Source organism: Nocardioidaceae bacterium SCSIO 66511, from assembly GCA_023100825.1.
In the GTDB taxonomy this organism is placed as follows: Bacteria; Actinomycetota; Actinomycetes; order Propionibacteriales; family Nocardioidaceae; genus Solicola.
In genome coordinates, this window is the sequence record CP095846.1 from 1032746 (window position 1) to 1494118 (window position 461373).

Consider the following 461373-nt stretch of genomic DNA (forward strand, 5'->3'; position numbering starts at 1 on the left):
CGGCGGCGCGATCCTGGCGATGAACCACGTGAGCTACGTCGACTTCATCTTCGGAGGTCTCGCGGCGCATCCGAGCAAGCGGCTGGTGCGGTTCATGGCCAAGCGCGAGGTGTTCGACCATCGCATCGCCGGTCCTGTCATGCGATCGATGCATCACATCTCGGTCGACCGCGCCGACGGGCTGGCTTCGTACCGCGAAGGCGTCGAGTACGCGCGTGCCGGTGAGATCGTCGGTGTCTTCCCGGAGGCGACGATCAGTCGGTCGATGGAGCTCAAGGAGTTCAAGACGGGTGCGGTGCGGATGGCGGCCGAGGCCGGCGTACCCGTCATCCCGATGGTGCTCTGGGGCACTCAGCTGATCATGACCAAGGACCACCCGCGCGATCTGTCCCGCGGCAAGACGATCGCGCTCCACGTGGGCGAGCCGATGCTGGTCGACGGTTCGGATCCGGTAGGCGACACTGCACGCGTACGAGATCGCATGAGCGGTCTGCTGGAGCATGCGATTCGCGCGTACCCGGTTGCACCCGACGGTCAGTGGTGGGCGCCCGCATCGTACGGCGGTTCGGCGCCGACGCCCGAGGAGGCACAGCGCCTCGACGATGAGGAGAAGCGCCGTCGCGCAGAGCGTCGGGCGCGTACAACGCCGTGACGACTCGGCGGAGTTGCTGCGTGACCGATAGTGACAACTGGCGACTGTCCCATTAGGGTCCTCTCGACCGGCTCAATGCCTTCGAGGAGGACCCCATGTCAGAGTCCAACCCGACAGGTCGCGCGGCGACATATCGCACCTTCGACGAGGTGCAGGAGACGCTGAGCCCGGCGGAGCAACGCTTCGAGCGGGGACGCCGCACGATCGGACTCTTCGCCGGACCGATCGTCGGAATCCTTGTCTACCTGCTGTGTGCGCCGCTCGACGCACCCCAGCAGCGGCTGGCGGGGATCCTCTCGTTCGTCATCATCTACTGGATCTCCGAGGCGATCCCGATCCCGGTGACGTCGATGCTGGCGATGTGCCTGATCGTCGTCACCCAGGTCGCGCCCGCCGACGAAGTGTTCGCGTTGTTCGGCAACTCGACGATCTTCGTGTTCATCGGCGGGTTCATCATCGCCGAGTCGATGCGCAAGCACGGACTCGATCGGCGGTTCGCGTTCGCCATGCTGAGGCTGCCGTGGGTCGGCGACTCGACCGTACGAATCATCATTGCCTTCGGCGTCATCACGGCTCTGTTGAGCGGGTTCGTGTCCAACACGGCAACCGCCGCGATGATGATGCCGATCGCAGCGGGCATCGTCGGGTTCCTCGCCAACAGGCTCGTTGCGCAGTCCGATGAGGACGCCGACCCGAACCGGCTCCGTTTCGCCACCGCGCTGATGCTGATGACCGCGTACGGCGCGAGCGTCGGCGGGCTCCTCACTCCGGTCGGCAGCCCGCCGAACCTCATCGGCCGCGAGTTCATCGAGCAGAACACCGATGAGTCGATCCCGTTCTTCACCTGGATGCTGCTCGCGTTCCCGCTCGTACTGCTCATGTTCCTTGCGTTGTGCCTGATTCTCGTACGCCTCAACAAACCGGAGGCGAAGCGCATCGAGGGCGTCGAGCAGTACGTACGTGAGGAGCACGCGAAGCTCGGGCCGATGGGCAAGGGCGGCCGCAACACGCTGATCGCCTTCGGCGTCGCCGTTGTGCTGTGGGTGTTCCCCGGCGTGGTCGCACTCTTCACCGAGGGCGAGGGCGACTTCTACGACGGCGTTGCAGAGCGGCTCGACGAGGGCGCGGTCGCGATCATCGCCGCCAGCCTGCTGTTCCTGTTGCCGATGGACTGGTCGCGACGCAAGTTCACGATCACCTGGAACGACGCCACACGCATCGACTGGGGCACGATCCTGTTGTTCGGCTCGGGAATCGCGCTCGGCGGGCTGCTCGGCTCGACCGGCCTCGCCAAGACGATGGGCGACGAGATCAGCGACCTGCTCGGCGTCTCATCCCTGCTGGGCTTGACGATTCTCGCCACCGTCATCGCGGTGATCATCAGCGAGACCACGAGCAACACCGCGAGCGTCGGCGTCGTCGTGCCGATCATCATTCCGCTCGCCGACGCTGCCGGCGTCAACCCGGTGATCCCTGCGCTGGCTGCGATCTTCGGCGCGTCGTTCGGCTTCATGCTCCCGGTCTCGACACCGCCGAACGCGATCGTCTACGGCACCGGCATGGTGCCGATCACCAAGATGGTGCGCTCGGGCATCGTCTTCGACGTGATCGGCGTCGTGATCATCGTCGCGGGTGTGATGGGCATGGCGACCCTGCTGAATCTCGGCTAGCTGGCGCGGCCGCCCCGTGAAATACCACGGGCCGATAGCAAACCCCGCCGCTCACCAGCAAACTTGCTACGTAGCGGCGTGGAATCCCATGGGTCCGTGGTATTCCACGCCCCCGCGTACGCGCCCGCTAGCGTGGTGGGCATGCCCACGCGATCACTGCCCGAGCCGTCGGACCGGCTGAGCGATCCGGCCGAGCTACTCCCTGCGTACCTCGACTTCTACCGGTCGACGTTGCTTGCCAAGCTCGACGGGTTGTCCGACGATGATCTCCGCCGCAGCATCGTGCCGTCGGGGTGGTCACCGCTGGAGTTGCTCAAGCATCTGCGTTACGTCGAGCGGCGTTGGCTGGTCTGGGGGTTCGAAGCGGCACAGGTCGAGAGTCCGTGGGGCGACAGCGACCCGACGTCCGGTTGGCACATCGCACCCGATGAGTCGTACGAAAGCCTGCGGGCAGAGTTCCTCGCGCAGTGCGCGACCTCTCGCGAGATCCTCGCGCGCTCAGACCTCACCGACCGCGCGAAGGTCGGCGGACGGTTCACAACACTGGACGAGGCGCCGTACCTGAGCTGGATCCTGTTCCACCTCGTGCAGGAGTACGCCCGCCACGTCGGTCACCTCGATGTTGTACGCGAACTGCTGGACGGATCGACCGGGGAGTGATCGTCCGCATCGTCACCCGACCCGGCGCGCCGCATCTCCAGTCGCACAGAAACAGCCAGCGCGAGGCCGATCGCGACGATGAACGGCACGGCCCAGTCGGCAGGTGCGTTCGCGGGCTTGACCGCTAGTACGAACACATCCCAAGCGGGGCGGAGAGAATCAGTCACCGTCGCGGGCGGGTGGAGGGTCCCGCCGAGATAGCCGGCGGCGCTGAGCGCCGGTGAGACGATCCACGCAAGTACGATCGCCGCCACCCATGCGAGCAGCCGTACGTACGGGCGAACACCGATCACGACCAGTCCCACGACCAACAGCCCCGCTCCGACGTAGCAGGACGCCGTGTACAGCAGCTCGGATCGACTGTCGAGTCCGAGGTTGTAAGTGATGTAGAGCAGCCACGTCGGCAGTGCGCCCGAGAGGCCACACAATGCGATACCGAGCGGCACTCGGCCGAAGTAGGCTCCCGCACCGAACAGCCAGCCGAGCAGCGTTGCGCCGGCAGCGGTTGCCATCAGTGCGGCGAGAACCGCGGCGTTGCCGTCATCGCCGGTCTCGACGTTGCCCAGCACAGAGGTCGACCAGATGCCGGTCACCAGCACTGCACAGGCCAGGCCGGCGAACGATGCTGTGAGTGTCGTCGCCGGCGGCCCGTCGGAGAACAAGGTGAGGAGTCCTGCAAAGGCGCCGCCGACGACTCCGCACAGGACGAGGAGCGCGAGGTAGTCAGTCAGTAACGGCAGTGCGACCATGCGGTCCGCGACGGAGTATGCATCGAGGAGGCCGACGTCGTCCGCGGCACCGCCGATCAACCACGGCAGATAGCCGACAAGCCACCAGGCCAGTGCCGATGCGGGTGCGATGACCGTTACCGGGACAACGGGTTTGCGCATGGGTCTCCCTCTCGAAGGCGACGTTTCGCAGTCAGTCTCCGCCGCAGAGGACAGCCGCGTCATGAGCGTCCGTACTCAGATTCACGGAGCATATGTCGTGTACGAGAAGCCCGTCGCGGGATCGTTGATCGCATCCAGCGCGGCGAGGTCGTCTGCAGTCGGCTCCCACGAGCCGGCGCGTACGTTCGACTCGATCTGCTCGGGCCGAGTCGCGCCGGCGATCACACTCGCGACGCTCGGCTGCGCGGCGAGGCCGCCGATCGCTACGTCGAGGATCCCGATACCTCGCTCCTTCGCGTACGCCTCCAGCGGCTCGATGCGGTCGAAGTCGGCGCTGTCGAGTCGTGCACTCTGCTCCTCCAGCCGGGAGCCGCTCGGCGCGGAGCTGCCGCGGGAGTACTTGCCCGTCAGCAGGCCGTACGCGAGCGGGAAGTACGGCAGGACGCTGACGCCGATCTGCTCTGCCGCGGGTACGAGCTCGAGCTCGGCGGTGCGGTTGTAGAGGGAGTACTCGTTCTGTGCGGACACGAAGCGCTGCGTGCCGGCAGTACGCGCCGTCCAGTCGGCCTCGATCAGCTGCCACGCGGTGAAGTTCGAGCAGCCGAGGTAGCGCACCTTGCCCTCGGTGACGAAGTCGCTCATCGCCTCGAGAGTCTCCTCGATCGGCGTCACGAGGTCCGGCGTGTGCAGCTGGTACAGGTCGATGTGATCGGTGCCGAGCCGACGCAGGCTTGCCTCGACGGCACGGCGGGCGTACCGGCGTGACGCCCGAGCGCCCCAGTCCGGGCCGTTGCTCCCGCGCATGTCCATACCGAACTTCGTCGCCACCACGACGTCATCGCGCCGCGAGCCGAGCGCCTTGCCGAGCATCGTCTCGCTCTCACCGGTCGCGTAGGTGTCGGCCGTGTCGAACAGCGTGATCCCCGCGTCGATCGCGCTCGAGACGACGTTCGTCGTCTGCGCTTGGTCGATACGCGCGCCGAACGCATTGCAGCCGACGCCGACCACGGACACCATCAGGCCGCTGTCACCCAGCGGGCGGTAACGCATGTCAGTCATGCGGTCAGGCTATGCGGCGCCGCGACGGTCTACGTCGTCGCCATCCGGCGGCGCAGCATTCGGCGCACCAGCAGGGCGATGGCAGCGAGCGGAATGCCGAAGGCGACCAGGAAGGGGAGAATTGCGCCCGCGACGGTCGCCACTGCGGTCCAGGCCGTCTGCAGGCCGGACCAGCCCGCGCCGAGACCGGCGAGGAAGCCTGCTTCGTCTGTGTCCTCGGCGACCGGCTCGTCCTTGACCATCGGCCGGATGGACACGTCGATGGTCGCCGTGGTCGTACGCTGGGTGAGCGACTTCTGCTGCGCCTGCAGCGATTCCAGGTCGGCCTGTCGCTTGCCGAGGACGGACTCGAGGCGGATCACGTCGCCGAGCTTCTCGGCGCGTCCGAGCAGCAGCCGGATTCGACGCAGGCTCGACTTCGCGTTGTCGATGCGGCTGTCGACGTCGACCAGCTCCTCGGTCACATCCTTCGCCGTCTGCTCACGGGAGATGACGGTTCCTGCGCCGCCTGCCGACGTCATCGCTTCGTCGAACCGATCCGTGGGTACGACGAGCTCGAGCTGGACGCGGTCGAAGCCGCCGTCCTTGCGGGTCGTGGATCGTTCATCGGCGATGTACCCGCCGAGCCCCTTGATCTTGCCGATGACGTCCTCGCGGGCGTCGGCGACGTTCTTGCTCGAGATCCGAAGGCGGCCGTTCCGTTCGATCGCACGGTCCTGCAGCGCGACCGTCGACAGGTGGTCCTGCTGGTCCTGGGTACGACCGGCCGCCGCATTGTCGGCCGACTCGGCGGCGGCGCCACCGTCGTCGCTCTGGGCGGACGTCGATGCGACCCCCGATTCGTCGTCCCCGTCGCTCGCGCATCCCATCAGGGCGACGAGGGCGATACACATTCCGATGGCCACTCGCACGCTCGTATACCGGCCACCGCGGCTAAGACGTCCCCACATGTCGGCTCCCTGTCGGCTCGAAGGTCGGAGATCGGACGTACGAGCGCGGTGAGCGGTTCCGTCATGTCGGGCTTCTCTGAGTCATGAACCACATCCGGGCACGGAACAACGAACGGTGGCCGGTCGTTTTCGCAGCGTTGGAGACGCAAGTGAGGGAGTGGGATGACAGACCGGCAGAAGCGCAACGACGTCGTGCTTGCCGTCGTACGTGTGGTGCTGGGCGTCGTGTTCGTGATGCACGGCTGGCAGAAGTACGACACGATCACGATCGACGGCGTCGAGTCGATGTTCGACGGGATGGGTGTTCCGTTCCCGTACGCAGCCGCCGTCGGGGTGACGATGTTGGAGCTCGCCGGCGGTGTCGCGCTCGTACTCGGCGTGCTCACCCGGCCGCTGGCTGTGCTCTTCGCGCTGAACATGGCCGGAGCCGTGTACTTCGCCCACTGGGAATCCGGCTTCTACGTCAACGAGGGCGGCTATGAGCTGGTGCTCGTACTCGGTGTCGTGAGCGCGATGTTCGCGGCGATCGGCGGCGGCCGCTACAGCGTCGACCGCTGGCTGGAGAACGGGCGTACGCGCGTCTCGTCGATGACCGGCTGATTTCGGTCAGGACGGTTCAGACGCCGCGCGAGCCGTCGGCCAGCTCGCGCAGGATGTCGAGGTGCCCGTTGTGGCGTGCGGTCTCCTCGACCAGGTGGTTGAGGATCCAGCGCAGGTTGGGGTGCAGGTCACGTGACGGGCGTACGGCCGCCTGGTCGAGGTCGACGTCGGCGACCAACTCGTCACAGCGCTGGATCTGCGCGCGGTACGCCGCGATCACCTCGTCGGCGGTCATCGAGAGTCCCTGCGTCATCTCGCCGTCGGGGTCCTCCTTCGTCCACGGTCCGAGGTCCTCGCCGCCGAGGAACCTGGTCTCGATCCAGTCGAACTCCACCCATCGCAGGTGGTTGAGCAGCGATGCGGGGTTGGTGAGCGGCGAGGTCGCGATCGGTGCGGCCACGACCTGCTCGTCATCGAGGCCCTCGACTTTGGCGATGGCGGTCTCGCGTACGAAGGTCAGCATGGTCTGGAGGACGGAGCGCTCGTCCAGCGCCGGGGGAGTGTCGGTACGAGTCATGCGCACACCCTCTCGTGTACGCCGCTCGGCGTCGAGTCAGTATCGCGGTGCACAATGAAATCGTGAGCGAACCACTGGTGTTGGGCATCGAGTCGTCGTGCGACGAGACGGGTGTCGGCATCGTGCGCGGCACCGAGCTGCTGGCGAACGCCGTCGCGAGCAGCGTCGACGAGCACGTGCGTTTCGGTGGCGTCGTACCCGAGGTCGCGAGCCGAGCGCACCTCCAGGCGATGGTGCCGATGCTGGAGAAGGCGCAGGCCGACGCGGGAGTGGGCATCGACGAGGTCGACGCGATCGCGGTGACGAGCGGCCCCGGCCTGACCGGCGCGCTGCTGGTCGGTGTCGCAGCCGCGAAGGCCATCGCGCTTGCGTACGACAAGCCGCTCTACGGCGTCAATCACCTCGTCGGCCATGTTGCGGTCGACCAGCTCGAACACGGACGCCTTCCGACGCCGTGCGTCGCCTTGCTCGTGAGTGGCGGGCACACCTCGCTGCTGTTGGTCAACGACATCGCTACCGACGTACGCCTGCTCGGCGAGACGATGGACGATGCGGCGGGCGAGGCGTACGACAAGGTCGCTCGACTGATCGGGCTGCCATACCCCGGCGGGCCGCACATCGACAAGGCGGCGGCCGCAGGCGATCCGAAGGCGATCGCGTTCCCGCGCGGGCTGACGGCGCCGAAGGACCGCGAGCGATATCGGTTCGACTTCTCCTTCTCCGGGCTCAAGAGTGCGGTCGCGCGGTGGGTCGAGGCACGTGAGGGGTCCGCAGACGACCTGCCGGTAGCCGATATCTGTGCGTCGTTCCAGGAGTCAGTGTGCGATGTGCTCACCGCCAAGGCCGTCGACGCGTGCGTCGCCAACGGTGCGAAGCAGCTGGTCATCGGCGGCGGCGTCGCCGCCAACGGTCGTCTGCGTGCTCTTGCCGAGGAGCGCGCCGCGGCCGCCGGCGTCGAGGTCCGCGTACCTCGACCCGCGCTGTGCACCGACAACGGTGCGATGATCGCCGCGGTCGGTGCGGAGGTCGTACGAAGCGGGCTGCCACCGTCGTCGCTGTCCATTGCGGCCGACTCTTCGATGCCCGTGACAACGGTCGTCGCCTAACCCGTTGGTGCGCCGGGGAGGCGAGCATCACCTGCGATGAACGTCTATGACTTCCCGCCGATCGAAGCACTCATCCTGGCCGCCTACTGGATGGTCACCAACCTGGCCGAGCTCCTGCAACCGTTGGCGGGCGCATCGAGTGCGGCCGTCGCGATCGTGCTCCTCACCGTCGGGGTACGCGTACTCCTGATCCCGGTCGGCAGATCGCAGGTCAAGGCCGGCATCACCAGGCGGAGACTCGCTCCCCAGATCGCCGAACTGCGTCGCAAGCACGGTAAGAGCCCCGAGCGGCTGCAGCGCGAGGTCATGGACCTGTACGCGAGGGAGAAGGCCTCACCGCTCGCAGGCTGTCTGCCGATGCTTGCGCAGATGCCGGTCCTGATGGCTGTGTACGGCCTGTTCATCCAATCCACGATCGGCGACCATCCCAACGAGCTGCTCGGGCACACGCTGCTGGGAATCCCGCTGGATGTCGGCTTCGTCGGCCAGCTGAGCTCAGGTGCCCTGACCTGGCAGTCCGGAGCGGTCTTCCTGGCCATCGTGCTCGTTGTCGCCGTGGTTGCCCAGGTATCGCGACGGGTACTGATGTCGCCGGGTCCCGACGAGACAGCCGCGCAACCGAGCGGCCCCGCACTCGGTGGGCTGACGCAAGCGCTGAGCTTCATGCCGTTCATGACTGCGGTGATCGCCGCATTCGTACCGCTCGCCGCCGGTCTCTACCTCATGACCACCACTGCGTGGACCTTCGCGGAGAGGGTCGTACTGACCCACTTCCTCGGAGCGTCTTGACCGGTCGACGAGCGGCGCGGTGGCGGGTGGCCGTGCTGATCTGCGCGTACGGCATGCTGGATGGTCTATGATGTCACTGCGCATGCGTACCGCCGCATTGGTCGCGACGCTGGCACTCGCGGCCACGGCCTGTTCCGACGACGGGGGTGCCGACGAGCCCGATGCGGAGCCGACCGGCGGATCCAGTCAGTCGTCACCGACCGAGAGCGATCAGCCCGACGACGATACGAAGCCGACGGGCTGGGGCCCGACCACCGCCGACGTCGACCGGGCGCGTGCGTACGTCGACGACCTCAGCACCGAGGAGCTCGCCGGGCAGCTCGTGATCGCGACGTACGAGGGAACGCAGGCGCCTACCGACCTCGTCCGCGATCTGCATCTCGGCGGCGTGATCGCGATGGAGCCGAACATCGAGTCGGTCGACCAGATCTCCGATGTCAACGAGACCTTGCAGTCCAGGGCCGATCGTGACTATCCACTCTGGCTGAGCGTCGATCAGGAGGGCGGCATCGTCAACCGGCTGAACGACACGATGACGCCGTTCCCGACGTACATGACCTACGGCGCCGCCGGCCGTCCGAAGATCGCTACCCGTGCCGCGCAGGCATCTGGCGAGGAGCTGCGCGCCGCCGGCTTCACGGCTGTCTACTCGCCCGACGCCGACGTCACAGCGGGAGCGCAGGATCCTACGATCGGGAGCCGGTCAGCGGGCGGCAGACCTGCGCTCGTATCGAGAACGGTGCAGGCGTCGCTCGAGGGGTACGAAGAAGCCGGCATTGTGTCCGTGGTCAAGCATTTTCCCGGCCACGGTGCGCTCACCACCGACTCACACGAGGCACTACCGACGCAGCAGGAGCCGTTGAGCCGCGTACGAAAGCGCGACTATCGACCGTTCGTCGACGCGATCGACGCGGGGGCACCCGCCGTGATGATCGGCCACATCGACATCCCGGCGCTCGACGACGGTGTCCCGGCATCGCTCTCGCGCAAGGTGATCACTGGTGAGCTGCGCAACCGGCTCGGTTTCGACGGGGTAGTCATGACCGATGCGATGAACATGGGTGCCATCGTCGACGAGTACGGAGCGGCCGAAGCAGCGGTCATGACCGTCAAAGCGGGTAGCGATCTCGTCCTGATGCCGGCCGACACCCAGGCCGCCGTCGAGGCGATCGCCGACGCGATCGAGTCGGGCGAGATCCCGGAGAAGCAGGCGCGTGCGTCGGCGACCCGTGCCGTCGCCCTGCTGTTGCACGAGGACGCACAGCCCGCGCCGAAGTCGGGCCCCGGTGAGCACAAGCGTGACTCGCTCGCGGCGTCGAAGGCGGCGATAACGGTCGTCGACGGCCCGTGCGAGGGTCCCATCGTCGAGGGAGCCGTTCAGCCGGTCGGCGACGACGAAGCGGTCGACGCGTTCACCGCGGCGGCTGAGCGAGCCGGCCTGGAGGTCGGCGGCGGCTCCACGGTGACGTTCGTCGGTTGGGGCGATACGTCGGGCAGCGGCGATGTCGTGGTGACGACCGACACCCCGTACGCGCTGGGTGACAGCTCGGCGAGTAAGGCGAAGGTCGCGTTGTACGGCGACACTCCGCAGGCGATGCGGGCACTCGTCGCGGTCCTGCAAGGCAAGGCGAAGGCGCCGGGGCGGCTGCCCGTGCGCGTGGACGGTGTGACGCGCGACGGTTGTTGACCACGTACGGCCGCGGGGCTGGTGGTACGCGGGTCGTCAGCGGGGCTGCGACAGCAGGGCGAACATATCGCCCACCTCGCCGAGATGGCGGAGCTTGTCCGGGTTGATCTGATTGCGTAGACCGACGACCGCGTCGGCGCCGACGTCGATGATGAGAACGCCGAGCACGCGACCGTCACCGGTACGCAGGAGCATCGCCGGCTGGCCGTTCGCGTGCGTACGCTCCAGGCGTACGTCGAGCCGATCCCCTTGCCGTAGCAGCCCGAACACGAACCTCGCGACCGCGACCCGACCGTTCACCGGTACCCGGACAGCAGGGGCCTTGCCGCCACCGTCTCCGTAGAAGGTGATGTCGTCGGACAGCAAGCGTTCCAGCGACTCGAGGTCGCCGCCGTCGAGAGCGGCGAAGAACGCGTCGGCGAGCTCGTCCTGTCGCTCGGCAGGCGCGAGCGGGGTGCGCTCGGCCTCGAGATGGCGTTTCGCACGCACGAGCAACTGGCGGCAGTTGGCCTCCGACTTCTCCACGATGGTTGCGATCTCGGCGTACTCGTAGGAGAACACCTCGCGCAGCAGGAACACCGCACGCTCCACCGGTGACAGCTTTTCCATCACGACAAGGAACGCGGCGGAGACCGTCTCGTCGAGCTCGATCCGGTGCACCGGATCGTCGTCGAGGACGGGCTCGGGAAGCCACGGCCCCACGTACGTCTCGCGGCGAGCTCGCGCCGAGCGCGATGCATCGATCGCAAGGCGGGTCGTCACCGTGGTCGCGTACGCGGCCGGGTTCTCCAGGACGGTGCCGTCGCCGAGGGCGCGGTGGAGGCGCAGGAACGCGTCCTGTACGACGTCTTCGGCCTCGCTGACGCTGCCGAGCATCCGGTACGCGATGGAGAACATCAGCGGCCGCAGCTCGTCGTGCTCGGTCGCGAGGTCGGTCATACCTCCAGCAAATCACAGCCGACCTGTCACAGGATCCGAATGCACTCCGTCGGACGGGGAAACGACACACACCTTGGAGGATGAGATGCGAGTTCTGGTAGCAGGGGCGACCGGGGCCGTCGGCCGCCCGCTCGTACGGATGCTGGTATCGGCCGGTCACGATGTCGTCGGTACGACGAGCCGACCGGAAGCCACCGGAGCGGTCAATGAGCTCGGCGCGACGCCGGTCGTCATGGATGGTCTCGACCCGGTGAGCGTACGTAGAGCGGTGCTCGAGACCGGCCCGGACGTGGTGATCCACGAGCTCACCGCGCTGAAGACGATGACGGGCAACATGCGTAAGCTCGACGCCGACTTCGCGGTCACCAGCAGGCTGCGCACCGAGGCGACGGACAGCCTGCTCGCGGCGGCACGGGAGAGCGGCGCGAAGAGGTTCATCGCTCAGAGCTTCACCGGTTGGACGAACCAGAAGACCGGTGACGGTCTCGCGACGGAGGACGAGCCGCTCGATCCGCACCCGACGAAGCACTCACAGAAGACGCTCGCGGCCATCGCCCATCTGGAGAAGGTCGTTCCCGCAGCCACCGGCATGACCGGCATCGTGCTGCGGTACGGATTCCTCTACGGTCCCGGCACGGGGTTGGAGCCCGGCGGCGATATGGCGGAGCTGATTCGCAAGGGCAGGTTCCCGGTCGCCGGGGGAGGAGGCGGCGTCTGGCCGTTCGTACACGTCGAGGATGCGGCGAGCGCCACCGTACGCGCCGTCGAGCAGGGGGACGCAGGGATCTACAACGTCGTCGACGACGACCCGGCGCCGGTACGCGACTGGTTGCCGGCGATGGCCGAGGCAATCGGTGCGAAGCGACCGATGCGAGTCCCTCGGTGGCTCGGCCGGATCGTCGCCGGCGACCATGCAGTTTCGCTGATGACGAGTGTGCGCGGGTCGTCGAACGCCAAGGCGAAGCGCGAGCTCGGCTGGGAGCCCAGCTACCCGTCGTGGCGCGAAGGATTCCGTACCGGCTTCGGGTGACCCCGCTGCAGGGCATAGTCAACGCAACGGAAATCGTGTTGGCTGTCCTGTGACGTACGACACGATCGACTGTTGTCGAGAGGGAGCCCAGATGAATATCCGCGTAGTTCTTGGTGTGCCGGTCGCTGCAGGGCTGATCGCATCGGCCTTGAGCGCTTTGCCGGCGAACGCAGCGCCGGCCGACGAACATGCACCGCGCGGTGTCTCGTACCAGCGGTTCGATGACAGTGACGGCTTCCTCGACGGGAAGTTCAAGGACGTTCACCTACGTGGCGACCGCCTTGCGCTCGGCCGGCACACCAAGCGAACGACGATCTACCGCGACCCGTTCGGCTCGAAGCAGGTCCGTCGCTACGACGTCGGCAACTGGACGTCGCCGGTCGTACGCCTCGGCTTCAAGGCGACGGAGGCGATTCCGTCCTGGAACGCGACGACGCCGACGGGAAGCTGGGTCGAGACGCGGTTCCGCGGCAGGCACGCGGACGGCAGCTGGACGAAGTGGTACGTGATGGGCCGCTGGACCAGCGGCATGGACTTCAAGCGCGGCGACATCCACCGGACCTCCGTCGACGGGCAAGGCGACGGTGACGGCACGGTCTGGACCGACACCTTCTCCGCCGAGGACGGCAAGGAGGTCAAGGCGTACCAGCTGCGCGTACGCCTGCTGCGTCCGCACGACGCCAAGAAGAAGCAGGTGCCGACCGTCAGCGCCGTCGGCGCGATGGCATCCGAGGACGGCGGCGAGCCCGGCGCGACGAGCGAGCCGACCCTCGACCACGCGGTAGAGCTCGACGTGCCGCAGTTCTCACAGAACATCCACCGCGGGGAGTACCCGGAGTTCGGTGGCGGCGGGCAGGTCTGGTGCTCGCCGACCTCGACCACGATGGTGCAGTACTCGTGGGGCAAGAAGTACCACGTCAAGAAGCGCGACCTGCGCGACATCGACGCGCCCAACGGCGACCCGCAGGTCGACTACGCGGCCATGAACGCATGGGACTACACCTACGAGGGCGCGGGCAACTGGCCGTTCAACGCGGCGTACGCATCGACCTTCGGGCTCGAGACTTTCGTGACCAGACTCCGTTCGCTCGCCGAGGCGGAGCGGTTCATCGACGCGGGCATCCCCGTGATCATCTCGCTGGCATTCACCGAGGAGGAGATGCCCGAGGCCGGCTACGGCACCGACGGGCATCTGATGGTGCTCCGCGGCTTCACCGAGGACGGCGACCCGATCCTGAACGACCCGGCGTCGGACTCCAACGAGGGCGTACGAAACGTCTACACCCGCGAGAACTTCGAGAAGGTGTGGCAGCAGTCGTCCGAGGGCGTCGTCTACATCTACCACCCGAAGAACGTCGCCCTGCCGGACAACGTCGAGGGGGCTCCCGCCAACTGGTAGTCAGCGCAGGTCGGATCGGGCCACGCGGCGAACGAGGTATGCGCGGCCCGCACCGTCGACTCTGGTCATCACGATCGTCGCCGGAGTTGAGCCGCGTAGCTTGAGCCGCGCGACGAGTTGGTCCGGCACGATGTCGACGCCGCGCTTCTTGACGGTCAGGGAGCCGACGTCTCGGGACCGCAGCGCCGCTCGTAGCTGCTTCTCGCGGTACGGCAGCTCGTCGACCACCTCGTACGCAGTGGCGAACGGCGTGTCGACGAGGCGGTCGCTGCCGACGTAGGCGATGTGCGGATCGAGTAACCAGCCGTCGGTGTGCGCCACGACGGCGGTGACGAGGTGAGCACGGATGACCGCGTCGTCGGGTTCGTACAGATAGTTGCCGGGCGCGCGAACCGCCGCGTCGCCTGGGGCGTCGTCCTCGGTCAGCGTCGCGCCGCTGGGCAGCACTGTTGCGCGACGGTGTGAGCTCGCGAGCGGCATGCCCCACAGACAGGCCTCCACCAGATCGCCTCGGTCGCTGACCCACTCCGCCTCGACGCCTGCCGGCACCAGGTCGTGGTCGATGCCGGGGGCGACCTTGGCCGCCGCCGACCTCGTCAGCAGCCCGGTGACGAAGTCCCAGTCGGGCGTGCACTGTCGCGGGTCGAACCTGCGCCCGCGCCCGTCGCGTCGAGCCGGGTCGACGAATGCGATCCCGTACTCGGTCGCGTCGACCGTGGTCGCGTCGGCGACCCGGACCGAGCCCCGAAGGGCCAGGGCGTCGAGGTTCGCGGCGGCGATGCGCGTACGTAGCGGGTCGATGTCGACGCCTTCGGCGGTGACGCCTGCCCGCCCCAGCGCGAGGAGGTCGCCGCCGATCCCGCAGCCCAGATCGATCGCCGAGTCGATTTCGTGCCTGCGTACGCGCTGTGCGCGATGCGCCGCGACCGGGCTGCGCGTCGCCTGCTCCAGGCCGTCGGAGGTGAAGTACATGGCCGCGGCGTCGCTGCCGAACTTCGCGACCGCCTTGCGTCGCAGACCCGCCTGCTGGATTGCCGCCGCGACGAGGTCGGAGTCGTACGCGCGGCGAAGCCTGGTGCCGAGCGCGAGCTCGGACTCGGTGTCTGCGGCGGCCTCGACCTCACCGAGGAGCGCTTGGCCGTCGGGCGCCAGCAATCGTTCGAACGCCTCGACTCGCATGCCGCAATCCTCGCATCGGGTGCCTACGCTGGCACTCCCTCGGACCGAGTGCTAGATTCGGCGTTAGCACTCTCCAAGTCAGTGTGCTAACGGTCTTTCGGGCGTACGACCCCCGCGACGGCGTATGCCCTGACCAGCAGTTTCAGTCTGTACACGTGCGAAAAGGAAGGTCGACACAGTGTCGGTCAGCATCAAGCCGCTCGAAGACCGGATCGTCGTCAAGGCGCTCGAGGCCGAGCAGACCACCGCGTCCGGGCTGGTCATCCCGGACACCGCCAAGGAGAAGCCCCAGGAGGGCGAGGTCCTCTCGATCGGTCCGGGTCGCGTTGACGACAACGGCAACCGCGTACCGCTCGACGTCGCCGTCGGCGACAAGGTCATCTTCAGCAAGTACGGAGGCACCGAGGTCAAGTACGGAGGCGAGGAGTACCTGATCCTCTCCGCCCGTGACGTCCTCGCCGTCGTCGAGAAGTAAGCCCGACCGCCCAGCTGCCGTACCCGCGAGGTGACGGTGTGCTGGGCGGCGCTCTTTAGGAGAGGTAATGCCAAAGATTCTTGAGTTCGACGAGGATGCTCGTCGGGCACTCGAGCGGGGGGTCGACTCCCTCGCAGACACCGTCAAGGTGACGCTCGGTCCGAAGGGCCGCTACGTCGTCCTCGACAAGAAGTGGGGTGCACCCACGATCACCAACGACGGCGTGACCGTTGCGCGCGAGGTCGATCTGGACGACCCGTTCGAGAACCTCGGCGCACAGCTCGCGAAGGAAGTCGCGACCAAGACGAACGACATCGCGGGTGACGGTACGACCACTGCCACCGTCCTCGCGCAGGCGATGGTGCACGAGGGTCTTCGGGCGGTCGCCGCGGGCGCCAACCCGGTGGCTCTCAAGCGCGGTATCGACAAGGCCGTCGAGGCCGTCACCGCCAAGCTCGCCGACGCCGCTCGCGACGTCGACGACAAGCAGGACATGACCCATGTCGCCACCATCTCGGCGCGCGACGCGCGCATCGGCGAGCTGATCGCCGAGGCGTTCGACAAGGTCGGCAAGGACGGCGTCATCACCGTCGAGGAGTCCAACACCCTCGGCACCGACCTCGAGTTCACCGAGGGCATGCAGTTCGACAAGGGCTACATCTCGCCGTACATGGTGACCGACCAGGAGCGTATGGAGGCCGTCCTCGACGACCCGTACATCCTCCTGCACCAGGGCAAGATCTCCTCGGTGCAAGACCTGCTTCCGCTGCTGGAGAAGGTCATCCAGGCCGGTAAGCCGCTTTTCATCATCGCCGAGGACATCGAGGGCGAAGCGCTCTCGACCCTGGTCGTGAACAAGATCCGCGGCACGTTCGTATCGACCGCGGTCAAGGCACCGGCGTTCGGCGATCGCCGTAAGGCGATGCTGCAGGACATCGCGGTTCTGACCGGTGGCCAGGTCATCGCCCCCGAGGTCGGGCTCAAGCTCGATCAGGTCGGCCTCGAGGTTCTCGGCCACGCGCGACGCGTCGTCGTGACCAAGGACGCCACCACGATCGTCGACGGCGGCGGTGAGCAGACCGAGGTCGACGGCCGGGTCAACCAGATCAAGGCCGAGATCGAGGCCAGCGACTCCGACTGGGACCGCGAGAAGCTCCAGGAGCGCCTCGCGAAGCTGGCCGGCGGCGTTTGCGTCATCCAGGTCGGCGCTGCCACCGAGGTGGAGCTGAAGGAGAAGAAGCACCGCATCGAGGACGCCGTGTCCGCAACGCGTGCTGCCATCGAGGAGGGCATCGTCGCCGGTGGAGGGTCCGCCCTCGTACACGCGACGACCGGGCTCGATATCGATGTCGCGGGCGACGAGCGTGTCGGCGCCGAGATCGTCCGCCGCGCGGCCGACCAGCCGCTGCGCTGGATCGCCGAGAACGGCGGCGAGTCCGGTGAGGTCATCGTCTCGAAGGTCCGTGAGGCTGGTGTCGGCAACGGTTACAACGCCGCGACCGGCGAGTACGGCGATCTGGTCGCGCAGGGCGTGCTCGACCCCGTGAAGGTGACGCGCAGCGCGCTCGCCAACGCGGCGTCGATCGCGGCCATGCTGTTGACGACGGAGACGCTGGTCGTCGACAAGCCGGAGGACGACGACGAGGCCTGATCTCGTGTCGTGACGGCGGGGCCGGCTCTTCTCGAGACCGGCTCGAAGTCAAAGGCCCGGCGGACATCGGGCGTGCCGATGTCCGCCGGGCCTCGTCGTCGCTACCGCGATTGCGTCTCTGCCCGCGGGCGACTTCGTGCGTCTCAACTCCCCAGCGAGACAAGGTTAGGCTAACCTATGCTTCGTCGGTGTGCAAGGACCGAAGTTGCCCAGGCGCTGGCAACAGACCCGGTTTCGTGCCAATCTTGACCCCGCACCGCGCTATCTGCGCGGGAGGGAGTTGTCGACACCGGGGGCAATGGCTGCTGATGGTAACCAGCGACGATGTCGATCTGTCGCGCATCGTGATCCGTGCGCAACGCGACGAATCGACGTTGAACCTGCTGATGCGCGAGGTTCGCACGGTCGCGATCCGCTACTGCCGGGCGCGGCTCGGTACGTACCCAGGCGGGCGTCAGCTGGCCGAAGACGTTGCGCAGGAGATCTGTGTCGCGGTTCTGCAGGCCCTGCCGACCTATGACGAGCGCGGTGTCCCGTTCGAGGCTTTCGTCTATGCGATCGGCTCGCGAAAGGTTGCCGACGCCCAGCGGTCGCTGAGCCGGTCGAAGCTCGTACTCGTCGATGAGATGCCCGATGAGGTCGATGAGGAGCCGGGCCCGGAGCAGCGCGCAGTTCGCTCCGGTGAGTTCGATGAGGCGATGGGCCTGATGGCCGAACTCCCCGACAACCTGCGCGAGGTCCTGCTGCTGCGGGTGGCGCTTGGGCTCAGCGCCGAGCGTACGGGCGATACGCTCGGGATGAGCCCCGGAGCCGTACGCGTCGCGCAACACCGCGCGCTGAAGAAGCTCCGGTCGATGTGTGCACGGGCGACGGCGACAGGAGGTGTGCGGGCATGAGCAACGATGTGCTCGACCTCGACGGTATCGCCGCCGATGACGCTCTGATCGAATCGCTGCGGGCGGGCGCCGGTCGCGCCGACCTGCCCGACGACGATCCGGCCGTCGATCTACTTCTCGCGGTCCGCGATGGCGCTCAGGCGCCCGCCGAGGACGCCCCGGTGCAGGCGGGTACGCCGCGCCGGCTCGTATCGGGTGCGGTGGCGCACCGTCGCGCGATCGCCGTTGCCGTGGTCGCGGGCATCGCGGCGACGACTGGTTTCGGCGCCGCCGTCGCCGGTGATCCGGCGGCCGCGTTCAAGTACATCTTCGATCGCGGGGTCGACATCGGCAGCCGGGTCGGATCTCCGGGCGGGAGCTCCACTGGGGCCGCCGGCGGCATCGTCGAGCCGCCGCATGCGGTCGGTATGCAGACGACGCCGCTGCGGCAAGGCTCGGCTGCGGCGCCGCTCAGCGACACCCGCGAGGACACCTCGGTCGGTTTCGTACGCGATTCCGACTACTGGATCGTGCCGACTCCCCGTGGCCTCGAGGAGGATTCGGCCAACGAGGGCGACTCCTCCGAGAACGACGGCGTCACGGCGGCCGACGAGTCGACGATCGGCGTCGACGACGGGCCGGACGACTCGCCGACGACACGAGACCAAGACCCGACGGTCGACACCGACTCCACCGACGAGGTGGACGGCCCGAATAAGGACCCACAGACCGACGACTCGGATCCGTCCGACGGCCCGACCACGACGATCGTCGAGTCGCCGACGCTCGACGATCCGACGGAGACGCTGCCGACGGAGCCGACGCCGACGGAGACGGATCCGACGGAGTCAGACCCGACCGAGTCGTACCCGACGGAGACGGATCCGACCGAGTCGGATCCGACCCCGACGACTCCCACCGAGCCGACCACCGAGACACCGACCGAATCACCGAGCGAGTCGACCTCGCCGTCGTCTCCCGCGCCGACCACGAGCTCGCCGACGACGCCGTAGGCGGAGGCCTCGTACGGCCGTTCGACTACCCGCCTGCCGGATTCCTCGTACCTGTCGGCATTCCGTCCTGCATGGGTTCAGAAAAGACGCGGCGACGCGCGGAGCCGCCATTTCGGTTCTGTCGCTTGGCGGCTTCCCCGAACCTTAATATGGGATCGGGGTAACGTTCGGATTCGGTGTCACATCCGTACCGGTAGTCGCTGGCGTACCAGCGGGCACGGCAAGCTGTCACTTTGCACGGTGTAGCTGCCGTGCAAAGTGGAGTTTCACCATGTTTACTTGGTAAAGCACCACCCACCGACCCCGCAAAAGCCGACCGAATCGGGAAAGCCGGCAAGCAACCCGGCCCGTAGTTGCGGCTCCCGCGTCGCCGCGTCTTTTGCCCAACCGGAGTAGCAGGGAAAGCCGACAGCGACGATATGCGAAGCGGCGAGTAGTCGAACCGAAGGAAGCGGGAAAGCCGACAGCGACGAGGAGTCGAGCAGACGGGTAGTCGCCCCCAAGAAGCAGGAAAGCCGACAGCGGCGAGGAACCGGGCAAGCGGGTAGTCGTACCAACGAAAACGCAAAGGCCGGCAACTCCCCGCATCCGTCGCCGCGGGGCCTGAGTACGATTGGGTTCTGGCTCGACAACCGGAAGGTCGCATGGACGTCAACGCCGCTGGAGTACCCGAGAAGTTCGCGCCGCTGGGCCTCACGTTCGATGATGTGTTGCTCTTGCCCGGCGAGACCGACGTCGTGCCGGCAGAGGTCGACACGACTTCCCGGCTGACCCGTGAGATCTCGCTGCGTGTCCCGCTTGTATCGAGTGCGATGGACACGGTCACGGAGTCGCGGATGGCGATTGCGATGGCACGCCAGGGCGGCATCGGCGTACTCCACCGCAATCTGTCGGTCGCCGATCAGGCCTACCAGGTCGACCTGGTCAAGCGGACCCAGACCGGTATGGTTCCCAACCCCGTCACCATCGGTCCCGATGCGACGCTGGAGGAGCTCGACCGACGCTGCGGCGAGTATCGCGTGTCCGGTCTGCCAGTCATCGATGCCGACAACCGGTTGATCGGCATCATCACCAACCGCGACCTCCGGTTCACACCGGTCGCCGAATGGGCGACGACAAAGGTCAACGAGGTCATGACACCGATGCCGCTGATCACCGCGCCGGTCGGGATCAGCCGGGCGGACGCCACGGCTCTGCTGCGGCAGCACAAACGCGAGCGGCTGCCGATCGTCGACGAGCAGGGCCGGCTGGCCGGACTCATCACGGTCAAAGACTTCGTGAAGTCCGAGCAGTTCCCCAACGCGTCCAAGGACTCCTCCGGCCGACTCCTCGTCGGCGCGGCGATCGGCTACTTCGGCGACTCCTGGGAGCGCGCGACGACGCTCGTCGAGGCCGGGGTCGACGTACTCGTCGCCGACACTGCCCACGGTCACGTACGCCTGCTGCTCGACATGATGAGGCGGCTGAAGTCCGATCCCGCGACGAACCATGTACAGCTCATCGGCGGCAACGTCGCCACCCGAGCCGGTGCGCAGGCATTCGTCGACGCAGGCGCCGACGCGGTGAAGGTCGGTGTCGGGCCGGGCTCGATCTGTACGACCCGAGTCGTCACGGGCGTTGGCGTACCCCAGGTCACCGCCGTGTACGAAGCATCGCTCGCCTGTCGTCCGGCAGGCGTACCCGTGATCGCCGACGGCGGCCTGCAGTACTCCGGAGACATCGCCAAGGCGATCGTCGCGGGTGCCGACTCGGTGATGGTCGGTTCGATGCTCGCCGGCTGCGAGGAGAGCCCCGGCGACTTGATCTTCGTCAACGGCAAGCAGTTCAAGGCCTACCGGGGCATGGGTTCACTCGGTGCGATGTCGTCGCGCGGTCAGCAGTCGTACTCCAAGGATCGCTACTTCCAGGCCGAGGTCGACAGCGACGACAAGCTCGTACCGGAGGGGATCGAGGGTCGCGTCGCCTACCGCGGGCCGCTCGAAGCGGTCGCCCACCAGCTCGTCGGCGGTGTGCGGCAGTCGATGTTCTACGTCGGTGCTCGTACGATCGCCGAGATGCAAGAACGCGGGCGGTTCGTGCGCATCACCTCGGCCAGCCTGAAGGAGAGCCACCCGCACGACATCCAGATGACCGTCGAGGCACCGAACTACAGCCGCTGAGCAGGCAATGGGTTGATGGTGTCGCAGACGGTACTGATCACCGGGGCGAGCGGCGCCGTGGGGCGGCTGATGCGTCATCGCCTCGCCAGGCCCGCAAGGACGCTGCGGCTGCTCGACGTCGTTGCGCCACAGCCGCCCGACGGCGGTGAGGATGTCGAGATCGTCGAAGCGTCGGTCACCGACGACACGGCCATGCGCGCGGCGTGTGCCGGGGTCGACGCCGTCATCCATCTCGGCGGGATCAGTAGCGAGGCGCGCTGGCAGGACATCCTCGACGTGAACATCGACGGTACGCGGGCCGTACTCGACGCAGCGCGTGCTGCCGGTGTCGCGCGAGTCGTGCTCGCGTCGAGCAACCACGCTGCAGGCTTCCACGAGCGGTCCACGGCGCCGGCCGCCGGCTTGCCGGCCGATGCCGTCGGACGACCGGATACGTACTACGGCGTCAGCAAGCTGGCGATGGAGGGACTCGGCAGCCTGTTCCACTCCAGATTCGGCATCGACGTCACCTGCTTGCGCATCGGTACGCTCGTCGAACGTCCCGCAGACCCGCGCTCGTTGTCGACATGGCTCTCACCCGACGACGGTGCCCGCCTGCTCGAAGCCTGTTTGGCAACCACCGTGCCCGGGTTCCGGATCGTCTGGGGAATCTCACGAAACACCCGGCGCTGGTGGTCGCTCGAGGCCGGTGAGGCCATCGGCTACCACCCGAGAGACGATGCCGAGCTCTACGCCGAGGAGCTGCTCGCCGCCACCGGCGGCGTCGTCCCCGACGAGCCCGAGCAGCGGTTCGTCGGCGGCAGGTTCTGCTTCACCGAGCTCGGAAAGCGCCAGCCGTGAGGTCGTACGGCCGCGGCGCATCCACCGGGTCAGCCGGGCTACGAGGGCGTGTCCGACAAATGCCACGCCGGCTCGCAGACCCGCTCACCTATCGACACGGCATCAACCGACACGGCCTAGGCTGATCCGCATGGATATCGAGATCGGGCGCGCCAAGCGCGGACGCCGCGCGTACTCCTTCGACGACGTTGCGATTGTGCCGAGCCGGCGCACACGCGACCCCGAGGAGGTGTCGGTCGCTTGGCAGATCGACGCGTACCGCTTCGAGTTACCGATCGTGGCAGCGCCGATGGACTCCGTGATGTCGCCGGAGACGGTGATCGCACTCGGGCGCCACGGCGGCCTCGGTGTGCTCGACCTCGAAGGTCTGTGGACCCGGTACGACGATCCGGACACGCTCCTCGACGAGGTCGCGCACCTCGACCACGAACGCGCGACCGCGCGCCTGCAGGAGATCTACCGCGAGCCGATCAAACCGGAGCTGATCACCGCCCGGCTGAAGCAGATCCGAGACGCCGGGGTGACCGTCGCCGGTGCGCTTTCGCCACAGCGTACGAAGCAGTTCGCACAAAGCGTCGTCGACGCCGGCGTCGACCTGTTCGTGATTCGCGGTACGACCGTCTCGGCAGAGCATGTCTCCGGTCAGACCGAGCCGCTGAACCTCAAGGAGTTCATCTACGAGCTCGACGTACCCGTCATCGTCGGTGGGTGTGCGACGCATCAGGCCGCACTGCACCTCATGCGTACGGGAGCGGCGGGCGTACTCGTCGGCTTCGGCGGCGGTGCCGCGCACACCACCAGCAAGGTGCTCGGAGTTGCCGTGCCGATGGCAACGGCCGTCTCCGACGTCGCGGCCGCCCGGCGTGACTACCTCGACGAGTCCGGAGGGCGCTACGTCCACGTCATCGCCGACGGGTCGATCGGCCGCAGCGGCGATGTGGCGAAAGCGGTCGCGTGTGGCGCCGACGCCGTGATGGTCGGTTCACCGTTCGCGCGCGCTGCCGAGGCGCCGGGTCGCGGCTTCCACTGGGGCGCAGAGGCATGGCATCCCGACCTGCCGCGCGGCGAGCGGGTCAACATCGGCTCGGTCGGACCGCTCGAGTCGGTGCTGTTCGGTCCGTCGACCGTCTCCGACGGCACGATGAACCTGATCGGCGCGCTACGGCGGGCGATGTCGACCACCGGCTACACCGATCTGAAGGAGTTCCAGCGCGTCGAGGTGGTCGTGGAGTGAGCGCGCTCGGCCCGCTGATCGTCGCTGCCGCGCAAGCCGAGTCCGTTGCGGGCGACCTCTCGGCCAACGTGCGTACCGCCGCCGCGTACGTGCGCGAGGCGGCCGACCGGGGAGCGCGCGTACTCGTGCTACCCGAGCTCTTCCTCAGCGGGTACGACATGCGCACGATCGGCGAGCGACCGGACGACTGCGATCTGCTCGCGGATGCGATCGACGACGTGCGCCTGGAGCCGCTGCGCGCCGTCGCCGTCGAGACCGGCGTACTCACGCTGGTGGGGGCATCGGTACGCCGCGGCGACGAGCGGACGATCTCGTTGCTCGCGGTCGACGAGCGAATCCGGGTCGTGTACGACAAGCAGCATGTCTGCGGTGACGAGGCCGAGCACTTCGTACCGGGCGACGCGCGTTCGATGCTGACCGTCGACGGCTGGCCGCTCGGCCTCGCCGTCTGCTACGACGGCTGCTTCCCCGAGCATGCCCGGGCCGCGGCCGACGACGGTGCGTTGGCGTACGTCGCCTCGGTTGCGTACACCAAGGGGAGTGAACATCGACGCGACCTCTACTACCGGGCGCGCGCCGTCGAGAACGGCATGTATGTCGTCGTGAGCGGCTTGACCGGCCGGTGCGGCGACGGCGAGTTCGGAGGCGGCACTGCGGTCATCGATCCCGAGGGGCGGGCCATCGACCGGGTGCCGGATATGGCGACGGGCATGGTCGTGACTGCGCTCGACGCGGCCGCGATCGAGCAGACCAGAGCAGAGCATTCGATGTACGCCGACCACCGTGAGTCGCTCGGCCCGCTGGTGCATCACTGATCGCATTCGCTGATCTCGGAGTCCGACTCGCGCGGAAGAATGAGGGTAGGCTAACCTCGGTTCGTTCGACCACCGTCCGACGAGGGATCCGATGACTCATCCGCATGTACGCGCCGCCTTCGGTGCGGCCGCCTGCCTTCCGCTACTTCTCGGCGCCGTCGCGTGTGCCACCGACGCCGAGGTCGAGGGCTCCGGCGGTAAGGGCGCCATTGCCGTGACGGCGAGCGATGACGCCTGCGACCTGAGTCGCGCGGATCTCGACGCCGGACCCAACACCTTCAAGGTGACCAACGACGGCACCAAGGTGACCGAGTTCTACGTGTACGCCGAGGGCGACCGCATCATGGGCGAGGTCGAGAACATCGGGCCGGGACTCTCCCGAGAGCTCGTCGTCGATCTGCCCGCCGACTCGTACGAAGGTGCCTGCAAGCCCGGCATGGTCGGCGACGGCATCCGCGAGGACATCGACGTGAGCGGTGAGCCGGCCAAGGATCTGTCCGACTCCGCCGAACTCAAGCAGGCCGCCGACAGCTATGAGCGGTACGTGCAGTCGCAGACCGGCGCCCTGGTCGAGAAGACCGACGAGTTCGTCAAGGCGGTCAAGGCCGGTGACGTTGAGCAGGCGAAGTCGCTCTACCCGGTCGCGCGTACGTACTGGGAGCGCATCGAACCGGTCGCGGAGAAGTTCGGAGACCTCGATCCGGCCGTCGATGCGCGAGAGCCGGACATCGCAGCCGGCGACGAGTTCACCGGGTTCCACCGCATCGAGAAGCAGCTGTGGGTCGAGGGCAACACGAAGGGTATGGAGCCGATCGCGAACAAGCTCCAGACCGACATCGACGAGATCGTCCGGCTCGGCGCGGAGTCGCCGCTGACCGCGCTGGAGCTCGCGCAGGGTTCGAAGAACCTCCTCGACGAGGTGGCCACCGGCAAGATCACCGGTGAGGAGGACGAGTTCTCGCACACCGACCTGTGGGACTTCAAGGCGAACATCGAGGGCTCGAAGGCCGCGATCGCCGCCGTACGCCCGGTGCTCGAGGAGCAGGACCCCGATCTGGTCGCACTGCTCGACAAGCGGTTCGCCGCTCTCGAGAAGGAGCTGAACCAGCACCAGAGTGCAGATGGTTCGTGGACGTCGTACGACCAGCTCAGCAAGGCACAGGTCAAGCGGCTGTCCGACGCCGTAGCGGCCGTGAGCGAGCCGATCAGCCAGGTTGCGGGAGTCGTCAGCGAGAGCGTGTGAGCCGATGACCGATGAACGCCAGCCGGCGACGACCGGCATCCGCCGGCGAACGCTGTTCGGCGCGGCTGGTGCCGGTGCATTGGCGGTCGGTGCGGGTGCGGGCTACCTCGCCCACGGCTCGGCGGGGGCGGCGGACCAGTCGACCGCCGATCCGACCGCCGTACCCGTCGAGTTCGCCGGCGAGCATCAGGCGGGCATCACGACACCCGCGCAGGACCGACTGCACTTCGCTGCGTTCGACGTCATCACCGACCGCCGCGACGACCTCATCTCGCTACTGCAGGACTGGACGGCCGCGGCGCGCGATATGACGGCCGGCAACGAGGTGGGCAAGTTCGGTGCGGTTGCCGGCCCGCAGGTCGTACCTCCCGAGGACACCGGTGAAGCCCTCGGGTTGCCGGCATCTCAACTGACATTGACGATCGGGTTCGGCCCTACGCTGTTCGAGAAGGACGGCAAGGACCGCTTCGGTCTCCGCGAGAAGCGGCCGGAGCGGCTGATCGACCTGCCGCACTTCTCCGGCGACCGGCTGGAGGACGCCATCAGCGGTGGCGACCTGGTGATCCAGGCCTGCGCAAACGACCCGCAGGTCGCGGTGCACGCGATCCGCAACCTCGCGCGGATCGCGTTCGGCCGCGCGTCTGTGCGCTACTCCCAGCTCGGTTTCGGGCGTACGTCGTCGACCTCGCAGGCGCAGATGACGCCGCGCAATCTGTTCGGCTTCAAGGACGGCACCGCCAACATCAAGCTCGAGGACACTGAGACCGTCGAACGCTGGGTGTGGGCGCAGACGGGTGACGGGCCGGCGTGGATGGACGGCGGCAGCTATCTGGTCACCCGCAAGATCGCGATGCGCATCGAGACCTGGGACCGTGAGTCGCTGGAGGGCCAGGAGAACATCATCGGCCGGGCGAAAGGCTCCGGCGGCCCGATGTCCGGAGGCGACGAGTTCGACGAGATCGACTTCTCGGCGAAGGGCAAGGGCGGCGCCCGCTTGATCGACGCCAAGTCGCACGTACGCCGAGCGCATCCGGAGTTCAACGGTGGCGCACAGTTGCTGCGTCGCGGCTACAACTACGTCGACGGCAGCGATTCGCTCGGTCGGCTCTCGGCCGGGTTGTTCTTCATCTGCTACCAGCGCGATCCGCGCGAGCAGTTCGTACGTATCCAGGAGAACCTCGCGGGCCTCAACGCCGACTTGATGAACGAGTACATCGTGCACATCGGCTCCGGCATCTTCGCCTGCCCGCCCGGAGTGGGTACGAACGGCTACTGGGGCGAGACGCTCTTCACCTGACCGATGGTCGATCCTGGGTACGGGTGTCCGTCGCGCTGCCCTGTTTCGTCTCGACGAGCCAGCACATGCGGGCATCGTCGAAGCGGGCAGCCCTTCCGGACCGGCCAGTTACGTGCGGTCAGGCGAACAGCCACTTCTCCATCGATGCGCGGTCGTGCACTCGTGGTGGCGAGCCACGCTGCGCCGTACGGAGTGTTTGGACGTAACCCCACAAGGTGTCAGAGTCGACCCACCCCTGCTTGTGCGCAACCCGCAGTAGGTCCCAGGTGCTCACCGCGCGGATACCGTTCTTCGCGGTGAGCCGCCGCGCCTCGCGGTCGTCGGTGACGAAGAAGCCATTGATCCGACGGCGGAGCATGATCGCGAGGGTCTCCGCCTCGCCCAGATGTTTGTGCTTGGGGTCGCCGGGCTCGGCGAGTTCGGCACGCAGTACGAGCATGTCTCGATGCTCGGCCTCGTCCGGGAACAGCGGGCCACCGAAGATGCCCGCCATCTCGGCCAACGCGGCAAGTCGCGGCTGCCTTGACGAGCGTGCGCATTCTGACGCTACCGAGGCACACCACCGACCGTTGCCGTTGGCGAGTCGCTCCAGAAGGTCAACCCGACTGATGATCACGAAGTTGATCAGCACCGTGTTGTCGGGGAAGAGCACAACGGACACGGCGGCGTCAGAGTCCCAGCGCTTCGGACAAGTCGTCGACGCCGACCTCGGGGAGGTCCGGAGCCTCGACGTCCAAGTTGCCCGCGTCGATGCCGAGTATCCAGGCAAGAGTCGCCTTGCCGATCTCGCCCGCGGCGATGCGTTCGAGGTGGGCCTCTTGCAGGGCGAGTGGGAACCGGCGCTGCGATGCGTCATCCATCCGCTTCGTGATCTCGTCGGTCCCGGGGCCCTGCTCGAGGTTTCTGCGAAGGAGCTTTTGGGTCGAGGCCTCTGCCCACCAGGCGACCAGGTCCGGGGCCGACCCGAGAAGGGCGTTCAGTCTGCGCGAGAGCGCCTCGGTGGAGACTCCCAACGACCACACCAGCTCGGCAAGAGCGACATCACTTTGGTTGTCCCAGTCGATCTGTCGCAGCTTCTCCTCCGGCAGCAGAAGCGCGGCGGCGAACGCGTTTGCGGCGGCCTCATGCTCCTCGGACACGGTCGCGTCCAGACCCTCGTCGTGGTGCTGCAGCGCCAGATGACCAAGCTCATGGGCAATGTCCCAGTTCTCGCGGAACCAGTTCCCGGTGGCGGGTATGGAGATCACCCGGTGCCCGCCGACCGTGAACGAGTAGGCAGTGGAGAGCTCTGCGACACGTACGACATCGATGCGCAGCATCTGCTCGAGGCGATCTGCGAACGGACGGACGAAACCTTGCTCAAGCTGTTCCGCGATCTCAGCTGGCTTCCGCGGCAAATCGCCCAGGGGCACGGGCTCCGGGAACGCCTGCCGGTACGCGAGTGCAATGTCATCGAGGGTCTGGCTGTCACGCTCTCTGCCCGGGACTCCGCGGTCACCGGTCTCATGGTCATAGTTGTGGCGGGCAGCAACGCTCAGTCGGTTGGGGTCGGCGGTACCTGTGATGAGCCAATGGAGGTCTGCGCCAAGCAAGTCGGCGAGCCGGGCGAGTTCTATCGAGGCGAATTGGCGCTTGCCGCTCAGAGCACGCGAGAAGGCATCGGGGGTCATGCCGATGCTCGCTGCGATATCTCGATGCTTGGGTGCAGGACGAACCATCTTGATCGTGTCCGACACCCGATTGCCGACTCCATTCATAGTGCGAGACTAACAGCGAGTTGGGAAAATCCCAACAACCCCGGCGAGCGTGGTCCGGACGGGTTACCAGGTGGGCGGGTGGGTATATGACATCGGGCGTGTCACATTTTGTTACTGAGAGGTAGCGCGAAGACGGACTGCTGCCTAGGCTGGACTCATGTCTGCCGACTCCCCGCATCTCGACACCGTCGCCGACCCCGAGCACGACGTACGCGCGTCGTACGCTGTCGACCCCGCCCGCGCCCGCGCGCTCATCGGGCTGATCCGGGCGAGCGGATCGGAGTCGCGGCGTACGTACTCCCCGCTCACCGGGCAGCCGATCGCCGAGGTGCCGGTTTCGGAGACCACCGATGTCGATGTCGCGTTCGAGCGCGCGGCGAAAGCACAGCAGGCGTGGGCAGATACCGACCTGTCGCTGCGCTCGCGACTGCTCCTCGACCTGCACGATCTGGTACTCGATCGGCAGCGCGAGATCCTCGACCTGATCCAGTACGAGTCGGGCAAGGCCCGTAAGCACGCGTTCGACGAGGTGCTCCACGTCGCGCTCACCGCGCGCTACTACGGGCGTACGCTCAAGCGCCACCTGCGTACGCGCCGGCACTCCGGCGTCTACCCGTTGCTCACCCGAGCCGAGGTCAACCGTGTTCCGAAGGGCATCGTCGGGCTGATTTCGCCGTGGAACTACCCGTACACGCTGGCGCTCTCCGACGGCCTACCCGCACTCGCCGCAGGCAACGCCGTCGTGCACAAGCCGGACAGCCAGACGCCGTTGACGGCACTCGCCGGTATCGAGCTCGTCCGGGAGGCGGGCTTCCCGGCCGACCTCTGGCAACCCGTCTACGGCGCTGGCAGCGTCATCGGATCCGCGATCATCGACCGGGCCGACTACGTGTGCTTCACCGGGTCGACGGCCACCGGGCGCACGGTCGCGGCACGCGCCGCCGAGCGGGTGATCGGCTACTCGCTCGAGCTCGGCGGCAAGAACCCGATGCTCGTCCTCGCCGACGCCGACATCGACCGCGCGGCCGAAGGTGCAGTACGCGCGGCCTTCTCGTCGTCGGGGCAGCTGTGCGTTTCTACTGAGCGGATGTTCGTCGCCGACGCGGTGTACGACCGCTTCGTCGAGCGCTTCGTCGCTCGGGTACGCGCCATGCGCCTTTCGGCCGACCTGACGTTCGACGCCGACATGGGTGCGCTGATCAGCGAGGCGCAGTTGCGTACCGTCGACGAACACGTGCAGGACGCCGTCGCCAAGGGCGCGACCGTGCTCGCGGGCGGCCGCACGAGACCCGATATCGGGCCGCTTTTCTACGAGCCGACGGTGCTCGAGGGCGTGACGCCGCAGATGCGCTGCTTCGCCGACGAGACGTTCGGTCCGGTGGTGTCGCTGTACCGGTTCGGCAGCGAGGCCGACGCCGTGGCCCGAGCAAACGACGGTACGTACGGCCTCAACGCCAGCATCTTCACCCGCGACGTCAAGCGGGCGCGTACGCTCGCCCGCCAGCTGAGCTGCGGCACGGTGAACATCAACGAGGGGTTCGCTGCGACGTTCGCAAGCCCCGATACACCGATGGGCGGCATGCGCGAGTCCGGTCTGGGTCGCCGCCAAGGCGCCGAAGGCATCCATCGCTACACCGAGCCGCAGTCGGTCGCCGATCAGCGGTTGATGCCGCTTGCGAGTCCACGATTCGTCTCCGACGAGCTGTATGCGAAGACGATGACGACCACCCTGCGTCTCCTGAAGCGGACACGTCGCGCATGACTGGCGACAAGACAAGCAGTGGCTTCGACTACGACGTACTCGTCATCGGCTCGGGATTCGGCGGCAGCGTGTCCGCGCTTCGCCTTACCGAGAAGGGATATCGCGTCGGCGTGCTGGAGGCCGGTGCGCGCTTCTTCGACTCGGACTTCGCGGAGACGTCGTTCGACAAGAAGCGCTTCCTGTTCGCGCCGGCACTCGGTTGGTTCGGCATCCAACGCATCGACCTGCTGCGCGACGTACTCGTGCTGTCCGGCGCAGGGGTCGGCGGCGGGTCCCTGGTCTATGCGAACACCCTTTACGAACCGCTCGACGCGTTCTATGGCGATCGGCAGTGGGCGGGCATCACCGACTGGCGCAGTGAACTCGCTCCGTTCTACGACCAGGCCAAGCGGATGCTCGGCGTCAACACGTACCCGCATATGACACCGAGCGACGAGGTGATCCGCGACGTCGCCGAGGAGATGGGTGTCGGCGACAGCTTCCACCCGACACCGGTCGGTGTGTTCATGGGTACGCCGGGAGAGGACGCGGCCGATCCGTACTTCGGCGGTGTCGGTCCGACTCGGCGAGGTTGCCTCAACTGCGGCGAATGCATGACCGGCTGTCGGCACAACGCCAAGAACACCCTGGTCAAGAACTACCTCTACCTCGCCGAGCAGGCCGGTGCGCAGATCCATCCGCTGACCACCGTACGCACGGTCCGCCCGCTCGCGAACGGTTACGCGGTCGACACTCGACCCACCGACAAACGGTTCGGCGGCGGGCGTACGTTCACCGCCGAACAGGTGGTCTTCGCCGCCAGCGCCCTTGGTACGCAGCGGTTGCTGCACCGGATGCGAGACGAGGGATGGCTGCCGCGCATCTCCGAACAACTCGGCACGCTCACGCGGACGAACTCCGAGTCGATCCTCGGCGCGATCGGCGAGAAGGGTGCAGCTGCCGACTACACCGAGGGGGTCGCGATCACGTCGTCGTTCCACCCCGACGACACGACCCACATCGAGCCCGTGCGCTACGGCAAGGGATCGAACATCATGTCGCTGCTGCAGACCGTCCTGACCGACGGCGACGGCGACCGTCCCCGCTGGCAGTCCTGGCTGAGAGAGCTGTGGGGGCAGCGCCGAGAGGTCCGCAACCTGTACGACCTCAAGCATTGGTCCGAGCGCGTGATCATCGCACTGGTGATGCAGTCACTCGACAACTCGATCACCACGTACACGAAGCGATCCCGGCTCACCGGCCGGCGCAAGCTCACCTCGAAGCAGGGCCACGGTGCGCCCAACCCGAGCTGGATTCCGCTCGGCAACGAGGCCGTCCGGCGCATCGCCCGGCGACTCGGCGGTACGCCCGGCGGCACGATCGGTGAGCCGTTCAACATCCCGCTGACGGCGCATTTCATCGGTGGCTGCGCGATCGGCGAGTCGGCCGAAGACGGGGTCGTCGATGCCTACCACCGCCTCTACGGCCACGCCGGGCTACACGTCGTCGACGGGTCTGCGATCAGCGCCAACCTCGGCGTCAACCCGTCGCTGACCATCACGGCGCAGGCCGAGCGCGCGATGGCGTTCTGGCCGAACCGCGGCGAGACCGACACTCGGCCACGACTCGGCGAAGCGTACCGGCGCGTCGATGCCGTCGAACCGAAGTCGCCCGTCGTACCCGACCATGCCCCGGCGGCACTACGGCTGCCGATCGTCGGGATCTCTTAGCAACATCAGAGAGGGGCGTTCTTCCGGGCCTTCGCGGGCCGGGACGCCCTCGGGCGCAAGGCCCAATCACGAGGGAGCGACAACTGGGCCTTGCGCGGTGTACCGAGAGCGGCCCACCGGACCCGATCAGGAGGGAGCCGTGATCGGGTCTACACGTCTCAACGAGGCGACTCGGACCGGGTTACGGATCTCATCACGATTTTTCGGAATCGAATTTCGGGCCGTTCGTACGCTCACCGGCCGCGCCCGCGGACGTACCTGCCGATAGACTCAGGAGCCGTGCGCGACCTCCCACACCATGACCTTGTCCTCGTCGTCGACTTCGGCGCGCAGTACGCCCAACTCATCGCGCGACGTGTGCGCGAAGCGCGGGTCTACTCCGAGGTCGTACCGCATACGACACCGGTCGACGAGCTGCTGGCGCGCAAGCCCGCAGCGATCATCCTGTCCGGCGGCCCGGAGTCGGTGTACGACGAGCACGCGCCTCGTCTCGATCCGGCGCTGTTCGACGGTGACGTGCCGGTGTTCGGCATCTGCTACGGCTTCCAGGCGATGGCGGCGGCCCTCGGCGGCGAGGTCGCCAACACCGGTAAGCGCGAGTACGGGCGTACGGAGGTCTCGGTCACCAGCGCCGGCACGCTGCTCGACGGACTGCCGGCCAGGCTGCGTTCCTGGATGTCGCACGGCGACGAGGTGACTGCTCCACCGGCCGGTTTCACCGTCAACGCGACCTCTCCGCGCGCGACGGTCGCAGCCTTCGAGGATGTCGAGCGCCAACGCGCCGGTGTGCAGTGGCATCCCGAGGTGATGCACTCCGAGCACGGTCAGCAGATCCTCGAACGTTTCCTCGTCGACATCGCCGGTTGCCGGCAGACCTGGACGATGGTCAACATCGTCGACGAGCAGGTCGCTCGCATCCGCGAGCAGGTCGGCGACAAGCGGGCGATCTGTGCGCTGTCCGGCGGGGTCGACTCCTCGGTGGCGGCGGCGCTCGTGCAGCGGGCCATCGGAGACCAGCTGACGTGCGTGTTCGTCGACCACGGGCTGTTGCGCAAGGGCGAGGCCGAGCAGGTCGAGCGCGACTACGTCGCGGCGACCGACGTCAACCTCAAGGTGGTCGATGCGAGCAAGCAGTTCCTCGGGGAGCTCGCCGGGGTCACCGAACCCGAGGAGAAGCGCAAGATCATCGGGCGGGAGTTCATTCGTACCTTCGAGGCCGCCGAACGCGAGGTGATCGCCGAAACCGTGGGAGCGCCGGTGGAGTTCCTCGTCCAAGGCACGCTCTACCCCGACGTCGTCGAGTCCGGCGGGGGAGAGGGCGCAGCCAACATCAAGAGCCACCACAACGTCGGTGGACTCCCCGAAGACCTGCAGTTCACTCTCGTCGAGCCGTTGCGCACGCTGTTCAAGGACGAAGTACGCATGGTGGGCGAGCAGCTCGGTCTGCCACCCGAGATGGTGTGGCGGCATCCGTTCCCCGGCCCCGGTCTCGCGATCCGCATCATCGGAGCGGTCGACGCGGAGCGGCTGGAGATTCTGCGCGAGGCCGACGCGATCGTACGTGCGGAGATCACCGCGGCCGGGCTCGACCGCGACATCTGGCAGTTCCCGGTCGTACTCCTCGCCGACGTGCGCTCCGTCGGCGTACAGGGCGACGGTCGTACGTACGGCCACCCGATCGTGCTGCGCCCGGTGACGAGCGAGGACGCGATGACCGCCGACTGGAGCCGGCTGCCGTACGACGTGCTCGAGCGGATCTCGACCCGGATCACCAACGAGGTCACCGAGGTCAACCGGGTGACGCTCGACATCACCAGCAAGCCTCCGGGCACCATCGAGTGGGAGTAGGTCGGCCGTTCGCGTCGGATCCGCCGAAGTCGCCGCGGGTGACGCGCAGACGTCATATCCTGCGGGCACGCGCGTAGATACACGAGGGCTTGCATGTCGTACAACGTTCCGCCGCCGGCCAACAAGCCGGTGTGGCCGATCGTCCTTGCCTGTCTGGTGCTGGTCGCAGGGATCGCCGTCGCGGCGGTGTTCGTCGGGATGAACCTGGCCGGTGACGACGATGACACCGCATCCGACTCCCGGCAGGTCCCTGTCAGCTCGGCCGACCCGAGTGACGAACCGGCGAAGTCGCCGCAGAAGACCAAGCAGACCGAGCCGGCCGCAGATGACGAGTCGTCGAAGCCCAGCGACTCGCCCGAGCCGAGCGAGTCGCCGGAGCCGAGCGAGTCGCCAGAGACCGAAACCGAGGAACCGGTCGAGCCCGATCCCGACCTGCCCGCCGAAGTCGACTGTGGCGGCGACGACCTGATCCTGACGACCCGTACGCCCAGCTTCGCCGCGTCCATCTGCCAGACCGGCGCCGATGCGTACGTCTATCGCGGCAAATCCGACGACGTTGCCGATGGGATCGTCCTGCAGGCGCAGCAGAACGCCGCCGGCGACTGGTTCGCGACCAACGAGGGGTACGCGTACCTGATCGACGGCGACACGGGGAAGCTGACGATCCGCGACGGTGAGAGCAACGTGGTCGCGACCGAGAACGCCATCGAGTTCAGCGCCTCCTGACGGCCGGAGTCGGGTCTCAGTCAGCGGAATCGTGCCCGATTCGGGAACACACCGGCGTCGTTGGCGGTTGCAACCATGATGTGACCACCACCAAGAGCGCCGTCGGCCTGCGATCCGAGCGCGGGCCGATCCTGCTCGCCGTGATGCTGTCGATGGGGCTCATCGCAATCGACTCGACGATCATCGCAACGGCGGTCCCGGCGATCGTGCGCGACGTCGGTGGTTTCTCTCAGTTCCCGTGGTTGTTCAGTATCTTCCTGCTGGCCCAAGCCGTCTCGGTGCCGATCTACGGCAAGCTCTCGGACATGGTCGGCCGCAAGCCGGTGATGCTGATCGGCATCGCGGTCTTCCTGCTCGGCTCGCTGCTCTGCGGAGCGGCGTGGAGTATGCCGGTGCTGATCGCCTCACGCGCCATCCAGGGCCTCGGTGCCGGTGCCGTGGCGCCGATGGCCATGACCATGGTCGGCGACCTGTACTCCGTCGAGGAACGCGCCCGCGTACAGGGCTATCTCGGCAGCGTGTGGGGCATCGCGTCGATCGTCGGGCCGACTCTCGGTGGTGTGTTCTCCGACTATGCGTCGTGGCGGTGGATCTTCTACGTGAACCTGCCGATCGGCGCTCTCGCGGCATTCGTGCTGTGGCGGCGCTTCGAGGAGCGGGTCGGGCGTCGGCAGCACCGGATCGACTTCGCCGGCGCGGGCCTGCTGGCCGCCGGCTTCTCGCTGCTGATCCTCGCCCTGCTCGAAGGCGGTGCTCGGTGGGGCTGGACGTCGCCGACCACCGTCACGCTGATCCTGGTCGGTCTCGCGCTGCTCGTCGCGTGTGTCTTCGTCGAGCGTCGGGCGAGCGAGCCCGTACTCCCGCCGTGGGTCTTCACCCGCCGGGTCCTGGTGGGCGGCAACCTCGCCTCGCTGCTCGTCGGCGCGTTGCTGATCGGCTTGACGTCGTACGTGCCCACGTACGCGCAGGGCGTGCTGAGTACGAGCGCCCTGGTCGCCGGCCTCGCCGTCGGTGCGATGTCGATCGGCTGGCCGCTGTCATCGGCGTTCGCCGGTCGGGTCTACATGCGTGTCGGTTTCCGCGACACCGCGTTCATCGGCTGCACCTCGGTGCTACTGGGCACGTCGCTGATGCTGTTGCTCAGCGGCGACAGCTCGATCTGGATGGTCGCGGTGTTCTGCTTCATCATCGGTGCCGGGCTCGGCTTCGTCGCGAGCCCCACCCTGGTGGCCGTGCAATCGGTCGTCGGCTGGGACCAGCGCGGGGTGGTGACCGGTGCCAATGTGTTCGCCCGATCGGTGGGCAGTGCCGTCGGCGTCGCGGCGTTCGGAGCGATCGCGAACGCAACGATCGGGCGTCAACTCGACGATGCGCCGACCTCGACCGACGGCGACCTGCCGAAAACCGCCGACGACGTGCTGAACTCACTCGACTCCGACGCCGGCGAGGCGGTGAAGGTCTTCGTACGAGATGCCCTCGAGCTCGCCTCGCACCATGTCTTCATCGGCGTGCTCAGCGTCGCCGCCCTGCTCGCCGTCAGCATCGCGCTCATCCCGCGCCACGTCGAGACGACCCGCTGACCCGGCGTGGGCCGCCGCCTCGCTCAGCCGTGCCACGACCGCCAGAGTGCGGCGTACGACCCGTCGCGTTGCACGAGTTCGTCGTGGCTGCCGATCTCGCTGATCAGGCCGTCTTCGACGACGGCAACCCGATCGGCGTCGTGCGCGGTGTAGAGCCGGTGCGCGATTGCGATGACCGTACGCCCGTGCAGCACCGCGGCGAGGGAGCGTTCGAGATGCCGCGCCGAGCGCGGGTCGATCAACGACGTCGCCTCGTCGAGCACGAGCGTATGCGGATCGGCCAGCACCAGCCGGGCGAGGGCGAGCTGCTGTGCCTGCGCATCGGTGAGCAGCTGGCCGCCCGATCCGACCTGCGTGTCGAGACCGTCCGGCAGGGCATCGGCCCACTCCAGCGCGTCGACGGCATCGAGTGCGGCACGTAGGTTGCCGTCGCCGCCCGTACCTGCGTCGTCGAGGACCAGCGCGAGGTTCTCCCGCACCGTACCCGCGAACACGTGATGCTCCTGGGTGACGAGCGCGACCTGCCCGCGCAGATCTTCGAGCGGCAGATCGGTCAAGCCGACGTCGCCGACGCTGACCCGACCCGACGACGGCGGATGGATTCCGGCGAGTAGCCGGCCGAGAGTCGACTTGCCAGCTCCCGACGGGCCGACCATCGCGAGGCGTTCGCCCTGGCTCAACGACAGATCGACACCGTGCAGCACCTCGCGTCCCTCGATGTAGGAGAAGCGCACGTCGTCGACGTCGAGGCGGTCGTTGGCCGGAGTCTCGCCCGAGGGCGAGCGGTCATCGGGTACGAGCGTCACGCCGAGCAGCCGGGCAAGTGACGCGGCGCCGACCTGGAGCTCGTCCATCCAGCCCAACAGCCGGTCGACGGGGTCGATCAGGAACTGTACGTACAACGTCGCCGCAGTGACGTCGCCGAGTGAGGCATGCCCCTGCGTGTGCAGCCAACCGCCGATGAGCAGCGTGGCGACCGTCGGAATCAGGTATCCCATCTCGGCGCTCGGGAAGAACACCGTGCGCAGCCACAACGTGTAGCGCTCGGCCGCGTACGACTCTGCGATGTCGGCGTCGATCTGCTCCCGCCTACGGGACTGCGTGCCGAGCGCCTCGATCGTACGGGCGCCCTCGACGGTCTCGGCGAGTGTCGCGTTGATGGCGGCGTACGAGGCGTTCTCGCGTAGGTAGCCGTCCTTTGCCCGCCGCAGGTACCAGCGCGCCCCGATCCACAGGATCGGCACGCCGAGCAGGCACGGGATCGCTACCCAGGGCCCGGCGAGAAGCGCGGCGCCGACCGCGAAGATGACGGTGACGAAAGCAATGATCGTCTCGGGCACCGCGAAGCGCACCGACCAGCTCAGGCCCTCCACGTCACGCGATGTACGCGTGAGCAGATCGCCCGTACCGGCCCGCTCCACGACGCCGAGCGGAAGACCGAGGGAGTTCTTCACGAAGTCTTCGCGCAGTCGGGCGAGGAGGTTCTCGCCGAACTTCGTGGACGCGAACCGCGCGTACCGCGTCAGGATCGTCTGTACGCCGAGCGCAACCGCGATGATCAGGGCGATTTCGTCGATGTGTCCGCGCGTCGTGCCGTTCTCGACATCTTCGACGAGGTCGCCGATCAGCCGGGGTACGACGAGACCGGCGATCGCCGCGAAGGCGTGCAGACCGATCACGGCCGACAGCTCCCGCGGATGGTCGAGCGCCACCTTGCGCGCGTACTGGCGCACGGTGTGACGGTCTGCGACCGGGAGCGTTCGCTGATCAGTCATCCTCCCCCCTCGTGACGACGCGTCGGTAGGCCGGCACGGCTTCCAGCAGCTCGCGGTGCGTGCCGGTGGCGACCACGCGCCCGTCGGCGAGGTACGCGACGCGCTCGACCTCGTCGAGGACCAGCGGGCTCGCCGTGGCCACGATCGTCGTACGCCCGGCGCGGTATTTGCGCAGCCGTTTCGCGATGCGCGCCTCGGTGTGCGCGTCGACCGCCGACGTCGGCTCGACCAGGATGAGTACGCCCGGGTCGACCAGGAGGGCACGCGTCAGCACCATGCGCTGCCGCTGACCGCCCGAGAACGAACGACCGCGCTCATCGATCACGGCATCGAGGCCCTCGGGTAGCGCCTCGAGCACATCCTCGGCCGATGCAGTGTGGATCGCACGCATGATCGCGTCGGTGTCGCGACGTCCGGAGACGTCGAGCTCATCGCGCAGTCGCCCGCTGAACAACGCCGCCGAGACGTTGTTGACCATGATCCGTTGGCGCACCTTCGTACGGCCGAGCTTCTCGAGCGCGACCCCGTCGAGCGAGACGTCGCTCTCCTCGTAGTAGCCGAGCCGGTCGGCGAGCGCCGCGCTCGACGCCGGGTCGTCGGAAACGATCGCGACGAGTTCGCCCTCGTCGGCGGAGAAACCCGACTGCGGATGGTTGACGGCGTTACCCGGCGGTTCGTCCGCCGGTCGCGGCGGATCGGCCAGCTCGGGGGTGAGCGACAGGATGCGTACGACGCGCCCGGCGGCGACGTTGGCGCGGATCATCTTGTTGGCGAACTCGGTTGCTGTACGCAGCGGGATCATCAGGAACGTCGCGTACCCGTAGAACGCGACGAGCTCCCCGGGCGAGATGGTGCCCTCGAGGGCGAACCTCGCGCCGAGCCATACGACGAACACGACGAAGATCCCCGGTAGCAGGACCTGCAGGGCGTCCAGGACGGACTGCAGCCGGCCGACGTGGATGCCGGCGTCGCGCACCCGCTGTGACTCGGTGACGTAGCGGCGATGGAACACTTCCTCGCCGCCGATGCCGCGTAGTACGCGGAGGCCCCCGACGATGTCGGCGCCTCGGTTGTTCAACTCGCCCTGGAGTTCGCGGGCGTACATGTTGCGACGCTGCAACGGCGTGAGCAGCGGCCCGAGTGCGACCAGCAGCAGCGGTACGCCGATCAACACGATCAGGCCGAGGGTCACCGAACTGGTCAGCAGTAGGGCGGCGACCACGAAGAACGCGACGACCGAACCGGCCGCGCGGCCGAGCACATCGCAGGAGTTGCCGATGTTGGCGATGTCGTTGGCGCCGACGCTGACGATCTCGCCGGTGGTGACCCGCTTGCGTAGCGTCGCGCCGAGCTCGCTGGTCTTGTCGCTGGTCAGCTGGACCGTCCGGTACGCGGCGTCGAGCCACATCTGGACCGAGTTGCGGTGCCGGACGATCCCTGCGACGGAGAGCACCGCGCCGACGAGGAGGATCACTCCGCCCCACAAGGTGAGCTCGCGCATGTCCTGGCCGGCGACACCGGAGTCGATGGCGCGGCCGATGAGCGCCGGCATGAGTGCCTGGGCGACCATCCACAAGATGCCGGCGGTGATCGCGAACGCCAGCGTGCGCCCTTGGCTGCGGATGACCCACAGGAGATAGCGACCAGAAGACCTGAGGTCTGGTGTTCCGGGATCGGTGAGCGGCAGCGTCTTCATGGCTGGTCCAGCGTAGGTTTGGCGGCACCTCGTGCGCGACAGGTTTTCCGGCGACCACGCGCGCTGCGGACGCGCCGACGACTGGTTGACTGGTCGTCATGACACCCGTCGTGATCGCGCACCGCGGAGCCAGCGGGTACCGCCCCGAGAACACCCTCGCCGCCATCGAGTTCGCCGTCGAGCTCGGCGCCGAGTGGATCGAGCTGGACCTCGTCAGCACGTCCGATCACGTGCTCGTGATTCGGCACGAGAACGAGATCTCGTCGACGACCGATATTGCGGCACATCCGGAGTTCGCGGATCGGCGTACGACCCGCCACATCGACGGTGAGCCGCTGACGGGGTGGTTCACCGAGGACTTCACCGTCGCCGAGCTCAAGTCGCTACGCGCGGTCGAACGCCGCCCAGACCTGCGTCCGGCGAGCGCTCGGTACGACGGCAGGTACGAGGTGCCTACCCTCGCCGATGTGCTCACCTGCCTCGCCGAGGTCAACGCCGCGCGGTCGGTGCCGGTCGGCGCGTACCTCGAACTGAAGCACCCGACGTACTTCGCCGGCCGCGGACTCGGTCTGGTCGAGCCGCTGCTGGCCGATCTCGCTCGCCACGACCTGCTCGGCGCCGACGCCCCGTTGTGGCTGGAGTCGATGGAGGTGTCGGTGTTACGGGAGCTGGCGTCGCGGGTCGCGTGTCCGCTCACCCAGTTGATGATGGCCGGTGCACCGTACGATCTGGTTGCCTCCGGCGACCCGCGTACGTATCGCGACCTGTGCACGCCCGCCGGCTTGGCAGAGATCGCCGGGTACGCGAGCCGCATCGGACCGAGCAAACATCAGGTGCTGCCCCGTGACGGGAAGCACCGGATCAATGCGCCGAGCCGCCTCGTCGGCGACGCGCATGCCGCTGGGCTCGGCGTGCACGTGTGGACGCTACGCGACGAGAACACCTACCTGCCCGCCAACTTGCGGATCGGTCGATCCGAGGCGGCGAAGGGCGACGCGGAAGCCGAGTACTTCGCCTTCTTCGACGCCGGTGTCGACGGTGTCTTCACCGACTTCGTCGACACCGCCCATGCCGCGCGGTCGGTCTGGCTCGGAGGGCGATCTCTCACTCGGTCGGAATCAGGATCCACGCAATGATGTACACGAGGATCATCGAGCCGAGTCCGAGGACCGTGGCGATGACGGTGATCAGTCGGACGACGTTCGCGTCGACGTTGACGTAGTTCGCGACCGCGCCGCACACGCCTCCGATCCAGCGGTCGTCGGTGCGTACGAGTCGTTTGCGGGGCTTGTCGAGGTCACTCATTGCGGGCCTTCCTGCGGTGCGATGCGATTGCGGACAAGACGATCCCGGCGATGCCACCGATGATCAGGATGAGCGGCACGGCGATCAGGATGTCGTTGCGGTCGGTATTGCCTTGGTCCCAGGAGAGCCAGAGCGCGGCGCCGATCAGCGTCGCGATTCCGAGCACGAGGGACAACGGGTCGAGCGGATGGCGTTTCATCGGCGGGTCACCCTCACCTCTCCAATGGTCTGTTCGACGTCGAGGTGGAGCACCGGCCGGGTGCTGGACGGGTCGATGTAGTGCAGCGAGACAGGTGCCCCGTCGGTCGAGCGGTCGAGGATCTTGAGGCTGCCGGCGTCGGTATCGGCCTCGACGTCGACGCCGAGCCCGTCGGGTACGACCACCTCCAGGCTTCCGACGCCCTGCTCCAGCTCGACCGTACGGCCGTCGAGTGCGTCGGGATCGGTGATCTCGGTCAGGTCGAGGACGAAGTTGCCGATGCCCTGCTCGTACGTGTCGGCGACATCGGCGGCGAGCGCTGGCTCGTGCCGTTCGTCGCCGATCGTGTACGTCGGTAGGACTGTTGTCAGCAACAGGACTGCCGCCAGCGGGAAACCGAGGAGGGCGAGCGGACGACCGTTGCCGTAGAACGAGCCGATGAGCATGCCGATGCCGACGACGACCATCGCCGCGAGCGGGAAGTACGGCCAGTCGATGGTTTCGGTGGTGTTGGAGTAGACGGCCATGCCGGCCATGAGGACGGCGATGACAGTGGCGGTGACGCCGAGCAGGATGCCGTAGTCGCGGCGCGGGTTGCGTACGCGTTGTTGCGATGGGGTCGGGCCGGCGCCGGGCGTCGTGCCCAGCGGGCGAGTCTCGCTGTCGGGGTCGTACGACGACTCGACGTCGGCGGTCGGCGTGACTGCGGGTCGGTCCGCGGCGGACTTCGCGTGGCGTTTGTTGTACGGGACGACGATGAACACGTAGAACAGCGCGAGCGCAGCGAGCGCGATCGGGATGCTGGCGCCGACGAAGGTGAAGCCCGCGCCCAGCATCGACGCCGCGGCTATCGCGGCGGCGACGAACAGGCCGATCCTTCGTACCTGCTCGCGGTCGACCGTCTCCGGGAGGTGCTGGTCGACGAGGCTGTCGTCGTCGCCCTCTTCGGGTACGAGCAGCCAGGCTGCGACGTACAAGACGACCCCGGCGAAGCCGACGAACGCCAGGCAGGCGACGACCACCCGTACGACGATCGGGTCGATGTTCAGATAGCGGGCGACACCGGCGCAGACGCCGGCGACCATTCGGTCATCGGTGTCGCGGCGCATTGACGTGAGCGTGCGAAAGCGGCTCGGGTCGAACTCGGGGCCGGCCTCGGCCCCTGGTTCGCCGCGCGTCTCATCGCGCTCATCGGTGCGCTCGTTCGTCGCACCCTCCTCTGTGGTCATGTCGTCCATCGTGGCCTGCGTGGCGGCCCTGCACCATCGGGGTCGACCCTGAATCATCCGCGGGCAGTTCGACGTACCGTCAGGGTCTGGTCTGGGCGACTCCCGATGGCGCGCGAGTGCGCGCGCGTGTGACGATCGGTGGAATGACAGCGACCTCGGCCTCCGGAAGCGCGCACGGATACCGGCGCGCATACCGGCCTGCCGACAAGCGGATGATCGGCGGTGTCGCGGAAGGGCTCGCCGCGCATTTCGGCGTGGATGCCTTCTGGGTACGCGTCGTGTTCGTGGTCGCGACCTGGTTCAACGGTGTCGGCATCCTCATGTACGGCCTGATGTGGTGGCTGCTGCCGATCGAGCCGGATAGGGACCCGGACGCACCCGCCGGAATCGGCGCGGCGACGCGGCGAGGGCTACGTACTCCCGGATCGCGGGGACCGCAGGCGCTCAGCGACCCGGTGCAGACGTTCGCGTTGCTCGCCGTCGGCCTCGGCGTCCTGCTGCTCACCCAGGCGATCGGCTGGGGACTCGGCACCAGCGCACTCATCCCGGTATTGATCGCCGTCCTCGGCGTTGCAATGGTGTGGCGCCAGGCCGACCAGTCGACCTGGAACCGCTGGGTCACGCAGCCGACCGGCTGGGCGTCGGTCGCCCGGCTGGCGGCGGGGGTCGCACTCGTCTCGGCGGCGGTCATCTTCGCGGTCGCCCAGCAGAGCGGTATGGACGCCTTGCTCGACGTTTCCGCGATGCTGCTGATCGCGATCGTCGGCATAGCGCTGCTCGTCGGGCCGTGGATCTACCGGCTCACTCGCGAGCTCGGTGCCGAGCGCGCGGAGCGTGCACGTACGCAGGAACGCGCCGACGTCGCCGCCCATCTGCATGACTCGGTCTTGCAGACGCTCGCGATCCTGCAGAAGAACTCCGACGACCCGAAGATGGTCGCGACGTTGGCGCGTCGGCAGGAGCGTGAGTTGCGAGAGTGGCTTTACGGCTCTCGCCGCCCGCCGGAGACGACCCTGCGCGGTGCGCTGGATGCCGCTGCCGCCCAGGTCGAGGACGACCACGGCGTGCCGGTCGAGGTGGTCGGCGTCGGCGACATCGCGCTCAACGCACACGGAGATGCGCTCGTACGCGCCTCAGGCGAGGCGATCGTCAACGCTGCAAAGCATTCCGGCGCTTCGTCGATCGACGTATATGCGGAGGTCGGTGCTGACGACGTCGCGGTGTTCGTACGTGACCGCGGTGAGGGTTTCGACCCGGGCGGCGTCACCAGCGCCGCAACCGGGACGAGAATGGGTATTCGCGAGTCGATCGTCGCGCGGATGGAGCGCCACGGCGGCGCCGCCGAGATCCGCAGCGCGCCCGGCGAAGGGACCGAAGTGAGACTGTCGATGCCACGGCACCGACTCGACGAAGGAGACGAATCGTGACGACGCCCGGACTGAGGGTCGTGCTGGTCGACGACCATGCGCTGTTCCGCACGGGAGTACGTGCGGAGATCGACGGCGCAGTCGAGATCGTCGGCGAGGCCGAGGACGTCGACACCGCGGTTGCGGTGATCGTCGAGCAGCGTCCTGACGTGGTGCTGCTCGACGTACACCTGCCCGGCGGCGGCGGTACGCAGGTGATAGCCCAGGTGCACCGTAAGGTCCCGGAGATGCGCTTCCTTGCGCTGTCGGTCAGCGACGCCGCGGAGGACGTGATCGGGGTGATCCGCGCCGGCGCTCGCGGCTACGTGACGAAGAGCATCGCCGGTAAGGACCTGATCGAGGCGATCGGGCGAGTCTCCGACGGTGACGCGGTGTTCTCACCGCGGCTCGCGGGCTTCGTGCTCGACGCGTTCGCGGGCACCATCGAGGTCGCGCAGGTCGACGAGGATCTCGACCGGCTTACCGAACGCGAACGCGAGGTCATGCGCCTGATCGCACGCGGGTACGCGTATAAAGAGGTCGCGAAGGAGCTGTTCATCTCGATCAAGACCGTCGAGACGCATGTGTCGAGCGTGCTGCGCAAGCTGCAGCTGTCGTCGCGTCATGAGCTGACCCGCTGGGCAAGCGACCGCCGGTTGATCTGAGCGCCGCCGTACCCCGTAACCCCTGGGTACCTCCCCCGCTGGGCCGCACGTTTCGGCCCCGATCTCGCGAAATTCGGGGCTGAAACGTGCGGCCCAGCGGGGGGAGGCGTAAGGATGGGGACCATGGGTACGAATGACTCAGCCATGGGACCAGAGCACCCGTACGTCGTGGTGCTGTTCGGAGCGACCGGCGACCTCGCGCAGCGCAAGCTGCTACCCGGTCTGCTCAAGCTCGACCGGTCGGGGCTGATCCCCGGGCTCGAGGTCGTCGCGAGCTCACTGGACAAACACGACGACGAGTCCTTTCGTACGTTTGCCCGCAAGGCGTGCGATGAGTTCGGCAGCGTCGAGGTCACCGATGACGAGTGGGCAGACTTCGCGGGCCGGATCCGCTACGTGCCGACCGACGCGGGCTCGCACTACCTCGCGCTGGCGGTCTCGGCCGCCGAGGCGGAGCTCGGCGGTGAGCCCCGGCGGCTGCACTACCTGAGCGTGCCGCCGAAGGCGGCGCTCGACGTGGTGTCGACCCTGTCGGAGGCGGGTCTGGTGCCGCGGTCACGGGTCGTGATGGAGAAGCCGTTCGGTGTCGACCTACGTACGGCGATTGCGCTCAATGCCACGCTGCACAAGACGTTCGACGAGCAACAGATCTTCCGGATCGACCACTTCCTCGGCAAGGAGCCGGCGCAGAACATTCTGGCGTTCCGGTTCGCCAACGGACTCTTCGAGCCGATCTGGAACCGGAACTTCATCGACCATGTGCAGATCGACGTGCCCGAGACGCTTGGTATCGGCAACCGGATCGCGTTCTACGAGTCGACCGGGGCGTACCGCGACATGGTCGTCACGCATCTGTTCCAGATCCTTGCGTTCATGGCGATGGAGCCGCCGACGGCGCTCGAGCCGGACTCGATCAGCGATGAGAAGTACAAGGTCTTCCGGTCGATGACACCGATCGACCCGGCGAACGTCGTACGCGGCCAGTACGTCGGCTACCGGCAGGAGGACGGCGTCGCCGAGGACTCCGACACCGAGACGTTCATCGCTCTCAAGGCCGAGATCGACAACTGGCGCTGGGCGGGCGTGCCGTTCTTCCTGCGTACCGGTAAGCAGCTCGCGGAAGGCAAGCGGATCATCTCGATCGCATTCAAGGAGCCGCCGAAGAGCATGTTCCCCACCGGCTCAGGCGTTGGCGCCCAGGGCCCCGACCATCTGACCTTCGACCTCGCCGACTCGTCGAAGATGTCGCTGTCGTTCTACGGCAAACGGCCCGGGCCGGGGATGAAGCTCGACAAGCTGAGCCTGCAGTTCGCGATGCAGGACACCGGCCATGCCGGCGATCTGCTCGAGGCGTACGAACGGCTGATCCTGGACGCGATGCGCGGCGACCGTACGCTGTTCACGGCCGCCGAAGGCATCGAGCGGCTGTGGGAGATTTCCCAGCCCCTGTTGGACAACCCGCCTCCGGTGCGGTCGTACCCGACGGGCTCGTGGGGCCCGAACGCCATCCACCAGCTGATCGCGCCGCATGCGTGGCGGCTACCGTTCGAGCGGGTCTGGCGCGAAGCCGGATCGTGACGTCGGTCTGCTACGGGATCGGGGTCGTGGTGCCGGATTCCCAATCAGTACGCAGGATTGCGTACCCGACGGCGTCGTGGATCGTGTCGTCGCTTGAAGGCCAGCCCTGACGGTAGTACGCCTCGCGGACGAATCCGCAACGCTCGAATGTCTTGCGCATGGCGAGATTGTCGGCCCGGGTCGTGCCCTCGAACCGGCGTACGTGCGGCCACCCGTCGAACACCCAGGCCGTAGCCGTGCGTAGGGATTCGACACCGAGCCCGCGGCCGCGCATCGCGGGTACGATCCGCAAGTCGAGCATCGGCGTGTCGTCGCTCAGATCGGAGACGGCGCAGACGCCGATCCGGTCGCCGTCTTGTACCAGCCAGCAGGTGCGGTTGGTCTGACTCGTGTACGCTCCGTCGTCCCACGCCTTCTCGATCTGCCCCGTGGTCGGACGCGGGCGACCGTGGAAAGGCCAAGGACCCTTGCTGACAAGGAAGTCGACGAGTGCGTTGCGGTCGCTCGAGACGAGTTCGGTGAGCGTGATCGACATGGCGGGATCGTACCTTGGTCAGCGGTCGGACCAGCGCGCCTCGAGGAGACGGGTGGCCTCGGGTAGCGAGAGCCCGAGGCGGCGGGCGAGTGCGGCGTACTCGGCGGCGGCGTCCTGTGCGTCGGGGCGACTTCCGGTGGCCTGGTCGAGCAGCGTGCTCGAGACGAAGGTGCCTTTGCGGCCGTGCGTGGCGATCACGCCGCCCGCCTCGAGCTCGCGGTACGCCCGGGCGACCGTGTTGTTGGACAGGCCGAGGTCGGCGGCGAGCTGACGTACGGTCGGCAGCTTCTGGCCGGACTTCAGCTCACCCGATGCGACATGTGCGGCGATCTGCCGCCGCACCTGCTCGTACGGCGGTTCGCTGGTCGAGGTGTCGACGACGATGAGGTTCATGAGGTGGGTTCCAGCGTACGGGCGAAGTACCACTCCGGTGCGGGGGTGTTCGCGTCCTCGCGGTTGGTGCGGATGATGTACGCGACAAGGCCGATCGCGCCCGCAACGTACAGCGGTGCGAGGTTCAGCTCCGACGGGAAGCCGTCGATCGTGACGTAGGCGTACGTGGTTCCGACGCAGCCCAGGACGGCGACCCACAGGAGCTGGATGCGAACGAGGCTCCGCACTGCGACCGACACCATCAGTTCGCGGGCGACGTGCAGGTCTTCATCGACGGCGGGCAGCGTGCGCAGCGTCCAGCGCTTGAGCAGCCCGATGATCGTCAACAGCAGAAGCCAGGCGACTGTAAGGCTTGCATAGAAGGGTCCTTGCGTGCCGTCGATCGGTCCGGCGAACCAAAGTATGGTGACCACCGCAACGGAAGCCGCGGCAGTGAGAAGGTGTGCGGCTTGCAGTCGGTACTCCCACGGGCGTAGGTACGTGCGGGAGGTCCGCGCGGTGAGCGGCGCAGACCGACGTGGTCCAGCACTGGCTCGTGCGGACGTGATGGTGGCGAGCGTCCAACCGGCCAGGGATGCAGCACCCATAGCGAAGATGAACGCCTGGCCGCCGATTTCATGGACGAGTGGCACGTCGCGAAAGGCGAGCGATGCCCAGCCCACGATGGGAGTCAGCACGCCTGTCGCAGCCACGCACGACCGAGTTCGCTCGATGAGCCGGTCGACGAGCCATTCCATGCCGGTGTCACTCAGCGCGAGCCCCTCCGGCGGGGTGAGCTTTGCGATCTCCTTGCGCGCGTCTCGTTCTGCCCTTCGCCACCCGATGATGAGGAACGGCAGCGTGATCACTTCCAAGCCGCCGAGGGCGATCAGGTAATGCATCGCGTCGCTCATGCCGCGCTCGTCTCCGTACGCGCGAAGTGCCAGACCGGATCGGGCACCTGGCGCCAGTGTCGGTAGCCGAGTACCGCGGCGAAGGCGAGCGCGATCGGTGCGTACCCCGCCAGTAGCTCGGCGCCGGTCGGCATCGGGCCGAGGGCGGCGCTGACTGCGGTGATGTACGCCAGCCCGCCCGAAATCCAGATCGCCTTGTGCAGTTGCTGCATTGCGTACGCAGTGACGTACTCGCGCACGATGAGCGACCGGTCGCCGTCAAGGGGTGGGGGCTGCGCGAGGACCCAGCGCTGCGCGGTGACAGCGGCAACGGCCGCGATCAGCCAGATCCAGCAGACGACCATCGCGTACATCGCCCAGGTCGGCTCGTCGCCGGCGATCGCCTCGACGGTGAGCGCTACGGCACCGACGGCGAGCAGCGCAAGGAGCGCGCACTGAGCGAAGCGTTCGAGCGGGGAGAGGTACGTGGCGGCACTGCGCGGCGACAACGTCGCCACCCGGTGGGTTGTGCGCGGCTCGCGTGCGGCTCTCGTCGCGGCGTACACCTCGCCCAGTGCGTAGCCGGAGAACAGCGCGACACCCCATGCCACCGAGTGAGCGCTGTCGGACAGTCGATCCGGCAGATACATCGGATGGGTCGCGATGATCAGCACGACGTACACGACGATCGATGCGTGAAAGCCGGTGCGCCTTCGCTCGTACAGCTCCTCGAAGATCGCATGCCGAGACGCCGCATCGAGCCGGACGCCCTCGGGCGGGGTCAGCTTGCGCACCTGCTCGCCGACGCCGGCAGACGTTCGGGTCCAGAACGCCCACAGGACCGCGATGCCGACCGCAGACATGGCGACGGTGTACGTGAGCCATTTCAGGACTTCGACCATCGCGCACCTCCGCAGGTGTTTGTACCGCTTTTTGTATCATCTGTGGCAGTACAAACGCAACCGTCATCCGGAGTTTGCGGACTTTTCGATGCTGCAGCGCCCGCGCACGACCGAAAAGTCCGCAAACTCGACGCAGCGGCAACAGGTACGACGCCGCGGCGACGCTGTCAGTCGCGGAACGTAGGCTGAGAGGCGATATGACTCTTCCGTTTCCGGTCCCATCCGATGCCGCCGCGCCAGCAGAGTCGACCGGCAGTGCGAGTGACTCCGTCGGTCCCGAGGCAGAGGAGCCGCGCAAGCGCCGCGGTCCGAGCGCCGAGGAGCTGCTCGAAGGTCTGAACGACTCGCAGCGCAAGGCCGTCACGCACGAGGGCGGTCCGCTGCTTGTCGTCGCCGGCGCCGGTTCGGGCAAGACCCGGGTGCTCACGCGGCGCATCGCCTGGCTGATCGGTCAGCGCAATGCCCATCCGGGTTCGATCCTCGCGATCACGTTCACCAACAAGGCAGCGGCCGAGATGCGCGAGCGGGTGGCGTCGCTGGTGGGTGGTCGGGCGAAGATCATGTGGGTCTCGACCTTCCACTCGTCCTGCGTACGCATCCTGCGCAAGGACGCCAACAAGTTCGGGTTCACGTCCTCGTTCTCGATCTACGACTCCGCCGACTCGCGCCGCCTGATGACGCTCGTCTGCCGCGATCTGGAGCTCGATCCGAAGAGATTCACCCCACGGGCGATCCTGAACTGGATGTCCAACGCCAAGAACGAGCTCGTCGACCACGAGGCCGCCGCCGCTCGTGCGGGCAACGACACCGAGCGGGTCTACGCCGAGGCGTACGCGACGTACCAGCGCCGGCTCACCGACGCCAACGCGATGGACTTCGACGACCTGATCATGAACACCGTCAACCTGTTCCGCGCGTTCCCCGACGTACGCGAGCAGTATCGGCGCCGCTTCACCCATGTGCTCGTCGACGAGTACCAAGACACCAACCACGCGCAGTACGCCCTCGTACGCGAGCTCTGTGACGACCCGGAGTCCGATCTGCTCGTCGTCGGCGACTCCGACCAGTCGATCTACGCGTTCCGCGGCGCGAACATCCGCAACATCCTCGAGTTCGAGGCAGACTTCCCGACAGCCACGACGATCCTGCTCGAGCAGAACTACCGCTCGACCCAGACCATCCTCGACGCGGCCAACGCCGTCATCTCCCGCAACGAGTCCCGTAAGCCGAAGAACCTCTGGTCCGAGGAGGGACGCGGGGAGCGCATCGTCGGCTACGTCGCCGACGATGAGCACTCCGAGGCACAGTTCGTCGCCGACGAGGTCGACCGGCTCACCGATGAGGGTCTCGCACGCCCCGGAGATGTCGCCGTCTTCTACCGCACAAACGCACAAAGCCGTGTGTTCGAAGAAGTGTTCATCCGTACGGGCATGCCGTACAAAGTCGTCGGCGGCGTCCGCTTCTACGAACGCAAGGAGATCAAGGACGCCCTCGCGTACCTCCGGGTGCTCGTCAACCCCGCAGACGCAGTGTCGTTGCGGCGCATCCTCAACACGCCCAAGCGTGGAATCGGCGACCGCGCAGAGGCCTGTGTCGGCGCGTACGCCGACCGCGAGCGCATCACCTTCTGGGAGGCGCTGCAGCGCGCGGAGGAGGCGCCCGGCCTCGCCACCCGGTCGCTGAACTCCATCGCCAAGTTCACCGAGGTGATCCGCGAGGTCCAGGGCCTCGTCGACGCCGATGAGCCGGCCGATGTCGTACTCGAGGCCGTTCTGTCGCGCAGCGGCTACCTCGCCGAGATCGAGAACTCCACCGACCCGCAGGACGAAACTCGTCTCGAGAACCTCGCCGAGCTGGTCGCGGTCGCTCGCGAGTTCGTTGCCGACGCGGCGCTGGTCGACGAGGAGGCAGACAGCGATGACCAGACCTTCGCGCCGGGGTCGCTCGATGCGTTCCTCGAGCGGGTAGCGCTGGTCGCCGACGCCGACTCCGTACCGGACTCGCCAGACGGTGAGGACGCCGGTGTCGTCACTCTGATGACCCTGCACACGGCCAAGGGCCTGGAGTTCCCGGTGGTGTTCCTCACCGGTCTCGAAGACGCCGTCTTCCCCCATCAGCGCTCGATCGGCGAGCCCAAGGAGCTCGAGGAGGAACGGCGCCTCGCGTACGTCGGCCTGACCCGCGCCGAGCGTCGGCTGTACGTCAGCCGGGCGGTCGTACGCTCCGCCTGGGGAGCTCCGGCGCACAACCCGCCGTCGCGGTTCATCGCGGAGCTACCGACCGATCTCGTCGACTGGCGCCGCACCGAGGCCGATACGACCCGCTGGGAGGGCGGCGCCGTCACCACCCGCCGGGCGACGCCGATGCGCAGCACGTCGATCGCGTCGGCCGGGCGTCAGCGGGCAGTCCCGAGCCTGTCACCGGGTGACCGGGTCACTCACGACACGTTCGGCCTGGGCACGGTCGTCGCGATGGACGGCGAGGGCGATAAGCAGGTGGCCTCGATCGACTTCGGGTCCGAGGGCGTCAAGCGACTTCTGATGCGCTACGCCCCGGTGGAGAAGCTCTGACCCGACGAGAGTTCGTACGCTTTCGTACCAGCGCGGGAGCGCAGGGTGGTACGAAGGCGTACGAACTCTCGGGTGGGCCGGTAGAGGCTACGGGTCGACGCCGTGCTCCTGCAGCGCGGCGTCCGGGTCGACCGGCTCACCGCCGCCCGGGCGTACCTCGAGGTGCAGGTGTGGGCCGGTGACGTTGCCGGTCGCGCCGACGGTGCCGATCTGGTCGCCGGGTGAGACCGTCTGACCGGAGCTGACGCTGATCGAGGTCTGGTGGCAGTACCAGATCTCGGTGCCGTCGTCGAGGGTCAGCACCGTCTTGTTCCCGTACGCGCCGTCGTAGCCCGTCGAGGTGATGGTGCCCGAGCTGACGGCGACCAGCGGCGTGCCCGATGCGGCAGCGAAGTCGAGTCCGGTGTGCACGGTCGACCAGTACGAGCTCGTCTCGCCGAACGTCGCCGTCAGGGTGTAACCGGCGACGGGGAGCACCCACTGACCCTCGGCCGGAGCCTCGCCCGACAGTGCCAGACCGTCGCTGTCCTCCTCGGCAGCCTCCTCGCGCTGCTCGGCGAGCCGCTCCTTGCGCTTCTGTTCCTTCAGCAGCTTGTCGGCCTGGTCCTCCGACTTGCTCGCCAACTGCTTCAGTGCGGCCTTGCGCTGACGCGCCTGCGTCTCGGCCTGCCGCTCCAACGTCGCGCGGCTGATGCTGCGGCTCACATCAGGGGAGTTGGCCCGGTTGAGCGACGGTTGTGGCGCCGCCAGCGGGGTCGAGAGCGTTGCGGGCTCGGCGGCGAAAACCTCGCCGACCGGATCGGACGCCGTCTGTACGGCGCCGACGCCGGCCGTCGCGAGGACCGCGACACCGACCATGGCAGAGACCGGCACTCGGCGCAGGGGGTTCCGGCGGCGCTGTTTCGGCGCGCGATGGGAACCCGCTCCGTTCGGTGACTCCTGCTGCTGCGTTTCGGATGAGTCGTCGCCGCTACCCCCAGATGACGACGGAAAGTCTGGCGACACAGATGGAACCTTTTGGTAGCGGACGGAGCCCCCGACGCTACCAGCCGGTCATGGAGAAACAAGTTCGTACGCGAACGCTGTGGGCAGGGTCACGGACTGACGCCGTGGTCCTCCAGGACGGCGTACGGGTCGATCCCCTCATCGCTTCCGTCGGGGTGAACCTCGAGGTGCAGATGCGGCCCGGTGACGTTGCCGGTCGACCCGACGGTGCCCATCGAATCGCCCGGGCCGACGGTCTGGCCGACCTCGACCTCGATGGTGGTCTGGTGGCAGTACCAGAGTTCGGTGCCGTCTTCGAGCGTCAAGATCGTCCGGTTGCCGTACGCGGAGTCGTAGCCGGTCGAGGTGATCGTGCCGGATGCTACCGCGACCAGCGGGGTGCCGGATGCGGCCGCGAAGTCGAGGCCGGTGTGATAGCCCGACGACCAGTACGGACCGGCCTGCCCGAACGTCGCGGTGATGCGGTAGCCCGCCAGCGGAAGCACCCACTGGGTCGACTCGAGCTTCTTGGCCTGCTTCTGCGTCTTCGCGGCGAGCTGCTTGAGGGCCTGGCGGCGCTGCTCGGCCTGTTGCTCGGCCTGCTTCTCGAGCAGCTCCCGGTCGGCGTCACGGCTCGGGTCGAAAGCGTTGACGTTGGGGTCGCGTGATGCCAGCGAGCCGGCGGCAGCGACGTCACCGCTCAGCGCGGGGTACTCCTGGCCGGTCTGGGATCCGTCGCCGGTCGCGGGCCCGAGTGTGACGGCTCCGACTCCCGCGATGACCAGGGCGGTGGCACCCGCGGCGATCGGCATCGAGAACGACGGGAGCGTTCGCTTCGGGGTGCGTACGGTCCGAGAGTCTTGGCGGTACGCCCGCTTGCCGCCCTTCTGCTTCGGGGCGCGATGGGAGGTACGTGAGGCGCGTGATGGCTCGGCCCTGCGCTTCGGTGCGCGGCGCGACGGCACGAAACGAACCTCCGGATTGCGGGCAAAGACTCGCCAGAGAATAACGGAAACGTCACTGCGACGGAAGCCCGGGCGGCTCAGGGTGTCGCAGAGCGTGTACTACCGGTCATCGTACGTACCCGTTCGGCGATGAGATCGGGGTGTGTACGCGCCACCCAGTGTCCCGCATCCACCTCGTACATCGTCAGGTTTTCTACGAATCGCGGCAGGCGATGGTAGAGCGCCGGGATCAGGAAGTCGTCGCGCGTCGGCACGATCACCTGGACGGGTACCGACGTCGTCGCCGGCCGAGGGTTCCGCATCCGGCCGGTGGCGTTCGCACGGTAGAGGTTCACGCCGTTGGCGCCGTCCTCGGCGAACGTCGACGGCCAGTGCGGCGCGTCGGCGAGCCCCTGCGAGCGGGTGAGGGACGCGCGCAGTCGCCCGCCTTGTCTGCGGAACACCCATTCGGGAACACCCGGTACGTGGAACGCCGCGATGTACCAGGAGTGCGCGACCTGCCGGAGCGCGTCACGAGTGTGGCCGGTCTTTCGGGCGGTACGAAGGAAGTCCCCGAAGTGGTCAAGGGACGGACCGCTGATGGAGGTGAACGATGCGATGCGACCGGTCAGTCTGTCGTCGGTCGCCTCACTGGTGACGACGTCCCACAGCTGGACCGAACCCCAGTCGTGGCCGAGGAGGTGCACGGGCCGATCCGGTGCGACCGCGTCGACCACTGCGATCAGGTCGTCGACCAGCCGAGCCGTCCGGTAGCCGGCTCGGTCACGGGGTGCCGTCGACGCGCCGGCGCCGCGTACGTCGTAAGTGACGACGAAGTGGTCAGCACAGAGGCGTTCGGCGAGGGGCTCCCACATCTGTTGCGTGTCGGGGAATCCGTGCACCATCACCAGAGTCGGTCCGTCGGGGATGCCGCCGGTACGCACTGCGAGCTCGACCTCGCCCGACTCGACTCGTTGTTCCGCCATCGCCTCTCCCAGATGTCGTGCCGACGTACCCGATTGAGAGCGGGCAAGTCGACGGGACTAAAGTCCACAACGCCTACGGAGCATATTTCCCCAGGTCGTGTGGCCACGATCAACTCTCCCGAGCATCCGGTCAGTCGCCAGCATTAAGGACGGACAGCACAGTGGATTTGATGGAGTACCAGGCGAAGGAGCTCTTCGCCAAGCATGGAGTGCCGGTGACGCTCGGCGTCGTGGCAGAAACCCCCGAAGATGCGAAAGCCGCGGCCGAGCAGCTCGGCGGCGCCGTCGTCGTGAAGGCCCAGGTCAAGGCCGGCGGACGCGGCAAGGCCGGTGGAGTCAAGCTGGCGAAGACTCCCGACGAGGCGCAGGCCCGTGCCGGCGACATCCTCGGCATGCAGATCAAGGGACTCACCGTCAACCGCGTGCTGATCGCCCCTGCCGCACAGATCGCCGAGGAGTACTACTTCTCCTTCCTCCTCGACCGGGCCAACCGCTCGTACCTGTGCATCGCGAGCGTCGAGGGCGGTGTCGAGATCGAGGAGGTCGCGAAGACCAACCCCGACGCCGTGAAGCAGATCTCGATCGACCCGGGCAAGGGTGTCGACGAGGCGAAGGCCCGCGAGATCGTCGGGGAGGCCGCGTTCCCGGCCGAGCTGAGCGAGCAGGCCGTGACCATGGTCCAGCGGCTCTGGGACGTCTTCACCAAGGAAGACGCCACTCTGGTCGAGGTCAACCCGCTGGCCCGCCTCGAGGGCGACACGCTCGAGGCGCTCGACGGCAAGGTCTCGCTCGACGAGAACGCCGAGTTCCGTCACGAGGGTCACGCGGCCTTCGAAGACAAGGCCGCCGCAGACCCGCTGGAGGCGAAGGCCAAGGCCAAGGGGCTGAACTACGTCAAGCTCGACGGCGAAGTCGGCATCATCGGTAACGGCGCCGGGCTCGTCATGTCGACGCTCGACGTGGTCGCGTACGCCGGTGAGAAGCATTCAAACGTCAAGCCGGCCAACTTCCTCGACATCGGCGGCGGCGCATCGGCCGAGGTGATGGCGAACGGTCTCGACGTGATCCTGAACGACCCGCAGGTGAAGTCGGTGTTCGTCAACGTCTTCGGCGGCATCACCTCCTGTGACGCGGTCGCGAACGGCATCGTCGGCGCACTCGATCTGCTCGGCGACGAGGCGACGAAGCCGCTCGTCGTACGCCTGGACGGCAACAACGTCGACGAGGGGCGGAGCATTCTCGCCGAGCGCAACCATCCGCTGGTGACGATGGTCGACACGATGGACGGTGCCGCGGACCGCGCGGCCGAGCTGGCGAGCCGCTGAGGAGGCACGGATGTCAATCTTTCTGAACAAGGACTCCAAGGTCATCGTCCAGGGCATCACCGGGAGCGAAGGCTCGAAGCACACCGCGCGCATGCTTGCCGCCGGTACGCAGGTCGTCGGCGGCGTCAACGCCCGCAAGGCCGGCACCACGGTGCAGCACGGCGACGTCGAGCTGCCGGTGTTCGGCACGGTCCAGGAGGCGATGGACAAGACCGGCGCGAACGTGTCGGTCGTCTTCGTGCCCCCGGCATTCACCAAGGATGCCGTCATCGAGGCCATCGACGCCGAGATGCCACTGCTGGTCGTCATCACCGAGGGCGTGCCGGTGCAGGACTCCGCCGAGTTCTGGGCGTACGCGAGCGAGCCGGGGCGCAAGACCCGGATCATCGGCCCGAACTGCCCCGGCATCATCACACCGGGTGAAGCCCTCGCCGGCATCACGCCGGCGAACATCACGGGTTCCGGTCCCGTCGGACTCGTGTCGAAATCGGGCACGCTGACGTACCAGATGATGTTCGAGCTGAGCGACTTCGGCTTCTCAACGGCGATCGGCATCGGTGGTGACCCGGTCATCGGTACGACGCACATCGACGCTCTCGAGGCGTTCGAGGCCGATCCGGACACCAAGGCGATCGTGATGATCGGTGAGATCGGCGGCGACGCAGAAGAGCGGGCGGCCGAGTTCATCAAGGCGAACGTCACCAAGCCGGTCGTCGGCTACGTCGCCGGGTTCACGGCACCCGAGGGCAAGACGATGGGCCACGCCGGTGCGATCGTGTCCGGCTCGTCCGGTACGGCCGAGGCGAAGAAGGAGGCCCTCGAGGCCGCCGGTGTCAAGGTCGGCAAGACGCCCTCGGAGACGGCAGACCTGATGCGCGAGATCCTGAAGGGCCTCGGCTAGGCACTAGAGCCAAGGACCACTCTCGGACGGCGCATCGCGCTCCGGCCACCAGACGCCGGAGGACGATGCGCCGTTCGTGTATCTACAGATGCCGGCGGAGGGAGCCGCTAATGGTCGGACGGCAGCTGTGAGCGACGCGGGTGAGAAGCGAGCCCGCGACGACGACCGCGACCGTGTGGTCGCCGCGCTCGACGACGCGTACGTCGATGGGCAGATCGATGCCGACGAACGCGAGTCCCGGGTAGCCGCGACTCTCGGGGCGCGTACGCTCGGCGAACTCGCCGAGGTGGTCGCGGACCTTCAGGTCGAGGAGGTCCTGCCGGAGCCAGAGCCGGAGCCGGGGCCGAGTCGGGGCAGGTTTGTCATCGCGACCGTTGCCGCCGTCGCTGTGCTCGGTTTCGTCGGCTGGAAGATCGGCGGCGACGGCTCCGATGCGCCGGATGCGTCGACCGGGTTGATGAGCGAGGCGGAGTCGGCGGTCAGCGACGAGCACGTCGTGAGGTGGAGCGACGTCGAGGACGAGCTCGGCACGGCGGCTCCGTCGAGAAAGGGCATCCGGGTGCCGCAGGTCGGTGCGTGGACGGCAACCGAGGCGGACATCCGAGCACTCATCGAAACGTATCGGGACAAGCGCGGAGACTTCTTCATAGACGCGTCGTTCTATCCGGAGTACGCCACGCTGAATCAACCTCTCGCCGGCGCGGATCCCGCCTACCAGACGTGGTCGTTCTATCCGCACGACCCGGTGCTGCGTGCGTCGGAGGCCGCTTCCTCCGGCCTACGCGATCAGGCCGTGATCGACTTTCGCGACGTGGACCTCGACCGGCTGTTCGAGAACCTCGAGTCCGCGCTGACCGAGCTGAATGTCGAGGATGCCCGGCTCCTCTACATCAGGATGGGTGGGGGAAACGGGTCGTCGCAGGTCCAGATCTACGTACGGAACGGGTACCAAGAGACCGGCTACCTGAACACGACGCTGGCCGGCGAGACCACGCAGAGGTATGCGTTCTCGGGGGGATGAGCCCGCGTCCAACACGTACGAGGGTGGCGCACACGCCACCTCGGGGTATAGCCAGCCACACCCCAGAACGGGCGTTCGGCGGATGTTGACGCGCGCTCCGCGTCAATAGCGTCAGGTGTGTTCGCGAGGCCCGCTCCGAACGGGGGGCGGAGCGGGACGCTGCGGACATCCATCTGCCCACCTCCGCCTTAAGGAGAACCATGTTCGCGTGGATCGGACGTCGTGTCGTCCACCATCCGTGGCTGACGATTCTGGTCTGGATCGTCGGCGCCGTCACGGTGGCGTCGCTCGCACCACCGTTGGAGACCACTCAGGACCAGGCCGACTTCCTGCCGTCGAAGTACGAGTCCGTCAAGGCCGCGGACATCGCGGAGAAGTCGTTCCCGAGCGACACCGATGCCGCGGCGATCATGGTGTTCAAACGCGACGACGGCGGCAAGCTGACTGCTGCCGACCAGAGGTCCGTCGAGTCGATCGTCGAAGAGCTGGATGCCAACGAGTACGGCGATGTGAAGCAGATCGTCACCGGTCCGGAGCAGGTCGCACCCGACGGGTCCATCATGTTGGCCAACGTCGTGCCGACGAGCGACTCCGACGCGGTCATCTTCGGCGAGACCATGGCCGACTCCGTACGCGACCTACGCGATGACTCCGCCGACCTGCTCGCGGACTCCGACCTGCAGTTGGGTGTGACCGGAGATGCCGCGTTGAGCCTCGATGAGCTGGAGGCGACGGGTGATGTCGACCAGATGATCATGCTCGCGACGCTCGGTCTGATTGTGGTGCTATTGCTGCTGATCTTCCGGAGCCCGATCATCGCACTGCTGCCGATCGTCTCGATCGTCGTCGCGATGGTCGCATCGACCGGCCTGATCGGCTGGGCGAGTGACCGCTTCGATCTGCAGGTAGACTCGAGTATCCAGCAGCTGTTGATCATCGTGCTGTTCGGTGTCGGCGCCGACTACTTCCTGTTCCTGATGTTCCGGTTCCGCGAGCGGTTGCGTGCGGGCTCCGAACCCAAGGAGGCGATGATCGAGGCCGTCGCCAAGGTCGGCGAGGCGATCACGTCCGCTGCGGCGGTCGTCATCATCGCGTTCCTTGCGCTCGCGCTGTCCACGCTCGGCCAGCTGCAGGCGTGGGGACCGGCGCTCGCAATTGCCGTCGGAGTCACTCTGGCCTCCGGGCTGACTCTGGTCCCGGCCGTCGTATCGCTGCTCGGTACGAAGGTCTTCTGGCCGTCGAAGTCGTGGCGCCGCGCTCCGAAGGAGCGGGTCGCGGGAGGTCTCGGATCCCTGGTGGCTCGCTGGCCGAAGACGGTTGCTGCGGTCGCCGGTCTGCTGATGGCCGCGCTCGCGGTCCTGTCGACGGGCTTCAACGCCCAGGTCGACCAGTCCGACTCCGGTCCGCAGGACACCGAGTCGGCGAAGGCGCTCGACGATCTGGAGGCCGGCTTCGCCGCTGGTCGTACCCGGCCGACGGACGTACTCGTCAAGGCCGACGACGGCCGTACGCTCGATGCGTCTGCAGTCGACGACCTCGGGCGGCAGCTCGCCGAGGTCGACGGGGTCGGCGAAGTGTCGCCGGCTCAGATCAGCCCGGACGGCTCTGCCGCGCACCTGTCGGTCGTACTCGACGACGCGCCGGAGTCCGACGCCGCGATGGACCTCGTACGCGGCGATCTGCGCAACATCGCCCATGAGTCTGCACCGGAAGGCTCTCAGGCGTACGTCGGCGGACTCACGTCGGTACTCGTCGACATCGACGACGCGATCAACGTCGACTACCGGCTGGTCTTTCCCGTCGCCGGTGTCTGCATCCTGGTGGTGCTCGCGCTCATGCTGCGAAGTGTGGTCGCGCCGTGGTACCTGATGGTGTCCGTCGCTCTCGGGTTCCTCGCGTCTCTCGGCGCGACGGTGCTCGTCTTCCAGGAGCTGCAGGGCCAAGACGGACTGATGCTGACGCTGCCGTTGATGATGTACGTGTTCGTCGTCGCCATCGGCACCGACTACAACATCTTGATGGTCGCCCGATTGCGGGAGGAAGCGCGGCAAGGTTACGAGCCCAGGGCCGCGGCCAGCTTGGCGGTCCGACACACGGCGCCGACCATCGCTGCCGCCGGACTGATCCTCGCGGGTACGTTCGGGGTGCTCGTCCTGGCCGAGGACGTCACGCTGCAGCAGATGGGCTTCGGTATCTCGATCGGCATCCTGATCGTGGCGTTCGTGATGGCGATGGTCCTGACTCCCGCACTGACCGCGCTCATCGGTCACAAGGCGTGGTGGCCGGGTCACCAGGACCGCCCGGCGCGTCGCGAGCACGTGCAGGATCGGGAGTACGTCGGCGCCCGGTAGCGTCTGACTCGCCATGAGCACATTGACCGAGCAGGGCAGGGCGCGTGCCGCACGAGCGGTGCGCGTCCTGCCGTTCCTCGTCGTGGAGACCGGGGCATCCGTCGTCTCGTTCGTCTGGTTCTTCGTACTGCTCATCCTGGCGTTGGCGACCGTGCCCGGATGGCTCGCGCTGCCTTGGGGGGTCGGGGTTCTCCGTCGGCACGCCGACGCCGCCCGCCGTCGGGTCGGACGGTTCTCCGGGCAACCGATCGACTCGGCGTACGTACCGCTCTCAGGCAACTGGTTTGCCCGTGCGCAGGCGGCCTTCCAGGACCGCGCGACGTACCGAGACCTGCTGTGGCTCGTCGTGCACGGCCTGCCCGGATTCGTGGTCGGGCTGGTCGCGATAGCGATGCCGCTCTCGGCGATCAGCGACATGCTGGTTCCCGCGTACTGGTGGATGCTGCCGGAGAGCGACCCCGCGGCGCCGGTGTTCGAGGTGACGAGCTGGCCGCTCGCGTTCGCGACCTTGGGCTTCGGCGTGCTGCTGATGGTCGTTGCGATCGTTTTGATGCCCGCGGTTGCCGCTGTGCGCGTGTGGTGGACGAGGCGGATGCTGCAGCCCAACCAGCAGGAGGTCCTCGCCAGACGTCTCACGGAGGTGACCGAGAGTCGGGCGTCGGCGCTCGAGGCGCACGGCGTCGAGCTCCGTCGGATCGAACGCGATCTGCACGACGGTACGCAGAACAAGCTGGTGGGCGTCGTGATGCATCTCGGCATCCTCGAGCGATCGCTCGAACGTGGCCCGGATCAGGTACGCCCGGTGCTCGAGAAGGCGCAGGAGGCGGCCGAGACGGCGCTGTCGGAGCTGCGTGAGGTCGTCCGAAACATCTATCCGCCGGTTCTCGACGAACGAGGGCTCGACGGTGCGCTCGCGGCCGCGGTCGCACGGTGTCCCGTCGACGCGACGCTGTCGACCGATCGGCTGCGACGGGCGCCGGTTGCGGTCGAGTCGGCGGCGTACTTCATCGTCTCGGAGGCGCTGACCAACATTGCGAAGCACAGCCGGGCGATGCGGGCGGAGGTCACGGTCGCGACCGTGAGCGACAGGGCCGCGGAGCGCATGGTGATCGATGTCTACGACGATGGGGTCGGCGGAGCGACGAGCGCGACGACCCGAGCCGGCGAGAACTCCGGCGGGGGCAGCGGGCTGCCCGGCATCCGACGCAGGGTAGAAGCATTCGAAGGGGTATTCGAGATGACCAGCCCAGACGGCGGGCCGACCAAGCTGCACGTGGAGATCCCATGCGGGTCGTGATCGCCGAGGACGACGCGCTCCTGCGCCAGGGCCTCACGCTGCTGCTCACCAACGAAGGCATCGAGGTCGCGTACGCGGCCGACAACGCCGACGACGTGTTACGCGCCCTGCCCGATACTCGCCCGGACGTCGCCGTGCTCGACGTACGGCTCCCGCCGACGTTCACCGACGAGGGCCTTCGCGCGGCCGTCGAAGCACGTAAGCTCCTGCCCGGCCTGCCGATCCTGGTGTTGTCGGCGTACGTCGAGGACAGCTATGCGGCCGATCTGCTCGCCGACGGCGCCGCCGGAATCGGGTACCTCCTGAAGGAGCGCGTCGGGAAGGTGGAGAAGTTCCTCGACGCACTGCAACGGGTCGTCGACGGCGGCACCGTGATGGATCCCGAGGTGGTTTCGCAGCTGATGGTGCGGCGGCGCGCGGACGATCCGCTGCACACCCTGACCCCGCGCGAACGCGAGGTGCTCGCACTCATGGCCGAGGGGCACGCGAACAGTCAGATCGCGGAGCAGCTGTATGTCTCGGAGACGGCCGTCGGCAAGCACATCGGCAACATCTTCGCCAAGCTCGGGCTGTCACCTGCCGATGCCGGCCATCGGCGGGTGCTCGCGGTGCTCGCGTACCTCCGCGCACACTGAGCCGGTCGGGCTCGTACTTCGGTGCGCCTACCCGCCTGCGCGGTTCGGGTTCGTTGTCGGCGCTCCGGTTCGCTTCGGTTCGACTACCCGCCTGCCCGGTTCTCGTCGCTGTCGGCATTCGGTCCTGCATGGGTTCGGAAAAGACGCGGCGACGCGCGGAGGCGCCATTTCGGGTCGGTTGCTTGGCGGCATTCGCGCCACTTTAATATTGGAGCGGGGTAACGTTTGGTTTCGGTGTCACTTCTGTACCGGTCGTCGCTGGCGTACCAACGGGCACGGCGACCTGTCACTTTGCACGGTGTCCCTGCCATGCAAGGCGGTAGTTCACCATGTTTACTTGGTGAACCACCACCACCGACCCCGCAAAAGCCGACCGAAACGGGTTAGCCGGCAAGCAACCCGAAGTCGTAGCTGCGGCCCCCGCGTCGCCGCGTCTTTACCCAGCCGGAGTAGTCAGGAAAGCCGACAGCGACGAGAACCGGGCAGGCGGGTAGTCGTACCGACGAAACGGTGGAAGGCCGACAGCGAAGTCAAACCGGCAGATTGGTCGACACGCGGACGTCAGACTCAGCCGTCGTTGCGCAGCCGCTCGCCGGCGCGCGCCACCAGCTTGTCGAAGTCGGAGCTACGGATGTCGTACTTCTTCAACGGCGCGAACGTCACCTGCGCGACTCGGTCACCAGTGCGTACGAGCCCGAGCCGGTAGTCGACGGTGTGCTTGTCGTCGACCTCGAAGGTCAGCCGCCAGGTGTTGCCCGTGACTCCCGCCTCGGCGATCCGCTTGCCCTTGTGGATCGTCGCCGAGAGGTCTTTGTCCTCGCAGTTGTTGACCCGGTCGATCACACCGCGCATGAAGGCGACGGCCTTCTTCTGGTCGGTGAAAGTGCCGACGGTCTGGGAGAGGCCGAAGGGCGACTGTGGATCCGAGAGCGCTGCCTCTTCGGGTATGACGTATGTACGCGCCTGAGCCTTCTGGACGGTCTTGCCCGTGAACTCGGCCTTGTCGCAGGTTGTCGCAGAGGGGTTCGGCTTCGCGGTGTCCGGATCGGTGCCGACCCACATCTTGTCGACGCCCTCGACGTGCGGTAGGTCGATCACACCGAGGAACTGCGGCGCATTGCTGGTGGCAGGCGGCAACGTCGATCTGACCTTGCCGGGCCGCTGGCATTGCTTGTCGTCCTCATCGCACAGCGGCTCGAGCGAACTGTCGATCGCATGGGCGAACTTGCCGACCCGCGCGCCTGTCGTCCCCTTCTGCGAGTGCACGAACGTCGACGTGGCGACGTCGGATCGGGTGATGCCGATCGTGTACGTGCGGGTGGGGGTGCCCCAGCGGCGCATCTGCAGGAGGACGGTCTCGCGGTTGCTGTGCTTGACCGCGTACGAACCGACCAGCTGCATGTTCGGCACGGCGCAGTCGGCGTACCAACCCACGGTGCGCTTGAACCCCGCCTCGGCGCCCTTCTCGTCTCGAGACACCTCGAGCGACTGAACGGCAAATGAACCCGAGTCGTCGTCAGCCGCGAACGTGCGTACCCAACCGCCGGCGGCGCCAGGGTCAGCGACCTGCTTCGGCGTACACGTGGAGAGGTTGTCGCGGTTGCGTAGTCCTGCGCTCGTGTCGGTGGCCTTCCACGGCACATCCTGGACGTCACTGAGCTGGGAGTCGTCGAGCAGGTCGTCGTCGGTCATCGCCAGTTCGTCCGTATCGGCGACCGGGTGCATGCCCTGCCCGCCGGCCGCATCGGCGGCGTTGTCCAACGGGCCACCCTGGGTGACGACCACGCCTGCGCCGACGATGGCGAGTACGCCCGCGGCGATCACGCCGACCGTACGCCGGCGGCCGCGGCGCTGTGCACGGCGCCGCGCGATCGAGGGCCGCTCGAAGGGCACCTGATCGGTGACGGTGCGCAGATCGTGCAGCCGGCGGATGATGGTCCTGCCGTCGGAGTCCAACCGGCGCTCGAGAGCGGCGCGGGCGATATCCGTTGCGCTCGCCGCGGTCTCCTCGGTGACGCCGACCTCGCGTGCGGCCTCATCGGGGCGCAGCTCGCCGACGGTGACCAGGATGAGCAGCCGCCGGGCGTTGGCGGGCAGCTCGTGGAGTGCGTCGAGCAGCTCCTGGTCGGTGTCCTCGGTGTGTTTGCGGCGCAACAGTTGCGGGCCGCGATGCAGTACCGACTCGCGCCAGGCCTCGGAGCGTACGAACGTCAGCGGGTCTCGGGTGCGCAGCTTCGGCCAGCCCTGCCATGCCTTCGCGTAGGCGTTCTTTACCGAGGTCGTGGCGACGCCGAGGTCCCCGGACAGTGCGTACACCTGATGTAGTACGTACTGGCGGGTGGAGTCGTAGAACGAGTCGAACTCCTCGACGCGGGTCATCCACCCTCCTTCGAATGCTCAGGTTACGCCGACTCCCGAGCGGGGCGACACGGTGGTGTTGAACAACCCATACGACCGTAGATGATGTGCCGAGGTGACCCAACCGCGGGCGACGTTGCCTGCGACACACCGGCGTGTTGCCCCGGCCAGTCGGGGCGCAGGCCGCGACGATGGTGCCGTGAACATCCGCGAGCCGGGCGAGGTGGGCTGACCGATGACGACGGTACGCGACCGGGTGCGTACGGCCGTTGAGACCGACCTGCCGCGGCGGCCGGCGCCGCTTTCCGGGCTGCTTGCGGCCGGTGCCGTCCAGCTCGCCGGGGTGGTGTTGTGCGTCGGTCTCGCCGTTGTGGTCTGGCTCGCCTCCGACGCCGGTTCGGCGCCCGGTGCGATGCGCGCCGGTGCAGGGTTCTGGCTGGCCGGGCACGGCAGCGGAGTCACGGTCGGCGGGATCGCGATCACGGTCGTACCGCTGGGTGTGCCGTTGCTGGCCGGTGTGGCGGTGGCGTACGCGGCGTACCGGTTCGCGGCCGAGGACCTCACAGACCGTGAGATCGCCATTTTGACCCTGGTTGCTGCCGCGACGTACGGCGCCGCGTTGGCGCTGCTGGCACTGATGGCGTCGACCGCCGAGGTTTCGTTCTCTCCGGTACGCGCCGGTCTGACCGGGTTCGGTCTTGCCGGCCTGGCCGGTTTCGTCGGCGCATTCTGCGTCGACGGTCGGTTGCGCGCGCTGTGGGACGCCTGGCCCGACTTCGTACGCGGCGTGCTGGCCGGCTGCGGCGCGGCCGTTGCTGCGCTCATCGGTGGTGCGGCGGTGCTGATCGCGTACCGGATGATCGCCGGGTTCGGCGAGGCCCAGGACTCGCTGTCCGTACTCGCCCCGGGCCTGGTCGGCGGTGCGGCGATCCTGCTGATCTGCGTACTCCTGCTGCCCAACGTTCTTCTCCTCACGGTGAGCGTGCTGCTCGGTCCCGGCTTCGCGTTCGGCACCGACACCTCGGTGACGGTCGTCGATGTCCGGCTGGGCGAGCTGCCGGCCATCCCGCTGACGGCCGTACTGCCGGATACCGGTGCCCAGCCGGCGCTGGCCGGGGTGCTGGTGGTGCTCCCGGTCGTCGCAGGCTTCGTCGGTGGGTACGTCGCGGTGCGCGGAATCGCCGATGCGACGATCTACGACTCGATGGTCCGCGGCAGTACTGCCGGCGGGGTCGCAGGTCTGCTGATCGGTCTCGCGGTGCTGTGTGCCGGTGGAGCCGCCGGACCCGGTCGGATGTCCGACATCGGCGCCGTGATGTGGTGCCTGCCCGTTGCGGTCGCCGCCCTCGCGGTGGGCGGCGCCGCGGGTGCTGCTTGGGGGCACTATCGTGAGGCGCGGATCCCGGACGAGTGAGCCCCGCCGGGCTTCGCCAGCACGACCTGACGCTCGACAGAAACAGAAAGTGCCTTCGTGTCCGTGTCCTTTGGTCCCGTCGCGGACCGGTCAGCGCGCATCGTCGTGCTCGTGTCGGGTGCCGGCACGAACCTGCAGGCGCTCCTCGACGCAACCGGCGAGCCGTCGTACGGCGGCTCGGTCGTCGCCGTCGGCTCAGACCGACCGGGTGCCGCGGGTCTCGAACGAGCCGAGCGGGCGGGCGTACCGACGTTCGTCGAGTCGCTGAGCGATCATCGCGACCGTGCTGACTGGGATGCGGCGCTCGCCAAGTCGGTCGCGGCGTACGCGCCCGATCTCGTCGTTCTCGCGGGTTTCATGAAGCTCACCGGCGCCGCGTTCCTCGCTGCGCACGGCGGGCGTACGGTCAATACCCATCCGGCGCTGTCGCCGTCGTTCCCGGGCATGCACGGGCCGCGGGACGCGCTCGCGTACGGGGTGCGAGTCACCGGGGCAACCTTGTTCGTCGTCGACGAGGGGGTCGACACCGGCCCGATCGTCGCGCAGACCGCGGTGCCGGTCGAGGACGGCGACGACGAGGACACACTGCACAACCGCATCAAGGTCGCCGAGCGCGCGATGCTCGTCGACAACGTGGGCCGGATGGTCCGCGAGGGTTACGTCATCGACAACAGATTGGTTCGGTTCGGAACGTGAGCACGACTGAGGGGCGCAGACCACTGCGCAGAGCCCTGATCTCGGTGTATGACAAGACCGGGCTCGAGGAGCTTGCCATCGGCCTGCACGAGGCGGGCGTCGCACTCGTGTCGACCGGCTCGACGGCCGGGCGGATTGCCGACGCGGGCGTACCGGTGACCAAGGTCGAAGACCTCACGGGCTTCCCCGAGTGCCTCGACGGTCGCGTCAAGACGCTGCATCCGAAGGTGCATGCGGGCATCCTGGCCGACCTGCGGCTCGATGAGCACCAGCGCCAGCTCGCCGACCTCGGGATCGAGCCGTTCGACCTCGTCGTCAGCAACCTCTACCCGTTCGTCGACACCGTGAACTCCGGCGCCGGTCCCGACGAGGTCGTCGAGCAGATCGACATCGGCGGGCCGTCGATGGTGCGTGCGGCCGCCAAGAACCATCCGTCGGTCGCGATCGTCGTGTCTCCGGATCGGTACGCCGACGTACTGGCTGCCGCCAGTGGCGGCGGGTTCAGCCTCGACGAGCGCAAGCGGCTGGCTGCCGAGGCGTTCGCGCACACGGCCTCGTACGACGTGGCTGTAGCGTCGTGGTTCGCGAACCAGTACGCGCCCGACGGCGCCGGTTTCCCCGCCTGGACCGGTGCGACGTGGGAGCGGCAGGCCGTGCTCCGCTACGGCGAGAACCCGCACCAGGGTGCGGCGTTGTACCGCCACTGGCGCGGCGGGCTCGCAGCGGCGAACCAGCTGCACGGCAAGGAGATGTCGTACAACAACTACGTGGACGCGGATGCGGCTCGACGTGCGGCCGCGACGTTCGAGCGGCCGGCGGTCGCGATCATCAAGCACGCCAACCCGTGCGGTATCGCGGTCGGCATCGACGTCGCCGAGGCACACCGCCGCGCCCACGCCTGTGATCCGGTCTCGGCGTACGGCGGTGTGATCGCCGTCAACGCGCCGGTGTCGGTCGCGATGGCCGAGCAGGTCGCCGAGGTATTCACCGAGGTTGTCGTCGCACCCGCGTACGACGACGGTGCGCTGGAGATCCTGAGCCGCAAGAAGAACATCCGGCTGCTCGAGGTGCCTGCCGACGAGCACCCCGACCCGGTGGAGTTCCGCGGTATCAGCGGCGGCGTGTTGATGCAGCAGGTCGACCGCGTCGACGCGCCGGGAGACGACCCCGGTACCTGGACGCTCGCGGCAGGCGAGCCGGTGGCCGACGACGTACTCGCCGATCTCGCCTTCGCGTGGCGCGCGTGCCGATCGGTCAAGTCCAACGCGATCCTGCTCGCGCGCGAGGGCGCGGCGGTCGGCGTCGGCATGGGGCAGGTCAACCGGGTCGACTCGTGCCGCCTCGCGGTCGAGCGAGCGGGTGAGGAACGCGCCCGGGGAGCGGTCGCGGCATCCGATGCGTTCTTCCCGTTCCCCGACGGCCCTCAGGTACTGGTCGAGGCGGGCGTACGCGCGATCGTGCAGCCCGGCGGGTCCGTACGCGACGACGAGGTGGTCGAGTACGTCCGCAATGCCGGCGTGGCGATGTACTTCCCGGGCACGCGCCATTTCTTCCACTGACCCGCCCGCTGGGCCGCACGTTTCAGCCTCGATTTTTCGCGATTCGGGGCCGAAACGTGTGGCTCACGGGGCGTGGGTGGTCAAATCTCGTTGACGCTGTCGCCGCCTCCTGGCACCGTATGACCATGCTCTCTTGTCGATGTTGAGTCACTGACGTTCGCGCGGGTGGTCTGCGATGACCGCCGTCCCGCGCTCCCTTGCAGTACGCGCGCTCGCGTACTTCTCCGTGCGCGACCTCATCCCGCTGTACGCGGTGTACGCGCTGCTGTTCGCCGACCACGGTCTGTCGACGGGTGAGATCTCGTCGCTGTTCGTCATCTGGTCCGTGACGACGTTCGTCGCGGAGGTTCCGTCCGGTGCATGGGCCGACACCCTCTCCCGCCGGTTGCTTCTTGCACTGAGTTCACTGGTGTACGCCGCCGGGTTCGCCGCCTGGATCGTCGCGCCCGGGTACGCGGGCTTCCTGCTCGGCTTCGTGCTCTGGGCGATCAGTAGCGCGCTGATGTCGGGTACGTACGAGGCGTACCTCTACGACGAGCTCTCCGCGATCGGCGCCTCGACCGCGTACCCGCGACTTCTCGGGTTCGCTCACTCGCTGTCGATGGTGTGCAACCTGGCCGCGACCCTCCTCGCAGCGCCGCTGATGGCGCTCGGCGGCTACGCGCTCGTCGGGTGGACAAGCGTCGGCGCAGCACTCGTCCAGTTCGCCGTCGCGTTGACGCTGCCCTCGGCGCCCCGGGTTGCGGCCGCACGGGTCGAGACCGGAGACGGGATCGCGCGGCGGTACGTACGGATGCTGGTGTCGGGCGTGCAGGAGGTGCGGCGCGTCCGCACCGTACGCAATGGGGTGCTGCTGACCGCGTTGCTGCTCGGTACGACGGCGTACGACGAGTACTTCCCGCTCGTTGCGCTCGACAAGGACGCCGAGCCCGCGGCCGTGCCGGTCCTGATCGCTCTGACCGTGGTCGGGCAGGCGATCGGAACCGCGCTCGCGGGGCGCACAGCCCGCATCGGGGCCCGGTCGATGGCGGCCATGGTTGCCACGGCGGGCGTACTCCTGGTCGCCGGCGCGGTGCTCGCGCAGCCGCTCGCATTCATCGTGATCGGCCTCGGCTACGGCATGGTGAGCAACGCGACGATCGTGGCCGAAGCGCGGTTGCAGGACGCGATCGAGGGCGAGGCTCGGGCGACCGTCACCTCGGTGTCCGGGCTGTCCAGCGAGCTTGTCTCCGTCGGCATCTTCGCGCTCTTCGGGGTGTTGGCTTCGCGACTGAGCGAGTCCGCGACCTTCGGAATCGTGTGCGGTCTGGTGGTGCTGGTCGCGTTCGTCACCCCGCGCTGGCTACCGCGTGTACGCGAACCGGTCGATGACCAGTAGCCAGTAGGGGGAGAGGTCAGGTCTGCGCGGCGTCCGTACCGAGCCGAGCGATGGCGTCGGACAGCTCGTCGTGGTCGAGTAGGTCGGCCACGATGACCGACCGAAGCGAATGGAACAGGAGCCGCGCCTCCTCCTCGGTGCTGTGGCGTTCGCTGAGCCGGTCGAGGGCGTGCCCGGCGACGAGCGCGACGGCCGAGGTCGCGACCCGCTCCGGGTTGCGCGTACCCAACCGAGTCAGCACGCTGGCCGCGACCGATTCGAGCGACTCGAGCATGCGGGTCATCGTCGGCCGGAGCTCGGGATCGCGGGCGACCGCGATCAGGATCGACAGCTGAGTAGCAACGAGCGCGGGCGGCCGGCTGGAGAGGATGTGCGCGATCAGGTCGACAGGCTCGGCCGGCACGGTGCCCATCGCCTCGGCGACGGTGGTGAGCGCTTCGAGTTCGGTGATCCAGTTCTCCATGTGCCGCGACAGCGCCTCGCGTACCATCTCGTCGATCGACGAGAAGTAGTACGTCGTGCTCGCGGTCGGCAGGCCGGCTCTCGACGCGACGGCCCGATGCGTGACCGCACGCGTGCCCGACTCGGCGAACAGCTCGATCGCTGCGTCGAGCAGGGCATCCTTTCGTTCGCGGCTGCGCTCCTGACTCAACCGTGCGCGTGTTGGCATTGCGTCAGCTCCTGGACGGTGTGGACTCACCCGTTGTTCGCCATTCAACCACCCGTACGTGTCGCGGTAGCCGGGAACCGAGGACATTCCAGGGCCCATCCACGCCGCGCGCATCCGCTCGTCTGGCAGACTTCCGTCCGTGACGGCACAGATCCTGGACGGTAAGGCGACCGCGGCGGCAATCAAGTCCGAGCTGCGTGATCGCGTGACCAAGCTCGCCGAGCGCGGCGTCGTACCCGGGCTCGGTACGGTCCTCGTCGGAGACGATGCGGCGAGTCACCAGTACGTCGCGGGCAAGCACCGCGACTGTGCCCAGGTCGGTATCGAGTCCATTCGCGTCGACCTGCCCGCGACCGCCTCGCAGTCCGATGTCGAGGACGCAGTTGCGCGGCTCAACGCCGATCCGTCCTGTCACGGCTACATCGTGCAGCTGCCGCTGCCGAAGGGGCTCGACGAGAACCGCGTGCTCGGGCTCGTAGACCCGGTGAAAGACGCCGACGGTCTGCACCCCACGAACCTCGGTTGGCTCGTGCTGGGCAAGCCCGCTCCGCTGCCGTGTACGCCGCGCGGCATCGTCGAGCTGCTGCGTCGGCACGGCGTCGAGATCGCCGGCGCCGAGGTCTGTGTGATCGGCCGCGGGATCACCGTGGGCCGACCGATGGGGCTACTGCTGACGCGGCGAAGCGAGAACGCCACCGTGACGCTGTGCCACACCGGTACGCGCGACCTGGCAGCACACGTTCGCCGCGCCGATATCGTCGTCGCCGCGGCCGGCGTACCCGGCATCGTCACGGCCGAGATGGTCAAGCCAGGCGCGGCCCTGCTCGATGTCGGCGTGAGTCGCGATGAGACGGGCATCGTCGGCGACGTCGCGGACGATGCCCGTGAGGTGGCCGGCTGGATCTCGCCGAACCCCGGTGGCGTCGGGCCGATGACGCGAGCGCTGCTGCTCACCAACGTCGTCGAGGCCGCCGAGCGAGCCGCCGAGTGATGCGACCGCGCCGACTGCCGTTCGGAACGATCGTCTACGCCCTTGCTCTACTGGTGATGGCTGCCGGGCTCGTGGTGATGGCGTTCGGCCCGTGGCGGCTCGGTGTCTCGCTCTGCGGCGGCGCCTTCGCCGGTGCGGCGGTTGCGCGGATCGCGATACCGGAGCGGTCCGCCGGACTCCTGCGCGTACGCCGGCGGGTGATCGACGTGCTGTGGATGGGCGCCCTCGCCGGCTTGATCATCACGCTCGCGATCGTGATCCCGTCCCAGCCGTCGCCCTGACGATGCCGACGGCGGGGCACCCCCGGCGGATCGAGGGCGCCCCTTCGGCGCTCAGATGAGGCCGAGAGACGTGACGGCGTCTCGCTCCTCGGTGAGCTCCTGGACCGTTGCGTCGATCCGGCTGCGGGAGAAGTCGTTGACGTCGAGGCCCTGGACGATCTCGTAGTTGCCGTCCTTGGTCGTCACGGGGAACGACGAGACGATGCCCTCGGGCACGCCGTACGAGCCATCGGATGCGACCGCCATCGACAGCCAGTCGCCATCGGCACTGCCGTGCAGCCAGTCCCTGGCCGCGTCGATCGTCGCGGACGCGGCGCTGGCGGCCGACGACGAGCCGCGCGCCTCGATGATCGCGGCGCCGCGCTTGGCGACCGTGGGGATGAAGTCGTTCTCGATCCACGCCTGGTCGTTGACGATCTCCGCGGCGTTACGTCCGCCGACCTCCGCGTGGAAGATATCGGGGTACTGCGTCGCGGAGTGGTTGCCCCAGATCGTCAGCTTCTTGATGTCGGTGACCGCGGCGCCGGTCTTCGCAGCGAGCTGCGAGATGGCCCGGTTGTGGTCGAGGCGGGTGAGCGCGGAGAACCGCTCCTGCGGAATGTCCGGCGCGTTGCGCATCGCGATCAGCGCGTTGGTGTTCGCGGGGTTGCCGGTCACGCCGATACGTACGTCGTCGGCGGCGTTGGCGTTGAGCGCCTTGCCCTGCGCAGTGAAGATCGCGCCGTTGGCCTCGAGCAGGTCGCCGCGCTCCATGCCCTTCGAGCGCGGGCGAGCACCGACGAGCAGTGCGAGGTTCGCGCCGTCGAACGCGACGTTGGCGTCATCGCTGGTCTCGACACCGGCGAGCAGCGGGAACGCGCAGTCGTCGAGCTCCATCACCACACCCTCGAGTGCCTTCAGGGCCGGCGTGATCTCGAGCAGCCGCAGCTGCACGGGAGTGTCGGGTCCGAGCAGTGCTCCGCTGGCGATGCGGAACAGCAGGCTGTAGCCGATCTGGCCGGCCGCGCCGGTCACGGCAACCTTGACAGGGGTGTTGCTCACGTCGGTCTCCTCGCGATGTCGGGCGTACCACTCGTACGCCCGATCGACGCTAGCAAGGGCAATCCGTGCGTACGTCCACGGGTGACCACTGGGAGAGACGGCGGCGCGAGCGGGCACGGGCGCTCCGATCGTTAGGGTGGTGCCGTGAGCTCTCCGGACCGTGGTCTGTTGCGCGTCTTGCGCGCGAGCGTAGTCACGGTCTGTGTCGTCGGACTGTCGCTCGCCGGCCACGTCGCCGCGGGCGGCGACGTACCCGGTCCGCTAGCGTTGGCCGGCTCGACGGTCGCCGTACTCGCGTACTCCGGTGCCCTGACCCGCAGCCGGTTGAGCGTGTACGAGCTGGTCGCGGTGCTCGGTGCCGGCCAGGTGCTCCTGCACCTGGCGTTCATGACTTCCGGGGGAGAACACTCCGGCGGCGCGGCGATGTTCGCTGCGCATGCGGCCGCAGCGCTCGCGCTCGCACTCACGCTCTCTGTCGGCGAGGATGCCGCGTGGGCGCTGTGGTGTTGGCTTCGGCCGCGGCTGGTGGTTCCGCAGAGCGACATCGGATCGCCGCCCAGCCACGACGAGTGCCTCGCAGCGACGGCGTCTGCTCGGGCGTCCCTGACCTGGCTCGGTACGTCGCTGACCGTGCGTGGTCCACCGGCAGCAGGCAGGAACCACTGAATCTCATCCGTGCGCGCGACGACGTGTGTGCGGATTCCTCCCTGCTCCAGACAAGGACCAACACTGCATGCACACCATCGTGCGCCGCATCGCGGCGCCCATCATCCTGGCCGGGGGCGCGATCGCGCTCGGGGCCGTTCCCGCCTCCGCACATGTCGGCGTCACGCCGTCGACGACCGAGGCGGGGGAGTACGCACTCCTCACGTTCTCCGTGCCGCACGGCTGCGACGGTTCGGCGACGACCAAGGTCGCGATCGACATCCCGAAGGGCATCGACGTCGTCACGCCGACGGTCAACGACGGCTGGACGGTCGAAAAGGAAACCGAGCCGGTCGAGGGGGCGGAGGGCAACGAACGGGTTTCTCGTGTCACGTACACGGCGAAGAAGCCGTTGCCGGACGGATATCGCGACGCGTTCGAGCTCAACGCCCCGCTGCCGACCGAGCCCGGTCAGACGCTGCTGTTCCCCACGATGCAGACGTGTGAGAAGGGCGAGACGAATTGGAACGAGGTGCCGAAGGACGGCCAGACCGAGGACGACCTCGACGCCCCTGCGCCGGCGATCACGTTGACCGAACCGGAGTCCGAGTCGGCTGAGGAGGCTTCGACAAGCGAGGCCACGGGCTCATCCGATGCCGCCGAGTCGACTGAGGCGTCGTCCGACGACTCCTCCGACGCCCTCGCGTGGACCGCGCTCGGAGTCGGCGCCGCCGGCGTCGTGATCGGTGGCGTGGCGCTCGCCCGTTCGCGTACGCGCGCCTGACCCCCGCTGGGCCCGACGTTCGAGTGGGAACCGCCCGGCGTTTCCCACTCGAACGTCACGCCACAGGGGCGGAGGCTGGGCGGTGTGAGCGAGTTCATGGGACCGTTACGGAACGAACCGCCGGCCCGATGCATTGAAACCACGGTGACCACCACGACCGCGCCCGCACCACCGACCCGCACCTCGCGTACGCCGAACGCCGCGTACGCGATCGTCGCGTTGGCGCTCGGCGGCTTCGCGATCGGTACGACCGAGTTCGTCACGATGGGCCTGCTGCCCGAGATCGCGACAGGTATCGGCGAGTCGATCCCCAGCACCGGCCACATCATCTCCGCGTACGCGGTCGGTGTGTTCGTCGGCGCGCCTCTGATCGTCTCGGTGTCCGCACGACTGCCGCGACGGGCGCTCGCAATCGGGCTCGTGCTCGCGCTCGGCGTCGGTAACCTGCTGACCGTTCTGGCGCAGAGCTATCCGATGCTGATGGCCGCCAGGTTCATCGCGGGCCTTCCGCACGGCGCGTACTTCGGCGTCGCCTCGCTCATCGCGGCCTCGCTCGTCACGCCCGACAAACGCGGACGCGCGGTCAGCTCGGTGATGCTCGGCCTCGCGGTCGCGAACGTCGCGGGCGTACCCGCCGCGACCTGGCTCGGCCAGACGCTCGGTTGGCGTACGGCGTACGTGAGCGTCGTGCTGATCACGCTTGCGACAGCCGCTCTCATCCTGGCGTACGTACCGCACAGTCCGGGCGACCGCGAGGCGAGCGTTCGTACCGAACTGTCGGCGCTGAGACGCCCGCAGGTGTGGCTCACGCTGGCCATCGGCACAGTCGGCTTCGGTGGGATGTTCGCGATGTACAGCTACATCGCGCCGGTCGTCACCGATGTCGCGCACCAGGGCAAGTCGTTCATCCCGCTGGTGCTGTTCGCGTACGGGGTGGGCGGCGTCGCCGGTACGGCGCTCGGCGGCCGGCTCGCGGACTGGGCGATCCTGCGCTCGCTGATGGGAGCGCTGGTCGCGACCGCGGTCCTGCTCGCGGTGTTCACCCAGGCTGCGTCGTACGCGCCGGCGCTGGTCGCCACGGTCTTCCTCATCTCGCTGACGGCGTCGACCCTCGTCGTGTGTCTGCAGATGCGTCTGATGGAGGTAGCCGGCCATGCCGCGATGCTCGGCGCGGCGCTCAACCACTCGTCACTCAACGCCGCCAACGCACTCGGCGCCTGGCTCGGCGGTGTCGTCATCGCGGGCGGCTACGGCTACACGGCGCCGAGCGCGGTCGGCTCGGTACTCGCCCTCGCAGGCATCGCGATCCTCGCGGTGTCGGGGTTCCTGTACCGCAACGAGCGGCTGTCGCTCTCGCTCTCGCACTGACCGCTCGGGCGTCAGTCAGTGGTCGAAGCGTCTCCGCGCAACTGTCGGAGGAGCCGTGGAAGCTCGTTAGTCAGAACGTTCCAGACGATGCGGTCGTTGACGCCCTGATAAGTGTGCGCAAGTCGGTTCCGCATACCGATGATCGCCGCGGCGTCGGGAATCTGCGTTCGCGTTTGCGAGGACATCCCAGCGACCGCGGTGGCGACGTCGATGACAACCGATCGTGCAGCGCGTCGGAGTATGTCGTCGGCAGGGTTGAAGAATGCCGTCTCACCATGCCCCACGATGCGCTCAGCCGTCGCCACGAACCCCGCCACGTCGTCGACGAGATCGTCGTCGCTGCGCCTCAAAGCGCAACCGCTTCTTGGCGGGCCCGTCGGAGTACCCGCGAGTCTCCGTCGTCGTCGACGATGTCGACCGGTACGCCGAGGACTCGTTCCAGCTCATCGGCCATTCGAGTGAGATCGAGCAGGGTCGCATCGTCGTCGAAGTCGACGAGCAGATCGAGATCACTGCCACTCGTGTCCTCTCCCCGCGCGGTCGACCCAAACGCGCGGGGGTGGCGAGCGCGATGACTCTCAACAATTTCGAGCACTGCATCACGATGCAGTCGGATGGCGTGCGATGGTCGTAGCCTGCATGCAGCGAGTAGTCGCTCGACGGTCTCGCGTCGGGGCTCGACCAGCCCGCGTTCGATCGCCGAGATGTTCGGCTGACGCACGCTGCTACGCTCGGCGAGCTCGCGCTGGGTGAGGTTGGCTGCGGAACGCGCGGCACGTACTTGTTGTCCGGTCGAGCCCATGACCTGATTATATCGTCCCGGCATATATTTGCGCCTGATCGTTCAACCGACCGGTACGGAGGCGATTCAGTCGCCGACCCGGTAGTCGGCGAGCAGCGCACCGGTGGGCGTACGCTCCGCGCGTAGCAGTTCGAGCCGCCGACCCGCTGAGTTGTCGTCGAAGAGGCGCCTGCCCTTGGCGGCGATCGTCGGGGAGATGACGAGGCGGAGCTCGTCGGCCTCGCCGGTACGAAGCAGCGACTGAGCGAGGGTGAGGCTCCCGTGCACGCCGATGTCGGCGCCCGGTTGCTGCCGCAGCCGGGCGATCGATGACGCGAGCGGTGCGTCGAGCGCGGTTGCGTTGTGCCACTCTCCGTCCAGCTCCGACGACGTCACGACGTACTTCGAGACGGTGTTGATGAAGCTCGCGAATGGTTCCAGCTCGGAGTCGGGCCAGTCGCGCGACCATTCGTCGTACATCGTTCGGCCGAGCAGCACCGCATCCTGAGACTCGATCACTCGGCGAAGGTTCGCGAGCATCAGCTCGTCGAAGTCATGGATGAAGTCGCTCGGTGACTCTGCGACACCGTCCAGCGACAGAAGTGTGTAGACGACTACCTTGCGCATCGTGACATCTCCTCGGTGTGGTGCCGTCCTGTAGTCGGAGCCGGCCACCGAAACTCATCGGTCCGGCGCGGGCCAGATCCTGTCTGGCGCACCGCTGCGGGTCGTGATGTGATCAGTACGTGTCACAGCTCTATATCGGTGGCCAATGGGGCCACGCAGCAGACGGAAACACTCGGGAGATCCGCTGTCCGGCGGACGGTACGCACGTTCGTACCGTCCCGGAGGCGAGCGCCGGCGACGCGGAGAGGGCGATCGCGGCGGCCCGCGTGGCGTTCGACGACGGCGCCTGGGCGAACGGCTCCTCGCTCGAACGCGGCATGATCCTCAGCCGGGTCGCCGACATCCTCGCTCGCGACAAGGCGAAGGTCGCCGAGCTCGAGTCGCGCGACACGGGTAAGCGCCTCGTCGAGAGCGAGTACGACGTCGACGACATCGAGGGGGTGTTCCGCCACTACGCGGGTCTCGCCGGCGCGGAGGCCGGTCGGGTCGTCGACACCGGGCAACCGAACATCTCGAGTCGCGTCGTGCACGAACCGGTCGGCGTGTGCTCACTGATCACGCCGTGGAACTACCCGCTTCTGCAGACCGCTTGGAAGGTCGCGCCGGCACTGGCAGCCGGCAACACGTTTGTGCTGAAGCCGAGCGAGCTCACTCCCTCGACCGGCATCTGGCTGATGCGGGCCCTGACCGAGGCCGGCGTACCCGCGGGTGTCGCGAACCTCATCCTCGGGAGCGGTGCCGACGTCGGCCCGACGCTGACCAGCGATCCGCGGGTCGACCTGGTCTCGTTCACCGGCGGACTGATCACCGGCCGTTCGATCATGGCGTCTGCCGCTGCCACCGTGAAGAAGGTCGCGCTCGAGCTCGGTGGCAAGAACCCCAACGTCGTGTTCGCCGACGCCGACCAGGAGACCGCGCTCGACTACGCGCTCACCGCGGTGTTCCTGCATTCCGGGCAGGTGTGTTCTGCGGGTGCGCGGCTGATCGTCGAGGAGTCGATCCACGACGACTTCGTCGACGAGCTCGTCCGCCGCGCGCGCACCATCAGGCTCGGCGGACCGTTCGACGAGAGCGCCGAAACCGGGCCGCTGATCTCCGCGGCGCATCGCGACAAGGTGGAGGCGTACGTTGCCGCCGGCATCAAGGAAGGCGCCACGCTGCGCTGTGGCGGGGCGCGTCCCGACGACCCCGCACTCGCTGACGGCTATTACTACCTGCCCACCGTTCTCGACGGATGCACCGCCGATATGTCTATCACCCAGAACGAATCGTTCGGACCGATCCTCACCGTCGAGACGTTCCGCTCGGAGGAAGAAGCGGTCGCGATCGCCAACGACAGCATCTACGGCCTTGCCGGTGCGGTCTGGACGACCGATGCCGGTCGCGCGGAGCGGGTAGCGCGCGGGCTGCGCATGGGCACCGTCTGGATCAACGACTTCCACCCGTACGTACCGCAGGCCGAATGGGGCGGCTACAAGCAGTCCGGGTTCGGCCGCGAGCTCGGTCTCACCGGCCTCGAGGAATACCGCGAGACCAAGCACATCTGGCACAACATCGACCCGAAGCCGATCCGGTGGTTCTCCAACGGAGACGGCAATGTGACGACCGGAGGCGCCGGAGCATGAGCAAGTCGGATATGTACGACATCGTCATCGTCGGTGGAGGCTCGGCGGGCTCGGCGCTGGCGAATCGGCTGAGTGCGGACTCCGCGGTCAGCGTGCTCGTGCTGGAGGCGGGACGCAGCGACTTCAAGTTCGACCCGTTCATCCACATGCCGGCGGCGTTGCCGTACCCGATCGGCAATCGCCTGTATGACTGGAAGTACGAGTCGGAGCCCGAACCCCATATGGGCGGGCGTCGCGTCTACCACGCGCGCGGCAAGGTGCTCGGTGGTTCGAGCAGCATCAACGGGATGATCTTCCAGCGCGGCAACCCGATGGACTTCGAGCGTTGGGGAGCCGACCCGGGCATGGAGACCTGGGACTACGCCCACTGTCTGCCGTACTTCAAGCGGATGGAGACGTGTCTTGCCGGCGCCGATGTCTGGCGCGGCGGTAGCGGTCCGCTGGTCCTCGAGCGCGGGCCGGCGACGAACCCGTTGTTCGGGGCTTTCCTGGAGGCAACTGAGCAGGCCGGGTATCCGCGTACCGACGATGTCAACGGCTATCGGCAGGAGGGGTTCGCGGCGTTCGACCGCAACGTGCACCGCGGTCGCAGACTGAGTGCCGCGCGCGCGTACCTGCACCCGGTGATGGGCCGCGACAACCTCACCGTCGAAACGCTTGCACACGTGACCGGACTCCGCCTCGACGGCAACCGCGTTGTCGGCCTCGACTACGTACGCGGCGGCCGGATGAAGCGGTCGGTGACGGCGGGCGAGGTGATCCTGTGCGGTGGCGCCATCAACAGCCCGCAGCTACTGCAGCTCGCGGGCATCGGCCCGGCCGACCACCTGCGATCGGTCGGCATCGAGCCCGTCGTCGACCTACCTGGTGTCGGCGCCAACCTGCAGGACCATCTCGAGGTCTACATCCAGTACGAAAGCCTGCAGCCGGTGTCGATTGCGCCGTGGCTCAAACATCGGCACAAGCCGCGTATCGGTCTCGAGTGGTTGGCGCGCCGTGGTGTCGGAGCGAGCAACCACTTCGAGGCGGGCGGCTTCATCCGCAGCAACGACCGCGTCGACTACCCGAACCAGATGTTCCACTTCCTGCCGATCGCGATTCGTTATGACGGGTCTCAGCCGGCAGCCGAGCACGGCTACCAGGTGCATATCGGGCCGATGTACTCCGATGTACGCGGGAACGTACTGGTCAAGAGCGCCGATCCGTACGAGAAGCCGGCGTTGAGGTTCAACTACCTGTCGACAGAGAACGACCGGCGGGAGTGGATCGAGATGGTCCGCGAGGCACGACGGATCCTGAACCAACCGGCGATGGCGCCGTTCAACGGCGGCGAGATCTCGCCCGGCCCGGAGGTCGAGACCGACCAGGAGATCCTCGACTGGGTCGCGCGTGACGCGGAGACGGCACTGCATCCGTCGTGCACGACGAAGCTGGGTACCGATGACCAGAGCGTGCTCGACCCGCGCACCATGCGAGTGCACGGCGTCGAAGGCGTACGCGTAGTTGATGCATCGTCGATGCCCTACATCACCAACGGCAACATCTACGCGCCGACGATGATGCTCGCGGAGAAGGCCGCCGACCTGATCGCGGGGCACAAGCCGTTGGAGCCGCTCGACGCGCCGTACTACCGCTATCGTGATGAATCACCGCTCTACCCACCGGGGGATCCACGCAATGAGCTGCCGCCCAGCGGCAGAAGGGAGCCCCCGAGATGAGCGTGACCGAGCGCGCCGAGGTGAGCAAGGAGCCTCAGGAACCAGAGGTACGCCCGAACTGGCCGGTGCTGATCGGATCGTCGATCTGCATCATCGCCATCGCACTGTGGGCGATCATCGACCCGGACGCCGCGGCCGCGACGCTTGGCGACCTTCTGGCCTGGGTGACGGAGGGGTTCGGCTGGTTCTACATCCTGATCTCGACGACCTTCCTTGTGTTCGTCCTGTTCTTGGCCATGTCGCGGTACGGCAAGGTCAAGCTCGGCCCCGAGCACTCAACGCCGGACTTCGGGATGTTCTCGTGGGCGTCGATGCTGTTCGCCGCGGGCATCGGCACCGACATCATGTTCTTCGCCGTGTCGGAGCCCGTCACCCAGTACCTCGCGCCGCCGAGCGCCGAGCCGGAGTCGGTCGACGCCGCCCGCGAGGCGACGGTGTGGACGTTGTTCCACTACGGCATCACCGGCTGGGGGATGTACGCGCTGATGGGCATCGCCCTTGCGTACTTCGCGTTCCGGATGAACCTTCCGCTGGCGATCCGCTCGGCGGTCTACCCGATCTTCGGCAAGCGCATCTACGGGCCGCTCGGCGACGGCATCGACCTGGCAGCGGTCATCGCGACGATCTTCGGCATCGCGGTATCGCTGGGCATCGGCGTCGCGCAGATCAACTACGGGCTCGACGAGCTGTTCGGCATCGAGCAGGGCAAGGCCGCCCAGATCGGTTTGGTCGTGGTCGCCGTTGCGGCCGCATCGGCCTCGGCGGTGTCCGGCGTCGACAAGGGCATCAAGTTCCTGTCGCAGCTCAACGTGATCCTCGCACTGAGCCTCGCCTTCTTCATCGTCGTCACGGGGCGTACGCAGTATCTGCTGAACGCTCTGGTCGAGAACACCGGCGACTTCGTCAGCAAGTTCCCGGGAATGACGATGCAGACGTTCGCCCAGGACCCGCAGCCGGACTGGATGAGTCTGTGGACGCTGTTCTTCTGGGCCTGGTGGATCGCGTGGGCGTCGTTCGTCGGGATGTTCCTCGCGCGGATCTCCCGCGGACGTACGATCCGGCAGTTCGTCACCGGCACCATGATCATCCCGTTCACCTACATCCTGATGTGGGTGTCGGTGTACGGCAATGCCGCACTCGACCGAGTACGGGGCGGCGATGCGGACTTCGGAGAGGCGGCGGCAGCCAATCCCGCAAGCGGGCTCTGGGAGCTGTTGCGGGACTATCCGTGGTTCCCGTTCATCGCGAGCGTCGCGATCATCGTCGGTCTGTTGTTCTACGTGACGTCCGCGGACTCAGGCGCCTTGGTGATGGGCAACCTGACGACGTTCCGGCGTACGCCCCGCTCCGATGCCCAACCCTGGCTGCGGATCTTCTGGGCGTCGATCACGGGTCTGCTCACCATCGCGATGCTCGGCGTCGGCGACAACGGCATCATCGCGCTACAGAACGCGACCGTGGTGATGGGCCTGCCGTTCGCGTTCGTGATGGTGCTGCTGATGTTCGGGCTGTACAAGGCGCTGCGCGTTGAGGCCCATCGAGAGGACAGCCGCGCCGCGATCCTGCCCGCTCAGCTGTCCGGGCGCGTTCACCATGACGGAGCGGGCGGCTCGAAGGTCGGCCGCTTCTGGCAGGAGCGGTTGCGCCGGGCGATGACGTTCCCCGACCGCGACGAAGTGTCGACCTTCCTCGGCGACACGGCATTGCCCGCCATGCAGGAGGTACGCGAGGAGCTCGCGGAGCACGGAGTCGGTGCAGAGTGTCATGCGTCCGATGACGGCGAGCTGCCGGCGTACGTCGAGATCGAGGTGGAGCTCAGCGAGGACGACCAGTCGTTCCGCTATCGGCTGGTGCCGTTGCAGGCGGAGTTGCCGGCGTACCGAGCGGGCGGCGACGGCGAGCGTACGTACTCACGCGTCGAGGTGCACCTCGGCGAGGGCGGTCAAGGCTACGACGTGATGGGCTACAGCCATATGCAGCTGATCGACGACATGCTCGACCAGTACGAGCGGCACCTGGAGTTCCTCCGCCTCGGCCAGTCCTGACGTACGAAGAGTTCGGCGCGCAGTCGTTGATGTCGAGCGTCAACACCAACAACTGCGCACCGAACTCTGTACCGGCAGGCGGGACCTAGACGGCCGCGTCGAGCCCCTTCTGCTTCAGCAGCTCACGCTGGTTCGGGTTGACCGACGGCCGGAACGGCATCTCGACCACCTCGGCGCGTACGGGTTGGCCGGGCGTCTCGGCGTACTCGTCGGGCAGATGCACCCACAGCTCGGTGCCGAGCTCGGTCAGTGACATGGGTACGTGGCCCATGGCGATGTTCGTACCGAGCTCGGGCGAGAACCACGGCGAGGTGACGTAGCCGATCGGGTCGCCGCCCTCGATCGCGCTGATCAGCCAGAAGTCGGGCGCGTAGTCGTCGATCGGCTTACCGGCGAGCTTCATGCCGACCAGCTTGTGCGTGAACGGCGGGTCGCCGGCCTCGAGCCGGTCGCGCGCGGCCTCGAGTGCGGCCTTGCCGATGTAGTCGGCGGTCTTCTTGCGCGGCACCTGGTACGCGAGGTTGACCTGGAACGGCAGCGTCTCGAAGTCCATGTCCTGACCCCACGACAGGATGCCCGCGGCGATACGTCGGTGATGCGACGGCGCGACGACCTTCAAGTTGTGCCGCTCGCCCGCCTCCAGTACGGCGTTCCACATCTGCTCGGCGTACAGCGTCGAGTCGCGCAGGTAGATCTCGTACCCCTTCTCACCGGTGAAGCCGGTCTGCGAGATGATCACCTCGCATCCGCCGACGGCAGACGCAAGTAGCCCGTACGAAGGAATGTCACGTGCGGCGGGACCAACCAGGTCGACCATCAGATCTGCGGACTTCGGGCCCTGCACCTGCACTGGTGACACGTCGATCTCGGCGATGTCGACATCGAAACGCCTTCCCACGTTGACACCCTGCAACCACAGCATCAGGTCGGTGTCGGAGAGACTGAACCAGAACTCGTCCTCCGCGATCCGCAACAGGACGGGGTCGTTGAGGATTCCGCCCTCCTCGTTGCAGAGGATCACGTACCGGGCGCGCATCGGCGGGATCTTCGTTGCGTCGCGGGTGATGACGAAGTTGACGAACGCCTCGGCGTCGGGCCCCTTGACCTGGATCTGGCGTTCGACGGCGACGTTCCACAGCGTGACGTCGTTGACGAGCGACTCGTACTCCGCCATCATCCCGCCGTCTTCGCGAGGCACGTAGCCCCGCGGGTGGTACATGCGGTTGTACACCGACGCGCGCCAGCAGCCGGCTTGCATCGACAGCTCCCAGTACGGCGACTTTCGTACGCGGGTGTCGATCAGAGTCTCGACCGGCGTCGGTCCCGACTGCCGGAGGTTGATGGGTACGCGCCGGTCGCTCTGGTCGACCGAGGGGACGTTGTAGTTCATGGGGCTTCTCCCGACGCTGTGGGGTTCTCACCGGACCACGGCGTCCGGTGAGCCGATGTGTACTTCGCGGAAACCGGTTCCGTACGAATCATGCCCGGATGTTCTAGATTATGGAACTAGATTCCCATAATGTGAGTGTAGAGTTGAGAAGGTAGCGGGATCAAGGGTCCCCGCCGGATGAGTCCGACCGGTACGGCAGAGAAGAGATCGGCCATGCGGAACAGATCTGAGTCGGCGTTCGTCCGCCGGTTGCTGGAGTCGGCGCGGTACGAAGTGCTGCCGACCCGGTCCATCTCCGAGCAGGTCGTCGAACATGTGCCGCTCGGGCGTACGCTCACGGTCACCGCATCGGTCAGCCTGGGGCTGTCTGCAACCCTCGAGGTCTCAGAAACCCTGCAGGGAATGGGATATCGGGCAGTCCCGCACCTCGCGGCCCGGATGGTCAGCGGCCGTGCGGAGCTCGCGGAGATCGTCGATCGACTGGTGGCCGCGGGCATCGACAGCGTGTTCGTCCCTGCCGGCGACGCAAACCCCGCGGTCGGCACGTACGCATCATCGCTCGACCTGCTCCGTGATCTGTCGACCATGGCGGCGCCGTTCCGGCAGGTGGGCATCGCCGGCTACCCCGAGTCGCATCCGACCATTCACGACGACGTCACCATTCAGGCCATGTGGGACAAACGCGACTACGCGACCCACGTCGTGAGCAACCTGTGCTTCGACCCGAACGTGTTGACCTCATGGGTGCACCGCATCCGCGCCCGCGGCAACACGATGCCCCTGCTGATCGGGATGCCCGGTCGGGTGGAACGCGCGAAGCTGCTCGCGATGGCGGGCAAGATCGGTGTGGGGGAGTCGACGCGGTTTCTCGCCAAGAACAAGTCGACGTTCGCGCGTATCGCCACACCGGGCGGTTACAACCCGCAGCGGTTCATCGAACGTATCGTGCCGCTGATCGCGCAACCAGCTGCGAACGTCGAGGGCCTGCACATCTTCACGTTCAACCAGATCGCCGCGACCGAGCAGTGGCGGCGGCAGTGGGTCGATCGGCTGGGCCCGGCCGTCGTTGCGAGCTGACGGTCAGTGCGGGACGTTCTTGCGCAGCCGGCGGCTGAGCACCTTCGAGAGCATCTCGGCCTCGGTGACGAGCAGTTCGCCGTACCGACGGTGCTCGTCTGCCAGTCGCAGCGACGGCCCGGAGATGCCGAGCGCAGCATGGACGGCTCCGTCGGGTCCGTGCACCGGGGCGGCAACCGCGTCGAGGCCCTCCTCGAACTCGCCGTGGGTGACCGCGTAGCCGAGCTCGCGTACGTCGCGCAGCTCGCGTTCGAGCTTCGCCCGCGAGGTCAGCGTCGCGGGCGTACGCCGCTGCAACGGCCCCCGCGGCATCGGGAGGGCGTCGTATGCGTACATCACCTTGCCGAGAGCCGACGTATGCGGCGGCACCTCGACATCGACCCAGTTCGTCGCGCCGAGCACGAAGGTCGAGTCGACCTGGGCGACGTGCACGACGGTGTCGCCGCTGGGTACGCCCAGGTTGACGGTCTCACCGGTCTCCTCGCCCACGCGCTCGAGCGAGGGCTCGGCGGCGGCCGCGAGTGACTCGACCCGGTCGAACCTCGCTGCGTACTGCGCGAACAGCGCGCCGCCCCGGAACCGGCCGTCCTTGTCGCGTTCGAGCAGGCCGTTGCGTTCGAGCGCCTGCAGGAGCCGGGACACGGTCGATCGGGCGAGATCGGTCATCTCGACGACCTGGGTGTACGTGACCGGCTCCTCCGACCGAACGACGAGCGACAGTACTTCTGCCGCGCGGTCGATCGACTGGGTGCCGTTACTCATGGATTCCTTTGCGTACCTCAGTGCGGGCATGGTGAAGCACCGAGACGGATCGGGATTGACGTGGCCAATGCTACGCGCGCCGGTGCGGAGGTGCCTCCGGGCCCATGTGCGGGCGGAGAGTCGGCAACTGTTGAGCATCCTGCATTAGAGTTTCGGCATGAGCAACAGCAACGAAGGGGTCGCCGCGACTCGGCCCAGCGCTGTCCAGTCGGTCGACCGGGCGATCAGCGTACTCGAGGTCCTCGCGCACGCCGGTCAAGCGGGCGTGACCGAGATCGCCGCCGAGCTGGGCGTACACAAGTCGACCGCGTTCCGGCTCGTGGCGTCGCTGGAGGCTCGCGAGCTGGTCGAGCAGGACTCCGAACGCGGCAAGTACCGCCTCGGCCTCGGCATCCTGCGCCTTGCGGGGGCGACCACCGCGCGCCTCGACGTCGTCCAGGAGGCGCGGCCCAAGGCGCGTACGCTCGCCGTCGAGACCGGTGAGACGGTCAACATCGCAGTGCTCAGCGACGGTGCCGCGCTCTATCTCGACCAGGTCGCCGGTTCGTCGGCGGTGCAGTCACACAACTGGGCCGGCCAGCGCATCCCGCTACATGCGACCTCGAACGGCAAGACCCTGCTGTCCGGCCTCACCGACGAGCAGATCCGTCGCGAGACGGGTCGACGGCTGTCCGCGTACACACCCAAGACCGTGACGGATCACGCAACGCTGCTCGCCGAGGTCGCGGAGGTACGTACTGCTGGGTACTCCGTGGTGTCCGATGAGCTGGAGATAGGGCTCACCGCGGTCGCGGCGCCGCTTCGCAACGCGCACGGCGATGTCGTCGCGTCGCTGTCGGTGTCCGGCCCGACGTTCCGATTCGACGCCGACAACGTCGAGTCAGCGCGCAAACATGTCGTCGCCGCCGCCGAGGAGATCTCGGCCAGGCTCGGCTGGAGCTCGTCTGCCGGTAGTGCTTGACAGGGGAATCTCCCGAGGGTGACGATTTGAGGAGAGTGTTTCGCATCACGCTTTGTGTTGCGTGATACGAAACTCGCCATCACCCGTAGGGAGGTCGCACCATGGCCACCGTTCCAGCATCGGCAAGGGTCGTCGTGATCGGCGCCGGCATCGTCGGAAACAGCCTCGTACATCACCTCGCGCGACTCGGCTGGCGCGATATCGTGCAGATCGACAAGGGCCCACTTCCCAACCCGGGCGGCTCGACGGGGCACGCGTCGAACTTCATCTTCCCGGTCGACCACTCCCGCGAGATCACCGATCTGACGCTCGACAGCATGCGTCAGTACAAGGACCTCGGGGTGTTCACCGAGTCCGGCGGGTACGAGGTCGCTCGTACCGAGGAGCGCATGCAGGAGCTGCGCCGCCGCATGTCATCGGCCAAGGCCTGGGGGATTCCGTCCGAGCTCGTCTCGGCGGCAGACGTCGTCGAGCAGGTGCCTTACCTCGATCCGTCGGTCATCGTCGGGGCGTTCTGGACGCCCAGCGTCGGTGTCGTGGACTCCGTACGCGCCGGCACGCTGATGCGCGAGAAGGCACAGGAGGTCGGCGCTCTGCAGGTCGTCTCGACTGTCGAGGTGACCGACATCGACACCGAGGCGGGTGCGGTCACGCGTGTTCGTACGACCGGCGGAGACATCGAAACGTCAACAGTGGTTGTCGCCTGCGGGGTGTGGAGCCCCAAGATCGCAGCGATGGCCGGCGCGTCGATCCCGTTGACGCCGGCGGTGCACCAGATGATCAGCGTCGGTCCGGTGCCACAGCTCGCCGATCGGCCGGGCGAGATCTCGTACCCGATCGTGCGCGATATGGACACCTTCTGTTACGAGCGTCAACACGGGAGCGATCTGGAGGTCGGTTCGTACGCCCACCGGCCGATCCTGCACGACGCCGAGACGATCCCGTCGATCGAGCAGGCGAAGCTGTCGCCGACCGAGCTGCCGTTCACGGCCGAGGACTTCGACCCGCAGCTCGAGCAGGCGCTCGAGCTGATGCCAGACGTACTCGGCAACCCGGAAGTCGAGATCCGCTACGCAATCAACGGCCTGCTGTCGTTGACACCTGACGGTGCGCCGATCCTCGGCGAGAGCCCTGAGGTCGGCGGGCTGTGGTCCGCCGCGGCAGTGTGGGTGAAGGAGGGTCCCGGCGTGGGTCGGCTGCTTGCGGAGTGGATGACCGACGGCAACCCCGAGTACGACGCGCACGGCACCGACATCGCCCGCTTCTATCCGCATCAGCGCACTCGCGAGCATGTGAAGGCACGTGCGGGCGAGGGCTTCAACAAGACGTACGGCATCGTGCATCCGTCCGAGCAGTGGGAGAGCGACCGCAACGTGCGCCTGGCGCCGATGCATCGCAGTGAGCGCGAGCTAGGAGCGGTGTTCTTCGAGGCGGTGGGCTGGGAGCGCCCGCACTGGTACGAGTCGAACGCCGGCCTCCTCGCCGAGTACGGCGACGCGGTGATGCCGCGCGAGGCGGAGTGGGACTCCCGCTGGTGGTCTCCCATCATCAACGCCGAGCATCTCGCAATGCGCGAACGCGCAGGTATGGTTGACCTCTCGGCATTCGCGATCTTCGATGTGGTCGGGCCCGGAGCGCTCGCCTCGGTGCAGCGGATCGCGCTCGCGCAGATGGATGTCGTGCCCGGCCGGGTCGTCTACACACCGGTACTCGACGAGCGCGGTGGCATCCGCTCCGACCTCACGATCATGCGCCTCGGCGACGACCACTTCCGCGTCGTCACCGGCGGCGCTCCAGGGATGGTCGATCTCAAGTGGTTCCGTGACCACGCTGCTGACGACGCTCAGGTCGTCGACCACACGTCCACGTACACGACCATCGGGCTCTGGGGTCCGCGCGCTCGTGACGTGCTCGGCGAGGTCACTGACGCCGATATCAGCCATGAGGGCTTCAAGTTCGGGCGCTGTCAGAGCATCGAGGTCGGCTCGATGTCGGTGCTCGCGTCGCGCATCTCCTACGTCGGAGAGCTCGGCTGGGAGCTCTACGTACCCATCGAGTCCGGTGCGAAGCTGTGGGACGTCGTGCATTCGGCGGGGCAGCCACACGGCCTCGTCCCGGTCGGCATCGGGGTCTACACCGCCACCGGCCGGATGGAGAAGGGCTACCGCGCGCACGGCGCGGAGCTCGACACCGAACGCAACCTCGCCGAGGCCGGCATGCTGCGGCCCAAGGTGAAGGACGCCGATTTCATCGGCCGGGAGGCGTACGTCAAGCAGCGTTCGGAGGAGCCGGTCTCGGTGCTGTGCTCGTTGACCGTCGACGACCACACGTCAGCTGACGGTACGAAGCGCTACATGCTCGGTGGCGAGCCGGTTGTCGACCCCGATGGCGAGGCGCTCGTCGACGGTCACGGACACCGCGCGTACGTCACCTCGGCGGCATCAGCCCCGTCGCTCGGCAAGCACCTCCTGATGGCGTATTTGCCGCCCGACCGCGCCGTCGTCGGCGAACGACTCGCGGTCGAGTACCTCGGCGAGCGCTATCCGGTGACGGTCGCGGCCAACGACGCGACGCCGTTGTTCGACCCCGACAACGAACGGATCCGCCGATGAATCCGATGTCTCAACGGGCGCTGAGGAGGTAGCCATGGTCGACATCCTGGTATGTGTCAAACGCGTACCCGACACGGCCGGCTCGGTGAAGTTGACCGCCGATGAGCAGTCGGTCGACGCGAGCCAGCTCGGTCACACCGTCAGTTCGCACGAGGAGTGTGCGATCGAGCTCGCGGTGCAGACGGCACAGGCGACCGGCGGTTCGGCGACTGTGCTGACCCTCGGCTCCGCGGATGCGGTCGAGCAGCTACGCGACGCGCTTGCGCTCGGATGCAGCGATGCGATCCACATCGAATGCGACAGCGTGACGTACGGCCCGGCCGATGTCGCTGCTGCAATTGCCGACACGATCGCCGCACGCGAGACTGAAGGCACGTCGTACGACCTCGTGCTACTCGGCAACGATGCTGCTGACACAGGCGACTTCCAGGTCGGCGTACGACTTGCGTACGCGCTCGAACGCCCTGTGCTCACTGGGATCTCGACGTTCGAGGCCACCGACGGATCGGTCATCGCGCGCGGAGCAGGCCCGTCGGGCACCGAGGTCTTCGAGCTCTCCGGGCCTGCCGTCGTCGCCGTGCAGGAGGGCGGCGTCGAGCCGCGATACCCGTCGATTCCTGGCCGGATGAAGGCGAAGCGGGCACCGATCACGACGGTGACACCCGAACGCGAGCCGATCGGCAACGGTCGCGTACGCCTCAAACTGCCGCCCGAACAACCGAGTGCGGTCGAGATTCTCGGCGAGGGTCCGGAGGCTGCGCCCGCGCTCGTGGACGTGCTCACAGAGATCGGAGTGGTCTCACGATGATTCTGGTACTGGTCGAGACAGACGCCGACGGTGTCACCCTGACGTCACGCGAGGCGTTGACCTTCGCGCGGGAAGTGGGCGTACGCACCGGCGACACCGACCTCGAGGCCGTGATCGTGGGACCGCTCGACGCCGATCGCGACGGAGTGGTGAGCGAGCTCGGTCTGCAGGGCGTACGACAGGCGCACCTCGCCGAGTCGGAGCGACTCGATGCGTACGCCGCGGCCGCCTGGGCAGCCGCGGTCACCGAGGTCGCGCCGTCGTCGGGAGTCGTGCTCGCATCCGGTACGCCGCGCGGTAACGAGATCATGGCGCACGTCGCCGTACGCCTCGGGGCAGTGATGGCGGCCAACGCGGTGTCGGTCGACGGAGCCGACCCGTTGGTCGTGTCACGGCAGGTACTCGGCGGCGCGGCCCTGGAGGAGATGCGGCTCGAGAGCGACGTAGCCGTCGTGTCGGTCGCCGGTCACGCGGTCGAGCCGTCAGCGGCGCCGACGCCCACCGAGCCCGCGGTCTCGACGTACGCCCCCGAGGTGGCCGACAGCGATCTGCTCGGTCGCGTTGTACGTACGGAGGAGGCCGAGGGCGACGACACGTCGGCTCTGACCGGTGCTCGGGTAGTGGTCGGAGCAGGCCGCGGCGCGGGTTCTGCCGACGGGTTCGGCGATCTGCTCGAACTCGTCGACCTGCTCGACGGTGCCCTCGGCGTCTCCCGCGTCGTCACCAGCCTCGGTTGGCGACCGCACCATGAGCAGGTCGGGCAGACCGGCAGCCGGATCGCGCCGGATGTCTACATCGCCTGCGGCATCAGCGGTGCGATCCAGCACTGGGCGGGCGTACAGAGTGCGAAGACGATCGTCGCGATCAACACCGATGAGGACGCGCCGATGGTCACCCGGGCCGACTACGCGATCGTCGGCGATCTGCACGAGATCGTGCCCGCGATCAATGCGGAGATCCGGCGGCGTACCGCCTGAGCATAGTCGATAACGACTCCGTTCCATTCGGATCCGGACAACCCTCGGGAGCGACTGCGCGTCGTACCATTCGGGGAGCACGACGCCTCGGGTCCGTGCTCCCTGCCAATGCCATCCTCCTGAGGAGTCCCATGCCCAAGAACCGCCTTGTCCTGGGCGCGGTGCCGGCCGCGCTCGCTCTCGCCGTCGGCGTCGTCGCGCCGGGCTCGTCCGCCGATGCTCCGCATCTGCCGAATGCGAGCATCAAGGCGTCTGACTACAAGGTCTCCTCGGGCGAGCAGTTCATCGTGAAGGGCAGGATCACCCTCGGGTACGGCCGCAACAAGATCCCGGCGCCGCCGTCGACGGTGCGGGTGCAGGCGAAGCTGCATGGCAAGTGGACGAATCTCACCGGCGCGAAGATCAAGAGCCGTAAGAACGGCAAGTACCGCCTCCGGGTGATGCTCGGTATGACGGGCAAGCGTCCGCTGCGCGTGCACGTGAAGACGCCGCAGTTCCGCAAGTGGGTCAACAGCCGCGTCATCAACGTGCGTGTGAGCTGACCCGCGACTACCGTCACGGGTCGTCGCTGCCGCGTGTAGATTGCTCGGCCTCGACGGGATGCGATGATCGGGTGAGGCGCCCGCCGCCGGATGGGCGCCACCGGCCGACGAGGTGCTCATGCCGCGATCCGAGACGCGTACGCGTAGCCGGCGGTGGCTCCTGGCAACGGGGGTCATACTCGTCCTCGTCGGTGTGGTCGGCCTCGGCTACGTGGGCTGGGAGTACATCGGCACGAACGTCGTCGCACGACAAGCCCAACAGGATCAGCTGGCCGACCTGAGGCAGCGTTGGAAGGCCGGCGACGTTGCCGCGGAGTCCGGCCAGGCAGGGGCGGTCCTTCGTATCCCACGGTTCGGTGCGGACTACGAGGTTCCGATCATCGAGGGCGTCTCCGACGACGACCTGTCTGCGGGCGTCGGCCACCAGCCGGGCACGGCGAAACCCGGGGAGCGGGGCAACTACGTTCTCGCCGGTCACCGCGTCACCCGAGGCGAGCCGTTCGCGGACTTTCCCGAGCTGCGCAAGGGCGACGTCATCGAGATCGAGACCCGCACGCTTACGTATGAGTATCGACTTCTGACCGGCGGAGACGAGCTCGAGGTCGACTTCTCCGAGGGTTGGGTGATGGAGGCGCACCCCGACGTCCCGGCGGTCGCAGGCCACCGCCGGTTGGTAACCCTCGTCACCTGTGCCGAGTTGTTCCACACCGATTCGCGGCTCGTCGCGTTCGGCTCGCTCGTCGACGCCAAGCCGACGACCGATCACTCGTCGCTAGGCGAGTAGTTCGTAGCCGTTGAGGTCGGCGTACGTGCCGTCGGCGAGTCGCTCTGACGCGTGGCGGATACCGACGAGCTCGAATCCGGCCTTGCGGGCGATGGCGTTGCTCGCGGCGTTCTCTGTGCCCGCGTACAGCTCGAGCCGGCGCCGCCCGATGCCGCCCTTGGCAATTGGTGTGAGCGCATAGTCGACGGCCAGCTGGGTCGCTTCGGTCATCAGCCCGCGTCCGCGTGCCGCCGGGTGCATCCAGTAGCCGATCTCGCCGCATATGTTGCGGTCGTCGATCCGCAGCACCGCGATGTTGCCGGCGAGTTCATCGCTGTCGATGTCCGCGACGCACCAAAGCGCCATCGTTCCGGTCGCCGCCGACCAGGCCGACGACGCGAGGTACGTACGCGCGGTCGCCTCGGTGTACGGCGAGGGAATCAGCGGCACCCAGTGTCGGGTCGTAGGGTCCGAGCACGCTTCGACGATGCGCGGGATGTCGCGCTCCTCGAACGGTCGGAGTCGAACCTTCGCCCCCTCGATGACCGGCGAGGACCACCACGGCGTACGCGGCTCACCGTTGTCGCCGCGCCGGATCGAACCTGTCCAGGCGTCGAGGGTTCGCTCTCGCTCGTAAAGGAGCCCGGGGGTGGTGCCGTGCAGCGTGAACCCCGTGGACCATGCCGTACGCAGCGAGGCGACGTTGCCGACGTGCGCTCGCCAGTGCACGATCTCAACGCCGTCGTGCTCGAACGCCCACTCGAGCGCTAGACGCAACGCGCGCACCATCAGACCGCGCCCGCGCGCCTCCGGGTGGAGGCCGAAGCCGACGTCGGCGACACCGACGCCGCGTATGTCGATATTGCCGCCGAAGCGCCGCGTCCGGTCGTCGGCGAGGTACTCGATCGCCCAGCCGCGGTGGTGGTGCCGCTCCCATCCGGGACCGACGATCTGGTCGATGAAATGCCGTGCGTTACCGGCGTCGTACGGTGTCGGGACGCTCGTCCAGCGGACGAAGTCCGGGTCCGTACACATCTCGACCATGGCCGGTACGTCGGACTCTTGATGGGCGCGTAGGGTCACGACGCCATCGGTCAGGACAGGCACGCAGTCGGGGTACGTCATGGGGCGATCGTTGCAGCGTCCGCCGTCGGCGGCAACGCAAATACTGTGCGCCGAAGCTCAGGTACGGACGTGCTGGTCGACGCGTACGGGGTGAGCGGGGTAGACGCCGAGGATCGTGATGTCGGTGGTGAAGAACGCCAGCTCCTCGAGTGCGAGCGCGAGCGGGCGGTCGTCGGGGTGTGCCTCGACGTCGGCGAGGAACTGCGTCGCGAAGAACAGGCCGCCGACCATGTAGCTCTCCAGCTTGGTCATGTTCACACCGTTGGTCGCGAACCCGCCCAGTGCCTTGTACAGTGCGGCCGGAACGTTGCGTACGTTGAACACGAAAGTCGTGACGGTCGGCCCGTTGCCCTGCGGCGCAGGACGCGGGTCGGCGCTGAGGATGATGAACCTGGTTGTGTTGTGGGCCTCGTCTTCGACGCGCGTACGCAAGGTCTGCAGGCCGTAGATCTCACCGGCGAGGGGAGTGGCCAGACACGCCTTGGTGGGGTCGCCCCACTCGGCGATCTCACGCGCCGAACCGGCCGTGTCACCGGCGATCATCGGAGCGAGACCGAGCTCGCGGATGACCTGCCGGCACTGACCCAGCGCATGCTGATGGCTGTAGACCGACTCGATCGTCTCCTCGGTGGCGCCGGGTACGGCGAGCAGATCGAAGTGGATGGGCAGGAAGTACTCGCCGATGATGTGCAGGCCGGACGTCGGAAGCGCATGGTGGATATCGGCGACCCGGCCCGCGCTGGAGTTGTCGATCGGAATCATCGCGAGCTCGGCCCGGCCCTCGCTCACGGCGGCGAACGCATCCTCGAACGACGCGCAGGCGAGCGGCTCCCAATCGGGGTAGACGTCGCGGCATGCGATGTCGGAGTTGGCGCCGGGCTCACCTTGGTACGCGATCACACTCACCGCCCCATCATCGCGTGACCTTCGTACGGCGCCCCCGCGGGTCCGGGTTCGGGCTGTGGGCGCGGTGCCTGCGGCGGATTCCCGAATCGTGATTCAGCGGCGTGGATTCCGCCCCTCGGTTTTGTATCCCTGCGTGATAGGTCCAATAGGTTTGTACCTCTCACGCAGGGATACAAAACCGTGCGGCCGCAAATTGTGGAAAACTCGTCCCGAAGCGGAGGAATGCCAGCGGCGCTTCAGCCGTCGCGGCGGGCACCGGCGGCAGGCGCGACGACGAAGGTCCGCGGCTCGGCGAACTCCGCATGAGCGAACATCGCCCGTACGCGCTCGGTCACGGCGTTGACCCGGTCGGCCGGTACGAGTGCGATCGCGCTGCCGCCGAAGCCGCCGCCGGTCATCCGGGCGCCGAGGGCTCCGGCCTCGAGGCTGGTGTCGACGGCGATGTCGAGCTCCGGGGCGCTGACCTCGAAGTCGTCGCGCAGCGAGGCATGCGAGGCGGTGAACAGCGTCGCCAACTGCGCCCATTGCCGCTCGCGGAGTGCACGTACGGCCGATCGAGTACGCGCGGTTTCGGTGATGACATGGCGTACGCGAGCCTTGACGACCGGATCGTCGATCTGCAGGACTGCGTCGAGTCCGGTGTCGGCGAGATGCTCGAGTCCTAGCTGTTCGGCGGCCGCGTCGCATTCGGCGCGGCGTTTCGCGTACTCGCCACCGGCGTGCGAATGCGACGCCTGGGTGTCGATGACGATCAGCTGCAGGCCGTCTGCAACCCAGTCGGCTGCGACCTGGTCGACCTTCGGCGGCGCGGATGCGGTGTCGATGAACAACGCGTGGCCCTCGGTCGCACACATGGAGGCGAGCTGATCCATCGACCCGCTGGGTACGCCGACGTAGTCGTTCTCCGCGCGCTGACACAGCAGCGCGATCTCGACCGGAGGAACCTCTACGGTGATCGACTCGAGTAGCGCGACGGCAACGGCGGACTCGATCGCTGCGGATGACGAAAGCCCTGCACCGGTTGGGACATCGGAGCTGATGACCACGTCGGCTCCGGGCAGCTCATACCCGGCTTCCCGCAGCGACCACACGACTCCCGCGACGTACGCGCCCCATCCGTCGACTTCCCCGACCGACACGTCGGTGCCGAACTCGATCGAGCGGTCCGCCAGATCGGACCACGCACGTACGCGGCCGTCGTCGCGTAGTCGTGCCTTCACCTCGGTGCGGCGATCGATCGCGATCGGCAATGCCGGTCCGCCGTTGTAGTCGAGATGCTCTCCGATCAGGTTGACCCTTCCGGGTGCCGACCACCGGCCGACCGTTGACGCGTCCATGCCGAACAGTCTCCACTACCCTATTGGCGTGGACACGGGTGGTTGTACGTGAGCGACGTTCTCCTCAACATCGGGCTGATCTTCTGTTTCATCGTGATCGGGGGCTTGTTCGCCGCTGCCGAGATCGCACTCGTGTCGCTGCGCGAGGGACAGGTGCGCACTCTCGCCGACAGGGGGAGGCGCGGTGCGGCCGTTGCACGCCTCGCCTCGGAGCCGAACCGGTTCCTGTCCGCGGTGCAGATCGGGGTGACGCTCGCCGGGTTCCTGTCAGCGGCGTTCGGCGGTGCGACGCTCGCCGACGACCTCGCGCCGACGTTCGTCGACTGGGGGATGAGCGAAGGTGTCGCCTCGACGGTCGCCCTGATCTTGATCACGATCGTCATCTCGTACTTCTCGATCGTGCTGAGCGAGCTGGTCGCGAAACGACTCGCGCTGCAGCGCACCGTCCCGGTTGCGCTCACCCTTGCACCGACGATCGACCGGATCGCGCGCATCTCCAAGCCGGTGATCTGGCTGCTCTCGGTCTCGACGAACGCCGTCGTACGCCTGCTGGGCGGGGACCCGTCCGCGGCGCGCGAGGAGATGACCGAGGAGGAGTTGCGGCTGCTCGTACGCAGCCAGACCAGCCTGTCCGACGAAGAGCGGCAGATCGTCGACGACGTGTTCTCCGCGGGAGACCGGCAGGTGCGCGAGGTGATGCTGCCACGCACCGAGGTCGACTTCATGGACGGCACAATGCCCGTCTACAAGGCGATCAAGTACGTGTCGCAGGAGGCGCACTCGCGCTACCCGGTGATCGGCGAGACACCTGACGACGTACTCGGTTTCATCCACGTACGCGATCTGATGGATCCCGACCTCGAGGGGCGTTCGGTACGCGTCGCTGAGCTCGCACGAGAGGTTCCGATGGTGCCGGGCACCCTGAACGTACTGGCCGCGATGAGCAGCATGCGCAGCCAGGGCGCGCACCTCGCCATCGTGATCGACGAGTACGGCGGCACCGACGGCATCGTCACCCTCGAGGACCTCGTCGAGGAGCTGATCGGCGACATTCGTGACGAGTACGACGCGGAGGAGCAGCCGACGGAGCGGCTGACCGGCGGCGACGTCGAGGTCGACGGACTGCTCAACCTCGACGACTTCGCCGACGAGACCGGCCTGCAGCTGCCGGAGGGGCCGTACGAGACCGCCGCCGGCTACGTACTCGCCGCGCTCGGGCGGGTACCCGTCGTCGGCGACGAATGCGAGGTCGAAGGCTACCGGCTGCGGGTCTCGGAGATGGACGGTCGCCGGGTCGCTCGTATCCACATCAGCCGCGCCTAGCTGTAGCCCGCATCACCTGGCGGGGGTCTCCTGCCAGGTCTCCCCGCCGTCGGCCGATGCGTACGCCCGCGCACTCGCTGTGGTGTACAGGTCGACATCACGTCCACCGCTGGGGACGGTCTGGAACAGGTGCGCCCCGTCAGCCCTGGCGCCCGGTAGACCGGCGTCGGCCGGGCGGGTCTTCGACCAGTCGGGGCCGGCACTGATCACCAGCCCACTCGGGGGATACGCCGGCGGCGCGTCGCCGTTCCAATCGACCTGGGTGAGGAGCGCTCCGTCGCTTCGGACGAATGCCCAGTCGACTATCGCCTTCGGAATCCGGCCATTGCCGCCGAGGGCGGGCAGGCGCTGCCATGTCGCCCCGTCGTCGCGTGAGACGTGTACCGCAACGAACGGAAAGAGCGTGGCACCATCTGCACCCTCGACGACGGCGATTGTGTCGGGCTCCGCCGAGTCGGCGACCATGAACATGCCGCCAGCCCGAGTGGGCAATTGATGCTGTCCCCACGTCTGTCCGCCGTCATCGGACCACACCGCGTGCCACACCGCAGAGTTGCCGTTGGTGTACGCGATCCCGACGAGTCGCCCATCTGGTTGTTCTACGAGTCCGTGCGTATTGGGAGGTGTATCGAGCGGGTGCTGGGTTGCCGCGTCGACGTCGATCGCGGCGTCGCTGTATTTCGGGACGAACTCGCCCTCGGCGACAGGGCCGACCCGCTTCGTCTTCTGTATCGGGGTGAGCTCGCCGTCCGCCGAGAGAATGAAGGGTTCGTTGTGCGGTTGAACGAGGAAGGTTTCGTTCGGCAATGTCGTGATCTGAGCGTATGCGTCGTACTTCTCGAACTCGACGTACTCGGTCGTCTCGAAATCGTCTTTGGTCACGGCGAGGACTGTTCGGCTCTGCCGGCAGTTCTTGTTGGAGCAGAGGTTCCACGCGGATGCGCGTACGTCCGGGTCGTCGTTGGAGACCGCCAAACTGTACAGCGTTGCGTCCGCGTGTTCGACGATCTGCTCCGGCTTCAGCTCCTTCAGCTTCAGCGACCGCGGGGGAGTCGGCGACGGTGCTGGCTCGGGACGATCGTCGGTACCGCGGTCGAGTCCGACGACGCCGAGTACGACGATCACTGCGGCGGCAAGCACGGCGGAGCCGACGACCCGCACCTGCGTACGTCGGCGACGGGTAGCACCGCGCCGGATCAAGGCGTCGATGTCGCTCGGGCGCGCCGCCTCGCGGGCGTGGCCGGAGATTCCGGGGTCGTCCAGGACCTTGTCGAGGTCAGGCATGCGGAGCCTCCTCTCGTTCGTCGAGTAGCTCGGCCAGGGCGGCGCGACCACGTCGCAGTCGCGACTTGACGGTGTTCGGCGACACACCGAGGTTGCGGGCGACCTCGTCGACGGGCAGATCGGCGAGGTGATGGAGCGCGATCGCCTCCCGCTGAGCCGCTGGAAGCCGCCGCAGGGCGTCGAGTACCGCGACGCGATCAGGTGAGAGCTCGGGTGCCGAGACCGGCGGTAGCTCGCGGAGCAGCAGTCGGCGACCGAGGGCACGCCTACGGTGGCGGGTGCGGCTCAGGTTGACCGCTGTCGTACGCAGCCACGCCTCCGGATTGTCGACCCGGACGAACCTGGTCGCGTGCGCAGCGGCGCGTACGAATGCCTCCTGTACGACATCCTCGGCCTCGCCGAGATCACCGCACACTGCGAACAGCTGACCCACCAGGCGCCGGTACGACGCGCTGTGCACGTCGCGTAGCCGGCGTTCGGCGTCGTCGTCCATGGCCCTCCTCGGGTTCTCATACTCAACGACCAGCAGTGCGGGCGCGAGGTTGCATCCGGGCGACGGGGCGGTGCTGGCAGAATGCGGCCATGCCCGCTGCCTCCCCTTCTCACCAGCGCCCGCGCGTCTTCTCCGGCATCCAGCCGACCGCCGATTCGTTCCATCTCGGCAACTACCTCGGAGCGCTGCGCCAGTGGATCGAGTTACAGGGCGAGTACGACGCGTACTACTGCATCGTCGACCTGCACGCGATCACCATCGAGCACGATCCCGAGGTGCTGCGCGAGCGTACGTACCGCTCGGCGGCGCAGTTGATCGCGCTCGGCATCGACGTCGAGCAGTCGACGTTGTTCGTGCAGAGCCACGCTCCCGAGCATGCGCAGCTCGCCTGGGTGCTCAGCTGCATCACCGGGTTCGGGGAGGCGAGCCGGATGACGCAGTTCAAGGACAAGTCCGCGAAAGGCGGCGCCGATCGCGCCACCGTCGGGTTGTTCACCTATCCGGTTCTCCAGGCCGCCGACATCCTGCTCTACAACGCCGACCGGGTACCCGTCGGGGAGGACCAGCGACAGCACATCGAGCTCACCCGCGACCTCGGCGGCAGGTTCAACCATCGGTTCGGCGATACGTTCGTACTGCCGGAGCCGCACATCCTGAAGGAGACCGCGAAGATCGTCGACCTGCAGGACCCGACGATCAAGATGAGCAAGTCGGCGTCGACGCCCGCCGGCATCGTCGACCTGCTCGAGGAGCCGAAGAAGGCCGCGAAGAAGCTCCGCTCGGCGGTCACCGACTCCGGCAGCGAGATCCGCTTCGACGAGGCGGAGAAGCCCGGGATATCGAACCTGCTCACCATCTACTCCACGTTCACGGGCCGCAGCATCGCCGATCTAGAGGCCGCGTACGCCGACAAGGGCTACGGCCATCTCAAGGTCGATCTCGCGGAGGTCGTGGTCGACGCGCTCACGCCGATCCGCGAGCGGACCAATGAGCTGCTCGACGATCGCGCCGAGCTCGAGCGACTGCTCGCGGCGGGCGCCGAGAAGGCGCGGGCGGTCGCCGCCGAGACGCTCGCAGAGGTCTACCGGCGCGTCGGGTTCGTACGCGCGTGAGGTTCGGCGCGTCGACGCTCCCGAGAGCACCGGGGCGCTAACGGGTGTCGTGCCGGGCGCGCTAGTCTCTGCTTTCATGCCGACCATCGGAGTGGCAATCGCGGTGCCCGACCCGTACGGAAGCGAGCTGCGCGCGCATCGTGCGGCCTTCGGCGACCCGCTCGCCGAGACCGTTCCGTCGCACGTCACGCTGCTTCCGCCGACGGAGGTCGAGCGAGACGAGATTCCCGACGTCGTCGAACGCCTCGAGCGGATCGCCTCGAAGCATTCGCCGTTCACGATGCGACTGCACGGCACGGGCACGTTCCGTCCGGTCTCGCCGGTCGTGTTCGTCACCGTGAGCGAAGGCATCTCGCCGACGGAGGTGCTCGCGTCGGCGGTACGCGACGAGCTGCTGCACGGCAAGCTGGAGTTCCCGTACCACCCCCACATCACCGTTGCCCACCACCTCGACGAGAACGCGCTCGACAACGCCTTCGAGGCCCTGCGCGACTACGAGTGCCGCTTCGATGTGACATCGTTCGCTCTGTACGTACACGATGGATCTGCCGGATGGACGCCGTCTCGGGTGTTCGACCTCGTCGGAGGAGCCGTACATGAGCGATACAGGAGTACGACGTGAGCAGGCCGAGCCGAAGCTGAGCGATCGGCTGAAGCAGCGCATCGCCGACGCGCGACGCCGGTGGCCGTTCTTCGACCATGTGCTCTCGATGAACGAGCACTATACGAAGGTCCACGGCAACCTGCTGTCCGGTGCCGCGACGTACTTCGGCTTCCTGTCGTTCTTCCCGATCCTGGCGCTCGCGTTCGCCGTCATCGGCGTCGTCGCCAAGCAGTACCCCGATGCACAGGACTCCCTGATCACGGCGATCGAGTCGGTCTTCCCCGGCGTCGTATCCGAGGAAGGCGGCAACGGGACGATCAGCCTGCAGCAGATCCAGAAGGCATCGGGAGCCGTTGGCCTGATCGGTGCCGTCACCTTGCTCTACTCCGGCCTCGGCTGGCTGTCGGGGCTGCGTGAAGGCCTGGTCGCGGCGCTCGAGGTGCCCGCATCGGAGAAGTACGGGTTCGTCCTCGGCAAACTGGTCGACCTGATGACCCTGGCCCTGATCGGCTTCGTGCTGGTCGTCTCGGTCGGCATCGCCGGATCCGCGACCGGGTTCGCCGACGACATCCTCGACTTCATCCCGCTCGGGCCGATCGGCGGCGCGGTCCTGTGGTGCGTGTCGGTCATTGTCGGCATCGCGGCGAGCACGGTGTTGTTCTTCGCGATCTACCGGTTGCTGCCGAACCCCGATCTGCCGCGCCGCGCACTCGTACACGGAGCGCTGCTCGCCGCGATCGGCTTCGAGATCCTGAAGTCGATCGTGGTGCCGCTGCTGGGCAGTCTCGGCGGGTCACCGTTCGCGGCGCTCGCTCTCGCCATCACCCTCGTCGTCTGGATCAACTACTTCTCCCGGCTCGCGGTCTACGGCGCCGCCTGGGCGTACACCGCGCCGGCGGCGGTGGAGCGCCAGCGCGCACGCGATCGGCAGCTGCACTCGCGTCCCGCGGCAACGATCGTCGACGAGCGCGGTCTCGACGATCCCGTGCTCGCGCGTACGACCGGCGAGCGACTGGTCGCGGCCGCCCGACCGGTGGCCGTACTCGGGCTCTTCGCGGTCGGCGTGCGCGAGCTGATCCGCCGCTCCGGCGACTAGTGCCCTGCGCGAAGATGGTCGGGTGACCGTCGAACTCCCATCGCGTGCCGATATCGAGTCGGCCGCCGTACGCCTGCTCGGCAAGGTACGACGTACGCCGCTTCTCGCGGTGCACGGCGATGAGCTCGGCGTTGCAGGGCGCGTACTGCTGAAGCTGGAGCTGACCCAGCACACCGGGTCGTTCAAGGCGAGGGGTGCACTCAACTCCGTGCTGACCCTGCCCGAAGGCACGAGCGGAGTCGTCGCTGCCTCCGGCGGCAACCACGGCGCGGCGCTCGCCTGGGCAGCCTCGCTCGGCGGGCTCGATGCGGACCTGTTCGTGCCCGCATCCTCGCCGGCCGAGAAGGTCGCTCGCGTACGCGGGTACGGTGCCACCGCCCATGTGGTCGAGGGCTACTACCCGGACGCGTTCGAGGCGTCAGTGGAATGGGCGGCCGAGCGGCCGGTCGAGTTCGTGCATGCGTACGACCGGTTCAGCACCGTCTGCGGCGCAGGGTCCGTCGGCCTCGAGATCGATGAGGAGGCACCCGACGCAGACCTGGTGCTCGTGGCCTGCGGCGGTGGAGGGCTGTACGCAGGCACGGCGCTTGCACTCCGCGAACGTACGCAAGTCGTACCCGTTGAGCCCGAGCGGTGCGCGAACCTGCATGCCGCGCAAGCATCCGGCGTACCCGTCGCCATCGACGTCGGCGGAGTTGCCGCCGACTCTCTGGGTGCGTCAACGATCGGCGCGTACGCGTTCGAGACGGCCGCCGCGCTCGACACCGCGCCGGCGCTGGTCGATGACCAGGCGATCACCGAGGCGAGACGATGGCTCTGGCAGCACTGCCGCATCCTCGCCGAGCCCGGCGCGGCGACACCGCTCGCCGCGCTGATGATCGGCGCGGCGACCGTACACCCCGGTGACACGGTGGTGGTCGTGATCAGCGGCGGCAACAACCCCGAGGTGCCGTAACGGGGCCGCTCCCGATTCGGTATCTATCGCGCACAGTTACAAACCTATTGGATCCAGTGCCCTGCCTTTGAAGTACCTTGACGTCTTTCGCCGCCCAGGCGGCGCCCCGCGGCGTCCTCGTCGTCGGAAATAGGACCGACTATGCCCGTCCTCCTCGTTCTTGCGGATGCATCCACCTGGACGACGCCTTCCGTAAAGCCACTTCAAACGCAGGACACAGGCGCGATAGATACAAAACGGCGCGCGCCCGATCAGACCTCGTCGCGCTCCGGGCCCTCGCCGCGCCGGAAGATCTTGTTGCCCAGCCACACGAGCGGATCGTACTTCCGGTCGACGACGCGCTCCTTCATCGGGATGATCGCGTTGTCGGTGATCTTGATCCCCTCGGGGCAGACCTCGGTACAGCATTTGGTGATGTTGCACATGCCGAGGCCGGCCGCGTCCTGCGCGAGGTTGCGCCGGTCGTTGGTGTCGAGCGGGTGCATGTCGAGCTCTGCGTAACGCAGAAAGAACCGTGGGCCGGCGTACGCCGGTTTGTTCTCCTCGTGGTCGCGTACGACGTGGCAGACGTCTTGGCACAAGAAGCATTCGATGCACTTGCGGAACTCCTGACCCCGCTCGACATCCTGCTGCATCATCCGTCGCTTGCCGTCGGCGTCGGGCGGCGCGGGCGCGAACGCCGGCACCTCACGCGCCTTCTCGTAGTTGAACGACACGTCGGTCACGAGGTCGCGGATCACCGGGAACGTACGCATCGGGGTGATCGTGATCGTCTCGTCGGGTTCGAAGTCGGACAACCGTGTCATGCACATCAGCCGCGGTCGACCGTTGATCTCGGCACTGCACGAGCCGCATTTGCCGGCCTTGCAGTTCCATCGGATCGCGAGGTCGCCGGCCTGGGTGGCTTGCAGCCGGTGCAGCGCGTCGAGTACGACCTCGCCCTCCTCGGCCTGTACGACGTAGTCACCCAGGTCGCCGCCGGAGGAGTCGCCGCGCCATACGCGCAGTTTCAGGTCATAGCTCATGCAGTTTCTCCCGTCGCGCTCATTCGAACAGTTCCTTCAGATCGTCGGGCATCACCGGCAGCGGCTGGCGCGCCAAATCGACGGACTCGCCGTCGTAGGTCAGTACGAGATTGATCTGGCCCCATTCGTCGGAGGCCATCGGGAAGTCCTCGCGCGTATGTCCGCCGCGCGACTCCTCGCGCTCCAGCGCGGCCTTCGCCACGCATTCGGACACGATCAGCATGTTGGCCAGGTCGATCGACAGATGCCAGCCCGGGTTGTACTGCCGATTGCCTTCGACGGACAGATGTTTGGCGCGGGCCTTCAGCTGCTCCAGCTCCGACAGCGAGCTCGTCAGCTCCTCGCGTTTGCGGATGATTCCGACGAGGCGATGCATGACGTCCTGCAGATCCTTCTGGATCGTGTACGGGTTCTCGCCACCTTCCTCGGCGAACGGGGCGAGTGCGTCGTCGGCGGCCGTTGTCGCCGCGGAGTCGGATACGGACACCCTACTGCTCGAGTGCTTGGTTGCGTTCTCCGCCGCACACTCGCCGGCACGCCGCCCGAACACGAGCAGATCCGAGAGCGAGTTGCCGCCGAGCCGGTTCGAGCCGTGCATGCCGCCGGAGACCTCGCCGGCCGCGTACAGGCCCTCGACCGAGCTCTGCTGCGTGTCCGGGTCGACCTCGACACCGCCCATCACGTAGTGGCAGGTCGGGCCGATCTCCATCGGCTCCTTGGTGATGTCGACGCCGGCCAGTTCCTTGAACTGGTGATACATCGACGGCAGTCGGCGACGGATGAACTCCGGGTCGCGGCGCGAGGCGATGTCGAGGTAGACCCCGCCGTGCTCGGTGCCTCTGCCCGCCTTGACCTCGGAGTTGATCGCGCGGGCAACCTCATCGCGCGGCAAGAGCTCGGGCGGGCGGCGGTTGTTCTTCTTGTCCTCGTACCAGCCGTCGGCCTCCTCAACGGAGTCGGCGGTCTCGGCCTTGAAGAAGTCGGGGATGTAGTTGAACATGAAGCGCTCGCCGTCGGAGTTCTTCAGGATGCCGCCGTCGCCGCGTACGGACTCGGTGACCAGCAGCCCGCGTACCGACATGGGCCACACCATGCCGGTCGGGTGGAACTGCACGAACTCCATGTTGATCAACGACGCTCCGGCCCGCATCGCGAGCGCATGGCCGTCGCCGGTGTACTCCCACGAGTTGCTGGTCACCTGGAACGAACGGCCGATGCCGCCGGTCGCGAGTACGACGCTCGGTGCGTTGAACACGACGAAGCGGCCGGTCTCACGCCAGTAGCCGACCGCACCCACGATGCGGTCATCGGCCTTGCACAGCTCCGTGACGGTGAACTCCATGAACACGTCGATGCCGAGCGCGACAGCACGTTGCTGCAGCGTACGGATCATCTCGAGGCCAGTACGGTCGCCGACGTGTGCGAGCCGGGCGTACCGGTGCCCACCGAAGTCGCGCTGGGAGATCAGACCGTCGGGCGTACGGTCGAACAGCGCGCCCCACTCCTCGAGCTCGAGTACGCGGTCGGGCGCTTCCTGTGCATGGACCTGTGCCATGCGCCAGTTGTTCAGCATCTTGCCGCCGCGCATAGTGTCGCGGAAGTGGACCTTCCAGTTGTCGTCGGGCCACAGGTTGCCCATCGCGGCGGCAGCGCCGCCCTCGGCCATGACGGTGTGCGCCTTGCCGAGCAGCGACTTGCACACGATCGCCACCTTGGCGCCGGCGTCGTGCGCGGCGATCGCGGCGCGCAGGCCGGCACCGCCCGCGCCGATGACGACGACGTCGTAGTCGTGGGTCTCGAATCCGTGCGACGAGGTCTCGGGCTCTGCGTCCATCCGGTTGCCGGTCATCGGATGTCTTGTTTCGTCGGCCATGCCTTGCGTGTGCTCCATGTCGTCAGGGGATGCGCGGCTCGTCTGTCGTACTAGTTGAAGATGCGCGGGTCGGAGAACCAGTCGGCCGAGACCGACATGATGTACGCGTCGGTCGCGATGACGGTGAAGAGCGAGATCATCGCGAACTGTCCGTGACGCGTGTTGAGCTTGGAGGCCAGCGTCCAGTACCGGTAGCGGATCGGGTGCTTGGAGAAATGCCTCAGTCGGCCGCCGACCACGTGTCGGCAGGCATGGCACGACATTGTGTAGAGGCCGAGCATGATCACGTTGACCAGGATGATGAGCGTGCCAAGGCCCATGCCGATGCCGCCGTCGACCCCGTGGAACGACAGCACCATGTCGTAGAGGTTGATCAGCAAGAACAACGCGGCGAGATAGAAGAAGTAGCGGTGGGCGTTCATGATGATCAGCGGGAACCGCGTCTCACCGGTGTACTTGCTGTGTGGCTCGGGCACTGCGCAAGCCGTCGGCGCCTGCCAGAGCGAGCGGTAGCCGGCCTTGCGGTAGTAGTAGCAGGTGACGCGGAAGCCGCCGACGACCGCCAACGTGATGATGGCGAGCGGGAGGAACGACGGCCAGTCGCCGAACGGTGTGCCGAAGTGGCTCGACCCCGGCACGCACGAGTTGCTCAGACACGGGGAGTACAGCGGCGTCAGGTAGTGCGACTGGTCGACCCAGTACCACTTGTTCATGAAGGAGCGCACGGTCGCGTACGCGATGAAGAAGACCAGGATTGCGCCGATGCCAAGTGGTGGAAGCCACCAGCGGTCCGGTCGCAAGGTCTTGGCCTGGATCCGAGCCCGTCCTGGGCTGCCCACCCCGGTCGTCATGCAGTCCGACTCCTCGCTGTGACGGCGATCACCTGTGTGAGGGCAGTCTGCACCTAATCGGCTCGGAGTGGAAGGGCGTCAGCGGTGGCGTTCTCGGATCGTTTCGGGGTACGAGCGCGCGTACGCCATGCGCGCGTTGTACACGGCCCCCGCTGCCGTCACGGGACGGGGAGCAGCTCGAGATCCTCTCCGAGGTCGTCGGGGCCGAGCGCGGCGAGATGCTCGATCAGGTCACGTTTGAAGGCGATCGCGGTCTGCGGAAGGATGTCGGCCCGTCGATGTGCCAACGCGATCGTACGCTCGAGCCGCGGTCGTTCGAGGAGCGTCGCGCGCAGCTTGGGTCGCGTACCGAGCACCATGCTCGGTACGACGGCGACACCGAGGCCGGCCTCGACGAAGCGGAGCACGGCGTTCATCTCGCCGCCCTCGACCGAGAAGGTCGGCTCGAAGCCCGCCGCGTGACAAGCGTTCAACGTCGTCTCACGCAGGTCGTACCCGTCGCGGAACATCACCATCGGGCGGTCGCGGAGCTGCCCGACCGCCATCCGCGCGGGCAGGTCGTGCTGCTCGGCGGGGCTTGCGAGTACGAGGCTCTCGCGCAGGATCGGCGTCGTCTCGAGGTCGCGCTCATCGTCGGTGAGCGGCACGATGACGAGCGCGAGGTCCAGCTGCCCGCGCCCGAGCGAGCGAGTGAGGTCGCGTGACCCACCCTCCTCGACGGCGACGTCGATTCCGGGATAGCGGTTACGGAAGCGGTGCAACGCATCCGCGAGCAGGCCGTCGCACAGTGAGGGCGTGGCGCCGAGGCGGATTCGTCCGCGCTGCATGCCGGCCACCTCCTGTACGGCGCGCTGCGCGTTCTCCACGTCGATCACGATGCGACGGGCATGCGGGAGGAGCGCCTCGCCTGCGGCGGTCAGTGACACGCCGCCTCGGTCGCGTACGAACAGCGCGCTGCCCAAGGAGTTCTCGAGTACGCGGATCTGTTTGGACAAGGTGGGTTGGGCGACCCCCATTGCGTCCGCGGCGCGTGTGAAGTTGCGCACACGAGCGACCGTGACGAAGTACGAGAGCTGCTGAATCTGCATGCCTCAGCGTACTTTCATAGCGGATGGCTATGAAAGTCAGCCTAAGTTTGACTTGGCGGCGTGTGCGCAGCTCGGCTTACTGTGACGACGTGGTGACCAAGACTCTGACTCCGGCGCAACGCCGGTCGGCGGCATGGCGCTCGACCGTAGCTCTGAAGGCGTCGATGGCGGTCTCCGGCGTGATCATGCTGGTGTACCTGCTCGTCCATATGTACGGCAACCTGAAGTTCTTCCAGGGCCAGGACTCGTTCGACGGCTACCTGCACGGCCTTCGAGACATGTTCTACCCGTACCTGCCGCACGACGGCGTGCTGTGGATCATGCGCGTGGTTCTGCTCGCTGCCGTCCTCGTGCACATCTATGCCGCGGTCACGCTGTGGCGTCGCGCGCGCAGCTCGTCGGCGCGTACGGGCGGTGGTCAGCGCTACCAGAGCACCAAGAACCGCCGCGGTGTGCAGCGTACGTACGCGTCGTTCACGATGCGCTGGGGCGGCGTCGTGCTGGCGTTGTTCATCATCGCCCACGTGCTGCAGATGCTGCCGAACTACATCTCGCCCGGTGGCGCGTCCGACAGCAAGTACGAGCGGGTCGTCAACGGCTTCGAGCTGTGGTGGGTCGTACTCCCGTACACCATCGCGCTGCTCGCGGTCGGATTCCATCTGCGGCACGGGTTCTGGAGCGCGCTGGCGACGCTCGGCGCCAACACCCACCCGGCCCGTCGACGTCGGTTCAACATCTACGCGACCGTGCTGGCGGTGCTCATCACCGGCGGCTTCCTCACCGTTCCCTTCGCCGTCTTCTTCTTCGGAGCTGGTAGCTGATGACCGACTACGACCTCTATGACGAGGGCGAACAGATCGCCGATCTGACGGCGCCCTCCGGCCCGATCAGCGAGCGCTGGGACTTCCGCAAGTTCAACGCCCGCCTCGTCAACCCCGCCAACCGGCGCAAGCTCTCCGTGATCGTCGTCGGTACCGGACTCGCCGGTGCGTCGGCGGCCGCGACTCTCGGCGAGGCCGGCTACCACGTGAAGAGCTTCTGCTACCAGGACAGCCCTCGGCGCGCGCACTCGATCGCCGCGCAGGGCGGCATCAACGCGGCGAAGAACTACCGCAACGACGGCGACAGCATCTACCGACTGTTCTACGACACGGTCAAAGGCGGTGACTTCCGCTCACGCGAGTCGAACGTCTACCGCCTTGCCCAGGTGAGCGTCGAGATCATCGACCAGTGCGTTGCGCAGGGTGTCCCGTTCGCCCGCGAGTACGGCGGTCTGCTCGACAACCGTTCGTTCGGCGGAGTGCAGGTCTCGCGTACGTTCTATGCGCGCGGCCAGACCGGGCAGCAGCTGCTGATCGGCGCGTACCAGGCGTTGGAGCGGCAGATCTCGGCCGGCACCGTCGAGATGAACACCCGGCACGAGATGCTGGAGCTGATCGTCGTCGACGGCAAGGCGCGGGGCATCATCGTCCGCGACATGACGACCGGCGAGATCGAGACGCATTTCGCCGATGCGGTCGTGCTCGCGTCCGGCGGGTACGGGAATGTGTTCTTCCTGTCCACGAACGCGATGGGCTGCAACGTCACGGCGACGTGGCGTGCGCACCGCAAGGGAGCGTTGTTCGCGAACCCCTGTTACACACAGATCCACCCGACGTGCATTCCGGTCAGCGGCGATCACCAGAGCAAGTTGACGCTGATGAGCGAGTCGTTGCGTAACGACGGCCGGATCTGGGTGCCGAAGAAGGGCGGCGACGAGCGCGATCCACGGCAGATCCCCGAGGACGAGCGCGACTACTACCTGGAGCGGCAGTACCCGTCGTTCGGCAACCTCGTGCCCCGCGACATCGCGTCTCGTGCAGCGAAGTACGTGTGCGACGAGGGACGTGGCGTCGGCCCCGGCGGCCTCGGGGTCTACCTCGACTTCGCCGACGCGATCGGCCGGATGGGCCGCGACGCGGTAGAGGCGAAGTACGGAAACCTCTTCGACATGTACCAGCAGATCACGGGGGAGAACCCGTACGAGGTGCCGATGCGCATCTACCCCGCGGTGCATTACACGATGGGCGGACTGTGGGTCGACTACGACCTGCAGAGCTCCATCCCGGGCCTGTTCGTGACCGGTGAGGCGAACTTCTCCGACCACGGCGCCAACCGCCTCGGAGCGAGCGCGCTGATGCAGGGCCTCGCGGACGGCTACTTCGTGCTCCCGGCAACGATCAACGACTACCTCGCGAACGGCCCGTTCGACGACCTCGACGAGTCGCATCCGGCTGCGCAAGAGGCGGCAGAGTCGGTACGCAACCGGATCGACACGCTGCTGTCGATCAACGGCGACCGTACTGTCGACTCCTTCCACCGCGACCTCGGCAACATCATGTGGGAGTACTGCGGCATGGAGCGTACGGAGGGCGGGCTGCTCAAGGCCATCGAGCTCATCCGTGAGCTCAAGGAGGAGTTCTGGAGCAACGTCAAGGTGACGGGCCAGAACGAAGAGCTCAACCAGACCCTCGAGCGGGCCGGCCGCGTCGCCGACTTCTTCGAGTTGGGCGAGCTGATGTGCATCGACGCCCTGCACCGGGCCGAGTCGTGTGGCGGACACTTCCGTGCAGAGAGCCAGACCGAAGACGGCGAGGCGCTGCGTGATGACGAGAACTTCGCGTACGTCGGTGCCTGGGAGTACGGCGGTGAGGGCGGGAAACCCGTTCTACGCAAGGAAGATCTCAAGTACGAGTACGTCGAGATGAAGCAGCGGAGCTACAAGTGAAGATCACACTTCGCGTCTGGCGGCAGAAGAACGCCGACGACAAGGGCAAGATGGTCACGTACCGCGTCGACGACGTGTCACCCGACATGTCGTTCCTCGAGATGCTCGACGTACTCAACGAGCAGCTCACGCTGGCAGGTGACGACCCGATCGCGTTCGACCACGACTGCCGCGAGGGCATCTGCGGCATGTGCGGCGTCGTCATCAACGGCATCGCACACGGGCCGGAGAACACAACGACGTGCCAGCTGCACATGCGCAGCTTCTCCGACGGCGACGTGATCGACGTCGAGCCGTGGCGTGCACAGCCGTTCTCGGTGGTCAAGGACCTCGTCGTCGATCGCAGCGCGTTCGACCGGATCATCCAGGCGGGCGGCTACATCAGCGCGCCAACGGGTGCCGCGCCCGACGCGCACGCCGTTCCGGTGCCGAAGAAGTCGGCTGACCATGCGTTCGACGCGGCCACCTGCATCGGCTGCGGTGCGTGTGTCGCAGCGTGCCCGAACGGCTCGGCGATGCTGTTCACCGCAGCGAAGGTGACCCACCTCGGTCTGCTCCCGCAAGGCCAGCCCGAGCGCGACTCCCGGGTCATCGGCATGGTCGCTCAGCACGACGCCGAAGGCTTCGGCGGCTGTACGCAGATCGGCGAGTGCACGGCAGTGTGCCCGAAGGGCATCGACATCTCCGACATCTCGCGACTCAACCGCGACCTGCTCGGTGCGCTGGCCAAGGGCGACGCCTGAGCCGCTGATGTACGTGACATGACGGCTGCGTGACGAGCGGCTGTCATCTCTCGCCCGAGGACCGAGCGGTGTGCCCGAGCGCGATGATCTGACCCTGTGCCTGGCTATGGTCCGGTCATGGGTCCGCCTTTCGAGCATTACCCAAGTACCCCCGGAGCGATCCGGGGCACTGCCAATGGCATGTCGACCGCGGCAGCCGACCTCGATGCGGTGATGACCGCGCTCGACGGGCCTTCACAGGCCGCGGCGGATGCTGTCGACGGTGAACTGGACGGCAAGATCACGGTGCCGGTCGGTTCGGTCCAAGAGGAGGCGCTGGCGTCCGCAGCGGGCGCTCGAGTGTGCCGCGGGGCGGTCGACACGTTTGCCGACTGCGTCGAGCTGTTCGACAAGGGTGTCGACGACATCAACGAGCGTTGGAAGCACGCGAAAGCCAACGACTTCTTCGTACCCGACGATGCCGACGATCGTAAAGACAAGATCGCGGATGCCCGATCAGAGGAGGAGGCGGCGCTTCGCGCGGAGTACCGCTCCCTCGAGGAGACGCTCGACTCCGATGCCGAGACGGTCGCGGACCTGCTGCTCCAATGGCCATCCCTCGCCATGCCCAAGCTCGAGGCCTTCCAATCGGAAGTCGGAGACCGAGCGGCGATGATGAACAATCCCGAGTACGTCGCGCTCGGCGACTCGTACTCGGCGGGCACCGGAGCGGGCAAGTACAAGGACTACCCGGGTGACGGGCCCAATCCGTACCGTTCGGAGAACGCGTACCCCGAGCTGCTCGCCGATCGGTTGAACCTCAACCTCGACCACCGCGCCGTCAACGGGGCGACGACCACCGATATCCAAGACCAGCTGCACACCCTCGGCCCCGACACGGAGTACGTCACGATCACCGCCGGCGGCAACAACGTCGGGTTCGGCGATGCGGTACGCGACTCGGTCACCGGGGACGGCACCGGGAGCATCGAGGAGTCGCGTCGCCAGATCAACGAGGAGCTACCCGAAGATCTGGACGCTCTCTACGCCGAGATCCGTGCCCGGGCGCCCAACGCGACCATTGTGGTCGGGACGTACCCGCAGCTCGTCGACGGCGAGGGCGGTGGGCCGCTGAGCAACGCCGAAGAGACTGCGATGAACGAGGCGCAGGGAGATCTGACGGATGTGATCGAGCAGCAGGCCGACGAGCACGGGTTCGAGGTCGCCGACGTCACCGACGCCTTCGACGGCCACGAGTCGGATGTGATGAGTCAGTACTACTGGTACCGCGGGGCACCGCCGCCGCCCGACCCCTGGATCCACGGACTCTCCGTCAACCCGTTCAACGACCCCGTGTTCGTCGAGTCGTACCACCCGAACAAGGACGGCCACGAGGCGTACGCGGACGAGTTCGAGGAACTGCTCGACTGACCGGAGCCGACCTGCCACGTGGCGCCGGGGCGGCAGGGATAGCCTCGGGTATGTGCCCACTCCCGATGCGATCGCGAAGGCGGTCGATGACCTGAGCGTCGAGCTGCGCGACCTGCGGCGGGATCTCCACGCGCATCCGGAGCTCGCGTGGCACGAGGAGCGTACGACCGACGCCGTGGTCGCGATGCTCGACAAGGGCGGGGTGTCGTACGAACGGCTGAACGGCAGCGGGGTCGTTGCCGAGGTCGGCACGCCCGGCCGCCCGATCGTCGCGCTACGCGGCGACATGGATGCGCTGCCGCTCGAAGACACCACCACCGACCCGTGGCGTTCGCGTACGCCCGGGGTTGCGCACGCGTGCGGGCACGATGTGCACACCAGCGCGCTGGTCGGAGCCGCGCTCGCACTCAACACCGTGCATGCGGAGACGCCGCTGCCGGTACGCGTGCGGCTGCTGTTCCAGCCCGCGGAGGAGATCATGCCGGGCGGCGCCCACAAGGTGATCGACGCCGACGCGCTCGAGGGCGTCGACCGGATCTTCGCCGTGCACTGCGACCCGTCGGTCGACGTCGGCCAGGTCGGCCTGCGCGAGGGTGCGATCACCGGCGCCTGCGACTCGATCCGGGTCCGGCTGACCGGACGCGGCGGCCACACCTCGCGCCCGCACCTCACCCAAGACCTCACGTTCGCCTTGTCCGCACTGCTCACCCAGCTCCCGGCCGCGCTGTCACGCCGGCTCGACCCGCGTGCCGGCGCGAGCATGGTGTGGGGCGTCATCCAGGCCGGCAACGCCCTGAACGTCATCCCGTCCAGTGGCGAGATCGCCGGCACGTTGCGGATGCTCGACGCCGCTGCGTGGCACGAGGCCGAGCATCTCGTACGAACGCTGATCCGCGATCTGATCGCCCCGTACGGCGTGAGCGCAGATGTGACCTACGTACGTGGAGTGCCGCCGGTCGTCAACGACGCGACGTGCACGTCAGCGCTGCGCCGGGCGGTCGAGTCGACGCTCGGCGGGGGAGCGGTCGCGGCCGCCGGGCAGAGCCTCGGCGGCGAAGACTTCGCCTGGTACCTCGAGCGCGTACCCGGTGCGATGGGTCGCCTCGGCACTCGCTCGCCCGGAGGGCCGACGTACGACCTCCACCAGGGCAGTCTTCGGGTCGACGAGCGGGCCGTCGACATCGGTGCGAAGCTGCTCGCGACCGTCGCCGTCGACACGATGTGAGGGCCGGTCACTTCGAGTTACGGCCGCCGAGATCACGAGTCGATATCGAGTTGGTTCCAGCGCCGCCGTTCCGGCATTTGGGACCCGCAAGATGACTAGACTGCCGTGGCGCAGCGGGCGCTGCGATGCAACTCGACTCTAGGAGGCCCGGTGAAGACGACGGGACGGATCGCGACCCTCGCGGCTATCTCGGTTCTGGTGCTTGCAGGATGCGGCGACCGACCCGACGACGACAACGACAGCGGTTCGAGCGACAACGCGAACGAGACCAGCGAGCCCACCGAGAGCAATCCCGACTTCAAGGCGTGCATGGTCTCCGACTCCGGAGGGTTCGACGACAAGTCGTTCAACCAGACCTCCCACAAGGGCCTGACCGACGCCAAGGAGCAGCTCGGCATCCAGACCGCCGAGATCGAGTCACAGACCGACAGTGACTACCCAGACAACCTGAAGGCCATGGTCGGGCAGAAGTGCAACTCGATCATCACCGTCGGCTTCAAGCTCGCCGAGGCGACCGAGATGTCCGCGAAGCAGAACCCCGACATCGACTACGCGATCGTCGACAACGTGTACGAGAAGCCGCTGAAGAACGTTCGCGGTCTCGCCTTCGACACGGCCCAGTCGAGCTTCCTGGCCGGCTACCTCGCCGCCGGTTCGACGCAGACGGGCACGGTCGGTACGTTCGGCGGCCTCGAGATCCCGACCGTCACCATCTTCATGGACGGCTACTGGGAGGGCGTGCAGTACTACAACGAGGAGAACGACACCGACGTCAAGGTGATCGGCTGGGACGAGCAGTCCAAGAAGGGCGTCTTCACCCAGGACTTCGAGAACAAGTCCAAGGGTCAGACCAGCGCGGACTCGCTGATCGCTCAGGGTGCCGACGTGATCTTCCCGGTCGCCGGTCCGGCTGGCCTCGGTGGCCTGCAGGCGGCGAAGGACTCCGGCGGCGATGTCAAGGCGATCTGGGTCGACACCGACGGCTGCGTCAGCGCCGAGGAGTACTGCGACGTACTGCTCGGCAGCGTCGTCAAGGGCATGGACGTCGCGGTCGAGGATGCGATCGCCGACTCCGTCCATGACGAGTTCGACAACAAGACCTACATCGGCACGCTGGAGAACGAAGGCACCGACCTGACGCTCGGCTCCGACCTCGAGGGCGACATCGACCAGGAGCTCAAGGACCAGATCGACCAGGTCCGCGAGGACATCATCAGCGGCGACATCGAGGTCAACTCACCGTCGTCACCGCAGTAGATCCCGTCCGCCACGGAAGGGGTAGCGCATCGCTATCCCTTCCGTGGCGGTCATTGGTGTCCAGCGCAGAGAACCTGACCGAGGGCACGGGGTAGGAGTGCAAAGGTGCAACTCGAGATTCGTGGACTGACCAAGCGGTTCGGTTCGTTCACGGCCAACGACAAGATCGACCTGACCGTCGAGCCCGGTGAGATCCACTGTCTGCTCGGTGAGAACGGCGCCGGCAAGTCGACGCTGATGAACATGCTGTACGGCCTGCTCGAACCCGACGAGGGCGAGATCCTGGCCGACGGCAAGCCGTTGGCGATCCGTAGCCCGGGCGACGCGATCGACGCAGGCATCGGCATGGTGCACCAGCACTTCATGCTCGTACCCGTCTTCACCGTCGCCGAAAACGTCATGCTCGGCCACGAGGAGACCGCGCTCCCCGGTGTGCTCAGCAGACGCAAGGCGGCGGCGCTCGTACGCGAGCTGTCCCAGCGTTACGGACTCAGCGTCGACCCCGGTGCGAAGGTCGCCGATGTCTCGGTCGGCGTGCAGCAGCGCGTCGAGATCCTCAAGGCCTTGATCAAGGACGCCGAGGTGCTGATCCTCGACGAGCCGACCGCGGTGCTGACGCCGCAAGAGACCGACGAGCTGTTCACGATCATGCGCCAGCTGCGCGACAACGGCACGTCGATCGTCTTCATCACCCACAAGCTGAAGGAAGTCCGGGCGGTCGCCGATCGCATCACGGTCATCCGTCGCGGCAAGGTCGTCGCCACCGCCGAGCCGTCGGCGTCGGAGTCCGAGCTCGCCGAGCTCATGGTCGGTCGCGAGGTCAGCCTCACCGTTGACAGATCCGCATCAGTCGACATCGGAGACCCTGTCCTGGAGGTACGCGACCTCACTGTCATCGACGAGCGTGGCCACACCGCCGTCGACGACGTATCGCTGGACGTACGCGCGGGCGAGGTGCTCGGTCTCGCGGGTGTACAAGGCAACGGCCAGACCGAGCTCGTCTCCGCACTGCTCGGCCTCACCCGTCCGGCGACCGGCAAGATCGGTCTCGCCGGCACCGACGTCAGCGGCTACGGTCCGGCCCGCAGCCTGCGCGCGGGCATCGGGTACGTGCCCGAGGACCGCAAGCACGACGGTTTCGTCGACTCGTTCACCGTGGCCGAGAACCTCATCCTCGACCTGTATCAGAGCGACGATTTCTCCTCCGGACTACAGCTGCGCTGGGACAAGATCTACGAGAACGCCGAGCACCGCATCGCCGAGTTCGACATTCGTACCCAAGGTGCGACGGAGGCCGTCGGATCGCTGTCCGGCGGCAACCAGCAGAAGGTCGTTCTCGCCCGCGAGCTGTCACGGCCACTACGGCTGCTGGTCGCCTCGCAGCCGACCCGGGGTCTCGATGTCGGGTCGATCGAGTTCGTGCACAAGCGGATCATGGCCGAGCGCGAGAACGGCACGGCAATCCTCATCGTCTCGACCGAGCTGGACGAGATCGTCGGCCTGTCCGATCGAATCGCCGTGATGTACGGCGGGCGCATCGCCGGCATCGTCACGCCCGATACGCCGCGCGAGCAACTCGGCCTGCTGATGGCGGGCGCCACCCCGGAGGAGGCGAGCAATGCCTGAGCCCGAGACGAGTGAGTCGGCACCGAAGAATGCGCCACGTTCGGTCATCAGCGAGTGGATCCCGTCGATCTGGCTGACGTTCCTGTCGATCGTGCTCGCGCTGGTGGTCGGCGCCGTGCTCATCGTCGTCAGTAACGACGAGGTCGTCTCGTCACTCGACTACTTCTTCTCCTATCCGTGGGACACTCTCTCAGCGGCGGGCGAGGCGATCGTCGACTCGTACTGGGCGCTGCTGAAGGGTTCGTTCGGCTCGGGAGACGCAATCGCTTCGACTCTCGAACGCGCCGCCCCGTTGGCATGTGCGGGTCTCGGCGTGACGCTGGCCTTCCGTGTCGGGTTGTTCAACATCGGTGCGCAGGGCCAGATCATCGCTGGCTCCATCTGCGCTGGGTACGTCGGCTTCACCTGGGACCTCCCGCCCGTACTCCACCTGATCGTCGCGCTGTTCGCCGGACTGCTCGGCGGTGCGATCTGGGGCGCCATCGTCGGCGTGCTCAAGTCGCAAACCGGCGCACACGAGGTCATCGTCACGATCATGCTCAACTACGTGGCGCTGGCGATCCTGCGCTGGCTGCTGACGCTGGACGCCTTCCAGGTTCCGGGGTCAAACAACCCGAAGAGCCCGGTCGTCGACGGGTCGGCGTCGTTCCCCGACTTCTTGGGCGTACACACGGGTGTGTTCGTGGCACTACTCGCAGCGGTCGGAGTGTGGTGGTTGCTGTCGCGCTCGACGATCGGTTTCGAGATGCGTTCGGTCGGCGCCAACCCGGCAGCGTCGGCAACGGCGGGCATGAGCGTTGCGCGCGCGTACATCCTGGCGATGATCATCGCCGGAATGCTGGCCGGACTCGCCGGCAACCAACAGGTGCTCGGTCACGATGACGCGCTGACCGACGGCATCGCCGGTTCCCTCGGCTTCGACGCGATCACGGTCTCGTTGCTCGGCCGGGCGACACCGAGCGGCACGGTGTTCGCCGCGATCCTGTTCGGTGCGCTGACCACCGGTGGGCGTCAGATGCAGGCGTCGACGGGCACGCCACTCGATCTGACCACCGTGCTGCAGGCGATGATCGTGCTGTTCGTCGCAGCGCCGGCGTTGGTACGCGCGGTGTTCCGAGTACGCGCCACCGAAGGCGGCGGGACCGTGCTGGCGAAGGGGTGGAACGCATGAGCACCGACGAGAACCAACCCGCAGACGGGCAGCAGTCCCCCGACGGCGGGCTGCAGACGAGCGATCCGTCGCCAACGGATCCGCCCGAAGAAGTCGTCGCGGCGAGCCCCGTGGAGCGCAGCCGATACCGCCGGATCACAACCACTCTGGCGATCGTGGCGGCCGTTCTCCTGCTCATGTGGTGGAAGACCGCCGACGGCGACTTCACGTTCCTGCTGCAGCCGCCGTCGGTCGACAGCGACGAGATCTCGGTGTCGTACGACGGCAAGTTGCTCGCGCTCTACTGCCTGATCATCGCGGTCGTCGCGCTAGTGCTCTTCGCAACGAAGGTCGTACGACGCGGGCCGCTGTTCGCCATCATGGTCGCGCTGGTCGGCATCGCGTTCATCGTCGGGTTCTGCGCCTGGGCGTACTCCGGTCAGGACACCCCCTCGCCACTGCCGATGACCAACCCGCTCGAGGGCACGATCCAGTACGCCACGCCGCTCGTACTCGGTGCGCTGTGCGGTGCGATGTGCGAACGGGCCGGCGTGATCAATGTCGGCATCGAGGCGCAGTTCCTTGCCGGAGCGTTCTTCGCATCGGTTGCGGCCTCGCTCGCGTACAGCGCGTGGATGGGTCTCCTCGGCGGCATCGGCGCAGGTATCGCCATCGGCGCGCTGCTCGCGCTGTTCGCGATCCGCTACCTGGTCAACCAGGTCGTGCTCGGCGTCGTGCTGGTCGTGTTCGCGACGGGCATCACCGGGTTCCTCCTCGACCAGATCCCGTCCGACCAGACGGATCTGCTGAACAACCCGCCGATCCTGGAGACCTGGGAGATCCCCGGTCTTTCCGAGCTCCCCATCGTCGGCACCGCGCTGTTCGCCCAGAACTGGCTCGTCTACATCATGTACTTCAGCGTGCCGATCGCGTGGTTCCTGTTGTTCCAGACCAGCTGGGGCCTGCGCGTACGAGCCGTCGGGGAGCATCCGACGGCCGCGGACACCGTCGGCATCAAGGTGCGCGGCCGACGTTGGCAGGCCGTTCTCGTCGGCGGCATCTTTGCGGGGCTCGGCGGAGCGTTTTACACGGTCGGCTCGACGGGTGCGTTCGACAAGGACGTCTCCGCGGGCACGGGCTTCATCGCCCTTGCCGCGTTGATCATGGGGCGCTGGCATCCCGGCGGAGCAGCGTTGGCGGCGCTGTTCTTCGGTTTCGTCTCCCAGCTGCAGACTCAGCTGCAGACCCTCGCCAAGCTGCCGACTGAGCTGCTCGCCATGACGCCGTACCTCGCGACCATCATCGTGGTGGCCGGTTTCGTCGGCCGGGCGATCCCGCCGGCGGCCGACGGCGAACCGTACGTGAAGAGTTGACCGCCGTGGCTGGCAACGTCGACTGGGCGGCACTGCGGGCGGCGGCCGACGAGGTCGCGCAGCGGGCGTACGCGCCGTACTCGAACTTCCCGGTCGGCGCCGCTGCTCTCGTCGACGACGGGCGCATTGTCGTCGGCTGCAATGTGGAGAATGCCGCGTACGGCGTCACGCTGTGCGCCGAGTGCGGGATGGTGTCCGACCTCATCGCGGGCGGTGGGGGCCGGCTGGTTGCGTTCACCTGCTGCGGTGGCGACGGTCGGCGGCTGATGCCGTGCGGGCGCTGCCGACAGCTGCTCTGGGAGCATGGCGGAGCCGATCTACTGGTCGACACTCCGGCGGGCATCATCGGCATGGATGCCGTGCTGCCGCAGGCGTTCGGCCGAGACGATCTGGAGGGCGACAGTGAGTGAGCCGGAGCGGCACGACGCCGTCACGATCATCGCGGCGAAACGCGATCGTGAGGAGCTAAGCGACGACCAGATCGACTGGATCGTCGACGCGTACACCCGAGGCGTGGTCGCCGACGAGCAGATGTCGGCGCTGACGATGGCGATCCTGCTCAACGGCATGGACCGTCGCGAGATCGCCCGCTGGACCGCCGCGATGATCGCGTCGGGCGAGCGGATGGACTTCTCCGGGTTGTCGCGCCCGACCGCCGACAAGCACTCGACCGGGGGAGTCGGCGACAAGATCACGTTGCCCCTCGCACCACTCGTCGCGTCGTACGGCGTCGCAGTGCCGCAGCTGTCCGGCCGCGGGCTCGGCCACACGGGCGGCACCCTCGACAAGTTGGAGTCGATCCCGGGTTGGCGAGCAGACCTGTCCAACGATTCGTTGATGGGCCAGCTCGAGGAGGTCGGCGCGGTCATCTGTGCCGCAGGCTCGGGCTTGGCTCCGGCGGACAAGAAGCTGTACGCGCTGCGCGACGTCACCGGCACGGTCGAGTCGATCCCGATGATCGCCAGCTCGATCATGAGCAAGAAGATCGCCGAGGGCACGGGCTCCCTGGTCCTCGACGTGAAGGTCGGCTCCGGTGCGTTCATGAAGTCCTACGACGATGCGCGCGAGCTGGCCGAGACGATGGTCGCGCTCGGTACCGATGCGGGCGTACGCACCACCGCCCTGCTCACCGATATGGCGACGCCGCTCGGCCTGACGGCGGGCAATGCCGTCGAGGTACGCGAGTCGGTCGAGGTCCTTGCTGGTGGTGGCCCGTCTGATGTCGTCGAGCTGACCGTCGCTCTTGCGCGCGAGATGCTCGCTGCCGTCGGGCGTGACGACGTCGACCCGGCAGACGCACTCGCAGACGGCCGGGCGATGGATGTGTGGCGTCGGATGATCGCGGCGCAGGGCGGCGATCCCGATAGTGCGTTGCCACAGCCGAAGGAGTCGCAGACCGTCACCGCGCCGAGCTCCGGGGTGTTGGCGCGCCTCGACGCGTTCGATATCGGTGTGTGCGCGTGGCGACTCGGCGCCGGTCGGGCACGGGCCGGTGAAGCGGTGCAAGCCGCGGCCGGAGTCGAGCTACATGCCAAGCCCGGCGACACCGTCACTGCGGGCCAGCCGTTGCTGACGCTGCACACCGACACACCCGAGCGTTTCAACCGCGCACTCGACGCACTCGACGGCGCGTACGACATAGCGGCGGCCGGCACTGACGTCCGACCCGGTGAGATCGTCCTCGACCTCATCCGGTGAGGCGATCGACTTGTGGAGCCGGCGTACCGTTCTGCGAGGGATAGGTACGGCGGCGCTGCTTCCGCTCGCGGGCTGCTTCGGTGACTCCTGGGACTCCTTCTCCGGCACCCGCCTGAGGCTGGCGACCGGCAACCCCGGTGGCGTGTTCGCGCGTTACGGCGATGCGCTCGGCGACGTCCTCGTCGATCGGCTCGGCGTTGATGTCCAGATCTCGAAGACCGACGCATCCGTTGCGAACCTACGACTCGTCGCCTCCGGCGACGCCGATGTCGCGATGACGCTCGGCGATACCGCGGCCGATGCCGTCCAGGGCCGCGGCGTCTACGAGAGGCCGCTCGACGTCGTTGCGCTTGCACGTACCTATGACAGTTTCGTCCATCTCGTCGTACGCGCGGAGTCGCCGATCCGAACGGTCGCCGACCTACGAGGCAAACGAATCGGCGTCGGGAGACACGACTCCGGCACCCGTCTGGTCGCTGCGCGCATCCTCGGCGTCAACGACACCCCACTGAGTGCCGTCGACCTGTCGACCCGACGCCTGGAGGACGACACGGAGTCGCTGATTGCCGGCGACATCGATGCGTTCTTCTTCGTCAGCGGACTGCCCAACGGCGCCATCTCCAAGCTGAGCGGCCAAATACCAATCCGCCTGATCAGTCTGGAAACGACCGTGGCGGCGATGATCCGCGAGTACGCATCGGAGTACGTCGCGGGCCCGATCCCCGCCTCCGCCTACGGCCTGAGCGAAGCCACCGAGACCGTCAGCGTCAAGAACTACGTCGTTGCCGACCCCGCGATGCCGAACGACCTCGCGTACGCAATCACCCGGGTGATGTTCGAGGCACAGGAACAGATCGACGCAAGGGCCGAGGGCGTCGGTCAGCCGAACCTCTCGGCCGGAATCTTCACGAGTCCGCTCGACTTGCACCCGGGCGCCCTGCGCTACTTCCGGGATCAGCGAGGCGACGTCTGACGTCGGATGCGCCAGCGCCCGCGATCGAACGGACAGTACGTGCCTACTCCCTATCGACACCCCGATCGTCGCGGCCCCTGAACCGCACCTCCACCCCCAGCCCGCCCGCCTTCGGGCTGGAGACGGTGAATCGGCCGCCGAGGTCTTCCACCCGCGCGCGTACGATCGCGAGGCCGAGGCCGGTGCCCGCGACGTTCTGATGTGCGCGGCCGCGGAAGAACCGCGCACCCACCTTGAGCACATCCTCTGCGGCGAGCCCCGGGCCGTGGTCTCGCACCCGCAGGACGACGTCGTCGGCATCGGTGTGTACCGAGACGTCGACCGGCGCACCGGGAGCGAACTTCGCGGCGTTGTCGAGCACCGCGTCGAGTACGAGATCGACCGAGGTCTGGGTCGCGTACGCATGACAGTCATCCGCCGCGTCGACAACGAGGTCGGCAATCGCAGGAGACCACAGTTCGCAGCGGTGTCGCGTACTCGCGGCGATGTCGATCAGCTCGAGGTCAACCTGCCGGGCACCGACCTGGCTCAGATCGAGCAACGACTCGACGATCGAGTTGAGGCGCTCGGTCTCCTCGATCGCCATCTCCGCCTGGGTGGCGTCATACGGGTCGGCTTGCAGGTTTTCGACTCGTAACCTCAACGCAGTAAGGGGATTGCCCAGTTGGTGTGATGCGTCCGCGATCAGTTCCCGCTGCTGGCGCTGCGAGGTCTCGACATTGTCTGCCATCCGGTTGAACGACCGCGCGAGATGGCGCAGCTCCGGCGGACCGGCGCTCGCGGGGACGCGCGTCCCGAGGTCGCCGTGCGCGAGCCGTCCGGCAGCGACGTCCAGATCTCCTACCGGCCGCAGAATCCAACGTACGAACGGACCGACGAGTCCTGTGGCTGCGAGCGTCAACACGGCGAGACCCGCAACGGCGAGCCACGCGAGTCGCGTCGTCACGGCAGATCTGATCGCGTCGGTCGGTGCGATCATCACGACAGCGCCGAGGACATGAGCGTCGCGGCCGACCGGCGAACCCACAACGAACGACCGACCATGCCAGGGCCACACAGTTTCCGGTGGCGACGATCCGCTCCCCGACAGAGCGCGATCGAGTACGTCCGCAACGCGTCGGTCGGCGACGTCGATTTCAGGGGTCGATGAGGCGACCACCTCTCGGTTGGCGTCGATCACGACGACTGTGCCGTCGTACACCTGGGAGTAGCGCCGCAGATCGGCGATGAGTCGACCGAAGCGGTCGGTTTCGAGCGACTCCTGCGCGAGGACGGCGAAGCGCGTCACATCGGTCAGCCGAGCCGTGAACGCGTCCTGCGTACGGTCTTCCGCGTACGCGCTCACGAGTGGTGCCATCAATGCGATCAGCAGCAGGCTGAGCAGCACACCCGCGACCGTGATCAGCCGCCGACGCATCGCGTCACCGCTCCTGGGTGCTGCCCGCGAGGCGATATCCCGCCCCGCGTACCGTCTCGATCAGTTTGGGCTCGCCGAGCTTCGACCGGAGGTTGGCGACGTGCACGTCGATCGTGCGTGAAGCGCCTACCCAGGAGGTCGACCAGATCGCCTCCATGATCGCCTCGCGGGTGACCAAGTCGCCACTGCTTCGTACGAGCATGTGCAGGAGCTCGAACTCCTTACGAGCAAGGGAGACCGCTTCTCCATCGACGTACGCGCGGCGCTCGTGCGGATCGACTCGGATACGTCCGAACTCGTCGGCGTCGCTCACCTGGTGCTTGCCGAAGCGGCGCATCACGGCGTGGATGCGCGCGACCAGCTCGGCGAGACGATACGGCTTCGTCACGTAGTCGTCGACTCCTGCGCGAAGAGCCGCGACCACCATCGCCTCCTCACGGCGCGCGGTCACCGCGATGATCGGGATCTCGCTGCCTCGCCGGATCTGGCGGCACAGCGCCAACCCATCCTGGTCGGGGAGTCCCATATCGAGCAGGATGAGGTCGGCACCGTCCATCTTCGGGATCGCCTCCGCGGCGGCACCCGCGCGGTCGACGTACAGTCCGGCGCGAAGCAGCGCTGGTGTCAGCGCGGCGACGACCCGGTCATCGTCCTCGACCAGCAGGATCCGCATGACGGGTCAGACTAGCGGTGAGTGGCCTTCTGGACTATCGCTCCCGGACGGCGTACGTCAGATGCGTCACCCTCGGTGAGGACTCGGCACGGATCTGCTCCAGCGCGATCCGTGCTGCGTCCACTCCTTCGAAGAGGTGGATCCCCGAGCCGAACAGCACAGGTGAGAGCGCGATCGAGAACTCGTCGACCAAACCGGCATTCAGATACTGCAGGATCGTTGCGCCACCGCCCGCGATCCGGACGTCGCGGGCTCCGGCCGCCGTACGGGCCCGGTCGAGCGCGGCTTCGACGCCGTCGTTGACGAAGTGGAACGTCGTACCGCCCGGTCGTTCCCAAGGATCTCGCTTCTCGTGGGTCACGACGAAGACCGGTGTGTGGAAAGGTGCCTCCTCCGGCCATGCCTCTTCGCCGGCGTCGAACATGCGCTTGCCCATGACGTTCGCGCCGGTGCGTTCGAATGTCTCGCGCAGGATGTCGTTGTCACGGCCTTCCTCGCCGCCGTTGCCGTGCAACACGTTCTCCCGGAAGAAGCGCTGGGGGAACACCCACCGCTGCAGCTCCACCCACTGCTTGCCCATCAACTCGTCGATGGACTCGGGTGCGATGAAACCGTCCAGCGACATCGAGACGCTGAAGAACACCTTGCCGCTCATGCGCCAGGCCCGCACTGGTCGACGATCTCGGCGACGTAAGCAGCGAGATTGCCAAGAGTCTGCTGGCCGGCCTCGATCGCGTGGTACTTCTCGGCCGCCTCGTCGCGTTGCTCCTTGGTGGGGAAGACTGAGCACATCTCGAGCCTTGTCGCCGCGCCGTCGGATGCGAAGGTCAGGATCGACTCGAAGGCGTTCGGGTCGTCGCGCGACTCACCGTGCAGCATCGCGATGCGTTCCGGCGGGGTGATCTCAGTCCAGGTGATCCATTCCGGGTAGATCGTTCCGTCGGGCGCCCGCATCGCGAAGTCCCACACCCCGCGTACGCGGAACTCGAAGGACCTCGTGGTCGTGGTGAAGCCGTTCGGCCCCCACCACCGCGACAGATGGCGCACCTCGGTGAACGCCTCGAACACCAACTCGCGCGGCGCATCGATCAACCGGGAGACCACGATCTCGCGGTCGGCCGTCTCGGACGGCTCCGACTGAGGCGCCTCATCACGTCCCGTCTCACTCATCTACTGCTCCTCTTGTCTTGCCTGCTTCAGGTCCTGCACGTAGGCCTCCAGCCGGTCGAAGCTCTCGCTCCAGAACCGCTCGAACCCGCCGGTCCACTCATGCACAGCCCGCAGGCCGCGGGCGTCGAGCTCGTACAGGCGCTGCTTACCGGCCCTGCGGTCTCGCACGAGGCCGACCTCGCGGAGCACGCGCAGGTGCTTGGACGCTCCCGGCTGGGACATCCCCAGCTCCTGGGACAGCTCGGTCACCGGTCGTTCGCCCGCCCGCAGCAACACCAGGATGTCTCGGCGCTGCGGCTCGGCGATCGCATTGAAGACGTCGGACGTCGTTGCTGCTCGTGCCATGCGAGCAATCATATTCCCATATCGGAATGTGTCAACGATGGGCAGCGCTGCTCGAGAGCGCGGGCGTACTACCCGTCGGTCGGAACCGCTTGTTCGGTCCTCGCCGTTTTGTATCTCTCGCTCATAGCTCCAATAGGTTTGTACCGGTGCGTGATAGATACAAAATCGGTACGGCGCCTCGTGGGCGATCCCTGCGACGACAGAGGTGAATGTCAAGCCTGTGTAAAGACTTGGCCCGAGCTGGTTGTTATGACGCAGATCACGTTCGTAAGTTACCCGGCATGCCTGCACCGACCGCGACCGACGACGAGCCGGACCGACAACCCGCACAGGTCGACACCGAGGCTCTTGCAGCCGAGTACGACGAGGAGCGCCCGGCGCGACGGCTGTCGACCCGCGTCGACCTGTTCGTGAACGCGTGGTGCTTCGTCGTCGCGCTGTTCGTGCTCCGGCAGGTGTTCTCGCCGCTGGACCTCGGCAACCAGTACTACCTCGTGTACTTCCTGGGTTTCACGCTGCCGCTCGTCTTCGTCTGCTATCGAGCACGCGCGACGCGTACGCCCGCGGACGGCGCCGAGGCAGCCGAACTCGCCAAACGCAAGGACAACCCGGGTTTGCTCGACTGGGCACTTGCGGTGGTCGCGCTGTTCGTCGGGCTGTACCCGGTGCTGCCGATACCTGAGACCGCGAACGGTTTCGGCGGTTTCGAGGGCTTCCTCGACCGGCAGGGCTCCCTGCTCACGTACGACGTGATCGCCGGCGTGGTCCTGATGGTGCTCGTACTCGAGGCGACCAGGCGTACGACCGGGCTCGTGCTGCCAACGGTGTGCGTGGTGTTCTTCTGCTACGCCTACTACGGGGGCTACCTGCCGCTGCAGTGGTCGGTCGCGCATATGGGCCTCGACATCGAGCAGATCGTCAATGCCTTGTACAACGAGGCGAGCGGGTTCTTCGGTGTCCCGCTGAACGTGGCCGCCACGTACATCGTGCTGTTCACGATCTACGGCGCGGTCCTCGACCGGATGGGCGCCGGTCGGTTCTTCGTGGAGTTCGCCTTCTCGCTGTTCCGCCGTTCGGGCACTGCCCCCGGACGTACGGTCGCGACGTCGGGCTTCCTGCTCGGCACGGTCTCCGGATCGGGTACGGCAACGGCCGTGACGCTCGGATCATTCGCATGGCCGATCCTCAAGCGGGCAGGCTATCCGCGCGAGTCGGCAGGCGGCATGCTCGCGGCGTCGGGAATCGGTGCGATCCTGTCGCCACCGACGATGGGTGCGGCCGCGTTCATCATCGCGGAGTACCTCGGCGTCTCGTACTTCTCGGTGTTGGGCTGGGCGATCATCCCGACCCTGCTCTACTACCTCGGCATCTTCCTTGCGGTCGAGATCGATGCTCGGCGCTTCGGTGCGCGCCGGGTGGAGCTCGCCATCGGCAGCCCGCTCGGCCTGCTGCTGCGATCGGGTTACCACTTCATCAGCCTCGCGGTGATCGTCGTCTTCCTCGCCAACGACATTCCACCGTTCCGCGCCGTCGTGTACGCGACGGGGATCGCGGCGGCATTCGGGCTGGCCGAAGCCGTCCTGTCTCGCCGACGCGTCGTCAGCGGCATCGACGAGGACGACACCGACGCGGAGCGGCTCACGCTGCAGCAGTCGCTGCTCGGCTACCTCGTCCGGCTGTACGGTGCGCTCTCCGCGGGCGTACGTACCAGCCTTCCGGTCGTCGCGGTCTGCGCGGCCGCCGGCATCATCACGTCGGTCATCGCGAAGACCGGCCTCGGCCAGACCCTCGCCGATATGCTCGTCGACGCCGCCCAGGCGCTGGCCCCGAACGACGCGAGCATGATCGTCATGTCGGCGCTGTTCTCGGCGATCGCCATCCTCATCCTCGGGCTCGCCGTCCCTGTGACCGCGTCGTTCATCCTCAGCTGGGTGATCATCGGCCCGGCGCTGATCGCGCTCGGCATCGGCTCGCCCGAGGTCGCGATGTTCATCTTCTACTATGCGGTGCTCTCGGAGGTGTCGCCGCCGACGGCGTTGGCCGCCGTCGCGTCATCGGCGATCACCGGCGGTCGGGTGATTCCGACCATGATGCAGGCTTGTAAATACACGTTGCCCGCATTCCTTGCACCGTTGGCGTTTGTGGCGACCGACAACGGCCGGCTGCTCCTCGCGCGCGGCGATGCGCTTGACGTCGTCTGGGCATTCGCCGCTTGTGGGCTGGCGGTCGCCGCGCTGGCGGTTGCCACCAGCGGCTGGATGTTCGGCCCGACCGGAATCGTCGAGCGCATCCTGTGCCTGCCCGCCGCATTGCTGCTCCTCTACCTCGACCCGATCTCGATCGGAATCGGCGTCGTCCTGTTCGTGGCCGCAGTCGCTTACCACCTGGCCGTACGCGGTCGGGGCGGCGGCCGTACGCAAACCAGTGTCGAAACCTCGTAAAGCCGAAACCGCAGAAGGAGAACCAACGATGAGACAAGCGACCCGGATGACGGCGATCGGCCTTGCCGCCGCGATGGCGTTGACCGCGTGCGGCGGACAGCGCGACGACAACCAGGCGGGTTCTGACGCCGACGCCGACAGTTGCGACCCCGGCTCAGGGCGGGTGAACATCGCCACCGGCAACTCCACCGGCGTCTACTACGTGATGGGCGGCGGCTTCGCCGAGCTGATCAACTCAGAAACGGATCTGCAGGCGACGTCTGCCGAGACAGGCGCGTCGGTGCAGAACATCGAACAGGTCGTGGCCGGCGACTACGACATCGGCTTCTCCCTCGCGGACTCAGCAGCCGATGCGATCAACGGCGACGGCGACTTCGGCGAGCCGCAAGACATCTCCACCCTCGGGCGGATCTACCCGAACTACACGCAGGTGGTCGTACGTAAGGACGCCGGCATCGACTCGATCGCCGACTTCAAGGGCAAGCGGATCTCTACCGGCTCGCCGCAGTCTGGCACCGAAGTGATCGCCAACAGGCTGATCGAAGCGTCCGGGCTCGCCGTCGACGACGTCAAGGCGCAACGGCTCGACCTGACGCAGACCATCGACGGTATGAAGGACGGCAGCATCGACGGGTTCGTGTGGTCGGGTGGGCTCCCGACTCCCGCGCTCACCGATCTGTTCACGTCGATGGGCGACAAGATGGAGTTCGTCGACCCGACACCGTTGCTGCCGAAGCTCAAGAAGGTCAACGAGGTGTACGCCGAGGGCTCGGTGCCCGCCGACACGTACGGGCTCGACGAGGACGTGCCCTCGATCGTGGTGCCGAACGTCCTCGTCGTCAGCAACGACATGCCCGACAACCTCGCATGCGGCCTGACCGATCTGCTCTACAGCGAGACGGACGCTTTGGTCGACGTGCACCCGTCCGCCAAGGAGATCACGGTCGAGACGGCCGCCGAGACCGATCCGATCCCGCTGCATCCGGGTGCGCAGCGCGCTCTCGACGACCTGAGCTGAGCACGAGGGGATCCTGCCAGCAAGGGGCGGGATCCCCTGCTCGCCGTTGGGATAGGTTCGGGGTATGCGTGTACTCGAGACCAAGGAAGAGGTCGCCGCGGCGGCGGGCGAGGAGCTCGGTGTCAGCGAGTGGCTGTCGATCACCCAGGACCGCATCGATGCGTTCGCGGATGCGACCGGCGACCACCAGTGGATCCATGTCGATCCCGAGCGTGCCGCCGAGGGCCCCTTCGGTAAGACGATCGCGCACGGCTACCTGACCCTGTCGTTGGTTCCGCTCTTCGGGTCCGAGGTGTTCGCATTCGGGGGCGCCGGCGCGAAGCTCAACTACGGTACGAACAAGGTGCGCTTCCCGGCACCGGTTCCGGTCGGTTCTCGCGTCAGAGCACGAGTCGAGCTCGCCGAAGTGGCGGAGATCCCCGCCGGTCAACAGTGCGTCGTGAAGTACACCGTGGAGCTGGAGGGTTCCGAAAAGCCCGCGTGTATTGCCGAAACCGTCGTACTGTTGCTCGATCGCTGATCCGCGCGGAACGGAGCTTTCGATGGATGAGTCGGTCGTACGCGCCGCTCCGAAGGTTGTCTTGCACGATCACCTCGATGGCGGTCTGCGCCCACAGACGGTGCTCGAGCTGGCAGCCGAGATTCGCCATCCGCTGCCGGCCGACGATGCGGACGGCCTCGGGGCCTGGTTCCGCGCGGCGGCCGACTCCGGATCGCTCGAGCGTTACCTCGAGACGTTCGACCACACGGTTGCGGTGATGCAGCGCGCCGACCAGCTCGAGCGGGTTGCGCGCGAATGCGTCGAAGACCTCGCTACCGACGGCGTCGTGTACGCCGAGGTGCGCTGGGCGCCGGAACAGCACCTCGCGGGCGGCCTCACCGCGCAGGAGGCGATCGATGCCGTCCAAGCCGGGTTCGACTCGGGCGCGGAGGCCGCTGCCGTAAACGGTCATCCGATCGTCGTACGCCAACTGTTGACGGCGATGCGCCATCAGGCGCGTTCCCGTGAGATCGCCGAGCTGGCGGTCGCGAACCGAGACGCGGGCGTCGCGGGTTTCGATATCGCCGGCGCCGAGGCGGGATTCCCGCCGACCCGTCACCTCGACGCCTTCGAGTATCTGCAACGCGAGAATGCGCACTTCACGATCCACGCCGGTGAGGCTTTCGGGCTTCCCTCGATCTGGGAGGCGATCCAGTGGTGCGGTGCCGACCGGCTTGGTCACGGGGTGCGCATCATCGACGACGTCGATCTCACCGATCCGGACGGTCCCCGGCTCGGCCGGCTCGCCGCGTACGTCCGTGACAACCGCATCCCGCTCGAGATGTGCCCGTCGTCGAACCTGCAGACGGGTGCGGCGCCGTCGATCGCCGAGCATCCGATCGGGCCGCTCACGGAGCTTCGCTTCCGGGTGACCGTCAACACCGACAACCGCCTGATGAGCGGTACGTCGATGACGCGCGAGATGCTGCTCCTCACCGAGGCGTTCGGCTACGCCGCCGCCGATCTGCGGTGGTTCACCATCAACGCGATGAAGAGTGCGTTCCTGCCGTTCGACGAACGACTCGCCATCATCAACGATGTGATCAAACCCGGGTACGCTGCGATCACGTAGCGTCGTCGGCTCGTTGACGGTCTGTGATTCTTAAACTGTGGCGTCGGTCACACTTGCCCATACTCCGAAACGGTCGTGCTACCTTCCACCCCGTCTGAGTCAGCGTGAGGTGCGAGGTGCCCGATGGAAGGACGCCACACGGCGGCCGGTCCTCGTACGCCCCGACGTAGTGGCCTGAACCCGCTGGTGGTCGGTGCTGCCATCGTCGCGTTCGTGGTCGCGGTCGGTCTCGTGATCCGCTGGCAGACGGCCGACGGTGACGCCGCGGCCGCCGCGCGCGACTGCTCGGGCGAGGTCTCCGTCGCGGCAAGCCCGGAGATCGCCGACGTGGTCAAGGAGGTCGTCGCCGCGGGCAAGGGCTGCGGTACGTACGACGTGACCGCGACCTCGGGCGCCGAGGTTGCCAAGGCGTTGTCCTCCGGCAAGGGGGTGCCCGACGTCTGGATTCCGGACTCAACGGTCGAAGTCGATCGCTCGGCCGGCACGGCAGCGACGGCTCCGGTGGTCTTGGAGGCTTCGCTGGCTTCGTCGCCGGTCGTGGCAGTCGGGGCCCAGGATCCACAGTCGCAGTGGCGCGACGTACTCGCGACCGACGGGATGAGGCTGGGGGACCCGGCCACGAACACCCCGTCGGTGCTGGCACTGATCGCGGCGAATGCTGAAGCCGAGGCGGACGGCGACAGCGCGGAAGAGATCAAGCAACAGCTGGTTTCTGTCGCGCAGTCGGGCGCTGCGGCCTCCGACGGCAAGACCCAGGGCAGCGCCGAGGTCACCAAGCTGGCGGCGGAGGGCGCCACCACGGTGGCGACAGAGCAGACGGTGCTCGGTGAAGGCGGCGACGTCGCGCGAAAGCTGCAGATGTCCGTACCGGACAGCGGCACTTTGTCTCTCGACTACCCGCTCGTGCTCTCGGCGACGTCGGATCGTCGTGAAGACACGTCGGACGGAGTCACCGCGCTCACCGAGATCCTGACCTCGGAAGAGGCGCAAGAGTCATTCGCGAAGGCGGGATTCCGCACGCCGGACGGCGAACCGATCGACGGTGGGGTCGGCGACGTCAGCGCGCTGACGATGCCGCGGACGGATGAGGTCGCCTCGATCCTCAGCGCCTGGACGCTGCTGTCGCGGCCGAGCCGTACGCTCGCCGTGATCGACGTATCGGGGTCGATGGAGTACTCCGCCGGCAGTGCGAGCCGGATGGCGCTGACGGTCGAGGCGGCGCAGGCGGGCCAACGGTTGTTCCCCGACGGAAGCTCGCTCGGACTCTGGGCGTTCTCGGTCGGCCTCGGCGACAAGGACCGCGACTACCTGCCGCTGGTGCCCGTACGCCCTCTCGGTGCCGAGGTCGACGGTATGAACCAGCGGGCGCTGCTGGAAAAGTCCATCGACGGTCTGATCGGGCGCACGGGCGGCGGCACGGGCCTGTACGACTCCGTTTTGGCGGCGTACCGCGCTGCCAACGACTCCTACGATCCGGATGCCGTGAACAGCGTGGTCGTGCTGACCGACGGCGAGAACGAGGACCCGGGCAGTGTCAGCCTCGACAAGCTGCTGGACACCATCGAGGTGGAGTCCAACCCCGACCGCCCGGTCAGGATCATCACGATCGGCATCACCGAGGACGCCGACGTGTCGGCACTCGAGGCGATCGCGCATGTGACGGGCGGGTCCAGCCACATCGCGGTCAACCCCGATGAGATCACCGACGTGTTCATCGGCGCACTGGCCAGTCGCAGCTAGGCGTACTTCCGCTCAACGACGGGCTCCCTGCTTCTACCGGGCGACTACCCGCCTGCCCGATTCCCGCTCGCTGTCGACTCTCCCGCTTCTTCGATACGACTACTCCCCGCTTCGCTTCTCGCTTCGGTCGGCATTCCGTCGCCTTCTGGCTGGGCAAAGACGCGGCGACGCGGGAGCCGCAGCGACGTGGCTGGGTTGCTTGCCGGCTTTCCCGTACCGGTCCGCTTTTGCGGGGTCGGTGGGTGATGGTTTACCAAGTAGACATGGTGAAGCACCGCTTTGCATGGCAGGGACACCGTGCACGGTGGGAGGTTGCCGTGCTCATTGGTACGCCCGTGGCGGCCGGTACAGGTGTGACGCCGAAACCGAACGTTACCCCGGATCCCATATTAAAGTGGCGGGCAAGCCGCCAAGCGACCGAACCGAAGTGCCGGCTCCGCGCGTCGCCGCGTCTTTTGCCCAGCCGGAAAGGCGAGGGAAAGCCGACAGTGACGAGAAATTGGGGCGCTGAGTAGTCGCACCGAAGAAGGTGGAGAGCCGACAGCGAGCGGACGAACAGCGGCGAGTAGTCGCACCGAGAATCTACGGAATGTCGAGGGGCGAAGCCGAGCCGGACAGTCGGGTAGTCGCACCGGAGCTACGTACGTACCGACGACAGCCGGTGCAGCCGCCGCTCGGCCTGCCGCGGCGTCATCGCGACGCAGCCCATGCGCTCGGCCGCGCGTACGATGGCCGGCTCCGCACGCAGCAACGCCCACCCTCGGCGTACGAGGACGCCGGGCGGTTTACGTCGTTCCCGCAGGTCGCGGGCGAGGCGCAGAGCGAACGTGACGAGCCGGTGATGGCGAACGCAGATGGCATCGGCCAGGATGCCTCGCGCGCGGCAGCCCTCGACGACGTGCGGTGCGAAGATGCCTTCGGCGATGAAGACCCCGGCGCCGTCGAGTCGTACCTCGCGGTGTCCGACGCGAGCGTTCGCGGCGATCTCGTAGACCGGCGCGTCGATCCGGCCGTCGCGGCACAGCGTCTCGATCGCATCGCAGGCGGCCTCGGCGTCCCACGACGCCGGATCGTCCCAGTCGACGAGGCCGGGGCTGAGCATCGGAAGTCCGGGAGCGTCGCCGTCGCGGTAGAAGTCATCGAGCCGGAGGATCGGCCAGCCGAGTCGATGCGCGAGGCGAGACTTACCGGACCCGGACGGCCCGGCGAGCACGACGACCTGCGCGCGGTAGCGCGTGGTCACTCCCGGACGAGAAGCAACGGTCGCATCGCCTGACGCGCACGGTGGATGCGTGACTTCGCGGTGCCGACGGGGATATCGAGGACGCGCGCGATCTCCGCATAGTCGATCTCGCCGATGTCACGCATGACGAGCGCCTCGACGAGGTCGGGTTGCTGCCGCTCCAGGGTCTCCAACGCCTCGAGGAGGTCGAGCCGACTGCCGGCGATGACGCTGGTCGTACGCGGGTCGGCGTACGTCGGCATCTCGTCGACCGGTCGCTCGGCTGCTCGACGTTTGAGCGAACGGTACGTCTGTCGGGCCGCGTTGCTCGCGACGACGTGGAGCCAGGTGGTGAACTTGCTGCGTCCCTCGTACCCGCCGATCTTCGTGGCGATCTTCATCAGCACGTCTTGGCAGGCCTCTTCGGCATCCTGCGTGTTCGGCAGGATGCGCTGGCACAGGCGCATCACACGCGGCTGAACGGCCGCGAGCAACTGGTTGAGCGCGGCCTGATCGCCCGCCGACGAGCGGCGTGCGAGGTCGTCGAGATCAACGGTGTCCTCGGTCGTCATAGGTGCATTCTTGCCGACGCGACGAGCCTCGTACATACCACCCTGTCCGGGGCGATGGAGGGTACCGACAGAATGGGCCCCATGTCCCTGCCCAATCGACTCGGTCGACTGCGGCGAATCTCTCGGATCGGATCTGGCGGATTCGCCACGGTCTGGCTGTACTCCGACCCCGATCTGCAGTCGTATGTCGCCGTCAAGGCGTTGGCCGACAACTGGGCTGCGCGTACCGACATCAGGGACCGGTTCCTGGAGGAGGCGCGCATTCTGCGCCGTGCCGACTCCGACCACATCGTGCGCGTGTACGACATCGGTGAGACCGACGACGGCACGCCGTACTTCATCATGAACTACGCCGACCAGGGGACCGTCGCCGATCTGCTCAACACGCCGTCGCGCGATCTGGGCCTGATCACCGATCTCGTGTCCCAGGCGAGCACGGGTTTGCGGCGGTTGCACACGATGGGCATCTTGCACCGCGATGTGAAGCCGCAGAACCTCCTGCTCGCCAGCGACCACTCCGGTACGTCGCGGCTGATGGTCGCCGACCTCGGCGTCGCAAAGGCGATGCTGCACGCGAGCGGCATCACCCAGGTCGTCGGCACCCCGGCCTACATGGCGCCCGAGCAGGCAGACCCGACCCGCGGCGTCGACACCCGGTGCGACGTGCATGCGCTCGGCGCAGTGACCTATCACCTCCTGACCGGCCGACCTGTGCGTACGGGCGGCGTCGAGGCGTTGTTCTCCGCCGAGCCGGTACGCCCGCCGACGACGCTCGTACGCGACCTGCCGTCGTCGCTCGACCCGGTTGTGCTGCGCGCGGTAGCGCCCGACCCCGACCATCGCTGGCCGGACATCGACTCGTTCAGCACTGCGTTCCGCGAGGCGGCGTCGATGACGCGTACCCGTCTGTACGAGCCGCCACGGATCGAACCGCAGGTCTGGGAGCCGGACTTCCCGTCGCCGGTCAGCCCGCCCCCGCGTACGCCGCAGAGCCCCGTGCCGCCCGCGCAGAGTCCGGTGCCGGCGAGCTCCGGTCCGCCGCCTCGACGGGGGCAGTCGTCGTTGCGCCGCAGCCTGTTCGCGGTTCTTGCGGCGCTCGTCCTGGTCGCGGTCGTCGTCGGTGGTGTTCTGGCCATCCAGGAGCTGAACCAGGATGACGCCTCGGCGGCCCCGGAGATCGACCTCGCCCCGTCGTGGAGTGAGGAGGGCGAGCAGGTCGGCGAGTCGACCTGGTCGTACCCCAGCGACGACGGGTCGCTCGAGCTGCTCGTGAACACCGCGACCTCGAGCGAGGGCGTCCAGGACGAGGCCAAGGCCGATATGAAGTTGCAGCGCAAGGACGGCTACACCCGGGAAGTGAGCAGGGAGCTCACGGCCGAGGACGATCTCGGTGACTGGCAGGTCGGCTGGGATCTCGAGTACGCCGAGGGAGACGACTACCACTGGCGCTGGTACTTCGGCAACGCCAACCCGGAGACCGCCGGATGGGTCGAGATCAACGGGCCGAAGGACGCCCTTATGGGCGATGACGAGCGCACCGCTGCGTCGATGAAACTGCTCCGCGCCGCCCGAGACGCAGCGATCCTGGGTAAGGCGTAGGTCAGGCAGACCCCGCCGGCCGACGGGTGATCATCAGGGCTGCAACCACCAGCATGGTGACGCCGGCTCCGATCGCACCCCACCAGAGAATGTCGCTCATCGCCGTCGCCGAGGCATCGCGTACGGCTACAGCGACGCCGTCGCGGTACGCGGCCGGCACCTGTTCGAGCACGGAGACACCAGCGCCGGAGCCGACGGCCTCACCGAGCCGGTGCGTCGAGTCGGCCGGCACGCCCGATCCGCTCAGTGCTTCGGCGGTCGCGTCTACGCCGCTGCTGTGGAACAGCACCCCGAGCACGGCCACGCCGGCCGCCACCCCGACCTGCCGCATCGTGCTCACGACTCCGGTGGCCATCCCGGCTCGCGCCGGCTCGACCGCATCGAGCGCTGCCTGGGTGAGGCAGGCGCTGAGTACGCCCGCACCGGCACCGGCGACGATGAACCCGGGTACGAAGACCGTCCACTCGGACGACCCGTCGACCTGGGCCATCCAGGCCATCCCGATCGCCACGAGTGCGAGCCCGCCCGAGACCGTCCATACCGCGCGTACCCGGTCGACGAGGCGTGCGGTGAGCGGCGCCGCGACGAACGACGCGACGGTGAAGGCCAGGAACCGCAGCCCCGCGTCGAACGGGTCGTACGCGAAGGTGTTGACGAAGTACAGCCCGAGGTACGTCGTCGACGCGATCACCGTTGCGCTGACCGCGAAGGCCGCGAGGCTGACACCTGCGTACGACCGGCTACGGAACAACGACAGGTCGAGCATCGGCTCGGCCGTACGTACCTCACAGGCCAGGAATGCGATGCAGGAGATCACCGAGCCCGCGAACAGCGCAATGATCGGTGCGGAGGTCCAGCCCTCGGCCTGGCCCCTGATCAGGCCGAGGAGCAGGGTGAGCAGCGTCGTGGTGAGCAGCAAGGTGCCCGGCCAGTCGGCGCGCCGCGGGTTGTCGGCGCGGGACTCGGGCAGGATCCGGGCTCCGGCTGCGAGCGCGAGTACGCCGACGGGGACATTCACCAGGAAGATCCAGCGCCAGCCAGCGGTGTCGACGAGCAGGCCGCCGACCAGCGGGCCGATTGCCGTTGCCGCGCCGAGGGTCGCACCGAAGATGCCGATCGCGGTTGCGCGTGCCTTCGGCTCCCGGAACGTGTCGCCGATGATGGGGATGGCGGTGCCGAAGAGCATTGCCCCGCCGATGCCCTGCAGTGCGCGCGTGAGGTCGAGCACCAATGCATTGCCGGCCAGCGCGCACGCGAGCGATCCGACGGTGAACACCACCATGCCCGCGAGGAACACCCGGCGTCGCCCGATCCGGTCACCGATGGTCGCCGACGTCAGCAGGAGGCAGGCGAGCGACAGCGCGTACGCGTCGACGACCCATTGCAGATCGGACAGGCTCGCGTCGAGGCTCTGCTGCATGTCACCGAGTGCCACGGCGACGACGGTCACGTCGAGCAACAGCATGAAGATCGCCGTGCAGACGATGGCGAGGGTCCAGCCGCGTCGGGTGCGGGCCGGACCGATCGCGGTCGAGGTGGTGGTCATGAATGTTCCCCCTGATCGTTTGCACTACACTTGTAGCCCAATTAGGAATGAGTTAACACCTGTAGCGCTACAGCTGTCAACCCAACTAGGAAGAACTGTGTCGACCCCCCGAAGACGACCGGCCGCTCGCCGAGGCGAGGGCGAGAAGCTCCGTGCCGAGATCCTGGACGTGACCGCCCGGATGCTCGAGGAGAGCGGCGACGCCAGCACGCTGTCCCTACGCGCCATCGCCCGTGAGACCGGAGTCGCGGCGACCTCGATCTATCTGCACTTCGACTCGCTGGAGACGCTCGTCCGCGCGGTCAAAGAGCAAAAGTACGAGGAACTTCGCGAGGTGCTGCAGGCGGCAGACACCGCGGCGCCCGACGATCCGCCCCGGCGGCTCCACGCTGCGACGAAGGCGTACGTCGATTTCGCGTTGGAGCGGCCGGGTACGTACAAGGTGCTGTTCGGCACGTCAGTCGACCTTCCGCCCGACGGTGAAGGCCGGTTCATCGGCGAGCGCGCCTTCCAGGTCGCGGTGGAGGTCCTGGCCTCGACCCGTAAGTCACGCGATGACGCGTATCTCGGCGCCACCCAGCTGTGGTGCGCAATGCACGGCATGGTCACCCTGCGCGCGCTCCACCCGAACTTCCCATGGCCCAGTGTCGACGATCAGATCGACGACCTGATCGAGCGGTTGTTCCTCTCGTAGCCAAGGGGCCCGCGGCGTCAGTTGATGCTGCTCCAGAAGCTGCATCGATGGGTCGCGCCGTACGCAGTCGGGCCGACACGGTCGCCCGAGAGTTCGTGCACGATTTCGCTTCGCGCATCGAACCGCTGCCACCTCGGCAGGCCGGGTGTGTTCGGGTTCCCAGTGCGCGCGAACCTGCTCCAGTAGCCGAGCAGCACCGGTGTCAGCCGGTCGTCGGCGGGTTCGGCCCATTCGAGATCGAACAGGTACGGCAGCTCGGAGCCGTGGTACGCGCCGAACGGGATTCCGCCGAACTCCCGACCGGAGTCCTGAGTCACCTCGTACGCGTACACGCGGGTCGTACGTGCCGCGGCCCGCGCGGTGTCGAGGGTCGGGCAGGCGCCGATCCGCTTGCCCCAGTCGGTGAGTACGGCGGCCAGCGCGAGCATCGGTCGGTCGTAGTCGTCGGCCGGATAGTGATCGAGAACCGCGAGCGCGTCGGCGCCGAATCCGTCGTGCACCAGGTCTTCGTACTCCTGCGCGGTGAGGACGTTGTCGCCACCCTGGAGGTCGTACGCCGAGGCCACGAACGAGCGCATCTCATCGCGCACACTGCCGACCAGCAGCGGGATGCCCGCCGATGCGCCGGCCCGGATCGCGGCTCCGGGCTGCTTCGGGAGGTACGGCGTGCCGGCCACCGGACCCCAGGAGTCATCGGCCACCGTGCCGGTCACGGCGGTCACTGGGGGCAGGCTCTCCAGCACCCGCGCCGGTGGTGCGGCACGTAGGCAGTCGGCCACGTCGGCCGCGTCGGCGCAGCCGAGCTCGCGAATCGCTGCGGCTCCCTTCTCGTCGGCAGCCGCCTTCGTCATCACGTCGTTGGTGCAGGCGCCGCTCATGACGACCGCCCGGTCGAACAGGCCGCGCGAGGAGGGCGAGGCCAGATGTGCGCAGACGCTGCGCGCACCGGCGGACTGCCCCATCAGGGTGACCGAACGCGCGTCGCCGCCGAACGCACGGGCATTTCGGCGGACCCAACGCAGCGCCGCCGTTTGGTCCATCAGTCCGTAGTTGCCGGACGCGCTGCGGCCCGTGTCGAGTGCCGGCGCGGACAGGAAGCCGAGGCCGCCGAGCCGGTAGTTGGGGGTCACCACGACGGCGCCGGCCGCATTCGCGAGGCGGGTCGCGTCGTACTCCGTACTGCGCCCGGAAGTGAGTCCGCCGCCGTAGAGCCAGACGATGACCGGCATCCGCCTGTGCCGTGGGACGTCGGCCGGCCGGGTGATGTCGAGGTACAGGCAGTCTTCCTGCCCGATGACGCGGCTGTTGCCGTTCTCGTCGATGTCGCGCTGTGCACACGGCTCCGCGGGATCGCGCGCGTCTCGAACGCCGTGCCAACGCGCCGGCCGTCGCGGAGCGGCCCAGCGGCGCTCGGCAATTGGGGGCGCCGCGTACGGCACGCCCAGGAACCGCACCGCACCGTCGCGGGCCTCGCCTCGAAGCCAGCCTTGTTGTACGCGCGCCAGCGGCTCATCGGTCTGGCCGGCGGCCGACCAGTCGGCGGGCAGCGGAAGCAGAGTGGAGCTGACGGCGAGTGCGGTAGCGGCGATGACCATTCGTATCGACATGCCATTACGGTCGCTGCTTCGAGAGCGCGGCGCGTCCGTCGTCGGGCGGCACCGTTCGTACGGCACCCGACGTAGGTGCTTCGGTCTCCGGTGCGGCCGCTCGGCGCCTCGGAACGGGTTGCTCGGCGGCTTCCCGCCACCTTGAGTTGCGGCACGACGGTCGGGGCGCGCGCGACGCGAGCGAGTGGACTTCTGCCACGGTGGCCACGTACGTACCAGCGGGCACGGCAACCTCCCACCGTGCACGGTGTCTCTGCCATGCAAAGTGGAGTTTCACCATGTCTACTTGGTGAACCACCACCCACCGGCCCCGCAAGAGCCGACCGGAACGGGAAAGCCGGCGACGAACCCCAGCCTATAGCTGCGTCTCCCGCGTCGCCGCGTCTTTGCCCAGGCGAAGGAGCGAGGAAAGCCGACAGCGACGAGGTGCGAAGCGGCGAGTAGTCGCACCGTAGAAGTGGCAACGCCGACGGCGGCGAGGGACCAGGCAAGCGGGATATCGCCGAAGTAGACGGGTGAGCCGACAGCAAGGCTGAGCCGCGCAGGCGAGTAGTCGCACGGTATGAAGGCGGGAATGGCCGACAGCGACGAGGAACCAGGCAAGCGGGATGTCGCCGAAGTAGGCGGGAAAGCCGACAGCGACGAGATACGAAGCGGCGAGTAGTCGCACCGTAGAAGTGACAACGCCGACGGCGGCGAGGGACCAGGCAAGCGGGATATCGCCGAAGTAGGCGGGTGAGCCGACAGCAAGACTGAACCGTACAGGCGGGCAGCCGAACGGAGCGAGAAGCTGCCGTTACGCCAAACCCGACTGGTACGCGAACACGACCAGCTGTGCCCGGTCATGCGCGCCGAGCTTGACCATCGCACGGCTCACATGGGTACGAACGGTCGCGGGGCTGAGCACCAGGTCGGCGGCGATCTCGTGGTTGTTCCGGCCTTGGGCAACGTGGGCGACGATCTCGCGTTCGCGTTCGGTGAGCTCGTCTATGTCGGGGTGAGGGTTGGTCGCCCGGGCCGTCGGCGAGGTGAACGCCTCGATCAACGTCTGCGTCACCGACGGTGCGAGGAGCGCGCCGCCGTCGGCGACGACGTGCATCGCGTCGAGCAGGGCGGCCGGCGGCGTGTCCTTGAGTAAGAACCCGCTTGCGCCGTGGCGCAGCGCGTCGAACACGTACTGGTCGTGCTCGAAGGTGGTCAGCACGACGACCCTCGTACCGGCCAGGTCGGGGTCGCAGACGATTCGCCTGGTCGCCTCGATCCCGTCGATGCCGGGCATCCGGATGTCCATCAGCACGACGTCGGGCTGGGTGCGCTGGGCCTCCTTGACGGCGTCGAGTCCGTCGACGGCCTGGCCGACGACGTCGAAACCGGGTTCGTTGTCGAGGAGCGTAGCCAGTCCGAGGCGCACGAGATCCTGGTCGTCGGCCAGCATCACGGAGATCGTGTTCGTACTCATTCATCCTCCTTGGCGGGCGTAGGAAGTGACGCTCGGAGCTCGAAGAGCTGAGCAGTGCTGTCGGCGACCGGCGGGCCGACGGTCAGCGTGCCGCCGAGCTGGTCGACGCGTCGCTTCATCCCGTCGATGCCGAGCCCTGCGCCGGTCGTGGCGACTTCCGGCGGCCGGTTGGTCACGACGAGGTCCACGCCTGAGTCGCGGTAGTCGACGCGGACCACGGCGCGTGGGTCTGCCGAGTGCTTCACGACATTGGTGAGCGCCTCCTGGAGCACGCGGTACGCCGCGAGGTCGACTCCCCAGGGAAGCGGCCGCGGCGTCCCCGACACGGTGAGGTCGACGGAGACCCCCGCCGCCTCGACGCGCTCGCGCAGAGCGGGCAGGTTCGCGAGACCCGCAGACGGGGTGCGTGCGCCGGCCTCGTTCGCGCCGATCGCGCCGAGCGTCGCCCGCAGCTCGGTCAGCGCATCGGAGCTCGCGTGGCTGATGGCCTTCAGGGCGGTAAGCGCTTGGTCGGGCTTCTGGCTCGCCAGGTGCAGCGCGATATCTGACTGCATCTGGATCGCGGCGAGTCCGTGCCCGACCACGTCGTGTACCTCCTGGGACAACCGGAGTCGCTCCGTATCGACGAGCCGGCGGTCGGCGATCGCGCGTTCGCGGGCCTGTGCGCCGAGCACCAACCGTCGTGACGCGCCGATGGTCAACGGGACGATGACCCACGCGGTCGCAGGGGCGATGCCCGCCGCACCGTCGAGAGCCGCAGGGTTGGTGCGTAGGTGTGCGAGCAACGCCACGAGCATCACGGCCGACCAACCGATGGCGCGGTGGATCGGAACCCGGGTCGCGACCGTGTAGACGGCAACCGCCACGCAGGCCAGCACGAACCCGTACGCGTAACCGAGTACGAGGTAGGCCGCTGCCGCGCCACCGCTGACGATGAGCACACCGACCGGCCACCAGGTGCGTACGACGAGGGCGAGACCGGCGATCACGACCAGGATCACGCCGCCTATATCGGCGTCGGAGCCCGCGCTCGTGTGGTCGAGGTACGGGAGCGTACCTAGCGCAACAGCCGTGATCGCGACCGCAATGCCGACGTCACGGCCCAGCCGTAGTCGCCGCCGCTCCGCCACGATCGTCCCCTTCGTCAAGGCCGCGGCAACGATGCCGGCGACTCGGATCAACCTTGCTGGCTCGGCAGCATCGAGTCACCCGGCAGGAGTCGTATCCGCACGTACGCCAGTGGGCGTATGCGTAGAACGGACGCCTCAGTCCGGTAGATCGGACACTCGGGTCGACAGCTTTCCAAGGGTCCTGAGCTCGGCCGCACTGAGGTGGTCCAGGAATCGGGAGCGTACGGAGGCGACATGGAGCGGTGCTGCCTGCTCGAGAACCGCGAAGCCCGCATCGGTCAGTGCCAGGATGCAGCCACGTGCATCGTCCGGATCGGGCAGCTTGGCGATGAGACCGCGACCCTGCATCCGAGTCGCGTGATGCGACAACCGACTGCGCGACCACTCGGCCTTCGCGGCCAGCTCCTTGAGCGTCCAGCGACGATCCGGCTTCTCCGACAGGGTGCTGAGCACCTCGTAGTCGGCGGGTGAGAGGCCGGAGTCGCTGGCCAGGTCGCGACCGAGCCGGGCCGGCAGAACGGTCAGCAGGCGGCGGAACGCGCGCCACGCCTGCTCTTCGTCGTCACTGAGCCACGGGGTGTCCACGGGTATGAGCCTACCTTGTCGTTGACGTGTCATCGAGTTCTCGATAACGTCGATGACATGTCAATGAATCTGGATCCCCTGCACGTACTCGTGATCGTTGCCAGCACCCGACCTGGTCGGCTCGGGCCGGCGATCGCCGACTGGTTCGTCGAGACCACCTCGGCCGACGCCGAGCGCCAGGATGTGTCGATCGAAGTCGTGCAGCTCAGTGAGCTCGACCTGCCGCTTCTCGATGAGCCCGAGCACCCGTCGGAGAGTGCGTACGTGCACGACCACACCCGGCGCTGGAGCAGGCGAGTGGCTGCGGCCGATGCGTTCGTGATCGTCACGCCGGAGTACAACTACGGCATGCCCGGCGGGCTCAAGAACGCGCTCGACTACCTGTACCACGAGTGGGCGTGGAAGCCGGTCGCGTTCGTCAGCTACGGCAACACCTCGGCCGGGACCCGCTCAGTGCAGATGTCCAAGCAAGTCGTCACGACCCTTCGGATGATGCCGATCGGGGCAATGGTCTCCTTGCGCATCGCGGACAGCGTGCGCGACGGACGGGTGGTCGAGTCCGCTCGGGATACCGAGGCTGCGCGGGCTGTGCTCAGCGAGTTGACCCGGGTGGCCGAGGTGATGCGACCACTACGCACCGAGGTTGCGGTCGATGGGCCGGTCGAGGGGCTTGCCATTGATCTGGCGCGAGAGAGCGACCTACCCGAGGTCCTCGTACTCCAGCGCTGTTGCTGGGTGCAGGAGGCGGTTGCGAACGACACGCTCGAGCTGGGTCCGCTGCACGAGACGCTGGACGACCTTCGTACCTCGGCTGCGACCTGGCACCTGTGGTGCGTACGACGGCACGGCAGACTCGTCGCGGCCGCCCGGGCGCGACTGCAGGACTCCACCTGGGCGATCGGGCGACTGATGGTCGCGCCGGACCACGCCGGGCGGGGGATCGGCTCGTGGCTGCTGTCGTACGTCGAGCGCCAGGCACCGGAGACGACCACCCGGTACGGGTTGTTCACCGGGCATCGCAGTGAGCGCAACATCGGCTTGTACGAAGGTGCCGGGTACGCCCTTACGCCCGCCGAGCCGATGCCGCCGCATAGCGTGTACCTGACCAAGGAGCGAGTGCTCGTCGGCTGACGTACCCGTCTCGCGGAGTTCGGTGCGAATTGCACGACCGACACAGTGCTGCGTGGTGCAATTCGCGCCAAACTCCCGGCGGCGGAGCGGCCTTAGACGCCGATCGGATGCCAGACGGTCTTGGTCTCCAGGAAGTTCGTCATCCGATCGATGCCGGGTTCGGCGCTCCAGTCGACGTCGGCCGGACGTACGACCCGTTTGAGGTTGTCGGCAGAGGCCCGCTCGAGCTCGGCGGCGAGCGCGGGGTCGTCGACACCGGCGAGGTCGATGGCGTTGACATCGCGATGCGATGCGAGCCACGGAGCGATCTCTGCGGCGTCGCCGGTGAGCACGTTGACGACACCGCCGGGCAGATCGGACGTGGCCAGCACCTCTGACAGCGTGATCGCAGGCAGCGGGCGTTCGTACGACGAGACCACGACCACGGTGTTGCCCGAGACGATCGCCGGGGCGATCACGCTGACGAGCCCGAGCAGTGAGGACTCCTGCGGTGCGACGATCGCGACGACACCGGTCGGCTCGGGGGTCGACAGGTTGAAATGCGGACTCGAGACCGGGTTGGCGTTGCCGACCACCTGGGTGAGCTTGTCGGACCAACCGGCGTACCAGACCCAACGGTCGATCGCCGCGTCGACCGAGCGGGTCGCGGCCGCGGGGGCGAGGCCCTCGGACGCCTTGACCTCGCCGATGAACTGGTCGCGACGGCCTTCGAGCATCTCTGCTGTGCGGTACAGGATCTGGCCGCGGTTGTACGGCGTACGTGTCGACCAACCGCCGACCGCCTTGCGGGCCGCGACGACAGCGTCACGGGCATCCTTGCGCGACGCCTTGGCCGCGTTGGCGAGGAATCGGCCCTTGGCGTCGAGCGCATCGTAGGTACGCCCGGACTCCGAGCGGGGGAACTTGCCGCCGATGTAGAGCTTGTACGTCTTGCGTACGTCGAGGCGTGGCATCAGTAGGTCGTGTCTCCTTATGCCGTGTCGATCAGTGAGCGGGTCTCCGCGCCCGATCTGGCAAGGCGCGGGAGCGAAGTTGTAGTTGAATTCTCCTGCGAGCGACCGCAACGAAGCCAGGCGGGATGCGGAGGCACGCGAACCGGCGCGGTATGAGGAGGCATGACCTAAACATCGGTGAGGTAGGCCGCGAGGCCGTGCTTGCCGCCTTCGCGGCCGTAGCCGGACTCCTTGTAGCCGCCGAACGGGCTCGCGGGGTCGAACTTGTTGAACGTGTTCGCCCAGACGACCCCGGCGCGCAGCTGGTTGGCCATGGACAGGATGCGTGAGCCCTTCTCGGTCCACACGCCGGCGGACAGACCGTACGGCGTGTTGTTGGCCTTCTCGACGGCCTCGGCGGGAGTGCGGAAGGTGAGCACCGACAAGACCGGCCCGAAGATCTCCTCGCGGGCGATGCGGTGCGCCTGGGTCACGCCGGTGAAGATCGTCGGCGCGAACCAGAAACCGTCTGTCGGCAGCTCGCACGGCGGCGACCACCGCTCGGCGCCCTCCGCGTCGCCGATATCGGAGAGCTCGCGGATGCGCGCGAGCTGCTCGGCGGAGTTGATCGCGCCGATATCGGTGTTCTTGTCGAGCGGGTCGCCGACTCGCAGCGTGGACATGCGGCGCTTGAGCCGGTCGAGTACCTCGTCGTACACGGACTCCTGGATCAGCAGTCGCGAGCCGGCGCAGCACACATGACCCTGGTTGAAGAAGATGCCGTTGACGATGCCGTCAACGGCTTGGTCGACCGGTGCGTCGTCGAAGACGATGTTCGCGGCCTTGCCGCCGAGCTCGAGGGTGACCACCTTCTGCGTACCGGCGACGCTGCGGGCGATCGCCTTGCCCACCTCGGTCGACCCGGTGAACGCGACCTTGTCGACGTCGCCGTGCTCGACGATCGCCTGACCGGTCGCGCCGGCGCCGGTGACGATGTTGACGACGCCGGGCGGCAGATCGGCCTGCTGGCAGACCTCGGCGAACAGCAGAGCGGTGAGTGGCGTGGTCTCGGCGGGTTTGAGTACGACGGTGTTGCCGGCCGCCAGCGCAGGAGCGATCTTCCAGGCGAGCATCATCAGCGGGAAGTTCCAGGGGATGATCTGGCCCGCCACCCCGTGCGCCTTCGGGTTGCTACCGAGACCCGCGTACGAAAGCTTGTCGGCCCAGCCCGCGTAGTAGAAGAACCACTGCGCGACGAGCGGGATGTCGGCGTCGCGGGACTCCTTGATCGGCTTGCCGTTGTCGAGCGACTCGAGCACGGCGAACTCGCGAGCCCGCTCGGCGATGATCCGCGCGATGCGGTAGAGGTACTTCGCCCGCTCGGCTCCGGGCATCCGCGACCACGTGCGTGCGTACGCGCGGCGCGCTGCAGCCACCGCGCGATCGACGTCTTCGGCGTTCGCGTCGGTGACCTCGGCGAGCACCTCCTCGGTCGCCGGGCTGATCGTCTTGAAGGACTCGCCCGACGAACCGTCGGTGAACTCGCCGCCGATGAACAGTCCGTACGAGCTCTTGATGTCGACGACCGAGCGCGACTGCGGCGCCGGGGCGTACTCGAAGATCGGTGTGTCAGCCATCAGGGGTTTCTCACTGTCCTCAGTCGAGCGTGACGTAATCGGGGCCGGAGTAGCGGCCGGTGAGCATCCGCTGACGTTGCAGCAGCAGGTCGTTGAGCAGACTCGACGCGCCGAACCGGAACCAGTCCGGCGTGAGCCAGTCGGGGCCGGCGATCTCGTTGACGACCACGAGGTACTTGATGGCGTCCTTGGTCGTACGAATGCCGCCCGCCGGTTTGACGCCGATCTGGCGACCGGTCGCTGCCCGGAAGTCGCGTACGGCCTCGAGCATCACCAACGTCACCGGCAGCGTCGCGGCCGGCTGCACCTTGCCGGTGCTGGTCTTGATGAAGTCGGCCCCGGCCATCATCGCGAGCCATGACGCCCGGCGGACGTTGTCGTACGTCTGCAGCTCTCCGGTCTCGAAGATCACCTTCAGATGCGCGCTCGTGCCGTCAGCGCGCTCGCAGGCCGCCTTGACCGCGACGATGTCGTCGTACACGCGCTGGTAGTCGCCGGCGAGGAAGGCGCCGCGGTCGATCACCATGTCGATCTCGTCGGCGCCGTTCTCGACCGCCAGCCGCGTGTCGGCCAACCGGATGTCGAGTGCAGCGCGTCCGGACGGGAATGCCGTCGCAACGCTGGCAACCGACACGCCGGAGTCGCCGAGGGTCTGCTTGGCGACGGGTACGAGGTCGGGATAGACGCACACCGCGGCGGCGCGCGGACAGGTCGAGTCGGTCGGGTCGGGACGCATCGCCTTGTTGGAAAGGGCGCGCACCTTGCCGGGCGTATCCGCTCCCTCGAGGGTGGTCAGATCGACCATCGAGATCGCCAGGTCGATCGCGTACTCCTTCGACGTCGTCTTGATCGACCGTCGCGAGAGATCGGCGGCGCGTTCCTCGGCGCCGACCTGGTCGACGCCTGGAAGGCCGGCCAGGAACCGGTGGAGGGATCGCGCCGATGCGGTCGCCTCGTCAATCGTGGTGGTCACCCGCCAAGTCTAGGCCCGGCCTGCAGTGGCTCGCGTCCGGATGCTGGACGTACGACCGTTTGGCCGCTGGGGATAATGGACGGATGCAAAGCGAGCTGGTCGAGCGATTCAAGCCCACCGCCGGTCGATGGTGGGGTGTCATCGGCCTCGCGATGGTCGCGTTCGTCGTCGTGGCGGTCGTCTCGAGCGGAGTCGACGCACCCACCCTGGCGGTGGCTGCGGGCGCGGCGCTGCTGGGTTGGGCGACGTACGCCGCGTTGGTACGCCCGACGGTTCATGCGTACGAAGACCACCTGCTGTTGCGCAACGCCCTGACCGACGTACGGCTGCCGTGGCGCAAGATCAGTGACGTCGACGTACGCCAGACGCTGTGCGTGTACACCGGAGCGGATAAGCACCACGGAATCGCGGTCGGCAAGAGCGCGCGCTATCTGATGCGCGGTGAGAAGCGGCAGCAGTCGCTGATGTCGACGCCGCAGGAGGAGAAGTTCGCCGCGAAGCCGACGATGACCGGGTCGGACGTGACGGGCATGCACTACGCCGACTACGTCCAAGTGCGCATCGAGTCGCTCGCAAAACAGCAGGCGAAGCCGGGCGGTTTGAGCGACGTGAAGCGTCAATGGGCATGGCCGACGGTCGGTGTCGGCATCGCGATCGGCCTGGCCCTCATCGTGTCGATCGTGGTCTCGAGTCTCTGACCGTCAGATCTCGAGCAGCCCGGCCAAGTCGGCGCGGATCGCGTCCAGTCGGCCCGCCGCAGCGATGCGTGCCGCGGCGACGCCTTCGGCAGCGTCGGTCTCCGGCTGTACGACGGCCTCCAGATAGCACTTGAGCTTGGGCTCGGTGCCCGACGGACGTACGACGACCCGCGCATCATCGGCCAGGGCGAATCGCAGCCCCTCGGTCGGCGGCAACGCGCCGCTCGGCCGGGCGAGGTCGTCGACCCGGACGACGTCGAGTCCGCCGAGCGCTGCCGGGGGATCCGTGCGGAGGCGCTGCATCGCGTCGGTGATCAGCGCCAGGTCGGATACGCGTACGGACAGCTGATCGGTTGCGTGAACGCCATGGCGCGCGGCGATCTCGTCGAGCCGATCCAGCAGCGTCCGTCCGTCGGCGCGCAGCTCAGCCACCAGCTCGAGTACGCGTACGAGAGCCGAAATGCCGTCCTTGTCGCGAGCGATATCAGGGGCAACGGCATACCCGAGCGCCTCCTCGTAGCCGAAGGTGAGCCCGGGTACGCGCCCGATCCATTTGAAGCCGGTGAGCGTTTCGGCATACGGCTGGTCGTAGGAGTCGGCGAGCCGGTGCAGCAGTGTCGACGACACGATCGTGGTGGCGTACGTGCCGACCTCACCGCGACGCAGAGCCGCGTCGGCGAGCAGCGCTCCGGTCTCGTCACCGCTGAGCATCCGCCATCCGTGTAGGTCGGGCACGCCGACTGCGCACCGGTCGGCATCCGGGTCGTTCGCGATCACCACGTCGGCATCGACGCTGCGCGCCAGGTCGAGGGCGAGGTCCATCGCGCCCGGTTCCTCGGGGTTGGGGAATGCGACCGTCGGGAACTCTGGGTCGGGGTCGGCTTGCGGCGCCACCGTGTGCAGCGGCGCGAACCCGGCGGCCTCGACAACTGAGCGCACGACCGAATCGCCGACGCCGTGCATGGAGGTGTGCACGCAGGTCAGCGTGCGCGGACCGTCGCCGACCAGCGCCGCGACCGCGCTGACGTACGCATCGCGTACCTCGTCGCCGAGCACCGTGTAGCCGCGGTCGCGTGCCAACTCGTCGACTCGCCCGACGGCTGCGATCGCAGCGGCTATCTTGGTGTCCGCAGGCGGCACGATCTGACTGCCGTCGCCGAGGTAGACCTTGTACCCGTTGTCCTGCGGGGGATTGTGCGAGGCGGTCACCATCACCCCCGCATCGCAGTCGAGGTGGCGGATGGCGAATGCGAGCACAGGTGTCGGCAACGTTTCGGGCAGGAGGTACGCGCGTACGCCTGCGGCCTGCATGATCTCCGCGGTGTCGCGGGCGAAGACGTCGGAGTTGTGCCGCGCGTCGAAGCCGATGACGACGCTGGGATCACCGGCAGAGGTGCGATTGAGATACGTGGCGAGACCGGCTGCGGCCTGCGAGACGACCACCCGGTTCATCCGGTGCGGCCCGGCACCGAGGGCGCCGCGCAGCCCGGCCGTGCCGAATTCGAGCGGCCCCGCGAAACGGGCGGCGAGGTCGGCCAGCGCCTCCGGGTCGGTACGCGCGGACTCGAGCAGCGCGCTCAGCTCGTCACGGGTCGCGGGATCGGGATCCTGCGCGATCCACGCTGCTGCGGCATCGGAGAGGTCTTCGTACGACGGCATGGTCGAAACCCTATCGACCCGCGCCGCGAGAACGCGGAAACTCAGATGCGGGGGAGTACGTCGGCCAGCAGGGCTCCCATGCGCTCGGCAGCGGCGTTGCCCGCTTCGAGTACCTCCGCGTGGTCGAGCGGTGCGCTGCCGACACCGGCGGCGAGGTTGGTCACCAAAGAGATGCCGAGCACCTCCATACCTGCCTCGCGTGCGGCGATCGCCTCGAGCGTCGTCGACATGCCGACCAGGGTCGCGCCGAGACGGCCGGCCATGACCACCTCGGCCGGTGTCTCGTAGTGCGGTCCGGGGAACTGCGCGTATACGCCCTCGGCGAGGGACGGCTCGACCTCGCGGCACAGATCGCGCAGCCGGGCGGCGTACAGGTCGGTGAGGTCGACGAAGTTCGCGCCGACGAGCGGTGAGGTCGCCGTCAGGTTGATGTGATCGCTGATCAATACAGGTGTGCCCGGTGTCCAGGCCGGGTCGAGACCGCCACAGCCGTTGGTGAGTACGACAGCCCGACATCCTGCGGCGGCGGCCGTACGTACGCCGTGGACGACGGGCGCGACGCCGCGGCCTTCGTAGAGGTGGGTGCGTCCGAGGAACACCAGGAGACGGCGGTCGCCGAGCCGGATCGAACGCACCGTGCCCCCGTGGCCCTCGACCGCGGGAGCGGCGAACCCGGGAAGGTCGCCGGTGGGTATCTCGTACTCGGCCTCGCCGAGCGCGTCGGCGGCGGGCAGCCAGCCGGATCCCATCACGAGGGCGATGTCGTGTTCGGAGTCGGTCAGCTCGCGCAAGCGGTCAGCGGCCGCGCGGGCAGTCGCATACGGGTCGCTGTCGGTGGACGGTGTCGGAGCAGTCACGGGCGGAAAGCCTAGAGGAAGGAGGTTGGGGCGCGCCGCTCGACGCCCCCCACCAACGTCAGCGACGGCGGATGCAACTAGCGGTGCAGGCGGCGGGCGGCCTCGGCGATCGAGCCGCTGATCGACGGGTACACGGTGAACGACTGCGCCACCTGGTCGACCGTGAGCCGGCATGAGACAGCCATCGAAACTGCCTGGATCAACTCGCTCGCCTGTCGTCCGACGACGACCCCGCCGACAACGATGCCGGTGCCCGGCAGGCTGAACAGCTTCACGAAACCGTCGCGTACGCCTTGCATCTTGGCTCGTGGGTTGCCGCTGAGCTGGATCGTCTGGGTGCGGGCGGCCACGACTCCTTCGTCGATGTCGCGCTGGCTGAACCCCACCGTCGCGATCTCCGGCGAGGTGAAGACGTTGCTCGCGACCTCGCGGAGGTCGAGCGGCGAAACGGCGTCGCCGAGCGCATGGGACATCGCGATCCGGCCTTGCATGGCGGCAACCGACGCGAGCATGAGTACGCCGGTGCAGTCGCCGGCCGCGTAGATCCCGCGGCCGGTCGTACGCGATACCTTGTCGACGGTGATGAACCCGCCGTCATCGACCGCGACGCCGGCGGACTCCAGCCCGATGTCGGCGGAGTTGGGGATCGAGCCGATCGCGATCAGGCAGTGCGAGCCCTCGACCGTACGACCGTCGGTCAGCGTCACTCGTACGCCGTCGTCGACCCGCTCGACCGACTGCATCCGCGAGCGCGACATGACCTCCATGCCGCGCCGGGTGAAGACCTCTTCGAGTACGTGTGCGGCGTCGGCATCCTCACCGGGCAACACTCGGTCGCGGCTCGACACCAACACGACCTCGCTGCCGAGTGCCTTGTATGCGCCCGCGAACTCCGCACCGGTCACACCGGAGCCGACCACGATCAGGCGCTCCGGCAGGGTGTCGAGGTCGTAGATCTGCTCCCAGGTGAGGATTCGCTCTCCGTCGGGCATCGCGGTCGGCGACACCCGTGGGTGTGCTCCGGTCGACAGCAGCACGACATCGGCGGCGAGTGTCTCGGTGCCGCCGTCGGCGAGTTCGGCGACGACCTTGTCGGGGCCGTCGAGGCGGCCGGTGCCGTTGAGCACACGTACCGAATCACGCTCGAGTCGGCGCTCGATGTCGACCGACTGCGCCTGCGCCAGTGCCTTCACCCGGGTGTTGACCCGGGCGAGGTCGACCGTCACAGGTCCGTCGTCGGAGGCGTCGGATCCCAGCTGGACGCCGAGCTCACACGCCCCCTCGACCTCGGTCATCAGCTCCGAGGTCGCGATCAGGGTCTTGCTCGGTACGCAGTCGGTGAGAACCGTGGATCCGCCGATGCCGTCGCGGTCGACGATCGTGACGTCTGCACCCAGCTGCGCGGCCACCAGAGCCGATTCGTACCCGCCGGGACCGCCGCCGATGATCACCACATGAGTCACCCCGTCATTGTCGCATCGCGGGCGGACTCGCCCGGCGGGCACCGGTGCTCGCCGAACTACAGTCGCGTAGTTCAGCCGAAACGCTTCCCAAGATGACTACTTCATGCACACAATCAATCGCACGGGGTAGTCACATCAGCAACATCCGCCACATCGTGGCACGGAGGGATTCTCGATGAGCCGTCTCGGGACGGTCCTGGTCGGGGTGCTCGCTACAACCGCAGCGATGCTCCCGGCCACCACCGCCAACGCAAGCCAGGCAGCACCGGAACCGAGCGCCGGAGCCGGCGTCGATGCACTCGACGTACCGGGTACGGACACACAGCGCAGTGGACCGGGCGAACGTGAGGTCGCCCGACTTGCGCCGACCGCAACCGATCCGTACCGCATGGTCGCCGTCACCTGGTCGGCCGATCCGCGGGTCGGTCACGTACACGTTGACCTTCGTACGCGCGCGGACGGTCGGTGGAGCGGCTGGCGCACGCTCGAGACCGACCACGACGGGCAGAGCGGCGGCGACACCGCCGGTACGGTCCCGCTGTGGGTCGGCGATGCCGACGGAGTGGCCGTACGGGTCAGCTCCGACGGTCGTGCACCGGAAGACGTACAGGCGATCACCATCGACCCGGGCGATACGTCGGCCGCGAAGCGGGCGTCGTTGCCGAGCGCGGGCGGACCGATCGGCAAACCGCGTTTTCCGGCGCGACCGCCGATCGTCAAACGCAAGAGCTGGGGCGCAGATCCGAAGCTCGGTGACAAGTGCTTCGCGCCGATCTACGGCAAGACGACGAAGGCGGCGATCGTTCATCACACGGTCGGAACCAACGACTACACCCGTGCCGACAGCGCCGCGATCGTACGCGGGATCCAGGCGTACCACACGCAGGGCCGGGGCTGGTGCGACATCGGCTACAACTTCCTGGTCGACCGGTTCGGACGCATCTTCGAAGGGCGCAAGGGCGGAGTGAAGAAGCCGGTACGCGGCGCTCACGCCGGTGACTTCAACACCGACACGATGGGTGTGTCGATGATGGGCAACTTCGACACCGCGCGACTGTCGCAGCGACTGAAGAACGCCGTGACCAGGCTCGTCGGTTGGCGCCTGGGTACGAACTACGTCGCGCCCCGCGGGCGTACGACCCTGGTGGGCAAGCGACTCAACCGGATCTCCGGTCACCGCGACGTCATGTCGACCGCGTGCCCGGGCAAGCACGGGTACGCATGGCTGCCGACGCTACGTAAGCGGACCGGCAAGTACCTGTCCCGGTTCAAGTCCGAGATCCGCGACAACCTGCCGCGGAAGCGGACCGGTGCCGTCTTCGTCGGGGAGGCCCGCCTCGATGGCGGGCGGCAGACCATCTTCAACCGCGGGCGCGGCTACTACACCGCAGACGCCGGCGCGTACTTCGTCCCGCGTAGCCCGCTACTGCGTGGCTACCGCGCACGCGGCGGTCCGGGCGGCGACCTCGGGTTCCCCGTGACGGGCTACCGCAAGACCAAGGTCGACGGCGTACGCCGAGTCACCACTGAGCACGGGCGACTCTTCCAGAACCGCAACGACAAGGTCTTCGCCTTGACCGGGCGCATCGAGCGTGCGTACGTACGGCGCGGCGGCGTCGGCGGGAAACTCGGCACACCGCGGTCGGACACGGTGTCGACGAAGCGTGGCTCGAAGGCGCGTTTCGCCAACGGCACCATGCAGTACGACCGAAAGACGAAGAAGCTCACAGTCGAGGTCTGGTAGCGGATCCATGCGTAGACATCTCAGCGTTGCCGCCGGATTCCTGCTGCTTCCGGTCCTGCTTCCCGCAGCCGCACATGCAAACGAAGACGATCCGGACTGGGCAGTGGCCGCCGACCCGCCGTCGGCCGTCCACGACGCGAACCGTGCAGCGGTCGTCATCGAAGGTCGCGGGTACGGGCACGGCATCGGCATGTCGCAGTACGGTGCGCAAGGCGCAGCTCGCAAAGGCCTTTCGTACAAGCAGATCGTTCGGTTCTACTACCCGAAGACGAAGCTCGCGATCAACCGCGGCTTCCTGCGGGTGCTGCTCACCGACGACTACACCGACACGGTGATCGTACGAAAGGCCGCCGGGCTCACGGTGCGGGATCTCGGGGACCGTAAGAAGTTCAAACTGCCTACCAGCAAGGCGATCAGCCAATGGCGGATCGTTCCTGCGGCGGGCCGGCCGGCGCGGTCAGCAGTGCAGTACCGCGACAAGCGCGGATGGCATCGCTGGCGCGTTCCAGGACGCGTACTGCTGCGTGGCGACGGCGAGTTCCGCAGGCCCGGGCCGCTTGCGGTGATCATGCCCGACGGTTCGGCGCAGGCATTCCGCGGCGCGATTCGGTCGGCGTCGCCGAGCCCCTCGAGCAAGACTCGCGACACCGTCAACGTGCTGCGCATACAGAACTACCTGAAAGGGGTCATCCCGGTCGAGATGCCGGCTTCCTGGTCGCAGCCGGCATTGCGCGCACAGGCGGTCGCCGCCAGGTCGTACGCCTTACATCTCAAGCGGCGTGACGCCCGTGCGCACTACGACATCTGCGACACGACGAGCTGTCAGGTCTACGAGGGCTACGGCGTCGAGACCACGGCGACCAACAACGCCGTACGCGCGTCATCGGGTCAGACGGTCGAGTACAACGGCGAGCCCGCGCTCACGATGTTCTCCTCGTCGACCGGCGGATGGACGGCGTCAGGCGGAGTGCCGTACCTGCGCGCACATCGCGACAAGTACGACCGCTGGTCCGGAAACCCCATGCGGAGCTGGACTGCACGGATTGCGCGGTCGACGTTCGAGCGGGCGTACCCGTCCATCGGCAGGCTCAAGTCGGTTCGGGTGATCGAGCGCAACGGGCACGGAGCCTGGAACGGCCGCGCCGTGAAGGTGGCGTTGCGAGGTACGTCCAGGACCGTGCGCCTCAGCGGAACCGACCTGCGTTCGCTGCTCGGACTGCGGTCCGACTGGTTCCGCATCAAACGGTGAGCACGGCCCGAGGCTCTGTCACTCCGGGGAGGCCAAGGCGTCGGTGAGCAGGGAGATCAGCGCCTCGAGGTGCAGATCGTCCGACGAGTCGATCTCGTGATCGGAACCGTCGAGCGCTCTCGACGCGAGCCCGGCCTTGCTGTCCACCAGCTCGGCTATGCGGTTGTCGATCGTCTGGGCCGCGATGATCCGCCACGCGGTGACGGGCTCGGTCTGCCCGATGCGGTGGACGCGGTCGATCGCCTGGGTCTGCTCGGCATCGGTCCACGAGAGCTCCGCCAATACGACGTTGGACGCGGCCTGCAGGTTGAGGCCGACCCCGGCGGCGGTCAGTGAGCACACGGCAACGGCGACGTCAGGGTCATCGGCGAATCCTTCGACGCTGCGCTGGCGAGCCGCTCGGCTCTGGCTGCCCCGGATCGACACGTGCTGGATGCCGCGCTCGGTGAACAGCTCCTCGGCCCGGTCCATCACGTCGACGTGCTTGGCGAACAGCACGACCTTGCCGACGCTGCGGGCGAGCTGGGCGGCGTAGTCGGCGGCCGAGTCGGCCTTCGCTTGTCCGATGCGGCGCATCATCGAGAACACGTTCTCATCCGACTCGGCGGCGGCAGCGGCCTTGCGTTCCCGAGTGGCGACCAGGCGTACGAGCTCGTGGTCGATGCCCTCGGAGGGTAGAGCGGTGTCGTGAGTCTCGAGCGCCTTCTCGTACCTGGCGACGAGTCGTTGGGCGAGGCGGCGTTCGGTCGCGCGGATCGAGCGGCCTGCCTCGTTGTCGAGCTCGACCGGGATGTCGGCGATCCGGCGAGACGGGATGTCGGCGGCGACTTCGATCTTACGGCGTCGCACGATTCCGAGGTCGATCACGCTGGCGCGCGCTGCACGGTAGAAGCCGCGGTCGGCGGGCGTGAGACCGGTGTCGTCCAGTGCGTCCATCAGGGCTGCGCGGGGTTTGTCGTTGTCGATCCAGCCGAGGAACTGCCAGATGGCCTTGAAGTCCTCGACGTCGTTGATCAGCGGCGTACCCGTCAGCGCCATCAGTAGCGGTCGAGCGACCCTGGATCTGATCCGCTCGGACAGCTCGAGTACGTGTTGGGAACGTTGGGAGCTCTTGTTCTTGATGAAGTGCGCCTCGTCGACGACCATCCCGCGGAAACCGAGGTCTCCGAGCCAGCCGACGTGGCGGTCGAGCACTTCGTAGTTGATGACGACGATGTCGGCGAAGCCGTCGATGGACTCGCCGCTGCCGTGGATCGCGGTCGCCGGCCGTTTCGGCGTCCACATACCGGCCTCATGCACCCAGTTGGTCTTGACCACGTTGGGCACCACGACGAGCAACGGGTACGCGTCGGCGGCCCGGGCAGCGAGCAACGCCTGAGCTGTCTTGCCGAGACCCGGCTCATCGGCCAGTAGGAAGGTGCGGTGTCCGTCGGCGACGGCGGCAACGACTTGCGCCTGGTGGCGCATCAGCTCCCGGCCGCCCGGTGCCTGCAAGGACGTCGGCTCCGGTAGCTCCATGCATGCCGGTGCACCGTCGCTCGCGGTCTCGAATGCCTTGAACAGCGGACCGAGCAGCTCCCAGCTGTCGAGGCGGTGCGGACCGCGTCTGGTCTGCTCGACGGCGCTGAAGTCCGGTGTCAGGAACGGGTTTGCGAGCTTGCGCGCGACGACCGCCTGCGGAACCACACGCCGAGGGGGCGCGGCGGTCGGGGACGTGGCCTCGGCGGCGGGGGTGTCGTCGGTCGTCGGCTCCATACCGGCATCGCGGAGCATCTCGCGGGCGACGTTGCGAGCTTCGTCCGAGACGGTGGCGCTGTCGCCGACCAGCTGCAGGAGGGTGGCTTCCTTCGCGGCCGCCCGGGCGAGGTTCGCGGCGATGTCCTCGAGCCGGTCGAGCTGCGCTGCGCGGCGGTCCTTGCCCATCGTCTCGTCGGCCTTGATCCGCGCGCGTGCCTGACGCATCGCCAGCGCGATCGCCTGAACCTTCGTACGCAGACCCGGTGTCACATGCGACTGCTGAACTGCGCGGTCGACTTCGCGAACGGCTCGCGCCAGCACGGTGGCGATGCCCTGATCCCGCGATCGATCGCGACGGGGCCCGCGGCGGCGGGTGTCCGACCGTTGTTGCTGTCGTCGAGCCACGACGAACTCCTCTCGTACTGCTGAATGCGACGCAGACCTGACGGGTCGACGTCGCAGGTCGCGAGGCCGCGACACGTTGCGACCTCGGGCCGGCCGGCGCAGAGTCTGCGGCGGGTCCAACCGGCACCCAGCGGCAGCCAGCAGATCTATGCACGATGGGTGCACAACCGATGGCAACAGACGTCCGGACGATATCGCCGGCACCTGATCGGTGGATCTGCCGTGCCACAGGCGCCTTGCAGCTCGCTACATCGTAGCGCGGTGCGACGAGTCGCGGCAGAGGCCCATGCCGAGTGTCTGCGTTGCGACCGTACGGCGGCCTCGTACGCGGGTCTCAGCGCAGGGTGAGGAGGAGGTCGCCGCCCTCTGCCTGGCGGCTCGAGCCGATCGCGAGCCGCTCGACGATGCCGGAGGTCGGCGTCGTGATCGTCGCCTCCATCTTCATCGCCTCGATGGTGGCGACTGCCTGGCCGGCTTCGACCTCGTCGCCCGCAACCACCGTCGGGGTGACGACGCCGGCGAACGGAACTCCCACCTGCTTGGGATCGGACGCATCCGCCTTCTCGGCTGCCGTGTCGTCGACCGCGACCGAACGGTCCCGTACCGTCACGGGCCGGAGCTGGCCGTTGAGCGTGCACATGACCGTACGAAGACCGCGTTCGTCGGCATCGCTGACGGCCTGTAGTCCCAGGATGAGCGTCTTGCCCTCCTCGATCTCGACCTCGGAGTCGTGTTCCGGATCGAGGCCGTACCAGAAGTCCGCACTCGGCACGACCGAAAGGTCGCCGTACTCGTCTCGCGCACGTTCGAAGTCGTCCGTCGGACCGGGGAACAGCAGCCGGTTGAGGGTGCCCCGGCGGTCGGACTTCAACCCGTCGCGCTCGTCTGCGCTGAGCTCGGCCGCCGGCGCCTTGTGCGTACGCCCGGCAAGTGCGCGCGTCCGGAACGGCTCGGGCCAGCCGCCCGGCGGATCGCCGAGATCGCCGGACAGGAACCCGATCACCGAATCGGGTACGTCGAACTTGCCGGGATCGGCGGCGAAGTCGTCGGGGTCCGCCCCGACCGCGACGAGGTGCAGGGCGAGGTCGCCGACCACCTTGCTCGACGGGGTCACCTTGACGACGTTGCCGAGGATGTCGTTCGCGGCGGCGTACATGTCCTCGATCTGCTCGAACTTCTCGCCGAGTCCGAGGGCGATCGCCTGCTGACGCAGGTTCGACAGCTGTCCGCCGGGGATCTCATGGGTGTACACGCGTCCCGTCGGAGCGGGTAGCCCGGCCTCGAAGGGGGCGTACAGGCGACGGGTGGCCTCCCAGTACGGCTCCAGGTCGTTGACGGCGTCGAGGTCGAGGCCGGTCTCACGCGAGCCGTGGTCGGTGCCCGCGACGAGCGCCGAAAGCGGCGGCTGCGACGTCGTGCCGGAGACGGCGGCGTTCGTGGCGTCGACCGCATCGACTCCGGCGTCGATCGCCGCCAGCAGGGTGGCGAGCTGGCCACCGGCCGTGTCATGGGTGTGTAGATGGACCGGCAGGTCGAAGCGGTCGCGCAGCGCGCCGACGAGAGTTCGCGCGGCCGGGGCGCGCAGCAGGCCCGCCATGTCCTTGATGGCCAGGATGTGCGCACCGGCATCGACGATGCGCTCGGCAAGGTCGAGATAGTAGTCGAGCGTGTACAACGACTCGTTCGGATCGCTCAAGTCACCGGTGTAGCAGAGCGCAACCTCGGCGACCGTCGTCTCAGTGGCGCGTACAGCCTCGATCGCGGGCCGCATCTGTTCGACGTCGTTGAGTGCGTCGAAGATCCGGAACACGTCGATGCCGGTTTCGGCCGCCTCGGTGACGAACGCGTCCGTGACCTCGGTCGGGTACGGCGTGTAGCCGACCGTGTTGCGGCCGCGCAGCAGCATCTGCAGGCAGATGTTGGGTACGGCTGCGCGCAGGGCGGCGAGGCGCTCCCAAGGGTCCTCGTGCAGGAACCGCAGCGCCACGTCGTACGTCGCGCCGCCCCACGCCTCGAGCGACCAGAGCTGCGGGGTGGTCCGCGCGACGTACGGTGCGACACCGAGCAGGTCGGAGGTGCGTACGCGGGTCGCGAGCAGCGACTGGTGCGCGTCGCGGAAGGTCGTGTCGGTGACGGCGATGTCGTTCTGCGCGCGGAGTCGCCGGGCGAACTCCGCCGGTCCGACGTCACGTAGCAGCTGGCGCGTACCCGCCCGCGGCTCTGCGGAGAGGTCGCAGTCGGGCAGCTTGCCGGTCGGGTCGATGCTGACCGGGCGTACGCCGTTGGGCCGGTTGACGGTCGTATCGGCGAGGTAGCGCAGTAGTCGCGTGCCGCGGTCGGCGGAGCGTACCTGCGTCAGGAGCTGCGGATTCTCATCGATGAAGGCGGTCGTCAGGCGACCGGCCTTGAAGTCGGGGTTGCCGAGTAGCGCGAGTAGGAAGGAGATGTTCGTTGCGACTCCGCGGATGCGGAACTCCGCGACCGCACGCTCGGCGCGTTCGACGGCCGCCGGGAAGTCGCGACCGCGGCACGTCAGCTTGGTGAGCATCGAATCGAAGTGGGCGCTCACTTCGGCGCCGGTGTAGGTCGTACCGCCGTCCAGGCGTACGCCTGCGCCGCCGGGGGAGCGGTACGTCGTGATGCGGCCGGTGTCGGGCCGGAAGTCGTTGGCGGGGTCCTCGGTAGTGATGCGGCACTGGAGCGCGGCGCCGCGGGTGCGGATCTTGTCTTGGGTCAGGTCGAGATCCGCGAGCGTCTCGCCGGCGGCGATCCGCAACTGTGCCTGGACGAGGTCGACGTCGGTGATCTCCTCGGTGACCGTGTGCTCGACCTGGATTCGCGGGTTCATCTCGATGAAGACGTACGAGCCGTCGGGCGAGACGAGGAACTCCACGGTTCCTGCGCAGGTGTAGTTGATCGCCTTCGCGAATCGCACGGCATCGGCACAGATGCGATCTCGCAACTCGGGATCGAGGTTCGGTGCCGGCGCGATCTCCACGACCTTCTGGTGCCGTCGCTGCACGGAGCAGTCGCGCTCGTACAGATGCACGGTCTCACCGGTGGCGTCGGCGAGGATCTGCACCTCGATGTGTCGCGGGTCGACGACTGCTTGCTCGATGAAAACCGTCGGGTCGCCGAACGCGCCCTCGGCCTCGCGCATCGCGGCCTCGATCGCCGGGCGAAGCTCGGGGGCCGTCTCGACTCGGCGCATCCCGCGCCCGCCGCCTCCGGCGACCGCCTTCACGAACAGCGGGTACGAAAGGGAATCTGAGGCCTCGACCAGCTCGTCGACATCGGTACTCGGGGGCACCGAGCCGAGGGTCGGAACGCCCGCCTCCTTTGCGGCGGCGATCGCTCGCGCCTTGTTTCCCGTCAGCCGTAGTACGTCGACGCTCGGGCCGATGAAGGTGATACCGGCGTCGGCGCATGCCTTGGCGAGAGCGGGGTTCTCGCTCAGGAAGCCGTAGCCCGGGTACACGGCGTCGGCTCCGGCGGCAACGGCGGTCGCCACGATCCCTTCGGGATCGAGGTACGCGCGTACCGCATGGCCGCGTTCGCCGATCTCGTACGCCTCGTCGGCCTTGAGCCGGTGCTCGGAGCCGCGGTCTTCGTACGGGAAGACCGCGACAGTGCGTGCGTCGAGCTCATAGGCCGCGCGGAACGCGCGGATCGCGATCTCACCGCGGTTTGCGACCAGGACCTTGGAGAACATGCGCCGAGGCTATCTGGCGGGTCCGATCCGCGGGATGTTCGGTCTCGCTTCCTGGGACCGCCTCGCTGACTCGTCGATCCCGCAGATCGAGACTGACGAGTCAGCAGTGCAGGAGCGACGAGTCAGCGGGCGGCGCGGCGTCCTTTCAGTCGCCCGATCAGGTCGAGTTCAAGGGAGCCATACCCGGTACTCGTCCACGGTTCGATCTCCAGAGCGAAGTAGTGCCGCGGCCGGCCGTCGTACGGGAAGTCGAGCACATCGTCGGGCATGTGACCCGCGCCGATCGCATCGGCGCAGGCGGCGCAGGCGGGTACGTCCACCCCGGCGGCCACACCGCGCCAGCTGACCGTACGCACGGCGTCACCGTGCAGCGGGTTCAGGTAGCACCGTGGTGTCGGCTCCCAGTCGCGACCGGCGATCGCTGCGTCGAGTGCCGACTCGCCGCGAGCCGTGAGCACGATGACTCCGACAGTGTCGGCAGAGGAATGCGGACCGTCGAGCAGCCTTCGCGCGATTGTGTGGTGCTCGACGGCTTGTTGCCAGGAGTCGTGTGTCTGCAGGGATGTCGTCGACTCGATGCGCTGCCCGAGTGCGGTGAGCTCGCGGCGCGCCCGCTTCTCCCGGCGCCGACGCTCGGCCACTGGAATACCCGGCAGCGACGGCAACCACCCGGGCAGTCGGGAAGGGCTCCCGGACCGGCGTGCACGGCGCAGCAGCCACCCGACGCCGACGGCCGCGAGAGCGAGCACCACGATGATTCCGATACCCAACGTGATGCCGGCGGCGCCGCTGTCCTCAGTCGTGCTCGACGGCTGACCGGACGGCTCGGCCGCCGGAGTCGACGTCTTCGGCGGCGCGGTCTGCTCACCCGACGCGTTGCTACCCTGCTCGCGACTGCCGTTCTGCCCGGCGTCACGGTCGGGCTTGTTGAGTCGCTTGTACACCTTGCGCGCTTTGCCCCCGGCAGTCAGGCGCGCGGTGTCGACGACCTGCTGCGCGATGTCCTTCGGGCTACGCAGCCTGGCCGACTCCGTTGCGTAGAAGGGGGTCTGAACCTTGCCGAAGGAGTACCCAACGACCCGAAGACCGCTGCCGCTTCCGTCGACGCCGATGTACGTGCCGCGGGTTGCGACGTCCTTGCGTATCGATGCGAACAGCGCCTCGATGTCGCCCTTGAACCGGGGATGGTTGCCGGGGACCTTGATCAACGCGACTTTGACCGGCGGGCGATGACCGGCGACCGCCTTCTCGAGGCGTCGCTCGACCCGCGAGTTGAACTTGTCGCGCAGGCCAGGGGAGATCCAGACCCCGTCCTGGTTCAGCTGGTGTTTGATCCGCTTCAGGGTCTTGTCGTTGATCCTCAACCGCGCCTCACCGAGGCTCGGTTGACGAGGCGGCGTACGGGCCGCTGAGCGGTGACGGTGTCACCGAAGGTGTGTTCTGCCGACATCGGACGGTGGCTCAATCCTTGCTCACACGCGTGGCGTGCCACCGAGCTGGCTACACCGGGGTTTGGGTCGAGTGCCGTGATCGTATCGGATGAGATCACAGCGAGTGATCGTCCCTCCGTTATCGTTCGCGAAGTCGGCCGATGAGGTCCGCGTCGAGCGCTCCGTACCCGGTGCCGCTCCAGGGCTCCAAGTCGAGCGAGAAGTAGTGCCGGGGAGTGCCGTCGTCGACGAAGTCGAGAATGTCGGTAGGCGTTGCCCCGGTGCTGAGTGCGTCAGCACAGGCCGCACAACACGGCACGTCGACGCCGTCGTCTCCGCCCCATACCGCCGAACGGACGGCCGCTCCGTGCATCGGGTTGAAGTAGCACGTTCGCGCGGGCGACCACTCACTGCCGGCGAGCGCCGCGTCGAGTGCGTCGTTGCCACGTTCGACGAGCACGATCACGCCGACCACATCGGCCGGTGCGGTCGAGCCGTCGAACGTACGCCGGGCGAGTTCGTAATGATCGAGCGTCGCCTGCCAGGCGTCGCTCGCGTCGGTCATGGTCGCCGCGTCGATGCGTTCGCCGAGGCGAAGGAGTCCGTCCTTCGCCTGTTTGGCGCGTTGGAGCCTCTCCGCTTCACGCACCGTTGACATGACGTTCGTCGGAAGGGCGAAGCCCTCCTTCTCGCGGCGCAGACGCCTTCGAACGCGTACGAAGAGGACGATGCCGACCACGACGACGAGTGCGGCGATCACGAACCCGATGACAACGCCGGTGCTCAGCTCTGAGTCGTCTGACTGCGGCTGAGTGCCGACGGCTCCGGACTCCTCCAGCCGGTTGTACACCTCGAGGGCGTTGCCGTCGTCGATCAGACCGATGGCGTCGACGACCTGGTCGGCCAGATCGTCGGGATGCCTGGCTTCGGCCGCCTGTGCGGCGTAGAAGTCATCGTCGCCGCCGACCACCGTCACGGCCGGCTTCTCGTAGTTCTCCATCCCGATGAACGTGCCCTGCAGGCCTGTGTCGTCGCCGACGATGGTGAACAACGATTCGACGTCGCCGTGGAACATCGGGTCGTCGTACGGTACGTCGACCATGGCGACGTACACGTCTTCCTTCGCCTCGTCGACGGCCTTCACGATCCGCTGCTCGTCTGCCTTGGAGATGTCGGACCGCAGATCGGGTGACACCCAGACACCGTCGTCCTGCAGCGCCTTCTCGATGCGCTTCAGCGGCACCTCGTCGCTCATGCCGGCCTCCGGGAGGGGAATGCAATCAAGACGGTGAGCAACACGATGAGGTAGCCGCCTCCCGCGAACAACACCCCGGCGGCGATTCCGCCGCCCGGCCCACCCCAGTGGTCGGACGCTTCGACCGGCGGCTCTTCGGGCGACTGTGCGACCGCAGCGGCGTACCTCTTCAGCGCGATGTGGTCACGGCCGAGCAGTGTGTCGCGGTCGATGTAGTCGAATCCGACGCCGCGGCTCGTCTCGCTCGCCTGCAGGCGTTCGTCGACCACGGCGTACAGGCCGTCATCGCCGATGTGGTCGGCGATGATGTCGACGGCGTTGTAGTTCTGGTAGTAGCCGGCGCTTGTCGTGTTCGTCAGGTACGCGAGGTAGAACGGCTGGTCGGCCGACTCGACGGCCTTCTGGATGCGGTCGACCTGGCGGTCGGTGAGCCGGTCGCGGAGTTCGGGCGCCACGTAGAAGGAGTCCTGCTCGAGCCCGTCGATTGCGGACGCGAGCCGGTCGCCGGGGTCGATGTCCGCCGCGGACGCCTGCTCGACCGGTTTGTTCGACAGGACGAACGCCGCGATCGCGGCCACGACGAGTGCGGCGATCGCGGAGAGTCCCCACGCGGGTTGCCAGCTCAGCTTCATCGGATGGACTCCAAGACGAGGTCACCGAGGTCGTCGGCGATACTGCCGAATCCCGTTCGGGCCCACACGTCGTCACGTTCGTAGTACGGCCGCTCGCGGCGTCCGCTCGCTACGACCAGTACGTCCGGCGTACCTCCGGACTTTTGTCGGCGCGCACATTCGGCGCATACCGGTACGCGTAGCCGGGCGTCGCCGAACTGCCATCCGACCTCCGCCGTGCTCTCGCCGTGGATCGGGTTGAAGTAGCAGCACCGGTACGCCCCTGGCGGCTGGGACTCGGTTGCGCGTACGACGTCACGACGTCCGGAGCGCGCGAGCACGAGCGCACCGACGACATCGGCGAGGTCGTCGCTGTCGTGGACGTGCTCGGCCGCGTCGCGCGCCAGCATCGCCTGCTGCGCGTGCTCGGGATGGGGAAGTTCGGCAGGGGCGCGTGCAAGGTCTTGAGCGAGCTCGGTCAGCTCGCGTCCGGCCTGGGCGCGTACGTCGTCGATGCTGATCGCGGCGGCTGGTTCTGCCGTCGGCTTCGCGGGTTTGGGATCGACGCGCCGTCGTGGCCACGCGCTTCTCAGCGTCTGCTGCCCGATGAGCAGGACGAACACCCCGATCGCGGTCGCCGCCATCCAGACGAAACCCGTGCGCGAACCCGGCGCCGGAGTGACGACCTCCGTCGTGGAAACGTACGCGTGCGGGAGCTTCGCGAGCTCGTCGACCTCGTCTTCCGACATCGTGGCGTATGTATCGGGATCGGCTTCCGAGCGCGGGTCGTCGGCCGAACGCAGGGCGATCTCCGCGGCAAGCGGCGGCGAGGGGGCGCGGATCCTATCGCCGTGGAGGTCGGCAAGGCGATCGCTCACGAGACGGGTGTTGCCCGCCGACATCAGGTATACCGACGTGCTGTCGACGTCGACACCCCAGGCTTCGACCTCGAGCGTTCCGTCGCGAGCCTGCACGACGTAGAGTCCCGGTCGGTCGAGCCGGTTGTGCAGGACCTGGATCAGCTGCCCCGACGGATCATCGGTCTTCTCCTCGATTTCCTGCGGCGCGTTCACCAGCGCGACATACGTGTCGAATGGCAGATCCGCCGCCAGATCGGAGAGACGCTGCTTCATAGCCGCAGTGTCGCCGGCGCCCATCGTCTCGTGCACGAGGATCGGATCGTCCTCGAGCGATCGGACCAGGTCGGCGACGGTTTTGGCAGAGTCGTCGGCGCCTGCCGGCGCGGGCACTGCGACACAAGCGATCGCACACAACGCGGCGACTGCGCGAACCAGCGAACGCAGGGCGCTAGTCCTTGATCTCGCAGATCACGCTGCCGGCCGTGACGGATGCACCGGCGTCGGCATCGAGACCGGTGATCGTACCGGCCTTGTGCGCGTTCAGCGGCTGCTCCATCTTCATCGCCTCCAGGACGACCACGAGCTCGCCTTCGGCGACCTGCTGACCTTCCTCCACGGCGACCTTAACGATCGTGCCTTGCATAGGTGACGTGAGCGCGTCACCGCTGGCCGCGGCGCCGGCCTTGCGTGCACCACTGCGCTTGGGCTTCTTGGCGGCACCGCCACCCGACGCAACCGAACCGAGCCCTCCGGGGAGCACGACCTCGAGCCGCCTGCCGCCGACCTCGACGGTGACCCTCTCCCGCTCTTCGGGCTCGCCGGTGGCGGGTGCTCCGTCGTACGGCGGGATCTGGTTGTCGAACTCGCTCTCGATCCAGCTGGTGTAGACACCGAACGATGAGTCGTCGCCGATGTACGCGGGGTCATCGACGACGGTGCGGTGGAACGGTACGACGGTCGGCATGCCGTCGACGACGAACTCGTCGAGCGCTCTGCGAGACCGGGCCAGGGCCTCTTCACGGCTCCGGCCCGTCACGATCAGCTTGGCCACCAGGGAGTCGAACGAACCGGGTACCGTCTCGCCCGCGACATAGCCGGCGTCGACGCGTACGCCCGGGCCCGACGGCGGCTGCCACGCGGTGAGGGTGCCCGGCGCGGGCAGGAAGCCGCGGCCGGCGTCCTCGGCGTTGATCCGGTACTCGATCGAGTGTCCGACGATCGCCGGGTCCTCGTATCCGAGCTCTTCGCCGGCAGCGACGCGGAACATCTCCCGCACCAGGTCGAGGCCGGTCACCTCTTCGCTGACCGGATGCTCCACCTGCAGACGGGTGTTGACCTCGAGGAACGAGATCGTGCCGTCCTGGCCGACCAGGAACTCGCACGTACCTGCACCGACGTACCCCGCCTCGCGCAGAATCGCCTTACTCGACTCGTAGAGCGTGCTCAGCTGCTCGTCGGTGAGGAACGGTGCAGGTGCCTCCTCGACGAGCTTCTGATGCCGACGCTGCAGGGAGCAGTCACGCGTCGAGACCACGACCACGTTGCCGTGCTTATCGGCGAGGCATTGGGTCTCGACGTGGCGAGGACGGTCGAGGTAGCGCTCGACGAAGCACTCCCCGCGTCCGAAGGCCGACACCGCCTCGCGTACGGCCGACTCGTACAGGTCGGCGACCTCCTCGCGCTTACGGGCGACCTTCAAGCCGCGACCACCGCCCCCGAACGCTGCCTTGATGGCGATCGGGAGACCGTGCTCATCGGCGAACGCCACGACCTCGTCGGCGTCGTTCACCGGATCCTTGGTGCCGGGTACGAGCGGTGCACCGACCTTCTGGGCGATGTGGCGGGCCTGCACCTTGTCGCCGAGTGCGGTGATGGCCTCGGGCGGCGGGCCGATCCAGGTCAGCCCGGCGTCGCCCACGGCCTGGGCGAAGTCGGCGTTCTCGGCCAGGAAGCCGTAGCCGGGGTGCACACTGTCGGCGCCGCTGCGCTGTGCGATCGCGACGATCTTCTCGATCGACAGGTACGAGTCTCCTGGCGTAGCGCCGTCGAGGGAGTACGCCTCATCGGCCATCCGTACGAACAGCGCATCGCGGTCGGGCTCGGCGTACACCGCGACGCTGGCGATGCCGGCGTCCTTGCATGCACGGATGACGCGCACTGCGATCTCACCGCGATTCGCGACCAGGACCTTGGTCAGCGGGCGATCACCTTGGTGCTTGCTCACGACGCGACTCCATATCGATTCGACAAAGGCGGCCAGCCGAGTCTAAGGCCCTTTCGTCGCGCCGGGATGTGAGCCTGCTCTCGCCACCAAGGAGCCGGGTACGGCCGCGTCAACTCGCCGGAATCACCGATGGCGCGATGTTCTGGTTGCGACGGAACACGTTGCCGGGGTCGTACATGTCCTTGACCGCGACGAGTCGCTCGAGCTGTGCCGAGGAGTACGCGCGTCGCAGGGCGCTGTCGTCGTCCTCGCTGAGCGCGTTGACATAGGCGCCGCTTGCGTACGGTTCGAGCGATGCGGCGAACGCCCGAGCAGCGGCGATCTGCTGCTCGTCCTCGGCGGGGTCGGTCCACCGGGCGGAGGTGACCAGTTCGAACGCCGTGTCGCGGTGGCCGAATGCCGTCGCTTCGGCAGGTACGTCACCGATCGCACCGCCGTACGCCTGGATCGACGCGGAGGCGCAGAACCCGTCGGCACCTGCGGCGTCGAGAAGCGCATCGAGTGCGTCGTCGCTCAGCTCGCGGAAGTAGTGGCCTTTCCAATAGCGGCGTAGTGCGTGGCCGCCGACCGAGTCGTCACGGGCCTGCAGCTCGAGGTACGTCTGGTGCTCGATCCGCTCGGCGCTCGGTGCGCCGAGCGTCCGCAGGTCTGACGCCAGCCGTTCGCCCGTTGCCGGGTCGCCGACCCAGACGTACCCGACGCAGATCGTCTCAGGAGAGATCGCGACCTTGAAGGTCGCCGCCCGTGGCGCTTTCGCGCTCAGATCGCGCCAACCGCGCAGCGCGTTACGTGCTTGTGCGAGGGGGAAGTCCAGCTCAACGCTCAGCGCTCGAGTGCCGATCTCGTGCAGGTCGAACTCGAAGTCGGTCACGACGCCGAAGTTGCCGCCTCCACCGCGCAGCGCCCAGAACAGATCGGGATGGTTGTCGGCGTTTGCCGCGACCACGTCGCCCGTTGCCGTCACGACCTCGAACTCGCGCACGTTGTCGCAGGCGAGCCCGTACGTACGAGCGAGCCAACCCATCCCGCCGCCCAGGGTGAGTCCGCCGACCCCGGTGTGCGAGACGTTGCCGGCTGTTGTCGCGAGTCCGTACGGCTGGGTCGCCCGGTCGAGCGCGCCGAGCAGCGCGCCTCCGCGTACTCGCGCGATCCGGCGCTCCGGGTCGACGCGTACGTCAGCGAGCGAAGTCAGGTCGATCACCAGACCTCCATCGGGGATGGCATGTCCGACGATGCCGTGTCCGCCGCAGCGGATGCCGATCTCGAGGTCGTTCTCCTGCGCGGTTCGTACCGCATGGGCCACGTCGCGCACGCTGGCGCATTGGACGATGACCGCCGGCCGGTTGTCGACCATCGCGTTCCAGATCGCGCGCGCGTTGTCGTACTCGTCATCGCCTGGTCGCAGCATGCCGCCGTCGAGACCCTTCAACATCGTTCCTCCTATTAACCGTTCTGTATCAGAACTGTAATGGCGGGGGCTCGGCCATGCCTACTGTTCGGCGTAGTGCCAAGTCGAACTGGCGGGGCGTGTGCGCACGACTCGCGTACCGCCACCTAGTATTGGGCAGGCTTACCTAACTAACGAGAGTTGGCTGATGTCTGCGACCACCCGTCTGCGCCGTGCGGCGCTCATCGCCGGTCTGGCCGGCGCCCTTCTGCTCACCGCATGCGGGGGCTCCGATGACTCCGAGGACTCGGCGTCGGGCTCCGCAGACTCCGGCGCGTTCCCGATCACCATCGAGCACGCGCTCGGCACCACCACGATCGAGGAGAAGCCGACCCGCGTCGTCACCTGGGGCTTCGGCAGTACGGATGCCGCACTGGCCCTCGGCGTCGTACCGGTGGCGATCCCGCAACAGACCTATGGGGGCGACTCTGACGGCGTACTGCCGTGGATCAAGGAGAAGCTCGCGGACATGGGGGAGGACACGCCGACGATGCTCACCAACCAGCAGGGTTCGGACGAGGTCCCGTTCGAGGAGATCGCCGCTGCTGACCCGGACATCATCCTGGCCAACTACTCGGGCCTCACCCAGCAGGACTACGACACGCTCAGCGACCTCGCGCCGACCGTTGCGTACCCGGATGAGCCGTGGGCGACACCGTGGCGTGAGGTGGTGCGTACGGTCGGCAAGGCGCTGGGGATGGAATCGAAGGCCGATGAGGTGATCGCCGATGCCGATGAAGTCGTCGCGAAAAAGGCGGCGGAGCATCCCGAGCTGAAGGGCAAGACCATCGCGGCGGTCTGGGACACCGGCGACGCGTTCTACGTCTACAAGCAGGCCGACCCGCGAGTGGAGTTCCTCACCGACCTCGGCCTCGAGAGCGCGCCGAGCGTCGACGAGCTCAGCACCGACGAGTCGACGTTCTACTACACCCTGAGCTTCGAGGAGCTGGACAAGCTGACGAGCGACATCCTCCTTTCGTACGCGGACTCCGAGCAGTCTGCCCAGGCATTCCTCGACGCTCCGTACGCACAAGGGATGGACCAGGTGACCAAGGGCCACGTCGCCTCGATGGTGGGGCCGGAACCGGTCGCCGCGGTCTCACCACCGACGGTGCTGTCGCTCACGTGGGGCATCGACGACTACCTCGTGCAGCTCTCCAAGGCAGCCAAGAGTCAGTAACGCACCACCGTCGCACTAGGGTGTGTTGCCATGACCGCGGAGAATGCGGAGTCCAACCGCCGCGCACAAGCCGAGATGTACGGCGAACCTCTCGGCGACCTGATCGGCCGCTGCGCCACGACGCTCGGGCTGACCCAGGCGAGGGTCGCCAAGCTGCTGGGCATCTCCGCGCCCATGCTCTCCCAGCTGATCAACGCCCACCGGATCAAGATCGGCAATCCGACCGCCGTGCACCGGCTGCAGGCGATGTACGTACTGGCGCAGCGAGTTGCGGCCGGTGAGCTCGCCGCCGCCGATGCGGTGCGCGAGCTGGAGTCCGATCGCTCCGTCGAGGGCGTCGTCACCCAGACGTCGAGCGTCACCGATGCCGGCGCAGCTATCCGTTCGGTTTTCCGTGCAGCCGGAACCAGCGACGAGTTCGCTTCGGCGGCGGCGGTCCTGCGGCCGACGCATCCGGCCATCGCCTCGCTGCTCGATACGTACGGCGGCTCGCATGGGTGAGGTGTTCGCCGGTCGCTACGAGTTCGTGGAGCCGATCGGGCACGGCGGCATGGGAACGGTCTGGATCGTGTGGGACATCCGCGACCGGACCCACCGCGCGGCAAAGCTTCTGCGCCAGGCCGACGCGGGTTCGCTGATCCGCTTCGTACGTGAGCAGTCGGTGCGTATCGACCACGATCATCTCGTCACCCCACGCGGCTGGTCCGGCGAGGACGACCGCGTGCTGTTCACCATGGACCTCGTACGCGGGGGCTCGGTGCACACGTTGCTCGGTGATCACGGTGCGCTGCCCTCGGCCTGGGCCGCGACGTTGTTCGACCAGCTGTTGTTGGCGCTTGACGCAGTACACGGTGCCGGGCTCGTTCACCGCGACATCAAGCCCGCGAACCTGCTTCTGGAGCCGACCGGCAGATCGCATCCGCAGCTCCGGCTCGGCGACTTCGGGGTTGCCGTCGCGTTGAACGAGCCGAGGCTCACCCAGGCCGCGACGGTCCTGGGCACGCCGGGCTATCGGGCTCCGGAGCAGATGGCCGGAGCAGATCCGCATCCCGCGCAGGACATCTGGGCCGCCGGGGTCGTGCTCGCCGAGATGCTGAGCGGTCGTCGGCCGCCCGTCGACGCCGAGGCCGTCCCGCGTACGCCGCCGGCCGGGGTCGACCCGACCTTGTGGAAGCTCGCGTGCGTACTGGCCGATCCCGATCCGCAGCGGCGTCCTCCGTCGGCGGCAGAGGTACGCGGCGTACTCGCGACAACGGGGTTCGTCGCAGCCGACGGAGTTGCTCCGGATGCCGCCGATGCCGACATCGAGGTACTCGAGCACATCGAGGTGCCGGCCGAGAACCGTTCCGGGCCGACGCCCGACGCACTGCCAGTACGGGAGGGGGCCGGGTCAGTGCGATCGACTCCGGACCTCGTCGGGTCGAGTCAGTCGCCCGTGCCGCCGCGGCCCGAGGCACAGGCTGCGCGGCCAGAGACGGCGTCGAGTGCGCCGGCGGATGAGGCCGAAGCCGAATCGGGTTCCAAGGCGGCGATGCTGGGTTGGTTGGCGATTCTGGTCGGAGTCGCCCTGGTCGTCGCGGCCGGCTGGATCGTCATCCGCTGACCCGCGACAACCTCCACGCCGAGACGCGAGAACCATCACGCCGAGACGCGGGTTCCGATGAGCGGAACCCGCGTCTCGGCAGGGCATTACTCACGTGTCAGCGGGGTGTGACTCACGTGTCAGCGGGTGCGTGGTCGACGGGCGAGGGCGACAGCGGTGACTCCGCCGGCGATCACGACCAGGCCGACGCCGCCGAGCAGTAGCGCGAGCATCGGGAGGTCCGACCCGGAGTCCGAGCTGGAGTTCGACGCGAGGTCGGCGTCGTTGCCGTCGCCGCTCGAACCGGCGACCTCGTCACCACGGTCGTCGCTGTCTCCGCCGTCGAGGGCCTCCGTTACGGAGGTGTACGTACTGTCGGCGCTCGGTGTGCTCAGCCCATCCGATTCCTCGTACTCGGGTGCTCCTTCACCGGCTTCGCCGAAGCGCTTGACGGTGAGGTCGTACGGCACCAGTACGCCGTCCTTCATCAGACTGAGGTTGACCTCGACGTACTGGTAGCCCGGCAGGATCGACCCGGCGAGCTCGGTCTCGTTCGCGTCACGGTTGAGATAACGGACGGTCGGTGTCATGGCGCCGGTACGCCAGTGGGCATCGTCGGCGTACTCCATGTTGCCGAAGGCCGTTTCGGTCCAGCTCGCCGGCTCATCGCCCGACATGGTGACTGCCGACTTGGACCGCGTGGATCCGTAGATCTGCGCTCCGAGACCACTCCACGCCCCGCTGTTCTGCAATGCCACCTCGGGCAGCTCGGCGTCGATCTGCACCTGGAGCCGCTGTCCCCAGTCGAGAGGTACTGCGAAGACCTGAGTCTCGCCCGTCTGGATGTCGAGGGAGTACGTGCCGTCGTCGAGCACGGGTGCGTTGGCGAGGCTGGTGCCCGCGACGGTGTCGTCTTCGGCCTTGCCCGGAGACATCGGCGACCAGCGAGAGCCCTCATCGGCCGGGGGAAGGTCGTCATTGCCGCTGTCGGCCAACGGCGGCTCCTCGTACCCGAAGATCTCGATCGGCGTGTGTGCGATCTCTCCCGTGGTGTTCTCGATCGCCACTGTGTAGTAGCGCGCGTTCATGCACTCGTCGTTATCGCGGTTCCATTCGGTATTGGCGCTGGTGGCGAGCAGCGGCCGGTCGGCGCCGATGCTGTTGGCGTAGGAGTTGTCCGAGCCGCACAACGTGTCGGAGCTCTGTGCGTAGACCATCGCGGTGAACCCGCTGCCCAGGCTGTCCGTGCTCGATCGCGCTGTCACGCCGACGTGGAAGGTCGACTTCGGGTCGCGTCGCTCGAACCGGTAGTACCTGATCTCGTCGTCGCGTGGCAGTTTGTCGAGATACTGCGTGCTGGTGTCGAGCGTCGGTGCGTTGCCCGGGCGGTCGGATCCCTTGACCGGCTCGCCGGTCAGGTCGAACGGGCGGAATGCTCGGGTGGAGACGGTGTCGATGCTGCGGGTCAGCGACTCGGCGTCGTCGGCGTCGTAGTACGTACCGTTGCCCGCGTCTGCGATGCAGGTGAGCTTCCTGCGGGTCTTCGCATCGACGTCGAGACCGACGACATCGATGCGAAGGTCGATGCCCTCCTTGCTGAGCGACTTGGCGACCTTGCACGGGTTCGGTTTGCAGGTGGGCTCGCCGTCGGAGACGAGGACGATCGTACGTTTGCCTTCGGAGCCGAGGTCTTTGGCTGCTTCCTCGAGCGCGTATCCAATGGGGGTCTCGCCGAGCGGCTGGTAGTCGTCGACGGCCGCATGCAGGTCGTCGCGATTACCGGTGTCCGGCGAGACGACCTCCTGCGAGTCGGTGCACGCGCCTTGCCCGCTGTCGATCTTGGCGCCGTACACGCGCAGGCCGACCTGCGCGGACTCGGGCAGATCGTCGATCACGCTGTCGAGTGACTGTTTGGCGGCTTTGATCTTCGTACCGTCCTGGGCGCGTTCCTTCATCGATCCGGACGCGTCGAGTACGAGCTGCATGCGGTAGTCGCCACTGTCGTCGGCGGCGTCATCGGCCTGCGACGGAACTGTGCTCAGCGTGATGCCGAGCATGCTCGTTGCGGCCACGATCGCGATACCGGGTGCGGTCCAGCGCATCGGATGTATCCCCCTTCGGGTTGTTTGCGATCGCAAACGTACGGGAGGGCGTGCGTACCTGTCAAACCATCTTCTGACTCACGATCTGACGTTAATGACTGTTAACATCGCGGCATGTCGAATGCCTTCAGCCTCGCCCGCGAACACGAGGAGTTCCGCCAGGTCGTACGCGACTTCGCGAACGCCGAGATCGCCCCGCACATCGCCGCCTGGGACAAGGAGCACCACTTCCCGGTCGACGTGGTGCACAAGATGGGTGACCTCGGGTTGTTCGGCCTGACCGCCCCCGAGGAGTTCGGCGGAGCGGGCGGCGACTTCACCAGCCTGTGCGTGGCGATCGAGGAGCTCGGACGCGTCGACCAGGCGATGGGCATCACGTTGGAGGCCGGCGTCGGGCTCGGCATCAACCCGATCCTGACGTTCGGCTCGGATGAGCAGAAGAAGCGGTGGCTGCCGGACCTCGTCGCCGGTCGTACGCTCGCGGGTTTCGGCCTCACCGAACCGGGCTCCGGGTCCGACGCCGGTGCGACGAAGACGAAGGCGGCGCTGGTCGACGGACACTGGATCGTCAACGGAGCAAAGCAGTTCATCACCAACTCCGGCTCACCGATCACCTCGGTCGTCACTGTCACGGCGCGTACCGGAGACCGCGCCGACGGGCGCCCGGAGATCTCTACGATCCTGCTGCCCTCGGGCACGCCGGGATTCACCGCGGAGCCTGCGTACGACAAGCTCGGCTGGCACTGCTCCGACACGCACCCGCTGACGTTCGCCGACGCGCGCGTACCCGAAGACCATCTGCTCGGCGAGCGTGGCCGTGGGTTCGCGCAGTTCCTCGCGACGCTCGACGACGGCCGGGTGGCGATCGCGGCGCTCGCCGTCGGGTGCATCCAGGCCTGCCTCGACCTGTGCGTCGAGTATGCGGGGGAGCGCACGACGTTCGGTGTGCCCATCGGTGCGAAGCAGGGGGTCGCCTTCCAGCTCTCCGACCTTGCCGTGATGGCCGAGGCGGCGCGTGGGCTCACGTACAAAGCGGCCGCGATGAAGGACGCCGGCGCGCCGATGAAGGAGTTCAAGCAGGCGGCCGCGATCGCGAAGCTCTACGCGACCGAGTCGGCCGTGACGGCAACCCGCATCGGCACCCAGGTCTTCGGTGGCTACGGCTTCATGGAGGAGTACCCGATCACTCGGTTCTATCGTGACGCGAAGATCCTGGAGATCGGCGAGGGTACGTCCGAAGTGCAACGGATGCTGATCGCCCGCAACCTCGGTCTGCCCGTCGAGTAACCCATTCGGGCGGTGCAGCGTTGTGGCCCGCGCAGGGGACGGGCCACAACGCCGAACGTGAACGACGCGACTACGCCCGTACGTTCTCGCGCACCGCTCGCTGGAAGACGTACGTCAGGACGATCGCGACCACGATGCCGATGACCGGCGGAATCCCGATCTCCAGCTCGCCGGAGCCCCATGCGAGGAAGCTCGCCACCGCGTACGCCGCGATGTTCGGCCAATGCACGACGGGAGGCGTGCCGGTCATACCACCGCGCCAACGCCGCCAGAAGTCGGCGATGATCACTCCGCCCAGCGGTGGGATGAACGTGCCCAGCAGGCCGAGGTACTCGACGAGATGGTTCTGTACGCCGGTGAGGGCGAGCACCGTGCCGATGATCGAGCCACCGACGATGAACGGTGTCTTGCGCGGCTTCTCGAACATCTCGGCACCGGCGACGCCGAATGCGTACGCGGTGTCGGCGTTGCTCTTCCAGAGGTTGCCGAACAGCAGCACCAGGCCCCAGCCGACCAGGCCGAGCTCGTACAGCACCAGCACGAAGTCACCCTCGCCGAACGTGATCGCGCCGATGGCGCCGAAGAAGATCATCAGTCCGTTGCCGACCAGGAAGCCGATCACGCACGCCCACAACGCTTGCATGCCGGTGCGCCCGAACCGGGTCCAGTTGGGGGCCTGCGTACCGGCCGAGACGAACGTACCCACGACGGTGGTGATCGCGACGGCAAACGTCATCGACGTCGACGGCTCGACCGCGGTCAGCCCGTCGAAGCCCCCGACCTCGTCGAGCGAGCGAAACACCACCCACACCGCGAGCGCCAGGATCAACGGCGTCGACACCAGCGAAACCCAGTACATGCCGCGATATCCGTAGCAGGCGGTCACGCACATCAGGGCGCTCGCCGCGATCATCACCGAGGCTTTGGCACCGTACGACTCCCAGCCCGCCGCTTCGGCCGTCAGGTCGCCGATGGTGCCGACGATGACGCCGTACCAGCCGATCTGGGTGCCACCGAGCAGCAGTGATGCGAGCTTCGAGCCGCGGTCGCCGAAGCTGTAGCGGGCCATCACGACGGTCGTCAGACCCGTCCTCGCACCTACGTACCCCATCGCGGCCACGTACGCGCCGAGGACGATCGATCCGGCGAGAATGACGAGCGTCAGATCCCAGAAGGAGAAGGCCGTACCGAGCTCGGCGCCCGCGAGCATCGTCGGTGTGAAGATGGTGAACCCGAGCAGGACGACGGCCAGCGAGAAGAACGACTTGCGAGCGCCGGCCGGAACCGGTGTGAGCGGGTAGTCCGGGTCGATCGACTCGGCTACGTCGGCCTCGTCGGGAGCCGTACCGAGTGCGGGCCGGCGGGTCCGATCGTCGGAGCCGCCGCTCATGCCTCCTCCCCGATGTCCTCGAGCCACAGGTCCGGGCGCTCGTCGAGCATCTTGCGCATCAACTCGATGCAGGCGGGGTCATCAACGACGTCGACGACGACGCCTCGACTGCGCAGCCACTCCTCGGATGCCTCGAACGCGCGGTTCTCGCCCACCACGATTCGTGGAATGTCATACAGCACAGCCGTTCCGGCGCACATGAAGCACGGCGACAGCGTGGTGTACAGCGTCGACTCGCGATAAACGCGGGCAGGCAACCGGCCGGCCCGCTCGATGCAGTCGGTCTCTCCGTGGCGGATCGCGCTGTCCAGCTGGAAGCGTCGATTGCGCCCGACGGCGAGTACTTCTCCCTTGTGTACAAGGGCTGCACCGATCGGTACGCCACCCTCTTCCCAGCCGATCTTCGCTTGTTCGATCGCGAGATCGAGGAACTGCCGGTCTGAGTCGAGCATGGTGGGTCTCCTCGGGTGATGCCCCCGTGTGGCCGTGGTCACACCACACCCGACCATGTGGCGCCGGGGGCGACAAGGGACAACCTGACAGCCATGCGCGATGATCTGGATGACACTTCGTAAGGACTCCCATGCTTCCGACCTTGCGCGACGTACTCGCGATGCCGTCTTTCACCGAGGCCGATGCCGAGGTGCTCACGGGCGACCCGAATGCTCTGGCGGTGCGGTGGGTGCACTCGTCCGAGGTGTACGAGATGGGCGGGCTGCTCTCGGGCGGCGAGGTGCTGCTCACGACCGGGCTCGGCTTACACGGTCGCACTGCCGAGCAGCTGACGTCGTACGTCGACCTGCTCGCCGATGCCGGTTGCGTGGCCGTCGCGCTCGAGATCGGCCGATCCTTCTTCGAGGCGCCGGCCGAGATGGTCGCGGCGGCTGAGCGCAGGGGGATCGCGTTCGTGACCCTCGGCGCGATCGTGCCGTTCGAGCGGATGGTGGAGGACTTCCACAGTCTGCTCCTGCACCGGCGGGGTACGTCGCCGCGCGGCTCCGAGCCCGTCTGGCAGGAGCTCCTTGGCCTCGTCGTCGCCGGCCAGGGCATGACGTCGCTGCTCAATGCGGTCGCGCGCCTGGCCGGGTGCGCCGTCGAGCTGGTCGATCTCGACGGCATGGTTGTCGAACGTAGCCGCGGTCTCGCGGGGGCGACCTCGGGTGAGTCGACTGTCGTGGACGTACGCGGGCCGACCGGAGCGCTCGGCCGGCTCGTCCTGTCCGGTCGGCCGACGGCTCGGCGTACGACCGTCGCCGCGCGCGCCGCTGTTGCAGTCGCCCTCGAACTGGCGCGTCACCCCGACCACGGTCATCGTCCGTCGCTCGCGCAAGCGGTGATCACCGACCTCGCCGGCGGGGTGGTCGTCTCGCACGCAGATGTGCTCGAGCGGATGACCATGGCCGGATGGGTCGGCGGCGGGGATGAGCACGCGATCGTGGCGGCGGTCGACGTCGACCAGCGGACGCCCGTGCGCGAGCTCGTTCCGGTCGTCGAAGCGGCGGTCGTTGAGTCGCTCGGCAGTTGTCTGGTCGGCTCGGTCGGCCACCACGTGATCGTGGTGGCTCGCGGTTGGCGGCAGGCGCTGCCCGCGCGCGTACGATCGGTTTTCGCCGACGCCTACGACTCGATGTGCGCGAACGCGCCCGATGCTGCCCTCCGGGTGCTGGGCATCGCGGCGCCGATCGATGACCTCGCCGACCTGCCCGGCGCCCTCGAGGCGGCGCGCGACGTCGTACAGATCGCTCGGCGGTTCGGCACGCGTACTGGTGTGCTGCTCGCGCGCGATGTCGGCGCACAGCGGTTGTTGGCCTCGCTCGACGCGTCTGTCATGTCGTCATTCGTCGCCGAGCAGCTCGGCGCCTTGATCGCCTTCGACGCGGCGCACTCGGCAGATCTCGTGCGTACGCTCGATGCGTACCTCGCCGGCGGCGGCAGCAAGACGCGTACCGCGCTCGCGCTCGGGATCCGCCGGCAGTCGTTGTACGCGCGGCTGGAGCGCATTGCGAAGCTGCTCGGCGCCGACCTCGACGACCCCGCGCAGACGGTCTCGCTCGGCCTCGCGCTGACGGCCTGGCGGATGCGTACCGGTCTCGACCCGCAGGCCGCGTTCGACCGCCCCACCCCCCGCTGACACGCGAGAAGTTCCGTGCCCAGACGCGAGTTCTACCTATTGGAAGTCGCGTGTCAGCGTGGTGGTTCTCGCGTGTCAGCGTTGGGTGCGCCATTCGGATTCGAGCAGGCCGAGCTGTACCTCGTCATGGAACTCCCCATCGTGGAAGATCGCCTCACGACGGCGACCCTCCTCGACGAACCCGGCCTTCGCGTACGTCGCGAGTGCGCGGTCGTTGAAGGCGTACGTCTGGAGACCGATGCGGTGGAGGCCCATCTCGCTGAACCCGTAGCGCACCATCAAGCGGACGGCCTCGGTGCCGTAGCCCTGGCCCAGGTGCTCCGGCCCGAGCACGATCGCGAACGTGCCCGCACGGTTCTTGGGGTCCGCGCCGAAGATCGTGACATGGCCGAGCAGCGTTCCCTCATCGCGGCGTACGACGCAGAAGCCCGCCTGGCCGGGAACGTCGTTCGCGCTCCAGCGCCGGAACGTGTCGAGCTCGGAACCTTCCGGCCGCGGACGGACATCGTGCTGTTGCAGAACGGAGATCGCGGGCTCGGCCCACCAGGTCTCGAGATGGCGCAGATCCTCCTCGCGCAGGGGACGAAGGCGAACCCGCTCGCCCTCGAGGAGCCTGCGTGCGTACGAGGTTGCGTCGTCGACGGATGTCCAGCCAGTCATGTGCACCATGCTGCCGCATCACCGAGGTGAGTGGTTCCAGAGCTGCTGCCACTCGATGCCGAGCTCGGCCAGCATGTGCCGCAGTGTCGGCAGCGACAGACCGACCACGTTGTGCGGATCGCCTTCCACGCCCTCGATGAACGGCCCGCCGAGCCCGTCGATGGTGAACGACCCTGCAACGTTGAGTGGCTCGCCCGTCGCGACGTACGCGTCGATCAGTGCCTCGTCGAAGTCGCCGAAGTGGACGGTCGTCGCCGCGTCGCGGACGATCTCGCGGCCGTCGCCGATGACACAGTGGCCGGTGTGCAGTACGCCGGACCCGCCGCGCATGCGGCGAAGCCGTGCCCGTGCGTCAGCGGCGTCGCGCGGCTTGCCGTGCACCTCGCCGTCGAGATCGAGCACGGAGTCGCACCCGACGACGATGGCTTCGGGACCGACCCGCGCCGCGACTACCCGAGCCTTGTGCATGGCGAGTACCGACGCCAGCCGGGTCGGGTCGGACTCGGTGGCGGTGGACTCGTCGAAGTCCGATACCACCACCTCGGGCTCGACACCGGCCGAGCGCAGCGTTGCGAGGCGGGCGGGCGACTGGGAGGCGAGTACGAGACGGATCGGCATGCAGTCAGTGTGTCCTACAGCGGTAGCCCGTCATCGAGCAGAGCGAGCGCGTCGTCGAGCCGGTCGAGCATCGCCTTGGTCAGCATTGCTGGTGGCTGGTCAATGTCGGCATCCGCGCCGCCGTACACCGCGGCGAGAACGGCGCCGAGTACCGAACCAGTGAACACCTGTACGTGAAGGTCGTCGCGATCGTGACCGGTCCGTTCGGCGACGGCGTCCGATAGGAGCGCCATCGTGTCGACGAGGCGTTCCAGAAGTCGAGCACGAAGCTCGGGCACGGTGAAGATCAGTTGGTGGCGCATCGACTCCAGCTCGGACTCATCGGCCGGGAGCTGGCCGTTGACATCTCGAATCGCGGCACGTACCGCCTCTATCGGGGTCAGTTCGGCGGGCTGGTCGAGGAAGGACGCCATCAGTAGGGGATCGATCCGGTCGTAAAGCACCGGGTCTTCCTTGGTGGGGAAGTAGCGGAAGTAGGTGCTCGGTGAGACCTCTGCCGCGTCGGCGACCTGCTCGACGGTCGTCTCGGCGTACCCCTGCTCGGTGAAGAGGCGCAGCGCCGCACGCTGGATGGCATCGCGCGTACGCGCCTTCTTGCGTTCGCGAAGTCCGAGGTGGCGGTCGGCCTGCGGTGACGTCATGCGTCAATTGTCGCCTGCTTCGGTTCGTCGTGGTCGTCGGCGTGTGCGGGCAGCAGTGTCACGGTGAGCACAGCGCCGACCACTCCGACGGCAACGCAGATCCACAACATGCTTGTCATCCCGTCGACGAACGCGCCGCGGACTGATTCGAGCAGCGCCTCCGAGCCGGATGCCTCAGCGACGCGTACGCCGGCCTCGGCAGAGTCTTTGGTCGCCTGCGCGGCGGTCGATGGCAGCCCGGCGACGTCTACGTTCGATCGGTACGCGGCGTTGAGCACGGAACCGAGGATGGCGACGCCGAAGGTCCCGGCCACCTGGCGCATCGCCTGAGTGATGGCCGAACCGACGCCGCTCTTGTGCTCTTCGAGGGCACCGAGCGCGATGTCCATGGAGGGCGCCATCGATGCGCCGAAGCCGATACCGAGCGTCGTGAGCCACACCGCGGTGAAGCCGAACCCGCTGTCGACCTGGGTCGCGGTTCCAGCGGCCAGCGCTACGGCAGTGATACCGAAGCCGGACCCGACCACCACCTTGGCACCGAGGCTCGGCCGCAGCCGGTCGGCGAGCTGAACGCCGACGAGCAGCCCGCCGATCATCGGCAACAGGCGCAACCCGGTCTCCATCGCCGTCGTGTCGTCGACCGCCGAGAAATACTGCGGGAGCACGAACATCGCGCCCATCATCGTGAAGGTCGCCAGTGTCGCGAGCGCGGAGCCCCACAGGAAGCCGCGGGAGCGGAACAGGCTGAGCTCGATGAGTGGGTTCGCCGCGCGGAGCTGCCACCAGGCGAAGACCGCCAGCCCGAGTAGACCGGCAGCTACCCAGGCCAGCGCACTCGCCGAGGTCCAGCCCTGCTCGCCGATCTCGACCAGTCCGTACGTGAGCGCGACGAGTCCGACGCTGGACAACACGACGCCGATCGGGTCGAGCCGCTTGGTGGGATCACCCGGAATCTTCGGCAGCCAGATCGCCAACGCCACAAGGCCGATCAGGACCAGCGGAACGTTGATCAGGAAGATCGAGCCCCACCAGAAGTGCTCTAGAAGCCAACCGCCGACCACCGGTCCGAGCGGGATTCCGAGTGACAGGGCCGTCGCCCAGACGGCGATTGCGCGCGAGCGCTCGCGACCGCTGAACATCCGGGTGAGCATCGACGACGACAGCGGAACCATGAGCGCGGCGCCGATCCCGAGGAACGCGCGGCCGGCGATCAGCTGGGCAGCGTTGTCGGCGTACGCGCAGACGATCGACGCCACGCCGAACACGGCCAGCCCGGCGAGGAGCCACTGACGAGGGCCGAGTTTGTCGCCGATGAGGCCGGCCGGAATGAGCGCCGCCGCGAGTACGAGCGTGTACGCGTTGGAGAACCACTGCAGCTGGGTGGTCGACGCGTCGAGGTCCACTGCGAGCGTGGGAAGCGCGACGTTCATGACGGTGAGGTCGAGGCCGAACGTCAGCAGTGCGACCGCGAGCGCACCCAGTGCCCACCAGCGTCGCGGATACGGATTCTGCATGTTACCCCCTTTAGAGACTTGCTATGAAATGAGAGTAACTGTCAGAATATTGCGACGCAAGCCGCCGAGGTACGGAGTCCGGCCAGTGGACGAGGGGCTATTGGCCGGACGCCGTACCTCGGCGGTAAGTGTCTCCGTGTGGGGTCAGCGGGGGAACGCCGAGCGACGCCAGCCGTTCGGGCCAGGCGTCAGCACCGGGCGTACGGCATAGGCGGGATCGCCCCAGCGTGAGCGCACCTTCGGTGCGGAGTCGGGTTCGCCTGCCCCGGTCGTACGCGACGCGACCACGGCGACCAGCGCGGCCAGCTCCTCGGCCGACGGATCGCCCTTCACGACCCGCAGCACCGGCGCAGCGGCGTCGGATTGTTCGCTCGCGTGCTCACTCACAGCGTTGGATTGTTCGCTCGGGTGCTCGCTCACAGCGTTGGATTGTTCGCTCGGGTGCTCGCTCACAGCGTTGGATTGTTCGCTCGGGTGCTCACTCGTTCCTCGCTCCGCTCCCTCGCTCACAGTCGCTCCGCTCCCTCGCTCACAGTGGGATGTTCCCGTGCTTCTTCGGCGGCAGCGTCTCCCGTTTCGTACGCAGCAGTCGCAGCGCGCGGACGATCTCGACCCGCGTCTCATGCGGTGCGATCACCGCGTCGACATAGCCGCGCTCCGCGGCGATGTACGGGTTGGCGAGAGTGTCTTCGTACTCCTCGATCAGCTCGGCACGTCGAGCATCCGGATCGCTCGCCTCGCCGAGCTCGTTGCGGTACAGGATGTTCACCGCGCCCTGCGCACCCATCACGGCGATCTGCGCGGTCGGCCACGCGAGGTTCATATCGGCGCCGAGATGCTTGGAGCCCATCACGTCGTACGCACCGCCGTACGCCTTGCGGGTGATCACCGTGATCAGCGGAACCGTCGCCTCGGCGTACGCATAGATCAGCTTCGCGCCGCGCCGGATGATGCCGTTCCACTCCTGGTCGGTGCCGGGAAGGAAACCCGGTACGTCGACGAACGTCAGCACCGGGATGTTGAAAGCGTCGCAGGTGCGTACGAACCGTGCCGCCTTCTCCGAGGCGTCGATGTCGAGCGTGCCCGCGAGCTGCATCGGTTGATTCGCGACGACGCCGACGCTGCGGCCCTCGACCCGGCCGAACCCGATCACCAGGTTGGGCGCGAACAACGGCTGCACCTCGAGGAACTCGCCGTCGTCGACGACAGCCTCGATCGCGGTGTGGATGTCGTACGGCTGGTTCGGCGAGTCCGGTACGAGGGTGTCCAGGGTCCGGTCGTCGTCGGTGAACGTGAGCTCCGGGACGTCGTCGTACGCGGGCGCATCCTCGAGGTTGTTCTGCGGGAGGAAGCTCAGCAGCGCCTTGACGTACTCGATCGCATCTTCCTCGTCGGAGCCCATGTAGTGGGCGTTGCCGCTCTTGGTGTTGTGCGTACGCGCGCCGCCGAGCTCCTCCATCGTGACGTCTTCGCCCGTGACGGTCTTGATCACGTCCGGGCCGGTGATGAACATGTTGGACGTCTTGTCGACCATCACGGTGAAGTCGGTGACCGCAGGCGAGTACACATGGCCGCCCGCGCAGGCTCCCATGATCAGCGAGATCTGCGGGATCACCCCGGAGGCATGCACGTTACGGCGGAAGATCTCGCCGTACAGGCCGAGCGATACGACGCCCTCCTGGATACGGGCGCCCGCGCCCTCGTTGATGCCGACGATCGGGCAGCCGGTCTTCATGGCGAGGTCCATCACCTTGGTGATCTTCTCGCCGTACACCTCGCCGAGGCTGCCGCCGAAGACGGTGAAGTCCTGTGCGAACACGCAGACCTGACGGCCGTCGACGGTGCCGTAGCCGGTGACGACACCGTCGCCGTACGGGCGCCTATCGGCCAGCCCGAACGCCGTGCTCCGGTGCCGGGCCAGCTCGTCGATCTCGACGAACGACCCGTCGTCGAGCAGCAGCTCGACGCGTTCGCGCGCCGTCAGCTTGCCGCGAGAGTGCTGCTTCTCGATCGCTCGCTGAGAACCAGCGTGTACGGCTTCGTCGAGCCGGCGGTCGAGGTCGGTGAGCTTCCCGGCGGTCGTACGGACATCCACCGAGTCGGGTGGCGCCTCGAACTGGTCGGCCGGTGACTGCTGCGCGATGGGTTCGGTCACGACCCACAGGTTAACGGCGATCGAAGGATTCGCACCCATGTGGGAGGCTCATCACATGGGTGCGAGGAGCTACGACGATCTGGACCGTCCGCCGCTCGACGCGAATACGCTCACCCCTCGGCTGGTACGACCGGGCACCTGGTGGCGCTCGATCACTGTGCTTGCGAGCACCGAGAGCACGAATGCCGACCTCGCTGCGCGTGCCCGCCAGGATGCGCCGGAGGGCACCGCGATCGTGGCCGACCATCAAGACGCCGGCCGCGGTCGGCTGGGCCGGGCTTGGGCGTTTCCGGAGCGTTCGGGAATCGCGCTCTCGATGTTGGTACGCCCCGACACCGTCCCCGCGGAGCGCTGGCCGTGGCTGCCGTTGCTCAGCGGGATCGCCGTACATGAGGCGGTGAGCGAGGCAACGGGGGTCGCCACCGAGCTCAAATGGCCCAACGACGTACTCGTCGACGGGCGGAAGCTGGCCGGCATCCTGGTCGAGCGGGTAGAGACGCCGACGGGCCCGGCCGCGATTGTCGGTGTCGGTCTGAATGTCTCACTGTCCGCGGCCGAACTCCCCGTCGACACGGCCACGTCGCTTGCGATCGAGGGGGCGACGACCACCGACCGTTCGGTGCTCGTACGGGCGCTGATGCGGGCGTTCGAGCCGGTTTATCGAGCGTGGGCGGCCGCCGAAGGCGATTCCTCCGAGGGCATGCTCGACTCGTACGTACGTCGCTGCGCGACCGTCGGGCAGGAGGTCGACGTGCAGCTGCCCGACGGCTCCAGGCTGTCCGGCGCCGCGGAGGCCGTCGACTCGGCGGGCAGGCTGATCGTGGCCGACGCCCGCGGAGAGCGGCATGCGCTGAACGCCGGCGACGTCGTGCACGTACGCCCGCAACCCTGACCGGCGGGGGCGGGATTCGGGCCTGGCCTGCGCACGTGGCGCAGCGGAACGTGAAAAGATCGGGCCGTCGGATGCGTACCGGGACGTGGAGGCTGGAGCAATGGCGCTGTCGAAGAAGCTGATGGTCGAAGGTGAGCACGAGGTGCTGACCTTGCGTACGCACGTCAAGTCGATGATCGTCTCGATCGTGCTGTTCATCGTGCTCGCGGCAGTTGGCGGCTTCCTGGTGGCGATCGTTCCCGACGGCGACTCGCAGCAGTGGGTGCGCATCGCGGTCGGCGCGATCGTGCTGATCCTGATCATCTGGTGGTGCGTGATCCCGTTCGTACGCTGGTTCACCTCGACGTACCACATCACCAACCGCCGGCTCGTCTATCAGCACGGCTTCATCGCCCGCAAGGGTCGTGACGTACCGCTGACCCGGATCAACCACGTGACGTTCGACCGCGGTGTCGTGGATCGCATCTTCCGATGCGGCACACTGACCGTGTACGACGCCAGCGAGCAGGCAGGCATGACGTTGAAGGACGTACCCCGGGTAGAAGACGTGCACCGCACGTTGAACGAGCTCGTGTTCTCCGCCCATGAGGGTCACCACGACGAGGACAACCGGCCAGGGGGATCGGATGACCGACCCGCCGGCTGACGACTCGGCCAACCCGTCGAAGGATGACATCGAGGCATCGATCCTCGGCGGAGAGCCGCATCTGACCAGTCTCGACATCGCATCGCGCGCGGACGTCGACGTCAACGAAGCACGCCGGTTGTGGCGCGCGCTCGGGTTCCCGTACGTCGACGACAACAATGCGGCGTTCGTCGACGCAGACCTCACAGCCGTACGTCTGGTCAAGGGCGCCGTCGACAGCGGACTCGTCAACCTCGACACGGTCGTGCGACTCACCAGGGCGCTCGGCAGCACGATGTCACGGCTGGCGGACTGGCAGGTGTCGACGCTGCTCGACGAGCTCGGCGAGCAGCCGTACGGCGCACAGCTGTCGGAGAAGAGCGTTCGCGCGGCCGTCGACATCGCCGACCAGGTCGGGCCGGCGTTCGAGCAGCTGCTCGTGTACGCCTGGCGGCGACATCTTGCCGCGGCCGTCGTACGCGCGGAGTCGCCCGGGTCCGACGACGATGAGACGAGGGCGCTCGCGACGATCGGCTTCGCCGACCTGGTCAGCTTCACCCAGCTGTCGAACGGCCTCGACGACAAGAGTCTCGCCGGTCTCGTCGAACGCTTCGAAAGCGACTGCACCGACATCGTGACCGCGGGCGGCGGCCGTGCGGTCAAGACGCTCGGAGATGCCGTGCTCTTCATGGTCGACGAGGCACCCACCGCCGTCGAGATCGCGCTGCAGCTCGTCGAGCAGATCGGCCGCAGCAAGGACATGCCCGATCTGCGGGTCGGTCTTGCGACGGGTTCGGTGATCACCAGGCTCGGCGACGTCTTCGGGCCGCCGGTCAACCTCGCCTCGCGTCTCACGACGGTCGCCCGACGCAATCGGGTCATCGTCGACCATGCGACTGCGGGCCCGCTCGGCGACGACTACGAGACTCGGGTGCTCCCGGCGCGTCCGATGCACGGGTTCGGCAACGTCGAGCCGGTCACCGTACGCCGTCGGTGGTCGTACCGCGGGGGCTGAGCGCCTCAGGCGACCGGCTCGGGCTCCTTGGCGAACACATGGGTGCGGTAGGCCCAGAACCGGAAGGCCGTGCCCAGGACGAGACCGAAGCCGTTGGCGGCGATGTTGTCGGCCATCGGCGAGGTGAACCCGAGCAGGTAGTGCGATGCGCCGAGGCAGGCAACGGAGATGCCCATACCGACGAGGTTGAAGAACACGAACAGCGCGACCTCGCGGTGCTGGTTGTCGATCGAGCGGCCGCGCCAGGTCCAGTGCCGGTTGCCGAGGTAGGTCACCACCATGGCGACGGCGACCGAGATGATCTTGGCCGTGAGCGGTTTGTGCTCGAGTAGGCCGGGATCGCCGGCGTACCGCAGCAGGTTGAACACGCCGATATCGGTGATGAAGCCGGCCAGGCCGACGAGGCCGAAGACGACGATCTCGGAGCGGAGCCCGGTCGGCTTCGGCGGAGCAATGGTGGAGGTCCCCGACACGTCATCGACCCTACCGGACACGCCACGCCCGCTGGGCGTGACGTACGAGTGCGAAACGCCCGCGTGTCCCCGCTCGTACGTCGGGCTCACGGGGTGAGCTCGGTCGTCTAGGGTGGCGGCGATGAGCGAACTCAGCAGCCCGATCGACGCGCCGACCCTTGCAGTCATCGGCGGCGGCCAGCTCGCCCGGATGATGGAGCAGGCCGCGGTGGGTCTCGGTGTGCCGATCCGGCTGCTCGCCGAGGGGCCCGAAGTGAGCGCCGCCCAAGTCGCCCGGGATCCGTACGTCGGCGACTACCGCGACCTGGAGACGCTTCGCGAGGTCGTCGCCGGCTGTGCCGTGGTGACCTTCGACCACGAGCACGTACCCCCCGACCATCTGCGCACACTCGACGCCGAGGGCCACGCGTGCCGGCCCGGCCCGCATGCCTTGCTGTACGCACAGGACAAGTACGAGATGCGCGCTCGTCTGTCCGAGCTCGATGCGCCGTGTCCGAGGTGGGCACTCGTCGACGATGTCGCGGCGGTGGAGAAGTTCGCGGCCGCCCGCGACGGGTTCCCGGTCGTACTGAAGACGACGCGCGGTGGGTACGACGGCAAGGGCGTCTGGGTCGTTGACCGCCCGGACGACGCCGTCGAGGCATTCGCGTCCGGAGCGCGGATCCTCGCCGAGGAGCGGGTCGACTTCAGACGCGAGCTGTCTGCGTTGGTCGCGCGTTCGCCTTCGGGGCAGATCGCCGCGTACCCGATCGTCGAGTCACGTCAACGCGACGGAATCTGCCACGAGGTCATCGCGCCCGCACCCGAGATCGACCACGATCTGGCCGTCGACGCGCAGCAGCTGGCGATCCGGATCGCCAGCGAACTCGACGTCGTCGGCATCCTGGCGGTCGAGCTGTTCGAGACGGCCGACGGCGAGGTGCTCGTCAACGAGCTCGCGATGCGTCCGCACAACACGGGGCACTGGAGCATCGACGGTGCGATCACCAGCCAGTTCGAGAACCACCTGCGGGCGGTGCTCGACCTGCCGCTCGGCGACCCGGCTCCGCGCGCGCCATGGACGGTCATGGTCAACGTGCTCGGCGGCGCGGTCGGCCGGTTGTACGACGGCTATCCCCATGTGCTGGCGCGTGACCCGCGGGTGCGCGTACATCTGTACGGCAAGTCCGTACGCCCCGGCCGCAAGGTCGGCCATGTGACGACGTACGGCGATGATCTCGACGAGGTGCTCGCCAGGGCGAGGCATGCGGCCGGTTGGTTCGCGGGAGAGGTGGACGACGAATGAACGCTCGGCAGGCAACAGGCCCGCTGGCCATGACGTTCGGGCGCGAAACGCCGGCGTGTCGCCGCGCGTACGCCCCGCTCACGGGGGTGGTGGGTCTATGAGCACGCGCGTCGGAATCGTGATGGGGTCGGACTCCGACTGGCCGACGATGAACGCAGCCGCCGATGCCCTGGCGGACTTCGAGGTCGCGTATGAGGCGGACGTCGTGTCGGCACATCGCATGCCCGACGAGATGCTCGCGTACGGCCGGGATGCGCACACCCGGGGCATCGAGGTCATCATCGCGGGTGCGGGAGGGGCAGCTCACCTGCCCGGCATGTTGGCCGCGGTCACCCCGTTGCCGGTGATCGGCGTGCCGGTCGCACTGAAGTACCTCGACGGTATGGACTCCCTGCTGTCGATCGTGCAGATGCCGGCCGGCGTACCGGTTGCGACCGTTGCGATCGGTAACGCGCGCAACGCCGGGCTGCTCGCCGTGCGTATTCTGGCCGCCGGCGATCCGGACTTGCGTGAGCGCATGATGGCGTTCCAGGCAGACCTCGCCGACGCCGCACGGGCAAAAGGTGCAAAGGTGCGCTCGAATAACCCCGAGTAGTCGGTTAGTAACGCTCCGAACAATTCTCGCTCTCGGTGACCTCTCGAACTAATTTGCGGAGAGTTATCAGTCCATTACTCTCCGGGATTAGTTCGCATCCAGTGAACATGTTGAAACAAAAATCGGTCAGTTTAGGTGCCCGATTTGATCCCGGGTCGACTTTCGACATTTTGCTCCGAAAGCTGGTTGCGCCGGGCGACGATGCTCCCGTCGTCACCCAGCATCGGAGGCTGTCCCGTGAGCTACACCCCCTCCAGCGACCGTACGTCAGGTCGCTTTCTCTATGCCCTCATCGCGTTCGTACTGACCATCGGACTGACGGCGCTCGCGCCCGCACCGGCGAGTGGGTCGGTCGCTGCGGCAAGTTCCGCGTCACCGGCGGCGTCGAACACGAAATCCGTCGCGAAGTGTGCGAAGAAGAACGCATATCTCGCCCAGTACTACCGCGGTCGGAAACCGAAGGGAAAACCGGTCGCAGCGCGCTGTGAGAAGCGAGTGAATGCGACGTACGCGAAGGGCAAGCGACCGAAGGGTGTCAACGTCGGGCCGAACAACTTCGCGGTGAAGTGGACGACGATCGAGTCGGGTAAAGCGCGCAGGCTCGACTTCAGAGCCGTCGCCGACAACTGGGTGACCATCCGGGTCGACGGCAAGAAGGTCGTCGGCACGCATAAGGCCGGCAAGTACATCAGCAAGGTGCGCTCGCTGCGCAAGGGCAAGCACACGGTGCAGTTCCGCTACACGAAGAAGGCGGGTGCCGGATACATCAAGGGCGAGTACGTCAAGGCGCCCGACCGGACGACGCCGCGCCGGCCGAGGGCGCTCGAGGCGAAGGCCGGCGATGCATCGGTCGCGCTGAGGTGGAAGGGCAGCAACGAGGTAGACCTTCGCGGGTACCGAGTCTTCCGCAACGGCAAGTCATTGGGCGAGGTCGGATCGACCTCGTTCACAGACACGGGATTGAAGAACGCGAAGCGTTATCGCTACGTCGTACGCTCGGTCGACTACCGCGGCAACACCTCGGCGCCGAGCAACACGGCCGGCGCGACGCCGAAGGACCGGACCGCCCCGGCCCGGCCGACACTGCTCGAGCCCAAGGCCGGCGACGGCGAGGTCGACTTGGAGTGGAAGCCCAATACGGAGTCCGACCTGGACCAATACCTCGTCTACCGCGATGGCGACAAGGTCGTCGATGTGTCGGCCGACAGCACCACCCACACTGACACCGGGCTCGTGAACGGGCAGACGTACGCGTACCAGATCGCCGCCGTCGACAAGGCCGGGAACAAGTCGGCGAGGTCGGCGACGAAGTCGGCCACACCGCAGGAACCGGCTGCGCCGCCGGCTCCGACCGGATTTACGGTCACCGAGCAGGGCGACTCGCTGGTGCTCGACTGGGACGACGTGACGGGCGACGGCATCGTCTACGACGTGTATCGCTCGCAGCAGCAGCCCGTCGACCTCACCGAGACCTACCGGAGCGGCTTGAGCGAGTCGACGTACACCGACACCGAAACCGTGAACGGCACGACCTACTTCTACCGGGTGGTCGCGGTCGACCGACGTGACAAGCGCTCCGAACCGTCGGAGGTGCGAAGCGGCATCGCTGGCGACCAGGAGTCGCCGGTCGCTCCCACCGACCTCGCGGCGAGCGGAGGCGACGAACGCATCGACCTCAGTTGGAGCGCGAGCGCATCCGACGACGTCAATGGCTACCGGATCTATCGCTCCACGAGCGCCGATGTCGTCATCGCCCCGGTCAACCTGGTCACCGGTGTCGGCAACGTCACCGAGTTCGCCGACGACTCGGTGGAGAACGACACGACGTACTACTACGCCGTGATTGCCATCGATCGGGCCGGCAACGCCTCGCCGTCCAGCACAGTCGCGTCCGCGACGCCGACCGACCTGGCCTCTCCGGATACGCCGACTGCTCTGACGGCGACGGGCGCCGACGGCCTCGTCGAGCTCGCTTGGGAGGCACCCGCGGACGCTGACGTCGCCGGTTACCGGGTGTACCGGGGCGAGACCGCGGACGTAGCCAGCGGGCCGTCGGCGACTCCGATCTCAGGTGACGCTCTCGTGCCGACACCTGCGTACACCGATACCGAGGTCGAGAACGACAGCACGTACTACTACGTCGTGGTTGCGGTCGACGGCCACGGCAATGCGTCGGATCCGTCGGAGGCCGCGAACGCCACTCCGACGGACCTGACGCCGCCGGCAGCACCCGTCGGTCTCACGGCGACACCTGCCGACGGTGAGGTCGCACTCGACTGGGACGACAGCGGCGATGCCGACCTCGACCACTTCGCGGTGTACCGCGCGACCGACGTCAACGACGTACTCGAAGGCGACCCGATCGCAGAGTCGGACACCTCGGATTACGCAGACTCCGATGTCGAGAACGGCACGACGTACTACTACGCCGTGGTGGCTGTCGACGCACACGGCAACGCGTCATCGGCCTCGGAAACGGTCGAGGCAACGCCCGTCGACGAGAGCGCGCCGGATGCCCCGAGCGGTCTCTCGGCGACAGCCTCGACCAGTGCGATCGACCTGGCGTGGGACGGGAACGACGAGTCGGACCTCGCCGGCTACAACGTGTTCCGCGCGCAGGTTCCGGAGGTGCCGACGGACGGTGACCCGCTCAACGGCGAGCTGCTCACCGACGCACAGTTCAGCGACGACACCGCAGCACCGGGCACGCAGTACTTCTACGTCGTGGTGGCCGTCGATGACGACGACAACGCGTCGGCTGCGTCCGATACGGCGAGCGCGACGATCGAGGCTCCCGAGCCGGTGCACGAGAAGTACAGCTTCACCACCACAGCGGACGCGCAGGTGCCGGACGGTTACACGAAGAACGACGGGTCGGCGTGGACGGATGCCGCCGGACTCGGCTGGGTCACGCAGGCGAGCCTCGCAGACGACGAGCATGAGCCGCTCGACCTGACGAAGAACACCCGCGTACGCAACGCGCGGGCCGGCGTGAGCGAGTTGCAACGACGCCTGATCCACCTGCAGTACGGGGATGTCGCGGAGCCCGACTCCACCACCACGCAGACCGCAGGTGCGTTCGAGCGATCCGTTCCGGACGGCTGGTACAAGGCGACAGTGTCCGTCGGCGACCAGCCGGGTGGTCCGGGGTACGACAGTCAGCACACGATCAACGTCGAGGGCGAGACCGCGATCGACGGGTTCCAGGGGAGTGCGGCCAAGGAGTTCGCGACGGGCACGGTGACCGTAGAGGTGACCGACGGCCGGCTGACCGTCGACGCGATCGGCGGTACGAACACCAAGCTGAACTACCTCGAGCTCGACGCCACCGATGAGCCCGACCCACAGGCGCCGGATGTGCACGAGAAGTTCAGCTTCACCACGACAGCGGACGCGCAGGTGCCGGACGGTTACACGAAGAACGACGGGTCGGCGTGGACGGATGCCGCCGGGGTCGGCTGGGTGGAGGAGACCAGTCTCGACGATGCGGAGCACACGCCGCTCGACCTGACCAAGAACACTCGCGTACGTGATCCGCGGGCGGGTGTGAGTGAATTGCAGCGACGGGTGATCCACCTGCACTACGGCGACATCGTGCCTCCGGGTACGAACGGCACCGCGACGCCGGGAGCCTTCGAGGTGGAACTGCCAGATGGCTGGTACTCGGTCAAGGCCAGCGTCGGAGACGAGCCGGGTGGTGCCAAGACCGGCTGCCCAGCACCGTGTTACGACAGCGTGCATCGGGTCAACGTCGAGGGTCAGACCGCGATCGGCGACTTCCAGGCGACCGCGGACCATGAGTACGAGACCGGTACGGCGACGGTCCAGGTCACCGACGGGCGGCTCACCGTCGACTCGATCGGCGGCAACAACACCAAGCTGAACTACCTCGAGATCGACAGCACCGATGAGCCGGCCGAAGCCGACTTCCACCAGAAGGTCAGGTTCGCCGACGAGGCGAGTGCCCCGCCCGCCGGATACCTGAAGGACTTCGGGCAGGCGTACGGCGAGCGTACGGGAGCGGACCAGGGCGAGGGTCTTTCGTACGGCTGGCTCGGGCTCGACTCGGATGATCCGGTCAGCCTGGTCGGCAACGGACGCAACAGGCTTACGGAGGCGAATCCGCCGAGCGGGGTTCCGGAGCTGCGTGCCGGGTTCATGCACATGCAGTTGCCGGAGAACGCCGCAAGCGGTGTCGACATCCCTGGTTACTGGGAGATGGCGGTGCCCGACGGCACCTACGACGTCGAAGTCTCGGTCGGCGATCCCGGTACCGCGATCGACAGCGAGCACTGGCTCAACCTCGAAGGACAGAACGCGATTGCGGCATTTGTACCGACCGGCGGTGCCGGATCGGCGACGCATCACACGACCGCGCAGCGTACGGTCACCGTCTCCGACGGCGAGCTGACCGTCTCGCCGCAGGGCGGTACGAACACGAAGATCAACTGGGTGACGATCGACAGCGTTGCGGGTTCGACCGATCGTCCGTCGGTTCGTGCGACGACGCCGAAGAACCTCGCGACCGATGTCGACCCGAAGTCGACGAGTGTGGTGAGCGATCTCGATCTCGTCGACAGCGGGGTGGACCCGAGTTCGCTCGACGGCGGATCAGTCCTGCTCACGAAGGTGTCCGATGGTACGGCGGTGGACGGCACTGCGGTCACCAGCGGCGGTGCTGACACGGTCAGCTTCGCGCCGAGTGATGCTCTCGAGTCGAACACGCTCTACCGCTTCGACGTCACCGACGGGGTCGAGGACGTCGACGGCATCGCCTTCCTTCCCTACTCGATGGTCTTCGAGACCGGCGAGGTGCAAGGCGGTGGCGGCCCGATCGCCTTCGACAAGTCGGACTCGGGCGCACCGACGGGCGGGCAGTACACGTCTGTTGTCAAGGGGCCGGACGGCAAGCTCTACGCCGGCTCGATCACCGGTGAGATCTACCGCTTCAACATCGAGTCCGACGGCACGCTGTCGAACCGGCAGACGATCAACACGGTCAAGAGCTTCTCGAACAGCGCGGCGAGCGGCGATACGTACCGCAAGGGCTTCCGCACGGTGATCGGCCTCGCGTTCGATCCGGCGTCGACGGCGCAGAACCCGATCCTCTGGATCAGCGACAATGCGCCATACCTGGGTACGAGCGACGTACCCGACTCGTCCGGGCGGATTGCCAAGCTCACCGGGCCGAATCTGGAGACGTACACGGCGATGGTCGAGCACCTGCCGCGATCGGTCAAGGACCACGAGACGAACTCGCTCGCATTCGGTCCCGACGGCGCGCTGTACTTCAACCAGGGCGCGAACAACGCGATGGGCGCGCCGGACGGTGCATGGGCGAACCGCGCGGAGCGGTTGCTGTCCGCGGCGGTGCTGCGGCTCGACCCGGCCAAGCTGCCGTCCGTCCTGCCACTCGACGCCGGCACGGGAAACGCCGGTGACTACGACCCGTTCGCCGCGAACGCGCCGCTGACTGTCTACGGGCACGGTGTGCGCAACGCGTACGACCTGGTGTGGCACAGCAACGGCCATCTGTACGTACCGACCAACGGGTCTGCGGCCGGCGGCAACGTACCTGCCGTACCGGACGACCTGCCAGCCGTTTGCGCGCAGCGTCCGGACGGCGGCTACACGGGCCCCAAGGTCGCGGGCGTCGACAACAACCCGGCCGAGACCGACTACGTGTTCGACGTCAAGAAGGGGCAGTACTACGGGCACCCGAACCCGTCGCGCTGCGAGTACGTACTGAACAACGGCAACCCGACATCGGGCACGGATCCGTTCGAGAACAGCAAGTATCCGGTCGGTACGCAGGCCGATCCGAACTACGCGCTGTCCGACGTGTACGACGCCGGCTCGCATGCGAGTGCGAACGGAGTCATCGAATACCAGGGTGGAGCGTTCGGTGGAGCGCTGGACGGCAAGCTGCTCTACATCCGCTACAGCAGCGGCCAGGACATCGCCACCTTCGATGTCGCTGCGAACGGCAAGCTGTCGAACCGGACGTTCGGACGCACCGGCTTCACCGGATTCAACCAGCCGCTCGACCTCACCGAGGACGTCGCGACCGGCAACATCTACGTCACCGAGCTCAGCGGCAACAGCAGGATCGTGCTGCTGAAGCCACAGGGCGGTGGCGGCGGGCCGGTTCCGAAGGCGACCGATCGGCTCATCTTCAGCGGGCCGACCGGCTCGACGAGTGACCCGCGCGACGCCGTCGTCGAGAACGACGGTTCGGAGGACCTGGTCGTCACGGGTGCTTCATTGGGCGGGGACAACGCAAACCAGTTCGCGCTGGGTTCGTCGAGCTTCCCGCAGACGGTGGAGCCTGGGGAGTCGTTGGACCTCCCGGTCACGTTCAAACCGACGAGTGTCGGCGTCAAGTCGGCGAACCTCGTACTCGCGACGAACTCTGGTCCGAAGACCGTACGACTGCGTGGCCTTGCTGCGGCGGGTCTCGGTGGCTCAGGTGAGCCGTCGCTGCAGCGGATCATGGACACGCTCGAGATCCCGATCGACGTTGGTGACCCCGACCCGACCAATGCTTCGATGCCAAGTACACAAGGCATGATCGGCGACGAGGTCCCGGCGCAGCTGTTCAAGAAGGCGGCGTTCGATTCGCCGATCAGTGTCACGCCGATCGCCGCGTACGGGCCGCAGAACAACGACCCTGCGATCCGAGTCGGCTGGCATGAGGCGGGGAGTGCGAACGGGCTGCACGAGCAGTTCGAGGTGTCGGCCGATGATGCGCAGGGGTTGATGATCGACCCGGACGGTGAGACGACGAACATCGATCCCGGTGAGGATGCGGTCTTCGGGTTCTACTCCGAGTGGCCGTATTTCGGCGGACGTAAGGCGTACACCGAGGATGCCCTCAACACTTGGGATTCCGGCCTGCCACACCACGTTCGCGTGTATCCGTACAAGAACTCCGACGGTACGACCGAGCCCGACACGTACGTCGTAGCGACCGAGGAGGTGCCGGGCTCGCCGTTCGACAGCCAGGACATCGTGCTGATCGTCGGCAACGTCGAGCCGTACGTACCGGAGGCGGGCGATGCCGTACTCGAGACCGAAAACCTCGACGGTGTGCCATACGACGACCGGCTCGCGTTCAGCCGGATCCAGAACCGGGCCGACGGCAACCAGAAGACGCATGATGTCTCGACGGTGCGGATCTCCAACACCGGTTCGGAGTCCATGCAGGTGACGGATCTGAACATCGTCGGCAACTTCGAGATCACCAATGCACCGGGAGCTCCGTTCGACGTACCCGCCGGCGACCACGAGGACGTCGAGGTTAAGTTCACCGCAACCGGCGGTGACGTCAACACGGGCTCGCTGAACATCGTGTCGAACGCCGGTACGAACGGCAACGAGTTCGTTGCACTCGCCGGCTTCTGGCAGAGCCAGAGTGAGGGCGGGCAGGAGCCGAGCGTTGCCGAGATGATGCGGGTGTTCGGGTACGGGACCAACGTCCCGAGCAACTTGAACGGCGATGGTCTGGTCGAGGCCGTCGGCGACGAGGTGCTCTCGCCCTACTGGCGAGTGGCGGACGACAGCTCGGACGTGACCGTGCGCCAGCTGTCCGCGTTCCACACCTACCCGGGCGGCGCGACCGTGAAGTGGTTCGAGAAGGACGGCGGCGGCACGCACAACCTCACCGGGCATGACACCGCGTACGCCCAGTCGATCCTGCCGCCTCGCAACGGTGGTGGCCCTGTGCCGGCGTCGTTCGACACCTCGGAGGTGTTCGGGTTCGCGGTGGACGGCGAGTCGAGCGATCCCACGAAGAACAACCAGGCGGCCGACCAGGCGAACGGGTGCCCGGGTCCGTGCGGACACCACGTGCGGTTCTTCCCGGTCAAGGACCGCTCCGGTGACGTCGTCGCCAACTCGTACCTGATGGTGATGGACTACTCGGGTATCAACTACGACTACAACGACAACGTCTACTTGATCGAGAACATCACGCCCGAACTGCTGATCAAGCCGAAGGGGGTGTCCGCCCTGGCCGAGGACGGCAAGGTCACGCTGACCTGGTCGCCGACCGGTCAGGAGGGTGTGAGCTACCGTGTCTGGCGCAGCACCACGCCGGACGTACCGGCCGATGGCGCGCATCTCGTCAGTGGCGCCGATGCGTTGACGGAGCAGGAGTTCGTCGACGAGGACGTCGCGAACGGTACGACGTACTACTACGTGGTCCGCGCGGTGATCCCCGGGGAGTCGAACTCCGCGTCGACACCGGTGGTCTCGGCGACACCCAATCCAGTGGACGACTTCGCGGCGAAGGTGAACTTTCAGAACCAGTCTGCCCCGTTGCCCGCGGGTTACCTGAAGGACTTCGGACAGGCGTACGGGCCGCGTACCGGCGCCGACCAGGGCGAGGGCAGATCGTACGGCTGGCTCGGTGAGGTGAACGGCCAGCCTGTCGACCTGTCCGTCGGAGGTACGACCGGGCCGGGGAACGGTCGGGATCGAAACCTCGAGTCGGACCAGCGACTCGACACCTTCCTGCACATGCAGGGCGATGACGTACCGAACTTCAACGGCACACCCGTCGCGGGCAAGTGGGAGATCGCGGTTCCGGACGGTACGTACTCGGTCACGGTTGCGGCAGGCGACGGCGCGAGCAACACCGATCCCGAGATTCACACGCTCAATGTCGAAGGAGAGAACGCGATCGACGGGTTCGTACCGAGCGGTGCGGCCGGCTTCGCCTCGCACCACAAGACGGCAACGGTCGAGGTGGACGTCACCGACGGGAGGCTGGCGATCGACGCGATCGGCGGCACGAACACCAAGATCGACTACGTCGACATCGCGGCCACCAACTGAGCGCTCACTCGTCACTCCTGCCCGGCTGACTCGTCGGAGTTGCCGGGGGAGTGACGAGTCAGCGGATGAGGAAGGGGAGCCCGACCAGAGCGGGGATCGTGCCGGCGAGCAGCCACAACGACAGCGGCGAGACCTTGTGGATGAGCCTGGCGCCGACCATCACCAGTACGCCGACGATGAGCCCCATGACCCATAGACCCCAGGCGTTGCCGGGCTTGTCGCGGTCCAGCATCAGCCACGCCGAGTACGACAGCGATGCCGCCAGGGCGAAGCCGAATGCGCCCAGCATGCCGGCCGCGATCCACTGCTGCACCTTGGTGATATGCATGGCTCCAGTGTCCCTTCTCGCTGCGCCTCAGACGACGCCGAGAGCGAGCACGGCGTCGGCGACCGGTACGAAGCCCGCGATGTTGGCGCCCGCCACGTAGTCGCCCGGCAGCCCGTACTCCTCGGCGGTCGCAGCGCAGCGTTCGTGGATGCCCACCATGATGTCGGTGAGCCGACCCTCGGTGAACTCCTCGCTCCATGCGTCGCGGCTGGCGTTCTGCTGCATCTCGAGCGCAGAAGTCGCGACGCCACCCGCATTGGCGGCCTTGCCGGGGCCGAACAGGACGTCGGCCGACTGCAGCATTCGTACGGCCTCTGGCGTGGTGGGCATGTTGGCGCCCTCGGCGACGGCGACAAGGCCGGAGTCGAGCAGGACCTTCACATCGTTCGGTTCGAGCTCGTTCTGGGTCGCGCAGGGCAGCGCGACCGTCGCGCCGACCTCCCAGACCCGGCCGCCCTCGACGTACGTCGCGCCGTGGCCGCGGCGTTCGGCGTACGCCTCGATCCGCAGCCGCTCGACCTCCTTGACCTCGCGGAGCAGGTCGACATCGATGCCGCGTTCGTCGACGACGTAGCCCGACGAGTCCGAGCAGGCGACGACGGTCGCCCCGAGAGCGTGCGCCTTCTGGATCGCGTACGTCGCGACGTTGCCGGAGCCGGAGACGACGACGCGCTGGCCGTCCATGCTGGCGCCACGGGTCTTGAGCATCTCGTCGGCGAACAGCACCGTGCCGAACCCGGTTGCCTCCGTACGTACCAGCGATCCGCCCCACCCGACGCCCTTGCCGGTCAACACACCGGACTCGTAGCGGTTGGTGATGCGTTTGTACTGCCCGAACAGGTAGCCGATCTCGCGGCCGCCGACACCGACGTCTCCTGCGGGTACGTCGGTGTACTCGCCGATGTGGCGGTACAGCTCGGTCATGAACGACTGGCAGAACCGCATCACCTCGGCATCGCTGCGGTCGTGCGGGTCGAAGTCGGAACCGCCCTTGCCGCCGCCGATCGGCAACCCGGTAAGGGAGTTCTTGAAGATCTGCTCGAAACCGAGGAACTTCATGATGCCGAGGTTGACCGACGGGTGGAACCGCAGGCCGCCCTTGAACGGGCCGAGCGCGGAGTTGAACTCGACGCGGAACCCGCGGTTGATCTGCACGCGACCGTCGTCGTCGGTCCACGGGACGCGGAAGATGATCTGGCGTTCGGGTTCGCACACCCGGGCGAGCACTGCCGACTCGGTGTAGTGCGGATGGCGTTCGAGCACCGGGCCGAGGCTTTCGAACACCTCGAGCGCCGCCTGATGGAACTCCGGCTCGGCCGGGTTCCTACGGAGCACGTCCTCGTAGATCGGCTCGAGCTGTGGCTTCATGTGGTCGGGTTCCTTTCGGCGGTCAATAGAGGCCGTTGGCGTACTGCGCGCCGTAGTATTTCTCCAACTCCTCGATGGAGTCGTCGGGTCGTTCCATCCGCTTCGCGATCTGCGCACGGCTTGGCACGGCGTCGGGTGTCCAGGTGTCGGGGTCCCACAGCTTCGAGCGCAGGAACGCCTTCGAGCAATGGAAGAACGCCTGCTCGACGCTCACCTCGAGTACGAGGTGCGGCCGGTGACCGCGTACGACGAGGTCGTCGAAGTACGGGGCCTCGCGCAGAAGCCGGGCGCGGCCGTTCACCCGCAGCGTGTCACCACGGCCCGGTATGACGAAGAGCAGGCCGACGTGTGGGTTGGCCAGCACGTTCTGGAAGCCGTCCACGCGTTTGTTTCCCGGCCGGTCGGGAATGGCGATCGTCGTCGGGTCGAGGACCTTCACGAACCCCGCCGGGTCACCTTTCGGAGACGCATCGCAGGTGCCGTCGGGCGCCGAAGTCGCGAGTACGCAGAACGGCGAATGGGCGATCCAGGCCGCGTGCTCGGGTGCGAGAACGGGACTGACCTTGTCCTTCACGCGCTGCAGCGGCTCGCCGTGGAGCTCGCGTAGCTCCTCGTAGGAGGTGACTTCGATCGTCTGCTGGGACATGGGAGCAGCGTAGATGCGCGGGTCACCCATCCGCGCGGCGGTGTGGCGAGACCCACGGCGAGAGGGCATGTTAACCGCCAGTAACATTGAGTCCAGTCGTAGTGATGGAAGGTCCTGTCGTGAGTGATCCGATGTTCGCGTTGTCCGATGAGCACCAGGCCGTGCGTGCGGCGGTACGCGCGGTGTGCGATGCCAAGGTCGCGCCCGCCGCTGCCGAGGTCGATGCAGATGCGCGGTTTCCACAGGAGGCGTACGACGCGTTGGTGGCCTCGGACTTCCACGCGGCGCACGTGCCGGAGGAGTACGACGGGGCGGGAGCCGATGCGCTGGCGACCGCGATCGTGATCGAGGAGGTGGCGCGGGCCTGTGCCTCGTCGTCGCTGATCCCGGCGGTCAACAAGCTGGGCACGATGCCGCTGCTGCTATCGGCCTCCGCCGAGCTCAAGCGCGCGTACCTGCCGAAGGTCGCGAGCGGCGAGTCGATGTTCTCGTACTGCCTGTCCGAGCCCGAGGCGGGAAGTGACGCCGCAGGCATGAAGACCCGGGCCGTACGCGACGGCGACGAGTACATGCTGAACGGCGTGAAGCGCTGGATCACCAACGCCGGCGTCTCCGACTTCTACACCGTGATGGCAGTGACCGACCCCGATGCGGGTGCGAAGGGCATCTCGGCGTTCGTGGTCGAGAAGACCGATGAGGGAGTGACCTTCGGTGCGCCGGAGAAGAAGCTCGGCATCAAGGGGTCGCCGACTCGTGAAGTCTACCTCGACAACGTACGCATCCCGGCCGGCCGGATGATCGGTGACGAAGGCACGGGTTTCGCAACGGCCATGCGCACCCTCGATCACACACGGGTGACGATCGCCGCCCAGGCGGTCGGCATCGCGCAGGGCGCCCTCGACTACGCCTTGGGCTACGTGCAGGAGCGCGAGCAGTTCGGTAAGCCGATTGCCTCGTTCCAGGGGCTGCAGTTCATGATCGCCGACATGGGCATGAAGGTCGAGGCGGCACGGCAGCTGACGTACGCGGCCGCGGGACGTTCCGAGCGCGGTGACTCCGATCTGACGTTCTTCGGCGCATCGGCAAAGGCGTACGCCTCCGATGTGGCGATGGAGGTCACGACCGACGCCGTGCAGCTGCTGGGCGGATACGGCTTCACCGGCGACTACCCGGTCGAGCGGATGATGCGCGACGCGAAGATCACCCAGATCTACGAGGGCACCAACCAGGTGCAGCGCATCGTGATGGCGCGCCAGCTGCTCGGCGGCGTCCAGTCACAGCTCTGAATCATGTTCACCGCCGGTTATGCTGGCGGCAGGGAGGCGATCGCCATGGGCCGGTACGACCAGCTCCCCGAGCCGATCGAGCTCGAGGACACCATCGCCGAGGCGGATCAGCGCGCCGTCCCCGATCCGGAGGCGGGTCGCGACACCGACCGCGACTGGCTGGTGCGTTACGGGATCGGCGGGTTGTTCTGACGATGGGCGCCCTCTGAGCACTTCGTACACCACGGTCGGCGCGGCCGACGTCGAGCTGGAGATCCAGCGGTCGCGGTTCCTGTGCCGTCTGCGCAGGGTCGAGTCCGAGACGGCGGCGCGCGACGTTGTCGACGCGGCACGCACCGAGCACTGGCGGGCGAACCACCATTGCTCCGCCTTCGTGATCGGCTCGGACGGGTCGCCGCAACGCAGCAGCGACGACGGTGAGCCCGCGGGCACAGCCGGTCGTCCGATGCTCGAAGTGTTGACCCATACCGGCGTGAGCGACGTCGTCGCGGTCGTCACCCGCTACTTCGGGGGCACCAAGCTCGGCACCGGTGGGCTCGCGCGCGCGTACTCCGGCGCGGTGAGCGCCGCCCTCGACGAGGCGCCGAGGGTACGCCGAGAGCTCATGCAGGTCTGTGAGCTGAGCGTTTCACATGCAGCCGCCGGCCGCGTCGAGCACGACCTCCGTACGGACGGGTGGGAGGTGCTCGACGTCGCGTACGCGGCGACGGCGGTCATGTCGCTGGCGGTGCCCGACGGCGAGGTGGACGCATTGGCCGCGCGACTCGGCGCACTCGGCATCGATGGTCGTACGCTGCGCAGCACCGGGACCCGATGGCACGACGCGGCCGTCCGCTGAGTGTCGTATCCGGGCACGGGCCAGCGACACGGTTTCGTCACGATTCGTCGTCGCGTACTTGCGGGCACGACGGGCCGCGGCGAGTATGACCCGCGGAGCGGGTGGCCGTCGCCCGCGCCGATCCGAGGGGGTACGTATGCAACGCCGCATCACCGCTCTTGGCCGCCGGGCGGGGTTCCTCGCCGTGGCAGCCGCACTCGTCATCACGCCACTGTCGTACGCATCCGCGAACGCTCCGGTGGCAGACGATGACCTCTGGACGCCGACCGACGCCGAGCCGACCGACACCGGCGATCTCACGCCGCGAGTCGAACCCACCGAGTACGAAGCGTTCGAGCTCGACCGCGACGCGCTCGTTACGCAGCTCGATGCGGCGCCTTCGGCCCGAAGTCGTACGAGCACGGGGCAGATCGTGTCCGTGCCCGCACCGAACGGCGATATGGTCGACTTCGAAGTCGCCGAGTCGCCGGTCCTTCAGTCGAAGCTCGCCGCGAAGCATCCCGAGATCCGTACGTACGCGGGGCACGCGGTCGACGACCCGTCGGCGACGATCCGCCTCGACGTCACTCCGGCCGGCTTCCACGCCTCCGTACGCGGGGCGCAGAACCAGGGCGCGTGGTACGTGGACCCGGCGTACAACAGGCCGGAGTCCGGTAAGGCGAGCAACCTGTACCTCAGCTATCTCGGCTCCGATCTGCCGAAGCCCGACGACGGGTTCCACGAGACCGATGTCCGAGAGGTCGCGCAGCGACTCGCACCCGGAGTCGCGAAGCGCGCCGCGGGCGAGGTCTCGATGCGTACGTACCGCCTGGCACTGGTCAGCGACCCGTCGTACGCGCGCTACTTCGGCACCGAGAACGTGCTGGCCGAGAAGGCGACGCTGATCAACCGCGTCAACCACATCTACAACGACGACCTCGCGATCCGGCTCGTCCTCGTCAACGGCAGCGAGAAGCTGAACCTCGACACGGCGGCGAAGGCGAGCCGGCCGAACGGCCCGTGCGGTGAGTATCCCTGCTTCCACAAGGCCGACCTCGAGTCGTGTGGCGGTGGCACCCTCGATCGCAACGGCGTCGTGATCGGGCAGCTCATCGGCGCCCGAAACTACGACATCGGGCACATCGGGCTCGGGGTCAACGGCGGTGGCATCGCCGGCCTCGGTGTTGTCGGCGGACCGGCGAAGGCGGTCGGCTGCACCGGCCTCCCGACGCCGGAGGGCGACTTCTACGCGATCGACTACGTCGCGCACGAGATGGGGCATCAGTTCGGCGGCAACCACACGTTCAACGGCGTCAACGGCGCCTGCTCGGGTGGCAACCGCAACGCAGGCACCTCCGTTGAGCCGGGCAGTGGGTCGTCGGTGATGGCCTACGCCGGTATCTGCGCCACCGATGACCTGCAGCCGCACACCGACCCGTACTTCTCCCAGCGCACCATCGAGGAGGCGAGCGCGTACGTCTCGAGCAAGCGCCGCAGGGTGAGTGAGATCCAGACCGTGTCGCTGCGTGACTTCGACGCTGCCGACGACGCGTTCAAGATCCGAACCGGCGCCGGCACGACCGCGAAGCTCAAGCATGGCAAGGGATTCACGGCCGCGAAGGTGCAGGCCGCGCTGACGAAGAAGCTCGGGGCGAAGTCGGTGGCAGTCACGGGCTGGGGCAACGGTCTTGCGGAGTTCGGCGACAAGGGCTTCTCGGTCGTCTTCAAGGGCAGCCGGGCCGGCAAGAACCAACAGGAGCTGAAGGTCATACCGGCCGGCGGCGATGTCACCGGTCTCGTCGGGGAGACCCAGCACGGCGGTCCGAACGGCAACGGCGGAGCAGTGAGCCCGACCGGCAACGACGCACCGACTGTCCAAGCGCCGGCCGACAAGCGGCTCCCGGTGGAGACGCCGTTCACGTTGAAGGCGACGGGCGACGATGACCAAGACTCGCTCACGTACTCGTGGGAGCAGAACGACCGCGGTAAGGCAGCTGGGCTCGGCCTGCTGAACCCGAATAAGACGGCGGGTCCGATCTTCCGCATCTTCGGCCGCTTCGCGAACGTGACGCCCGCGGGCACGCTCGAGTACGAGTCGCCCGGCGAGAATCACACCAGCTCCGATCCGACCCGTACCTTCCCGGACCTCAAGCAGGTGCTCGCCGACAACACCGCGACGGCGACGGGGAAGTGCCCGAAGGCGCCGGGACGCCGGAAGAAGGCGTGCTACTCGGAATGGCTCCCGACCTCTGCGTACGTCGGACGGGCGGGTGACCGCAAGCTGCACTTCCGCGTCACCGCGCGTGACCACTTCGCCGAGGGCGGCGGCACCGCGTACGACGATGTGACGCTGACCGTCGCGCCGAAGGTGGGCCCGTTGTTCGTGACCGAGTTCTCGGCGCCCGGGGAGGCTGTCCGGGGCACGCGTACGCAGCCGATCGGATGGCTCGTGAACAACACGAACCGCAAGGGATTCGCTCCGAAGGTTCGCATCACGCTGTCGACCGACGGCGGCAAGACCTTCGACACGGTGCTCGCCAAGTCGACGAAGAACGACGGCACCGCCAACGTGACCTGGCCGAACGTCGACACGAAGCGTGCTCGGATCAAGGTCGAGGCGATCGGGAACTACTTCTTCGCGACCAACGGAGCCGACTTCCAGATCTCCGCCGTCGACTAGTGGTGCGGTGCGGAGAGGATCGTCGATCCTCTCCGCACTAGTGCCTAGAAGCCCTTGGGTAGGCCGGTCTCGGTACAGATGTCGGCGCCGATGGAGTCGGTGTCGTCGTCGGCGATCAACTCGAACAGCTTCTCCGACCGCTCGGTATCCCACTGCTCTGCTCCGGCGTCGGCGAGCGGCACGGTGCAGTTGAGTCCGTCGCCGCCCATTGCGCCGCCGAGCGACCACGCGAAGCGGGCGAGCGAGATCGGACCGACGTTCTTGCCGATCTTCAGCGAGTCGGCGGCACTGGACGAGAGGTTGAAGTAGCGCAGCGGGTTCAGGAACGTCCACGGCGACTTCGCCTTGTTGGAGATGTTGCCGAGCACCTGCCGCTGGTTCTGCACGCGTTGCAGATCGGACGTCGCGTATGCCTTGCGCACGCGGGAGAACGCGAGCGCGTCTGGGCCATCGACGTCCTGACAACCCTTCTCGAAGTGGGCGCCCGAGTCCTTGTCATCGATCTTCTGGTCGGTGCAGATCTCGATGCCGCCGAGTGCATCGACGATGTTCGCGAAGCCCCCGAAGCCGATCTCGACGTAGTCGTCGACCCGGATGCCGGTGTTCTGCTCGATGGTCTCCACGAGCAGTTTTGCGTCACCTAGCGTGTACGCCTCGTTGATCTTGCGGACGCCGTGCCCGGGGATCTCGACGTTCGAGTCGCGCGGGATCGACACCAAGGTCGTCGGTCCGGAGCCGACATGCATCAACAGCATCGTGTCGGTTCGCTGACCCCCCACGCTGCCGGTGTTCAGCTCCTCCTTCTCCTCGTCGCTGAGGCCGTCCCGACTATCGGAGCCGACCAGCAGGTACGTCGTACCCGGCTGATCGCCCGGGCGGTCGCCGTCGGGCTCGGCGTCGACCTTCTCGATCTTCGACCACGCCCACAGGGGCACGGCGATCATGAAGACGACCCATACGAGGACGAGGATCAAGATGATGTTGCGGATCGGGTGCTTGCGGCGCGAGCGCGGCGGTTTCGGCGGACGCTCTCGCGGCGGCCCCTGACCCTCGCCGGAGCCCGGCGGCGGGAGGTTCGGCGGAGGAAGCGGTGCGGTGCCGCCCGGCTGTTGTTGGCCGTACGGCTGTTGCTGACCGTAGGGCTGCTGGGCGCCGATCGCCTGCGTCGAGTCGGCAGTGCCGGGGGGCTGAGCCGGCGGCGGCTGAGCACCAGGCGCGTTCACGGCCTGGGTCGCGTCGGGATCAGCAGGCGGCTGCTGTGGCGGGCCGGACGGCTGCTGTGGCTTGCCGTCGTACAACCAGCTGTAGGCGTCGTCGGATGAGGAATCGTCCGAGTTGGGGCGATCGGGCATGACGGCGACGGTACCGGAACGAACAAGGCATATGGCGGATGCCACGGGCAGATGTGACCAAGAGCGGCGTGCCGACCCCGGAATCGCCGCACTCTGTGCTTAACCTCTGTGCAACTCGTGTCTTCCCCACCGAGAGGAACTGATGTCTCTCGACCCCACACGAGTCGGCGGCGGCGTACGTGCACGTGCCGATACCGACTCTGCCCGAATACGCTTCCGGCGCGCCGTCGGGCTGCTGGTGATGACGCTCGTGCTGCCCGGATCCGCGCAGCTGGTGGCGGGTAACCGCAGGATCGGGCGCATCGCACTGTGGACGTCCGCGGTGGTCTTCGTCACGGCGATCGTGTTCGCCATTGCGACGTGGCGCAACCGCGACATCGGTCTCTCGTTGCTCACCAACACCGAGGTGCTGTACGTCGTACGCGGCGTGCTCGTCGTACTGGCGGTCGGCTGGGCCGCGTTGTTCGTCAACGCCTGGCTGCTCGGCTACCCACCCGACCTGCGGCGCGGGCAGCGGCTCGCGATGGTCGGGGTGAGCTCGTCGCTGTGCATCGTCACCGCCGGTACGCTGCTCTCCGCCGCCCACATCGTCGCCGTACAGCGCGACTTCATCACCCACGTCTTCGGTAGCACTGCGGTCTCCGCACCCGAGAAGGGGCGCTACAACGTGCTCCTGCTCGGCGGAGACTCCGGCGCCGACCGGGTCGGGCTTCGGCCGGACTCGCTCACGGTCGCGAGCATCGACGCCGAGAGCGGGCGTACGGTGCTCGTCTCGCTGCCGCGCAACCTCGAGCACGCGCCGTTTCCCGAGGGCACCGCGCTGGACAAGCACTTCCCGCACGGGTTCAACCGCGACGGCGGCTACCTGAACAGCATCAACACCTGGGCGAGCGAACATGACGAGCTGCTCGGCGATGCCGACAACCCGGGCATCGAGGCGACCAAACAGGCGGTGGAAGCCACAACGGGCCTGAAGATCAACTACTACGCCATGGTCAACCTGCAGGGCTTCCGCGATCTCGTCGATGCCGTCGGCGGCCTCACCCTCGACGTACCCGAGCGGCTTCCGATCGGCGGTGTCGGTGGCCCGGTCACCGGACACATCGAGCCGGGCAAGCAGGAGCTGGACGGCTTCCACGCCCTGTGGTTCGCGCGCAGCCGCGCGACGTCCGACGACTACTCGCGGATGTCGCGACAGAAATGTGTGATGAGTGCCATGCTCGGGCAGCTCAGCCCGCAGAAGGTGCTGACGAACGTCGAGGACATCGCCGACTCCAGCAAACGGCTGCTGAGCACCGACGTACCGGCGAAGGACCTCGACACGTTCATCGACCTCGCGCTCAAGGCGAAGGGGCAGAAGATGTCGACCGTCTCGGTGGTGCCGCCGAAGATCGACACCTCGGATCCCGACTTCGACGAGATACGCAGTATGGTCGGGCAGGCGATCGACAAGGCCGAAGGCAAGTCCTCGGCGAAGAGCTCGGGCGATCGTGACAAGGGCAAGTCCGGCGATCCGAGGTACGAGGCCAACCAGGCGAACGACCTTTCGTCGGTTTGCTGAGGTCTGCGTCCGGAGGTCATGAGTGGTGAGCGCGCTCCCGCGCGTCGTTGCGGTCGTCGTCACCTGGAACCGCCGCGACCTCCTCGTCGAGTCGCTCGATGCGATCCGGTCGCAGTCGGCGGACGTTGCCGCGATCGTCGTCGTCGACAACGCGTCGACCGATGACACCGCCGCGACCCTTGGCTCGTACGACGACCTCGACGTCGTGACGCTGACCGAGAACACCGGCGGAGCCGGTGGGTTCGCCGCCGGGATCGAGCGTGCGCTCGACGTACACCGGCCCGACCTCGTGTGGCTGATGGACGACGACACGGTCGCGACGCCGACCGCTCTGCAGATGCTGGTCGATGCGTACGTACGTGCAGAGCCGACGCCCGCCGTGCTGGCGAGCCGCGTCGTGTGGACCGACGGCCGCGACCATCCGATGAACACCCCGCGTCGCAAACCGCGCGCCAGCGAGTCCGAGGTACGCGAAGCGGCCGCGGTCGACGCCATGCCGGTGCGCTCGGCGTCGTTCGTGTCGATTCTGTGCGAGGCCGCGACGATCCGTGAGCGTGGACTGCCGATCGCCGACTACTTCCTCTGGAACGACGACTTCGAGTACTCCACCCGGCTGCTGCGCGGACGCAGCGGTCTCTATTGCCCGGCGAGTGTTGTGGTGCACAAGACGAAGGCGTTCGGCTCGACCGACGCCGATCCCGGGCCGCGGTTCTACTACGAGGTACGGAACAAGACCTGGTTGTTCACCCGCAGTAGCGGGTTGGCGCCCGCGGAGAAGGCGATCTACGGGGCCTCGACCCTGCGACGCTGGGCACGCACGATCGCCGGGTCGCGCGACCGCTCGACACTGTGGAGGGGGCTCGGCAGGGGGTTGCGCGACGGGATACGCTCCGGTCCGCGAAGCAACGCGGTCGTGCTCCGAGACGTCTACCAGACGGACGACCCGCAAGGTAACGCCCGAAAGCCTACTGAGGGAGACCCTCCAACCTCATGAGTCCGGTGCCCTTCTCGCTGCTGCTCCCCGTGTACGGCGGCGACGACCCGAGGTTCCTGCGTACCGCCTTCAAGAGCGCGGTGGACGAGCAGACCAGGCCGCCCAACGACGTCGTGCTGATCCAGGACGGTCCGGTCAGCTCCCAGCTCGCCGCCGAGATCGCACGCATCGTCGCCGACAGCCCGGTGCCGGTGAAGCACATACCGCTCGTCGAGAACGTCGGGCTCGGGCCGGCCCTCGACCGCGGCATCGACGCGTGCGGCCACGGAGTGGTGGCACGGATGGACGCCGACGACATCTGCGTACCTCATCGGTTCGCGACCCAGCTGCCGTTGATCGAGGGCGGCGCCGACATCGTCGGTTCGGGGCTGATGGAGTTCATCGACGACGTCGACCATGTCGTCGAGACGCGGGTACCGCCGGTGGGCGAGGAAGAGATCCGCAACACCGCGCGCTTCCGCGATCCGTTCAACCATCCGACGGTGGTGTACCGCCGCGACGCTGTCGTCGCGGCCGGCGGCTACCAGGACATGCCGCTGATGGAGGACTACCTGCTGTTCGCCCGGATGCTCGCGAACGGCGCGATGCCCGTCAACATCGTCGAGCCGCTCGTCTACTACCGTGTCGGGGCCGGCGCGTATGCTCGACGTGGCGGGCTCGGGCAGTTGCGGGCGGAGTTGGAGCTACAGCGCAGGTTCCGTTCCGAACACATCACCAGCCGCACGGAGTACGTCCGAAACGTGGTCGTACGCGGCGGCTATCGGCTCGTGCCGGAGCGGGTACGCCGCGCGGCGTACCGGCGAATCATCGCCCGCGGCGGCGGGCGACAAACAGGGGAGACCGCGGCACGCCCGGACGATTCGGCTCCGGCGTGACGGAATCAGAGGTCGCACCAACAGGGGCGTGGATCAGTGCGCGGGTCATCCGCGCCCGACGGACAAGGCCGAGAAGGGAGGCGCACCGGGTGAAGGAGTGTGCGTCGACCGCCGAGAACGACGTCCGTCGGGATGCCGGGGGCCCGCGCGCCCACGTACCCTGTTGGCGCGACCTCTTAGACTGTCCGGCGCCAGGCGGCTCGCAGCTGTGTCTCGCCGATGGCCTCGAATCCCAATCGAAAAGGTGGAGTACTCAACGTGAACGCTGATCTCGTGGTGGTCGGATCCGGCCTGTTCGGGCTGACCATCGCCGAACGCTGCGCGAACGAGCTCGGTCTCAAGGTGCTCATGCTCGACCGCCGTCACCACATCGGTGGCAACGCGTACAGCGAGCCCGACCCGGACACCGGGATCGAGGTGCACAAGTACGGCGCTCACCTGTTCCACACCTCCAACAAGCGGGTGTGGGAGTACGTCAACCGGTTCACGTCGTTCACCGGCTACCAACACAAGGTGTTCACCATCTTCAAGGGCCGCGTCTACCCGATGCCGGTCAACCTCGCCACGATCTGCGAGTACTTCGGCAAGGCGATGAGCCCCGACGAAGCACGCGCCCTCGTCGCCGAGCAGGCCGCCGAGATCGACGGCAAGACCGCAGAGAGCTTCGAGGACAAGGGCATCTCGCTGGTCGGCCGCCCGCTGTACGAGGCGTTCTTCCGCGGTTACACCCTCAAACAGTGGCAGACCGATCCGAAGGAGCTGCCCGGCGCGACGCTGACCCGGCTGCCGGTCCGCTACAACTTCGACAACCGCTACTTCAACGACACCTACGAGGGTCTGCCCACCGACGGCTACACCGCGTGGCTCACCCGGATGGCCGACCACCCGAACATCGAGGTCAAGCTCGAGACCGACTTCTTCGATCTGCGCGACGACCTCGTCGGCAACGTACCGGTCGTCTACACCGGTCCGGTCGACCAGTACTTCGACTACTCCGCCGGTGACCTGTCGTGGCGCACCATCGACTTCGAGTACGAGGTCAAGCCGGTCGGCGACTTCCAGGGCACGTCGGTGATGAACTACGCCGACGAGGACGTCCCGTACACCCGGATCATCGAACCGCGTCACTTCCACCCCGAGCGCGACTACCCGAACGACAAGACCGTCATCATGCGGGAGTTCTCCCGCTTCGCGGTCAAGGGTGACGAGCCGTACTACCCGATCAACACCGCCGAGGACCGCGAGAAGCTCCTCAAGTACCGCGACCTCGCGAGGGCACAGAAGCAGGTGCTGTTCGGCGGGCGGCTCGGCACGTACAAGTATCTCGACATGCACATGGCGATCGGCTCGGCGCTTTCCATGTTCGACAACAAGGTACGTCCGTACTTCGCAGAGGGCGCCACCTTCGAAAGCGGAGGAGTAGAGGCATGACGCAGACCGAGACACCGGCGGACCAGCCACAGGCAGAGACCGCCGAGCCGCAGACCGTACGCCGGGTGCTGCAGCGTGTCGTGTTCCCGGCCGACCGCGACCTCGACGTGATGCCGCTTTACGTCGACTACAGCGCGGGCATGCTGATGACCAGCAACGACAAGGCCGGCTCGGCGCGTGGCAGCGGCGGCAAGGACGGTGCGACACCGGCGTTCGATGCGATGCAGTCGGCGCGTCGTCCCGAAAACGTCCTCGGCCGGCACCGGATGCGGATCGCGGCCGACCAGCGCGCGTCGTTCGGCACGTACTTCAACGGCTTCGCGGCCAGCTACTGGCGCATGTGGTCGGTGCTCTCCGAGGTGATCCTGCGGGTGCGCGTACGCGGTGACGCCTCCGTCATCGTCTACCGGTCGACGCCCGACGGGCGCTCGCAGCGCGTCGACTCGGCGAACACCGACGACGACCCGACGGGCGAGTTCAGCTTCAACCTGTCGCTGAAGCCGTTCGCCGACGGCGGTTGGTACTGGTTCGACGTCTTCGCCGGCGGCGACGACGCGGTCCTCGAGGAGGCCGCCTGGTGCGCCGACGTACCCGTCGAGCGGGCGGGGCAGGGCAGCGTCACGATCGGCATCACCACGTACAACCGGCCCGACTCGTGTGTCGAGCTGCTCGGTCAGATCGCCGATGACAAGGACGTTCTGGAGCGCATCGACGAGCTGATCGTCGTCGACCAGGGCAACAAGAAGGTCGCCGACGAGCCGATGTTCGGCGAGGTCTCGACCGCGCTCGGCGACAAGCTGCGGATGATCGACCAGGGCAACATCGGCGGTTCGGGCGGCTTCGCCCGGGCACAGTACGAGACCGCCAAGGCGGGCGTCAGCGACTACGTGCTGCTGCTCGATGACGACATCGTCGCCGAGACCGAGAGCATTCTGCGGGCGCTGGTGTTCGGCGACCTGTGCACCAACCCGACGATCGTCGGCGGGCACATGTTCAGCCTCTACAAGCGCTCGCAGCTGCACAGCTTCGGCGAGAAGGTCAACCTCTACCACTTCTGGTGGGGTCCCGCGCCGCACGTACACCCCGAGCACGACTTCGGTGCGCACGGCCTGCGCAGCACCGGCTGGATGCACCGCCGGGTCGACGTCGACTTCAACGGCTGGTGGATGTGCCTCATCCCGCGCACGGTGATCGACGAGATCGGTCTCGGCTTGCCGTTGTTCATCAAATGGGACGACTCCGAGTACGGCATCCGCGCCCGCGAGGCCGGATTCCAGACCGTTTCCATGCCCGGCGTCGCGGTGTGGCACGTCCCGTGGACCGATAAGAACGACGCACTCGACTGGCAGGCGTACTACCACCAGCGCAACCGTACGGTCGCCGCGTTGCTGCACTCGCCGTACGACCGCAGCGGCAGCCTGATCCGGCAGAGCTTCCGGCACCAGATCAAGCACCTGCTGTCGATGCAGTACTCCACGGCCGAGCTGCGTCTCGACGCGCTCGAGGACATCCTGCGCGGGCCCGATCACCTGCACGCGGAGATCGGCTCCAAACTCGCCGAGGTACGCGCGAAGCGCGCCACCTACACCGATGCCCAGATGGCGCCGCATCCCGACCGCTTCCCGCGCGTACGCCTGCGTAAGCCGCCGAAGCGCGGTCGCGACGCCGGCGATATCAGTGGTCGTCTCGGCAGAGTGATCGCCGCGGGAATGTCTGGCATCAAGCAGTTCCGACCGACCCGCGCCGAAGCCGACTTCAACCCCGAAGCCCAGGTGGCTGCGTCGGATGCAGCCTGGTGGCGCCTCGCGCAGTTCGACTCGGCGATCGTCTCGACCACCGATGGCACGTCGGCGTCGTGGTACAAGCGCGACCGCGATGCGTTCCGGCATCTGCTCACCCGTACGATCAGCCTGCACGAGCGGCTGCATCGCGAGTGGCCGCATCTGGTGCGCCAGTACCGCGCCGCGATCGACGAGCTGACCGGCTGGGAGGCCTGGGAGCGTACGTTCGCCGAGTCCGAGGCCAACGCAACCCTCCCGACCAGCGGTGCCGAGAAGGCGTCGGCCGAGAGCGAGCCAGGAGAAAGTACGAGTACCTCGTCATGACGATGGCGCCTGAGCGCGCGGACGATCACCCGCACGGCCCGCTGCGGCCTCCCGGCGAGTCCAGCGGCCTGTTCGGGGTCTTCCGCCGCCGCTACCTGCTGAAGCTACTCGTTCAGAAGGAGCTCAAGAACCGCTACCAGGTCAGCCTGCTCGGGCTGCTCTGGAGCTACATCAAACCGGGTTTCCGGTTCGTGATGTACCTCACCGTGATCGGCATCGGCCTGAAGATGGGCAAGCAGGTCGATCACTTCCCGCTGCACATCCTGTGCGGGCTGATCATCGTGCACATGGCGACCGAGTCGATGAACTCCGGCACCAAGTCGATCACCGGCAACCGGCAGCTCGTCGGCAAGATGAACGTACCGCGCGAGATGCTTCCGATGACCTCGCTGCTGGTTTCGTCGTACCACACCTTGCCGCAGTACGTGATCCTGATCGGCGCCTGCATCTTCGCGGGCTGGTCGGTCTCGGTGTACGGCGTCGTGGCCGCGCTGCTGGGCTTTGCGATCATCTGGTTGTTCGGGCTGATCTACTCGCTGATCGCCGGCGCGCTCAACGTCGTCTACCGCGACTTCAACAACTTCTCGCAGACGATCTCGCAGATGGTCATGTGGTTCACGACGATGATCTATCCGTGGACGAACGTAGTCGACCTCGGCCCCGCCGTGAGCGTTCCGTACCAGTTCAACCCGATCGCGATGGCGGTTCTGTTGACCCAGCGGGGTTTCTGGTACGAGACCGTCGACAACCCCGCACCCGGAACGATGCCCGACCACCTGCTGCTCAAGGGCAGCATCATGCTCGTGGTCCTGGTGCTACTTGTCTTCGTCGCCCAGCGGGTGTTCTCTCGCCTCGAGGGCAGATTCGCGGAGTACATCTGATGGCGCAGTCGGTGGTCGTCGACCACGTTTCCAAGAAGTTCAGCCTGCACAACGCGCGTACGCTCAAGCAGCGGCTGGTTGCGGCGCGCAAAGGCGTGGCGATCAACGAGTCGTTCATGGCGATCGACGACGTCTCCTTCGACGTACAGGAGGGCCAGTCGATCGGCCTGATGGGGCTGAACGGCTCCGGTAAGTCGACCATGCTGCGGCTGATCAACGGCGTGCTCCGGCCCGACTCGGGTGAGGTTCTCGTACGCGGCCGCGTTGCGGGTCTGATCGAGATCTCGGCGGGGTTCCAGAAGCAGCTGTCCGGACGCGAGAACATCTACCTGAACGCCGCCCTGAACGGTATGAGCGAAGCCGAGACCAACGCGAAGTTCGACGAGATCCTCGACTTCGCGCAGATCGAGAAGTTCCTCGACACACCCGTTCAGCACTACTCGTCGGGTATGAAGGCGCGTCTGGGGTTCGCGGTCGCGATCGCCGCCGACTCCGATGTGTTCATCATCGACGAGGTCCTTGCGGTGGGCGATCCGCCGTTCAAGAAGAAGTGCATGAAGCGCATCCATGAGATCCGCGCCGAGGGCCGCACGGTGCTCTTCGTCAGCCACAACACCAACCAGGTACGCAAACTGTGCGATCGGGCACTCGTCCTCGAGCGCGGCCGCCTGGTGTTCGACGGCTCGGTCGACGATGCGGCGAAGCGGCTGCACTACGACGCCGACGAGGACCTCGACCCCGACGGCGCCGCAGACTTCTGACTCACTGCGGCGGTGGATCGGTGTCCGTGACGTGCTCGTCGGCGGTCAGTGACTCCAGCCGCGCCGGGTCCGGCTCGGCGACCAGCACCAACGACGCATCGGCGCTCAGCGCACCGAGCAGGATGTCGACCGAGTCGTGGTCGCCGGTCGTACCCGCGACGAGCACGCGTGGCTCCGGGCGGGCCCACCGCTCGGCGCGCGCGGACGCCGCGGTGACGCACTCCGCGTGGCTGTGGACCGTGCCGTCGAGCACGGCTGCCGGCGCATCGGGAGTCGGCGGGTCGTACGCAGCGAAGCGGTCACCGTGGCCCAGTACGTCGGCGTTGTAGTCGGTCACGCCTGCCGGCAGCGCCGTCTGGAACCGCGCACCGAGCGGGCGCAACGACAGTGCGACCACCTCGTCCGCGTCGGGCAGATCGGTGTCCAATGCGTCCGGTCCGACCACCGCGACATCGGTCGCCGCGTCAGGTGCACCCAGCCGCACGACGCATCCGACCTCCCAGGCGGCGAGCAGCCATACGGCACGCTCCCAATGCGGCGGGAGATCGACGGCGATCGAGGCCCCCGCGCTCGCCGCAAGCGAGTCCTGCAGCATGTTCGCGGTCTTGGCGACCCAGTTGGCGGTCGTCGCGCGGCTCAACTCGACGCGCTCACCGCTCGCGTGGTCGTAGAACGTGATGAACGGACGCGCTGGGTCACGGGAGACAGCGTCGGCGAGGAGTTTCGGGATCGTCACGTGCCCGAGGCTACATACGCGGTACGCGACGCAGGCGGTCGATACGATGACCTGCAATGCGTGCCATCATCATCGCCGGCGGATTCGGGACCCGGCTGCGTCCACTGACCACTCGCCACCCCAAGCACGTGCTGCCTGTCGCCGGGGTTCCGTTCCTGTTGCATCAGCTCAGCAAGCTCGCTGCGATCGGCATCGATGAGGTCGTGCTCGCCGCTTCGTATCGCGCCGAGCAGTTCGAGCCCATCGTCAGCGCGGCGAAGGGCATCGGCGTCACCGTCCGGGTCGAGACCGAAGAGCAGCCGCTCGGCACCGGCGGCGCGATCCGCCACGCGGCCGAGTCGATGGGCGTACGCCCCGACGAAGCGGTCGTCGTGCTGAACGGCGATCAGCTCTCCGGGCACGACATCGCAGCGCAGACAGCCGCCTTCGACGACGCGGGCGCCGACGTCAGCCTGCATCTCGTCTCGGTCGACGACCCGCGGTCGTACGGCTGCGTGCCGACCGACGATACGGGCCGTGTCACCGCATTCCTGGAGAAGTCTCCGGATCCGGTCACCCACCAGGTCAACGCGGGTTGTTATGTGTTCCGGGGGTCGGCCATCGACGCGATTCCGCCCGGTACGCCGATCTCGGTGGAGCGCGAGACCTTCCCCGAGCTGCTGCGTTCCGGTGCCCTCGTCATCGGGCACGTCGACGACGGCTACTGGCTCGACGTCGGTACGCCGGACGCGCTGGTCCGGGCATCGCGCGACATCGTGACCGGCGTTGTGACGACGCCCGCGTACCCGCATCAGCCGGCGGAGCACCACATCGACGCGAGCGCAGACATCGATGACTCGGCGTCGGTACACGGCGGCTCGGCGATCTCGGCCGGCGCCGTCGTCGAGGCGCGTGCACGTGTCGAGGGCAGTGTCGTCATGGCCGGCGCCGTCGTTGCAGCCGATGCGACGGTCGTCGGATCGGTCATCGGTCCGTACGCCAGGGTCGGCGCGCGTACGGTCGTTCACGGCGCGGCGCTCGGCGACGAGGCGACTGTCGGCGCTGACTGCGAGCTGATTGCGGGCGCCCGGATCGCATGCGGTGCGGCGATCGCGGACGGCGCGGTCCGCTTCAGCAGCGGCTGATCACACGTCGCGGCGTAGCAGTGCGCTGTGTGACGTGCCGTACGCGCGGTCGAGCACCCGAAATCGTTCGAGCAACGCTCCGTATGCGACCAAGCACTCCGATCGGTCGGCGCCCGGCGCTGCGGCGACCGTGATCGACTCGTCGCTCACCTCGATCGACAGCACCTCGGAGTCGACCGGCCCGAGCGCGATGCCGACGACATCGTCGTCGAGGTCTGCGAAGCCGCGCGGCCGGCCGGGCGAGGTGCCGACCGCCTGTCGTACCGCCTCGTTGGCGCCGAGACCGAACAGGTCTCCGCCGTCATCGCGGACCAACGCCGTCGCTCCCGGACCGTTGTCGCCGCAGAAGTAGGCCGCGCCCAGCCCGCGCACCACCGCGACGGGGAGCCCGGTCACCTTGCCCGTCACCAGATCGGCGGCGGCCGCGACCTCGTCGGCGATCGCGGGTGCCGTCACCCGGAGCTCGTTGCCGTACGCGTCGTACTGGCCTTCGTACGAGCGCAGCGGTAGCAGGCCGGCGCAGCCGATCGCCAGGTCGGTCTGCCCGATGCGCCACGGTCGTCCCGCGGTGTCGGTGACGACGACGCCGAGTCCGCTCGCGGCGTCGGGAAAGCGTTCCAGCAGCGAGGTACGCAATGCGGCGGCCGCGCCGTCGGGGTCGGCCGGCAAGGTGATCGCGGAGCCGATCTCGACGTTGGAGGCGTCGATGCCCGCCGCAGCCATGGTGAGCCCGTGTTTCGTACGCACGATCCGGGTCGTGCCGCGACGTGCGACGACGCGTTCGGTCGCCTCGTCGACCAACGACTCCCGCTCGGCGCGAGTGACGAGTCCGAGCGCCTTGCTCACGACCTTGCTGGTGACCACGACGACGTCGTAGGCACGTAGCGGCCGGTCGAGGTGCTCGGCGATCAGTGCGGCGAGATCGTCGCCGTGGGCGACCTCGGGTATGCCGCGAACGGCGGTGATGGACAGATCGGAGTTCTCGCCGGTCATCGGGACAGCTCGGACGCCAAGGCGAGGGTGTCGCGGGCGAGCTGCTCGGTCGCGGCCGGATCCGTCATCAGCAGGGGCACTGCGCGCGCTGCGATGCCCGCATCCGTGAGCGGACCAACGCTGCTCTCGTCCCGCGCGTCGACCAGCCAGCCGTCGAGTACGCCGCCCGCCGACCGAGCGCCGTAACGGGTGGCGACACCCTGTGTGCTGACCTCGACGCCGAGACCCTCGAGGAGCTGGTCGGCCATACCGCGCACCGCGGCACCGTCGATGATCGGGGAGACCCCGACCACCGGGCCGCGGGCCGTACGTACCGCTTCTTCGATGCCGGGCACCGCGAGGATCGTCCCGACGGACACGATCGGGTTCGACGGCGGCACGATCACCGCGTCGGCGTTTGCGATTGCGTCGAGTACGTCAGGGCCTGGCTTCGCCTGCTCGACGCCGACCTCGACCACGCCACGGACCGGAACAGAGGCGCGCATCCGTACCCAGTACTCCTGGAAATGCACGACTCGTTGCCCGCTCGCCGCGGTCTCGTCGTCGATGACGATATGTGTCTCTACGCGATCATCGCTCATGGGCAGCAGGCGTACGCCCGGTTGCCAGCGCGCGCACAGTGCCTCGGTGACCTGCGTGAGCGTGTAGCCCGCGCCGAGCATCTGGGTGCGTACGACATGGGTTGCGAGGTCGCGGTCACCGAGTCCGAACCACGTGGGCTCGACGCCGTACGCAGCGAGCTCCTCCTTGACGTGCCAGGTCTCGTCGGCACGGCCCCAGCCGCGCTCGGGGTCTATTCCGTTGCCGAGCGTGTACATGACGCTGTCGAGGTCCGGACACACCTTGAGCCCGAAGAGCCAGATGTCGTCGGCCGTGTTGCCGATGACCGTCAGATCGTCGTCCGGGCCGAGCACGGAACGCAGCCCCGTGAGGAAGCGGGCGCCGCCGATGCCGCCCGACAAAGCGGTGAGATGCATGTGTCACATTCTGCGGTACGCGATCTCACGAGCGGTCCGCACCTGTGGCAGGCTAGGGCCGGACGTGAACACCTCGTGTGGGGAGAAACAGTGGTTACCGAATCCACCAAGAAGCTCCGGGAGCTCTTGGCGTTCGTCTTGCTCGGCGTCGTCGCCGCGCTCGTTCTGGTGTCGTTGTCGTTGCTGTTCAAGGACTTCGACGGGTTGTTCGGCCCGGGCGAGATCGACTTCGCAGTGAAGGCCTCGATCGTGCAAGGCGATTTCGTCAATCCGGTCTACGTACTCCTCATCGTCGCGGCGGTTCTTCTCGTCACGCACCTCGGGGAGCCGACGAAACAGGCTCGTACGATCACGATCGGCGCGCTCGCGCTGCTCGGCGTGATGGCCGTGCTCGGCCTCGTCACCTGGATCTCGAGTCTCAGTCTCGAAGACGGCCAGGGCATGAGCGTGTTGTCCGGCTTCGGCGGGCTCTCGGGTGCAGAGAAGGTCGGCGGCTCGTTCGCAATGATCGCGCTGCTCGCCTTCGTCGGTATCGCGATCTACTTCTGCCTGACGACCTTGCAGGCGCTGCCGTCGGCTCCGAAGCCGCAGCAGCAGTGGGCCGGCAACCAAGGGCAGGGTGGCGCCTGGGGCGCTCAGCCGCAGCAGTGGGACGGCCAGGGCCAGCCGCAGCCGGGGCAGTGGGACGGCCAAGGTCAGCCGCAGCCGGGCCAGTGGGACGGTCAAGGTCAGCCGCCGCAGCAGCAGTGGGACGGCCAAGGTCAGCCGCAGCCGGGGCAGTGGGATGGCCAGGGTCAGCCGCAGCAGGCCTCGTGGGGTCAGCCGCAGGAGTCGGCTCAGCAGTCGTCGTGGGGTCAGCCGCAGGAGAACCCTCCGGGGCAGTGGGATGGCCAAGGCCAGCCGCAGCCCGGGCAGTGGGACGGCCAGGGCCAGCCGCAGCAGTCCTCCTGGGGTCAGCCGCAGGAGTCGGCACAGCAGGCCTCGTGGGGCCAGCCGCAGGCCGATCCTCAGCAGTCGTCGTGGGGTCAGCCGCAGGAGAACGCTCCCGGGCAGTGGGACGGCCAGGGCGAGCCGCAGCAGTCGTCCTGGGGTCAGCCGCAGGAGTCGGCTCAGCAGTCGTCGTGGGGTCAGCCGCAGGAGAACCCTCCGGGGCAGTGGGATGGCCAGAGTGAGCCACCGCAGCCTGCGTGGGGTCAGCCGCAGCAGCCCGAGCCGCAGCAGTGGGACGGTCAGGGTCAGCCGCCGCAGCAGTCGTCCTGGGGTCAGCCGCAGGAGTCGGCTCAGCAGTCGTCGTGGGGTCAGCCGCAGGAGAACCCTCCGGGGCAGTGGGACGGTCAGAGTGAGCCACCGCAGCCTGCGTGGGGTCAGCCGCAGCAGCCTGAGCCGCAGCAGTGGGACGGTCAGGGTCAGCCGCCGCAGCAGTCGTCGTGGGGTCAGCCGCAGGAGAACCCTCCGGGGCAGTGGGATGGCCAGAGTGAGCCGCCGCAGCCTGCGTGGGGTCAGCCGCAGCAGCCTGAGCCGCAGCAGTGGGACGGTCAGGGTCAGCCGCCGCAGCAGTCGTCCTGGGGTCAGCCGCAGGAGAACCCTCCGGGGCAGTGGGATGGCCAGAGTGAGCCGCCGCAGCCTGCGTGGGGTCAGCCGCAGCAGCCCGAGCCGCAGCAGTGGGACGGTCAGGTACGCCCTGAGGAGCAGACGACGCAGGCGTGGAGCCCGGCACAGGACAACGCCGATGACGCCTCGTGGGGTCAGTCCAGTGCGTCGAGCACCGAGGAGACGAGCGTCTTCGACCCTGCCGTCGATGATGGCACCGATGACGGCTCAACCGATTCTGCCGAGGGTTCGGAGCCCAACGACCGTCCGGGCTGGTGGAACCCCAGCTCCTGATTCACGGTCGGTAATCCTCGACTCAGCGCCCGTACGGTTCACGTGCGGGCGCGAGTCGTGTGGGCATGTGTATAGCAGGCCTCCGCTTGACTTTCGGGTATTGCAGGCATGTAATTTCATACGTGTCGTTACTTCTTGCTCTCGGGTATGGAGAAGCGACGCACACCAACGGGGTCTACAAGGGGTCGAGGAGGCGAGACCATGGCAGAGCCAGAGATGCTCCCGGTTGACGCCGAAGAAGAGTTGAGTTGGCAGGAGCGTGCACTCTGCGCACAAACCGATCCGGAAGCGTTCTTTCCGGAGAAGGGTGGGTCGACGCGAGAGGCAAAACGCGTCTGCACCACGTGCGAGGTACGCGACGAATGCCTCGAGTACGCGCTGATGCACGACGAACGGTTCGGCATCTGGGGCGGGCTGTCGGAGCGCGAACGCCGAAAGCTCAAACGCCGCGCCGTTTGAGCCCTGGTGTTCCAGGCGAGTACGGCGCGGCGGCGCTGTCGGTGGGTGCCATTCGGCCGACCGAGTGGGCCCTGTAACGCCCAACGCCGCTGCGCGGTATTTGGTCGCACGCCTTAGAGTGGTCGACGCCCCAGTCCGCGCCGGCGACCCACGTTCGGTTCGCGTGCCTGCGTCACCCGATGGGCTTTGTGGTGCTCGCGAGAAGCAGGATCTCCAGTCCTGGTTCGCCGCGATGCCGCCCGGTTCGGGAGCGGAGGCCGCCGGCCGGTGAACGGGGTTCGCCGAGATGACCGAACGCCGACCCGAAGGTATGCATGACCGCAGTTTTCGAGGATGAGAATCCGCCTGACCAGGCGTGGCTCTCGAATCCCCCGTCCGTTGCTGCGGTACTCGTTGCACACAACGGTGCTCGCTGGCTGCCGCAGACGCTGCAGGCACTCGGCACGCAGACCCATCACGCGAGCCACGGCATGGCGGTCCACGTCACATCGACCGACGAGACGCCGGAGATCTTGGCGCGCACCTTCCATGAGTCGGCGATCGTCGAGGTTCCGGCGGGCACCGGCTTCGGTGACGCCGTACGCGCGGGGCTCGACTCTCTGGCGCGTACCGAATGGATCTGGCTGCTGCACGACGACTGCGCGCCTGCCCCCGATGCGCTGGAGCGCCTGCTCGACGAGGCGATCGCATCCGGCGCCGATGTGGTCGGCCCCAAGGTGCGAGAGTGGCCGACGTTGCGTCGGCTGCTGGAGGTCGGAGTATCGATCACCGGCACCGGCCACCGCGAGACGGGTCTCGAACGCGGCGAACCCGATCAGGGCCAGCACGACCGTGCGCGCGATGTGCTCGCCGTGAGCAGCGCCGGAATGCTGGTCAAACGCGAGATGTGGGATGCCCTCAACGGGTTCGACCCCGAGCTGCCGTTGTACTTCGACGACGTCGACTTCGGCTGGCGAGTCGCTCGCCACGGCGGTCGTACGCGCGTCGTACCCCGGTCGGTGATGTTCCATGCGGAGGCGAGTGCGCGCTCGCAGCGACCTACGGCGCGGCGAGTGCATCCGCGTCCTCGTCGCGACGCACGCAAGGGCGCCCTGTTCACGTTGTTGAGCAATGCCAGCCTGCCCGGCTTCTGCTGGCAGTTCCTGCGGCTGTTCGTCGGCACCGTCCTGCGGTCGATCGGGCTCGTCCTGGTCAAGGCTCCCGGCGATGCCCAGCAAGAGATCGCGGCCCTGATCTCGGTGTACGCGCGGCCGTGGCGGATCCTCGCGGCACGCCGACGGCGGGCCGCCACGTCGACGGTTTCCGCGGCCGACGTACGCCATCTACTGCCGTCCTGGTCGATCCCGTATCGACACGGCGTCGACGAGATCGGCGATGTCATCTGGGGTCTCACGCGTACGCCGGACGCCGATGCCTCCGGGCGACGGGCGGCCGTTGTCGAGTACTCCCACGTCGCCGACCTCGACGACGAGGCCGAGCCCGACCGGGGCATCGTGGCGTTTGCGCGCAGGCATCCCTGGGCGGGCGTCGTCGCCGTGCTGTCGTTGGCATCACTGGTCGCCTGTTGGGGACTGATCGGCTCCGGCTTGTTGTCGGGAGGGGCGCTGCTACCCGCGCCCGACTCGACGGGCGCCTGGTGGAGCACGTTCGCCGCCTCCTGGCACGACGTCGGTCTCGGCAGTGATCGCTTCGGCCCGCCGTACGCGTTCGTCCTCGCATTGCTGTCGGTGTTCACGTTCGGCCATCCAGGCTTGGTGATCGACGTGGTGGTCATCGGGGCCGTGCCACTCGCGGCGGTCACTGCGCACCGGCTCGCGAGGCGGTTCCTGCAGTCCGGCTGGCTGCAGGCGGCGTGGGCGGTCGCCTACGCCTTCGCGGTCGTCGCTTCAGGTGCGCTCGGCCAGGGCCGTTTCGGATCCCTGCTCGGGCTGGTGCTCGCACCGGTCATCGTGAACGCCGGCATCTCTCTCGTGCAGCGGTCGTCACTGCGACGCGGCTGGCAGGAGGGCCTACGCGTCGGACTCTGGCTGAGTGCGCTCACCGCGTTCGTACCGATCGCGTACGTCGTGACCATCTGCGGGCTCCTCATCGCCGTCGGCCTTCGCGGTCATGCGCGCGAATGGCTGTCGCTCGCGCTCGCTGCGGTGGTGCCGTTCGGCGTGCTCGGCCCGTGGATGTGGGAGCGCGCGCTCGATCCGCGCATGTGGTGGTGGGAGGCCGGACTCGCCGACGGCGGCTTCGGTTCGCTGGAGCCCGATGCTCTCGACGTCGCTCTCGGCCAGGCCGGCGGACCGTACTCCGCGCCGGCGTTGTTCGGTATCGGACTGCTCATCGTCGGCGTGGCAGCACTGATCCCGGGACGCAGGCGTACGGCGGTGTTGTGGGCCTGGCTGATCGGGCTGCTGTGCTTGGCTTTCGCGGTCATCGGCGCAGGTACGACGTTCGAGGTGCCGGGTGTGTCCGGCGAGGCGTCCGCCTGGATCGGATTCGTGACCGTGTGCTGGCTCAGCGCGCTCGGCGCTGCCGGCGCCATTGCTCTCGACGGTATGCAGTCCGATGACAGACGCGCGCTGGGTCGTACGCTCGGCGTCGCCGGTCTCGTCGTCGGCCTATCCGCCCCGGTACTCATGGGCGCGTGGTGGCTCGTCAACGCCGACGGCGGTGCGGTGGACCGCGGCGATGCGAGCGACCTGCCCGCGTTCGTCTCAGCGGCTGCGGCCGATTCGGGCGGGTCGGTGGTCGTACTCGACGGTGCGGACGGTGATGCTCTGAGCTATCACGTACACACCGATGACGGTCCCCGACTCGGAGACGAGTCGGTGCTGCCGGATGCCGACGACCACCCGGACTTCGCTCCGCTCATCGCCGCACTGGCGTCGGACCCGACGCAGGCCGAGGTCGACGAGCTGGCGGACTACGGCGTTCAGGGATTCTTCGCGCGTCCTCCGGTCGACGAGTCGTTGACGGTCGCATTCGATTCGGCTCCCGGCTTCGAAGTGTTCGGCAGCAGCGTCCCCGACTCGCGGGTGTGGATGCTCAAATCGCGACCAGATCCGTCCGATGGCGACGGCAGCGCGCTTCGGCCGTGGATGGTCGCGGGGCAGCTCGTCGTCCTCGTGGTCGTCCTCGTGGTCGCCACACCCGGCCGACGTAGTAGGAGGCGAGCATGAGCCGGAGAATCAGCACGCCACCGCCGTCGAGCGGCACGGGTTCGCGTACGACCGGGTTGCTGGCCGGGGTCGTCGTGGTGATCGCCGCGGCACTGTTGGCGTTGGCCGCTACTCGTACGAGCGGGAGCGACGTCGAGCCGAGCGCGACCGACGGCGTGGCCGGCACCGCACCGATCTCGACGGTCGGACGATCCTGTGCGACGTTCGGCACCGAGTCGGATACGCCGCCGCTCGAGGTCGGTAGTACGACCCTGCGCTCCGACGACTCATCGGGTGAGGGCGCGAACACTGCCACCAAATCGCCAGGTGGCAAGAAGATCGGGGCGTTGACGGTCGGCGGCCCGGGTGAGTGGGCGCAGAGCTCGGTGCCGGGCGCCGACACCTCGGCGGTCGTCATCGACGCCTCCGGCGGGCTCGCGCCGATGAGCACCGCATTCGGCGCGACCCGGGCACCGGGTGCATCCGGCTCCGGCCTCGCCGTACAGACCTGTCCGTCGGCTCATGCTCAGTCGTGGTTCGTCGGCGCGGGCAGCACTGCCGAGCACTCCGGAACCCTCGTCCTCACCAACCCCGGCAACGTCGACGCGGTAGTGGACGTCGCGATGTACGGCGCCGACGGCCAGGTCAGCGTCGTCGGAGGTTCGGGCGTCCCCGTCAAGCCCGGCCAGACCAAGCGGTTGCCGCTGGACGACCTCGGCACCGGAGAGGACGAGCTGGCGCTTTCGGTGTCCACGAGCCGCGGGACCATCTCCGCATCGGTGCTCGACGCGACCGGCAAGCTCGCGGCTCATCGGGGCTCCGACTACCTGCCGGCGGCAGCCGATCCGTCCACCGATTCGGTCGTCGCGGGCGTGCCCGCCGGCGCGGACGGCGGTGAGCTGATCATCGCGAATCCGAGCGACCGCGCTGCGAACGTGTCGATCACCGTGCTCGGCAAGGACGGCGAGTCGACGCCGAGCGGACTCGAGAGCGCGTCCGTCGGGGCGGGCTCGGTCAAGAAGGTGGCGCTGCCCGGCAACGTCGTAAACGGCTCCATGTCCGTGCGGCTCAAGTCGGAGGTGCCGGTGACGGGCGCGGTCCGTGCGTTCTCCGCGGCCGACCTCGCGTACGCGACCTCCGCGGAGCCGGTCACCGGCACGGTCGCCGTGCCGGTCGGATTCGGCGGAACCACGGTCGACGTCTCGGCGGCATCCGCGGCGGTGAAGGGGAGCAGCACGCTCCAGCTGCGCGCGTACGACTCGAAGGGCAAGGAGTCGGGCAAGGGCAGCGTCGATCTGGAGGCGGGCCAGACGAGAGCCTTCGACCCGCTGCAGGTCACCGGAGCGCGAGAGAACGACACCGCGTACGTCACGCTCACCGCAGAAGGTAAGGGCGTACGCGCCGCCGCGACGTTCAGCGACGGTGACGACTGGAGCACGGTGCCGCTCGCCGACCTGCCCGCGACCGTCGTACGCCCGGCCGTCGAGGTCGGCTCCCTGCGCTGACGAGTCAGCGGTGCTGGGGGTCGATGTCGTCGGGGTCCATGTCCCACACGACCGCAAGCTCCTCGACGATCGTGGCGAGTACCAGCTCGGCGAGATCGCTCGCGTCGGCACAATGCGTCAGCAACGGCCGACGGAACACCACGACGCGTGCCGGAGTATCTGGACCCTCCGCGACGCTGCTCGCGTACGGAACGGGGCGTACCCATTCGTCGGGCAGTATCGGGTGGTCCTCGACGGCGAAGTCGACGGCGTCGATGCGCTCGGGGAACTTGCGGCGGAGCCGCTCGACGACGGCCAGTACGAGCTCATCGAACTCAACCGACGGCGATCGTTGCGCGGGCACCCCCGCCGGGGCGAGCGGGCTCGACAACGCGAGCGGGCCACGCATCCCGCGCCCGCGGCGGTCGCGCCGCCGACCCGGCCGGCCGCCACCGGCCGTTGCTTTCGACTCCATCGCGGTGAGCCTAACGACCGGTCCGGGCGAGCGACAGGTACCGTCTGCCACGTGAGTCCAGTCCGCCGTTGTTCACGTACTGCCTGCACGCGCCAGGCGATCGCCACACTGACGTACGTGTACTCGGATCAGACCGCAGTGCTCGGCCCGCTCGCGACCTACGCGGAGCCGCACAGCTATGACCTCTGCGATTTCCACTCCGAGCGCCTGTCCGCGCCACGGGGCTGGGAGGTGCTGCGGCTGGCGCCCGATCCCGAGGCGATACAGCCGTCGCACGACGACCTCGAAGCGTTGGCCGATGCGGTACGCGAGGCCGCCCGGCCGGTCGAGACGCCCGAACCACAGGGCGACGGCGTCGAGGTAGGACGCCGCGGTCACCTTCGGGTGTTGCGCTCGAACCAGCCATGACCACCGGGTACGACCACCGCGTCGACGCGGTGCTCAAGGCGTACGACGTGCGGGGCGCGACGCCCGATCCGCTCGACGCCAGGCTCGCCGCAGCGTACGCGAGCGCGTTCGCCGAGTACGTGGAGCCCGATGCGCACCGTCCGGTCCTGCTCGGCCGCGATGTACGAACGACGTCCGAGCCGATTGCGACGGCCGTCGCCGAGGCACTCACCGCCGCCGGCCGAGACGTCGTCGACCTCGGTGTCTGCTCGACCGACCTGCTGTACTTCGGCTCCGGCGACTACGACGCACCCGGAATCATGATCACCGCGAGCCACAACCCCGGACGCGACAACGGCATGAAGTTCACCCGGCGGGGCGCGCGCCCGATCGGCCGAGCAGATGGGTTGGCCGACGTCGCCGAACGCGCAAAGGCCTTGCTGGCAAGTCGCTTCCCAGTCGCGCACACCCCTGGTCGGCTGACGCGGCGCGACCTCTCCGGCGCGTACGCGGACCGACTTCTCGAGCTCGCTCCAGTGCACGGACGCCGGCTCAAGGTGGTCGTCGACGCGGCCAACGCCGTTGCCGGGGTCACCGTGCCCGAGGTGTTCGGCAGAGTCGCCGTCGACCTTGTCCCGTTGTACTTCGAGCCCGACGGCACGTTCCCGAACCACGAACCGAACCCGCTTGCACCGGAGAACCTCGTGGACCTGCAGGCGGCCGTCCGCGAGCACGATGCCGATCTCGGCCTCGCGTTCGACGGCGACGCGGATCGCTGCTTCGTCGTAGACGAGACGGGTGCCGTGGTGAGCGGCTCGGCGATCACCTGCCTGATCGCATCGCGGGTGCTCGCAGAGCATCCGGGAGCAACGATCCTGTACAACTTGATCTGCTCGCGGGCCGTACCCGAGGCAGTTGTCGCGAGCGGCGGCGTTCCCGTACGTACGCCCGTCGGCCACTCCTTGATCAAAGCCGAGATGGCGCGTACCGGCGCCCGTTTCGGCGGCGAGCACTCGGGCCATTTCTACTTCGCCGACTTCTTTCTCGCCGACTCGGGCATGCTCGCGGCGCTGCATGTGCTCGGTGCGCTGGCAGCGAGTGGCAATCCGCTGTCGGAGCTGCTCGCCTCGTACAACCTGTACGCGGTCTCCGGTGAGATCAACAGCGTCGTCAACGATCAGACGGAGGCGATGCGTCGGGTCGCCGCCGCGTACGCCGATCTCGACGAGACCGAGGTCGACCACCTCGACGGCGTCACGGTTCGTCATCCGGGCTGGTGGTTCAACGTACGAGCGTCCAACACCGAGCCGGTGGTTCGGCTCAATGTCGAGGCGCTCGACCATGCGTCGATGCAGGCGCTGCGCGATGAGCTGCTCGCGGTGATTCGGGCATCCTGACGGTGCGGTGCACTGCCATCACGATGACGCGATGGCATCCTTGGGTCTGATGAACCTCGATGACTCGCTGCTGGAGATCCTCGTCTGCCCCGTCTGCAGATCGAGCCTGGTCGTCGACGACGACGCATCCAGGTTGGTGTGCGGATCCTGCGCGCGTACGTATGCCGTACGCGACGGCATACCGGTGATGACGGTCGGCAACGGCGCCAGCTGATGTTCGACGACACCAGGCTCGACGACGCCGAGGTCCTCAGCCGTGCCGATCAACGCCTCAGGTTCCTCGCAGAAGCGGGCGCTCGCGTACGCGCGGAAGTGCAGCTCTCGGCAGAGCAGCTCGACTCGATCGGCGAGCAGAGCCCACCGCGCGCCGTTGTCGCCGCGGGCAAGGGCGCGAGGTTGCTCCGTGCCGTACTCGAATCGACGTGCCCGGTGCCGTTCGTCGCCTGGCCGGGTCCTGGGCTGCCTGGGTGGGCCGGCCCGCTCGACACTGTTGTCGTCCTTGCGCAGGCCCATGACGATGCGAGCGCCGCAACCGCGGTAGCAGAAGCGCGCCGTCGTGGCTCGACGCTACTCGTCACGTCGATACGCGGATCGCAGATCGAGGAGCGGGCCGTCGGGCCGCACTCCATCGTCCTGTCGACCCAATCCGACGACTCGCTCGCCGGCGCGGTGGTGCTGCTGCAGGCGATGGCGCGGCTACGGCTCGGGCCCGCGGTCGACGGCGAGGCGGTCGCGCGATCGCTCGACGACGTCGCCGCGCGTTGCTCGCCGTTCGTGGACTCGGCGACCAACCCGGCCAAACTGCTCGCGCTGGCGCTCGGTGACGGTGTCCCGCTGCTGTGGGGCGGCTCCTCGCTGGCCGCTCGTGCCGCGCGCCGCATCGCCGAGGCGGTACGCCGAGAGACGGGCAAGCCTGCGTTCGCGGCCGACGTCGACCACCTGCTTCCGGTGCTGGAGCGGACTCCGGAGAAGGACGTGTTCGCCGACCCGTTCGAGTCCGGCGGGGGAGCAGCCAGGCCGTGCGTACTGATCGTGGACGACGGCACGGACGACCAGTCGGTGACCGCAGAGCGGACCCGGCTGGCCGAGGCGGCGCAGCGCTTCGACGTACCGGTCGAGTACCTGAGCGAGGGCGGCGGATCCGCGCTGGCCCGCTACGCATCGGCGCTCGGCCTCGGTACGTACGTCGCGGCGTACCTCGGCATCGCGATCGCCGACGGGTAGGGCGGTCTGGCGGTTGCGGTTCGCCTACCCGCCACTGCGGTCCTCGTCGCTGTCGGCTTTCCCTCTCCCTTCGGTACGACCACCCGCCTGCCTGATTCTCTGCGCTGTCGGTTTTCCCTACTGCGACGGCCGGGCAAAAGACGCGGCGACGCGGGAGGCGCACCTATCGGCTGGGGTTCGCCGCCGGCTAACGCGTTCCGGTCGGCTTTTGCGTGGTGGGTGGGTGGTGTTTTACCAAGTAAGCATGGTGAAACTCCACCTTGCACGGCAGGCACACCGTGCAAAGTGACACGTTGCCGTGCCCGTTGGTACGTACGTGGCCACCGTGACAGGAGTCCACTCGCTCGCGTCGCGCGCGCCGACCGTCGTTGCGGTTTGCCTTGGTACCAAGGCAAGCCGCACCCCACACTCGTACGCCCCAAGGGAAGTTGTCACTGCCCAAGGGACACTTCCCGTGGACAGTGACAATCGTCGTTGGGAAGCACCTCACCTTGCCCCGCAACCACCCCAAAGTGGCGGGGCAGCCGCCAAACAACCGCACCGAAGAGCCGCCTCCGCGCGTCGCCGCGTCTTTTGCCCAGCCGAAGGAAGCGGGGCGGGCGACCGCGACGAGAAGTGAAGCGGCGGGTGGTCGCCGACGTACCCGGCGACGCCGAGCAGGCGAGCGGCGACCTGACCGCTACGCTTGACGGCATGGATTACAACGTCGCCGACCTGAGTCTTGCCGAGTACGGCCGCACCGAGATCACCCTGGCCGAGCACGAGATGCCCGGCCTGATGGCGATGCGCGAACGCTACCGCGACTCCGCGCCGCTTGCCGGTGCTCGGATCGCTGGTTCCCTGCACATGACGGTTCAGACGGCGGTGCTGATCGAGACGCTGATCGACCTCGGCGCCGAGGTGCGCTGGGCGAGCTGCAACATCTTCTCCACCCAGGACCACGCCGCGGCCGCGGTGGTGGTGGGCCGCGACGGCACCCCCGAGGCTCCGGCGGGCGTGCCCGTGTTCGCCTGGAAGGGCGAGTCGCTCGCCGAGTACTGGTCGTGCACCGAGAAGATCCTGACCTGGCCCGAAGGTCAGTACGCCAACATGATCCTCGACGACGGCGGCGACGCCACGATGCTCGTGCACCTCGGCAAGGAGTACGAGGACAAGGGCGTCGTACCCCCGCCCGAGAGCACCGACAACGCCGAGCTGCAAGAGGTGCTGAAGGTGCTCGCTCGCACCCTCGAGTCCGACCCGAAGAAGTGGACGCGAGTCGCGGAGAACATCCAGGGCGTCACCGAGGAGACCACGACGGGCGTACACCGCCTGTACGAACGCGCTCGTGACAACACGCTGCTGTTCACCGCGATCAACGTCAACGACTCGGTGACGAAGTCCAAGTTCGACAACAAGTACGGCTGCCGCCATTCGCTCGTCGACGGCATCAACCGCGCGACCGACGTGCTGATCGGCGGCAAGGTCGCGGTGATCTGCGGCTACGGCGATGTCGGCAAGGGTTGTGCCGAGTCGCTGCGCGGCCAGGGTGCCCGGGTCATCGTGACCGAGATCGACCCGATCTGTGCTCTCCAGGCGGCGATGGACGGCTACCAGGTCTCACGCCTCGACGATGTCATCGGCGAGGCCGACATCGTCGTCACGGCGACCGGCTGCAAGGACGTCGTGACCGCCGACCACATCGCCGCGATGAAGCATCAGGCGATCCTCGGCAACATCGGCCACTTCGACAACGAGATCGACATGGCCGGCCTCGCCGCCACGCCGGGTGTCGAGCGCAAGCAGGTCAAGCCTCAGGTCGACGTGTGGACGTACTCCGACGGCAAGTCGGTCATCGTGCTGTCGGAGGGGCGGCTGCTCAACCTCGGCAACGCGACCGGTCACCCGTCGTTCGTGATGTCGAACTCCTTCACGAACCAGGTGCTCGCTCAGATCGAGCTCTACACCAAGGGCGACAACTATCCGATCGGCGTGCACGTCCTCCCCAAGCATCTCGACGAGGAGGTTGCTCGGCTGCATCTCGCGTCCCTCGGCGTGGAGCTGACCGAGCTGAGCAAGGACCAAGCGGACTACCTCGGCCTCGATGTGGCGGGTCCGTTCAAATCGGAGCTGTACCGCTACTGACATGAGGCTTCTCGGCAAGGGAGACGTGTGGACACCACGAGCGACAAGGTGAGCGGCGGCGGGCGGGTGCTCGTCGTCGACGACGACACCGCACTGTCGGAGATGTTGACGATCGTGCTGGAGAACGAAGGCTTCGAGCCGATCGTGTGCAGTACGGGCGACCGCGCGCTCGCGGCGTTCCATGAGTACAAGCCGGACATCATCCTGCTCGACCTGATGCTCCCGGGCATCGGCGGCATCGACGTGTGCCGGGCGATCCGCGCCGAGTCGGGTGTGCCGATCGTGATGCTCACCGCCAAGAGCGACACCGTCGACATCGTGCTCGGGCTCGAGTCGGGCGCCGACGACTACGTGGTGAAGCCGTTCAAGCCGAAGGAGTTGATCGCCCGGATCCGCGCCCGGATGCGCCAGTTCGAAGAGGCGCCGCCCGAGACGCTGACGATCGGCGACCTGTCGATCGACGTCGCGGGTCACCGGGTGACCCGTGCCGACGAAGAACTCTCCCTGACGCCGCTCGAGTTCGACCTGTTGCTGTGTCTTGCCCGCAAGCCATGGCAGGTCTTCACCCGCGAGGTGCTGCTCGAGCAGGTGTGGGGATACCGGCACGCGGCCGACACCCGGCTGGTGAACGTCCACGTACAACGGCTGCGTTCGAAGATCGAGCATGACCCGGAGCACCCGCAGATCGTTCTCACCGTACGTGGGGTGGGATACAAGGCGGGCTCGTGAGGAAGGGACGATCGTCGCGCCGATACCGGCGCGGCCGGAGGCGATGAGCGGCGAGCGTACGCAGGAGCAGGCGCCGGGCACCCGGATGGGTGCACGGGTGCTGGCGATCGTGCGCCGCGTGCTCGGCCTGCTCGCCCGCCCGTTCGTCCTCGGGGTACGTCTGTGGCGGCGCTCGGTCCAAGCCCGGGTCGTGATCAGCACCCTCGCCTTGTGCGTGATCGTGATCGGTCTGGTCGGTTGGGTGCTGATCCGCCAGGTCGCGGAGGGTCTGGTCGACAACCGCCGTGACGCCGCGCTGTCGGTGGCCGAGGAGGGTTTCTCGACCGCGCAGGAGAACCTCAGCGCGAGCCCCACCCAGGGTGCGTTCGACGAGTCCCAGATGCTCGGCGATGTGTACGACGTGCTGGTGACCCAGGGCGGCTCGGCGCGGGCGTACGAGGTGGTTCTCGAGGGCCCGCTGTCCGCGGCCGGCAGCAGCGGTACGACCGGTATGCGCTCATTACCCGAGCTCGAACCCTCCAGCATTCCCACAGCGCTGAAGTCCGACGTCGACGCAGAGACCCCGAGCGCCAGCAGCGACGAGGCACCGCAGATCCACTGGACGTACACCGAGCTGTCCATGGAGGGCAGCCCGGAAGGCGTACCGGCCATCGCCGTGGGACGAGTCGTGCAGATGCCGGGCGATGGCAACCGGTACGCGCTGTACTACCTGTTCTCGATGGAGGAGCAGCAGAACACCCTCCACCAGATCGCATCGGCGATGATCTACGCCGGGATCGCGTTGACGGTGCTCGTCGCGGGCGTCGCATGGATCGTCACCCGCCAGGTCGTCACTCCCGTACGCCTCGCGCGGCGGATCGCCGAGCGGCTCGCGGCCGGTCGCCTCGAGGAGCGCATGCACGTACGCGGCGAGGACGACATCGCTCGACTCGGCATGTCGTTCAACCAGATGGCGAGCAGCCTGCAGAAGCAGATCCGTCAGCTGGAGGAGCTTTCCCGGGTGCAGCACCGGTTCGTCTCGGATGTCTCCCACGAGCTGCGTACACCGCTCACGACCGTTCGGATGGCCGCCGACGTGCTGCACGACGCCCGGCAGACCTTCGACCCGATGACCGCGCGGTCGGCGGAGCTGCTGCAGGCCGAGCTCGATCGCTTCGAGGCATTGCTCGGCGATCTACTGGAGATCAGCAGGTTCGACGCCGGTGCCGCGCGACTGGAGGTCGAGCGAGTCGACCTCGCCGAGGTCGCCGACCGGGTCAGCGACTTCTATCGCGGGTTCGCCGAGCGCCACGGCGTCACCCTGACGGTACGCGCGGAGTCCCGTCCGGTCGAGGTCGAGGCCGATGTGCGGCGGATCGAGCGAGTCGTACGCAACCTGGTCGCCAACGCGATCAACTACAGCCGCTCCGAGCGGGTCGACCTGCTGGTCGCGGGCACCGACACGAGTGCGGCGATCGCCGTACGCGACTACGGCATCGGCCTGCGGCCCGGAGAGGCGCAGCTGGTGTTCAACCGCTTCTGGCGCGCCGATCCGTCGCGCGTACGCACCAGCGGCGGTACGGGGCTCGGGTTGGCGATCTCGCTCGAGGACGCCACCCTGCACGGTGGCTGGCTGCAGGCCTGGGGCGAGCCGGACAAGGGTGCGCAGTTCCGGCTGACTCTGCCCACGCATGCCGGCGAGACCGTCGAACGGTCGCCGCTTCCGCTCGTGCCCCGCGACGCCGGCAGGGTGGTCGCCAGGCGTATGACGCAGGTGGGGGTCGACGAGTGATGCGTACGCGCCCCTCAGCAGTAGCCGTGCTGCTTGCCGTTGCAGCGCTGGCGATGACCGGGTGTGCCTCGATTCCGGATCACGGCGTCGTACACACCGCGGACTCGACGACCGACAAACAGGTCGACGCGGAGTTCACGCCGGCGGGTCCGCAGCCGGGCGCACGTCCCGCCGAGCTCGTCGATCAGTTCCTGATCGCGATGAAGGCACAACCGGTGACGAGCGAGATCGCCCGCAAATTCCTCACCGACAAGGCAGCCTCCGAATGGGACCCCAACCGCGAGACCGTCGTCTACGACTCCGAGACCCAGCGCTCGAAGTCCGGCGACCGGATCGAGCTCGTACTCGACACGTACGCCACCCTGGGCCAACGCGGTGCGTTCGAGCCGGCGTTCGGCACCGACCGCACCATCGACCTGAAGTTCAAGAAGGAGCACGGGCAGTGGCGGATCTCCAACCCGCCGAACTCCTATCTGCTGACCCAGAGCCAGTTCGAGACGAACTACCTGCCGATCTCCTTGTACTTCGTCGCCGACTCCCATCGGGCGGTCGTACCTGAGCCCGTCTTCTTGCCCGAGGGCGACCAGCTGGCCACGAGTGCGATGACCGGACTGCTCGCGGGCCCGTCCGACGGGCTCGGCGCCACCGCGACCACGTTCCTCCCCGAGGGCACCGATCTGGAGGTTTCGGTCCGCGTCAGCGATGCGGGGATCGCCGAGGTACGTCTCACCGGTGACCTCGACGATCTGGACTCCGACGCCAGGCAACTGATGTCGGCGCAGATCGTGCTGACGCTGCGGCAGGTGCCGAGCGTCGAGGGCGTGCGTCTGCTCGTCGACGACGTGCCGTACGACGTGCCCGGCGTCGGGGAGGTGCAGGCGAGCAACGCCTGGAGCCGCTACGACCCGTCGGTCTCATCGGAGCCGAGCGACCTGTTCGCGATGCGTGATGGGCGTTTGGTGGTGATCCAGGACGACGAGGTGCACGAGTTCGCCGGACCGTGGGAGGGCAAACGGGGCGACATCGACGACTTCGCCGTCAACGCCTCGGAGGATCGGATCGCCGTCATCGACGACGGGCGTACGACGGCCTCCGAAGGCTCGCTGGCGATCAACGCGACCGAGCGCCGGACCGTACTGGTCGGCAACCACCTGCTCGCGCCGCACTGGGACCCCCTCGGCTGGCTCTGGCTGGTCGATGCACGCCAGGAGTCGACGAGCGTCGCGTCCTGGAGACGCGGGTCCAAGCTCCGCTCGATCCCGATCGGCGCGCTCGACGGCAAACGCGTGCTCAGCACCTCGATCTCACCCGACGGCGCACGGTTCGCCGCGATCGCCGCACCGCCCGGTTCGAAGGACGGACGTGCCACAGAGGTGTACGTCGGGTTCATCCGCCGGACGAGCAAGGACAACGCACCCGTCTCGGTCGAGAACGTCCGGCGCGTACGCCTGGACAGCAGTAGCCTCCGGAACATCCGTTCGCTCGCCTGGCGCGACGCGACACATCTGGTGCTGCTCGCCGACCGGGGCTCAGTGCACGGCCAGCCGTACGTCGTCGCGATCGACGGCTCGAGCATCACGGGTGGGCTGACCGTCGGCCAGGCACCGCTGCCCGACGTCGGAGCGGTGTCGGTTGCCGCCTCCGGGCGCATCAGCGACCCGATCTATGTCACGGACGACGACGGCGGCGTGTGGAAGCTCGACAGCACGCAACGCTGGGCGGAGATCAGCGACGAAAAGATGTGGACGCCGCACTACGCGGGCTGATCGACAGTCGTCCACAGGTTCGTTCGACACCGCGACACCTTCGCGTACGTGCAGGCATCCTGACTGGGTGTGAGAGACCTTCGTACGCTCGCAGCTGCCGCGGCAGATCTCGTCGTCGGCATGCGTTGCGCCGGCTGCGAGCTGCCGGGTCTGCAGTTGTGCGCCTCGTGTCGTGGCGCCCTGCGGGCGAGCCCTCGCCGGTGTTGGCCCGACCCCTGCCCGCCGGGTCTGCTCGAGCCGGCGCCCGTCCCGCCGTGGTGTTCGGCGGCGTACGCCGGGGTCGTACGCGCGGTGCTGCTGCAGTACAAGGAGCGTGGCCGAGACGGCCTTGCGGGCCCGCTCGCCGCATTGCTGGCGGCATCGATCCGTGCGTCGCTCGCGGCAGAGCAGTCGGCGGCGTGCTGGGCTCTCGTACCCATGGCATCGCGGCGTTCGACGGTGCGTGCGCGTGGGTACGACGGTGTTCTGCTGATCGCTCGGCTCGCCGCCGGTCAGCTGCGCAGACAGGGTTACGACGTGCGCGTGCGCCGTGCCCTGCGTCATCGGCGCGCGGTCGCCGACCAGGCCGGTCTCTCCGCCACCCAACGCCACGAGAACCTTCGCGGTGCGTTGCGCAGCGTCTCAGCGCATTGGCCACCGGACCGGCGGGTGATCGTCGTCGACGATGTCGTCACGACCGGCGCGACGCTCGCCGCGGCGGCCGAGGCGTTGCGTGATGCGGGTGCGCCGGTTGTGGGCGCGGCCGTTGTGGCCGCCACGCCGAGACGTTCCGGGCGCACATCGTGCGTCGGCGCAACGTCTCGTTCACTTGGCCTACCGAAACCGTCCGCGGCGGGTTACCGTTCAGGACATGTGAACGTGTAGCCACTCGAGGAGGTCCCCGTGGAGATCGTGGTCAAGGGTCGGCATATCGAGGTCAGTGAACGTTTTCGGGAGCACGTACACGAGAAGCTCGCGCGAATCGAGAAGTTCGAGCAGCGCCAGCGGTTGAGCCGGATCGAGGTGATGGTCGATCTCGAGCGCAATCCACGACTGCACGACCGTGCGGCACGCGTCGAGATGACGGTTCGTTCGCGTGGCCCGGTGATTCGGGCCGAGGCGTGCGCAGAGGACAAGATGGCCGCCCTCGACATGGCGGTCGACAAGCTCGAGTCGCGTCTGCGCAAGGCGGCTGACCGGCGGCGGATCCATCACGGCAGCCGGCGCCCGGTCTCGGTCGCCGAGGCGACCGCGGGCGGAGACCTGGTCGAGCCGAGCCTGGTCGGTGCGGTCAACGGCAATGCCGCGGCGACCGCGGAAGCCGAGGCCGTCCGCAAGGCCGGTCCGATCGACGTCGTCGGCGACGGTCCGCTGGTCGTACGCGAGAAGACCCACGATGCGCAGCCCATGACGCTCGACCAAGCGCTGTACGAGATGGAGATGGTGGGGCACGACTTCTACCTGTTCATCGACAAGGACAGCGCGCAGCCCAGCGTCGTCTACCGGCGACGGGGGTACGACTACGGCGTCATTCATCTGGCTCCCGCCCATGACATGATCTGAGGGTGTCTACAGACCCCGAGGCGACCAACGGCGCCGCCTCCGGTGTTACTCGGGTGCTCGTGGTCGATGACCAGGAGCTGTTCCGGCGCGGGCTGATGATGGTGCTCGCGGGGGAGGACGATCTGGAGATCGTCGGCGACGCACCCGATGGCCCGACCGCGCTGGGCATGGTCGTCGAGCTGCGACCCGACGTCGCACTGCTCGACGTACGCATGCCCGGCGTGTCCGGCCTGGAGACGTGTGCGGCGATGCGCACGATCGCGCCGGACACCCGGATCATCATGCTCACCTCGAGCGACGACGAGTCCGATCTGTACGCCTCGGTCAAGGCCGGCGCATCGGGCTATCTGCTCAAGGACGCCTCGATCGACGAGGTCGCCGACGCCGTGCGGCTGGTCGCCGACGGGCAGTCGCTGATCAACCCGGCGATGGCGGCGAAGCTGCTCGAGGAGTTCAAGCTGATGGCGCAGCCTCGGCCGGAGGAGCCCCCAGGTCCGCGGTTGACCGGACGCGAGCTGGAGGTGCTGAAGGAGGTCGCCCGGGGGCTGAACAACCGCCAGATCGCCTCCGCGCTGTTCATCAGCGAGAACACCGTCAAGAACCACATCCGCAACATCTTGGAGAAGCTGCAGCTGCACTCGCGGGTCGAGGCCGTGATGTACGCCGTACGCCAGAAGCTCCTCGACGTCTGACGGGCCGCTGCCCGGCCCGCTTGTCGGAGGCGACCGATAGCGTCTGACGCGATGTCAGAGCTCACCTTCACTCCGCTGCAGGCCCGCCGGATCGCCCTCGGTGCGCTCGGCTTCGCGCGCCGGCGTCCCGAGACCGCGACCGTACGTCACGTCAACGCGGTCAGCGAGCGGCTCGGGTTGTTCCAGATCGACTCGATCAACGTGCTCACGCGGGCGCACTACATGCCGTTGTTCTCGCGGATCGGCGCGTACGACCCGCAGATCCTGCACCGCATGTTCGGGCGTGCTCCGCGGCGCATGTTCGAGTACTGGGCGCACGAGGCGTCGCTCGTTCGCACCGAGCTCTACCCCTCGCTGCGGTTTCGCATGCGCGACGGAGCCCGCATGTGGGGGTCGATGAGGCGCATCGCCGCCGAGCACCCCGGCATCGTCGACTGGGTGCTGAGTGAGGTGGGCGAGCGCGGGCCCCTCACCGCGCGTGAGATCGAGTACGACGTCACCCACAGCCGCGACGACTGGGGGTGGAACTGGTCGGTGGTCAAGACCGCACTCGAGTACCTCTTCTTCAAGGGCGAGGTCACCTCGGCGCGGCGCAACGCGGCCTTCGAGCGTGTCTATGACCTGCCCGAGCGGGTGCTGCCCTCGAAGGTCCTCGACGAGCCCGAGCCGGACCGTCACGAGGCGCACCGCACGCTCGTACACGAGTCCGCGCGGGCACTCGGCATCGGCACGGAGCAATGCCTGCGCGACTACTTCCGTCTCGCGCCCAAGCCTGCCCGCGCGGCGATCGCCGACCTGGTCGACGCGGGCGAGCTGTTACCTGCTCGCATCGCGGGCTGGTCGCGGCCGGCGTACTTGCACGCGGAGGCGAGCCAGCCGCGGCGCATCCGGGCGCGCGCCCTGGTGAGCCCGTTCGACCCGCTGGTCTTCGAGCGGCGGCGCACCGAGGAGCTCTTCGGCTTCCGCTACCGCATCGAGATCTACGTACCCGAGCCCAAGCGCGTCTACGGCTACTACGTGCTGCCGTTCCTGCTCGGCGATGCGCTGGTCGCCCGGGTCGACCTGAAGGCCGACCGGGCGAGCGGCGAGCTGCTGGTCAAGGGCGCGTACGCGGAGGACGACGCTCCGCCCGACACCGCCGCGGAGCTGGCCGCCGAGCTCACCCTGCTGGCCGAATGGCTCGGCCTGTCCGATGTGGTCGTCGCGCCGCGGGGCGACCTGGCCCCCGCGCTCGCCCGCAGATTCGCCTCGTGAGGTCACGGCGCCAGCGGGCCGGGCGCGAACGTACGCGGGCGGCGTTTCGGTACGACCCCACCTACTCGCTACCATGGCCAGGTTAGACATCCGTCGTACATCCATGCCCAGACCCAGGAGTCCGCACCCGTGCCGAAAGTGCTCGACAAGATCCTAAGGATGGGCGAGGGCAAGATCCTTCGCCAGCTGCAGTCGATCGCCAACCAGGTGAACGACCTGGAGCCCGATTTCGAGGCGATGAGCGACGAAGAGCTGCAGGCGATGACGCCTGAGTTCAAGCAGCGGCTCGAGGACGGCCAGACCCTCGACGACATCATGCCCGAGGCGTTCGCGACCGTACGCGAGGCCGCGCGCCGCATCCTCGGCCAGCGCCACTTCGACGTCCAGATCATGGGCGGCGCAGCGCTGCACCTCGGCAACATCGCGGAGATGAAGACCGGTGAGGGCAAGACGCTCGTCGCGACCCTCCCGGTCTACCTCAACGGTCTCAGCGGCAAGGGCGTCCACGTGGTCACGGTCAACGACTACCTGGCGAAGTACCACGCCGACTGGATGGGCCGTGTCTACCGGTTCCTGGGTCTGACGGTCGGCACCGTCGTCCCGAGCCTCTCGTCGGACGAGCGCCGCGCCGCGTACGCCGCCGACATCACCTACGGCACCAACAACGAGTTCGGCTTCGACTACCTGCGCGACAACATGGCCCAGGCGCTGGAGGAGTGCGTCCAGCGCGAGCACAACTACGCGATCGTCGATGAGGTCGACTCCATCCTGATCGATGAGGCGCGTACGCCGCTGATCATCTCGGGCCCCACCCAGGACGAAGTCAAGTGGTACGGCGAGTTCGCGAAGCTCGTCCGCACGATGCGCGTCGACGTCGACTACGAGGTCGACGAGAAGAAGCGCACGGTCTCCGTCCTCGAGGGCGGGATCGAGCGCACCGAGGACCACCTCGGCATCGACAACCTCTACGACGCCGTCAACACGCCCCTGATCAGCTTCCTGAACAACGCGATCAAGGCGAAAGAGCTGTTCAAGAACGACAAGGACTACGTCGTCATCGACGGCGATGTGCTCATCGTCGACGAGCACACGGGCCGCATCCTCGACGGTCGCCGCTACAACGAGGGTCTCCATCAGGCGATCGAGGCCAAGGAGGGCGTACGCATCCGCGAGGAGTACCAAACCCTCGCCACGATCACCTTGCAGAACTACTTCCGGCAGTACGACAAGCTGGCCGGGATGACCGGTACGGCGATGACCGAGGCGTCGGAGTTCGACAAGATCTACAAGCTCGGCGTGGTGCCCATCCCGACCAACAAGCCGGTCGCCCGCGTCGACAACGCCGACCTCGTCTACCGCACGGAGGACGCGAAGTACGACGCGGTCGCCGATGACATCGCGGAGCGCCATGCGAAGGGCCAGCCGGTGCTCGTCGGCACGGCGAGCGTCGAGAAGAGCGAGGTGCTGGCCAAGCTGCTGAAGCGGCGCCGCATCCCGCACGAGGTGCTCAACGCGAAGCAGCACGAGCGCGAGGCGGCGATCGTCGCACTGGCCGGCCACAAGGGCGCGGTCACGGTTGCGACCAACATGGCCGGGCGCGGCACCGACATCATGCTCGGCGGCAACGTCGAGTTCCTCGCCGACGCCGAGCTGCGCAAGAAGGGTCTCGACCCGGAGGAGAACTCCGAGGAGTACGAGGCGGAGTGGCCGGCGATGGTCGAGAAGATCGAGCAGCAGGTCAAGGCCGAGCACGACGAGGTTTCCCGCGCCGGCGGTCTGGCTGTGATCGGCACCGAGCGTCACGAGTCGCGCCGGATCGACAACCAGCTGCGCGGTCGTTCGGGGCGCCAGGGCGACCCCGGTCTTTCGCAGTTCTACCTATCGCTCGAAGACCACCTGATGCGGTTGTTCAAGTCCGACCTCGTCGACTGGGTCCTCACCACCATGAAGATCCCCGACGACGTCCCGATCGAGAACAAACGCGTCACCGGCGCGATCGCCTCGGCGCAGGCGCAGGTCGAGTCGCAGAACTTCGAGACTCGTAAGAACATCCTGAAGTACGACGACGTGATGAGTCGCCAGCGCGATGTCATCTATGCCGAGCGCCGCCGAGTCCTCGAGGGCGAGGATCTGCAGGAGTGGATCCGCTCGATGATCGAGAGCGTCGTCGAGGCGTACGTCGACGGTGCGACCGAGGGCTTCCCGGAGGAGTGGGACCTCGAGAAGCTGTGGACGGCTCTCGAAACCCTCTACCCGGTCAGCCAGACGATCAGCGCGCTCGAGGAGGAGCACGGCGGGCGGCCAGGTCTGACTCGTGACGTTCTGGCCGAGGTGCTCGTCGCGGATGCGCTCGCGGCGTACGAGAAGCGTGAAGCCGAGCTCGGCGCAGAGGTGATGCGTGAGCTCGAGCGGCGGGTCATCCTGAGCGTGCTCGACCGTAAGTGGCGCGAGCACCTGTACGAGATGGACTACCTGCGCGAGGGCATCGGTCTGCGCGCGTACTCACAGCGCGATCCGCTGGTCGAGTACCAGCGCGAGGGCTTCGACCTGTTCAAGGCCATGATGGAGGGCATCCAGGAGGAGTCCGTCGGATTCTTGTTCAACCTCGAGGTGCAGGTCGACGACGAGGCCGATGAGGACGACGAGCTCGAGGAGTCCGGTCCGCGGATCTCCGCGAAGGGTCTGGCCGCACAGCGCGAGCAGCGGTTGGCGTACTCCGCCCCGTCGGCCGACGGGGATGCCGAGCCCGAAGTCAAGGTCGAGGACACCTCCGACGAGGGCGCCCAGCGCCCCAGCAAGGCCCAGCAGAAGAAGGCTCAGCAGAAGAAGAAGGCCCAGCGCAACGCGCGTAAGAAGAACCGCTGAGCATTCTCCGCCAGGGTTTGGAGACACACCCTAGCCCCAGCGCATCGCCGAGCACAGCCAACGGCCGTCGACCAGGTCGAGCCGCAGCGCCAACGCGCGTGAGCGGCCGCCCTGGACGATCCGTGCGCTGATCTCGGCGCATGCGGCCGCCGGCTGCTCGACGTGCACCGACGCGACCCGGGTCGACAGCGGGCCGACCGGGGCGGTACGCGTGGCGGCGCGACCGAGTGACTCCAGCCGGGCGACGAGGTCGTCGTAGACCGACTCGGTCACCATTCGCATCAGCTGGGTCGCCGGCCTGGCGCCGTCGATGATCTCGACGAGGGCCTGCACGATGCGGCGGGATCGGGCCTCCATCTGCGTGTGCGGGCGGTCCCGCGAATGTGTCGCTGCCCGTGGCTGCGGGGCTCCCGGCGAGACGAGGCGCGGCAGTTCAGGCGGTGCAGTCGGGCGCGGGGCCGCGGGTGGCCGTTGGACTCGCAGCGGGATCGTCGGTGTGGACACGGTCATGGTTTCCTCTCTCGATCATCGGTGGGAGGTTCGAGCCGGGTTCCGGGCAGGAGCAGATCCGGATCGGGCCCGATCGCCGCTCGGTTCGCGGCGTACCACCGTTTGCAAGCGCGGGCGACGGCGGCATCGTCGGCTCCGGGCGGCAGCCGCTCTGCCGCGACCCGCCACAGGCTGTCGCCGCTGCGTACGATCACGACGGATCGGCCGTCGACCGGTTTGCGGGCCGGAAGGGATCGGGCCGCAACCGAAGGGCGGTCGGGTAGCTGCAGACCGGAGATGTCCGGCCGAGTGGTCGTCGCGTCGTCGGCCGCGGATGCGGTGATCGGGGCGAGTCCGGCAGCGCCACCGACGACCAGGCCGATGACCGCGGCGACGCAACGCGGCGTGATCCTCTGCGAGAGCCGGGCCGCCAGCGAGCCTGCGCCGCGCACTTCGGCGACGACAGCGAGGGCCGTTGCGACGCACAGCCAGGCGGCGGCGCCGAACGCGACCACCTCGGCGACATCGACGAGGAGGTTCTCGAAGGCGAGTGGCCCGGACGTCGGCCGCACGGAGAGCCGCTGACCGAGCGAGAGGGCGATGGCGGCCGGTGCCAGGGTTGCGGCCATCGCGAGGAGCAGGCGCGGTCTCATCGACATGCGTACCTTCCCAATGCGTACGTTTGATGACGTTTGCTTACATTGAGTTGCGAGTAACGTTCTTAGCGGCTGGCGGTCGTACCGTCAAGCACGCATCCACAGCCGTCGGGTTTGGAGTACGGTTCCGACGTGCGTTGGGATGAGCTCTTCGCGGCACTCGAGTACGAGTACGACGCCATGGACAGGCAGACCCGCGACGCCGACATCGCCGACCGGACCAGAAGCGCGCAGGCGCAGACGTCCTGGCTCATGCGCAGCGTCGGCGCGCAGCTGACCCTGCGGGTACGCGGCGCGGGGCTCGTCCAGGGCCGGGGCGTACGCGCGACACCGGCGTGGTTGCTGCTGCGCGGCGACAACTCGACCGAAACGGTCGTCGCCACGTCGGCCGTGGTGACGATGGCCGGGCTCACCGCAACGGCAACCGGTCTCGACGCCCGCCACGAGCGGCTGGGTTGGACACATGCCTGGCGGGTGCTCAGCCGGGATCGGAGTCTGGTGCGCGTGACCTGCGTCGACGGAGCGGTCGTCAGCGGTGTCGCGCAGACTGTAGGACTCGACTACGTCTCGCTGCGGGCGTACGACGCCGGTCGCCCGACCGGTGCGGATGAGGTCGCCGTCGCCTATGCCGCGATCGCGACGGTGACGGTGGCTCCCCGCTGAGACTTGCTACTGCTGGTCGCCGTCGCCGAACGGATGCGCGTCGATATAGGACTTCGTGGCGGTGTACTGCTCGCTGATGTAGCGCTCGAGCGCGTCGGCCTCGACCCGCCACTGCCCGCGGCCGCCGATCCGGATGGCCGGCAGCTCGCCGCGGCGGACGAGCGCGTACGTCTGCCGGTCGGAGATGTTCAGGATCTCGGCGACGTCGGCCAGCGTGAGGAAGCGCGGCGAATCCGATCCGAGTGGCATGGCCGACAGTCTGCCAGGTGACGCCGACGCGACCGCGCACGTACACCGGGTCCTGTGGACAACCGGTGGCGGAATCTGGGATTTGGTGCACACTGTCTTTCCATGTCAACGGACCGGACCTTGTCGTCCTCGCCCGCGCCGACCGAGTCGGCCTCACCCGCAGCCGCCCGATTGCGCCGCCCGCGATGGTCCGATCCGCGGTTGCTGATCGGAGTGCTGCTGGTCTGCGGGTCGGTCGTGCTCGGCGCCCGGGTGATGGCCGCCGCCGACGACACCTCGGCGGTCTGGTCGGTCTCCGGCGACCACCGAGCCGGTACGCCCGTCGAAAGCTCGGATCTGCGCGCGGTCGACGTACACCTCGGCGACGGCGCCGAGCGGTACGTCGCGGCCGAGGAGTCGATCGAGGACGGTCGTGTGTGGGCCCGTGACGTGCACGGCGGTGAGCTGCTCGGCACGGCCGCGACTGCACCGCCGGACGTACGCGAGGTCGCGCAACTGCCGTTGATCGTGGCTCCGGGCTCGCTGCCGAGTGATCTCTCGAGTGGTGATCGCGTCGAGGTGTGGGTGAGCCGCGGGCCGGACTCGTCGGTACGAGGCAAGGCGGTGCTGGTTCTCGACGGTATGCGGGTGGCTTCCGTGGTTGCCTCACCGGCATCGATGGGCGGTGACCTGAGCGGCTATCGGGTGTTGCTCGCGCTCGAGGAGGACAGTCCCGACCGCCTCGGCAAGGCGCTCGGCGCGATCAGTGCCGGCGACGTCACCCTCGTACGCGAGGTCGCGGGAGACCGGTCGTGAGCCTGTCGGTACTGATCGCGGCCGGTGGCGCTCCGTGGGAGTCGGCCGCCGTGCAGGCGCTGGAGCGCTCGGCGCACGTATCGCATGTACGCCGTTGCGTCGACGTACTCGATCTGGTGGCGACGGCCGCCGCGGGGCGTGCGCACGCCGCGCTGCTGGCCGCCGATCTGCCGGGGCTCGACACCGATGTCGTGCACCGTCTCGCCGAGGCGCGGGTGACGCCGATCGGCTACGCGGACACCGGCGATGACTCGGTGGCCGCGAGGTTTGCGGCGATCGGTGTCGGTGCGTGCAGCGACATCGACGGCCTCGACCGGATCGACGACCTGGTGGTCGCGGCCACGGCCCTGCCGGAGACGGTGCAGCCGATCGACGCGGGTGCGTTCGAGCGTTCCGAGCGCGGCGTCGGGCGCCTGGTCACGGTCTGGGGGCCGACCGGCGCGCCCGGGCGCAGCACGGTGGCGCTCGGACTAGCCGCGGAGTCGGCCGACAGCGGCACACCGACGCTGCTCATCGACGCCGACACCTACGGTGGTTCGATCGCGCAGCTGCTCGCCGTGCTCGACGAGGTGAGTGGCCTGCTCGCGGCGGCACGCAGTGCGGACACGGGTTCGCTCGACCTCGCCGATCTGACGCGTCACGTACGCCAGGTGGGTCCGACGCTGCGACTCCTCACCGGCATTGGCCGCGCAGATCGCTGGCCGCAACTGCGGGTCGGCTCGTTCGACCGCATTCTCGAGACGGCCCGCGAGATGGCGCCCGTCGTGATCGTCGACGTCGGGTTCTGTCTCGAGGTCGACGAGGAGCTCGCGTACGACACAACGGCGCCGCGGCGAAACGCCGTCACCCTGCGGGCACTCGAGCGCTCCGCTCCGTCGTCGCCGTCGGCGCCGCCGATCCGCTCGGTCTCACCCGACTGACCCGAGGCATCCACGAGCTGCGCGACCGCGTACCCGAGCTCGATCTGCACCTCGTCGTCAACCGGATGCGCGACTCGCTCGGCTGGGGCCGCGACGAGATCGCCGGCACGATCGAGCGATTCACCGGTCTGAGCCCGTCGGCCTTCTTGCCCAACGACCAGATCGCGGTCGATCGGGGGTGGGTCGACGGTCGTACGCTCGGCGAAGGGCGCGACTCCGCGTTGCGCAAGGCGATCGGTGACCTCGCGACTGAGTTGTTGGGCACCGCTGCCGTGCGTCCACGCGCCATGGGCCGGCGCTCTCGGCGTTGAGCGCGTCCCGCCTCAGCGCCGGTGGGTTGGGCGATACTTGCACCCGTGATTTCCATCAATGTGCTCGGAGTCGACGATTGGCGGGTGTGGCGCGAGCTGCGACTCGCGGCGCTTGCCGATGCGCCGGGCGCGTTCCGGTCGACGTACGCCTACTGGAGTGGCGAGGGCGACACCGAGGCCAACTGGCGTGATCGGCTTGCGGGTAGGCCGCTGAACCTCGTCCTCGTTCTCGATGCCGACAACGCCGGCATGGTGAGCGCGGCAGGCCCGGACGACGACGGCACGGTAGGGCTGCATTCGATGTGGGTCGCACCGTTCGCTCGCGGCACAGGCGTAGCAGATGCGGCGATCGGAGCCGTCGTCGAGTGGAGTGGCCGGCAGGACGCCCGAGCGGTGGAACTCTGCGTCATGGCGACCAACGAGGCCGCGATGCGGCTGTATCGAAGGCACGGATTCGTCGTGCAAGGCGCCCACGCTGATCATTGCGACGAGCTGGTGATGAGGCGTCCCGGCAACGTCGCGCCATAGTGGCAAGATGAGAGCCCGACCTCTCGCAAGGAGCCCGATGCCTGATCGCCTTGACCCGGTGGCCGCGACGCTGTTGGCCGAGGAGACGCCGACCGCGCCGCGCCATGTCGCGACGCTCGCCGTGCTCGAGGCGCGGGAGAGCGGGTTCGACTACGACCGGCTGGTGTCGGTGGTCAACGAGCGAATCGCGCTGGTGCCGCGCTACCGCCAGCGCGTCGTACGGCTCCCCGGCGGAGTCGGCTCACCGGTGTGGGCCGACGACGACTTCGACCTGAGTTTCCACGTGCGCCGCTCCGCCCTGCCGAGGCCCGGCACGATGGCATCGCTGCGCGAGCTGGTCGCCAGGCTGATCGCACGACCGCTCGACCTCGAACGCCCGCTCTGGGAGGCGTACCTCGTCGAGGGCGTCGGCGACGACAAGGTGGCGTTGCTGATCAAGTCGCATCAGGCGCTCGTCGACGGTTCGGCGACCGTCGACCTTGCCCAGGTGCTGTTGGAGGAGACCGCGTACGAGCGCGACGTACCCGCCGATGACTGGCGCCCGCGGCCGGCACCGAACGCGTTGCGGCTGGCGGGCGAGTCGATTGTCGAGACCGTGACCGATCCCCGCCGGGCCATCGCCGCCGGTGCGTCGATCGCCGGCAAGGTGATCTCGAGGCTTCCGGTGCTCGGTAACCATCGCGTCGAACCACACCCGGTGCTGTCGGCCGAACCGAGCCAGCAGCGCCGATTCGCCAGCCTGCGCACGCGTCTCGACGACTACCGCGCCGTTCGGGACACCCATGGCGGTACAGTCAACGACGTCGTGCTGAGTGTGATCGCGGGCGGGCTGCGGTCATGGCTGCTGACCCGAGCAGAGCCGGTCTCGGCATCCACTCGGTTCCGTGCGTTGGTGCCGATGTCAGTGGTCGGCGATGACGATGATGACGACGCGCCGACCTCCCTGGGCAGCGCGGTACGAGGGCGGCTGCTGTCGTTGCCGGTCGGCGAGGGCAACCCCGTCGTACGTCTTCATCAGGTGTCGTACGCGCTGAAGGCACACCGCGAGACTGGGCTCGCGGTCGCGGCGAACCAGCTCGCGTCGCTTCCCGGTTTCGCGCCCACGACGTTCCACGCGGTGGGTTCGCGAGTCGCCGACACCCAGCCGAAACGGTCGTTCCATCTTGCGGTGACGAACGTACCCGGTCCGCAAGAGCCCATGTACATGGCGGGTGCACGCGTCCTCGAGTCGTACCCCGCGTTGCCGTTGAGCGCTGAGAGAGCACTGTCGATCGGGGTCACGTCGTACGACGGCGGGGTCTACTACGGCATCGTCACCGACCGCGACGCGATCCCCGATGCGGATGTGCTCGCCCAGTGCATCGAGGAGTCGCTCATCGAGCTGGTCGACTCCGCGTCGTCGAGCCGCACCCGAGCGCCCCGCGGGCGAGCTCGACCCCGACGAGACAAGGCCGATCGCTGATGACTCGCGCGTACGTACCGGCGAGCGTCGCGGACCTGCGTTCGCTTGCGGCCGGCGACGCGATCACCGCGATCGCTTCGTACGCAGCGACCCGGGCACTGGCGGCTGAGTACCCCGACGCCGACGCCGAGGAGCTCGAGTACGCGGCGATGATGGCCGCGGCCGAAGACTGTTCGGGCGACCCGGTGATCGTGGTTGCGGCCGATGTCGAGTCGACGGACGCGACCACCCCCGGAGTCGTCACGATCACGAGGGAACTGCGCCTTGATCGCGTTGCTGCCTTCCACGTCGGACCGGCCGGAGCGGATGAGCTCGGCTGGTATGCGACCCAGGAGCTCAGCGACCTGATCGCGGAGCTCGGCTGACCAACCTGTCCTGCGCCTCGCGTACGAACGCACGCGGATCGTCGACGAGGAAGCTCAGTTCAACGATCGTCTGTCGGCCGTGGGGTGTACGCACCGTGAGCGGCTCGGTGAGTTGTGCGTGCACGTTGGTCTGGCCGGAGACCCCGATGCGAAGGTGCGTGCCACTCTCGGTCTCCTCCGGCTGGAACGAGCGCGCCGACGACGGCAGACCCGCACGTCGTACGCTCAGCGTTTCGATCGCCTGCCATGGCACGGCGATGTCGATCGACGCGCCGTTGCGTACCCGAAGTGTCGATGCGTCGAACAGATGCGGGTGTACGCGCAGGCTGGCGAGCATGCCCAACATCCAGATCAGACCCCAAACACCGAGAGCCAAGCCTGCGATCCGCACGGAGTGCCACGGGACGAGCACATGGAACAGCGGTATCTCCATCGCGGATGCGAAGATCCACAGCGCGATCACCGGTGTCGCTGCCTGCGCGTACGTCACGGGAGTCTGGCCGCGCGGAACGCTCGGCCGCCGGATCACCCACCGCGTCAGGCTGGCGTAGAGCCGAAGCTCGTATCGAACGGCGCGGTACGCGAGGTTCAGTGCAGCACGCATGGGCGATCACTCCTTGCTCTGCGCGATCAGGGTCCGCAGCCGGTCGAGTACGTCCGCGAGCCCCTTTGTCAGGCCGTCGTAGCGTCGCGCGGACATGTCACCGAACAGCTGGTGCGCCAGCTCGTGCTGCTGACGTTCGAGGTCGGTCGCGATTGCGGCGCCGTGCTTGGTCAGCGTGACCAGCGATGCGCGGCGGTCGCGCGGATGCGGCTCGCGGGTCACGAACCCGGTCTCGGCGAGGGCATCGACCAGCCCGGTGATGTTGCGCGCACTCACGCCGAGGGCATCCGCCAACGCCTTCTGGGTGGACGGCCCCGCGTGATTCAAGGTCCAGACCACCTGCACCCGCGCACCGGTCAGTCCGATCTTCGCGAGTGCGGTGGTCATGTCCTCGTTGAGCAGCACAGTCAGCTCGAGGATCTGGTTGAGCGCTTCGTCGTAGCGAGTGTCCGGCATATAGTGAATATACTTCACTATGTATTTGATTCGCAAAATTGGCGTGGTGCGTACGTGTAGCAGCGCCTTGTCCGAAGTGCCATGCTGGCCTCATGGATGCAAGCACGCGAGTTCCGCACCCCGTCAACGAACCTGTCCTCACGTACGCGCCGGGCAACCCGGAGCGCGCAGAGCTGGAGAAGCGGCTCGAGGACCTGCAGTCCGAGAAGTACGAGCTGACGAACACGATCGGCGGCGAGGAGTCGATGGGCGGTGGCCGCCGGATCAAGACGGTGCAGCCGCACGCGCATCGCCACGTGCTCGGCGTGATGAAGAACGCGAACGCAGCCGATGCGCGCAGTGCGATCGCCGCCGCGCGCGAAGCGGCGCCTCAGTGGCGGGCGATGCCGTTCGACGACAGGGTCGCCATCATCTTGCGGGCTGCCGAGCTGGCCGCCGGGCCCTGGCGCCAGACGCTCAACGCGGCAACGATGTTGGGTCAGGGCAAAACCGTGCAGCAGGCCGAGATCGACGCCGCATGCGAGCTCATCGACTTCTGGCGCTTCAACGCGTACTTCGCACGACAGATCATGGACGAACAGCCGCTGGCCAACGCGCCCGGCGTGTGGAACCGGCTCGACCACCGCCCGCTCGAGGGCTTCGTGTACGCGATCACTCCGTTCAACTTCACCGCCATCGCCGGCAACCTCCCGACTGCTCCGGCGCTGATGGGCAACACCGTCATCTGGAAGCCGTCGCCGACCCAGCAGCTCGCGGCGCACTTCACCATGCGGCTGCTCGAAGAGGCGGGGATGCCCCCTGGAGTGATCAACCTGCTCACCGGCGACGGCTCCGGCATCTCACCGACGCTGCTGAAGGATCCGAACCTCGCGGGCATCCACTTCACCGGGTCGACGAAGACGTTCCAGTACCTCTGGGGCGAGGTCGGCAAGAACATCGCCGGCTACAAGTCGTACCCGCGCATCGTCGGTGAGACCGGCGGTAAGGACTTCATCGTCGCCCATCCGAGCGCCGATCCGGAGGTTCTTCGTACGGCGATGGTACGCGGAGCGTTCGAGTACCAAGGGCAGAAGTGCTCGGCGGCGTCGCGGGCGTACGTGCCGCGCAGCATGTGGCCGAAGTTGAAGAAGGACCTCGCCGCCGTCACGGAGTCGATCAGCATGGGGCCGGTCACGGACCTGTCCAACTTCATGGGCGCGGTCATCGACGACCGCGCATTCGCCAAGCACAAGGCGGCCCTCGACCGCGCGAAACGACGCAACAACGTACGCGTGATCGCCGGCGGCACGTACGACGACTCCGAGGGCTACTTCGTACGCCCGACGGTGCTGGAGTGTTCCGATGCCGGCGACGAGATGTTCACGACCGAGTACTTCGGCCCGATCCTCGCCGTGCACGTCTACCCCGACGCCCGCTTCGACGACATGCTCGACCAGATGGAGTCGGCAGCCCCGTACGCGCTGACCGGAGCGGTACTGGCCAAGGACCGCGAGGCGGTCGTCGCGACCGACGAGCGGCTACGCTTCGCGGCCGGCAACTTCTACATCAATGACAAGCCGACCGGATCGATCGTCGGCCAGCAGCCGTTCGGCGGCGCCCGCGCATCCGGTACGAACGACAAGGCCGGCTCGGCGCAGAACCTGATGCGCTGGACGTCGACCCGCTCGATCAAGGAGACGTTCGACGCGCCGACCGACTACACGTACCCGCACCAGCGCTGACGCCTCACCGGTCAGGCGAGGTAGTCGGCGGCGGCCTTCTCCTCGATGCGCAGTGCCGCGCTGATCGCCTTGGCGACCTCGGGCTCGAGCTTGCGGCCGACGAACGGCACCTTCACCCGCACATCGCCGGTGACGACCAGGGTGCTGCTGTCGCCGCCGCCGAGCACGCTGGTGCCCTCCATCGACGCGGGCTGCCCCTTGATCCGTACGGAGACCTGCGCTCTGCGCGTACCGTCGGCGTCGGGTGCCGCCCACCGCTCGATCTGCTCGACCTCGATGGTTTTGCCGAGCAGCGCCTTGACGGCATCGGGAACCTCGGCCGGCATGGTGCGCTGCACGGTGATCGTGGCGGTGTCGCCCGATTTGTCGACGTGTACGTCGTACGACTTCGCATGTGCGAGCTCGCACACCTGCTCGCGCCATTTCGGGTCGCACAACATCGCGAACACCGCATCGGGAGCGGCCGCGTAATCGAGAGTCTCGTTCAGCTGCATGCGCACATCATGTCAGCCCCGGACCGTGAGTTGTCGCGGCCGATGCCGCTCGCCGCGCGGCCTTTCGAGGAGATTGTCGACAACTCGGGTGGGGCGGCGTCCGAAGTCCGCTGCCGGGCGTTACTGTCGTCCTATCGCACAACGGCGTGCGATGAGAATCGCTGGAGGGCTTCCCTGCCATGGGTGACGTTGTATCCGCCGATGAGTTGACGACGCTGGTGGAGCGGTACTACCAGCACGTACCCGATGACGAGATGGCGAAGTGGTCCCCGGAGGGGCTGCGCTCGGCCGTCGAGAGCCATCTGCGGCTCGCCGCCGAGCGGCCGCAGGGCACCTGTCGAGTACGCGCGTTCACGCCGACCGTCGAGGAGCACGGTTGGGACGCCGACGGCCACGTGGTCATCGAGATCGTCGCGGTCGACATGCCGTTCCTCGTCGACTCGGTGACGTCGTACCTCACCCAGCGGTCGTACGGCATCGACCTGGTCATCCATCCCCAGTTCGTCGTACGCCGCGATATCACCGGCCGACTCTCCCAGGTGGAGGTCGACACCGGTGAGCTCGAGGAGGTCGACGACTCGGACCCGACCCGCATGCGCGAGTCCTGGATGCATCTGGAGCTCGACGAGATCTCCGAGCCCGGTGCGATGGAGGCGATCGAGCAGGGGCTGCAACGTACGCTGCGCGATGTCGCGGAAAGCGTCGAGGACTGGCAGAAGATGGAGGCCCGGGCACGCGAGATCGTCGCCGGGTTCGAGACGTCGCCGCCGCCCATCGACCAGGCCGAGGTCACCCAGGCGGCGCAGCTGCTGACTTGGCTCGCCGACGGCCAGTTCACGTTCATGGGATACCGCGAGTACGAGCTCGTCGAGGTCGACGGCGTCGATGGGCTGCGCCCCGTCGCCGGCAGCGGGCTCGGCATCCTGCGGTCCGACTCCGACGCCCTCGGCGGCGTGAAGGAGCTCCCCGAGGCCGCGCAGGCCAAGGCACGTGACAAGACGCTGCTGATCGTCACCAAGGCGAACTCGCGCTCGACCGTCCACCGGCCCGCGTACCTCGACTACATCGGCGTCAAGACGTTCGACGAGTCCGGTGCGGTCAACGGTGAGCGCCGGTTCCTTGGCCTGTTCACCTCGTCCGCATACACCGAGAGCGTCACCCGCGTGCCAGTCCTCAAGGACAAGGCGAAGGGCGTGCTCAACAAGCTCGGCTTCGATCCGGCGAGCCACAGCGGGAAGGCGCTCATCGACCTGCTGGAGACGTACCCGCGCGATGAGCTGTTCCAGACGCCGCTCGACGACCTCGTGCCGATCGCCAATGCCGTGCTGCATCTTCAGGAGCGTCGCCAGCTGAGGTTGTTCCTGCGCCGAGACGACTACGGCCGGTTCCTGTCCTGCCTGATCTATCTGCCACGCGACCGCTACATGACGCAGGTACGCCTGCGGCTCGAGCGCATCCTCGCGAGCGCGGTCGGCGGGGAGCCGACGATCGACTTCACCGCCCGCGTGACGGAGTCGGTGCTCGCCCGGCTGCACTACGTCGTACGCCCCGACTCGGGCCACGAGATCGGCGAGCTCGACCCGGTTGCGCTGGAGCAGAGGCTGGCCGATGCCACCCGCTCCTGGGAAGACGACTTCCGCCGGGCGATCGACGACGTGATGGGAGAGGCCGCGACGACCGAGGTGCTCCAGGCGTACGGGGACGCGTTCCCCGAGGCCTACAAGGAGGATTTCGGCGCGCGTACCGCCGTCTCCGACCTGCGCCGGTTGAAGGAGCTCACCGAGCCGGGTGAGGTCGCGCTGGAGTACTACGCGCCGGGCGGCCAAGACGGCGGCGAGGGGCGGGTGAAGATCTACCGCTGTGGTGCGCCGTTGTCGCTGTCCGATGTCCTTCCGCTGTTCACCTCCCTCGGTGTCGATGTCGTCGACGAGCGCCCGTACCCGATCCACGCGCGCGGCATCGAGTCGTGGATCTACGACTTCGGCCTTCGTACGCGCGGCGGCGTGACCAAGACCGATCTCGAGCTCTTCCAGGACGCCTTCCTCGCGTGCTGGAGCAAGGACGCGGAGGTCGACGGCTTCAACCGGCTGGTGCTCGCCGCCGGACTCAACTGGCGCCAGGTCGTCGTCCTACGCGCGTACGCGACGTACCTGCGGCAGGCGAACTCGCCGTTCAGCCAGAACTACATCGAGCAGTCCCTGCTCGGCAACGTCGAGATCTCGCGTCTACTGGTCGATCTGTTCGAGGCGCGGTTCGCCGTCGACCTGGGCGATTCCCTCGCACCGGATCACCCCGACCGGACGGCGCGCGTCAACCAGGTCGAGAAGCAGCTGGAGGCCGCGCTCGACGAGGTGCAGACGCTCGACGAGGACCGCATCTTGCGCAGCTACCGCAATCTGATCCGAGCGACGCTGCGTACCAACTTCTACCGCACCGACGCCGACGGCAAACCGCGTCCGTTCGTCTCCCTGAAGCTGGAGCCGACCGAGATCGACGACCTGCCGGAGCCCCGGCCGAGGTACGAGATCTTCTGCTACTCACCGCGGGTCGAGGGCGTGCACCTGCGGTTCGGCAAGGTCGCGCGCGGAGGTCTGCGCTGGTCCGACCGCCGCGAGGACTTCCGTACCGAGGTGCTCGGTCTCGTCAAGGCGCAGATGGTCAAGAACACCGTGATCGTGCCGGTCGGGTCGAAGGGCGGGTTCTACTGCAAGGACCTTCCGGATCCTGCCGTCGACCGCGATGCGTGGTTCGCCGAGGGCAAGGCCTGCTACACGCTCTTCATCTCCAGCCTGCTCGATGTCACCGACAACCGCGTCGACGGCGCGTCGGTGCCACCGCCCGATGTCGTGCGATGGGACGGCGACGACTCCTACCTCGTCGTCGCCGCGGACAAGGGCACCGCAACCTTCTCCGACCTTGCCAATGAGATCTCGGAGTCGTACGACTACTGGCTCGGCGACGCGTTCGCCTCGGGCGGTTCGGTCGGCTACGACCACAAGGGCATGGGAATCACCGCCAAGGGCGCGTGGGAGTCGGTGCGGCGGCACTTCCGCGAGATGGGTGTCGACTGCCAGCAGGAGGACTTCACCTGTGTCGGCATCGGCGACATGTCCGGTGACGTTTTCGGCAACGGCATGCTGTTGTCGCAGCACACCCGCCTGGTCGCGGCGTTCGACCACCGCCACATCTTCGTCGACCCCAACCCCGACTCGGCCACGACGTACGCCGAGCGTCGCCGCCTGTACGACCTGCCCCGGTCGTCATGGGCCGACTACGACGAGTCGCTGATCTCCGAGGGCGGCGGCGTTTTCGCGCGTACGATGAAGTCGATCCCGGTCAGCGCACAGATGCGCGAGGCCCTCGGCCTCGACGACGACGTCGTCAAGATGTCACCCGGTGCGCTGCAGAGCGCCATCCTGCGTGCTCCCGTCGACCTGCTCTGGAACGGCGGCATCGGTACGTACGTCAAGGCCTCGAGCGAGTCCCATGACGACGTGGGCGACAAGGCCAACAACGCGATTCGCATCAACGGCGAGCAGTTGCGCTGCAAGTGTGTCGGCGAGGGCGGCAACCTCGGTTTCACCCAGCTCGGCCGGATCGAGTACGCGCTGACCGGTGGCCGGATCAACACCGACTTCATCGACAACTCCGCCGGCGTCGACACCTCCGACCGCGAGGTGAACATCAAGATCCTGCTCGACGGAGTCGTCCGCAAGGGCGAGCTCACCCGGGATGCCCGAAACGACCTGTTGCCGACGATGACCGACGAGGTCGGCGAGCTCGTGCTCCGCGACAACTACGAACAGAACACCGCACTCGCGAACGCCGTGGCCGGCGCCGCCAGTCTGCTGCACGTGCACGCCGACTGGATCGGCCAGCTCGAGCGTGACGGCCTGCTCGACCGCGAGCTGGAGTTCCTGCCGTCCGACGAGGAGATGGCGACCCGCCGCGCCGACGGCAAGGGGCTCGCGTCTCCGGAGCTGGCGGTGCTCCTCGCGTACACGAAGATCGTGCTGGCCGACAAGCTGATCGAGTCAGACATCGCCGACGACCCGTTCTTCCGCGGCCGGTTGTTCAGCTACTTCCCGACCGATATGAAGAAGGCGTACCGCCATGCGATGACGGAGCATCCGTTGCGTCGCGAGATCATCGTGACGGCGATCGTCAACGATCTGATCAACAGCGCGGGCATGACGTTCTACTACCGGCTTGCGTCCGAGACCGGCGTATCGGCCGATGCGCTTGCGCGAGCGCATGCGATCGCGGCCGAGATCTACGGCATCCATGCCATCGGCGCCGAGATCGACGAGCTCGACAACGTCGTACCCGCCGACATCCAGACCAGGATGCGGTTGATCCTTCGTACCCTGACCGAGCGGACGTCGCGCTGGATGGTCAACCACAGCAGGCAGGTCGACGCCGAAGGCACCGTCGACTACTTCGGCACCGACGTGCAGCGGGTGTTGCGCGAGATGCCGGATCTGCTGGTCGGACGCGAGCTCGACATCATGCGCGAACGCGCTGAACGCCTCACCGATGTCGGCGTACCCGACGCCTTGGCCGACCGCGTGGCGTCGGTCGAGCCGGCGTACGCCGCGCTCGGCATCGTCGTGACCGCGCGTAAGCACGAGGTGCCCGCGGCCGAGGTCGGACGCATCTACTTCCAGCTGGGGGAGTCGCTCGGGCTCGACCGTCTGCTGCGCCGGATCTCGTCGCTGCCGCGCGACGACCGCTGGCAGACGATGGCGCGTGCCGCGTTGCGCGACGACCTGTTCGGAGCGCACCACGATCTCACCGGACTCGTCCTGCGCGACACCCCGAGCAACCTCAGCGCCGCCGAACGGGTCACGGCGTGGATCGAGCAGGAGACCGGAACGCTCGAACGCATCGAGGGGATGCTCGAGGACATCTGGGGCGAGGAGTCCCCGGATCTCGCTCGCCTCTCGGTCGGGCTGCGGATCGTACGCTCGCTCCTGACGGCCTGACGGGAGTGGTGGCACCGGCCTCGGATAACCTCCCGGCATGGGAGCGGGGATCAGCGTCGACCGGCTGACGATGCGTTACGGCGACCTGGTCGCCGTCGACGAGGTCGGGTTCGAGGTACGCCCCGGTGAGTTCTTCGGACTGCTCGGACCCAATGGTGCGGGCAAGACCACCACGCTGGAGATGATCGAGGGCCTTCGTACTCCGACGTCCGGCACGGTGACCGTCGACGGCGTCGATCCGGCGCGGCGCGACCCCTCGCTGCTGCGGAGGATGGGCGTACAACTGCAGGCGTCGTCGTTCTTCGAGCGGCTCACGGCTCGCGAACAGCTCGACACCTTCCGGCGGCTGTACGACGTGGACGCCGACCGCGTGGACGCGATGCTCGATCATGTCGGCCTGGTCGACAAGGCCGACGTACGTACCGAAGATCTCTCCGGCGGTCAGAAGCAACGCCTCTCGATCGCCTGCGCGTTGGTGCATGATCCGGATGTCGTCTTCCTGGACGAGCCGACGGCGGCGCTCGATCCGCAGGCGCGCCGCAATCTGTGGGACCTCCTGCAGGGGCTCAACGACTCCGGTCGCACAGTAGTGCTCACGACGCATTACATGGACGAGGCCGAGCAGCTGTGCGATCGGGTCGCGATCATCGACCACGGTCGAATCCTCGAGCTGGACTCGCCGGCGGCGCTGATCCGAGGACTCGAAGCTCCCGTGCAGATCAGCCTCGCGCACGACGCGCTGTCGCCCGCCGACGCCGAGCAGGTGCCGGCCGGCCAGGTCAGTCGCGACGACGGTGCGCTCACGATCACGACGGTCGAGCCCGCGCGCGTACTCACCTGGCTCGCAGAACGCGATGCGCTCGAAGGGCTCTCCGTCAAGGGCGCGACGCTCGAGGACGTGTTCCTGGACCGCACTGGCCGGGAGTACCGCGCATGACGGCGTTCGCGAGCCTCGCCGTGGCGATGGGCAAGGGCTTCCTGCGCGACAAGATGGCGTTGTTCTTCGCGATCCTGTTCCCGTTGATGTTCCTGGTGCTCTTCGCCGGACTGTTCAACGACGAGGGCGACGTACCCAAGGGCTCGGTCATCCAGGTCGGCGACGTCGCGTTGTTCGACGAGGCGCCCGAAGCGGCACAGAAGTCGTTCGACGACGTGCTCGACATCTCCAAGTCCGACGATCTCGATGCCGCACTGCGCGACGTACGCGAGGGCGACGCAGACGCAGTGATCACCCAGGACGGCGACACCGTGCACGTCGACTACACGGCCGCCAACCAGGTACGGGCGGCGACGTTGCAGGGCGTGATGCAGTCGATCGTGCAGAGCGCCAACATGCAGGCGACGGGCAAGCCTCCGACGTTCACCTTGAAGGCCAGCAAGGTCGAGGACGAGTCGCTGACGACCGTCCAGTACCTCACGCCCGGGCTGCTGGGCTGGGCCATCGCAATGGGTGCGACGTTCGGCGCCGCCGCGAACCTCGTGGTCTGGCGACGCAACGGGATGTTGCGACGGTTGCGGCTCGCGCCGGTCCCGACGTCGTCGATCGTGCTGTCGCGCGTGGTCGTCAGCCTCGGTATTGCCGCCGTGCAGTCGGTGATCTTCATCGGCGTCGCGTCGGTGTTCTTCGGGCTGCAGATGTCCGGCGGAGCATGGCTGTGCGTGCCGCTGCTGGTGTGCGGGACGCTGTCGTTCATGGCGATCGGGTTGTTCGCCGGATCCATCTCGAAGACCGAGGAGGGCGCGACCGGCCTCGCGAACTTCATCATCCTGCCGATGGCCTTCCTGTCGGGATCGTTCTTCCCGCTCGACGACGCACCGTCGTGGTTGAAGGCGGTGAGCCAGATCTTCCCGCTCAAGCATCTGAACGAAGGAATGCTCGATGTGATGGTCCGCGGCGAGGGACTCACGGCGATCTTCGTACCGTGCGCCGTGCTGCTCGGCTTCGCCGCGGTGCTGACGGCGATCTCCGCGCGCTTGTTCCGCTGGGAAGCGACTTAGGCCCGCTGAGCATGACGTACGAGTGGCGACACGCCGGTGTGTCGCGCGCGTACGTCATGCCCAGCGGGGCGGGTCAGACGCGTACGGGCTCGCGCTCCGGAGCCTCGGCCGACTCACCCTCGTGCAGGCCGTAGCGGTCATGGAACCTGCGCAGTGGCCCGGGCGCCCACCAGGTCGCGCGGCCGGCGAGCCGCATCGTCGCCGGTAGCAGGGCGCCTCTGATCAGCGTTGCATCGACCAGCACGGCGAGCGGAAGGCCGACTCCGAACGCCTTCATGAAGGTGATGTCGGAGACCAAGAAGCCGAGGAACACCAGCGAGATCAGCACCGCGGCCGCGGTGACGATCCGGCCGACCTTCTCCAGTCCGAGAGCGACGGCCGCGTTGCGATCGCCAGTTCGGTCGTACTCCTCCTTGATCCGCGCCAACAGGAACACCTGATAGTCCATCGCGAGTCCGAAGGCGACCGCGAACAACATCACCGGCACGGTGGCGGTCAGGGAGCCCGTGACGGTGAAGCCGCCGAGCAGATCGGAGAGGTGACCGTCCTGGAAGATCCACACCAACGCGCCGAACGTCGCCGTGAGGCTCAGCATGCTCAGCCCCATCGCGATCACCGGAAGCAGGACGCTCCCGGTGAGCAGGAACAGCAGCACCATCACCGACAGCGCCAACACCGCGCCCGCGATCGGCAACCGATCGAGCAGTACCTGGGTGAGGTCGTAGTTGATGGCCGCCGGACCTCCGACGTACGCGGAACCCGGTGCGACGTCGCGTACGTCGACGATGAGGTCGTTCAACGCGTCCTGGTCGTCCGTCGACGGCACCACCGTCAGCGATGCGTCGTCGCCGGACCGGAACCGGTCGCTGCCGGGGCCGGGTTCGGCCGCGACCGCGCCGTCGACGTACGAGCCGCCCGCGCCGTCGACGCGCGCTACGTTGTCGAGGCCGGACAGGTCGGTGGCGTACGTCTCCAGATCGCCACCGGCGTCGGGTACGACAACGCTCAGGGCGTTCTGCTCCTCCGATGCGAAGTCGGTTCGGATGGCATCGGCGACCTGACGCGCACTCGACGAGTCCGACATCACCCGCTCGTCGGGTGAGCTGAGCTTCACGCCGAGGAACGGCGTGCCGAGGGCGAGCAACACCAGGACGATGATGGTCGCGACCGGGATCGGGCGCCGCATCACGAACGACGCGAGCCGATGCCAGAAGCCGTCCTCGGTGCTTCGAGCAGACGTCTTGCGTCCGAACCGGCGTTTCGCCACCCGCTTACCGGCGACGGCGAGCAGGGCCGGAAGGACCGTCAACGACGCCAATGCGGCGATCAGGGCGACCGCGATGCCGGCGTACGCCATCGAGCGCAGCGCGACCGGCGGGAACCACAGCAGTGTGGAAAGGGCGATTGCAACGGTGATCGAGGAGAACATGACCGTCTTGCCCGCCGAGCTGACCGTCGTACGAAGAGCCGAAGCGATCTCGTTGCCGGCGTCGATCTCTTCGCGGAAGCGGTTCACGATCAGCAGGCTGTAGTCGATCGCAAGACCCAATCCGAGCAGCGTGACGACGTTCACCGCGAGGACGGAGACGTCGGTGATGCTCGCCAGCACCCACATCACCCCGAGAGTCACCAGCAGCGTCGCCAACGCGACGACAAGGGGGAGCGCGGCGGCCAGGATGCTGCCGAACACGAGGACGAGTGCGATCATCGCGATGGGGAACGCCATCGCCTCACCGATCGTCGCATCCTCCTTGGACTGCTTCGACATCTCGTGCTGAAGCATCGCGTACCCACCGGCGGTGACCTCGATCGTGCCGTGTTCGCCTTCGTACTTCGGCGCGAGATCGCCGAGGCGTTTGTCGATCTGGGTGTCGTCGCCGGTGACGGTGGCGAGGACGAGCGCCTGGTCACCGTCGGTGCTGCGCAGCTGATCCGGTTCGCCGGATGTCCAGTAGGACGTCACGCCCTTGACGTACTGCTCCTTGTCGAGATCGGAGACGAGACTAGTCGCGTCGGCCCGGGCCGTGTCGTCGTCAACGGAGCCGTCGGTGTCCACGAGCAGTACGAGGTTCGACTGGCCCTGTCCGAAGTCGTCGCGCAGAATCTCTGCTGCCTTGGCTGAGTCGGAGCCGGGGTCGTCGAACCCGCCGCCCTTCAACTCGTCGAACAGGGTGGCGCTCGAAGCCCCGGCCGCGAGCGCCACGATGAGCGCGATGACGAGCACTCGGCGACGCCTGTGCAGCATCAGATCGGAGAGCTTTCCCCACATGTATCCGTCCTCCGTTCAGGCCGGACCACGTTGTCCGGCATCACAGGGAAGAGCAGGTGCTGCGGTCAGGTGTGACAGGGAGAGTGGAAAAGAGACCGGCGTCACAGCTCGATGCTGCGGAGCTTCTCCGGGTTGGTGATGCCGTAGATGTCCTGGATGTGTTCGCCGTCTGCCGCCAGCTCGACGATCACGACGGCGTAGATGTCCTCACCCGAGGAGATCACGACGCCAGGGTCGCCGTTGACGTCGACGGGTCGGGCCTCGAGGCCGGTGAACTCGCCCTTCGCGCCGAGCCCGTTCATCAGCCGCCCGACATTGTCACTGCCGGTCACGACTCGGCGCGCGGCGTGTACGACGCCACCACCGTCTGTCCAGAGCGACACGTCGGGCGAGAGGATCGTCAGCAGCGTCTCGAGGTCTCCGCCGAGCGCGGCCGCCAGGAACCGTTCGGTGACGGCCTTTCGTACCTGCGGATCGGTTTCGAACCTCGGGCGCCCTTCGCGCACATGCTGGCGAGCGCGGTGCGCGAGCTGGCGTACGGCAGCCGGCTTGCGATCGAGGATGCGGCCGATCTCGGCGTAGTCGTAGCCGAACGTCTCGCGCAGGATGAAGACTGCGCGTTCGAGCGGCCCTAGGGTCTCGAGTACGACCAGCAGCGCCATCGACACCTCGTCGGCGCGTACGGCCGGGTCCGATGCGTCGGGCTCCGCATCGACCAGGGGCTCCGGAAGCCATGGTCCGACATAGGTCTCCCGCCGCCGTTGGGCGCGTCCGAGACGGCGCAACGACTCGTTGACGGTGGTGCGGATGAGGTACGCACGCGGATTCTCGACATCGTCGCGCGGTGACGACGCCCAGGACAGCCAGACGTCCTGCAGTACGTCTTCGGTATCGGCGACACTGCCGAGCATGCGGTACGCGACCTGGAACAACGTCTGACGGTGCTCCGTGAAGGCCGCGGTTTCGGCGTCGAGCTCCGGGTCGTCGGTGTGCATGGCAGTCCTTTCGATCATGGGCTCCTACTGTTTTGACCCGACTCGCCCGCAGTTTGTGACACCGACGGTACGCGCGGGCTCAGATCGGTCGGGGTGAGGCGACGGTAATGCGCCGCGCGCCAGCCACAGCGCCCCCGCGAGCAGCGCGATGCCGATCGCCGCGTCGAGCCAGTAGTGGTTCGCCGTGACGACAACGACGAGAAGGGTCACCGCCGGGTGCAGCAGCCACAGCCAGCGCCAGCGAGTCCGTGCGCTTGCGATGATGCCGACGGCGACGAGTACGGCCCACGCGACGTGCAGGCTCGGCATGGCCGCGAACTGGTTCGCGATACCGGTGTGCGGCGAGCCGGAGTACACGCTCAGCCCGAACAACTGACCCGTGTCGATCATGCCGAGTTTCGGGATCATCCGCGGGGGAGCGAGCGGGTACAGCAGGTGACCGACCAGTGCGGCGCCGGTCACCATCACCAGAGCGCGGCGTACCCAGGTGTAGTAGCCGGGCCGGAACCACATCATCCAGAGCAGGAAGCCGACCGTCACCGGGAAGTGTGCGAACGCGTAGTAGCGGTTGGCGAGCTCGACACCGCTCGGCCACACGTCGAGTAACCAGCCTTGGAGCAGGCCCTCGTTGGGCAGGCGCAGCAGCCGCTCCATGCTCCACACGCTGGCCGCATTGTCGAACGCCGAGCTCACATTGTGTGCCGCCAGCAGCCGGCCCAGGTTGTAGATCGCGAACAGACCGACCAGCCAACCCAGCTCGTAAGCCAGTCGGCGACGTCGCTGAAGGACTGGCGCGGACATGGACGCCACGTTGCCCGCCACGACCACATTCGGGCCTCCCACCTGCGGTGGAGTCGAGTCACTCGCGCGTGGGGTATCGCCGGTCCCGGTCGTGTCCTCGGCCATTGCCCCTCCTGATCGAGTGTGTACTCATCAGGAGGAAGTAGGAGGCCGTTTTGTGACATTGCACGGCCGATGAATCCGGTTCTGCTACCGGGCGCGCACCAGTCCGATGGACGTCTGACGGAGTCTGTTGCCTTCGGCGTCTCGGGCGGTGACTCGCAGCGACAGCGGGCGTTCGGAGCGTACTGCTCGTGCCGGAACCGTCGCCCGGTACGTCGAGTCGCCAGTACGTCGAGCGCGGAGGCGATGCCAGCCCTTGCCTCCGTTCGACGACCACCAGACCTGCGTCTTCGTGATCCGCCGGGTCGCATCGGCCTCCTCGAGATGGTCGAAGGAGAGATCGAGCGGAAGTTTGCGACCGGCGTCGGCGAATCCGCGGCCATCGACTCGTGGCCCGTAGTCGACGTTGAGCAGCGGCGGCGTCGTGTCGCCTCCTAGTGCGGGATTCTCCGGGGGCGTCGATCGGAACGTCCACGTCGTATGCGACTCCGGTGCCGCGCCGATCGCTTCGGGGTCGAGCGTCCAGTCGTGCGTGACTCGGAACCTCCGGGTTGCCGGGGCGACGTCGAACGAGCCGTACGTGCTGTTCGAGCGCCCGAGCAGCTTGCCGTTACCGTTGCGCAGGGTCAGCTTCGATCCTCGGTACGTCGCCGCCGCGACCTTGCCGGAGTGTGCGCCGTCGCCGATGCCCGTCTCGACCCGCAATCCGGAGACGGTTCGCTGGGCGAGGACCGGTGCAACGTGCATGGCGGAGGCGAACTCGCGGGTCTGGCGGTCCCCGACCTCATAATGACGCTGCGCGCCGCACAGCGGCTTCATCGCGTTGCCGGGCAGGTCCAGGCAATCCCTCCAAGCGACACTCGGATCGGCGCTGAACAGATCCACCTCGTCTGCCGGTAGGTCGACGGCGCGGTTGTGTGTGATGCCGATACTGCTTCTGGTGTTGATGAACGAGCGCGCGATAGCGCCTTCGCCGGGCGTACGGTCAGCGTGATAATCGCTCTCGACTCGGGCGAGCCTGCGTACATCGCGTCGGGTCAGCCGCATCCCGGTCGTGCCCGGCAGCCGTCGACCTGCGAGGTCGAGCTCGTACGCGTCCGGTGCCGACCGCGGCACGCGTCCGGTCGGCTCCAGCCGCCAGCGCAGATCGGTGTCGAAGCGGCCTCGATCGACGAAGCCCGATGGCTCGACGAACACGAGGCCGCGATCGATCTCGTCGGGATCGAAGAAGCCGAGCTCGGTGTAGCCGCGCGAGTCCGCGTGCCGCGATGCGACGAGCGTCGACTGGGTGAGCTTCGTGGGCTGCCCGACGACGTGGGGCGGGCGCAGTCGCTTGGCGTTCCGTGCGTCGATCGTGAAGTCGGTGTCGTCGTCGACCACCAGCTCCGGCGTACCGGCGAGCGAGAACGATACCCGCCCCTTCGTGGTGGGTGTCGCGATCCGGCCATAGCCCATGTAGTGGCCCGGATCGACCCGCGCGTGTCCCTCGCCGTTGTCGTTCAGACGGATCCGATAGAAGCCTCCGGTGTCGGCGTTGAACAGCGCGATGGTGGGCTCTGCCATGGGATGGGTTTGTGCCGCCTCAGGGTCGTACGGGTCGCCGTTGCGGTCGAGTACCTTGACGTTCAGGTCATAACGCTCGGGCTCGTCGTACGCACCGAAGGGAAGTCGTAGCAGCGGTGTGCCGTCGGCGACGAACGACATGCCACCCTGCCACTGACCGTCGGGCAACAGCCCGGGGTCGAACGTCACCGTCGTGGTGGCGCTCCCGTTTGCGGGCACGGTCAGTTCGGACGGGCTCGCCTCGAGCGCACGCGCCGGGGCCTGGTTGCCCTTTGTATCCGACTCGGTGTCGTCGATCTGCACCGTCACGGGATCGTCGCCTGGGTTGGTCAAGGTGACCTCACGCGTGCGTACCTCTTCGTCGGGGTGACGGACGTACGCGAAGTCGAGCGAAGCGGTGTCCGACCGCAGAGTCGCGGCCGTCGCTCCCTTCAGGTCGACTCGGCCACCGCCGTCGGTCCACGAGGTCTGGCCGTCCAGGTGCTGCGCGGTCGATACGATCCGCGCCTTGAGCTGCGCAGCAGTCCAATTCGGGTGCTGTTGACGAAGGAGCGCGGTCGCGCCCGCAACGATCGGCGTCGCCTGCGACGTACCGGACATCGGTACGTATAGCTCGCCTTCCCTAGCGCCCGCCTTTGCGCCGAGGATCTGCTCGCCCGGTGCGGTGACATCGGGTTTGAGGCGGTACGTGCCCCGCGTCGGACCTTCGCTGGAGAACCGAGACTGGCCGCCGTTGGCTCTGGCGGAGCCCACCGTGAGCGCCGACGCCGCGGATCCGGGCGAGCCGATGGTGAACGGATCGGACCCGACCCAACCGTTGTTCCCGGCGGCAGCGACGAACAGCGTGCCGGATTCCTCCGTCAGCGTGTCGAGTGACTGAGCAACCGGATCGTCGCCGTCGGTCGGCGGGCTGCTGAGACTGAGGTTCGCGATATCGGCGCCGTTCTCAGCCGCCCATTCCATCCCCGCAATGACCCAGGACTCCTGACCGTAGCCGTCGTCGGCGAGTACCTTCGCGTTGAGCAGGTCGGCTCCGGCTGCGATTCCGTGTCGAGCACCGTCGGAGCCCGCGCCGTTGCCGGCGATGAGCGATGCGACGTGCGTACCGTGCCCGTTGCCGTCTGCGGGACCGTCGCCACCGGTGAAGTCGGCCTCAGCGGTCACCTTGTCGACCAGGGCGGGGTGGCCGGAGTCGACTCCGGAGTCGAGGACTGCAACCGAGACACCGTCGCCGTCCAGACCGGCGTCCCATGCGGCGGGTGCGTTCACCTGCTCCAGGTATCCGTCGAGGCTCGTTGCCGCTACTTGGCCGTCGAGCCACAGTTTCGTGACGCCGCCGAGCTCGGCCGCGGCTGCGCGGGCAGAGGCGGTGTTGATTTCGGCGAGGTCGTCGCCGAACTCGGCAGACTCGTCCTTCGCGAGTTCGGTCGCCGATGCGCCGAGGCTGGCGAGCTCCGCTTTCGTACTCAGCAGTGAGGCGTTGCCGAGAGTGCTGACTCCCGCGGCGTGGCGGGCGATCAGCGGCAGCGTGTCTCGGTCGGCATCGCCATATCCCATGTCCAGAAGGGAAGTGACGTCGAACAATGCTGGGTCGAGTACGCGCGGTACGAGGCCGGCGACATCACTCGGTATGACGCGGACATCGTCGCCGTCGCGTTCGACCGAGAATCCCGCGGAGTCTGCGTCGGCGGGGTCGACGGTGACGGTCGGCCTTCCGTTGAGCGGACTGCCGATGGTGACGCGGTCTCCCGTGAGGAGGGTGACTGTCCCGGTCGGGGATGTCGATGCGGCCTTCGTACGCCCGGCGGGCCGGTCCGGCGCGGCGGCGGTCTCGGCCAGTGGGAGGGCTGCGGTGAGCAGCGCAGCGACGGCAAGCAACGCGGCCGGGCGTGATCGGGAGAGCATGCAGGTGTTCTACCTGGTGGGATCCGCAATCCGCTATCGGCTAGCGTGGCCGGTGCCAGACATGTCGTGAATCGGCCGGGGGTCGCGGTGCTCGAACACGTGGGTGTCTCGTCTGAGGATGAGTCGACGTATCGGGCGCTGCTGCGCCATCCGCAGTGCACGGTGCGGGATCTGGCTGAGCGCATCGGACGCTCGTCGGATCTCGTCCGCCGCTCGGCCGGACGGCTGGAGGAACTGGGGCTGCTGAGTCGTACGCCCGACCATCCCGCGCGGCTCGTCCCCACGCGGCCGGACGTGGCCGTCGAGGTGCTGATCGCGGCGCGTCGGGCAGACCTGGACCGCACGCAGGCGGCCGCACGTGAGCTGCTCGACGAGATGACCGTGCCCGACGAGTACCGGCCGGAGTCGCTGCTCGAGGTGCTGACCGGCCAGGACGCGATCGCGGCCCGCTTCGCGCAACTGGTGCAGGCGACCGAGCGAGAGCTCCTCGTGCTTGACCGCCCGCCGTACGCGAGCGGGGCGGGGGAGAGCCAGCCGCGCGTACTCGGACTGCTCGGCGACGGCGTGACCGTACGCGGCATCTACGCGCCGGACTCGCTGCAGGTCCCCGGCGCCGTCGACGACGCGTACGACGCAGCGCAAGCGGGAGAGCAGTCGCGGGTCCACCCGGCTGTGCCGATGAAGCTCGCGGTGGCCGACCGGTCGGTCGCACTACTGCCGTTGGCGGTCGACCGGATGGTCGACAGCGCACTGGTCGTACGCCGAAGCGCATTGTTGGACGCCCTCGTTCAGATGTTCTTCCTGCTCTGGGATCAAGGCGTTCCGGTGACGACAGAGCCGGATGCGTCCGACCTCGATCGACGACTGCTGACGATGCTCGCTGCAGGTATGAAGGACGACTCGATCGCCCGGCAGCTCGACATCAGCAGCCGTACGGTGGGTCGACGGGTGGCGGAGCTGATGGAGCGGATCGGCGCGCGTACCCGCTTTGAGGCGGGCGTACATGCGCAGCGTCGGGGCCTACTGGACGGCTAGCGTCCAGCAGGTCTACCTGCCGACGCGCTTGGCCTTGATCCGGCCCGACTTGTTGTCTCGCCCGGTCCAGCAGTCGGCGAACTCGAGCCGGATGTGTCCTCGTACGTGCTTGGGGCGTCGTAGGTTGAGCTTCAGGCGCCCCTTCAGCTTGTACGACTCGCCGTCGACCTTGAACTTCCGCTTCCAGCGGCGGTCTACTTTCCCTTTGCGGTTGATCTTCGCGTTCGGCGCCTTGAACTTGACGGGTAGCGAGGTGTACGTCGTGCCGCCCAGCCAGCACGTCACCCATACGCGCGACCGGTACTTGGTGACGTAGCGCCCGCTCGGGCCGACCTTGAACCGAACCCAAGCCTTGTCACTCGGCTGCTCGCCCTTGTCGTGCACGGCGCCCCGGTACGTGCCGGAGCGTGCCCGACTTGTGTCAGCATCGGCCTCTGCCGTTGTCGTTGCCGTCGCACATAGTGCGGTTGCCGATGCAGTTGCGATACAAAGCGCGGTCGTACGCGTCATCCTCATGCGCGAAACCGTAGCCGGGCTGCGGTGCGTCTGTACTCGAATTCTCAAACCCGCGAACGACGTTGTTCGCTGAAGATCTGCCATGCATGGATCAATGCCACCGCTGCTGTCAAGAGCACGAGGGCGATACCGGCCTGCCCTCCGTAGCCGATATCCGGCTTGACGTCGGGCATCGCCGGCTTCGCTATGACCATGATCGCCAGCAGCACGCCCAGGACCGCCATCGTTATCAGCATGGCGATGTTCTCGGTGACAGGGACGAACGCCGTACGGCCCAGCATCCAGGCAAGCCCGAGCATCATCAGCAAGCCGAACATCGATGCCCCGCTGTTGTCCTGCGAGAGGAGCTCCCAGACGGAGCCGTACGACCAGGACATACCCGACTCTTCGTCGGCGACGTCGTCGTACAGAGGCAGGAATGACGCAACCACGATGGCGACGCCGAGGGCGGGGTACAGACGCGAGTACCCCGCGTACGCCTCCGCTGTGCGCCGATGCCCCTCGAGTCGCTCCACGCGGGTACGCAGCCGTTCGATCTCTCTACGGTCGGTGCTCTGCTCGTCCTTTGCCATCGGTCACATCCTCGCTTTCGTGTTACGGCCGACTTGCTCGGCGCAGACATCTGGGAGACGGCCCGGCGGCCCGTGGGGTTCGCAGTTCGGACGGGTTTCGCGGTACGACGAAGCGTCACCCGCCAGGAACCTAAGCGGTTCTGCCAACCGGCCGGCGTATCCCTTGGCAAGCGGTTCGGATAACGTACACGCACACGACGGGGAGTGACGAGGAGCGAACGTGGCAAGGAAGACCGTAGTCCGGATCATCGACGACCTCGACGGCACCGAGCTCGAGGAGGGCGAGGGCGAGTCCGTACGGTTCGCACTCGACGGTGCCGAGTACGAACTCGATCTCTCCGAAAGCAACGCCGCGGATCTTCGTGCGGTCATCGCTCCGTACATTGACGCCGGCAGGCGTACCGGCGGGCGTCGCCGCACTGGGGGACACACTCGCCAGGTCACCACTGACGTCGACACCAGAGCAGTTCGGGCCTGGGCCCGGGCCAACGACATCGCTGTGTCGAGCCGCGGCCGCATCCCCCAGGACGTGATCGAGCAGTACCGCAACGCCGGCAACTGACCCGTTCGACGACGGTTGTGCGTCAACGTCATCCGACCGTCCCTCCAAGCTGAGTGCTTTCTGGCATAAACGATGGAAGCATTCGCTGTCGCAGTGCTGTCACGCCGCTGTCAGCTCGGATCCGCCTGCCTCGCGTGACCGTCCGAAAAGATTCTTCAAGAATCTTCGTTTTCCCTTGTGGATAAGGGCTTCTGGCACCCGGTCTTGTCGGTGGCGGGTGGCATGATGTGGGTTATGAGGACGGCGAACCTGATCGACGATGTCGAGACCACCGACGGTCTCGATATCGCTGCGGCCGCTCGTGCTCAGATCGCCCGCACCGAGGCCGCACAGTTCGATGCGGTCATGGCGTATCTGCGTCAGATCGCGTCCGAACCGCTTGCGCAGGCGGGTGGGGTGAATGAGTGGACCCGCTACGGAGGATCCGGAACGCCGGCGGTGTCGGAGTACGCGGTCGCCGAAGTCGGACCCGCCCTCGGCCTCTCCGTGAACGGAGCACGGTCGCTGATCGCCGACGCACTCGATATGGCGTACCGGCTGCCGCGGCTGTACGCCTGTTTGCACGAGGGAAGTGTGGATGGGTGGCGGATTCGGAAAGTCGCCCGTGCGACGCGGGAGTTCACCATCGCCCAAGCCTCCGATGCCGACCGGCGGTTGTCGGCTGCGAATGTGGACGGGACTCCGCTGATTGGGCGGATCACCATGCCGCGGCTGCAGCTGGTGCTCGATCAGATCCGGTTCGTCGACGACCCCGACGGTGCGGAGAAGAAGCGCCGTGAGGCACGGCGTCGTCGGGGTGTGACGATCTGGTTCGAAGACGGCGTCGCCTACCTCTCTGGCACGCTGTCGGTCGACGACGGACAACGTCTCGACCAGCGGTTGGATCAGTTGGTGGAGTCGATGCGGTTCCTCGGCGACCAACGTCCCGACCACATCCTCCGGTCAGTGGCGATGGGCATGGTCCACGAACCCGACAGCCTCGACGACCTCTACAACCTCGTCGCCGACAAAACCGACGACGCTGACGTGGACGTACCCGCCGAACCCGAGCCCGCGCCCGGGCCCGAGCCCGAATCCGAGGGCGAGTCTGAGCCGAAGCGTTCAGATGGCAGGCGTCGTCATGGGCGTGGGTTGCGGGAGACGGTGCTCTACCTTCATTACGACCGGTGCTGGGGCACCTGGTCACTCGACGACGTCGGCGCCATCACGAGGTCGGAGGCCGAGCAGATCCTCGGCAAATCGTCGCGGGTCGTGGTGAAGCCGGTCATCGATCTGGAGACCACGATCTCGACCACCGGGTATGTCGCACCGCCACGGTTGCGGGAACAGACCGCGCTGATGAATGCCCTGACGTGCACGTTCCCGTACTGCAGCCGTCCGGCGAAGCTGGGCGATTACGACCACATCCATAACTACGCCGACGGTGGCCCGACCGACTCACGAAACGGACACAGATTGTGTCGGTTCCATCACCGGGCCAAGACATTCACCGCCTGGACCGTGTCATCTCCGGCGCCCGGAATCTGGCTATGGCTCTCACCAGCCGGACGGTCCTACCTCGTCACCGCCGGCACCACCACCAAACTCCCCGGCAGAACAGACACAACCGTTCCAGAGAAGCGAAAACCCAGCGCCGCCTGACACCCCGCCACCCGAGCACCACCGTGGCGGGGCACAGGCAGGTGCGGAGTCGTAGATTTGCCGTACAAGGGCGACGGATGCGGCGCACACTGGATGAATGAAGGTTTGCCTGGTGATGGTCGCCGCGTTCGGTCTGTCTGCCTCACTCGGCATCGGCCCGGCGCATTCGGCAGACCATCGATCATCGGCTTCGACGTCGCATGAGGCACGCCGTGGGTGCGTCACCATCAAGGAGTTCCGTGCGATCAAGGACGACATGACGATCCGTCACGTACGTCGAAAGTTCGATACGTCGGGTCGCCAGATCTTCGCGCCGCGCAACCCCGGACTGGAGCGGTATTCCACCCGCCAGTATCGGACCTGTTCGCGTCCCAAGCGCGGTGCCCTGACAGTGGACTTCTACAACGGGCGGGTGATGGACAAGCACGTGCTCTGGACGCGGTCTCGTCGCGACACTCCAAAGTGCGTATCCAACAAGGAGTTCCGTCGCGTCAAGCGGGGCATGAAGCCGCGCAGGGTGCATCGCATTTTCGACACGGCTGGCGGCTACCTGGACGGCTTCGCCGGTGGGTATGCCCGCGGCTACGACAGATGCAGGGGCAGGCATGTCGTGGTGACCTACGTGTCCAGCCCACCGCGCTTCATTCCGAGGGTGTACGACAAGCGGAAGACTTTCGTGCCGCACAGGTAGACGGTCGGTAGGCCGAGGTACGGACTCGGCGCAAGGGTGCCCTATAGGTCCTCGCTGCCGGTCCATTCGAGGCGTTCGAGTTCGGCGTTGATCAGCGCATCGTGTACTCGGTCAGTCACGACGCATTGCCACCTTGGGTCTCCGCCGACGCAGGAGAGGTCGGAGCCGTCCCAGTCGTTCCACAACTCGGCTACCCGGTCGCTCTGGAACACGCGGCGGAAGTCGCCACAGTGACCGGTCACGACGAGAATCTCGTAGCCGGGCAGTGCTTCGCCGTTCCTGTAGTGGATCTCCACCGGCCGTTGCTGAGTTGCGCGAGTGGGGCATTCAGTATCTCGTGCCCTCAGCTCGGCTCCGGACCTGGCATTTCATCGACGAACTTCCACGCACCAGCGTCGGGAAAGTCCGACGCTTTTTCGTCTGCCCTTGATCGTCACGCGCGACCGTCGTTCTCCGGCTCCGGCTATTCCGTGGGTCACCCGCGCCCGGGGTCTGTGTTGTCCACAGGATGCTGGTCGGGGTCTAGCCAGATCGGCTCGGGTACGGCACTATCCCGTGTCACGACTTCGAGGAGATGATCGTGGCGCCCGCGATTGACACCGTGGATCTTGCCGAGCAGGTACGCGACCGAGTTCGTGAGCGGGGCATAGACCCCGTCCGTGAGCTGCATACGGTGCGACGGATCGCGGAGCAGGTAGCCGCCGAGCATGATCGGCGCAGTCTCACCGGGAGCGTAGCGCCGGTGGAGGACCTCACCGCGTTGGTGGGGGAGATGGTTTCGCGGGTGTCCGGGTTCGGCGTCCTGCAGCGCTATCTCGATGATCCCACCGTTGAAGAGGTGTGGATCAATGAGCCGAGCCGGGTGTTCGTCGCACGGCACGGCAAGTCTGAGCTGACAACCACGATCCTGACCGCCGAAGACGTACGTGATCTGGTCGAGCGAATGCTCAAGTCGAGCGGCCGACGACTCGACGTCAGTCAGCCGTTCGTCGACGCGATGCTGCCGGGCGGCCACCGGCTGCACGTCGTACGCGACGGCATCGCACGAGGCTACGACGCCGTCAACATAAGGAAGTTCATCGCTCGGGCCTACTCCCTGGACGATCTCGTCGGCTTGGGATCGATGAGCGTGCCGGTCGCATCGTTTCTCGATGCGAGCGTACGCGCGGGGCTGAACATCATCGTCTCCGGCGGCACCCAGGCGGGTAAGACGACGATGCTCAACTGTCTTGCCGCGTCGATCCCGGGGTCGCAACGGGTGGTGTCGTGCGAAGAAGTATTTGAATTGCGTTTTGGGCACCCTGACACGGTTGCCATGCAGACGCGGCAGTCCGGGCTCGAGGGCACCGGTGAGATTCCCCTTCGTACATTGGTGAAAGAAGCACTCCGAATGCGCCCGTCGCGGATCATCGTCGGCGAAGTTCGCTCGGCAGAGTGCCTAGACCTCCTACTCGCGCTCAACGCAGGTCTGCCCGGGATGGCCAGCCTGCATGCGAACTCCGCACGCCAAGCTCTCGTGAAGCTGTGTACGCTCCCGCTGCTGGCCGCGGAGAACATCGGCGCGCGGTTCGTCGTTCCCACCGTCGCTGCGTCGGTCGATCTCGTCGTACACCTTGCGATCGACGAGCACGGTCAGCGGCGCGTCGACGAGATCGTCGCGGTCACCGGACGGGTCGAGAACGACCTGATCGAAACCGAAGCCGTGTTCGCAACGCAGGACGGGCAGCTGCGACGGATGTCGGGCATACCGACGAGGCCCGAGCGGTACGCACATGCGGGCATCGATCTCGGCCGGATCCTCGCAACGGCGGAGCTCTGAGGTGGGCGTACTCGTCGGGTTGTTGCTGGGGATCGGGCTGCTGCTGCTCTGGATGGCGGGGTCCGATCCCGAGCCGGCCAAGCCGCGACCGGAACGCGCGCTCGCAATCCGACAGTTGTTGCGCACTGCCGGAGTCGAGGGAGTGACCCCGGTCGGCGTCACGTTGCTGTGCCTCGCGTGTGGTGCCTTGTCCGGCCTTGTGATCCTGGCGGTCTCCAAGACCTGGTCGGTCGCTGTGGTCTTTGCGCTCATGGCGGCGTACCTGCCGATCGCGGTGCTCCGGGCGCGCAGCACGCGTCGCCACCGCGAGCGGCGTGAGGTGTGGCCGGAGGTGGTCGACAACCTGGCGTCGGCGGTACGCGCGGGGTTGTCATTGCCGGAGGCATTGACCGATCTCGGCGAGCGCGGCCCTGAGCCGTTGCGGGATCCGTTCGGAAAGTTTGCGCTCGACTACCAAGCCAGCGGCCGGTTCAACGACTCGCTCGACCTGTTGAAGAGCCGGCTTGCCGACCCCATCGGAGATCGGGTGGTCGAGGGTCTGCGCATCGCGCGAGACGTCGGCGGCGGCGACCTCGGGGCGATGCTTCGTACGCTCTCGTCCTTCCTACGTGATGACCTGCGTACGCGAGGTGAGCTCGAGTCGCGCCAGGCTTGGACCGTCAACGGCGCGCGTCTCGCCGTCGCCGCACCGTGGGCGATCCTGTTGATGATGTCGTTCCAGCACGACGTCGTGTCCCGATTCGCCACCGGCGCCGGTCTTCTCGTGCTCGGCGTGGGCGCCGGCACGTGCCTCGTCGCATACAGGCTGATGATCCGGCTCGGCCGACTACCGGACGAACGCCGGACGCTCGCATGAGTATCACTGGAGTCGGCGCCGTACTCGGTCTCACGACCGCCGTCGGCATATGGATCGTGGTGGCGTACGTGCTGTCACGTCGACGTCCCGCGTTGGCCGATCGTGTTGACCCGTACCTGCGCGATCTCCCCGAGACTCCGCGGATGGCGTCGGAGCCCGAGCCGTCGACGTGGCCGACCTCGGTCGGCTGGGCGGTTTTCGGGCCGTCCATCCGCGGCGCCGCCGCCGGCGTTGAGCGCGTCCTCGGCGGTGGAGCCTCCATTCGCAGACAGCTCGGCAGAGTGGGCTCGACGCTCACACTCGAGCAGTTTCGAGTACAGCAGGTGCTCTGGGGTGTCGGCGCGTTCGCAGCGACCGCGGGCGTCGGTGTCCTGTGGTCGCTGAGGTCTGCCAGCTCGCCCCTGGCGATGTTGGTGCTGTGCGTGATTGCATTCGCGGTCGGCGTCGTTGCTCGTGACCAAATGCTCGGCCGGTCGGTGCGGCGACGTGAACGCCGCATGGTCGAGGAGTTTCCGACGGTGACGGACCTGCTTGCCCTATCGGTAGCCGCAGGTGAGGGCCCGGTCGCCGCACTCGAGCGCTGCGTCGCCGTCAGTCACGGTGCTCTCGCCGACGAGCTGCGCCGGGTGCTCGCCGAGATACACACCGGTACGCGAATCTCCCGTGCACTCGATGATCTGAGCGCACGTACCGGTGTGCCGAGCGTCGCTCGATTCGCCGAAGCGCTCGCGGTTGCGATCGATCGGGGCACTCCGCTCGTCGATGTACTCCATGCCCAGGCGGCAGACGTACGCGAGGCGAGCAGACATGCATTGATCGAGGACGGCGCTCGGCGTGAGGTCGCCATGATGGTGCCTGTTGTGTTTCTGATTCTGCCCGTGACAGTCCTTTTCGCGTTCTTCCCGGGACTCGTCGTCTTCCATCTCACGGCACCATGACGCTGCGTGCGCGAGAGGTTGTCCACAGGGTCGTTGTCTCGAGTGGCGCAGATCACAATGTGCTGGCAGTCTTCGGCCATGCATTTCGTCTACAGACAGTGGATCCGGCTCACGACAAGGCATCCGCGCGACGACCGCGGCGATGTTCCCGGCTGGGTGATGATCACGCTGATGACCGCGGCGCTCGTCGCGGCAATTCTCGCGGTCGCCCGACCAGGCCTGCAAGACATGCTGCGATCGGCACTCGACCGAGTGTCCGGATCGGCTTGACTGTCCAAGCCCCTTCTGCGCAACGAGATCGAGGGTCGGCAGTAGTCGACTTCTGCATGGTGATGGTGATCCTCGTACCGTTGGTTCTCGGCATCCTGCAGGTCGGACTCGTACTCCACGTTCGTAACACCCTCACCTCCGCGGCATCCGAGGCTGCGCGGCAGGCGGCGACCGTCGACGGGTCGCCCGACGCGGCCGAGTTGCGTGCACAGAACCTGATCGCAGGCACGGTCGGCGCCGAGTACGCGACGGCGATCGAGGCTGTGCCGTCCGGTGTCGACGGCTATCCGGGAGTCGAGGTGCGCATCGAAGCCGCAGTTCCTGCGCTGGGACTCTTCGGTCCGAACGTGCACCTCTCCGTCGAGGGGCACGCGGTCGCGGAGCAACCGTCGTGAGGAGCGACCGGGGCACTGCGCTGATCGAGTTCATCTGGCTCGGGCTGCTGTTGCTGATTCCCCTTGTCTACATAGTTCTCTCGGCATCCGATGTGCAGCGCGCGGCGTACGGAGCGAGCACGGCGAGCAGGGCCGCCGGTCGTGCCTTCGTACTCGCTCCGGACTCGACCGCTGCGTACGACCGCGCGAACCGCGCAGCGCGTACGGCCCTGGCCGACCAAGGCATCGGTGCGACCGGAGTGGATGTCGATGTCAGCTGTCAGCCCAGTGCAGCAAGCTGCCTGACGCCTGGGAGCAGTGTGACGGTCATCGTGACCGTACGCCAACGCCTGCCGTTCGCACCCGATGTGCTCGGCCGGGGAGCGCCCGCTATCACTGTCGATGCTCGGCACAGTGAGCCGTACGGCACGTTTCGAGAGGACCGATCGTGACGGTGCGTACTGACGACGGTCAGGTGTCGGTGATGATCATCGGGTTCTTCATCCTGGTGACGTTGCTGATCGCAGTGGTCGTCGACACCTCGGCTGCGTACCTTCGGCGCACGGCGATGAACAACGTCGCCGACGGTGCGGCACTCGCGGCCGCCGACGCCGTGCAAGGCGAGCAGGTGTACGCCTCGGGCCTCGGCGACGAGGCACCGATCGACGCAGCGGTCGCCAAGTCGTACGTCGCGGGTTACCTCGCCGACTCCGGGACGCTGGCCGACTACCCGGGTATCCGCTGGCGAGTCGAACAGGACGGCGACCGGATCACGGTGCGAGTCGCTGCTCCGCTCGCGCTTCCGTTACGGGTCGCAGGCTGGGGCGACGACGTGACGGTGTCAGGTGAAGCATCCGTGCTCGTACGAGTATCCTGACGTACAGCGACGCTGGTCAGACTCGGTCGGGCACGCAGCGGACGCACACTCCTCCAGATTTGCGATTGAAAGGCCCGCGCATGTCGGATTCGGACGCCGAGGAAAGCACCAACCCCGAAGTGACCGAATCCCGCGCAGCCATCCCGGGGTTCGGCCCGCGCACGCCCGGCGACAACGCCGGTGACGCCGCGCCACAGCAGCGTTCACTACGCAACGTCTTCCTCGTGCTCGGCGGCGTCGTGACTGTTGTGATCGTCGTGATCATCGTGCTGATCCTGGTCTTCTTCTTCGTCATCGATGGCGCGGTCAAAGACGTCGAGAGCACCCGAAACGAGACCGCCATCACCAGCGAGCAGTACCAGTCGGTGAAGATCGGCGCGCGCGAACGGACCGTACGCGAGGAGCTCGGCGAACCGGCCAAGGAATCGACCGGCGACGGATCGCGGAACACGACCTGCTTGTACTACAACGAGAAGGACGCCGGGCTCGTCGCGGGCGACCGGTTCATGTTCTGCTTCGTCTCTGGCCGTCTGGACCGTAAGTCGCGGGACTGATCTCCCTGCGTACGGCGGTAGTCGTACGCACGTTTCGCATCAGGCAGCTGGTGCCGTCAGCACGATTCCGTTCTGCTTGCGGTCGAGCGCGGGCAGGGTGATCGTCGACCCACCGCAGTGCGGCGCGAACACGAAGGACACCTTGCGACCCTGCGGTGTCCAGACCCGTTGCAGCCCGGACTCCGGCGACCAGCGCATCAGATCGTCGGCGCGTCCGTCCTTTCCGGCTGGGCGTACGTAGTAGGTCGAACCCCCGCACCAGGTGGTCGACCCCGACATTGCGGGCCCCAACTTGACCGCGTCGCCGTCGCCGTCACGTGCGTACGCGGTGCCGACTTCGACGCGGTGTCGGTTCTCGACCTGCAACCACACATCGGAGTCTTCGCCGGGTACGACCTCCCAGCCGACACAACGGTCGGCGGCTTCGACGACGTCGGTCTCGCCGTCGTCGAGGCGCTTGAGGGTCAGACAGGGCTTCGCTTTGCTGTCGAAGCTGGTGTAGCCGAGCGCCGCCGGTGTCAGCCGGAACTGGGTGAAGCCCTCCTTGAGCGGCTTGGCGCACGTGAGTCGTTTGCCGTTGAGTGACTTCAGATCGAGCTGTGCGAGGCAGTACCGGTTGTTCGGGCCAGTCGGGTACGCGAGTCGGCCGTCGTCCATGGAGATCGAACCCGAGGCCGACGGCGGGGGAGCGGAGCCGACCTTGCCGACCATGCGCCGGTTGCCGCTGCGGAGGTCGTATACGGCGAGCTCGCCGCGCTTGGCTCCGCGGGTCATGTCGGCACCCGCGTACACGACGGCCCACGGCCACTGCATCTCCAGGCCCTGTACGCGGCCGCGCGCGGCACGGAACCGCAGCGTACGACCGGGGCCGCTGATGGTGACCTGTTTGCCGAGGGTGTCGGCGACACCGGTCCAGGCACGCGTAGCCGCGGCCTGCCCAGCGTCGTCGAGACGACGCATCGTCCAGTTCAGGCTCACCGACTCTTCGTTCACGCTGTCGTCGGTCGCGTCATCGCCTTCGTCGGTGGTGTCACCGTCGTCGCCGTCGTCACTGCCGTCGGTGGAGTCGTCGCTGTCGCCTTCGTCGCGATCTCCGTCGTCGTCGGTCGCGCCGTCACCCTGGTCGGCGGTGCCGTCGTCCTCGTCGGTGGCACTGGGGCTGGAATCCGTTGTTGTGCTGTGGGTCGAGGCCTCGTCGTCGGGAGAAGCATCATCGTCTCCCGACGACGAGCACGCCGCGACCACACACACTGCGGCGATCGCGGCGATCGTCCTTGCTGCCCGCACCTACACTCCGATGTTCTGTTGCGGATGTGCCTTGTTGGCAAGGTAGCTCATGTACGCGCGGTGGTATTGCAGCCGCGCCACGTACGGCGCGCTGGAGTTGAAGCGGCGCGGGTTCCACGGCTCGAAGAGACCGATCGTGGCGGGGTTCTTACCGCGGTTGTTGTAGCCGCGGCCGACCTGGAAGTGGCCGCCGCCCGAGTAGCCCTTGAGGTAGTCGAAGTACCGAGCGTCGAGCACCGGATGCATCACGATCGGCGCACGGTAACGCGCGTAGTGCCGCTTGTTCAGACTCAGCCACTTCTTGTAGCCGTAGTCGCTGATATCGAGCACGATGTACTTGCCCGCGTACTTCTTCTTGTCGAAGCCCGTGTGCTTGTTCACGTTCGCGACCATGTTGTAGATGCCGGTGCCGCTCGTGGTCGTACCGAGGCGACTCGCCCAGAGCTTCTGCGGACGCGGCTTCTTGCCGCCGTGCCAGCCCCAGGCGATCAACTGCATCGTGGCCGGCCCGCACCAGTACGAACGCTTCTGCTGACGCGTGTGGCGCCAGTTGAGCACGTACTTGCGCTTGGGGTACTCGAGCTTGCGCTGCGAGGCGGCAACGCGTGCCTCCGGATGCCGAGCGAGGTAGCCCTTGGGGTAGGCCTCGCCGTCGATCTCGTTGCGGATCGCGAGCACCTTACCGGTTGCCTGCGCAGCCTGCCGCAGCTCTGCACGCTCGGCAGCGGCCCTGGCTGCCGGCGCCAGTCGTGCGTTGGCGCGCAGGGAGTCGAGTACGTCGGCGTCGCCGGTCTGACGGGCGGGTGCCCGCCGCGCCGACGACTCTCGTTGGACGAGGTCGTTGCGGAGTTCCTTCGGCGTGCGCTCGGTCCAGCCGTACCCGAGGCAGTAACGCTGTGTCTCGAAGGTTGCGCAGCGGATCTGCGCCGACGCGAGGGCACGCGCGTTCGCGGACGGAGCCACGCGCGCGGCCGTACGACCAGCCGCGACGACGCGGTCGATCTCGCGCTGCATGGCGGGAGTGATCTTGGTTGCCGGCACACTCCCTGGGCCGGGCATCGTGCGGGTTTTGGCGGGGGGCCAGGTGTCGGCGGGATCGGACGGGGCCTGCTGGTCAGCGATCGAAGCGGGTGCCGTGAGTACCGATGCGCCTAGCAGGGCGACGGCCGCCGTGCTCACCGAGAAGCGCTTATTCATAAGGCGGTTCCTACATCACATCGAGGGGCTGTGTCCCTTGCACCTTCACCCCACGGAGCGTCACTGTCAACACTTGGATCACATCCGTCACATGAACACCATGCGACACGCCGAGACACGCCGAGAACTTCATCGATGTAATTCAGTTGCGCCGTGCTATCGAGGCGTCGCTGTGAGTCACGTGCTTCGGCTCTGCGGCGCTGTCGACATCCCCGCCACCTTGGGGTGGTGGCAGGGTAAGGTCAGGTGCTGCCCAAGGACGGTTGTCACGGTCCACGGGAAGTGTCCCTTGGGGCAGCGACCATTTGCCGTGGGGCGTACGAGTGCGGGCTGCGGTTTGCCTTGGTCCCAGGGCAAACAGCACGACGGTCGGCCCGCGGCGGTACGAGTGAGTGAACTCCTGCCACGGTGGACACGTACGTACCAACGAGCACGGCAAACGTTCACTTTGCACGGCGTCCCTGCCATGTAAAGCGGCGCTTCACCATGTTCACTTGGTAAAGCACCACCCACCGACCCCGCATAAGCCAACCGGAACGCGTTAGCCGGCGGCGACCCCCAGCCGATAGCTGCAGCTCCCGCGTCGCCGCGTCTTTTGCCGAGCCCGAAGGCGCGGGAAGGCCGACAGCGAGGAGGAAGCGGGTAGGCGGGCGGTCGCACAGTCGGAAGCGGAAAGCCGACAGCGACGAGAAGAACCTACGCTCGTACGATTGCCGCGGCCGTGGAATCGCGAACCCGCACCGCACGACGAGCGATTGGTCCAGCGCGGTAATGTCGCAGGGTGGCCGGTACCGACTTCGACACCCAGATCAAGCACCTCGACACGACTCTGCGATCGATCGAGAACGTCCTCGATCTCGACGGGATGCGTGCCGAGATCGCCGATCTGCAGGAGCAGGTGGGTGCGCCCGACCTCTGGGACGACCAGGCGAATGCGCAACGCGTCACCGGTCGGCTCTCGGCGCTGCAGGCCGAGGTGGAGCGGGCGACCGGCCTGCGCCAGCGGCTCGACGACCTCGGGGTGCTGGTCGAGCTGGCGCAGGAGGAGTCCGACGCCGACACGTTGGCCGAGGCCGATGCCGAGCTCGGCCGGATCAGCAAGGCGATCGAAGCGCTCGAGGTGCGTACCCTGCTGTCGGGCGAGTACGACTCCCGCGAGGCTCTGGTCTCAGTACGCTCCGGCGCCGGCGGGGTAGACGCCGCAGACTTCGCCGAGATGCTGATGCGCATGTACGTCCGGTGGGCGGAGCGGCACAACTACCCGACCGAGGTGTACGACACCTCGTACGCCGAGGAGGCCGGCATCAAGTCGGCCACCTTCGCGGTCAAGGCGCCGTACGCGTACGGCACGCTGTCCGTCGAGTCCGGCACGCACCGGCTCGTACGCATCTCGCCGTTCGACAACCAGGGGCGTCGGCAGACGTCGTTCGCGGCGATCGAGGTCGTTCCCGTGCTGGAGCAGACCGACGAGATCGACCTGCCCGAAGACGAGGTCAAGGTCGACGTCTACCGATCGTCGGGCCCCGGCGGACAGAGCGTCAACACCACCGACTCCGCCGTCCGGCTCACGCACATCCCGACCGGCATCGTGGTCAGCTGCCAGAACGAGAAGAGCCAGCTGCAGAACAAAGCGACCGCCATGGTCATCCTCAAGGCGAAGCTGCTCGCCGTACGTAAGGCCGAGGAGCGCGCCAAGCTCGACGAGCTGCGCGGTGACGTGGCCGCCTCATGGGGCGACCAGATGCGCAACTACGTGCTGCATCCGTACCAGATGGTCAAGGACCTCCGCACCGAGTACGAGACCGGCAACACCAGTGCGGTCTTCGACGGCGAGATCGACGACTTCATCGAGGCGGGCATTCGCTGGCGGCGCGGCCAGGAGACGGCCCCGGCGGCGAGCTGAAGCGCGGCTCAGCTCTCGACCAGATCAGGCTCGATCGCGGCGGCGACCCGATAGAGCCGTGCGTCGAGGCCGCCCGGCGCCATCAGCTGCAATCCGATCGGCAGGCCGCTCTCCGGTCCGCGGCCGCACGGCATCGACAGGGCGGGGATGCCGGCGAGGTTCGCTTCGACGGTCCACCAGTCGGTACGCGGCACGGCGAGCGGATTGTCGACTCCGGTTCGCCCGAGCGGGGGAGCCACCAGAGGCATCGTCGGGCTGATCAGCACGTCGCACGACGCCAAGGCGTGGCCGACGTCGCGGGCCACCATCTCGCGGATCGAGAACGCCTCGCGTAACTCGTCGGACTCGGCGAGCGAACGCCCGATCTCATGTCGGTGGGCTGCCTCGGCACCGAGATCTCCCTGCCAGGCATGGCTTTCTAACACCATGAGGGCCTCGACCGACGAGATCGTGAAGTAGGTCTGAAGGGCCTGCCCGGTGCGCGCGAGCGGCACGTAGCGCAGCCGTGCACCGCGCGCGGCGAGTGCCTCGTACGCACGTGCGAACTGCTCACGGATCTCCGGTGAGTTGCGTTCGCCCGACATCTGCTCGATGACGCCGATCGTGAGATCTGCCAGCGTCGGGGCGGCCAGCCCGCCTTCTGCGGCGGCGGAGAATTGCCCATCCGCCGACGCCAGAACGTCATGCAGCGTGGCCGTATCGGCAACGGTACGCGCAAGCGGCCCGACCGTGTCGAGACTCGAGGCGAACGGCACGACGCCGTCGAGTGGGATGCTGCCGTGAGTCGGTTTCATCCCGACGACGCCGCATTGAGATGCGGGCTCGCGAATGGAGCCGCCGGTGTCGGTGCCGAGCGCGAGCACGTCGTACGCCGCGACGGCGGCGGCCGATCCGCCGCTGGATCCTCCCGGACTCCGTTCGTGGTTCCACGGGTTGTGCGTGGGACCCCAGGCCGAGCTCTCCGTCGACGCGCCCATCGCGAACTCGTCGAGGTTCGTCGTACCGACGATGACCGCGCCGGCGCGGCGAAGCCGGCGTACGACCTCGGCATCGCGCTCTGCCGGAGGTAGCCCGCGCCGGACCGCGGAGCCGCACGCCCACGGCGCACCGCGTACGGCGATGTTGTCCTTGACCACCACCGGGCGGCCGCTCAACGGCCCGGACACCGGCGCGGAGTCGACCGCGTCGGTGAAGACGTGGACCATCGCATTGAGCGAGGCGTCTCGCGCAGCGATGTCATCCAAGACCGCGCGTACGCCTCGCTCGCCCATCAGGCGGTCGCGAATCGTCCGAGTACGCGGGGGTGCACGCCCTCGAGGTGGTCGGCGAACATCCGCTGATACGCGAGCTCCTCGCGACTGCGCGGGGTTGGCAGCCCGGCGACCCGCACGGACTGCCAATCGCGGTCGGGCGCAACCCGCTGCGCCTCGCGGAGCATCACGTCGGCCATGCCGCTGCCGTCGCCGAACTGCTCCTTCGGGCGCCAGAGGATGTCGTCCGGCAGCCAGCCGGCGAACGCCTCGCGCAGCAGTGCCTTCTCTTGCCCGTGCTCGCGCGGCAGCATCCACTCGATCGGGATGCGCTGCGCGAGGTAGACCAGGCTCCGGTCGAGGAACGGCACCCGCGCCTCGAGCCCGTGCGCCATGGTCACCCGATCGCATCGCTGGAGGTTCAGGTTGTGGAGTCCCTCGACGCTACGGATGAGCTCCTCGGCGAGCTCCTGCTGATCGATCGAACGCAGGTGGTCGTACCCGGCAAACAGTTCATCGGCGCCCTCGCCGGTCAGCACCACCTTCACGGTCTGCGAGGCGAGCTCGGCGAGCAGATAGTTCGGTACGCCGCTGCGGACCAGTGACGGCTCGTACGACTCCATGCACGCGACGACCTCGGGGAGCACCTCCACCACCTCGTCGGGGCCGAACACGCGCTCGTGGTGTTCGAGGCCGAGATGCTCGGCGACCCGGCGGGCAGCCGCGAGGTCGGTGCTGTCCGTCGTACCCGCGGAGAACGAGTGGATGGGGCCGCGCGCGGGGTCGGCGTAGCGCGCCATCACGGCGGCGACCAGGCTGGAGTCCAGTCCGCCGGAGAGGAAGACGCCGACAGGTACGTCGCCCATCATCCGCTGCCGTACGGAAGCGACCACCGATGAGCGGATCGCCTCGATCGCGTCGTCGCGGGACTCGACGGGAGCGTGGTGGCGACGCAAGGTGCGGAAGCGCACGAGACCCGACTCGGGTGTCCAGCGGTGCCCGGGCGGGAACTCCTCAACGTACGGACGCATGGCCGCGTCGAACGCCCCCAGCTCGGAGGCGAACACCGTCATCGAACCCTCACGGGCCCAGTACAGCGGTTTGACACCGAGCGGATCGCGCACCGCCACCACGGATCCATCGTCATGCGCGACGACGAACGCGTACATGCCGCGCAGCTCGGCGAGATCGGCATCCGAGCCGTCGGCCGCTGCCGCCAGCGCGGCCTCGCTGTCGGAGCGGGTACGAAAGACCCGGTCTGCGTCGGCGCGCAGATCGTCGTGGTTGTAGATCTCGCCGTTGGCGACAACCCAGTGCCCGTCGTCGGAGCCGAGCGGCTGTGCGCCGTCGGCCAGGTCGACGATGGCGAGTCGAGTGTGCCCGAGCCAGGTCGCCCCGACCGTACGCGAACCGCTGCCGTCCGGGCCACGGTGACGAAGGCGCTCGAGCATGCGCTCGCCCAGCTCCGGATGGGAGCTGGCAGGGTCATGGATTGCGACTATGCCGCACACGAAAAGGTCCTCGATTCCTCGGGTGGTGCCAGTTGTGCGGGCGCGTACGACGCACCCGCCGACCGGGATGTAATCAACACGACACACCCCACTGTACGAACCGGGCGTGGCGGCCTGGCCTGCCTGGTGTGCCGACGTACACTCGGTTGCTGGCCAGCCTCGCCCTTCGGCGAGACACCCACCAGTTCGTCTACACCTGGCCACGAGAGAACCCGTGATCCGTTTCGACAACGTCACCAAGACGTACTCCGGCCAACAGCGCGCCGCCCTGGAGGCAGTTGACGTCGAGGTCGACAAGGGCGAGTTCGTGTTCCTGGTCGGTGCATCCGGCTCGGGTAAGTCGACGTTCCTTCGACTCGTCCTGCGCGAGGCCCGCCCGACATCGGGCCGGGTGTACGTCGCGGGCAAGGAGATCAACCGGCTGGCGAGCTGGAAGGTTCCGCGTCTTCGGCGCGACCTCGGCACCGTCTTCCAGGACTTCCGGCTGCTGCCGAACAAGACCGTCTTCGAGAACGTCGCGTTCGCGCTGCAGGTGATCGGAAAGTCGAAGGGTGAGATCCGTCGCCTCGTACCCGAGACGCTGGAGTTGGTCGGCCTCGACAACAAGTCCGAGCGACTTCCCGATGAGCTCTCCGGCGGCGAGCAGCAGCGCGTAGCGGTCGCTCGTGCGTTCGTGAACCGGCCGATGATCCTGATCGCCGACGAGCCCACCGGAAACCTCGACCCGACCACATCGGTCGGCATCATGAAGCTACTCGACCGCATCAATCGCACCGGCACGACCGTGCTGATGGCGACTCACGATGCGGGCATCGTCGACCAGATGCGCAAACGCGTGATCGAGCTCGACGACGGCAAGGTCATCCGCGACCAGGCGCGCGGCGTCTACGGCACCCAGAACTGACCCGCGGGGAGTTATGGCGTTCACACAGGTCTTCTCTGAGCTCGGCACCAACCTCAGACGCAATGTCTCGATGTCGGTGTCGCTCGTCGTCACCATGACGGTCTCGCTGCTGCTTGCATCGCTCGGCCTGTTGCTCCAGCAGCAGGCCGACCACACCGAGGAGCGCTTCGGCAACGAGCTGCAGGTGCAGGTCGTGATGTGTACAGAGAACTCCCGCAGCTCCAACTGTCTCGGAGGTGCTGCGACAGACGAGCAGGCCGACGCGGTGCAGAAGGCACTGGAGGACAACCCGGCCGTCGAGTCCGTCGAGTTCCGCAGCTCCCAGGAGTTCCTCGAGATCCTGCGCGAGACGTACCGGCAGGGCGACGAGATCGATGACGAAATCCTGAAGGGCCTCAACGCAAAGGACTTCCCGGCCTCGTACTTCGTCACGATGCACGACCCCGACGACCACGAGGAGGTCGAGAGCCAGGTCGAAGGCATGAACGGCGTCGCCTCCACCGAGAACCTCCGCGATTTGCTCGGCCCGTTGTTCTCGATCCTCGACTACATCCGATGGGCGGCGATCGGCGTCGCGTTGCTGCTGGTGATCGCGGCCGTCCTGCAGGTGTCCAACACGATCCGGATGACCGTGTACGCGCGGCGGCGCGAGATCGGCATCATGCGTCTCGTCGGCGCCTCGACCTGGCACATCCAGATGCCGTTCATTCTGGAGAGTCTGGTCGCAGCGCTGGTGTCCGCCGGGCTGGCGTGTGCGGGCTTGGCCGCGTTCATGAAGTTCGTCGTGTACGGCCAGGCTCGCGAGAAGCTCAGCCAGATGACTCTGTGGGTCGACTGGTCCGATGCCGGCACCGTCGCCATCTACACCGTTTGCTTCGCAATCCTGCTCGCGCTGATTCCGACACTCGTCATGACGCGCAAATACCTCAAAGTGTGATCCGCGTGCGTTAGCGTCGCACTTGCGTGTCCGCGGCGCGTCGCTGCGTACTCCGATGAACCGTCCTGTCGAAAGAGAGAGAAGCCAGAGAGCGAAAGCGAAGGCAACACTGTGTTACGACACTTCCCCCTTGGTCGTACACGGTGCCCGGAAGATGACGAGCGAGCCTCGTCATCTGGCACTGTGCCCTCGACATCCACCCGGCGTACCCGGCTCGCCACCGCGGTTCTGCTGGTCACTGCCCTCGCGGGCTCCGGTCTCACGTCGGCATCGGCCGATGACAAGGATGACCTCAAGGACAAGCGCGGCCAGGTCAACCAGGACATCAACCAGGCCGAGGCGTCACTCGATGAGTCGAGCGACCGCCTGATCAGCACCACCAAGGCCTACAGCGCCGCCAAGCAGAAGTTGAGCGTCGCACGCGACACACTGGCGCGTACCCAGGGTCAGCTCCGTACGGCTCGGGCGTACGACCTGACTATGCAGAACCGGCTCGCCGACGCGGAGCAGGACCTCAGCAACGCCAAAGCGGATCTGAAGAGCGGCCGTGCGCGCGTCGACTCCGCAACGGAGAAGGCGCAGCAGTTCCTGATCGACCAGGCGTCCGAGGGCGATCCGAGTCTGCGCGCGCTCAGCTCCCTGCTCAAGGGCGAGGACTCCGGCAACTTCAGCGTGAAGATGGACTACACGAGTGCGGTCAACGAGGCGCAGAGCGCCACCTTGAACGACCTCGATGCGTCCGAGGTGCTGCTGTCGGTCAAGCGCGACCAGGTGCAGGCGGCCCGAAACCGCGTCGCCGAGGAGCGCGCGGCGGCCGCACGCAACCTCGAGCTGAAGAAGAAGCTCGAGCGCCGAGCGGAGAGCAATGAGGCCTCGGTTGAACAGTTGGTCGGCAAGGCCGCTTCAGCGCGTTCCGACGCCGAGGCCGCGAAGAAGTCCGACCTGCGTCAGTTGGGTCAGCTGGAGGACGAGCGCGACCGGATCGGCGCCATGCTCCGCAAGATCGCCGAACGCGAACGCCGCGAAGCCCAACAGCAGGAGCAGGAGGAGCAGCAACAACAGCAGAACAACGGCGGCGGCTCCGACGGTAACTCGGGTTCGAACAACGGTGGCTCGAACAATGGGGGATCGAACAACGGTGGCTCGAACGACAGCGGATCGTCGAATTCCGGCTTCCAGCTCGGCTACCCGGTGTCGAACGCGTACATCACATCGTCATACGGGATGCGCTTCCACCCGATCCTGCACTACTACAAGCTGCACGACGGTACGGACTTCGGCGCTGCCTGCGGTACGCCCGTACACGCAGCGGAGGACGGCACGATCACCTCGGCGTACTACAACGCGGGCTACGGCAACCGGATCATCATGAGTCACGGCTACCACCGCGGAGTCAGCGTGGCGACGTCCTACAACCACATGACGAGCTTCTCGGTTGGCGTCGGGCAGCGTGTCTCGAAGGGTCAGGTCATCGGCTACTCCGGCACGACTGGCTACTCGACGGGCTGTCACATGCACTTCATGGTGTACGTGAACGGCTCGACGACCGATCCGATGAACTGGCTCTGAGCGACCGGCGTGCGCGGATAATCCATGTGGCCATCGCTGCTGGCCATTTGACACAATGGGCACATGGCGAAGGAGAGCGGGCGCAAGCTGATTGCACAGAACCGCAAGGCCCGCCACGATTACCACATCGAGGACACGTTCGAGGCGGGTCTTGTGCTGACCGGCACCGAGGTGAAGTCGTTGCGCGCCGGGCGTGCGTCGCTGGTCGACGGGTTCGGTGACCTCGACGACGGCGAGCTGTGGCTGCTCGGCGTACACATTCCGGAGTACTCGCAGGGCACCTGGACGAACCACACGGCGCGGCGTAAGCGCAAACTGCTGTTGCATCGAGCCGAGATCGACAAGATCGAGCGCCGGGTGAGCGAGCGGGGGCTGACGGTCATCCCGCTGTCCCTGTACTTCCTCGACGGGCGTGCAAAGGTCGAGATCGCGCTCGCCCGCGGTAAGAAGTCGTACGACAAGCGGCACGCGATCGCAGAGCGCGACCAGAACCGCCAAGCGCAACAAGAAGTGGGCCGCCGGATCAAGGGTCTGCGTTGACCGCATCCGATGCGGCCCAGGTCCGCGCGTGGACCGATCGGCTCGCCCTACCCGGCTTGTTCGACGTGCACGTCCACTTCATGCCGAAACCGATCATGGACCGGGTCTGGGAGCATTTCGACGCCAGCGGCCCGTTGATCGGACGCGAGTGGCCGATCCGCTATCGCGGCACCGACGCCGATCGGATCGACACCCTTCGCGCGTTCGGCGTGCGCCGCTTCTCGGCTCTCCCGTACGCGCACAAGCCGGGGGTCGCCGAGTTCCTCAACGACTGGGCGCAGGAGTTCGCCGAGCACGACGAGGTGCTCTGGTCGGCGACGTTCTATCCGGAGCCGGCGGCGGAGGCGTACGTCCGGAAGCTGATCTCTGCCGGGGTCGAGATCTTCAAGGTGCACCTGCAGGTCGGCGACTTCGACCCGGGCGAGCCCGTGCTCGACCCCGTCTGGGCAATGCTCGCGGAGAGTCGTACGCCCGTGGTTGTGCACGCGGGGTCCGGACCGGTGCCCGGCACGCACACCGGAGCCGGGCCGATCGGCGAGGTGCTGTCGCGGCATCCGCGGCTGCCGTTGATCGTTGCGCACATGGGCGCACCGGAGTACGCAGAGTTCCTCGAGCTCGCGGAGTCGTACGAGAACGTCCGGCTCGACACGACGATGGCGTTCACCGACTTCTTCGAATCCGATGCGCCGTACCCCGTCGAGCTGCTGCGGCGCCTGCGTGACCTGGAGCCGCGGGTTCTGCTCGGCTCGGACTTCCCGAACATCCCGTACCCGTACGTACATCAGCTCGAGGCGCTCGAGCGGCTCGGGCTCGGTGACGACTGGCTGCGGTCGGTCTGTTGGCAAAACGCCGCCGCGCTGTTCGGTATCCCTGACGCATAGGCACTGTGAATCTATGCGTGATAGCTACAAAACGGGACCGTACGCAGCAACCGCGGTACGGGCGACTTCCAGCATCTCCGCGCGTACGTCTGCCGGCCCGATGACCTCGACCTCGGCGCCGAACGCCAGTAGGACACCGATCGCACCGCGGCGGATGCGGAAAGTGCAGCGCAGCAACGCACCATCGTCGGATTCACCGACCGTCTCGACGTGCGTACCTGACTCGAGCATCGGCTGACACACGCGCCTGAAGCGACGCGTTGCTGCGTGTGCGCACCGGACTTCGACGGTTACGGAGTCGCCCGATGGGCGTTCGAGGCGGCTGCGGAGCCGATCCCATTCGGCGCCGATGTCCAACCCGTCCGGTCGATCGAAACCCGATTCGAGAACGGCGACATCGACGACGCGTCCGACACGGAACGTCTTCACCTCGCCACGGTGGCGGGCGAGGAGATACCAGCGACCGCCGTTCTCCACCAATCCCCAGGGGTCGACGGTGCGCTGGCGGGCGTGGTCATCGGCGGCGCCGCGGTACTTGAGTCGTACCCGTCGGCTGCGGACTGCCGCCAGCCGCAGCGTCGGCAGGTGCCGAGAGTCGTCAGGGTCGACAAACCATCGCCGTCGGTCGATGTGGACGACATCGCGGAGGTCGCGTGCATGTTCCAGGGCGTGTGCAGGTGCCGTCGACGCGAGCTTGTCGAGCGTCTGGCGTACCTCACGGCCGAGTCCGAGATCGGAGAGCGTGTCGAGCCCGGTGTAGGCGAACAACACCTGCGCCTCATGATCGGTCAGCGAGCTGACGTCGGCACGGAATCCCTCGAGCAGACTGAACCCGCCGTTGCGGCCGCGTTCGGCGTATACGGGTACGCCGGCGGCGGACAGCGACTCGATGTCGCGCAGGACCGTGCGGGTGCTGACCTCAAGGCGGTCGGCGAGCTCTCGGGCCGGCACCGCAGACCGGTCACGGAGCAACAGCATGATCGACAGGAGTCGCTCGGCTCTCATATCGGGAAGTCTGTCAGAAATACATGACACAAGATGTCAGGTATCTACGAAACAGTCGCAGTTGTCGACGCCGACCGGTGTTCGACGGCGATAGGAGCTGACGATGAACGACCCACGACCGACCTTCCGCGACGCTGTTGACCAGGCCGGACGGGTGGTGGCCGCGACCTCCGACGACGACCTCGGCCGGCCCACCCCGTGTGACGACTTCGACGTACGTACGCTGCTGGGACATCTCGACGCGGTGATCCGACGCATCACCCATGCTCTCGAACACGGATCGGTTGACGGTACGCCGTCCATCGTCGACGGCTTCGCCGACGGTGATCGGACGACGACCTGGAAGTCCGATGTGGTAGCGCTCGAGCGATGCGTCGACGACGATGCGACCCTCGACCGGACCGTCACCGTGCCCTTCGGAGCGATGCCCGGACGCGCTGCACTCGCCGTATACACCAGCGAGCTCACCACGCACGCCTGGGACCTCGCCGCGGCGATCGGCCGACTCGATCTGCTCGAAGACGCCTTGGCGCAGCGCAGCCTGTCGGCGATGGAGTCTGCACTACCGGCGGAGCCGCGCGGCGGCCCGATTCCGTTCGGCCCCGTCGTCGAGGTTGGGTCGGACGCCGGCGCGTACGAACGGCTCGCCGGCTGGCTCGGCCGCGACCCGGTCTGGGCTCGGGCGGAATAGAGCGTGCGCCGGGGTGGTTGCGCCAGGTAGACTGCCAGGGCTGCCCCGGCAGCACTGACATCGCTTGACGCTGCGGTGTTTTGACAACAGAAGAGGGGCTGATCGGTTTCGACTTCGGTCGTACGGATCAGATGAAGCGGGCCGAGAATCCAAGGTCATCTCGTAAACGTTCCTTGGAAACCACAAGTGCCAATTCAAAGCGCACTGACTTCGCCCTCGCCGCCTGAGGCGAGCCTGCGAAGGGTCAGCCTGGGAGCGCCTCCGTCCCAGTAACTGGCCTCATTGAGGAGGCTTGCTGCGCCTACCTGGTCGCGGGGTAGGCGCGGGACTTTTTCGCGACTGAGCCTGTCGACGACGTGTCTGTACGAGTGTCGGGGCTGAGAAAACGTCATTGCAGACTGCGCCCGGAGAAGACCTGATGCTGCGCTGAAGGACGCGGGTTCGATTCCCGCCAGCTCCACGATCGGTCGGGACGGGTGTGCTCGCAAAGAGCGCGAGCCCGTCCCGATCGTCATTTCGATTGCGCGAGCGTGTCGTCGCTTCGCTCTGCCACGCTGCCGCGCTGTGTTGAGGGCGCCGTGAGTTGAGGCGGAGCGGGGAACGAGCGTCGGAATCCCGCCAGCTCCACGATCGGTCGGCTGACCAGTGAGCACAGCACCCACTGTGCCCCTGTCACGAGCGCCGCGGTACGGATCCACAGACGCCTGTGCGCCGCCCCCAAAGGAGGGGACGGCGCACAGGCGGTCTAGGCCGACTGCTACTTCACGTCGTAGCGGTCGAGGTCCATGACCTTGGCCCAGGCACGGACGAAGTCGGCGACGAACTTGTGCTTGGCGTCGTCGCTGGCGTACACCTCGGCGAGCGCCCGCAACTCGGAGTTCGCACCGAACACCAGGTCGGCGCGGCTACCAGTCCACAGCTTCTCTCCGGTCGCGTTGTCGAAGGCCTCGTACGTCTCCGCCGACTCGGACTTCCCGTCGACCGGCTTCCAGGTGTAGCTCATATCGAGCAGGTTCACGAAGAAGTCGTTGGTCAGCGTGCCCGGGTTCTTGGTGAACACGCCCAGGTCGGAGTCCTGGTAGTTGGCGCCGAGTACGCGCAGGCCGCCGACGAGGACGGTCATCTCGGGTGCGCTCAGGGTGAGCAGGTTCGCCTTGTCGACGAGCATGAACTCTGCCGGCGACGGCGAGCCCTTGCCGGTGTAGTTGCGGAACCCGTCCGCGACCGGCTCCAGATAGGAGAAGGACTCCTCGTCGGTCTGCTCAGCGGTTGCGTCGCCGCGACCCGGCGTGAACGGCACCTCGACGTCGATCCCAGCCGCCTTGGCTGCCTGCTCGACACCGACGACGCCGCCGAGGACGACCACATCGGCGAACGAGACCTGCTTGCCGTCCGTACGCCCGGAGTTGAAGGACTCCTGGACGCCCTCGAGGGTACGAATGACGCCCGCGAGCTTATCGGGCTCGTTGACCTCCCACCCGCTCTGCGGAGCGAGACGGATTCGGCCGCCGTTGGCGCCACCGCGCTTGTCGCTACCGCGGAACGACGAGGCCGCCGCCCATGCGGTCGAGACCAGCTGCGAGACGCTGAGCCCCGACTCTGCGAGGCGAGCCTTGAGATCGTCGATCTCCGCCGCGCCGATGAGGTCGTGCTCGGGGGCTGGGACCGGGTCCTGCCACAGCAGCTCCTCCGACGGGACCTCCGGGCCGAGGTAGCGGGTTGCCGGACCCATGTCACGATGCGTCAGCTTGAACCACGCACGCGCGAAGGCGTCGGCGAACTGGTCGGGGTTCTCCATGAAGCGGCGCGCGATCGGCTCGTAGATCGGGTCGTACCGCAGCGAGAGATCGGTGGTGAGCATCGTCGGAAGGTGCTTCTTCTCCGGGTCGTGCGCGTCCGGGATCGTCGCCTCGGCGTCCTTCGCAACCCACTGGTACGCGCCCGCCGGGCTCTTGGTCAGCTCCCATTCGTAGCCGAACAGGATGTTGAAGAAGCTCATGTCCCACTGTGTCGGGGTGTCGGTCCAGGTGACCTCGAGCCCGCTGCCGAGCTGGTCGGCTCCGACGCCGGTGCCGTAGCCGTTCTTCCAGCCGAGACCCTGTGCCTCCAGCGGCGCGCCCTCGGGCGAGGGGCCCTGCTTGTCGTCCGGGTTTGCGCCGTGCGTCTTGCCGAAGGTGTGTCCGCCGGCGATGAGCGCGAGCGTCTCCTCGTCGTTCATGGCCATCCGGCCGAACGTCTCGCGGATGTCACGTGCCGCGGCGACCGGGTCCGGCTTGCCTTCGGGGCCTTCCGGGTTGACGTAGATGAGACCCATGTGGGTCGCACCGAGGGGCTTCTCCAGGTCGCGCTCGTCGTTCAGGATCCGCTTGTCGCTACCGAGCCATTCGGTCTCGGAGCCCCAGTAGACGTCCTCCTCGGGTTCCCAGACGTCGACGCGGCCGCCGGCGAACCCGAAGGTCTCGAATCCCATCGTCTCCAGCGCGACGTTACCGGTCAGGATGAGCAGATCCGCCCACGAGATCTGCTTGCCGTACTTCTTCTTCACTGGCCACAGCAGCCGCCGGGCCTTGTCGAGACCGACGTTGTCCGGCCAGCTGTTGATCGGTGCGAAGCGCTGCTGACCAGAGCCCGCTCCGCCACGGCCGTCCTCGACTCGGTACGTACCGGCGCTGTGCCAGGCCATCCGGATCATCAGCGGACCGTAGTTGCCGAAGTCTGCGGGCCACCACGACTGAGAATCCGTGAGCAGCTCGGCGATGTCGCGCTTGACCGCCGCGAGATCGAGCGACTCGAACTCGGCTGCGTAGTCGAAGTCGTCGTCCATCGGGTCACCGACGTCGGGGTTCTTGGCCAGGAGTTTGAGGTTCAGGCGGTTCGGCCACCAGGTGCTGTTCGCACCACCGCGCGTCGGGTGTGGCAACGCGTCACCGTGTGCGACGGGGCAGCCGCCGGACGACTGCTCGTTGGTGGTTTCCGGGCTGTTCTCAGACATTTGCTGCCTTTCCTGGGGGTTGGGGATCAGGCCGATGACGAGTTCTTGGCCGAGCACTGCGGGCAAAGACCCCAGTAGATGACCTCGGCCTCGTCGATCGAGAAGCCGTGGTCGTCGGCTGGGGCAAGACACGGTGCTTGGCCTGCGGCGCAGTCGACGTCGTCGATCGCGCCGCAGGAGCGACACACGACGTGGTGGTGGTTGTCGCCGACGCGAGACTCGTAACGTGCCACCGATCTCGATGGCTGGATCCGGCGTACGAGCCCTGCGGTCGTCAGCGTGCGAAGCGAGTCGTAGACCGCCTGGTGCGAGACCGCGGGAATCTCCCGACGTACGGACTCGAGTATCGAGTCAGTGTCGGCGTGCGGCGACGCATGCACTGCCTGAAGTACGGCGAGGCGTGGCCTGGTCACGCGCAGGTCAGCCCCGCGCAGCAACTGCTCCAGCTCGTCATCCGTCGGCACGGGAGCAGTCTCGCCCATTTTCCTGAATCATTCAAGAAAACCCAGGAGCCGTGCTTCTCAGACTGCGATCCCTTCCTCCCGGTTGCGGTCCGCGTCGATCGCGCTGAAGTTGCTGCGGAACAGATTGCTCGGATCGCGGTCCGCCTTGATCCGTCGCAACCGGTCGATGGATGCGGGAGGGAGCGCGTCGGTCAGCGCCTCGCTGGGGTTGAGGAAGGTGACCGGCTTCCGGCCGCTCACAGGTAGGGCCTGGGCAAGGCGCTGCTGCCGCGCGGCCACGGCGGCCGTGGTGTCCGGGTCGATCGCGAGTCCGAACATGTAGAGCGCGTACGGCTCGCGCAGGGCACCGTGCGGGCTGTCGGACTCGGCCGCGAACGCACCACCGAGATGGCGGATCTGTACGCCCATCAACGGCGCGATCGGTTCGGCGAGGAGAGCGGTGATGGTGTCGTCGTCGAGTCTGGTGAGCAGTTCGGCGCGAGAACGCCCGGCGCCCGGGTCAGTGGGTTCGGCGGTGATACTGCCCAGCTCGTCAACGGTCATGCTCCGCCGACTGTCCGAGAGCGGCTCGGGCAGGGCATCCAATGTCCGCATGAGCTCTCGCGCATCGCCATCGGACCCCAGGTACGTACAGTCGATCGCGACCATCGGGGCGGCGCCGGGGAACTGTACGAGGTCGAACCACGCGGTGAGTTCATCCGGTGCGTCCTCGGTCAGAGCGCGGTACGCGTCGAGCACGGCGCGGGCGTGCTCACCTGCCCAGAGCATGCGGCCGCCGTACACCTCCGGCGCAGTGTGCAACGTGAGCTCGAGTCCGGTCACGATCGCGTAGTCACCGCCGCCACCGCGGAGCGCCCAGAACAGGTCGGCATCGGTCTCCGCGGTGACGCGGCGCGTTTGCGCATCGGCGTCGACGATCTCGAACGCCGTCACGCTGTCGGCAACCCAGCCGTGTGCGCGCCCGAACCAGCTCAATCCACCGCCGAGAGCGACGCCGGTGACGCTGACAACAGGCGAGCTGCCGGGAAGCGCGGTCAACCCGTGCGGTGCCGTCGCAGCCTGCAGCGCGCCGGACGCCACCCCGGCGCCGATGCGAGCCGACCTGCCGGGGGCGTCGACCTCGATCCGATCGAGCAGACCGGTCCGGAGCAGAATGGTGCCCGTTGCGCTGCCCGACGCCCCGTGGCCGTTGGGCTGCACGGAGACTCCGATCCGGGCAGCCGCTGCGAACCGCACCAGCGCTGCGACATCGGCAGCGTCCACGGCCTCCACAACGGCGATGACGGGTTGCTCGACGGCGAGGTTCCAGGGTCGGTGTGCGGTCTCGAACTCGGCCTGCTCCGGGGTCAGTACGCGCCCGCGCACGGATTCGGTGAGGTCCTTCATCAGGTCGGCGGATACGTCTTGGGCGGCGCGTGGCAGAGTCATCGGGAGCTCCTTCAGGTGGTTCTGGGATGGGTGTAGGCCGACACCGACGCGTTTCGCTCCCGGTGTCACACTTGCCGTTCTTGGCTCGTCCTACCTGTACGTCGGATCGGCCGCCCGAAACGTGACAGCCGTCCGAACGTCGTTCTCAGAGATGGAGTGCACCCGCATGCGCCGAGCCCAGACCGAGCATTCGTACGACGACCTCGCCTCGGCCTTCGCCGGCCAACGGCCGCAGCTTCGGGGTATCGCGTATCGCATGCTCGGTTCGTACTGGGATGCCGAGGACGCCGTGCAGGAGACGTGGCTGCGGCTCCAGCGCGCAGACACAGCAGCCATCGACAATCTCGCGGCCTGGCTCACCACGGTCGTCTCCCGGGTGAGCATCGACCACCTGCGGAGTCGGCAGGCCCGACCCGAAGACAGTGATTCGGAGCTTCCGGAGAACGACCCGACCGACGAGTCGTGGGGTCCCGAATCCACAGCGCTGCGGGCAGATGAGGTCGGCGCGGCGATGATGGTGGTGCTCGACACGCTGGGGCCACTCGAGCGGCTCGCGTTCGTCTTGCACGACATCTTCGGCCTGGCTTTCGACGACATCGCGCCGATCGTCGACCGTACGACGGGCGCGACACGTCAGCTCGCCTCCCGTGCACGACGTCGTATCCGAGCGGTCGATGCCCGCGCCGAGCGGTCACGGCACAAGGAGGCCGTTGGTGCGTTCCTCAAAGCCGCGCGCGAGGGCGACTTCGGCACCCTGCTCCAGCTCCTCGACCCAGAGGTCGAGCTGCGCGCCGACACCCAGATCGTCGACAGCGTCGCTGCTTTCGCCGAGCAGGGCGCGCCACTGTTGCAGCCCCGTGTGCAGGGCGCGGACGCGGTCGCCCGCGCCTTCGCCGGTCGGGCCGAGCAGGCGCAGCTGGCGCTCATCGACGGCGTTCACGGCGCCGTGTACGCGCCGGGTGGTGTGGTGAAGGCGGCGTACGCCGTCCATCTGCGCGACGGCCGGATCAGCTGTATCGAGGTCATCGGCGACCCCGCGCGGGTCGCCGAGCTCGCGGTCGCCGACCGTCCGTAACGGGTCGCCAGGTGTAGCGGCGTGATCAGGTCAGGTGGTCGTAGTCGCCGCGTACCCACGCCGCATGTCGGTCGGCAGACCGGCGTACGACCGCGCGCGCGTCGGTGGGGATGACGTTGTCGAAGTTGGAGTACAACCGGTCGAAGGTGAACTGCTCGACATGGTCGGCGATGCGCTCAACGACCGCGGCCGACAGCGGGATCCGATTCGGGTAGCTGCGCATGAAACTCACCGAAGTGCGGTCGGGATTCGCGAAGATCGTGTCTCCGGCGAGGAGTACGCCCGCCTCGCCGGCGCCGTTGGCCCAGTGCACGACGGCGCTTCCGGGGAAGTGACCGCCGGGTTGGCTGAGCGTGATGCCGGGCAGGATCGGCTCGGTGCCCGACCAGGTCCGGATCACCGGGTCGGGCCGTGCGATCCACCCGGCATCGGCCTCGGCGACGAGCACCGGCGCATCGCCCAGCGCGCGACTCCACTCGACCTGCACGCCGAACATGTGCGGGTGGCTCGCCACGATCGCGACCACGTCACCGAGCTCGCGGACACGAGCGACCGCGGCGTCGTCGATGTAGCCGGTCGGGTCGAAGAGCACGTTGCCGGCCGGCGTACGGATCAACTTCGCCGTCTGTCCGATACCGGCCTTCGGGCTGCTCGTGATGCCCCAGAGATCGGGCTCCATCTCGGCGACGGCGGTGGTGTAGCCGGACGCCGCCAGCTCCTCGAGAGTGGTCCAGTGCTGCCCGTCGGCAGGCACCCACTGTCGTTCGTCGGCGCAGATCGCGCAGACCTCGATCTTCTCGGCATGCTCGACGGCGCAGGTCGCGCAGATCGCGAAACTCATCAATCCCCCTCGGGTTCGTTCATCAGGAGCACAACAGTAGTCGCCGCCGAGGTACGTCGTCGTGCCAAAAGACGACGATCTTCTGGCACGACGACGTACTTCGGCGGCCTGGCTGGTGCGAAGGTGCCTCAGCGGCGAGTACGAAGGTAGTCGCTCACGACGTACTCGCCCAGCCGGCCGAGCTCCGGGGTGAAGACGCGACCGCCGTTGCGGCGGGCGACAGCGTCGACGAACCGGGCCAGGCCAGGGTCGTCGCCGAGCAGGAAGAAGTTCAGCGCGGCACCGAGCCGGGTCATCGCATCGACCTCGGCGATCGTCGCCCGAACGGTCTCGGCGGTCGTCGGCCAGGCGAACGCCGGGTATCCGTCGGACTCCAGATGTGCTGTCGGCTCGCCATCGGTGATCACGAGTACGACCGGCTCCGCCTCGGGGTAGCGAGCGACGTGGCGACGCGCAATCGTCAATGCATGTTGGAGGTTCGTGCCCTGCTCCCAACTGGGTTCGACCTCTGCGAGCTCGGCGGGCGTCAACGTACGCGCCGTTCGGGCGAAGCCGATCACCTGCAGCGCATCGCTGCGGAAACGGGTCTCGACCAAATGGGACAGGGCGATCGCTGTCTGCTTCATCGGTGCCCAGCGACCCTCCTGGACCATCGAGAACGACAGATCGACGCAAAGCGCGACCGCGGCCTGCGTACGTCGCTCCGTCTCCGCGACCGCGAAGTCATCCGGTGCCAGGGCGACGCCGCCGCCACTGCGCGACCCCGACGCAGCGGTACGAAGCGCCGCATTGTGCAGAGTACGAACGGCATCGATCGGGCGCTCGTCGCCGAACTCCCACGGCAGGCTCGCGCCCGTCGGCTCGTCGGCCGACCCGGAGCGGACATCATCGTGATGCCCGACCCCGGCGGCCTGGAGTCGGCCGAAGATGCGTCGTAAGGCCGACTCGCCGAGACGCCGCATCGCCTTGGGTGTCAGGCTCGGGCCGTCGGCGTCGCGGGTCAGGTATCCCTGGCGTTCGAGCTCCCGCTCCAGATCGCGCAGCGCGTCGAGGTCACGTGCCGCCGACGGCGGCAGTTGTCGTTCGAGCGCGTCGACGTCGACATCGTCGAGTGTCGCGCCGGGGTAGTCCTGCCCGAGCTGCGCCTCGAGTCGCTCGATATCGGCAAGATCGGCAACAGCCCCGACCGCGTCGCCGTATCCGAGCGGTGTCTCGCCGCCGATCTGATCGGTGCCGGGGTCGCGCATCATGCCTGGCCGAAGAGCGCCGAGGTTGTCCTGGAGCTGGCGGAGCTCGCTCTCCAGCCCCACGTCGTCGCCGAGTGAGTCGCGCATGAGCTGTTCGAGCTCCGCGCGCTGCTCCGGGGTGAGCGAACGCAGCAGCCGGTCTGCTGCTGCCTGGCGCCGCGCGAGCATGTCGATCAGGTCGTCGGTGTCGCGCGGCTGCTCGGGGAAGAACTCGCCGTGCTTGTCCATGAACTCGCGGAAGTCGACGGTGGTGTCCTCACCGCGGGCATGCTTCGCGAGCAGCGCGTTGAGGTCGGCGATCATGTCTCGTACCCGGTCAATCGACTGCGGGTCGGCACCGCTCAGCGCCGAGCGCATCCCCGCGAACTGCGCGTCGAGTACTTCGCGCCGCAACATCCCGCGGATCTGCTCGTAGGTCGCCGCCGCCTCGGGCGAGCGCCATTCGTACGACGAGAGGTCTTGTACGGCGCTGGCTACATCATCGGACAGGTCGTCGAGCGTCATCCTGGCGAGCTCGGCCTCGGTGTCATCGTGGCGAGCGAGCTCCTCGCGCTCCGCGGCGAGTGCCTGGTCGAGCGCCGCGCGTACGCGGTCAAGAGTGCCCGCGACATTGCCCCTGCGACGCAGCTCGTCGCGTCGCTCGCGTAGGCGTCTGCGTAGCTCGTCGAGCCCGCTGCGGCCCGACGCCCCGCGGCGGAGCAGACGGTCGATCGCCTCGCGGACGCTGGCGCCGTCCATCACGTCGCGGCCGACCTCGTCGACGCTTTCGCGTACGTCGAACGGCGGCTGCAGCGGGTCGCCACCCCCGTGCCACGTGCCGTAGCGGTACTGTCGCGGCATCCGGCTCATGATCGTTGCCGCGCTCGGTCGTACGCTCGCGCGCGGCTCATGTCCCGTACACCGCGCGTCCGTCGACCTCGTCCTTGCTCAGCCGCCGGGTGAGGTAGAGGCCTTCGAGTACGAACTCGATCGCCGCGGCGGCCTGGCCCGGAGACACGGTGTCCTCTTCGACGCCGAGACCGCTCAGCACCGCCGCGAGTCCGCGTACCGAGCCCATCTGCTCGAGGAGATCGGCGGCCGGCACGAGTGCACCCGTCTCCACGACGCCGCCCTCGGCGAAATGGTCGACGAACGCGGCGAGGTCGATGGTTGCGAGGCGTTCGCGGAACGTATCGGCGACGGCGACCCGCAGCAGATGCCACAGCACCTCGTCCTCTCTGCCCTCCTCGCCCATCTCGAACTCGACCTTGCCCAGCAGCGTCGGCAGCACCTCCGGCAGGTCGCCGATACGTGCCACGGGTTGTTGCTCGTCGGTCAGAGCGGCGCGGCGCAACGCCGAGGCCGCGGCGCCTTCGGCCGCGGCGATCGCGAACCGAGCCGACACACCGGAGCGTTGGTCGATCTGATTCGAGCCGCGCATCTCGTACGCGAGACGAGCCGTCACCTCGATCAGGTGCTCGGGCACGGCCGCGACGAGATCGGCCTCCTGAGCGATCAGCGCCACCTCGTCATCGAGGTCCTCGAGGTAGTGCGTGCGGATCTCGGCGCCGAAGCGGTCCTTGAGCGGAGTGATGATGCGGCCGCGGTTGGTGTAGTCCTCGGGGTTCGCGGAGGCGACGACGAGGATGTCGAGCGGCAGCCGCAGGTTGTAGCCGCGTACCTGCAGATCGCGCTCCTCGAGCACGTTGAACAGGCCGACCTGGATGCGCTCGGCGAGGTCGGGTAGCTCGTTGATGCCGAAGATGCCCCGGTTGGAACGCGGCAGCAGCCCGTAATGGATCGTCTCCGGATCGCCGAGGCTGTGCCCTTCGGCCAGCTTGACCGGGTCGATGTCGCCGATCAGGTCGCCGACGCTCGTGTCCGGCGTAGCAAGCTTCTCCGTGTAGCGCTCGTCGCGATGGCGCCATCCGATCGGCAGATCGTCTCCGGCTTCCTCGACGAGCGATCGGGACGCACGCGTCAGCGGGGCGTACGGATGCTCGCCGAGCGGTGACCCGTCGATCACGGGACTCCACTCGTCGAGCAGGGTTGCGAGGGTGCGCATGAGGCGGGTCTTGCCTTGGCCGCGCTCTCCGAGCAGCACCACATCGTGCCCGGCGAGCAACGCGCGTTCGAGGGCGGGCACGACCGTGTCTTCGAACCCGACGATGCCGTCGAAAGTGCGCACTCCCGCGCGAAGTCTGGTGAGAAGGTTGGTGCGAATCTCGGCCTTGACGCTGCGGTGCTCGTACCCGGAGGCGCGCAGCTCGCCGATGGTCTTGATGTCCGGCAGGTTCGCCATGAGGTCGAATCTACGACGCACCTGGTTACCCGGCCATCGGTCTCACGTGCGTCGCATCATCGCCGCGACCGCGTACTCGATCGGTCGGCGCGCGCCCCGCGATGCTGAATCGAGCCCCTCCGCGATTTTGTATCTATGCGTGATAGCTACAAACCTATTGGACCTATCACGCATAGATACAAAATCGCGCGGCCGGAAATCGCCGGACTCGCGGGCTGCCGGTCGGGGTGCGACAGTGGAACATGGCCCATCCAATCGCGGCGCCGTCGTTCGCCGCAGCCCTCGTCCTCTCCTTCTTCCCGGCCACGGGGTACGCCGCAGATGCGCCGGCGGATCGCCCGGATCGCCAACGGCCGACCCTGGCGGTGAAGAAGGTCGCCAGCGGCCTCGACATTCCTTGGGATCTCACCTTCCTGCCGTCCAAGGCGATGCTCTACACCGAACGTGACAGGGAGCGCATCTGGTGGCGCGGGCGATCAGGTCGTGCACGGGTCGTCGCGCGTACGCCGGTCGGTGTGTGGCACGGAGGCGAGACGGGGCTGATGTCGATCGCGGCGAGTCCGAAGTTCCGGCAGAACCGCACCTTCTACACCTGTCACGGCTATCGGCGCAACGGTACGAAGGACGTACGCGTCGTGGTCTGGAAGCTCAATGCTCGCGCGACGAAGGCACGTCAGGTGCGTCCGCTCGTCACCGGACTCCCTTCGACGTCGGGTCGCCACGGCGGCTGCCAGCTCGCGTTCGGGCGCAACGGCAGGCTCTACGTCGGCACCGGCGATGCGGCGACCGGTACGAACCCGCAGCAACTCACGTCAGGCGGCGGAAAAGTACTGCGGGTCAACGCCCGCACGGGCAAGGGCGTCAAGGGCAACCCGTTCTCCGGTGCGAAGAACGCGATGAAGCGTCGGGTCTACACGTACGGTCACCGCAACGTCCAGGGGCTCGCGCGCCGGCCCGGCGCGTCGATGTGGTCGGTGGAGCACGGCTCCTACCGCAACGACGAGGTGAACCGTCTGCGCAAAGGCGGGAACTACGGTTGGAACCCCGTTCCGGGCTACGACGAGTCGGTGCCGATGACCGATCACGACCTCCCCGGTAAGCAGATCTCGGCCAGGTGGCGCTCCGGCAATCCGACCATTGCGCCGTCGGGCGCGGCCTGGCTGCGCGGCAAGCGATGGGGCCGCTGGCAAGGCGCTCTGGCGATGTCGGTCCTCGGCGCGGAGCACCTGCGAATTCTGCGTTTCGACCGCAAGGGCAGGCTCCTCGGCGAGTCCGTACCCAAGCGGCTCAAGGGTACGTACGGCCGCCTGCGCGCAGCCGTGGTCGGCCCCGACAACGCGCTGTACGTCACCACGGCGAACGGCGGAGGCAACGACCGCATCCTGCGCATCCGTCCCCGGCAGCGCTGAGCGCGATGGTCGCGGCGTTAAGGTGAGGCCGGTCCGCGACGTGCGCAACGGCGGGCCGTTCGAACCTGTTGCCGAAGGAGAACCATGCAGCGATTCAACGACCGCACCGTCATCGTCACGGGTGCCGCCCGCGGCATCGGGGCAGCGACCGCGAAGCGGTTCGCGAGCGAGGGCGCAGCGGTGGCCGTGATCGACCTCGACGAGTCGGCCGCCTCGGAGACCGCCGCCTCGCTCGGCGCTACCAAGGCGGTCGGAATCGGCGCGGACGTGGCCGACGAGGACTCCGCGAACGCCGCCGTCGAGCGGGTCGTCGCCGAGCTCGGCGGCGCTCACATCCTGGTCAACAACGCCGGTGTGACGCGTGACAACCTGCTGTTCAAGATGACCGCGTCCGACTGGGACACCGTGCTGGGCGTACACCTGCGGGGCGCATTCCTGATGAGTCGTGCAGCACAAAAGGTCTTCGTCGGGCAGAAGTACGGCAAGATCGTCAACCTGTCCAGCGTCTCGGCGCTCGGCAACCGGGGCCAGGCGAACTACTCCGCCGCCAAGATGGGCGTACAGGGCTTCACCCGTACGCTCGCGATCGAGCTCGGCCCGTTCGGCATCAACGTCAACGCGGTCGCGCCCGGTTTCATCGTCACCGACATGACCGACGACACCGCGCGGCGGGTCGGCGTCGACCCCGAGAAGTTCCGTGAGGCCGCGGCCGCCGACACGCCCGTACGAAGGGTCGGCCAGCCCGACGACATCGCGACTGCGGTGTCGTTCCTCGCCAGTGACGAGGCCGATTTCGTGACCGGTCAGACCCTCTACGTCGACGGCGGACGCAAGCTGTAACTGGGTAGCGAACGGTCGCCCTTCGGGCCCGGAGCGAGATATCCACCACGCTGAGTGGTCGATGTTTGCATTCTGCGGAGGTTCCTGCATATCGTGCTCCGGGTCACGGAACCGTCACGAGCGGCCTTGACCGATAACTGAATAGCACGCCTGGTTATGCCGAATCCTGCCACCGCGGCGTGCGCACCTATCCGGACTACTTCAGCATCACGGCAGGAGCGGGGGACCCATCCAACCGCCTGGACTCGTTCAGGCTCGGGGTGTAGTCGCTCGCAAGAGCGGCGGGGCACCTTTTCCGCCCTAACCCGACAGCTCACCTCGCAGGCATGGAAAGGGATAACACTTATGCACGCGAGTACTTCGCTGCGGCGCGCAGTCGCACTGCCTGTCACGCTGCTCCTCGCCGGAGGCGCCGTCGTCGCCGCACCGCACACCGCGGATGCCTCCTCGGCACCGTCGTCGACCCGTACGTCGACGCCACCCAAGATCAAGAAGGCGATGAAGGTCGCCAAGCGCCAGATCGGTGATCCGTACGTGTACGGCGCCACCGGCCCCGGCTCGTTCGACTGCTCGGGCTTCACCTCGTTCGCGTTCCGCAAGGCGGGCATCAAGCTTCCGCGTACGTCTGACGCGCAGGCACGCCACGCGCGTTCGATCTCCCGCAAGAAGCTCCGCCGCGGAGACCTGGTCTTCTTCCACAGTGGCGGCAACGTCTACCACGTCGGCATCTACTGGGGCCGCAACAACGGCCACCGGATCATCCTCGATGCCCCGCGCCCCGGTCAGCGTGTTGGCTTCACCCGCGTGTGGACCAACTCCTGGTTCCCCGGCCGCGTCGGCCCGAAGCGCACCGTGAAGAAGATCCACTCGGTCACGAAGCGTCAGGGCAAGGCGGCCGCGCCGAAGCCGAAGTCGATCAGCTCGGCGACGTCCTGATCCGCGACACTTCAACCCGTTGCAGGGCCCTTACCGCTTTTGGTGAGGGCCCTGCGTCACACTTGATCCCATGACCACAGCCCTTACTTCCGGTCGTACGCGCCTGCGCGCGTCGATCGCCATGTTCGCCGGGCTCGCCCTGCTCCTCGCAGGATGCGGCGGCGACGACGACTCGTCGAGTCCCGACGACACCTCGAACGAGCGCGGCGGCGGTTCTGCAACGGCCGTCTCGCCGCTCACCGGGCTGCCAGCAGAGAAGACGCCCGATAAGCCGGTGATGGTCGTCAAGGTCGACAACACAAGCTCCGCGCGGCCCCAGGCCGGCCTCGACGGCGCCGACCTCGTCGTGGAGGAGCTCGTCGAGGGCGGTATGACGCGGCTGGCTGCGTTCTTCTACAGCGACCACCCGAAGGAGGTCGGTCCCGTCCGTTCGATGCGCGACAGCGATGTGGGCATCGTCTCTCCGACCGGTGGCAAGCTCCTCGCATCCGGGGGCGCGCCGGGTACGACAGAGCGCCTCGACAAAGCCGGTCTCGACGTCCTCACCGAGGGTGACTCGGGCTTCTCCCGCGACAAGTCGCGTACCGCGCCGTACAACCTGATGGTCGACCTGGCAGCCGCAGCGGACAAGCTCGACGACAGCGACGCACCGGATGCGTACCTCCCCTTCGAAGAAGGCAAGCTCAAGCAAGGCAAGCCCGTCGACACGTTCAGCGTGACGTTCTCGGGCAGCAGTACGACGACCTGGGACCCGACCAAGGGCGGTTGGGTACGCGCGAACGGCCCGGTCTCGCCGAACGACGACTTCGTCGCCAACAATGTGCTGGTGCTCGAAGTCGAGGTCGGAGACGCCGGTTATCTCGATCCGGGCGGCAACCCGGTGCCCGAGACGAAGTTCGTCGGCGAGGGCAAGGCGCAGCTGTTCTCCGGCGGAAAGGTCGTCAAGGGCACCTGGTCGAAGGACGACTACGACTCGGAGATCAAGCTGGAGTCGGCCAAGGGCAAAGCCCTGTCGGTCCCGGCTGGGCACACGTTCGTCGAGCTCGTACCGAGTGACGCCGGATCGGTGCAGCTCGGCTGAGTCCGGCTGTCCAATCCGGGTCGGATCACCTCGACATCTGGTCGAGTGCGGCGACCGCCTCGGGCAGCCAACCGGAGTCCCAGCGGTGCTCGCGCCGGGTGTCGTTGCTGTAGTGGTGCGGTAGACCGAGTTCGTCGAGGAGTGCGTGGCCCGCGCTCAGATGGTCGAAACTCCATTCCGGCGCGTTCTTACCGAAGTTCCCGTAGCCGAACAACGCGATCCGAGGTGCGTCACCGAGGAGTCGGCCACGCGTCCGGAGCAGATGCGGGAGGGCGAAGGCCTGAAAGTGTTGCGGGTTGGGCCAGAAGTAGGGCATCTCCCACTGGTCGGGTTGTTCCTTCATGATCGGGGAGTCGAAGGCGGCCGCGGCTCGGAACAGCTCGGGATGGCGCAGCAGCAGCTGCAGTGCCGCTGAGCCGCCTTTGCTGTAGCCGATGAGCAAGCGAGGGAAGTCGGGATACAGCCCGTCGACGAAGCCCACGACGTCCTCGAGGAAGTACAGCACTTGCCGAAGCGTCTGCTGGTCCGGGAGATCGGTCATCCACGGCCAGTCCGCGAACGTGGGAGCCACGGCCACTAGGCCGTGTCGGTTGTGTAGGTCGTCGCGGAGGATCTGATCGAGACCGTCGCCCGAACGGTGGCTCAGCTCCGGGCACGAAGGCAGTACGTACAGGACTCGGGGCCGCTCGACCTTCTCCAGGTCGTCGGGCTCGAGAATGCGGATCGTCGTCTCGACCATCTGCCGGTCCGAGCGGACGGTGTACTGGAGATACCGGAGTCGCAAAGCCTCGGAGTACTGCGCAGGCATGGGAATCCTCTCGTCGTCGCGATCAGGTGTTTGCTTCGGGTGTTGCGATCCGGCCGATGCTCGCGGTCAGCGAGCATCGCCCGGGGGAGGCCCGACGGATGCACGTTCCACGAGTACGGGTGCCGGCTCCGCGAGTACGCTCTCGCCCTCGGTCGGTTCACGGATCTGGTCCAGGACGAGCTCTACTGCACGGCGCCCGACATCGGCCAAGGGCAGCATGACTGTGGTGAGCGCCGGGTTCAGATGTGGCGCAAACCAGGTGTCGTGGATTCCTACGATCGATACGTCGGTCGGGATCGACAAGCCTGCCGATACGACGCCGGCGTGTACGCCGAGCGCGCTGGTTGCGGTGACAGCGACGATTCCGGTCGGCCGGCCGCCCGCTGCGAAGTGGCGGGCGGTCGCCTGACGTGCGCTGTCGGCGTCCCAGTCGGCGTCGATCGCCGGACGCTGCGTGAGGCCGTGGCGCGTGAGCTCCTCCAGGTACCCCTGGAAACGGCGGTCGGTGGATCCTCCCCGTGCACCGACGAACGCGATGTCGGTATGCCCCGCCTCGATCAGGTGGCGCGTCGCCAGGGCGGCCGCCGCCGTGTCGTCGAGCCGGAGCGTACGAAGGCCGGGGGTGGCGCCGGCGTTGAAGACAAGGGTGGGAATCGCCGCCGCGACCTCCTGCAGGTTGCGACTCTCGACTGCATAGCCGCTCTGGATCAGCAGACCGTCAACGCGGTGGCCGTGCACCAGCGCACGAGCCGTTTCGCTCCTACCGAGCGCGTCGGCGTCGAGCATCACGATCGAGTACTTCCGTTCTGCTGCTGCCGTTTGGGCGGCCTCGACCATCTCCGCGTAGATCGGGTCGTTGACGTGGTGCAATGCGAACCCGAGCAGGGCAGTCTGCGAGCTGCGCAGTGCGCGGGCCGAGGCATGCGGTGTGTATTGCAGCAGCTCGATCGCCGACAGAACGCGTTCCCGCGTCTCCGGTCGGACCTTGAGGTTGGGGTCTTCGTTCAGAATCCGCGAGACGAGGCCGGGTGAGACCTCGGCGAGCCTGGCGACGTCGGGCAACCGAGGGGTTCTGCGGTGAGCCGACACGCTTCTCTCCTCCGATGTCCTTCTGACCGATCCTAGTGCCCTGCGTTTGAAGTACCTTGACGTCTTTGCCGGCTCAGCCCTTGAGGTTGAGATGGACGAGGACGCGCGCGGGTGTGTGTTCATGAGCCCCTGTGATTCGCAGCCGCACCCAGTTGCCGAAGACGGTCAGCGTGCTCTCGACGATCGACTCGTCCGCGGTGAGCGTCTGCGGGTCACCGCGGCGTACCCAGTTGACCCCGTCGGGGGAGACCTCCGTCGAGACCTCCAGCACGGGATGGTCGCCTTCGACCTGAGTGAAGAACACCGCCTCGGAGGCCCATCCCGCTTCGTAGGGGAGCGTGGCGTAATCGGAGTCGATGCGTATCCGGCGAGCGAGGACGGACGTGTACGTGGTGTGCACTTGGTGAAGTTCCTTCTGCTGACGGCGGTGTGGTCACTTGGTCGAGTACAGGACCGAGTCGAGGAAGAGGTGTACCGAACGGTTCGTGTCGGTCTCGACGTAGAAGATCGGGTTGATGAGGTTGTCGATCGAGCGGTAGCGGTCAGCAAGTGTCGGCTGGATCCCACGGAGGTCGAAGGTCTTGTCCATGCTCTGCAACTCGATGTACTCACGTGCCTCGACGTCGACGAGGAGCCGGAAGTACAACCAGTTCAGTTTGTCCGGCGACTCGTTGTACAGGAGGTCCTGCTCTCCACCGGGAACCCATTGATAGCCGTCGGACGAGCCGTCGTCGTACCGGCGGCCGTACCAGAGGTTGTCGATACCTGGCGCGCACCAGCCGTCCTCGACGCCGAAGTTCCAGTCTGCGTGCGTGACCTCGTCCGACGCCTTCCAGTACTGCCAGCGCTTGACGAGCTTGCCGTCGAGCGAGTTCACGTACCGCACACCGGGCATGTACCGGTGTTGGTGGTCTTGGATATCGAAGTAGAAGCCGAATGCCCGGAGGTCCTCCTCTCCGATGCCCTGCCGATCCTGGGTAGGCGTGTACGCGTACCACGCCTCGATCTGGATCTGCGACGGATCTCCGAAGCGGGAGAGTCGCTTGACCGCGACTCCCATGCTGCCGTCGGCCGGGGGTTGGGTGTGTGGGGCCGCGGTCGGCCCGGTGGTCAGCTTCAGCGAGTACGTGCCCTCCATCGACCCGTGCGAGGAGGCGAACCGCATCGCGGCCGAACTCAGCATGCACGGCGCCCAGCTGGTCAGGTCGACGGCGCTGTCGAATGACTCGTAGTCGTCGTAGACGAAGTTCGGGGTCAGGTCCATCCACCCGTTGAAGCCGGCGTCGAAGTCATCGAAGGTGATGACTCGCTCCAGGGGGTTGAAGCGCTCGATCTGTCGGTCGTACACGAGAGTCTTCTGCATACCTGCCTCGGTAAATCGTTGATGTGCTCGGGTGCAGTGGCTGGATCGCAGTGGATATTGAATCTTGCGGGATTCATGCCAGGCGTTGCAATCGTACGGTATAACGCTATACCGTACCGAGCGTCCTCGCCGTACGGCAGCTGACTCAGGGAAAGGAGGCTTCCTATGCGACGACGCAACTTCCTCGCCGGCGTCGGCGCCGCCGCGCTGACGGGAGGTCTCGTGGGGTGCTCGTCGGGGTTCTCCCGAGGTGAGCGAGACGGTGCCGGCACCACACTTCGAATGACGATGTGGACATCGGATCCGAACCATCTCTCGTTGTTCAAGAGCGTCGCCGACGAGTTCATCGCGAGCAGCAGTGCCGTGTCGGCCATCGAGTTCGAGAGCCTCACGCTCGATCAGCTCGACATGGTCCTCACCACCGGCATCACCGCAGACCAAGCGCCCGACTTGTCGTGGCTTCCGGTGGAGTCCAGCCTCGAGTACATCGAAGCGGGTGCGCTACTGGACGCCGCGCCCGTACTCACCGCCACCGACGGCTATGACTACGACGATCTCGTACCCAAGCTCCAGGAGCCGTGGCGCGTGGGAGATGCGCAGTACGGCGTTCCTTTCTCGACCGGGCCGCTCATCATGTACTTCAACAAGGACCTCTACGCCAAGGCGGGTGTGCGCTCGCCGCAGGAGCTCCTCGCCGACGGTACGTGGACCTGGGAGTCCTTCCGGGAGACGTCGAAGCAACTCACCGACGAGATCGGCTACCCGGGCTACGTCCTCAACGATTTCGACTTCCGGAACTGGACGCGACTCCTGCCGCTGTTGAACGCATACGATGCGACTCCGTGGAGCGATGACGCCGCCCGATGCACCGCCGACAGCCCGCAGATGCGACAGGCATTCGAGGTGTTCAACGGAATGGTCTTCGAGGACGGCTCCTCGCCGGTTCCCGGTCAACAGGTGGACTTCTGGGGCGGCCAGGCGGGTGCCACCTCGGCATTCCTGGGTTCCAGCACGCTCCTCGAGGACGCCGGGTTCGAATGGGACATCGTCCCTACCCCCGGTGGTCCGGCCGGGCAGGCGGTCGGCCAGTCGGCGATCGTTGCTCTCAGCGCAGGGAAGAATCATCAGGCTGCGTTGGAGTTCCTCGCCTTCCTGACCAACGCCGAGAACGCCGCACGGATCTCCAGCTTCTTCCCGCCAGCGCGCAAGAGCCTGCTGAACGCGGAGGTTCTTGCGAAGTCCTCCGGCGTTCTCACTGAGCAGCAGCTGGGTACGGTCGTCGGCTCGATCTCCGGAGACGCACAGATCTTCCCGGTCGCACCCAACGGTGCGAGTGTCGCCAACGCGCTCAACTCCGCCCTGGACGAGTTCGTGTACGCGCCGGACGTCGATCTCGACGAAGCGCTGCCCAAGGTCTGCAACGCGGTAGAGCCGGTGTTGTCGGCATGAGCGCGCGTACCAGAGTCTCTCGCTCACCCCAGGGGTCCTCGGAACGAGACCGTGGGCGTAACGGGTTCGGCTATGCGCTTCTTGCTCCGCAGCTGATCGGCTTCACGGCGGTCGGTGTGGTGGCGATCGTCTGGGTCGTTTGGTTGAGCCTGCATCACGTCAACATGCTGTCGGGTGAGCAGGAGTTCGTCGGGCTTGACAACTATGCCCGGATGTTCAGTGATCCGAGCCTGCTCACCGTCCTGCCCAACACCTTCATCTTCGCTTGCGTGCTCAGCATCGCCGGAACCGTCGCCGCACTTTTCCTGGCCCTGCTGCTCAACCAGTCGCTGCGGGGTATCCGGTTCTTCCGCTCGGTCATCTTCATACCGGCGCTGGTCACGATGGTGGCGTGGGCACTTGTCTGGAACTTCATCGTTCAGCCGGAGGGCCTGCTCGACGCCGCCCTCGGCACCGTCGGGGTTGACGGCCCGTCCTGGCTGCGCGGTGGGTGGTTGACGTTGGTCGTGTTCGCGGTCATCCAACTGACGAAGAACATCGGGATCAACATGATGATCCTGCTGGGCGCGTTGCAGGCAGTTCCGCAGGAGCTCATCGAGGCCGCCCGCATCGACGGTGCGAGCTCGTGGCGTATTGCGCGCAGCATTGTGATCCCGCAGATCTCGCCCGCGATCCTCATGGTCTTCATGCTGATGACCGTCGGCTCGTTCAAGGTCTTCGAGATCGTTCTGCTGCTCACCGAGGGCGGACCGGGGGTTCAGAGCTCGGTCCTGTCGTACGAGATCTACAAACAGGGATTCCTACTGAACGACGTGGGCTACGCGAGCGCACTCGCCGTTCTGCTGTTCGTTCTGATCCTGTTGCTGACTGCCGCGATCTGGCAGGCAAGGAGGCGGGTGGTCTTCCATGAGGACGACTGAGCAGAGGCGTCTCGTCGGGCGCGGGCTGAACTACCTGACACTGGTCGTGGTCTCGCTGGTCGCTCTGGCGCCGGTCTTGTGGATGGTCAGCGGCTCGCTCAAGTCGTCGAACGAAATCCTGCGCTACCCACCGACGCTGATCCCCGAGGATGTGCGATGGGACAACTACGCCAAGGTCTTCGACCTGCAGCCGTTCACAGAGCAGTTCCTCAACTCCGTGGTCATCATGGCGCTCGTCACGGTTCTCACGATCGTGCTGTCCGTCCCCGCCGGATACGCCTTGGCGCGGGTCAAGCCGATCGCGTCCGGCGCGATCTTCCTGGTGCTCCTCAGCGCCCTGTTCATCCCGCCCGAGGCGACGATCCTTCCGCTGTTCCAGTACGCCGCGAAGCTCGGCTGGGTCGATACCCACTATCCGCTCGTGGTCTTCACCGCCGTACTCGTCACTGCGCCGATCGCGACGTTCGTGATGCGTCAGACCTTCCTGACGCTGCCCGCCGAGCTCGAGGAGGCAGCCACCGTTGACGGCTCCAGTCGCCTCCGGACGATGCTGCAGATCTACCTGCCGCTCGCGCGCCCGTCCCTGGCCTCCGTCGTGGTGCTCTCCTGCTGGTACAGCTGGAACCAGTTCCTGGAACCACTCATCTACGTGCGGACGCCGGAGAAGCTGACGGTGCCGGTTGCGCTGACCCATTACGAGGATCCGATCGCGGGTCCCCTGTGGGGCGTGCAGATGGCAGCCACCACGTTGTCGGTCATACCGGTCCTGCTGGTGTTCTTCCTCGCGCAGCGGCATGTGGTCTCAGGCTTGACCGCCGGTGGGCTGAAGTCGTGATCCGCACGCGGTTGCATCACCCGGATCACCGAGCTGCGGCGGCCCGCCGGTGTCTCGATCAGAACGGAGCGCGATGAAGCTCAAGACGTCGAACCTATCCGGCCTTGCGCAGCGACTGCCCGTACCCGCGTACGACCGGGCTCGGGTACGGACCGGGATCGTGCACCTTGGTGTCGGCGGCTTTCACCGGTCACATCAGGCCCGCTACCTCGACGCGTTGTTCGGCAAGCAGCTGGGTCACGACTTCGGCATCACCGGTGTCGGACTGCTCCCGCAGGACCGTGCGATGCGCGACGCCCTCGACGATCAGGATCGGCTCTACACCCTCGTGGAGAAGGAGCCGGATGGCTCTCTGCGGCCTCGAGTCATCGGTTCGATCATTCGGTACCTGTACGCCCCGGACGACCTCGAGCGGGTTCTGAACGAGCTGATCGATCCGTCGACCCGCATCGTCACGCTGACGATCACAGAGGGCGGCTATCACGTGAACCAGGCGACGGGCGAGTTCGACCCGTCTGACGAGACCATCCGACGCGACCTCGTACGTGGAAGCCGACCCCAGACCGCGTTCGGGCTACTCACCGAGGCGCTGGACCGGCGCCGCGAGGCGGGCATCGCCCCCTTCGTCGTCGCTTCGTGCGACAACGTCCCGCAAAACGGAGCGCTGGCCCGTCGGATGCTCAGCGCATTCGCGCGCCGCAAGGATTCGCAACTCGGCGACTGGATCGATCGGGAAGTGCCGTTTCCCAACTCGATGGTCGACCGGATCACGCCTGTGACGACTGATGAGGACCGTACTCGCCTGAGCCAGGAGTTCGGCGTTGACGACTCATGGCCGGTTTGTTGTGAGCCGTTCAGTCAGTGGGTCGTCGAGGATCGGTTTCCGACCGGGCGGCCGCCCCTTGAGGAGGTCGGCGTTCAGTTCGTCGACGACGTCGAGCCGTACGAACGGATGAAGCTGCGGCTGCTCAACTCCGGTCACCAGGCGATCTGCTATCTCGGCTACCTCGCCGGATACCGCTATGCCGATGAGACCTGTAGGGATCCACTCTTCGTACGGTTCCTCGAGGCGTACCTCGACGGTGAGGCGACCTCGACGCTCGCTCCGGTAGCGGGCGTCGACCTCGGGGAGTACAAGGCTCAGATCGTCGAGCGATTCGCCAACCCGGCCATCAGTGACAGCCTGGCACGACTGTGCGCCGACACCTCCGATCGAATCCCCGCGTTCCTCCTGCCCGTCGTCCACGATCGACTCCGAGACGGACAAGACGTACGACACTCTGCGCTGATCGTCGCGAGCTGGGCGCGCTACGCACAAGGGGTCGACGAGAGCGGCGCGCCGATCTCGGTGGTCGACCGGCGGCGTGACGAGCTCATGGCCCGAGCAGCCCGGCACTCCGAAGACCCACTCGCGTTCCTCGGCGACCGCAGCCTCTTCGGCGACCTCGGTGAAGACCCGAGGTTCACTCGGCCCTATCTCGATGCGCTGGAGTCGCTGCGTGAGGTCGGTGCCCGGGAGACTGTGGAGCGCTGGGTTGCGGACCCCGATCCCTCGTAGCAAACGAGCACATCAAGCACACCGAGTGCGTCGACGGGTACATCAGCGCAGGCGGTAGATCGTCACATCGGCGTTGGAGTACACGGTTTCGGCGAACCTCGAGATCCGGGGCGAGACCTCGGTCGCGCGTCGGTCGGCGAAGATCCACTGCGCGTCGTACGACGAGCGAAGTGCGCGCGCAGTCGCCGCGCTCGGATCTCGGACCATGTCGAGGCTGAGCCGCAGCCGCTCGGGATACGGCGCAGGTCGACGCTTGTACGAGACGTCGTCGCGGTCAGTGACTTCACGGCCCTTCTCGATGTACGCCCACCCGCCGATGACCATCGGCCGGTCGCTGAGCGCGCTCACCCAGAAGGCGGTTGCCTGGCAGCCGGACTCGTAGCGGGTCGGAACGCAGAAGACGTTCGTGGCGACGGCACCGTCATCGGCGTGCTCGCGCAGCCAGAGCGCTGCCTGCTGTTCGTCAGCGGTGACCAGACGCGGGAGGTCGCGGTCGGTGTACGGAAGGGGTTTGCCGGAGATCGCGCGGTCGACCGGCATCCGGAGATCATCGATCGCGGCGGGTGTTCCGGCGGCGAGAGCGAAGACAAGGCCGAGTGTCGCGACCGGCACGACCGCAGTTGCGGTGACGGAGGAGCGAAGGCGCCAGCCGACGATGCAAGTCGCCAACACGGCGGCCGCGAGACCGTACGGCAGCAGCCGGTTGAACGGAGCGGTTCCGGGATCGGTCACGTCGGCGGCGGGCCACTGCAGGACCCACGTACCGACGGCGATGCCCGCGACGGCCACGGTGAGCAGTGGTCCGATGAGCACGCGCCGCGGCAGCTCACAGGCGACCCTGACGGCTACGACAACGCTCGTCATCATCGCGAGTACGATCACGACCCGCCAGAAGTACCGCTGGCTGTAGCCGGGTTGCTGCACCAGCCAGGAGGCGCACCACGCGGCGAACACCACGGCAGCCGACCACCAGATGCCGATATCGCCGCGCGTACGCCGGTAGGCAATACCGGACAGCCCGATGAGGCGGGCTGCTTGGGTGCCGAGGTAGACGCCGAACACTCCGGTGCCGACGAGGAACACCTGGTCGTCTTGCTCGGACGCGACCTTCACCGCCTCGTCGAGTTGCAGGGTGTCGAACCAGACGACACCAGTGCCCGACGAGCCGCCCATCAGCGCGAAGGACGACGCTGCGATCAGCGCCACCGCCACGATCGCCAACGCCAACGAACGTGCGGGGAGCCGTCGAGTACGCGCGTACTCCACCGCGGCGACTGCGAGAAGTGCGGCAACGACGATCGGCAGGTTGCTCGGTTTCGTACCCACCGACATGGTCATCAGCAGTAGCGTGACCACCCAGATCCCGAGACGGTTCTTGCCGCGCAGCAGCTCGATCATCGAGCCGCTGAGCGCGAGCATCATCACCAGTCCGAGCACTCCGGACGGGCTGACTGCCATGAAGCCGTTGGTGATGGCTTCCTGCCTCGGTTCGCCGAGCAGCACGACGACGGGCACCGCGGCAACGACCGTCGCACCTGCCGGACCGACCCACCAGTGCCTGCCGAAAGCGCCGTCCTCGGCCATCAGTCGGCGTGCGAACGCCGTCGCGGCGACCACCATGGACACTGCCATCGGCACCGACCACAGCGCGAACAGAACTGTCGTCGACGGCACACCGCTGAGCTGGGAGGTGACCGCGACATCGGCATTTGCGAACCAGTGGTAGCGCTTCGGCTCCCCGGCAAGCTGCGGCTCCATCAGCCGCAGCGTGTGTTCAAGCGCGTTGACGAGGGTTTGCTGGAACCACATGTCGGGGTGGATACGGGTGTCGTCGCTTCCCGGAAGGGACCGCTGGCGTAGCTCGGTGACGTACTGGTATCCGAGCGTCGCCAGGCAAACCGCGGCAGTGCAGACATGCCATCGCCAGGGGGTCGCGTCGGCGCGGTGGCGCCGGGGCAGCCAATGACGCCGCAACGACGGAACCACGACGTAGAGCGCAATCGCGGTGATCGGCCACCACCACGCCAGAACGGCGTTGCCGACGATGACGGCGGGTACCCAGGCAATGAGTAACAGCGCGATGCCGAGTGCGTTGCCGAAGCCGAGCTCCTCGGCGAGGCTCGAAGGCGCCGCGAACGTACGCCAGACGAGGACGCCCGGAACGGTCGTCGACACCAGCCAGACGATGAGGTACGCGAGCGCATCCCCGGTCGCGACGCCGATCGCGGCGGGCACCGCAACTGCTGCCGCGGCAACGCTCAGCCAGGCGACCGTCGCCGCCACGGCACCCTTACGCACAGGCGGTCGGTCACGAGCGGACGGCGGGTCGGCCGCCTCGTCACTCCTCCACGTCGTCAGCATTCTCGGAGGAGGCGTCTCCGTGCGCGGCCGCCACCGGGTCGGCGGCGGCGTCGATCTGCCGGAGGCCGGCGAGTACGGACATGATGACGATCTGGACGTTGGTGCTCGTGCGCTCGGGGTCCTCGGCGTCGGCGACGAAGGCTCCCGCGGAGCGCATCGCCCCGAAGAAGACGAAGGCGAACGTCTCGCGGAGGTCGTCGTCGATCTCGGCGTTCTTGAGTAGGTCGCTGACGATCGTCTGCACGATCCCGTAGGTCGAGCTGTGCTCGACCGCCTCGGTCCGCTCGGCCCCGAGCGCGACGGGCGCCTCCTGCATCACCAGGCGGCGATACGTCGGTTCCTGACACACCTCGAGGAACGCCTGTAGGCCGGCCTGCGCCTGTGCCCACGGGTCCCTCTCCTTGCGCACGGCGCGCCGAATGGATTTCGTGGCGTCCTTCTGCGTGCGCTGGAAGACATCTTCGAAGAGGTCCAGCTTGCCGCCGTAGTGGTGGTAGAGGGCGCCCTTGGTGACCCGAGCGGCTCGCACGATCTCATCGAGCGAGGTGCCGGCGTAGCCGCGTTCGGTGAACAGCCGCTCGGCGTTCTCCAAGAGGGCCTTGCGGGTCGCGGAGGAGTACTCCTGTCGCCGCGGAGTCGCACGGGCAGCGGCGCGCAGCACCTTCCGAGGAGTCATGCGCGCCAGCATACGTGCGGGTGGTCGGACTCACATACCGACGGTTTGCTTCTGACGTCGGTATCAAACATACTGTTGGTACGTACCGACGGTATGGAGAAAGGAGCAGGCCCATGACATGGGATGCATACCACCGTCGCAATGACGCACTCCGCAAGGTCGCAAGTAGCGCCGATCGGCGCCGCGACGGAGTGTTGCCCTGGGGGGAGTACGACACAGATCAGATCTTCGACTCAGCCGATGACCTACTGCTCGCGCTGCAGATGCGCTGGACAACGCGCCTTCGCGCGTACGTCCACGCCGAGCTCGACGAGCAGCCGGTCGATCTGGCGGCCGCAGCGGCGCGCGCATGGCGCCTCGCCGCGGCGGACCTGCCCGGCACCCGCGCGATCCTCGACGCACAAGAGGCGAACCCTGCGCTCGGGCCCGCCCGCGCCAAGGAGCTCGCGTTCCTCGCGAGCGCCGCGGGCCTGGCCGATGTGAACGGCACCGAGGCACAGCTACTCGGTCGGCGTATCCGCACGAGCGGACGTTCCATCACGCTCGAGCGGCAGGGCACGCGTGGCCGCGGGCCGCGCCTGCTGCGCAGACTGCGCGAGGCCGTCGCCGCATAGCAAAGATCTGACCGACTCCCGAACTGGCCCCGTACGCCGTGCACCCTCCCTCCGCCCGGCGTACGGGGCTCTCTACTTTCCGGACGCTGTCGGCGTTGCCGCTTCTGCGGTGCGACTACCCGCGTGCCTGGTCCTCGCACCGTGTTGGCGCTCCCGCTTCGTCGCGGCGGCTACCCGTCTGACCTGTTCGGCTTCGGTGTCGGCTTTCCCGCTTCTGCGGTGCGACTACCCGCCGCTTCGCTTCTCGTCGCTGTCGGCTTTTCGTACATCTTCGGCGACTACCCGCTTGCCCGATTCCGGCTCGCTGTCGGCTTTCCCTGCTACCTCGGCTGGGCAAAGACGCGGCGACGCGGGAGCCGCAGCTACGTGGTTCGGTTGCTTGCCGGCTTTCCCGTTTCGGTTGGCTTTTGCGGGGTCGGTGGGTGGTGGTTCACCAGGTAAACATGGTGAAGTGCCGCTTTGCATGGCAGGGACACCGTGCAAAGTGAGTCGTTGTCGTGCTCGTTGGTACGTACGTGGTCGCTGTGGCAGGAGTCGACTTCTTCGCGTTGCGCGCGCTGACCGTCGTGCGGTTTGCCTTGGGACCAAGGGCAAACCGCACCCCGCAGCCGCACGCCCCACGGCAAACCGCACTGTCCCAAGGGACACGTCCCGCGGACAGTGACAAGCTGCCTTGGGAAGCACGACACCTTGCCCTGCCACCACCTCAAAGTGGCGGGAGAGCCGCCAAACAACCGAACCGAAGTGGCGCTCCGGCGTCGCCGCGTCTTTCCAGGACCGAAGGAGCGCCGAAACCCGGCAGCGAACACGAACCACCTGGCCACGGACGCCGCCATGGACCCGACGGAGCGGGAGAGCCGACGGAGAGCCGGAATCGGGCAGTTGGGTGGTCGCACTGACGAAGGCGAGGGCCGTCCGTCACCGGCCGGCGACGGGCCCGCGATTGTCGTACGCGGGTCAGTACGGAAAGATCGAGGCGTGACAGCGCCACCAAGCATCTCGTACTCGATCACCATTCGTCTCGAAGTGCCCGCCGGGGGATCGGCGGTCGGTCAGCTGACCGGTGCCGTCGAGCAGGCCGGAGGCATGATCACGGCGCTCGACGTCACGGGCTCCGGCACCGACCGGCTGCGCATCGACGTCACCTGTGCCGCGTCCGACACCGATCACGCGCAGGAGATCGTGCAGTCGCTCGAGCGGCTGCCGGACGTCGAGGTGCACAAGGTCTCCGACCGGACGTTCCTGATGCACCTCGGCGGCACCATCCAGATGGACGGTAAGCACCCCATCCGCAACCGCGACGACCTGTCGATGGTCTACACACCCGGCGTCGCACGAGTCTGCGAGGCGATCGCTGCGAAGCCGGAGGACGCCCGCCGGTTGACCGTCAAGCGCAACTCGGTCGCGGTTGTCACCGACGGTTCTGCCGTGCTCGGACTCGGCAACATCGGGCCGGCCGCAGCCCTGCCGGTCATGGAGGGCAAGGCCGCACTCTTCAAGCGGTTCGGCTCGATCGACGCGTGGCCGCTGTGTCTGGACACCCAGGACACCGACGAGATCGTACGTACGGTCGCGGCGATCTCACCGGGTTTCGCCGGGATCAACCTCGAAGACATCTCTGCGCCGCGCTGTTTCGAGATCGAGCGCCGGCTGCGCGAGCAGCTCGACATACCGGTGTTCCACGACGACCAGCACGGCACCGCGATCGTCGTACTCGCCTCGCTGCGCAACGCGCTGCGCGTCGTCGGCAAGTCCCTGGAGTCCGTACGCGCGGTCATGGTGGGCGCCGGCGCCGCGGGGAGCGCGATCCTGCGGCTGCTGCTCGACGCCGGCCTCCACGATGTCACCGTCGTGGATGTCGACGGCGTCATCCATCGCGGTCGCCAGGGTCTCGACGACTCCCTGCAGTGGATCGCGGATAACACCAACCCCGAGGGACGCACCGGCACCCTGCAGGACGTGCTCGCAGGAGCCGACGTGTTCGTCGGGGTGAGCGCACCGAATCTGCTCGACGGTGACGATGTGGCCTCGATGGCCGACGACGCGATCGTGTTCGCGCTCGCGAACCCGACGCCGGAGGTCGACCCCGCAGTCGCCCGGCAGCATGCGACCGTCGTCGCCACCGGGCGTTCGGACTACCCGAACCAGATCAACAACGTGCTCGCCTTCCCGGGAGTGTTTCGAGGCTTGCTCGACGCGCACTGCCGGGCGATCTACCCGTCGGCACTACTCGCCGCGGCCGAGGCGATCGCGGGCAGCGTGCGCGACGACGAGCTGAACCCGAACTACGTCATTCCGAGCGTGTTCCACGCCGAGGTCCATCAGCGCGTTGCGACGGCCGTACGCGATGCCTGTGAACGCGTTGAGGGCTCGGCCGATCAGGACGCGGAGTCGTCGGATCCGGCCAGCTGATCGAGCTCGTCGCCCATCGCCGCGGAGATGGCCGCCGCCAGCTCATGGCGGAACACCGACAGCACGGCTTGTCCTGCCACGGGCATCAGCACCGAGATGACCCGGAGTACGGCGTCCCACTGGTCGTCGGGCATGTCCTTCTCGACGAACGGCTGCCAGATCTGGGTACGCACCTCGTCGACGAACAGCTCGGCGACGGAGCGCAGCTGCTCGGACATGGCCGGGAGCATGTTGAAAACAGTGTCTGGCTGCAGGCCGATGGCGATCGCCTGGGTGCCGGCCCGGACGACGGTCGGCCGGCGGAGCAGCAGCTGGTCGTTCTCGCGGCGCTCCGCGAGGTCGAGCTCGACCAGTCGTTCGATGAGGTGCTCGTCGCGTTCGAGTCCCGAGAGCGCCAGCAGCGTGTCGACACTGACCAGTTCGGGTTCCTCGGCGGTACGTAGCGGTGCGTCGATCACCTCGAGCAGATCGAGCGCATGCGCGGCCGAGTCGTCTGGCCGCGCCAGCAGGGCCTTCTCGACGGCCGCGAGCGTGTAACCGCGATCGACGAGCTCGCGGACGAGCTGCAGCCGGCGTACGTGCGCTTCGCCGTAGTAGCCAGTACGCCCCTCGAGACGTGGCGGTGGAATGAGCCCGCGGCTCGCATACGCGCGTACGTTTCGTACGGTCATACCGACGCGCGTCGCGAGCTCGTCGATCGTGATCTCCGGCTCCGGCGGATTGTCGGAGGATCGCTCGTTGGCGGTCGTCATGGCGTCCATCCTTGCAGCCGACCGTGCAGACGACGTTGCGACCCGCGACGGCGCGGGTGACACCATGTGCATATGGACGACGCGACGAGTGGAGGCACCGAGCCCCTGCCCGATGAGGGTGGGAGCGCTGGTGGCGGCCTCACCGGCCAGCTCCTCGTCGCGACACCGGCGCTCGTCGACGGTCATTTCCGTCGTTCGGTAGTACTCGTACTCGACCATGACGATGACGGCGCACTCGGCGTGATTCTCAACCGGCGCACGGAGATGAACGTCGACGACGTACTGCCCGGCTGGTCGGGCATTGTCTCGGCCCCGGGCGGGGTGTACGAAGGTGGCCCAGTCGCCACGGACTCCGCCCTCGCGGTCGGTCTGCTCGGTGTCGACCCCGCCGACGAGCCGATCGCCTGGCGGCGGATGTTCGGACGCGTCGGCCTGATCGACCTCGACGCGCCGGCGACGGTCGTCGCGGATGCGCTCGTCGGGATGCGGATCTTCGCCGGATACGCGGGCTGGGGAGTCGGTCAGCTCGAATCGGAGATCGAGGAGGGCTCCTGGCTCGTACTCGCCGCTACCGACGCCGACATCTTGCACACGACGCCAGACACGCTGTGGCGTGACGTACTGCGACGCCAGGACGGCGAGCTGCGACTACTCTCGACGTACCCCGAGGACCCGACGCTGAACTGATGGCTGACCGGTGAGCAGGGTGCACTAAGAGATCGCGCGGATAGGTATCGCCGGGCTCACGGGCCTGGGACATCCCGACCGGCTGCGTTGTGGTCGCTCGCCGGAGAGACCAACTACTACTTCGCTCCCACGCCTTGCCGGATCGCGCGCCCAGACCCGCTCCCTTACCGTCGCCCCTATCCGCGCGACCTCTTACACTGAGCGCGTGGGTATCTCTTTGAGTCCGGGCACGAAGACCGTCGACGACGCGCGTACGAAGCCGACGACCGACGACGGTGACCATGAGCGGTTCTCGCATTACGTCGCGAAGCAGAAGCTCACCGACGCGATGGTCAACGGCACGCCGGTCGTCGCACTCTGCGGCAAGGTGTGGGTGCCGAGCCGTGACCCGCAGCGTTATCCGGTCTGCCCGGAGTGCAAGGAGATGTGGGACTCCTTCAAGCCCGGCGACGACGGCGACGACTCCAAGGACTGAGGGGCGGAAGCCCGAAACCGCGCCGTCTGCGGCGTGTCGTCGGACCCGCTCGCGGGTGTTACCCGGGTTCGTGTGGCAGGTGGCCTGAGCGTCGCGTAAGGTGCGCTTCCAGACAGTTCGGCGGGCCTCGGGTTCGTCGCGGTTCAGTGGACAATCGAGGGGAATCTCAAGTGTCTGTACTACGTCGCTGTGTGCAAACGGCCGTCGGAGCATCCGTTGGCGCACTCGCCCTGGGCACGCTTGCCGCGCCCACCGCATCCGCCGCGCCCGCCGATCTCGGTGCAAGCGTGACCGCCGCTCAGGAGTGCGCTCCGGGACAGGGAGCCCTGTCCGCGCGCACCGATGACGGCTACGTACGCGACTCCGGCCCGAGCGCCGCGGAAGTACGCGAGTACGAAAGCCGGTTCGACGCCGCGCTGAAGCAGCTTTCGCCGCCCGAGCGCGCGGCCGCCATCCGTGGCGACGGGAAGGTCATCACGATCCCCGTGCACGTCCACGCGATCCAGCAGACCAAGAACAAGGTCAAAGCGCCGCGGAAGCGGATCACCCAGCAGATCCGGATCATGAACCGCGCGTACAAGGGCAACCAGAGCAAGCATTCGGTGCGGACCAAGTTCCGGTTCAAGCTGAAGAGCATCGACCGCCCGGTCAACAAGCGCTGGTACACCGCGGCGCTGGGTGATCGCGCTGCCAACAAGATGAAGCGCAAGCTGCACAAGGGCGGCCCGAGCGCGTTGAACCTCTACCTGTCCGCTCCGGAGATCTCCGGCGGCACGCTGTTCGGCTGGGCGACGTTCCCCGCCGATCTCAAGCGCAACCCGAAGATCGACGGTGTAGTGATCAACTACGGCAGCATGAAGAACGGCCGGTTCAACGGCTACAACAAGGGCGACACCGCCGTGCACGAGGCCGGTCACTGGCTCGGGCTCTACCACACGTTCCAGGGCGCCTGCAGCAAGCTCAACGACCGCGTCAAGGACACCCCGCGTGAGGCGACGCCGAACTACGAGTGCCCGAAGGGCCGGGACACCTGTAAGGCGCCCGGTAAGGACCCGGTCCACAACTTCATGGACTACTCGTACGACCGCTGCATGAACCAGTTCACGTTCGGTCAGAACAAGCGCATCAACCGGCAGTGGGCGGCGTTCCGCGCTCGATGAATCCTGCGTCCCAGCTGCCCCCGGCTTATCCGGAACGGGCAGCCTGGGGCACGGCGCCGAAGCTGCGCGCGTGGCAGGCCGCCGCGATTGAGCGGTACCGCACGACCAGGGGTCGCGACTTTCTGACGGTCGCGACCCCAGGTGCGGGAAAGACCACTTTCGCCCTGCGCGTCGCCGCCGAGCTACTCGAGCGGCGTGTCGTCGAGCGGCTCGTCGTCGTGGCCCCGACCGATCATCTGAAGACCCAGTGGGCGGAGGCGAGCGCGCGCGTCGGTATCGCGCTCGACCCGGCGTTCTCGGGTCGCCGGGGCAAACTCGCCGACGACTACAACGGGATCGCACTCACCTACGCGGGAGTCGCGGCCAACCCGATCGCGTACCGAGTACGCACGGAGCGGTTCAAGACCCTCGTCATCCTCGACGAGATCCATCACGCGGGCGACGCGCTGTCGTGGGGTGAGGCCGTACAGGAGGCGTTCGAGCCGGCGACCCGGCGGCTCGCCCTGACCGGCACACCGTTTCGCTCCGATACGAACCCGATCCCGTTCGTCGAGTACGAACGACTCGACGACGGTGTGTCTCGGAGCCGGGCCGACTATTCGTACGGCTACTCCGACGCGTTGAGCGACGGCGTGGTACGCCCGGTGCTGTTCATGGCGTACTCCGGCGATATGCAGTGGCGCACGAGTGCGGGCGACGAGGTGAGCGCGCGGCTCGGCGAACCACTCACCAAAGACATCACCGCGCAGGCGCTTCGTACCGCGCTGGATCCCAAGGGCTCTTGGGTGCCCGCGGTTCTGCAGGCGGCCGACAAGCGACTGTCCGAGGTACGCCGCCACGTCGAGGACGCCGGCGGGCTGGTGATCGCGACCGATCAGGAGTCTGCGCGCGCGTACGCCAAGATCCTGCGCTCGATCACCGGCGAGGCGCCAGCGGTGGTGCTCTCGGACGAACCCAAGTCGAGTGAGCGGATCGCGGACTTCGCGGAGTCCGATGACCGCTGGATGGTCGCTGTGCGAATGGTCTCCGAGGGCGTCGACGTGCCCCGGCTGGCCGTCGGGGTGTACGCGACGACGGCATCCACCCCGTTGTTCTTCGCGCAGGCGATCGGGCGCTTCGTACGAGCCCGTCGTCGCGGCGAGACCGCCTCGGTGTTCCTGCCGAGCGTACCGGCGCTGTTGCGGCTGGCGTCCGAGCTGGAACGCGAGCGCGACCACGTTCTCGGGCGCTCAGTGCGCGACGATGACGACATCTTCGCGGCGGAGGAGCAGCTGCTCGCACAGGCGCAGCAGAGCGCCGACGAGGCCGCGGAGCCAGCGGGAGACTTCGAGGCACTCGGCAGTGACGCGGAGTTCGACCATGTGCTGTTCGACGGTGCGGCGTTCGGACATGAGGGCAACGTCGCCGTCGGCAGCGACGAGGAGATGGACTTCCTCGGCATCCCCGGGCTGCTCGAGCCCGAGCAGGTGCGCGAGCTGCTCCGCCACCGGCAGAGCGAGCGGCTCTCGGAGCAACGTCGACGCGATCGGGCGGCGAAGTCGCACGGTGCGCACGCGGCTGCTGAACACGGTGAGCATTCCGCTGCCGACCATGCCGGACAGCCCTCTGCCCATCAGCGCATCGCCGTGTTGCGCCGTGAGCTGAACGGGCTCGTCGCGGCCTGGCACCACCGGACCGGCCAACCACACGGCGTCACCCACAACCAGCTGCGCAGCGAGTGCGGCGGACCCCCGGCAGCGCAGGCTTCGGCCGACCAGCTGTCGGCGCGGATCGACAAGCTGCGGGAGTGGGCTTCGCGGCGTACGTGATTTTGTAGCTATCGCGCATAGATCCAATAGGTTCGTATCGATGCGTGATAGATACCGAAAGCTGCGGGAGTATCGTTCGGATATGGAACGCGCAGATCCGGTACGCGTAGGTCCGGTACGCAGCGCAGTGACCGAGCCGTCCGGGGCGGTCGGCGATGGCCGCTGAGATCTCGCAGACCCTCGACCGTGGGCTACGCCTGCTCGATACCGTCGCGCTCGAACCCGCCGGCTACTCGATCGGTGAGCTGTCCGAACTGCTGGAGCTCAACCGCACCGTCGTGTACCGGCTGGTTGCCACGCTTGAACGCCACGGTCTGGTCCACCGCGACCGATCCGGGCGGGTGACGGCCGGGGTCGGGCTGATCCCGCTCGGCCATGCGGTGCGTCCGGTGCTGCAGGCGCGGGCGACTCCGGTGCTGCGTACGCTCGCGGACGAGGTCGGCGCGACCGCCCACCTGACCGTCGCCGAGGGCGATGAGGCCATCGCGATCGCAGTCGTCGAGCCGCGCTGGACCGACTTCCACGTCGCGTACCGCGTCGGCGCTCGACACGACGTCCACGACGCCGCCGCCGGACGCGCGATCCTGCTCGGGCGTTCGATGACGGCCGGCAAGTCGACCGACACGATGTACGTCGCGAGTGCCGGTGAGCTGCAGCGCGGTGCCCGCGGCGTCGCGGCTCCGGTGCGAGGCGTCGACGGCCTCGATGCGTCGATCGGCATCGTCAGCCTGCATGACCTCGCCAACGACGACATCGGACCGCTGGTCGTACGCGCCGCGACCGCGGTTGCCCGCGCCCTGGAGTAGGCGGTCAGCCCTGCGCGGCATCGACGAGCGGAGCGACCCGATGCCGCAGCTGCGTCGCAAGTGCGATCACCGTCGCAGTCCGCTCGACGCTCTCGAAGTCGACGACCGAGTCGATCACCCGCTGCAGATCGGAGTTCGACTTCGCGACGACCCGGCACCAGAGGTCACCGGCGCCGGTGATCGTGCAGGCCTCGATCACCTCGGGGATCTCCGACAGGTGACGCGAGACGCGTTCGTGGCCGGCATCCTGGCGAATCTCCAGCGTGAGGAACGCGGTCACCGGATACCCCAGCCGCTCCGGGTCTATCGTCGGCGCCCAACCGGCGATCACGCCGCGCGCGGCGAGCCGGTCGAGTCGCGACTGCACGGTGGCCCGCGCGGCCCCGAGTCTCCGCGACGCCTCGAGTACGCCGATCCGAGGTTCTTCGAGGAAGAGCGAGATGATCCTGGCATCGAGTCCATCGATCGGTGCGTTCATGCCGAGATTCTAGACAAATTGTGCATTGAATCTGGTCTGCCTTGCGCAGTGTGTTCGGTCACCGCATGCTTTGCGCATGACTGACACCACGGACAGCACCCTGACCCCCGACGAGCTCGAGGCTGACCTCTCGCTCGATCAACTCAAACAGCTGGTCGGTCTCGTCGAGTACGACGAAGCCTCGGACCCGTTCCCCGTGACCGGCTGGGATGCCGTCGTCTTCGTCGTCGGCAACGCGACCCAGGTCGCGCACTACTACCAGTACGCGTTCGGGATGAACCTCGTGGCGTACAGCGGCCCGGAGACCGGCAACCGCGACCACAAGGCGTACGTGCTCCGCAGCGGGTCGTGCCGGTTCGTCGTGAAGGGCGGAGTACGCCCGGACAGCACGTTGCTCGATCATCACCGCAAGCACGGCGACGGCGTCATCGATATCGCGCTCGAGGTGCCGGACGTCGACAAGTGCATCGACCACGCGCGCAAGCAGGGTGCGACCGTGCTCGAAGAGCCGCACGACGTCAGCGACGAGCACGGCACCGTTCGTACCGCGGCGATCGCGGCGTATGGCGACACCCGGCACACGCTGGTCGACCGGTCACGCTACGACGGTCCGTACCTGCCCGGCTTCGAGGCGCGTACGACCTCGGTGGTGCGTGCCGAGGATGCGCCGAAGCGTCTGTTCCAGGCGGTCGACCACGTCGTCGGCAACGTCGAACTCGGCAAGATGGATGACTGGGTCGCCTTCTACAACAAGGTCATGGGCTTCGTGAACATGGCCGAGTTCATCGGCGACGACATCGCGACCGACTACTCGGCGCTGATGAGCAAGGTCGTCTCGAACGGCAACCACCGGGTGAAGTTCCCGCTCAACGAGCCGGCGATCGCAAAGAAGAAGAGCCAGATCGACGAGTTCCTGGAGTTCTACGACGGCGCGGGCGCTCAGCACATCGCCCTGGCGACCAACGACATCCTGAGCACGGTCGACCACATGCGTGCCAACGGCGTCGAGTTCCTGGCGACGCCCGACTCGTACTACGAGGACGCCGAGCTCCGGGAGCGGATCGGCAAGGTGCGCGTACCCGTCGAAGAGCTGCAGAAGCGGGGCATCCTGGTCGACCGCGACGAGGACGGCTACCTGCTGCAGATCTTCACCAAGCCGATCGGTGACCGCCCGACGGTCTTCTACGAGCTGATCGAGCGGCACGGCTCGCTAGGGTTCGGCAAGGGCAACTTCAAGGCGCTGTTCGAGGCGATCGAGCGCGAGCAGGAGCGCCGCGGCAACCTCTGATCAGCGTTCGGCCTTACGGGCGACGAAGCGGACGACGTGGTCGCGTACGCCGTACCGCAGGTGTTCGGCCTCGAGCCCGTGCTCGCCGAGCACGGGCTCGAGGCCGCCGCGGGGGATGAGCCGGTGTGGCGAGCCGTCGAGGTGGTGGATCCACGCGGAGATCGCAGTGTCGGTGAGGTCGTAGCCGATGAACCGGCCGCCGGGTCGCAGTACGCGCGCAGCCTCGGCGACCGCCGACTCCCAGTCGATCACGTGGTGCAACATCAGGAAGCTGACAACGGCGTCGTACGAAGCGTCGTCGTACGGCAAGCGGGTGACGTCGGCCCGGGACACCGCGACGTTGGAGTAGCGCACGAGCCGTACCCGTGCGGTGTCGACCATCAGTTCGTCGACGTCGGTCATGGTCAGGCGGATGTCGGGATTCGCGCGGGCGAGCGCCTCGGCCATGCCGCCGCCTCCACCGCCGATCTCGAGTACGTCGCCGTGGAGTTCCGTCCGCTGGGTCGCCCACGAGACGATGCGTCGCACCGCCACCTGCCACAGGCCGCTACGACAGAAGGATCGCTCGGGTCTCGACATCGACGGCATCGATACAGTGTGCCACTGGTCGACGGGGATCCGGCCTACGCGGACACGGACTCCGCGTAGGGTGAGCGCATGTTCGGTGGGCTACGCGGAATCAGTCTTGTCATCGCGCTCGGGGTGTTGGGCACCTCGGCGGCAGCTGGAGCACCAGCCGACGTTGGTGCTCCGGGAATCGGCGATCCGTACTTCCCGAAGTCCGGCAACGGCGGGTACGACGTACAGCACTACGACATCACGGCGGGATACGCCGGCAAGACCCGCAAGCTGCGCGGTGACACGATCATCAAGGCACGTGCGACGCAGGACCTCGTACGATTCAACCTCGACCTACTGCCGCGAGCGAGCGCTGTCCGGGTCGACGGCAAGCCGGCGAAGTTCCGACAGACCCGCCACGAGCTGATCGTCACGCCGCGACGCCGCATCGCCGACGGGCGACGATTCAAGGTGCGGGTCCGTTACGCCGGCCGCCCGGGCCGCATCCGCTACGCCAACGAGCAACCGTTCCTCGCCAGCAAGGCCGGAGCGCTCGCGATCGGGCAGCCCAACATCGCCGCGTGGTGGTTCCCGAGCAACGACCATCCGTCCGACAAGGCCCGCTTCGACATCGCGCTGAGGGTCGCCAAGGGTCGCCAGACCGTGAGCAACGGGCGTCTGGTCGGCAAGCGGACCCGCAATGGGCGTACGACCTGGCGGTGGCACTCGGGCAAGCCGATGGCGACGTACCTCGCATTTGCCGCTTGGGGAGACTTCGCGATCGATCGAGGCCGCACGAAGTCAGGCCGTCCGTACCTCTACGCGTACGACAAGCGCCTCGGCGACCGAACCCGCAAAGCAGCCGAGCGATCGATCCGTTCGACCGACCGCGTCACGAGCTTCCTCGCCAAGAAGTGGGGGCGCTATCCGTACAAGCAGATCGGCGGCGTCGTGACGGCCGCTCGCCTGGGGTACGCCTTGGAGAACCAGACCCGGCCGGTCTACGACGCGCAGTTCTTCGGCGGCGTCAACCGCGGCGTCGTCGCGCACGAGATGGCGCATCAGTGGTTCGGTGACGCCGTCACGGTCAAGCGCTGGAAGGCCATCTGGCTCAACGAGGGGTACGCTACGTACGCGGAGTGGCTGTGGAGCGGCGCGCACGGCGGGCGCACCCCACAGCAGCAGTTCAATCAGCTGTACGCGCAGCCGGCGAACGACCGCTTCTGGAATCTGCCACTGCGTAATCCGGGTGCGCACAACATCTTCGCCGGGCCCATCTACTCCCGTGGATCCATGGTGCTGCATGCGCTTCGCCGCGAGATAGGCTCGAAGGCGTTCTTCAAACTGAGTCGCCGATGGGTCCACCAGAACGCGGACGGCGTCGGGAGCCAGCGGGAGTACCGCAGGCTCGCCGAGGAGGTCAGCGGCAAGGAGCTCGACAGCTTCTTCCGATCGTGGCTGGGGCCAGGTAAGCCGGAGGTGTGAGCATGTCCGAGGAGACGCGGGCAGAGGTCCTGTCCGTACTCGCCGATCGGCTGCCGGCCGACTGCATCGTCGTCGACCCCGACCTGATGGAGTCGTACCGCGTCGACCGGGCGATGTTCTGCGAGGCCGGTACGCCGCTGGCGGTCGTACTCCCGCGGGAGACGTCACAGGTGAGCGCGACATTGCGCATCGCGTCCGAGTACGGCGTGCCGGTCGTGCCCCAAGGTGCGCGTTCGGGTCTGTCCGGTGCGGCCAACGCGATCGACGGGTGCATCGTCATCGGGCTCGAGCGCATGGCCGAGATCCGTCAGATCGATGTTGCCAACCGCTACGTCGTCACCCAACCCGGCGTCATGAACGCGGCGTTGTCGCATGCCGTCGAGGCATCGGGGCTCTTCTATCCACCGGATCCGAGTAGCTGGGAGTTCTGCTCGATCGGCGGCAACCTGTCGACGAACTCCGGCGGCCTGTGCTGTGTCAAGTACGGCGTCACGACCGACTATGTGCTCGGTCTCGAGGTGGTCCTCGCCTCGGGTGAGGTGCTGCGTACGGGGCGCCGTACGGTCAAGGGAGTTGCCGGCTACGACCTGACGAAGCTGTTCGTCGGCTCCGAGGGCACCCTCGGCATCATCACCGAGGCGACGCTGAGCCTGCGGCCGGCCGCGCAGCGACCCGAAACCCTGGCCGCAACCTTCGACGACGCGGAGCAGGCGGCGGAGGGTGTCTCGGCGGTCGTCGGCTGCGGCATCGTGCCGAGTCTGCTGGAGTTCATGGACCGCACGAGCGTTCAGGCCGTGAACGACGCGTTCCGCCTGGGCTTCGACCCCGAGGTCGGCGCGGTCATCATCGCGCAGTCCGACGCGGGCGGCATTCACGGTCGCGAGGAGATCGACCACATCTCGAAGGTGCTCGCGGACTGTGGCGCGACCCAGGTGGTCGTCGCCGACGATCCCGCCGAGGGTGAACTCTTGCTAAAGGCCCGGCGCGAGGTGCTCACGGCGTTCGAGCGACTCGGCACGACCCTGATCGATGATGTGTGCGTACCCCGCGATGCCCTTGCAGCACTGGTGACGGGCATTGACGCGATCGCCGCCGAGCACGACCTCGTGATCGGCGTCGTCGGCCACGCCGGTGACGGCAACTTCCACCCGACCGTTGTCTTCGACGGGCAGGACGAAGACGAGTCTCGGCGGGCCAAGCAGGCGTTCGACGACGTGATGACCCTCGGGCTCGACCTCGGGGGCACCATCACCGGCGAGCACGGCGTCGGCGTACTCAAACGTGAGCTGCTCGCCCGTGAGGTCGGCGACCTCGGAATGCGTGTGCATCGCGACATCAAGCGGGCGCTCGATCCGCACGACATACTCAACCCGGGCAAGGTCTTCTGACGCGGGCACCTCGCCACGGAGACGTCGCAGCGACTCAGTACGCGACCGTGAACCGCATCCGTCGGTGGGTGGGCCGCTCTACCTCGTCGACGAGTGCGACGGCGAGATCTGGGGTCGAGATGCGCGACTCTCCCGCGGCGTCGACGACGAGCTGATCGAGGCCGAGCCGGTAGCTCCCCGTCCGGGGTCCGTTCGTGAGCGTCGCGGCGGGGCTGAGGTAGGTCCAGTCGGCCTGCGCGTGTGAATCGCATACCGCGAGCTGGTCGCCGCAGGCCTGCGCGATCGGTCGGCCGGCCGGGGGCAGGTAGCGGGCGTCCTCGATGACGGTACGCCCGTCGGTGCCGGGTATGGTCAGGCTTCCGGCGCCGCCGACGACGATCAGCCGCGTGTTCGCGGGCGCGACTCCGTCGAGCAGAACCTTCGCCACCGCGGCGAGCTCCGACTCGCTGCCTGGTCCGGGGCGCGTTGCCGACACGATCACGTCGTGGGCGTACGCGAGCTCGTCGACGGCGACCGGGTCGGTCGCGTCGGCGATGTGGGGCACTGCTTGCGACGGAAGGCGCTCGGCCACCTCGGGTCGGCGTACGACTGCAGTCACATCGTGGCGTCGGGTGAGCAGCTCGTCGACGATGGTGCCGCCGATGTTGCCGAGTGATCCGAATACTGCGATGCGCATGGTCAGCTCCTGGTGGTGACGAGTGTGCGGTGGGCGGTTTCGGGTGTCGAGCGTCTGGCCGGGAGCTGCGCCGCGATGAGTGACGCGAGCACGACCAGCGCTCCGATCGCCTGTACGACGGTGAGGCCCTGGTCGAGCGCGATCCAGCCAAGCGCTGTCGCGACTACCGGGCTCAGCAGGGACAGGAAGGAGACGCCGACGGCTGGCAGCTCACGGATGCCGCGGAACCACAGGGCGTACGCGAGCGCCGACCCGATGATGGTGAGGTACGCGTACCCGAGCAGGTTCTGCGTCGTGAGTGTCGACGGCGGTGCACCTTCAACGACAAGGGTCAGCGGTAACAGCACCAGACCACCTGCGACGAGCTGCCAGCCGGTCGTAGCGAGCACCGGTGCGGGTGACGACCACCGTTTGCTCAGAACGATGCCGGTCGCCATCGTCGCCGCGCCGGCCAGTGCAGCGAGCACGCCCACGCCGTCGAGCCGCGCATCGGGTCGAAGGACCAGCAGGCTGACGCCGATCACGCCCGCTATGCCGGCGAGCGCCGCCCGCAGTGACAGGCGCTGCCCGAGCAGTGCCGCCGAGAGTCCGACGACAACCAGTGGCTGGACCGCGCCGACGGTTGCGGCGACACCGCCCGGGAGCCGGTACGCGGCGATGAACAGCAGTGCGAAGAAGGCGCCGATGTTGAGGAAACCGAGTACCAGCGACCGCCACCACCAATGGCCGGTGGGCAGTCGCCGGGTGACGGCGACGAGCAGTAGTCCGGCCGGCAGCGCGCGGATCAGCGCCGCGAACAGTGGTCTGTCGGCGGGGAGGTACTCGGTCGTGACGAAGTAGGTCGTACCCCAAACCGACGGCGTGATCGCCGTGACCAGGAGCAACGCCATCCGATTGCTTAGCATTAAGCAAAAGTAGCTCATCGCTAAGCAATCCACAAACGACCAGACACGGCCTAGGCTGGCGCCGTGGCAGATCAGGTCGACCGCGTACTCGAACAATGGGCCCGGGCGCGTCCGGACATCGATGCGTCACCGATGGGCGTGATCGGCCGCTTGACGCGGCTGGCCCGGCTGGTCGACGTACAACTGCGCGATACGTTTCGTACGCACGGACTCGACGGTGCGTCGTTCGACGTGCTCGCGACTCTCCGGCGCAGTAACCCCGAACACCGCCTCACGCCGGCTGCCCTGATGCGGTCCTCGATGATCACGTCGGGTGCAGTCACCCAGCGGCTCGACCGGCTGGAGGAGAAGGGGCTCGTGGCGCGTACGCCGCACGAGTCCGATGGTCGCGGCGTCTACGTGACGCTCACCGACGACGGCCGAAGACTCGTCGACGAGACGCTCCCGGACCATCTCGCCACCGAGGAGGCGCTCCTGGCGGGCATCAGCGGCGACGAGCGGGAGGCGTTGGCGAGGACGCTGCGTACGTTGCTGGAGTCCCTTGGTGACAAGGTCGACTGATGCGTCGCCGTATTCCACTGCGTACTCGCGTGTTCACCGGCCTGACCGGCCCGTTCGGTACGCCGGTCGAATCGATGGACCCCGCGGACCTACCCGCGCTGCGTCGCCGGCGTGCTCGCGTTCAAGGATCACGAGTCGCGCGGTTCATCGTCGGGCGCCCGGCGGCTGGTTGCGAGATCGGCGACCGGACGGTCTCGTTCGGAGACCGGCAGCTGCGGATGCGCATCTACCGGCCGGCCGGTGCCGAAGGTGCGCTGCCCGGTGTGATCGCGTTCCACGGCGGAGGGTTCGTACTCGGTGACCCCGAGCAAGCCGAGTGGCTGTGTAGCGAGGTCGCCGTACGGGTGGGTGCAATCGTCATGTCGGCCGACTACCGACTCGCGCCGGAGCACCCGTATCCCGCGGCCGTGGAAGATGCCTGGGACACGACCCGCTGGGCGTACGAGAGCGCTGCCGAGCTCGGTGTCGACACCGACCGGCTCGCGGTGATGGGCGAGAGCGCGGGCGGCACGCTGGCCGCGGTCGCGGCGATTCGGGCTCGCGACTCGGATATGCCCCGGTTGCGGATGCAGGCGCTGCTGTATCCGGCGGTCGACATGTCCGCGACGTTCGACTCCGAGCGTCGGAACGCCGCCGGCCCGGTCATCACCTCGGCACAGATGAAGGGCTTCTCTCGTCTCTACCTCGGCGGTGCGGACGGCAGCGATCCGATCGCGTCGCCGCTTCGTACGACCGACCTCAGCGGATTGGCGCCGGCGCTGATCCAGACCGCGGAGTATGATCCGCTTGCCGATAACGGCAGGCATTACGCGACGGCTCTGCGCGACGCCGGCGTTGCGGTGCGCTACACGAGCTATCGGGGAGCGGTGCACGGCTACCTGAACATGCCCGGCGTCGTGCCGGCGGCACGGCAGGCGATCGATGAGATCGCTCGCGAGTTCACGCGGGCGTTCGGCGGCCGTACGACGTCCTGACCAACGGACGGTGAACTCCGGTGCGCCGCGGGGCTGGACGACCCCGGCCCGTGCGAAGGTGGATCGCTGCCGTGATCGACAGGAGTAGAGATGATCGACCGTACCGACACACCGGGCCTCGGACGCCGCGCGTTGATCGGAGGTGCCGCCGCCGCGAGTGCTCTCGCCGCCGCGGGGTTCTCCGGTGCACCGACGTACGCGGCCAAGCCGAACCGGCGCACCCTCACGGTGCTCGGCACCACCGATCTGCACGGCAACATCTACAACTGGGACTACTACCGTGACGCGCCGTACGACGACGCCGACGGCAACGACGTCGGCCTCGCCAAGGTCGCCACGCTGGTCGAGGCGATTCGGCACAAGCGCGGCGCGAAGCGCACGCTGTTGCTCGACAACGGCGACACCATCCAGGGCACACCGCTGGCGTACTACTACGCCCGCATCAAGCCGATCACCGACGGCGCCAAGCATCCGATGGCGACGGCGATGAACCTGATGCGTTATGACGCCTCCGTCGTGGGCAACCACGAGTTCAACTACGGCATCCCGACGCTGCGTGCGTACGAACAGCAGCTGAAGTTCCCGCTGCTCGGGGCAAACGTGCACAACTGGGGCAACGGCCGCCCGGCGCTTCGTCCCTACGTGATCCGCAAGGTCGACCTGGGCTTCCACCGACCGGTGAAGGTCGGCATCCTCGGGCTCACCACGCCGGGCAGTGCGATCTGGGACAAAGCCAACGTCGAAGGCAAGCTGGAGTTCGCCGGAATCGTCGAGCAGGCTCGGCTGTGGGTGCCGGTCGTACGCCGCGCCGGTGCAGACATCGTGGTCGTCCTGTCGCATTCGGGTATGGATCTCTCGTCGTCGTACGGCGACGCGCTGCCGTACCCGGAGAACACCTCGGAGCGCCTTGCGAAGGTGGTGCCGGGCATCGACATGGTGCTGTGCGGACATACGCATCTCGACATTCCCAAGCGCATCGTGAAGAACAAGCGCTCGGACAAGAACGTGCTCCTCACCCAGCCGATGCGCTGGGGTATGCGGCTCTCCGTCGCCGAGCTGGAGGTCGAGCGCAAAGGCAACCGGTTCAAGGTCGTACGCCGCGACGCCCGTACGTTGAATGCCAACACCGTCAAGCCCGACAAGCGCATCACCAAACGGCTCCGCAAGCCGCACGACAAGGTGATCGAGTACGTCAACTCGGTGATCGGCACCGCCACTGAGGCGATGTCCGCGGCGACGTCGCGCTACGAGGATTCCGCGGCGATGGACTTCATCAACCTTGTGCAGGCGCAGGCGGTCAAGGCGGCGCTGACGGGGACCGATGATGCGTCGCTGCCCATGCTGAGCATCGCCGCGCCGTTCAACCGCGATGCGAGCATCCCGGCGGGTGAGGTGTCCGTACGCGACGTCGCCGGGTTGTACATCTTCGACAACACGCTGATGGCGATCAAGCTGACCGGAGCACAGGTGAAGGACTACCTGGAGAAGTCGGTGACGTACTTCCAGGCGGTCGACGGCACGGGCCCGTTCCCGCCTGACGAGGTGACGAACGCGCCGACCGACGAGGCTCCGAACGGCACGCCTGATTACAACTACGACATCATGGGCGGCCTCGACGCCGCCCTCACGTACGACATCGACCTCGGCAAGGCGGTCGGGTCGCGCATCGTGTCGCTCGCGTACGACGGTGAGCCGCTCGATCCCGACGGCGAGTACGTCGTGGCGATCAACAACTATCGGCAGTCGGGCGGCGGCGGGTTCCCGCATATGGCCGACGCGCCGGTGGTCTACAACGCTCAGGTCGAGATCCGTCAGCTGATCATCGACTGGGTCACCGAACAGGGCGAGATCGACCCGGCGTCGTTCGCCTCGACCGACTGGCGCCTGACCTACAACGGTGAGCCGATCCAGATCTCCCAATAGTCAGGGATCGAGAGACCGTGACAGTGGTGGTGTCACGGTCTAGGCTGGGCGGTATGAAGTCGCCGCTACTGTCGCGTTCGCATTGGCTACGCCAGATTGAGGCGCTGGACCCTGCCGTCGACCATGAGCGCATCACCACGTTGACAGCCAGGTATGAGTTCCCGTGGGACGTCCAGCAGGCGTTGAGCTTTGCGCTGTTTCGTACGTACGCCGTGCCGAGCATCGGGAGGTTGCTCTACGACACCGGCGAGTTCACCGAGCGCACCCAGAAGCGACATGACGACACGGCGTTGCTGCTCGACGAAATGGCCGACCACGGGCTCGACTCGCCCGGCGGGCGACGTGCGGTGCGGCGGGTCAACCAGATGCACCGCGCGTACGACATTTCCGATGACGATATGCGATACGTACTCGCGACCTTCGTGGTCACGCCGGTTCGTTGGATTGATGAGTACGGATGGCGCCAATTGCGTCCCGTCGAGGTCGAGGCCACGACGACGTACTACCGCAGGCTCGGCGAGCTGATGGGCATCCGCGACATTCCCGAGACGTACGACGGGTTCGCTGAGTTGTTGGACGACTACGAGCGTACGCACTTCGCGTACGACGAGGGCGCCCGCGCGGTTGCCGACGCCACGCTCGACCTGCTCTGTTCGTTCTATCCGCGGCGGGCGCGGAGTGTCGTTCGTACGTTTGCGCTGAGCGTCATGGACGACCAGCTCCGGTCAGCGTTCGGCTATGCGTCGCCGCCGGCTGCCGTGATACGCGCGAACCGCGCGGCGCTGCGCCTACGCGGCCGACTCGAACGTTTCCTGCCTGCACGGAGAAACCCGAAGCGGACAAAGGATCTGCGTATTATCCGCAGCTACCCGAACGGATTCGACGTCGATCACCTCGGCACGTTCCCCGCCGGCTGCCCGGTGCCGCATTCGAAAACCAGCTCGCACTGACGGATCAGGGCTTGCCCTTCAGATAGGTCGTCTCGATCGCCGGCTCGCCGTGGGAGAGCTGCCGGGCGTGCGGGGGAAGTTCGGCAATGCTGGCGCGGCGATGCTCGCGTACGGCGGCGAGCGACTCGTCGTACACCCGCTCGCCAGAGCGGACGAGTGGCACCAGCAGCTCGCGGGCGTCGGACGGAGGTGCTTGGTCGCCGATCCCGACCATCTCCTGGTAGGCGATGCCCGCTTGGTTGACGCGTCGCCAGGCCGTCTTGCGGCCGGCGATCGAGAGTTTGTCCTTGCTCCGCTTGGCGACTCCGATCATGGTGCCGTCGCTGTCTCTGGCGACGAGCTTGTAGACAAAGCCGCAGGTGGGATGTCCGGATCCGGTCACCAAGGACGTGCCTACGCCGTAGCCGTCGGCGGGTGCGGCGGCGAGCGCGGCGATCGCGTGCTCGTCGAGATCGCTTGTCACGATGACTTTCGTCTTGGTGGCGCCGAGTGCGTCGAGCTGCGCGCGTACTTCTGCCGCGAGCTGGGGGAGGTCGCCGGAGTCGATGCGCACGGCGCCGAGCTCGGTGCCCGCGACGTCGAGCGCGGTGCGTACGGCACTCTCGATGTCGTAGGTGTCGACGAGCAGGGTCGTGCCGCGTCCGAGCGAGTCGACCTGAGCGGTGAACGCGTCGCGTTCTGTGTCGTGCAGCAGGGTGAACGCGTGCGCGCTCGTGCCCGTTGTCGGGATGCCGTGGGTCCTGCCCGCCTCGAGGTTGGACGTGGCGTCGAACCCGGCGATGTACGCGGCGCGCGCCGATGCGACGGCTGCTTGTTCGTGTGTCCGCCGCGAGCCCATCTCGATGCAGGGCCGGTCGCCCGCGGCGCAGGTCATTCTCGACGCGGCGGATGCGATCGCGCTGTCGTGGTTGAGGATGGAGAGCGCGAGCGTCTCGAGCACCACCGACTCGCCGAACGTTCCTTCGACGATCATCAGGGGAGACCCGGGGAAATACGCCTCACCTTCGGCGTACCCGGAGATATCGCCGGTGAACCGGTAGTCGGCGAGCCAGTCGAGGGTCGGCCGGTCGACGATGTCGTGCTCTGACAGGTACGCGATGGTCTCTGCGTTGAATCGGAAGTCGGCGATCGCATCGAGCAGCCGCCCGGTGCCCGCGACGACACCGTAGCGTCGCCCATCGGGCAGTCGGCGGGGGAACAGCTCGAATACGGCGCGGCGATCGGCCGTGCCGTCGCGTAGAGCGGCCTGCAGCATGGTCAGCTCGTACTGGTCGGTGAGCAGCGCAGTGGTCACAGCGGTAAGCGTACGGTGAACGCCGGGCGGTGGCCCGCCAATGGGTCTCGGTTCACCTAGGGTGTGTCTCCAAACCCCACGTCGGCTCGCGTGTCTCCGCATCCCGACCGGCTGCGTTGCGGTCACTCGAAGGAGGACCGGCTACGTCTTCGCTCCCGCGCCTTGCCGGATCGGGCGCGGAGGCCCGCTCCCTGATCGACGCGGAGTCTGGAGACACGCCCTAGCCGTGTCGGTTGCGATGGTGTGGCTCGGTCAGATCACGGTAGCGCAGTCGCGTGACCGTGTAGCTGCAGGCAGGCAGGTCACGTAAGGAGCGCCGCCGGCCGGGCGGTGGCGATGATCTCGCCGGTTTCTGCTCTGCTTCGGTTTCGGCGGCGTGGCGGATTTTGGCGATGAGGTCGCGTACACGCTGCTTGGTGACTCGGGCGTGGTCGTCGATGATCGTGCGGGTGGAGCGGTGGAAGGTGAAGCCACCGTGCCCGTCGTGCCGGATGACGAGTTTGTTCTGATGCACGAGGTGGTGGCAGCCGCCGCAGACGCCGACCATATTGGACAGGTCGGTGCGCCCGCGGTCGCGGTTCCACCAGTTGACGTGGTGGAACTCCAGGAAGCTGGATCCGCAGCCGGGATTCGCGCAGATGCCGTCTTGACGGGCGGTGATCGCTTTACGTTGCGCTGTGGTGGCGAGGCGGCTGGTACGCCCGACGTTCAACACGTTGGCCTGCGGCACCGGGCCGCCAGTGATGCCGTGGGTGAGGATGCCTGACGTGTCGGCGTCGCAGGTGAGGTAGCCCAGCAGTTGGGGGCCGATGGGGCCGAACCCGACCAGGGTGGCCGGACGGGCACCAGGCAGACGCAGCAGGGTTTCGAGGTCGGCCAGGACGAGCAGTGAAACATCGGCACGCCGCCGCGGCTTCGACGGCTCCTGCTGCTCGCCGGACTGTTCACCTGCACTGTCGGACTGCTCTGTGTCGGCAGTCTGTTCTGACGGCTGCTGGTCGGCCGGGGGTGGGGTGTTTTGGTCGTCGAGCATTCGTCCGAGTCCGTCGACGCGTCGGTCCGACGGTGCGCGGTCGTCGCCGTCGTATTCAGGCATTGACATGGTTTTGGCCCATTGGGCGAATTTTGCTCCGGTGACGGGGTCGAGCATTCCGGAGACGTAGTACCCATCGCCGCATTTGGTGGCGGTGATGTCGCGTTTGTTCATGCCCCGCTGGTATGCCTTATCGCGTTCTTCACAGTTCACGATGTCGTTGAGTTCGTTGATCGCGACCCGCAGATCACGGGGCTCACACTTGCGGGCGAGTGGGACGAGGACGTCTTGGAGGTCGGTCATGATGTCGGCGCCGACCTTGGTGACACCGACGGTGAACTCGTCGACATGCGCCGCCCGGATCGTCCCGGCCCGTAGCGCGTCGGCGACTTTCGGCAACGTCTTCAGCGTTTGGCCGGCTTTGGTGTGACGCCGTGATTCACCGAGTCCCATCCGCAACTCCTGGCGAGCCCACCCAGCAACCGTGGACGCACCGTCGGACTTGTGGGCTTCGGTCTCTTTGAGTTGGGCGAACAGGGAGGCGCGTACCCCGTCGAGCAGATCGAGCGCGGCTTGCAGGTCGCGCAACGACTGGCACAGCTGTTCATCGGTGGCCAAGCCGATCTGGTCAGAGACGCCGGCAGCCTGACCCGCGACGTCGCGGAGGCGGGTGTAGGTCTGCGGCTCGAACATGGAACCTATTGTATCGCACAAAGGTTCGATGAACAAGAGAAAGGGAGCACCGAATCACCTTGTTTTAAAGGGAAATCGGCGAATCGGGAAGCGGTGAAGGTGGCAACTGAAGTGGCGAGGATGGTCGCGGGGAGGCGGCCACCGGCGCGTACCCGGCGTCGTCGCCGCCAAAGAAGAGAACCGCAGCGAACGGAGAACGATGAAGGACGGAACCGAAGCGGCGGGAAAACGGAGAAGGAGCCAACCGAAGCGGCGGGTCAGGCGACCCAACTAATCGATCCGTTCAATCAACACCTTCAAAAGATTCAATTGGACCGATGTGACCTACCTCGCCAAGATGTTGCGTCAACGGAGGTGCACATGAGCGCCGATGCATTCCTGCGGGACTTCCACTACGTCGCCACTATCGGAGCGACGGAGCGCAACGGTGTCGAGCGCCAGGCTGCGTCGGCCGAGGATGGGCGTACGCGCTCCTGGTTCGCCGGATGGATGCGCGATGCCGGCCGTTCGATCGCGGTTGACGGCATCGGCAACATGTTCGGTTTGTATGAGTGGAACCCCGGTGCGCCATACGTCGTGGTCGGTTCGCATCTCGACAGTCAGCCTCTTGCGGGCCGCTTCGATGGGGCGTACGGGGTGCTTGCCGCGATGCATGCCGCCGAGCGGGTCGACGAACGTATCGGCGAGACAACGCCGCGTTTCAACCTCGCCGTCGTGAACTGGTTCAACGAGGAGGGGAGTAGGTTCCAGCCGAGCATCATGGGCAGCTCGGTCTACACGGGGCTCTTCGAACGTGACGAGATGCTCGAGGTGACCGATCCTGACGGCGTCACGGTACGCAAGGCGCTGGCAGACATCGGTTTTCTCGGGACGGACACTCCGCCGGTGGCCGCGAGCTACGCGGAGATCCACATCGAGCAGGGCCGCAGGCTCGAACGCGAGGGTCTCGACATCGGGCTGGTCCAGAGCAGCTGGTACACCCAGAAGCTCGACATCGAGATTCTCGGCGAGCAGTCGCATACGGGTGCGACGGCGATGGCCGATCGGCACGACGCTCTCGTCGGCGCGTCCAAGGCGGTGCTACTGGTGCACGAGGTGGTCGACGACTTCGAGCCCGAGTCGATCGTTTCGTCGGTCGGGCAGTTGTTCGTGGAGCCGAACTCCCCGATCGTGGTTGCCCGCAGGGTGCACCTGATCGCCGACCTCCGATCCGGTGAGCCGGAGATCGTCAAGGCAGCCAGAGACAAGGTCGTACGTCAACTCGAGTCGCTCGCCGATGACTCCGGCCTCACGATCAACGTCGGCGACTTCGACATCCGCCCGATCCGGTACTTCCGTGAGGACGGGATCGAGCTCGCCCGCCGAGTGACCCACGAGCTCGGCTACTCCTCATGCCGGCTGCCGACGATGGCCGGTCACGACTCGGTCGCCATGAACACAATCGTGCCCGCGGTGATGCTGTTCATCCCGAGCGTCGACGGTGTGTCGCATTGTGAGCGCGAGTTCTCGACCGACGAAGCGATGGTCAAGGGAGTCGAGGTCCTGACAGAGCTCACGTACGCGCTTGTCCAAGGTGCGCTCGCCGACGGTGCTGAGCAATGAACGATCTGCACCTTCTCGACGCGACGACTGCGCTTCGGCTGTTCCAGGCCAAGGAGCTGTCGCCCGTGGAACTGATGCAGGCGGTGATCGACCGACACGTCGGAGTGGGCGAGTCGGTCAATGCATTCACCGAGACCTTCTTCGACGAGGCGCTCGACGCTGCGCGGGACGCCGAGGCGCGTTACCAGCAAGGCGTGGAGCGGCCGGGTCTGCTCGGTCTTCCCGTGGCGACCAAGGAGAAGCACATGCTCGCTGGGCGGCGTCTCTCGCAAGGGTTGACGTTCCGCCGCGACGAGATCAGCGAGCTCACTCACCCCGTCGTCGCGCGGATCGTACGCGTCGGAGGCATCGTGCACGCGCGTACGACCTCACCGGAGTACAGCTGCGCGACCGTCACGCACAGCCCGTTGTGGGGAGTCACCCGAAACCCCTGGAACCTCGACTACTCGCCGGGTGGTTCATCGGGTGGCTCCGGTGCCGCGCTCGCCGCCGGACTCACGCCGCTCGCGACTGCGTCGGATATCGCCGGCTCGACACGCATCCCGGCGTCGTTCACCGGCACGGTCGGTTACAAGGCCCCATACGGTCGCATTCCGGGAGTGCCCCCGATGTCGGCCGATCCGTACCGTGGCGACGGCCCGATGGCGCGCACCGTTGCCGACACTGCGCTGCTCGCGAACGTCATGCTCGGGCGTGATCCTGACGACCACACGTCGCTGTGGCCCGATGCGAGGATCCGCGTACATGACGACGTCGCAGGCATGCGCATTGCGCTGTGCATTCGACTCGGCGACTACCCGGTAACCGCCGAGGTGGAGCAGAACACGTACGCGATTGCCCGGGCACTCTCCGATTGCGGGGCGACCGTCGAGGAGGTCGAGCTGCCGTGGAGCACTCGCGAGATCGCCGAAACGGCGTTCACGCACTTCGGTCACCTCCTCGCTCCCGCGATGGAAGACGATGTTGCCGGCCATGAGGATGAGCTCGCCGCGTACACGCGAAGATTCATCGCCGATGCGCGCGAGACCGCCGGACGACACAGGTACATCGACGCCCTTCGCGTCGAGACCCGGATGCAGTCCGAACTCGCCTCGGCGATGGCGGGGTTCGATGCGCTCATCTGCCCGACCTCCTGTACGCCCGCGCTCAGCGCCGAAGGCGACTATCTCGACGGGATCGACGTCGACGGTGTGCATCTCGAGCACTACTGGGAGTCGCATCTGACCTCCCCGTTCAACATCGCCAACCGTTGCCCGGTCCTCGCGGTTCCGAGCGGCATCGCATCGACGGGCATACCGACCGGCGTACAGATCGTCGGCCATCCGTACGACGACGAGACGGTGTTTCGGGTGGGCGCCGCCGTCGAGCTGCAACGACCGTGGGGGAACCGCCATCCAGCCATCGAAACCATGAGGTGAGTCGATGAGTCAGCGATCGTTTCGAACGTTGTTCGTGGTGATCTGTGTGATCACCTTCGTGCCGGTGATGTTTCCGGTGTTCGAGCTAGCGAACAGCGCGACACCCATTGTCGCCGGACTTCCGTTCGGCTTCTTCTGGGTCGTGCTGTGGGTCCTGATCGTCGCGGTCTGCGTGGCGTTCCTGTACCGCATCGACCCGGACAACCAGGGTGAGGAGGACAATCATCATGGCTGACTGGCAGTTCGCAATGGCGATCATGATCGCCTACCTCGCGATCGCTCTCGTGATCGGTGTCCTGGCGGGCAAGGGTCGCGGCGGCTCGCTCTCGGAGTTCGTCGTCGCCGATCGATCGCTCGGCTTCGTCGTGACGGCGTTCCTGATGGGTGGCGCGGTCTTCAGCGCTTTCTCGTTCCTGGGCGCCCCCGGCTGGGCGTACGCGCAGGGCGCTCCGGCGTACTACATCATCGTGTACACGGCATTCGGCATCCTGCCGTGGTACATCATCGGCCCGAAGATCGGCCGAATCGGCAAGAAGCTCAACCTGTACACGATGTCAGGCTTCTTCTACGCTCGGTATCCCAACAAGACCGTACCGGTACTCGTTGCAGTCATCGCGCTGCTCGGGTTCATCCAGTACCTCGCCACCCAGATGAAGGGCATGGCGTACGTCTTCAACGTCATGACCGACGACACTGTGCCGTTCAAGCTCGGCGCGCTGATCGCGTACGGGATCGTGGTCATCTACGTGGCGACGGGCGGACTGCGCGCCGCCGCCTGGTCAGACGTGTTCCAGGGTGCCCTGATGGTCATCGTGGCTTGGGTCGTGGGCATCGCTGTCGTGCGCGAGCTGCACGACAGCAGTACGTCGATGTTCGATGCGATCGCCGCCGACAACCCGGGATTCCTCGAGATCGGTCACGCGGGATCGACGATGTCGCCTACCGGTTACACGACGACGATCCTGGTGTCCTTGATCGGTCTGCTGATGTGGCCGCATCTGTTCTCCAAGTCGTACTCGTCAAGGCCGCGTACCATCAAGCAGACCGTGATCGTCTACCCGATCTTCGCGTTGTTTCTGGTGCCGCTGTTGTTGGCCGGCTTCGCGGCGGTCGGCATCGTCGAGCCAGATACGGTACTGCCCGATGAGATCCTGCCGTACCTGATCACGACCGTGCTCGACATGCCGGGCTGGCTGTACGGGCTGGTCGGAGCCGGCGCCCTTGCGGCCGCGATGTCCTCGGCAGATGCGATCACGCACAGCGCAGCGCTCGAGGTGACGGATGGCCTGATCCGCAAGGTGAAAGAGGACATCTCCGAACGCACTACCCTGCTGATCATGCGCTCCGCGGTCGTGATCATCGGCGCGGCGGCGTACCTGATCGCGATCTACGGCGGGCAGGGGCTCATCGACCTGCTGCTCGGCGCATACGGTTCGATCGTTCAGTTCGCCCCGGGTGTCTACTGTGCGCTGTACTGGCGACGGGCGACCGCGGCCGGAGTGACCGCGGGTCTGCTCGTCGGTGCGGCGCTGAACTACTTCTTCCAGTATGGCCCGGACACCACCCCGTACGACATCCATCCCGGCATCATCGGGCTCATCGCGAACGTCGTCGTGATGGTCGCTGTCTCGTACGCCACGCCGGCGCACGAACGCGAGAAGGTCGATGAGTACGTCGCGGCGCGATGAGCGGTCAGTCCTCGCCGTAGAGGCTGCGGCACACCTGCTCGAAGGCGAGGGCGCGCCGGGTCGGGCGTACGTCGCTCGGTCGGACGAGCATCAGCTCGATCGGCGGCAGCTCGTCGGCGAGGCGGATCGGCACCACGCTGTCGCCGGTGTAGGTGAGATCGTGCTGGAGGCGTTGGTTGAGTAGCGCGTATCCGTGCCCGCGGGCGACGAACGAGCGCACCGTCTCGTAGCCGACGAGGCGATGTCGCACGTTCGGCGTCACTCCGACGAGCCGGAACAGGCTCTCGTAGTACTCGCGGCTGTGCGGTAGGTCGAGCAAGATGAGTGGATCGTCCTCGAGTTCGCGAAGCGCGACGGGAGTCTCGGGGTGCTTCGCGAGCGGGTGCTCACGCGAGACGATCACATGTGGGGGTATGCGCTGCAGCACCTCGGCGCTGAAGCCGCGAGCCAGACCGAGACCGTACGTCAGCGCGATCTCGCAACGGCCGGAGCGAAGCGCCTCCTGCTGATCGGCTAGGTCGGATTCGTGGATAGTCACCTCGAGTTCCGGATAGCGTCGCTCCAGCTCATCGAGGATCAGCGGCAGGCGTACGGATGCGAGCGGACCGAACACTCCGACCGAAAGCACGCCGACGGGTGACTTCGCGAGCCCTTGTGCGGCTTCGTACAGCGAGTCGGCGTGCTCGAGGAAGACGGCGAGGTCGCGTGCGAACTGGGCGCCGGCGGCGGTCAGCCGGAGCGCGCGGGTGCTCTGTCGCATGAACAGCTGTACGCCGAGCGCCCGCTCGAGTTGAGACATCGCCGTCGAAAGCGCAGACTGCGTGATCAGCAGCTCGCGTGCGGCGGCGGTCATACTTTCTGCGTCGGCAACCGCGGCGAAGTAGCGCAGCTGGGTCAACGTGAACTGCGTCGATGACGACATGGTCCGACGATATGCCGGTGCCCGTCCGGGCAGAGTTCGGCGCATTCGAACCGATACTGAGCGGTGCCATTAGGCTGATAGGTGGGTACGACGACGAGGTGGGAGGACCCGATGATCCGACCGAGGCAGGTCGCTGCGATCGCGGCGGTGGCCCTGGTGATGACGGCATGCGCGTCCGATGAGGACGATCCGCGCGCATCCGACGGTGACACGACCGTCGAAGTCGTCAACGCGTACGCGCCCGGTTCGCCCGGCGCCGCCGGCGCCAAGGCGCTCGTCGACCAGACCGGGCCCGCTCTCGGCGGGGAGTCCAGCCTCAGCAACGGTGACGCCGCGGCCCCGCTGGCGGCGGTCGCCGAGGCCGAGGCCGACGGACTGACGGTCGGCGTGGCTCCGAGCTCCGCATTGACGCTCCAACCGCAGGTGTCCGAGGTCGGCTACGGCCTCGATGATTTCGAGCCGGTGTTGCTGACGTCGTCGCAGCCGGTCGTACTCGCCGTCGAGCAGGATGCTTCGTACGACAAGCTGCGCGACCTCGTCGCCATCTCCAAGGAGCTGACCACCAAGGTGGCGAGCACCGGGCGACAGACCCCGCAGGGCGTCGACGCGGCGATGTTCGCGAAGAAGTCGGGCGCCGACATCGTGCAGAAACGGTTCGCCGACGACAAGGAGTCCGTACAAGCGCTGGTCCGCGGTAAGGCAGATGTCACGGTCACGACTGCGGCCGCGGCGATCGGGCCCGAGCAGTCCGGTGACATCCGGGTTCTGGGAGTCTTCACGCCCAAGCCGATCGATGCCTTCCCCGATGCGCCGACGATGCGCAGCAGCGGATACGACATCGCCTTCGGTGTCGACAATGTCGTCGTCGCACCGAAGGGCACGAGCGAAGAGGGCGTCCGTACGCTGCGCGATGCGTTCAAGGAGGCCGCATCATCCGGTGAGTACCAGCAGTTCCTCACCAAGAACGCGTACACCGCGAAGGCCATCTCCGGCCCGGCGCTGCGTACTTACCTCGCCAAGCAGGCAGCCCAGTACAAGAACGTGCGCCAGTAGGTTGCGTCGTACCAACAAGGGCGATCCGCAGGATCGCGTAGCGATGACGGCTACGCGACTCGCCCCGCGCGGATCACGGTCCGCTCGGCCGGATGCGTCACCACGGCCTCGGCCGGTGTGGTGACCGGCACCGCGACCAGATCCGCGGGCGCCCCCGTAGCGATGCCGCGGTCGTCAATACCGAGCAGCCGCCGGCCGCCGAGAGTCGCCGCCTCCAAGGCAAGCTCGATGTCGGGGTCGCGCCGGAACGTGCTCCGGTACGCGAGGTGCATGGCGCGTTCGAGCATGTCGCCGCTGCCGTACGGGCCCCAGAGGTCGCGGATGCCGTCGTGCCCGCACGCGACCGTGACGCCCGTACTGCGGAGCGTCTTCACCGGTGGTACGGGGAAGCTGTAGACGGCTCCGGTCACGATCGCCACCCCGGCCTCGGCGAGCACGTCGGCGATCGAGTTCTGCTGACGATCGTCGAGATCGCCGAAGGCGTACGCATGGCTGACTGCGACCCGCCCGCCCAGCGACAGGGCCTTCGTCCGTTCGGCGATGAGCTCGAGCTCCCACGCGCCGAGCGTGCCGCCGTCGTGAAGGTGGATGTCGACAGCGAGATCGTGTCGCTCGGCGATACCGAACACGATGTCGAGGTGGCGTACTGGGTCGCGATCCATGCCCGCAGGGTCGATGCCGCCGATCGCCTCGACACCGGCGTCGGCAGCCGCGGCCAACAGGGCTTCGGTCCCCGGTGTCGCGAGTATCCCGTGTTGCGGGAACGCGACCTGCTGTACCTCGACAGTGCCGACCCGATCGACGCCTTCGCGCACGGCCTCGATACCGCGCAGACCCACGTCGGGGTCGACGTCGGTGTGCGTACGCGCGTGCGTCGTGCCGTACGACGCCATCGTCTCCAGCAGCGCGACGATCCGCTCGACCGACGGGATGGCGAGCTCGCCGCGCCGGTCGCGGTCGTTGGAGATGCGCTCGGCGAGCGCGTCGCCCGCCGAGTGCGGCACCCAAGGTCCGCCGTAGAGAGTCTTGTCGAGATGGCAGTGAGCCTCGACGAAGGTCGGCAGCAGCACCTGCCCGGTCACGTCGAGGGTTTCGGCGTCGGTAGGGGGTTCCACCCGGCCGACGGCATCGATCACTCCGTCGCGGATGAGAACGTTGCCGATCGCGCCGTGACCCCATACGTACGCGCCACGTAGAAAGAGGTTTGCCATCGCCGCAGCGTAGCGGGATTGACGCCGGAGAGTTACGCCAATAGCCGGAGAAGCCGCTCGACCTCGGCGGCGACTGCTTCGCGCCCCGGGCCGAGATACTTGCGGGGGTCGACCAGATCGTCGTCGGTAAGTGCCTCGCGTACGGCGGCGGTGAACCGCTTGTTCAGCTGGGTCGCGATGTTGATCTTGCGCATGCCGTGACGTACGGCCGACACGAGTCCGTCGTCGGGTACGCCGGACGATCCGTGCAACACCAGCGGCACATCGACGGTCGTCGCGAGCCGTGCGATCAGATCATCGTCCAGTACTGCATCGCGAGTGAGCATCGCATGCGACGAACCGACCGCGACCGCAAGTGCATCGACATCCGTCGCCGCGACGTACGCTGCCGCATCCTGCGGATCGGTGCGTACGCCCGGGGCATGGACGCCGTCCTTGCCGCCGACCTCACCGAGCTCGGCCTCGACCGACACGTCCCGGGCATGGCAGTAGCCGACGACGTCGCGGGTCGCGGCGACGTTCGCGTCGTGCGACAGCGCAGACGCGTCGAACATCACCGAGGGCACGCCGATCCGTACCGCTTCCTCAACGAGAGCCGTCGACGTTGCGTGATCAAGATGCACGGTGACCGCGGCGCTGCTCGACTCGGCGACGGCAAGACAGGCCCGCAGAATCGGCTCGAGTCCGCGGTGGTATCGCGCGGTGTTCTCCGAAACCTGAAGCACCACGGGGCGTCCGGCCGCCTCGGCGCCCGCGACGATCGCTTCGGCGTGTTCGAGCTGGATGACGTTGAATGCGCCGAGAGCTCCAGGCGCGGACTTGCCGATGAGATCGGCCAACGGAGTGAGGGGCATCAGGTTCTCTCCTCGTCACGTTGCGTGGTGATACCGGTGCGGAGACTCGCGCGCACCGCAGCGTCGATCTGGCCGGCCACAGGTGCGACGACGGCTGCTCCCGAGGTCGCCACCGCGTCGACGAGCAGCGTATGCCAGTCGTCAGAGTCGCGCGCGAGCTGGGAGATGACTGCTGCCGCGGCGGCGTCTCCCGCGCCGGTCGGGTTGCCGTCGACGCGTCGAGCCGGTGTTGCATGCCGTACCTCATCCGCGGTGACGGCGGTCATCCCCTCGGCACCGCGAGTCGCGATCACGGCGCGTACGCCGGCGTCCACGACCGATCTGCAGGCGTCGAGCCAGTCGTCCGTATCGGGTGCCAGGGCTCGTACCTCGTCGGCGTTGGGCATCAGCACTACGCCGGGTACGCGAGCTGCCAGCCTCAGCGCCTCGCCGTCGGCGTCGACCACGACGGGTACGCCCGCCGCGACTGCGAGTCTCGCGAGCCGTGCCGGCAGGCCAGGATCCGCTCCACCGGGCAGGCTGCCGGATACGACGAGTCCACGCGCATCGACGAGCGCCGCCTCGACCTGCTCGGCCAGCGCGTCATCGGCACCTGGCTCGAGCTCGTGCCCGCGCTCCCAGAAGGCAGTGGTCTCGGCTCCGTGCACGACGAGGGTCCGGCGTACGCGGGGGAGTGCGTCGATCAGCTCGTTGGAGATGCCGTCGGCGTCGAGCGCCGCGGCGAAGCCGGCATCGCCAAAGCCCAACGCATGCACGTCTTCGCCGAACTGGCCGAGCACCCGGGCAACGTTGATGCCTTTGCCGCCGGCGCGCTCTTGTACCTCGGCGACCCGATGCACCTTACCGAGCTCGACTCCCGGCACGACGTACGTCACGTCGTACGCGGGGTTCGGAGTGACCGTCAGGAAGTGAGCCACTGGCCCTGTCGCATCACGCGCTGGACGGTGAGCCGGTGGTCGGTGACGAGCACATCCGCGACGCGGCCGGGGAGCAGCGCGCCGTGGCTGTCGTCGACGCCGATCGCGCGGGCCGGGGTATGACTCGCGGCGCGCACGGCGTCGATCAGTGGGACGCCGATCTCGTTGACGCAGCGAGCGACGTTCTCGATCAGCCGGCTCGTACCTCCCGCGATCGAGCCGAACTCGCCGTCGTCGTCAACGAGCCGGGCGAGACCGTCGCGTACGCCGACCCGCTGACCGCCGAGCTCGTACTCGCCGTCGGCCATGCCCGCGGCGGCCATCGCATCGGTCACCAGCGCGATCTGACCTCGGGCGATCGAGAACGCGAGCCGGACGAAGCCGGCATCGAGGTGTTGTCCGTCGGCGATCAGCTCGATCACTGCATTGCCGGTCGACGCGGCGACCAGCGACGCTCCGACCGGACCGGTGGCGCGATGGTGGAACGGCGGCATCCCGTTCGCGAGATGGGTGACGACGGCGTCTCCTTCGAGGGCGTCGATGGCCGCGGCGAATGAGTCGTAGTCGGCATCGCTGTGCCCGAGAGCCACGGTGACGTCGCGGTCGTGCAGCACCTTCGCCGTACGTTCGTAGCCGGGCCGCTCCGGAGCGATCGTCATCATCGAAACGGTGCCGTCGGCGGCATCGAGGATTCGGCTCGCAACCGCGGGGTCGGGGTCGATGATCTGGGCCGGATCCTGAGCTCCACAACGAACCTCGGACAGGAACGGACCTTCGAGGTGTACGCCCGCCACCACGCCCGCGCGTACGAGGGGCGCCAACGCCGCCACCTGTGCGACGAGATCGTCGGCCGAAGCGGTGACCAGACTCGCCACGACACTCGTCGTACCGTGGCGGTGATGGTGCTCGGCCGCCGCAGTCGCCTCGGTCGGGTCAGTGGTCGTGAAGCGCGCGCCGCCGCCACCGTGGCAGTGCATGTCGACGAGGCCGGGGAGCAGCGTGCCCATCGGGTCGGGCAGTGTGGTGCCCGGGTGTTCGTCGTTCCATGCCGAGGCGGGCAACACCGCGACGATCCGATCACCGTCGACCTCGACGACACCGTCGTCGATGACGGACTCCGGCGTGACGACGCGACCCCGTAACGGCATGGTCATCGGATCGGCTCCGCGTTCATCGGGTGGTCTCGACGTGGTTCGGGTCGCATGCAGTCGTCATACTTCATTGTCTGTCGAGCCGGCTCTGGCCAGGAGGGCAACCCCGACGATCCCCGCACGTGCGCCGAACTGGCCCGTCACGACCTCGGGTACGCCGACGACGCGGGTGCACTTCGCGAGTGCTTCGTGGACTGCGGAGGTGAGCACTTCTCCAGCGCCGGAGAGCCCGCCGCCGAGCACGATCCGACTCGGGCTGATCGCATGCGTGAGGTGGACGAGACCGTCGGCGAGTGCGTCGATCGCCTCGGTCCACACGTCATCGGCGATCGGGTCTGCGGTGCGGCGGGCGATCACGTCCTCGGCAGGAACTCGTGCGGAGCCGGTGCGCTCTGCGTATGCCTGCTCGATCGCCGACGCCGATGCGATGGTCTCCAGGCAGCCGCGGGCGCCGCAGCCACACGGGCGGCTACCGCTGCGACTCGGCGTGTGTCCGAGCTCGCCGCCTTGGCTCAGACCTCCGCGTACGAGCCGGCCGCCGACAACCGAGGTCGCGGCGATGCCGGTGCCGATCGAGACGAAGCAGATGTCGTCGACTCCTCGCCCGGCGCCACGAAGCCACTCGGCCCAGCCCGCAAGCGTGACGTCGTGGTCGATCACGACCGGCAGCTTCCATCGCGTACGAAGGGGTTCGGCGATCTGAAGGTCGCGCCAACCGACGTTGCCCGACAACACGCCGACCCCGTTCGTACGGTCGACGATCCCCGGTAGTCCGACCGCGGCGCGGTCGACGCGATCGCGGTCAGCTGCGGGCAGTGAGGCGATCAGGCCCGCTCCGGCATCGGTGATCGCATCGAGGGCCGCGACGCCGTGTGGAGTCGGCACGCGGGAGGACGCCACGACGGAGCCGGCAGCGTCGACGACCTCGGACTTGATCGTCGTACCGCCGACGTCGACGGCGAGCACGAGTGCGCGCTCAGAGCTGTCGGAGGTCACGGTTCGAGGATGATAGAGCGACTCAGGTTGCGTGGGTTGTCCGGGTCGAGGCCGGCATCGGCCGCGCGTACGACACAGAGTCGCTGCAGGCGTACGAGCTCGACCATCGGGTCGAGGTCGCCGTGCTCGAGGTGGGCTCCGGTCGCAGCGACGTCGCGCGCGAAGTTGGCGACGAGCGGACCGAGTGCCCAGACGACTCGGCCGGGCGCACTGATGCTGATCGGGCCGTGCCGGTACTCGGTCGCGTGGTACGCCTCCGTCCAGCCCTGGCAGGACTCGCGGAGCTTCAGCGCACACTCTTCGGCGAGTGCCGCACCGAGGCCCATACCGACGAAGGTGAACTGCTCGGCAGTACGAAGGGCGCTCGGCGCGGGGTCGGCCGCGAGCGCCTGCTCCGCCTGCGCGATGACCGGGGCGAGGTCCTCGCCGAGGTGCCATCGCAGGATCGCGAGCGTCGTGGTCGCGAACCTGGTCTGTACGACGGACTGCTCGTCGACGTCGTTGATCAGGATCGGGTCGGCAAGCTCGAGCACGGGCGTACCGGGACTGGAGCAGAAGACGGTCGTGCGGGCGGCGCCGTCGTATCCGCGCAGCGCATCGAGCACCTCGGTCGTCGTACCCGAGCGGGTGATGGCGATGATCCGGTCGTACTCGCGGCCGAGCCGCGCCTCACTCGCGGGCCAAGCGTCGGTCAACCCCTGTCCCGCGGACTCGCGCAGGGCGGCGAACGCGCGCGCCATGTACAGCGACGTACCGCAGCCGATCACGGCGACGCGTTCACCGGGCTTCGGGAGCAGATCGGCGTACGTACGCGCGACCTCGGCGGCGCGGCGCCAGTCGTCGGGCTGGGTGGAGATCTCGGCTTCGAGGAAGGTCTCAGGCACGGCCCAACTGTGAGTCACTCTGATTGAGTCTGTCAATACAGGTCGGATATCGCGCATACTTGCGCACTGGTGGTCCACGTCGTTTTGCATCTATCGCACATAGCTCCCATAGGTTCGTGCCGGTGCGCGATAGATACAAACTGGGCGCGGTAGGTTTTGGGCGGTACACGCCGGCGAGCGGTACGCGGTTGCGGAATTGGTCTACGCAGCGGCCGGCGACGATTGCGTAACGGCCTCTTGACGGGTCCGAATGACGCGAGCAGAATCCTCCCCAGCCTGCGAGATTGTGCTCGTATGCCCATGGATTCAATCGGACTCGCGCAGATGTGCGCGGGTGGCGGAAGGACAGGCACGTGACCCGAGGACTCAAGCGTTCCGGTCGGTTGCTCGCAGGCGGGCTGGCGCTCGCGCTGGTGGCGGCCGGCTGTGGATTCGGCGGTGACGACGAGGGCGGCGGCGGAGACTCGGGCGACGGCACCACCATCTCGTTCTTGGTACCGCAGTACAGCGACAACACGAAGCCGTTGTGGGAAGAGATCATCAAGGGCTTCGAGGCCGACAACCCCGACATCAGCGTCGACCTCGAGATGCAGTCGTGGGACAACATCAACGATGTGGTGCGTACGAAGCTGCAGTCGCCCGATACGACCCCCGACATCCTGAACATCGACGCGTACGCGAGCTTTGCCAACGACGACCTGCTCTACAAGGCCGAGGACGTCCTGTCGTCGGAAACCGTAGACGACATCGAGCCGGCGTTCGCCGAGAACGCCTCGCTCGACGGCACGATGTACGGGATGCCGTTGTTCGCATCGACTCGCGCGCTCTTCTACAACAAGGATCTCTTCAAGCAGGCGGGCATCAAGACGCCGCCGAAGACCTGGGACGAGCTGCTGACCGATGCGGAGAAGCTGTCCAAGCTGGACGGTGTTGTCGGTGGCTACGGCATGCCGCTCGGCAATGAGGAGGCCCAGGCGGAGACGTCGATCTGGACCTTCGGCGCCGGCGGATCCTGGGGCGACACCGACGAGTTGACCATCGACACCGATGAGAACCTCGCCGGCGTCGAGCAGATGCAGAAGATGATCGATGCGGGTGCGACCCAGGACGACCCGGGCGCAACCGACCGTACGCCGATGCTCAACGTCTTCATGCAGGGCAAGATCGCCATGGCCGAGGGGCTTCCGCCGATCGTCGGTCAGATCGAGGCCGACTACCCCGACCTGAACTACGGCATCGCCCCGATCCCCACCGAGAGCGGCGATTCGGTCACGCTCGGCGTCGCCGATCACCTGATGGCGTTCGACAAGGGCGACAGCGCCAAGCAGGACGCAATTCGCTCGTTCCTCGACTACTTCTACTCGGCAAAGGTCTATGCGAACTTCGTGAAGACCGAGGGCTTCATCCCGATCACGAAGTCGGCCGGCAAGGAGCTGTCCGACGACCCGGCGATCAAGCCGTTCCTCGCGACGCTGTCGGATGCGAAGTTCTACCCGAGCAACAACCCCGCGTGGCCCGCCGCGCAGGGCGCGATGCAGCAGCAGATCGGCACGATCGGCCAAGGTGCTGACCCGGCCGACGTACTCGGCAAGATCGCCGAGGCTGCCGAGAGCGGTTCGTGACCGACCGCCCGACGCACCTGCTCGCTAGGAGGTAGGCGGCGATGGCTCGCCAAACCGGCGGCATCCGCGGCAGTGTCTCGGCACTGCCGTGGATCGGCCCGGCGATAGTCCTGATCGCCGCGATCGTCCTGTTCCCCGCGGGGTTCATGATCTGGACCTCGACCCGCGACCTGTCTCCGTACGGGATCGACCGCGGGTCCGCAGGCCTCGAGAACTACTCGAACCTGTTCGCGATCGACGGCCTCGTACGAATCCTCGTCAACACCGGCGTCTGGGTGGTCGCGGTCGTCGCGATCACCGTCCTGCTGTCGATGGCACTGGCGCAGTTCCTGAACAAGGACTTCCCGGGCCGCCGCGCCATCCGGCTCGCGGTGCTCGTGCCGTGGGCGGCGTCGGTCGTCATGACGTCGACCGTCGTGTACTACATGCTCGATCCCAATGTGGGCATAGCGAATCGCTTCTTCACCGACATCGGACTTCTCGATGATGGTTACGGGTTCACCAAGAACCCGATGCCGGCATTCATCGTGTCGATCATCGTGGCGGTGTTCGTGTCGATTCCGTTCACGACGTACACCTTGCTCGCGGGGCTCCAGGGCATCCCGGACGAAGTGCTCGATGCCGCAGACGTCGACGGCGCGAACTCGTGGCAGCGCTACCGTGATGTGATTCTGCCGCAGCTGCGACCGGCGCTCGCGGTCGCCGTGATCATCAACATCATCAACGTGTTCAACTCGCTGCCGATCCTGTGGGTACTGACCGGCAGCATTGCGGGCAACAAGGCCGATACGACGACCACGCTGACGTTCAAGCTGATCCGCACCAGCCAGCAGGTCGACACCGCGGCCGCGATGAGCGTGTTCAACTTCGCGCTGATCATCGTGATCATCGCCGTGTATCTCAAGGTCGCCCGGCCGATGAGGGAGGACTGATGTCCACGGCGGCAACGACCGCGGCGCCTGAGTCCGACGCGCGTACGTCCAACACCACGGCCGAGACCCCGACGCGCGGTAAGCGTAGGCGCTGGGGTCTCACCGCGATCGGTGTTGTGCTCGCGGTCGTCTTCCTGGTGCCCTACATCGTGATGGTCGTCGGCTCGTTCAAGAGCCGGCCCGAGGTGCTGCGCGTACCAGCGACGTACCTGCCAGAGGAGTGGCATCCGGAGAACTACGTCGACATGTGGTCGACGCCGGAGACGCCGCTGCCGTTCAACCTGGTCAGCACGATCGTCATCACACTGTGCGCGACGCTGCTCGTGCTGGCGGTCGCCGTCCCCGCCGCGTACCACACGGCGCGAAGGCGCTTCCCCGGTCGGATGGCGTTCCTGCTACTCGTACTCGCCACCCAGATGCTGCAGCCGACGGTGCTGGCAGCAGGGCTGCTGCGGGAGTTCCTCGAGTTCGGCATCCAGGACACCTGGCTGGCGATGATCCTCGTGAACGGCGCGTTCAACCTGTCGTTCGCCGTGTGGATCCTGCACAGCTTCTTCTCCTCGGTGCCAGAGGAGATCGAGGAGGCCGCGGCGCTGGACGGACTGAACCGGCTGCAGATCCTGCGCCGGATCACCCTGCCGTTGGTCTGGCCGGGCATCGTCACCGCGACCATCTTCACGGTCGTCGCGTGCTGGAACGAGTTCGCCGCGAGCCTGGTGATCCTGACGACCGACGAGAACCAACCGCTGTCGGTCGCGCTGACGAAGTTCGTCGGGCAGTACGAGACCGCATGGCAGTACGTGTTCGGCATCTCGATCGTGAGCATCGTTCCGGTGGTGATCCTGTTTGCCCTGATCGAGCGCCGACTGATCGCGGGGCTCACCGCCGGCAGCGTGAAATGAGCGGGCGATGACGATATGACCGAGGCCGAAGGCGGTGGGCGGGCAGAGCGCTGGCGTCGGCTGCTCGACCTCGTCGCCGAACGCACCCGGCTCGGCGTCGACGAAGCCGCGCGCGAGCTGGGTGTCTCGGCGGCCACGATCCGACGTGACTTCGCAGCGCTCGCCGATCAGCAGCTCGCCACCCGTACGCACGGCGGCATCGTCGCGACGTCGGTTGCGTACGAACTGCCGGCGCGGTACCGCGCGACGTCGACTCCTGCGCACAAGCAGCGCGTTGCCGATGCCGCGGCGGAGCTCGTCTCGATCGGCAGCGTGGTAGGCATCAACGGCGGCACGACCACCACTGCGGCGGCCCGGGCACTGTCGATTCGCGAGTCGCTGGTGACCCAGAGCGAGGACGACCAGGTCACGCTCGTCACGAACGCGCTGAACATCGCCACCGAGCTGGTGTTGCGGCCGCACCTTCGTACGATCTGCATCGGCGGGATGGCACGTGCCGAGTCGTACGAGCTGTACGGGCCGTACGCCTCTCGCGTACTCGACAAGCTGCGGTTGGATCTCTTGCTGCTCGGCGTCGACGCGCTCACCGTCGACGGCGGTGCACAATGCCGACACCTCGGAGAGGCCGGTATCAGCGCCGAGATGGTGTCGCGCGCCGGTGAGGTCGTCGTGGTCGCGACGCACGAGAAGCTCACGCGTACCGCGCTGGCCGAGATCTGCCCGATCGGTGAGATCGACCGGCTCATCACCGACGACGCCGCCGACGCCGCGACGGTCGCGGCGGTCCGAGCCGCCGGTGTCACCGTCGACTTGGTGTAGCGACTTCCCGCCGAGTACGCCGAGGCCGGTCGGCCCGAACCGGGGGAGTGCGTACGCCCGGACCCGGCTGATACACAATGGAGACGTGACCAGTAGTCCAGCCCCCGTTGAGGTCGAGCAGCCGGAGAGCGATGAGCTCACCGAGCTCGACCCGCCGTGGATGACGATCGTCTGGAACGACCCGGTCAACTTGATGTCGTACGTCGCGTTCGTGTTCCGCACGTACTTCGGCTACAGCCAGGACAAGGCGAACACCCTGATGCTCCAAGTACACAACAACGGTAAGGCCGTCGTGTCGTCCGGTTCACGCGAGGAGATGGAGCGTCATGTCCGTGCGATGCACGACTACGGACTCTGGGCAACGTTGCAGAAGGATCAGAAGTGAAGCCGTTCCGGCGGCGTAGGCGCGGCGGCGTCTACGCGGTGTTCGACGTGCACGAGGCCGAGATGCTCGCGAACCTCGAGGCACAGTTGATCGAGCTCGTCAGTGATCGCAGCGGCCCCAGCGAGGCGTCCCCCGATCCGTTGTTCGCGCAGCTCGATGTCGACGGCCCGCGTACGGCGCCCGAGGATCCCGTGCTCGCCCGGCTGTTCCCCGATGCGTATGGCGACGACGAAGAGAGCGCTGCCGAGTTCCGCCGGTTCACCGAACGAGACCTTGCCTCCAACAAGATCGACAACGCGACGGCGGTCTTACAGACCCTGTCTGCGGGAGGGCTGCTCCTCGACGGCTCCGAGCAGAGCGTCAAAGAGGTCGAGGTAGAGCTCGACGACGATGCCGTCCAAGCATGGTTGCGATCGCTGACCGACATCAGGCTCTCGGTCGCGGTGCGCCTCGGGCTCGACGACGACGGAACAGAAGCGCTGGACCGCTCGGACGAAGGTGTGGCGCTGATGGCCGACATCTACGAATGGCTCGGGTTCGTCCAGGAGTCGCTCGTGCAGGCGCTCGGCTGATGGCCGGCAGGGCAGCCCCTTCGTACTGGAGCCGGCTCGCCGGTACGTACGACGAGGAGGCCGATCACGGTCTTCGACCGGCAGACGTACGAGCGGCGTGGCATTCGCATATGGCGCGCTGGCTGCCGGGTACGCGCAGTGATGTCGCCGACCTCGGTTGCGGCACCGGCTCGCTGTCGGTGTTGGCCGCCGAGCTCGGTCACCGGGTCACCGGGGTCGACTTCGCCGACGCGATGATCGAGCGTGCGCAGGAGAAGGCGTACGACGCCGGAGTGAAGGTGCGGTTCGTCGTCGGCGATGCGGCGACCCCGCCGCTGCTTCCCGGCACGGTCGATGTGGTGCTCGTGCGCCATGTGCTGTGGGCGCTGCCGGATCCTGCGGCGGCTGTGGCGCGGTGGCACGAAGCGCTTCGCCCGGGCGGCCGGTTCGTGCTCGTCGAAGGCGCATGGTCGAGCGGAGCCGGTCTCGAATCAGATGCCGTGGCAGACCTCTTGGCGCCGTACGCCGGCGACATCGTCACCGAACGCCTCGACGATCCTGCCCTGTGGGGCGAAGAGATCGACGACGAACGCTACGTCATCCGCGCCGTACGTACCTGACTCTCACCTAGGGGACGCGTACGCCGCGCGTCGTACGCGAGTGGGGCGGCCGTGCGCCTGTCGGCGCAGTACGGGTCCCGCCCTCGAGGCGATGTTTGAGCGCCGGGAAACGCAGAGGATCGAGTACATCAGATCCACTCTGCACAGGGAGCGACCATGAACGACCTCATCGCAACCGGAACCACCGTTCTGGCCGACGACGACCACTGGGACGGCCCAGGGCCGTGGTGGCCGATCTTTCCGATCCTCTGGCTGCTCGTCATCGCCGGCATCGTCTTCGCGATCACGAGGTACGGCCGCGGTCGTCGGGCGGGCGGCACGTACACGGGGGAGTCGATGCTGGCCGAGCGGTACGCGGCCGGCGACATCGGTGAGCAGGAGTACCGCGACCGTCTCGCGGTCCTCCGCGAGAACCGCAAGTAACGCGCGCGCTCCCGGGCCCCAACCCCGCTGGGCCGCACGTTTCAGCCCCGAATCCGCAAGAAATCGGGCCGAAACGTGCGGCTCAGCGGGCGGGGTGGGGCGTACGGCTGGCTGTCTCAGGATGCGGACCCGATCGTCTCGCTCAATCAGCTCTGCCTACGCTCGTACCGTGCTCACCATCGACCAGGCGACGTACGACGCGATCGTCGCGCACGCCCGCCGCGACCACCCCGACGAGGCCTGTGGAGTCGTCGCCGGAGCGGCCGGTTCCGATCTGCCGACCCGCCACGTGCCGATGCTGAACGCCGCGATGTCGCCGACGTTCTACGAGTTCGACTCGACCGATCTGCTCAAGCTCTACCTTGAGATGGACGATCGCGACGAGGAGCCCGTCGTCATCTACCACTCGCACACCGCAACCGAGGCGTACCCGTCGCGCACCGACATCGACCTCGCGCAGGAGCCCGGGGCGCATTACGTGCTGGTTTCGACCGCCGAGTGCGGCAACGACGAGGGGCCGGCGCCGTTCCGTTCGTACCGCATCGTCGACGGTGAGGTCACCGAAGAGGACGTGACCGTCGTCTCCGCGTACGACGAGGCGGTCGAGGAATCAGCACCCGACTCGAGCCGTTGAACCTGACGACTGCAAACAGCGAGGAGATCCCATGGCCATCGAGGTCCGCGTACCGACGATTCTGCGCACCTACACCGACGGGCAGAAGGTCGTGTCCGGCAACGGTTCGACCCTGACCGAGCTCATCGATGACGTCGAGAGCAACCACAGCGGCATCAAGGAGCGCCTCATCGAGGGCGAGAAGCTGCGCCGGTTCGTCAATGTCTACGTCAACGACGAAGACGTACGTTTCAGCGGCGGCCTCGACAGCGAGCTCTCCGACGGCGATGTCGTGGTGATCCTGCCCGCCGTCGCCGGAGGCTGACCCACAGGAATCCGGTACTCACGATGCGGTTCGACTCCCTACTCGACTCGGTCGGCAACACCCCGCTCGTCGGGTTGCCGCAGCTGTCGCCGTCGCCCGATGTGCGCCTCTGGGCGAAGTTGGAGGACCGCAACCCGACCGGCTCCACCAAGGACCGCGCGGCGCTGTCGATGCTGGTACGCGCGGAGAAGGACGGTCTGCTCCGTCCCGGCTGCACGATCCTGGAGCCGACGTCGGGCAACACCGGCATCTCCTTGGCCATGGCGGCCAAGCTGCGCGGCTACCGCATGGTCTGTGTGATGCCGGAGAACACCTCGGCCGAACGCCGCCAGCTGCTGCGCATGTGGGGTGCGGAGATCATCTCCTCGCCCGCGGCGGGCGGATCCAACGAGGCAGTACGCGTGGCCAAACAGGTCGCCGCGGAGCATCCCGACTGGGTGATGCTCTACCAGTACGGCAACCCCGCCAACGCCGATGCCCATTACGAGGGCACCGCGCCGGAGGTGCTTGCCGACCTTCCGGACGTGACGCATTTCGTCGCCGGGCTCGGCACGACGGGCACCCTGATGGGCGCCGGTCGCTTCTTCCGCGAGCACAAGCCCGACGTACGCATCGTGGCGGCCGAGCCGCGCTACGGCGAGCTGGTGTACGGGCTGCGCAACCTCGACGAGGGGTTCGTACCCGAGTTGTACGACGCAACGTTGATCGATGCTCGTTTCTCGGTCGGCCCGCGAGATGCCGTACGCCGGGTGCGCGAACTGCTCGACGCGGAGGGCATCTTCGCCGGCATCTCGACCGGAGCGATCCTGCACGCCGCCCTCGCTCAAGCTGCCAAATCGCTCAAAGCGGGTGAGCGTGCAGATATTGCGTTCGTCGTCGCCGACGGCGGCTGGAAGTACCTGTCGACCGGCGCGTACGAAGGCACCATCGACGAGGCCGAGGAGCGGCTCGAGGGCCAGCTCTGGGCGTGAGACGACCGATCAGGTCGTCGATCGCTGCTAACCTGGGCTCAGGTGGTGATGCGCGATGAGTATGGGCGTCGGCGGAGGCGGACGAGCGGATCCGACTCGCACCAAAGAGGGTGCCAAGGCAGTCATGGCCGAACGGAATCTGGTACGCGACCGCTACCAAGCGAAGCGTCAGCGTGACCGCGAGTTCTTCGCCGCGGTCAGGCGGCGCATTCGGGGTCTGTTCTCTCGATCCTGATACTCGGACCGGCTGCTGAAGATCCACGGTGCGCCGACGCCGCATCCTCGGTCGGCCAGTGCCTGTCTCATTGGCTGCCGTGCGTCCTCTTCAACGCCGTGCAGACTGCCGCCTCGAACACCGTCCGCAGGCGCGCGAACTGCTTTGGCGGCACGACCCTCGGCGCCACCTGCTGATTGGTCGATACGACGACCGAACGACGCCCGTCCTTCGTGGCGGCCATGAACTGCGTGTAACCCGCCGTGTTGCCCGTGTGCCCGTACACCGTGCCGCAGCGGGTGCGGTAGCGGAACACCGCTAGTCCGGCAGAGTTGCGGCCGGGGCCGGGCGGTTCGGAGCCGCCGGTACGAAAGGCGAACTGACGGTGCTGCATCGCCCTCCCGAACAGCTTGCGGCCCACGTACGCACGGATGAAGCGGTTCTGGTCGGCCGGTGTCGACACGATGCCGCCCGAGGCCCAGGCGTACCCGGCGGCGAACGCGTTCGTCACGTCCTCCGGCGTGCCGTCGTCGGCCCGCTGGTAGCCGCGGATCGATGGCGACGGCATACGTACGCCCCGTGGCAGGCTCGTGCCGCGAAGCCCGAGCGGTCGTAGCACCTGACGGGCTAGCATCCGTTCGTACGAGCGCCCGGTCGCGTCCTCAACCATCAGCGCGGCCGCGATGTTGTCGCTGTTGGAGTACTGGTACCGCGTGCCTGGCCGGAATTCGGGGCGCTCATCGGCGACGAAGCGAAGCAGCCGGCGCGGGCTCGGCGCTCGCCGCAGATGGTTCGACAGGTACGTGCGGAATCCCTCATCGCCGCTGTAGTCCGGGAGCCCGCTGGTGTGGTGGAGCAGTTGACCCAGGGTGATGCGATGCCACGACCGCGGGGTCCACGGGAGGCGATCACCGACCGTGTCGTTCAGCCGCACTCGGCCGCGCTCGGCGAGTGACAGCACGACGGCGCCGCTGTATGCCTTGGCGGTGCTCGCGACGCGCATGTGCAGGTTCGGCCGCATGGGTGCCGATGACTCCAGGTCGGCGACTCCGGTGGAGTACGTGCGTCGCTGATGGCCCTTCTGCACAACGACGATCACGCCAGGCGGACCGTTCGGTTGGTCGACCAGGGCGGCCATGGCCGCACGGAGTTCCCGGGTCGCGGTCGACGGCGCGTCGTGCGGCGGCCCCGCGTACACGCCGGGCCCGACGACTGTGAGTGTTGCCGTCATCGCGACGGCGAGCAGTGGACGGATCATGTGACACCATCGATCCTTCGGCGGACGGTGCGATCACGGATTCGTCGCGTCGAGCCGCCCCGGAGATCCGGTTCCGTCAACGTACCCGCCGACGCGGGGCGGGCGCAGCAGAATGCCGAAGTGGATCGAGACGCGACCGGTAGAGGTCAGCGATGTATGCAGAAACCTCTCAGGTCGTGTCGATCCTGCCGGCGATGCGGTACGGCGCGGCCTGTAGTCGGTTTCCGAGGATTCGACGCAGCCGGGTGATCTCCCCGCGAACTGTCGACACCTTCGCCGGGTCGCCGTAGACGTACTCGGCGAGGTCTGCGGCCGACAGTCCGACCGGGTGTGCGAGCAGGGCGCGTACGTACGCCGTGTGCCGAACACTCAAGGTGTGCTGCCTGTCGCCGATCGCGACGGTGGCTCGCTCGCGGTCGCGGATGCGCACACTCAGGGCGGGCTGCTGCGACGGGAGACCGACAACGACGTAAGGCCCTTCGGGGCCGAGCGGCTCGACCTCGACCAGTTGACCGTCCGGGGCGTACTGCTCGCCGGATACGACGGGTATGCCGAGCGAGCCGAGCCAGCCGGCCGGCGCAGCGCGGAGGACGCGGCCGTCGGCACCGACGAGTGCGACCCGCCGCCCGGCATGCCAAGCGATGCGATCGGAGAAGCGGTCGAGCATCTGTAGATCGCGGTCCAGCTGCATGCGTTGCAGCTGCGCCTCCGCGAGACGTGCGGCTTGCGTGACGACCGTCAGCGTGAGTGCGTTCGCCGATCCAGCGGGCGCAGTGACGTCGAGGACTCCGAGCACTCGCCCGTTGACGTGGTCACGGATCGGGGCGGCGGAGCAGGTGAAGTCGCCTACTGCGCGCAGGAAGTGCTCGCGCCCCCGAACCTGATATGGGCGGCCGAGCGTGAGCACCGTACCGACACCGTTCGTACCGACGGTGTCCTCGTGCCAACACGCTCCTGGGACAAGGTTCGCCCGCTCGGCTGCGGCGCGCGCCGTTCCGCGGCCGGCGTTCCACAACAGGCGTCCGGTGTTGTCGCTGAGGAATACGAGGTGCCCGTCCATCCGAGTGACTGCTGCGAGCTCACCGAGCATCATCGGCCATGCGCCCTGAAGCCCGCTTCTCGCCCGAGTCGCGCGTAGGGCGCCGCCGTCGACATTGGCCGGCCAACGCGGGTTGTCGGGATCGACACCCGCGCGCAATGCCCGTCGCCACGAACCGCGCACCTCGGTGGGGATCATGCGTCCTCCTCGGTCAGACCGCATTTGCAGCATCCTGCAGCCCTTCCGCGACGGCTGCGGTGCGCAATGCGCCGAGGATACGTTCACCGTCGTCGGACGAACAACACACGATGGGATTCACGATGGCGTACCTGACCCTTCCCGATGGCCTGCCCCTGTACTACGAGGACGACGGGCAGGGACCCGCCGTCGTGCTCATCCATGGCTGGACCATGAACGGCACCTTCTTCGCCGGGAACGTACCGGCTCTGTCGGCTGCGCACCGGGTGATCAACGTCGACCTGCGCGGCCACGGCCAATCAGGCAAGACGGACGCCGGGCACACGATCGCGCAGTACGCGGCCGATGTGCACTACCTGATCCGCGCCTTGGACCTCGGCAAGGTCAGCCTGGTCGGCTGGTCGATGGGCACGGCCGTGATCTTGTCGTTCGTGGAGCAGTTCGGTACGAGCATGGTGCGTTCGACCGCTCTCGTCGACCAGTCGCCGCGGTTCCTCAGCGCTCCCGACTGGGATTTCTCGCTGTTCGGCTCGTACACACCGGCCGACATCACGGAGCTGGTTCAAGGGATGCACCACGCCCGACCGCTCGTCGCGAAGCCGTTCATCGCCGACTGCTTCGCCGACACGCCGCCCGACGAGGTCGTAGACGCGGTGTACGCCGAGACGACCAAGATGAGCACCGGCGCCGCTGTGGCTGTCTGGTTCGATATGGCGTACGCCGACTACCGTGCGGTGCTCCCAGCAGTCGACGTACCGACGCTGCTGGCGTACGGCGCCCGGAGCAAGATCTTCCCCGGTGATCTGGACGCCTGGATTGCGGAGCGGTTGCCCGACGCACAGGTCGTGTCGTTCGAGCAGAGCGGTCATGCGCCGTTCAGCGAGGAGCCGGAGTTGTTCAACGAGAAGCTGCTGGGGTTTCTCGGCTGAGCTCGACGTCCTAAGCGTCGCATCAGCACGAGGTCACCGTGGGTGCCGTAGCCGAGTATGCGGTTGCCCCACGGTGTGCCGTCGAAGGTCAGCATCCGCTCTGTGCCTTCCTCGTCGGCCGGGATCAGCTGCGGATGCGGGATGTTCGTGCCGTACGTTGCGTCGAGCGAACCGATCCGCTTCAGGTCGAGGTCGTAGACGGGGTAGTCGCGGGCATGTCCGTCGCTCGCGAGCACCCGCCATTCACCGTCGAGCTGTGCGATGACCGGACCCTCGCACTGCTCGTGGTCCGTGTCGGCGCCGATCGCGGTCAGGTCGTCGTACGCTCCGCCGGCGGACGAGGCGGCGAGCGCGGGGTGGAAGCGGAACGGCTCCTGGGACGGGCTCTCGACGTACGCGATGTGCCAGCGATCTGCGATGCGGGTCAGCGCAGGGTCCCAGGCGCTCTGCTCGGTCGGCAGCGCGAGCCGGTCGGTTTCGAGCACATGGACACCGCTCAGGATGTCGAGACCGGTGACCGCGTGGCGTACGTGGACTCCGCGCTGCGGAGTGAAGTCGCCCCAGCTGCTCGCCACGACGATGCAGCGGTCGCCGTCGATGACGATCTGGCCCGCGTGGTCGCCGAGCAGTAACCCGTCGCGGCGGGTGTAGAGGTGCGCGACCTGGGTGAGCTCGTCCGGTGCGTCGAGGTCGAGTGCGAAGACTCCCCAGTGTGCTTGTTGGAAGAAGCCCATGCCGGCGCAGGTCATCGTGACGTACGTGCGGCCGTCGCGTACGTACGGAGCGCCGTCGGCGTACTGCACGAGGTGCGGGTCGCGGACTCCGGTCATGCCGAACGGGCCGGCGCGTACGTCGCGCACGGTGACCGAGCCGGGCCCGGACGTGCCCCAGGTGTAGTTGAGCCTGCCGAGCACCTCGGGGTCGCGAAGGTCGACCAGCCGCGACACCTCGACGCGGGATGTGGCAATCGGCCGCCACCCGCGTCCGGAGTCTACGACGGCGGTGACCTGGTTCTCGCAGACGACGAACGCAAGCCTGTGCAGGGTCGCGCCTCCGATGCGCCGCGACCTCAGCCGGTGACGTACGCCGTCGACGATGACGACGATCCGCGCCCGTCGACGCCGGGGGTCGTACTCGACCAGGACGCCGTCGCCGTCGGGTGCGGTGAGCCCGAGCGAGACGGGCGCGTCGGCCGCCTCGACCCCTAGCTCGATCGCGGCGTACGGCGCCGGCGGGCTCGTTCGGCAACGGTGCAGGTGGTCGAGGCTGCCGCCTCGATCGACGCGCTGCTCGAAGCCGGGTGAGACGATCGCGAAGGGGCGCGAGCGGGCGTACTCGCCGAGTCGCGGCCCGCCGATTCGGGGCGTTGCCATCACGTCTGTGTCCACCACCTAGCCAGCCTATCGACCGCGGGATAATCTTCGAACCGTGCGAGGGCAATGCTGATGCGGGTCTCCGGAGTCGACCCGGTAGTCGTGTTTTCGGGGAGTGCGCATGAGGCGCTCGCGTTGCGGATCTGCGCGCAGTTGGGAGTCGAGCTGTCGCCGGCGCCCGTGACCAGGTTCAGCAACGACTGCCTGCAGGTGCAGCTGCAAGCGAACTGCCGGCAGCGCGACGTCTACGTAGTGCAGCCGCTCGTACCCCCGACGCAGGAGCACCTGATGGAGCTACTGCTGATGCTCGATGCTGCTCGGGGCGCGTCCGCGGCGCAGGTCACTGCGGTGATCCCGCACTTCGCGTACGCGAGGTCGGATAAGAAGGACGCATCGCGTATCTCGATCGGAGGCCGGCTCGTGGCCGATCTGCTGGTCGCTGCCGGGGCGGACCGCGTGCTGACGATGACACTGCACGCCCCGCAGGTGCACGGGTTCTTCTCCGTTCCGGTCGACCATCTGACCGCCATCGGCGCGCTGGCCGATCACTTCCGCGCACACGAACTGAGCAACACGGTCGTGGTGTCGCCGGACTTCGGCAACGCGAAGACCGCGACCCAGTTCGCCCGGCTCCTCGGCCTCGACGTCGCGGCCGGCAACAAGCGCCGCCTGGCCGACGACCGTGTGGTCGTCGACTCGATCGTCGGCGAGGTGAGCGGTAAACAAGCGATCATTCTCGATGACGAGATCGCGACCGGCGGATCGATCGTGCAGCTGCTGGAAAGCCTTGCCCAGCAGGGATGTACTCGCGCTGCGGTCGCGACCACGCATGGGCTGTTCACCGGGCCGGCGGTCGAACGTCTCCGAGGTCATCCGGCGATCCACGAGATCGTCACGACTGACACCGTGCCCCCGCCGCCGGTCGACTGGCCCGAGCTCTCCGTACGCTCGGTTGCGCCCTTGTTTGCCGAGGCGATCGCGCGGATCCACGCGGGTGAGTCGGTGAGCAGCTTGTTCGACGGCGTCGATCCCACGCACGCCCCGCCACAACCCAAGCTTCCGTTCGGTGACCGCTGACCTGATGGCGGCGGCGGTCGCCGCCCTGGCCGATACCTGGGGACCAGTGCGTCTGTTGCCGATCGCGGAGCTCGGTGGCAGCAACCGCTCGGATGTATGGCGGGTTCGGGTACGCGCCCACCATCCGCCGCCCAACGCCCCGCGTACGCTCGTCGTCAAGCGCTACAACGGCGACAACCCGGCGCCTTGGGCCCGTGAGGTCAGCGGTCTGGAGGCGGCCGACGATCCGGCGATCGCGCCGCGGATACACGGTGCGCTGCCCAACCCGCGACTCGTCGTACTCGAGGATCTCGGCAACGCCTCCAACGTCGCCGACGCGTTAGCCGGTCGCAGTCCCAGCAACGCCGCGCGCGCCGTGTACGCGTGGACCGACACGATGGCACGGCTGCACGTGCGTACGCGCGACCGTGGCGCGGAGTTCGCCGAACGTCTCGCCAGCCGCGCACCGGACGCCCCGGCGCACGCCGTACCCGCGATGCTCGACACCGCCGCGACCACGCTCGAGGGCCAGCTCGGTGCGCTCGGGCTCACGGCGCCGTCAGGCTCGCTGGACTTGCTCCGCGGGTTGGGGGAGACGCTCGGGACCGATCGGCGGGCCGCACTGAGCCCGGCCGATGCCTGCCCCGACAACAATGTGCGCCGTCGGCAGGGTTTGGCACTGATCGACTTCGAGGCCGCGGAGTACCGCCACATCGCGTGGGACGTCGCCTATCTGCTGGTGCCGTGGCCGTCGTGCTGGAGCTCATGGCGACTGCCGGACCGCGTGGCCACGACCGCGTTCGAGCGGTATCGCAGGCACGTGGCGCACACGCTTCCGTACGTCGCCACCGACGAGTTCATGCACGACGTACGGCTGGCCGTGCTCGGCTGGACGATCGCGACGACGCCGTGGTTCCTGCCGCGGGCGCTCAAGGGCGGCACCCAGCTGTCGGTACATCCGGCGCCGAGCAGGCGGGCGATGATCCTGCATCGCCTGTCGATGTCGACGCGCCTCGGCGGCCCCGGCCCCTTGATCAAGCTCGCGTACGTACTCGAGCAGGAGCTTCGCCGGCGTTGGGGCGACGAGCCGCTCGCCCTCGCCCCCGCGTTCTGGCATCGACCCGCCCGGCCCCGCTGAGCCGCACGTTTCGGCCCCGAAATAGCAAAAATCGGGGCTGAAACGTGCGGCTCAGCGGGCCGGTTCTGCCGGGAGCGGAAGCTCTTGTCGTACGACCCGCCGTGTCGCGACGATGGCGACATGAACGACACCGTCGCCGTACTCTCCGACATCCACGGCGTACTGCCCGTTCTCGACGCGGTGCTCGCGGAGCCGGCCGTCGCCTCTGCAGGGCGGCTCGTCGTGACAGGGGACCACGCCGCCGGACCGCAACCCGTCGAGGTGCTCGACCGCCTTACTTCGCTGGGCGACCGCGTCACCCTCGTACGCGGCAACGCCGACCGTGAGCTGGTCGCACTCGCCGGTGGCGCCACGACCGAGATCCCCGACCCGATCGCGCCGTGGGCGGCCGGACAGCTCGAGCAACGTCATGTCGCGCTGCTCGACTCGCTGCCGCATCCGGTCACGCTGCCGGTCGCCGGCTTCGGCGACGTCGCCTTCTGCCATGGAACACCCCGCGACGACGAAGAGGTCGTGCTCGTCGACACCCGGATGGAACGTTGGGCCGAGGCATTCGCCGACCTCTGCGATGACGTACGCACCGTCGTGTGCGGCCACACTCATATGCCGTTCGTACGCCTCGTCGACCGCAGACTCGTCATCAACCCCGGCAGCGTCGGCATGCCGTACGGCAGCGTCGGCGGTCACTGGGCGCTGCTCGACGATGGCTCGGTCACGTTGGGGCGCACGTCGATCGACGTCGACGCCGTCTGCGAACGGATCGCGGCTGAGTCGACCTATCCGGGCGTACAGGCCTGGGTCGACGAGTACATCCGCAGCGTTAACAGCGATGCCGACGCGCTAGCGGTCTTCGCTCCGCGTGACGGCCGGGATACGTGATGCGGTGGTGGCCGTCTTTTTGTATCTATCACGCATAGCTTCAAACCTATTGGACCTCTGAGCGATAGATACAAAATCGGGACGGCGGCGAATCGGGCGGCGAATACGGCGGGGCCGCGGCCCCAGTCACGGCTAGCGGTAACCGGCGACGTTCGCGGGGAGACCGGGGTCCTGCACCTCTTGGACGTACGCCCAGCAGTCCGGGCGCGAGCCGTCGACGTCGGTCACGTCGTACGTACGCCCGAGCTCACCGCTCGAAAGGCTGCGACCGTTGTAGCGCGCTCGGCCGGGATCGGCTGCGAGCGCCGCAATTCCGCGGGCCACGTACGCCGGCGACTCCGAGATCGCGAAATGTGGCTCGTTCTCGATCGCGTCCTGCCAGGTGTCTTCGGTGACGCCGTAGACCTGCAGCATCATCTCCGAGCGAAGCCAGCCGGGGGTGACGGCGACGGCGACGCCGTCGTGCTCCTTCAGCTCCTCGCTCTGCGCGAGGGTCAACCGCTGCACGGCCGCCTTGACCAGGTCGTAGTACATGCCGACGCCGAAATCCCCGGCAATGCCTCGATAACGGGTGTTGTACTCGAACGTGCCGTCAGTCATCTCGATCACGAGCCCGCCCGGACGCTCGATCAGCAGCGAGAGCGCGTAGTGGCTGGTGATCGCATGCGTGTCGATGCCCATCCGGAGCATTCGCAGGCCGCCGGGCAGATCGTGCTCCCAGATCTTCTTGCCGAACTGCGCGTACCGGTCGCCGCCGAAGATGTCGTTGACGAGGATGTCCAGTCGCCCGTGCTCGGTACGGATGCGCGAGACCAGCTCTTCGACCTCACCGGGCTCGAGATGGTCGACGCGCAACGCGATCCCGGAACCGGCGGCAGCGATGCGCTCACCGGTCTCCTCGATCGTCTCCGGGCGGTCGATCTCGGAGGGTCCGTCGACGCGGCTACTGCGCCCCGTCGCATAGACGTACGCGCCCGCGCGGGCGAGCTCGACCGCGATCGCGCGCCCGGCGCCGCGCGTCGCGCCGGCGACCAGCGCGACCTTGCCGGACAGCGGTCGTTCATCACTCATGTTCGCTCCTTCTTCTGTGCGTCTTCGGTGGTGTCGGGGGTCCAGGCGTTCAGGAGGGCGTCGAGGTCGTCGGCCAGGCGCATGACGAGTGAGCCCTGCGGATGCACCGACCACGCCAGACAGCCGCCCTCCATGGCGCCCATGACGATCCGCGCGAGCTGTGCCGGCTCGGGCGCGCCGGTCAGCTCGCCGGCCGCGACGGCGTCGGCCGCGTGTGCGGCCAGGTGCCGGCGTACGTGCCCCCAGCCGACGTCGAGCAACGGGCGCATATCGTCGCGCTGGAGGTCGATCGCAAGCGTCGCGAGCTGCTTGGAGGCGGTGTCTGCGTTGTCGAGGTCGTGGTAGCTGTGCAGTGCAACCGCGCGAAATCGGGCGAGCGGCGTGTCGTGCGCGGCCGCCGCCTGGGTCAGGTGTTCGTCGATCGTTGTCACCCAGCGCTGCGACAGCCGTAGGAACAGCGCATCCCTTGACCCGAACCTCTTGACGTACGTGGCTGCGGACACGCCCGCTTCCGTTGCGGCCTTCGCGAGGGTGAACGCGCTCGGCCCCTCGGTCAACAGGATCTTGTCCGCGGCGGCGAGCAGATGCTCGTCGTCGTACTCGGTCGGCCTGGCCATTCCATTAGTAAATCACTGTTTACTAATGGCGCCAAATGCGTTCCGAGAGCAGACTCACGTGTGTCGTGAGCCGCTTTTGGTTTCCCAATGCACCTCGCGATCCCTACTCTCGTACGGTGGCTGACGCACCCATCGGCATCTTCGACTCCGGATTCGGCGGACTCACCGTCGCCCGGGCCGTGCTCGATCAGCTTCCGCACGAGCCCGTTCTCTATCTCGGCGACACTGCGCGCCAGCCGTACGGCACGAAGCGCATCGGCGAGGTCCGTTCGTACGCGCTGGAGTGCCTCGACCATCTCGTCGAGCAGGGCGTCAAGGCGTTGGTCATCGCGTGCAACTCCGCGAGTGCGGCGATGCTGCGCGACGCGCGCGAGCGCTATCCGGTACCCGTCGTCGAGGTGATCTTCCCCGCCACCCGCCGCGCGGTCGCGGCTACCCGCAACGGCCACATCGGCGTCATCTGCACCGAGGCGACGAAGTCGTCGATGGCGTACGAGGACGCGTTCGCTGCGGCGCCGCAGGTGGCGCTGCGCACCCAGGCGTGTCCGGAGTTCGTACCTCTCGTCGAACAGGGCGTGACGACGGGCCCGGAGCTCACCGCTGTCGCACACACCTACCTCGACCCGCTGGTCGACGCCGGAATCGACACGCTCGTGCTCGGATGCACGCATTACCCGCTTCTGACCGGTGTCCTGTCGTACGTTCTCGGTGACGGAGTCACACTCGTGTCGAGCGCTGAGGAGACGGCGAAGGACGTGTACGCCCTGCTTGCGAGCCGTGGACTAGAACGCGATCCGGCTCTGCCTCCGCCTCGTCACCACTTCCTGACCACCGGCGAGCCGGCGGAGTTCCGTGACGTCGGGCGGCGCTTCCTCGGCCCGGAGCTCGACTCTGTCGACCAGTTCGCGTGGGCGGTGCACCGATGACGATGACGATGACGGTCGTCGGCTGCGCGGGGTCGTTCCCGAGTGCCGACTCTCCGGCGAGCTGCTATCTGCTGCAAGCGCCGTACGAAGGGCGTACGTACTCGCTGCTGATGGACCTCGGCAACGGCGCGATCGGAGCGTTGCAGCGCTACGTCGACCCGCTCGACGTCGACGGAGTCGTGATCTCGCATCTGCACGCCGACCACTGTCTCGACATGTGCGGGTACTACGTGATGCGCAAGTATCATCCGGACGGCGCACAGCCTCGCATCCCGGTGTACGCGCCGGCAGACGCGCCGAACCATCTGGCCCGCGCGTACGACCTGCCGATGCCGGTGGGTATGAGCGAACAGTTCGTATTCTCCGCGTGGCAGCAGGGCGCCACCGTCGAGCTCGGGCCGTTTCGGATCACGCCGAGCCGCATGCCCCATCCCGTCGAGGCGTACGCGCTGCGGGTCGAGGCGGGTGGACGGGTGCTGGTCTACTCGGGAGACACCGGACCCAACGACGTGTTGGTCGACATTGCGCATCATGCCGACGCGCTGCTGTGCGAGGCATCGTTCGTCGAGTCGCGCGACAACCCGCCGGACATCCACCTCACCGGCAAGGAGGCGGGAGAGCACGCCGCCCGCGCCGGGGTCCGGCGGCTGCTCGTCACACACATCCCCGCGTGGACCGACCGCGACACCGTCGCCGCCGAGGCGAAGGCCGCGTACGAAGGTCCGATCGACCTCGTCCGGGCCGGAGACCGCTACACCCTCTGACCGACGCGGCGCACGGCCGATATGGTCGCCCGTATGAGTCGACCAGACGGACGTGCATCCGACCAACTCCGACCTGTCACCATCACCCGCAACTGGCTCGACCACGCTGCCGGGTCGGTGCTCGTGGAGTTCGGGCGTACGCGCGTGCTCTGCGCCGCGAGCGCCTCGGTCGGCGTACCTCGCTGGCGGCGTGACAGCGGCCTCGGCTGGGTCACTGCGGAGTATGCGATGCTGCCGAGCTCGACGCATACGCGCTCCGACCGGGAGTCGGTCAAGGGCCGCATAGGCGGGCGTACGCACGAGATCTCCCGGCTGATCGGGCGCTCCCTGCGGGCAGCCATCGACTACAAGGCACTCGGCGAGAACACGATCGTGCTCGACTGCGACGTGCTGCAGGCCGACGGAGGTACGCGTACTGCTGCGATCACCGGCGCGTACGTCGCGCTGGCAGATGCCGTGACGCATCTGCGCGAGAAGGGCGTGCTGTCCGGTGAACCCTTGCCGCGCTCGGTCGCCGCGGTGTCGGTCGGCATCGTCGACGGCCAACCCTGCCTCGACCTCCCGTACGAGGAGGACGTACGCGCCGATACCGATATGAATGTCGTGATGACCGGCGACGGTGCGTTCGTCGAGGTCCAGGGCACTGCCGAGGAGGCTCCGTTCGACCGCGCCGAGCTCGATGCGCTGCTTTCTCTTGCGGAGAAGGGTTGTGCAGATCTGACGGCGATCCAGCGGGATGCGCTCGCGTGAGCCGCAAGGTTCTGCTGGCGAGCCACAACCCCGGCAAGCTGGTCGAGCTTCGCCGCATCCTCGAGCCGCACGTACCCGATGTCGAGGTGCTTGGACTCGACGATGTCGGCGTCAGTGACGAGCCGGCAGAGACCGAACCCACCTTCGAGGGCAACGCTCTGATCAAGGCCCGCGCCGCACGCGACGCGACGCGACTTCCCGCGCTGGCCGACGACTCCGGCATCTGTGTGGATGCGCTCAACGGCATGCCGGGCGTACTCTCGGCGCGCTGGTCCGGGCCGGCGAAGGACTCCGCGGCAAACAACGCCTTGCTGCTCGCCCAGCTCGATGAGGTGTCCGACGAGCGGCGCGGTGCTCAGTTCCGTTGTGTCGTTGCGTTTTGCCTTCCCGACGGCCGTGAGTTCGTTCAGGAGGGTGTGATGCCCGGACGCGTTCTTCGCGGCGAGCAGGGGAGCGGCGGGTTCGGTTATGATCCGCTGTTCGCGGCCGACGGGTACGACGTGTCGACCGCCGAACTGTCAGCGGCCGACAAGGACGCCATCAGCCATCGAGGCAAGGCTTTGCGCGCGATCGCCCCGCTCGTCGCAGAGCATCTCTAGCGAGACACGCTCTACTCGAAGCCGTGCTGGCGCCACGCCTCGTACACCGCGACCGACGCGGCGTTAGTGATGTTCATCGACCGGCGTCCCTCGAGCATCGGGATACGTACGCGATCCGTCACCTGTGCGTCGGACATGACCTCGTCGGGAAGCCCCGTCGGCTCGGGCCCGAACATCAGCACGTCGCCGCGCTCGTACGCTACGTCCGCGTACGAACGGGTGGCACCGGTGGTGAACGCGTACACGTGCGGTGGTGCCAGGTTCTCGAACGCCGAAGCGAGGTCGGCGTGCACGGTGACTACGGCGAGGTCGTGGTAGTCGAGCCCCGCTCGTCGTAGCTTGGGCTCCGACAGGTCGAAGCCGAGCGGCTCGACCAGGTGCAGCTCGCATCCGGTGCCCGCCGCGAGTCGGATCGCGTTACCGGTGTTGCCCGGGATGCGCGGCTCGTAGAACAGGATGCGGAACATGGCGGATAACGCTAGTCGATGGCCTGTGTCGGCGCGTTGACGCATACTCGCAGGCATGGAACCCGTGCTCGAGTTCGTCGACGCGCCGGTGACCGGCCCGATGACCGGCATCGCCGACTCGATGGTGGGCTACCGCGCGACCGCCCAGACGCCTTCGCTGCATCGTGGGGTTCCATCGCCGTCGTTGACCTTCATCGTCAACCTCGACACCCCGATCGTCGCAGGCACTCACGCAGGCGCTGATCGAGACGGCACCGCGCAGGCGTACGACAACATTCTCGGGGGTCTGCATCTGCATGCGGCGTACCTCTTCCAGCCTGACCGCCAGGCCGGTGTCCAGCTCGCGATCAACCCGATGCGCGCACGTGCGATCCTCGGCGTACCGGCCGCCGAGCTGAGCGATATCGCAAACGACGCTGCGTCGGTGGTCGGCGATGGGTTGCTGCAATTGCGTGAACGCATCGGCAACGAGCCCGACTGGTCGGCTCGGTTCGATGCGCTCAGCGCGTACCTCGTCGACCGGGTGAGCGCGGCTCCGTCCTTCGCCGCGCCGCGTACGGAGGTTTTGGCCGCATGGCGGTGGATGATCGAGCACTGCGGTCGCGGGCGGATGGACGACCTGTCGCAGTACGTATATCTCAGTGGACGTCAGCTCACAAAGCTGTTTCACGCCGAGCTCGGAATGACCCCGAAAGCCGCCAACCGGCTCATTCGCTTTCATTTCGCCCGCTACGCGATCCAGGAAAGTGCAGCGGCGGGCAGAGTGCAGCTGGCCGACGTCGCTCACCGTACGGGCTACTACGACCACGCACATCTGACCCGTGAGTTCCGGTCGTTCATGGGCTGCAGCCCGAGCGACTGGTTGGCCGAAGAGTTCGAAAACGTCCAAGCCGGCGGGCATCATCAGGCGGCAGAATTGCGATCATGAGTGATCAGACACCAGCAGCAACGGTTTGGCCCGCCCTACAGGCGCGAGATGCGCATGCGCTGATCGACTTCCTCGTCGAGGTGGTCGGCTTCGAGAAGACCGCCGTGTACGAGGACGGCGACACGGTCGCGCACGCACAGCTCGACTGGCCCGAGGGCGGCGGCATCATGATGGGCTCGTACAAGCCCGAGGGCGAGTGGTCGCGCGAGCCGGGCACGTTCGGCGCGTACGTCGTGACCGACCGCGTCGATGAGCTGTACGAGAAGGTCAAGAGCGCCGGAGCTCGCATCACCCGCGAGATCGCCGATCAGGACTACGGCAACCGGGAGTTCTCGATCGCCGACCCCGAGGGCAACCTCTGGTCGTTCGGTCCCTACCGCGGTGAGCCCCGCCAAGGGTGACGATCAGATCTGGGCGGTGTTCCCGGACGGGAAAATTCTTCGCAACGGGTTGTCGATTTGGGTCGATGTCGTTCGTGTAGGTGGTGAGGAGTCGGCAACACGGCCGAGCCCATCACACGAGAGGCACTCTGATGACCAACCTGAACGTCGACGAATCCGACGTGATGACAGCGCCGTACGATCGAGCGGACTCGACGATGGAGCCCGAAATGAAGCAGTACCTGCTCAGCATCTACCAGCCCGACGGCCCGCCTCCGCCGCCGGAGACGCTGGAGCCGATGATGGCCGAGCTGACCGCGCTGAAGGAGGAGCTCGAGGCCGACGGCACTTGGGTCTTCGACCTCGGACTGCACCCACCAGACACCGCGACAGTCGTCCGCGACCGCGAGGGCGATGCGCTCGTCACCGACGGGCCGTACGTCGAGGGCAAGGAGCACGTGGGCGGGTTCACCGTCGTACGCGCCGCCGATCTGGATGCCGCGATGGAGTGTGCTCGCCGCATGTCGGCGGCGACGACCCTGCCGATCGAGGTACGTCCGATAGCGGGCGGCTGACCGGTTGTCTGTCGATGGCATCGACCGGATCTTCCGCGAGGAGTACGGACGCGCCGTCTCCGTCCTGACGGGCTACTTCGGCGATCTCGACATCGCCGAGGAGGCAGTGCAGGATGCGTTCGCCATCGCGGCACGGAAGTGGCCCGAGGCGGGGGTTCCGCCGAGCCCTGCGGGCTGGATCATCACGACGGCGCGCAATCGCGGGATCGACCGGCTGCGTCGCGAGGCCGCCCGCGACGAGAAGTACGCGCAGGTCGCGCTGCTGCATGCCGAGCCGGAGGAGCCGCCGGAGGAGGGCGCCGTGCATGACGAGCGCTTGCGGCTGATCTTCACCTGCTGTCATCCGGCGCTGCGCCTGGAGGCGCGCGTTGCGCTGACGCTGCGGCTGCTCGGCGGGCTCGCGACACCCGAGATCGCGCGTGCGTTTCTGGTGCCCGAGGCGACCATCGCGCAGCGGATCGTACGTGCGAAGCGGAAGATCCGGGCTGCGGGCATCCCGTACCGGGTCCCGCGCGACGCAGATCTGCCGGATCGTCTGCGCGCCGTGCTCGCGGTCGTGTACCTCGTCTTCAACGAAGGGCACACCGCGAGCAGCGGCGAGGAGCTGATTCGTACCGAGCTGTGTGCGGAGGGGATTCGTCTCGGGCGCCAGCTGGTCGAGCTGATGCCTGATGAGCCGGAGGCAGTCGGCCTGCTCGCCCTGATGTTGCTGCTCGACTCCCGGCGAGACGCGCGTACGAGCGCCGACGGGTCGTTCGTCGCGCTGGCCGACCAGGACAGGTCTCGCTGGGTCGATGCCCAGATCGCCGAGGGGCAGGCACTCGTACGCGACTGCATCCGGGCGAACCGCCCGGGCCCGTACCAGATCCAGGCGGCGATCAATGCGGTGCACGCGGACGCTGCGTCGGTCGCCGACACCGACTGGTGGCAGATCCGACAGCTGTACGACCAGCTCGCGGTGTTCGACCCGAGCCCCGTCGTTGCGCTCAATCGGGCGGTAGCGGTCGCCGAGGAGTCGGGACCGCAGCCGGCACTCGAGCTGGTCGATGAACTCGACCTCGGCGGCTACCACGTCTTCCATGCTGTTCGGGCGGATCTGCTGGGGCGGCTGGGACGCAGCGATGATGCACGTCTCGCATACGACGCAGCGGTCGAACGCACCGACAACGCGTCCGAGCGCGCGTACCTCATCCGCCGACGCGACCTCCTCACGTGACCGTCAGGCGGCGTGCCGGCGGCACTCGCCCGGAAACAGTCGGGCCGCCTCCCGGGCGAGGGCGGCACGAGCCCAGGACTGCTGTGTGCGGCTCTGCCGGACCAGCAGACTGCCGGCGAGCCCGTCGGCCAGGGCGAGCAGCGCGTACGCCTCGGCCGCGGACTCGGTCGACGGGTCGACCTCGCCGCACAGCTTGCCGTTCTCGAGTGCCTGTTCGGTACGGGTCTGATGTTCGGCGAGTGCCGCGCGGTATCCCGGCTGCAACGCGGAGTTCTCCAGCGCTGCTCCGGCGAAAGCGCGGACGAGCCGCACCTCGTTCCGGCGCTTCTTGGTGATGGGCAGGAACTGCTCGAGGGCGGCGAGAAGCATCTGCTCGATCCGCTCGTGTCGGCGCTCGGCACGTACGACCGCCCCATCCACCCGAGCCAGCACGTCGTCGTTGACCGTGCGGTACGTATCGAGCAGTAGCTCCTCCTTCGACGAGTAGTAGTGCTGCACGAGGCCGACCGAGATGTCGGCCGTCTGCGCGACGCCGGCGATGGTGACGTGGCTCAGGCCGACCTCGAGCGTCAGCTGCTTCACCGCGCTGACGATCTGCGTACGGCGCGCTGCGTGATCGGCGGTTCTCACCATGTCGTGAGCCTACCGGGTTGTCCGATTCATAACCATATGACCATACTGTTCATCGAAAACGATATGGCCGTACGGTTTTGGGGGGTTTGGAATGAGGCAGGTACCCGTGCTGGCGATACTGGTCGCCGCGCTCGTTGCTCTGTCGGTGATGCCTGCACAAGCAGCCGAGGAGGGGAGATTCGACGACGTCGACGACTATCTGGACGCATACGCCGACCAGAACGACATCCCGGGTGTCGCGGCGGCGGTCATCGGTCCCAAGGGAATCGAGCACGAGTACGCGCGTGGCGTCGACGGAGACGGCGACGAGGTCGATGAGGACACGCCGTTCCTGATCGGCTCGGTCGCGAAGACGATGACCGCAACGATCGTGATGCAGCTGGAACGCAAGGGAAAGCTCGCCCTGAGCGACCACGTGAGCGATCACATCGACTTCCTTTCGGAAGGCGATCCGACGATCGAGCAGCTGCTGACGCACACGGCCGGGTTCACCGGAGCCGACGGCATCGCGGCCGCTGACCGGTACGACAACGAGCCCGGGGCGATCCGGCGTGCCGTTGAATCGCTCGAGCACTCGGGCACGGTCGGCGAGTACGCGTACACCTCTGCCGACTTCCTGGTGCTCGGCGCCATCGTCGAGTCCGTCACCGGCCACCCGTACGCGCAGGTGCTCGAGTCGGAACTGCTGGAACCGCTGGGGATGAACGCGTCCTCGGCAATCGCCGAAGCCTCGACCGAGCTTCCTCCCGGCCACCGGCTCTGGTGGGGACAAGCAGTCGGCTACGACCCGCCGTTCGACGAGTCCGGCACCCCGTACGCAAGCGTCGTCACTACGCTTACCGACTTCGAGACGTACGCGACCGCGCAGCTTCGCGGTGACGGAATCCCATCTGGAATTCGTGCTGAGATACAGCGGCCGCGGGTCGAGTCGAGCAACGACCATTACGGGCTCGGCTGGTCCGTGACGGAGGAGGATGGCGAGCGGATCGTGCATCACACCGGTGCGACGCCGGGGTTCTTCGTGCACGTGCTGCTGGTGCCCGGGCGGCAGTCGGCCGTCGTGATCCTGACGAACGTCTACAGCGAGGCGGCGGCACCGTCGCTCGCCTCCGGCGCCGAGGATGTCTGGCGGATCGTCAACGGCGAGAGCAGAACGCCGTCCGGTGGCGATCCGATGCTCAGCGCGATGCCGTGGCTGCTGAGCGGTATCGCACTGTGCGGGCTCGGGCTCGCAGTGGTCTCCTTCTGGCGACCCGTGCGACGTCGTCGACGGGTCATCGCGGCAGTGCTGGCGCTGGTCTTCGTCGCGGTGCTGTGGCTGCTACCGGGACTCATCGGCTACGACCTTCGCGCCCTACGGATCTGGGCGCCCGATTCCGCCTGGAGCCTGATCGTGGCACTGGGGTTGTGGGCGATCGCGGCGGTCTGCTGGCTGCTGCCGAGGTCTGCGCGCAGGACCCACTCGTCTGTAGGTGCCGAAGGAGGGACTCGAACCCTCACACCCGAAGGCACAGGAACCTAAATCCTGCGTGTCTGCCAATTCCACCACTTCGGCGCATTCTGCAGTCTAGATGAGCGAGTTCGTACGCCTTCGTACCACCGGCCGGCGTTCGCGTCGTACGAAAGCGTCCGAACTCTGCGCTACGCCAGCCCCAGGTCTCGCTTCAGCTTCGCGACGTGGCCGGTTGCGCGTACGTTGTACTGCGCGAGCTCGATCTCGCCGGCCTCGCCGACGACGAACGTCGAGCGGATGACCCCTTCGACGACCTTGCCGTACAGCTTCTTCTCACCGAAGGCGCCGTACGCCGTGAGCACCGTCTTGTCCGGGTCGGACAGCAGCCTGATCGTCAGCCCGTCGCGCTCGCGGAACTTCGCCAGCTTGTCCGGTGCGTCGGGGGAGATGCCGAGCACCGTGTAGCCATGTGCCTGCAGCGAGTCAAGCGAGTCGGTGAAGTCGCATGCCTGCTTCGTGCACCCCGGGGTCATGGCTGCCGGGTAGAAGTACACGATCACCTTGCCGCCGCGCAGCGACGCCAGCGAAACCTGCTCGCCGGTGTCGTCGGGCAGGGTGAAGTCGGGCGCCTGGTCGCCAGGTGCGAGACGTCGGTTCGGTGAGTCCGGCATGACATTTCCCCTCGGGACGTACGGGTGAGACGACGCCCATCCTCGCGTACGGGTAACGTGTGGCGGGCAGTACGTACGCATATGATGCCCGATCGACCGAGGAGACCCATCGTGGCAAGCAAGGCGGACGCGGCGTCCCCCGACCAGCTCGTCGCCGATATCGAGGAGACCCGCGAGCGACTCGCGCACACCGTCGACGCGCTGATCGACCGGACGAGCCCGAAGAACATCGCGCGCCGCAATCTCGAGAGCATCAAGTCTCAGTTCATCGACGAGAGCGGTTCGCCGCGGTTCGACACGATTCTCCCCGTAGTCGGCGGCATCGTCGGGTTCGCAGGGCTCATCATCGTGATCCGCAAGGCAGTCGGCTGACTACCACAGGCGACACCATGAGTGACAAGCTTCCGATCAGGATGCTCCACGACCGACTCCTGGTGTCGGTCGACGGCGACTCCGGCGAGAGACGGTCGTCAGCCGGCATCGTGATCCCCGCAACCGCTTCGATGGGCCGGAGGCTGTCGTGGGCACGAGTCGAGGCGACCGGCCCGAACGTACGCTCCGTCCAGCCCGGCGACCGCGTCCTGTTCGACCCGGAGGATCGCGCCGAGGTGGAGGTACGCGGCGACGACTACATCCTGCTTCGCGAACGCGACCTGCATGCGGTTGCGGCCGAACGTATCGAGGACGGCCAGACCGGCCTCTATCTCTAGCGAGTAGCGCCGACGATGCCGCAACGTGACGGTCCGTTGTCCGCCTGGATGGCGAGGCTGACCGACCGGGCCGACGACCGTCAGCTCGTACGCCCCCTTGCGATGGGCGAGCGGTGGGACCTCCTGCGCCGTCGGGTGCCGATGATCGTGCGGCTCGCGCTGGGTACTTCTCTTGCCTGGCTCATCGCTACGGAGGTCGTCGGGCACGTACAACCGTTCTTCGCACCGGTGGCCGCCGCATTGACGATTGCGGCGGGCATCGGTCAGCGTCGCAGCGTCGTCGTCGAGCTGGTCCTCGGGGTGTCGGTCGGCATCCTCGCGGGCGAGGTCCTGATCACGATGATCGGCCGCGGTTCGTGGCAGATCGCCGTCGTTGTGGCGCTCGCCGTCGCCGCGGCGTCACTGCTCGGGCTGAAGGGCATGGCTTTGATGCAGTCGGCCACGTCGGCGATTCTGATCGCCGCGGTCCTGCCCGTCTCAGGCACGGGTGATCCCGCGGTGGCGCGGTTCCTCGATGCCCTGGTCGGCGGCGCGGTCGGCCTCGTGATGACCGCGATCGTACCCACGAACCCGCTGCGCGACCTCGACCGCGAGATCCAGTCGATTCTCCGCGGACTGGCGTCGATCCTCGATCAGGTCGCCGAGGCGATGCGATTGGGTGATGCCGGCGTCGCGTGGACGGCGCTGCAGGAGACGCGCGCACTGCAGCCGACGGTCGAGGGCCTCGGCAGTACGAGCTCCTCGGCATTGGAGGTTGCGCGCATCGCTCCGCTGCGTTGGAGCCAACGAGAGCACGTACGTCTGTACACCAGCACCGTGCACGACATCGACAACGCCGTACGAGATGCGCGCGTACTCGCGCGGCGGGTGACGTCGATGCTGCGCCACGGCGAGGACGCACCCGAGGGCATGGACGAAGCGGTCAACTCGCTGGCGTCGGCTGTGCGCATCTTCGGCGGCGATCTGCAGGACTACGAGCGCTTCGACGAGGCGAAGGACGAGCTCGTTGCGGCCGCGCTGGCGGCGACGGAGGCTCTGTCCGGATCGGGCACGCTCAACGCATCCGCCGTCGTTGCCCAGATCCGTTCGCTTGCGGCCGACCTCTTGTTCGCATCAGGCTGGTCCGCCGCCGACGTCGACAAGTGGCTGCAGCTCGACGACTGAGCTCAAATGCTCTGACCGTGTACGACCAGGGCCCAGCACAGTAGGGCGAATGCCAGCGTGGAGGTCCAGGCGCGAACATTGTTCCACCTGCGCCAGCGCGCCTCGTCGAAGTCGCGGCGCACCGAAGCGAGACTCGTGATCTGGTCGGGGTCTCCGGCGGCCTTGAGTGCGTCGTTCAGAGGCAGGTTCACCACGAAGGTGACGACGAAGGCAACGAGGTAGAGCGCGAGTGCTCCGACCGTCCACGGCAGAGCGTCTTGCCCGATCTGCGTACCCGCGGCTGCACCGGAGAAGATCAGCGAGCCCATGAAGCCGAAGCCCAGGAACATCGGGTTCAGGATCGCGCGGTCCATCGCCTGGAAGGCTCCGACGAAGGTACGGTCGTCGGTCGATGCGAGCCCCGGCATGACGGTATGGGCGTACAGCCCGAACACGCCCGCGGTCAGCCCGGTCGACAAGGTGGCGAGGATCAATGCGGCGGTACGAATGGCGTCCATGGTTCTCCTTGGTGGGTTCGGCCACTGGATCCATTCGACAGCGAGCGGGAAATCTGTGCCATCGCCGAGCGGCTCGCGCGCATGTGCGTCCGTCTCGCGTATGTCTCACCGACGCCGTATGGCGCCTCGGATATGATGGCGACGGCACAGATCGTGTGCCCGGATTCAGGAGGTGATCGCTCATGCGCAGCGAGCCCCCTAGTCGAAGACTCAGCTCCCATCGCCCGAGCCGCGTCGAGTCCTGACTTTCGTACTGACTCCGCGGCAGCCTTGCCGTACCTGCGAGGAGTCAGCCATGTCCGACCGCCGTTTCGCGAGCCTGTTTCCGTTCCCGCGCCGCTCGTCGAGCACCAGCACGTCCGTGCTCGACCGAGAAGCCGCCCGACCAGAGCAATCCCAGCCGAGCTCGGTGGAGGAGAGCGTCATCGACGCCGCCCTCTACCGCGACGGCGACCGGGTCGCGTCGCCGTCGACGCTTGCCGAGACGTTCGCGGAGCTCACTGACGACGACCCGAGCACCTTCGCCTGGATCGGCCTCTACCGGCCGGACGAGCGACAGCTCGCGGCCGTTGCCGACCAGTTCGACCTGCACGACCTGGCGCGTGAGGATGCGATCGTCGCGCATCAGCGGCCGAAGCTGGAGCGTTACGACAAGACGTTGTTCGTCGTACTTCGGGCGGCGCGGTACGTCGACGCGACCGAGGAGGTCGAGTTCGGTGAGCTGCACTGCTTCATCGGCCCGAACTTCGTGGTGACCGTCCGGCACAGTGAGGCGCCCGATCTGGGAGCGGTGCGGCGGCGGATGGAGAGCAACCCGGATCTGCTCGTACGCGGCCCGGAGGCCGTTCTGTACGCCATCGTCGACAAGGTGGTCGACGGATACTCGCCCGTCGTCTCCGGGCTGGAGAACGACATCGACGAGATCGAGACCGAGGTCTTCGGCGGAGACCCGAAGGTGTCGCGGCGCATCTATGAGCTCTCGCGCGAGGTGATCGAGTTCCAGCGGGCGACCCATCCATTGCGCGACATCCTCGGCCGGCTGAACGCCGGGTTCACCCGCTACCAGGTCGACGACGAGCTGCAGCGGTACCTGCGCGACGTACGAGACCACGTCGAGGTCGTGATCGAGCGGGTCGACGAGTTCCGCCAGCTGCTACGCGACATTCTCACGGTCAACGCAACCCTGGTCGCCCAGCAGCAGAACGAAGAGATGAAGGCCCTGACCGAGGCCGGCCAGGAGCAGAACGAGGAGGTCAAGCGGATCTCTGCGTGGGCGGCCATTCTGTTCGCACCGACCCTGATCGGCACGGTGTACGGCATGAACTTCGACGTCATGCCCGAGACGCATTGGCGGTTCGGCTATCCGATGGCAATCGTCTTGATGGCGCTGACCTGTGGCGGGTTGTTCGCGGCGTTCCGGCGACGCGGGTGGCTGTAACGGCTGGTCACCGCCGCGGCTGCCCAGCGGAGTCGGCAACTCCGGGCCATGACATTCTGAGGTCACAGGAGTAGCGTCAAAATGTATGCGAACCACGATCAGAGTCGACGACGAGCTGCTGACCCAGGCGAAGGCTTTGGCCGCACATTCACGACGCAGTCTGAGCGCCGTCGTCGAGGATGCTCTCCGTGAGATGCTCGCCCATCATGAAACGCCCGCACACGTGCCAGTTGAGTTGCCGACGTTTCGAGGCAATGGCGTTCGTCGCGGAGTCGACCTCGCTGACACCGCCGGGCTCTATGACTTGATGGACGTCGATGAGGCTTCTTGACGTCAATCTCTTGGTCCGTACACATCGTGAGGATGCACCCGACCACGTCGACTATCGCGAGTGGCTTCGGAGGCGCTCGTGGCCGACGAGCCGATCGCCGTCCCGACTCAGGTGCTGATCAGCTCCGAGCGAGTTCGCGCGCTTCGATGGCGCCGTCCGCTGACCTGACCGTGGTTCCGCATGACCAGGCGGTGCGATGCTGCCCGCGGGGGTGGAGTTGGTGCGACGATGGCATTGGATGAAGGAGATCCGATGACCGCACTACTCAATCCCTATCTCAACTTCCGCACCGAGGCTCGGGCCGCGATGGACTTCTACCAGTCGGTGTTCGGAGGAGACCTCAACCGCAGTACGTACGGCGAGTTCCAGGCCAGCAATGATCCCGCCGAGCAGGACCACGTCATGCACTCTCAGCTGACGACTCCGAGCGGCTTCACGCTGATGGCGTCCGACTTGCCTGCGGAGATGCCGTACGAGGCGGGCAACAACTACTCGATCTCGCTGAGCGGCGACTATGCCGACGCGGCAGAGCTGCGCGGCTACTGGGACAAGCTGGTCGACGGCGGCACCGTCACGATGCCGCTCGAGACCGCACCGTGGGGCGACTCGTTCGGTGTGTGCACCGACCGGTTCGGCGTCAGCTGGTTGGTGAACATCGCCAGCGCGCAGGAGGCGTAGCTCATCGGCGACGAGTCGACTATCGCCCGGCGGGTCGTCGTGCACGGCCGCGTACAGGGCGTGTTCCTCCGCGACACCTGCCGTCGAGAGGCGGTGCGCCGCGGCGTGACGGGCTACGTACGAAACGAGCCGGATGGGACCGTGACGGCTGAGTTCGAAGGTACGCGCGGCGCCGTCGACGCAATGGTCGCCTGGTCGAGACACGGGCCAAAGCACGCCGTCGTCGAGCACGTTGACGTCGAGGAAATCGCGCCCGCTGGCCGTGCTGGCTTCGGCATCCGCTGATCTGGCGGTTGCCGGTCGTGCGTACTAGAACGCGTCACCACCAGCCGAAGGCCGCCCAGGCAACGAACGGTGCGACCACGATCGATACGAGCCCGTACGTCAGCAGTTGACGGAAGAGCCGCTGCCGAGCCGACGGCTCCGCCGCGCCGAGGATGAGCCCGCCGGTGATGCCGAGCGGGTTCAGGTCGACGAGTACGGAGGAGAGGGCGAGTGCGAGTACGCCACCGACCGGCGAAACACCCTCCGCAACGAGCGGTGGCAGGAGCGGCAACACGGTGACGAAGACCGCGATGGAGCTGGCGGCGAACGACGTCACGCCGGCCACGTAGCACAACAGCAGCAGGCTCAGCACGGGCGAGCCCTCGACGTAGAGCAGGTCGCTGATCCGTTCGAACGCTCCGATCTCCTCCATCAACCCCACGTACGTGAGGAGACCGCCGATGAGCAGGACCACGTTCCACGGGATCTTGGCGACAATGGCGCCGGACTCCAGCCGGAGCACGAGTTGCTGGATCACCGCGGAGGTCACACCGAGGTAGCCGACGTTCAGGTCGAACCCGACGGAGAGGATGACGACTGCCGCGAGGCATCCCCCGGTGAGGACCCGAGCACCTGCGCCGCCGGTCGTCGGGGCGGTTTCGACCAGCAAGCTCGTCTGACCACCGGTGCCTGCGTCCGACGGTGAGAGCGTCTCCGCCGACCCGGTCGAACCGCCCGGACGGCTCTGCTGCGCCGACACGTCGACCCGGCCCTTCGGCACGGCTCCATTGCGAGTCGCGATCAGCAGGACTCCGGCGCAGACGGCCAGCCCGGCGATCAGTCCTCCGGCCAGGAAGCTGATCGGGGCCGATCCCGGCAGCGCGATTCCCTGGTTCTCGCTCATCTCACGGGCACTGATGCCGTAGACGGCCAGTGGCGAGAGCAGGCCGCCGATGATGCCGGAGATTCCGAGCACAGCCGCGACGAACGGCGAGATCCGATAACGCGCAGCGAGGCCAAGCGCGATGGGGGAGACGATCGCGGTCGCGGCTGCGGGCAGCGTACCGACAGCCGTCAGCACGGCGCCGATGACGAACGGAACCAGGACGACAAGAACGAGTCGCCCGCGGACGAGTCGTAGGAGCAGGTCCAGGATCCAGTCGAGGGTGCCGTTGAGCTGGGCGGCACCGAACATCGCCGTGACACCGACGATGAGCACGAAGAAGTCGGCCGGGAAGAATGCCGTGACCTCGTCGGCCGAAACGCCGGCCCACGCGCCGACCAGAAAGGCCGCGGCCAAGGCAGCGAGTCCGAGATCGAACGCCGGTAGCAAGGTCGCCACGAACAGCGCGACCAGAACGATGATGGATGCGTCTGCAAGGGTCACAAGTGCGTTCCTTCCACTCAGAGCACGCCACGGTGGCGCAGTTCGTCGATCTCCGAGTCGTCGAGATCGATCAGCTCGCGCAGTACCTGGTCGGTGTTCTCGCCGAGCGCTGGGGCGTGCGTGCCGATCGTCGGCTCGAAGCCCGAGAACCGTCCGGCCGGGGCCTGTACGAGACGGCGGTTGCCGGAGCCGTCGTGGGGCGTCTCCACGACCGACCCGCGAGCGCGGATGTGCGGGTCGTCGCAGATGTCGGCGGCTGAGTTCACCGGGCCGGCGGCGACACCGGCCTCGAGTAGCCGCTCCATCAACGGATCGAGGTCGTGCGAGCCGACGAAGTCAGCCACGCGCTTCTCGATCTCGTCGCGATGCTCCAGCCGCGCGGTCATCGTGTCGTACACCGCGAGGTCCGCAGCATCCATGACCTCGACCAGTCGTCGCCACATCTGGTCGGTCGATGACGGCATGGCCAGCCAACGTTGGTCGCGCGTCAGGTAGAGGTTGTTCGGGCTGATGTGCGGATTCTGGTTTCCCTGCCGGGTCGCGTTCTCGCCTGTCACGCTGAAGTCGACGATGAAGTCCTCCATCATCCGAAGCAGCGGTTCGTACAGCGGGATGTCGGCCAGCTGGGGTTCGCCGGTGAGGTCGCGCTGTCGCAGCGCGAGCATCGCTGCGAAGGCGGCGTAGATCCCCGTGACGCCGTCGGCGACCGGGTAACCGGCGAATGTCGGGGCACGGTCCGGATCTCCGGTCCGATGCGTCAGCCCGGCGTACGCCTCGGCTACGCGCGCGAACCCCGGCCGGTCGGCATACGGCCCGGTGCGGCCGAATGCGCTCACGTGCACCATGACCAGATCCGAGCGGTACGCCCGGAGATCGTCGAAGTCGATCCGGAACCTCCGCAGCGTGCCTGGGCGGAAGTTCGTGACGACGATGTCGACGGCGGCGGCGAGGCGGCCGAGGAGGTCGGCAGCTTCGGGATGGTGCAGGTCGATCGTGACGCTCTGCTTGCTACGGCCCAACATCGACCAACTGGCGGACTCGCCGTCGTGGAGCGGTGGGTATCGCCGCGCCGGATCACCGTCGCGCGGGTGCTCGACCTTGATCACCTCGGCGCCGAACTCGGCAAGCAGCGACGAAGCGAGGGGACCGGCCAGGATCGTCGATACGTCCAGGACTCGCACACCGTTCAAGGGGCCAGGGGACACGCAGCTTCCTTTCACGTAACGGTCGAGCCGGTGGCTCGCTGGGGCGTCGTCGTTACGATGCCGGTGCATCGCGCCCTCGGGAAGACCGGTTTCGGTCTCAAGGGTGAAAGCCTTTTGCTTTATGGTGAGCCGATGCGAGTCGAGCGAGCGCGGTACTTCCTGGCCGCCGTCGAGGTCGGCTCATTGCGGGCAGCAGCCGCCCAGTGCGGGGTCAGCCAGCCGACGATCGGCCAGCAGATCTCCTTGCTCGAAGAGGAGTTGGACGTCGTCCTGCTCACCCGCAGCCGCCGCGGCGTACGGCCGACTCCGGCCGGCCAGGCATTGCTGGAACCCTTCGCCAGGTTGGTGGCCGCGGAAGACTCGGTTCGGGGTACGGCGATGGAGTCGGCCGGCGCGTACCACGGGCAGGTGCAGATCGGCGCCGTGTCAGTAACGGCTGAGACCATCGTCGCGCCGGTCGTCGGCGATCTGCTCGAACACCACCCCGGCCTGCGGTTCACCGTCCGGGAAGGTGCGTCGGTCGACATCGAGTCCGCCGTCCTCGCCGGCGACCTGGACTTCGGCGTGATCACGATGCCGCTGACGCCGGCTGCGGCTGGGCTGCTGCGCATGCCGATCCTCTCGGCCGGTGTCGGAGTGCACGTACGGCTCGACCATCCGCTCGCAAAACGCGACCACCTGCGGTGGGCCGACCTCGCAGCCTGGCCGGTCGTCACCATGCGGTCGGGAACGGTTCTGTGGGAGATGTTGCACGGCAACGTCGTCGACCCCGATGTCGTCGTGCAGGCCATGTCGGCGCGCACGGTCAAGGTGATGGTCGCGCGCGGCGCTGGGCTGGGCGTGCTTGCTCAGATCGAGACCTCCGTCGATATCGAAGACCTCGCGTGGATCCCGTTGGTGGACGCCCGTCCGGTCGAGCTGTGCCTGGTCCAACGCAAGGACGCGCAGCCGTCTCGTTCCGCGCTCATCGTGCGCCATCTGATCCAAGCCAAGGCAGCCGAGGTCGTAATCCGGGCCGACGCGAGCACCGACGCCGTACGTCGCTAGGCAGTCGACTTGGCCTTGCGCCCAGGCGTGGTGAGATGTGGTCGTCGGCACCTTTTTGCTTGCTGTGCAGTCAGGTTATTGGGCAGATATGCGAGGCTCGCCCAATGGAGGTAGATCGCCGCGACCGGCTGGTGGCGGCCGCGAGCGGTGTGGCGGGCCGACGCCTGGGGCTCATCGGGCGGCTCGGTGGTGGCGAGCACGCGCTGACTCTTCTCGCGCGGTGTGACGAAGGCACCGAGTACGTGGTGCGCCTGTTCCCCGAGGGCGACGGCGCGGTTGCCGAGGAGGTTCGCGTTCTCGCCCGGCTTCGCCCGCTCGGAGATCTCGCGCCACGCCTCGTCGCGTACGACGAGCACTCGCAGATCGGACCGATCATCGTCACCAGCAAAGTCGACGGAGGACACCCGCCGTCGGCACTCTCTACGACGGGCATGGCACAGGAGATGGCAGCCGCGCTCGCCCGAATCCATCGACTCGACGGCAGCGGACTGCGCTTCGCGCCGACCGAGCCGCCTCGCGGCGCCGGGCCGGCCGCGCAGGCGGCTCGAGCGCAATGGGAGCGGCTCGCGCGCGACGACCTGGTGTTGACTCACTTCGACTTCTGGTGCGGCAACGCGCTCTGGGACGGTGCTGCTCTGACCGGCGTCGTCGACTGGTCGGGTGCACGTCACGGGGCGCGCGGAATCGACGTTGCCTGGTGTCGGCAGGACCTCGTACTGCTCGGCTCGCCGGCTGCGGCCGACGTCTTCCTGAGTACGTACGAGCGGGCTGCCGGCGTGCGGATCCACGATGTACTGGAGTGGGACATCCAAGCAGGCGCGCAGGCCGAAGCCGTCGTAGAGACGTGGGCGCCCAACTACAGGGGGATCGGCAGGCCGGAGATCACTGCAGAGGTGCTGCGCACCCGGCTTGACGACTGGATCGCCCGATTGCTCGACCGCGGCTGTCTATAGTCCGCTCATGGACATGAACGGCTACCAGCTGGCCGCCCTCCGTACGGCCGCGCCGGCCGACAAGCAGAACGAGCTCTTCCACCTGCTGCTCGGCCTGGTGGGGGAAACGGGCGAGATCGCCGAGAAGGCCAAGAAGATCGTGCGCGACAAGGGCAGCGACTTTGCAGAGTGGGACCCGGACGATCTCTCGAAGGAACTCGGCGACGTGCTGTGGTACGTCGCCGTGATCGCTGACCATTTCGGTATCGCGCTCGCCGACGTCGCCGAGCTCAACATTGCAAAACTCGCCGACCGGCACCAACGGGCTGTGATTCACGGTAACGGGGACGAACGTTGATTTGCTCGTAGCGCCAGGCGTAGGCGGCGCACGGGGTCACGGCCGGTGCAGCGTGCCCTCTTCGCGGATGCCGCTGCCGTCGAACCAGTACGCCTTCAACCGGTTCTTCGGCCACTTGTGGATGCGAGTGCGTCCGTTACCGCAGTTGCCGCTGTCGATCCAGGCGCGCTCGCGGAAGACCCGCCAGTCGGCCTTCGTACGCTTGATGAAGTGCAGTTTCGTACGGCAGAGCACCGAGCCGTCGGACTTTGAGCGGTATACACCGGTGCCGCGCAGTTTGCCTGCCGCAGTGCGGGTGATCCGCAGGTGTGCACGCATCTGAAACCCCAGCGTGTTGTCACGGATGCCCTTCCAATGACCGGTGACGTGCCAAGCTCGCAGCGTGCTCGCCGAGGCCAGGTCGTCGGCACGCGGGATCGAGTCGACCGCATGCGCCGACGTAGCCGTGAGTGAGAACGCTGATGCCGCCACCAGGGCGACTGTGACACCTCTGAGCATTGCGGCCCCTTCTGTTGTGTGCGGGACATTATCAGCGCGGAGCGCAGGCCGTGTCTGCGACGGAACGCCGTGCCGTCCACGCTTCAGACAACCGCGCGGCGGCTGCGCTGCGACGGTAAGTTGCGTCCATGACCCGCGCATCGCAGTCGCGGCCGCATGTCGAGGCCAAGCTCGCCTCCCTGAACGGTCTGCTCGACCGGCTGCGTACCGAGTCCGGCAGCGCGCTGCTGCTCGTGATCGTCGCGGTCTTCGCGCTGCTGTGGGCGAACTCCCCGTGGTCGGACGCGTACACCGACCTGTGGCACACCTCGGCGAGTTTCCAGGTCGCCAGCCTCGGTCTCGATATGGACCTGCACCACTGGGTCAACGACGGGCTGATGGTGGTCTTCTTCTTCCTGATCGGCTTGGAGGTGCGTCAGGAGCTGGCGGTGGGCTCGCTGCGCGATCGAAGCCGCGCGCGAGTCCCTCTTGTCGCCGGTGCGGCCGGAGTGGTCGTGCCCGCGCTGATCTACCTCGCTGTGGTCGGCGGGGGCGAGGCGGCGCGCGGTTGGGGTGTTGTCGTGGGCACGGATACTGCCTTCCTGCTCGGGGCGCTGGCGATCGTGGGCCCGGCGATGTCGAGTCAGCTCCGGGTCTTCCTATTGACCATGACCGTCGTCGACGACTTCCTCGCAGTCTCCATCATCGGTGTGGTCTACAGCGAGGATCTGCAGGTTGCGCCGCTCTTGGTTGCGCTCGGTTGCATCGGGCTACTCGCGCTGTTGGCGCGTACTCGACAGTGGCGCAGCGCGCCGTACGTCCTGGTGGTGATCGTCCTCTGGTACGCAACGGTCGAGGCGGGGGTACACCCTTCGCTGGCGGGTATGGCGGCCGGCCTGCTCGTGCCGGCGTATGCCACTCAGCGGCACAAGGTAGAGGCGGCAAAGAGCTTGTTCCGCGACTACTGGCAGTCGCCCCAGGCAGGTGCGGAGCGGTCGGTACGTCGTGGGTTGGCGCGCTCCATCTCGGTCAATGAGCGGCTGCAGGAGTCGCTGCGCGGGGCATCCGCGTTGGTGATCATCCCGGTCTTCGCGCTCGCCAACGCCGGTGTCGATCTGCGCGGTGGACTGCTCGGCGATGCCCTCGGCTCGCAGATCACCTGGGGCGTCGTACTCGGACTCGTCATCGGCAAGCTTCTCGGCATCTCCGTCGCGACGTTCGCCGCCGTGCGGCTGAGCATGGGACAACTGCCCGAGGGTGTCGGCCGGGGGAGTGTGCTGGGCGGCGCGGCGCTGTCGGGGATCGGCTTCACGGTGTCGCTGCTCATTGTGGGGTTGGCGTTCGACAGCACCTCGGCTCTCGGACGGGAGGCCACCGTCGGGGTGCTACTGGCGATGGTGGCAGCGACCGCGCTCGGTTGGCTGATCTTCCGGATCGCGGCACAGAGATGGGGCGAGACGACCGCCGACCTGCCGACCGTGCTCGACCCACCCGTCGATCTCGAGGACCACATCCGCGGCGAGCCCGGAGCCCCGTTGACGCTCGTGGAGTACCTGGACTTCGAATGCCCGTTCTGCGCTCGGGCCACGGGCATGTGGCGAGACCTGCACGCTCATTTCGGTCCCGAGCTCAGGTACGTCGTACGCCATCTGCCCATGGAGGACGTACATCCACACGCCTGGAACGCCGCGATCGCCGCGGAGGCCGCCGGGCGGCAAGGCAGGTTCTGGGAGATGCACGACCTCCTGTTCGCCCATCAGGACGCGCTCGAAACGCCCGCCCTGATCGCCTACGCCGACGAGCTGGGACTCGATATCGAGCAGTTCGTCATCGACCTCGACGACGAAGACGTCGTGGCCCAGGTACAACGCTCCATCGACAGCGCCGGCGCCAGCGGAGCACGCGGAACTCCCACCTTCTTCGTCGCAGACCACCGGCACCGAGGCCCACACGACGCTCGTACGCTCATCCGGGCATTGGAACAGGCGCGCCGGCAGTAGCCGGTCGCCGCTGGACCGGCACGGTTGCCCATGTGATCAGCGCCGGGTTCTGACGGTCCGCGATCCAAGCTAACGGGGACGAGCGCCGTGTATGCCATGATCGCAGGTGGTCGGCCAGTGCCGCGCGACGACGGGAGATCGCTTTGGGTACCGATTCCGGCGATGGAGATGGCTCGCGCAGCCAGTACATTGCCGAGGACATCCGCAGGACGATGGGAGACCTGTCTGCCGCGGAGCGCAAAGTGGCGCGCGCGATCCTCAGTCACTATCCCGCCGCCGGCCTCGAGCCTGCTGTCCAGCTCGCATCTCGTGCCGGAGCGAGTGGTCCTACGGTGACTCGCTACATCGCGCGCCTCGGCTTTGCGAGCTATCGCGACTTCCAGCAGGCGCTGCGTGAGGAGATGGATGCACGCCGTGCCGGGCCGATGATGGCTCCGCCGCAGTTCACGGCTGAGACTCCCGCAGGAAAGATGCTGCTCGATTCAGCGACCTCGGGATCGGCGCTCCTGGCGCGGGCGTTCAACGGGATCGGGCCGAGCGAGTTCGATGCCGCAGTCGAACTTCTCACCGACAGAAGGCGACGTGTTCACGCTGTCGGTGGGCGGTTCTCCGGAGTGCTCGCAACGTTGCTCGACCAACACCTTCAACTACTTCGACCCAACACCGATGTTCTGGACATCGCGACCCGCAGCGCTGCCGTCGCGCTCGCCGACATCGGGCGACGAGATGTTGTCGTCGCATTGGACCTCCGACGTTATCAGCGCAGTGTCGTCGACTTCTGCCGCAAGGCACACGAGCATCACGCCACCGTCGTACTCATGACCGACCAGTGGCTGTCGCCGATCTCGGAGTTCGCCGATGTGATCCTTCCGCTCGATACCGATAACCAGACTCCGTTCGACAGCCTGGTGCCGGTCGCCGCATTGATCGAGACGATCGCGTCGGGCGTTCTCGCTAAGGGCGGCGAAGAAGCGTACGAGCGGATGCGTTCGATCGACCAGGAGTCCGCGGCGATGATGGCAATCTGAAAAGTTTTCTTCAGATTGCCTCTTGACGAATGATATGAAACTTGGCTTTCATTGGCGCTACGTCCGTACGATGCCGCCAGGAGTACGCCATGTCCCAACTCGCCACCAAGCACAAGCTCAAGTTGTGGGAGGCCCTGGCGCTGTCTGTCGCCCTGATGGGGCCGACGATCGCCATGGCGCTGAACGGCGTCGGAGTGGCCGGGCTTGCCGGACCGTCGGTGCCGCTCGTGTTCGCGCTCGGGTTCTTGGGCGTCGCGCTCGTTGCGTACGGATTCGTAAGGCTCACCCGCTACTTCAACCACGCAGGCTCTGTGTACGCCCTCGCAGGAGCGACAATCGGCCCCCGTGCGGGCTTCTTCGGCGGGTTCGCGCTGGTCGCGACGTACACCATGTTCGCTGCCAGCACGCTTGCTGCGACGGGGGTGTTCGTCGATGCATTCCTGAGCCAGCTCAACGTGGACACCACCGTCTCGTGGCTCATCGTCGCGGCCATGACGGCCGTGATCGTCGCCGTCCTATGTACGCGAGACTCTCGCGTCACCGCGCGCACGCTCTTCGTCATCGAGGTCGTAGGCATCGCCGCGATGCTCGTACTCGCTTTCGTGATCGTGGCGCGAGTCGGCTCGGGCAATGCTCCCGGTACCCAAGAGTTCGACCTGTCGACCTTCACCCTCGGCGAGAACTCCATGACCACGGTCATGGCCGCCACCGTGTTCGCCTTCCTGTCCTGGGCGGGCTTCGAGGCGTGCGCGTCACTCGGTGAGGAGACAGACAACCCGCGGCGAAACATCCCGAGTGCCCTCGTGGGAGCGCTGGTCATCACCGGTGTCTTGTACGTGTTCGTCATGTTCGCGCAGACCATCGGGTTCGGAACCGACCCGGCCGGCATCCGCGCGTTCTCCGAGACGGATTCCTCTCTCGTTGCCCTCGGCAAGCAATACCTCGGGGTCGGCTTTGGACTCATCATCGCCTTCACCGCCTTGGTTTCGTCCATCGCCTCGGCGCTGGGCTCAACAACTGCTGGTAGTCGGCTGATCTTCGCTCTGGCGCGCGACGGGTTCGGCCCGAAGGCCCTCGCGAAGACGAGCCCGAGCACGGGAGCGCCGACGCCTGCTGTTTCCTTCATCGTGGTCGTGACGTTCACGATCTGCGTGGTGCTCTTCGTACGAGACGAATCCGCAAGCGACGTCTACTTCTGGACTGCAACGCTCGGCGTACTCTGTCTGCTCATCGTTTACGTCGTTGCGGCAGCCGGGGTCATCGTGTTCACACTGCGCGGACGTGCGAGCATCCCGAAGTGGGAGATCGTCATCCCCGCGATGGCCATCTGCTATCTCGGCTTCGTCATCTACAAGCAGTCGGTCGGCCAGCCCGCCCCGTACAACATCTTCCCGTACGTCGCCGCCGGATGGTGCCTGCTCGGGCTGGCGATCGCATGGCTAGCTCCTGGCCTTGCCCAACGCATCGGTGCACGCTTGTCGAAGGAGCTAACCCACACTGGTAGCGACCTGAGCGCCGTGTCGGCATCAGCTCCTGCCACCGCGACGCAGGAGAAGGAGGAAACGCGGTGAGTCACAACCTGTTCGTCGCAACCTGCGACCTCTCGGCGCACGTGCGTGGCAGATCAGTGCCCGCGACCAGGGCAGAGGAGACCCTTCGTACCGGCACCGGCTGGGTACCCGCCAACCTCGCGATCTCCGCGTCGGGCCACCTCACCGATAACGAGTTCGGTTCGACCGGGGACCTCCGCCTGCTACCCGACCCGACCACGCGATGCACGATCGAGGCGCGGCGAGACAAGCCTGGCGTCGATATCGTCCTAGCCAACCAGACCGAGCTCGACGGATCACCGTGGACGTGTTGTCCGCGAGGCTTCCTCAGTGAAGTCGTTGACGACCTCGCGGCCGAGGGACTCACTATTCGGGCGTCGTTTGAGCACGAGTTCACCCTCTCCGGGCAGCCGGACTCACAGCCGTTCTCGCTCGATCGCTTCCGACGGGTCGAACCCTTCGGCAGCGAGCTCGTCGCACTGGTCGAGCGGGCTGGGCTCGAACCGGAGACCTGGCTGCCCGAGTACGGGCCTGGTCAATTCGAGCTGACCTTGCGCCCGGCGCACGCGCTGGCCGCTGCCGATCGGGCGATTCTGCTGCGTGAACTCGTCCGCGACCTTGCGAATGAAGTCGGGCATCCCGCCACCTTCACGCCGGTCGTCAGCGCTGATGGCATCGGCAACGGCGTTCACGTGCACCTGTCCGTCTACGACACCGACGGCACCCCATTGCTGTACGACCCGGCGCGCCCGGGTGGACTCTCCCGGGTCGGCGGCTCGTTCGCGGCTGGTGTCATCCGCCATGCGCGGGCGCTTTGCGCGCTCACCGCAGCGAGTCCCGTTTCGTACCTTCGCCTCGCACCTGGCAATTGGAGCGCTTCGGCACCGTTTATTGCCGACCGTGACCGCGAGGCAATGCTGCGTATCTGTCCCACCTCTGGCACCGAGGAAGAGGTGGCACGGCAGTACAACCTCGAGTTCCGAGCCGCCGACGCCACTGCGAACCCGTGGTTCGCGCTCGGCGCGATCCTGCGTGCAGGACTCCACGGTGTACGCGCCGGGTACGACCCCGCCGAGGTCGCCCTCGAAGAAGGCGACGGCGTCCGAGCGCGGGCGGGAGGCCTCCCGTCGAGCCTCGGCGAGGCCCTAGACGAGTTGAGAGCCGATGACGTCGCCCGTGGCTGGTTCGACCCCCTGCTGTTGTCGACGTACGAAGCCGTCAAGCGTGCCGACCTGGACGAGGTGGCGAAGCTCGAGGTTCCGGATCTGTGCGAATGGGGAACGCGTGTCTATTGACCGAATTCGAGCCGACGTCGCGGCGGCGCCGCTGGTTGATCACCACGTTCACGGTGCGTGGGCAGCCGCGCCGCGTCGTGCCGATTTCGAGCTCATGCTCACCGAGTCCGACCAGGCCGGGCCACCCGCAACCACTACGTTCGACTCACAAGTCGGCTTTGCCGTCCGCCGCTGGTGCGCGCCCGTACTCGACCTCGAACCGCACGCCAGCGCCGAGGCATACCTCGCCCGACGTGACGAGTTGGGCAACGATGAGGTCAACGGCCGATTTCTGCAGCAGAGCGGAATAGCCCATTACCTGCTGGAGACCGGGTTCCGCGGCGACCAGATCCATGGTGTCCACGGCATGGCGACCTCCAGTCGTGCACGAGTCGATGAGGTGGTGCGGCTGGAACCCCTCGCCGAGCAGCTTGCTGCCTCGGGCGTCGGTGCCGCCGAGTTCCCGGCAGCGTTCGCCGCCCTGCTCGACGAACGCACGCGTGACGCCGTCGGACTCAAGACGATCGTCGCGTACCGATACGGACTCGACTTCGACTCTGCACCCCCGACGCATCGCGAGATCGTCGATGCAGCCGGGCGCTGGCTCGCCGAAATAGGTGATGGCGAGCCGCGCGTCACCGACCCGGTGCTCCTTCGGGCGCTGATCTGGGCCGGTGTAGAACGCGGGCTGCCATTGCAGTTCCACGTCGGCTACGGAGATCCGGACCTCGACCTGCAGCGGTGCGACCCGCTCCGCTTGACCGGCTTCCTCAAGCGAGTCGACTCGACCGGTGTCCCGATCATGCTTCTGCACACGTATCCGTTTCACCGCAATGCCGGCTACTTGGCACAGATGTTTCCGAACGTCTACATGGATGTCGGACTCGGCGTGAACTACACCGGTGCACGGTCGCGGGCCGTCGTTGCTGAGTCGCTGGAGCTCGCGCCCTTCTCGAAGGTCTTGTTCTCGACAGATGCGTGGGGCATGCCCGAGTTGCACTATCTCGGTGCGACGCTGTGGCGATCGGGCATGGTTGCGTCGTTGGCATCGTTCCTCGAAGCCGGAGAGTGGAGTGCCGCCGACGCCGCCCGGGTGGTTCGGCTGATTGCCCATGAGAATGCCCAGCGGGTCTACCGCCTCGAGGAAACCGCATGAGCGCGAATCTCTGGGCGAGCCTTGACTCTGGTGCCTCGAAGGCTCGCGCGTTACGTCGGCTGCTGCACGCCGTTCCCGACCTGTCCGGTCACGAGGCTCGCACTCGCGACGCCGTCGTGTCGCATCTGCCCGAACCAACTGCCGTTGTCCCGGTCGCCGATCACGGAATGATCCTGCGCTTCGGACCACCGGGGCCCGCGGTCGGCGTACGCGCCGAGCTCGACGCGCTGCCGGTGCAGGAGCAGACCGACGTCGCATGGGCATCGACATCCGGGAATATGCACGCCTGCGGTCACGACGTTCATCTGGCAGCGGCCGCCGCACTATGTCACGCCGTGCACACACTCGAGCTTCCCGTCCCACTGGTGCTTGCCCTGCAGCCGCGCGAGGAAACGATGCCTTCGGGCGCCCTCGACATCATCGAGTCTGGGCAACTCGATCGCCAACAGGTAGTGACGATGATTGGTGCACACGTGCAGCCGCTACTCGAACGCGGCCAGGTGGCGTGTAGCGGGGGTTCCGTGAATGCGTCGTCGGACGAGTTTCAGGTCGTGATCAGCGGTGAGGGCGGTCATGGCGCCTATCCGCACCTCGGCGCGGACCCTGTGCTCGCCCTCAGTCACTTCGTCACCATGGTGCAGCAAGTGGTCTCTCGTGAGTCGGATCCGATGGCACCTGCAGTCGTCAGTGTCGGCGAGGTGCACGCCGGCTCGTCGGCCAATGTACGACCGGACGAGGCCCGCGCATCGGGCATCGTCCGGGCGATGAGTGCTGACCATCGCACACTCGTCCTGCGCCGAATCCGCGAGATCGCAGCTGCGGTAGCCATAGCCGGTGGATGTACAGCACAGGTGGAGATCACCGGTGGCGAACCGGTGTTGGTCAACGACCACGAGCTGGCGGCGCGTACACGTGAGCATCTCGATCGCAGCGGTATCGATACCAGCATTGAGATCCGGTCCTGCGGCGCCGACGACTTTGCCTTCTACAGCGCGCACGTTCCGTCGCTGATGGCGTTCGTCGGCGTCGGCGCGGCGGCTGGCCAGCTGCACAGCCCCGGCTTTCTGCCCGATGAGGAAGTGGTGGACCTGACCACCACCACGCTCGCGGCAGGGTACCTCGCGTCGGCGGGCAGATACGGGCTGCAGGCGATCGGATGAGCAACGCACGCAGCCTGCTCGCGGGCCGACCGGACATGACGCCCGCGCGGGCAGAGCGTCTGCTCTCTGAGCACTGGGGACTCGTGGCGCAGGTTCGACCACTCAGCTCAGAACGGGATCTGAACTTCGCGGTCGCGGTCGGCGGTGTGGACCGATACGTTCTGAAGGTCGCGAATGGCCTTGATCCGCGATCGGCTGTCGACCTCCAACAGGAAATGATGATGCGGCTGCTCGATCGTGGGCTGCCCGTGCCCGATGTCGTTCCGACGGGCGGCAGCAGCACGGTTTGCTGCGGCGATCACCCGGTCTGGCTCATCGGGCTGCTCCCTGGCTCGCCGATGGCGTACTCGGAGCCGACGGACGAGACCTTCGTGCAGCTCGGTCGGCTCATCGGCCGAGTCAGTTTGGCACTGGACGGCTTCGACCACCCGGGCGCTCGTCGTTCGATGCAATGGGACGTGCAGCGTGCCGACAATGTCATCGCGCACTATCGACCGTACGTGCGTGACAGCACGCGCGGTGCGCTCCTTGATCGAGAACTCACACACTTGCAGCGTCGCGTTCTTCCCGTGCTGGACCATCTGCCGCGCACGGTGGTGCACAACGATGCGAACGACCACAATGTGCTGGTCGATGAGCGTGGCGACATCACCGGACTCATCGACTTTGGAGACGCCCTGCACAGCGTTCGAATTCACGACCTGGCAGTTGCGTGCGCGTATGCGATGCTCGACCGCGACGACCCGACGACGGTCGCCGAGCGCATCATCGCAGCGTACGAAGCCGAATTTGCAGCGACCGATGTCGAGCTGACCGCCGTACCCCACCTCATCCGCGCTCGGCTCGCGACGAGCGTTGCGATCTCGGCCTACCAGTCCCGCGACGTCGACGATCCCTACTTGAGGGTCTCCGAGGAAGCGGCTTGGACATTGTTGGAACGCTGGGAAGGTGGGGCACCATGGCCGACATCGTGAACGACATCCTGCGACGGCGACGCGAACACATCGCACCCGGCCTTTCTGTGTTGTACAGCGACGACCCGATCCACGTCGTCCGTGCAGCCGGGCAATACCTCTATGACGACTCGGGCGCCGCGTACCTGGACTGCATGAACAACGTGCCGCATGTCGGCCACTGCCACCCGCGGGTGGCAGACGCCGTTGCTCGTCAGTTCGCCACCTTGAACACCAACTCCCGACTGCTCTACGACCAGCTTGCGGAGTACGCCGAGCGGCTCTGCGCACTCGTCCCTGATCCGCTGGAAGTCTGCTACTTCGTCAACTCCGGCAGTGAGGCGAACGAGCTCGCACTACGCCTCATGCGTGCCGCAACCGGGCGACGCGGCGTCGTCGCGTTGTCCGGCGCCTACCATGGCAACACGACCTCGCTGGTTGATATCAGTCCCTACAAGTTCGATGGGCGAGGCGGCCAGGGTCGACCTCGCCACGTTCAGGTGGCGCCTGCACCGGACGCCTATCGCGGGCCACATCGTGATGAGGGAGCGGTCGAGTCGTACACGCAAGAGGTCGACGACGCTCTTCGGCGTGGTGAGCGCGACGGATTCGCGGCTGGAGCGTTCATTTCCGAAGCCCTCATGGGAACGGCTGGGCAGATCCATCCACCCGAGGGCTATCTCCCCGGTGCGTATGCACGAGCACGCGATCACGGCGCTCTTGTCATTGCAGACGAGGTCCAGGTCGGATTCGGCCGTGTAGGTCAGGAGTTTTGGGCGTTTCGCGCCATGGGTGCGACGCCGGACATACTGACGCTCGGAAAGCCGATCGGCAACAGCTATCCGCTCGGAGCAGTGATCACAACGCGAGAGATCGCCGCGGAGTTCGACAACGGGATGGAGTACTTCAACACCTTCGGGGGCAGCCCGGTCGCGTGCGCGGCCGGACTCGCGGTGCTCGACGTACTGCGCGACGAAGAACTCCCTGAGCATGCCGAGAAGGTGGGAGATCACCTGCTCTCTCGGCTTCGCGAACTCGGTGAGACTCACGAGGCGATCGGAGACGTTCGTGGCCTCGGGCTGTTTATCGGCGTGGAGATCGTGGCCGATCGAGCGACGCGGACACCGGCAAGCGATGTTGCGCGTCATATCGTCACCCGCCTGCGCGCCGAACGGATTCTCATCTCGACGGACGGCCCGGACGACAATGTGCTGAAGATCAAGCCTCCGTTGGCGTTCGATGCCGATGATGCTGATCGGTTGGCTGACGCCATCCATCGCGCATTGATCGCGATGGAGTAGTGCCAACGATTCGTTGGGTGCTGCTTTTCCGGCAGGTCGCCGAAGAGCCTGTCTCAGGCGTCCGATCGTGGTTGCCAGCGACATCGCCGGTCACCATGGCGTGCATATTGCGTGTTGGTGATGACCGTTGACAACGCGCAATACTCCTGCCTAGTGTTCAGTCATAGTGAACGGTGTTCAATATGGGCACCGTCGTTCGTTGGCAGGGAGTTGAATCCCATGACGATCGTCGAAGTGATCGTCGTCGCATACGTACTCGGAGTGCTTGGCTTGGCGCTCCGGCTGCGGAACCGGACGAAGAACCTCGACGACTTCTTTGTCGGTGGTCGTTCGTTCTCGCTTTGGTACAACGTCAATACGCTCGCGGCGACGGCGATCGGTTCGGGCACGACGATCGGCGTCGCAGGGATGACCTACGCAGACGGCATCTCTGCGGGTTGGATCCTCATCGGTTTCGCGATCGGGTTCGGCCTTATCGCGGTGCTGATCGCAGAGCCGTTGCACCGGATGAAGTCGGTGACGATGACCGACGTCATCGGTGATCGCTTCGGCGATCGCGCCCGCGCGATCGCGAGCGTGCTGATCCTCGTTCAATACTTCGGCATCGCGGCAGCTCAGGTGCTCGCCCTCGGCCTCATGACTGCGTCACTTCTCGACATCTCGCTTACTCTGTCGATCATCACGATGGGTTCAGTGATGATCGTCTACACCGTCGTCGGCGGGCTGCTCTCGATCTCGCTCGTCGACATCTTCCAGATGACGCTGATCGCAATCGGAATCATGGTCGTCCTGCCCTACGTCGGTTTGGACGAGGTCGGCGGCGCGGGCGGTCTTTCCGACGGTCTCAGTAGCGACTACTTCAACCCCACAGCGATGGGCGCCGCCGGCCTGATAGGCATGCTGGCATGGATCATTCCCCAGGGGTTCTTGTCGCAGGAGTTATGGATCAGAGTACTCGCTTCCAAGAGTCCGTCCGTCGCGCGACGGTCGACCCTGATCGCGTCGTTCGCGGTCTATCTCCCGTACATGGTTTCGATCCTCGTCATTGGCCTGTGCGGGGCCGTGCTCCTTCCCGGCATCAATCCCGACACCGTTATTCCCCGGTTGATCACTGAGTACACGCCACCGGTCGTCCAGGGGGTGTTGTTCGCCGCCCTGCTGTCAGTACTCATGTCCACGGCGACATCCGTGATGCTCGTGGCCGGATCGAACCTCATCAAGGATGTCGTGCTGCGGATCGACCGCAGGCCCCACTCAGACAGGTCGTTGCTGATCGCCTCGAAGCTGGGAGTGATCGTCGTCGGCGCGCTCTCGATCGTGCTCGCGCTGAGCGCAGACGGGATCATCGAGCTTATGCAGAATGTCGCGACCCCTTACGTCGGCGCACTATTCCCGATCGTGCTTGCGGTCTTCTTCTGGCCGCGGGCGAGCGCGACGGCGGCCCTGGCGACGATGCTTGTGTCGATCGTGCTGTCGACGATCCTGTACGCGACTGACTGGACGGTGTGGGATCTGCATCCGATCGTGATCAACCTCTGTGCGAGCACCGTGACCCTCGCACTCGTGTCCTTCGCGATACCGAACAAGCACACGACCACCACGGTCCCCCGTGACGCAACGACAGAGGAGGCATGAGTCATGGACGGGTTCACTATTGCCGTCGTCGGGATGGGGTTCGTTGTCACCGCGATGCTCCTCGGCGGATTCCTACGCGAGGTCCTGCGTGAGCGGCGCGACCGTTACTGACCAACCCTTCTACCCAACGAGAGATCCCTATGCTTGAGCGAATCCAGGACGGCGGCGGCTTCGAGGAGAAGGCCGGCTACTGCCGTGCCGTCAAAGCCGGTGCGACCATCAGCGTCAGCGGTACGATCGCGTCGGCGCCCGAAGGAGTAGCCCTCGCGGACCTCGACACCTACGAGCAGACGGCCGCCGGGCTGCGCCGCTCCCTCGAGGCTGTCCGCGAGCTTGGCGGCGCCGTCGAGACGGTGACACGTACACGGGTGTATCTCGCGCCGGGAGCCGTCTGGCAGCAGATGGTGCGCGCTCACCACGAGATCTTCGCCGATGCGCGCCCTGCTAACACAACGGTCTACGTGTCTGCCCTCATCCCGCCCGGCGCACTTGTCGAGGTGGAGCTCGAGGCCGTCACTGAGGTATCGAGGTGAGCACACGACGTGTCGACCTCGTGGTCGTCGGAGCTGGCGTCATCGGACTGTCGATCGCTTGGCGACTCGCGAAGGCGGGAGACAGCTGCACCGTCTTCGACGGACGTGGCATCGGGTCGGGCATGACCGCGATCCAACCTGGTGGCATCCGTACGCAGTGGAGCAGCGAGCTGGCCTGTGAAATGGCCCTGGAATCGTACGACTTCTACCGGGAGATCGACGCCCGGCTGCAGCCAGGTCAGGATCCGGCGTTCGATGCATGCGGTTATGTCTTCGCGGCGGCGAAGCCGGAGACATTGGCCGATCTTGAACGCGGTGTCGAGCTGCAAAACGCCAAGGGAATCGGCAGCGAGATGCTGGGCGCTGACGAAATCGCCGAGCTCGTGCCCGGAATCGACCCGTCGGTCACAATCGGCGGCGTGTACAACGCCACGGACGGGTATTTCGACCACCCCGGCGCCGTCGCCACCGCCTTCGCGGAGGCAGCGATCAGGGCGGGTGCACAGTACGAGGCGAAACACGTCGAGCGCATCGACCGAATGGCCGACGGGTGGAACGTCGTACTCCGTGGTGGCGACACCATGGTTGCGTCGTCCGTGATCGTCGCCGCGGGAGCAGGGTCCGCGAGCCTGGTCGCGCCACACTCGGATCCCGTCCCGCTCGACAGCGAGCCGAGATATCTCTTCTACAGCAACCGGATTCGACCGTTCTTGGTCCGCCCGCTCGTGGTCTTCGCTGATGAGCACTTCGCCGTGAAGCATCTGGCGGACGGCAGCGTACTGGCCTCGAACCTGAGTCACGGCCACGACGGCTCTCCAGACGAAACCGCCTGGCGCAAGGAGGTCACCCAGACGGCACGTCGTCTGGTCCCGTTGCTCGAGCACGTGAGGTACCCCGTCCTAGTTGAGGGTACGTACGACGTCACACCAGACCAGCAGCCGATACTCGGCCCCGTGCCCGGCGCCACAGGGCTGTACCTCGCCGCGGGGATGAACGGTCGCGGAATGATGATGGCTCCCGCAATCGGCCGGATGATGGCCGATGCCGTTGCCAACGACGACGCGAGTGCAATCCCGTCAGAGCTGCAGATTTCCAGGTTCACGTCTGGGCGCCCAACGCGCGGCGAGGCGCGGGTCATCTGAGCGCTGGTACGTCGCGGCCGGCGGGTTCTGCGCGCCCCGACGATGCCGGTCACAGTGGCGGCGGCAGGTGGCCGACCAGCTCGGACACGCCGCGTCGATGACCCAGGACGTCTATCTCGGTCGCAAGGCTGCGAACCCGCGAGCCGCTGAGGACGTCGAGCGGTTCATGGCGTCGACACCGGGTGACGAGGAATCCAGCCCCGAGGACGAAAACCATGGGTAAAGCATGGCCTTCGGCCTTGGAGGGCCTGTGTGGTGCGGCATCAGGGACTCGAACCCCGAACCCACTGATTAGCGTTTGGCGCCTCTTGACGATTCGCGCTCAGGTCGAAAAGTACGCTCTGACCTGCGCAGACGTCGTTGCAGCGCTTGTGGGTGGTACGGGCGAGTTCCGGTCGTTTCGTGACTAATCGCATGGGCTAGAGCATGGCCCGGGTACTGGACTCGGGCTACGTCAGTAACACGATTTCCAAGCCTGTCGTCAGTCGAACGGCGAGGTTCAGTGACGTACGCGCGCTGCATCGGCGGGCACTAACTCCGCGAATGGACCCCGCCGAACTGGGACGAATGAGTACTCGTGGCGACGGTCGAGGTTGTCGTACTGGCTGGTCTGCTACTGGTGCTGCTATAGCAGGTCCCACCCGCACGACAGAAGCCGCACCCTTGACGGAGAGTAATCAATCCGACAAGGTAAGCGCCACGGGGGAGCGACTCCCCGACGGCAAGTAGAGGAAGGGGAGCAGATGCGACGCCTATTTGCGGCCGCCGCTGTAGCTACACTAGCGGTCACAGCCTTCGCTGGCCCCGCTGATGCGGGCAACGTCAAGGCCAAGGTTCCCGGAGGCGGGGGCTATGGACGGTACGTCGACAGCGGCGACAAGGTCAAGGCCTGCGACACTGACGCCGACGGCCGTTCTGTCGGAGTCAAATGGAAGGTTCCCGCTCTTGGCCGGAACGGCCGGTTCGCCAACGACCGGGGTTCGGGGACATGCAAGACGCGAAATTACGGCTTCCGTGAAGGCAAAGTCATCAAGGTAAAGGCTTGCCAAGTCCAAAGCGGCCGGTGGTACACGTGCTCACGCTGGAAGCGGACGCGCACGTAAGTACGTCATCCGAGAAGCATCCTGACGGCGGCGGCGAGTAGCAGCGACGATGTGAGACACAGGGTCGCGAGTATTACTCGTCGCCGCTGCTGTGTCTTTCCGCTTGCGATGCAGTCCCGCACGGTGAAGGCCGGCTCGCATATCTCCTGTGCTTGCAGCCGGCGTCGAAGTTCGTCCTCGTCCATCACTGGCCCCCTCTCACTCGATCAGAACCCGCACCTACAAGAGTCGCCGAGGGCGGGATGGGTTCCAAGAAGATTCGACCACACCAGTCCCGTCCCCCTGATAGGTGCCGGTCGTAGGTCGGAGTGGAGCGGGTCAAGGGTCGAGCTTGCTCGATCACGGAGTGACGCGACGGAGGAGCGCTCTTGACGCGTGGAGCGGAGGCCGAAGAATGGACCGATCAGGGGACGGGGCTCTACGGCCAGGTCGACAAGCTCGCTCCGCCGGCTGATGCGTCCGGCTCCTTCGATGTGAGCGCGCGCCGGTAGCGAAAGCGTGTAGCTCCGAGCGCGAGCGGCCCGGAACGGGCCGAAGGTCCGCATGCCCGGACGCGTGGCGCGACGGAGCGAAGCGCGCCGCGTAGCGGCGCGCGCCTTGATAAGGAGAGAGCCGGAATCGGCAATGCCTCGCGGCCAGTTGTGTCCTATGTCGGCTGGTGCGCGACAGATTTCCACGAGCCCGATCCCGGCACTATCCTCTGCGCCACTCGGTCCTGTCTGCTGGTGCGACCGCCGAAGTGACACGGCTAGGTCCTGTCGATCGTGCCCGTGTGTACGCGTGTCTTGATCCAGAGAACGACTGAAGTCGGATCATCGGGACCCACCTGCTTGGGCTGCAAGGAGATGCTCAGCTCTCTTGAAGACGTAGTAGCCGATGGTCTCTCCGTTGACAGTATTGAGTGCAGCGTTGGCGGTCTCGTACACCATCGAGGCCGAAACGAGTTCCCAGCCCTCACGGCTGATGGCGTTCAAAACTTCGGTCGGCGAAGTGTTCTTACGCCCCATCAGTCCGCCCGCAAAGGCAGCAACGCGCTCGACCTTGGCCGAGTACTCGAAGACGTGATCCCCGCGCTGGAATGCGATCCGAGCTTGTCCCTGGGCGGACGACCAAAATGCCTGCTCCTGACGCTGAGCATCGTGTGCGGCGTAGTGCGCCTGTCTCTGAGCCTTCTTGTCGGCGCGGCCGGGCCTCGGGTTCATCAGTCCCATCCTGCCATCGTGAGTGCGTCGTAGGTCTCCGGGCCGACGATGCCGTCTACGGTGATACCGACTTGGCTCTGAAAGGCACGGACCGCTCCAGCAGTCTGCGGGCCGTATGAGCCGTCGACCACTACGTCGTAGCCCTGCTGATTCAGCAGGGACTGGACGATTGCGACTTCGTGGAGGTTCTGGCCCTCCAGGTCAGTAGTCAGCCAGATGTTCCCGTTTTCGTCGTACGGACTCGTAGATTCGGCAGGGTCAGTCTCGTTCGGCGTCACCGTCACAGTCTCAGTTGGCTGTGCCTGCGGCGTCTCGGTCTCCGTCGAAGGCGAACTATCCTGCCTCGCTTTGGCCCTGTCGCGGCACCCGTCGTAGAAGTTCTTGCCCGTCTTGACGTCACCACCAAGGATGGCAGCGTAGGTGTCCTGGAACGATGTCCAGGATCTCGACCTATCGTCATCGCAGATGTAGAGTCCGGCGATCTCGACGTTGCCCTTGTCGTTAATGCACCCCTCGTAGTCCTCCGGAAGGGTCTTGCCCTCCACCCAGACGTCGGAGCATTCCGGCAAATGCTCGGTCATCGCAGAGGCGACGTCCTCGGCTGATGGGACTTCGTTGTCTTCCCCGCCGCTACAGGCCGACAATCCCGAGACCAGGATGAGTACGGCGATCGCAGCGAACACTTTTCGCATAATGCGTAGTGTGCAATCGGGACCGGCGTCACGTCCGGAGAACCGTCGAATCGTCCTCGTGTGACCTCCGAGCGGCTCGCCCGTTCTACTCCTTTGCGGCGACGAGCACGGCGGTCTTGTCGTCGTGGCGCTTGCTGCGCGGCCATTTGCTGCCGTCGTGGTCCTGGTCTTCTAGCTCGGTTGCAGCGCGGAGCAAGGCAGCGCATCCGTGGTCGCGTATGTAGGTGAGGGCTTCTGGCCAGGTCTGTGGTGATGCGTACTTGTCGACGGTGGCTGAGACTCCGTCGCTGAGGAGGAGCACTGTGTCGATATGGTCGAGCGCGAATGTCGTGGTGTAGCCGTGGTGGCCGGCCTGCGGGTCGGCTTCGGCGATCCAGTACCCGCCATTGTTGTTGCGCTGTCGCTGTTGCTCGGCTTGTAAGTCTGCGAGTAGGCGGCGGTGGGTGGCGTCGAACCCGTGCCCGTCGGCGAGCCGCGCCCGGTATGCGGTTCGGCGGTCGTCGGCGATCTGGGAGAGTCGTCGATCGGTGATGACCTGGTGGGTGCCGTCGGTAAGGAACACGATCGCTGGGCTGTCCCCGAGTACGTAGATGTGGAGCCGTTCGGCGTCCCAGCGGGCGAGCGTGACGGTGCTCGATGGGGCGTCGCCTGGTTGAAGGTGCTCATCGGTGGCAACGGAGCCGATCGCATGCGCTACTGCGTCGCTGGGCGTCGATTCGGGGTCGGCGTCGAGTGCATGGGTCAGCGCTCGTGCTAGACGTTCGGAGTACCAGCCGCCGTCGTGGCCGTCGGCTCGTGGAGGGAACTGCGAGGCACCGTCGAGGACAGCGGCGTAGCGGTCGCCCGTGATCGCGCGGTCCTGATTGTTGTCGCCGTCGCCCGCGAGGGTTGCAGTGTCGACGACTCTCACGGGTGCGCTCGTGGTGGGCATATCGCTTCGGTCTGCGTCGGTGTCCCGTCGTCGAAACTACTCCGCACGACCATGGAGAAGTTCGCTGTGCCGACCTCGGCGTAGATAGCCGGTAGGTTGTCGGCCAGGTATTCGACTGCGCCGAGTGAGCCGAGTGAGTGCACGCCCGCGATCACGAACACGCGACGTCCCGCGTAGGTCAGTCGCCCGACGTAGGCTACATCGGAATCGGAATCGCCCGTGTCCATTGGCGATTCGACTACGGTCCCGGTCTCTCGTTCGCGGATTGCCCACTGCCCGGACTCATCCCCGGTGAACGAGAGGTAGGGGTCCGACTCGATCGCTTCTGCCGTGACGGGCGAGGACTTCGGGCCACAGATCGCCACCGCGTCGTTGGGCGGCTCCCACTCACCCGTGGTCGGAATCTGGAACGGCTGAACCTGGAACTGCAGCCGTGTCAGTAGCTCGGTCATATGCTGTGCAGCGTTGCCATCCTCGGCGGCGATCACTCCCGTGGGCCGGTCGGGCATCGCTCGAAGGGGCACCCCGAGCGTGAGGGGACCGACTCCGAACACTGCGCGCTCCGGGCCGGGTGCGGTCTGGCGTATCTGCGTGATGCGGCCCTTGGAGAGCCCGAGCTCGGCTGCGACGGCGGTCAGGGTCATGTCGTTCTCGTCGGCGGCGCGGGTGATCGCCTCCTTGCGTAGGCGTGCGAGCTCGACGCCGCGCTGCTGGTAGAGCGCCATGAGCTCGGTGGCAGCGCGCGCTTGGCGGAGCGGGTCAGGCTCCGCGAGGACGCGGTCGAACTCGTCATGCGACATGCCGCGAGTTTAGACCCCTTGACGACTTGAACGCGAAGGCGTACCTTGTGTTTATCCCCCTAAACGCTCCGGGGGTCGGAACGGCTCAGATGTTTAGAGCCCTAAACGAGGAGAGAACGATGAATGTTGGTACTTCGCTTCCGGTAGAGACCACTGCTGACCGCTGGGTGGTTGTGGTCGGTGGGATGGGTGCTCCGGTGAAGCCGCGTGAGAAGGCGGCTCCGACGGGGGAGCAGACCCACAGCTCGGGCTGCATTCTGATGGTGCAGCGTAAAGACGGCAGTGTGCAGCCGGACAAGACCGCGAGTGTGCATGTGCTCAAACCCGCGACGGTCTACGAATTCGGGACGTTCTACGAGGCACGCGGCAAGGTGTGGGTCCAGCCGTACGAGAGCAACGAGCGGATGGCGCTGTCGATCACCGTCGAGCAGCTCGTACCGGTCGGCTCGGACGCGGGCACACCGTCGACCCCGGCGAAGGCGAGCCGTGGTGCGGGCAAGGAAGAGGCCGCGTGATGTCGGGGCGGGCGAACGTCGACCTGTACCTCGACGCGACGGACTCGCGGTGTTACACCTACGACGACCTGCCGCCGATTCTTGAGGTACGAACCGCGACGGTGGTGCTGAGTCTGACGCCGCCGGATGTGCGCGTGGTGACTGATGCGGACGTTGCAGCATCGCGGGAGTTGCTGACCGCTGTGCAGCGCTACGCGTTTGCTGTCGGGCGTCGGTATGCCGAGCAGAACGACATTCCGGTGGCGCACGTCAATGGCCCGAACGACCCTGCTGTGGCTGAGGCGGTGGCTTGACATGCGCGCCATGGCTGAGGTTTCGCTGTTCGCGGCGGGCGACTCCGGGCACGGCACGGTCGGGTATGCGTGTGCGGTGTGTAACGACCTGGCTGCGCAGGCTCCTGGCGATCTGTGCGGGTTCTGCTCGCTGACTGCGGTTGTGGTGTGTACGCGGTGCGGTGGGGTGCAGGAGCAGTACGGGCCGTGCATTCGCTGCGAGTCGGGTCGGTGAGTTCCGATGTTCTCGCTGTTTCGTCGTGGTCGGGGTGGGTCGCTCGGGCGGCCTGCCCTGGCCGGGGAGGTCTGCACCTGCGGGGCACCCGCCCTGGTGGTGTTCGACGATCCCCGGCTGGGTGCGGCGTTCGGGTCCTGTCTGGCCGCTGAGGCGGCTTCACACACACGGGTGGGCGCGTGTCCGTTCTGCAGTGTCTCGGGGCCGCATCGAACGGGCGGCGTCTGCCCGTCGTATGTCCTGCGTCCGGCCTGGGCTCTTGAACCGGCCAGACGTGCTCTCGCCACAAGTGGAGGCGACTTCCGATGAGTTCTGAGATTGTGCGGGTCCGGCCCGCGAAACTCCGTATCCCGCTGCTCCTGGTTGCGTCCGGCTGGGCACTCGTCCGCCTTGCACGGTTGGCGTTCTGGCTGGTGTCGCGACCCCACCGCCTCGCTGCACTCACCCTGGGCGGCGTCCTGGGCTGGATGCTGTCGGCCTACGGCCTCCCGCTGGTCGCCGGCCTGGTGTTGTTCGGCCTTGCAGGGCTGGGGTTGTGGGCGTGGCGTCGACCCGACGCATTCCGGCAACGCGTGCTCTGGCGGCTACACGGACGGGTGCGGCGGTTCCGGCTGTGGCGTCGCTGGGACGGCGTGATCGCCGGTTGCGGGCTGACCGGCAAGGACCCGGACGGCACGGTGATCTTCCCGTCGGTGGGGCCGGTGGTCTCGTCGCCGTCGATGGACCGCTTCCTCACGCGGATTCCTGCGGGTCAGACGATCGGGGACTGGACGGCTAAAGCCGACGCGCTCGCGGTGGGTCTGAATGCCGAGTCCTGTCGGATTCGCACACCCGGCGCACGTGCCGGGATCATGCCGTGGACCCGCAAACGCGGGTTTGAACGTCGGGTGGTGCGGGTCGAGCTGATCCGCCACGACGTACTCGGTGAGCCGGTCGCGCCGTTCCCGGTCGCTGAGTCGCCCGCGCTGCGCAGGCTTCCGGTCGCACTGACGGAGGACAGCACACCGTATCGGTTGCGCCTGCTCGGCACGCATCTGTTGATCGTCGGTCAGACCGGCGCGGGCAAAGGGTCCGTGTTGTGGTCGATCGTCAACCAGATCGCACCCGGCATCAGCTCCGGGCTGGTCCGGTTGGTCGGGTTCGATCCGAAGTTCAACGAGCTCACCATGGGCGCGCCCCTGTTCCACCAGCTCTACGACGGCGACGGGGCGGTGATGGCCGACGGCCTCGAGCACCTGGTCGCCATCAACGACGAACGCAAGAAGGCGATGCGCGGCAGGTCTCGCCTACACGTCCCGACCGTCGATGAGCCGTTCTACCTGGTCCTCGTTGATGAACTGGCCGCACTGACCGCCTACATGACCGACAAGGCAGCGAAGAAGCGGATCGAAGCCGCGCTGTCGACGCTGCTCACCCAGGGCCGCTCACAGGCAATCACTGTCGTGGGTGCGGTCCAGGACCCGCGTAAGGAGATTCTGTCCATGCGGGACCTGTTCCCGTCCCGTGTCGCGCTGAGCCTGCGGACGTCGGAGCAGGTCGACATGGTGCTTGGTGACAGTGCGCGCGAGCGGGGCGCGCTCTGCGATCAGATTCCGCTGTCCCTGCCCGGCACGGGTTACGCGGTGATCGACGGTGTTCCCGACCCCGTACGCCTGCGGTTCCCCTACACGACCGACAAGCAGATCCGGGCGCTCGCGGCCGCGCATCCGGCACCACGGGACGCGCAAGTGATCGAGCTCGACGCACGCCGCGACAGCAACTCGTCGAGCGACACGGACACCGAGCAGAGCGGGACCGACGACGAGCAGGGGGCAGCATCATGAGCGCCAACCTCGACGACCAGCTCGCGTTGCCGCTTCCCGACCCGACGCACGACGCAACACTGGCCCGTCGGGTCACTCCCGGCTGGCAGGCACAGGCCGCGTGTCACGGGGTGCACGGGGATGTGTTCTTCCCCGAACCCGACGAACGAGGTGCACTCGTGGAGGCTGCTGCGCTCGATGTGTGCAACGGATGCCGCGTCCGGTCCTCGTGCCGCGCGACTGCCCTCCTGAACGGTGAACAAGGCATCTGGGGCGGAACGACCGAAGGCGACCGTGACCGGATGCTGTCCGCACTCACTCGCGGGGTGTCCGTCGATGCCGTGCTCGTCGAAACCATCCGGACACGAGCCAGCGATGAGGGGGCGGCGGCATGAGTGCGTGCGACTGCGTGCAGTGCCGTCTGCGTCGTGCACGCGAGAAGAACGAGGCGGACCAGGCCAAGCGACCGGCTCCGAAGTGGCAGCCGCGTAAGCCCGAGAAGAGAGCACAAGCCGATGACTGACATGAACGGTACACAGCTGTTGGAGATGGCCGAACTGGCCGGGGTCTGCGTGCGTCCGGTGATCCGTAAACGCATCGACCTCGACACGGGCGAAGAACACTACGTCCCGATCCCGTGCGGCTCGACGCGGGCGAATGTGTGCGGCCCGTGTGCCGAGAAAGCCCGCCAGCTGCGCATCACCCAATGCCGCGAAGGCTGGCACCGCGACGTCGAGCCCGACGGATTCGGTGATGCCCCCGACGAATCCGAGCCCGAGCAGGACGGCGACCAGGCCGATACGCCCGAGGAGGTCGAGGAGTCTTCTGCTCGTCGTCGGCGTTCGACCAGACGACGCGATGATGCGGGCGACCTGCCGAAGTCTCCGACCGCCGACACGACACTCGGGCGCACATTCACCTCACCGGACGGGAAGGCGTACAGGCCGTCGATGTTCCTGACGTTCACACTCCCGTCCTATGGGCCGGTCCACACCGCCAGTCGACGAAATGGGCGTGCGGTGCGGTGCCGCTGCGGCGGCAGGCACACCGACGGTGAGGGGATTGCGGGGACGCCGATCGATCCGAAACACGGCTACGACTACCGCAAGGCCGCGTTGGATGCGTTGCACTTCCCCAAGCTCGTCGACCGGCTGTTTCAGAACCTGCGCCGCGCAGCGGACTACAAGGTGCAGTACTTCGCGACCGTCGAACCCCAACACCGGCTCGCGCTGCACCTACACGCCGCGGTACGCGGGACGATTCCCCGCAAGACAGTCCGTCAGGTTGTCGACGGCACCTACCACCAGGTCTGGTGGCCCCAACACAAAGAGCCGGTCTACACCGGTGGCCGGCTTCCTGCCTGGGACGACTACCAGGGCGGCTACGTCGACCCCGACACTCGCGTCCTGTTGCCGACCTGGGATCAGGCGCTCGATGCGATCGACCCCGACAACGACAAGCCGGCGTATGTGATCCGTGCCGGGAAGCAGTTCGACTATCAGGGTCTGATCGCGACCAACGAGCGTGAGGTTGCGAACTCGGTGCGGTATCTGACGAAGTACCTCACCAAGTCGATCGCGGAAACCTATGATCCCGACACCCTGAGCAAGCATCAGCGTGAGCATCGTGACCGGCTGCATCGTGAGGTTCGGTGGCTGCCGTGTTCCCCGAAGTGTGCGAACTGGCTGCGGTTCGGGGTCCAGCCCAAGGACGCCGCCGAGGGGATGCGTCCCGGTGAGTGTGGGAAGAAGGCCCACGAGCTCGACAACCTCGGCCACGGTGGTCGGCGTGTTCTCGTGTCGCGGCAGTGGTCTGGTAAACGACTCGATGAACACAAGGCCGACCGTGCCGCCGTCGTCCGTGAGGTTCTCGACGAGGCCGGGATCGAGATGCCCGACACCGAACGGTACGCCGCCGACGCGGTCAACGACGACGGACAACCCCGCTACCGGTGGGAATCGCTGAACCTCGACCTGGCCGACGGCGACGCCGACAACGTGCCCATCTTCCGCGAACTCGTCCGCCAAGCCATCACCGAACGCAACCGATGGCGCACCCAATACGAACGAGCCCGCGAAGTCATCGCCTCCCGCGACCGACCACCCGAAAACCGTTCGGCAACTGATCAGGATGCCGCTTCGGCGGCATAGAGAGCTCAGGAAAGGGGACAGAAGAATGTCGAATGTGACGAGTCTGAGTCGTCCGGAGATCGTTCGTATGTGGACGATTGGCGATCTAGCGGAGTACTTGGGGGTGCCGGTGCGCACGCTGTACGAGTGGCGTACGAAGGACTACGGCCCGAAAGGCATCCGCGTCGGACGATACGTCCGGTACCGGGCAGAGGACGTTCATGCCTGGGTCGACGCTCAGGCGGCGGCATAGGAGGCCGTGATGTCGCGTGAACCTCTGCCCTTGGGGACCTGGGGCAAGATTCGGACCTACGTCCTCATCGAGGATGAGAAGGGTCGGCCTGTGCGCTCACGCGCCATGACGAAGTACCGGGATTTCGACGGCGTGACGCGACAGGTCGAGGCACAGGCTAAGACGACCGCGCAGGCTGAGAACAAGCTTCGTTCTAAGTTGCGCGAGCGTTCGGCAGTTGCGCGCCGTGGTGAGTTGACGGAGTTGCACAGGTTCTCGGCGGCGTCGGAGGTCTGGATGACGAAGCTCCGCGAGATGGTCGACGATGAGAAGCGGTCGCCTGGAACTGTCGACACGTATGAGCGTCAGCTAGCGAATCACGTTCTACCGGCGCTTGGCGAGTTGCGGCTGGGCGAGGTTACAACGCCGCTGGTGGACAAGTTCATTGGACAGGTCAAGGCCGATGTTGGGCCGCCGACGGCGAGGACGTGTCGAAGCGTTGTCTCGGGCGTGATGGGCGTCGCGGTTCGATTCGGCGCAGTGGCGGCAAATCCGGTCCGTGAGGTCGATCGCGTCGAGTCGAAGGCGAAGCGGCAACCTCGGGCTCTCACGGCCAAGGAGTGGCGGGCATGGCTGGCTCGTCTGCGCGCCGACGAAAAGGCTGTTGCGCGCGACCTGCCTGACTTGTCGCTGTTCATGATGGGTACGGGTGTACGGATCGGGGAAGCTCTTGCGGTGCAGTGGTCGCAGGTCGACCTCTCGGGTCAGGTGGCGATCACGCACACGATCGTGCGCGTCAAGGGCCAGGGTTTGCTGCGCAAGCGGACGAAGAGCCAGGCGGGGGAGCGGACGCTCGCACTGCCGTTATCTCTGCGCTCGATGCTGCGTAGCCGGTTCATGGTCGGGGTGCGGCTCGACGATCCTGTGTTCCCGAACACCGTTGGCGGCTATCGTGATCCCAGCAACACACGCCGTGAGTTGCGTGAGGCGCGCGGCGATGACCTGTTGTCGTGGGTGACGTCGCACAACTTCCGCAAGACTGCCGCGACCGTTCTTGACGATGCGGGACACAGCGGACGTCAGGTCGCGGATCAGATCGGCCACTCCCGCCCGTCTCTGACTCAGGATGTGTATCTCGGGCGCAAGGTCGCGAACCCGCGAGCTGCTGAGGATCTGGAGCAGTTCATCGACGGGGAGCCGGACGAACACGACCCATCCTCGCAAAAGGATGGGTAATGTGTGGCCTACTGGCCTTGGAGGGCCGTTTTGGTGCGGCATCAGGGACTCGAACCCCGAACCCACTGATTAAGAGTCAGTTGCTCTGCCAATTGAGCTAATGCCGCAAGAGCAGAGTTACTGTATCAGCGTCTGTCGCCAAGGCTGAAATCGAGGTCAGTGCCGCGCCTCGAGCAGCGCCATCGCGGCGTTGTGGCCGCCGATGCCGCTGACGGCTCCGCCGCGTACGGCGCCGCTCCCGCAGAGCAGCAGCCGGGGGTGGTCGGTGGCCACTCCCCACCGTGCGGCCGGTGAATCGTCCGAGAGGTCGTCGCGCCACGGCCAGGCGAGGTCGCCGTGGAAGATGTGGCCGCCGGGCATTGCGACCGCGGCCTCGACGTCTTGGGGAGCCTTGGCCTCGATGCACGGGTCGCCGTTCTCGTCGCGGGAGAGTACGGACTCGATCGGTTCCTCCAGATGCGCGTCCAGCGCCGAGAGCGCAGCGTGTACGGCCTGACGGCGGGCGGCGTCGAGATCGGGTTCGAAGACGTCCGGCGGCATGTGCAGCCCGAAGTACGTCAAGGTGTGAGCTCCCGAGGCGGCCAGCTCGGGGGAGAGGATCGACGGGTCGGTGAGCGTGTGGCAGTACAGCTCACCGGGCGGGTTGGCCGGAGCGACTCCACCGGCCGCCTCTTCGTACGCACGCTCCAGGTCGGTGTACGACTCGCCGACGTGCAGAGTGCCGGCGAAGGCGAGCGCGGGATCAATCCCCGAACGGAGCCGCGGCAAGCGGTCGACGAGCAGGTTGATTTTGAGCTGCGCTCCCCGTGGCTCGGTTGCCGGCGCGCGGCCGCGCAGGCGATCGAGTACGGCGGGCGCTGCGCCGCCCAGTACCCAGTCGCATTCGACGGTCCGGTCGTCGACCGTGACCGAAGCCCCGGAATCGCCTAGCGCGACTCCGGTCACCATGCGGCCGGTCTCCAGCTTCGCGCCCGCCTCGCGGGCCACCCTCGCGAGCTCGGCGGTCACTGCGCCCATGCCGCCGACGGGTACGCGCCATTCGCCGGTTCCGTTACCTACAAGGTGATACAGGAAGCAGCGGTTCTGGATCAGCGACGGGTCGCGCAGCGAGGCGAACGTACCGATCAACGCATCCGTAGCCACGACCCCGCGTACCAGATCGTCGTCGAAGCGAGCCTCGATCGCAGCGCCGAGGGGTTCTTCGACAAGCTCGTCCCAGATGCCCGAATCGACGTGAGTACGCAGGTCTGAGGCAGCCGGAAGCGGTTCGAGCAGGGTGGGTGCGACGGTCCGCGCGAACCCCGCCACGTCGGAGTAGAACTGACGCCACGCGTCGTACGCCCGGTCGGACCCTGTGATCGCGCGGAACGATTCAGCCGTCGGAGCGCCCTCGGGTTGCTCGATGTACAAGCCACCTGCCCGGCCGTCGCGAAGCGTCGGGGTGAACGATGCGGTCGGACGCGACCGGAGTTCGAGGCTCAGCCCGAGGTCGCGGATCAGTTCGTCGGGCATGACGCTCACGAGGTACGAATACCTCGACAGTCGTGCATCGACGCCCGGGAACGGTCGCTCACTGACGGCGGCGCCGCCGACGTGGTCCGACCGTTCGAGCACGACGACCTCGAGCCCTGCGCGAGCGAGGTACGTAGCTGCGACGAGCGCGTTGTGGCCACCGCCGACGATCGCGACGTCGCAGTGTGCGGGCAGTGGTGCGTCGGATGCCATGTCGGGCAGGGTATCCGTCGCTGCGTTGCGAGCGGTTACGCCCGGATGGCATTGCGTTGCGAGCAGGGGCGCCCAGATGGCTTCGGGTTGCGATCGGTTACGCCCAGATCTACCAGGTAGCGACCTGGGCGTAACCGATCGCAAAAAGGGGCGGCCACCCCGCAGCCGTCAGCGCGGCACCTGCGACCCCCAACCGAGCGTCCGCGTCACGGCCTCGTTCCAGTTGTGCGCCTCCGCGCTGCGCTTGGCGGGATCCATCGCCGGCCGCCACCTCGCCGCCCGGTGCCAGTTGCGGCGGAGTACGGCCAGGTCGGCCCAGTAGTCGACCGCGAGCCCGGCGACGTACGCCGCGCCGAGCGAGACGGTTTCCGACACCAGCGGACGCTCCACCTGTACGTCGAGCACATCGGCGATGAACTGCATCAGCAGATGATTCGCGGTCATCCCGCCGTCGACCCGCAGCGAGCGCAACGAGATGCCGGCGGACTCGATCGCCTCGACGACCTCCCAGGTCTGCCACCCGGTCGCCTCGAGTACCGCCCTCGCGATGTGCCCCTGTTCGACGTACGAAGTGAGACCGACGATCACGCCGCGCGCGTCCGGCCGCCACCGAGGCGCGAACAACCCGGAGAATGCAGGCACGATGTAGCAGCCGCCGTTGTCGTCGACGGTACGCGCGAGCGTCTCGATCTGTGGCGCGGACGGGATCATCTCGAGCGCGTCACGGAACCATTGCACGAGCGAGCCGGTCATCGCGATCGAACCCTCGAGCGCATACCGCGCCTGACCCTCGCCATCGACGTACGCGACCGTCGGGATCAGCCCGGCAGAGTGGTCGATGATCCGCTCACCGGTGTTGACCAGCAGGAACGCCCCGGTGCCGTACGTGCACTTCGCCTCGCCGCCGGCGAAGCAGGTCTGCCCGAACAACGCGGCCTGCTGGTCGCCGATCGCGCCGCCGATTCGCACACCGGGGAGCACCGATGCGCATCGGCCGTACACCTGCGAGTTCGGGCGGATCGCGGGTAGCAGCTGTTCGGGGATGTCGAGTACGTCGAGTAGTCGCTGGTCCCACTCGAGAGTCCGCAGGTTCATCAGCATCGTGCGGCTGGCGTTCGTCACGTCGGTGACATGCACGCCGCCGTGCGGGCCTCCGGTCAGCTTCCAGATCAGCCAGCTCTCCATGGTGCCGAACAGCGCCCGGCCCGCACGCGCCCGTGCCTCGAGCTGCGGGACATTGTCGAGCAGCCACCGAAGCCGCGGCCCGGAGAAGTACGCCGACGGGTGGAGCCCCGCGACGTCGCGGAACAGGTCCGCGTGACCGTCGCGCTCGATCTGCTCCACGATCGCGTCCGTGCGAGTGTCCTGCCACGTGATCGCAGGCGTGAGGGCCCGCCCGGTGTCGGGGTCCCACACGATGGTCGTCTCGCGTTGGTTGGCGATGCCGATCGCTGCGACGTCGTCGAGTGCAGCGCCGGCGTCCTGCACGGCCGCGGGCACGATCGCCTCGACGATGCGCCAGATCTCGTCGGCGTCGTGCTGCACCCAACCCGGCCGCGGGTACGCCTGCCGGTGCTCACGTTGCGACACCGCGAGCATCCGACCCTCGTGGTCGAACACCAGACAGCGCGTCGACGTCGTGCCCTGGTCGATCGCCGCGACCACCGACCCACTCATCTCGACTGTCCGATCGCTCGGGTGATCGTTTTGGCCATTGCACCGAGGTGCTGGGTGAGCGTGGCGTCCGGTACGCCGCTCGAGTCGAACAGCCGGTCGACCTGGCCGACGACTTCGAGTGCTGCGACACCGAGGCCGGCCGGCCCGCGCAGCGGTACGGCGATGCCCCCGATGCCCGGCCGGTACTCGCCCCGGTCGGTTGCCGTGCCCGACTCGCGTACGCGGGCGATCTCGCGTTCGAGTCCGGCAACGGTCGCGACCGTCCGCCTGGTGAACCGGTCCATGGTGCGTTGCTCCTGCGGCGGCATCCCGGGTGCGAAGGCGAGCAGCGACTTGCCCGCAGCGGTCGCGTGGAGCGGGAGCAGTTCGCCGATCCGGAGATCCTGGGGAGTGTTGTCCGGGCGGAAGACGTGGTGGACGATCTCTGCACCCGTCGCGGTCGGAACGGCGATGAGTGTCTCCAGCCTGGTGAGCGCGGCGAGGGAGTCGGTCCAGCCCATCGCGATCGAACGCAGATCGTGCGGATCGATCCGTGCGTGTTCGAGCATGTCGAACGCCTTGCCGAGGCTGTAGCGGCGGGTATCGCGGTCCTGTCGTACGAAGTCTCCGGCCTGCAGCGTGCGCACGATCCCGTGTGCGGTCGGCTTCGCCAGGTCCAACATGGCGGCGATCTCGTACAAGGCGAGCGGCCGGCCCGTACGTCCGAGGACCGTCAGCACCGCCATCGCGCGTTCCACGCTCTGTACATGCCCCGGCATCAGACTGTCACCGCCGCGTTCGACATAGTCGAACGCTACAGGTTGACCCAGGTCACATCGAGTTTCTACCGTTCCAGCACCGCGTCGCGCCTGACGACGTGGCCCCGGACTGCCGTGATCGGCAGCGTGACGAGGAGGCGCAGGGAGCCAATGTCTCTTGGCGAAGTATTCGTGAGTGAAGTGATCGGGACGGGCATGCTGACCCTTCTCGGTGTCGGCGTGGTGGCCAACGTGCTACTCGGCAAGACGAAAGGCAGGGGCGTCGGCGGCGACTGGCTGCTGATCAACATCGGCTGGGGCTTTGCCGTGATGGCGGGCGTTTACGCTGCGTACAAGTCGGGCGCGCACCTGAACCCAGCGGTGACGTTCGGGATCTTGTCGTCGGGCGCCGATACGTACGCGGACGGTGTCGACGTCGACGCCGGCTCAACACTCGTATATCTGGCCAGCGAGATGATCGGGGCATTCCTCGGTGCGGTGGTCGCCTGGGCGGCGTACAAGCAGCACTACGACGACCCCGAGGCAGATGCGGGTGCCAAGCTCGGCACCTTCTCGACCGGCCCGGAGATCCGCAACTACGTCTGGAACTTCGTCACCGAGGTGATCGCGACCTTCGTACTGGTGTACATCATCTTGAGTTTCGCCAAGACGCCCAGCGGTCTTGGCCCGTTGGCGGTCGCGCTACTCGTCGTCGGCATCGGCGCCTCGCTCGGTGGTCCGACCGGGTACGCGATCAACCCGGCCCGAGACCTCGGCCCGCGCATCGCGCACTTCCTGTTGCCGATCAAGGGCAAGGGCGGCAGCGACTGGTCGTACGCATGGGTGCCGATTGCCGGCCCGATCGTCGGCGGCGTCCTCGCCGGTCTGCTCTCACAGGGGACCTTCTGATCGACCGCCGCAACCAGCACATCAACCAGCCGTAACACAGGAGGAAACACCATGGCTGACTTCGTCGGCGCCATCGACCAAGGCACCACCAGTACCAGATTCATGATCTTCGACCACGGGGGCAACGAGGTCGCCCGCCATCAGCTCGAGCACGAGCAGATCATGCCGCGGGCCGGCTGGGTCGAGCACAACCCGGTCGAGATCTGGGAGCGGTCGTCGGCCGTCATCCAGACCGCCCTCGGCAAGGCCGGGCTCACTTCGAACGACCTCGCCGCGTTCGGTATCACCAACCAGCGTGAGACGACGGTGATCTGGGACCGCAACACCGGTCGTCCCTACTACAACGCCATCGTCTGGCAAGACACCCGTACTGACCGCATCGCCTCTGCCCTCGAACGCGAAGGCAAGGGTGACGTCATCCGGCAGAAGGCAGGCTTGCCGCCGGCCCCGTACTTCTCCGGCGGCAAGATCCAATGGATCTTCGAGAACGTCGACGGCGTACGCGGGGCAGCCGAGCGCGGTGATGCGCTCTTCGGCAACACCGACACCTGGGTGCTGTGGCAGCTGACCGGCGGGGTGAGCGGCGGTGTGCACATCACCGACGTCACCAACGCGAGTCGCACCATGCTGATGAACCTCGAGACACTCGACTGGGACGACGAGCTGCTCGGCTTCTTCGACATTCCGCGGCAGATGCTGCCGACGATCAAGCCGTCGTCGTCGCCCGACCCGTACGGCACGACGTTGCGCACGGGTCCGGTCGCGGGCGAGGTGCCGATCACGGGCGACCTCGGCGACCAGCAGGCCGCGACCGTCGGGCAGGTGTGCTTCAGCCCCGGCGAGGCCAAGAACACCTACGGCACTGGCAACTTCATGCTGATGAACACCGGTACGGAGATCGTGCGGTCGAAGAACGGCCTGCTCACGACCCCCGCGTACAAGTTCGGCGACGAGCCGGCCGTGTACGCGTTGGAGGGCTCGATCGCGGTCACCGGCTCGGCCGTGCAGTGGCTGCGCGATCAGCTCGGCATCATCAGCGGCGCTGCTCAGTCGGAGGCGTTGGCCCGTCAGGTCGAGGACAACGGCGGGATGTACTTCGTACCCGCGTTCTCCGGACTGTTCGCGCCGTACTGGCGCTCCGACGCACGCGGCGCCATCGTCGGCCTGTCGCGCTTCAACACCAACGCGCATTTGGCACGCGCGACGCTGGAGGCAATCTGCTACCAGAGCCTGGACGTGTCCGGCGCGATGACGGCCGACTCGGGCGTGCAGCTGGAGACGCTCAAGGTCGACGGCGGCGTGACCGAGAACGAGCTGTGCATGCAGATCCAGGCAGACGTCATGGGCGTACCCGTCAGCCGTCCGGTGGTCGCCGAGACCACCGCACTCGGCGCTGCGTACGCGGCCGGTCTCGCTGTCGGGTTCTGGCAGAACACCGACGAGCTCCGCCAGAACTGGAACGAGTCGAAGCGCTGGCAGCCCGAGTGGAGCGACGCGCAACGCGAGGAGGGCTACGCCAACTGGAAGAAGGCGGTGAAGCGTACGCTCGACTGGGTCGACGTCGACTGAGCTCTCGCAACGCATAAGGAGCAGCAGATGAAGCCGATCGCCCTCTCGCCGGAGCAGCGTACGCAGGCGCTGCAGCGCATGTCTGAGGAAACGCTCGACATCCTCGTGATCGGCGGTGGTGTCGTGGGTGCGGGATGCGCCCTCGACGCCGCCACCCGCGGGTTGTCGGTCGGCCTCGTCGAGGCGCGCGACTATGCATCCGGTACGTCCAGCCGCTCCAGCAAGCTGATCCACGGCGGATTGCGCTATCTGGAGATGCTCGATTTCCGGTTGGTCGCCGAGGCGTTGCAAGAGCGCGGTCTGCTGATTCAGACCATCGCGCCACATCTGATCCGGCCGGTGCCGTTCGTCTACCCGCTCAAGGGGCGGGTCTGGGAGCGGCTCTACGCCGGTTCAGGTGTTGCGTTGTACGACACGCTCGGCCTGCTCTCCGGTCGATCTCGCGGGGTGCCGCACCACCGGCATCTGACCCGGCGAGGTGCACGCAAGCTCGTGCCGTCGCTACGCAAGGACGCACTGATCGGCGCCTTGCAGTACTACGACGCCCAGGTCGACGACGCTCGGTTCACCATGACCGTCGCACGCACAGCGGCCGCCTACGGTGCCTCTGTCGCCAGCCGTACGAGGGTCACCGGGCTGCTGCGCGAGGGCGAGCGTGTGACAGGCGCGCGAGTTCTCGACCTGGAGTCCGGCGCCGAAGTCGAGGTGCATGCCCGCCAGGTCGTCAACGCGACCGGCGTCTGGACCGACGAGACGCAGTCGTTCGCCAACGAGCGTGGGCAGTTCCACGTACGCGCCAGCAAGGGCATCCATCTCGTCGTGCCACGCGATCGGATCCGCTCCGAGTCCGGGCTGATACTGCGTACGGAGAAATCGGTGTTGTTCGTGATTCCGTGGGGCCGCCACTGGATCATCGGCACGACCGACACCGACTGGACCCTGAGCAAGGACCATCCGGCCGCGAGCCAGAGCGATATCGACTACCTGCTGGAGCACGTCAACACGGTGCTCGAGGTGCCGTTGACTCGGGCCGATGTCGAGGGCGTTTACGCGGGGCTACGGCCATTGCTCGAAGGAGAGTCGGATGCGACCTCCAAGCTGTCCCGTGAGCACGCGGTCGCACACAGCGTGCCGGGGCTGGTCGTCATCGCGGGCGGCAAGTTCACGACGTACCGGGTGATGGCCGAGGACGCCGTCGACGAGGCAGTGCACGGCCTCTCGCAGGTCCTCGACCGGCGGGTGCCGGACTCGTGCACAGACACCGTTCCGCTGCTGGGCGCCGACGGGTTCGATGCCTGGTGGAACCAGCGGCACATGCTCTCCCGCAGCAGCGGGCTGCACGAGGCGCGCATCGAGCACCTGCTCGGCCGGTACGGCTCGCTGATCGAGGAGGTGCTGGCGCTGGTCGCCGAGGACCCGTCCCTCGGTGACCCGATCGCCGGTGCCGACGACTATCTGCGTGCAGAGGTCGTCTATGCGGTGACGCATGAGGGAGCGCGGCACCTCGACGACGTTCTCACGAGGCGTACGCGCGTCTCCATCGAGACGTTCGACCGCGGTACGAGTGCGGCCGCCGACGTCGCGAAGCTGATGGGCGGCGTACTCGGCTGGGACGACGCGCAACGCGACCGTGAACTCGAGCACTACCTCAAGCGGGTCGAGGCCGAGCGCGAGAGTCAGGAGATGCCCGACGACGAGACGGCCGACGCCGCGCGGATGGGTGCTCCAGATGTCGTACCCGTCTCGACCAGCTGACCGTACGAGAAGAGTTCGCGGACTAATCGGTCCTGCGGGGCCGGCGTAGCAACGAAAAGTCCGCGAACTCTTCACAACGGAACGAGGATCGCGATGCCGAACGCGCCGCACGTGGGCGTACGCGGCACGCTCGCACTGGCCGGACTCGCCTTGTCGGCCTTCACGTTCAACACCACGGAGAACCTCCCGGTCGGGCTGCTCGGCCTGATCGCACACGACCTCGACACCTCGCTGTCGGCGGCCGGATCGCTCGTGGCTGTGTACGGTCTCGTGGTCGCCGTCACCTCGGTGCCGCTGGCGCGACTCGCGCGGCCGTTCCCGCGACGCTACGTGCTGGCGGCTGTCCTGGGGATCCTCGTTGCCTCGACTGTCGTGTGCGCGACGGCCGACTCCTTCGGAGTGCTGTTTGCGGCGCGCATCGCGACGGCGCTCGCGCAGGCGTTGTTCTGGGCGGTCATGGCACCGGCCGCGGTCGGAATCTTTCGGCCCGAGGTACGAGGCCGCGTCGTCGGGGTGCTGTTTGCGTGCTGATCGCTCGCGACGGTGGCTGGCGTTCCGGCCGGCACGTGGTTGGGCCACCAGGCAGATTGGAGTACGCCGTTCATCGCCCTCGCCTGTCTCGGCCTGGTCGCGTTGGTGCTGGTCGCCGGGTGCCTGCCGACGACGCGACCTGGCTCATCGCATGCCGATGTCGGCGCGAACCCGGACGCACGCGCGTACGTCATCGTGCTCGCCACGACCGCGCTTGCAGCGACCGGTGCGTTCGCGGCGTTCACCTATATCGCGCCGTTCCTTCGCGGCGTCGCGGGTTTCGGCGCCGGCGGCGTGAGCGCCATGTTGACCGTGTTCGGGATCGGCGGCCTGACCGGCGTACTGCTGGTCGGCGCGGTCGCCGATCGCCATCCGCGCTTGGTAGTTGCGATTCCGGTGACTGGCCAGGCCGTCGCCCTGGCGATGCTCACGGCCTTCGGCGCGAGCCCCGTCGCGGCGGTGGTGGGCGTACTCGTGCTCGGGCTCACTGCAGCGCCGGTGTTCGCGGCGACGCAGGGGCGGATCATGCACGTGGCTCCGCGTGGCACGGACACGGCGTCCGCGGCGAACTCCGCGGCCTTCAACCTCGGCATCGCCGCCGGCGGTGCGTGCGGCGGAGTCGTACTCGCTCTAGCCTCCGTCCGATCGACGTTCCTGCTCGGTACGGTGATCAGCGCGGTCGCGACCGTTCTCGTCTGGTCCGAGCGGCGCTTCGGTCGTACGCCTGTCGCCGCCTGAGCTCGGTGTCGGACCCAAGCGGAACGCATCAGGCACCCGAACGGCCGGGAAAGGGAACAGCCCCGGAACACAGCGGCTCCGGGGCTGTCTCGTGGGGTGAGTGACGGGGCTTGAACCCGCGACCCTCGGCACCACAAGCCGATGCTCTACCAGCTGAGCTACACCCACCACGCGCACACGGCGTACACCGCATGCGGCCTGAGAAAGTGTAGCCGGTCAGTCGGACGGTGTGCCGCGCAGGGACCCACCGTGTTCGGCGGCGAGAGCGCGTGCCGTCTCGGTGTCCGGACCGGGTTGAGGTACGAAGACCGCCGCGCGGTAGTAGCGCAGCTCCTCGATGCTCTCCTGGATGTCGGCCAGCGCACGGTGGTTGCCGGACTTGTCGGGCGCCGCGAAGTACGCGCGGGGATACCAGCGCCGCGACAGCTCCTTGATCGACGACACGTCGACGATCCGGTAGTGCAGGTACGCCTCGAGCTCGGGAGTGTCACGGACCAAGAACGCGCGGTCCGTGCCGACGGAGTTACCGGCGAGCGGCGCCTTGCCCGGCTCGGGGACGTGCTCACGTACGTAACTGAGGACTGTGTTCTGGGCCTCGGCCAGGGTCATGCCCCCGTCGAGCTCCTCGAGCAGCCCGGAGTCGGTGTGCATCTTCGTGACGAAGTCGTTCATCTGCGCGAGCGCGGCCTCGGGAGGCTTGATGACGACGTCGACGCCCTCACCGAGCACGTTGAGCTCGAAGTCGGTCACGAGGGCCGCGACCTCGATCAGCGCGTCGTGCTCCATGTCGAGCCCGGTCATCTCGCAGTCGATCCACACCAGCTTGTCATTCACGGCCAGCCACCCTAACCTCTGTCGCGCTGATCTGCGGAATCGTCACCAGACCGTTGCGGAGTCGGCGGTCGCATCAGACCGCTGCGGTCGAGTACGTACACGATCAGCACGATCAGCAGCAGTCCGGCACACGCCGCGACCGTCGACACGATCGGGGCACCGGCATAGATCAGGAGTGCGGCGGCGAGTGCCAGCGCGGGTAGGCTCCACACAACCAACGTTCGCAGGGCGCTCACGGGGCGAGCGGCGCGTCGCCGACCTGACCGAGACATCCGTACTCCCCGCTATCGTGGCCGGACCCAAGCGTAGTGGTTAGCAGCGGTGGAGAGGGCGAAGATCGTGAGTAGCACAGGGCCGGACCGGCGCGCCCGCGCCGAGCGGATGCGCAAGGACCGCGAGCGTGCCGGGCGTCGCCGACGCAATCGCATCACGGCCGCGATCGTCGCCGCCGTGGTCATCCTGGTCGGTGTCGCCGCGGTTGCGATCGGCTCGGCGTCCGACGACGACTCGCCTTCGGAATGGGAGGGATTCCCGGCCGACGGCATCGTGTACGACCAGAAGGCGGCGACGGGGGAGTCGTCGAACGACAGTCCGGTCGGTGTCGTCGTGTACGAAGACTTCCAATGCCCGCATTGTGCGGCGTTCGAGATGGAGACGCGCGAGCTGGTGTCCGACTACGTCGAGGACGGCACGATCAGGGTTGCGTACGAGCCCCTGAACTACATCGACCAGGGCATGGGCGGCTCGACGGAGTACTCGATGCGGGCCGCGAACGCAGCAACGTGCGTGTACGACGAGGGCGGCGGCCAGGCGTTCCAGGACTTCTCGGAGCTGTTGTTCGACAACCAGAAGGCCGAGGGCACGGCGGGCTTCAACGATCAGGAGCTCACGGCGTACGCCGATGAGGCCGGTGTCGACGACCTGGGTTCGTGCCTGGTCGAGTTGCCGCATCAGAAGGAGATCGAGAAGCGTACGCGCGACTTCGCGACGTCCGAGGTCGGCGAGAACGGCACGCCGGCCGTCGTCGTCGACGGCGAGCGACTGCCGAGCCCGAGTGCGGACGCGCTCCGCGAGGCGATCGAGGACGCCGCGTAGAGCCGCGCCCGGGTGGGCGCACACCCATCTGTTGTGGTCGCGTGACCTGATCCCGGTATCGTGGGGCGCGGTCGCGCGCGCTCGACCGGATGGAACCAACGATCGGTGCCGCGCGTTGGCCGGAAGAACCCTGCCACGCACGTACGTAGTGCTCGACGCGGCCCGACGACACGGTCGCGTCCGACGAGAGAGTGAAACTTGAGCAGTAAGAACGAGCGCCCCGATCGCCGCGCCCGCGCCGAGCAGATGCGTAAGGAGCGTGAGCGCGCCGCCAAGCGTCGCCGTAACGGCATCACGGTCGGCATCGTCGTGGTGGTCGTCGTACTCATCGCCGCAGCCGGGTTCGGCATCTACCAGGCCACCGACGACAACGCCGCCGCCGGATCGACGCCGAGCGGTGCGACCGAGGATGGCGGGTTCGTGGTCGACCAGAAGACCCTGACCGGTGAGTCGTCGTCGGACAAGCAGCCGGTCGACGTCGTGATCTACGAGGACTTCCAGTGCCCCGGCTGTCGTGCCTTCGAAACATCGACGCGCACGGTCGTCGACCAACTCATCAAGAACGGCACGATCGAGGTCGAGTACCGCCCGCTCGACTTCATCGACCAGAACATGGGCGGTCAGACCGAGTACTCGATCAAGTCCGCCAACGCGGCCGTCTGCGTGTACGAGGAGGCCGGCGCGAAGGCGTTCTACGAGCTGCACAAGCCGCTTTTCGACAACCAGATGGAAGAAGGCGGCCCGGGCTTCACCGACCAGCAGTACAAGGACTTCGCCAGCGACGTCGGTGCCGACGGCGTCAGCTCGTGCATCTCGGACCGGCCGTACGCCGACTTCATCCAGGACACGACACGGGCGTTCGCCAAGGAGGGCTACAACAGCACTCCGACGATCCTGATCAACGGCGAGGAGCTGGAGGGCCAGACCAAGGACGGTCAGTCGCTGCTGCCGACCGCACAGGAGTTCCAGACCGCCGTCGAGAAGGCGGCGAACTCCTGAGCCGACGCGGCGAATAGCCTGGACCTGCGCGGCGCGCCCGGCAGGACTCGAACCTGCGACCGGTGGATTAGAAGAGCCCCACTCCGCGCAACATGCCCGCGATTTCAGGTCCAGAAGTGGCGTGTTCGCCGCCATAGCCCGCACCACGAGCACCAGTTGACTCCATTTTCGCACCACGTTTGATCCCACGCGCCGAGTGCGCCTGTGCTCCTCGTGGCGTCGCGCGCATTGACAGTCGGCGGCAGACGCCTTGTGCCCCGCTGACGTTGAAGTGGTGGTCGTGGCGTCTGGACATACATGGCGTTGCTCAAGCGCTTGGCGGTGCGCTGTGGCTCCCCGGGATGTTCAGTCTGCATCGATGAAGCGGAGAGCGGCGTCGAGCCTGGGGATAGCGGTCAAAGTGGCGATGTAGTCAGTGTTCAGGTCGATAAGTGTTGGTAGTGCTTTGGCTAGCCAGTCGCGAAGATAGTTCGCCCACTCCTCGCGCTTCTCATCGTGGAAGGTCCAGCCTTGGTCGTCGGCGGTTTCGACCAATGCATACAGCGTGCTGAGGCGTCCATCAGCGATTGGGGCCGGTCCGCCGTCATCGGCTACTCGAGCGGCCCAGAGACGGTGACGGCCGTTCGCGATGCCGATCTCCAATCGTTGCGTCACATCGATCTCGGGCATCGGGCCAGGTTCGATGAGTCGGCGCCACCAAGATCGTGGCCGTTCGCCACCGTCGGACTGGGCCTTCGTGGCGTAGTTCCGCACCTGGGCGCCGAATCGAACGTTAAGCGGGATGTCGTGGACCCAGGAACGGACGATGGCTGCTTCGGCCTCGGTGAGGTCGGCATCTATACGGACGTCTCGGGAGGTGTGCCACTCGGCGGTCTCGGGTACGTACGCGGCAGCGCTAACGGCAGCGCGTACAGCAGCGATGATGAGTGGCCACCGGTGGTCTTCGTGCAGGTAGCCACGGGAACGGCCGTCGTCGACGTCCGGATCTCTCACCTGAGGGTTCAACGAGGCCGGGAACCACACCCACGCCTGCGGCCAATGAACCGTCACGTCAAGAGTCATTAGCTAGCCTCCAAGGTTGGTCGTGCTCCGCCGTGCACGAATCCTCCCCGCAGGTGCGGACACTGCGCGCGGAACATCAACGAGACACCCCTTGGCTCTCAACAGCCGCTCGGCGCGCGGTCACGCGTACGCCGGACCTGACGCCGTCACGGGAGATTCCGAGGGCAGGAGAGGCCAACGGCTGGACGGTCTCCGAGCGCGGCCGCGCTCGGCCGAGATCCGCGACGCATACTCCGCTGCGCACTGAGCCAGAAGGCACGTTTCATTGGAACAGCGTGCATCCCAGTTGATAGGGCAGGCTTGTCGCTCGCACACGAAGCACCACTGGCAGTTGCTCCCGTCGTGCGATACTATCGACCTGCGGTAGTATGGTTTGTGTGATTCGGTCGTTCGCGGACAAGCAGACTCAGAAGGTCTGGGAGCGCGCACACGTTCGCCGGCTCGGGCGTGACGTGCAGCGGGCAGCGCAAAAGAAGCTGCGCCTGCTGAACGCGGCCGGCTCGATCAACGACCTACGTGTGCCGCCGGGCAACCGCCTGGAGAAGCTAGCCGGCGACCGCGACGGGCAACACTCCATCCGCGTCAACGACCAATACCGGATCTGCTTCGTCTGGACCGAGAGCGGCCCCGATCAGGTCGAGATCACGGACTACCACTGAGAGGAGATAACGCGATGGCCACGACAGCACACGCACCCATCACGCCCGGCGAGATCCTCCAGACCGAGTTTCTGGAGCCGCTGGGTATCACCCCGTACCGCCTAGCGCAGGCCACTGGCCTGACCCAGACCCGGATCTCGGAGGTGATCCACGGCAAGCGCCGCATCACCCCTGACACTGCCCTGCGCCTCTCCAAGGCGCTCGGCCTGTCGGAGCGGTTCTGGCTCAACGTCCAGCTCGACTACGACCTTGAAGTCGAGCACGACCGACACGCCTCCGCTCTCGATGACGTGGAAAGACTCGTACCCGCCTGAGCGGCTGCCACCTCGCAGGAACACATGTGCCCTTAGACCGCGACGCCGCGGTCGTGCGGGTGGGTGAACGAGCACCCGAACGACGCACGGTCTCGCTCACCGGCGAGCTGAACCGTCACGGGTTTCGGACCGGTCGGTTATGTGTGGGCTGGCTCCGGTTGGAGCACTGGTAGGAGCCGATCGTAGTGGGCTTGTTCGTACTCGATCGGCGGGAGGTAGGTCAGGCTGGAGTGCAGACGATCGTGGTTGTACCAGTCGACCCATTCGGCGGTCAGGTACTCGGCCTCGGCGAGGGTCTTGATCGGCCCGTCGGGCTTGATGCACTCGTTCTTGTAGAGGCCGTTGATCGATTCCATCAGCGCATTGTCGTAACTGTCGCCGACGCTGCCTGTAGATGGCAGAATCCCGTTGTTTGCAAGGGATTCGCCGAACCGGACCGATGTGTATTGACTGCCCTTGTCGTTGTGATGGATCAGCCCGTCGGCGATCGGATGGCCCTGGTCACGCTGCCAGACCGCCATCGACAGGGCGTCACGAACCAGCCGGTCGGTCATCGTCGCCGCGACCGCCCAGCCGACGATCCGTTGGGAGAACACATCGACGACGAAGGCCGTGTAACACCAGCCCGACCAGGTCGAAACGTAGGTCATATCGGCGATCCAGCACTGGTCGGGCACCGCGGCGGTGAAGTTCCGCTGCACCAGGTCGGTGGCCGGTTCGCGACCCTCGTCGCGGATCGTGGTGCGTTTCTGCTTTCCTCGACGCAATCCGACCAGGCCTTCCTGGCGCATCAACCGGTCGACCTGGCAGAACGACACCCGCTGGCCCTGCCGGCGCAGCCAGCGGGTCATCTTGCGCCGTCCGTAGAACCGCTCCCGCGGCAACCGGCCGGTCACCGGATCCTGCCGCCGGGTGGCCAGTAGCGCCTCCACGACGACCGCATCCTCGACGGCTCGGTCGCTTGCCGGGCGAGTCCGTGCCTTACGATAGGCACGCTCGGTGAAGGCCACGCCGAGCTGCTGTAAAACCTTGCAGACAAGGAAGATCCGGTGACCGCATCGACGCTGGGCATCGATGAACTCGACGATCATCGGCGTCGGGGGTCGAGTTCCCCCGCGAAGAAAACCGACGCTGCCTTCAAGATCTCATTGGCCTCCCGCAGCTCGCGGTTCTCCCGCTCCAACTCCTTGATCCGGGCCCTCTCGCTACTTGTCGAGCCAGGCGCGACGCCAGCATCAACCTGGGCCTGCTTCACCCACCGGCGCAGCGATTCGACCCCCACTCCAACCTTGGGAGCGATCGCCTTACACGCCAGATACGGGCTGTCGTACTCCTCCAGATGATCCTGGACCATCCGGACCGCACGATCGCGCTGCTGCTTCGGAAACTGCTTCGGCATGACACCGATCCTCTCGCAAAGGACCGGAACCAAACCCGTGACGGTTCAAGTCTGGGCGACTCGAAGTCGGTGGCCGTTGCGGATTTGCCGCCTGCGATGCGAGGAGACAGGTCTCAGGTAAGCCGACGCATTGCGGGAATGGGTCAGCCTGCGCTGCTCCGGGTGTGAGTAGGACGTTGTTAGAGGAGACGGGCGGGCTCGGATCCAGCGGTCGCGACCGTTGAGAGGGGTTGCGCTGAGACAGTGTCTCATTTATGGTCGATCAGCAAGATCGCTCACGCGTCGTCACAGAGATCGGGTCACTATGCATTCCATCCGACGTCTTCCTTACGTGGTGCTAGCGGCGCTCGCCGTGCTTGCGTACAGCGGGTGCTCGCCGAGTTCTGAGGGGTCCTCGGGCGAGGGTGACCTCGACCAGGTCTCTGTCGCGGTTACCGGGGTCAACTCGTTGCATATGTGGGCGATGGTCGCTGAGGACCACAACCTGATGGAGCCTTGGGGCATCGACCTGAATCTTGTGACTTTAGATGGGCAGTCGAAGGTTGTTCCGTCGCTGCTGTCTGGTGAGGTCCAGTTCGCCTCGTCGACACCCGAGCAGGCGATGACGGCAACCCTGCAGAATCCTTCGCTTCAGATGGTCGTCTCGTCCTTCACTGCCAATCCATATGTGGTGGTCGCCAAGGGTGGGGTTGATGATCTGGACGACCTATCTGGGAAGACCATTGGTGTGAACGCGTTGGGTGCGAGCGCCGACTACTTCAGCGCCAAGATCGCTCTTGAGGATCATGGTTTGGAGGAGGGTGACGACTACACGTTTGTGCAGTCAGGCAACACGGCTCAGCGGGTGTCTGCGTTGGAGTCTGGCCAGATCGACGCGATGCTTGCGTGGGAGCCCGATGTCAGCCGTGCCGAGGAGGTTGGGGCGGCGCCGGTCATGTCTCTCGCCGAGGTGTCGAGCCTTAAGGGTGCGCAGTTCAGTACGTTTGTGGCACTTGAGTCCTGGTATGACGAGAACAGCGATGTCGCGGAGCGCTGGGTCCGTGGATATCAGGAGACAATTCGCTGGTTGCAGGACCCGGAGAATCGTGAGGATGTGGTTCGCAGTATCGCGGCGCACTTGGATGTATCCGATGAGCAGGCCGAACGCACGTATAAGCAGTTTCTGGTCGACCTACCGGCCGAGGATCCGGTATCGACGTTCAACGTTGAGTCCTTGGAGAAGATGCTCGAGAACGCACAAGCGGCGGGAGTGGATGCGCTCGGCGATGTTGACGGCGATGACCTCGACGGATTCTTCGACAACACCCTCGTCGACAACGCGAAGGAGCTGCACAAGTGAGTGTTGATCTCAATGCAGGTCGTCAGGCGAGCGAACACGACGAGATTGTCGTCGATTGGGACGTGCAGGTTCCTACCCGCGACGGCCTCGAGCTGCGTGCCGATGTGTTTCGCCCGCGGGAGGTAGGCGACTATCCCGTGATCCTCGCGATGGGACCGTATGGGAAGGGCCTGAACTTCGAGGAAGGGTTCCCCGCGAACTGGCGACGAATGATCGAGGCGTACCCGGAGGTGGCCGAGGACACTTCGAACCGGTTCCAGAATTGGGAGATGGTCGATCCGGAGAAGTGGGTCCCGGACGGTTATGTGTGCGTGCGCGTCGACTCGCGTGGTGCGGGGCGCTCGCGGGGTCTGCTGGATGTCTTCTCCCAGCTTGAGGCACGTGACTACTACGACTGCATCGAATGGGCGGGTGTCCAGCCTTGGAGTAACGGACGTGTCGGGCTCCTGGGTATCTCCTACTATGCGACGAATCAGTGGCATGTCGCCGCGCTGCAGCCACCGCACTTGTCGGCGATCTGCGTGTGGGAGGGCTTCGCCGACTACTACCGCGATGCCGCGAGACACGGTGGGATCCTCAGCGGTTTCCTCGAAGGATGGTTCAACCGGCAGGTGGCTCGCGTCCAGCACGGGGTCGCGGATCGCGGGTTCCGGGACCCCAACACGGGCTACGCCGTCGCCGGCGACGAGCAACTCTCGGAGCGTGCCCTGCGCGAGAACCGGGTCGACCCTGGCGAGCATGCGAGGGATCGCCGACTCGACGGTGCGTACTACGCCGAACGCACCCCGGATCTCTCTCGCATCAACGTCCCGTTGTTCTCAGCTGGGAATTGGGGTGGTATGGGTCTCCATACGCGTGGCAACATCGAGGGTTTCCTCGCGGTTGGCTCGCAAGAGAAGTGGCTCGAGATGCACGGTGACACACACTTCAGCCCGTTCTACACGGACAGAGGCGTGAGCCTTCAGAAACAGTTCTTCGGAACGTTCCTCAAGGATGAGGACAACGGCTGGCGTGAGCGACCCGCGGTCGAGTTGCTCATACGTCATCCGGGAGAACGCTTCGTCTCGCGATTCGAAGCGTCGTGGCCTCTGCCGGATACCAACTGGACAAGGTTCTACCTTGACCCACATACGATGTCCCTGGCACGCGAGCCCAGACCGGGCGCACCCTTGGAGTATCAGACGATGGGCGCCGGATTGAGGTTCTCGCTACCCGTCGTGGACCATGACCGCGAGTTCACCGGCCACTCGGCGGTACGGATGAGGGTGTCGTCCCAGACTTCGGACGCGGACATATTCGTCGCCTTGCAGCTCTTTGATCCGGATGGCGAGGAGGTGACGTTCATCGGTTCGAATGACCCTAAAGTCCCTGTCGGGCTGGGGTGGTTGCGGGCGTCGCATCGCGCGCTTGATACCGAACGTAGTACCTTCTACCGGCCCTATCACACACACTCCGACCCCCAACCTCTCGAGCCTGGTGTCCCCGTCGACGTCGATGTCGAGATCTGGCCGACCTGCATCGTCGTCCCGGCGGGTTATCGGCTCGAGCTCGCCATCCGCGGGTGCGACTACAAGAACTCTGGATCGAGCCTTGATGACGCAATGTACGAGATGCGCGGTGTCGGCCCGTTCGTGCACGTCGACGAAACCGACCGTCCAGCCTCGGTGTTCGACACAGTCGCGACCCTACATTTCGACGAGGACGAACCACCGTATCTCTTGCTCCCCGAGATCGACACGGGAAGGTAGGAGCGTGCAGCATCTCAATTTCACGATCATACGAATTCGAAGGGGAGGTGCAGGCCAATGAGCGGTATCGCTGAACGGATTACTAGATCACGAGAGGGTCGGAGCAAGTCCACCGGAGGGGTCGTGGCTTCAATCTATCGCAGATACGCGACCGCGATACACACGCTGGTGTCGCTCGCCATTGGACTGCTTTTGTGGCAGTACGCCGCTGCGCACACTAGCTCGCTGGTCATGGTTCCGGTGCAGGACATCTGGGACGCCTTCCTGCGAAACGTCGAGAATGGCCGTCTAGCGACCGACTTCCTGTCCAGTCTGCAGGGATTCTCCATCGGGCTCGCGTTGGCATCCGTGGCCGGTATCGCGGTCGGCATGCTGATGGCGTCATCGAAGCTCATCTTTGACCTGTTAGATCCATGGGTCTCGGCGCTGTACTCGACACCACTGATCGCGCTGGCGCCCGTATTCATCATCATCTTCGGTCTCGGCATGACGACAAAGGTGGCCGTAGTGCTATCGCTCGCCATCTTCCCGGTAATCATCAATACAACGGCCGGGATAAAGACCACAGACAAGGACCTTATCGAAACTGCCCAGTCGTTCGGAGCCGGCCGCATCGAAATCTTCCGCAAAGTGATGCTACCTTGGTCGGTTCCGTTCATTCTCACCGGTCTGCGTTTGGCTGTGGGTCGTGCTCTGATCGGTGTGGTTGTCGCGGAATTTTTCGGATCACAGGAAGGTCTCGGAAATCTCATCTTCGTTTCGTCGCAAACCTTCGACACCGCATCCGTATGGCTCGGCGTCTTCCTACTCGCAATTATCGGAACGGTTCTGATCCGGTTCATGTACACCGTTGAGAGGTGGGTCGCTCCATGGCGCCAGAACAGATGACGGGGCTCGGCACGGCGGCGCCGCGGCTAGAGATCACCAGCCTCAACAAGACCTTCGAGCGCCGCGGCGAAGAGATAGAAGTCCTGCAGGAAATCAACCTCACGGTCGCCGCCGGCGAGTTCGTCGCGATCGTCGGTGCCTCAGGATGCGGCAAGACCACGCTCGCGCGCATCGTGGATGGGCTCGAACACTCCACGAGCGGGACGATCCGGATTGACGGTGAGCCGCCCAACGGAGCCGGCCGAGACCAGAATCGAGGATTCGTCTTCCAGAAGGACAACCTGCTCCCGTGGCGAACGGTGCTCGACAATGTCGGCCTCGGCCTCGAACTACAACGTCGACCGTCAAGAGAAAGACGAGCTACCGCCCAGAAGTATTTAGACCTGGTCGGCCTCGGCTCCTTTAGCAAACACTATCCGCATGAGATCTCTGGCGGCATGAAGCAACGAGCAAACCTGGCGCGTGCGTTCAGCATTGAGCCGGAGATCCTACTGATGGACGAGCCATTCGCCGCGCTCGACGCGCAAACTCGAGAAATCATGCAGACCGAGCTCCTACGTGTCTGGAATGAATCGAACGGTGGGTCTGTTCTGTTCATCACCCACCAAATCGACGAAGCGCTGTTCCTGGCGAACAGAGTCGTGGTCCTGACCGCTCGGCCAGGACGCATCAAGGAGATCATCGAAGTTCCGTTCGAGCGTCCACGCACCCTCGAAATAAAGCGATCCCCAGAATTCGGTGCCTTGTACGACCGAATTTGGAAAATGATCGAAGAGGAAGTTCGGGATTCAATGGAAGTTGGATAAAGGAGATTTCGGGAGCTGGATGGATGCGGAACCCTCAAGCTCGCACTCTATGGCAATACTGGCAGTGGCGTGGGGGCAGTCAGGGTATGACCCGTCTCGGCGTTTCGCCGGCGCAGCGAAGTGTTCGCGAAAACTACTGTGGTGACCTAGGCGTCGAACCCGGGGAACCGGTAAACCATCCGTAACGGCCGGACCGTTTTTGGCTAATTGGGCACTAGGGCTTTCATGAGTAAATCCCATGTAAGGCAGTGTCTCAGAAGGAGGCTATATGAGCACCGATGATCGGCCGACGATCGATACCGTGCGTATGCTCGGCGAGAAGTACTCGAATTGGGCGCGTTGGGGAACAGACGATCAGGCGGGCACGCTGAACCATGTCACGCGTGAGCACGTTGTCGCTGCCGCCGGCCTCGTGCGAAGCGGCCGTGTGGTCGAGATGGGACTGCCACTGGACGAGTCAGGGCCGCAGGATGGCGGAGGGGGGTTCGGCCGGTTCAACCCGATCCACCTCATGATCCGCGACGGCGCCGATGTTGCGGCCGGGACGACGATCCGCGACTTCTACGGCGGGGAGGACAAACACCTTCGCGGCACGGATGACGTGCTCATTCTCCCGCTTCAGTCCGGAACTCAGTGGGATGCCCTCGCCCACATCTTCTTCGAAGGGCGGATGTACAACGGCGGCGAAGCGTCCATGGTGGGCAGCAAGGGCGCGCTGGTAAACGACATCACAACGGCATGCGACCGCATGGTCGGTCGAGGAGTCCTCCTGGATGTCCCAGCAGCGCTAGGAGTGCGGTGGCTGGAGCCCGGATACGTGATCACCGCGGACGACCTCGATCGCACAATCGAACGTCAGCATAGCGACGTCGGGCGCGGAGACTTCGTGTTCGTCCGAACCGGTCAGATCGCCCAGATACGCGACCGGGGCACATGGGGGGAGTATGCCGGCGGACCGGCGCCCGGGTTGGGGCTGAGCTCGGTGCCCTGGGTTGCCGACCGTGAGGTCGCGGCTGTCGCAACCGACACCTGGGGAATGGAGGTTCGGCCCAACGAAACCGCCGACACCAACCAGCCGTTGCACATCATCTTCATTGTTCATATGGGGCTGTGGGTCGGGGAGATTTTCGATCTCGAGCCAGTCGCGCAGGCGTGCGAACAGGAAGGGCGCTGGGAGTTCATGTTCTCCGGGCCGCCGTTGCACATCACACGAGCCGTGGGCTCCCCACTGACGCCGTTGGCGATCTTTTGAGCACGCCAGAGGCCCGCACGCGACCGCGTCCTTTTCCGCGCGGGGAGGAACGGAGTTGGTTCGACGCTGCCCGAGACCACGATCTGCTCTACCAACGGTGCGACCAATGCGGCCATGTGGCGAACTATGTTCGCGTCGTGTGCCCACACTGCGGGTCATGCGATGTGACTCGTCTGTGCTCTGCAGGCGTCGGCTCGGTGCACTCGTGGACGACACAGGTCCCGTCGCGGCGCCGCGAGGAGAATGGGGATGTCGCACGCACGCTGGTACTAGTTGAACTCGACGAGGGCTTTCGTGCCATGGCCGACTTCGTCGGATGTAGCGGTGAGCCGAAGGTCGGACTCAGGGTCGAGGTGACGTGGCAACGCGTCGAGGACGGCCTGACCCTTCCTCAGTTCCGGGCACTCTCAGGAGGTGCCGTATGACGTTGCGCAGCGCGGTCGCAATCGTGGGTGCGGCGGAGGCAGATGCACACCAAGGGCACGGATACTCGCCGTTGGGGCTCGCGTCGCGATCTGCCGTTGATGCGCTCGCCCAGGTTGGCCTTACCACGGCGGATGTCGATGGTGTCTTCACCACGTCGTCGTACCACGGATTCCCTGCCATGAGTCTATGCGAGTACCTTGGCCTGCGCCCTTCATACGTCGACAGCACTGCGCTTGGCGGCTGCTCGTTCATCGCGCATCTCGGCCACGCGGCTGCGGCGATCGCCACCGGTCGTTGCGAGGTTGCCCTCGTGACATACGGAAGCACGCAGCGAACCGACGGCGGCAAGCTCGTGAGTCTGTCGGAACGGCTTGCGTTCGAAGAACCGTACGATCTGATCCACCCGATCGGCACGTTCGGGATGATCGCTCACCGCCACATGGCCGAGTACGGGACGACATCGGACCAGCTCGCTGAGGTCGCAGTCGCCGCACGCTCATGGGCGATGCTAAATCCGCGCGCACCCCGACGTGAGCCGCTGACGGTTGATGACGTGCTCAACTCACGGGTGGTCGCAAGCCCACTGCACAAGCTCGATTGTTGTCTGGTCACAGACGGCGGCGGCTCGCTCGTACTCGTTTCGGGGGAGCGGGCGGGCGATCTCACGGACCGACCCGTCTACGTACGCGGAGCAGGCGAGGCGATCAATCACCGCCACTTGCTGGGCATGGCCGATCTGACGACCACCAACGCCGGCGAGAGCGCGCAGCGGGCGCTCGAGATGGCGGACATCGAGTTGGCCGACATCGATAGCGCGCATGTTTACGACGCTTTCACGATCGGCTTGCTGATCTTGATGGAGGACCTGGGGTTCTGCCCGAAAGGTGAGGGAGGTCCCTTCTTCGCCGCGGGTCACACTCGGCCGGGCGGGCCGATCCCACTCAACACCAGCGGCGGAGGCTTGTCGTACACGCACCCGGGGATGCTGGGAATGTTCCTGCTCCTGGACGCGATCGAGCAGCTGCGTGGGCATGCAGGAGAACGTCAAGTACCGGACGCAACCCACGCTCTCGTTCACGGGATGGGCCTGACACTCGCGGGCCACGCAACGACGATTCTATCTACGGAGGCTTGATGAGTACCGAACCTTGCGACGCCGTCACGATCACGGTGCTTGTCGACAACTTCATCGACATGCTGATGCCGGAACGGCCTGGGTTGACGAGGGTCGGCATGCCGGAGCATTTCGCGGCCCGGCGCGGAACACCCCTAGCGGAGAATGGTATCGCCTTCGTGATCGAGGTCGAGCATGGCGGGCGTACAACGACCATCCTCTACGACGCCGGGATCAGCGCACTCGCGGTGCGACACAACGCTGATGTCCTGGACGTCGATCTGACGACGATCGACCAGGTCGTGATCAGCCATGGTCACCCCGACCACTTCGGCGGAATCTACGGAGCACTAGAAGCCATCGGGCGACGTGTGCCAGTGGTGGCGCACCCGAACGCGTTCCGTCCACGGATGATCACTCGCCCGGACGCCGTGCTGCCGTACTTCAACCGCGACCTGACTCAACCGGCTATCGAAGCTTCCGGCGGTCGGCTCGTTCTCGTCCGCGACGCGCTCCCTGTCGCGCCAGGAGTGACGACAAGCGGCGAGATTGCCACAACGGTCGACTTCGAGCATGAGGTACCAACGGGCCGTCTGTGTGTGCAGGACGGCAGGCTGTGCGAGGATCCGATCGATGACTATCTGACCCTGCTAATTCACGTGCGAGACCTCGGGTTGGTCGCGCTTGATCCGTGCGGCCACGCTGGTGTGGTGAGTGCTGTCAGACACGGTCAGGAACTGACCGGCGTGGAGCGTGTGCATGCCGTCATGGGTGGTTTTCACCTTGGCCATCTCGGAATCTCACAGAACAAGATCGACCAGACGGCGGATGCGCTGGCGACTCTGTCACCGGCGCTTGTATCGCCGATGCATTGCAGCGGATTTAGGGCGCAACGCGCCGTCGCCGAGCGGATTCCGGAGGCGTTCGTCCAGATGTCGGTGGGGTCGCGCGTGCGTCTCGGGCGCTGAGCGAACCGCATCTGATTCGTAGCTTCTACGGCCCGTCTGGCGGTCCCCAGCGTCCGCTCCAGCCAAGCCGCCGGGACAGAGCGTTCGCGCTCGAGCGAACAGACGGTCCGAGCCGCTCCGCGGCGGCCGCGTCCAGGCGATAGACGGGAGCGCTGATCGTCAGTGCCCCCACGCACTCCCCTTCGGCGTCGAAGTACGGGGACGCGACGCCGGCACCTTGCACCACCCAGCCACTCGCCGAGTACGCATAGCCCAACTCGCGATCTTGCGCGAGTTGCGCTCGATATGCCTGAGGATCCGCAATGCTCTGCGGCGTGTAAGCGACCAGGCCTTCGTCCAGAATTCGATCGATCGCATCGGATGTCAACGCGCCGAGAATGGCGCGTCCTGCCGCGCCCGTGGTTAACGGGTACGGCTTATTCAGGTCCACTACGTAGCGAAGCTGGTGTGTGCTCTCGATCTGGTCGGTGAAGACGACTCGTACACCGTCTCGGACGGTCAGGTAGGTGGTTTCGTTGTGCTCTGCTGCGATTTCACGGAGGAAGGGCGCCGCAGCCCGCCAGAGCGAGTCGCGCTGTCGAACCGCCGCCGCCACGGCGAACAGTGTCGGCCCCGCCGCGTACGTCCCGTTGTCGTCGACCTGCTGCACCCATCCCATGCTCTCGAGCTGACGAAAGATTCGGCTCACTGCGCTGCGGTCGATGCCCGTCTCTCGTGCGGCCGCTCGAGGACCGATGCCTCCCTCGCGGTAGCCGACGAGTTCTAGTAACGCCGCGACTCGCTGACTGATCGAGGACGACGCACTGGCACTCGCTCCCTCGACGCTCGCTTTGGCGGTCCTACTCATCAGATCTGCCTTCCGTAGCAAAGGAAACGCATCCTACGTGTACCTCGTTGGCGCAGGAAGTCATAGCGGGCCTATCGGGATGCCGCATCATGGTCGTAACGATGTGGGGCCGGGCTCATCATACGTAGGCGCGCCTTCTGCACTTTCGCTGTCGGAGTCTTCGGCAGAGTGTCGGTCAACTCGACGAAGCGGGGAATCTTGAACCGTGCAAGGTGCGTCGCACAGTGATCGATCACGGCCGATGGGTCGAGCGCTGTGCCCGGGCGCAGTACCACGTATGCGAGCACCTCCTCATCCGAGAGTTCGGAAGGTACCCCGATGACAGCGGCCTCCAAGACGTCGGGATGTCGTTCGATGACTCGTTCGACCTCCAATGAGGAGATGTTCTCTCCTCGACGGCGAACGATGTCCTTCTTGCGATCGACGAAGTAGTAGAAGCCGTCCTTGTCCCGCCACGCGTTGTCGCCTGTGTGGAGCCATCCGCGCGCGTCAAGCGCTTCTTCGGTTCTCGCTGCGTCGTTGAAATAACCACGCATCATCGCGGCGTTGCGGAGCAGCAGCTCTCCGGTCGTTCCATCCGGAACGTCTGCGCCTTTGCCATCGACGATTCGCGCTTCGGTTCTGGGAACGTCTAGTGACGGATGGTGGCGGGGGGTCCCCATCGAGCCTGGGCGCCGGTCGCCGGTGAGCGACTCAGCCAGACCGAAAGTCGTCTCGCTCATCCCGAAGCCGGAGATGATGGTGAGTCCGAAACGCGACTCCAGTGCTTTGCGTGTCTCGTGGTCGGGGGCTGGAACGCCATACGCTGTCTTCACAGCGTGTTGTCTATCGTCTGCGGCAGGATCCTTCTTCGACAAGATGGCGGCCATGGCGCCGATGTAGTTGAACACGTTGACTCTGTGCCGACGGATATCTGGCCAGAACTCGCGGGCGCTGAATCGTGGCGCAAGCACAATGGCGCCGTGCGCTCCGATTGCACCCATCGTTGAGTACGCCTGTGTGTTGATGTGGAAGAGCGGAAGACAGGCGTAAATCCGGTCTCCGGGTGCCATTCCCATCCAGTGGGGATACGCCTCGCCTGTCAACACGAAGTTCTCGTGCGTCTGCATAACGCCCTTCGGATGCCCGGTCGTTCCCGATGTGTAGATCAAGCTGATCAGGTCATCTGGCCGAGGCGACGGGGAGTCGAGTATGGACGAGCCGGACTCTGCCTCCAAACAGGCGAGGAAACTGTCGCAGGTCTCGCTCTCCTCGAGAGTCAGGATCGAACGTACATGCCTAAACCGACTGGTGTCGGCGATTCGTGGCAGGTACGCCTGCGATGACAGGACCAGGATTGACTCGCTGTCCGAGACGAGATAACTCGCCTCCTCCTCTTGGAAGCCTGTGTTGATAGCGACCAGAACGCCCCCGATCTTTGCCAGGCCGAGCCAAGCGACGAGGAAGTCGGGCGAGTTATCGAGCATGAAGGAGACACGGTCACCGCGGCGTACGCCGAGACGTAGCCACGCACGCGCAGCCCGATTGATCTGGGTGTCGATGTCACCGTACGTGCGCACCGAGCCATCGACCGTCGAGATCAGGTACGGCCGCTCGGGTACCTCATTCACGGCGGCCTCGAAGAACGTCCGAAAGTCGCGCTGCTCAGACACTGGCACCTCCAGGTGGTGATATGAGACAGTGTCTCACTGTAACAGGTGGGCGTCCCGAACTCATCTGGGCTCGCGAAGGGAGAACCTGATGGACCGACGTCGACTACTCGCCGCCGGCATGGCGACTGCTGCGGCCGCCGTATCGCACGGTCAACACGCGGCTGAGGCTGCGGCGCCCGCAAGCCAGGGCGGACGCGTCATCAAGAACATCGCGATGAAGAGCGCCATGCTAGATATCGACGTGCTTCACACGATGTATCTACCGCCCGGCTACGGCAGGCACGGTCGGAGGTACCCGCTGATCTACCTACTGCACGGCGGTCCGAACACGAACACCTCTTGGGCGGAAACGGGTGACCTCAAACGCATCGTCGACGCCGCAATCGCGCGGAGGCGGGTTCGTCCCGTGATCATCGCGATGCCCGATGCCCGCCGCGATCCTCGCATACCGTCCGAAGAGCAGCAGCTGACCTTCTACATGGACGACCTAGACGGCAACTTTCGCTATCAGACCATGCTCATTGAAGAGTTCCTCCCTCACGTCGAATCACACTACGATGTTCTACCCGGAGTCCGCGGTATCGGCGGACATTCGATGGGCGGCTACGGAGCGTTAGCATGCGCAATGCTCCATCCCGGTACGTTTCTCGGTGCCTTCGCGCTGAGTGCCGCGCATCGGACGGACCAGCAGATCACGGGCCTCGACATGGATCTCTACAACCACGGCTACGGCAAGGCATGGGGCGAGGACCTTGCAGGAACCGACCGTCTCAACGACGCCTACAACTACTACAATCTGCGCGACATCATCCAACGAACCCCAGTGAGCGAACTGAGCGCAAGTGAATACTTTCTGGACGTGGGCGCATACGACCCGTTCTTCGAAGGCAACGCAGATCTCCACGTCGCGCTCACCAGGAAGGACATTCCGCACCGCTTCATGGCGCGAGAGGGTGAGCACAACTGGGCGTACTGGACGACCGGCATGCCGGCCGCGCTGGGGTTTCTAGACCGCGCATTCAGCGATGCCAATGGCTGAGCGAGGCCCAAGAACTCGCGGTCGTGCAACAATCCCGATGCCAACGACGAGGCTCATCACACCGCCAGGGACCCGAGTTCCATCTAGCCCGTAACCCTTCGGCTCACGACTACGTCATTCCGCCGCGTTTCGGGCGTTGTGAGGCGGGTCAGAGGTGCGCTGATGTTGACGATGACCGACCTGTTCTGTGGCGGTGGGGGTTCGTCGACCGGTGGGATCCAGGTCCCCGGCGTCGAGATCCGGATGGCGGCCAACCATTGGAAGCTGGCCGTGGAGGTGCACAACGCGAACCATCCGGACACCGACCACGCTGCGGTCGACCTGCACATGGAAGACCCCCGCTACTTCCCGCGTACCGATCTGTTGTGGGCGTCGCCGGAGTGCACGAAGTGGTCCCAGGCCAACGGCTCGAGGCCCTTGCCTGCGATCGAGGAAGGGCTGTTCGAGGACCCGCTGTCGGATGAGGCGTCGCTACGGTCGCGGTTGCTGATGTTCGACGTGCTCCGGTTCGCCGAGCACCACCGCTATCGGGCGATGACCGCGGAGAACGTCGTCGACATCGCCACCCAGGCCAAGTACCGCACAGCCTGGCACCTGTGGCGCCACGAACTCGCCAAGCTCGGCTACCGCCACCGTGTCGTGTCGCTCAACAGCATGCACGCCCAAGCCGGAGGACTCCCGGCGCCGCAGTCGCGGGACCGGATCTACATCGTGTGCTGGCGCAACGGTGACACCGCACCCGACCTCGAGCGGGCGCTACGCCCGAACGCATGGTGCATGAAATGCGCCGAGGTTGTGGAGGCGCAGCAGGCGTGGAAGAAGGGCCGCACCGTCGGCCGCTACCGCCAGGCCTACGTCTACGTCCACGCCGCCTGCGGCACACAGGTCGAACCCGGGTGGCTGCCCGCCGCCGCCGCGATCGACTGGACCATCCAAGGCACCCGCATCGGCGACCGGGACAAACCCCTCGCCGACAAGACCCGCCGCCGGATCGCGGCCGGGATCGCCCGCTATTGGAGCCCGTTCCACATCGAGGCCGGCGGCAACCAGTACGACGCCGCCGACCCGAAACACCGCTCCTACGGCGACCCGAACGCCTACTACCGGGCATGGCCGGTCAACGAGTACCTCCGGGTCCTGCACACCGCCGAGACCAAGGCACTCGCGATCCCCGTCGAAGGCCGAGACGGCAAACAGGCAAGGCCGCTCGGGATGCCAATGCGAACACAGACGACCCGCCTCGAGACCGCGATGGTCGTCCCATCCGGCGGCACCTGGAACGAAGACGCACGCACCGTCGACCATCCGCTTCGGGCGCTCACCACCCGCGAGGCCTACGGGCTGGTGACGCCGCTGCACGTGTCGATGATGGGATCCAGCCCCACTCACCTCGACGGCTCCGCACGGCCCGTCGACCGCGAACTGCGCACGCTCACCGCCGAAGGGAACAACGACTACCTCCTCTCGCCCTACTCCAGTGGGAGCGGGTCCGCGAGGCCGATCAGTGATCCGGTTGGGACGTTGACGACCCGTGACCGCTACGCCCTGATCCAACGGCACAACTCCAGCCGGGGCGACGGAGCCGAGATGGTCACCCCAGCCTCGGAGTATCTGCGCACGTTGACGACCAAGGGCCACCAGTCGATCGTCACGCCCGGCGATCTCGAGGCCGCCGACGCGCAGGTCGACGACTGCCTGTTCCGGATGCTTGAGCCCCACGAGGTCGCCGCCGGGATGGCATTCCCGCCCGACTACCAATGGTCGGGGAACCGGCGTGAACGCGTCCGCCTCGCAGGCAACGCTGTCACCCCACCCGCAGCACGCGACCTCATCGGCACTGTCGCCGACACGCTCGCCGCCTAGCCCGCTGAGGCCAGTGCCCGTCGCCGCTGAGGCTCGCTCAGCGGCGACGGGCCTATGCGGCGCCACGACCACTCCAACGTCGCGGAGACGCCAGCCATACAGGCGGCATAGTCGCTGTCGCCGAGACGCCTCGCGCGTGCGAACCGCACGTTCGCCTCGCGTAGCTGGGCCTCGACCTCCTCCGGCAAGGGAAACGCCGTCTTCCGCGTGACCGGCGCCTCCAAACCCGCCCGCGCAAGCCAACGACACGTGCGCACCACCCGCAGCGTGTACCAGTCGATCGGCGGCGGCCCACCCGCCTGCGCATCCCACAGCGCCTCCGCCTCCCGCCACACCTCGACGAACTCATCCCGCGAGATCCGTCGAGGTCGAAGTCCCAGCGCCATAGCGTGACACCTGGGACCCAAGCCCTAGCTCAGGAATAGCGTGTTTGATTGGGCCAGTTGATCGAATGCTTCTAGACGTTCGTTGGCTCCAGGCACCGATTCGGCCAGGCGGTCGAGCAGTAGCGATAGGAGAGTGACGTGCGCGGCAGGGCTGTCAAATGTGAAGCGATGATTGACAGGCGCCCAGAGACGTACTGAAGCGAGATCGGCCAGGACCCCCAACGGAGAGTCGCTGATTAGGATCACTTCTAGTCCGATGCTGTTGGCGAACCGCATCGCTTCCGCAGTTTCGGTCGGGTATCTCGGTACGCATAGGACCACGGCAGCCGTAGCGCCGAGGCGGCGCGATCTTTCGAGGCCGTCCAGCATCTGGCTATCGCCGCCCGTGATCAGATGCACGTCGGGCAGGATCTTGAAGGCAAACTGGGCGAAGAACGCAGCCAAGGGTGCGGAGATCCGAAGACCTACAACGGGTAGGACTGGGGAGGCCGTGATCGCCTCGACGGCGCGTTGCAACTCAACGTGCAGTTCGCTTTGGCCTCGCAGTCGCCGCAGCGCCTCAACCTCTCCGTCAATCGCCAAGTACTCAGTGTCCTGGTCAGCTTCGACCAGATCACTCGGCGCCTCGCGCAGTCGCCGGCGGATCTCCTTGCGGAGGGCCGCAAAGTTGGGAAACCCGACTGCAGTGGCAAATCTCGAGACAGATGGCTGGCTGACACCTACCCGATCGGCGATCGCGGTGACGCTCTGATACGCAACGTCGTCGGTCGCCTCGGTGAGCAGATAGTGGGCGATCCGGCGATGCGCGGGCGTGAGGGTCTTCCCCTCGAACAGTGCCGCGAGGCTGTCGGCTTCCCGCGAGGACGTGGTCGAAGGTGAGGGGTCATCGCCGTGGGGTATCGCTGGCTCGGCACATGAGGGGGTCACGCGTGCTCCTTGCTGTGTTGCCGGGAAGCGAATTCTCGCAGAACCATTGACAAAGAATACCTGTATGCCGTTCGCTGGCAACAGCATACTGTCATTCATCATCGTTCTACGCGAAGGACATCACCATGAAGGTCATAGGTTCACGGGGTGACCACAGGCGGGGTCTCACGGGCTTCGCGCTGGCTCTGGTTGCCGGGTTGACACTCGGCGCGTGCGGCGGCCCGACGAGTCCAGCCGCTGACCAGGTCGGTGCTGATACGTCGGTGGATCCGGCGCTCGTGAAGCTCCTCCCGTCGGATGTCAAGTCGTCGAAGAGCCTCAAGGTGGCAACCGGTACGGGGTATCCACCCCTGGAGTTCACCGACGAGAACGGGGAACTCACAGGCTTCGACGTAGAGCTGCTGCGCCTTATCGGCGAGAAACTGGACGTCACGATGAACTTCGAGAAGGTGTCGTTCGACGCACTCATCACCAGCATCCAAGGCGGCAGATACGACATCGGGGCTTACGGCGTGCTCGACAAGCCCGAACGCCAAGACCTCGTAACATTCGTGGATCACCTCAACACAAGTTCGTCGATCTTGATGCGGGCTGACGACGACACCGCGAGCGATGTCTCGACGATCGACGACCTCTGCGGGCTATCAGCCGGAGCCAACGCTGGCGAGACGCAAGTGACTGACCTCGAGGCGGCGTCCGATCGTTGCGTAAAGGCTGGCGACTCCGCGATCGACGTCCAGACATTCACCGAGTCCACTGACGCACGCCTCGCCCTGACCTCGTCCAGAATCGACGCTATCGTCGGGGGCACTCCTGGACTCGTGTACTACGCCGAGCAGGAGCCGCGCGTCCAGATCGCCGGCAAGCCATACCGCTTCCTACCGTATGGGCTTGTGATCGCGAAGGATCGTCAAGATCTGGTCGAAGCCATACAGAAGGCCCTTCAGCAACTGATCGACGACGGAACTTACGCGGAACTCCTGGATAAGTACGACCTGGCCGAGAACGGCGTCGACAAAGCCACCGTCAACATTGGAACCGAGAATCAAGGATGAGTACGGTGACTGCAATACCCACGACCCTTTACCCAGGCCTGGGTGAACCCATCAAGACGAAGCGACGCGCGCGCCTCGGGCGCTGGGCGTTCGCGATCGTTGTGCTGCTGGTCGCGATCGACCTGTTCGTGAGCCTCGCCACCAACGAGCGACTCGCGTGGAACGTTGTCGGGACGTACCTGTTCAGCGAGCCGATCATGTCTGGACTCCGGCTAACATTGATCCTGACTGTGAGCTCGATGGCTCTGGGCGTCTTGCTTGGAGCTGTGCTCGCAGTAATGCGTATGTCGGACAACCCGATCCTCGCTGGTGCAGCTCGCGGCTACATCTGGTTCTTCCGTGGTACGCCGCTCCTTGTGCAGATGCTGTTCTGGGCGTATGCCTCAGCGATCTATCCACAAGTCTCCCTCGGCGTGCCCTTCGGGCCCGGTCTCCTTAGCTTCGACTACAACACCGTTGTCCCGCTGTTCGTTGCCGGGCTGCTCGCACTCGGGCTCAATGAAGGCGCGTACGCCGCCGAAATCATCCGAGCTGGCATCCTCGGCGTAGACGAGGGCCAACTCGAGGCCGCTCGCGCGCTCGGCATGAGTGAGCGGAAGCTCTTGCGACGCATCGTGTTGCCCCAGGCAATGCGGATTGTCGTACCACCGCTGGGGAACGCGACGATCATGATGCTGAAAACGACGTCACTGGTCTACGCCATCGCACTTCCGGAGCTCCTGACGTCAGCGAAGATCATCTACGGGGCGAACTTTCAGCAGATCCCGCTCCTCATCGTCGTTTCGTTTTGGTACCTACTTATCACCAGTCTCCTGAGCATCGTCCAGTCTCGCTTGGAACGAATCGCTGGACGTGGCTTCACCCGGCGGGAGATCTCCGCCGCCGATACCGAAGGTGTACGAGCATGAGTCATACCGAAGTGAGCACGGGCGATGTGATCGTCCGCGCTGCCGGTGTAGGCAAGCAATTCGGCCCAAACCTTGTACTCAAGGGAGTCAACCTTGAGATCAGCCGCGGCGAGGTTGTCTGCATCATCGGACCATCGGGCTCGGGCAAGAGCACGTTCCTTCGGTGTATCAACCACCTGGAGTCGCTTGACTTCGGCGTCATCGAGCTCGTCGGCGACCTTGTCGGCTATGAACGCCGTCGCGGGCACCTCGTAGAGAAGACGACTCAGCAGGTAGCGGCCCAGCGGGCCCGCATTGGGATGGTGTTTCAACGGTTCAACCTGTTCGCTCATCTAACCGCGCTTCAGAACATCACGGAGTCCCCCGTTCAAGTGCTTAGGAAGCCCAAGAAGGACGCTGAAGATCAAGCCCGCAAACTGCTCGACCAGGTCGGCCTGAACAGTCACGCCGGCCACTATCCGAGCGAACTGTCGGGCGGCCAACAGCAGCGCGTCGCTATTGCGCGCGCTTTGGCTATGGAGCCTGAGGTGATGCTGTTCGACGAACCTACGTCCGCCCTGGACCCGGAGTTGGTGGGCGACGTGCTCGGCGTGATGAAGGACCTTGCGGCGAAGGGAATGACAATGATTGTCGTCACTCACGAGATCGGTTTCGCACGCGATATCGCCGACCGGGTCGTGTTCATGGATGACGGCGTCGTCGTCGAGGAGGGCTCCCCGGAGCAGGTGCTTGAGAACCCGCAGGAAGCCCGCACCCAGTCGTTCCTGTCGAAGGTGCGCTGAAACGTGATGTCGACCGAGACGTACGTAACGGCCGAGCACGCGTTCGTGAACGGGCACGTGGAGCCCAACGTCGCAGTGGGAATGTCAGGTGGGCGTATCACGGAGATAGTCCCACGGCACGCGGCGCGATCAGGTGTTCCGCTGCAGGACTGGGGGGCGGCCCTAATTGTTCCGGGTCTGGTAAACGCTCACGGCCACAGTTTCCAGACGGTGCTACGGGGGATCGTCGATGACCTCCAACGTGGCACGTGGCGAACCTCCGTGCTCTACCCCTGGAGCGAGAGTCTCTGTAGAGAGGACATCTACGCAGTTGCCCGATTTGCGTTCGCCGAAGCCTTGCTGTCGGGCACAACCACGACAAACGACTTCTTCTATCTACACGATGACGGAAACGAGAACGCCCATGCTGTCATCCGGGCCGCCCAGGACGTTGGAATACGACTGGTCTTCGCGCGCACTGTGTATGAGCGGGGGCGTGTGCCCGGGGCTCCGGACCGGTACTTCGAGAGAGTCGGCGACAGCATCGAGCGTTTTCGATCGCTAGTTGTCGAGACTGAAGACATCCCAACGGTCTCGGTCCAACTCGCCGCCCACTCGTTGCGCGGCGTGAGCCTCGACGCACTTCGGGCAACGTACGCGGGTGCTCGTGAGGCTGGCTCGCCGATGCACGTTCACGTACACGATGCGCCGGCCGAGCGAAGCCGACTTCACAACGAGTTCGGCAAGACCCCCATCAGAGTTCTCCGTGACGAGGGCATGCTCGGACCAGACACGATCCTCGTGCACTGCCTAAACTTGGAGGACGACGAAATTCGGCTTATCGCCGAAGCTCACGGCAACGTCGTGCATTGCCCCTCGACCTCCATGTTCTTCGGACACCGGACCGCTCCCATCGAGGAGCTTCGAACCCGTGGGGCGCTCGTCGCGCTCGGATTCGACGGTGGCAGTGGCAACAACCACCAGTCCATCTTCACCGAGATGCGTATCGCCTCGCTACTCCAGAAGCAGTTGCTGGCGAACCCTGCAGCGCTACCCGCAGAGGCGGCCTGGGAGTTGGGCACGAGTCACGGAGCGCGCATGCAACACGTGCGTGCTGGAGCAATTGAAGTGGGCGCCCACGCGGACTTGGTCGGACTGGACTTGACGAATCCTTCGCTGCAACCCGTCTCGAGAGTGCCCAAACACCTTGTTCATTCAATGGAGCCAACAGCAATCAAGAACGTCATAGTCGGAGGGCGGACGATCATCGAATCAGGGCGTCTTCAGACAGTCGACCTCGAGGACATCGTTGCCGGATTGAATCAAGTTCACGAGCGTCTGGAGTCGACTCATGCCTGAGCGCCACGACGGGCCCGACATCGTGCAGACCGTTGGCAATCTCGAGGTGATGCTGGCGGCAACGCAGGACATCGGGGGCGGGCCAGATGGCGGGTGGACGCGTCTAGCGTGGACTCCGGAGGATGCGGCGATGCGTCAGTGGTTCGTCGAAGAAGCAACAGAACGTGGGCTGACGGTCGAGGTCGATCGCAATGGAAACCAGTGGGCCTGGCATGGTGACCCCCGCTCGGGTGAGGCGATCGTGACTGGTTCTCACCTGGATTCGGTTCCGAACGGAGGACAGCTCGACGGCCCGTTGGGTGTGATGTCGGCGTTCTTGGCGTTCGATCACCTGGTTGCATCCGGCGTTCATTGCAGTCGCCCGCTGGGGATCGTGAACTTCTGTGACGAGGAAGGAGGGCGTTTCGGAGTCGCGTGCATCGGTAGCCAACTCGCGACCGGAGCCGTCCAGCCCGAACGTGTGCTGAAATTGGCAGACAAGGATGGCGTAACTCTTCGCTCAGCCATGACGGCAGCTGGGCACGACCCTGAGGGCCTGGGCCAGGATGACGAACGACTAGCACGAATCGACACGTTCGTAGAACTGCATATCGAGCAGGGTGTCCAGCTTTCTCCGGACGATCCATACGGCATCGCGTCTGGGATATGGCCGCACGGTCGTTGGCTGCTCACTTTGGACGGCGCGGCCGATCACGCCGGCACCACGAGGCTCCAGGATCGGCGTGATCCCATGTTGCCGTTCGCGTTCGCGCTCCAGCACGCGCGCACAGTTGCCGAACAGTGTGGCGCCCGGGCCACCATAGGACGAGCATTCATCTCACCCAATGGCGCGAATGTGATACCTAACAGGGTGCGCTGCTGGATAGATGTGCGGGCACCACGTGAGGAAGATCTAACCTTCGTTATCGACCGGATTGCGCATGACGTCTCGACAGCGGCCGCATCGCACGGCGTCGAGTCAGCCCTCCGAATGGAGTCGTTCAGTCCCGCCGTCGTGTTCGACCAGTCTTTGAACGCCGACCTGCATCAGATCCTCGGAGAACCGCCCCAGGTCGCGTCATTGGCTGGCCACGACGCAGGGATCCTGTCCGCGGCGGTCCGTTCGACGATGCTCCTAGTCCGTAATCCGTCCGGGACATCACATGCACCACACGAGACGATCGAAATTTCCGACGCTGCGCGCAGCGTCGGTGCGCTGTCGGCAGTCCTGCGCGAGTTACTGCAGGCGTCGCCCATATGCCAACGCACTCAGGCTCGTCTTGGCTGACTGAGTTCAACGCCGCCGGAATCCTGAGCGCCCTAGTGTCGCTCCTGGCGGCGGCCGGAGCTTGCCTTAGCGAAGACTCCTGACCGGCCACAGGCCTGGTCACGGCAGTTTGGCGCCGCGACCGCTGGCGCAGGGCTCGCTACGAGTCAGCACACGGGGCAGCGACCCCGATTGGTGAAAGCACACTTGCGTGAGTCTCCGGATTTCAAGCCACACGGTGCCGTTCCGGCTAAGTGACATCGTCGTTGGCTTGAGTGGCCCGGGACGTCCGCACGTCGGCGTACCGCGTTGCGATCCACGCCGATAGACGGTCGCTGCGCCTAGCAAGCATCGGGACCCTGGGCAGTTAGGCAACCATGCGCAGTGCATGGTGATCATCAGAGAGTTGTCGTTCGGAATCGTGATGGTCTAGGGGAGGAGTCCATAGCGCGGATCGTCCGAGCCGATCGCTAGCCCCTGCCTGCGGCGGCTACAGCTAGTGCCTGCGCGATGGTACCGGGGCTTGCCTCTACGGGATCCAGAGCAGGCAATTCATCATCACGAAGGGCGTCATCGATTACCTGGCGGGCGGTGAATTCGGCCCGGCATCGAGATGACGTGTTCTTCAGCAAGTTCGGTTAGATCGATCGAGTGACGGCAGTGCCAAGGATGGTCTCGCGCGATCGATCGACGGCCACCGTCACGCCTAAGATCAAGGCGACCGACGCCAAGAGCGAGAGTGACGGAGTGGCGACACGACTGGCTCGCCGTGCTGGTCGCTGCCGGCGCCGGCGTGACATGACTTGTGACATGAACTGCAGGTTTCTGGTGACAGAATCGGCGTCTAGAGCACCGACGAGTGCATCTTCTGCCCTGTAATGACGGGGGAGGGCCCGGTGTACGGGGTTCTCATAATCCCTGAGTCTCGATTCGAGTCGAAGTGCTGTGCGCCGATTGAGGATTGATCCTGGCACCTTGCGTTGGTTGCGGTAAGTGCCAGCATGTCCGCCTGGCTGCAGATAGCATCGCTATATGGGAGCGTCGCCTCAGATTGACGGACCGGAGCTCAGGGTCTTGCGTACTCTGATTTCTTCGGCTGCTGCACCGAGGTACGGACTTGACCTGATTCTCGAAAGCAGAGCATCGAGCGGCGTGGCGTACTCGATTTTGCGCCAACTAACTGATGCCGGCTGGCTGATGCAATCGTGGGAGGGGCGCGATCCGCGAGACCGGGACCGGCCTCGGCGGAGGTGCTACCAGTTGACGGCCGAAGGGCTTCGCGCCGCTAGCGCTCTCGTCGCTGAACGGACGCGGTCGGTAGTCGTCCAGCAGCGCGCTCGGCATCCCTCCGTCGGTTGGGCGCAGTGACAGCTCTACTCGTGGCCTTTGTAGTCACGCTTGTGCTCACTGGAGTCGCCACCGAGATCGGGACCCGGCTTGGGTGGATTTCTCCCCGGCTCATCAGACGGTCGGTACGAGAACTGCCAGAGACCGAGCAGGCTGATGCCTGCGAGGAGTTGTCTCGCAACCTTGACGACCTGCGCGAACGATCGCGATCACTACCAGTCACTCGTACCTGGCGTGAGTTGCGTTTTGCGCTGTCGTTGCTCATTGGGCTTCGGCGTATGCGGAGGGATCACGACTCAGCGCTAGCCAGCCACCTCCACGACCTCACCGAGTGGGTGGCCAGGGCGCAGTGCGCGAATGTCGACGTAGGCGATCTATTCGTCAGCGGGGCTAACCAGTCAAAGGCGACGAACGTCTGTCGTTCGTGCCCTGTGGCTAGCCAATGTCTCACGGAGGCACTGCAGAACGACATCGAGTGGGGTATCTGGGGCGGAACAACTGAGCCTGAGCGGAGACGTCTCGCATTCGATCTGAGAACCGGACGTCGTTCGCTCAGCCAGATTCTCGCTGACCAGGGTCTGGTTTGATCCCGCCTCACGTTGCTCGGAGTCGCCTAGATTAGAACGGCACGTTTGCCGCGGGCCGTCTTCACGAGGCCAGCGTCCGCGAGGCTGGCTATTGCTCGGTGCGCCGTGCTGGGTACGACGCCATACTGCGCTGCTAGGGCCTTCGCTGTAGGGAGTTCGTCACCCGGAGACAGGATCCCGGTTCGGATCGCGCCGTGTAGGTCGGCGGCGATGCGCGTATATGTGGCGTCCTCTTCGGTTAGCTCGTCGGCGCGTGCGGCCGTTCCGGGTTTCTCTCTGGCGCTGGCCTCCGCGGGGCGCGGCGGCATGCGGGCGGTGACGGACCCGGCTGCGCGTTGGTCGGCTTCGGCGGACCATGCGGTGTACACGCGTAGCGTTGTTGCCCCTCCGCCGCCATGGCCGAGGCGTCCGGCGACGATGCGTGCGTCGACTCCGGCGTGGATGAGTTCGGTTGCGCTGTAGTGCCGAAGGTTCTTGAGCGTCGTGTTGATGCCGAGTCGGTCTGCCATGCGCTTGTACCGCTGCGACGCGGAGTCCGGGAGGAGTGGCTTGGTGGCGTCCGGCACGGACGAGAAGACATATGCATCACTCGCGAGGGTGGAGCCGACTGTTGCTAGGCGGTCGCGGGCCCGCTCACGCATGTCGCTCAGGACGTGCGCAGTTTCTGGGTCGAGCACGATGCGGCGCTGTTGATGAGTCTTGGTGTCCTTCTCGAGGACCTCGCCCCGCTCGACGTACACGGATCGGCGGATCGTCAGGAGCGACTTGTCCATATCGACGTGGTTCCAACGCAGCGCGCACATCTCGCCGCGGCGCGCACCGATGGTCATTTTCGTCCAGACGAAGGCGCCCCAGTCGGGGTCGCTCCGCCAGGCTGCTTCGACGAGCCGCGCAGCCTCTTCGGCTGACGGCGGTTGCGGATCGGGCTGGGGTCGTGACGGTGCGTCGGCGTCCTCAACCGGGTTGACCGAGATCCACTTCCAGGCGCGTGCACGCTTGAGCGCGCCGCTGAGGATCCAGTGGATCTGCAACACCGACGACGCGTCGAGGCCGGAGCACGCGTGCGGCTTGCAGGCCCGCCGACAGGCGCGGCAGCTAGCAGGATCCGGCGGCGCGCAGACCTCGGCGGCGTGCTCATCGCATTCGTGCTGAACGGCTGTGCGGTGCTGCAGGTACGGTTTGCCGTCGCAGTGGTCGCGACAGCGGCGCAGCTCGGCGTAGAACGAGTCGAGCACCTCGGCGTCGAGTCGCGTCAGCGGCAGGCTGCCGAGCAGCGGGCTGATGTGGGTGCGGATCTTCGACTCGTACCCACGCCTGGTCGATCGTGCAAGGTTCACGACGCCCATGTACTTGTCGATCAGCTGACCAACGGTGGCGAGGGTGCGAGGGTTGCGCCTCTCGTCGACCTGGTTCTGCAGCCGAGTGCGGACCTTCTCGACCGCCTGAGCGGCCCTCGGTCCAGACGGTACGGTTTCCTTGAGGTACAGGCGACGTTTGGTAACAGGATCGATGCCCGCATACACCGAGACACGGAGAGCGCCGGACGGCAGCTCTTCGATCGAGCCGCGCGCGCGGCGCCGTCTGGCTGCCTGTGCCATGGCGCGAAGCGTAGCATTTCGCACCATGTATGATCCCACGACAGGACGTGAGTGATTGGTCGACTAAGGTGCGAAATCGCATCTGACCTGGGAAAACGAGAAGCGCGCCCGGCAGGATTCGAACCTGCGACCGGTGGATTAGAAGTCCACTGCTCTATCCAGCTGAGCTACGGGCGCTAGCGGTCGAAGCCTATCCGCTGCACCGGGCAGCGAGCGACGGCGGCACAAGGAGAGGCGGGCATGGCGACCAAGAAGCAGAAGCGTGACCGGCTCGCACGTGCCGAAGCCGAGCGACGCGAGCAGGAACGCCTTGCCAAGCGCGCGCGTACGGTTCGTACCGCCGCGATCGGTGTCGGTGCCGTCGTCGTGGTCGCGGCCGTCATTTTCGCGATCAGCTGGCTGAACAAGGACAAACCCGTCGTCACACCGGATGCTGTGACCGCGCAGGGCGGCATCGCATATCCGGCGGCGAACCAAGCGGCCGCTGACGCCGTCGAAGTGGTCGTGTACGAAGACCCCCTGTGCTCGCACTGCCGCGACTTCGAGACCGACCACGGCGCGTACCTCCAGAAGGCGGCGGACCGCGGCGACATCTCCCTCGAGTACCGCCCAATCGCGTTGATCAGCGACGACTCCGTCGCACCCGTCAACGCGATGGCGTGCGTACTCGACGATGCCGGACCGAAGGCGTTCGTCGAGTTCCACGACCGAGTGTTCGCGGGTGAGTACGCCGACAGCGACTTCTCCGACCTCGCCAACGAGTCCGGCGCTGACGGGCAGGCGGTGGCCGCCTGCAACGACGACGGTACGCATGACGGCTGGGTCGAGAAGGTCACGTCCGACGCCTCCGATGACGGCGTCGAGTTCACGCCGACGGTCCGGGTCAACGGCGAAACCATCGACGTCGACGACCTCGATGACATCGAGACGCTGATCGAGGAAGCGGCCCCGTGAGTACCTCTCCCGCTCTGAGCGCACCCGGCACCGCCGCGTTCGGCGATCCGCTGCATCAGTCGGGCCGCACCCTGCTGCTCGTGCTGATGTACGGCGGCGCCGCGGTCGGTTTCGTCGGTGGCATCGCCTTCCTGACCCATCGGGCCGATGCGGACTTCGGCAGCCTCGGGCTGGCGCTGTTGTACGCCGCGTTGCCCCTGCCGGTGCTCATCGGGGTCTACCTGTGGCTCGACGGGTACGAACCGGAGCCGCGGCGCTATCTCGCCTCCGGGTTCGTATGGGGCGCGTTCGGCGCGGTGACCCTCGTACTGCTGATCCAGATCCCGATCGAGAAGGCCTGGTCGCCGTCGATGCACACGCAGGCCGTGTTCCTGGCGCCGCTGCTCGAGGAGCCGGCGAAGGGCGTGATCCTCGTCCTCACCTTCCTGCGCCGCCGGCAAGTCATCGACAGCATGGTCGACGGGTTCGTGTACGCAGGTATGGCGGCACTGGGCTTCGCGTTCACCGAGAACGTCCTCTACTACACCTCGGCGTACGTCGCTGCCGCCGAGGTCGACATGCCGGGCACGCTCGGCGCAACCGGCACGTTCTTCGGGCGAGGGCTCATGACGCCGTTCATGCACCCGATCTTCACGTCCTGCTTCGGCGTCGGGTTGGCGCTGGCGGTGCTGACCCGCAACCCGGCCGGTCGCATCGCCTTCCCGCTCCTGGGTCTCGGCGTCGGCATGCTCGCACACGGCAGCTGGAACGCCGCCGCCTCGGAGGGCGAGGCCGGGCTACTTCTTCTCGCGTACGCAGGGATGCTCGCGTTGCTCGGCGGGCTGACCACCTGGGCACTGGTCGCGCGTCGCAACGAAGGGCGGCAGCTCTGGTCCGCGCTGACCGATATGGCGCGCCGTCGCGGGTGGCTGCATGTCGACGAGATCCCCTACCTCGCCCGGCTCGGCCTACGTACCCGTGCCCGCTCGTACGCGAAACGCGGCGCCGGTGACAGTGCGGCGCAGGCGGTGCGTCGCTACCAGTCGCTGGCTTGTGCGACGGCATTCCTCTACGACGGCGTGATGCGGGGTCGCCCGAAGTACCGCGCGGTCGAGCGCGTCGACTCGATGCGGGCCCAGATGACGGCGGTGCGGCCACAGATCGTGTTGCCTCCACCGGTCCGGATCGTCAAACGGCTCCCGCGGGCAGTCGGCCACCCTGCGTGGGGATACCCGCCGCCCGGGCATCGGCAGCCGCCGCCTGGATGGCACGCACCGCAGCAGGTCACCTTTCCGCCGTACCCGCCGCGCCCCGCTCCGTACCGTCCTCCTGACCGACGGTCACGGCCCTGACGGACCGTTCCACCACCACTCGGCGGCACCGAATCGGGTACCGGGTGTGACCGTTGTGACGTGTGTTGTGGCCCGACGTAGGTCCGCCGGGCCGATCTCTACTACAGTGAACGTACGAATGTCGGGCGCCGAACACACGCGATGGTCGTGATGGAGGCGGAGTATGCGGAGCGAGGTAGCGGTGCGATCGTCGCCTGAGCTGCTCTCTGCCCTGGTACGGCTGCGGGAAGCCGTCGGCGCGGCGTCTCTCGATCTCGAGACCGATGACGCCGTCACGGTGCGTGAGCGACGCTCGAATACCGTCGATCAGCTCGAGGACTACATCCTTCCGCGGCTCGTGCAGCTGGACGCGCCGCTGCTCACCGTCGTCGGCGGCTCGACCGGCGCCGGCAAGTCGACGCTTGTCAACTCGATCGTCGGCAAGGCCGTCTCCGAGGTGGGCGTACTCCGTCCGACGACGAAGTCGCCGGTGCTCGTCCACCATCCGAGCGATGCGGAGTGGTTCGCACCCGAGCGCATCTTGCCGGAGCTCGAACGCACGTCGAGCCCGTCGGCCGGCCCGAGCGCGATGCATCTGGTGGCCACCGACCTCCTTCCACAGGGCATCGCCATCCTCGACGCGCCCGATGTCGACTCGGTCGATCATCAGAACCGCGCCCTCGCCGGGCAGCTGCTCGCGGCCGCAGACCTCTGGCTGTTCGTGACGTCAGCGGCGCGCTATGCAGATCAGGTGCCGTGGGAGTTCCTGCAAGGCGCCGGCAAGCGCGGTGCGTCGGTCGCGGTCGTCCTCGACCGCACTCTTCCGGACGCCGCGCTGGAGGTACGTGGCCACCTGGCGCGGATGATGAGCGCGCGCGGGTTGCGCGACTCGCCGCTGTTCATCGTTCCGGAGTCGCCACTCGACGGAGATGGTCTACTGACGCGCGACGTGATCGGTGAGGTACGCCGCTGGATGCACGACCTCGCCTCGGACGCCACGGCGCGTACGTCGGTCATCTCGCAGACTCTCGACGGTGCGATCCGGCAGACCGTTTTCAGCTCGCACGAGGTCGCCGACGCGGTTGCGGCGCAGGACGAAGTCGCCGGCGAGCTGCGGTCGCAGGTCGAGGCGGGTTATCGCGAGGCCGAGGCCGACGTGATTCGTGTCGTGGCCGACGGCTCGTTGCTCACCGGCGAGGTCGGCGCGCGCTGGCAGTCGTTCGTCGGCACCGGCGAGTTCATGCGCTCGCTCGAAGACAAGGTCGGTCGCATCCGTGAGCGTATGGTCAACTCGTTCCGCGGCAAGCGCAGCGCTGCCTCGGATGTGAGCGAGGCGGTCGAGCAGTCGCTTGGCACCGTCCTGGTCCAGTACGCCGAGCAGGCCGCGGAGGCCGTCGACCGCGCCTGGGCGACGTCGACCGCGGGGCATGCGTTGCTCGAGAAGGCAGATGGGGGCCTCGACCGTGCGTCGCCGCAGTTCCGCTCCCGCGCGGCATGGACTGCCCGCGAATGGCAGGAGTGGACCCGTTCGCTCGTACGCGCCGAGGCCGCGGAGAAGCGGCTGAGCGGCGGATTCCTCGCCCTCGGGGTCGACGGTGTCGCCGCCGCGCTCGCGATGGTGGTGTTCACGCACCACGCCGTGACGCCCGACCCGACCACGGCTGTCGCACGCGAGCTGCTCGACTCGATCCTCGGCGAGCAGTCGGTCACGACGCTCGCGAAGACCGCGGAGGCAGAGCTGCACCGCAGGGTGCGTACTCTGTTCGCCGACGAGCAACGGCGTCACCTCGACGTGCTCGCGGCGAATGCTCCCCGCAGGGGTGCGTACGACGCGCTGCGAGGTGCCGCCCGCGGCGTCGACGATGCCCGGATGAATCCAGGAAGGGAACGCTTTTGAGCGCCGGTGAGGTTCTGGCCCGCGAACGAACCGACGTAGCCGCCCGAGTAGGAGGCCTGTCGCGCGCCGTCGACGCCGGTCGCGGACGCCTCGATGACGAGTTGCTCGCCCCGGCGGAGACGGTCGTCAATCACGCGAACGAGCGCCTGCGGCTGTCCAGCGAGCACACGATCGTCGCTCTGGCCGGCGCGACCGGGTCGGGCAAATCGTCGTTGTTCAACAAGCTCACCGACCTCGAGATCGCCGGCGTCGGAGTCAAGCGGCCGACGACGTCGTGGGCGTTGGCATGCGCTTGGGGGCCCGAGGGCGCCTCCGACATCCTCGACTGGATCGGCATTCCAGCGCGCCAGCAGGTGTCGCGGATGAGCATGCTCGACACGTCCAACGACGATACGAACCTCCGCGGTCTCGTACTCCTCGACCTGCCCGACCACGACTCGACCGAGGTCGCACATCACCTCGAGGTCGACCGGCTGGTCGAGTACGCCGATCTGCTCGTGTGGGTACTCGATCCGCAGAAGTACGCCGACGCGGCGATTCACGAGCGCTACCTGAAGCCGTACGCGACGCATAGCGACGTGATGATCGTCGTCCTCAACCAGATCGACCTGATCCCGGCCGACAGGCGCGATGACGCGATCGCCGACGTACGCCGGTTACTGGTCAACGACGGGGTACCCGATCCGATCGTGCTCACGACGTCGACCGTCACCGGTCACGGGCTCGACGATCTGCGTCGGATGCTGGTCAAGCGCATCCGCGACAAGGTGACCGCACGTGAGCGCATCGGCGCCGATGTGCGACCGGTTGCCGAGCGGCTCGCCGAGGTCAACGGCATGGTCGAGCCGCCGGTCGTGGGCGAGGCAGAGCGTGACGGCTTCCGGGCTGCTCTTGCCGACAGCGTCGGGGTCCCGACCGTCGTCGAGCTGGTCCGGTCGATAGTCGTCGAACGCGGTGCGCGCATGACGAGCTGGCCGGTGATGCGCCTGATCACCCGTCCCCGCAAGGATCCCGGCCATCGCATCAGCGGCGACGTGTCGTCAGGGTCCCTCGTACAGGCGTCGATGCCCGAGATGCGCGCACAGCGCGGGCATGCCGACTCCGCAGTACGCGAACTTGCCGAACGCACCACGAGTTCGCTCACCCAGCCGTGGGTACGCGCGGTGCGATCAGCGACCACCGGACGCAGCGATGAGATCGTCGACGCCGTCGACAACGCGGTCGAGTCGGCCGATCTCGGGCTCACCAAGACCCCCACCTGGATGCGCGTCGTCAACATCGTGCAGTGGCTGCTGCTCGCGGCGTTCGTCGCCGGAATCGCCTGGTGGGTCGCCATCACGGTGTCCGACGACACGGGCCTACCCGACTCCGAGGTCGGCGGCGTGTCGATTGCGCTCCTGGTGGCCGCAGCCGCCCTCGTCATCGGGATCGTGCTCGGCATCGTTTCGCGAATCGCAGTGGGCACATCGGCCAAACGCCGGGCGCGCGCTGCGGACGAGACGCTGCGCGCCTCGATCGCCGATGTCGCCGACCAGCAGATCCTCGCCCCGCTCGACGGCGAGCTGAAGCGGTACGCCGACACTCGCGAGGGCCTCCGCGCGGCGCTTGCGGGCAGCGCGTAGCACCTCGCGGCGGGCGTCGCGCACCTTCCGCGCCTGACTGCATCCACAGAGCAGCAGCTGTTCACGGAGGTTTCCACAGCGACTCGGTCCGCATGCGCCGCAGGTTCGCGGCACACGCATGGTGTCCACGAGAACCGCGACAGCCGCGGGGAGAGTGAGCACCTGGGAGGCAGCCATGCACGAGGCGCAGGTCACCATCACCGGTTATGTCGGCACCACCGTCGACTTCCGATCGAGTAGCGGCAACGGCAACGACCGGGCGGTGTTCCGGTTGGGCTCGACGTCGCGGTTCAAGGATCGCGAGGGGCAGTGGCGTGATCGAGAGACCGTGTGGATGACCGTCAAGGCGTGGCGGTCGCTCGCACAGAACGTCGCCGCATCCGTACGGCTCGGTGAGCCGGTGATCGTCGTGGGCCGGCTGCGCACCGAGCGCTGGAAGGGCGATGACGGGCACGACCGTTACCGCGACGTACTCGAAGCGACGAACGTCGCACATGATCTGAACCGAGGTACGGCAGCGTTCCGCCGCAACGATCGACCCACGGAGCTGCCGGCCGAGGCGGGCCGACCGGCGCCCGTACGTACCGGTGACGACGCCGCGGAGGTCTCGGACGCGCCCACCGGCGCACATAGTCCAGCGCCCGAGCCCGCTCCCGTCTAGCGCGTCCCCTAGGCTTGGTGATCATGGCCGAGTACATCTTCACACTGCGCAACGTCCGTAAGGCCCACGGCGACAAGGTCGTCCTCGACAACGTCACTCTGTCGTTCCTGCATGGGGCGAAGATCGGCGTCGTCGGTCCGAACGGCACCGGCAAGTCGACCCTGTTGAAGATCATGGCGGGGCTCGAGCACGCCAACAACGGCGACGCCATCCGCGATCCGGAGGCGACGGTCGGCATCCTGCTGCAGGAGCCGCCTCTGACCGAGGGCAAGACCGTGCTGGAGAACGTCCAAGAGGCGGTCGTCGAGGTCAAGACGAAGCTGGATCGCTTCAACGCGATCAGCGCCGAGCTCGCCGATCCCGATGCCGACTACGACACGTTGCTCGCCGAGATGGGCAACCTGCAGGCCGACCTCGACCACGCCAATGCCTGGGACCTCGACTCGCGGCTCGACCAGGCGATGGACGCGCTGCGCTGCCCGCCGCCAGACGAGGTGGTCGACCACCTGTCCGGTGGTGAGCGACGCCGGGTCGCGTTGTGCAAGCTGCTGCTGGAGCAGCCCGACCTGTTGCTGCTCGACGAGCCCACCAACCACCTCGACGCCGAGAGCGTGCAGTGGCTCGAGCAGCATCTGGCGAGCTACCCGGGCGCAGTCCTCGCCATCACTCACGATCGGTACTTCCTCGACAACGTCGCCGAGTGGATCCTCGAGCTCGACCGCGGCAAGACGCATCCGTACGAAGGCAACTACTCGACGTACCTCGAGACGAAGAAGCAGCGCCTCGTCGTCGAGGGCAAGAAGGACGCCAAGCGCGCCCGGATCCTCGAGCAGGAGCTGGAGTGGGTGCGATCCAACCCGAAGGCGCGGCAGACGAAGAACCAAGCGCGCCTGAAGCGGTACGAAGAGCTGGCCGCGGAGGCGGAGCGCAATCGCAAGCTCGACTTCGAGGAGATCAACATCCCGGCCGGTCCGCGCCTCGGCGATGTCGTGCTCGAGGCATCGGATCTGCACAAGAGCTTCGGCGAGCGTGAGCTGTTCGACGGCCTGTCGTTCAACCTGCCGCGCGCGGGCATCGTCGGTGTCGTCGGCCCCAACGGCGTCGGTAAGTCGACGCTGTTCCGGATGATCGTCGGCCAGGAGAAGCCCGACTCCGGCAGTCTCGACGTCGGTAAGACGGTCAAGATCTCCTATGTCGACCAGAGCCGCGGTGGCCTCGACCCCGAGAAGAACGTCTGGCAGCTCGTCTCCGACGAGTTGGATTTCATCAAGGTCGCCAACTACGAAGTGCCGAGCCGTGCATACGTCGCGTCGTTCGGCTTCAAGGGCTCGGACCAGCAGAAGGCCGCGGGCGTGTTGTCCG

The 461373-nt window shown here is 67.0% G+C and carries 416 protein-coding genes, 4 tRNA genes, 1 other RNA gene, 3 pseudogenes and 1 riboswitch (2 of these 425 only partly in view); of the genes and pseudogenes, 264 read left to right on the forward strand and 160 right to left on the reverse strand.

Going from position 1 to position 461373, the window contains the following annotated elements; all coding sequences use genetic code 11:
• The 3 genes from MU582_04880 to MU582_04890 form a co-directional block, all read left to right on the forward strand.
• A protein-coding gene (locus tag MU582_04880; GenBank protein ID UPK75974.1) for a 1-acyl-sn-glycerol-3-phosphate acyltransferase crosses the window boundary here: on the forward strand, positions 1-652 show its 3' portion. The gene continues 104 nt to the left of window position 1, outside the view; the window shows 652 of its 756 coding nt (coding positions 105-756); its start codon lies beyond the left edge, outside the window; the stop codon is at positions 650-652.
• A gap of 95 nt (positions 653-747) precedes the next feature.
• Complete coding sequence (locus MU582_04885; GenBank protein UPK75975.1) at positions 748-2322, forward strand: DASS family sodium-coupled anion symporter; 1575 nt, start codon at positions 748-750, stop codon at positions 2320-2322.
• A gap of 141 nt (positions 2323-2463) precedes the next feature.
• Positions 2464-2982 carry a DinB family protein gene (locus MU582_04890; protein ID UPK75976.1) on the forward strand — a complete coding sequence of 173 codons (519 nt, stop codon included), beginning with the start codon at positions 2464-2466 and terminating at the stop codon, positions 2980-2982.
• Here MU582_04890 and MU582_04895 read toward each other — a convergent pair.
• From MU582_04895 to MU582_04905, 3 genes are all read right to left on the reverse strand, one after another.
• Entirely contained in the window at positions 2934-3872 is a 939-nt protein-coding gene (locus MU582_04895) for a hypothetical protein (GenBank protein UPK75977.1), read from the reverse strand. The genes MU582_04890 and MU582_04895 overlap by 49 nt on opposite strands.
• A gap of 81 nt (positions 3873-3953) precedes the next feature.
• A complete protein-coding gene (locus MU582_04900; protein ID UPK75978.1) occupies positions 3954-4931 on the reverse strand; it encodes an aldo/keto reductase in 978 nt (325 codons plus the stop codon).
• Positions 4932-4960: 29 nt separating this feature from the next.
• Positions 4961-5836, reverse strand: a complete 876-nt coding sequence (locus MU582_04905) for a DUF4349 domain-containing protein (protein ID UPK75979.1) — start codon at positions 5834-5836, stop codon at positions 4961-4963.
• Between the two features lie 207 nt (positions 5837-6043).
• On the opposite strand from MU582_04905, the gene MU582_04910 reads away from it, so the two are divergent.
• Positions 6044-6481 carry a DoxX family protein gene (locus MU582_04910; protein ID UPK75980.1) on the forward strand — a complete coding sequence of 146 codons (438 nt, stop codon included), beginning with the start codon at positions 6044-6046 and terminating at the stop codon, positions 6479-6481.
• A 16-nt stretch (positions 6482-6497) separates the two neighbouring features.
• On the opposite strand, the gene MU582_04915 is transcribed toward MU582_04910, so the two are convergent.
• Positions 6498-6998 carry a DinB family protein gene (locus MU582_04915; protein ID UPK75981.1) on the reverse strand — a complete coding sequence of 167 codons (501 nt, stop codon included), beginning with the start codon at positions 6996-6998 and terminating at the stop codon, positions 6498-6500.
• Positions 6999-7060: 62 nt separating this feature from the next.
• Between MU582_04915 and tsaD the strand changes: the two genes are divergently transcribed.
• The 3 genes from tsaD (at position 7061) to MU582_04930 (ending at position 10580) form a co-directional block, all read left to right on the forward strand.
• Positions 7061-8104 carry a tRNA (adenosine(37)-N6)-threonylcarbamoyltransferase complex transferase subunit TsaD gene (tsaD, locus tag MU582_04920; GenBank protein ID UPK75982.1) on the forward strand — a complete coding sequence of 348 codons (1044 nt, stop codon included), beginning with the start codon at positions 7061-7063 and terminating at the stop codon, positions 8102-8104.
• Between the two features lie 36 nt (positions 8105-8140).
• Positions 8141-8893, forward strand: coding sequence for a membrane protein insertase YidC (locus tag MU582_04925; GenBank protein ID UPK75983.1), 753 nt, complete (start codon positions 8141-8143; stop codon positions 8891-8893).
• Between the two features lie 67 nt (positions 8894-8960).
• On the forward strand, positions 8961-10580 hold the full coding sequence (locus tag MU582_04930; GenBank protein ID UPK75984.1) for a hypothetical protein: 1620 nt from the start codon (positions 8961-8963) through the stop codon (positions 10578-10580).
• Between the two features lie 36 nt (positions 10581-10616).
• Here MU582_04930 and MU582_04935 read toward each other — a convergent pair whose 3' ends face one another.
• Positions 10617-11519 carry an RNA polymerase sigma-70 factor gene (locus MU582_04935; GenBank protein ID UPK75985.1) on the reverse strand — a complete coding sequence of 301 codons (903 nt, stop codon included), beginning with the start codon at positions 11517-11519 and terminating at the stop codon, positions 10617-10619.
• 85 nt (positions 11520-11604) lie between these two features.
• Between MU582_04935 and MU582_04940 the strand changes: the two genes are divergently transcribed.
• Entirely contained in the window at positions 11605-12549 is a 945-nt protein-coding gene (locus MU582_04940; protein ID UPK75986.1) for an NAD(P)-dependent oxidoreductase, read from the forward strand.
• A gap of 91 nt (positions 12550-12640) precedes the next feature.
• Complete coding sequence (locus MU582_04945) at positions 12641-13948, forward strand: C39 family peptidase (protein ID UPK75987.1); 1308 nt, start codon at positions 12641-12643, stop codon at positions 13946-13948.
• On the opposite strand, the gene MU582_04950 is transcribed toward MU582_04945, so the two are convergent.
• The gene (locus MU582_04950) at positions 13949-15127 is read right to left on the reverse strand and encodes an SAM-dependent methyltransferase (protein UPK75988.1); all 1179 of its coding nucleotides are present in this window, start codon (positions 15125-15127) and stop codon (positions 13949-13951) included. It abuts the gene before it with no gap.
• Positions 15128-15305: 178 nt separating this feature from the next.
• Between MU582_04950 and groES the strand changes: the two genes are divergently transcribed.
• From groES to efeB, 10 genes are all read left to right on the forward strand, one after another.
• Positions 15306-15602, forward strand: a complete 297-nt coding sequence (gene groES, locus MU582_04955) for a co-chaperone GroES (protein ID UPK75989.1) — start codon at positions 15306-15308, stop codon at positions 15600-15602.
• Positions 15603-15669: 67 nt separating this feature from the next.
• Positions 15670-17253, forward strand: coding sequence for a chaperonin GroEL (gene groL / locus MU582_04960; protein UPK75990.1), 1584 nt, complete (start codon positions 15670-15672; stop codon positions 17251-17253).
• Between the two features lie 308 nt (positions 17254-17561).
• Positions 17562-18149: an RNA polymerase sigma factor ShbA gene (gene shbA, locus MU582_04965; protein ID UPK75991.1), complete on the forward strand. Its 588-nt coding sequence runs from the start codon at positions 17562-17564 to the stop codon at positions 18147-18149.
• Positions 18146-19141 carry a hypothetical protein gene (locus MU582_04970; GenBank protein UPK75992.1) on the forward strand — a complete coding sequence of 332 codons (996 nt, stop codon included), beginning with the start codon at positions 18146-18148 and terminating at the stop codon, positions 19139-19141. Before shbA ends, MU582_04970 begins: the two co-directional genes overlap by 4 nt.
• Before the next feature lie 644 nt (positions 19142-19785).
• Positions 19786-21300, forward strand: a complete 1515-nt coding sequence (gene guaB, locus MU582_04975; GenBank protein ID UPK75993.1) for an IMP dehydrogenase — start codon at positions 19786-19788, stop codon at positions 21298-21300.
• 15 nt (positions 21301-21315) lie between these two features.
• A complete protein-coding gene (locus MU582_04980; protein ID UPK75994.1) occupies positions 21316-22140 on the forward strand; it encodes an NAD(P)-dependent oxidoreductase in 825 nt (274 codons plus the stop codon).
• Between the two features lie 130 nt (positions 22141-22270).
• Positions 22271-23374: a GuaB3 family IMP dehydrogenase-related protein gene (locus MU582_04985; GenBank protein ID UPK75995.1), complete on the forward strand. Its 1104-nt coding sequence runs from the start codon at positions 22271-22273 to the stop codon at positions 23372-23374.
• Positions 23371-24189, forward strand: coding sequence for a carbon-nitrogen hydrolase family protein (locus MU582_04990; protein UPK75996.1), 819 nt, complete (start codon positions 23371-23373; stop codon positions 24187-24189). The genes MU582_04985 and MU582_04990 overlap by 4 nt, the downstream gene beginning before the upstream one ends.
• A 91-nt stretch (positions 24190-24280) precedes the next feature.
• On the forward strand, positions 24281-25432 hold the full coding sequence (locus tag MU582_04995) for an EfeM/EfeO family lipoprotein (GenBank protein UPK75997.1): 1152 nt from the start codon (positions 24281-24283) through the stop codon (positions 25430-25432).
• A gap of 4 nt (positions 25433-25436) precedes the next feature.
• The gene (gene efeB / locus MU582_05000; protein ID UPK75998.1) at positions 25437-26729 is read left to right on the forward strand and encodes an iron uptake transporter deferrochelatase/peroxidase subunit; all 1293 of its coding nucleotides are present in this window, start codon (positions 25437-25439) and stop codon (positions 26727-26729) included.
• A 118-nt stretch (positions 26730-26847) separates the two neighbouring features.
• Here efeB and MU582_05005 read toward each other — a convergent pair whose 3' ends face one another.
• Both MU582_05005 and MU582_05010 read right to left on the reverse strand, forming a co-directional pair.
• On the reverse strand, positions 26848-27390 hold the full coding sequence (locus tag MU582_05005; GenBank protein UPK75999.1) for a hypothetical protein: 543 nt from the start codon (positions 27388-27390) through the stop codon (positions 26848-26850).
• A 7-nt stretch (positions 27391-27397) separates the two neighbouring features.
• Positions 27398-28486 (reverse strand): XRE family transcriptional regulator, encoded by a 1089-nt coding sequence (locus MU582_05010; protein UPK76000.1) that lies wholly within the window; start codon positions 28484-28486, stop codon positions 27398-27400.
• Positions 28487-28643: 157 nt separating this feature from the next.
• Between MU582_05010 and MU582_05015 the strand changes: the two genes are divergently transcribed.
• The 5 genes from MU582_05015 to MU582_05035 all read left to right on the forward strand — a co-directional run bounded on the left by MU582_05015 (position 28644) and on the right by MU582_05035 (position 36111).
• The gene (locus MU582_05015; protein ID UPK76001.1) at positions 28644-30248 is read left to right on the forward strand and encodes a succinic semialdehyde dehydrogenase; all 1605 of its coding nucleotides are present in this window, start codon (positions 28644-28646) and stop codon (positions 30246-30248) included.
• Positions 30245-31957, forward strand: coding sequence for a GMC family oxidoreductase (locus MU582_05020; GenBank protein ID UPK76002.1), 1713 nt, complete (start codon positions 30245-30247; stop codon positions 31955-31957). Before MU582_05015 ends, MU582_05020 begins: the two co-directional genes overlap by 4 nt.
• A 279-nt stretch (positions 31958-32236) precedes the next feature.
• The gene (gene guaA / locus MU582_05025) at positions 32237-33805 is read left to right on the forward strand and encodes a glutamine-hydrolyzing GMP synthase (GenBank protein UPK76003.1); all 1569 of its coding nucleotides are present in this window, start codon (positions 32237-32239) and stop codon (positions 33803-33805) included.
• A gap of 93 nt (positions 33806-33898) precedes the next feature.
• Entirely contained in the window at positions 33899-34531 is a 633-nt protein-coding gene (locus tag MU582_05030; GenBank protein ID UPK76004.1) for a hypothetical protein, read from the forward strand.
• 80 nt (positions 34532-34611) lie between these two features.
• Entirely contained in the window at positions 34612-36111 is a 1500-nt protein-coding gene (locus MU582_05035) for an MFS transporter (protein UPK76005.1), read from the forward strand.
• 23 nt (positions 36112-36134) lie between these two features.
• Here the strand turns inward: MU582_05035 and MU582_05040 are convergent, their stop codons facing one another.
• Both MU582_05040 and MU582_05045 read right to left on the reverse strand, forming a co-directional pair.
• Entirely contained in the window at positions 36135-37886 is a 1752-nt protein-coding gene (locus tag MU582_05040) for an ABC transporter ATP-binding protein/permease (protein ID UPK76006.1), read from the reverse strand.
• On the reverse strand, positions 37879-39582 hold the full coding sequence (locus tag MU582_05045) for an ABC transporter ATP-binding protein/permease (protein ID UPK76007.1): 1704 nt from the start codon (positions 39580-39582) through the stop codon (positions 37879-37881). The genes MU582_05040 and MU582_05045 overlap by 8 nt, the downstream gene beginning before the upstream one ends.
• A 98-nt stretch (positions 39583-39680) precedes the next feature.
• Here MU582_05045 and MU582_05050 point away from each other — a divergent pair, with 98 nt between their 5' ends.
• Entirely contained in the window at positions 39681-40718 is a 1038-nt protein-coding gene (locus MU582_05050; GenBank protein UPK76008.1) for a glycerophosphodiester phosphodiesterase, read from the forward strand.
• Here MU582_05050 and MU582_05055 read toward each other — a convergent pair.
• The 3 genes from MU582_05055 to MU582_05065 are packed head-to-tail and all read right to left on the reverse strand — an operon-like array spanning position 40687 to position 42315.
• A complete protein-coding gene (locus MU582_05055) occupies positions 40687-40887 on the reverse strand; it encodes a PspC domain-containing protein (GenBank protein ID UPK76009.1) in 201 nt (66 codons plus the stop codon). The two genes, MU582_05050 and MU582_05055, sit on opposite strands and share 32 nt — an antisense overlap.
• Positions 40880-41086 (reverse strand): hypothetical protein, encoded by a 207-nt coding sequence (locus MU582_05060; GenBank protein ID UPK76010.1) that lies wholly within the window; start codon positions 41084-41086, stop codon positions 40880-40882. The genes MU582_05055 and MU582_05060 overlap by 8 nt, the downstream gene beginning before the upstream one ends.
• Positions 41083-42315 carry a PspC domain-containing protein gene (locus MU582_05065; protein UPK76011.1) on the reverse strand — a complete coding sequence of 411 codons (1233 nt, stop codon included), beginning with the start codon at positions 42313-42315 and terminating at the stop codon, positions 41083-41085. Before MU582_05065 ends, MU582_05060 begins: the two co-directional genes overlap by 4 nt.
• A 143-nt stretch (positions 42316-42458) precedes the next feature.
• On the opposite strand from MU582_05065, the gene MU582_05070 reads away from it, so the two are divergent.
• The 3 genes from MU582_05070 (at position 42459) to zwf (ending at position 45964) form a co-directional block, all read left to right on the forward strand.
• On the forward strand, positions 42459-43742 hold the full coding sequence (locus MU582_05070; protein ID UPK76012.1) for a PspC domain-containing protein: 1284 nt from the start codon (positions 42459-42461) through the stop codon (positions 43740-43742).
• Positions 43739-44386, forward strand: coding sequence for a response regulator transcription factor (locus MU582_05075; GenBank protein ID UPK76013.1), 648 nt, complete (start codon positions 43739-43741; stop codon positions 44384-44386). Before MU582_05070 ends, MU582_05075 begins: the two co-directional genes overlap by 4 nt.
• Positions 44387-44509: 123 nt before the next feature.
• Complete coding sequence (gene zwf, locus MU582_05080) at positions 44510-45964, forward strand: glucose-6-phosphate dehydrogenase (GenBank protein ID UPK76014.1); 1455 nt, start codon at positions 44510-44512, stop codon at positions 45962-45964.
• Positions 45965-45974: 10 nt separating this feature from the next.
• Here zwf and MU582_05085 read toward each other — a convergent pair whose 3' ends face one another.
• From MU582_05085 to MU582_05100, 4 genes are read right to left on the reverse strand one after another with little or no spacing between them, the layout of a single operon-like run.
• A complete protein-coding gene (locus MU582_05085) occupies positions 45975-46499 on the reverse strand; it encodes a GNAT family N-acetyltransferase (protein UPK76015.1) in 525 nt (174 codons plus the stop codon).
• 18 nt (positions 46500-46517) lie between these two features.
• Positions 46518-46892, reverse strand: coding sequence for a GntR family transcriptional regulator (locus tag MU582_05090; GenBank protein UPK76016.1), 375 nt, complete (start codon positions 46890-46892; stop codon positions 46518-46520).
• A complete protein-coding gene (locus MU582_05095; protein ID UPK76017.1) occupies positions 46889-47785 on the reverse strand; it encodes a hypothetical protein in 897 nt (298 codons plus the stop codon). The genes MU582_05090 and MU582_05095 overlap by 4 nt, the downstream gene beginning before the upstream one ends.
• Complete coding sequence (locus MU582_05100) at positions 47782-48666, reverse strand: hypothetical protein (protein ID UPK76018.1); 885 nt, start codon at positions 48664-48666, stop codon at positions 47782-47784. The genes MU582_05095 and MU582_05100 overlap by 4 nt, the downstream gene beginning before the upstream one ends.
• Before the next feature lie 197 nt (positions 48667-48863).
• Between MU582_05100 and pcrA the strand changes: the two genes are divergently transcribed.
• Positions 48864-51236, forward strand: a complete 2373-nt coding sequence (gene pcrA / locus MU582_05105) for a DNA helicase PcrA (GenBank protein ID UPK76019.1) — start codon at positions 48864-48866, stop codon at positions 51234-51236.
• An 87-nt stretch (positions 51237-51323) separates the two neighbouring features.
• On the opposite strand, the gene MU582_05110 is transcribed toward pcrA, so the two are convergent.
• The 3 genes from MU582_05110 to MU582_05120 all read right to left on the reverse strand — a co-directional run bounded on the left by MU582_05110 (position 51324) and on the right by MU582_05120 (position 54150).
• Positions 51324-52109: a M23 family metallopeptidase gene (locus MU582_05110; protein UPK76020.1), complete on the reverse strand. Its 786-nt coding sequence runs from the start codon at positions 52107-52109 to the stop codon at positions 51324-51326.
• A gap of 221 nt (positions 52110-52330) precedes the next feature.
• Positions 52331-53185 carry a M23 family metallopeptidase gene (locus MU582_05115; protein ID UPK76021.1) on the reverse strand — a complete coding sequence of 285 codons (855 nt, stop codon included), beginning with the start codon at positions 53183-53185 and terminating at the stop codon, positions 52331-52333.
• 77 nt (positions 53186-53262) lie between these two features.
• A complete protein-coding gene (locus tag MU582_05120) occupies positions 53263-54150 on the reverse strand; it encodes an alpha/beta fold hydrolase (protein ID UPK76022.1) in 888 nt (295 codons plus the stop codon).
• Between the two features lie 161 nt (positions 54151-54311).
• Between MU582_05120 and sucC the strand changes: the two genes are divergently transcribed.
• The 6 genes from sucC to MU582_05150 all read left to right on the forward strand — a co-directional run bounded on the left by sucC (position 54312) and on the right by MU582_05150 (position 61680).
• Complete coding sequence (gene sucC / locus MU582_05125; GenBank protein UPK76023.1) at positions 54312-55475, forward strand: ADP-forming succinate--CoA ligase subunit beta; 1164 nt, start codon at positions 54312-54314, stop codon at positions 55473-55475.
• 10 nt (positions 55476-55485) lie between these two features.
• The gene (gene sucD, locus MU582_05130; protein ID UPK76024.1) at positions 55486-56376 is read left to right on the forward strand and encodes a succinate--CoA ligase subunit alpha; all 891 of its coding nucleotides are present in this window, start codon (positions 55486-55488) and stop codon (positions 56374-56376) included.
• Positions 56377-56503: 127 nt separating this feature from the next.
• Complete coding sequence (locus tag MU582_05135; GenBank protein ID UPK76025.1) at positions 56504-57397, forward strand: DUF1707 domain-containing protein; 894 nt, start codon at positions 56504-56506, stop codon at positions 57395-57397.
• A gap of 200 nt (positions 57398-57597) precedes the next feature.
• Positions 57598-59748, forward strand: a complete 2151-nt coding sequence (locus MU582_05140; GenBank protein ID UPK76026.1) for an MMPL family transporter — start codon at positions 57598-57600, stop codon at positions 59746-59748.
• A gap of 13 nt (positions 59749-59761) precedes the next feature.
• The gene (locus MU582_05145) at positions 59762-61045 is read left to right on the forward strand and encodes a sensor histidine kinase (GenBank protein UPK76027.1); all 1284 of its coding nucleotides are present in this window, start codon (positions 59762-59764) and stop codon (positions 61043-61045) included.
• A complete protein-coding gene (locus tag MU582_05150; protein UPK76028.1) occupies positions 61033-61680 on the forward strand; it encodes a response regulator transcription factor in 648 nt (215 codons plus the stop codon). The genes MU582_05145 and MU582_05150 overlap by 13 nt, the downstream gene beginning before the upstream one ends.
• Before the next feature lie 567 nt (positions 61681-62247).
• On the opposite strand, the gene MU582_05155 is transcribed toward MU582_05150, so the two are convergent.
• Positions 62248-64059, reverse strand: a complete 1812-nt coding sequence (locus MU582_05155) for a hypothetical protein (GenBank protein UPK76029.1) — start codon at positions 64057-64059, stop codon at positions 62248-62250.
• Positions 64060-64273: 214 nt separating this feature from the next.
• On the opposite strand from MU582_05155, the gene MU582_05160 reads away from it, so the two are divergent.
• The 4 genes from MU582_05160 (at position 64274) to MU582_05175 (ending at position 69085) form a co-directional block, all read left to right on the forward strand.
• A complete protein-coding gene (locus MU582_05160) occupies positions 64274-65452 on the forward strand; it encodes a DUF6350 family protein (GenBank protein ID UPK76030.1) in 1179 nt (392 codons plus the stop codon).
• Between the two features lie 57 nt (positions 65453-65509).
• Entirely contained in the window at positions 65510-66148 is a 639-nt protein-coding gene (purN, locus tag MU582_05165) for a phosphoribosylglycinamide formyltransferase (GenBank protein UPK76031.1), read from the forward strand.
• The gene (gene purH, locus MU582_05170; protein ID UPK76032.1) at positions 66145-67707 is read left to right on the forward strand and encodes a bifunctional phosphoribosylaminoimidazolecarboxamide formyltransferase/IMP cyclohydrolase; all 1563 of its coding nucleotides are present in this window, start codon (positions 66145-66147) and stop codon (positions 67705-67707) included. Before purN ends, purH begins: the two co-directional genes overlap by 4 nt.
• A gap of 175 nt (positions 67708-67882) precedes the next feature.
• Entirely contained in the window at positions 67883-69085 is a 1203-nt protein-coding gene (locus tag MU582_05175; protein ID UPK76033.1) for an MFS transporter, read from the forward strand.
• A gap of 16 nt (positions 69086-69101) precedes the next feature.
• Here MU582_05175 and MU582_05180 read toward each other — a convergent pair whose 3' ends face one another.
• Complete coding sequence (locus tag MU582_05180; protein UPK76034.1) at positions 69102-69755, reverse strand: TetR family transcriptional regulator; 654 nt, start codon at positions 69753-69755, stop codon at positions 69102-69104.
• A 139-nt stretch (positions 69756-69894) separates the two neighbouring features.
• On the opposite strand from MU582_05180, the gene MU582_05185 reads away from it, so the two are divergent.
• Positions 69895-70746 (forward strand): bifunctional methylenetetrahydrofolate dehydrogenase/methenyltetrahydrofolate cyclohydrolase, encoded by an 852-nt coding sequence (locus tag MU582_05185; protein UPK76035.1) that lies wholly within the window; start codon positions 69895-69897, stop codon positions 70744-70746.
• Entirely contained in the window at positions 70746-71027 is a 282-nt protein-coding gene (locus MU582_05190) for a DUF3017 domain-containing protein (GenBank protein UPK76036.1), read from the forward strand. The genes MU582_05185 and MU582_05190 overlap by 1 nt, the downstream gene beginning before the upstream one ends.
• Positions 71028-71078: 51 nt before the next feature.
• Here the strand turns inward: MU582_05190 and MU582_05195 are convergent, their stop codons facing one another.
• Positions 71079-72068 carry a malate dehydrogenase gene (locus tag MU582_05195; protein ID UPK76037.1) on the reverse strand — a complete coding sequence of 330 codons (990 nt, stop codon included), beginning with the start codon at positions 72066-72068 and terminating at the stop codon, positions 71079-71081.
• A gap of 144 nt (positions 72069-72212) precedes the next feature.
• Here MU582_05195 and MU582_05200 point away from each other — a divergent pair, with 144 nt between their 5' ends.
• From MU582_05200 to MU582_05210, 3 genes are all read left to right on the forward strand, one after another.
• Complete coding sequence (locus MU582_05200) at positions 72213-72734, forward strand: hypothetical protein (protein ID UPK76038.1); 522 nt, start codon at positions 72213-72215, stop codon at positions 72732-72734.
• Between the two features lie 67 nt (positions 72735-72801).
• Positions 72802-73497: a YcnI family protein gene (locus MU582_05205; protein UPK76039.1), complete on the forward strand. Its 696-nt coding sequence runs from the start codon at positions 72802-72804 to the stop codon at positions 73495-73497.
• Positions 73498-73641: 144 nt separating this feature from the next.
• Positions 73642-74865 (forward strand): MFS transporter, encoded by a 1224-nt coding sequence (locus MU582_05210; GenBank protein UPK76040.1) that lies wholly within the window; start codon positions 73642-73644, stop codon positions 74863-74865.
• Positions 74866-74876: 11 nt separating this feature from the next.
• Here MU582_05210 and MU582_05215 read toward each other — a convergent pair whose 3' ends face one another.
• The 3 genes from MU582_05215 to MU582_05225 all read right to left on the reverse strand — a co-directional run bounded on the left by MU582_05215 (position 74877) and on the right by MU582_05225 (position 76273).
• A complete protein-coding gene (locus MU582_05215; GenBank protein UPK76041.1) occupies positions 74877-75215 on the reverse strand; it encodes a DUF86 domain-containing protein in 339 nt (112 codons plus the stop codon).
• Positions 75212-75667 carry an XRE family transcriptional regulator gene (locus MU582_05220; GenBank protein UPK76042.1) on the reverse strand — a complete coding sequence of 152 codons (456 nt, stop codon included), beginning with the start codon at positions 75665-75667 and terminating at the stop codon, positions 75212-75214. Before MU582_05220 ends, MU582_05215 begins: the two co-directional genes overlap by 4 nt.
• Before the next feature lie 66 nt (positions 75668-75733).
• Positions 75734-76273, reverse strand: coding sequence for a dihydrofolate reductase family protein (locus tag MU582_05225; protein ID UPK76043.1), 540 nt, complete (start codon positions 76271-76273; stop codon positions 75734-75736).
• 119 nt (positions 76274-76392) lie between these two features.
• On the opposite strand from MU582_05225, the gene MU582_05230 reads away from it, so the two are divergent.
• The 3 genes from MU582_05230 to betT are packed head-to-tail and all read left to right on the forward strand — an operon-like array spanning position 76393 to position 81661.
• Positions 76393-77898 (forward strand): aldehyde dehydrogenase family protein, encoded by a 1506-nt coding sequence (locus MU582_05230; protein UPK76044.1) that lies wholly within the window; start codon positions 76393-76395, stop codon positions 77896-77898.
• Complete coding sequence (betA, locus tag MU582_05235) at positions 77895-79616, forward strand: choline dehydrogenase (GenBank protein UPK76045.1); 1722 nt, start codon at positions 77895-77897, stop codon at positions 79614-79616. The genes MU582_05230 and betA overlap by 4 nt, the downstream gene beginning before the upstream one ends.
• Positions 79613-81661: a choline BCCT transporter BetT gene (gene betT, locus MU582_05240; protein ID UPK76046.1), complete on the forward strand. Its 2049-nt coding sequence runs from the start codon at positions 79613-79615 to the stop codon at positions 81659-81661. The genes betA and betT overlap by 4 nt, the downstream gene beginning before the upstream one ends.
• Positions 81662-81746: 85 nt before the next feature.
• Here betT and MU582_05245 read toward each other — a convergent pair whose 3' ends face one another.
• Positions 81747-83051: a hypothetical protein gene (locus tag MU582_05245; GenBank protein UPK76047.1), complete on the reverse strand. Its 1305-nt coding sequence runs from the start codon at positions 83049-83051 to the stop codon at positions 81747-81749.
• Positions 83052-83264: 213 nt separating this feature from the next.
• Between MU582_05245 and MU582_05250 the strand changes: the two genes are divergently transcribed.
• Entirely contained in the window at positions 83265-84128 is an 864-nt protein-coding gene (locus MU582_05250; protein UPK76048.1) for a methylenetetrahydrofolate reductase, read from the forward strand.
• Between the two features lie 3 nt (positions 84129-84131).
• Here MU582_05250 and MU582_05255 read toward each other — a convergent pair whose 3' ends face one another.
• A complete protein-coding gene (locus MU582_05255) occupies positions 84132-84890 on the reverse strand; it encodes an IclR family transcriptional regulator (protein UPK76049.1) in 759 nt (252 codons plus the stop codon).
• Between the two features lie 157 nt (positions 84891-85047).
• On the opposite strand from MU582_05255, the gene MU582_05260 reads away from it, so the two are divergent.
• From MU582_05260 to MU582_05285, 6 genes are all read left to right on the forward strand, one after another.
• Positions 85048-85851: an IclR family transcriptional regulator gene (locus MU582_05260; GenBank protein ID UPK76050.1), complete on the forward strand. Its 804-nt coding sequence runs from the start codon at positions 85048-85050 to the stop codon at positions 85849-85851.
• Between the two features lie 101 nt (positions 85852-85952).
• Positions 85953-88463 (forward strand): FAD-dependent oxidoreductase, encoded by a 2511-nt coding sequence (locus tag MU582_05265; GenBank protein UPK76051.1) that lies wholly within the window; start codon positions 85953-85955, stop codon positions 88461-88463.
• A 34-nt stretch (positions 88464-88497) separates the two neighbouring features.
• Complete coding sequence (locus tag MU582_05270; GenBank protein ID UPK76052.1) at positions 88498-89271, forward strand: hypothetical protein; 774 nt, start codon at positions 88498-88500, stop codon at positions 89269-89271.
• A complete protein-coding gene (locus tag MU582_05275) occupies positions 89268-90248 on the forward strand; it encodes an electron transfer flavoprotein subunit alpha/FixB family protein (protein UPK76053.1) in 981 nt (326 codons plus the stop codon). The genes MU582_05270 and MU582_05275 overlap by 4 nt, the downstream gene beginning before the upstream one ends.
• A 131-nt stretch (positions 90249-90379) precedes the next feature.
• Positions 90380-90790, forward strand: coding sequence for a hypothetical protein (locus MU582_05280; GenBank protein UPK76054.1), 411 nt, complete (start codon positions 90380-90382; stop codon positions 90788-90790).
• Between the two features lie 118 nt (positions 90791-90908).
• Complete coding sequence (locus tag MU582_05285; GenBank protein ID UPK76055.1) at positions 90909-91574, forward strand: class E sortase; 666 nt, start codon at positions 90909-90911, stop codon at positions 91572-91574.
• Here MU582_05285 and MU582_05290 read toward each other — a convergent pair.
• The 3 genes from MU582_05290 to galK all read right to left on the reverse strand — a co-directional run bounded on the left by MU582_05290 (position 91563) and on the right by galK (position 94921).
• Positions 91563-92678, reverse strand: a complete 1116-nt coding sequence (locus tag MU582_05290; GenBank protein UPK76056.1) for a GNAT family N-acetyltransferase — start codon at positions 92676-92678, stop codon at positions 91563-91565. The two genes, MU582_05285 and MU582_05290, sit on opposite strands and share 12 nt — an antisense overlap.
• A 57-nt stretch (positions 92679-92735) precedes the next feature.
• Entirely contained in the window at positions 92736-93584 is an 849-nt protein-coding gene (locus MU582_05295; GenBank protein UPK76057.1) for a prephenate dehydratase, read from the reverse strand.
• A 236-nt stretch (positions 93585-93820) separates the two neighbouring features.
• The gene (galK, locus tag MU582_05300; GenBank protein UPK76058.1) at positions 93821-94921 is read right to left on the reverse strand and encodes a galactokinase; all 1101 of its coding nucleotides are present in this window, start codon (positions 94919-94921) and stop codon (positions 93821-93823) included.
• A gap of 48 nt (positions 94922-94969) precedes the next feature.
• Between galK and MU582_05305 the strand changes: the two genes are divergently transcribed.
• Positions 94970-96244 carry a hemolysin family protein gene (locus tag MU582_05305; protein ID UPK76059.1) on the forward strand — a complete coding sequence of 425 codons (1275 nt, stop codon included), beginning with the start codon at positions 94970-94972 and terminating at the stop codon, positions 96242-96244.
• Between the two features lie 12 nt (positions 96245-96256).
• On the opposite strand, the gene MU582_05310 is transcribed toward MU582_05305, so the two are convergent.
• Positions 96257-97528 (reverse strand): hypothetical protein, encoded by a 1272-nt coding sequence (locus MU582_05310; GenBank protein ID UPK76060.1) that lies wholly within the window; start codon positions 97526-97528, stop codon positions 96257-96259.
• Positions 97521-98021, reverse strand: coding sequence for a sigma-70 family RNA polymerase sigma factor (locus tag MU582_05315; protein UPK76061.1), 501 nt, complete (start codon positions 98019-98021; stop codon positions 97521-97523). The genes MU582_05310 and MU582_05315 overlap by 8 nt, the downstream gene beginning before the upstream one ends.
• 89 nt (positions 98022-98110) lie before the next feature.
• Between MU582_05315 and trpS the strand changes: the two genes are divergently transcribed.
• The 4 genes from trpS (at position 98111) to MU582_05335 (ending at position 101788) form a co-directional block, all read left to right on the forward strand.
• A complete protein-coding gene (trpS, locus tag MU582_05320) occupies positions 98111-99133 on the forward strand; it encodes a tryptophan--tRNA ligase (GenBank protein UPK76062.1) in 1023 nt (340 codons plus the stop codon).
• A 76-nt stretch (positions 99134-99209) separates the two neighbouring features.
• The gene (locus MU582_05325) at positions 99210-99755 is read left to right on the forward strand and encodes a 2'-5' RNA ligase family protein (GenBank protein ID UPK76063.1); all 546 of its coding nucleotides are present in this window, start codon (positions 99210-99212) and stop codon (positions 99753-99755) included.
• Complete coding sequence (locus tag MU582_05330; GenBank protein UPK76064.1) at positions 99730-100833, forward strand: YihY/virulence factor BrkB family protein; 1104 nt, start codon at positions 99730-99732, stop codon at positions 100831-100833. Before MU582_05325 ends, MU582_05330 begins: the two co-directional genes overlap by 26 nt.
• A 22-nt stretch (positions 100834-100855) precedes the next feature.
• Positions 100856-101788 (forward strand): serine/threonine dehydratase, encoded by a 933-nt coding sequence (locus MU582_05335; GenBank protein ID UPK76065.1) that lies wholly within the window; start codon positions 100856-100858, stop codon positions 101786-101788.
• Positions 101789-102039: 251 nt separating this feature from the next.
• On the opposite strand, the gene MU582_05340 is transcribed toward MU582_05335, so the two are convergent.
• The 4 genes from MU582_05340 to MU582_05355 all read right to left on the reverse strand — a co-directional run bounded on the left by MU582_05340 (position 102040) and on the right by MU582_05355 (position 106625).
• On the reverse strand, positions 102040-102813 hold the full coding sequence (locus MU582_05340; protein ID UPK76066.1) for a succinate dehydrogenase/fumarate reductase iron-sulfur subunit: 774 nt from the start codon (positions 102811-102813) through the stop codon (positions 102040-102042).
• A gap of 19 nt (positions 102814-102832) precedes the next feature.
• Entirely contained in the window at positions 102833-104704 is a 1872-nt protein-coding gene (locus tag MU582_05345) for a fumarate reductase/succinate dehydrogenase flavoprotein subunit (GenBank protein UPK76067.1), read from the reverse strand.
• Between the two features lie 32 nt (positions 104705-104736).
• A complete protein-coding gene (locus MU582_05350) occupies positions 104737-105537 on the reverse strand; it encodes a hypothetical protein (protein ID UPK76068.1) in 801 nt (266 codons plus the stop codon).
• A 158-nt stretch (positions 105538-105695) separates the two neighbouring features.
• Positions 105696-106625 carry a LysR family transcriptional regulator gene (locus MU582_05355; protein UPK76069.1) on the reverse strand — a complete coding sequence of 310 codons (930 nt, stop codon included), beginning with the start codon at positions 106623-106625 and terminating at the stop codon, positions 105696-105698.
• An 89-nt stretch (positions 106626-106714) separates the two neighbouring features.
• Between MU582_05355 and MU582_05360 the strand changes: the two genes are divergently transcribed.
• The 12 genes from MU582_05360 (at position 106715) to MU582_05415 (ending at position 120847) form a co-directional block, all read left to right on the forward strand.
• Positions 106715-107446, forward strand: coding sequence for a succinate dehydrogenase cytochrome b subunit (locus MU582_05360; protein UPK76070.1), 732 nt, complete (start codon positions 106715-106717; stop codon positions 107444-107446).
• Positions 107446-109392, forward strand: coding sequence for a fumarate reductase/succinate dehydrogenase flavoprotein subunit (locus MU582_05365; protein ID UPK76071.1), 1947 nt, complete (start codon positions 107446-107448; stop codon positions 109390-109392). Before MU582_05360 ends, MU582_05365 begins: the two co-directional genes overlap by 1 nt.
• Complete coding sequence (locus MU582_05370; protein ID UPK76072.1) at positions 109389-110135, forward strand: succinate dehydrogenase/fumarate reductase iron-sulfur subunit; 747 nt, start codon at positions 109389-109391, stop codon at positions 110133-110135. The genes MU582_05365 and MU582_05370 overlap by 4 nt, the downstream gene beginning before the upstream one ends.
• A gap of 117 nt (positions 110136-110252) precedes the next feature.
• Positions 110253-111545, forward strand: a complete 1293-nt coding sequence (locus tag MU582_05375) for an SGNH/GDSL hydrolase family protein (protein UPK76073.1) — start codon at positions 110253-110255, stop codon at positions 111543-111545.
• Positions 111546-111597: 52 nt separating this feature from the next.
• Positions 111598-112770 (forward strand): amidohydrolase, encoded by a 1173-nt coding sequence (locus tag MU582_05380; protein ID UPK76074.1) that lies wholly within the window; start codon positions 111598-111600, stop codon positions 112768-112770.
• Between the two features lie 150 nt (positions 112771-112920).
• Complete coding sequence (locus MU582_05385) at positions 112921-114027, forward strand: BMP family ABC transporter substrate-binding protein (protein ID UPK76075.1); 1107 nt, start codon at positions 112921-112923, stop codon at positions 114025-114027.
• Positions 114028-114132: 105 nt separating this feature from the next.
• On the forward strand, positions 114133-115653 hold the full coding sequence (locus MU582_05390; GenBank protein UPK76076.1) for an ABC transporter ATP-binding protein: 1521 nt from the start codon (positions 114133-114135) through the stop codon (positions 115651-115653).
• Positions 115646-116824 carry an ABC transporter permease gene (locus MU582_05395; GenBank protein ID UPK76077.1) on the forward strand — a complete coding sequence of 393 codons (1179 nt, stop codon included), beginning with the start codon at positions 115646-115648 and terminating at the stop codon, positions 116822-116824. The genes MU582_05390 and MU582_05395 overlap by 8 nt, the downstream gene beginning before the upstream one ends.
• Entirely contained in the window at positions 116821-118176 is a 1356-nt protein-coding gene (locus MU582_05400; GenBank protein ID UPK76078.1) for an ABC transporter permease, read from the forward strand. Before MU582_05395 ends, MU582_05400 begins: the two co-directional genes overlap by 4 nt.
• 5 nt (positions 118177-118181) lie before the next feature.
• Positions 118182-118586 (forward strand): cytidine deaminase, encoded by a 405-nt coding sequence (locus MU582_05405; protein ID UPK76079.1) that lies wholly within the window; start codon positions 118182-118184, stop codon positions 118584-118586.
• Positions 118579-119874, forward strand: coding sequence for a thymidine phosphorylase (locus MU582_05410; protein ID UPK76080.1), 1296 nt, complete (start codon positions 118579-118581; stop codon positions 119872-119874). Before MU582_05405 ends, MU582_05410 begins: the two co-directional genes overlap by 8 nt.
• Positions 119846-120847, forward strand: coding sequence for a TAXI family TRAP transporter solute-binding subunit (locus MU582_05415; protein ID UPK76081.1), 1002 nt, complete (start codon positions 119846-119848; stop codon positions 120845-120847). Before MU582_05410 ends, MU582_05415 begins: the two co-directional genes overlap by 29 nt.
• 43 nt (positions 120848-120890) lie before the next feature.
• On the opposite strand, the gene MU582_05420 is transcribed toward MU582_05415, so the two are convergent.
• From MU582_05420 to MU582_05440, 5 genes are read right to left on the reverse strand one after another with little or no spacing between them, the layout of a single operon-like run.
• Complete coding sequence (locus MU582_05420) at positions 120891-122264, reverse strand: HAMP domain-containing histidine kinase (protein ID UPK76082.1); 1374 nt, start codon at positions 122262-122264, stop codon at positions 120891-120893.
• A 4-nt stretch (positions 122265-122268) separates the two neighbouring features.
• Positions 122269-122937 carry a response regulator transcription factor gene (locus MU582_05425; protein ID UPK76083.1) on the reverse strand — a complete coding sequence of 223 codons (669 nt, stop codon included), beginning with the start codon at positions 122935-122937 and terminating at the stop codon, positions 122269-122271.
• Between the two features lie 34 nt (positions 122938-122971).
• Positions 122972-123607 carry a dihydrofolate reductase family protein gene (locus tag MU582_05430; GenBank protein ID UPK76084.1) on the reverse strand — a complete coding sequence of 212 codons (636 nt, stop codon included), beginning with the start codon at positions 123605-123607 and terminating at the stop codon, positions 122972-122974.
• Positions 123589-124107: an SRPBCC family protein gene (locus MU582_05435; GenBank protein UPK76085.1), complete on the reverse strand. Its 519-nt coding sequence runs from the start codon at positions 124105-124107 to the stop codon at positions 123589-123591. Before MU582_05435 ends, MU582_05430 begins: the two co-directional genes overlap by 19 nt.
• Positions 124108-124452: a metalloregulator ArsR/SmtB family transcription factor gene (locus tag MU582_05440; GenBank protein UPK76086.1), complete on the reverse strand. Its 345-nt coding sequence runs from the start codon at positions 124450-124452 to the stop codon at positions 124108-124110.
• 281 nt (positions 124453-124733) lie between these two features.
• On the opposite strand from MU582_05440, the gene MU582_05445 reads away from it, so the two are divergent.
• From MU582_05445 to MU582_05465, 5 genes are all read left to right on the forward strand, one after another.
• Positions 124734-126893, forward strand: coding sequence for a TRAP transporter fused permease subunit (locus MU582_05445; GenBank protein UPK76087.1), 2160 nt, complete (start codon positions 124734-124736; stop codon positions 126891-126893).
• Between the two features lie 28 nt (positions 126894-126921).
• Entirely contained in the window at positions 126922-127911 is a 990-nt protein-coding gene (locus tag MU582_05450; GenBank protein ID UPK76088.1) for a TAXI family TRAP transporter solute-binding subunit, read from the forward strand.
• Between the two features lie 64 nt (positions 127912-127975).
• Positions 127976-128431 carry a MaoC family dehydratase gene (locus tag MU582_05455; protein UPK76089.1) on the forward strand — a complete coding sequence of 152 codons (456 nt, stop codon included), beginning with the start codon at positions 127976-127978 and terminating at the stop codon, positions 128429-128431.
• 22 nt (positions 128432-128453) lie between these two features.
• Positions 128454-129524, forward strand: coding sequence for an adenosine deaminase (locus tag MU582_05460; protein UPK76090.1), 1071 nt, complete (start codon positions 128454-128456; stop codon positions 129522-129524).
• A gap of 123 nt (positions 129525-129647) precedes the next feature.
• A complete protein-coding gene (locus MU582_05465) occupies positions 129648-131264 on the forward strand; it encodes a substrate-binding and VWA domain-containing protein (protein UPK76091.1) in 1617 nt (538 codons plus the stop codon).
• A 637-nt stretch (positions 131265-131901) separates the two neighbouring features.
• Here the strand turns inward: MU582_05465 and MU582_05470 are convergent.
• Both MU582_05470 and MU582_05475 read right to left on the reverse strand, forming a co-directional pair.
• On the reverse strand, positions 131902-132507 hold the full coding sequence (locus MU582_05470; GenBank protein ID UPK76092.1) for an ATP-binding protein: 606 nt from the start codon (positions 132505-132507) through the stop codon (positions 131902-131904).
• Entirely contained in the window at positions 132504-133058 is a 555-nt protein-coding gene (locus tag MU582_05475; protein UPK76093.1) for an RNA polymerase sigma factor, read from the reverse strand. Before MU582_05475 ends, MU582_05470 begins: the two co-directional genes overlap by 4 nt.
• Before the next feature lie 81 nt (positions 133059-133139).
• Here MU582_05475 and MU582_05480 point away from each other — a divergent pair, with 81 nt between their 5' ends.
• Positions 133140-134657, forward strand: a complete 1518-nt coding sequence (locus MU582_05480; GenBank protein UPK76094.1) for a protein kinase — start codon at positions 133140-133142, stop codon at positions 134655-134657.
• Position 134658: 1 nt separating this feature from the next.
• Here the strand turns inward: MU582_05480 and MU582_05485 are convergent, their stop codons facing one another.
• Positions 134659-136203: an MFS transporter gene (locus MU582_05485; GenBank protein ID UPK76095.1), complete on the reverse strand. Its 1545-nt coding sequence runs from the start codon at positions 136201-136203 to the stop codon at positions 134659-134661.
• A gap of 97 nt (positions 136204-136300) precedes the next feature.
• On the opposite strand from MU582_05485, the gene MU582_05490 reads away from it, so the two are divergent.
• Positions 136301-136897 carry a TetR/AcrR family transcriptional regulator gene (locus tag MU582_05490; GenBank protein ID UPK76096.1) on the forward strand — a complete coding sequence of 199 codons (597 nt, stop codon included), beginning with the start codon at positions 136301-136303 and terminating at the stop codon, positions 136895-136897.
• A gap of 17 nt (positions 136898-136914) precedes the next feature.
• Here the strand turns inward: MU582_05490 and MU582_05495 are convergent, their stop codons facing one another.
• From MU582_05495 to MU582_05510, 4 genes are all read right to left on the reverse strand, one after another.
• Positions 136915-138504 carry a carboxylesterase family protein gene (locus MU582_05495; protein UPK76097.1) on the reverse strand — a complete coding sequence of 530 codons (1590 nt, stop codon included), beginning with the start codon at positions 138502-138504 and terminating at the stop codon, positions 136915-136917.
• Positions 138505-139300: 796 nt separating this feature from the next.
• Positions 139301-139963, reverse strand: coding sequence for a response regulator transcription factor (locus tag MU582_05500; protein UPK76098.1), 663 nt, complete (start codon positions 139961-139963; stop codon positions 139301-139303).
• A complete protein-coding gene (locus MU582_05505; GenBank protein UPK76099.1) occupies positions 139960-141144 on the reverse strand; it encodes a histidine kinase in 1185 nt (394 codons plus the stop codon). Before MU582_05505 ends, MU582_05500 begins: the two co-directional genes overlap by 4 nt.
• Before the next feature lie 84 nt (positions 141145-141228).
• Positions 141229-141678, reverse strand: a complete 450-nt coding sequence (locus MU582_05510; GenBank protein UPK76100.1) for a MarR family winged helix-turn-helix transcriptional regulator — start codon at positions 141676-141678, stop codon at positions 141229-141231.
• 57 nt (positions 141679-141735) lie between these two features.
• On the opposite strand from MU582_05510, the gene MU582_05515 reads away from it, so the two are divergent.
• Entirely contained in the window at positions 141736-142809 is a 1074-nt protein-coding gene (locus tag MU582_05515) for a GNAT family N-acetyltransferase (protein ID UPK76101.1), read from the forward strand.
• Positions 142810-142901: 92 nt separating this feature from the next.
• On the opposite strand, the gene MU582_05520 is transcribed toward MU582_05515, so the two are convergent.
• From MU582_05520 to deoC, 3 genes are all read right to left on the reverse strand, one after another.
• Positions 142902-143762: an aldehyde dehydrogenase family protein gene (locus tag MU582_05520; GenBank protein UPK76102.1), complete on the reverse strand. Its 861-nt coding sequence runs from the start codon at positions 143760-143762 to the stop codon at positions 142902-142904.
• A gap of 167 nt (positions 143763-143929) precedes the next feature.
• Positions 143930-145378, reverse strand: a complete 1449-nt coding sequence (locus MU582_05525) for an aldehyde dehydrogenase family protein (GenBank protein ID UPK76103.1) — start codon at positions 145376-145378, stop codon at positions 143930-143932.
• A 19-nt stretch (positions 145379-145397) separates the two neighbouring features.
• Positions 145398-146351 (reverse strand): deoxyribose-phosphate aldolase, encoded by a 954-nt coding sequence (gene deoC / locus MU582_05530; GenBank protein ID UPK76104.1) that lies wholly within the window; start codon positions 146349-146351, stop codon positions 145398-145400.
• Between the two features lie 83 nt (positions 146352-146434).
• On the opposite strand from deoC, the gene MU582_05535 reads away from it, so the two are divergent.
• Positions 146435-147049 carry a hypothetical protein gene (locus MU582_05535; protein UPK76105.1) on the forward strand — a complete coding sequence of 205 codons (615 nt, stop codon included), beginning with the start codon at positions 146435-146437 and terminating at the stop codon, positions 147047-147049.
• Between the two features lie 3 nt (positions 147050-147052).
• Here the strand turns inward: MU582_05535 and MU582_05540 are convergent, their stop codons facing one another.
• From MU582_05540 to MU582_05550, 3 genes are all read right to left on the reverse strand, one after another.
• On the reverse strand, positions 147053-148708 hold the full coding sequence (locus MU582_05540; GenBank protein UPK76106.1) for a phospho-sugar mutase: 1656 nt from the start codon (positions 148706-148708) through the stop codon (positions 147053-147055).
• A gap of 41 nt (positions 148709-148749) precedes the next feature.
• Entirely contained in the window at positions 148750-149565 is an 816-nt protein-coding gene (locus tag MU582_05545; GenBank protein UPK76107.1) for a purine-nucleoside phosphorylase, read from the reverse strand.
• Between the two features lie 77 nt (positions 149566-149642).
• A complete protein-coding gene (locus MU582_05550; protein ID UPK76108.1) occupies positions 149643-151028 on the reverse strand; it encodes an NAD(P)H-quinone dehydrogenase in 1386 nt (461 codons plus the stop codon).
• A gap of 175 nt (positions 151029-151203) precedes the next feature.
• On the opposite strand from MU582_05550, the gene MU582_05555 reads away from it, so the two are divergent.
• Positions 151204-152772 carry a peptidoglycan recognition protein gene (locus MU582_05555; protein UPK76109.1) on the forward strand — a complete coding sequence of 523 codons (1569 nt, stop codon included), beginning with the start codon at positions 151204-151206 and terminating at the stop codon, positions 152770-152772.
• Positions 152773-152779: 7 nt separating this feature from the next.
• Positions 152780-154021, forward strand: a complete 1242-nt coding sequence (locus tag MU582_05560) for a SpoIID/LytB domain-containing protein (GenBank protein UPK76110.1) — start codon at positions 152780-152782, stop codon at positions 154019-154021.
• 18 nt (positions 154022-154039) lie between these two features.
• Here MU582_05560 and MU582_05565 read toward each other — a convergent pair whose 3' ends face one another.
• The 8 genes from MU582_05565 to MU582_05600 form a co-directional block, all read right to left on the reverse strand.
• Positions 154040-156163, reverse strand: coding sequence for a DEAD/DEAH box helicase (locus MU582_05565; GenBank protein UPK76111.1), 2124 nt, complete (start codon positions 156161-156163; stop codon positions 154040-154042).
• A 334-nt stretch (positions 156164-156497) separates the two neighbouring features.
• Positions 156498-159875, reverse strand: coding sequence for a pyruvate carboxylase (locus tag MU582_05570; protein ID UPK76112.1), 3378 nt, complete (start codon positions 159873-159875; stop codon positions 156498-156500).
• A 122-nt stretch (positions 159876-159997) separates the two neighbouring features.
• On the reverse strand, positions 159998-161239 hold the full coding sequence (locus tag MU582_05575) for a hypothetical protein (GenBank protein UPK76113.1): 1242 nt from the start codon (positions 161237-161239) through the stop codon (positions 159998-160000).
• Between the two features lie 205 nt (positions 161240-161444).
• Positions 161445-162560, reverse strand: a complete 1116-nt coding sequence (locus tag MU582_05580) for a hypothetical protein (GenBank protein UPK76114.1) — start codon at positions 162558-162560, stop codon at positions 161445-161447.
• A complete protein-coding gene (locus MU582_05585) occupies positions 162557-163192 on the reverse strand; it encodes a hypothetical protein (GenBank protein UPK76115.1) in 636 nt (211 codons plus the stop codon). Before MU582_05585 ends, MU582_05580 begins: the two co-directional genes overlap by 4 nt.
• Entirely contained in the window at positions 163189-164421 is a 1233-nt protein-coding gene (locus MU582_05590; GenBank protein UPK76116.1) for a hypothetical protein, read from the reverse strand. Before MU582_05590 ends, MU582_05585 begins: the two co-directional genes overlap by 4 nt.
• 58 nt (positions 164422-164479) lie before the next feature.
• Positions 164480-166255: an ATP-grasp domain-containing protein gene (locus tag MU582_05595; GenBank protein ID UPK76117.1), complete on the reverse strand. Its 1776-nt coding sequence runs from the start codon at positions 166253-166255 to the stop codon at positions 164480-164482.
• A 109-nt stretch (positions 166256-166364) separates the two neighbouring features.
• Positions 166365-167687, reverse strand: a complete 1323-nt coding sequence (locus tag MU582_05600) for an FAD-binding oxidoreductase (protein ID UPK76118.1) — start codon at positions 167685-167687, stop codon at positions 166365-166367.
• Between the two features lie 163 nt (positions 167688-167850).
• Here MU582_05600 and MU582_05605 point away from each other — a divergent pair, with 163 nt between their 5' ends.
• From MU582_05605 to MU582_05615, 3 genes are read left to right on the forward strand one after another with little or no spacing between them, the layout of a single operon-like run.
• Positions 167851-168882, forward strand: a complete 1032-nt coding sequence (locus MU582_05605; GenBank protein UPK76119.1) for an iron-siderophore ABC transporter substrate-binding protein — start codon at positions 167851-167853, stop codon at positions 168880-168882.
• A 30-nt stretch (positions 168883-168912) separates the two neighbouring features.
• Complete coding sequence (locus tag MU582_05610) at positions 168913-169383, forward strand: DNA-binding protein (protein ID UPK76120.1); 471 nt, start codon at positions 168913-168915, stop codon at positions 169381-169383.
• Complete coding sequence (locus MU582_05615) at positions 169376-170485, forward strand: protein kinase (protein ID UPK76121.1); 1110 nt, start codon at positions 169376-169378, stop codon at positions 170483-170485. The genes MU582_05610 and MU582_05615 overlap by 8 nt, the downstream gene beginning before the upstream one ends.
• A 119-nt stretch (positions 170486-170604) precedes the next feature.
• On the opposite strand, the gene MU582_05620 is transcribed toward MU582_05615, so the two are convergent.
• Complete coding sequence (locus MU582_05620) at positions 170605-172566, reverse strand: VWA domain-containing protein (GenBank protein ID UPK76122.1); 1962 nt, start codon at positions 172564-172566, stop codon at positions 170605-170607.
• A 114-nt stretch (positions 172567-172680) separates the two neighbouring features.
• On the opposite strand from MU582_05620, the gene MU582_05625 reads away from it, so the two are divergent.
• On the forward strand, positions 172681-173853 hold the full coding sequence (locus MU582_05625) for an acyl-CoA dehydrogenase family protein (protein UPK76123.1): 1173 nt from the start codon (positions 172681-172683) through the stop codon (positions 173851-173853).
• A gap of 70 nt (positions 173854-173923) precedes the next feature.
• Here MU582_05625 and codB read toward each other — a convergent pair whose 3' ends face one another.
• Entirely contained in the window at positions 173924-175243 is a 1320-nt protein-coding gene (gene codB, locus MU582_05630; GenBank protein ID UPK76124.1) for a cytosine permease, read from the reverse strand.
• The gene (locus tag MU582_05635) at positions 175240-175695 is read right to left on the reverse strand and encodes a nucleoside deaminase (protein ID UPK76125.1); all 456 of its coding nucleotides are present in this window, start codon (positions 175693-175695) and stop codon (positions 175240-175242) included. The genes codB and MU582_05635 overlap by 4 nt, the downstream gene beginning before the upstream one ends.
• A gap of 131 nt (positions 175696-175826) precedes the next feature.
• Here MU582_05635 and MU582_05640 point away from each other — a divergent pair, with 131 nt between their 5' ends.
• On the forward strand, positions 175827-177374 hold the full coding sequence (locus MU582_05640; GenBank protein UPK76126.1) for a PucR family transcriptional regulator: 1548 nt from the start codon (positions 175827-175829) through the stop codon (positions 177372-177374).
• 75 nt (positions 177375-177449) lie between these two features.
• On the opposite strand, the gene MU582_05645 is transcribed toward MU582_05640, so the two are convergent.
• From MU582_05645 to MU582_05670, 6 genes are all read right to left on the reverse strand, one after another.
• A complete protein-coding gene (locus MU582_05645; protein ID UPK76127.1) occupies positions 177450-178034 on the reverse strand; it encodes a GNAT family N-acetyltransferase in 585 nt (194 codons plus the stop codon).
• Between the two features lie 18 nt (positions 178035-178052).
• On the reverse strand, positions 178053-178652 hold the full coding sequence (locus tag MU582_05650) for a Maf family nucleotide pyrophosphatase (GenBank protein ID UPK76128.1): 600 nt from the start codon (positions 178650-178652) through the stop codon (positions 178053-178055).
• A 14-nt stretch (positions 178653-178666) separates the two neighbouring features.
• Positions 178667-179293 carry a TetR family transcriptional regulator gene (locus MU582_05655; GenBank protein ID UPK76129.1) on the reverse strand — a complete coding sequence of 209 codons (627 nt, stop codon included), beginning with the start codon at positions 179291-179293 and terminating at the stop codon, positions 178667-178669.
• Positions 179290-180807 carry an MFS transporter gene (locus MU582_05660; protein ID UPK76130.1) on the reverse strand — a complete coding sequence of 506 codons (1518 nt, stop codon included), beginning with the start codon at positions 180805-180807 and terminating at the stop codon, positions 179290-179292. Before MU582_05660 ends, MU582_05655 begins: the two co-directional genes overlap by 4 nt.
• Positions 180808-180951: 144 nt before the next feature.
• Positions 180952-181194, reverse strand: coding sequence for an acyl-CoA carboxylase subunit epsilon (locus MU582_05665; protein ID UPK76131.1), 243 nt, complete (start codon positions 181192-181194; stop codon positions 180952-180954).
• A 142-nt stretch (positions 181195-181336) separates the two neighbouring features.
• Positions 181337-182902, reverse strand: a complete 1566-nt coding sequence (locus tag MU582_05670; GenBank protein ID UPK77114.1) for an acyl-CoA carboxylase subunit beta — start codon at positions 182900-182902, stop codon at positions 181337-181339.
• Positions 182903-183017: 115 nt separating this feature from the next.
• Here MU582_05670 and MU582_05675 point away from each other — a divergent pair, with 115 nt between their 5' ends.
• The 3 genes from MU582_05675 (at position 183018) to MU582_05685 (ending at position 185494) form a co-directional block, all read left to right on the forward strand.
• Positions 183018-183854: a biotin--[acetyl-CoA-carboxylase] ligase gene (locus tag MU582_05675; protein UPK76132.1), complete on the forward strand. Its 837-nt coding sequence runs from the start codon at positions 183018-183020 to the stop codon at positions 183852-183854.
• Between the two features lie 100 nt (positions 183855-183954).
• Complete coding sequence (locus MU582_05680; GenBank protein ID UPK76133.1) at positions 183955-184500, forward strand: PH domain-containing protein; 546 nt, start codon at positions 183955-183957, stop codon at positions 184498-184500.
• Complete coding sequence (locus MU582_05685) at positions 184481-185494, forward strand: adenylate/guanylate cyclase domain-containing protein (protein ID UPK76134.1); 1014 nt, start codon at positions 184481-184483, stop codon at positions 185492-185494. Before MU582_05680 ends, MU582_05685 begins: the two co-directional genes overlap by 20 nt.
• Before the next feature lie 5 nt (positions 185495-185499).
• Here the strand turns inward: MU582_05685 and MU582_05690 are convergent, their stop codons facing one another.
• Positions 185500-185967, reverse strand: a complete 468-nt coding sequence (locus MU582_05690; protein UPK76135.1) for a GtrA family protein — start codon at positions 185965-185967, stop codon at positions 185500-185502.
• A 121-nt stretch (positions 185968-186088) separates the two neighbouring features.
• On the opposite strand from MU582_05690, the gene MU582_05695 reads away from it, so the two are divergent.
• The 3 genes from MU582_05695 (at position 186089) to MU582_05705 (ending at position 196685) form a co-directional block, all read left to right on the forward strand.
• Entirely contained in the window at positions 186089-187252 is a 1164-nt protein-coding gene (locus MU582_05695) for a 5-(carboxyamino)imidazole ribonucleotide synthase (protein UPK76136.1), read from the forward strand.
• A 97-nt stretch (positions 187253-187349) separates the two neighbouring features.
• Positions 187350-187847: a 5-(carboxyamino)imidazole ribonucleotide mutase gene (gene purE, locus MU582_05700; GenBank protein UPK76137.1), complete on the forward strand. Its 498-nt coding sequence runs from the start codon at positions 187350-187352 to the stop codon at positions 187845-187847.
• Between the two features lie 237 nt (positions 187848-188084).
• On the forward strand, positions 188085-196685 hold the full coding sequence (locus MU582_05705) for a choice-of-anchor D domain-containing protein (GenBank protein UPK76138.1): 8601 nt from the start codon (positions 188085-188087) through the stop codon (positions 196683-196685).
• A gap of 58 nt (positions 196686-196743) precedes the next feature.
• Here the strand turns inward: MU582_05705 and MU582_05710 are convergent, their stop codons facing one another.
• The 3 genes from MU582_05710 to MU582_05720 are packed head-to-tail and all read right to left on the reverse strand — an operon-like array spanning position 196744 to position 199027.
• Positions 196744-197013 carry a hypothetical protein gene (locus MU582_05710; protein UPK76139.1) on the reverse strand — a complete coding sequence of 90 codons (270 nt, stop codon included), beginning with the start codon at positions 197011-197013 and terminating at the stop codon, positions 196744-196746.
• 27 nt (positions 197014-197040) lie between these two features.
• Complete coding sequence (gene gdhA / locus MU582_05715; protein ID UPK76140.1) at positions 197041-198381, reverse strand: NADP-specific glutamate dehydrogenase; 1341 nt, start codon at positions 198379-198381, stop codon at positions 197041-197043.
• Positions 198382-198403: 22 nt separating this feature from the next.
• Entirely contained in the window at positions 198404-199027 is a 624-nt protein-coding gene (locus MU582_05720) for a pyridoxamine 5'-phosphate oxidase family protein (GenBank protein UPK76141.1), read from the reverse strand.
• A 131-nt stretch (positions 199028-199158) separates the two neighbouring features.
• Here MU582_05720 and MU582_05725 point away from each other — a divergent pair, with 131 nt between their 5' ends.
• The 4 genes from MU582_05725 (at position 199159) to MU582_05740 (ending at position 203810) form a co-directional block, all read left to right on the forward strand.
• On the forward strand, positions 199159-200313 hold the full coding sequence (locus MU582_05725; GenBank protein UPK77115.1) for an acyl-CoA dehydrogenase family protein: 1155 nt from the start codon (positions 199159-199161) through the stop codon (positions 200311-200313).
• A 45-nt stretch (positions 200314-200358) separates the two neighbouring features.
• Positions 200359-200505, forward strand: a complete 147-nt coding sequence (locus tag MU582_05730) for a hypothetical protein (GenBank protein ID UPK77234.1) — start codon at positions 200359-200361, stop codon at positions 200503-200505.
• Positions 200506-200593: 88 nt separating this feature from the next.
• On the forward strand, positions 200594-201151 hold the full coding sequence (locus MU582_05735) for an IMPACT family protein (GenBank protein UPK77116.1): 558 nt from the start codon (positions 200594-200596) through the stop codon (positions 201149-201151).
• Between the two features lie 136 nt (positions 201152-201287).
• The gene (locus tag MU582_05740) at positions 201288-203810 is read left to right on the forward strand and encodes a M12 family metallo-peptidase (protein ID UPK76142.1); all 2523 of its coding nucleotides are present in this window, start codon (positions 201288-201290) and stop codon (positions 203808-203810) included.
• A 44-nt stretch (positions 203811-203854) separates the two neighbouring features.
• Here MU582_05740 and MU582_05745 read toward each other — a convergent pair whose 3' ends face one another.
• On the reverse strand, positions 203855-205162 hold the full coding sequence (locus MU582_05745) for an LCP family protein (protein UPK76143.1): 1308 nt from the start codon (positions 205160-205162) through the stop codon (positions 203855-203857).
• Between the two features lie 142 nt (positions 205163-205304).
• Here MU582_05745 and MU582_05750 point away from each other — a divergent pair, with 142 nt between their 5' ends.
• The 7 genes from MU582_05750 (at position 205305) to MU582_05780 (ending at position 213770) form a co-directional block, all read left to right on the forward strand.
• The gene (locus MU582_05750; protein ID UPK76144.1) at positions 205305-206723 is read left to right on the forward strand and encodes an LCP family protein; all 1419 of its coding nucleotides are present in this window, start codon (positions 205305-205307) and stop codon (positions 206721-206723) included.
• 25 nt (positions 206724-206748) lie between these two features.
• Positions 206749-207717: a glycosyltransferase gene (locus MU582_05755; GenBank protein ID UPK76145.1), complete on the forward strand. Its 969-nt coding sequence runs from the start codon at positions 206749-206751 to the stop codon at positions 207715-207717.
• Positions 207714-208592 carry a glycosyltransferase gene (locus tag MU582_05760; protein ID UPK76146.1) on the forward strand — a complete coding sequence of 293 codons (879 nt, stop codon included), beginning with the start codon at positions 207714-207716 and terminating at the stop codon, positions 208590-208592. The genes MU582_05755 and MU582_05760 overlap by 4 nt, the downstream gene beginning before the upstream one ends.
• 258 nt (positions 208593-208850) lie before the next feature.
• Positions 208851-210023, forward strand: a complete 1173-nt coding sequence (glf, locus tag MU582_05765; protein ID UPK76147.1) for a UDP-galactopyranose mutase — start codon at positions 208851-208853, stop codon at positions 210021-210023.
• A complete protein-coding gene (locus tag MU582_05770) occupies positions 210020-212128 on the forward strand; it encodes a glycosyltransferase (protein ID UPK76148.1) in 2109 nt (702 codons plus the stop codon). The genes glf and MU582_05770 overlap by 4 nt, the downstream gene beginning before the upstream one ends.
• The gene (locus MU582_05775; protein UPK76149.1) at positions 212125-213009 is read left to right on the forward strand and encodes an ABC transporter permease; all 885 of its coding nucleotides are present in this window, start codon (positions 212125-212127) and stop codon (positions 213007-213009) included. Before MU582_05770 ends, MU582_05775 begins: the two co-directional genes overlap by 4 nt.
• Entirely contained in the window at positions 213009-213770 is a 762-nt protein-coding gene (locus MU582_05780; protein ID UPK76150.1) for an ABC transporter ATP-binding protein, read from the forward strand. The genes MU582_05775 and MU582_05780 overlap by 1 nt, the downstream gene beginning before the upstream one ends.
• Position 213771: 1 nt before the next feature.
• Here MU582_05780 and MU582_05785 read toward each other — a convergent pair whose 3' ends face one another.
• Entirely contained in the window at positions 213772-214506 is a 735-nt protein-coding gene (locus tag MU582_05785) for a TIGR03089 family protein (protein ID UPK76151.1), read from the reverse strand.
• 56 nt (positions 214507-214562) lie between these two features.
• On the opposite strand from MU582_05785, the gene MU582_05790 reads away from it, so the two are divergent.
• Positions 214563-215630, forward strand: coding sequence for an NDP-sugar synthase (locus MU582_05790; protein ID UPK76152.1), 1068 nt, complete (start codon positions 214563-214565; stop codon positions 215628-215630).
• Here the strand turns inward: MU582_05790 and cofE are convergent, their stop codons facing one another.
• Positions 215631-216623: a coenzyme F420-0:L-glutamate ligase gene (cofE, locus tag MU582_05795; protein ID UPK76153.1), complete on the reverse strand. Its 993-nt coding sequence runs from the start codon at positions 216621-216623 to the stop codon at positions 215631-215633.
• The gene (cofD, locus tag MU582_05800) at positions 216620-217600 is read right to left on the reverse strand and encodes a 2-phospho-L-lactate transferase (protein ID UPK76154.1); all 981 of its coding nucleotides are present in this window, start codon (positions 217598-217600) and stop codon (positions 216620-216622) included. Before cofD ends, cofE begins: the two co-directional genes overlap by 4 nt.
• Before the next feature lie 90 nt (positions 217601-217690).
• Here cofD and MU582_05805 point away from each other — a divergent pair, with 90 nt between their 5' ends.
• The 4 genes from MU582_05805 (at position 217691) to MU582_05820 (ending at position 224597) form a co-directional block, all read left to right on the forward strand.
• Positions 217691-219484, forward strand: a complete 1794-nt coding sequence (locus MU582_05805; GenBank protein UPK76155.1) for a hypothetical protein — start codon at positions 217691-217693, stop codon at positions 219482-219484.
• Between the two features lie 201 nt (positions 219485-219685).
• Entirely contained in the window at positions 219686-219943 is a 258-nt protein-coding gene (locus tag MU582_05810; GenBank protein UPK76156.1) for a WhiB family transcriptional regulator, read from the forward strand.
• Positions 219944-220257: 314 nt separating this feature from the next.
• Positions 220258-223113 carry a glycosyltransferase family 2 protein gene (locus MU582_05815; GenBank protein ID UPK76157.1) on the forward strand — a complete coding sequence of 952 codons (2856 nt, stop codon included), beginning with the start codon at positions 220258-220260 and terminating at the stop codon, positions 223111-223113.
• Positions 223110-224597 (forward strand): DUF5719 family protein, encoded by a 1488-nt coding sequence (locus tag MU582_05820; GenBank protein UPK76158.1) that lies wholly within the window; start codon positions 223110-223112, stop codon positions 224595-224597. Before MU582_05815 ends, MU582_05820 begins: the two co-directional genes overlap by 4 nt.
• A 4-nt stretch (positions 224598-224601) precedes the next feature.
• Here the strand turns inward: MU582_05820 and MU582_05825 are convergent, their stop codons facing one another.
• Positions 224602-225051 carry a metallopeptidase family protein gene (locus MU582_05825; GenBank protein ID UPK76159.1) on the reverse strand — a complete coding sequence of 150 codons (450 nt, stop codon included), beginning with the start codon at positions 225049-225051 and terminating at the stop codon, positions 224602-224604.
• Positions 225052-225102: 51 nt separating this feature from the next.
• Between MU582_05825 and MU582_05830 the strand changes: the two genes are divergently transcribed.
• The 13 genes from MU582_05830 to secA all read left to right on the forward strand — a co-directional run bounded on the left by MU582_05830 (position 225103) and on the right by secA (position 240802).
• Positions 225103-225459, forward strand: a complete 357-nt coding sequence (locus tag MU582_05830) for a DUF3499 domain-containing protein (GenBank protein ID UPK76160.1) — start codon at positions 225103-225105, stop codon at positions 225457-225459.
• On the forward strand, positions 225456-226835 hold the full coding sequence (gene manB, locus MU582_05835; protein UPK76161.1) for a phosphomannomutase/phosphoglucomutase: 1380 nt from the start codon (positions 225456-225458) through the stop codon (positions 226833-226835). The genes MU582_05830 and manB overlap by 4 nt, the downstream gene beginning before the upstream one ends.
• 31 nt (positions 226836-226866) lie before the next feature.
• Positions 226867-227049, forward strand: coding sequence for a Trm112 family protein (locus tag MU582_05840; GenBank protein UPK76162.1), 183 nt, complete (start codon positions 226867-226869; stop codon positions 227047-227049).
• Entirely contained in the window at positions 227049-228059 is a 1011-nt protein-coding gene (locus tag MU582_05845) for a hypothetical protein (protein UPK76163.1), read from the forward strand. Before MU582_05840 ends, MU582_05845 begins: the two co-directional genes overlap by 1 nt.
• Positions 228060-228752: 693 nt before the next feature.
• Positions 228753-230183: an adenosylhomocysteinase gene (ahcY, locus tag MU582_05850; GenBank protein ID UPK77117.1), complete on the forward strand. Its 1431-nt coding sequence runs from the start codon at positions 228753-228755 to the stop codon at positions 230181-230183.
• A gap of 102 nt (positions 230184-230285) precedes the next feature.
• Positions 230286-230912, forward strand: coding sequence for an MtrAB system response regulator MtrA (gene mtrA / locus MU582_05855; GenBank protein ID UPK77118.1), 627 nt, complete (start codon positions 230286-230288; stop codon positions 230910-230912).
• A 43-nt stretch (positions 230913-230955) separates the two neighbouring features.
• Positions 230956-232683 (forward strand): MtrAB system histidine kinase MtrB, encoded by a 1728-nt coding sequence (gene mtrB, locus MU582_05860; GenBank protein ID UPK76164.1) that lies wholly within the window; start codon positions 230956-230958, stop codon positions 232681-232683.
• Positions 232683-234449 carry an LpqB family beta-propeller domain-containing protein gene (locus MU582_05865; GenBank protein UPK76165.1) on the forward strand — a complete coding sequence of 589 codons (1767 nt, stop codon included), beginning with the start codon at positions 232683-232685 and terminating at the stop codon, positions 234447-234449. Before mtrB ends, MU582_05865 begins: the two co-directional genes overlap by 1 nt.
• Before the next feature lie 69 nt (positions 234450-234518).
• Positions 234519-235313: a ComF family protein gene (locus tag MU582_05870; protein UPK76166.1), complete on the forward strand. Its 795-nt coding sequence runs from the start codon at positions 234519-234521 to the stop codon at positions 235311-235313.
• Between the two features lie 18 nt (positions 235314-235331).
• Positions 235332-235991, forward strand: a complete 660-nt coding sequence (gene raiA / locus MU582_05875) for a ribosome-associated translation inhibitor RaiA (protein UPK76167.1) — start codon at positions 235332-235334, stop codon at positions 235989-235991.
• Positions 235992-235993: 2 nt separating this feature from the next.
• Positions 235994-236683, forward strand: a complete 690-nt coding sequence (locus tag MU582_05880; protein ID UPK76168.1) for a response regulator transcription factor — start codon at positions 235994-235996, stop codon at positions 236681-236683.
• A gap of 51 nt (positions 236684-236734) precedes the next feature.
• The gene (locus tag MU582_05885; protein UPK76169.1) at positions 236735-237937 is read left to right on the forward strand and encodes a winged helix DNA-binding domain-containing protein; all 1203 of its coding nucleotides are present in this window, start codon (positions 236735-236737) and stop codon (positions 237935-237937) included.
• Positions 237938-238096: 159 nt separating this feature from the next.
• Positions 238097-240802: a preprotein translocase subunit SecA gene (gene secA, locus MU582_05890; GenBank protein ID UPK77119.1), complete on the forward strand. Its 2706-nt coding sequence runs from the start codon at positions 238097-238099 to the stop codon at positions 240800-240802.
• Between the two features lie 30 nt (positions 240803-240832).
• Here the strand turns inward: secA and MU582_05895 are convergent, their stop codons facing one another.
• Entirely contained in the window at positions 240833-241312 is a 480-nt protein-coding gene (locus tag MU582_05895; GenBank protein ID UPK76170.1) for an Rv3235 family protein, read from the reverse strand.
• A complete protein-coding gene (locus MU582_05900; protein ID UPK76171.1) occupies positions 241309-241950 on the reverse strand; it encodes a hypothetical protein in 642 nt (213 codons plus the stop codon). The genes MU582_05895 and MU582_05900 overlap by 4 nt, the downstream gene beginning before the upstream one ends.
• A 129-nt stretch (positions 241951-242079) precedes the next feature.
• On the opposite strand from MU582_05900, the gene MU582_05905 reads away from it, so the two are divergent.
• Positions 242080-242610, forward strand: a complete 531-nt coding sequence (locus MU582_05905; protein ID UPK76172.1) for a hypothetical protein — start codon at positions 242080-242082, stop codon at positions 242608-242610.
• Positions 242611-242616: 6 nt separating this feature from the next.
• Here the strand turns inward: MU582_05905 and MU582_05910 are convergent, their stop codons facing one another.
• Positions 242617-242859, reverse strand: a complete 243-nt coding sequence (locus MU582_05910; protein ID UPK76173.1) for a helix-turn-helix domain-containing protein — start codon at positions 242857-242859, stop codon at positions 242617-242619.
• Between the two features lie 102 nt (positions 242860-242961).
• Here MU582_05910 and MU582_05915 point away from each other — a divergent pair, with 102 nt between their 5' ends.
• The 6 genes from MU582_05915 to MU582_05940 all read left to right on the forward strand — a co-directional run bounded on the left by MU582_05915 (position 242962) and on the right by MU582_05940 (position 247240).
• Entirely contained in the window at positions 242962-243654 is a 693-nt protein-coding gene (locus MU582_05915) for a hypothetical protein (GenBank protein ID UPK76174.1), read from the forward strand.
• Complete coding sequence (locus MU582_05920; GenBank protein ID UPK76175.1) at positions 243651-244574, forward strand: hypothetical protein; 924 nt, start codon at positions 243651-243653, stop codon at positions 244572-244574. The genes MU582_05915 and MU582_05920 overlap by 4 nt, the downstream gene beginning before the upstream one ends.
• Positions 244575-244639: 65 nt before the next feature.
• Positions 244640-244885, forward strand: a complete 246-nt coding sequence (locus tag MU582_05925) for a hypothetical protein (protein ID UPK76176.1) — start codon at positions 244640-244642, stop codon at positions 244883-244885.
• Between the two features lie 45 nt (positions 244886-244930).
• Positions 244931-245413: a GNAT family N-acetyltransferase gene (locus MU582_05930; GenBank protein UPK76177.1), complete on the forward strand. Its 483-nt coding sequence runs from the start codon at positions 244931-244933 to the stop codon at positions 245411-245413.
• A gap of 37 nt (positions 245414-245450) precedes the next feature.
• Positions 245451-246875: a wax ester/triacylglycerol synthase family O-acyltransferase gene (locus MU582_05935; protein ID UPK76178.1), complete on the forward strand. Its 1425-nt coding sequence runs from the start codon at positions 245451-245453 to the stop codon at positions 246873-246875.
• Entirely contained in the window at positions 246875-247240 is a 366-nt protein-coding gene (locus MU582_05940) for a hypothetical protein (GenBank protein ID UPK76179.1), read from the forward strand. The genes MU582_05935 and MU582_05940 overlap by 1 nt, the downstream gene beginning before the upstream one ends.
• On the opposite strand, the gene MU582_05945 is transcribed toward MU582_05940, so the two are convergent.
• Both MU582_05945 and MU582_05950 read right to left on the reverse strand, forming a co-directional pair.
• Positions 247212-247844 carry a hypothetical protein gene (locus tag MU582_05945; GenBank protein ID UPK76180.1) on the reverse strand — a complete coding sequence of 211 codons (633 nt, stop codon included), beginning with the start codon at positions 247842-247844 and terminating at the stop codon, positions 247212-247214. The two genes, MU582_05940 and MU582_05945, sit on opposite strands and share 29 nt — an antisense overlap.
• Positions 247845-247850: 6 nt before the next feature.
• Complete coding sequence (locus tag MU582_05950) at positions 247851-248300, reverse strand: MarR family transcriptional regulator (GenBank protein ID UPK76181.1); 450 nt, start codon at positions 248298-248300, stop codon at positions 247851-247853.
• A gap of 92 nt (positions 248301-248392) precedes the next feature.
• Here MU582_05950 and pruA point away from each other — a divergent pair, with 92 nt between their 5' ends.
• A complete protein-coding gene (gene pruA, locus MU582_05955) occupies positions 248393-250021 on the forward strand; it encodes an L-glutamate gamma-semialdehyde dehydrogenase (protein UPK76182.1) in 1629 nt (542 codons plus the stop codon).
• A gap of 11 nt (positions 250022-250032) precedes the next feature.
• On the opposite strand, the gene MU582_05960 is transcribed toward pruA, so the two are convergent.
• On the reverse strand, positions 250033-250515 hold the full coding sequence (locus MU582_05960) for a DUF2505 domain-containing protein (GenBank protein UPK76183.1): 483 nt from the start codon (positions 250513-250515) through the stop codon (positions 250033-250035).
• Between the two features lie 179 nt (positions 250516-250694).
• On the opposite strand from MU582_05960, the gene MU582_05965 reads away from it, so the two are divergent.
• Genes MU582_05965 through MU582_05975 form a run of 3 tightly spaced genes read left to right on the forward strand, consistent with a single transcriptional unit; the run spans position 250695 to position 257498 of the window.
• Complete coding sequence (locus MU582_05965) at positions 250695-255500, forward strand: NAD-glutamate dehydrogenase (protein ID UPK76184.1); 4806 nt, start codon at positions 250695-250697, stop codon at positions 255498-255500.
• Between the two features lie 37 nt (positions 255501-255537).
• On the forward strand, positions 255538-256437 hold the full coding sequence (locus MU582_05970) for an ABC transporter ATP-binding protein (GenBank protein UPK76185.1): 900 nt from the start codon (positions 255538-255540) through the stop codon (positions 256435-256437).
• Complete coding sequence (locus MU582_05975; GenBank protein ID UPK76186.1) at positions 256434-257498, forward strand: ABC transporter permease; 1065 nt, start codon at positions 256434-256436, stop codon at positions 257496-257498. The genes MU582_05970 and MU582_05975 overlap by 4 nt, the downstream gene beginning before the upstream one ends.
• A 73-nt stretch (positions 257499-257571) precedes the next feature.
• On the opposite strand, the gene MU582_05980 is transcribed toward MU582_05975, so the two are convergent.
• The 4 genes from MU582_05980 to MU582_05995 all read right to left on the reverse strand — a co-directional run bounded on the left by MU582_05980 (position 257572) and on the right by MU582_05995 (position 265133).
• Positions 257572-259767 carry an MMPL family transporter gene (locus MU582_05980; protein ID UPK76187.1) on the reverse strand — a complete coding sequence of 732 codons (2196 nt, stop codon included), beginning with the start codon at positions 259765-259767 and terminating at the stop codon, positions 257572-257574.
• 101 nt (positions 259768-259868) lie between these two features.
• Positions 259869-260780 (reverse strand): RNA polymerase sigma-70 factor, encoded by a 912-nt coding sequence (locus tag MU582_05985; protein UPK76188.1) that lies wholly within the window; start codon positions 260778-260780, stop codon positions 259869-259871.
• Positions 260781-260786: 6 nt separating this feature from the next.
• A complete protein-coding gene (locus MU582_05990) occupies positions 260787-261563 on the reverse strand; it encodes a phosphatase PAP2 family protein (GenBank protein ID UPK76189.1) in 777 nt (258 codons plus the stop codon).
• 189 nt (positions 261564-261752) lie between these two features.
• Positions 261753-265133: a S8 family serine peptidase gene (locus MU582_05995; protein ID UPK76190.1), complete on the reverse strand. Its 3381-nt coding sequence runs from the start codon at positions 265131-265133 to the stop codon at positions 261753-261755.
• 99 nt (positions 265134-265232) lie between these two features.
• Here MU582_05995 and MU582_06000 point away from each other — a divergent pair, with 99 nt between their 5' ends.
• A complete protein-coding gene (locus MU582_06000) occupies positions 265233-266168 on the forward strand; it encodes a winged helix-turn-helix transcriptional regulator (protein ID UPK76191.1) in 936 nt (311 codons plus the stop codon).
• Positions 266169-266180: 12 nt separating this feature from the next.
• Here the strand turns inward: MU582_06000 and MU582_06005 are convergent, their stop codons facing one another.
• Positions 266181-266684, reverse strand: coding sequence for a hypothetical protein (locus tag MU582_06005; GenBank protein ID UPK76192.1), 504 nt, complete (start codon positions 266682-266684; stop codon positions 266181-266183).
• 44 nt (positions 266685-266728) lie between these two features.
• The gene (locus tag MU582_06010; protein UPK76193.1) at positions 266729-267256 is read right to left on the reverse strand and encodes a hypothetical protein; all 528 of its coding nucleotides are present in this window, start codon (positions 267254-267256) and stop codon (positions 266729-266731) included.
• A gap of 220 nt (positions 267257-267476) precedes the next feature.
• On the opposite strand from MU582_06010, the gene MU582_06015 reads away from it, so the two are divergent.
• The 3 genes from MU582_06015 to MU582_06025 all read left to right on the forward strand — a co-directional run bounded on the left by MU582_06015 (position 267477) and on the right by MU582_06025 (position 270150).
• Positions 267477-267818: an Lsr2 family protein gene (locus MU582_06015; protein UPK76194.1), complete on the forward strand. Its 342-nt coding sequence runs from the start codon at positions 267477-267479 to the stop codon at positions 267816-267818.
• Between the two features lie 234 nt (positions 267819-268052).
• Positions 268053-269459, forward strand: a complete 1407-nt coding sequence (locus MU582_06020) for an HNH endonuclease (GenBank protein ID UPK76195.1) — start codon at positions 268053-268055, stop codon at positions 269457-269459.
• 97 nt (positions 269460-269556) lie between these two features.
• Positions 269557-270150, forward strand: coding sequence for a hypothetical protein (locus tag MU582_06025; GenBank protein ID UPK76196.1), 594 nt, complete (start codon positions 269557-269559; stop codon positions 270148-270150).
• 41 nt (positions 270151-270191) lie between these two features.
• On the opposite strand, the gene MU582_06030 is transcribed toward MU582_06025, so the two are convergent.
• Positions 270192-270446, reverse strand: coding sequence for a hypothetical protein (locus MU582_06030; GenBank protein UPK76197.1), 255 nt, complete (start codon positions 270444-270446; stop codon positions 270192-270194).
• A 284-nt stretch (positions 270447-270730) separates the two neighbouring features.
• Here MU582_06030 and tadA point away from each other — a divergent pair, with 284 nt between their 5' ends.
• From tadA to MU582_06070, 8 genes are all read left to right on the forward strand, one after another.
• Positions 270731-271969 carry a Flp pilus assembly complex ATPase component TadA gene (gene tadA / locus MU582_06035; GenBank protein UPK76198.1) on the forward strand — a complete coding sequence of 413 codons (1239 nt, stop codon included), beginning with the start codon at positions 270731-270733 and terminating at the stop codon, positions 271967-271969.
• 1 nt (position 271970) lies between these two features.
• Positions 271971-272825, forward strand: a complete 855-nt coding sequence (locus MU582_06040) for a type II secretion system F family protein (GenBank protein UPK76199.1) — start codon at positions 271971-271973, stop codon at positions 272823-272825.
• Positions 272822-273763: a type II secretion system F family protein gene (locus MU582_06045; GenBank protein ID UPK76200.1), complete on the forward strand. Its 942-nt coding sequence runs from the start codon at positions 272822-272824 to the stop codon at positions 273761-273763. The genes MU582_06040 and MU582_06045 overlap by 4 nt, the downstream gene beginning before the upstream one ends.
• Positions 273764-273841: 78 nt before the next feature.
• Positions 273842-274033, forward strand: a complete 192-nt coding sequence (locus tag MU582_06050; GenBank protein ID UPK76201.1) for a hypothetical protein — start codon at positions 273842-273844, stop codon at positions 274031-274033.
• Between the two features lie 56 nt (positions 274034-274089).
• The gene (locus MU582_06055) at positions 274090-274428 is read left to right on the forward strand and encodes a pilus assembly protein (GenBank protein UPK76202.1); all 339 of its coding nucleotides are present in this window, start codon (positions 274090-274092) and stop codon (positions 274426-274428) included.
• Positions 274425-274859, forward strand: coding sequence for a hypothetical protein (locus MU582_06060; GenBank protein ID UPK76203.1), 435 nt, complete (start codon positions 274425-274427; stop codon positions 274857-274859). Before MU582_06055 ends, MU582_06060 begins: the two co-directional genes overlap by 4 nt.
• Entirely contained in the window at positions 274856-275284 is a 429-nt protein-coding gene (locus tag MU582_06065; GenBank protein ID UPK76204.1) for a pilus assembly protein TadG-related protein, read from the forward strand. Before MU582_06060 ends, MU582_06065 begins: the two co-directional genes overlap by 4 nt.
• A gap of 80 nt (positions 275285-275364) precedes the next feature.
• The gene (locus MU582_06070; protein UPK76205.1) at positions 275365-275838 is read left to right on the forward strand and encodes a hypothetical protein; all 474 of its coding nucleotides are present in this window, start codon (positions 275365-275367) and stop codon (positions 275836-275838) included.
• Between the two features lie 39 nt (positions 275839-275877).
• Here MU582_06070 and MU582_06075 read toward each other — a convergent pair whose 3' ends face one another.
• Together MU582_06075 and MU582_06080 are read right to left on the reverse strand one after the other, a co-directional pair.
• The gene (locus MU582_06075; GenBank protein UPK76206.1) at positions 275878-277125 is read right to left on the reverse strand and encodes a hypothetical protein; all 1248 of its coding nucleotides are present in this window, start codon (positions 277123-277125) and stop codon (positions 275878-275880) included.
• Positions 277126-278322 carry a hypothetical protein gene (locus MU582_06080; protein UPK76207.1) on the reverse strand — a complete coding sequence of 399 codons (1197 nt, stop codon included), beginning with the start codon at positions 278320-278322 and terminating at the stop codon, positions 277126-277128.
• Between the two features lie 781 nt (positions 278323-279103).
• Here MU582_06080 and prfB point away from each other — a divergent pair.
• Entirely contained in the window at positions 279104-280225 is a 1122-nt protein-coding gene (gene prfB, locus MU582_06085; GenBank protein ID UPK76208.1) for a peptide chain release factor 2, read from the forward strand.
• Between the two features lie 8 nt (positions 280226-280233).
• Here the strand turns inward: prfB and MU582_06090 are convergent, their stop codons facing one another.
• Both MU582_06090 and asnB read right to left on the reverse strand, forming a co-directional pair.
• Complete coding sequence (locus MU582_06090; protein ID UPK76209.1) at positions 280234-281496, reverse strand: amidase family protein; 1263 nt, start codon at positions 281494-281496, stop codon at positions 280234-280236.
• A complete protein-coding gene (asnB, locus tag MU582_06095) occupies positions 281496-282986 on the reverse strand; it encodes an asparagine synthase (glutamine-hydrolyzing) (protein ID UPK76210.1) in 1491 nt (496 codons plus the stop codon). The genes MU582_06090 and asnB overlap by 1 nt, the downstream gene beginning before the upstream one ends.
• 214 nt (positions 282987-283200) lie before the next feature.
• Here asnB and ftsE point away from each other — a divergent pair, with 214 nt between their 5' ends.
• The 5 genes from ftsE to MU582_06120 all read left to right on the forward strand — a co-directional run bounded on the left by ftsE (position 283201) and on the right by MU582_06120 (position 287817).
• Positions 283201-283890, forward strand: coding sequence for a cell division ATP-binding protein FtsE (gene ftsE, locus MU582_06100; GenBank protein UPK76211.1), 690 nt, complete (start codon positions 283201-283203; stop codon positions 283888-283890).
• 13 nt (positions 283891-283903) lie between these two features.
• Complete coding sequence (ftsX, locus tag MU582_06105) at positions 283904-284827, forward strand: permease-like cell division protein FtsX (GenBank protein ID UPK76212.1); 924 nt, start codon at positions 283904-283906, stop codon at positions 284825-284827.
• A 183-nt stretch (positions 284828-285010) separates the two neighbouring features.
• Entirely contained in the window at positions 285011-286396 is a 1386-nt protein-coding gene (locus MU582_06110) for a peptidoglycan DD-metalloendopeptidase family protein (protein ID UPK76213.1), read from the forward strand.
• A gap of 63 nt (positions 286397-286459) precedes the next feature.
• Positions 286460-286936, forward strand: a complete 477-nt coding sequence (smpB, locus tag MU582_06115) for an SsrA-binding protein SmpB (protein ID UPK76214.1) — start codon at positions 286460-286462, stop codon at positions 286934-286936.
• Positions 286933-287817, forward strand: a complete 885-nt coding sequence (locus MU582_06120) for an amidohydrolase (protein UPK76215.1) — start codon at positions 286933-286935, stop codon at positions 287815-287817. Before smpB ends, MU582_06120 begins: the two co-directional genes overlap by 4 nt.
• Before the next feature lie 24 nt (positions 287818-287841).
• Here MU582_06120 and MU582_06125 read toward each other — a convergent pair whose 3' ends face one another.
• Complete coding sequence (locus MU582_06125) at positions 287842-288822, reverse strand: YafY family transcriptional regulator (GenBank protein UPK76216.1); 981 nt, start codon at positions 288820-288822, stop codon at positions 287842-287844.
• A 103-nt stretch (positions 288823-288925) separates the two neighbouring features.
• Between MU582_06125 and MU582_06130 the strand changes: the two genes are divergently transcribed.
• Positions 288926-289513 (forward strand): TIGR03086 family metal-binding protein, encoded by a 588-nt coding sequence (locus MU582_06130; protein UPK76217.1) that lies wholly within the window; start codon positions 288926-288928, stop codon positions 289511-289513.
• Between the two features lie 94 nt (positions 289514-289607).
• Positions 289608-289976: a transfer-messenger RNA gene (ssrA, locus tag MU582_06135) on the forward strand.
• A 294-nt stretch (positions 289977-290270) separates the two neighbouring features.
• On the opposite strand, the gene katG is transcribed toward ssrA, so the two are convergent.
• The 3 genes from katG to MU582_06150 are packed head-to-tail and all read right to left on the reverse strand — an operon-like array spanning position 290271 to position 294397.
• Positions 290271-292505, reverse strand: coding sequence for a catalase/peroxidase HPI (gene katG / locus MU582_06140; GenBank protein UPK76218.1), 2235 nt, complete (start codon positions 292503-292505; stop codon positions 290271-290273).
• A 26-nt stretch (positions 292506-292531) separates the two neighbouring features.
• The gene (locus MU582_06145; protein UPK76219.1) at positions 292532-292987 is read right to left on the reverse strand and encodes a transcriptional repressor; all 456 of its coding nucleotides are present in this window, start codon (positions 292985-292987) and stop codon (positions 292532-292534) included.
• A gap of 39 nt (positions 292988-293026) precedes the next feature.
• Positions 293027-294397 carry an FAD-binding protein gene (locus MU582_06150; GenBank protein ID UPK76220.1) on the reverse strand — a complete coding sequence of 457 codons (1371 nt, stop codon included), beginning with the start codon at positions 294395-294397 and terminating at the stop codon, positions 293027-293029.
• Positions 294398-294563: 166 nt separating this feature from the next.
• Here MU582_06150 and MU582_06155 point away from each other — a divergent pair, with 166 nt between their 5' ends.
• Positions 294564-295472, forward strand: a complete 909-nt coding sequence (locus MU582_06155) for a sigma-70 family RNA polymerase sigma factor (GenBank protein UPK76221.1) — start codon at positions 294564-294566, stop codon at positions 295470-295472.
• A 25-nt stretch (positions 295473-295497) separates the two neighbouring features.
• On the opposite strand, the gene MU582_06160 is transcribed toward MU582_06155, so the two are convergent.
• The 3 genes from MU582_06160 to MU582_06170 all read right to left on the reverse strand — a co-directional run bounded on the left by MU582_06160 (position 295498) and on the right by MU582_06170 (position 299841).
• Complete coding sequence (locus MU582_06160) at positions 295498-296313, reverse strand: MBL fold metallo-hydrolase (protein ID UPK76222.1); 816 nt, start codon at positions 296311-296313, stop codon at positions 295498-295500.
• A 128-nt stretch (positions 296314-296441) separates the two neighbouring features.
• Positions 296442-298400 carry a VWA domain-containing protein gene (locus MU582_06165; GenBank protein UPK76223.1) on the reverse strand — a complete coding sequence of 653 codons (1959 nt, stop codon included), beginning with the start codon at positions 298398-298400 and terminating at the stop codon, positions 296442-296444.
• A 46-nt stretch (positions 298401-298446) separates the two neighbouring features.
• A complete protein-coding gene (locus MU582_06170) occupies positions 298447-299841 on the reverse strand; it encodes a magnesium chelatase (GenBank protein UPK76224.1) in 1395 nt (464 codons plus the stop codon).
• Positions 299842-300083: 242 nt separating this feature from the next.
• On the opposite strand from MU582_06170, the gene MU582_06175 reads away from it, so the two are divergent.
• The 4 genes from MU582_06175 (at position 300084) to MU582_06190 (ending at position 304107) form a co-directional block, all read left to right on the forward strand.
• Positions 300084-301250, forward strand: coding sequence for a PQQ-dependent sugar dehydrogenase (locus MU582_06175; GenBank protein ID UPK76225.1), 1167 nt, complete (start codon positions 300084-300086; stop codon positions 301248-301250).
• Between the two features lie 84 nt (positions 301251-301334).
• Entirely contained in the window at positions 301335-302090 is a 756-nt protein-coding gene (gene fabG, locus MU582_06180; GenBank protein ID UPK76226.1) for a 3-oxoacyl-ACP reductase FabG, read from the forward strand.
• A gap of 147 nt (positions 302091-302237) precedes the next feature.
• A riboswitch (cyclic di-AMP (ydaO/yuaA leader) is annotated at positions 302238-302432 on the forward strand.
• Positions 302433-302435: 3 nt separating this feature from the next.
• Positions 302436-303026 (forward strand): C40 family peptidase, encoded by a 591-nt coding sequence (locus tag MU582_06185; GenBank protein UPK76227.1) that lies wholly within the window; start codon positions 302436-302438, stop codon positions 303024-303026.
• Between the two features lie 70 nt (positions 303027-303096).
• Positions 303097-304107, forward strand: coding sequence for a DUF3048 domain-containing protein (locus tag MU582_06190; GenBank protein UPK76228.1), 1011 nt, complete (start codon positions 303097-303099; stop codon positions 304105-304107).
• Positions 304108-304132: 25 nt separating this feature from the next.
• Here the strand turns inward: MU582_06190 and MU582_06195 are convergent, their stop codons facing one another.
• From MU582_06195 to MU582_06210, 4 genes are all read right to left on the reverse strand, one after another.
• A complete protein-coding gene (locus MU582_06195; GenBank protein ID UPK76229.1) occupies positions 304133-304915 on the reverse strand; it encodes an alpha/beta hydrolase-fold protein in 783 nt (260 codons plus the stop codon).
• Between the two features lie 66 nt (positions 304916-304981).
• Complete coding sequence (locus MU582_06200) at positions 304982-306004, reverse strand: LacI family transcriptional regulator (protein ID UPK76230.1); 1023 nt, start codon at positions 306002-306004, stop codon at positions 304982-304984.
• Positions 306005-306077: 73 nt separating this feature from the next.
• Positions 306078-306404 (reverse strand): DUF6385 domain-containing protein, encoded by a 327-nt coding sequence (locus MU582_06205; GenBank protein ID UPK76231.1) that lies wholly within the window; start codon positions 306402-306404, stop codon positions 306078-306080.
• A 33-nt stretch (positions 306405-306437) separates the two neighbouring features.
• Positions 306438-307367, reverse strand: a complete 930-nt coding sequence (locus tag MU582_06210) for a hypothetical protein (GenBank protein UPK76232.1) — start codon at positions 307365-307367, stop codon at positions 306438-306440.
• 165 nt (positions 307368-307532) lie between these two features.
• Between MU582_06210 and MU582_06215 the strand changes: the two genes are divergently transcribed.
• The 4 genes from MU582_06215 to MU582_06230 all read left to right on the forward strand — a co-directional run bounded on the left by MU582_06215 (position 307533) and on the right by MU582_06230 (position 312129).
• Positions 307533-308816, forward strand: coding sequence for an extracellular solute-binding protein (locus MU582_06215; GenBank protein ID UPK76233.1), 1284 nt, complete (start codon positions 307533-307535; stop codon positions 308814-308816).
• A complete protein-coding gene (locus MU582_06220; protein ID UPK76234.1) occupies positions 308813-309736 on the forward strand; it encodes a sugar ABC transporter permease in 924 nt (307 codons plus the stop codon). Before MU582_06215 ends, MU582_06220 begins: the two co-directional genes overlap by 4 nt.
• Positions 309723-310571 carry a carbohydrate ABC transporter permease gene (locus MU582_06225; GenBank protein ID UPK76235.1) on the forward strand — a complete coding sequence of 283 codons (849 nt, stop codon included), beginning with the start codon at positions 309723-309725 and terminating at the stop codon, positions 310569-310571. The genes MU582_06220 and MU582_06225 overlap by 14 nt, the downstream gene beginning before the upstream one ends.
• Positions 310572-310644: 73 nt before the next feature.
• A complete protein-coding gene (locus MU582_06230) occupies positions 310645-312129 on the forward strand; it encodes a mannitol dehydrogenase family protein (protein UPK76236.1) in 1485 nt (494 codons plus the stop codon).
• Positions 312130-312171: 42 nt separating this feature from the next.
• Here the strand turns inward: MU582_06230 and MU582_06235 are convergent, their stop codons facing one another.
• Both MU582_06235 and MU582_06240 read right to left on the reverse strand, forming a co-directional pair.
• Positions 312172-314412: a hypothetical protein gene (locus MU582_06235; protein ID UPK76237.1), complete on the reverse strand. Its 2241-nt coding sequence runs from the start codon at positions 314410-314412 to the stop codon at positions 312172-312174.
• A gap of 544 nt (positions 314413-314956) precedes the next feature.
• Positions 314957-315082 (reverse strand): annotated as a pseudogene (locus MU582_06240) (TetR/AcrR family transcriptional regulator).
• A gap of 197 nt (positions 315083-315279) precedes the next feature.
• On the opposite strand from MU582_06240, the gene MU582_06245 reads away from it, so the two are divergent.
• Positions 315280-315780, forward strand: a complete 501-nt coding sequence (locus MU582_06245; protein ID UPK76238.1) for a hypothetical protein — start codon at positions 315280-315282, stop codon at positions 315778-315780.
• Between the two features lie 978 nt (positions 315781-316758).
• On the forward strand, positions 316759-318192 hold the full coding sequence (locus MU582_06250) for an NAD-dependent malic enzyme (protein UPK76239.1): 1434 nt from the start codon (positions 316759-316761) through the stop codon (positions 318190-318192).
• Here the strand turns inward: MU582_06250 and MU582_06255 are convergent.
• A complete protein-coding gene (locus MU582_06255) occupies positions 318159-318944 on the reverse strand; it encodes a MerR family transcriptional regulator (GenBank protein ID UPK76240.1) in 786 nt (261 codons plus the stop codon). The two genes, MU582_06250 and MU582_06255, sit on opposite strands and share 34 nt — an antisense overlap.
• Before the next feature lie 72 nt (positions 318945-319016).
• Here MU582_06255 and MU582_06260 point away from each other — a divergent pair, with 72 nt between their 5' ends.
• The 5 genes from MU582_06260 to MU582_06280 all read left to right on the forward strand — a co-directional run bounded on the left by MU582_06260 (position 319017) and on the right by MU582_06280 (position 323880).
• Positions 319017-319631: a YqgE/AlgH family protein gene (locus MU582_06260; GenBank protein UPK76241.1), complete on the forward strand. Its 615-nt coding sequence runs from the start codon at positions 319017-319019 to the stop codon at positions 319629-319631.
• Between the two features lie 205 nt (positions 319632-319836).
• Positions 319837-320106 (forward strand): DUF3039 domain-containing protein, encoded by a 270-nt coding sequence (locus MU582_06265; GenBank protein ID UPK76242.1) that lies wholly within the window; start codon positions 319837-319839, stop codon positions 320104-320106.
• A gap of 170 nt (positions 320107-320276) precedes the next feature.
• Positions 320277-321266: a zinc metalloprotease gene (locus tag MU582_06270; protein ID UPK76243.1), complete on the forward strand. Its 990-nt coding sequence runs from the start codon at positions 320277-320279 to the stop codon at positions 321264-321266.
• Positions 321263-323074, forward strand: a complete 1812-nt coding sequence (locus tag MU582_06275; protein ID UPK76244.1) for a DEAD/DEAH box helicase — start codon at positions 321263-321265, stop codon at positions 323072-323074. Before MU582_06270 ends, MU582_06275 begins: the two co-directional genes overlap by 4 nt.
• Positions 323075-323229: 155 nt before the next feature.
• Entirely contained in the window at positions 323230-323880 is a 651-nt protein-coding gene (locus MU582_06280) for a helix-turn-helix domain-containing protein (protein UPK76245.1), read from the forward strand.
• A gap of 4 nt (positions 323881-323884) precedes the next feature.
• Here MU582_06280 and MU582_06285 read toward each other — a convergent pair whose 3' ends face one another.
• Positions 323885-324358, reverse strand: coding sequence for an Lrp/AsnC ligand binding domain-containing protein (locus MU582_06285; GenBank protein ID UPK76246.1), 474 nt, complete (start codon positions 324356-324358; stop codon positions 323885-323887).
• 76 nt (positions 324359-324434) lie between these two features.
• Here MU582_06285 and hppD point away from each other — a divergent pair, with 76 nt between their 5' ends.
• Positions 324435-325646: a 4-hydroxyphenylpyruvate dioxygenase gene (gene hppD / locus MU582_06290; GenBank protein UPK76247.1), complete on the forward strand. Its 1212-nt coding sequence runs from the start codon at positions 324435-324437 to the stop codon at positions 325644-325646.
• Here the strand turns inward: hppD and MU582_06295 are convergent, their stop codons facing one another.
• Complete coding sequence (locus MU582_06295) at positions 325647-326234, reverse strand: class I SAM-dependent methyltransferase (GenBank protein ID UPK76248.1); 588 nt, start codon at positions 326232-326234, stop codon at positions 325647-325649.
• A 69-nt stretch (positions 326235-326303) separates the two neighbouring features.
• Between MU582_06295 and MU582_06300 the strand changes: the two genes are divergently transcribed.
• Together MU582_06300 and MU582_06305 are read left to right on the forward strand one after the other, a co-directional pair.
• Entirely contained in the window at positions 326304-327689 is a 1386-nt protein-coding gene (locus tag MU582_06300; GenBank protein UPK76249.1) for a M1 family metallopeptidase, read from the forward strand.
• 2 nt (positions 327690-327691) lie between these two features.
• Positions 327692-329077: an FAD-binding protein gene (locus MU582_06305; protein UPK76250.1), complete on the forward strand. Its 1386-nt coding sequence runs from the start codon at positions 327692-327694 to the stop codon at positions 329075-329077.
• A gap of 34 nt (positions 329078-329111) precedes the next feature.
• On the opposite strand, the gene MU582_06310 is transcribed toward MU582_06305, so the two are convergent.
• Together MU582_06310 and MU582_06315 are read right to left on the reverse strand one after the other, a co-directional pair.
• A complete protein-coding gene (locus tag MU582_06310) occupies positions 329112-329753 on the reverse strand; it encodes an NAD(P)H-binding protein (protein ID UPK76251.1) in 642 nt (213 codons plus the stop codon).
• Between the two features lie 2 nt (positions 329754-329755).
• Complete coding sequence (locus MU582_06315) at positions 329756-330658, reverse strand: EamA family transporter (protein ID UPK76252.1); 903 nt, start codon at positions 330656-330658, stop codon at positions 329756-329758.
• A gap of 63 nt (positions 330659-330721) precedes the next feature.
• Here MU582_06315 and MU582_06320 point away from each other — a divergent pair, with 63 nt between their 5' ends.
• From MU582_06320 to MU582_06335, 4 genes are all read left to right on the forward strand, one after another.
• The gene (locus tag MU582_06320; protein ID UPK76253.1) at positions 330722-331219 is read left to right on the forward strand and encodes a MarR family transcriptional regulator; all 498 of its coding nucleotides are present in this window, start codon (positions 330722-330724) and stop codon (positions 331217-331219) included.
• Complete coding sequence (locus MU582_06325) at positions 331219-332193, forward strand: alpha/beta hydrolase (GenBank protein ID UPK76254.1); 975 nt, start codon at positions 331219-331221, stop codon at positions 332191-332193. The genes MU582_06320 and MU582_06325 overlap by 1 nt, the downstream gene beginning before the upstream one ends.
• 90 nt (positions 332194-332283) lie before the next feature.
• On the forward strand, positions 332284-334116 hold the full coding sequence (locus tag MU582_06330; GenBank protein ID UPK76255.1) for a 5'-nucleotidase C-terminal domain-containing protein: 1833 nt from the start codon (positions 332284-332286) through the stop codon (positions 334114-334116).
• A 53-nt stretch (positions 334117-334169) separates the two neighbouring features.
• On the forward strand, positions 334170-335066 hold the full coding sequence (locus MU582_06335; GenBank protein UPK76256.1) for a DUF2236 domain-containing protein: 897 nt from the start codon (positions 334170-334172) through the stop codon (positions 335064-335066).
• Positions 335067-335070: 4 nt separating this feature from the next.
• On the opposite strand, the gene MU582_06340 is transcribed toward MU582_06335, so the two are convergent.
• Together MU582_06340 and MU582_06345 are read right to left on the reverse strand one after the other, a co-directional pair.
• Complete coding sequence (locus tag MU582_06340; protein UPK76257.1) at positions 335071-336360, reverse strand: nicotinate phosphoribosyltransferase; 1290 nt, start codon at positions 336358-336360, stop codon at positions 335071-335073.
• A gap of 220 nt (positions 336361-336580) precedes the next feature.
• Complete coding sequence (locus MU582_06345; protein UPK76258.1) at positions 336581-338122, reverse strand: HNH endonuclease; 1542 nt, start codon at positions 338120-338122, stop codon at positions 336581-336583.
• Positions 338123-338446: 324 nt separating this feature from the next.
• Here MU582_06345 and MU582_06350 point away from each other — a divergent pair, with 324 nt between their 5' ends.
• From MU582_06350 to MU582_06365, 4 genes are read left to right on the forward strand one after another with little or no spacing between them, the layout of a single operon-like run.
• Positions 338447-339688, forward strand: coding sequence for a M20 family metallo-hydrolase (locus MU582_06350; GenBank protein ID UPK76259.1), 1242 nt, complete (start codon positions 338447-338449; stop codon positions 339686-339688).
• Positions 339685-341106 (forward strand): amidase, encoded by a 1422-nt coding sequence (locus MU582_06355; GenBank protein UPK76260.1) that lies wholly within the window; start codon positions 339685-339687, stop codon positions 341104-341106. Before MU582_06350 ends, MU582_06355 begins: the two co-directional genes overlap by 4 nt.
• Before the next feature lie 4 nt (positions 341107-341110).
• The gene (locus MU582_06360; protein UPK76261.1) at positions 341111-341341 is read left to right on the forward strand and encodes a DUF3311 domain-containing protein; all 231 of its coding nucleotides are present in this window, start codon (positions 341111-341113) and stop codon (positions 341339-341341) included.
• On the forward strand, positions 341334-342794 hold the full coding sequence (locus MU582_06365) for a sodium:solute symporter family protein (protein ID UPK76262.1): 1461 nt from the start codon (positions 341334-341336) through the stop codon (positions 342792-342794). Before MU582_06360 ends, MU582_06365 begins: the two co-directional genes overlap by 8 nt.
• 4 nt (positions 342795-342798) lie before the next feature.
• Here the strand turns inward: MU582_06365 and MU582_06370 are convergent, their stop codons facing one another.
• Complete coding sequence (locus tag MU582_06370) at positions 342799-343716, reverse strand: LysR family transcriptional regulator (GenBank protein ID UPK76263.1); 918 nt, start codon at positions 343714-343716, stop codon at positions 342799-342801.
• A gap of 111 nt (positions 343717-343827) precedes the next feature.
• Here MU582_06370 and MU582_06375 point away from each other — a divergent pair, with 111 nt between their 5' ends.
• Positions 343828-344769 (forward strand): hypothetical protein, encoded by a 942-nt coding sequence (locus tag MU582_06375; GenBank protein ID UPK76264.1) that lies wholly within the window; start codon positions 343828-343830, stop codon positions 344767-344769.
• A gap of 50 nt (positions 344770-344819) precedes the next feature.
• Here the strand turns inward: MU582_06375 and MU582_06380 are convergent, their stop codons facing one another.
• From MU582_06380 to MU582_06405, 6 genes are read right to left on the reverse strand one after another with little or no spacing between them, the layout of a single operon-like run.
• Positions 344820-345980 (reverse strand): amidohydrolase, encoded by a 1161-nt coding sequence (locus MU582_06380; protein ID UPK76265.1) that lies wholly within the window; start codon positions 345978-345980, stop codon positions 344820-344822.
• A gap of 32 nt (positions 345981-346012) precedes the next feature.
• Positions 346013-346834, reverse strand: coding sequence for a class II fructose-bisphosphate aldolase (locus MU582_06385; GenBank protein UPK76266.1), 822 nt, complete (start codon positions 346832-346834; stop codon positions 346013-346015).
• Positions 346834-347751: a hexose kinase gene (locus MU582_06390; GenBank protein UPK76267.1), complete on the reverse strand. Its 918-nt coding sequence runs from the start codon at positions 347749-347751 to the stop codon at positions 346834-346836. Before MU582_06390 ends, MU582_06385 begins: the two co-directional genes overlap by 1 nt.
• A complete protein-coding gene (gene nagA, locus MU582_06395) occupies positions 347736-348905 on the reverse strand; it encodes an N-acetylglucosamine-6-phosphate deacetylase (GenBank protein ID UPK76268.1) in 1170 nt (389 codons plus the stop codon). Before nagA ends, MU582_06390 begins: the two co-directional genes overlap by 16 nt.
• A gap of 57 nt (positions 348906-348962) precedes the next feature.
• Positions 348963-349898: an ROK family protein gene (locus tag MU582_06400; GenBank protein ID UPK76269.1), complete on the reverse strand. Its 936-nt coding sequence runs from the start codon at positions 349896-349898 to the stop codon at positions 348963-348965.
• Positions 349895-350782 (reverse strand): SIS domain-containing protein, encoded by an 888-nt coding sequence (locus MU582_06405; GenBank protein ID UPK76270.1) that lies wholly within the window; start codon positions 350780-350782, stop codon positions 349895-349897. Before MU582_06405 ends, MU582_06400 begins: the two co-directional genes overlap by 4 nt.
• 353 nt (positions 350783-351135) lie before the next feature.
• Between MU582_06405 and MU582_06410 the strand changes: the two genes are divergently transcribed.
• The 11 genes from MU582_06410 (at position 351136) to MU582_06460 (ending at position 358945) form a co-directional block, all read left to right on the forward strand.
• Entirely contained in the window at positions 351136-352404 is a 1269-nt protein-coding gene (locus MU582_06410) for an extracellular solute-binding protein (GenBank protein UPK76271.1), read from the forward strand.
• A gap of 41 nt (positions 352405-352445) precedes the next feature.
• Positions 352446-353336: a sugar ABC transporter permease gene (locus tag MU582_06415; protein UPK76272.1), complete on the forward strand. Its 891-nt coding sequence runs from the start codon at positions 352446-352448 to the stop codon at positions 353334-353336.
• The gene (locus tag MU582_06420) at positions 353336-354238 is read left to right on the forward strand and encodes a carbohydrate ABC transporter permease (protein UPK76273.1); all 903 of its coding nucleotides are present in this window, start codon (positions 353336-353338) and stop codon (positions 354236-354238) included. The genes MU582_06415 and MU582_06420 overlap by 1 nt, the downstream gene beginning before the upstream one ends.
• 15 nt (positions 354239-354253) lie before the next feature.
• Positions 354254-355057 (forward strand): DeoR/GlpR family DNA-binding transcription regulator, encoded by an 804-nt coding sequence (locus MU582_06425; protein ID UPK76274.1) that lies wholly within the window; start codon positions 354254-354256, stop codon positions 355055-355057.
• Positions 355058-355217: 160 nt separating this feature from the next.
• Positions 355218-355442 (forward strand): ATP-dependent Clp protease adapter ClpS, encoded by a 225-nt coding sequence (gene clpS / locus MU582_06430; protein ID UPK77120.1) that lies wholly within the window; start codon positions 355218-355220, stop codon positions 355440-355442.
• Positions 355439-356014 (forward strand): DUF2017 domain-containing protein, encoded by a 576-nt coding sequence (locus MU582_06435; protein ID UPK76275.1) that lies wholly within the window; start codon positions 355439-355441, stop codon positions 356012-356014. The genes clpS and MU582_06435 overlap by 4 nt, the downstream gene beginning before the upstream one ends.
• Positions 356014-356613 carry a class I SAM-dependent methyltransferase gene (locus MU582_06440; GenBank protein UPK76276.1) on the forward strand — a complete coding sequence of 200 codons (600 nt, stop codon included), beginning with the start codon at positions 356014-356016 and terminating at the stop codon, positions 356611-356613. The genes MU582_06435 and MU582_06440 overlap by 1 nt, the downstream gene beginning before the upstream one ends.
• A gap of 156 nt (positions 356614-356769) precedes the next feature.
• Complete coding sequence (locus MU582_06445; GenBank protein UPK76277.1) at positions 356770-357036, forward strand: hypothetical protein; 267 nt, start codon at positions 356770-356772, stop codon at positions 357034-357036.
• Between the two features lie 169 nt (positions 357037-357205).
• Positions 357206-357670 carry a M67 family metallopeptidase gene (locus tag MU582_06450; protein ID UPK76278.1) on the forward strand — a complete coding sequence of 155 codons (465 nt, stop codon included), beginning with the start codon at positions 357206-357208 and terminating at the stop codon, positions 357668-357670.
• A gap of 31 nt (positions 357671-357701) precedes the next feature.
• Entirely contained in the window at positions 357702-357974 is a 273-nt protein-coding gene (locus MU582_06455) for a MoaD/ThiS family protein (protein ID UPK76279.1), read from the forward strand.
• Positions 357975-357997: 23 nt separating this feature from the next.
• The gene (locus tag MU582_06460; GenBank protein UPK76280.1) at positions 357998-358945 is read left to right on the forward strand and encodes a cysteine synthase; all 948 of its coding nucleotides are present in this window, start codon (positions 357998-358000) and stop codon (positions 358943-358945) included.
• A 302-nt stretch (positions 358946-359247) separates the two neighbouring features.
• On the opposite strand, the gene MU582_06465 is transcribed toward MU582_06460, so the two are convergent.
• Together MU582_06465 and MU582_06470 are read right to left on the reverse strand one after the other, a co-directional pair.
• Positions 359248-360417 carry a beta-lactamase family protein gene (locus MU582_06465; protein ID UPK76281.1) on the reverse strand — a complete coding sequence of 390 codons (1170 nt, stop codon included), beginning with the start codon at positions 360415-360417 and terminating at the stop codon, positions 359248-359250.
• A gap of 169 nt (positions 360418-360586) precedes the next feature.
• A complete protein-coding gene (locus MU582_06470) occupies positions 360587-361654 on the reverse strand; it encodes a GAF domain-containing protein (protein ID UPK76282.1) in 1068 nt (355 codons plus the stop codon).
• Positions 361655-361776: 122 nt separating this feature from the next.
• Between MU582_06470 and MU582_06475 the strand changes: the two genes are divergently transcribed.
• Positions 361777-362583: an alpha/beta hydrolase gene (locus MU582_06475; protein UPK76283.1), complete on the forward strand. Its 807-nt coding sequence runs from the start codon at positions 361777-361779 to the stop codon at positions 362581-362583.
• Here the strand turns inward: MU582_06475 and MU582_06480 are convergent.
• A complete protein-coding gene (locus MU582_06480; GenBank protein ID UPK76284.1) occupies positions 362520-363974 on the reverse strand; it encodes a hypothetical protein in 1455 nt (484 codons plus the stop codon). The two genes, MU582_06475 and MU582_06480, sit on opposite strands and share 64 nt — an antisense overlap.
• Positions 363975-364028: 54 nt before the next feature.
• Here MU582_06480 and MU582_06485 point away from each other — a divergent pair, with 54 nt between their 5' ends.
• The 3 genes from MU582_06485 (at position 364029) to MU582_06495 (ending at position 367029) form a co-directional block, all read left to right on the forward strand.
• Positions 364029-365033, forward strand: coding sequence for a ribose-phosphate pyrophosphokinase (locus tag MU582_06485; protein UPK76285.1), 1005 nt, complete (start codon positions 364029-364031; stop codon positions 365031-365033).
• Positions 365023-366150: a phosphotransferase gene (locus MU582_06490; protein UPK76286.1), complete on the forward strand. Its 1128-nt coding sequence runs from the start codon at positions 365023-365025 to the stop codon at positions 366148-366150. The genes MU582_06485 and MU582_06490 overlap by 11 nt, the downstream gene beginning before the upstream one ends.
• 120 nt (positions 366151-366270) lie before the next feature.
• The gene (locus tag MU582_06495; GenBank protein ID UPK76287.1) at positions 366271-367029 is read left to right on the forward strand and encodes a metallophosphatase family protein; all 759 of its coding nucleotides are present in this window, start codon (positions 366271-366273) and stop codon (positions 367027-367029) included.
• 132 nt (positions 367030-367161) lie between these two features.
• On the opposite strand, the gene MU582_06500 is transcribed toward MU582_06495, so the two are convergent.
• A complete protein-coding gene (locus MU582_06500) occupies positions 367162-368100 on the reverse strand; it encodes an SDR family oxidoreductase (GenBank protein ID UPK76288.1) in 939 nt (312 codons plus the stop codon).
• Positions 368097-368717, reverse strand: a complete 621-nt coding sequence (locus MU582_06505; GenBank protein UPK76289.1) for a TetR/AcrR family transcriptional regulator — start codon at positions 368715-368717, stop codon at positions 368097-368099. The genes MU582_06500 and MU582_06505 overlap by 4 nt, the downstream gene beginning before the upstream one ends.
• Positions 368718-368833: 116 nt before the next feature.
• On the opposite strand from MU582_06505, the gene murI reads away from it, so the two are divergent.
• From murI to rdgB, 4 genes are read left to right on the forward strand one after another with little or no spacing between them, the layout of a single operon-like run.
• Positions 368834-369643, forward strand: coding sequence for a glutamate racemase (gene murI, locus MU582_06510; GenBank protein UPK76290.1), 810 nt, complete (start codon positions 368834-368836; stop codon positions 369641-369643).
• Entirely contained in the window at positions 369640-370407 is a 768-nt protein-coding gene (locus tag MU582_06515) for an MBL fold metallo-hydrolase (protein ID UPK76291.1), read from the forward strand. Before murI ends, MU582_06515 begins: the two co-directional genes overlap by 4 nt.
• A 33-nt stretch (positions 370408-370440) precedes the next feature.
• A complete protein-coding gene (rph, locus tag MU582_06520; GenBank protein ID UPK76292.1) occupies positions 370441-371157 on the forward strand; it encodes a ribonuclease PH in 717 nt (238 codons plus the stop codon).
• Positions 371154-371756 carry an RdgB/HAM1 family non-canonical purine NTP pyrophosphatase gene (rdgB, locus tag MU582_06525; GenBank protein UPK76293.1) on the forward strand — a complete coding sequence of 201 codons (603 nt, stop codon included), beginning with the start codon at positions 371154-371156 and terminating at the stop codon, positions 371754-371756. The genes rph and rdgB overlap by 4 nt, the downstream gene beginning before the upstream one ends.
• A gap of 11 nt (positions 371757-371767) precedes the next feature.
• On the opposite strand, the gene MU582_06530 is transcribed toward rdgB, so the two are convergent.
• The gene (locus MU582_06530; GenBank protein UPK76294.1) at positions 371768-372223 is read right to left on the reverse strand and encodes a tRNA (cytidine(34)-2'-O)-methyltransferase; all 456 of its coding nucleotides are present in this window, start codon (positions 372221-372223) and stop codon (positions 371768-371770) included.
• A 55-nt stretch (positions 372224-372278) separates the two neighbouring features.
• Between MU582_06530 and MU582_06535 the strand changes: the two genes are divergently transcribed.
• The 4 genes from MU582_06535 (at position 372279) to MU582_06550 (ending at position 375322) form a co-directional block, all read left to right on the forward strand.
• Positions 372279-373151: an AraC family transcriptional regulator gene (locus MU582_06535; protein UPK76295.1), complete on the forward strand. Its 873-nt coding sequence runs from the start codon at positions 372279-372281 to the stop codon at positions 373149-373151.
• The gene (locus tag MU582_06540; GenBank protein UPK76296.1) at positions 373148-373552 is read left to right on the forward strand and encodes a VOC family protein; all 405 of its coding nucleotides are present in this window, start codon (positions 373148-373150) and stop codon (positions 373550-373552) included. The genes MU582_06535 and MU582_06540 overlap by 4 nt, the downstream gene beginning before the upstream one ends.
• A 131-nt stretch (positions 373553-373683) precedes the next feature.
• On the forward strand, positions 373684-374106 hold the full coding sequence (locus tag MU582_06545) for a YciI family protein (protein UPK76297.1): 423 nt from the start codon (positions 373684-373686) through the stop codon (positions 374104-374106).
• 4 nt (positions 374107-374110) lie between these two features.
• Complete coding sequence (locus MU582_06550) at positions 374111-375322, forward strand: RNA polymerase sigma factor (GenBank protein ID UPK76298.1); 1212 nt, start codon at positions 374111-374113, stop codon at positions 375320-375322.
• A gap of 3 nt (positions 375323-375325) precedes the next feature.
• Here the strand turns inward: MU582_06550 and MU582_06555 are convergent, their stop codons facing one another.
• The 5 genes from MU582_06555 to bcp form a co-directional block, all read right to left on the reverse strand.
• Positions 375326-375955, reverse strand: a complete 630-nt coding sequence (locus MU582_06555) for a TetR family transcriptional regulator C-terminal domain-containing protein (protein ID UPK76299.1) — start codon at positions 375953-375955, stop codon at positions 375326-375328.
• Between the two features lie 49 nt (positions 375956-376004).
• Positions 376005-376709 carry a hypothetical protein gene (locus MU582_06560; protein UPK76300.1) on the reverse strand — a complete coding sequence of 235 codons (705 nt, stop codon included), beginning with the start codon at positions 376707-376709 and terminating at the stop codon, positions 376005-376007.
• A gap of 323 nt (positions 376710-377032) precedes the next feature.
• Entirely contained in the window at positions 377033-377290 is a 258-nt protein-coding gene (locus tag MU582_06565; protein UPK76301.1) for a hypothetical protein, read from the reverse strand.
• Between the two features lie 138 nt (positions 377291-377428).
• A tRNA-Leu gene (locus MU582_06570) sits at positions 377429-377510 on the reverse strand.
• Positions 377511-377596: 86 nt separating this feature from the next.
• A complete protein-coding gene (gene bcp, locus MU582_06575; GenBank protein ID UPK76302.1) occupies positions 377597-378079 on the reverse strand; it encodes a thioredoxin-dependent thiol peroxidase in 483 nt (160 codons plus the stop codon).
• Positions 378080-378190: 111 nt separating this feature from the next.
• On the opposite strand from bcp, the gene MU582_06580 reads away from it, so the two are divergent.
• The 3 genes from MU582_06580 to MU582_06590 are packed head-to-tail and all read left to right on the forward strand — an operon-like array spanning position 378191 to position 379953.
• Positions 378191-378451: a DUF3618 domain-containing protein gene (locus MU582_06580; protein ID UPK76303.1), complete on the forward strand. Its 261-nt coding sequence runs from the start codon at positions 378191-378193 to the stop codon at positions 378449-378451.
• A 17-nt stretch (positions 378452-378468) separates the two neighbouring features.
• Complete coding sequence (locus MU582_06585; protein UPK76304.1) at positions 378469-378789, forward strand: co-chaperone GroES; 321 nt, start codon at positions 378469-378471, stop codon at positions 378787-378789.
• Positions 378790-378804: 15 nt separating this feature from the next.
• Positions 378805-379953, forward strand: coding sequence for an FUSC family protein (locus tag MU582_06590; GenBank protein ID UPK76305.1), 1149 nt, complete (start codon positions 378805-378807; stop codon positions 379951-379953).
• Positions 379954-379955: 2 nt separating this feature from the next.
• Here MU582_06590 and MU582_06595 read toward each other — a convergent pair whose 3' ends face one another.
• On the reverse strand, positions 379956-380450 hold the full coding sequence (locus MU582_06595) for a DUF1772 domain-containing protein (GenBank protein ID UPK76306.1): 495 nt from the start codon (positions 380448-380450) through the stop codon (positions 379956-379958).
• Between the two features lie 295 nt (positions 380451-380745).
• Here MU582_06595 and corA point away from each other — a divergent pair, with 295 nt between their 5' ends.
• The 4 genes from corA to MU582_06615 all read left to right on the forward strand — a co-directional run bounded on the left by corA (position 380746) and on the right by MU582_06615 (position 383182).
• A complete protein-coding gene (gene corA / locus MU582_06600; GenBank protein UPK76307.1) occupies positions 380746-381888 on the forward strand; it encodes a magnesium/cobalt transporter CorA in 1143 nt (380 codons plus the stop codon).
• 85 nt (positions 381889-381973) lie between these two features.
• Positions 381974-382219 carry a type II toxin-antitoxin system VapB family antitoxin gene (locus MU582_06605; protein ID UPK76308.1) on the forward strand — a complete coding sequence of 82 codons (246 nt, stop codon included), beginning with the start codon at positions 381974-381976 and terminating at the stop codon, positions 382217-382219.
• 252 nt (positions 382220-382471) lie between these two features.
• Complete coding sequence (locus MU582_06610; GenBank protein UPK76309.1) at positions 382472-382897, forward strand: VOC family protein; 426 nt, start codon at positions 382472-382474, stop codon at positions 382895-382897.
• A 60-nt stretch (positions 382898-382957) separates the two neighbouring features.
• The gene (locus tag MU582_06615; protein UPK77121.1) at positions 382958-383182 is read left to right on the forward strand and encodes an acylphosphatase; all 225 of its coding nucleotides are present in this window, start codon (positions 382958-382960) and stop codon (positions 383180-383182) included.
• 34 nt (positions 383183-383216) lie between these two features.
• Here MU582_06615 and MU582_06620 read toward each other — a convergent pair whose 3' ends face one another.
• Both MU582_06620 and MU582_06625 read right to left on the reverse strand, forming a co-directional pair.
• Complete coding sequence (locus MU582_06620; protein UPK76310.1) at positions 383217-384548, reverse strand: hypothetical protein; 1332 nt, start codon at positions 384546-384548, stop codon at positions 383217-383219.
• Positions 384549-384565: 17 nt separating this feature from the next.
• A complete protein-coding gene (locus MU582_06625; protein UPK76311.1) occupies positions 384566-385753 on the reverse strand; it encodes a CoA transferase in 1188 nt (395 codons plus the stop codon).
• 132 nt (positions 385754-385885) lie between these two features.
• On the opposite strand from MU582_06625, the gene MU582_06630 reads away from it, so the two are divergent.
• The 3 genes from MU582_06630 to MU582_06640 all read left to right on the forward strand — a co-directional run bounded on the left by MU582_06630 (position 385886) and on the right by MU582_06640 (position 388090).
• Positions 385886-386800 (forward strand): LysR family transcriptional regulator, encoded by a 915-nt coding sequence (locus MU582_06630; GenBank protein ID UPK76312.1) that lies wholly within the window; start codon positions 385886-385888, stop codon positions 386798-386800.
• A gap of 104 nt (positions 386801-386904) precedes the next feature.
• Entirely contained in the window at positions 386905-387753 is an 849-nt protein-coding gene (locus MU582_06635; protein UPK76313.1) for a phosphotransferase, read from the forward strand.
• A gap of 7 nt (positions 387754-387760) precedes the next feature.
• Positions 387761-388090 (forward strand): nucleoside triphosphate pyrophosphohydrolase family protein, encoded by a 330-nt coding sequence (locus tag MU582_06640; GenBank protein UPK76314.1) that lies wholly within the window; start codon positions 387761-387763, stop codon positions 388088-388090.
• Positions 388091-388126: 36 nt separating this feature from the next.
• On the opposite strand, the gene MU582_06645 is transcribed toward MU582_06640, so the two are convergent.
• Positions 388127-388588, reverse strand: coding sequence for a hypothetical protein (locus MU582_06645; protein UPK76315.1), 462 nt, complete (start codon positions 388586-388588; stop codon positions 388127-388129).
• A 128-nt stretch (positions 388589-388716) separates the two neighbouring features.
• Between MU582_06645 and nhaA the strand changes: the two genes are divergently transcribed.
• From nhaA to MU582_06705, 12 genes are all read left to right on the forward strand, one after another.
• Entirely contained in the window at positions 388717-390567 is a 1851-nt protein-coding gene (gene nhaA / locus MU582_06650; GenBank protein ID UPK76316.1) for a Na+/H+ antiporter NhaA, read from the forward strand.
• 212 nt (positions 390568-390779) lie between these two features.
• Entirely contained in the window at positions 390780-391595 is an 816-nt protein-coding gene (locus MU582_06655; GenBank protein UPK76317.1) for a MurR/RpiR family transcriptional regulator, read from the forward strand.
• Between the two features lie 89 nt (positions 391596-391684).
• Positions 391685-393166, forward strand: coding sequence for an APC family permease (locus MU582_06660; protein ID UPK76318.1), 1482 nt, complete (start codon positions 391685-391687; stop codon positions 393164-393166).
• Entirely contained in the window at positions 393163-394440 is a 1278-nt protein-coding gene (locus MU582_06665; GenBank protein ID UPK76319.1) for a glutamine synthetase family protein, read from the forward strand. The genes MU582_06660 and MU582_06665 overlap by 4 nt, the downstream gene beginning before the upstream one ends.
• Positions 394430-395575: an amidohydrolase family protein gene (locus MU582_06670; protein ID UPK76320.1), complete on the forward strand. Its 1146-nt coding sequence runs from the start codon at positions 394430-394432 to the stop codon at positions 395573-395575. Before MU582_06665 ends, MU582_06670 begins: the two co-directional genes overlap by 11 nt.
• Entirely contained in the window at positions 395572-396735 is a 1164-nt protein-coding gene (locus tag MU582_06675) for a M20 family metallopeptidase (protein ID UPK76321.1), read from the forward strand. The genes MU582_06670 and MU582_06675 overlap by 4 nt, the downstream gene beginning before the upstream one ends.
• On the forward strand, positions 396732-397709 hold the full coding sequence (locus MU582_06680) for a phosphotransferase (protein UPK76322.1): 978 nt from the start codon (positions 396732-396734) through the stop codon (positions 397707-397709). Before MU582_06675 ends, MU582_06680 begins: the two co-directional genes overlap by 4 nt.
• Complete coding sequence (locus MU582_06685; protein UPK76323.1) at positions 397694-398989, forward strand: aminotransferase class III-fold pyridoxal phosphate-dependent enzyme; 1296 nt, start codon at positions 397694-397696, stop codon at positions 398987-398989. Before MU582_06680 ends, MU582_06685 begins: the two co-directional genes overlap by 16 nt.
• Positions 398990-399109: 120 nt before the next feature.
• On the forward strand, positions 399110-400624 hold the full coding sequence (locus MU582_06690) for a sodium:solute symporter family protein (protein UPK76324.1): 1515 nt from the start codon (positions 399110-399112) through the stop codon (positions 400622-400624).
• 140 nt (positions 400625-400764) lie between these two features.
• On the forward strand, positions 400765-401157 hold the full coding sequence (locus MU582_06695; protein UPK76325.1) for a Rid family hydrolase: 393 nt from the start codon (positions 400765-400767) through the stop codon (positions 401155-401157).
• On the forward strand, positions 401154-402299 hold the full coding sequence (locus tag MU582_06700) for an FAD-binding oxidoreductase (protein UPK76326.1): 1146 nt from the start codon (positions 401154-401156) through the stop codon (positions 402297-402299). The genes MU582_06695 and MU582_06700 overlap by 4 nt, the downstream gene beginning before the upstream one ends.
• 67 nt (positions 402300-402366) lie before the next feature.
• Positions 402367-402522 (forward strand): hypothetical protein, encoded by a 156-nt coding sequence (locus tag MU582_06705; protein UPK76327.1) that lies wholly within the window; start codon positions 402367-402369, stop codon positions 402520-402522.
• A gap of 885 nt (positions 402523-403407) precedes the next feature.
• Here the strand turns inward: MU582_06705 and MU582_06710 are convergent.
• The 5 genes and pseudogenes from MU582_06710 to MU582_06730 form a co-directional block, all read right to left on the reverse strand.
• Complete coding sequence (locus MU582_06710) at positions 403408-403587, reverse strand: hypothetical protein (protein ID UPK76328.1); 180 nt, start codon at positions 403585-403587, stop codon at positions 403408-403410.
• Positions 403588-404214: 627 nt separating this feature from the next.
• Entirely contained in the window at positions 404215-404613 is a 399-nt protein-coding gene (locus MU582_06715; protein ID UPK76329.1) for a hypothetical protein, read from the reverse strand.
• A pseudogene (locus MU582_06720) lies at positions 404604-404732 on the reverse strand (peptidoglycan-binding protein). The gene MU582_06715 and the pseudogene MU582_06720 overlap by 10 nt, the downstream one beginning before the upstream one ends.
• Before the next feature lie 649 nt (positions 404733-405381).
• Complete coding sequence (locus MU582_06725; GenBank protein ID UPK76330.1) at positions 405382-406206, reverse strand: protein phosphatase 2C family protein; 825 nt, start codon at positions 406204-406206, stop codon at positions 405382-405384.
• Entirely contained in the window at positions 406203-407027 is an 825-nt protein-coding gene (locus MU582_06730) for a hypothetical protein (GenBank protein UPK76331.1), read from the reverse strand. Before MU582_06730 ends, MU582_06725 begins: the two co-directional genes overlap by 4 nt.
• Before the next feature lie 119 nt (positions 407028-407146).
• Here MU582_06730 and MU582_06735 point away from each other — a divergent pair, with 119 nt between their 5' ends.
• The 8 genes from MU582_06735 to MU582_06770 all read left to right on the forward strand — a co-directional run bounded on the left by MU582_06735 (position 407147) and on the right by MU582_06770 (position 413448).
• Positions 407147-407542: a hypothetical protein gene (locus MU582_06735; GenBank protein UPK76332.1), complete on the forward strand. Its 396-nt coding sequence runs from the start codon at positions 407147-407149 to the stop codon at positions 407540-407542.
• Positions 407539-407835, forward strand: coding sequence for a hypothetical protein (locus MU582_06740; GenBank protein UPK76333.1), 297 nt, complete (start codon positions 407539-407541; stop codon positions 407833-407835). The genes MU582_06735 and MU582_06740 overlap by 4 nt, the downstream gene beginning before the upstream one ends.
• 1 nt (position 407836) lies before the next feature.
• Positions 407837-408049, forward strand: a complete 213-nt coding sequence (locus tag MU582_06745) for a hypothetical protein (protein UPK76334.1) — start codon at positions 407837-407839, stop codon at positions 408047-408049.
• Positions 408050-408354: 305 nt separating this feature from the next.
• Positions 408355-409872 carry a hypothetical protein gene (locus tag MU582_06750; GenBank protein UPK76335.1) on the forward strand — a complete coding sequence of 506 codons (1518 nt, stop codon included), beginning with the start codon at positions 408355-408357 and terminating at the stop codon, positions 409870-409872.
• Positions 409869-410246 carry a WhiB family transcriptional regulator gene (locus tag MU582_06755; GenBank protein UPK76336.1) on the forward strand — a complete coding sequence of 126 codons (378 nt, stop codon included), beginning with the start codon at positions 409869-409871 and terminating at the stop codon, positions 410244-410246. Before MU582_06750 ends, MU582_06755 begins: the two co-directional genes overlap by 4 nt.
• Before the next feature lie 120 nt (positions 410247-410366).
• Entirely contained in the window at positions 410367-412001 is a 1635-nt protein-coding gene (locus MU582_06760) for a replication initiation protein (GenBank protein UPK76337.1), read from the forward strand.
• A gap of 67 nt (positions 412002-412068) precedes the next feature.
• Positions 412069-412233, forward strand: coding sequence for a helix-turn-helix domain-containing protein (locus MU582_06765; GenBank protein UPK77122.1), 165 nt, complete (start codon positions 412069-412071; stop codon positions 412231-412233).
• A 9-nt stretch (positions 412234-412242) separates the two neighbouring features.
• Positions 412243-413448 (forward strand): tyrosine-type recombinase/integrase, encoded by a 1206-nt coding sequence (locus tag MU582_06770; GenBank protein ID UPK76338.1) that lies wholly within the window; start codon positions 412243-412245, stop codon positions 413446-413448.
• 31 nt (positions 413449-413479) lie between these two features.
• Here the strand turns inward: MU582_06770 and MU582_06775 are convergent.
• The 4 genes from MU582_06775 to MU582_06790 all read right to left on the reverse strand — a co-directional run bounded on the left by MU582_06775 (position 413480) and on the right by MU582_06790 (position 417608).
• Positions 413480-413555 (reverse strand) — tRNA-Lys (locus MU582_06775).
• A gap of 49 nt (positions 413556-413604) precedes the next feature.
• Positions 413605-415173 carry an NAD(P)/FAD-dependent oxidoreductase gene (locus tag MU582_06780; GenBank protein ID UPK76339.1) on the reverse strand — a complete coding sequence of 523 codons (1569 nt, stop codon included), beginning with the start codon at positions 415171-415173 and terminating at the stop codon, positions 413605-413607.
• A 168-nt stretch (positions 415174-415341) separates the two neighbouring features.
• Positions 415342-416850, reverse strand: a complete 1509-nt coding sequence (glpK, locus tag MU582_06785; GenBank protein UPK76340.1) for a glycerol kinase GlpK — start codon at positions 416848-416850, stop codon at positions 415342-415344.
• Entirely contained in the window at positions 416847-417608 is a 762-nt protein-coding gene (locus tag MU582_06790) for an IclR family transcriptional regulator (protein UPK76341.1), read from the reverse strand. The genes glpK (MU582_06785) and MU582_06790 overlap by 4 nt, the downstream gene beginning before the upstream one ends.
• Positions 417609-417758: 150 nt before the next feature.
• On the opposite strand from MU582_06790, the gene MU582_06795 reads away from it, so the two are divergent.
• The 4 genes and pseudogenes from MU582_06795 (at position 417759) to MU582_06810 (ending at position 423089) form a co-directional block, all read left to right on the forward strand.
• Positions 417759-418496, forward strand: coding sequence for an aquaporin family protein (locus MU582_06795; GenBank protein UPK76342.1), 738 nt, complete (start codon positions 417759-417761; stop codon positions 418494-418496).
• A 51-nt stretch (positions 418497-418547) separates the two neighbouring features.
• Positions 418548-420065, forward strand: a complete 1518-nt coding sequence (gene glpK / locus MU582_06800) for a glycerol kinase GlpK (protein UPK76343.1) — start codon at positions 418548-418550, stop codon at positions 420063-420065.
• A gap of 27 nt (positions 420066-420092) precedes the next feature.
• The gene (locus MU582_06805; protein UPK76344.1) at positions 420093-421820 is read left to right on the forward strand and encodes a glycerol-3-phosphate dehydrogenase/oxidase; all 1728 of its coding nucleotides are present in this window, start codon (positions 420093-420095) and stop codon (positions 421818-421820) included.
• Between the two features lie 93 nt (positions 421821-421913).
• Positions 421914-423089: pseudogene (locus MU582_06810) on the forward strand (MFS transporter).
• Positions 423090-423181: 92 nt separating this feature from the next.
• On the opposite strand, the gene MU582_06815 reads toward MU582_06810, so the two are convergent.
• From MU582_06815 to MU582_06825, 3 genes are all read right to left on the reverse strand, one after another.
• A tRNA-His gene (locus MU582_06815) sits at positions 423182-423257 on the reverse strand.
• Positions 423258-423305: 48 nt separating this feature from the next.
• A complete protein-coding gene (orn, locus tag MU582_06820) occupies positions 423306-423890 on the reverse strand; it encodes an oligoribonuclease (GenBank protein ID UPK77123.1) in 585 nt (194 codons plus the stop codon).
• A gap of 44 nt (positions 423891-423934) precedes the next feature.
• The gene (locus MU582_06825; protein UPK76345.1) at positions 423935-424159 is read right to left on the reverse strand and encodes a hypothetical protein; all 225 of its coding nucleotides are present in this window, start codon (positions 424157-424159) and stop codon (positions 423935-423937) included.
• Between the two features lie 103 nt (positions 424160-424262).
• Between MU582_06825 and MU582_06830 the strand changes: the two genes are divergently transcribed.
• A complete protein-coding gene (locus MU582_06830; protein ID UPK76346.1) occupies positions 424263-425018 on the forward strand; it encodes a DsbA family protein in 756 nt (251 codons plus the stop codon).
• Between the two features lie 198 nt (positions 425019-425216).
• The gene (locus MU582_06835; protein UPK76347.1) at positions 425217-426017 is read left to right on the forward strand and encodes a DsbA family protein; all 801 of its coding nucleotides are present in this window, start codon (positions 425217-425219) and stop codon (positions 426015-426017) included.
• A gap of 345 nt (positions 426018-426362) precedes the next feature.
• Here the strand turns inward: MU582_06835 and MU582_06840 are convergent, their stop codons facing one another.
• Positions 426363-426686, reverse strand: coding sequence for a hypothetical protein (locus MU582_06840; GenBank protein ID UPK76348.1), 324 nt, complete (start codon positions 426684-426686; stop codon positions 426363-426365).
• 770 nt (positions 426687-427456) lie between these two features.
• Here MU582_06840 and MU582_06845 point away from each other — a divergent pair.
• Positions 427457-427738 (forward strand): type II toxin-antitoxin system RelE/ParE family toxin, encoded by a 282-nt coding sequence (locus MU582_06845; protein ID UPK76349.1) that lies wholly within the window; start codon positions 427457-427459, stop codon positions 427736-427738.
• Between the two features lie 14 nt (positions 427739-427752).
• Positions 427753-428052: a HigA family addiction module antitoxin gene (locus tag MU582_06850; protein ID UPK76350.1), complete on the forward strand. Its 300-nt coding sequence runs from the start codon at positions 427753-427755 to the stop codon at positions 428050-428052.
• Between the two features lie 137 nt (positions 428053-428189).
• Here MU582_06850 and MU582_06855 read toward each other — a convergent pair.
• A protein-coding gene (locus MU582_06855) for an IS3 family transposase (GenBank protein UPK76351.1) occupies positions 428190-429451 on the reverse strand; the annotation gives its coding sequence in 2 pieces (ribosomal slippage) (positions 428190-429178 and positions 429178-429451; 1263 coding nt in all).
• 463 nt (positions 429452-429914) lie between these two features.
• Between MU582_06855 and MU582_06860 the strand changes: the two genes are divergently transcribed.
• The 8 genes from MU582_06860 (at position 429915) to MU582_06895 (ending at position 437992) form a co-directional block, all read left to right on the forward strand.
• Positions 429915-430790, forward strand: coding sequence for an ABC transporter substrate-binding protein (locus MU582_06860; GenBank protein ID UPK76352.1), 876 nt, complete (start codon positions 429915-429917; stop codon positions 430788-430790).
• Entirely contained in the window at positions 430787-432538 is a 1752-nt protein-coding gene (locus tag MU582_06865; GenBank protein ID UPK76353.1) for a CocE/NonD family hydrolase, read from the forward strand. The genes MU582_06860 and MU582_06865 overlap by 4 nt, the downstream gene beginning before the upstream one ends.
• Positions 432539-432661: 123 nt before the next feature.
• Positions 432662-433426 carry an ABC transporter permease gene (locus tag MU582_06870; GenBank protein ID UPK76354.1) on the forward strand — a complete coding sequence of 255 codons (765 nt, stop codon included), beginning with the start codon at positions 432662-432664 and terminating at the stop codon, positions 433424-433426.
• Complete coding sequence (locus tag MU582_06875) at positions 433408-434232, forward strand: ABC transporter ATP-binding protein (protein ID UPK76355.1); 825 nt, start codon at positions 433408-433410, stop codon at positions 434230-434232. Before MU582_06870 ends, MU582_06875 begins: the two co-directional genes overlap by 19 nt.
• A gap of 268 nt (positions 434233-434500) precedes the next feature.
• Positions 434501-435484 (forward strand): cyclase family protein, encoded by a 984-nt coding sequence (locus MU582_06880; protein UPK76356.1) that lies wholly within the window; start codon positions 434501-434503, stop codon positions 435482-435484.
• A 197-nt stretch (positions 435485-435681) separates the two neighbouring features.
• Positions 435682-435909: an OB-fold domain-containing protein gene (locus MU582_06885; protein UPK77124.1), complete on the forward strand. Its 228-nt coding sequence runs from the start codon at positions 435682-435684 to the stop codon at positions 435907-435909.
• Positions 435906-437045, forward strand: coding sequence for an acetyl-CoA acetyltransferase (locus MU582_06890; protein UPK76357.1), 1140 nt, complete (start codon positions 435906-435908; stop codon positions 437043-437045). Before MU582_06885 ends, MU582_06890 begins: the two co-directional genes overlap by 4 nt.
• Complete coding sequence (locus MU582_06895; GenBank protein UPK76358.1) at positions 437045-437992, forward strand: MBL fold metallo-hydrolase; 948 nt, start codon at positions 437045-437047, stop codon at positions 437990-437992. The genes MU582_06890 and MU582_06895 overlap by 1 nt, the downstream gene beginning before the upstream one ends.
• A gap of 25 nt (positions 437993-438017) precedes the next feature.
• Here MU582_06895 and MU582_06900 read toward each other — a convergent pair whose 3' ends face one another.
• Together MU582_06900 and MU582_06905 are read right to left on the reverse strand one after the other, a co-directional pair.
• A complete protein-coding gene (locus tag MU582_06900) occupies positions 438018-438641 on the reverse strand; it encodes an IclR family transcriptional regulator (GenBank protein UPK76359.1) in 624 nt (207 codons plus the stop codon).
• A gap of 269 nt (positions 438642-438910) precedes the next feature.
• The gene (locus MU582_06905; protein UPK76360.1) at positions 438911-440491 is read right to left on the reverse strand and encodes an AMP-binding protein; all 1581 of its coding nucleotides are present in this window, start codon (positions 440489-440491) and stop codon (positions 438911-438913) included.
• Positions 440492-440579: 88 nt separating this feature from the next.
• Here MU582_06905 and MU582_06910 point away from each other — a divergent pair, with 88 nt between their 5' ends.
• Both MU582_06910 and MU582_06915 read left to right on the forward strand, forming a co-directional pair.
• Complete coding sequence (locus tag MU582_06910; protein UPK76361.1) at positions 440580-441530, forward strand: esterase family protein; 951 nt, start codon at positions 440580-440582, stop codon at positions 441528-441530.
• A gap of 162 nt (positions 441531-441692) precedes the next feature.
• Positions 441693-443393: a DNA cytosine methyltransferase gene (locus MU582_06915; protein ID UPK76362.1), complete on the forward strand. Its 1701-nt coding sequence runs from the start codon at positions 441693-441695 to the stop codon at positions 443391-443393.
• Here MU582_06915 and MU582_06920 read toward each other — a convergent pair.
• Both MU582_06920 and MU582_06925 read right to left on the reverse strand, forming a co-directional pair.
• On the reverse strand, positions 443390-443779 hold the full coding sequence (locus MU582_06920) for a hypothetical protein (protein ID UPK76363.1): 390 nt from the start codon (positions 443777-443779) through the stop codon (positions 443390-443392). The genes MU582_06915 and MU582_06920 overlap by 4 nt on opposite strands.
• A 24-nt stretch (positions 443780-443803) precedes the next feature.
• A complete protein-coding gene (locus tag MU582_06925) occupies positions 443804-444808 on the reverse strand; it encodes a MurR/RpiR family transcriptional regulator (GenBank protein UPK76364.1) in 1005 nt (334 codons plus the stop codon).
• Between the two features lie 23 nt (positions 444809-444831).
• Here MU582_06925 and MU582_06930 point away from each other — a divergent pair, with 23 nt between their 5' ends.
• The 6 genes from MU582_06930 to MU582_06955 all read left to right on the forward strand — a co-directional run bounded on the left by MU582_06930 (position 444832) and on the right by MU582_06955 (position 451969).
• Positions 444832-445761 carry an ABC transporter substrate-binding protein gene (locus tag MU582_06930; protein UPK76365.1) on the forward strand — a complete coding sequence of 310 codons (930 nt, stop codon included), beginning with the start codon at positions 444832-444834 and terminating at the stop codon, positions 445759-445761.
• Between the two features lie 5 nt (positions 445762-445766).
• Positions 445767-446669 (forward strand): amino acid ABC transporter permease, encoded by a 903-nt coding sequence (locus MU582_06935; GenBank protein UPK76366.1) that lies wholly within the window; start codon positions 445767-445769, stop codon positions 446667-446669.
• Positions 446666-447451, forward strand: coding sequence for an amino acid ABC transporter ATP-binding protein (locus tag MU582_06940; protein UPK76367.1), 786 nt, complete (start codon positions 446666-446668; stop codon positions 447449-447451). The genes MU582_06935 and MU582_06940 overlap by 4 nt, the downstream gene beginning before the upstream one ends.
• Positions 447452-447457: 6 nt before the next feature.
• The gene (locus MU582_06945) at positions 447458-448789 is read left to right on the forward strand and encodes an amidohydrolase family protein (GenBank protein ID UPK77125.1); all 1332 of its coding nucleotides are present in this window, start codon (positions 447458-447460) and stop codon (positions 448787-448789) included.
• The gene (locus tag MU582_06950; protein UPK76368.1) at positions 448782-450056 is read left to right on the forward strand and encodes an allantoate amidohydrolase; all 1275 of its coding nucleotides are present in this window, start codon (positions 448782-448784) and stop codon (positions 450054-450056) included. The genes MU582_06945 and MU582_06950 overlap by 8 nt, the downstream gene beginning before the upstream one ends.
• 1604 nt (positions 450057-451660) lie before the next feature.
• Entirely contained in the window at positions 451661-451969 is a 309-nt protein-coding gene (locus MU582_06955; protein UPK77126.1) for a WhiB family transcriptional regulator, read from the forward strand.
• A gap of 26 nt (positions 451970-451995) precedes the next feature.
• On the opposite strand, the gene MU582_06960 is transcribed toward MU582_06955, so the two are convergent.
• Positions 451996-453567: a tyrosine-type recombinase/integrase gene (locus tag MU582_06960; GenBank protein ID UPK76369.1), complete on the reverse strand. Its 1572-nt coding sequence runs from the start codon at positions 453565-453567 to the stop codon at positions 451996-451998.
• A 103-nt stretch (positions 453568-453670) separates the two neighbouring features.
• Positions 453671-453744 (reverse strand) — tRNA-Arg (locus MU582_06965).
• Between the two features lie 63 nt (positions 453745-453807).
• Here MU582_06965 and MU582_06970 point away from each other — a divergent pair.
• The 6 genes from MU582_06970 to ettA all read left to right on the forward strand — a co-directional run.
• A complete protein-coding gene (locus MU582_06970) occupies positions 453808-454521 on the forward strand; it encodes a DsbA family protein (protein ID UPK76370.1) in 714 nt (237 codons plus the stop codon).
• Positions 454518-455852 (forward strand): PrsW family intramembrane metalloprotease, encoded by a 1335-nt coding sequence (locus MU582_06975; protein UPK76371.1) that lies wholly within the window; start codon positions 454518-454520, stop codon positions 455850-455852. The genes MU582_06970 and MU582_06975 overlap by 4 nt, the downstream gene beginning before the upstream one ends.
• Positions 455853-456015: 163 nt before the next feature.
• The gene (locus tag MU582_06980; protein UPK76372.1) at positions 456016-457728 is read left to right on the forward strand and encodes a dynamin family protein; all 1713 of its coding nucleotides are present in this window, start codon (positions 456016-456018) and stop codon (positions 457726-457728) included.
• Positions 457725-459350, forward strand: a complete 1626-nt coding sequence (locus MU582_06985) for a 50S ribosome-binding GTPase (GenBank protein UPK76373.1) — start codon at positions 457725-457727, stop codon at positions 459348-459350. Before MU582_06980 ends, MU582_06985 begins: the two co-directional genes overlap by 4 nt.
• A gap of 175 nt (positions 459351-459525) precedes the next feature.
• Positions 459526-460011, forward strand: coding sequence for a single-stranded DNA-binding protein (locus MU582_06990; protein ID UPK76374.1), 486 nt, complete (start codon positions 459526-459528; stop codon positions 460009-460011).
• A gap of 23 nt (positions 460012-460034) precedes the next feature.
• Positions 460035-461373, forward strand: partial view of an energy-dependent translational throttle protein EttA gene (gene ettA / locus MU582_06995; GenBank protein ID UPK76375.1) — the 5' portion only. It continues 344 nt past the right edge of the window; 1339 of the gene's 1683 nt are visible here — the first part of the coding sequence; the start codon lies at positions 460035-460037; its stop codon lies off the right edge, out of view.

Excerpts from the sequence above, each read along its gene's own strand:
- MU582_04885 (UPK75975.1), top strand. The coding sequence starts at position 748 with ATGTCAGAGTCCAACCCGACAGGTCGCGCGGCGACATATCGCACCTTC.
- MU582_04890 (UPK75976.1), top strand. The coding sequence starts at position 2,464 with ATGCCCACGCGATCACTGCCCGAGCCGTCGGACCGGCTGAGCGATCCG.
- MU582_04895 (UPK75977.1), bottom strand. The coding sequence starts at position 3,872 with ATGCGCAAACCCGTTGTCCCGGTAACGGTCATCGCACCCGCATCGGCA.
- MU582_04900 (UPK75978.1), bottom strand. The coding sequence starts at position 4,931 with ATGACTGACATGCGTTACCGCCCGCTGGGTGACAGCGGCCTGATGGTG.
- MU582_04910 (UPK75980.1), top strand. The coding sequence starts at position 6,044 with ATGACAGACCGGCAGAAGCGCAACGACGTCGTGCTTGCCGTCGTACGT.
- MU582_04915 (UPK75981.1), bottom strand. The coding sequence starts at position 6,998 with ATGACTCGTACCGACACTCCCCCGGCGCTGGACGAGCGCTCCGTCCTC.
- MU582_04925 (UPK75983.1), top strand. The coding sequence starts at position 8,141 with ATGAACGTCTATGACTTCCCGCCGATCGAAGCACTCATCCTGGCCGCC.
- MU582_04930 (UPK75984.1), top strand. The coding sequence starts at position 8,961 with ATGATGTCACTGCGCATGCGTACCGCCGCATTGGTCGCGACGCTGGCA.
- MU582_04935 (UPK75985.1), bottom strand. The coding sequence starts at position 11,519 with ATGACCGACCTCGCGACCGAGCACGACGAGCTGCGGCCGCTGATGTTC.
- MU582_04940 (UPK75986.1), top strand. The coding sequence starts at position 11,605 with ATGCGAGTTCTGGTAGCAGGGGCGACCGGGGCCGTCGGCCGCCCGCTC.
- MU582_04945 (UPK75987.1), top strand. The coding sequence starts at position 12,641 with ATGAATATCCGCGTAGTTCTTGGTGTGCCGGTCGCTGCAGGGCTGATC.
- MU582_04950 (UPK75988.1), bottom strand. The coding sequence starts at position 15,127 with ATGCGAGTCGAGGCGTTCGAACGATTGCTGGCGCCCGACGGCCAAGCG.
- groL (UPK75990.1), top strand. The coding sequence starts at position 15,670 with ATGCCAAAGATTCTTGAGTTCGACGAGGATGCTCGTCGGGCACTCGAG.
- shbA (UPK75991.1), top strand. The coding sequence starts at position 17,562 with ATGGTAACCAGCGACGATGTCGATCTGTCGCGCATCGTGATCCGTGCG.
- MU582_04970 (UPK75992.1), top strand. The coding sequence starts at position 18,146 with ATGAGCAACGATGTGCTCGACCTCGACGGTATCGCCGCCGATGACGCT.
- guaB (UPK75993.1), top strand. The coding sequence starts at position 19,786 with ATGGACGTCAACGCCGCTGGAGTACCCGAGAAGTTCGCGCCGCTGGGC.
- MU582_04980 (UPK75994.1), top strand. The coding sequence starts at position 21,316 with ATGGTGTCGCAGACGGTACTGATCACCGGGGCGAGCGGCGCCGTGGGG.
- MU582_04985 (UPK75995.1), top strand. The coding sequence starts at position 22,271 with ATGGATATCGAGATCGGGCGCGCCAAGCGCGGACGCCGCGCGTACTCC.
- MU582_04995 (UPK75997.1), top strand. The coding sequence starts at position 24,281 with ATGACTCATCCGCATGTACGCGCCGCCTTCGGTGCGGCCGCCTGCCTT.
- efeB (UPK75998.1), top strand. The coding sequence starts at position 25,437 with ATGACCGATGAACGCCAGCCGGCGACGACCGGCATCCGCCGGCGAACG.
- MU582_05010 (UPK76000.1), bottom strand. The coding sequence starts at position 28,486 with ATGAATGGAGTCGGCAATCGGGTGTCGGACACGATCAAGATGGTTCGT.
- MU582_05015 (UPK76001.1), top strand. The coding sequence starts at position 28,644 with ATGTCTGCCGACTCCCCGCATCTCGACACCGTCGCCGACCCCGAGCAC.
- MU582_05020 (UPK76002.1), top strand. The coding sequence starts at position 30,245 with ATGACTGGCGACAAGACAAGCAGTGGCTTCGACTACGACGTACTCGTC.
- MU582_05030 (UPK76004.1), top strand. The coding sequence starts at position 33,899 with ATGTCGTACAACGTTCCGCCGCCGGCCAACAAGCCGGTGTGGCCGATC.
- MU582_05040 (UPK76006.1), bottom strand. The coding sequence starts at position 37,886 with ATGACTGATCAGCGAACGCTCCCGGTCGCAGACCGTCACACCGTGCGC.
- MU582_05045 (UPK76007.1), bottom strand. The coding sequence starts at position 39,582 with ATGAAGACGCTGCCGCTCACCGATCCCGGAACACCAGACCTCAGGTCT.
- MU582_05050 (UPK76008.1), top strand. The coding sequence starts at position 39,681 with ATGACACCCGTCGTGATCGCGCACCGCGGAGCCAGCGGGTACCGCCCC.
- MU582_05055 (UPK76009.1), bottom strand. The coding sequence starts at position 40,887 with ATGAGTGACCTCGACAAGCCCCGCAAACGACTCGTACGCACCGACGAC.
- MU582_05060 (UPK76010.1), bottom strand. The coding sequence starts at position 41,086 with ATGAAACGCCATCCGCTCGACCCGTTGTCCCTCGTGCTCGGAATCGCG.
- MU582_05065 (UPK76011.1), bottom strand. The coding sequence starts at position 42,315 with ATGACCACAGAGGAGGGTGCGACGAACGAGCGCACCGATGAGCGCGAT.
- MU582_05070 (UPK76012.1), top strand. The coding sequence starts at position 42,459 with ATGACAGCGACCTCGGCCTCCGGAAGCGCGCACGGATACCGGCGCGCA.
- zwf (UPK76014.1), top strand. The coding sequence starts at position 44,510 with ATGGGTACGAATGACTCAGCCATGGGACCAGAGCACCCGTACGTCGTG.
- MU582_05085 (UPK76015.1), bottom strand. The coding sequence starts at position 46,499 with ATGTCGATCACGCTCACCGAACTCGTCTCGAGCGACCGCAACGCACTC.
- MU582_05090 (UPK76016.1), bottom strand. The coding sequence starts at position 46,892 with ATGAACCTCATCGTCGTCGACACCTCGACCAGCGAACCGCCGTACGAG.
- MU582_05095 (UPK76017.1), bottom strand. The coding sequence starts at position 47,785 with ATGAGCGACGCGATGCATTACCTGATCGCCCTCGGCGGCTTGGAAGTG.
- MU582_05100 (UPK76018.1), bottom strand. The coding sequence starts at position 48,666 with ATGGTCGAAGTCCTGAAATGGCTCACGTACACCGTCGCCATGTCTGCG.
- pcrA (UPK76019.1), top strand. The coding sequence starts at position 48,864 with ATGACTCTTCCGTTTCCGGTCCCATCCGATGCCGCCGCGCCAGCAGAG.
- MU582_05120 (UPK76022.1), bottom strand. The coding sequence starts at position 54,150 with ATGGCGGAACAACGAGTCGAGTCGGGCGAGGTCGAGCTCGCAGTGCGT.
- sucD (UPK76024.1), top strand. The coding sequence starts at position 55,486 with ATGTCAATCTTTCTGAACAAGGACTCCAAGGTCATCGTCCAGGGCATC.
- MU582_05140 (UPK76026.1), top strand. The coding sequence starts at position 57,598 with ATGTTCGCGTGGATCGGACGTCGTGTCGTCCACCATCCGTGGCTGACG.
- MU582_05145 (UPK76027.1), top strand. The coding sequence starts at position 59,762 with ATGAGCACATTGACCGAGCAGGGCAGGGCGCGTGCCGCACGAGCGGTG.
- MU582_05150 (UPK76028.1), top strand. The coding sequence starts at position 61,033 with ATGCGGGTCGTGATCGCCGAGGACGACGCGCTCCTGCGCCAGGGCCTC.
- MU582_05155 (UPK76029.1), bottom strand. The coding sequence starts at position 64,059 with ATGACCCGCGTCGAGGAGTTCGACTCGTTCTACGACTCCACCCGCCAG.
- MU582_05160 (UPK76030.1), top strand. The coding sequence starts at position 64,274 with ATGACGACGGTACGCGACCGGGTGCGTACGGCCGTTGAGACCGACCTG.
- MU582_05175 (UPK76033.1), top strand. The coding sequence starts at position 67,883 with ATGACCGCCGTCCCGCGCTCCCTTGCAGTACGCGCGCTCGCGTACTTC.
- MU582_05180 (UPK76034.1), bottom strand. The coding sequence starts at position 69,755 with ATGCCAACACGCGCACGGTTGAGTCAGGAGCGCAGCCGCGAACGAAAG.
- MU582_05190 (UPK76036.1), top strand. The coding sequence starts at position 70,746 with ATGCGACCGCGCCGACTGCCGTTCGGAACGATCGTCTACGCCCTTGCT.
- MU582_05205 (UPK76039.1), top strand. The coding sequence starts at position 72,802 with ATGCACACCATCGTGCGCCGCATCGCGGCGCCCATCATCCTGGCCGGG.
- MU582_05220 (UPK76042.1), bottom strand. The coding sequence starts at position 75,667 with ATGGGCTCGACCGGACAACAAGTACGTGCCGCGCGTTCCGCAGCCAAC.
- MU582_05225 (UPK76043.1), bottom strand. The coding sequence starts at position 76,273 with ATGCGCAAGGTAGTCGTCTACACACTTCTGTCGCTGGACGGTGTCGCA.
- betA (UPK76045.1), top strand. The coding sequence starts at position 77,895 with ATGAGCAAGTCGGATATGTACGACATCGTCATCGTCGGTGGAGGCTCG.
- betT (UPK76046.1), top strand. The coding sequence starts at position 79,613 with ATGAGCGTGACCGAGCGCGCCGAGGTGAGCAAGGAGCCTCAGGAACCA.
- MU582_05245 (UPK76047.1), bottom strand. The coding sequence starts at position 83,051 with ATGAACTACAACGTCCCCTCGGTCGACCAGAGCGACCGGCGCGTACCC.
- MU582_05250 (UPK76048.1), top strand. The coding sequence starts at position 83,265 with ATGCGGAACAGATCTGAGTCGGCGTTCGTCCGCCGGTTGCTGGAGTCG.
- MU582_05255 (UPK76049.1), bottom strand. The coding sequence starts at position 84,890 with ATGAGTAACGGCACCCAGTCGATCGACCGCGCGGCAGAAGTACTGTCG.
- MU582_05260 (UPK76050.1), top strand. The coding sequence starts at position 85,048 with ATGAGCAACAGCAACGAAGGGGTCGCCGCGACTCGGCCCAGCGCTGTC.
- MU582_05265 (UPK76051.1), top strand. The coding sequence starts at position 85,953 with ATGGCCACCGTTCCAGCATCGGCAAGGGTCGTCGTGATCGGCGCCGGC.
- MU582_05270 (UPK76052.1), top strand. The coding sequence starts at position 88,498 with ATGGTCGACATCCTGGTATGTGTCAAACGCGTACCCGACACGGCCGGC.
- MU582_05275 (UPK76053.1), top strand. The coding sequence starts at position 89,268 with ATGATTCTGGTACTGGTCGAGACAGACGCCGACGGTGTCACCCTGACG.
- MU582_05280 (UPK76054.1), top strand. The coding sequence starts at position 90,380 with ATGCCCAAGAACCGCCTTGTCCTGGGCGCGGTGCCGGCCGCGCTCGCT.
- MU582_05285 (UPK76055.1), top strand. The coding sequence starts at position 90,909 with ATGCCGCGATCCGAGACGCGTACGCGTAGCCGGCGGTGGCTCCTGGCA.
- MU582_05290 (UPK76056.1), bottom strand. The coding sequence starts at position 92,678 with ATGACGTACCCCGACTGCGTGCCTGTCCTGACCGATGGCGTCGTGACC.
- galK (UPK76058.1), bottom strand. The coding sequence starts at position 94,921 with ATGGACGCGTCAACGGTCGGCCGGTGGTCGGCACCCGGAAGGGTCAAC.
- MU582_05310 (UPK76060.1), bottom strand. The coding sequence starts at position 97,528 with ATGCCTGACCTCGACAAGGTCCTGGACGACCCCGGAATCTCCGGCCAC.
- MU582_05315 (UPK76061.1), bottom strand. The coding sequence starts at position 98,021 with ATGGACGACGACGCCGAACGCCGGCTACGCGACGTGCACAGCGCGTCG.
- trpS (UPK76062.1), top strand. The coding sequence starts at position 98,111 with ATGCCCGCTGCCTCCCCTTCTCACCAGCGCCCGCGCGTCTTCTCCGGC.
- MU582_05325 (UPK76063.1), top strand. The coding sequence starts at position 99,210 with ATGCCGACCATCGGAGTGGCAATCGCGGTGCCCGACCCGTACGGAAGC.
- MU582_05330 (UPK76064.1), top strand. The coding sequence starts at position 99,730 with ATGAGCGATACAGGAGTACGACGTGAGCAGGCCGAGCCGAAGCTGAGC.
- MU582_05340 (UPK76066.1), bottom strand. The coding sequence starts at position 102,813 with ATGAGCTATGACCTGAAACTGCGCGTATGGCGCGGCGACTCCTCCGGC.
- MU582_05345 (UPK76067.1), bottom strand. The coding sequence starts at position 104,704 with ATGGAGCACACGCAAGGCATGGCCGACGAAACAAGACATCCGATGACC.
- MU582_05350 (UPK76068.1), bottom strand. The coding sequence starts at position 105,537 with ATGACGACCGGGGTGGGCAGCCCAGGACGGGCTCGGATCCAGGCCAAG.
- MU582_05355 (UPK76069.1), bottom strand. The coding sequence starts at position 106,625 with ATGCAGATTCAGCAGCTCTCGTACTTCGTCACGGTCGCTCGTGTGCGC.
- MU582_05365 (UPK76071.1), top strand. The coding sequence starts at position 107,446 with ATGACCGACTACGACCTCTATGACGAGGGCGAACAGATCGCCGATCTG.
- MU582_05375 (UPK76073.1), top strand. The coding sequence starts at position 110,253 with ATGGGTCCGCCTTTCGAGCATTACCCAAGTACCCCCGGAGCGATCCGG.
- MU582_05395 (UPK76077.1), top strand. The coding sequence starts at position 115,646 with ATGCCTGAGCCCGAGACGAGTGAGTCGGCACCGAAGAATGCGCCACGT.
- MU582_05400 (UPK76078.1), top strand. The coding sequence starts at position 116,821 with ATGAGCACCGACGAGAACCAACCCGCAGACGGGCAGCAGTCCCCCGAC.
- MU582_05420 (UPK76082.1), bottom strand. The coding sequence starts at position 122,264 with ATGCGTCGGCGGCTGATCACGGTCGCGGGTGTGCTGCTCAGCCTGCTG.
- MU582_05425 (UPK76083.1), bottom strand. The coding sequence starts at position 122,937 with ATGCGGATCCTGCTGGTCGAGGACGATGACCGGGTCGTCGCCGCGCTG.
- MU582_05435 (UPK76085.1), bottom strand. The coding sequence starts at position 124,107 with ATGAGTGAGACGGGACGTGATGAGGCGCCTCAGTCGGAGCCGTCCGAG.
- MU582_05440 (UPK76086.1), bottom strand. The coding sequence starts at position 124,452 with ATGGCACGAGCAGCAACGACGTCCGACGTCTTCAATGCGATCGCCGAG.
- MU582_05445 (UPK76087.1), top strand. The coding sequence starts at position 124,734 with ATGCCTGCACCGACCGCGACCGACGACGAGCCGGACCGACAACCCGCA.
- MU582_05450 (UPK76088.1), top strand. The coding sequence starts at position 126,922 with ATGAGACAAGCGACCCGGATGACGGCGATCGGCCTTGCCGCCGCGATG.
- MU582_05455 (UPK76089.1), top strand. The coding sequence starts at position 127,976 with ATGCGTGTACTCGAGACCAAGGAAGAGGTCGCCGCGGCGGCGGGCGAG.
- MU582_05460 (UPK76090.1), top strand. The coding sequence starts at position 128,454 with ATGGATGAGTCGGTCGTACGCGCCGCTCCGAAGGTTGTCTTGCACGAT.
- MU582_05465 (UPK76091.1), top strand. The coding sequence starts at position 129,648 with ATGGAAGGACGCCACACGGCGGCCGGTCCTCGTACGCCCCGACGTAGT.
- MU582_05475 (UPK76093.1), bottom strand. The coding sequence starts at position 133,058 with ATGACGACCGAGGACACCGTTGATCTCGACGACCTCGCACGCCGCTCG.
- MU582_05480 (UPK76094.1), top strand. The coding sequence starts at position 133,140 with ATGTCCCTGCCCAATCGACTCGGTCGACTGCGGCGAATCTCTCGGATC.
- MU582_05485 (UPK76095.1), bottom strand. The coding sequence starts at position 136,203 with ATGACCACCACCTCGACCGCGATCGGTCCGGCCCGCACCCGACGCGGC.
- MU582_05495 (UPK76097.1), bottom strand. The coding sequence starts at position 138,504 with ATGTCGATACGAATGGTCATCGCCGCTACCGCACTCGCCGTCAGCTCC.
- MU582_05500 (UPK76098.1), bottom strand. The coding sequence starts at position 139,963 with ATGAGTACGAACACGATCTCCGTGATGCTGGCCGACGACCAGGATCTC.
- MU582_05515 (UPK76101.1), top strand. The coding sequence starts at position 141,736 with ATGTCAATGAATCTGGATCCCCTGCACGTACTCGTGATCGTTGCCAGC.
- MU582_05520 (UPK76102.1), bottom strand. The coding sequence starts at position 143,762 with ATGCCACGCCTCGACGTACGCAAGACGTACAAGCTCTACATCGGCGGC.
- MU582_05525 (UPK76103.1), bottom strand. The coding sequence starts at position 145,378 with ATGGCTGACACACCGATCTTCGAGTACGCCCCGGCGCCGCAGTCGCGC.
- MU582_05535 (UPK76105.1), top strand. The coding sequence starts at position 146,435 with ATGCAAAGCGAGCTGGTCGAGCGATTCAAGCCCACCGCCGGTCGATGG.
- MU582_05540 (UPK76106.1), bottom strand. The coding sequence starts at position 148,708 with ATGCCGTCGTACGAAGACCTCTCCGATGCCGCAGCAGCGTGGATCGCG.
- MU582_05555 (UPK76109.1), top strand. The coding sequence starts at position 151,204 with ATGAGCCGTCTCGGGACGGTCCTGGTCGGGGTGCTCGCTACAACCGCA.
- MU582_05560 (UPK76110.1), top strand. The coding sequence starts at position 152,780 with ATGCGTAGACATCTCAGCGTTGCCGCCGGATTCCTGCTGCTTCCGGTC.
- MU582_05570 (UPK76112.1), bottom strand. The coding sequence starts at position 159,875 with ATGTTCTCCAAGGTCCTGGTCGCAAACCGCGGTGAGATCGCGATCCGC.
- MU582_05580 (UPK76114.1), bottom strand. The coding sequence starts at position 162,560 with ATGAGCGACGAGGTGCCGCTGAAGCGCATCGAGAAGGCGCTGCAGGAC.
- MU582_05585 (UPK76115.1), bottom strand. The coding sequence starts at position 163,192 with ATGAAGCTGAGCTGGCAACCCGCGTGGGGACTCTCCGCGATCGCCGCA.
- MU582_05600 (UPK76118.1), bottom strand. The coding sequence starts at position 167,687 with ATGTTGAAGGGTCTCGACGGCGGCATGCTGCGACCAGGCGATGACGAG.
- MU582_05605 (UPK76119.1), top strand. The coding sequence starts at position 167,851 with ATGTCTGCGACCACCCGTCTGCGCCGTGCGGCGCTCATCGCCGGTCTG.
- MU582_05610 (UPK76120.1), top strand. The coding sequence starts at position 168,913 with ATGACCGCGGAGAATGCGGAGTCCAACCGCCGCGCACAAGCCGAGATG.
- MU582_05615 (UPK76121.1), top strand. The coding sequence starts at position 169,376 with ATGGGTGAGGTGTTCGCCGGTCGCTACGAGTTCGTGGAGCCGATCGGG.
- MU582_05620 (UPK76122.1), bottom strand. The coding sequence starts at position 172,566 with ATGCGCTGGACCGCACCCGGTATCGCGATCGTGGCCGCAACGAGCATG.
- MU582_05625 (UPK76123.1), top strand. The coding sequence starts at position 172,681 with ATGTCGAATGCCTTCAGCCTCGCCCGCGAACACGAGGAGTTCCGCCAG.
- codB (UPK76124.1), bottom strand. The coding sequence starts at position 175,243 with ATGAGCGGCGGCTCCGACGATCGGACCCGCCGGCCCGCACTCGGTACG.
- MU582_05635 (UPK76125.1), bottom strand. The coding sequence starts at position 175,695 with ATGCTCGACTCAGACCGGCAGTTCCTCGATCTCGCGATCGAACAAGCG.
- MU582_05640 (UPK76126.1), top strand. The coding sequence starts at position 175,827 with ATGCTTCCGACCTTGCGCGACGTACTCGCGATGCCGTCTTTCACCGAG.
- MU582_05645 (UPK76127.1), bottom strand. The coding sequence starts at position 178,034 with ATGACTGGCTGGACATCCGTCGACGACGCAACCTCGTACGCACGCAGG.
- MU582_05650 (UPK76128.1), bottom strand. The coding sequence starts at position 178,652 with ATGCCGATCCGTCTCGTACTCGCCTCCCAGTCGCCCGCCCGCCTCGCA.
- MU582_05655 (UPK76129.1), bottom strand. The coding sequence starts at position 179,293 with ATGACGTCACCGCAGGCCGACCGCCACCTCGGACTTCGCGAACGCAAG.
- MU582_05660 (UPK76130.1), bottom strand. The coding sequence starts at position 180,807 with ATGCAGAATCCGTATCCGCGACGCTGGTGGGCACTGGGTGCGCTCGCG.
- MU582_05675 (UPK76132.1), top strand. The coding sequence starts at position 183,018 with ATGGGTGCGAGGAGCTACGACGATCTGGACCGTCCGCCGCTCGACGCG.
- MU582_05680 (UPK76133.1), top strand. The coding sequence starts at position 183,955 with ATGGCGCTGTCGAAGAAGCTGATGGTCGAAGGTGAGCACGAGGTGCTG.
- MU582_05685 (UPK76134.1), top strand. The coding sequence starts at position 184,481 with ATGACCGACCCGCCGGCTGACGACTCGGCCAACCCGTCGAAGGATGAC.
- MU582_05695 (UPK76136.1), top strand. The coding sequence starts at position 186,089 with ATGAGCGAACTCAGCAGCCCGATCGACGCGCCGACCCTTGCAGTCATC.
- purE (UPK76137.1), top strand. The coding sequence starts at position 187,350 with ATGAGCACGCGCGTCGGAATCGTGATGGGGTCGGACTCCGACTGGCCG.
- MU582_05710 (UPK76139.1), bottom strand. The coding sequence starts at position 197,013 with ATGCATATCACCAAGGTGCAGCAGTGGATCGCGGCCGGCATGCTGGGC.
- gdhA (UPK76140.1), bottom strand. The coding sequence starts at position 198,381 with ATGAAGCCACAGCTCGAGCCGATCTACGAGGACGTGCTCCGTAGGAAC.
- MU582_05720 (UPK76141.1), bottom strand. The coding sequence starts at position 199,027 with ATGTCCCAGCAGACGATCGAAGTCACCTCCTACGAGGAGCTACGCGAG.
- MU582_05725 (UPK77115.1), top strand. The coding sequence starts at position 199,159 with ATGTTCGCGTTGTCCGATGAGCACCAGGCCGTGCGTGCGGCGGTACGC.
- MU582_05730 (UPK77234.1), top strand. The coding sequence starts at position 200,359 with ATGGGCCGGTACGACCAGCTCCCCGAGCCGATCGAGCTCGAGGACACC.
- MU582_05740 (UPK76142.1), top strand. The coding sequence starts at position 201,288 with ATGCAACGCCGCATCACCGCTCTTGGCCGCCGGGCGGGGTTCCTCGCC.
- MU582_05745 (UPK76143.1), bottom strand. The coding sequence starts at position 205,162 with ATGCCCGATCGCCCCAACTCGGACGATTCCTCATCCGACGACGCCTAC.
- MU582_05750 (UPK76144.1), top strand. The coding sequence starts at position 205,305 with ATGTCTCTCGACCCCACACGAGTCGGCGGCGGCGTACGTGCACGTGCC.
- MU582_05760 (UPK76146.1), top strand. The coding sequence starts at position 207,714 with ATGAGTCCGGTGCCCTTCTCGCTGCTGCTCCCCGTGTACGGCGGCGAC.
- MU582_05770 (UPK76148.1), top strand. The coding sequence starts at position 210,020 with ATGACGCAGACCGAGACACCGGCGGACCAGCCACAGGCAGAGACCGCC.
- MU582_05775 (UPK76149.1), top strand. The coding sequence starts at position 212,125 with ATGACGATGGCGCCTGAGCGCGCGGACGATCACCCGCACGGCCCGCTG.
- MU582_05780 (UPK76150.1), top strand. The coding sequence starts at position 213,009 with ATGGCGCAGTCGGTGGTCGTCGACCACGTTTCCAAGAAGTTCAGCCTG.
- MU582_05790 (UPK76152.1), top strand. The coding sequence starts at position 214,563 with ATGCGTGCCATCATCATCGCCGGCGGATTCGGGACCCGGCTGCGTCCA.
- cofE (UPK76153.1), bottom strand. The coding sequence starts at position 216,623 with ATGACCGGCGAGAACTCCGATCTGTCCATCACCGCCGTTCGCGGCATA.
- cofD (UPK76154.1), bottom strand. The coding sequence starts at position 217,600 with ATGCATCTCACCGCTTTGTCGGGCGGCATCGGCGGCGCCCGCTTCCTC.
- MU582_05810 (UPK76156.1), top strand. The coding sequence starts at position 219,686 with ATGGCAGAGCCAGAGATGCTCCCGGTTGACGCCGAAGAAGAGTTGAGT.
- MU582_05815 (UPK76157.1), top strand. The coding sequence starts at position 220,258 with ATGACCGCAGTTTTCGAGGATGAGAATCCGCCTGACCAGGCGTGGCTC.
- MU582_05820 (UPK76158.1), top strand. The coding sequence starts at position 223,110 with ATGAGCCGGAGAATCAGCACGCCACCGCCGTCGAGCGGCACGGGTTCG.
- MU582_05825 (UPK76159.1), bottom strand. The coding sequence starts at position 225,051 with ATGGAGTCGAAAGCAACGGCCGGTGGCGGCCGGCCGGGTCGGCGGCGC.
- manB (UPK76161.1), top strand. The coding sequence starts at position 225,456 with ATGACCACCGGGTACGACCACCGCGTCGACGCGGTGCTCAAGGCGTAC.
- MU582_05840 (UPK76162.1), top strand. The coding sequence starts at position 226,867 with ATGGCATCCTTGGGTCTGATGAACCTCGATGACTCGCTGCTGGAGATC.
- MU582_05845 (UPK76163.1), top strand. The coding sequence starts at position 227,049 with ATGTTCGACGACACCAGGCTCGACGACGCCGAGGTCCTCAGCCGTGCC.
- ahcY (UPK77117.1), top strand. The coding sequence starts at position 228,753 with ATGGATTACAACGTCGCCGACCTGAGTCTTGCCGAGTACGGCCGCACC.
- mtrA (UPK77118.1), top strand. The coding sequence starts at position 230,286 with ATGTTGACGATCGTGCTGGAGAACGAAGGCTTCGAGCCGATCGTGTGC.
- mtrB (UPK76164.1), top strand. The coding sequence starts at position 230,956 with ATGAGCGGCGAGCGTACGCAGGAGCAGGCGCCGGGCACCCGGATGGGT.
- MU582_05865 (UPK76165.1), top strand. The coding sequence starts at position 232,683 with ATGCGTACGCGCCCCTCAGCAGTAGCCGTGCTGCTTGCCGTTGCAGCG.
- MU582_05885 (UPK76169.1), top strand. The coding sequence starts at position 236,735 with ATGTCAGAGCTCACCTTCACTCCGCTGCAGGCCCGCCGGATCGCCCTC.
- secA (UPK77119.1), top strand. The coding sequence starts at position 238,097 with ATGGGCGAGGGCAAGATCCTTCGCCAGCTGCAGTCGATCGCCAACCAG.
- MU582_05895 (UPK76170.1), bottom strand. The coding sequence starts at position 241,312 with ATGACCGTGTCCACACCGACGATCCCGCTGCGAGTCCAACGGCCACCC.
- MU582_05900 (UPK76171.1), bottom strand. The coding sequence starts at position 241,950 with ATGTCGATGAGACCGCGCCTGCTCCTCGCGATGGCCGCAACCCTGGCA.
- MU582_05910 (UPK76173.1), bottom strand. The coding sequence starts at position 242,859 with ATGCCACTCGGATCGGATTCGCCGCGCTTCCTCACGCTGGCCGACGTC.
- MU582_05915 (UPK76174.1), top strand. The coding sequence starts at position 242,962 with ATGTCAACGGACCGGACCTTGTCGTCCTCGCCCGCGCCGACCGAGTCG.
- MU582_05925 (UPK76176.1), top strand. The coding sequence starts at position 244,640 with ATGCGCGACTCGCTCGGCTGGGGCCGCGACGAGATCGCCGGCACGATC.
- MU582_05935 (UPK76178.1), top strand. The coding sequence starts at position 245,451 with ATGCCTGATCGCCTTGACCCGGTGGCCGCGACGCTGTTGGCCGAGGAG.
- MU582_05940 (UPK76179.1), top strand. The coding sequence starts at position 246,875 with ATGACTCGCGCGTACGTACCGGCGAGCGTCGCGGACCTGCGTTCGCTT.
- MU582_05945 (UPK76180.1), bottom strand. The coding sequence starts at position 247,844 with ATGCGTGCTGCACTGAACCTCGCGTACCGCGCCGTTCGATACGAGCTT.
- MU582_05950 (UPK76181.1), bottom strand. The coding sequence starts at position 248,300 with ATGCCGGACACTCGCTACGACGAAGCGCTCAACCAGATCCTCGAGCTG.
- pruA (UPK76182.1), top strand. The coding sequence starts at position 248,393 with ATGGATGCAAGCACGCGAGTTCCGCACCCCGTCAACGAACCTGTCCTC.
- MU582_05960 (UPK76183.1), bottom strand. The coding sequence starts at position 250,515 with ATGCAGCTGAACGAGACTCTCGATTACGCGGCCGCTCCCGATGCGGTG.
- MU582_05965 (UPK76184.1), top strand. The coding sequence starts at position 250,695 with ATGGGTGACGTTGTATCCGCCGATGAGTTGACGACGCTGGTGGAGCGG.
- MU582_05970 (UPK76185.1), top strand. The coding sequence starts at position 255,538 with ATGGGAGCGGGGATCAGCGTCGACCGGCTGACGATGCGTTACGGCGAC.
- MU582_05975 (UPK76186.1), top strand. The coding sequence starts at position 256,434 with ATGACGGCGTTCGCGAGCCTCGCCGTGGCGATGGGCAAGGGCTTCCTG.
- MU582_05980 (UPK76187.1), bottom strand. The coding sequence starts at position 259,767 with ATGTGGGGAAAGCTCTCCGATCTGATGCTGCACAGGCGTCGCCGAGTG.
- MU582_05985 (UPK76188.1), bottom strand. The coding sequence starts at position 260,780 with ATGATCGAAAGGACTGCCATGCACACCGACGACCCGGAGCTCGACGCC.
- MU582_05990 (UPK76189.1), bottom strand. The coding sequence starts at position 261,563 with ATGTCCGCGCCAGTCCTTCAGCGACGTCGCCGACTGGCTTACGAGCTG.
- MU582_05995 (UPK76190.1), bottom strand. The coding sequence starts at position 265,133 with ATGCTCTCCCGATCACGCCCGGCCGCGTTGCTTGCCGTCGCTGCGCTG.
- MU582_06005 (UPK76192.1), bottom strand. The coding sequence starts at position 266,684 with ATGAGGATGACGCGTACGACCGCGCTTTGTATCGCAACTGCATCGGCA.
- MU582_06010 (UPK76193.1), bottom strand. The coding sequence starts at position 267,256 with ATGGCAAAGGACGAGCAGAGCACCGACCGTAGAGAGATCGAACGGCTG.
- MU582_06020 (UPK76195.1), top strand. The coding sequence starts at position 268,053 with ATGAGGACGGCGAACCTGATCGACGATGTCGAGACCACCGACGGTCTC.
- MU582_06025 (UPK76196.1), top strand. The coding sequence starts at position 269,557 with ATGAAGGTTTGCCTGGTGATGGTCGCCGCGTTCGGTCTGTCTGCCTCA.
- MU582_06045 (UPK76200.1), top strand. The coding sequence starts at position 272,822 with ATGAGTATCACTGGAGTCGGCGCCGTACTCGGTCTCACGACCGCCGTC.
- MU582_06050 (UPK76201.1), top strand. The coding sequence starts at position 273,842 with ATGCATTTCGTCTACAGACAGTGGATCCGGCTCACGACAAGGCATCCG.
- MU582_06055 (UPK76202.1), top strand. The coding sequence starts at position 274,090 with ATGGTGATGGTGATCCTCGTACCGTTGGTTCTCGGCATCCTGCAGGTC.
- MU582_06070 (UPK76205.1), top strand. The coding sequence starts at position 275,365 with ATGTCGGATTCGGACGCCGAGGAAAGCACCAACCCCGAAGTGACCGAA.
- MU582_06080 (UPK76207.1), bottom strand. The coding sequence starts at position 278,322 with ATGAATAAGCGCTTCTCGGTGAGCACGGCGGCCGTCGCCCTGCTAGGC.
- MU582_06090 (UPK76209.1), bottom strand. The coding sequence starts at position 281,496 with ATGGGCGAGCGAGGCGTACGCGCGGTCTTGGATGACATCGCTGCGCGA.
- ftsX (UPK76212.1), top strand. The coding sequence starts at position 283,904 with ATGGCGTTCACACAGGTCTTCTCTGAGCTCGGCACCAACCTCAGACGC.
- smpB (UPK76214.1), top strand. The coding sequence starts at position 286,460 with ATGGCGAAGGAGAGCGGGCGCAAGCTGATTGCACAGAACCGCAAGGCC.
- MU582_06125 (UPK76216.1), bottom strand. The coding sequence starts at position 288,822 with ATGAGAGCCGAGCGACTCCTGTCGATCATGCTGTTGCTCCGTGACCGG.
- MU582_06130 (UPK76217.1), top strand. The coding sequence starts at position 288,926 with ATGAACGACCCACGACCGACCTTCCGCGACGCTGTTGACCAGGCCGGA.
- katG (UPK76218.1), bottom strand. The coding sequence starts at position 292,505 with ATGTCTGAGAACAGCCCGGAAACCACCAACGAGCAGTCGTCCGGCGGC.
- MU582_06145 (UPK76219.1), bottom strand. The coding sequence starts at position 292,987 with ATGGGCGAGACTGCTCCCGTGCCGACGGATGACGAGCTGGAGCAGTTG.
- MU582_06150 (UPK76220.1), bottom strand. The coding sequence starts at position 294,397 with ATGACTCTGCCACGCGCCGCCCAAGACGTATCCGCCGACCTGATGAAG.
- MU582_06155 (UPK76221.1), top strand. The coding sequence starts at position 294,564 with ATGCGCCGAGCCCAGACCGAGCATTCGTACGACGACCTCGCCTCGGCC.
- MU582_06160 (UPK76222.1), bottom strand. The coding sequence starts at position 296,313 with ATGAGTTTCGCGATCTGCGCGACCTGCGCCGTCGAGCATGCCGAGAAG.
- MU582_06165 (UPK76223.1), bottom strand. The coding sequence starts at position 298,400 with ATGCCGCGACAGTACCGCTACGGCACGTGGCACGGGGGTGGCGACCCG.
- MU582_06170 (UPK76224.1), bottom strand. The coding sequence starts at position 299,841 with ATGGCGAACCTGCCGGACATCAAGACCATCGGCGAGCTGCGCGCCTCC.
- MU582_06175 (UPK76225.1), top strand. The coding sequence starts at position 300,084 with ATGGCCCATCCAATCGCGGCGCCGTCGTTCGCCGCAGCCCTCGTCCTC.
- fabG (UPK76226.1), top strand. The coding sequence starts at position 301,335 with ATGCAGCGATTCAACGACCGCACCGTCATCGTCACGGGTGCCGCCCGC.
- MU582_06185 (UPK76227.1), top strand. The coding sequence starts at position 302,436 with ATGCACGCGAGTACTTCGCTGCGGCGCGCAGTCGCACTGCCTGTCACG.
- MU582_06190 (UPK76228.1), top strand. The coding sequence starts at position 303,097 with ATGACCACAGCCCTTACTTCCGGTCGTACGCGCCTGCGCGCGTCGATC.
- MU582_06195 (UPK76229.1), bottom strand. The coding sequence starts at position 304,915 with ATGCCTGCGCAGTACTCCGAGGCTTTGCGACTCCGGTATCTCCAGTAC.
- MU582_06210 (UPK76232.1), bottom strand. The coding sequence starts at position 307,367 with ATGCAGAAGACTCTCGTGTACGACCGACAGATCGAGCGCTTCAACCCC.
- MU582_06215 (UPK76233.1), top strand. The coding sequence starts at position 307,533 with ATGCGACGACGCAACTTCCTCGCCGGCGTCGGCGCCGCCGCGCTGACG.
- MU582_06220 (UPK76234.1), top strand. The coding sequence starts at position 308,813 with ATGAGCGCGCGTACCAGAGTCTCTCGCTCACCCCAGGGGTCCTCGGAA.
- MU582_06225 (UPK76235.1), top strand. The coding sequence starts at position 309,723 with ATGAGGACGACTGAGCAGAGGCGTCTCGTCGGGCGCGGGCTGAACTAC.
- MU582_06230 (UPK76236.1), top strand. The coding sequence starts at position 310,645 with ATGAAGCTCAAGACGTCGAACCTATCCGGCCTTGCGCAGCGACTGCCC.
- MU582_06245 (UPK76238.1), top strand. The coding sequence starts at position 315,280 with ATGACATGGGATGCATACCACCGTCGCAATGACGCACTCCGCAAGGTC.
- MU582_06255 (UPK76240.1), bottom strand. The coding sequence starts at position 318,944 with ATGACGACCGCCAACGAGCGATCCTCCGACAATCCGCCGGAGCCGGAG.
- MU582_06260 (UPK76241.1), top strand. The coding sequence starts at position 319,017 with ATGGACGACGCGACGAGTGGAGGCACCGAGCCCCTGCCCGATGAGGGT.
- MU582_06275 (UPK76244.1), top strand. The coding sequence starts at position 321,263 with ATGAATCCTGCGTCCCAGCTGCCCCCGGCTTATCCGGAACGGGCAGCC.
- MU582_06280 (UPK76245.1), top strand. The coding sequence starts at position 323,230 with ATGGCCGCTGAGATCTCGCAGACCCTCGACCGTGGGCTACGCCTGCTC.
- MU582_06285 (UPK76246.1), bottom strand. The coding sequence starts at position 324,358 with ATGAACGCACCGATCGATGGACTCGATGCCAGGATCATCTCGCTCTTC.
- hppD (UPK76247.1), top strand. The coding sequence starts at position 324,435 with ATGACTGACACCACGGACAGCACCCTGACCCCCGACGAGCTCGAGGCT.
- MU582_06295 (UPK76248.1), bottom strand. The coding sequence starts at position 326,234 with ATGCCGTCGATGTCGAGACCCGAGCGATCCTTCTGTCGTAGCGGCCTG.
- MU582_06300 (UPK76249.1), top strand. The coding sequence starts at position 326,304 with ATGTTCGGTGGGCTACGCGGAATCAGTCTTGTCATCGCGCTCGGGGTG.
- MU582_06305 (UPK76250.1), top strand. The coding sequence starts at position 327,692 with ATGTCCGAGGAGACGCGGGCAGAGGTCCTGTCCGTACTCGCCGATCGG.
- MU582_06310 (UPK76251.1), bottom strand. The coding sequence starts at position 329,753 with ATGCGCATCGCAGTATTCGGATCACTCGGCAACATCGGCGGCACCATC.
- MU582_06315 (UPK76252.1), bottom strand. The coding sequence starts at position 330,658 with ATGCTAAGCAATCGGATGGCGTTGCTCCTGGTCACGGCGATCACGCCG.
- MU582_06325 (UPK76254.1), top strand. The coding sequence starts at position 331,219 with ATGCGTCGCCGTATTCCACTGCGTACTCGCGTGTTCACCGGCCTGACC.
- MU582_06330 (UPK76255.1), top strand. The coding sequence starts at position 332,284 with ATGATCGACCGTACCGACACACCGGGCCTCGGACGCCGCGCGTTGATC.
- MU582_06335 (UPK76256.1), top strand. The coding sequence starts at position 334,170 with ATGAAGTCGCCGCTACTGTCGCGTTCGCATTGGCTACGCCAGATTGAG.
- MU582_06350 (UPK76259.1), top strand. The coding sequence starts at position 338,447 with ATGAGCGCCGATGCATTCCTGCGGGACTTCCACTACGTCGCCACTATC.
- MU582_06355 (UPK76260.1), top strand. The coding sequence starts at position 339,685 with ATGAACGATCTGCACCTTCTCGACGCGACGACTGCGCTTCGGCTGTTC.
- MU582_06360 (UPK76261.1), top strand. The coding sequence starts at position 341,111 with ATGAGTCAGCGATCGTTTCGAACGTTGTTCGTGGTGATCTGTGTGATC.
- MU582_06365 (UPK76262.1), top strand. The coding sequence starts at position 341,334 with ATGGCTGACTGGCAGTTCGCAATGGCGATCATGATCGCCTACCTCGCG.
- MU582_06370 (UPK76263.1), bottom strand. The coding sequence starts at position 343,716 with ATGTCGTCATCGACGCAGTTCACGTTGACCCAGCTGCGCTACTTCGCC.
- MU582_06375 (UPK76264.1), top strand. The coding sequence starts at position 343,828 with ATGATCCGACCGAGGCAGGTCGCTGCGATCGCGGCGGTGGCCCTGGTG.
- MU582_06380 (UPK76265.1), bottom strand. The coding sequence starts at position 345,980 with ATGGCAAACCTCTTTCTACGTGGCGCGTACGTATGGGGTCACGGCGCG.
- MU582_06385 (UPK76266.1), bottom strand. The coding sequence starts at position 346,834 with ATGCCCCTCACTCCGTTGGCCGATCTCATCGGCAAGTCCGCGCCTGGA.
- nagA (UPK76268.1), bottom strand. The coding sequence starts at position 348,905 with ATGACCATGCCGTTACGGGGTCGCGTCGTCACGCCGGAGTCCGTCATC.
- MU582_06415 (UPK76272.1), top strand. The coding sequence starts at position 352,446 with ATGGCTCGCCAAACCGGCGGCATCCGCGGCAGTGTCTCGGCACTGCCG.
- MU582_06420 (UPK76273.1), top strand. The coding sequence starts at position 353,336 with ATGTCCACGGCGGCAACGACCGCGGCGCCTGAGTCCGACGCGCGTACG.
- MU582_06425 (UPK76274.1), top strand. The coding sequence starts at position 354,254 with ATGACCGAGGCCGAAGGCGGTGGGCGGGCAGAGCGCTGGCGTCGGCTG.
- clpS (UPK77120.1), top strand. The coding sequence starts at position 355,218 with ATGACGATCGTCTGGAACGACCCGGTCAACTTGATGTCGTACGTCGCG.
- MU582_06440 (UPK76276.1), top strand. The coding sequence starts at position 356,014 with ATGGCCGGCAGGGCAGCCCCTTCGTACTGGAGCCGGCTCGCCGGTACG.
- MU582_06445 (UPK76277.1), top strand. The coding sequence starts at position 356,770 with ATGAACGACCTCATCGCAACCGGAACCACCGTTCTGGCCGACGACGAC.
- MU582_06455 (UPK76279.1), top strand. The coding sequence starts at position 357,702 with ATGGCCATCGAGGTCCGCGTACCGACGATTCTGCGCACCTACACCGAC.
- MU582_06460 (UPK76280.1), top strand. The coding sequence starts at position 357,998 with ATGCGGTTCGACTCCCTACTCGACTCGGTCGGCAACACCCCGCTCGTC.
- MU582_06465 (UPK76281.1), bottom strand. The coding sequence starts at position 360,417 with ATGATCCGTCCACTGCTCGCCGTCGCGATGACGGCAACACTCACAGTC.
- MU582_06470 (UPK76282.1), bottom strand. The coding sequence starts at position 361,654 with ATGATCCCCACCGAGGTGCGCGGTTCGTGGCGACGGGCATTGCGCGCG.
- MU582_06475 (UPK76283.1), top strand. The coding sequence starts at position 361,777 with ATGGCGTACCTGACCCTTCCCGATGGCCTGCCCCTGTACTACGAGGAC.
- MU582_06485 (UPK76285.1), top strand. The coding sequence starts at position 364,029 with ATGCGGGTCTCCGGAGTCGACCCGGTAGTCGTGTTTTCGGGGAGTGCG.
- MU582_06495 (UPK76287.1), top strand. The coding sequence starts at position 366,271 with ATGAACGACACCGTCGCCGTACTCTCCGACATCCACGGCGTACTGCCC.
- MU582_06500 (UPK76288.1), bottom strand. The coding sequence starts at position 368,100 with ATGAGTGATGAACGACCGCTGTCCGGCAAGGTCGCGCTGGTCGCCGGC.
- MU582_06505 (UPK76289.1), bottom strand. The coding sequence starts at position 368,717 with ATGGCCAGGCCGACCGAGTACGACGACGAGCATCTGCTCGCCGCCGCG.
- MU582_06515 (UPK76291.1), top strand. The coding sequence starts at position 369,640 with ATGACGATGACGATGACGGTCGTCGGCTGCGCGGGGTCGTTCCCGAGT.
- rph (UPK76292.1), top strand. The coding sequence starts at position 370,441 with ATGAGTCGACCAGACGGACGTGCATCCGACCAACTCCGACCTGTCACC.
- MU582_06530 (UPK76294.1), bottom strand. The coding sequence starts at position 372,223 with ATGTTCCGCATCCTGTTCTACGAGCCGCGCATCCCGGGCAACACCGGT.
- MU582_06535 (UPK76295.1), top strand. The coding sequence starts at position 372,279 with ATGGAACCCGTGCTCGAGTTCGTCGACGCGCCGGTGACCGGCCCGATG.
- MU582_06540 (UPK76296.1), top strand. The coding sequence starts at position 373,148 with ATGAGTGATCAGACACCAGCAGCAACGGTTTGGCCCGCCCTACAGGCG.
- MU582_06545 (UPK76297.1), top strand. The coding sequence starts at position 373,684 with ATGACCAACCTGAACGTCGACGAATCCGACGTGATGACAGCGCCGTAC.
- MU582_06555 (UPK76299.1), bottom strand. The coding sequence starts at position 375,955 with ATGGTGAGAACCGCCGATCACGCAGCGCGCCGTACGCAGATCGTCAGC.
- MU582_06565 (UPK76301.1), bottom strand. The coding sequence starts at position 377,290 with ATGAGTCCCGGTAGCAGCCACAGCACCGCGACGAAGACCAGCGCCAGC.
- bcp (UPK76302.1), bottom strand. The coding sequence starts at position 378,079 with ATGCCGGACTCACCGAACCGACGTCTCGCACCTGGCGACCAGGCGCCC.
- MU582_06585 (UPK76304.1), top strand. The coding sequence starts at position 378,469 with ATGAGTGACAAGCTTCCGATCAGGATGCTCCACGACCGACTCCTGGTG.
- MU582_06590 (UPK76305.1), top strand. The coding sequence starts at position 378,805 with ATGCCGCAACGTGACGGTCCGTTGTCCGCCTGGATGGCGAGGCTGACC.
- MU582_06595 (UPK76306.1), bottom strand. The coding sequence starts at position 380,450 with ATGGACGCCATTCGTACCGCCGCATTGATCCTCGCCACCTTGTCGACC.
- corA (UPK76307.1), top strand. The coding sequence starts at position 380,746 with ATGTCCGACCGCCGTTTCGCGAGCCTGTTTCCGTTCCCGCGCCGCTCG.
- MU582_06605 (UPK76308.1), top strand. The coding sequence starts at position 381,974 with ATGCGAACCACGATCAGAGTCGACGACGAGCTGCTGACCCAGGCGAAG.
- MU582_06610 (UPK76309.1), top strand. The coding sequence starts at position 382,472 with ATGACCGCACTACTCAATCCCTATCTCAACTTCCGCACCGAGGCTCGG.
- MU582_06630 (UPK76312.1), top strand. The coding sequence starts at position 385,886 with ATGCGAGTCGAGCGAGCGCGGTACTTCCTGGCCGCCGTCGAGGTCGGC.
- MU582_06635 (UPK76313.1), top strand. The coding sequence starts at position 386,905 with ATGGAGGTAGATCGCCGCGACCGGCTGGTGGCGGCCGCGAGCGGTGTG.
- MU582_06640 (UPK76314.1), top strand. The coding sequence starts at position 387,761 with ATGGACATGAACGGCTACCAGCTGGCCGCCCTCCGTACGGCCGCGCCG.
- MU582_06645 (UPK76315.1), bottom strand. The coding sequence starts at position 388,588 with ATGCTCAGAGGTGTCACAGTCGCCCTGGTGGCGGCATCAGCGTTCTCA.
- nhaA (UPK76316.1), top strand. The coding sequence starts at position 388,717 with ATGACCCGCGCATCGCAGTCGCGGCCGCATGTCGAGGCCAAGCTCGCC.
- MU582_06655 (UPK76317.1), top strand. The coding sequence starts at position 390,780 with ATGGGAGACCTGTCTGCCGCGGAGCGCAAAGTGGCGCGCGCGATCCTC.
- MU582_06660 (UPK76318.1), top strand. The coding sequence starts at position 391,685 with ATGTCCCAACTCGCCACCAAGCACAAGCTCAAGTTGTGGGAGGCCCTG.
- MU582_06675 (UPK76321.1), top strand. The coding sequence starts at position 395,572 with ATGAGCGCGAATCTCTGGGCGAGCCTTGACTCTGGTGCCTCGAAGGCT.
- MU582_06680 (UPK76322.1), top strand. The coding sequence starts at position 396,732 with ATGAGCAACGCACGCAGCCTGCTCGCGGGCCGACCGGACATGACGCCC.
- MU582_06685 (UPK76323.1), top strand. The coding sequence starts at position 397,694 with ATGGCCGACATCGTGAACGACATCCTGCGACGGCGACGCGAACACATC.
- MU582_06690 (UPK76324.1), top strand. The coding sequence starts at position 399,110 with ATGACCGTTGACAACGCGCAATACTCCTGCCTAGTGTTCAGTCATAGT.
- MU582_06695 (UPK76325.1), top strand. The coding sequence starts at position 400,765 with ATGCTTGAGCGAATCCAGGACGGCGGCGGCTTCGAGGAGAAGGCCGGC.
- MU582_06710 (UPK76328.1), bottom strand. The coding sequence starts at position 403,587 with ATGGACGAGGACGAACTTCGACGCCGGCTGCAAGCACAGGAGATATGC.
- MU582_06715 (UPK76329.1), bottom strand. The coding sequence starts at position 404,613 with ATGGGACTGATGAACCCGAGGCCCGGCCGCGCCGACAAGAAGGCTCAG.
- MU582_06730 (UPK76331.1), bottom strand. The coding sequence starts at position 407,027 with ATGTCGCATGACGAGTTCGACCGCGTCCTCGCGGAGCCTGACCCGCTC.
- MU582_06735 (UPK76332.1), top strand. The coding sequence starts at position 407,147 with ATGAATGTTGGTACTTCGCTTCCGGTAGAGACCACTGCTGACCGCTGG.
- MU582_06745 (UPK76334.1), top strand. The coding sequence starts at position 407,837 with ATGCGCGCCATGGCTGAGGTTTCGCTGTTCGCGGCGGGCGACTCCGGG.
- MU582_06750 (UPK76335.1), top strand. The coding sequence starts at position 408,355 with ATGAGTTCTGAGATTGTGCGGGTCCGGCCCGCGAAACTCCGTATCCCG.
- MU582_06755 (UPK76336.1), top strand. The coding sequence starts at position 409,869 with ATGAGCGCCAACCTCGACGACCAGCTCGCGTTGCCGCTTCCCGACCCG.
- MU582_06760 (UPK76337.1), top strand. The coding sequence starts at position 410,367 with ATGACTGACATGAACGGTACACAGCTGTTGGAGATGGCCGAACTGGCC.
- MU582_06765 (UPK77122.1), top strand. The coding sequence starts at position 412,069 with ATGTGGACGATTGGCGATCTAGCGGAGTACTTGGGGGTGCCGGTGCGC.
- MU582_06770 (UPK76338.1), top strand. The coding sequence starts at position 412,243 with ATGTCGCGTGAACCTCTGCCCTTGGGGACCTGGGGCAAGATTCGGACC.
- MU582_06780 (UPK76339.1), bottom strand. The coding sequence starts at position 415,173 with ATGGCATCCGACGCACCACTGCCCGCACACTGCGACGTCGCGATCGTC.
- glpK (UPK76340.1), bottom strand. The coding sequence starts at position 416,850 with ATGAGTGGGTCGGTGGTCGCGGCGATCGACCAGGGCACGACGTCGACG.
- MU582_06790 (UPK76341.1), bottom strand. The coding sequence starts at position 417,608 with ATGCCGGGGCATGTACAGAGCGTGGAACGCGCGATGGCGGTGCTGACG.
- MU582_06795 (UPK76342.1), top strand. The coding sequence starts at position 417,759 with ATGTCTCTTGGCGAAGTATTCGTGAGTGAAGTGATCGGGACGGGCATG.
- glpK (UPK76343.1), top strand. The coding sequence starts at position 418,548 with ATGGCTGACTTCGTCGGCGCCATCGACCAAGGCACCACCAGTACCAGA.
- MU582_06805 (UPK76344.1), top strand. The coding sequence starts at position 420,093 with ATGAAGCCGATCGCCCTCTCGCCGGAGCAGCGTACGCAGGCGCTGCAG.
- orn (UPK77123.1), bottom strand. The coding sequence starts at position 423,890 with ATGACCGGGCTCGACATGGAGCACGACGCGCTGATCGAGGTCGCGGCC.
- MU582_06840 (UPK76348.1), bottom strand. The coding sequence starts at position 426,686 with ATGCCCGAGATCGATGTGACGCAACGATTGGAGATCGGCATCGCGAAC.
- MU582_06850 (UPK76350.1), top strand. The coding sequence starts at position 427,753 with ATGGCCACGACAGCACACGCACCCATCACGCCCGGCGAGATCCTCCAG.
- MU582_06860 (UPK76352.1), top strand. The coding sequence starts at position 429,915 with ATGGTCGCTGAGGACCACAACCTGATGGAGCCTTGGGGCATCGACCTG.
- MU582_06875 (UPK76355.1), top strand. The coding sequence starts at position 433,408 with ATGGCGCCAGAACAGATGACGGGGCTCGGCACGGCGGCGCCGCGGCTA.
- MU582_06880 (UPK76356.1), top strand. The coding sequence starts at position 434,501 with ATGAGCACCGATGATCGGCCGACGATCGATACCGTGCGTATGCTCGGC.
- MU582_06890 (UPK76357.1), top strand. The coding sequence starts at position 435,906 with ATGACGTTGCGCAGCGCGGTCGCAATCGTGGGTGCGGCGGAGGCAGAT.
- MU582_06895 (UPK76358.1), top strand. The coding sequence starts at position 437,045 with ATGAGTACCGAACCTTGCGACGCCGTCACGATCACGGTGCTTGTCGAC.
- MU582_06910 (UPK76361.1), top strand. The coding sequence starts at position 440,580 with ATGGACCGACGTCGACTACTCGCCGCCGGCATGGCGACTGCTGCGGCC.
- MU582_06915 (UPK76362.1), top strand. The coding sequence starts at position 441,693 with ATGTTGACGATGACCGACCTGTTCTGTGGCGGTGGGGGTTCGTCGACC.
- MU582_06920 (UPK76363.1), bottom strand. The coding sequence starts at position 443,779 with ATGGCGCTGGGACTTCGACCTCGACGGATCTCGCGGGATGAGTTCGTC.
- MU582_06925 (UPK76364.1), bottom strand. The coding sequence starts at position 444,808 with ATGATGAATGACAGTATGCTGTTGCCAGCGAACGGCATACAGGTATTC.
- MU582_06930 (UPK76365.1), top strand. The coding sequence starts at position 444,832 with ATGAAGGTCATAGGTTCACGGGGTGACCACAGGCGGGGTCTCACGGGC.
- MU582_06940 (UPK76367.1), top strand. The coding sequence starts at position 446,666 with ATGAGTCATACCGAAGTGAGCACGGGCGATGTGATCGTCCGCGCTGCC.
- MU582_06945 (UPK77125.1), top strand. The coding sequence starts at position 447,458 with ATGTCGACCGAGACGTACGTAACGGCCGAGCACGCGTTCGTGAACGGG.
- MU582_06950 (UPK76368.1), top strand. The coding sequence starts at position 448,782 with ATGCCTGAGCGCCACGACGGGCCCGACATCGTGCAGACCGTTGGCAAT.
- MU582_06955 (UPK77126.1), top strand. The coding sequence starts at position 451,661 with ATGCGGAGGGATCACGACTCAGCGCTAGCCAGCCACCTCCACGACCTC.
- MU582_06960 (UPK76369.1), bottom strand. The coding sequence starts at position 453,567 with ATGGCACAGGCAGCCAGACGGCGCCGCGCGCGCGGCTCGATCGAAGAG.
- MU582_06970 (UPK76370.1), top strand. The coding sequence starts at position 453,808 with ATGGCGACCAAGAAGCAGAAGCGTGACCGGCTCGCACGTGCCGAAGCC.
- MU582_06980 (UPK76372.1), top strand. The coding sequence starts at position 456,016 with ATGCGGAGCGAGGTAGCGGTGCGATCGTCGCCTGAGCTGCTCTCTGCC.
- MU582_06990 (UPK76374.1), top strand. The coding sequence starts at position 459,526 with ATGCACGAGGCGCAGGTCACCATCACCGGTTATGTCGGCACCACCGTC.